This is a genomic window from Nocardia sp. NPDC087230 (assembly GCF_044744725.1).
Lineage (GTDB): Bacteria > Actinomycetota > Actinomycetes > Mycobacteriales > Mycobacteriaceae > Nocardia > Nocardia canadensis.
Map to the genome: position 1 here is coordinate 1 of NZ_JBIUYV010000004.1, position 446,956 is coordinate 446,956.

Genomic DNA, 446,956 nt, shown 5'->3' on the forward strand with positions numbered 1-446,956 from the left:
GGTCGCAGAGACCAGAGAGAAGCGACTGTTTACTAAAAACACAGGTCCGTGCGAAGTCGTAAGACGATGTATACGGACTGACGCCTGCCCGGTGCCGGAAGGTTAAGAGGACCGGTTAGCGCTTCGGCGCGAAGCTGAGAATTTAAGCCCCGGTAAACGGCGGTGGTAACTATAACCATCCTAAGGTAGCGAAATTCCTTGTCGGGTAAGTTCCGACCTGCACGAATGGCGTAACGACTTCTCTGCTGTCTCAACCACAGACTCGGCGAAATTGCATTACGAGTAAAGATGCTCGTTACGCGCGGCAGGACGAAAAGACCCCGGGACCTTCACTATAGCTTGGTATTGGTGTTCGGTACGGTTTGTGTAGGATAGGTGGGAGACTGTGAAGCTTGGACGCCAGTTCAGGTGGAGTCGTCGTTGAAATACCACTCTGATCGTATTGGACTTCTAACCTCGGACCATGATCTGGTTCAGGGACAGTGCCTGGTGGGTAGTTTAACTGGGGCGGTTGCCTCCCAAAATGTAACGGAGGCGCCCAAAGGTTCCCTCAGCCTGGTTGGCAATCAGGTGTCGAGTGCAAGTGCACAAGGGAGCTTGACTGTGAGAGTGACAGCTCGAGCAGGGACGAAAGTCGGGACTAGTGATCCGGCACCGGCAAGTGGAAGCGGTGTCGCTCAACGGATAAAAGGTACCCCGGGGATAACAGGCTGATCTTCCCCAAGAGTCCATATCGACGGGATGGTTTGGCACCTCGATGTCGGCTCGTCGCATCCTGGGGCTGGAGTAGGTCCCAAGGGTTGGGCTGTTCGCCCATTAAAGCGGCACGCGAGCTGGGTTTAGAACGTCGTGAGACAGTTCGGTCTCTATCCGCCGCGCGCGTTAGAAACTTGAGGAAGGCTGTCCCTAGTACGAGAGGACCGGGACGGACGAACCTCTGGTGTGCCAGTTGTTCCGCCAGGAGCACTGCTGGTTGGCTACGTTCGGAAGGGATAACCGCTGAAAGCATCTAAGCGGGAAGCCTGTTCCAAGATGAGGTTTCTCTCCCACTTGATGGGTTAAGGCCCCCTACAGACCATGGGGTTGATAGGCCGGAACTGGAAGCCAGGTAACTGGTGTAGGTGACTGGTACTAATAGGCCGAGGGCTTACTATCGAAGGTGTTACGCGTCCACTGTGCGGTATCTGAAACAACACACAGATCACCGAGAAGACTCTCCGAGTCTGATCCTTTACTGGGTCAGGGTTCGGGGTGGCTCTCTGTGTGACAGTTTCATAGAGTTACGGCGGTTATAGCGGTGGGGAAACGCCCGGTCCCATTCCGAACCCGGAAGCTAAGGCCACCTGCGCCGATGGTACTGCACTCGACAGGGTGTGGGAGAGTAGGACACCGCCGGAACATCATTGCGAAAGGCCCTCCAGCATTGCTGGAGGGCCTTTTTGCGTTCCCGGACAAGACCTCTCGGTAGCAGGCCGGCCCGGAGCGTGCCCCCGGAATCGGGGGATTGCATTCCGAGGCAACGATGTTTCACAAAACGGTCCCGCAGCGGGCCCCGGTCAGCCACCATGGTGCGACGTTGCTTCGGGAGGTCACCATGGATTGGTTGTTCACTCACAAGTCTCTGCGACGCGGCGCGGCCGCGCTCGTGTTGCCCGCCGCCCTGATCGGCGCGATAGCCACCGCCGCACCCGCGATCGCCGCACCCGCCCCCGACCCGCTCGCCGGCGTCGCCGACGGCATCGCGGGCGCGGCGAATTCGATTGCGGGCGTTGCCGGTATCGACTTGCCCGACACTTACGGCCCGGAGACCGCGATCGTGGTGCTCGGCTACGGTCTGCAGCCGGACGGCACCATGCGCGCCGAACTGGGCAACCGGCTGCACGCCGCCCTGGTCCAGGCGTTCATGTCGCCCTCCTCCCCGGTGATCGTCACCGGCGGCAACCCGCGCAACGGGGTCACCGAGGCGCAGGTGATGGCGGACTGGCTCAATATCCGCGGGGTCGCCCGACACCGGATCTACACCGAGACCCAGGCGGGGTCGACGGTGCAGAACGCGGAGTTCTCCGCGAAGTTGATGGAAGCGCTCGGCGTGCACAAGGCCGTGCTCATCACCTCCGCCGACCATATGCGCCGCGCGCTGGACAACTTCATGGCGGCGGGCATTCCGGTGGTCGCGACGATGACACCGGAGGTCGCGCCGCTGTGGGCGCAGCCGTTCGGTGCCGGGGGTGAGCGATAGGCGCGCCGAAGTCGGTGGCGCGCACTACGATGCGTCTGGCGCTGTCGCGGGGTGTGATGACGCCTCGAGCGGACAGGGGTATGTGATGGACAGGCCTGCGTGGGCACCGGACGGCGTCGATATGCAGCAGCCGAGCCCGGCTCGGATGTATGACGCGCTGCTCGGCGGCTCGCACAACTTCGCCGTCGACCGGATGGCGGCGGAAATGGCGATCGAGCTGGTGCCCGATCTGCCCCGCCTCGCGCTGAGCAATCGGGCCTTCCTGCGCCGGGCGGTGCGGTTCATGCTCGACGCCGGGATTCGGCAGTTCCTCGACATCGGTTCGGGCATCCCCACCGCGGGCAATGTCCACGAGATCGTGCACGACATCGCTCCCGAGGCGCGGGTGCTCTATGTCGATATCGATCCGGTCGCCGTCGTCCACTCGCGGACGATTCTGGCGGGCCGGGAGCGGGCCGACGCGATCGAGGCCGATCTGCGCAAGTCCGACGATCTGATCGCCGAGGTGCGGGAGACCGGACTGATCGACTTCGATGAGCCCGTCGGGCTGCTGCTGATCGCGGTGCTGCATCTGGTGCAGGACGCCGACGATCCGGTCGGCAAGGTCGCCGCGCTGCGGGAGGCGGTCGCGCCCGGCAGTTTCATAGCCATTTCACATCTCACCTCGGAGATGCGGCCGGAGGATGCCGGTAAGCTGGGAGCGCACTCGGCGAACGAGACCAGGGTCGGGATCCAGTTCCGGTCCAGGGACGCGATCGTGGAGATGTTCGAGGGTTGGGGCATGGTTTCCCCCGGGGTTGTCGAGCTGCCGTCGTGGCGGCCGGAGTCCGAGCGGGATCAGCACGAGAAGCCTGGGCGTTCGCTCGGGTTGGCCGGAGTCGCGCGGAAGGAATGAGCCGTCGATCCGGCGGTGCTGCGAGATGACAGGGTGGACGCGTAGTGGGGTCGTGGGAGCTGGCGCAACGGTGGGCCGATGCCCTCGACGGCGTTGTCGCTCCCACACTCAACCGCTCCCAGATCGAGGAGATGCTGGCGGCGCTGTGCATCGGTCTGATCGAGGCGGCGCGCGGTGGCGAGGATCCCGATGTGGCCCGCCGTACGGCGCGGATGCTGGTCGCCGCCAACTACCGTGATCCGGCGGCGGTGAGCCGTTCGGTCCGGGTGATCTGTGTGGACCTGGTCGAGATCGCGGCCGACGGGCCGGACGATCCGCTGCTGCCGGAGATCAGGGAGCGCGCGATCGGCCTCGCCGCCGATTTCGCGGCGGGCTTCACCGCGGCCTTGCGCGCCGCGGCCCTGGCTGAGCAGGAGGCGACGCTGGCCGCCGTGCTCGCGGCGGCCAGCGAGGCCGAGAGCCGTCGCGCGCTGTCGGAGGCACGCTTCGAGGCCGTGTTCGACGGCGCCCTGGTCGGTATCGGCACCGTCGACATGACCGGGCGGGTGGTGAACTGCAACGCCACCATGGCCGAGATGCTCGGCCACACCCCGGAGACGATGCCGGGCCGGACGGTCGCCGATATCCTCGGCCCGCAGAATCTCAACGAGGCCTTCGTCGAGCTGCAGCGGATGGTCAGCGGTGAATCCGAGAGCTTCCGCACCGAGACCGAGCATCTGCACGACGACGGCGAGATCACCGTCATCGATCTGTCGATGTCGGCGGTGCGCGACGCCGACCGCAATATCCAGTTCCTGATCGGGGTGGCCGTCGACGTCACCGAGCGCAAACAGCTCGCCGACCGGCTGTGGCACGACGCCAATCACGACGCGCTGACCGGCCTGCCCAACCGGCCGCACCTGTTCAACCGGCTCGCCGACGCCGAACCGCCGATCGGGGTCTGCTATCTGGACCTGGACGGCTTCAAGGAGATCAACGATCTGTGGGGGCACACGGTCGGGGACCGGGTGCTGCGGGTGGTCGCCGACCGGATGCGCGACACCGTCCGTCCGCTGGAGGCGATGGCCGCCCGGATCGGCGGTGACGAGTTCCTGGTGCTGGTGGAGCAGTGCTCGGGCTCCGAGCAATTGTCGGTGCTGGCCGACGATCTGATGTCGGTGCTGACCGCGCCGCTCGAGGTGGACGGGCACATGCTCGCGGTGGGCGTGAGCGTCGGCGCGGCCTACTTCGACGAACTCCCCGGCGCGGTCGACGAATTGGTGCACGCGGCCGACGCCGCGATGTACCGGCACAAGCACGACACCCGCCGCTATCCGGCCCGGTAGCGGCCGGGCCGGACAGCCGGGCCCCGCTCAGGTGAGCTGGCGTTCCCGGTTCGCCGCGCGGGCCAGTGAGCGGTCGCGCTGTTCCTCGAAGCGCACGACGTCCTCGCGCAGCCGGTCCAGGAAGGCCGCGAGGTCCTCGCGGGCCCGCTCGCCGCGCGCGCCGAAATCGGTGCGTTCGAAGATGTTCCACTTGCGCAGCACCGGAAGCAGGACCTCCTCGAGGTGCTGGCGCAGATCGTAGATGCCGTGCTTGGCCATCAGGACGCCGTTGCGGCGCCAGCCCGGCATGCCCGCGCCGGGCATCTGGAAGCCCTGCACGATGGTGTTGATCGCCTCGATGGCCTGATCGGGTGCCAGGTCGAGCGCGGCCTCGCAGAGGTTGCGATAGAAGATCATGTGCAGGTTCTCGTCGGTCGCGATGCGGGCGAGCATGCGGTCGGCGATCGGGTCGTCGCAGACGCGACCGGTGTTGCGGTGGCTGACCCGGGTGGCCAGTTCCTGGAAGGTCACGTAGGCGACCGAGTACAGCAGGCCCGCCACGGACGCGGAGCGCAGATCGACATCGCCCGCCTTGGCCTCGACGACGGCCATCGCCGAGTATCCGTTGGTCATATGGATCATCCTGGCCTGCTCCAGAGCGACCGGGTCGACGCCACGGGTGACGACCAGATAGTCGCGGAGCACGATGCCGTGCCGGTTCTCCTCGGCGGTCCACCGGCCCACCCAGGTGCCCCAGGCGCCGTCCTTGGAGAAGTTCTCGGCGATCTCCCGGTGGTAGGACGGGAGATTGTCCTCGGTGAGCAGATTGGTGATCATCGCCGCCTTGGCGAGTTCACTGAGCTGGGATTGTTCGGGGTCCCAATCGATTCCGCCCATCGCGGCGAAGTTGCGGCCCTGCTCCCACGGGACATAGTCGTGGGGATGCCAGTCCTTCGCCATCGACAGGTGGCGGTCGACGTTGCTCGCGGCGACCGGTTCGAGTTCGATGAGCAGTTCCAGTTGGGTGAGGTTCCTGGCCACGCTCGTGCCCTTTCCATGAAGTGAAAAGCAAGAGTTGCGCTGGTCCGGTAGTGTTGCCCGTCGTCGCCGGGTGCTCTGGGTCGAATGCGACCCACCGACAATAGACCCGGCGCATCGCGCCTCCGAACGACACGGTGCGGCAGCGCCTGTTTCTGAATTTGGGCGCGTCGCGGCGCCTGCATATACGCTCCACCAGTTCAGCTCCATCAGCGGTTCCCGATCAGTCGTGGCATAGCTAGAGAGAGTGAGCGAAAAATATGACGGACATCGTGGTCACGAGCCTGGCGGCGACCACGTCGATCGCGGGCGACGTCGACTCGACCTGGAAGGGTCTGCTCAACGGCGAAAGCGGTATCGACGTCCTGGAGGACTCCTTCATCGACGATTTCGAGTTGCCGGTGCGGATCGGTGGCCACCTGAAGGTCTCCCCGGCTGCCTCGCTCACCCGCGAGGAGGCGCGCAGGCTGTCCTATGTCGAGCAGATGGCCGTGGTCCTCGGTCGCGAGGTGTGGCGCAACGCCGGCAGCCCCGAAGTGGACCGCGACCGGCTCGGTGTCTCGGTCGGCACCGGGCTCGGCGGCGCGGAATCCCTGATCTACGCCCGCGACAAGCTCGGCAACGGCGGCTACCGCAAGGTCTCGCCGCTGACCGTGCAGGCCATCATGCCCAACGGTCCCGCGGCCTGCGTCGGCATCGAATTGGGCGCGCGCGCCGGTGTTTCCACGCCGGTATCGGCCTGTTCGTCGGGCTCGGAGGCGATCGCCAACGCGTGGCGGATGATCGTGATGGGCGATGCCGACATGGTGGTGACCGGCGGGGTCGAGGGCTCGATCCAGGCGGTGCCGATCGCGGCCTTCACCCAGATGCGCGCGATGAGCACGCGCAACAGCGATCCCAAGGCGGCCTCGCGGCCGTTCGACAAGGACCGCGACGGGTTCGTCTTCGGCGAGGCCGGCGCGATGATGGTGATCGAGACCGAGGAGCACGCCAAGGCGCGCGGCGCGACCATCCACGCGCGGCTGCTCGGTGCCGGGGTCACCTCCGACGGATTCCACCTCGTCGCACCGGATCCCGAGGGCACCGGGGCGGCGCGCGCGATGACGCGGGCCATGCAGACCGGCGGGATCAGCCGCACCGACGTCACCCACATCAACGCGCACGCGACCGCGACGCCCATCGGCGACACCGCCGAGGCCAACGCGATCGGCAAGGCGATCGGCTCGCACGCGTCGGTGTACGCGCCCAAGTCGGCGCTCGGGCACTCGATCGGCGCGGTCGGCGCGCTCGAGGCGGTGCTGACCGTGCTCAGCGTGCGCGACGGCATCGTGCCGCCCACCCTGAACCTGGACAACCAGGACCCCGAGATCGATCTGGACGTGGTCTCCGGCGAGGCCAGGCGTGGCCGGATCGACTACGCGGTGAACAACTCCTTCGGATTCGGCGGGCACAACGTCGCCGTCGCCTTCGGGCGGTATTGACGATTGCCACGCGCGCGCCCGGTACTGTGCCGGGCGCTTGCGAGTTCTTCTTTGTTCGGCGTCATTGCACGAGTGCAGCCTCTCGGCGAGGCATTGTGCGTTGAAAAGGATAGGGAATGATCGGCGAGACTTTCGACGACTATGTGGACGAACTGGGCAATATCCGGATTCCCGGTGACCAGACCCTGATCGACTTCGTCGACAAACACAGCGAGGCCAACGGCGACGATCTGGCCTACCGCTTCATCGACTATTCGCGGGAGCGGGAGGGCGAATACCAGGAGCTGACCTGGCGGGAATTCGGCGTCCGGCTGCGGGCGGTGGCCGCGCGGTTGCAGCAGGTGACCGAGCCCGGTGACCGGGTCGCGGTGCTGGCGCCACAGGGCCTGGACTACGTCGTCGCGCTGTTCGCGGCGGTGTACGCGGGGAATGTGGCTGTGCCGCTGTTCGATCCGGAGGAGCAGGGGCACAGCGACCGCCTGCACGCGGTGCTCGGCGACTGCGAGCCGGCGGCGGTACTCACCGTCGGCAGCGCGGCCGCCGGGGTCCGCAACTTCTTCCGCGAGCAGCCTGCCGCGCAACGGCCCAGGATCATCGCGGTCGAGGCGATCCCGGACACGGTCGGCACGCGGTGGCGCAGGCCCGACATCAATATCGACAGCGTCGCCTATCTGCAGTACACCTCGGGTTCGACCCGGGTGCCCGCCGGCGTGGAGATCACCCACCGCGCCGTCGGCACCAATCTGCTGCAGATGATCGACGCCATCGGCATCACCGAGAACGCGCGCGGGGTCACCTGGCTGCCGCTGTTCCACGACATGGGGCTGCTGACGGTGATCCTGCCGACGATCGGCGGCAAGTTCATCACCATCATGTCGCCGAGCGCGTTCGTGCGCAGGCCGTCGCGCTGGATCAAGGAGCTGGCCGCCCAGGCCGATGGCGCCGAGATCTACTCGGCGGCACCGAACTTCGCGTTCGAGCACGCGGCGGTGCGCGGGCTGCCCAAGGGCGACGAATCGCTGGACCTGTCGAATGTGATCGGTCTGATCAACGGCAGCGAGCCGGTGTCGGTGGCCTCGATGCGCAAGTTCAACGAGGCGTTCGCGCCGTACGGGCTGTCCAAGACCGCGATCAAGCCGTGCTACGGCATGGCCGAGGCGACGCTGTTCGTCTCGGCGACCCGGCGCGACGACCAGGCGCGGGTGGTCTACGTCGATCGCGGACAGCTCAACGCGGGCCGGATGGTGGAGGTCGACGAGCACGCCGCCGACGCGGTCGCGCAGGTGTCGTGCGGGTATGTCGCGCGGTCGCAGTGGGCGGTGATCGTCGACCCGGAGACCGGTATCGAACGCCGCGAGGGTGAGGTCGGTGAGATCTGGCTGCACGGCGACAACATGGGCATCGGGTACTGGGGCAGGCCGGGGGAGACCGCCGAGACCTTCCACAACCGGGTGATCGCCCGTACGCCCGTCGGCAGCCGGGCCGAGGGCGCGCCCGACGACGCGCGGTGGATGCGCACCGGCGACTTCGGCGCGTACCACGACGGCGAGCTGTTCATCACCGGCCGGGTCAAGGACCTGGTGATCGTCGACGGCCGCAATCACTATCCGCAGGATCTCGAGTACTCGGCCCAGGAGGCGAGCACCGCGTTGCGGCCCGGGTTCATCGCGGCGTTCTCGGTGCAGGCGGGGCAGTTGCCCGCGGCCGTGCTCGCGGCGGGCGGGATCACCGACGAGATGGCCGAGGCGCTGGTCGTCGTCGCCGAACGTGGCACGGGCGCGGCCAAACTCGACCCGGGGCCGATCGTGGACACGGTGCGGGCGGCGATCGCGCGCAGGCACGGTGTGACGGTGCGCGACCTGCTGCTGGTGCCCGCGGGCTCGATCCCGCGCACATCGAGCGGCAAGATCGCCCGGCGGGCCTGCAAGGCGGCCTATCTGGACGGCACGCTGCGCGGTGGGCACCGGCAGGACGCCTACCCGGACGCGCCGGAGGAGTGAGCCGGTTCGGCCACCGGGGTGCCGGTGGCCGAACCGCGGTGCCACCGTGGTCAGTTGACGCAGGGGATGGTGCTGCCGATGGTGGTGGTGACCGGCTTTCCCGCGTCGGGCAGCGGTGTGGTCGAGCCGCCGGGAACGGTGGTCGTCGGGGTCGCGGACGTTGTCGTGGTGGTCGGTGTCAGTTCGGTGGGCAGGGTGAAGTCGGCGCCGACGACCACGCGGACGTGGCCGGCCGCGAGCGTGGTGGACGCGGAAACCGGTAGCCCGCCCAGGGTTTCGGCGAGCGTTTCGGCATCGGCGGCCGCACCGGGGCCATAGGTGACAGACGAGGTGGGGCTGTCGTCGGCGGTCCCGTTGCCGATCTCGCCGGCCCGGTAGCCGCGGGCGGTCAGTGCGGCCGACAGGGTCGCGGCTTGGCCAGCGACGCCACCGACATTGTGCACATCGACGACGCTGGCCGGGATCGGCGCCGCAGTGGTGGTTTTCGGTGCTTCCTGCCCGAAGGCAGCCTGGACCTCCCGTTTGATCGCGGCCGGGTCGACGATATTGACATCCTGACCGTCGATCACGTCGTAGCGCACCACCGGCAGCGTGCGGAACTCCACCGGCAGCGACTCCGCGGCGCCCAGCTCACGGGCGAAGTCGAACAGATTCCAGCCGTCGGAGAGCACCACGTCCTTGTGCGCGACATCCATCAGTGCCGAGAGCCTGCTCAGATTGCCGAGCGTGCCGGAGTCCTTGAGCGACTTGGCCACCGAGGTCAGGAAGGCCTGCTGGCGGTGCGTGCGATCGAGGTCGCCGTTGCGCAGCCCGTGGCGCTGCCGGACGAACGCGAGCGCGTCGGAGCCGTCCAGATGCTGACGGCCCGCCGGGAACACCGCGCCGGAGAACGCACTGTCGTCGACCGCGTTGTTCAGACACACGTCCACGCCGCCGACCGCGGTCGCCAGGTCGTAGAACCCGGCCAGCGAGATCTCGGCGAACCGATCGATCGGCACGCCGACCAGATTGCGCACGGTCGACACGATCGAGGCGCGGCCCGCCTCCCGGCCGCGCCGCTCCAGCACCACCGGGTCCTTCTCGCCCTGTTCGATCAACTTCGCCTGGACCGCGGCCTTCTTCAGGCCGTAGGCCTCCTTGATCTTGACCTGTGAATAGCCCGGGATGCCCGAGACCGGGACGTAGTCGTCGCGCGGGATGGAGAACGCGACGATCTTGCGCAGATCGGCCGGGATGTGCAGCAGGATCAGCGAGTTCGCGTTGTAGCCGCCGTCGGTGCCGTCGCCGGCGTGCAGCTGGTCGAGGATCTCCTTGGGCAGGTCGTTGCCGTCGAGGTCCTTGCGGGTGTCCAGGCCGATCAGCAGGATGTTGACGTCACCACCGCGCGAGCGCGGCGCGTCCTCGCCGAGAGCGGTGGAATGGGTGAAGCCGGAGTCGAAGTCCTGCTTGGCCGACCAGGCCAGGCCGGTGCCGGTGAGCACGGCCAGCGCGGTCGTCGCCCCGAGCATCCTGGCCATGATCAGCGCGGCGCGACGGAAGCCGCCGCGACGGGCGCTGGGGTCGGCGTGGCGGGTCTGCCTGCCGATTCGCTGTGGTCCATATCCGGGGGTGTCCCGGCGCGGTGGACGTGCCGGGGTGTCGTGTCTTCGGTTCACCGCAGTGCGCTACCTGCCTGCCACTGTTCCCACGGAACGCTCCAGTCGCCGTTCTGCCACACCTCGAGCGGGGCGCCGCCGGTGTTGCGGATCTCCACCACGTCGCCGGGCTGGGCGAAGTCGTAGAACCATTTCGCGTTCTCGCCGCTGAGGTTGAGGCAGCCGTGCGAGACGTTGGTGTTGCCCTGCGCCCAGACGGTGTCGTCGAGTTGATGCAGGTAGATGCCGTCGGTGCTGATCCTGGTCGCCCAGCCGATGCTCTCCTTGTAGCCCAGCCGGGAGTTGACCGGAAGGCCGTAGGTGGAGGAATCCATGATCACCGGATTGGCCTTGTCCATCACGGTGTAGGTGCCCGGCTGGGTCCAGAAGGTGATGGTCTTGCCCGCGACCACCTCACTGCCGCCCATTCCCATCGAGGTGGGCATGGTGCGGATCAGCGTGCCGTTCTCGTAGACCCGCACCTGCTTGTCGTTGTCGTCGACGATCGAGACGTGCGAGGGGCCGATGGTGAAGCTGGTCTCGGTGTCCTCCTGGCCGTACAAGCCGCCGCCGAGGTCCTTGCCGTAGATGTCGGCGGCGAGGGTGACCTTGGTGCCGGGGGCGTAGTAGTTCTGTGGCCGCCAGTGCGCGTTGCGGTCGTCGAGCCAGTACCAGGAGCCGGTGACCGGCGGGTCGGTGGTGACGCTGAGATGCTGCTGCGCGGTGGCCCGGTCGGGGACGTCCTCGTCGAAGTGCGCGACGACGACGGTGCCGACGCCGTAGCTGCCCGAGGGGGCGAGCGCGGCGCCGCCGGTGGTCCGGAAATACACCTTCGTCTGGTTGTTGGGCGCGAGGGTCGAGAACGACGAGGTGATCGGTCCCACCGTGCCCGTGACGGTGAGCGCTTCGGCGCCGACGGTATAGGTGTGGCCGTAGCCGAGTGGCTCGGCGGGCTTCCACGCGGTCTGATCAGGGGTGAAGATGCCCTCGACGGCGCGGCCCTGCTCGTTGGTCATGGTGACCGAGGTCAGCTTGCCGTCGCTGGTGCTGACCCGCACCGGCGCGAGCGGGTCGACCTCGGTCGCGCCCGCCGCGGGCGCGACGGTGATGACCGGGTCGGGCGGGGCGGTGGACTCGGTTCCCGAGTCAGTGGCCGTGCCGCTACACGCCGCGACGAGCAGCGCGAGCCCGGCAGCGAGCCCGGCCCGGAAACGACGTCCTGACATTCGCCCTCCCTGTGCCCGGTGCCCGATCAGCCCTGCAAGCCGACCTCGACGTCGAGTGAGATCGTGATCTTGTCGCCGATCACGGCGCCGCCGTTGGCCATCGGCATCTCGGTGGTGATGCCGAAGTCGCGGCGGTTGATGGTGGTGGTCGCGGTGAAGCCGGCGACCGGAGCCTCGGTCATGCCGGGGCCGGCGCCGAGGAACTCCACGGACAGGGTGACCGGGCGGGTGGTGCCGCGGATGGTGAAGTCGCCGGTGACGTCGAATTCGGTGCCGCTGGGCCGGAAGCCGGTGGCCTTGAAGGTGGCGAGCGGGTAGTGCGATACGTCGAAGAAGTCGGCGGTGGCCAAGTGGGCGTCACGCTGCGGGTTGTCGGTGGTGACCGAGTCGACCTGGATCTCGACGTCGGCGTCGGCGGCACCGTCGGGGTGGATGACGAGCGTGCCGGCGAAGATCGTGAATCGGCCGCGCACCTTGCTCACCATCAGATGCCGTACGGAGAATTCCAGGGCTGAGTGGCTGGGGTCGATGACCCAGGTCCCCGCGGACAGTCCCTTGGTAGGTGCCGACATGATCTCTCCTCACTGAGCGGACCGGCCCGACGGCCGACGTGACGTGAAGCGATGACGGCACCCAGCCTAACCCCGCGTCAGTCCTCGCTGCTGGTGCGATCGCCGAGGAACCGCAGCAGCGCCGGGTCGGTGGAGGTGAATCGGTCGACTTCCTGACCGCCCGTGCACTCGTACAGGCCGATGGTCACCGAGTCGGCGCGACGGGCCAGCACCCGCCAGATCGCGCCGGAATCCGTCCAGCGCCGCAGAGTCTCGATCGGGTTCACGCCCGTGGCTCGCGGTAGTTCGCGGCGACCAGCGCCAGGCAGGCCGCGGCGATCAGCGCGACCACCAGATACATGGCCGGATAGCCGAAGCCGAAGCCGCCGTGCAGGGCCGACAGGACGGCGGGCACGCCGAAGCCGAGATAGCTCACCGAGTAGAACACCGCGTTCAGACCGGCCAGGTCGCCGGGGCCCGCGATCCGCTCGATCTGCTGGAGCCCGGCGACCAGGCCGATGCCGTAGCCGCTGCCGAGCACGACGGCGGTCAGCAGCGTCACCGGGATGCTCAGGGTGGCCGCGGTCCACGACGCCAGCACCATGCCCGCGGTGAGCAGCACCAGGGCGACGACCGCGGCCCGCGCGGTGCCCGGCCGGTCGATCCGGCGTGCGACCGACTGGATGGTGAAACCGCAGCCCAGCGTCACCATGGTGACCAGCGCGGAGAAGGCGATCGGGGCGTCCTGCACGCGGGGCAGCATGAGCGTCGGCAGCACGGCGTAGGCGGTCGCGTTGGCGGTGAACAGCCACAGCGCGATCGGCACCGCGACCCGCAGGAACCGGCGATGGCCCGCGGCGGGAATCCTCAGATCGTCGCGCAGCCTGCCCGGATTCGGCTGTCGGGTGACCGTTTCCGGTGACCTGGCCAGCCAGAGCGAGGTCGCGACGCACAGCACCGCGTTGACGAGATAGGCGGTGGAATCGGGCAGCGGGCCCCACTGCGCCAGCACCCCGGCCACGCCGGCCCCGAGCGCGAAACCCGCGGTCAGGCTCATCGCCGAGCGGCGCGCGCCGACGCCGGCGGCGGCCGCGGCGTAGGGCGGCTGGGACAGTTCCTTGAGCCAGCTGCCGCCGACCGCCATGGCCAGGCCGAGCGCGACGCCGCACAGCATCCGGCCCGCCGCCAGCATCGGAACCGAGGCGGCGCCCGCCGCGAGCAGCAGCGATCCGGCGGCCGCGATCAGCGGGGCGGGCAGCATCAGCGGGCGACGGCCGAACCGGTCCGAGAGCGGGCCGCCGATGAGCAGCGCGGGCACGATGCCGAGGACGTAGTAGAACAGCAGCAGATCGACCGCCGTCAGCGGCAGGCCGTGGTTCTTGTACATCACCAGCAGCGGCGTGAACTCGTTGCCGCCCCATGCGATCGCGACCATCGCCGCGGAAACGCCGAGCCAGGCGCGCGTGCGCGTGCCGGTGACAGCACCGGGCCGTTCGCTGGTGAGAATCGCCATCACAGGCCCTTTCCGTCGTGCGCGCACCGGGGCACGCTCACGGGGCGAATGGTGGCAACCGGTCTCATTTTAGGCGGGGCCGATCGCTGTACTACGGTCGGCCTGTGCGGGAGCTGCGGGTCGGGTGTGCGATGTGGCAGCACCCACAGTGGCAGCAGCGCCAGGTAGCGCCGGGGGAGCGGCTGCGGACCTACGCGGGGTACTGCGGCGCCGTCGAGGGCAACACCACCTTCTACGCGACTCCGTCGGCCGCGACGGTCGAGTCCTGGGTTCGCCAGACCGCGCCGGACTTCCGGTTCGTGCTCAAGCCACCGCGCGCCGTTACCCACGAGCGCAGACTCGTCGACGCGCGGGGCGAGCTGTGGGCCTTCCTCGACGTGATGGCGCCGCTGGCGTCGCGGGTGCACGCGCTGTGGATCCAGTTGCCCGCGTCGTTCGGACCCACCGATCTGGGCGCGCTGGCGCGGTTCCAGCGGGAGCTGCCCGACGGGCTGCGCTGCGCGGTGGAGGTGCGGCATCCAGCGTTCTTCACCGACGAGCGGGCGGCGGTGCAGCTGGAACGGGTGCTGGGCCGGATCGGCGCGGAGTGGGTGCCCTTCGACACCACCGTGCTGTTCGACGGACCGGCGGGCGACCCCTCGGAGTACGAGGCGCGCGCCAAGAAACCGCGGGTGCCGCGGCGGATGCGGGCGCTGACGGAGTATCCGATCGTGCGCTATCACGGCCGCGCCGACGAAGCGCGCACCGTCGCGGGCTGGCAGCCGTGGGTCGAGACCGTGGCGCAGTGGCTGCGGGAGGGTCGCTCGCCGACGGTCTTCGTGCACACCCCCGACAACGCCGCCGCCCGCGCGCTGGCCCGGCGCTTCCACGACGCGGTCGCCGCCGTGGTGCCCGGCCTGCCGCCGCAGCCGACGCCCGCGCCCGACGGGCCGATGACCCTGTTCTGAATTCCGCGCACACCTGTCGGACCCTCGTGGCATGCTGTGCGCCAGCACTGGGGAGTGGGTGGGCGGACTCGAAGGGGACGAGTGATGTCTACGGATCGACTGTCGTTGTCGCGGGCGCCGCACTGCGAGCCGGGTCTCGCCGATCAGCGGGCGGACGCTGGTGTGCCGCATCGGGTTTCCGTTCCGCGCCGCCGCGATGCCGGCGGCGCGCCGTACGGGGTGCGCCGGGCGGTGCGCGCGTCCTGTGTGCAGGGCGCCCGGAGCCGCGCCGAATCCGACACCGGGGCAGCGCGTTTCGCCGAGCAGGTGGTGCGACTGGTGCTCGAGGTCGTCGACCGGCGCAGGCCGGTCGACCACTTGCGCTCCATGACCGACCCGCTGGTGCTGTCCGCGGTGCGCACGATGCTCACCCAGAACCTCGCGCCCGGCCGCGCGCTCGGTGCCGCCTCCCTGACGCGCGTGCGCGTGACCGCCACCGATCCCGGTGGCGCCGAGATCTTCGCCTCCTACCAGCGCGGCGACCGCACCTTCGCCGTCGCGGGCCGCATCGAATCGACCAGGGACCGTTGGCGATTGGTGGCCCTGCGATTGTTCTGAGTCCCCGGCGCGCGCTGGGCTCCGGGGCCACCCGGATTGCCCAGCGCGCGTCGGCTGCTCGGGCGCGGCGGCCGAGAACCTTGCGTGTGTGTCAGCTGCGAGTGGCTGGAACTTGGAGTGCGTCATCGCCTGGCGGGTGGGACTCGCACCGTTGCGTCAACGGGCGGGTGCTCCAGCTGCGCGGTGGCTGGGGCTCGTGCGGGCACGTCAACGCGCGGTGGCTGGGTCTCGCGTGGGTGTGTTGACGCGCGGGTGCGTCAGCGCGCGGCGGCAGGGTTTCGCACAGGTGCGTCAACCCGCGCTTGCGTCGCCGCGCGGTGGCTGGGTCTTGCGTGGGTGCGTGAGCTGCGCGGCAGGGTTTCGCACGGGTGTGTCAGCTGCGCGGTGGCTGGGCCTTGTGTGGGTGTGTGAGCTGTGCGGCGGCAGGGTCTTGCACGGATGCGTCGACGCGCGGGTGCGTCAGCTGTGCGGTGGCGATCCGCTCGCCTGCCTGCGGTGGCGTGGCGCTGCGGCCCTCGCGAGGGCGGGTCGTCGGCTGGCGCGATGGTTCGCAGCGGACCGGGGGCCGCGGTGCGCCCGATGCCGGTGGGCGCTCGGAGAGGACGGAAGCTGCGTTGACGAGCGGTGCGGTTGGCAGACGGGTATCTCGGGCCGAGCTCCGTTCGCCGCCTGCCGAGACGGTTCGGGTGTCGGCTGGGCGAAGGTGGATGGGGGTGTGGCCGACGTGGTCGTGGCGATATCGGCGTAGTGAACGGGCCCCGCCGCCCGAAGAACGGGGTCCGCCTGCCGCGCCGGACCTGGGGGAGGGTGGGTGTGAACCCGGGCGCGGCCGTGGAGCGGTGGTGCGCCGGTTCCGTGGCCGGTTCGGGCAGCGCACCGACTGTTATTCGGTGCGCGGGCGGTTCCGGCTTGGTTGCGCGCCACCGCTTTCCGGGCTGTCGCCTTCGGGGCCGTCGGGCAGTCGGCGCGCGCCGTTGGCCACCTCGACGATGAGATCGTCGTAGCCGCAAGCCAGTTCGTGCAGGCGCAGCTGGGCCGCGCGCAGTTCGGATTCGGCGCCGCAGGCCAGCGCGCGATAGGTGAGCGCGGCGAAGTGGGCCATTCGATCGACGACGGCGCCGATGCTCTCGGTGTGCATCGGCGCCGTCGTCGCGGGCCGGGGGGAGCGGATGACCACCCACCGGTCGATCTCGCAGACCAGACGTGCCCGCTCCCAGTCGATCTCGCTGGTATCGCCCGGTACGAGCTGTTCGCGGCGTTCGTGCAGACCGGCCAGTTCGTGCGCGGCGCGCAGGACGGGATCACCGTCGCCGGCGAACCCGCAGACCGCCTGCATCATGTGTTCACGGTCCGGCAGTACCGGTTCCTGTCCGGGTGCACCCGATGAACCGCCGTCCGTGTCCACTGTTGCCGCACCGTCCTCGTCGCCCGCGTTTGCACCGCTTCCGAAGGACATTCGTCTCCACCGCAGGTCCGGATAGGTCACGAAATGGCAGCTCAACCACGAAAACCGGCCGCGAGCAGCAGCGTCGCTGCGGCTCGCGGCCGGTCGAGACCCCCTGTGCGCAGGAGTGTTACAGGCTCCTGGCGATGATCTCCTTCATGATCTCGTTGGTGCCCGCGTAGATCAGCTGGACGCGGTTGTCGACCCACATCCGTGCGATCGGGTACTCGTTCATGTAGCCGTAGCCGCCGAACAGCTGCAGGCAGGTGTCGGCCACCTGCATGGCGCGGTCGGTGGTCCACCACTTCGCCATGGCGACGGTGGGGATGTCGAGCTCGCCACGGATGTGCTTCTCGACGCAGTCGTCGATGAACACGCGCGCGATGCGGGCCTCGGTGGCGACCTCGGCCAGCTTGAACTTGGTGTTCTGGAATCCGAAGACCGGGCGGCCGAACGCCTCGCGCTCCTTGGTGTAGCGCAGGGTGTGCTCGAGGGCGATCTCCATGCCCGCGACCGCGCCCATGGCCACGATCAGGCGCTCCTGCGGCAGCTGCTGCATCAGCTGGATGAAGCCCTGGCCCTCCTGGGTGCCGAGCAGGTTGGTCACCGGGACGCGCACGTCCTCGAAGAACAGCTCGGAGGTGTCCTGGCCCTTCTGGCCGATCTTGTCGAGCACGCGGCCGCGGCGGAAGCCGGGGCGGTCGGCCTCGACCAGCACCAGCGACACGCCCGAGGCGCCCTGGGTGGGGTCGGTCTTGGCGACCAGGATGATCAGGTCGGCCTGCGCGCCGTTGGTGATGAAGGTCTTCGACCCGTTGATGACGTACTCGTCGCCGTCGCGGATGGCCTTGGCCTTGACGCTCTGCAGGTCGGAGCCGGTGCCGGGCTCGGTCATGGCGATCGCGCCGACGACCTCACCGCTGGCCATCTTCGGCAGCCACTGCTTCTTCTGCTCCTCGGTGCCGTAGGCGAGCAGGTAGTGGGCGACGATGCCGTTGTGCAGGCTGACGCCCCACGAGGTGTCGACGGCGCGGGCCTGCTCCTCCATGAGGACGGCCTCGTGCGCGAAGGTGCCGCCACCGCCGCCGTACTCCTCCGGGATCGACAGACACAGCAGACCCACTTCACCCGCTTTGTTCCACAGGTCGCGGTCCACGTGGTGCTGCTCGCGGTACTTGTCGATATTGGGGACGAGTTCCTTGGCCATGAAGGCACGGGCGAGGTCGCGCAGGGCGTCCAGGTCCTCGTTCATCCAGCTGGACCGGTTCACGGCCATCGAGTCTCCTTACGGCTCGGCACAGCACTGGTCCAGGGGTGACCAGTGGTTACAGATACAGTGTGGACCACTATTGGCGAAGTGGCAATAATGAATTCTCGCCGGCGTGGGCCGGTGTGCGGACGCTACCTTGACGGCGTAAAACGCGTGCCCGATTCGCGTTGTCCGCGAACATTGTTCGACAACGGATCCGCACCGAAGGTGCGAAAACAGTGGTCCGCGCGGAGGTCGGCGATTATCTTTCGGGGTCGCGCTACCGACCGGTATCGCCTGCGCGTGTCGCTCGCGGCGCGCCGAGAATGGGCAGCGGTGTCGGAGCATCGGTTTCGCACCGGAGGGTGTATGGACTATTAATGGCGTGTGCCGTTCACACGTGTGGTCACCCGTCTGCCTTCGCGATGCCGGGGCGGTGGTCAGGCATGACCATCGAGTCTCCCGTCGAGGACGATGTCAGCCAGCTCGCCCAGCGCGTCGAACGGGCGCGTGGGCGCCTCGCCTATCAATTCGATCCCGCGCTGACCGACGCGCTGTCCGAGGACGAGCTGCGCGCGGAGCGGGAACTCGCCGAACGCATCCGTGAACAGGATCGCGAACAGCGCTGGAAGCACACCCAAGCGATGGCGCAGGCCTCCGACCGGGCCAGGAGCACCACCGAAGCGATCGAGAAGGCCGACATGCGAGATCTGCTGCTCGCCAGGAAGGCGATGGCCGCCCAGCGGCGCGAATCGAGCCCGCACGCGAAGCTGGCTTCGCTGTACCGGCATCGGTCGTGGTCGCTCAAGGCGCTGGCGGGCGTCGTCGGCGCCGGCATGTTGTGGTCGGCCGTGAACGTGCAGCACAACATCGCTCCCGGCGGCCCGAGCGATCCGCTGTACTGGTTCAGCTACCTGCTCGAGGCGATGATCAGCGTCTGTCTGATCATCATCATGGTCGGCACGAACAAAGTCGCCGAGTGGGGCGTCATCGACAACCGGCGCCAGGTCGCCATGGCCGAGATCGCGCTGCTCGGCCTCACCGTCACCCTCAACACCTACCCGTATGTGCGCGATGGCCGGTGGTACGACGCCGCGGTGCACGCCGTCGCGCCGGTGATGATCGGTGTCGCGCTGCTCATCCACGACGCCGCCAGCGCGAGGTACGGCCTGGCCATCACCCGGGCGACCAGCCAGGTCAGGGACATGCCCGACCCGGCCGAGAGCATGCTCAACCGGCACGCCACCGAGGGTGTGCGCCTCACCTACACGCCGCCGATGACCGGTCAGGCCCGTGCCGAGGCGTTCGCCGCCGACCAGGCCGCCGCCACCGCGCCGATCAGCCGTGAACCCGCCTGGGCGCCCACCGAGCCGATCGCCACCGGCAACGGTAAGCCCGCCGAGAAGCGCAAGCGGTTCGGCATCGGCAAGCCGGGGTCGGACAAGACCGCGGCCAAGAAGACCGTCGCGCCGCCGTCGGTCGCGCCCGAGCCCGCCGAAGCGGCCAAGCCCGCCGAGACCGTGAAGTCCACCGACTCGGTCCCCGCGGCCCGCAAGAGCACCATCTCCGACATCGAGGCGCGCGTCGAAAAGGCCTTCGCCGAAGCCAACTTCGGCTATGAGGCGATCGAGCCGGTCAACGTCTACGACACCGGCCAATTCCGCATCGCCGAGAGCCTGGAGCAGGAACTCAACGCGATGCGGGAGGCCCGCCGTCAGGCCCGCAAGGAGCGCGCGGGCTCCTGATCACCGCTTGACCGCGCCGCTGATTCGTGCTCGCTGAGCACGGTCGGCGGCTATCGTGCTGCGAATGAACGGGCGTGCGTTCGTCATCGGGGCGGTCGGTCTGCTGTGTGGCTACCTCAGCGGGTACGTCATCGGCCACACGCGAACCAACTTCGCCGTCGTCGCGCGCGACGGGCGGGCGAGCTGGTTCGGGTCGGGGCCGGGGTCGGCCGCGGTGATCGCGGCCGTCGTCGCGGTGGCCGTGGTCGTGCTGCTCGGCCGGTTCCGGGCGCGATATCTGGTCGCGGTGGCGGCGGGGATGGCCGGGCTGGCGATGGTGGTCGCGATCGCGGCGTTGCAGTCCGCCGGGACCTGGTCCGAGCAATGGGTTCTCGGCAGTATCGGTGCCGGGCTGCTGATCGCGGCCGCGGTGCTGCGGCCCGGCGGACAGACCTGGTTCGTCGTCGGATCGATGATCGCGGTGCTGTACGGCGCGCGCATCGACGACAGTGTCGAACTGTCACGGCGTTACGCCGACTATCTGACCACGCGCACCGTGCCCGACCTGCCCGACAGCTGGCCGTTGCTCGTCGCGGCCGTGATCGCGTTGCTGGCGGCGGGTTTCGTGGTCGGGCGGGAGCGGATCGCGCCGGTGTCGTCAGGGCGCGCGGTGGCCGTCGGTGCCGGGGTTCCGCTGGCAGCCGGTGCGCTGATCTGGGCGCTGGGCGTGCTGCCGGGCAATCCGTCGGTGACGGTCGCGGTGGTGGCGGTCGCCGGTGTGGTCGCGGTGAGCCTGTGGTTGCCGCCCGTCGAGGCCGTCTATGTGCTGACCATCCTGGCGATCTCGGCCGCGATCGCGGTCGATCCGGTGGTCGGCGTCGGGCCGGATCGGATCGGCCTGTCGATCCAGATCGGCGCGCTGGCGCTGGGCGCGCTGGTCGGCACGGTGTGGTGGCGGGTTCCGGTGGCCGGGATCGGGCTGTGCGCGCTGGTGACGCTGAGCGGCCTGGTGTCGGTGCTGAGCGGCGGCGCGGTGATCGCCGAACTGGCCTTTCGATTCGTCCTGCCCGCCGCCATCGGCCTCGCGGTCGGCGCCTGCCTGCCGGTCTCGCCGATGACGGTGATCGGCGTGTCGGTGCTGCCCGTGCTGGCCCGGCTGTTCGAGAACAGCCGGGCCGGCCGGGGGTCCGAGCTCGAGCTGGGCTGGACGGCGTACACGCCCGACACCTATACCGTCGCCACGCGCACTGCGCTACCGCTGGCGGCGGCCACCGTGGTGATCCTGGGCTGCGCGGGGCTGGTGCGGTGGCGGCAGCGTGACAGCGCCGACCAGGGACAGCCCGTGATCTAGCCGAAGATGCCGCCGGAATGACCCGCCTGCTGGCCGCCGCCGGTGCCGCCGATGAAGCCGCCGGGCGGCATCTCCGAGGGCTGCACGATGACGAAGCCGCGCCCGGTGAACGACAGCGTGCTCGCCTCACCGGTGCTGCGGCCCATCAGCCTGCCCAGGCCGAACGAGTCGTTGCGCTTGATCCCGGTCTGCAGGCTCGACGACCACGCGACCGCGGCGTTGGGGTCGGCGAAGGTGGGCTGGTCGACGGTGAGGACCACCGGGGTGCCGTGGGTGGTGATGGCGATGCGGCCGCGGCCGGTGAACACACAGTTGAACAGGCCCGCGTTGGAGGCGTAGCCCGCGGCGCCCTGGACCCGGCCGATGTCGTAGCGCAGGGTCGAGTCGAAGGCCAGCACGTTGGCGCCGTTGATGGTGAGGCCGTCGGTCCCGTCGAGGTCGATGATGTGCACGTCGGCGGCACTGTTGGCGACGAACAGGTCGCCGCGGCCGGTCACCTTCATCAGCGGCACGCCCTCCCCGGTCAGGTGCTGCCGGATGGCGCGGCCGATGCCGCCGGAGCCGAGCGCCTGGAACTGGAGGTCGCCCTGGTAGGCCACCATCGAACCGGCCCTGGCCATCACCTCGCCGTTGAGGCCGACCTTGATCATCTTGCCGCCCTGCTTCTGGATCCCGAGGCCGTTGACCTCGGCGTGCGAGGGGTCGAACAGGTCGCTGTGCACGGGCTGGGCTCCTTGCTGGGAAGGGAACGGAGACTGCGGGGCGGGAGCTCCCGGATACGGCGGAGGTGGGACGGGCGCGGCCTGGCCGGGCGGGAAGGCCACGGTCGGCGCGCTCGGTGGGTAGGCGGGGGGCGGGCCCGGTGGAGTGGCGGGCGGGGTGCTCGGCGGGTAAGCGGGCGGCGGGGTGGGCGCGGGCGGTTCCGGCTCGTCGTCGAGGTTCACGCCGAACGCCGAGGCGATCCCGGCCAGGCCGTCGTCGTAGCCCTGCCCGATCGCCCTGACCTTCCACGCGTCACCACGCCGGTAGATCTCGACACACACGACACCGCTCTCGGTGGTGAGCCGGGGGATCGGGAAAGTCAGTGTCCCCGAGGTCGATCCGATGGTGGTGGTCAGCTCGCCGACGGCGGCGAAGGTGGTGGGACCGCGCCCGTCCAGGCTCGCGGTCACCACCACCTTGTCCACGTCGGCGGGCAGCGCGGAGGTCCGCACCTGCACCACGTCCGGTCCGCCGTTGCCGTGCCGGTAGACGACGCCGGGCCCGGTCGGCTGATTGAAGAAGACGAAGTCGGCGTCGGAACGCACGACTCCGGCTGTGTTCAGCAACAGGGCCGAGACGTCGACCGAGGCCGAACTCGCCACGGTGACGGTCAGCTCGTCACCGGGGGCGGGGCGGTTCTCGCCGGGAGCCAGCGCGGTCACGACACCACGTCCCATGACTGGGTGGTTTGTCCGATTCGAAATCGTTCCACGGCCTCGATAGTGCCGTGTGTGCCGCCGCCGCGCCAGCTGCCCCTGTCAGCGCGGCTGTTCCCGGTCCAGCGGGATTTCCAGATGCACGGTCTGGAATCCGTCGTGGGGGCCGCGCGCGTCGTGCACGACCCGGCCGAAGGTGAGCCAGAATTCCAGGGCGCCGGGTGTCCGCGCGTCGGTGTGCAGGTACAGCTTCTCGAACGACGACGTGGCGCGCACGTGCTCGATCGCCGCCGCGACCAGCCGGGTGGCCAGGCCGCGCCGGTGGTGTTCGGGCCGGACGTAGACCCGGAACAGCTGCGCGGTGGTCGCGTCCGGATAGGCCAGGGCGAGCTCGGCCGGATGCGGTGGGTGCGCGGGCCCCTGCGCCCGGACCGCGGTGGTCGCGACGATCGCGCCGTCGTGTTCGGCGACCCAGAGCCGATGGCGGGGCTCGCGCAGGTACGCGTTCTCCGGATCGATCACGTCCTGGTGGTATTCGGGCAGGTAGCCGATGCCGAACACGCGATAGAAGGTGTCGAGCATGACGCTGCGCGCGCCCGGCAGATCCGCGAGTCCGGCGGGCCGGACGAGATAGTCGGTGGTGGCGGTGGTCATCGCACCCGCTCCAGTTCCCGGTCGAGCACTTCCAGTCCCTCGACCGCGACCGGTCCCGGCCCGGTGTAACCGAAGGGCGCCACGATGATCCGGTCGTCGCGGATCGCGCGCAGCCCGGCGAGTTCGGGTCGCTGACGCAGTGCGGTGCGGACCGCCTCGGGCGTCTGATCGCCCTGGGTGAGCAGGATGATCACCGCCGGATCGCGGGCGATGAGGGTCTCGGTATTGGCTTCGAAGTTGCGCTTGTCGATGCCGCCGTAGATGTTGTCCAGGCCCAGGATCTTCATCTGGGCGTCGACGGTGCTCTTGGCCCCGTAGGCCTTCAGCTGGGCGCCGTCGCGGGAGATGATCAGCGCCGCGGCCGGAATGCGGGCGGCGCCGGCCGGATGCCGCTGGGTGACGGCGTCGACGCGGCGCTGTAATGCGGTGACCTCGGCGTCGGCGGCACTCGCGGTGCCGAAGAGCTTGCCGTAGAGGGAGATGTCGGCGAACACGTCCTCGAAGGTGCCCGCCGCGTCGCGGCAGTAGCCGCGGGTCACGATCAGCGGGATGTTCACCTGGGCGAGGTCGTCGGGGGTCACCGAGAGTCCTTCGACGCTCACCACCAGGTCGGGGGCGCGGCTGATGATCTCCTCGCGCGCGAGTTCCGCGGTCGGCGCGGTGATTTCGATGCCTTTCAGCCGATCGCCGTATTCGCCGGGGAAGGCGGCGGCTTCGAAGGTGCGGGTGACGATGCGATCGGCCGCGCCCGCCGCGGCGATCAGCGGAGCGGCGATGGACCCGACGGTGACGACGCGCTGCGGCGGCGCGGTGAAGGTGACCTCGCGACCGCAGCTCGAGATCGTCATCGGGAAGCCGTCGGCAGCCGGGGTGGTGGCCGGGGCGGGCGTGCCGCACCCGGCGACGACGGCACTGGTGAGCAGGGCGAGAACGGGCAACGTCGCACGGCGCGACGCGGAGACACCTGAGAACACGGTGATCGGGTTTCCTTTCGTGGAGCGAAGAATTCAGGAGGCCGGGGCCTGGAAGCGCCGGATCAGGATCAGCAGCAGGGGCGCGCCGACGGCTGCGGTGACGATGCCGATGGGCAGCTCGCGCGGCGCGAACACCGTCCGCGCGGCCACATCGGCGACCACCAGGAACAGCGCCCCGAGCAGCCCGCTGACCACCAGCAGCTGTCGGTGCGCCGCACCGGCGCAGAGCCGGGCGACGTGCGGCACGATCAGCCCGACGAAGCCGATGGCACCGGCCACGGCCACCACCGCGCCGACGGCCAGCGCGACGAGCAGCAACGCCCACAACCGGATCCGGTTCGGGGCGACGCCGAGCGTGCGCGCGGTGTCGTCGCCCGCGGCCAGCGCGTCCAGGCGCGGAGCCAGCAGCAGCACCGCGACCGTGGTCACCGCGACGACGGCCACCGTGGTCGCCACCGAGGACCACGCGGCGGGTGCCAGCGAACCGAGCAGCCAGAACAGCACCGTCCGGGCGCCTTCGGGCCGGTCGGAGGCGAAGATCAGGAAGCTGGTCGCCGCGGCGAAGATGTAGCCGATCGTGACCCCGCCCAGCAGTAGCCGCAGCGAGGTGAGCTGTCCGTTGATCCGCGCGATGACGAACAGCAGCGCGGTGGCGGCCAGCGCGCCGACGAACGCGCTCGCCGCCAGGGCCGTCGCCGTCGTCGCCGCGGTGATCCCGAACAGCAGATACACCGCGGCGCCGGTCGAGGCGCCGGAGGTGACGCCGAGGATGTGCGGGTCGGCGAGCACATTCCGCACCACGGTCTGCAGCACCGCACCGGTGATCGCCAGTGCCGCCCCGACGAGCGCGCCGAGCAGCACCCGGGGCACCCGCACCAGCCAGACGATGGAGTCCTGCGCGGAGGTCCAGTCGGCCGTCACCGGGTGCCCGAGGGTGTGGTGGCCGATGATCCGCGCGACCGTGCCCGGCGGCACCGCCACCGGCCCCAGCCCCGCGGCCACCAGCAGGGTCACCACGAGCGCGACACCCAGTACACCGGCCGGCAGGAGCGCGCGCCGCCGGTGCCGGGCGTGGTCGAGATCGTCGACCGTGGGTGGGATCGTGAGCGTCGCGGTCATTGCGCAACCGCCTCTCGGTTCGCGGGCGACGGTGTGTCGTCGCTCGGTGTGTCGGGATCGCCGGGGTCCGCGGTGGATGCTCGCGCCTGCACCGACCGGTCGGCCGGGGCGGCCGCCGGTTGGTTGGCCCGGGCGGCTGTCGGTTCGTCGGTGGGGCCGAAGAGGAGTTGGATCGCGCCGAAGGCGGTGGTCCGGCGGACCGGGATGCCGTAGACGGGCTCGAGGACTTCCGGGGTCAGGACGTCGGACACGGTGCCCGCGGCGGCGACCCGGCCGCCGTCGAGCAGGACGAGCCGGTCGCAGTAGCGCGCGGCCAGGTTCAGCTCGTGCAGCACCACGATGGTGGTGGTCGCGGTGAGGCCGCGGACCAGGCCGAGCAGTTCGTGTTGGTAGCGGATGTCGAGGTGGTTGGTCGGTTCGTCGAGCAGCAGATGGTCGGCCTGCTGGGCCAGCGCCCTGGCGATCAGGACGCGCTGCCGTTCGCCGCCGGACAGGGTCGCGAACCGGCGTTCGGCCAGCGCTCGCGCCCCGACGTGGTCGAGCGCGGCCGCGGCGGCGATCCGGTCGGCGCGTGCATACCCTTGGAACGCACCGACCCACGGCGACCGGCCGAGCAGCACCGTCTCGGCGACGGTGACCGGGGTGTCCGGCGGGGATTCCTGGGCGACCACGGCCAGCCGGCTCGCGAGCGCCCGGCCGCGCAGCTGGTCGACCGGCGTCGTATCGATCACGACGGTGCCGCCCGCCGGGCGCAGCGCGCGATACATCAACCGCAGCAGGGTGGACTTGCCGGACCCGTTCGGCCCGATCAGCCCGATCGTGCTGCCCTGCTCGACCTGGAAGGTGATGTCGTCGAGGGTCGTTCGGCCGTCGTAGGTGAAGCGGATCTGGTTGACGGTGATCATCGCGGTGTGCTCTCTGCTCGGGGGTGGGACGACAGGTGGGCGCGCTCGCGCGGCGGCGTGTCGACGGCGGGCCGCCACGAGTGGTGCACCGTGACCGAGCAGGCGAAGCCGTCGCAGATGCGCCGCGCGGCGAGAACCTGCTCGCGCAGCCGGGAATCGCTGTCGGCCAGCAGGATCCCCGTCGTGGTGCCGCTGTGCGCGACGACGACGCCGAGCGCGCCGATCGCGCGCGCCGCGCGGATCGTCGCGTCCAGATGCGGCCGGTCCCGCAGCGTCGCGCTGAGCACCGCGCTGCGGGTGGCGACCGCCCCGACCCCGGCGAGGTCGCCGCGTGCGACCGCGACCGTCAGTTCGCTCAGCAGCCGGTCGTATTCGCGCTTGTCGGCCGGGCCGAAACACGGCCCGGCGCGGTTGAATTCGACGGTGTCGACCGCACCGCCCTCGTCGCCGGTGACGATGGTCAGCGGCGGCAGCGTGCCGAGCCGGGCGAGCAGCCTGACCTCGCGATGGAAGTAGGCGACGGTGCCCGGATACATGACGCCGTCGGAGGGTTCGATGGCGCGCAGGTCGGCCTCGAGTTCGTCGACGGGCACGGTGCGGCCCTCGGCGTCGGCGACCGCGCGAGCGGTGGCGACGAGGTCGGCGGTGGAACTGGCCAGGCCCTTGCCCTCGGGCAGTTCGCTGTGCAGGGTCAGCCGTCCGCCCCGCAGCACCCGGGACCGGGCGACCATCGCGCTCGCCAGCCTGCGCGCCTTCGACTTCTGTTCCGGCACCACGGTGATGCCGTCGCCGCCGGGCTCGAAGACGGCCACGGAGCCGCGCCGGATGGGCAGGGTGACCAGGAAGTGCCGATCACGCGCGGTGACGCCTTGCAGCAGTTCCCCGCAGCTGCCGTAGGCGCGCCCGACGCCGATCCCGGACGCGGTGAGGTCGGTGGTCATCGGTGTCACCGCCGTTCGCCGGGAGAGTCGCCGCTGGGTACCGTGGCCGCCGACGCCCCGCGAGAGGCACCGCTACGGGTGGCGCCGGGCGCGCGGGCCGCGAGATCGGGAGTTCCGCCGATGCCGGTGGAGCTGGGAATGCGGCCCGGGGGAGCAGGAGGGGCATCGCTACCGGTGGCGCCGGGCTTGCGCGTGGGGGAAGTCGCAGGGGCGACGGCATCGGTGGCGCCGGGCATGTGCGCTGGGGGAGCCGGCGGGGCGTCGGTGTCGATGGTCTCGGGGCTGGGGCCGGGGCCGGGCAGCACGTCGTGGTGGTGCAGGCGTAGCAGGGCGAACGCCGACAGCAGTCCCGCCGCGGCGCAGAGCAGGGCGGGCGGCCAGGTGAGTGGTCCGCCCGCGCGATCGAGCACCGCGCCGATCACCGAGGTGGCCACGACCGTGAACACCCCCGATGCCAGATAGAACGCGCCGAAATACGTTCCGGTCAGCCGATTCCCGGCGAAGCGGCCGATCGCCTCGTTCACGAACGGTTGCACCGCCGTCACACCGAGAGCCAGCAGCACCGCGGCCGCCACCACAGGCGCGACGCGGATCACGGTGCCCACCAGACCATCACCCGCCGCCGCGACCAGCCCCGCCAGGGCGGGTGGCAGCAGGAACGACAGACCCATGATCGCCATCCCGAGCGCCATCGCGGGCCCCCGCCGCGATCGGCGCGCCAGCACCGTGGTGACCCGCACCTGCAACGCCACCACCGCGATCGTCTCCACCACGAACAGCGCGGCCACCGCGGCGGGACCGTGCCCCGGCCCCGCGCCGTCCTGTGCCTGCAGGGTGAACACGAAGTAGATCTGGCTCTGCAGCGCGAACATCGGCATCAGGGCGAGGGTGAAGGCCCAGAACCGGCGATCGGTGAACACCGTCGCGAAGTCGGCCCCGACGCCGCCGTCGTGCCGGGGCACCGGACGGGCGGGCAGCAGCAGCCACTGCACCACCGCGAGCACCGCGAAGATCGCGGCCGCGACCAGCGCGGATATCCGGAAGCCCGCCGCGATCAGGACGGTGCCGAGCACCGGACCGATCGCCGAGCCCGCGTTGCCGAACACGTTGAACAGCGCGAACGCCTGCGCGGAACGGGCACCGCTGTCGCGGGCGATGAAGGCCCGGACCGCCGGATTGAACAGTGCCCCCGCGAAACCGGTGAGCACCGAGGCCGCCAGCACCACCGGCAGCGACCCGCCCACGGCGAACAGCGCGAAGCCGAGCGCCCGGACGGCGAGTCCGGTCATGATCACGCCGCGGGCGCCGAGCCGGTCCGCCGCCGAGCCGCCGACCAGGAACAGTCCCTGCTGGCTGAGATTGCGGACCCCGAGCACCACACCGACCACCGCCGCCGACAGGGCGAGGTCGTCGAGGAGGTACTCCGCCAGGAAGGGCACCAGCAGGTAGAAGCCGATATGTCCGACAAGGTGATTCACCAGCAGCAGCCGCACCGCACCCGGCATCGCGCGGAACGTGGCCGGCCCGCTCATCCGGCGGCCCCGCCGCGCGACCGCGAACCCGGCGCGGCTGCCGGCGAGCCGGATCACGCCGTCACCTCCGCGGCGGGATCGCGCACGATCGCGCAGCGGCCCCAGCCGGTCACCTCTGACCCCGTGGGCGATTGGAGCTCTGCCGGTGCGTGAGCGTGCGGGCCGAGCAGGTTGTTGGCGTGGCACCAGTCGTCGTCGTAGATGGTGCGCAGGTAACGGTGCGGCCCGTCGGGAAACACGGTGAGCACCCGGGCTTCCGGTGCGCGGTCGGCGGCCCAGCCCGCGACCAGGGCGGCGGCGCCCGTGCTCCAGCCGCCGGCGATCCCGGTCGAGGCCGCGAGCCGACGGCACGACGCGACCGCCTCACTGGCACCCACCCAGTGCACCTCGTCGAAATCGGCGTAGGCCACATTGCGGGGCAGGATGCTGCTGCCCAGACCGCGCATGAGTCTGCGCCGGTCGGGCTGGCCGAAGATGCGGGAGCCGACCGCGTCCACCCCGATCACGCGTAGGTGGGGCCACCGGGTGCGCAGTACCCGGGTGAGCCCGGCGCAATGTCCGCCCGAGCCGATCGAGGCGACGAGCACATCGACGGTGTCGACCTGGTCGAGGATCTCCGCACCCATCGCCCGGTAGCCGCCCGCGTTGTCGGGGTTGTCGTACTGGTCGGGCCAATAGGCGCCCGGTGTCGCGGCGAGCAGCTCGGCGAGCCGGTCCAGCCGGGCGCGCTGCCACCCGCCCGTCGGGTGCGGGGTGGCGACGACCTCGAGGGTGATCCCGAAGGCCGAGAACAGCGAGCGCAGTTCGGGTTCCAGCTCGTCGTCGACCACGAGCAGGACCGGATGCCCGAGTGCCTTGCCCGCCAGCGCCAACCCCAGACCGAGGGTGCCGCTGGTGGATTCGATGATGGTCGCGCCCGGCGCCAGTTCGCCGCGGGCCGTAGCGCCCCGCAGCATCGACAGGGCCGCGCGAGCCTTCATGCCCGCGATGCTCGCGGCTTCGAGTTTCGCCGTGTACCAGCTGCTTTCGGTGGCGATCGGCACGACGGGCGTACCGCCGACGAGCTGGAGCAGGGCGGGCTGCGGTGTGGTCATGAGCGCTCTCGATAGGTGACGACGGTGCTGGGTCCGCCGTCGAGGGAGAAGAACGGGTACGGCTCGGCCGAGATCGCGTGCACGCCGGCGCCGAGGAACCACGGCAGCACCGCGCTCCCGGTCTGGGCGAACAGCACCAGCGGGAGACCACGATCGACGGCGATAGCGCGCAGCGTGTCGAAACTGCCGTTACCCAGCGTCATTCCGGTGACCAGCAGCGCGTCGAAGTCCGGCGGGGCCGCCGCGACGGACTCGTACACGGGCTCACCCCATTCGGTGACGCCGCCCGCGAGGTCACACGGCAGATACTCGATCGCCCGCGCCCGTAGTTCGGCCAGCAGCGAGCCGACCACCCCGACGACCAGCACCTTGCCGACCCCGGCGGGCAGCAGGTCGACCACCGCCGTGGCCCGGCGACGGGACTTCGTCAGGGAGGTCGGCCCGTCGATCACCACCGGTTCGCCCCTCGCCCCGGCCGCGTGCGGATGCGGGTGCGTCTGCATCAGGTAGGCGTCCAACGCGGCGATCCTGACCTCGGGGCGCGGATGCGCGAGCAACTCCGCGATCGAGGCCGCGACGCAGTCGTCGACGAGTTCGGTCGTGGCCGTGCCGGGTTCGAGCCCGCACGAGCCGACGGCCGCGCCGAGCCGGATGCTCAGCACCTCGTTGCGGTAGCCGCGGGTCCGGCCTGGGTGGCGGGTGCCGTAGGTGGTGCGGAACGCGGTCGAGGCGTGCAGGGAGGTGGCGTCGGGCCCGAGCAGGCCCGCGCGCGCCCACTCGGTGAGTTCGGCGACCGAGGGGGGACAGGCGGCGACGGTCATGCCGGACCACCCGGCGCGGCGAGCTCGAAGCGCAGGTCTGCGATCAGTTTTCGGGCCGGCTCACCCGCGCCACCGGGCGCGGTGTCGGTCACCATGACATGACCGAGGTAGCTGTTGTTGTCGGTCGCCGGCCGCACCCGCGTGCCGAGCGTCGCGAGGGTGTACTCCACGATCCGGGGGTCCTCGGCCCAGTGGGCGGCGCCGTCGATGCCCGTGAGTTCGCCGGTCCCGGTGGGCACGGCGAACGCGACCGCCGCGCTCGCCACCGCGGTCGGGCGAGGTGTCAGATCCGGGACGCCACCCGCGGCGACCTCGGCATAGGTCGCGGCCAAGTCGATTCCGGTCACCCGCCGGATGAGTTCGGTGATGCGGTTGCCCGCGGGCCGCGGGTTCACCTCGATCAGGCGCGGGCCCCGCGCGCCCAGCTTGATCTCGGTGTGCGCGACGGTCGCGTCCAGGCCCAGCGCGGCGACGGCCGCCACCGCGAGTTCGACGACGGCCGCCGTCTCGGTGTCCGACAGCGCGGCGGGAAACATGTGACCCGCTTCGATGAACGCGGGTTCCCCGGCGAGCTGCTTGTCGGTCACGCCGATCACCGTCGTGCGGCCACCCACGGTCACCGTCTCGACGCTGAATTCCGGTCCGTCGACACACTCTTCGAGCAGCACCCGTGGTGAGCGGCGCTGGCCACGCGCGTTCACCGGAAACCCGGCGATCCGGTCCACCGCGGCACGCAGCTCGGTCTCGTTCTCGACGCGGCGCACGAACATCCCGCCGCACAGATCGACCGGCTTCACCACCAGTGGATAGCCGAGAATCGCGGCGGCGCCGACGATCTCGTCCCAGTCCTGCGCGATCTCGAAGGCGGGGCCCGCGACACCGGCGGCGTGGCAGAGCTGTCTGGTCCGGTACTTGTCACACGCGTCGGCCACGGCGGTGCGCCCGGCGCCCGGCAGGCCGAGGTCGGCGGCGATCGCGGCGACCGTCGGCAGGTAGTAGTCGCAGGAGGTGAGCACGCCGTCGAAACCGAAGACCTCGTGCAGTTTTCGCACGTAGGGCAGCAGCGTGGCCTCGTCGTTGGTCTCGGCGGTGAACACGTTGTCCGCGGCGAGCAGGGGGTGCGGGGTCGGTGTCCCCGGTCGGAGGTAGTGCGCGAGATCCCTGGTCAGGAAGCTGAACCTGTGCCCGGTGTCCTTGATTCCCGCCGGGAGCAGGGTGCTCATCGAGCCGACCCAACTCTCCACCATCAGCAGATGTCCCACGTAGCCTCCCAGCCTCGAGCAAGGTGCTAATGATAACCATTATCGTTAAGATGCGACAGTCGAGCGCTCGCTCGAACGGAAATGATGAGGAAGACGCATGTTGATGAGGAAATTCGTAGTGCCCGCCGTGCTTTCGCTGGCGGCGTTGACGGCCGCCACCGGGGCGGCGCACGCGCAGGCGCCGGAGCGACCGGTGTCCTTCACCGCCCACGCCACCGAGACCGCGTCGATCATCGAGATCGAGCAGGGCTCGCTGGTGGTGGACAACGGGGCGCTGCAGGTGCGCGACACGGCGGGCACCGTCGTCGCCGCGACGCCGCTGACCTTCGCCGTCGACGATTTCGAGTTCCCGATCGCCGCCGAGATCACCGGCCGCACCGCCACCCTCACCCCCCAGCTGAGCATGGACAAGGCCGTCTACAAACCGGTCGCACTGCCCTTCGAGGACAAAGCGCCCTGGAAGTCGGAATACGACCGCGAACAGGCCGCCTGGTCACGCATGACCAGCACCATCTCCCTCGGCGCCGCTGTCGGCACCCTGGTCGGCGGACTCGGCGGCGCCGCCGTCGGCTGCGTGCTCGGCGGGATCGTCGGCGCGACGGTCGCCTCGGCCACCATCGTCGGCCTGTTCGGCCCGTTCCTGCCCGCGGCGGCGGTCGGCTGCCTCGGCGGCATCCTCGCCATCGGCGCCCTCGGCGCCGTGGCGGGACAGATCCTGGTGACCGCGCCGGTCGCCCTCGGCGCGGCCATCCAGTACTTCACCACGATCAACCAGCCGTTCACCCCGCCCGCCAAGTAGGCGGGAGTCCCGTGGCCCGCGGGGGTCGCGGGACTCTAAGGGTTTCTCGAGGAAATTCGTTACCGCCGCAAATGGCCGTCTGATCGCATTACGCTGCGGCTATGAGCACTACCGTCCATGGATTCACCGATGATGCCCTCGGCACGCTGGATGCCGTCGGAGTGGCCGCGGCGTTGCGCGCGGGAGAGGTCAGCCGGGCGGAGGTGCTCGAGGCCGCCATCGCGCGGACCCGGCGGGTGGACCCGAGTCTGGACGCGGTGCAGGTGGCGTGCTTCGAGCGGGCGGCCTCGGCACCGGAGACGGCCGGCGTGTTCGCCGGGGTGCCCGCGTTCGTCAAGGACAACACCGATATCGCCGGACTGCCCAGCTGCCACGGGTCGGCCGCCTTCACTCCGCGCCCGGCCACCGTGACCAGCGGTCCCGGCGCGCAGTTCCTGCATTCGGGCGTGGTCGTGCTCGGCAAGTCGACGCTGCCGGAGTTCGGGCTCACCGCCAGTACCGAGTTCACCGGCCGGGCGCCGACCCGCAATCCGTGGAACATCGAGTATTCGGCCGGGGCGTCCTCGGGTGGTTCGGCCGCGCTGGTCGCGGCCGGGGTGGTGCCGATCGCGCACGCCAACGACGGCGGCGGCTCGATCCGGATCCCCGCCGCGGCCAACGGTCTGGTCGGCCTGAAGCCCACTCGCAACCGGCTGCTCGATCAGCCCGGCGCCCGGCAACTGCCCGTGCATCTGGTCGCCGAGGGTGTGGTGACCAGGTCGGTCCGCGACACCGCGCACTATCTGGCCGCGGTCGAGCGGTTCGGCGCGAACCCGAAGCTGGCGCCGATCGGCCTGGTCGAGGGGCCCAGTGCGCGGCGCCTGCGGATCGGACTGATCAGCGAGGACGTGCTCGGTCGCCCGGTGCACCCCGACAATGCCGCCGTGCTCGCCTCGGCGGCGCGGATTCTGGCCGGTCTCGGTCACGAGGTCGTCGAGACGCGGCTCGACGTGGAACCGCGGTTCGTCGAGGACTTCAAGCGATACTGGGCGATGATGGCCGCCGCGATGACGCTGTCGTTCCGGTTCGGTCACCGCGACCACTTCGACGCGGGCAAACTCGATCCGTTCACCAGCGGCCTGATCGGGCTGGCCAAGCGCAATCCGCTCGCGGTGGCCGCGTCCACCTGGCGGTTGCGCTCCGGAACCGCCACCTACGACCGGCATTTCCGTGATGTCGACGTGCTGCTCACCCCGGTGCTGTCGCATCCGGCGCCGCGGATCGGCGAGCTGGCGCCGGGGCAGCCCTTCGACGCGCTGTTCACGAAACTGGTCGACTATGTGGGCTTCACGCCGCTCAACAATGTCGGCGGCGGGCCCGCGGTGTCGCTGCCGCACGGTCTGCTCCCGCACGGCCTGCCCGGCTCGATCCAGCTCGCCGCCCGCCGGGGCGACGAGCGGTCGCTGCTCGACCTGGCCTACCAGCTGGAGGCGGCCAGTCCGTTCCCGCGCATCGTCGACCGGACGGCGGCCGAGGGCGCGGCTTGATCAGCTCTGCCGCACCGCGACATTGATCGGGCGCAGCCGGCCGGGGCTGGCGGTGCCCGCCTCGAATGCCCAGTGCTCGCCGTGCCAGCCGGGGAATTCGGTGTGCCAGCGGCCGACCAGGCGCGGGTCCTCGAGCGAGTCGATGACACCCGCCGAGCCGGTGTACTGCAACCGCTCGTACTTGTGGCGGGTGATGGTGTCGACCGTGGCGACGGTGGCGAGGGAAGACATGACGATCCTGTCGGGAGGGTGAGAACGGTGACTGACGTGACGAGGCGCGTCCGGTGCGATGGTCCGGATGCCGCGGTGGCGCGTCACCGCTCGCTGCCGAGTATGCCGCGCGACGCGACACTACGCGGGTTCTTTTGAAAATCCTGTTCTTCGGATTAACCGTTACCCGTCATCGCCCGGTGATGATCACCACGACGGGCGCACCCGGCCCGGTGTGACCATCCGGGCGATCGCATTCCTGGTCTGCGCGAGTGTCGTCGGACCGAGGGTGTTCGCCCAGCGTGCGGCGAAGGCGGCGGCGGCCGCGTCGGCGGCGCGGGTGCAGGCCCAGCCGCGGTCGGTGAGGGTGATCAGGCGGGCGCGCGCGTCGCGCGGATGCGGGTTGCGGTCGGCGTAGCCCTTGGTGACCAGCTCGTCGACCAGCTGGCTGGCCGCCTGCTTGGTGACGCCCAGGTGCTCGGCGATCTCGCCCACGGTCGCGCCGTCGGGCGCCATCCGGACGAAGGCGAATCCGTGCGCCGGGCGGATGTCGGTGAAGCCCGCGGCGGTGACGCCCGCCTGGATCGCCGCGCTCACCTCGGTCGCCGCGGCCAGCAGCAACAGGGGCAGATCGGATGCCGGTGGCGGGTTCTCGGGCACAGCGGTCATTCTGGCACTTGACACAATGGTCAATCTACTTGACTATATGGACAAGTTAATTGACTATTTGAAAGAGGCGCTCATGCCGGTCATCCGTTCCGCCGACGCTCAGGTCCACGAGATCCACAACGCCCGATTCACCTCGTTCATCCGTCCCGGCACCGGCAGTGCCGAACTCTGTGTCTGGCAGACCGAGGTCGCACCCGGCTCGGTGGGCGTCCCCCATCGCATCCTGCGGGAGGAGGTCTTCGTCCTGCTCTCGGGCGAGGTCGAGATCACCATCGACGGCGAGGTGGCGTCGATGAAGCAGCGGGATGCCGCCGTCGCGCCCGCCGGGTCGATGATCGGTCTCACCAATACGACCGATGAGCCCGCGGTCCTGTTCGTGACGGTTCCCGTCGGCTTCTCCGCGGAACTGCCCGATGGTTCGACTTTCGTCCCGCCCTGGGCATCCTGAACCGTCACAGCGTCTGTTCCAGGCGTTGAACTTGAAAGTTCGGTAACCCGAACAATATAATTCTGGAATGAAGGTTGGGTTTCACCGCACGCCGGGTTCGTCACGGCGCCGGCTGCTCGCGGCGTCTGTGCTCAGTGTCATGGCGTTCTCGCTGACCGCGTGCGGTGGAGTCGCCGCCGACGACGACGGCAAGAAGGTGGTGCTCACCACCTTCACCGTGCTCGCCGACATGGCGCGCAATGTCGCGGGCGAGCATCTGCGGGTCGAGTCGATCACCAAGGTCGGCGCCGAGATCCACGGTTACGAGCCGACACCCGGCGACATCAAGAAGGCGGCCAAGGCCGACCTGATCCTGGACAACGGGCTCAATCTGGAAGCCTGGTTCGCCCAGTTCGTCGCCGATCTGAAGGTGCCGCACGCGGTGGTCAGCGAGGGCGTGACCCCGATGGACATCGGCGAGGACGCCTACCGCGGCAAGCCGAATCCGCACGCGTGGATGTCGCCGGTGAACGCGCAGATCTACGTCGACAACATGGTCCGCGCCTTCGCCGATCTCGACCCCGAGCACGCCGAGGCCTACCGGGTCAACGGCGCCGCCTACAAAGCTCAGCTCGGCGCCGTCCGCGACGATCTGGTCGCCGCCGTGAACACCCTGCCCGCCGACCAGCGGGCCCTGGTGACCTGCGAGGGCGCGTTCTCCTACCTGGCCCGCGACACCGGGCTCACCGAGAAGTACATCTGGCCGGTCAACGCCGAACAGCAGGCGACCCCGCAGCAGATCGGCTCGGCCATCGACTTCGTGCGCCAGCGCGGCGTGCCCGCCGTGTTCTGCGAGTCCACCGTCTCCGACGCGCCGATGCAACGCGTGGTGGAGGCCACCGGCGTGCGCTTCGGTGGCACGCTCTACGTCGACTCGCTCTCGGAGGCCGACGGCCCGGTGCCGACCTACCTCCAGCTGATCCGCCACGACGCGAACACCATCGCCACCGCACTCGCCGGAGCCCCGAAATGACCACCGCGCCTGTCGTCGAGATCCAGGACGTCACCGTCCACTACGGTGACGTGCTCGCCCTCGACAATGTCGAACTGACCCTGAAATCCGGCCGGGTCTGCGGCCTGATCGGGATGAACGGTTCGGGTAAGTCGACGCTGTTCAAGACGATCATGGGCCTGGTCACCCCCGACCGCGGCCGCGTGCTGATCAACGGCAGCGCGCCCGTCGCGGCCCGCAAGGCGGGCAGCCTCGGCTACGTGCCGCAATCCGAGGACGTGGACTGGAGCTTTCCGCTGTCGGTGCGCGATGTCGTGATGACCGGCCGCTACGGGAAGATGGGCTTCACCCGCCGGGCGAGCAGGGCCGATCGCGCCGCCGTCGCCGAGGCGCTGGCCCGCGTGGACCTCACCGAGCTCGCCGATCGCCAGATCGGCCAGCTCTCCGGTGGTCAGAAGAAGCGAGCGTTCGTGGCCCGCGGCATCGCGCAGGAGGCGACGATCCTGCTGCTCGACGAGCCGTTCGCCGGCGTCGACAAGCGCTCGGAGGCCACCATCACCGCGCTGCTGCGCGAACTCGCCGCCGACGGCGCGACGATCCTGGTCTCCACCCACGACCTGCACGCCCTGCCACAACTGGCCGACGAGGCGGTGCTGCTCAACCGCCGGGTGCTCGAGCACGGCGACCCCGATGTGGTGTTGCGACCGGAGAACCTGGCCAAGGCCTTCGGGCTCGACGTGGACGCGTGAGGAAGACCTGATGAGCCTGGAAGAATTCTTCATCGATCCGCTGCGCTACGAGTTCATGGTGCGCGCGCTCGCGACGACCGTCACCGCGGCGGTGGTATGCGCGGTGCTGTCGTGCTGGCTGGTGCTGATCGGCTGGTCGCTGATGGGCGACGCCGTCTCGCACGCGGTGCTGCCCGGGGTGGTGCTGGCCTACATCGTCGGCTGGCCGTTCGCGGTCGGGGCGGTGATCTTCGGTTTCCTCGCGGTCGCGCTGATCGGCGTCGTCCGCGACACCAGCCGGGTGAAGGAGGACGCCGCGATCGGCATCGTGTTCACCACGCTGTTCGCGTTCGGTCTGGTGCTGGTGTCGGTGACGCCGAGCCAGACCGACCTCAACCACATCGTGTTCGGCAATCTGCTCGGGGTCAGCCGGGGCGAGATGATCCAGATCATGATCCTGGCCGCGATCGTGCTGACGGCGCTGGTGCTCAAGCGCCGCGACTTCACCCTCTACGCCTTCGACGCCACCCACGCGCACGCCATCGGGCTCAACCCTCGCGTGCTCGGCACCGCATTGCTGGCGCTGCTGGCGCTGACCTCGGTGGTGGCGCTGCAGGCCGTCGGCGTGGTGCTGGTGGTGGCCATGCTGATCATCCCGGGCGCGACGGCGTATCTGCTGACCGACCGGTTCTCCCGGATGCTGCTCATCGCGCCGACGGTGTCGGTGGTGTGCGCGGTGACGGGTCTGTACCTGAGCTATCACCTCGACACCGCCGCGGGCGGCATGGTGGTGGTCACCCAGGGGGTGGCCTTCTCGTTCGTCTACCTGTTCGCGCCCCGGCACGGCGTCATCGGCCGCAGGCTGACCGCCGCGCGGGCGCGCGCGAAGGTGGGCGTCGCGAGCTGATTTCGGCGAATCCGCCGCGCGGAACCCGGTCGCGTCGCACCATGTGACCTGGAACGTGTTCCAGTTGCCCAGGGCTACCCGCCGCTGCGGCACGCGGGAAAGGTCGCTCGATGTTCGGACTCGGGATTCTCGATTCCGTCGCCCTCTCGCTGGACGCGCCCGACGGGCGTCCGCGTGAGGTCCGGCGGGCCCAGCAACTGGCGGTGTGGCAGGCCGTCTACTGCACCGGTCTCGCGCTCGTGACCATCCCGGCCACGCAACTGCTGCCCGCCGATTCCCTGCTGCTGCGCTACGAGGGCTTCGCCTACCCCGCCGCGATCGCCACGGTGCTGCTGGCGGTGCTCACGAGCGGGTTCGCCAATCGCAGTCGATACGTGCACGCGCTGGGCTGGTACGGGGCGGCGGTGATCATCGGCGTCGCGTTGTTCGGACTGCTCACCCTGCCCGCCGTGGTGGTGTCGGCCGCGGTGATCACGCTGCTGGACCGGCCCGCCTCCACCGCCTGGTTCGGGGTCTCCGGTACCGCGGAACCGGTCGCGTTCTGCCGTCGGGCGACGCTGCCTGCCTGGGCGGTGCCGGTCGCGCGTCCGGTGGGGCAGCGGTGGAAGGCGCTGCTCGCCGAACGGTGAGCCGGCGAGCTGTCGGGGCCTGCTGGCAGGATGACGGCCATGCAAGCCACTGGGGAGGATGTCCGGGCGATCGTCGCCGCACTGCCGGAGACGGTGGAGCAGTTCGCTTGGGGCATGCCGATTTTCAAGGTCGCGGGCAAGTTGTTCCTGACCCTGCCCGAGGACGAGACCTCGATGGCGGTGCGCTGTCCGATCGTGGACCGCGACGAACTGGTCGTCGCGGAGCCGGACAAGTTCTGGATCGCCGCGCACGAGGCGGGCAACCCGTGGGTCCGGGTTCGGCTGGCCGCCCTCGACGATCGCGCGGAACTGACGGCGATCGTCACCGACTCCTGGCGGCTGGCCGCACCGCGGGCCCTGCTCGAGGCCGCGGATCAGTAGCCGACCGGGGTGATGTCGGCCTCGATGGTCGCGATGGCGTCGTCGGGGATGACGAAGGTCTCGACGATCTCGACCGTGGTCAGGCGCACGCCCGCGAGACCGGTGTCGAGCAGATAGCGGGTGGTCACCGTGTCGCCCGCTTCGGACATGCTGAGCTCGCGCACCCCCTGGATCACCCGGTACTGCGGCCCGTTCTCCAGGTCCGCGCTCAGCTGCGGGCCCGAATAGCCGGTCTGGAAGCCGACCTCGACCCGGGTGGCGTCGGGGGTGAACGGCACCGCGCTCGCGTCGTGGGAGACCAGCGCGTCGATGTAGGCGCGAGCGATGGCCTGGCGCGGGGTGTCGGCCGGATTCGGTTCCGCCACAGCGGTTGCCGTGCCGAGCGCCAGGAACGTGGCGGCTATTGCTGAAACATGGGTGATTCGCATGCAGCGATGCTGGTCGTCGGGGCGGGAGAGCGCAAGCGGTAGTCTCAGAACTCCTATGGCACTCAGCGCAACCCTGCATCATTTCGCCGTCCAGCTCGCCGACGTCGACCGCGGCGTCTACGAGGACCTCGAGCTGCGGGTCGCCCGTCATCCCTCGGAAACCCTCGAGTACATGCTCACCCGCATCCTCGCCTACTGCCTGCAGTACGAGGAGGGCATCGTCTTCAGTGAGGGCGGCATCTCGGCCACCGACGAACCAGCCGTGCAGGTCCGCGATCTCACCGGCCGGGTCACCGCCTGGATCGAGGTCGGCGCGCCCGACGCCGACCGGGTGCATCGCGGCAGCAAGCTGGCCGGTCGCGCGGCGGTCTACACCCATCGCGATCCGGCGAAGGTGCTGGCGCAGTACGCGGGCAAGAAGATCCACCGTGCCGAGGACATCCCGCTCTACGGCATCGACCGCGCGTTCATCGACGCCGCCGTGCCGCTCATCGATCGCCGCAACACCGTCGGCCTCTCGGTCACCGAGGGTGTGCTCTACCTGGATCTCAACGGGACCAGCCTGCGCGGCGACATCAGCGAGCACCGGCTCGGCCAGGTCTGACCCGCGATCGGACCCGGTGACCTATCCTCGGTTCGGACAATTGACCAGGAGGTTGCCGGTGCCCAGTGTCATGAGCAGGATCGTGGTCCCCGCCTTCCTGCGGATCACCCGGCGCAATCGCCACTACATCGACGCCGCGGCCGCGCGCGAGCACGTCCGCAAGCGGAGCGCGGCGCCGCTGGACTACGCCCCACCCAAGCGCCTGCGCGGGGTCGAGGTGTCGATGGTCGAGGATCGCGGCTGGCCGGTCTACACGCTCACCCCGGCCGAAGGGCGCTCGCGCGGCGGCCTGGTCTACGCGCACGGTGGAGGTTGGGTCGGCGAGATCGCGCCGCAGCACTGGCAGCTCGCGGCCCGGCTGGCCGCACAGCTGCGGCTGAGCGTCACGGTGCCGATCTACCCGCTGATTCCGTCCGGCACCGCGGCGCAGGTGATTCCGCGCTTCGCCGAGATCGTCGCCGCGAGCGTGCGGCAGCACGGCACCACCTTCCTGGCCGGGGACTCCGCGGGCGGTCAGATCGCCCTGTCGACGGCCCTGCACCTGCGCGACACCCGCTCGATCACGCTGCCACGGACCGTCCTGATCTCCCCCGCGCTGGACCTCACGCTGGAGAATCCGCAGATCACCGAGGTGCTGCCGCGCGATCCGTGGCTGGGCCGCGACGGCGGCCTGGTCTTCGGTGAACTGTGGAGCGGCGAGCTGCCGATGAAGGATCCGATGGTCAGCCCGCTGTTCGGCGACCACACCGGTCTCGGCCCGCTCACCGTGTTCAGCGGCACCTGCGACATCCTCAACCCCGACACCCGGCTGCTGGTGGACAAGGCCCGCGCGGTCGGCGTCGAGGTCGATTACCACGAGGTCGACGGCCTGGTTCACGTCTATCCGCTGACCCCCACCCCCGAGGGCGCCGCCGCGCGTCGCACCATCGTCGAGACGCTGCGCGCCCACCTCTAACGCTGGGACAGGTGCAGGTTGAGCAGGATGGTGAGCTGGGTGACCGCCTGATCGAACGGGTGCGGGGACTTGAGCGCGCGGCTGTGCACGATCGTGCCCTCGATGGTGGTGAGCAGGAAGCCGGCCAGCGACACGGCGGTGGCGCGCTCGATGCCGGTCGCGACGATGCCGTCGGCCAGGCGCGCGGTCCATTCGGCGAAGGCCTGGCCCGCGATCGACTGGACCGCCGGGTCGAGTTCGTCCAGCGCGGCGGCCATCATGAACGAGCCCGCGCTGTAGTCGGACTTCTCCAGCGGAAGGCGCCAGAAGGCGAGCAGATCGGTCAGCCACTGCTGGACCGAAGGGGCCGTCTGCAGCGCGTCGGCCATGGTGCTCACGTGCGAGTAGACCAGGCGCGAGACGATCCGGCCCGCGGTCTGCACCAATTCGCCCTTGCCGGAAGGGAAGTGCTGATACAGCGAGTTGCGTGAAGTGTTGCTGCGTTTGAGCAGTTCACTCAGCGCGGCGGCGTGCACGCCGTGCTGCTGGACGGTGCTGATGGTGTGTTCGATCAGTCGGGCGCGTGGTCCGGCTGCCATCCGATCTCCTCTCAACCCTTGATTGAACCGATCGGTCCATGTTAGACCTATTCCAGCGTGAACCGATCGGTTCATATGGAGAGGATGCCATGCCCACCCCCATCGCCACCGCAGTTCCGGTCACCCATACGGGAATTCTCGGCCTCGGCGTGTATCGCCCGCGCCGGGTCGTGCCCAACGCCGAGATCGTCGAGGCCATCGATTCCTCCGACGAGTGGATCAAGACCCGCTCCGGGATCGCCGCCCGGCACTGGGCCGAGCCCGACGAGACCATCGTCGGGATGAGCGTCGCGGCCGCCCGCGACGCGCTGACGGCGGCCGGAGTGGCGGCCGAGGAGATCGACGTCGTCGTGCTCGCGACGTCGTCGCAGATGGTGCTCGGCCCGTCGGCGGGCGCCGTCGTCGCCACCGAACTCGGCATGGACGACACCGCTGCCTACGACATCTCCGCCGGCTGCGCGGGCTTCTGCTATGCCCTCGGCGACGCCGCGAACCTGGTGCGCTCCGGTCAGGCCCGCAAGGTCCTGGTCATCGGCGTGGAGCGCCTGTCCGATCTGCTCGACACCTCCGACCGCAGCTGCGCGTTCATCTTCGCCGACGGCGCGGGCGCGGTGGTCGTCGGCGCGGCCGAGCAGGAGGGGATCGGCCCGGTCGCGTGGGGCTCGGACGGCAGCCGGACCTCGGCGATCAAGCAGGACAAGGACTTCCTCGAGTACTTCGCCGAGGTCGCCGAAGCGGAGGCGAACGGCGGTACCTCGGTGCGCCCGTACATCCGGATGAACGGGACCGAGGTGTTCCGCTGGGCCGTGACGTTCCTGGAGAAGGCGTGTCGGGCCGCGCTCGACAACGCCGGCGTGGCGGCGGCCGACCTCGACGCGTTCGTCCCGCACCAGGCCAACATCCGGATCACCGACGCGCTCGTGCGCACTCTCGGACTGCCCGAATCGGTGGCCGTCGCGCGCGACATCGTCGAGACCGGCAACACCAGCGCCGCCTCCATCCCGATGGCGATGGAACAGCTGCTGCGTTCCGGTGGCGCGAAGCCGGGCGATACCGCGCTGCTGCTGGGCTTCGGCGCGGGACTGGCCTACGCGGGTCAGGTCGTGCACCTGCCGCCCCTCGCCTGAGCGGTGCTCAATCCACCAGCGCGCGCAGGTATCGGCGACGGTAAAAGCGCTGGGCCAGTAGCAGTATCGGGAACACCGCGCGCCAGTAGCCCGCCTGCGCGGGTCTGGTCAGCGACCGCAGCGTGAGGACCACGGTGCCGTCGGGACGCCGGTGCACCACGAAGGCCTCCTCGCCGGTCACCGGGTGGCCGGGCAGGGTGCCGTAGGCGAATCCGCACCGGTCGCCGGTGTCGACGACCGCCACCACCCGCACCGGCTCGTGCACGCGGAGCGGGCCGATGCCCGCGGTGATCCGGTAGTCGGCGCCCGTCGCCACGGGAGTGTCGGGCGCCACGCGAAAGCCGCTGCGGCGCTTGACGCCCCAGCGCAGGATGGTCTCGGTCGCGGCGGTCCAGACACGATCGCCGTGCCCGATCACCACCGATGTCTCGAACCGGCGGAACCCGGGGAGTTCCGCCGTCCAGGAGTGCTCGGCGGGGCAGGTCGCCCCGCCGGGTGATAGGTGAGTGCCTCGGGCATAGGGTCGACGATAAGCCTCGGCGCCCGCCGCCGTGGGGTGGTCAGGCGGTCGGCTGCGGGGTGCGTCCGGCTCGCTTCTCGGTGACGGGGATCGCGTAGGCGGCGCCGTCGCGAATGCCGAATTCGAACCGGCACGGGAACAGTGAGGGTAGGCCGGTGGAGCGTAGGTCGTAGTTCGCCGCCAGGGTCTGCATCGCCCAGTTCTGCAGCGAATCCGGCAGCCGCAGGGTGGTGCCGTCGACGCAGGAAACATAGGCGTGTGTCCGCTCGCCGTCGACGGGAAGCGGGTTGCGCAGACCGACCGCGCCGATTTCCAGAATTCGTCCGGCGTTATGGGCAGAAGCGACGCTCGGCAAATCCAACTCGATGTCGTCCATGCCGGAAACGGTAACTCGGCAACTATTCAGGGAACACGGAAATCGAGTGCCCTTGACCGAACTTCGCAAAGTCACTCCGATCCGCCGGACGGGCAGTCCGCCCGGCGGATCGCGGGCGCGCTAGCGCAGGGCGACGGCCGGGAAGTCGACCGGCACGCGCAGCGCCACGTTCACGTAGTTGGTGAACAGATTCAGTGCCACGTGCGCGATGAGTTCGACGATGTCGGCATCGGTCCAGCCCAGTGCGCGCGCTCGGTCGAGCTGCTCGTCGTCGACGGCTCCGCGCTGCTCGACCAGCGCCAGTGCGAGGCCGAGTAGTGCCGCGGTCTTGGGGTCGTCGGCCTCGCCGACCTGTGCCGAGGCCAGCGCCGCGGTGGACAGCCCGGCCTTGCGGCCGAGGCCGGTGTGCGCGGCCAGGCAGTATTCGCAACTATTGCGATTGGCCACGGCTACCGCGATCTGTTCGGTCAGTGCCGGGCCGAAGGTGCCGTCGCCGAGTGCCTGGAACGATCCCCACATACTGCGCAGCGCCGCGGGCGAATTCGCCACCGCCCGGAACATGGCCGGGGTGGTCCCGAAGGCGCCGTCGATCTGATCGAGCAGCTCGCGCGTGCCGCCCGTGGTGTCGGTCCGGGCGATGAGCGAGACATGCGACATGGTGATTCCTCCGTGGTGCAGGGGTGCCGCCGGGCCGATCGGCTCCGGCGGATGCCGTGGCATGACTCCAGCTTCGTCGGCGATACGGGCTGAATAGATACGAAAAGTCCGCGATGATTACCGGATCGTCTAACTTTGAGGGATGTCTTCGGTCGATCGCCTGTCACCTCTGCTCGAACAGTTCCGGGTGCGGGCGCACGTGCTGCACACCGGACCGCTGTGCGGCGTCACGCGATTCGGTGCCGAGCAGGGGCGCGGGTTCCTGCACCTGATCCGCGCCGGCGCGCTGACGGTCGAGCATCGTGATCCGCTCGGTGCGCCGCAGCGGCTGGCGGTGGCCGAGCCGAGCGTGCTGTTCTACCCCCGGCCGCTGGCGCACATCTTCCATACCGATGCCCACGGCGATAACGATTTCGCCTGTGCCACAGTCGATTTCGATGGCGGGTCGAACCATCCCCTGGCCCGGGCGCTGCCCGCGGTGGTGGTCGTTCCGCTCGCGCGGGTCGACGGGCTCGATCAGGCGCTGGAGTTGCTGTTCGGCGAGATCGACCGGCATCGGTGCGGACATCGGGTGCTCGCGGATCGCCTCTTCGAAGTGGTGCTCCTGCAACTGCTGCGCTGGCTGCTCGACCACCCGGACGACATCGCGATGCCGCCCGGCCTGCTCACCGGGATCGCCGATCCCCAGCTCGCCCCCACCTTGCTCGCGATGCACGAAGCGCCGGGCGACAACTGGACGCTGGCGAGCATGGCCCGGCACGCCGCCATGTCGCGCAGTGCCTTCGCCGCCCGCTTCCGGGCCGTCCTCGGGCAGACGCCGCTGGACTATCTGACCGCGTGGCGGCTCACGCTCGCCCAGCTGCGTCTGCAGACCGGGCACTCGGTGAAAGCCGTCGCCGCCGAGCTCGGCTACGCCAACAGCTCGGCCCTGTCGCGGGTGTTCACCCAGCGGGTCGGCAGGTCGCCGACGGCTTGGCTGGCCGAGCTGGGTGACTGACTACTGGATCGCGAAGCGCAGCAGGGCCTGGCGGTCGCCCTGCTTGATCTTGCCCTTGCGGTCGAGTACTTCCAGCTGCCAGACCGGGCCGTTGCGGAACGCCCTGGCGATCGCGTTGGCGTTCTCCTGGCCGAGCAGGGAGGGCCAGATGTCGGCGACCGGCTGGCTGTCGGCGCCGGTGGCGTCGTAGATCTTGAACGAGACGTTGTTGGCCTTCTCGAACGAGGACCCCTTCTTGAAGGCGGCGGCGACGAACACGATCGCGTCGATGCCGGGCGGGACATCGGCGAAGGTCACGTGCACGGTCTCGTCGTCGCCCGCGGCCGCACCGGTCTGTTCGTCACCGGTGTGCACCACCGCGCCGTTGCCCAGTGGGTTCAGGGAATCCAATCCGGCGAACCGGACCGGCTCCCCACCCTGCAACAGGACCGCGATCAGATCCAGGTCGACACCGCGCTTGCGCCGCGCGATCCCGAGCAGCCCGCCGCTGGATCCGGCCGACGGGTCCCAGCTCACCCCCACGCTCATCTTGGTGATGCCGGCGAGGTCGGCCGCGCCGTCTTCCTTCTTCAGCGTAATCACGATTCCAGGCTACGGACTGGTGGAGCGGGCTGCAGGGCAACAGAATTCACACCGACCGGTGCGCGGCTGTTTCGGGCTCCGGCTGCCGGTCCACCGCGCGTCCCGCCGCCCGTAGCGCCACGTTGGTGACGACGACGGCGACCGTGCCCGCCGCCGCGGTGGCGTACATGCCCGCGCCGGCGAGCGCGCCCACCGCCGCCGCGCACCACAGCGTGGCCGCGGTGTTCAAGCCGCGGATATTGACGCCGTCGCGCAGGATCACCCCGGCCCCGAGAAACCCGATGCCGGAGACGATCTGCGCCGCCACCCGCGTCGGATCGGCATCGGCGCCGTGAAAACCGTTGGCGGACAGGAGAACGAACAACGCGGACCCGGCGGCGACGAGCGCATTGGTCCGCAGCCCGGCCATCCGGGCACGATACTGACGCTCGATCCCGATCAGCGCACCGAGACCGATCCCCGCGCCGAGGCGGAGCAGCATTTCCAGAGTCGACATGACGACCACACCTTCCGGCGTGCGGCGGTGTCGCTCAGCGCGCGGACGCGGCGGCGATCACCGTGTGAACGAGGGACAGCACAGCTCTATGACTTCCGTCGGGCACGACAACCACCTCCTCACGCGACCTCCCGGCCGCTGCCACTTCCTCGTAAGACCTTCGGCACTCCACGGCGTGAACCCGCGCACCGCTCGGTGCCGGGAGCCAATCGGGGCAACCCCTTAAGCCGGGGAAACCTGTCCTGACCCGGGGCGTCTCTCGACGTTCGGGGTCGCTGGCCTGTATCCGTGAAGGAGCCTCAGCGAACGACGGCACCTTGCGCCCACCAGTAAACCCCCGGCTACCGATTCCCGCAACCCAGTTTGTGTATTTCCCGAGTTACGTTGATTACCAATATGTTTCGCAATCTACAATCGATGCGGGCAGCCTTCGCTTTCCTCGCCGGGTTCAGACGATTTTCGAGGGGTGAGATGGGCACACGCGAGTGGATTGCCGAGAAGGTGGAGGAGTCCAGGGAAGCCACCTACAAGGTGCACCTGCGGGGCGAGCAGGTGCTGGTCGTCGAGCGGACACACGGTCTCTCGCCCGCCACCGTGTTGTGCCTGGAGCGCTCGCCCGCCGACTTCACCGCCGCGGATCTGGATGCGATCTGTACGCAGGTCCCGGAAGTCGACTTCGTGGTGGGAACGCGGTCGAGTCCGATCGCGCATCAGACCTACCACCGTGCCGACATGCTCGGCATCGGGATCGGATCTCTCGGCGACCTGTTGTTCGCGCTGCGTCACGAGGATGTGGCGAGCGCGCGGACGAAGGAACGTGTCTTCGTCGAGAACGGGTTCGCCGGCCATACGGGCGTGGAGAGTTTCGGCCGGATCGCGAAGCGGGCGTACGAGATCGTGCTCCGAGCCGCGGACGCCCGGACCAGGCGGGTCGTGATCACGAAGGAACCCGAACTGTCCGCCGAGGAGGTGAGCGGACTCGTGGCCGAACACCGCACGCTCGCCCTCGACTCCATCGCGTCGAGCAACCCCGCGACCCGGGGGTTCGGCCCCGACGCCCGCGACACGGCCTGCTCGGCGGGTGTCGCGTTGTTCACCTGGAAATCCTTCCTCGCCGACCTCGCCAGGGAGGCCGGCGTGCCGGGCGGGACACCACGCCCGCAGACCGAGTCACGGTGAGGAAGGGACGCGGTCAGCGCAGGGACTCCGGGCGGGTGATGAGGAGGGGTAGGGTGGTGCCGTGGAGGACGGCCTGGGCGACCGAGCCGAGGGTGGTGCGGGCGGCACCACCGCGGCCGTGGCTGCCGACGACGATCAGCTGGGCGCCCGCGGCGGCGGTGAGGATGGCTCTGGCCGGGCGGTCCTCGACGACGATGCGCTCGACGCGCACGTCGGGGTACTTCTCGCGATAGCCCGCCAGGCTCGCCGAGAGCTCGGCCTCGGCCTCGGCGCGCATCGTCGCCCGCGAGTCGTAGCGGAAGAACTCCGACCAGGCGTGCACCGCGATCACCCGGACATCGCGTCGGCTCGCCTCGTCGAAGCCCTGCGCGATCGCGTCCGCGTCGGCGCCGGAACCGGCCACGCCCACCACCACCGCACCGCCGGCGACCGGCGCTTCCGGCACCACGGCCACCGGGCAGGACGCGTGCCGGGCGATGGCGGTGCTGACCGAGCCGAGCAGGGTGCGCCGCAGGGCGCCGAGTCCCCGGCTGCCGACCACCACCAGCCGGGCCCGCTCGCTGCGGTCCCGCAGCACCGCGCGCGCGTCACCGACCTCGACGAAGGTGTTCACGACGAGCTGATCGGCGGCGACGAGCGCCGCCGCCTCCGCGACCACGGATTCGCCGTGAGCGTAGAGCGCCGCACCGTCGAAGAGCGGACCGCTGAGGCCGGGCCCGTACTCGATCGGGACCTCGACGGCGTAGCCGATCACCAGCGGCGCTCGATGGTGGGCGGCGTACGCCGCGGCCCAGCGCACCGCGAACAGCGACTGTGCCGAACCATCGACACCGACGACGACCGGGCGGCAAGAGTGTTCGGAAAGGGACATGACGGCCTCTCTGTCCCGTTCACCCTGCGTTCCGGGCTTCGCGCCGGAACAGGGCCGCAGGACCTGAGCGCCAGGGACTTCGGTCCCTTCAGCCCAGCGGCGCCGACCAGCGTAGGAGGGTGCCGCCCTCGGGCCGTGTGATCGCGGCGAAGGCACCGCCCGCGGCCGCGGCCCTGGCAGCCGGATCGGCCGGCCCGCTGCGCCGGATCACCTCGGGGGGCGACGCCGATGCCGTCGTCGGTCACCTCGTCGCACACCACGAGTTCCGCCGCGACCGTGCGCGCCTTCGCGTGCCGCACGACGTTGCTCACCGCGGTACCCCAGCCCGCGCGCGATCCGGTCGCGGTCGACAGCACGGTGGTCAGGACGCCGGTGACCGGTCCGTTCGCGCGCAGCGGCAGGGTGAGCACGGGCCCGAGGTCCGCGATCGAGACGGAGTCCGGCTCGTGGTCGGGGGGATCGGAGACTCGCGTCCCGATCCGGTGACGTCTCCGCCGCCCACGCGCGCGACGGCGCACAATGTCGGCACTGTGTTGGAGCACGTACTGCCCGGATTGCGGCAGTTCCGGAACTATCAGCGCGCCTGGCTGCGGTCGGACGTGGTCGCGGGTGTGACCGTTGCCGCGTACCTGATCCCGCAGGTGATGGCCTACGCGACCGTCGCCGGGCTGCCGCCCGTGGTCGGGCTGTGGGCCACGATCGCACCGCTGGCGGTGTACGTGCTGCTGGCGACCTCGCGGCAGCTCTCCGTCGGCCCCGAGTCGACGACGGCGCTGCTGACCGCGGTCGCGCTGGCGCCGCTGGCCGCGGGCGACCCGTCGCGCTATGCCGCGCTGGCCGCGCTACTCGCCCTGCTGGTCGGGGCGTTGTGCCTGGTGGGCGCGGTGGCCCGGCTCGGGGTGCTGGCCGATCTGCTGTCGCGGCCGGTGCTGGTCGGCTACCTGGCGGGCACCGCCGGGCTGATGATCGCCGGGCAGCTGGGGCGGGTTACCGGCGTGCCGGTGGCCGGCACCTCGGTGATCGAGCAGGTGCGTTCGTTCGCGGCCGGTATCGCCGCGTGGCATCCGGCGACCGCTCTGCTGGCCGGCACCGTCCTGGTCGCCCTGCTGATCCTGGCGAAGTGGGCGCCGCGGGCGCCGGGGCCGCTGCTGGCGGTGCTGGCGGCGACGGTGGTGGTGTCGGTGTTCTCGTTGCAGGACTTCGGTATCGAGGTGGTGGGGGAGGTGCCCGCAGGCCTGCCGACGCCGGGTCTGCCCGCCCTCGCGTTCGCCGATATGGCGGCCCTGGTGCTACCCGCCGCGGGCATCGCGGTCGTCGGTTTCTCCGACAACGCGCTGACCGCGCGGGCCTTCGCCGCCCGGCACGGCGAGCGGATCCAGGCCAATACCGAGCTCGCCGCCCTGGGCGCGACGAATGTGGCGGCCGCGTTCACCCACGGATTCCCGGTGAGCTGCAGCGGTAGCCGCACCACCATCGCCGACCTGATGGGCGCCCGCAGCCAGCTCTACGCCCTGGTGACCCTCGCCGCAGTGCTGATCGTGCTGTTCGGCGCGACCGGGGTGCTGGCCGAGTTCCCGATGGCGGCGCTGGGCGCGCTGGTCGTCTACGCGGCGCTGCGGCTGATCGATGTGCGGGAGTTCCGCCGGATCGCCCGGTTCCGGCGCAGCGAACTCCTTCTCGCGCTCGGCACCGTCGTCGCGGTGCTGGTGTTCGGTGTCCTCTACGGCGTGCTCGTCGCGATCGCGCTGTCGGTGTTCGACCTGCTGCGCCGGATCGCGCGCGGGCACGACGCCATCCTCGGTTTCGTCCCCGGCCTCGAGGGCATGCACGACGTGGACGACTATCCCGAGGCGAAACCCCTTGCCGGACTGGTGGTGTACCGCTACGACGCGCCCCTGTGCTTCGCCAACGCCGAGGACTTCCGCAAGCGCGCGCTGGCCGCCGTCGACTGGTGGGCCGAGCGCAGCGGTGAACCCGTGCGCTGGTTCGTGCTCAACGCCGAAGCCAACGTCGAGGTCGACCTCACCGCCCTCGACGCCGTGGAGCAGGTTCGCGACGAACTGGCCGCGCGCGGTGTGGTTTTCGCGATGGCCCGGGTCAAACAGGATCTGCGCGACGACTTGGACGCGGCCGGTCTCACCGAGCGCGTCGGCACCGATCGCCTGTTTCCCACCCTGCCGACCGCGATCGAGGCCTTCCGGAAGGCCACGTAGCGGTGTCACTTCTCGGTGAGTACCTCGGCCAGCGGTCGACGCGGCGTGGGCGGACGGCGCACGTCGACGGGGGCGATGCCGATCCGGACGACGACCTGCGGGACACCGGGCCGCCCGGCCAGACCGGCCAGCAGGCGCCGGTTCGCGGCGAGTTCGGTGATATGGGTCAGCGCGCAGGTCGACAGGCCCGACGCGGTGCACTCGAGCAGCACCGCCGAGAGCGCCTCACCCGCGCGCAGCCAGTCCAGCGGGGACTCCGCGCCGGTGGTCAGCACGGCCAGGCGGGCGTGATCGTCGTCGAGATCTCCGCGACGCGCCGAGCGCCCCGGTGCCGGGAACGCGCGCGCGACGCCCACCCGGGCCAGCTCGGATTCCGAGGGCAGCGCCGTGGGCGGCACGCCGTCGGGTTGGTCGGAATGTCCAGCCCACCAGCGGAGTTCGGCCTGGTATTGCCTGTCGTACTGGCGTAGTGCGCTCGCCTGCTCGGACGCGGTGGTCATCCGGGGGCGCGAGTCCTCCGGCAGCAGATCCACATCCAGATCGTGCGGCGCGACGAGTGCCCCGATGGTGGACATGACCGAGGACAAGCCGATCGGTGCCGCCATCGGCAGCCGGTCGGTGTAGCGGCGGTCGATCGCCTCCGCGCGGCGCAGCTCGCCGATCGGTGGATCGGGCCACGGCTGGAACCGGACGCGGGCCAACAGATCCGGGCGATCCGGCTCGGGCAGCCGGGTGACGTCGGTGTGCCAGTGGGCCGCGGCGAACGCGGTCCGCACATGGTGCAGCACCGCCCCGCAGCTGATCACCGCCTGGCGTCCGGTCGGGTCCGCGGCCGTCAGCCCGCGGGTGGTGTCGCGGCACAGCTCCAGGGTGGTGCCGTCGAAGATCCAGCGCCACGGCTGGGTGTTGTGCACCGACGGTGCCCGGCATCCGAGCCGGATCGCCGCGCGCACCGTGGGATGGTCGGGGATCGGGAGCACCGGCTGCTCGGTCATGTCATCGAGCCTGATTCGCGATGCCCGCGGCCGATACGGTCGTTGCGCCCTTTCGGCGGGGACCGAAGTCACTCATCGGCTCAGGCCGGTGGGGCGGACAGGCTGCGGGTGGCGCGGCGCTCGACCAGCAGCGGAACGAAGTCGCGGACGTGCACGTCGGCGAATCGGTCGTAGGCCGTGTGGACGGTGTCGGCGATGTATTCGGGGGCGATGCCGGGATATCGCTGCGTGAGTCGGATGACGACTTCGTCGATCTGCTGGGCTTCGTCGGTGGCCATGAGTCCATGGTCAGTGTGGGTCGATCGGGGGGTCAATGGATCGCGCGGATCGTTTGCCAGATGTTGCCGGAGCGGTACCTGGTCCCGCGGGCGACCGTGGAGGTGGTCCGGTGCGCGGGGCCCGCCGGGGCACGACGATACTGGGCGGCGGGCGATCGCCGATGTCGCCACGTCGCCCGGATCCGCGCCGCACGTCAACTGAATCCGAGATTGCCGGGAGAGGTAGACCGATCATGAGCAGAATCCGACCGACTACAGCCGTCGCACTGGCCGCCGGGCTGAGCGCCTGCGTGCTCACCGCCGCGCCCGCCCTGGCCGCCGAGAACCCGACCGTGGTGCTGGTGCACGGCGCGTTCGCCGACACCACCAGCTGGGACGGTGTCGCCGCCGCCCTGCGCGCCGACGGCTATCGCGTGGTCGTGCCGGACAATCCGCTGCGCGGACCGGCCAACGACGCCGCGGCCGTCGAGCGCGCCATCGCCGGGATCGACGGGCCGATCGTGCTGGTCGGCCACTCCTACGGGGGTGCGGTGATCACCAATGTCGACGATCCCGATGTCACCGCCCTGGTCTACATCGCGGCCTTCGCCCCGGTGCCGGGCGAACCGACCCAACTCCTGCTCGACCCGATCCGCTTCCCCGGCAGCAGGCTGCTGCCCCCGGTCCTGCAACTCGAGCTGGTCGACGACAGCCAGGGCGTCGCGGGCAAGAACCTCGACGGCTACGTCGATCCGGCCTCGTTCCATGAGGTGTTCGCCCAGGACGTCGACGACGCGACCGCCGCCGAGATGATCGCCCACCAGCGCTCGATCGCCGTCGCCGCCAACCTGGAGCTGTCGGGTCCCGCCGCCTGGCAGCACCTGCCGAGCTGGTATCTGGTCTCCGGCGAGGACCGGGTCATCCCGCCCGCGTCCCAGCGCTTCATGGCGGGCCGGATCGGCGCCACCACGAGCGAGATCCCCGCCTCGCACGCCTCTCTCGTCGCGCAGCCGCAGGCTGTGGCCGAGGTCATCGAGCGGGCCGCCGGGAGCTGACCCGCCGACTGCCCGCGCGGCGTGGCCGGGCGGGCAGTCGGGGGAGTGGCGTCAGGCGGCCATGGCCCGCCGCCGGGGTTCGATCGCCGCGGCGAGCAGGTAGCTGCCGCCGCCCGCGACGGCCAGCACCCAGTACGGGCTCGCGCCGTCGAGGAGGAGGGCGGCCGTGGAGGTGAGGGCCAGCCAGGCGCCGAGCGCGTATTGCAGGACGTCGCGGTAGGCGGAGCCGCCGGCGAGATAGAGCAGACCGACGATCAGGCCCGAACCGGCGGGCCACAGCAGCATCTTCAGATCGTCTCGGGCCAGTGCCGAACTCAGCGCGGTGATGACGAAGAACAGCGCGCCGAACCCGACCAGCCACGACGCCGCGAGCAGCTGGCCGACGACCGCGTCGGCCCCCGTGACGCCGCGCTGGGCCCGCATGGTGACGACGCTGGTGATCACCATCGCGATCAGCAGCCCCGCGATCAGCAGCGCGCTCGGCGCCGCCGCGGGCAGCCGCACCAGCGGATCGGCGCCGTGGGACAGGGCGTAGGCGCCGTGCCCGAGCAACCAGGCCAGCCCGAAACTCAGGTAGGACGGCCGGTTGTCGAGCAGGACGCGCAGGGTGGACGGTCGGGGGTCGGTAGGCGAGATGAGCTGGGACATCACGGATCTCCTGGGTGTGGGCGGAACGGATCAGGCGACGACGACGACTTTGCCGACGACCGTGCGGGACTCGGCGAGCGTCATGGCACGGGCGGCCTCGGTGAGCGGGATGCGCGCGGCGACCTGGGCGCGCAGGTCGCCACGGGCGGCGAGTGCGAAGACCTGGCCCAGGTCCTCGGTGACACGGGCGCGGAAGGCGGCCTGGCGGCGCTTGCCCGCCCACAGATCGAAGAAGTGCGCATTGCGCTTGTTGGGCAACACGTTCCACAGCATCAGTCGCGCGAACAGCTTCAGCACGGGCAGCCGGGAATCGCCCTCGTCGTTCTTGGTGGCCGCGGTACCGTAGGAGACCAGCGTGCCGTGCGGCGCGAGCAGCGCGAACGAATCGGCGATCCCAGGGCCGCCGATATGGTCGAAGACCGCGTCCACCCCGCCGGGGGCGAGCGCCCGAACCTGCCGCGCCACGTCGCCGCGGTAGTCCACCCAGGTCGCGCCGAGCGCGCGCACGGCCTCGGCGTGGCGGGCCGAGGCCGTCCCGATGACCTGAATTCCGTTGGCGCGGGCCAACTGCACCAGCGTCGAACCGACCCCGCCGTTGGCGCCGTGCACCAGGATCGTCTGTCCCGCGCGGACGCGGGCGGTCCGGAAGAGCATCTGCCAGGCGGTGATTCCGTTGACGACGAAGGTCTCCGCCTCGGCGGCATCGAGCGCGGCGGGCACCGGCACCAGGTCGGCCGCGTCGAGCACGGTGTGACTGGCCCAGCCGCCGATCTTGGTGAGCGCGGCGACCCGCGTGCCGATCAGCGCCGGGTCGACGTCGGTCCCGACCGCGATGACTGTCCCGACCAGGTCGTAGCCCGGCACGAACGGGAAAGGCGGCTGGTCGTAGTACTTGCCGCGCCGCATCTGCTGTTCGGCGAAGGACACTCCGCTGGCCTCGACCCGGACGAGGGCCTGCCCGGCGGACGGCGCGGGCAGTTCGCGCTGGGTGATCAGCAGGCCCTCGGGTTCGACGCGGCCAGGTAGGACGATCTCGGTGGCGGTGATGGACATGCGATACTCCTAGTGTGTGACTGGTCAATCACTCGTTGGGTCGAAAAAATGCCCCGCGAGGGGCATCGGGGTTCAGTGGGGTTTGGGGTGGCGGATGCCCGCGGTGACGATCTGTGCCCAGGCGCTGTTGTCGCCGTCGAGCCCGAGGGTGGTGATCAGATGGCAGAGCTGGCCGAAGGCGATGAAGCGCTGGACGTATTCGTCGGCCGCGCCCGAGCGCTGCTTGGCGAGCTCGGTCACCCGGGCCAATCCGTCGCGCAGTGCCGCGCCGATCTCCGGCACGTCCGCCACGGATTGGGCGTGGACCTGCAGCATCAGCAGGCTCTTGTCGCCGATGAGCTCGGCGTAGGCGCCGCCCATGTCGTAGAGGATCTGTTCGGGACTCTCGCCGGTGGACCTCGCCGCGCCGCCGGACATGGCCGCCACGATCCGGTCGAAGCACCGCTCGAGCGCCGCGACGAACAGGGCGACCTTGCCGGGGAACAGCTTGAAGACATACGCGGGCGAGATCTGAGCCGTCGCGGCCACCGTGCTGATCGGCGTGCCGTGATACCCGGTCCTGGCGAACTCGACGATCGCGGCATCGACCACGGCATCGCGCCGCACGTCCGACTTGGAGAGGGTGGCTCCGCTCTTGCTCATGTGAGTGACTGTACACTCACTCTTTTCGGGGCGTCAATCCCTACGTGGTGACGACGTCCGTCGCCTGCTTCGGTCGTCGACCGCAGGGCGCATGATGGGAGTACGGGGTAACGGGTGCCCGCCCAGGCGGGCCCGACCGGATATCTCTGGAGGATCGATGACCGAACGGCGAGCGGGGAATCGTGGCGAAGTGCTGCGCGTCGACGGTCCACCGGGCGCCTCGGTGGCTTCCACACATCTGGTGGTCGGCTACGACCGGCACCGGGCCGGCGAGGTCGCGCTGGGCGTCGCGATCGGCCTGGCCGCCCGGCTCGACGCCCATCTGCACGTCGTCCACGTCATCGACGCCGACGATCTGCCCGACGACCCCGACGCGGCGGAGTGGGAGGACACGGTCGCCGCCATGGTCGACCGCGAACGCGCCGCCGCCTGCGCCCGGCTCGCCGAATGGCCCGGCAACTGGACCTATTACGCGCGCCGCGGCAATCCCGCGCGCGTGCTGGACGCCCTCGCCGAGACCTACGACGCGTCGATGATCGTGATCGGCGCACCCCGGCCCGGCCTGCGATCCCTCCTCGAACGCCTGCTCGGGGAGTCGGTCTCGGCCCACCTCGTCCACCACGCGCACCGCCCGGTGCTGCTGGTCCCGGCGGGACCCGGCGACTGAAGTCGGACTCCGGCCGGGTGGCTCAGCCGTCGCGGGTGCCTCGGCGTCGCTCGGCGCGGTCGGCGAGGGTTTCGACGATGCGCCGCCAGGCCGGGGAGGCGCCGGCGATGTGGGTGGTGATGAGGTGGTTCGCCGGGCGGGCGGTGTCACCGGCGTGGGCGATCTCCCAGGCGTCCAGGTCGTCGATGAGCTGGTCCAGGCGCGGATCGCGGGGGTCCCAGTCGACGGATCGGTCGCAGGCCAGCAACATCCGCGTCGTCTCCGGGTCGTCGAGGTCGGTGTTCTTCTCGCGCACGCGCTGGGGGAGGACGCGGGGGTCGATGGCCTGCAACAGGATCCAGGAGTCGCGTTCGAGCCGCACGCGCCGTTCGCTGATGCCGAGTGCGCGCATCCGGTTCAGCAGGGCCACCACCTCGGCGGGCAGGACCAGGCTCTCGCCGCTGTCGAGCGCGGCGATCCGGCGGCGGTAATCGATGAGCTGGTCGATCTTGCGCTGGAGCTCGGCGTCGATGGCGGTGACGGCGGCGGCGAACTCGGTCGGCTGGGCGTGCAGCAGCGCGTCGATGCGGGCCAGCGGCACCCCGGCATCGGCCAGGGTCCTGATCCGGATGAGATCCACCGCCGCCTGTGCGCTGTAGCGGCGATACCCGGAGGCATCGCGGTCGGGCTCGGGCAGCAGGCCGACGTGGTGGTAGTGGCGCACGGCGCGCACGGTCACCCCGGCCGTCGTCGCGAGCTGGCCGATCGTGAGCACCGTTCCCCTCGGGTCGTCGAACATCGTCGGCGCCGAGTCTAGGGGCGCGCCGCCCGGTCGACGACGTCCCGGATCGCCTGGACCACGGCGTCCGGGCGATCGAAGCAGAGCCGATGGTGGAACGTGTCGGTGAGCAGGCGTTGCTCGCCGTGCGCGACCGCGCCGACCAGCGCCGCGTCCATCCGCGTCTTGGCGTCCTCGAGTTCCCGCTCGGCCGGGTCGCCGGGAACCACGGTCAGGGCGATCACCGGCACGTCCGGAAGGCCGGGCCCGTCCCGCAATTCGGCGGCGAGCGGAACCAGGGTGCGGCGTTCGGTCATGCCGGTGCGCAGCCACGCGTCGCTGCCCTTGGCGTCGAGCAGCGCGTCCCGGATCTCGGCCGGATAGTCCGTGAGCAGTTCGGCGCGCATGGCGCGCATGGCCGGGCGCAGCTCGGCGAGCTGGGCGAGATCGGGACCGAGTCGCTCGGTCGCGGCCAGGCGCGCGCCGCTGGGCACGTACTGGTCCCAGTCGCGGTGGAGGGCATCGAGCCAGACCAGCCCCGCCACCTCGCCCGGGTGCAACTGTGCGAACCGATGCGCGTAGAACCCGCCGAGGGAGTGGGCGGCGAGCACATACGGGCCGGGAATGCCCTGGGCGCGCAACAGCTCCCGCAGTTCCGTGGCGACCGCGCCCGCCGTGCGCGGGAGCGGCAGCGCGTCGCTGTAGCCGGTGCCGCCGCGGTCGTACACGACGGCGGTGGTGAACCTCGAAACCTGTTGCTGGACACCGAAGTAGTCCAGGCCGACGGCACTCGCTCCCGGCAGGAACACGACCGCGGGCCCGCCGCTGCCCGAGCGGAGCACGAAGAGGCGGCGGCCGTCGATCTCCTGGAACGCGCCGACCGGCGGGACGCGGTGCTGCGGGGAGGTGCGGAAGTTCGTCATGCGCCCACTCTCCAACCCTGACGCAGGGTCAAGGTCAACCCCGCTCCGGGATCGGGGTGCCCGCCGCGCGCAGCCGGTCCGCCAGTGTGTGACAGCGCGCCGCCAGATCCGGGGGTTCCAGCACCTCGAAGTCGTGGCCGAGCAGCAGGATCCGCATCAGCAAGATGTCGAGATCGGCAGCACCACCGAGGATTTCGCACGAGTCCCGGTCGCGCTCGCGGACCACGGCGGTGGAGCCGGGGAGCTGGGCCCGGACGGTGTCGGCGGTGGCGTGGACGAGAAAGCGCGCCTGCTCGGCGTAGACCCGGCTCGCCACGCCCTCCTGCACGTAGGTCGCCGCGTCCGGCGCCGCGCGGGGGCGGAACCGCCAGGTGCGCGCGGCGACCTCGGCCATCCGGTCGACGCGAAAGCTGCGCCAGTCGGCCCGGTCGAGGTCGTAGGCGAACAGATACCAGCGCCGATCCGAGGCGACCAGGCGATAGGGTTCGACCCGCCTGCGCCGCGTCGCCCCGGCGGACGGATAGTCGAACGCCGCCTCGACCTCGTCGCGACAGGCCCTGGCCAGGGTGATCAGCACGTCGGGATCCACCGGCGTGTGCCCGGTGCCGAACGACTCCACCGACCCGGTCAGCGCGCGCACCTCGTGCCGCAGCCGGGTCGGCAGCACCCGGTCGAGCTTGGTCAGCGCGCGCAACGCACCGTCGCCGGTGACCGCCCCGCCCGCGCCGACCAGCAGGGAGACGGCGGTGGCGATCGCCTCCTGGTCGTCGAGCAGCAGCGGCGGCAGGTCCTGGCCGGGACCGAGCTGGTACCCGCCGCCGACCCCGTGTCCGGCCCGCACCGGATAACCGAGAGCGCGCAGCCGCTCGATGTCGCGCCGCACCGTGCGCGGGGTGATTCCGAGCCGTTCGGCCAGCTCGGGGCCGGTCCATACCTGCCGTTGCTGAAGCAGTCCGAGCAGGGTGAGTACCCGTTCGGTCTGCCCTCGTTCGTGGTCCGCGGTCGTCATCTCGTCAGCCTGTCAGCAATAGCGGACCTGATCTGTCCGCTATTGCTGTCAGAGTAGGCGAAGCGAATCAGCCGAACGAAAGGGAGCAACCCGATGAGCCGCCATCTCCAGATCACCTTCGACGCCGCCGACCCGAAGGCGCTGTCGACCTTCTGGCGCGAGGTCCTCGGCTATGTGCACCCCGGCCCGCCCGGTGTCGAGTTGCCCGAGGGCGCGGATCCGCTGGCGGCCTGGGACGACTTCCTCGCCCGGATCGGCGTGCCGGAGGATCAGCGCAACACCCGCTCGGCGATCGAGGACCCGGACGGACACGGCCCGCGAGTGTTCTTCCAGCGGGTGCCCGAGGGCAAGGTCGCCAAGAACCGCGTCCACCTCGACGTGCGCGCGGCGCCGGGGCTGCAGGGCGACGAGCGGATGGCTGCCCTGGAAGCCGAGTGCGAACGGCTCGTCGCGCTGGGCGCGACCCGCCTGCGCCGCTTCGAGCCCGAGCCGCCGATGAGCGCGGGATTCATCGTGATGGCCGACCCCGAAGGCAATGAATTCTGCCTCGACTGACGGGAGCCGTCTGCCGGGCCGACGCGGCCCGGCGGCGGGTCAGCGACTGATGATCGGTACCAGATAGGTCCGCGCGAACGCGTCGAGTTCGTCGTCGGTGCGCAGCGGGAGCAGGCCGGTCGGCGCCAGGATCATCGAGTGCACCACGCGGCACAGCACCTCGGCGCGGGCCAGCAGGTCCGGCGTCTCGGCCAGCAGCCCGGCGGCGATCGCGTCCCGGAGCATCGATTCGGTGGTCAGGATCGACATCGTGAAGGTCGACGCGCTGTCGGTGGTGAGGTGCGGCATCACCCGGTCCGGTTCCAGGACCAGCAGCCGCTGCACGAGCGGGTGCTCGCGCCACCGGCCGATGACGGTCACGAGGATGTCGGCGACGAGGTCGTCGAGGTTGTCGTGCCTGCTCGGCAGGCTCCGCAGATCGGCCAGCACGCGCGCGACCTCCCGCGCGAACACCGCGGTGACCACGTCGTCGCGGGAGCCGACCCGGCGATAGACGGTCGCCCGGTCGACCCCGGCCTGGCGGGCGATGTCCTCGATCGTCGTCTTCTTGACGCCCACCTGTTCGAACTGGACCAGCGCCGCGTCGAGGATGCGCGCCGCGGCGGAATCGTCGGTTTCCGGGGTGTTCGTCGAGGTGGGGGACGCCGCGGTCATGTCGACCACGGTAGCAACTCGGCGCCCGATGCAACATATCCACACAATTTGTTGCTGCAACATTGCAATCATTTGTGTTGCATCGTACGGTTGAGGCATGGCTCACTCCGCTGACGCAACGAGGCGTCATCACCGCGAGGAAGCGCACGCGATCCACGCACGCGACGTGCACTTCGACTTCGGTGATGTGCCGATGCACTACATCCCGGGCGAGGTCTTCGCGACCCACGTCATCAATGTCATGCACCTGGTGCTGCCGGAAGGCGAACGGGCGATGGCTCGAGCGCTGGCCGAGGCGCTGCCCTACATCGACGACCAGCGGCTGCGCGAGGAGGTGCAGGGCTTCGTCGGTCAGGAGACGATGCACGCCAGCAGCCACGCCGGCGCGCGCGATCACCTTCAGTCCCTTGGCCTCGACGTCGACTCGATGGTGCGGACCTTCGCCTGGTTCGTCGATCGCATCCTCGGCGACCACGGCCTCACCGGCCGGGCGAAGGAGGAATGGCTCAAGGAACGGCTCGCGCTGTTCGCCGGGATGGAGCACTACACCGCCGTCATCGGTGAATGGCTGCTGGAGAACGACACCTTCGAAGACCTCGGCATGGATCCGACCATGCTCGATCTGATCCGCTGGCACGGCGCCGAGGAAGTAGAACACCGCAGCGTGGTCTACGACGCGTACATGTATGTCGACGGCGGCTACGTGCGCAAGGCGCGCACGGCGGTGGCGGCGAGTGTGTCGCTGCTGGCCACCTTCCTGGTCTCCTCGGCCTACCTCTACGCCAAGGACCCCGCGCCGCACAAGGGTCCGTTCTGGCCGGTGCAGCTGGCCCGGGCGACCGCGCGCGGCATCGTGCCGAATTTCGGCCTGTTCCTCAGCGAGATCCCGCGCTACCTGCGGCCGGGCTTCCATCCCTCCCAGCTGGGGCCGATGGATCGCGCGCTGCGCTACCTCGCGCATTCGCCCGCCGCCCGCGCGGCCGCGCGGTGACGGCCACGGTGACTCCGATGGCGGAGCGGTACACCCCGCCGGTCGCCCTGCGGGCGATCGGCGCCGTCGCCGACGGCTACCGGCAGCTGTTCGTCGCGGGCCGCGCGGCCTCGCTGATCTCGCGACCTAATCCGGTGCGGCACGACGACTTCGAGATCGCGGTGACCGTCGCCGGGATCGAGTCGGTAGCGGTCGATGTCCGCAGCCTGACGCTGACCTCGCCGACCGGCGCACCGCTGCCGCCGTGGCGGCCCGGCTCGCACCTCGACATCGTGCTGCCCTCGGGAGCCCAGCGTCAGTACTCCCTGTGCGGTGACCCCGACGATCGCCGCCACTACCGGATCGCGGTGCGCCGCATCGCCGACGGCGAGGGCGGCTCGATCGAGGTGCACGACCGCTTGGCGGTGGGCGACACGCTGCGAATTCGTGGTCCGCGCAACGCGTTCGACTTCATCGCCGCGCCGTCGTATCTGTTCGTCGCGGCGGGCATCGGCATCACCCCGATCCTGCCCATGGTCCGGGCGGCGGCTCGCGCGCGGGCGCGCTGGCAGCTGGTCTATCTGGGCCGCTCGCGGGCGACCATGCCGTTCCTCGACGAACTGGCCGTCCTCGGCGGCCGGGTCGACATCCGTCCCGACGACGAGTTCGGCACCCCGGATGTGGGCGCGTTGATCGGCCGGGCCGCCCCCGGCGCGGCGATCTATGTCTGCGGTCCGCCGCCCGTCCTCGACGCCGCGCACCGGCACGCCTTCACCGTCAACCCGACGGGATCGCTGCACACCGAGCGTTTCTCCGCGCCGCCGGTGATCGACGGCAGGGAATTCGAGGTGACGCTGGCCCGGTCGGGCAGCACGGTCCGGGTCGGCGCCGACGAGACCGCGCTGGCGGCCATCACCCGGGTGCGGCCGGACGCGCTGTATTCGTGCAGGCAGGGGTTCTGCGGCACCTGCAAGGTCGCGGTCCTGGCCGGCGAGGTCGACCACCGCGACCGCAAACTCCTCGACGCCGAGCGCGGCGATCACATGCTGACCTGCGTTTCCCGCGCGGCAGGCGAATCCCTGGTCCTCGATCTCTGAGCAGGGCACGAACGAGAAAGGTCGTCCATGGGGCGAACAACACTCCCGTCGGCAACACCCACGCCCGCCGAACCCGCGCGCGATGATGCGACCTTCGACGTCATCTCACCCGCGACCGGCGCCGTCGTCGGCAGCTATCCGATCCGCACCCCGGCCGAGGTCGCGGCCACGGTCGCCGACGCCCGCCGGGCCGCGGACTGGTGGTCGCGGATCGGCTTCGCCGAGCGAGCCCGCCGACTGGATGCCTGGCGGGGCGAGATCACCCGGGGGCGAGCCGAACTCGCCCAGCTCATCCACCAGGAGATGGGCAAACCGCTCGCGGACGCCCGGCTCGAGATCGCGATGGCGCTCGAGCACCTGGCGTGGGCGGCGGGCAACGCGCGGCGGGTGCTCGGCCCGCGTGCGGTGCGGCCCGGCCTGCTCGCCGTGAATCAGGAATGCACGCTCGAGTACCGCCCGTTCGGGGTGGTCGGGGTGATCGGCCCGTGGAACTACCCGGTGTTCACCCCGCTGGGTTCGGTGTCGTTCGCGCTCGCGGCGGGCAACGCGGTGGTGTTCAAGCCCAGTGAGTACACCCCGGGCGTCGGGCACTGGCTCGCCGGCCGGTTCGCGGCCGTCGTGCCGGAACAGCCGGTGTTCCAGGTGATCACGGGCCTGGGGGACACCGGTGCGGCCCTGTGCCGGTCCGGGGTCGGCAAGATCGGCTTCACCGGATCCACCGCCACCGGCAAGCGGGTGATGGCCGCCTGCGCGGAGACCCTGACGCCGGTGCTGATGGAACTCGGTGGCAAGGACGCGCTGATCGTCGATGCCGACGCCGACCTGGACGCGGCCGCAGACGCCGCGGTGTGGGGCGGCATGTCCAACGCGGGCCAGACCTGCCTCGGCGTGGAGCGCGTGTACGTCCACACCGACGTCTACGACGAGTTCGTCCCGAAGCTCCTCGCCCACGCGCGGAAGCTGCGCGCGGGCACCGGTGCGGCGAAGATCGGGCCGATCACGATGGGCAAGCAGATCGCGATCATCCGTCACCACATCGAGGACGCGCTGGCTCGCGGGGCACGCGCCCTGCTGGGTGGTGCCGACGCGATCGACGGGCAGTTCGTGCAGCCCACCATCCTGGTCGATGTCCCCGAGGACGCGGTCGCCGTCACCGAGGAGACCTTCGGCCCGACGCTGACGGTCGCGCGGGTGCGGGATATGGACGAGGCGATCGAGCGCGTGAACGCCGGCCCCTACGGCCTCGGCAGCACGGTCTTCTCGCGCCGCAACGGCAGGCGCATCGCCGACCGGATCCGCGCGGGCGGCACCTCCATCAACGCCTATGTCGCCCATGCCACCATCGCGCGCCTGCCGCTGGGCGGCGTCGGCGACTCCGGCTTCGGTCGCGTGCACGGCGAGGACGGACTCAAGGAGTTCACCTACGCCAAGGCCACCACCCGGCAGCGTTTCGCCCTGCCGTTGGCCCTGACCACATTCACCCGCGGCGAGACCACCGACGCGATCGTCGATCGCCTGGTCACTGCGCTGCACGGAAGGAATCGGTAAACCATGGCACCAACCGAACACCGTCACATCGTCGTGATCGGTGCCGGATTCGGCGGCATCGGCCTCGCGATCAAGCTGCGCGAGGCCGGCTTCGACGACCTCGTCGTCCTCGAACGCGCCGCGGATCTGGGCGGAACCTGGCAGGCCAACACCTATCCGGGGTGCGCGTGTGATGTGCCCTCGCAGCTCTACAGCTATTCGTTCGCGCCCAATCCCGATTGGTCGCGGACCTACGGCAAGCAGTCGGAGATCCTGGCCTACATCCGGTCGGTGGCGACGAGATTCGATGTCGTCCGAGATATCCGGTTGAACACCGAGCTGCTCGAGGCCCGCTGGGACGAGGCCCGCTCACTGTGGCGTCTGGAGACCTCGCAGGGCGCACTGACCACCGACTACCTGATCTCGGCCACCGGGGTCTTCGCCGAAGCCAAGTACCCGACGCTGCCGGGGGTGGAAACCTTCGCGGGCGCGACGTTCCATTCCCTGCACTGGGATCACGACCACGATCTCACCGGTGAGCGAGTCGCGGTGATCGGCACCGGCGCCTCGGCGGTGCAGTTCGTGCCCGAGATCCAGCCGAAGGTGGCCGCGCTCACCGTCTTCCAGCGTTCCGCGCCCTGGATCGTGCCCCGGATGGACCGGCCGACGCTGGCGGTGGAGCGCTTCGCCCTGCGCCGGATTCCACTGGCGGGCAAGGTCATTCGCGGCGCCTGGTACACCGCGATCGAGGGCTTCGGGCTGGTCGGCTTCGTCGACAAGCGCTTCCGGCACCCCTATGAGCTGCTCGGCCGCTGGCAGCTGCGTCGCCAGGTGCGGGATCCGGAACTGCGCGAGAAGCTGACGCCGGACTACATGATCGGCTGCAAACGCGCGATCTTCGCCGACGCCTACCTGCCCGCCCTCGACAAGGACAATGTCGAGGTGGTGACCGACGGCATCGCCGAGGTGCGCCCGCACTCCATCCTCACCCGCGCCGGAGTCGAGATCCCGGTCGACACGATCATCTACGGCACCGGATTCGAGCCCGCGCCTTCGTCCTACGACCGGATCGTCGGCGGCGACGGCGTATCCGTGGGCGAGGTCATGCGTAAGCACCGGCGGACCTATCTGGGCACCGCCGTCGCCGGGTTCCCCAACCTGTTCCTCACCCTGGGGCCGTTCGGCGCGGCGGGCAACCAGTCGGCGATCTTCATGATCGAGTCCCAGATCGCCTACATCGTCGACGCGGTGAAGACCCTGCGCGACAAGGGAGCACACCGGGTCGAGGTCCGGCAGCAGGTCCAGGACGCGTTCGTCGAGGAGATGCATCGGCGCAGCGCCGATACGGTGTGGCTCACCGGCGGCTGCGACAGCTACTACACCACCCCGGACGGGCAGAACGCCGGGCTCTATCCGAACTGGAGCTTCGAATACCGCAAGCGGACCAGCGCTTTCGATGCCGAGTCCTACGAAGTGAGTGCCTGATGGACATCACCGCGCTCCATCCGCTGAGCCTGCTCACGCGCCGGTCCTACGACGTGCGCGACAAGACGGTGCTGATCACGGGCGCCGGGCAGGGAATCGGCCTCGAACTGGCCAGGATCCTCTCTGCCCGCGGTGCCTTCGTGGTCGTGGTCGACATCGATGAGATCGGCGCCGAGGTGACCGCGGGCGAGCTGGGGCCTCGGGCCCTGGCGATCACGGCCGATGTCAGTGACCGCGCGGCGATGGTGGCCGCGACCCGGCTCGCGGTGGACACCTTCGGCCATCTCGACGTCGTCGTCGCCAACGCCGGGGTGACGCCTGCGCCCGCCACCGTGCGCACGATGGACCCGGCCGATTTCGACCGGGTGATGGCGATCAACCTCGACGGCTGTTTCAACACGGTCCATCCCGCCCTCGACCACATCGTCGCGGCGCGGGGGCACGTGGTCGTCGTCTCGTCGTGCGCGTCGTTCGCGCCGGGCATGGCCGGGTCGCCGTACATGATGAGCAAGGCCGCGGTCGAGCAGTTCGGGCGCGCGCTGCGGGTGGAACTCGCCGCGGCGGGCGCCAGCGCGGGCATCGCCTACTTCGGTGTCGTCGAGACCGAGATGACCCACGCCATGCTCGACCGCGACGACCTCGGCCGGGAACTGGACGAGATGCTGCCGTGGCCGCTGAACGTCCGCATCACCGCGACACACGCGGCCACCGTGATCGCCGACGGCATCGCCCGCCGCGCGGCCCGGACCATCGCCCCCAGCGGGTGGGAGCCGTACGCGCTGCTGCGCGGCGCGGTCAATGTGGTGCTCGACGCGCAGCTCGCGGGCAGCGGCAAGGTCAAGGACCTGCTCGACCGGGTCGAGCGGCGGAGCGGCCGATGACCGCGTCGGGGCGGGGATCGTTGCGCACCAGGGCCGCTCGGCTGCTGGCCGAACGCACGGTCAAGCCGTTGGCCGCCGCGCTGCCGGTCAACACCGCCACCCTGCCGGTGGCCCGGCTGGCGATCGATGCCGCGATGCGGGTGGTCGGGCCGAGCCTGGCGGGCACCTCGGTGGAGCGCGTCGACGACGGCCCGGTCCGCGGGGAGCTGGTCACCGGGCCCAAGGCCGACCGCACCGACGCGGTGATCCTGTACGTGCACGGCGGCGGTTTCGTCGCGGGCTCGGTGGCGGCGTATCGCGGTGTGGCGTCGCGCCTGTCGACCACGAGTCGCGCCCGGGTCTTCGTCGTCGACTATCGCCTGGCGCCGGAGCATCCGAGCCCGTGCGCCCAGCTCGATGTGGCGCGGGCGTATCGGTGGCTGCTGCGGCGCGGGTTCGCCCCGGACCGGATCGTGCTCGCCGGCGACTCGGCCGGGGGATTCCTGGCCGCCGATCTCGCCCTCGCCAACGCCCGCCTGCGACGTCGCGGACCGGCCGGGCTGGTGCTGTTCTCGCCGATGGCCGACCTCGGCCTGCGGATCGCCCGCACCGGTGTGCGCAGCCGGGACGGGGTGATCTCGTACACGCTGTCGGCGAAAGCGCTCGCCCACTTCACCAGCGAGCATCTCGAACTGCGGCCGGAGCGGGGCATGACGCTGCCGCCCACCCTGATCCAGACCGGTGGGGCGGAGTACTTCGCCGCCGACGCCATCGAACTGGCCGAGCGCCTGCGGCAGGTCGGCGGGGTGTGCGAACTCCAGGTCTGGCCCGATCAGATGCACGTCTTCCAGGTCATGCCCGCACTGGCGCCCGAGGCCCGTTTCGCCTTCGGCGCCGCGGGCCGCTTCATCACCTCCCTGCTCGCTCCCGACACCGCCACCGCGGTCTGAACCACGGAAGACCTCCATGTCGACACCACGTTTCGAAACCCTCTGTGCCGCCTTCCAATACAACGCCACCATCGATCCCGACGCCGTCGCGTTGCGCACTCCGGGGAATACCCACACGCTGACCTGGCGCGAATACGCCGACGGCGTGCGCGCGGCCGCGGCGGGCCTGGCGGCGCTCGGCGTCGGCCGCGGCGACACCGTCGCGCTGATGATGAGCAATCGCGTCGAGTTCTATCCGCTCGAAGTCGGCGCCCAGCACGTGGGCGCGACCTCGTTCTCGGTCTACAACACCCTCTCCGCCGAGCAGCTCGCGCACGTCCTCGGCAACGCGGGCGCGCGCGTGGTGATCTGCGAGCCGCAGTACGTCTCGCGGCTGCGCGCGAGCGGCGTGCCGCTCGACCACCTCGTCTGTCTCGACGAGCCGGTCGAGGGCACGGTGCCGGTGGCCGAGATGATCGCCGGTGGCGCTGTGGATTTCGACTTCGACGCGTCCTGGCGGGCGGTCGAGCCCGCCGATGTGGCGACGCTGATCTACACCTCCGGCACCACCGGCAACCCGAAGGGCGTCGAGACGACGCACGCGAACCTGATGTTCCAGGCCTATGGTCTCGGCGATGTGCTCGGGTTCGAGTTCGGCGATTCGATCACCTCGTTCATGCCGAGCGCCCACATCGCCGACCGGCTCACCGCGCTCTACCTCCAGGAGGTGTTCGGCACCCAGGTCACCACGGTGTCGGACCCGAAGCTGATCGCGGCCGCGCTGGCGGATCTGCGGCCGACCATCTGGGGTGCGGTGCCCCGGGTGTGGGAAAAGCTGGCGGCCGCCATCGAATTCGTCGTCGCGAACGAGCCGGACGAGACACGCAGGCAGGGTATGCGGTGGGCGCTGGCGGTGGGGGCCGAGCGCAGCGAATACCAGCTGGCCGGGCAGCCGGTTCCCGACGACGTCGCCGCCGAATGGGCCAAGGCCGACGCACTGGTGCTCTCGAAGCTGCGGGCGAAGCTGGGTTTCGATCGCCTGCGCTTCGCGCTGTCCGGCGCCGCCCCGATCCCACCGCGCACGCTCGGCTTCTTCGCCGGGCTCGGGGTGCCGATCTCCGAGATCTGGGGCATGTCGGAACTGTCGTGCATCTGCAGCGTCAGCCCGCCGAGCGAGACCCGGCTGGGCACGGTCGGGCGACTGCTGGCCGGCATGGAATCGCGCATCGCCGAGGACGGGGAACTGCTCGTCAAGGGGCCGTTGGTGATGAAGGGCTACCGCGGCGAACCGGAGAAGACGGCCGAAGCCGTCGACGCCGACGGCTGGCTGAGCACCGGTGACGTGGTGACCGTCGACGACGACGGCTACCTGCGGGTGGTCGACCGCAAGAAAGAACTGATCATCAACGCCTCCGGCAAGAACATGTCGCCGACGACGATCGAGCACGCCATCAAGGCCGCGACGCCGTTGATCGGTGCCATGGCCACGATCGGCGACGGCAGGCCCTACAACACCGCGCTGATCGTCCTCGACGCCGAGAGCGCCGAACCCTATGCGGCACAGCACGGTCTGCCCGACGCGTCGGCCGCGGCACTGGCCGCGAATCCCGCCGTGCGCGCGCAGATCGCCGCGGGCGTGGCGGCGGGCAACGCCGCGCTGTCGCGGGTCGAACAGGTCAAGCGCTTCCGGATCCTGCCGGTGTTCTGGGAAGCCGGTGGCGACGAGGTGACACTCACCATGAAGCTCAAGCGGAAGGTGATCGCCGAGAAATACACGGCCGAGATCGCCGAGCTCTACGCCGACAACCCGCCCGTCGAGGTGCTGGAACCGGCCTGACCTGTCGTCGGCGGGCCCGCGTCGGGCCCGCCGCACGGTCAGGGCAGCACGTTGGGGATGATCTGAGGCGCCTGCTGGGCGACCAACGTGCCCAGGTAGGCGCCGGCGTAATAGCCGGCGTAGGTGCCGACCACCCCACCGACGATGCCGCCTGCGACCGCGCCGACCGGGACGCCGAGTCCCGCGGTGGGGACCGCCAGCGGGGTGGCCAGCGCCGCTCCGCCCGCCGCGCCGAGGCCGGCGCCGGCGATGCCGCCGATCACCTGACCGGCCGTCGAGCCGAGGAAGGTGGCGTTCTCGATCGGGCTGGCGATCGGCGCCGCCGTGGCGATCGGCCGGGTATCGGCGACCGGGTGCGCGGTGGCGAACTCGGCGGTGTCGCGCTGGTTCGCGCCGAGCGCGAGTTCGTCGCCGACTGGGGAAACCGACTGCGCGACAGCGTGTTCTTCGAGGGGCGCGACGGCGGCCACGGCTTGGACCGGCTCGGGCCGCGGTGCCGCGAATTCCGGCAGATCAGGGGTGTGCGAGACAGCCTGCACCTGCGCGGCCTGCGCCGCGCCGGGCCCGATGCCGAAGGCGATCGCCGCGGGCAGCGCCATCGCCACGGGAAGTCCGCGCAGGGCCGTGCTCCGCTTGCTCACTGCTCGATGCCGTCCAGCCACCTCGATGTCCTTCCCGAGTCCACAGTCGTCACAGGGCAGATCGCGGTCGGCGGAGCGCGCGCTACCGGGATGTGAGTCGCTTCTCTCACCCCGGGCGGCGGCTATGGCCAGACCGGGCTGCGGCGACGGGCGGCTGTTTCGGTGCCGGAGATCCGGGCATGGCCTGGTCAGAAACCACCGGAAAGCAGCGGCGGGCCGCCGAGCGAGCGGATGCCGCGCCGCTGACGCGCTGCTCGCCAGGAGACGGTCCTCGTCAACAGGAAGGCTTCGATGATGGGAAACGCCGGACCACAGCAGGGGGCTTCCGGGCCCGCTATTCCTCCCGAGTACACCCGGCCGGCGACTCCTCCGGACGAGGACCCGGACCACCCCTGCACCGAGCCGGGACCGGCGGCCGACCAGGAGGGGCCCGCGCTGCGCGGACCGACCGGCGTGCCGATCCCCGGCCCTGCCGACCTGCGCGCCCAGCACGGCGGCGCCCTGACCACCGCTCAGGGCCTGCGCGTCGCCGATACCGACCACGCCCTCAAAGCGGGCCCGCGCGGACCGGTGTTGCTGCAGGACATCCACCTGCGGGAGAAGATCACCCACTTCGATCACGAACGCATCCCCGAACGGGTCGTGCACGCCCGTGGTGTCGGCGCGCACGGGGTGTTCGTGGCCAACGGCGCCGCCGCGTCGCTCACCCGCGCCCGGTTCCTCGCCGCCGACGTGCGCACCCCGGTATTCGTCCGGTTCTCCACGGTGCTCGGTTCGCGCGGGTCGGCCGATACCGTGCGCGACACCCGCGGTTTCGCGGTGAAGTTCTACACCGACGAAGGGGTCTACGACCTGGTCGGCAACAACATTCCGGTGTTCTTCATCCAGGAGGCGATCAAGTTTCCCGATGTCATCCACGCCGGAAAACCCCAGCCGGACCGGGAGATTCCGCAGGCGCAATCCGCGCACGACACCTTCTGGGATTTCGTCACCCTGCACACCGAGGCGACCGCGCACACCTTCTGGAACATGTCCGATCGGGCGCTGCCGCGCTCACTGCGGATGATGGAGGGCTTCGGAATCCACACCTTCCGGCTGGTCGCCGCCGACGGCACGACCAGCCTGGTGAAGTTCCACTGGAAGCCACGCCTGGGCGTGCACTCCATGCTGTGGGAGGAAACCCAGCTGACGGCCGGATTCGATCCCGACTTCCATCGCCGGGACCTGGCCGACGCCATCGCGGCGGGAGCGGCCCCCGAATGGGATTTCGGGGTGCAGGTCTTCCCCGACACCCCCGATCACCTCTTCGACGGCATCGATCTGCTGGACCCGACCAAGATCGTGCCGGAGGAGCTCGCGCCGGTGCAGGTGATCGGGACGCTGCGGCTCACCGCGAATCCGGTGAACTTCTTCGCCGAGACCGAACAGGTCGCGTTCTGCCCCAGTCATCTGGTGCCCGGCATCGAGGTCACCGACGACCCGCTGCTGCAAGGCCGGTTGTTCTCCTACCTCGACACCCAGATCAGCAGGCTCGGCGGGCCGAATTTCGCCCAGCTGCCGATCAACACCCCGCATACCGCGGTCGACGACATGTTCCGCGACGGCATGCACCAGACCGCCGTGCACCCCGGCATCGCGCCGTACAAACCGAATTCGCTCGGCGGTGGCTGTCCGTACGCGGCGAGTCTCGCCGACCGGGCCTACACCGAGACGCCGACGCCGATCCCGCCGCCGGCCGCCGAGCTGCGGACCTCGGCGACGAGCGCCGGGGCGGTCTCCTTCGCCGACCACTACTCGCAGCCGCGGATGTTCTATCGCAGTCTCACCCCGGGCGAACAACAGCACCTGGCCGACGCCTTCGCCTTCGAGCTCGGAAAATGCACGTCGACGGCCATCCAGCGGCGCGGCCTGCAGATGCTGGTCGACGTCGACGACGAGCTGGGCGGCTACGTCGCCGCGCAGCTCGGGCTCGACACTCCGGCGCCGGATGTCGACGACCGGGTCGAGCTCGACCCGAGTCCGGCACTGTCGCAGCGACGCGGCGCGTTCCCGGTCGACGGCCGCACCGTCGCGGTGCTGGTGGACGACACGGCCTCCGCGGCGGCGCTCGAAGAGGTCCGCGCCACGCTCACCCAGGCCGGGATCCGGCCGTTCGTGGTCGCCGCGCACGGCGGCGAGATCGACGGTGTGCCGGTGGCACGCACGTTCGCGACGATGCGATCGGTCGAGTTCGACGGTGTCGTCGCGCTGGCGGGCCCCGACGACGACCGGGTCGACCTGCTCATCGAGGAGATGTGGCGGCACGGCAAGGCGATCGCCGCCGTCGGGACCGCCGCATCGATCCTGGAGCGCACCGGCGTCGACCCGGACGCCCCGGGTGTGACCGTGGCCGAGGCGGTCCCGGCCATCGAGGCACTGCTGACCGACCTGGGCGAACACCGAGCGTGGACGCGGATCGATCCGCCGGCATTCCCACGCTGACCACCGCGCAGGAGGTGCGCACGATGGACCACACCACCGCCCCGCTGCTGGCCGCCGTCGCCGAGTACCACGGGCTGGGCCGCTACGGATTCACCCCGCCGGGGCATCGGCAAGGACGCGGAGTGGACGACCGGGTGCTGGCCGCGCTCGGCGTCGACGCCTTCCACAGCGACATCCTCGCCGCCCCGGGGCTCGACGATCGGCTGGCCAGGCACCACGTGCTGGCCGAGGCCGAGGAGCTCATGGCCGACGCGGTCGGCGCCGACGCCGCCTTCTTCTCCACCTGTGGGAGTTCGCTGTCGGTGAAGGCGGCCATGATGGCCGTGGCGGGCGGCCACGACGGCGGCCTGCTGGTGGCCCGAGACAGCCACAAATCCGTGGTCGCCGGGCTGATCTTCTCCGGGGTGCAACCGCACTGGATCACCCCGCGCTGGGATGCCGAGCGACACCTGTCGCATCCGCCCTCGCCCGAGCAGGTCGAGCAGGCCTGGCGGGCGCATCCGGACGCGGCGGGCGCGGTGATCGTCAGTCCCAGCCCCTACGGCACCTGTGCCGACATCCGGGGGATCGCCCGGGTGTGCCACGCGCGCGGAAAGCCGCTGATCGTCGACGAGGCCTGGGGCGCGCACCTGCCGTTCCATCCGGACCTCCCCACGTGGGCGATGGACGTCGGCGCCGATGTGTGCGTGGTGAGTGTGCACAAGATGGGCATGGGATTCGAGCAGGGATCGGTGTTCCATCTGCAAGGCGACCTGATCGACCCGGTGCGGCTGCGCGGCTGCGCCGACCTGCTGATGACCACCAGCCCCAATGTGCTGATCTACGCCGCGCTGGACGGATGGCGAAGGCAGATGGTCGAATTCGGCCACGACCTGCTCGACCGGGCCCTGAGCTCGGCCCGCCGGGTGCGCGCCGAGCTCGCCGAGATCAGCGGGCTCACCGTCATGCACGACGAGCTGCTCGGCGTCGAGGCCTCGCACGACCTGGACCTGTTGCAGGTCCTCGTCGACGTCGCGGGCACCGGCGCGAGCGGCTACGCGGCCGCGGACTGGTTGCGCGAGCATCGCCGGATCGACCTGGGCCTCAGCGATCACCGGCGGGTCCTGGCGACGCTGTCCTCGGCGGACGACGCCGCGACGGTCGACGCCCTCGTCGACGCGCTCGCCCTGTGGCGGGCCGGGCTGACCCACCCCGAACCGCCGCGGATCCGGCTGCCCTCACCCGAGGAGTTGCAGCTGGAGACGGTGATGCTGCCGCGCGACGCCTTCTTCGCACCGGCCGAATCCGTGCCCGCCGAGCGGGCCGTAGGCCGGATCGCGGCCGAGCAGCTCACCCCGTATCCGCCGGGCATTCCCGCCGTCGTCCCGGGGGAACGGCTCGGCGAGGCCGTCATCGACTATTTGCGCACCGGCATCGAGGCGGGCTTGAACCTGCCCGATGCCGCCGACCCGCGGCTGCGCACGATCCGGGTGGTCCGGGCCGGCTGAGAGCTACCGTGCGGCCGGTGGCAGGTCACGTCACGGCGGTCAGCTCCGCGATGAGCGCGTCGATGCGCTCGCGGACGGCGTCGCGGATCGGGCACACCGCCTCGCCGCCCTTGCCCGCGGAATCGTCGAGCTGCCAGGCGCGGTAGTCGACGCCGCGGACGGGCAGTGGCGTCTGGGATCTGCCGCGACCGGGTGCTCGCGTCGGCTATCGGCAGGCTGCGGGCTCGCAGGCGTCGGCGGCGTCCACGGCGGCGCGGCGCTCGAGCAGGACGGTATCGCGCCACACCCCGTCGAGGGTCGCGATGCGTTCGCGCACCCCGACCGTGCGGAATCCGGCCGAATGATGCAGCGCGATCGCGGCCCGATTCTCCGGGAAGGCCGACGTCTGCAGCATCCACAGGCCCTCGTTGTCGGCCGCGATCACCTGCCGGTGCAGCAGTGATTTCCCGACGCCACGGCCGCGCGCGGCCACGGCGACGTAGACGGAGGTCTCGGCGACTCCGGCGAAGCCGCCGTGGCTCGATACCGGCGCGAGCGCGGCCCAGCCGACCACCTCGCCGTCGAGCTCGGCGACCCAGCGGTGCGCGGGAAGCCAGGTGGCGTCGAGGTATTCGCGAGTCGGAACCTCGGTGGCGAAGGTGGCGTCGCGGGTGGCGATGCCCTCGCCGTAGATGCGGAGCACGACGTCCCAGTCGGCGTCGGTCATCGCGCGCACGGTGACGTCGGTGGGTAGATCGGTCGGGCAGCACGGACGCGGGGTGAGCACGCCCATGACGGCGTCGGCGGCGTGCGGGAGGCCGGTGCAGCAGGCGGGATTGACGGTGACGACGGTGGATGTGCCGTGCTTGTGCACCCGGACGAACCCGACGTCGGCCAGCTTGCGGACGTGGTGGGAGACGGTCGGCTGGGAGATCCCGAGCGCTTCGGTCAGCTCGCCGACGGTGATCCCCTCGGGCCGGGTGGCGACCAGGTGCAGCAGCCGGACGCGGGTGGGTTCGGCCAGGCAGGAGAACCAGGCGGCGTAGGTGGTCGCGTCGTCGATCGACAGGGCGTCGACGCGCGGCGCGGCGGAGTCGCGGACGGAGGGCATGTCCAGGGACGTCATGCCTCCGATTATATCGACGTAGATCGATGGTTGCATCCATCGACATTCGTCGATACAGTTTGGTCATTAGATCGATGGGTGTCGATGAATGGAGTCTGTGATGACCGAACTGCCTGTTGTCGTCGTCGGAGCCGGCCCGGTGGGGCTGGCGGCAGCCGCGGAACTGCGCGAACGCGGCCTCGAACCGATCGTGTTCGAACGTGGTCCCCGCGCCGGTGCCGCGGTCGCGCAGTGGAATCACGTGCGCTTGTTCTCCCGCTGGGCAGAGCTGATCGCCCCCGCGGGTCGCCGTCTCCTCGATGGCACCGGCTGGGTGGCTCCGGCCGACGCGGACTACCCGACCGGCCAGGACTGGGCGCACGCCTACCTCGAGCCGCTGGCCGAGGCCCTGGGCGAGGCGGTGCGCTACGACACCGAGGTCGTCGGCGTCGCCCGCCGCGGCCGCGACCGGGTCGTGGACTCCGGTCGCGACACCGAACCGCTGTCGGTGCACCTGCGCCGCGCCGACGGCACCGAGGACCGGATCCTCGCCCGCGCGGTCATCGACGCCTCCGGCACCTGGACCGCGCCGAATCCGCTCGGCGGAGAAGGACTTCCCGCCCTGGGCGAGCGCGACAGCGACGCCCTCACCTACCGGGTGCCCGACGTGGAGGCCGAGCGGGCGCGCTATCGCGGCAAGCACACCGTGATCGCCGGAAGCGGGCACTCCGCCCTGACCGCGATCGTGGCCTTGGCGCCACTGGCGAACGAGCCCGGCACCCGGCTGACCTGGGTACTGCGCCGGGGTCGGACCGAGGCCACCTTCGGCGGCGGCGAGGCCGACGAGCTGCCCGCCCGGGGCGCGCTCGGCCTGCGCGCCAAGCGGGCCGTCGAGGACGGACTGCTCACCGTGGTGACCGGATTCCGCACCGCCGCGGTGGAAACGGGGCCCGACGGGCGCACCGCGCTCGTCGCCGACGACGGCCGCCGGATCGACGGCGTCGACACCGTGATCGCGCTGACCGGCTTCCGTCCCGACCTGTCCTGGCTCTCGGAGGTCCGCCTCGACCTGGACCCCGTGCTGCAGGCCCCGGTCCGGCTGGCGCCGCTGATCGACCCGAACGTGCACTCCTGCGGCACCGTCTACCCGCACGGCGTCGCCGAGCTGACCCATCCCGAATCCGGGGTGTACCTGGTGGGCATGAAGAGCTACGGCCGCGCGCCGACGTTCCTGGCGATGACCGGCTACGAGCAGGTCCGGTCCATCGCCGCCGAACTCGCCGGTGACCACGAATCCGCCGCCCGTGTCGAGCTGACCCTGCCCGACACCGGTGTGTGCGGCGGGGCCGGTGTCTTCGACGACCCCGACGGCGCGAGTTCCGGCGGTTGCTGCGCGCCCGCGCCCGAAGTGTTCACGCTCACGGTCGGGTCGCTCTCGCGCTGACCGCCCGTGTCGTCCACCGTGACGGCCACGCGGACCGGACCGGCTGCGGCCGGTGCCGGTCTGCGGCGGCGCGTGCTGATCACGTTGTGCCTCACCGAGATCACCAGCTGGGGCATCCTCTACTACGCGTTCCCGGTGCTGTCGGTGTCGATCTCGGCCGACACCGGATGGTCGCTGCCGATGCTCACCGCGGCGTTCTCGCTGAGCCAGCTCGCCGCGGCCCTGACCGGCATCCCGGTCGGGCGCGTCCTGGACCGCGTCGGGCCACGGTCGGTCATGACCGCGGGATCGGTCCTGGCCGTGCCCGCGCTGGTCGTGGTGGCCCTGGCCTCGAATCCGCCGGTGTTCTTCCTCGGCTGGCTCGCGGCCGGGGTCGCGATGGGCGCGGTGCTGTACCCGCCCGCGTTCGCGGCGCTGACCCGCTGGTTCGGGACCGAGCACGTCAAGGCCCTGATGATCCTGACGCTGGCGGGCGGTCTGGCCAGCACGGTGTTCGCGCCACTGACCGCCGTCCTGGTCGAGCGCACCGACTGGCGTGCCACCTATCTCGTCCTCGCGGTGGTGCTGACGGTCGTCACCGTGCCCGGTCATCTGTTCGGGCTCACCGGCGCCTGGCCACCGGCGCCCGCACCAGCGACCCGGCACGACGACGACCACCGCGCGATCGCCCGCAGCCCCGCGTTCCTGGCCTTGGTCACCGCCCTGAGCCTGGGCGCGTTCGCGGCGTTCGCCGCCGTGTTCAACCTGGTCCCGCTGCTCATCGAGCGCGGATTCTCCCCGGCGGCGGCCGCGCTGACGCTCGGCCTCGGCGGTATCGGACAGGTCCTGGGCCGGCTCGGCTACCTCCCGCTGATGACCCGCACCACCCCGGCCGTCCGGATCGTCGGCGCGTTCGCCGTCACCGCGCTCGCCACCGCGCTGTTGGGTTGGGTGACAACGGTCTTCGCGCTGGTCGCGGTCTCGGTCGGCGCGGGCCTGATCCGCGGGATCATGACCCTGGTGCAGGCCACCGCGATCACCGACCGCTGGGGCGCCACCCACTACGGCCGCCTCAACGGCCTGCTGTCGGCCCCCGTGGTGATCGTGATGGCCACCGCGCCGTTCGCCGGCACCGCCCTGATGAGCTGGACCGGCACCTGGTCGGGCACCTACCTCGTCCTCGCCGCGATCGCGGCACTCGCCGCGCTGATCGCCGTCGGCAGTGTCCCCCGGACCCGCCGATTCCTGAGCGGGGTCGGCTGATCCCCGCTGGAACCGCTGTCCGGTCGCGGACCGTTGTCGACTTCGGCCGACAGATGGATCACCCCCGTCGCGATGGTGCCGACCATCGGGCCGGGGCGGACCACCGGCGGTCGGTGTTCCCAGGTCCCGTCGGATCGGCACTGCTCGGGCTGCTGCTCCACGGTGGGCGGCGAGGACACCACGGGGCACGCCACGCTGATCCGCCGCGGTGTCCCGCGGCGCGACGTAGGTGGTGACTATGACCGTTTGCCGGGGCACCGCCGCGTCGCACACCACGTTTCGACCGCACCCGGTAGGTGTCGTCGGTGTCGTTGCAGCAGGTGGACCCGTCGCAGGAGACCCCGGGCGCGAGGTCGGCCGCGCCGCGTGCGGCGCGGCCGGTACGAGATGCGCGATGCCTGCGGCGACGGCCAGCAGGCCGACGCGCTGCGCGGTGAGTTTCTTGTCGGGAGGCAAGAGGGGTATCGCCGTCGTCACGGTGACGCATCATTGCGGCGGCGGCTTTTCGCGTCATCCGCCGCCGCCGGGGGAGTGCCCTAGGCTGTGGACGCCGAGATCGCGTCCCAGTCAGAGGAGGCTCGAAGCTATGCCCAAGTACATGTGGCGGGTCAGCTATCTGCAAGACGGGGCCAATGGCCTACTCGCACAGGGTGGTAGCGCTCGCCGGGCGGCCATCACCGAGATGGTCCAGAGCGTGGGCGGGCACGTGGAGGCCTGCTATTTCGCGTTCGGCGACGACGATCTGTTCGTGATCGGTGACGTCCCGGACGAGGTCGCCGCCGCGGCGCTCGCGATGCGCACGGCGGCCGCGGGCGCGGCCGTGTCGCACACCGTCGGCCTGCTCACTCCCGAGCAGATCGATGCCGCCGCGGCGCTGGATGTCACCTACCGGCCGCCGGAGTAATCAGCCGAGCGCGGGTTTCCAGCCCAGTTCGGGCGCGATCAGCGTCACCGTGTCGTGCAGGATCTGCTCGTAGTCCGCGCGGTGGAACTCGTACGGCAGCTCCAGCCGCAGCTCGCTGGTCCGCGCGAGGACCGGATCGGCCCGCAACCGCTCGAGGATCTGCTCGGCGGTCCCGACGACATCGGGGGCATAGAGCACCCGCCGCTCACCCTGCGGTCCGAGGGTGCGTTCGTGGCGGCTCGCGGCATAGGTCCGGTAGCGCTCGCGGGTCGCGCGATCGGCGCTGTCGAACGGGACGAGCACCCGCCCCACGGCGACTCGCGCCGGTCGCGCCGGATCGATCCGCTCGCGGTAATCGCTGATCAGGCCCAGCTGGGCGGTCGCGAAGTCGTCGCTGCGGTCACCGAAGACGATATTGCCGCTGAGCAGATTCAGCCCGCTCTGCGCCGCCCAGCGCACCGACCGGGTGCTGCCACCGCCGTACCAGACGCGGTCGGCGAGGCCGGGACTGTGCGGCTGGAGCCGCGGCCGCTGGGTGGTGCCCGGCGAGTGGATGACGGTGTCGGCGTCGCCGAGGTAGTGGCCGCGCAGGTTCTCGACCAGCCGGGCCACCCGGCCGTAGGACAGGTCGAAGGTGCGCCAGTCGCCGTCGAAGACCAGATCGCCGATCAGCTCGGCGTGCGGTGGGGTCCCCGCGCTGAACCCCGGCTGTAGGCGGCCCTTGGACAGCACATCGGCCAGCGACAGATCCTCGGCCAGCCGGAACGGGCTCTCGTACCCGATCGGGATGACCGCGGTGCCCAGCTCCACCCGGCTGGTGCGCTGCGCGGCGGCGGACAGGAAGACCGCCGCCGATCCCACTCCGTGCTCGAGATGCCGCTGCCGGACCCACGCGCCGTCGAACCCGAGGCGCTCGCCGTACTCGAACAGTCGCAGCGTGTCCTCGAGACCGGTGTACGGATCGTCGTCGAGGTAGTTGCCCGGGGACAGGAAGGCCAGCGAGCTGATCCGCGGCGAGCTCATCCCCGGCGCTCGAAGGGGATCTGCTCGCCCGCCTCGACGGCGATCGGCAGCCGGTTCGCCGCCGGCGGCAGCGGGCAGGTCGCCAGATCGGTGTAGGCGCACGGCAGATTCACCGCGCGGTTGAAGTCGAGCACCACGGTCCCGTCGGCCGCCGGCATCGGCACCTGCACCACCGGATTCGCCGCGTAGGTGGTCACCCCGGAGGTCGCGTCGGTGAACAGCACCGACAGATCCTCGGGGTTCTTGCCGGGAAACGCGGTCAGCCGCAACGCCGGACCGACGATCTCGAACTCGACCTGTCCCGGTGCGTCGTAGACGTGCTCGAGCCCCTCCACCGACGCGCCGACCGTCGTCGGGCGCGGTTCGTCGAAGCGCACGTACTTCCCGGTCACCACCCACTCGCGGTCCGGGGCGAACGCGGACCGGCCACGCACCACCTCGCCGTCGACGCTCAGCTCTTCGCCCTCGTCGAGCACGACCACCACCCCGTCGTTCCCGGTCGACCAACTGCCGGGCGCGTCATCGAACCGCTCCGGCGTCTCGGTCTCCGCCGCTGCCTGTGTAGCCATGTCATCGATGGAATCCGACGCGTCGTCCGATCGACAGGATTCCACTCAGCCCGAACGCAATGGGGTTCTCCAGGGGGAGGCGCGATCCGATCGGACCACACCTGGCGACTGTCTGAGATAATCAGTCGAAAATGGGGTCCAAATACTCGATGGCCGGAGAGGACTCCGAGGGGGCGCTCACATAGGCGGAAGTATGCTGGCTCTTATCAGGCTATTCGGGCGGCACTATCCCGGCCACCGACTGTCTGAGTCAATTGTCGACAAGTCGGGCTCGAACCGTTGACTCGGGGTCGATCACGGGTCTATCGTTCCTACTCATGCGTAGTAATACTTCTACGCTCGAGTAGGAAATGGATTGGAACCCGCGATGGCAACAATTGCTTCCTTGCGTGAGTGGCTGGCGATACCCCCACTCACGCCCGCGGAGGACTACGGCTTCTTCGGTCCGGACTCGGTCGCGTGGCGCGTCTGGAGTTACCCGACCAGCCTGACGGTCGGCTTCCAGCGGGCAGTGGTGATCGAGGAGCTGGACCCGGCGCTGGTGGCCTCGGTCGACGCCACCCACGCGATCTACGACCGGCCGCGGACCCGCTACGACCGCACGCTGCGGTACTTCGCCATGGTGATGTTCGCCGACAGCCGCTCGACCGCGCACGCGGCCGACATCCTGGTGAAGATCCACTCCAAGGGGATCGGCGTCGACCCCGTCACCAAGCGGTCCTACGACGCGAACGACCCGCAGTCGCAGCTGTGGATTCACCTGACGGCCTGGCATTCCATCCTCGTCGCGTACGAGAAGTACGGTCCCGGCCGGCTCAGCGAGGCCGACGAGCTGCAGTACTGGGCGGAGTGCGCGCGGGCGGCCGAACTCCAGACCTGCGACCCGGCGGACGTGCCCCGTACCAGGGCCGGGATCAGCGAGTACTTCGAGCGGATGCGTCCACAGCTGATCGGGTCCGACATCGCTCGCAAGGCGATGCGGCACCTGCTACAGGCGGAGGTGATGATGCCGGAGATCCCGCTGCTGCTCCGGCCGATGTTCAAGATCGTGTACGCGTTCCTGCGCCGGGGCACCCTGGCCACCATGCCGCGATGGATGCGCGAGATGGCCGGATTGCCGAAGGGCAGGCTGCTCGACGCGCTCGTCACGACGCCGATGAGCGTCGCCTTCACGCTGGTGAGTCTCAACGCGCGCTTGCAGATTCAGCTGCTGCGCCTGATCTCGCCGATGTCGGTCCCGGTGGCCGGTCCGGTGCTGCTGAAGATTCCGCCCGTGAGCGCGACCACGATGACGCCGCGGCAAGCGCAGCAGCGCTACGGCTACGACATTCCCGCCCACGCCCATCAGGCGCTGCGGGACAAGCAGCGCGCCCGGGTCTTCGGTCGCGGGGAAGCCCCGGACGATCAGGGGCTGATCGAGTCCCAGGCCGTGCTCGGCGAGATTTCCTGAGAGGTGGGGTGATGATCAAAGAACTGCTGGGCTATCGAATCAGCCTGCGCCAGCTCATCTTCCTCGGCATCGCCTTCGGTGTGCCGTACTTGCTGATCGGGCTGTTCTGGCTGGGCGCCCACCACGAGCACCTCGACGATCTGCACGGCGTCGACAAGCTGTTCTCGGCGATCGGCGAGATCATCGCCTGGCCGCCGCTGCTGATCTCCGATATCGAGCTACGGTGACGCGGCCTGGTCGGGCGGGGTCGGCGCGTTCCCGGCCTGCCACGCGGAGACCACCGATCCGCCGGCCGGGATGATCCGGGTTCCCTTGTCGTCCTTGGGCAAGGTCCGGGTCAGCGCCCGCACCGTGGGCCGAAGTGTTTCGGGCGTAGCGAGATCCGGATTCGACAACACCAGTCGGCCCAGGGATTCGATGAATCCGAGCATGATTCGGCCGGCCAGTTCGACGTCGACGTCCCTGGGGCCACCTCGCCGCGCGATCCCCGTCTCGAGCAGTTGGGCGCAGCGCGCGACGACCTTCTCCCTGGCGCCGGCGAGCAGGCCGCGATAGGAGGCGGGGGCGCCGTCGGCGGGCATGAGGATCAACCGCCAGCGCACCGGATCGTCCTGGACCGCGGTGAGGAAGGCGATGACGGCCTGCTCGTACTCCACGTCCGGGTCGGAATCGTCGAAATCGGCGGGCAGTGCCTCGAGGACCTGCGCGATGCCCCGGGTGTGTTCGCGTCGAAGCAGCGCGTCGAGCAGTTGGGGCGCGGTGGGATAGATCGCGTACAGCACGGGTTTGGCGACACCGGCTTGCTTGGCCACCGATTGCATCGTGAGCTCGGACAACCCGTCCCGGCCCGCGACCGCGAGGGCCGCGTCGAGCAGTTGCTCACGGCGTTGCTCCGGCGGTAGTCGGGGGCCGTTGCGGCGCCGCGGCCGGGCCGGTCGCGGTGGGGCGATCCGCCAGACGCCGTCGGTGTCCTCTTCGATGCTCATCAAGAAATGATCCCCCAAAGCTCTGGTGCCGCGTCATCGGCGCTGTTAGTGTCCACATATCTACTCTAGCGTAGTAATTAATATCTACGGATACGTAGAAAAGAGTGAACCCATCGTGCAGCAGTCGTCGACCAGGATTTCTGGTGAATTCCATGCCGGGGCAACAGCTCCACCCGGGGGCGGTGATGCCCGCGATCAGGTCATCGCCTTCGGGCTGACCTACTGGCGCGAACACCCGCAGCGAGCTGTCGAGACGGCCGGGCGTCAGGTCCTGATGACCGGCCGGGCCCTCGCCGAACTGGTCCGCGCCCTGGTCACCCGGCGGTTCCCGACCACGGAATTCGTCAAGCAGTGCGCGTTCATGGCCAGTGTGTCGGCGTCACCGACCCTGCTGGTCGCCATCCCCATCGCGGTGGTGGTGTCGATCCAGGTGGGCTCGCTGGTCAGTCAGGTCGGGGCGACCACCTTCATCGGCGCGGTCAACGGGCTGGGGATCATCCGCCAGGGCGCACCGCTGGTGACCTCGCTGATGATCGCCGGCGCGGTGGGGTCGGCGATCTGCGCGGATCTGGGTTCGCGCACCATCCGGGAGGAGATCGACGCCATGACCGTGATGGGGGTCGATCCGGTCCGGCGCCTGGTCGCCCCGCGCCTGGCCGCGGCGGTCGTGGTCAGCACCCTGCTGTGCGGGCTGGTCGTGTTCGTCGGCTTCGCGACCGGCTACGTGTTCAACGTCTACATCCAGGACGGCACGCCGGGCTCCTACATCGGCACCTTCGCCTCGTTCGCGGTGGCCGCCGATCTGGTCGTCGCCATGGTCAAGGCCACGGTCTTCGGCGCGCTGGCGGCGATCATCGCCTGTGACACCGGACTGCACACCCGGGGCGGACCGGCGGGCGTGGCCGACGCGGTGAACTCCGCGGTCGTCAACTCCGCGATCGTGCTGTTCGCGGCCAACATCATCCTCACCCAGCTCTACAACGCCGTGTTCCCGTCGAAGGTGCTCTGAGATGGCCTCCGAATACGTGCCACCGGTGTTGCGTCCGGTGCGCCGGCTGCGCGCGGCCGCCACCGTGCCCGCCAGGGTTCCGGTGCGGCTGGGTCATCAGGGACTGGTGTTCCTGCAGGCGGTCGCGGCGATTCCCTTCGTGCTCAAGCACTATCGCAAGGAATTGCTGCGGCTGATCACCGACGTGAGCTTCGGCAACGGCTCCTTGATCGTCGGCGGCGGAGTGATCGGCGTCGTGGTCATCCTCTGCGGTTTCGGCGGGATCACCGTCGGCATGGAATCGCACACCGCGCTGAACCTGCTCACCATGAGTCCGCTCACCGGCGCGATCTCCGGATTCGCCACCACGCGGGAACTGGCGCCGCTGCTGGCGACCTTGGCGTTCGGCGCCCAGGCCGGCTGCCGATTCACCGCGCAACTGGGCTCGATGCGGATCTCCGAGGAGATCGACGCCCTGGAGTCGATCGCCATCAGGCCGCTGCCCTACCTGATCACCACGCGCATGCTGGCGGCCGTGGTCGCGATCGTGCCGCTCTACACCGCGGGCCTGGCCATCGCCTACATCGCGACACGATTCACCGTGGCCTTCCTCGGCGGGACGACGCTGGGGACCTACGACCACTACTTCCACCAGTTCCTCGACCCGGTGGACGTGGCCTACTCGATCCTCAAGATCGTGGTCTTCGCCGCCGTGGCGACCTTCATCCAGTGCTACTACGGCTACACCGCGGCGGGCGGACCCGAAGGGGTCGGCGTCGCGTCCGGCCGCGCCATCCGCATGACCATCGTCACGGTCGTGTTCGTCAATCTGCTTTTCTCCCTGTCGATCTGGGGGATCGACCCGGGCATCAGGATCACGGGATAGGCCTCGACCATGATCATCGACCCCAGCGGCCGTGGCCCGAGCGCCCGGCGACTCGGCCTGCTCGGCGGGCTCATCGCCGTGCTCATCGCCACCGTCGTCTATCTGCTCGGACTGCGCTACAACGGCGCGTTCCTCGACACCGTCGAAGTGACGGCTCGCATGACCAGCACCGGCGACGGCGTGCCCGAGCGCGCCGACGTCACCTTCCGCGGCGTGCTGGTCGGCCAGGTCGCCCGCACCGACATCGCGGCCAGAGGCGAGCGCCAGGACGTGCTGCTGCGCATCGAACCGGCCATGGCCCAGCGCATTCCCGCCACGGTCACCGCCAGGGTGGTGCCGAACAACATCTTCGGCGTCACGGCGGTCGAACTCATCGGCAACGGCGCTTCGCCGGATCGATTGCGCGACGGCGCCACCATCGCGCAGGACACCAGCGAGGTGGGCGCCCAACTCCAGACGACCTTGACCACCCTGCGCACCGTCCTCGACGCCATCGATCCGATTCGGCTGGCGACCGTCCTCGGCACGCTGGCCGACGCCCTCGACCCGACCTACCGCATGCCCGGCTCCACCATCGAACGGCTCGACACCTGGACCACGCAGGTCCGGGCGACCCCGGGGATCGGCGATCTGCTCGGTGACCTCGGCGCCGCGGCGTCGGCGGTCAACGAGTCGGCGCCGCAGCTGGTGGACACGCTCGTCTCCTCGGTGACCGCGGCGCGCACACTCACCGAGAAGCGCGCGAACCTCATCTCGCTGCTGACCGCCGCGCGTGGCGTAGTCGGCGTCACCAACACCCTGTTCGAGCGCAATCCGGGCGCGGGCCCGGAACTCGTCGGCGGGTTGCACGAGACATTCGGCGCGCTGGCCGCCGACTCCGGCGCGATCGGGGCCGCGGCCGCCAACCTCAATGTCGCGCTGCGCAATCTGGCGACGGTCTTCAACTGGGGACCCGACAAACAGATGCGCTGGGTCGTCGACGTGAGCTTCACCCCCTTCACCCAGTACACCGCCGCGGACTGTCCCCGCTACGGCGATCTCGCCGGGCCCCGCTGTGGCGGCTCGACGGTGCCGTATACCGCTCCGGAGCAGCACATTCCGACGCAGCTGCTGCCGCGCCGGCTGGAAGCGGCGGGCCCGCCGCCCGTCGTCCCCGGTCTCCCTGCGATTCCCGGCCTGCCCGCGCTCCCGGGTCTGCCCGCGATTCCCGGCCCGACACCGATCGAGGCCGGCCCCGGACCGGCCGCCGCCCCGGCGTCGACTCCGGCGTCCCTGCACGGCACCGAGGCCATCGAGGCGCTCGTCGGGCGAACGCCGAACGCCGCGCAACTGGTGCTGCTCGCGCCGGTCCTGGCCGACGGGGCCGTGCACGTCACCTACGCCAACGCCCAGCCCCGGGGGAATTGACATGATGAAAACCCGCACCGCTGTGCTGATCCTGGCCTTGTTCATCGGCGTGGCGCTGGTGGCCAGTTACACCATCTTCTCGACCTTGCAGCGCGGCGTCAGCGGCGACACCGTCCGCTACACCGCGACGTTCGGCAATGTCCTGGGCTTGCGCGTGGGCGACGACGTCCGCATGGCCGGAATTCGCGTGGGCCGGGTGGATGCCATCGAACTCGACGCCGATCGGCGCGCCTCGGTGGTGCTGCGCGTGCAGTCGCGCCAGCAACTCACCACGACCACCAAGGCGCTGATCCGCTATCAGAACCTCATCGGGCAGCGATATGTCGCGCTGGCCGCCGGCGATCGTGGCGGTGACCGGTTGCCCGCGGAGGGCACCATTCCCTACGAGCGCACCGAGTCGTCCTTCGATGTGTCCACGGTGCTGGCGGGCTTCGAGCCACTGTTCGCCACCCTCGAGCCCGACGACATCAACTCGTTGTCGCACACGCTGGTCCAAGCCCTCCAGGGCGACGGCGTCTCGCTGAGCGCGCTGGTGACCCAGGCCGCGCAACTGGCCGCCACCTTCCGCGACCGGGACGAGATCCTCGGCCAGGTGATCACCAATCTCGGTGGTGTGGTGGAGGGTCTGGCCCACCGCAGCGGCGAGCTGGAAACGCTGATCACCCAGACCCGCACGCTGACCGTCGACCTCTACGAGCAGGGCACGACCCTGGCGGGCGCGGTCGAACAGGCCTCGGGCTCGACCAGACAGCTCGCCGATCTCATCGCCCGGATCAGACCCGGACTCGCGCAGGCCCAGCAGTCCGCGAACGAGGGTGTGCGGCTGCTGATCGGCAACGGCGCTCGGCTGGACCTCACCGCGGCCGAATTGCCGTTCGTGCTGGCCGGTCTCGCCCGGATCAGCGGCAACGGCGCCTACATCAATTCCTATGTCTGCAGTCTGGATGTCTCGCTGTGGGGTGTGCTGCTGCCGCCCGGGATGTTCAACCAGATCGGTGGCAATTCCCATTCGGAGGTATGCCGGTAATGACGTCCACCCGACCGAGTCAGCGCCGCGGAACGCTGCTGCCCATCGCGCGGCGACTGTGGCAGGCGATACCGAGCTATTCGAGCAATCGTCACTGGTGGCTCGGCCTGAGTGCCGGGGCGGCGGTGGTGTTACTGCTGTTCGGTTCGAGCGCGCTCACCGAGTTCGATCTCGGCAACCGGACCGTGCACGCCGAATTCGCCCAGACCGCCGGGCTGCGTACCGGCGACAGCGTCGATATCGCCGGCATCGAAGTCGGCACCGTGAAGTCGACGCGCCTGGCGGGCGACCGGATCGAGGCCGCGCTCTCGATCGACAACGGTATCCGGGTCGGCGACGACGCCAGGGCCGCGATCAAGATGTCGACGATCCTGGGCCGGATGCACGTCGAACTCGATCCCGGCGCGCCCTCCTCGCCCGAGAGCAAGCGCATCCCGTTGAACCGGACCGAAGTTCCCTACAACCTGGCCAAGGTCGTCAACGACGACAAATACACCCACGCGTTCGAGCACCTCGAACGCGTCGACCCCGTGGCACTGCGGGCGTCGCTGGACGCGCTCGCTCGGCAGATGGGCGACTCACCGCAATTGACCGCGGCGGCATTGGATTCGGTGGGCTCGCTGGCCCAGGTGATCAGCGATCGGCGCGACGAGGTCGAGCAGTTGCTGCGCAATATCGACAAGGTCTCGAGCGTCGTGTCCGACAATCAGAACGCCGTCCTGCTGCTGCTGACGCGTGGTCAGGCCATCGGCGACGCGGTCGCCCGACGGCAAGCCCTGGTCACCCAGCTGCTCGACAGCATCGCCGCGGTCTCCGCGGACCTGCAGGCGATGGGCATCGAGAACGGGGGACAGCTCGCGCCGCTGATCGCCGATCTCAACACCATGTCGGCGGGGCTGCAGAACAACAAAGCCAATCTGGACAACCTGTTCCAGATCATGCCGGTCACCCTTCGCCAGTTCAACAACACCCTCGGCAACGGCCCGTACGGGGAGATCTATCTGCCCTGGATGTTCCCCGACAACTGGCTGTGTGCCGTCCACGCTGTGGAAGGGTGCCGCTGATGCGCACGACATTCGTCCGCCTGGCCGTGCTGGCCGCTGTCGCCGCGTTGTTGTCGGGGTGCTCGGCACTGCCGCAGAGCCTGACCTCGCTGCCGGACCGGTTGCTGGGCAAGGAGAAGACCATCACGGCGGATTTCGAGAACGTCGCCGGCCTGTATGTCGGCAACGAAGTCTCCGTTCTCGGGATGCCCGTGGGCCGGGTGACGGAGCTGGTCCCGCGAGGGCAGTACGTGCAGGTGCACATGGTCGTCGATCCCGAGGTCGACCTGCCCGCCGACGTGATCGCGGCGCTGGTCTCGCCACAGATGATCACCAACCGCCACATCGAACTCACCCCCGCCTACACCGGCGGCCCCACTCTGGCCGACGGCAGCCACATCCCCTTCGCCCGGACCCGGACGCCCGTCGAGCTGGACCGCATTCTGCGCAACTTCGACGACATCGGAAAGGCGCTGGCGGGCAACAACTCCGACGGCCCGATGGCCAGCCGGGTGCTGTTTCCGCTACTCGACGGCAACGGTGACCGCATCCAGGCGACCCTGGACGCCCTCTCCGGCGCCTTCGAAGTGACCCTGGCCAACAAGGACCAGATCGCCAACGCGATCGTGCGGCTCAACGATGTCACCCAGATCCTCGCCGACAACGACGCGACGGTCCGGGACTTCAGCGCCCGGCTCACCCAGCTGGTCACCCTGATGCGCGAGCAATCCCCGGGATTGCAGGCCGTGCTCACCCAGATCAACGACTTCGTCGCCAACACCAGCGCCGTCGTCGGCGAGAACAAGCAACCGCTGACCGACGCGCTGCTGCGACTGATCACGATCACCGCGCAGATGCGCGATCACGCCCGCGGGCTCACCGAGATCGTCGATATCGCCCCGCTGTTCCTCGACAACCTCGGCAACGCGGTGAGTCCGGAGAATCGGGCCGTCCGCCTTCATCTGCTGACCGACAAGAGCCTGCTCGACAACGAATTGCTCGCGCTGTTCTGCCAGCGAGTCGAGCTCCGGGCCGACGGCTGCCGGACCGGCAAACTGCAGGACTTCGGGCCCGACTTCGGACTGTTCGCCGCCCTGTTGGGACTGACCCGATGAGGCGACACCTTTCCCGCGCGGTAGTCCTGGGGCTGGCGGCGTGCGTGGTCGCCGGGTGCGCGGTCACCGTCGACTCCATGCCGTTGCCCGAGCCCGGCCTCGACGGCCCCACCTACACCGTGCGCGCGCTGTTCGACAACGCGCTGAACCTGCCCGATCGCGCGCACGTGAAAACCGGCGGCACCGACATCGGCGTCGTCACCGGCCTGGACACCACCGACTTCGTCGCCACCGTCGAGCTCGAGATCCGCGGGGACGTCCGGCTGCCGCGCGGGTCACGCGCCGAGCTGCGGCAACCGACACCGCTCGGCGACATCTACGTCGCCATCGTGCTGCCCGAACTTCGTTCCGGCACACCGATGCTGGTCGACGGCGACGTCATCGACAGGGACCACACTGCGGCGGGCGCCTCGGTCGAGGAACTGATGATGTCGCTGTCGATGCTGCTCAACGGTGGTGCGCTCAGCCAGGTGGCCCGGATCACCAGCGAATCGAACTCGATCTTCGCCGGCCGCGGGCCCCAGCTCGCGCATCTGCTCACCGAACTGACCGCGACGCTCACCGCGCTCAACGCCCGCACCGGTCAGATCGACGCCGTGCTGCACGGTCTGGACTCGCTCAGCGCCACCCTCAACCAGCGCCGGGCCGAGCTGGGCCAGGCCGCGGACACCTTCCCGCCGCTGATCTCGGTGCTCACCGAGAACAACCGCGCCATCACCGATCTCACCACCGAGGTCTCGACCACCCTCGGCGCACTGGGCGAGTTCACCGCCACCAGCAGCGCGGACTTCGTCGGCCTCTTCGACAGCGTGCAGGCTCTGATGACCGGCTTCACCCAGATGGGCGACAACCTGGCGGGCGCGCTGGACCAGCTGCACGCGTTGCACCCCGCACTGCTGGCCACCACCGAGGGCACGAGCCTCGCGGTCGCGGCGACGATCTCCTACCTCAGTGTCGGCGCCCTGACCGACCCGAACGGGAGCAGGCTGCCCGACGGATCGGACCCCGGCGCCTTCGTCGGCAGTCTCGCCGAGGTCCTCGCGCGGGTACTCGGCCGGTTGCAGGGCGGTGGGCGATGACCGAATATCCCCGGGGCAGTGTCCGATACACGCTCGCGCTGGTGGTCACCTTCGGCATCTGGGCGCTCGGCGTGGCACTCGAGGTCGCCGCCGAATTCCTGCTCCGGGCCGCGAGCTGGGGCAAGCGGCACGTCAACGGCGTCGCGGCCGTGGGACTGGTGGCGACCCTGCTGGTCAGCGGCGGCTACCTGCTGCTCGACGTCATCCGGATCGATCCGTTGCGTGACACCTTCACCGTCCGGGTGGAACTGGCGGGCTCCGGTGGCCTGCTCGCGCATTCCGATGTCACCTTCCGGGGGGTGCGCGTCGGGACGGTGCGGTCCCTGGAGCTGTCGGAGACCGGGGTCGTCGCCGTCGCCGAGATCGATGCCGCCTACCGCGTCCCCGCGGGCGGCGCGGTGGTCGTCGCTCGATTGTCGGCCGCGGGGGAGCAGTACCTCGATATCCGGCCAGATACCGACGACGCCCCGTATCTGGCCGACGGCGCCGTCGTCGAGCTCGCCCGGACCGCCACGCCGGTCACCATCAACGAGTTCCTCACCAACACCGGCGATTTCATCGGCGGGCTGAATCCACAGCGATTGAACGTCATCGTCGCCGAGCTCGACAAGGCGCTCGCCGGCGGGCCGGGCCAGTTGCGCACCGTGATCAGCGGGATCAGCCAGGCCATGGTGGGGATGACGGAACTGCTTCCGCAGACCCGCAACCTCGTCGAGAAGCTGTCGGTCATCGCGGAGACGACCTCGCACGCCCAGCCGGACCTGCGCATTCTCGTCGAGGGTTCGGGCGTGCTGTTCGGGCAGTTCGCCGCCGCCGACCAGGAACTGCGGCGGATACTCGACCTCGGCCCCGGACAGCTGGCGACGCTGGGCGGCGTGATCGCCGAGACCACCGACCCGATCACGAATCTGGTGACCAACCTCCGCGCGATCACCCAGGCGGCCCGGCTGCGCACACCGGCGCTGTCGGCACTGTTCCCCGCCTTGCGCTCGGGCACCGCGCTGCTCGGAGTACCGGCGCACGACAACGCTTTCCACACGATGGTGGACATCTGGCCGCGCCCGTTCTGCGAGTACGACACCATCCCGGTCTCACCCGCCACCGTCTCCGACGGCAGCGTGCGGCTCTACAACTACTGCGTCATCAACGATCCCGCGCAGCAGATCCGCGGGTCGGCCAACGCGCCACGGCCCACGACCCCCGACAACACCGCCGGACCGCCGCCGGGCGTCACCGGCGACGAACGTTCCGTGCCGCTGCCCGGCCGCTGACCCCCTGCTACCGAGAGGAACCCCATGACCGACACCGAGGATTCCGCAGTCACCGCGCCGGAGACGCCGGAGGAGGCCGGCCCCGCGGCAGTGTCGTCGGCCCGTCGGCCGCGCACCACCGCGATCGTGGTCGCCCTGGCGATCGCCCTGGGCATCGGGGGCTGCGCCGCCGGTGGCTACTTCGGCTGGCAGAACCACCGTGCCGGGGAACTCGAGCGATCCCGCACCGACGCACGGGCCGCCGCCTGCGCGTACGGCTCGGTGCTGTCGACCTACAACGCCACCGACCTCGACGCCTACTTCACCGCCGTGCTCGATCGGGCGACCGGTGCATGGAAGCAGGAATTCGAGTCCACCAGCGCCGACCTGCGCGAGGTGCTGATCCAGGGCCAGGTGCAGTCGACGGCGGGCACCGTGGATTGCGCGATCGCCACCAGTGACGCCGACACCGCCGAAGCGATCGTGGTCGTCGACCAGTCCATCGCCAGCGTCGGAACACAGCAGCAGCCCCGGCGCGGTCAGCTGTCGATCACCTTGTCGCTGACGAAATCCGGGGACCGATGGCTGACGAGCAAGGTGTCCTCGCCGTTGCTGCGCACCAACCCCTGAGACTTCTTCTTCCGCGACAAGGACTGCGCTGCACATGGTTTGGCTCGTTCTGCTCGGTTCCGCGCTCGGCGCTCTCGTGGTCGCCGCGGGAGCCGGACTCGCCGCTGTCGTCGTCGCGCAGCGCCGCGCCGCCCGCCTGCTCGGCACCGAGATCCCGCCGGTCGACGACCAGGCGATCCTGCTGATCGAGACCCGGCGTCCGACCTTCCGGATGACGGTCGAGCAGCACTTCCCCGCCCTGCCCTGGGAGGTGTGGTCCGCGCTCGAGGACGGCGCCTTCACCTGGATCCCGATGATCGAGGGGGTCACCTACCGCGACCAGCGGCGTGGTCCGGGCACCGTCCGCACGCTCGACGGCATCGTCTTCGCCGCCGCCGAGCAGGTCACCCGCCGCGATCCGCACACCCGGCTGAGCGTGGCCGGGATCAAGACCTCGATCCCGCTGCTGATCGAGTCCTACACCATGGATTTCGATCTCACCGAAACATCCGACGGCACAACGGTGCTGCGGTGGACGATCGCCGGCCGACCGGCGATCTTCGCCTTCCTGCGGCTGAGCTGGACCGCGTTGTTCCTCCGCCCGTTCGTCCGGGTCGTGCTCGGGAGATGGGCGAACTACTACCGCTGAAGGACACATCGTGGAGCCGGTTCCGAACTATGCCGCCGGGGTCAGCCAGGAAATTCTCAACTACTTCGGCACCTGCGGCGCCTGTGGCTACCCGGCACAGGCCCACCTGGTCAGCGCTCTCGTCGACGGCCACATCGCGACCAGGGTCGTCGCCACCTGCGGCTTGCCCTGTGGGTGGCGCAGTGTGTGCGCCCGCACCACGATGACCTGACCGCCGGCCACGAGCGCGCTCAGCAGGTGCTTACCGCCGGCCTGCCGGCGAATCGGTCGGCCAGATACGTCAGGGCCGTCGGTAGTCCCACCATGGCCTCGGTGCCGTGCTCGCCGAACGAATGCTCGACCAGCTCCACCGCGATCCCGTCGGCGCAGTACTTCCCGGCCATCGCGCGCGCCGCGGCGACAGGTGCGAATTCGTCGGCGACCGCGTGGTAGATCAGCACCGGCGCGGTGGGTGCGCCCGGACGGAACAGGGGACTGGCCCGTCGCACCACCTCGCTCAACGCGGGGTTGTCCGTGATCGATCCCGGCCACGCTTCCAGCGTCGCCGCGTCGAGGAAGGGATACGCGACAGCGGCGTCGAGCAGGCAATCGGCCCGGCTCGCGGCCATCATCGCGCGACCGGCTTCATTGAGGTATCCGGCCACATCGGCGTCGGGATAGGACCGGTTCAGCCCCACCAGTCCGACCACCGCGCCCCCGCCCGCGATGCCACCGCTGAACCCGGCCATGGTGGCCTCCAGGTCGGCGACGATCCCGCCCAGCGCCACCCCGGTCACCGGCAGCTCCGGGGCGTAGCCGCGCTGCTGCTGCGCGGCGATGGCGGTGGCCTGCGCCCCGCCGGAGTAGCCCCACATGCCGATCGGCGCCGCGGGGTCGACCGCCGCGGGCGCGAACGCTCTGGCCGCTCGGATACCGTCCAGCACGCCGTGGACATACCCTTCGGCGCCGAACAGATCGGAATCGGGCCCCTGATAGTCGGGCACGACCAGGGTCCACCCTTGTTGCAGGGCGAACCGGATCATGCCGGTCTCGGTATAGGCGTTGCTCGGGACGCCGTCGATCCCACCGCGCAGTGCGTACGAGGGCGCGCAGCGCGCACCCACACCGTCCTCGGCGACCTGATAGGACAGCAGCGGCCGTGGTCCGGCGCCGGTCCATTCCCCGTGCGGCACAAGCACTGTCGCGACAAAAGCGCGGGGTGCCCCGTGGTTGTCGATCGTCTTGTACTGCACCTGCCACGCGTGCGCGGGTAGCGGCAGCAAGAACGACTTCGGCTCGACCACACGGGACGCGAGCACCGTTCCGTTGGGGAGGTCCGCGAGATCGGCGGGCTCGGCGTAGAACGAATCCTGGTGCGGCGGTGGCACTGCCGCGGCCCACCCCGCGCACGCCGTCGAAAGCGCGACCGCCATGCCGGCCACCGCTGCCCGTATCGCCGTGATTTCCCTTGCCCGCATCGAATGCTCCCACCCCTGGAACCTGTTCTAGTTCGCGTCCGCGAGCGTAGTGCATTCGATGGAATTCGACGCCCGATCCCGTGGGAAAGCTCACGGCGGCACGAGTCGATCGACCGGATCGAGCGCTGCCGTGCGGCGGCGACGGATGGCGTCGAGGCTGAACTGTGCCCAGCGGATGTTCTCCTGCTCGAAGGCGATGCCGCGCAGCAGGGTCAGGTAGGGGCCGATGTGGACGGATTCGCTGAGGTAGGCCCGTTCGCTGCGGCCGGCGAGCATCCGGGTCCGCGACCGCTCGTAGCGGGCGAGTTTCGCCTCCGCCCAGCCGATTCGCTCGACCAGGACGGCCTCGACGGCCGGGGCGTCGCCGGAGTCCATGCCCTGGATCTTGACCAGCATCTCGTCGCGGATGACGGTGGGTTTGGTCGAATCGGCGATGAAAGCCCGCAGCGCCGCCCGCCCGGACTCGGTGATCGAATGCAGCCGCTTGTTCGGGCGTTTCTCCTGCTCGACGACCCGCGCCGCGATGAGGCCGTCGGCCGTCATTCGCTCGAGCTCCTTGTACAACTGCTGCGGGGTCGCCATCCAGAAGTTCGCGACCGACGCGTCGAATTGCTTGGCCAGGTCGTAGCCGGACGCCTCGCCGTCCAGGAGGGCGGCCAAGACCGCGTGTCGTAACGCCATCGAGCAAGCCTACCGGACCTGAATGGTGAATTCGGTCAATGGTGACACCATCCTGGACAGCGGTGCACGCTGGGGATAGCCTCGTTCGACCTAATCAATTATTTGCCTAGGAGGCGCAGGTGCATCAACGGTTTCGGGCCGCGGTGGAGTCGAAGAATCTGGATAACGTCGAAGAACTGCTGGCCGACGATGTGGTGTTCACCAGCCCGGTCGCTTTCGCGCCGTACCCCGGCAAGGCGGTGACGGCGGCGATTCTGCGCGGGGTTTTGCGGGTCTTCGAGGACTTCCGCTATGTGCGCGAGATCGGTGCGGCGCAAGGGCCCGACCACGCGCTGGTGTTCGAAGCCACCGTGGACGGCTTGCAGTTGACGGGCTGCGACTTCCTGCACTTCGACGACGACGGCCGCATCGACGAGTTCACGGTGATGGTGCGACCGCTCTCGGCGGCCCAGGCGCTGGCCGCCCGCATGGCCGAGCAGTTCCCGCGCATCCAGCGGGAAGCCCGGGAGGCGCTCGAGCGCAAGGCCGCACAGTGAGTGTCCGGCACATCTTCTCCGGACGGGTCGGGTCGCCGAGCGGCCGTTGCGGCTCCGTTCGCGGGCATGCTCCGAATGCGCCCGTGTTGTACGAAATGGATTGGCCCGACTGTGTCAATGTGAAATAGATCACAAAAGTTGCTTTTAATATTGCTTGGCTATTACTAATAGCCCGGTCGACATTCGGTTGGTCCAGTCGGGGGCACAAGGTCGAGAGGGTACTTAAATGTTCAAGCGCTCAACTCGCAATATTCTTCTCGGTGCACTGCCGGTCATCGTGGCGGTCACCTTCGCTGGAAGCGGCGTCGCGTCGGCGGATGCCTCCGCCGATCAGCGGGCTCAGCCTGCTGTCGCGACGACGCTCCAGGATGACGGCTACGACACTGCCATCGCCGCGTTCTCGTTCGGGTCCGCCACCCCGGTGGCCGCCGAGATTGCGCAGGACGCCGAGCCTTCCGGCGAAAGTCCCGTTGTGGAGGCGGCCGTTCCCGTCGCCGCGGATGTGGTCGCTCCCGTGGTTTCGGATGTGGTCGAGACCGGCCTGCACGACGTCGCGACCGACCCGAAGGCCGAGAACTCCGATCCGGTGGTCAACGGTGCCCTCGCCGGTGCCGGTGTCGGTGCCCTCGCCACCCTGGTCAATTGCCTGCCGTCGGTGATCCTGCTCGGCGTGGGCTACCCGATCTGCCTCGTCCTCGGCGTACTGCCCCACGCGGCCATCGGTGCCATCATCGGTGGCGTCGTGGGTCACGTGAACCCCGAGGCCATTCCGCAGGTCCTGCCCTGAGAAGGTGAGCCGGCGGGTAACTGCCTCCGGCCGAGGGACTCCCGGTGCTGCTGCGGTGACACGCGGTCGCGCCGGGAGTCTCGCCTTTTGTGAGGGATCAGGTCCGGGTGTGTCCGCACTCGGCGTCGACTGTGACTCGGTAACCGATCCGAACCGCGGGCGCATCCTCGCCCATGGCCCAGTTCTGCGATGTGGCCGTAGCGTGCCTCTCGCGGGAGCGTTCGGCCCGGTGAGAGGCCGTTAACCCGTTCCTGGAGCGAGGGCGGCGGCGGAATGATCGGCTCGATTACGTGGACCTGCCCGGCCGCTGGAGCCGTCGGGCACGGCTGACCGGGCTCGCGGGGTCGGCGGATCTGCCGGGAAAAGCGGCATCAATGCAGGTCGGGGGATTGATACGACGAGGGCCTCGTGGGCGAGCGCACTCGACCGCCGGTCCGGGCACGATCAGCGCAACCGCTGGAAACTGTGCGCGAGAGGGGACTTGAACCCCTACGTCCGTGGACACCAGAACCTAAATCTGGCGCGTCTGCCAATTTCGCCACTCGCGCTGGATGTGTACGACCGTCCAAACTCTACCGGGCAAATCCGGCTTCGCGAAGCGTTCCGGCGGCGTGGCGTACTCGTCGGTAACACGACCTGGGATTATAACGATTCGATATACCTCAACATGAGGGCCACTCATGTTTGCGAAGTGAAGTAACAGGCTGGACCTGCGGTTTGAACATGAGGCGGAGTCATGTTTCAGAAAAAACTGGTACGAGCGTGCAGAAATACTCGGCGGTAGCTGCCGTCGGGGCGAGAAACGTGAGGCTTTCCTCATGATTTTGTGCGATCGTGGCTCCCAACAGGCCCGAGGGGCTGCCGGATACGTGTGCGTGCCGTCGGTGGGCGGAGCGCCAGGAGAAGGAAGTCGAGCGTCTTGACGATCAACGAGAGCACCGAGATGGGCACGGGGTCGACCGCGAAAGCTGGTGGTCGTGGCCAGGCATCGGGTGTCCGCGCAGCGCTGCTGGAGCAGCTGCGCGACGGGGCCGGGTACGCGTTGGCGTTCGGTGGGCAGGGTGCGCAGTGGCTGCGCGAGCTCGAGGAGATCGGTCGCGACAGTGCGCTCGAGTCCGAGCTGACCGCGCTGGTGCACGCGGCCGAAGCACTGGTCGAGCCGGTTGCGGCGCAGTTGCTGGTGGTCCGTCCCGGCGGCTTCGACCCGATGGGCTGGATGCTGGAGAGCGAGCTGGACGAGCCGGACGAGCCGTCCTCGGCGCCCGCCGACGCGGTGCTGCGCTCGGCCGCGGTGTCGATGCCCGGTGTGCTGCTGGCCCAGCTCGCGGCCATCAGGGCGCTGCGGTTGCAGGGCCTGGACCCGACCGAGCACGCGCCGGTCGCGATCGTCGGGCACTCGCAGGGGCTGCTGGCCGCCGCCGCGGTCGAGGCCCGTGGTGAGCGCGACGCCGAACTGCTGGCCATCGCCCAGTTCATCGGTGCCGCGGCCGGGCTGGTCGCGCGCAGGCGCGGGCTGATGCCGGTCGGCGAGCGTTCGCCGATGGTCGCGGTGTCCAATGTCGACCCGGAACAGCTGCGGGCGATCGTCGCCGAGGTCGCCGAGGGCGTCGACCCCGCGATCGCCGCGGTGGTGTCGATCCGCAACGGGCGCAGGCGCGTCGTGCTGTCGGGCGCCCCGGCGCAGATCGATCGGGTGCGCGTGCGCTGCGCCCAGCTGCACGACGAGCAGACCCGCGAGCGGGAGAGCAAGTCGCGCGGTGGCGCGGTCTTCGCGCCCGTGTTCGAGGACATCTCCGTCGACGTCGCCTTCCACCACCCGGCGCTGGCCGAGACCGTCGACCTGGTCACCGGCTGGGCCCGCCAGTGCGAGCTCGACGCCGACCTCGCCGCCTCCCTGACCCAGCAGGTGCTGGTCGATCCGATCGACTGGGTCGCCACCGTCGACGAAGTCGTCGAGGCGGGCGCGGAATGGATCCTGGACCTGGGCCCCGGCGACCTGCTCTCGCGCATCACCGGCGGTTCGCTCAAGGGCACCGGCGTCGGCGTGATCGCCGCCGCCACCCGTCCGGGTCAGCGCAGCCTGCTCACCCCGGGCGCCGCGCCCGAGCCCGCCACCCCGTGGTCGGCGTTCGCGCCGAAGCCGGTGCGGCTGCCCAACGGCCGCATCGTCGTCGAGACCGCGTTCACCAAGCTGACCGGCCGCTCGCCGATCCTGCTGGCCGGCATGACCCCGACCACCGTCGATGCCAAGATCGTCGCCGCCGCGGCCAACGCGGGCCACTGGGCCGAGCTGGCCGGCGGCGGTCAGGTCACCGAGCAGATCTTCGCCGACCGGATGACCGAGCTGCGCCAGCTGCTGCAGCCGGGCCGCGCGGTGCAGTTCAACTCGCTGTTCCTCGACCCGTACCTGTGGAAGCTGCAGCTGGGCGGCAAGCGCCTGGTGCAGAAGGCGCGTGCGGCGGGTGCGCCGCTGGACGGCGTCATCGTCACCGCGGGCATCCCCGAGCTCGAGGAAGCCGTCGCGCTGATCGAGGAGCTGACCGAAGCGGGCATCAGCCACGTCGCCTTCAAGCCGGGCACCGTCGCCCAGATCCGCGCGGTGCTGCGCATCGCCGACGCCGTGCCGGACTACCCGGTGATCATGCACATCGAGGGCGGCAAGGCCGGCGGGCACCACTCCTGGGAAGACCTCGACGACCTGCTGCTGGCCACCTACGCCGAGTTGCGCAGCCGCGCCAACGTGGTGGTCTGCGTCGGCGGTGGCATCGGCACGCCCGAGCGGGCCACCGACTACCTCACCGGCACCTGGGCCACCGGCCACGGCTACCCGGTGATGCCGCTGGACGGCGTCCTGGTCGGCACCGCCGCCATGGCCACCCTGGAGGCGACCACCGCCCCCGAGGTCAAGCAGCTGCTCGTCGACACCCCCGGCACCCCCGACTGGGTTGGTGCGGGCACCGCCAGCGGTGGCATGGCCTCGGGCCGCAGCCAGCTCGGCGCCGACATCCACGAGATCGACAACGCCGCCTCGCGCACCGGCCGCCTGCTCGACGAGGTCGCCGGTGACGCCGAGGCCGTCGCCGCGCGTCGCGCCGAGATCATCGCGGCGCTCGACGCCACCGCCAAGCCCTACTTCGGTGACGTCGCCACCATGACCTACCAGCAGTGGCTGGAACGCTATGTCTCGCTGGCGGTCTCGAGCGAGGTCCCGATCTCGTTCGACTGCGGCAGCGACATCGGCGACGCGATCATCGACGCCACCCGCTCGGACTGGCTCGACATCAGCTGGCGCGACCGGTTCGCGGAGATGATGCGGCGCACCGAAGCCCGGCTGCACCCCGCCGACAGCGGCGAGATCGAGACGCTGTTCGCCGACGACGAGGCCTTCGAACACCCGGTGCAGGCGCTGTGCGCGCTCAAGAAGCAGTACCCCGCGGTCGCCGAGACCGTGCTGCACCCCGCCGACGTGCCGTTCTTCGTCGCGCTGTGCAAGACCCCGGGCAAGCCGGTGAACTTCGTGCCCGTCGTCGACGCCGACGTGCGACGCTGGTGGCGCTCGGATTCGCTGTGGCAGGCCCATGATCCGCGCTACTCGGCCGACCAGGTGTGCATCATCCCCGGCACCGTCGCCGTCGCCGGCATCACCCGGGTCGACGAGCCGGTCGGCGAGCTGCTCGACCGGTTCGAGCAGGACACCGCCTACAGCCTGGTCCGCGCCGGCGTCGTGCCCGCGCCGGTCGACGCGCGTCGCGTCGCCGGGGTGGTGTCCGGCTCGCTCGACACCGTGCTCGCGGCTCCCGACGTGCAGTGGGCCGGACGCACCACCGTCAACCCGGTGCACCGGCTCGGCGCCCCGAACGAATGGGTCGTGGAGCAGGGCGTCGCGGTGCACCAGAGCACCGGCGCGACGCTGACCGAGGTCTCCGGTCCCGAAGCCGAATTCGGCTACGTCGAGCTGGCCGTGCCGCTGCTCGGCCGCGACGCGGTGAAGATCCGCATCACCGTGCCGACGAGCGTCTACTCCGGCGGCGCGCCGGTGATCACCGAGGCCGACGCCGAGACCGCCATGTCGGCGCTGCTCGGCGTGGCCGCCGGCCAGTCATTGCCCGAGGTGAAAGCCGGTGTGGCGCACCTCAACCTGGCCTGGATGCCGGACCTGGTCGCCGACCACGCCGGTGTCACCGGTTCCGGCCTGCCCGCCACCCTGAGCACCCTCGGCCGCACCGCGCCCGACGTGCTCGTCGGCGCCTGCTGGCCCGCGGTCTTCGCGGTGCTCGGCGCGGCCCGCACCGGCAACGGCGGCTCGGTGATCGAGGGCATGCTCGACCTGGTGCACCTGGATCACCAGATCCAGCTGCTGAGCGAATTGCCCGCCGAGACCGGCATTCTCGTGGTGCGCGCCGAGAGCGGCGCGGTCGTCGACACCGACATGGGCCGGGTCGTCGAGGTGACCGTGCACGTCGGCCTGATCCTGGATCAGGGCCTCGAGCCTGCCCCGCTGGCCCGTCTGGTCGAGCGGTTCGCGATCCGCGGCCGCAACGGCGCGGGCGAGCTCACCGATCCGCCGCGCGCGGCCGGAACGGTCTCGGCCGAGGCCACCGACACCCCGCGCCGCCGTCGCCGCGACGTGTCCATGACCGCCCCGCGCGCCATGCACGCGTTCGCCACGGTCTCCGGCGACCACAACCCGATCCACACCTCCGACGCCGCGGCCAAGCTGGCCGGGCTGGGCAGCCCGATCGTGCACGGCATGTGGCTCTCGGCCGCCGCCCAGCACGCCGTGGTCGCCGTGGATCCCGAAAGCTCCGTTCCCGCACGCACTCTCACGGCCTGGACCACCCGGTTCCTCGGCATGGTGCGCCCCGGAGCGACCGTCGACGTGCGGGTGGAGCGGATCGCGGTGGACGCGGGCAGCGAGATCATCGAGGTCTCCTGCCGCGTCGACGGTGACCTGGTCATGACCGCGACCGGGCGCACCGCCGCCCCGAAGACCGTCTACGCCTTCCCGGGCCAGGGCATCCAGCGCAAGGGGATGGGCCTGGACGCGCTGACCCGCTCGAAGGCGGCCAAGCAGGTGTGGGAGCGCGCCGACGCGCACACCCGCGAAGCCCTCGGTTTCTCGATCCTGGCGGTGGTGCGCGACAACCCGACCTACCTCAAGGCGCGCGGTGTCGAGCACCGGCACCCGGACGGCGTGCTGCACCTGACCCAGTTCACCCAGGTCGCCATGGCGACCCTCGGCGTCGCCCAGGTCGCCGAGCTGCGCGAGGCCGGCGCCTTCGTCGAGGGCGCGATGCTGGCGGGCCACTCGGTCGGTGAGTACAACGCCCTGGCCGCCGTCGCCGGGGTGCTGCCGCTGGAGGCCGTGCTCGAGGTGGTGTTCCAGCGTGGCTCGGCCATGCACGAACTGGTGCCGCGCGACGCCCAGGGCCGCAGCGACTACCGGATGGCCGCCATCCGCCCGTCGCAGATCGGGCTGCCGGACGCCGAGGTCATCGACTTCGTCAACGGCATCGGCGAGGCCACCGGGGAGTTCCTCGAGGTCGTCAACCTGAACCTGCGCGGCTCGCAGTACGCCATCGCGGGCACGGTCGCCGGACTCGAGGCGCTCGAGACCGAGATCGACCGCCGCCGCGAGGAATTCGGTGGCAAGCGGGCGTTCATCCTGGTGCCCGGCATCGACGTGCCGTTCCACTCCTCGGTGCTGCGCGACGGCGTCCCGGAGTTCCGGCACAAGCTCGAGCAGCTGCTGCCCGCCGAGGTGCACCCGGAGGTGCTCGTCGGCCGCTACATCCCGAACCTGGTGCCGCGTCCGTTCTCGCTGGACCGCGCGTTCCTCACCGAGATCGCCGAGCTCGTGCCGTCCGAGCCGCTGGCCGCCGTGCTGGCCGACTTCGACAGCTGGGCCGAGCGGGACGCCGAACTGTGCCGCGTGGTGCTGATCGAGCTGCTGGCCTGGCAGTTCGCCAGCCCGGTGCGCTGGATCGAGACCCAGGACCTGCTGTTCACCGACGCCGCCCACGGTGGCCTCGGCGTGGAGCGCTTCGTCGAGATCGGCCTCGGCGCCACCCCGACGGTGGCCAACCTGGCCTCGCAGACGCTGAAGCTGCCCGCGTTCGGCGGGGCGACGGTCGAGGTGGTCAACGTCGAGCGCGACGCCGCGGTCGTCTACGCCACCGACACCGATCCCGCGCCGGTCGACGACATCGAGGAGACCCCGGCCGAGGCGCCCGCGGCCGCTCCCGCCGCACCGGTCGCCGCGGCGCCGGTCGCCACCGGTGGCCCGCGTCCCGACGACATCTCCTTCACCGCCGCCGACGCCACCCGCGTGCTCATCGCGCTGTGGACCAAGCTGCGGCTGGACCAGATCGGCCCGGTCGACACCATCGAGGGCCTCTGCGACGGTGTGTCCTCGCGGCGCAACCAGCTGCTGGTCGACCTCGGCTCCGAGCTCTCGCTCGGCGCCATCGACGGCGCGGCCGACGCCGACATGGGCGCCCTGTCCGCCACCGTCGAGCGCCTGGCCCGCACCTACAAGCCGTTCGGCACGGTGCTCACCGACGCCATCGGCGATCACCTGCGCAAGGTCTTCGGCCCCTCCGGCAAGCGGCCCGCCGCCATCGCCGACCGGGTCAAGAAGACCTGGGAGCTCGGCGACGGCTGGGCCAGCCACGTCACCGCCGAGGTCTCCCTCGGCACCCGCGAAGGCGCCAGCGTGCGCGGTGGCGACCTCGGCGGGCTCGTCGGCGGCGCGCTGTCCGACGCCGCCTCGGTCGACGCGGCCATCGACGCCGCCGTGCAGGCGGTGGCGGCGCGACGTGGTGTCGCGGTCTCGCTGCCCTCGGCGGGTGGCGCGGCAGGCGGCACCGTCGACGCGGCGGCGCTGGGCGAGTTCACCGAGCAGATCACCGGCCGCGACGGCGTGCTCGCCACCGCGGCCCGGGTGATCCTCGAGCAGCTCGGTCTCAGCGAGCAGGTCAGCGCCCCCGAGGTCACCGAGGACACCCTCGTCGACCTGGTCTCGGCCGAACTCGGCACCGACTGGCCGCGACTGGTGGCCCCGGCGTTCGACGCCCGCAAGGCCGTCCTGATCGACGACCGCTGGGCCACCGCCCGCGAGGACCTCGCGACCATGTGGCTCGGCGACGACGCCGCCACCGCGGAACTGCCGCTCGGCGGCTACGTGGGCGCCGGCGAAGCCGTTGCCGCGCAGGCCAACTGGTGGCGTCAGCGGGCGATGCACGAGGCCCGCTCGGTGCTGGCCGGGGTGTACGCGCAGATCGCCGAAGCCGCGCTCGACAGCACCGACCCCGGTCTGTGGTCCGACGACGTCGCCGTGATCACCGGCGCCAGCAAGGGTTCCATCGCGGCCGCGGTCACCGGCAGGCTGCTCTCGGGCGGTGCGACCGTGGTGGTCACCACCTCGCGCCTGGACGACGCGCGGCTGCGGTTCTACCGCGCGCTGTACCGCGACAACGCCCGCCACGGCGCGGCGCTGTGGGTCGTGCCCGCGAACATGGCCTCCTACCAGGACCTCGACGCGCTGATCGACTGGGTCGGCACCGAACAGGTCGACAACGCGGGTGGCGCCAAGATCAAGGTCAAGGACGCGATGACCCCGACGCTGCTGCTGCCGTTCGCGGCACCGCGCGTCGCCGGTGATCTCGCCGACGCGGGCGCCCGCGCCGAGATGGAGATGCGGGTCCTGCTCTGGTCGGTCGAGCGGCTGATCGGCGGCCTGTCCGCCCTCGGCGCCGACCACGACGTCGACGCGAAACTGCATGTGGTGCTGCCGGGTTCGCCCAACCGTGGCCTGTTCGGCGGCGACGGCGCCTACGGCGAGTCCAAGGCCGCGCTCGACGCGGTGGTCACCCGCTGGCGCGCCGAGAAGTCGTGGTCCGCGCGCGTCACCATGGTGCACGCGCTGATCGGCTGGGTGCGCGGCACCGGGCTGATGGGCCACAACGACCCGATGGTCGAGGCCGTCGAGAAGGCAGGCGTGCACACCTGGTCGACCACCGAGATGGCCGACGAGCTGCTCAAGTGGTGCACCTCGCGGGCACGTCAGGTGACCGAGACCGGCCCGCAGCAGATCGACCTCACCGGTGGTCTGGCGCGCGCCAAGCTCGACCTGCCCGCGCTGGCCAAGCAGGCCCAGGAGGCCGCGGCCGCGAGCGAGGAGGAGGCGAGCACCGCCGCCACCATCGCCGCGCTGCCCGCGCCGCCGACCCTGAGTTCGGCACTGCCGGTGCCGGAGTGGGGCCAGGTGACCGCCGACCTGAGCGACATGGTCGTCATCGTCGGCGCGGCCGAGCTCGGCCCGTACGGCTCCTCGCGCACCCGCTTCGAGATGGAGGTCGAGGACAAGCTCTCCGCCGCGGGCGTGCTCGAGCTGGCCTGGACCACCGGTCTGATCCGCTGGGAGAACGACCCGAAGCCGGGCTGGTACGACACCGAATCCGGGGACTTCGTGCCGGAATCGGAGCTGGCCGAGCGCTACCACGACACCGTCGTCGAGCGCTGCGGCGTGCGCCGCTACGAGGACGACGGCGCGATGCTCGACAACGCGGCACCGCTGCTCACCTCGGTCTTCCTCGACCAGGACCTGAGCTTCACCGTCGCCAACGAGGCCGAGGCGCGCGCTTTCCACACCGCCGATCCCGAGCACACGGTGATCAGCCCGGTCGCCGACTCCGGCGACTGGACCGTCACCCGGCAGGCGGGCACCGAGATCCGGGTGCCGCGCAAGGCGAAGCTCTCGCGCGTCGTCGGTGGCCAGATCCCGACCGGCTGGGACCCCACGATCTGGGGTGTCTCCGCCGACATGGCCGCCTCGATCGACCGGGTCGCGCTGTGGAACATCGTCTGCACCGTCGACGCGTTCGTCGGCGCGGGCTTCAGCCCCGACGAACTGATGCGCTGGGTGCACCCGAGCCTGGTGGCCAACACCCAGGGCACCGGCATGGGCGGCATGTCCTCGATGCGCTCGCTCTACGTCGACAACCTGCTCGGCGAGCCGCGCCCGAACGACATCCTGCAGGAGGCGCTGCCCAACGTCGCGCTGGCGCACGTGGTGCAGTCCTATGTGGGTAGCTACGGCGCGATGGTGCACCCGGTCGCGGCGTGCGCCACCGCGGCGGTGTCGGTGGAGGAAGCCGTCGACAAGATCCGGCTCGGCAAGGCCGAGGTCGTGGTCGCCGGTGGTTACGACGATCTCGGTATCGAGGGCATCGTCGGCTTCGGTGACATGTCGGCCACCGCGGACTCGGCGGCCATGCGCGCCAAGGGCATCAGCGACCGGTACTTCTCCCGCGCCAACGACCGCCGTCGCGGCGGGTTCGTGGAATCGCAGGGTGGCGGCACCGTGCTGCTGGCCCGCGGTGACGTGGCCGTGGAGATGGGCCTGCCGGTGCTCGGCGTGCTCGCCTTCGCGCAGTCCTTCGCCGACGGCGTGCACACCTCCATCCCCGCACCGGGTCTCGGCGCGCTGGGTGCCGGTCGTGGCGGCAGCGGCTCGCGACTGGCCGCCGAACTGCGCAAGCTCGGCGTCACCCCGGACGACATCGCGGTGATCTCCAAGCACGACACCTCCACCGCCGCCAACGATCCCAACGAGTCGGAGCTGCACGAGCGGCTCGCCGGCGCGCTGGGTCGCACCGACGGCGCCCCGCTGTTCGTGGTCTCGCAGAAGAGCCTCACCGGCCACGCCAAGGGCGGCGCGGCGGCCTTCCAGCTCATCGGCCTGTGCCAGGTGCTGGAAAACGGTGTGGTGCCGCCGAACCGGAGCCTGGACTGTGTCGACGAGAAGATGGCGGCCTACCCGCACCTGGTGTGGGCGCGCGAGCCGCTGCGCTTCGGCGACAAGTTCGCGCTCAAGGCCGGTCTGGTGACCTCGCTCGGCTTCGGTCACGTGTCGGGTCTGCTCGCGGTGGTTCATCCGCAGGCGTTCCTGTCCGCGATCGAGCCGTCGGCGCGGGCGGACTACCAGGAGCGGGCGCAGGCGCGTCAGCTCGCCGGCCGGCAGCGCTTCGCCGAGGCGATGTGCGGTGGCACCGCGCTGTACGAGAAGCCGGCGGATCGCCGCCTGGGCGCCGACGGCACCCCGGCCAAGCAGATCCGTCAGCTCGAGGCCGACATGCTGCTCTCGCCGGAGGCCAGGCTCGACGGCGAGGGTGTGTACCAGGCGAACGGATGGGGTTGCGGCACCGGGCGAATCGGTTCCGCCCCGCAGTCGACCGAAGCGTCGTAGGCTGCCGCTTCGTGACGATTCTCGGAATCGGTTTGGACTTGGTGACCATCTCCGAGTTCGCCGAGCAGCTGCAACGGTCGGGGACGACGATGCTCAGGGAGAGCTTCACCGCTGGTGAACGCCGCTACTGCCAGAGCAAGCAGACCGACCCGGCCCGCAGCTTCGCCGCACGCTGGGCCGCGAAGGAGGCGGTGCTCAAGGCTTGGGCATCGTCTCGCTTCGCGCGCAGCCCGCAGATCGGGGACAACCCGTATCCGCTGATCGAGGTCGTGAACGACGCCTGGGGCAGGCCGAGCATCAAGTTGCACGGCCTGGCCGCGGAGTTCCTGCCGCGCGTCCGTGTGCACCTGTCGCTGACCCACGACGGCGACACGGCGGCGGCCATGGTCGTGCTGGAAGACCCGGGCGAACTCGCCGACCTCATCGAGGGTCGGCACTGACCGCGGGCTCACCGCTACCGCTGATCTCGCACGTACACAGGCAACTCGCCGGGAATCCCAGGACCCGGCGAGTTGCCTCGTCACCGGCCCGGTCGCCGACGCCCGCCGCGATCAGCTCTCGGCCGAATCCTCGGGGCGGCGGTCGTGGCGTGATTCCTTTTCCGCCACAAGCAGGTACGCGACCATCAGGCGCTTGAGTTCGGCGACGGCGTCGGCGTTGGACTGCTCGTCCTGCACGGAGAAGTTCAGCATCGAGTAGACGACGTGCACGAGCACCTCGGCCATCATCGTGCGCCGGGCGCGCGGGGTGCGCGGCGTCAGTGGCCGCAGCATCTGCGAGACCACCTCGGCGAATTCCTTCTCGTGCAGCGCGCCCGTCGCCCGGGTGGACGGGGTCGACTGCATGGCCAGCCACACCTCGCGCCGCGAGGGATCGGTGGTCCACAGACCGGCCAGGTGGTCGACGAACTGATTCATGTGCCGCAGCCAGTCCAGTGACGGCACCTCGCCGTGGAAGTCGGCGAGCTCGCGGGAAACCGCAACCAGGTCTTGGCGATTGAGCTCGCAGACGATCACGTACTTGTTGGCGAAGAACTGGTACAGGGTGCCGATCGGCACCTCGGCGCGCTGCGCGACCTCTTCACAGGTGAACGATTCGAAGCCGACCTCGACGAGCAGCTCGCGCGAGGACTGCAGCAGTGCGTCGAACTTGCGCTTGCTGCGCTCCTGGGTCGGCCGCTTGCGCGGCATGAGCTCTTGCGGGTCGTCCTGCAATTCGAGCGCAGGGTCCGGACGGCTCTGCTTGGACCGGGCCTGCGCGTGTACTTCCACCCATCCAGGCTAGCGGTATACACACATCCCCGACACGCGTCTACCGACAGCGTGTCAACAACTGGGCGAAATTCCTCCCATCCATGCCACAGCTGGTGACGAATCATCAGATGAGCGTGCGTGCATCCGCACGCTTATTCGCGGCGATCTCTCGTCGCAACCGACCTACCGCGAAGTGATGGGCCCCGTGCGGTCCCGTCCCGCATCGTTTCGCACAGGGAAGGCAAGACTTGTGGCTGCAGGATCTGTGATCACCCTCGGCGTCAGCACCGAGCGAGGCGCCGTGCACGCGGTGGCCTTCGCCGAATCGGGCGCGACCCTCACCGACCGGATGCTGCTGCGGCGCACGGTCCGGGCGGGCGGGGACAGCAAGGCCGAGGTCGCCGTCGCGGTGCAGACCGCGCTGGACACGATGGCCGCCGAACTCGACGACGAGTACGAGATCGCCGGAGTGGCAGTGAGTTACCGCGATGCCGTCGAGCGGCGCGCGATCGTCACCCGGCTCGCCTCGACGCCGTGGCGCACGGCCTCGCTGGTCTCGGCCAAGTCGGCGCATCTGTTCGTCGCGGGCGCGATGACCTGGCTCGACGAATTCGACAATCTGCTGGTCTACGAGGCCGTGCCGGGTCACCAGGCGATGACCCTGCTCGATCCGGGCAGGCACCGCGTGCTCGCCGCCTCCGCGCAGACCGGCGCGCCCACGCCCGACGCCCTGCGCGCCGGGGTGACGGCGGCCTGGGATCAGTTCGAGGCGGCCGGGGTGCGGCCGGGCGCGGTGGTGCTGGTCGGCTCCACCGCCGACGCGCCCGCCGTGCGCGAGGCGGTCGCCGGGTTCGGCGTGCCGGTGCTGCCGTGCCGGCTCGCGCCGTTCGCCCCGGCCGCCGGTGCCGCGCTGGTCGCGCTCGGCGATTCCGTCGACGTCCCGGTGGCGGCGGCGCCGCATTCCAAGCGGGGCACCGCGATGGTCGCGGCGGCCGCCAGTCTGCTGGCCGGTGGGCTGGTCGCGGGCGGCTCGTACGCGGTGATGAACGGGGGACCGCAGGCGGTGGACAACACCGCGGTGTCCTCGGAGCCCGGTGCGGATCCGGTCGCGCCGGTCGTTTCCCCGGTGCCCGAGGCCGGTGCCGTCGCCGACACCGGCTCGGGCCAGAGCGGCACCTCGGGCGGGGTGAATTCCGGCAGTGGGCTGCAGGTGAGCCCGGCCGGGGAACCGACCGGCGGCTCGCCCTACGACACGGTGTCGCCGAATCCCCAGCTGATCGACCCGGCGCAGTTCCCGCTGGGATACCCGACCCAGCTCTACGGCGATGCGCCGCAGGACGAACCGCTGCCGCTGGAACCCGCCGCGCCGGTCGTCCCGCAGACGCCGGCCGCCGCGCCGAGCCTGCCCGGCACGGGCATCCCGATGGGTATGCAGCCCGCGCAGGCTCCGGTGCCGGCGGGCCCACACTCGGCCTCGGCCGACTAGGTCGCCGGGCGGACAGCGAAGAAGAGGGGCCGCGCGATACCTCGCGCGGCCCCTCGCTCGTCGGTCAGTCGCTGGTCCGGCGGCGGAACAGCACACCGGCGGCGAGATACCCGGCGATCGCGATGCCTGCGCACCACAGGACGGCCGCCAGGGCGCTGTCGCCGATCGGTGTGCCCATCAGCAGGCCGCGCATCGTCTCGATGACCGGGGTCACCGGCTGGTGCTCGGCGAAGGTGTGCAGCCAGGTCGGCATCGTCTCGGTCGGGACGAACGCGCTGCTCACGTACGGCAGGAACATGAAGAAGAAGGTGAAGCCGTTGGCCGCCTCCGGGTTCCGGGCGAGCAGACCCAGCGCCGCGGCGAGCCAGGACAGCGCGAAGACGAACATCGCCAGCACGCCGAGGACGCCGAGCCAGCGCAGCGGATCGGTGGTCGGCCGGAAACCGAGCGCCACCGCCACCCCGATCACGACGGCGGAGGTGAGCAGATTGCGGAGCACGCTCTCGGCCACGTGCCCGGTGAGCACCGCCGACCGGGCGATGGCCATGGTGCGGAACCGGTCGATGATGCCCTCGGCCAGATCGGTCGACAGGGCGACCGCCGTGGTCGATGCCCCGAAGCCCGCGCACAGCAGGATGATTCCGGGCACCACGTAGTCGATGTAGGGGCCGGGGCCCGCGTCCATCGCGCCGCCGAAGACGTAGACGAACATCAGCAGGATCATCACCGGCAGCGCGATGGTCATGATCATGGTGTCGGGGGAGCGCACGGTGTGCCGGATATTGCGGTCCAGCATGGTGATCGAGTCCTGGGCGGTGTGCACGGCCCGCAGGGTGGGGGAGACGGTGGTCATGGTGGGTCTCGTTTCGTGGGGGTTCAGGCGGCCGACGCGGCCGGGTGGGCGCGACCGGTCAGGGCGAAGAAGACGTCGTCGAGGTCGGGGGTGTGCACGCTGAGCTGGTCGATCGCGATGCCGAGCTCGGCGAAACGGTCGAGCAGCCGCTTGATCTCGACCGCGCTGCCGTCCGAAGGCACCTGGAGGGTCAGCTGCTCGGGGTCGAGGTGGCCCGCCTGGTCGCCGACGGCGTGCGCGGCGGCCGCGAGCAGGCGCTGGTCGGCGAAGCGGAACCGGATGTGCCCGCCGGGGACGAGCCGTTTGAGTGCGTCCGGTGTGCCGTCGGCGACGATGTGCCCGCCGTCGAGCACGGCGATCCGGTCGGCCAGCTGATCGGCTTCCTCCAGGTACTGCGTGGTGAGGAAGACGGTGGTGCCCTCGGCCGCGAGGTCGCGGATCGCGGCCCAGAGGTCGCGGCGGCTGCGCGGGTCCAGGCCGGTGGTCGGTTCGTCCAGGAAGACCAGGCGCGGTCTGCCCATCAGGCTCATGGCGAGGTCGAGCCTGCGGCGCATGCCGCCGGAGTAGGCCGAGACCGGCCGGTCGGCGGCGTCGGCGAGGTCGAAGCGGTCGAGCAGCTCGGCGCCGCGGCGCCGGGTCTCGGTGGCGCCCAGGTGCAGCAGCCTGCCGGTGAGCCGCAGGTTCTCGGCGCCGGTGAGCACGCCGTCGACGGCCGCGTACTGCCCGGTGACGCCGATCAGGCCGCGCACGGTGGCGGCCTCGCGCACGGCGTCGTGCCCGAAGACGCGCACGTCGCCGTGTTCGGGCCGGATCAGGGTGGCCAGGATGCGGACCAGGGTCGTCTTGCCCGCCCCGTTGGGTCCGAGCAGCGCGAAAACGGTACCGGGTGCCACCTCGAGATCGAGGTCGTCGAGCACGGCCTGGGCACCGAAGGTCTTGCGCAGCCCGTGTACCGCGACGGCGGGCGATGGGTCGAGCGTCATGAGTTCTCTCCGATCGAGAAACTGTTTATGTGATAAACATAGTTTATAGAGTAAGCAGTTATTGAGCACAAGAGCGGCACCGCTAGAGTCGACGCGAGCGGAGGAGGAAGAGCGGATGACGGACGCGGCGCTACCGAAGGCGGTCGAGCTGATGTGGGGGCTGGAGCAGCCCGGTACGCGCGGCCCCCGGCGCACGCTGACCCTCGACCAGATCCTGGACGCCGCCGTCGCGGTGGCCGACGCGGAGGGGTACGCGGCGCTGTCGATGGGCCGGGTCGCCAAGCAGCTCGGCTTCACGGCCATGTCGCTGTATCGCTATGTCGACAGCAAGAACACGCTGGAGGACCTGCTGCTGGACCGGGTGGTCGGCGCGCCGCCGGTCATCGCGGCAGGCACGCCGTGGCGGGCCGGGCTCGAGCAATGGGCGAGCGCGGAGTTCGAGCGGATCGGCACGCATCCGTGGTGGGTGGACATCCCGCTGAACCGGCCACCGCTGGGGCCCAACAACATGGCCTGGCTCGACGCCGGTCTGCGGCTGCTGAGCGAGACGGCGGTGCCCGAGCCGGTCAAGCTCCAGCTGGTGATGAACCTGTCGATGTTCGTGGTGGGCAAGCGGCGGGCCGTGCGCGACCTGCAGACGGAGGAGGACGGCGACTTCGCCTCGGTACTGGCGCGGGTGCTCGACCCCCAGCGCTTTCCCTCGGTGACCGCCGCGCTGTCCGCCTCCGCCTTCGACGACGACGATATCGACTGGAGCAAAGCCGATTTCGAGTTCGGGCTGGCCCGCCTGCTCGACGGCTACGAGGTGTTCATCGGCACCTTCGGTGACTAGCTACACCGACAGGTCGCGGCGCAGCTTGGCGACGTGGCCGGTGGCGCGGACGTTGTACTGGGCGAGTTCGATCTTGCCCTTTTCGTCGACCAGGAAGGTCGAGCGGATGACGCCGGTGACGGTCTTGCCGTACATCATCTTCTCGCCGAACGCGCCCCACTCCTTCAGCACGTCGCGCTCGGGGTCCGACAGCAGTGGGAAGGTCAGGCCCTCGGCGTCGCGGAACTTGGCCAGCTTGGCGGGCTTGTCCGGCGAGATGCCGATGACGTCGATGCCCGCGCCGCCGAGCTCGGCCAGGTTGTCGCGGAAATCGCAGGCCTGCTTGGTGCAGCCGGGAGTGCTGGCGGCCGGGTAGAAGTAGACGATCACCTTGCGGCCGCGGTAGTCCGACAGCGACACGTCCGTGCCGTCGGCGTCGGGCAGCGTGAAATCGGGGGCGGTGTCTCCGGGGGAGAGGCGATGGTTGTCGGTCACCACCGCACGGTAACCGACCGGGTGCGACGAACGCATGGATAGACTCGTCGGCGAGCAGCAGACAATATTGGAGGTGACGGTGGCCAAGGACGACACCGACCGGATCGAGCGCGAGATCGAGATCGCGCGCGCCCGGTTGGCGACGACGCTCGACGAACTGGCGGTGCGCGCCGATCCGCAGCGGATCGCGGACGACACCAAGGCGATCGTGGTCGCCAAGTTGAACGAGCCGAAGGTCAAATACACGCTGATCGGCGCAGGTGCCCTGGTGGCAGGCTTGCTGCTGGTCAAGATCTTTCGCCGCTGAGTAAGCGTTGAACACAGAAACCCCCGATGCGGCACCGGCCACATCGGGGGTTTCTTCTGTGAGGCAACAGCCCCACCACGCGGCGCAAGCCGCCGAGACTACTGCGTGGGGCAGGCCAGCCCGTCACCGTCGGGGTCGAGGTGGGGGGAGTAGCCCGCTTCGCCGCGGAACAGCGGGGCGCGACCGGCGGCGATCGCGTCGTCGCAGCTACGGAAGGCGCCACCGGCCGAGCCGGACTGGACCAGGTTGGCCGAGCCGGTCGCGCCGAGGAGCGAGTCGAAGCTGGAGGAGCCGGTGCCCGCGGAACCCGACACCACGTCGGCGTGGGCGGCGGGGACGGCGAGCAGGGTCAGACCTGCGGCGGCGAGGCTCACGGTGAGCCGGCGAACGTTCATGAATTCCTCGATGTCTGCTGCGGTTCGGTTGTGGGCCCGGACACTTCGCACCCCGGGCGGCCCCGTCAACCTTCGTGACGGGGCGTCCGGTTGTCAACCGCGTGGCGTCTGCGGATCGTCTGCCGCCGGGACCGCCTACTCGCCCAGACGTCGTCCGGTCAGGTGCTCGGCGGGCACGGTGCCCATCCGGCCTGCCTGGAAATCCTCCATGGCCTCGATGATCTCCTCCCTGGTGTTCATGACGAACGGCCCGTACTGGATCACCGGTTCGCGCAACGGCCTTCCGCCGAGCAGCAGGACCTCGAGATCGCCGGTGCTGCTGTGCTGGGTGCGATCGGCGGTGAGGGTGATGGCGTCGCCCTTGCCGAAGACCACGAGCTGACCGGCGCCGATCGGCCTGTGCTCGACGCCGACGGTGCCGCTGCCGGACAGCACGTAGGCCAGCGCGGTGTAGTCCTTGGGCCACGGCGTCTCGAGCTGGGCGCCGGGTACCAGCGAGGCGTGCGCGTAGGCGATGGGGGTGTAGGTGGAGCCGGGACCGGTGAAGCCGGCGAGGTCACCGGCGATGACGCGCACGAGCGCGCCGCCGTCGTGCGAGCTGACCAGGGTCAGCTCACTCGCGCGCAGGTCCTGGTAGCGCGGGGTGGCGAACTTGTTCGCCCGCGGCAGGTTCACCCACAGCTGGATGCCGTGGAAGGTGCCGCCGGAGATGACGAGCTTCTCCTCGGGCAGTTCGTCGTGCAGCATGCCCGAGCCCGCGGTCATCCACTGCGTGTCGCCTTCGCTGATGACGCCGCCGCCGCCCTGCGAATCGTGGTGGACCATGGTGCCGTCGAGCATGTAGGTGACGGTCTCGAAGCCGCGATGCGGATGCCAGGGCGCGCCCTTGGCCTCGTAGGGCTCGTAGGCGACGGGGCCCATCTGGTCGAGCAGGATGAACGGGTCGGCCGAGCGCAGGTCGACGCTGGGGAAGGGGCGGGTCACCTCGAAGCCCGCGCCTTCGCGCTGACGCGCGGCGGTGACGATCTGGCGGACGGGTCGCTGGGTCTCGGTGACATCGGGTCGGGGCAGCCGGGGCAGCACCATGATGTCGTCGACGGTGATTGCGGGCATGGGATGCGCCTCCTGGTCCATACGTGCTTTGTTTCCATGTCAACCAAATGGGTTCTAGGATAATTCCCGTGACTCGATGGTTGACCGAGGAAGAGCAGCAGACCTGGCAGGCCTACATCCGCATGCGTCAGCGCTTGGACGCGGCGATCGCGGCCGGCCTGGCCGAGCACGGGCTGTCGATGGCCGACTACGAGCTGATGGTGCCGCTGTCGGCCACGCCGAACGGCTGCATGCGGGCCAAGGAACTCGCGGGCGAGGTGTGCTGGGACAAGTCCCGGCTGTCCAAGCAGCTGGCGCGGATGGCGGCGCGCGGGCTCGTCGACCGCAGGCCCGCCGAGGACGACGCGCGCGGGATCGTCGTCTCGCTGACCGAGGAGGGGCGCGCGGTGCTCGGCCGGGCCGCGCCCGAGCACGTCGAGCTGGTGCGCGAGGTGTTCGTCGACCGGCTCAGCGAGGGCGAGAGCGACGCGCTCCGCTCGCTCTCGGCGAAGGTGGTCGGGGCGAGCGACGCCCGAACAGCCTTGCCCGGTTAACGAATTCGCGCGCCCGGTCGATGGACAACTCGAAGGTCGGGTTCGTCGAACTCAGGGGTGGCTATGACTGTTCGAGCAGGGGTTGCCGGTGCGCTGGGCGCGGCGCTGACCATCGTCCTCGCCGGGTGTTCGTCGTCGGAGATCGCCACCCCGACTCCGACCCAGGTCACCGGGCAACCGGCCACGTCCGGTGTGACGCCGGGCCAGACCACCGAGCCGGTGACGCCGGGCGCGACGACCGGCCCCGGACCGCCGACTACCGCGAGCCCGGCCACATCCACTCCGACCAGCGCGGCGACCGGTGTCGTCTCGGTCGTCGCGGTCACCGCCGCCGGTCAGCCCGCTGACGGCTTCACCGTCGTCAGCCCCGATCCGTACGGCACGCTGGACTGCCGATACGCCGAACCGAGCCGCTCGGGGAACACCCCGGGTATCTACTCCGGCTGCGGCGCCGCCGCCGACTCGGCCGATGTCTGCTGGGCTCCGCCCGGCAACACCACCCTGCTCTGCGCGAGCGACCCCTGGCAGCGCACGCTGCGCCGCTACACGGTGACGCCGCAGCTCGGCGCGGTCGGCCGCATCGAATCGCCCGAACCGTGGGCGCTGGAACTGGCCGACGGCAGGCACTGCCGCATCCGCGTCGGCGGCGCCTGGGGCGGTCGCTCCGACGGCCTGGTCGGCGCGTACTCCTGCGACGGTGGCCACGACGTGGTGCTCCAGCCCGCGAACGCGCGCACCGCGGTCGACACGTCGTCGAGCACCTGGACGGTGCGGGTCGGCCCGCTCGGTTCGGGCAACCCCGACTTCCCGCCCCCGCCGCAGGTCGCCGTGCGGACCGCGTACTTCGCCGCCACCGCGGGCTGACCACGTCGGCGGCCCGCGGTTCAGCTCAGCGCGGTCCCGGTGGTGGCGGTGATGTGGTCGGGGATCTCGCCTGTGTGGTCGCCGGTGCTCAGGGTCCCCGCGGGCTCGAACAGGAGCAGGGTCGCGCCCGCCACGGACGAGGGCCGGTGGTCGACCCCGCGCGGCACGACGTAGGTGTCGTTGCGGTGCAGGGTGACTCGCCGGTCCGGCCCGCGCAGGTCGATGTCGAGGGTGCCGTCGAGGACGAGGAAGAACTCGTCGGTGTCGTGGTGGGCGTGCCAGAGGTGCTCGCCGCGCACCTTGGCCAGGCGCACATCCCAGTCGTTGACCCGGGCCAGGATGCGGGGGCTCCACAGGGCGTCGAAGGTGGCGAGCGCGGCGTCGATATTCATCGGTCGATCGGTCATGCCTCATGGTCGCGGTTGCGGTACCGCGCCGAACAGTGCGATGAATGACGCATGTCGCAAGATTTCTCGCACCCGGGTCTGCACCGGATCGCGGCGCTCGTCGACGAGGGGTCCAACCCGTTCGAACTCGCCTGTATGACCGAGGTCTTCGGCATCGACCGCCCCGAGATCGGTGGTCTGCTCTACGACTTCCGGCTCTGCGCGCACGGGCGCGAGGTGCCGATGCGGCAGAACTTCTTCACCATGACCGGTCTGGCCGAGCTGTCCCTGCTCGACGCCGCCGACACCGTGATCGTCCCGAACCGCCCGGACACCGGCACACCACGGGACCCGGCCGTACTCGCGGCGATCGCTCGCGCGCATGCCAGGGGCGCCCGGCTGGTCGGCATGTGCAGCGGGGCGTTCACCCTCGCCGAGGCCGGAGTACTGGCCGGGCGCACCGTCACCCTGCATTGGCAGTGGGCCGCCGAGTTCCGGCGCCGTTTCCCCGACACCGAGGTCGACGACGCCGTGCTGTTCATCGACGACGGCGACGTCCTCACCTCGGCCGGCAGCGCGGCGGCCTTGGACCTGGCGCTGTATCTGGTCGGTCGTGATCACGGGACCGCGATCGCGACCGCGGTCGCGCGCCGCCTGGTCTTCGCCGCGCACCGCCGCGGCGGCCAGCGTCAGTTCATCGACCGTCCGGTGCCGCGCGACCCCGGCCCGTCCCTGGCTTCGACGGTGGAGTGGGCCGAACATCATGCGACCGAACCGATCACGGTCACCGATCTCGCGGCCCACGCGTGCGTGAGCGTGGCCACCCTGCACCGGCGCTTCCGCGCCGAACTCGGCTGTACCCCGTTGTCCTGGCTCACCGCCCGCCGCCTCGACCACGCGCGGCGCCTCCTCGAAGCGAGCGACCTCACCGTCGAACAGGTCGCCACCGCGAGCGGCCTCGGCACCGCGGTGAACCTGCGCACCCACCTCGCCGCCGCCACCGGCCTCACCCCGACCGCGTACCGCGCACAGTTCCGCACCCGTTCCGCGTGATTCGCGGGTCGCCCGGCGGCACAGCCGGTTCAGCGCCGGTCGGCGCGGTGGACGCTCACGGGGTTCGGTGGGTGGGCAGGAAGCGGCGGGCGTAGGTGATGGCGGTCCCGGTGTCGGGGAAGACGGCGTCGTCGCCGCCGGCCGGGAGGGCGTCCATGGCCGCCAGGCGGGTGCGGTGGTCTTCGCGCAGACCGGACATCAGGACGGTGATGTGGCGGTGCTGGAGTTTGGTGACGGCGTCGGCCAAGACCAGGGCGCCGGTGGTGTCGAGGGCGGTGACGCGCGACATCCGCAGGATCACCACCCGCACGTCGGCGACTTCGGACAGCTCCAGCAGGAAGCGGTGGGCGGCGGCGAAGAACAGCGGGCCCTCGATGCGGTAGGCGACGATGTGGTCGCGCAGCAGGTCGTGTTCCTCGCCGAGGTGATCGCTGTCGTCCAGTGGGACCTGGTGCAGGCTCGCCTCGCGGGCCACCGCGCGCACCGCGAGCACGAGCGCGAAACCGATACCGATCACCACTGCCGTGACCAGGTCGAACGCCACGGTGACGAGGAAGGTCACCAGCATCACGATCGCGTCGCCCCGCGAGGCGCGCGCGATCGCGGCCAGCGACGCGGTCTCCACCATCCGCACGGTCGTCGCCAGCAGCACCCCGGCCAGCGCCGCGATCGGGATGTCGGCGACGAGCCCGGCCGCCAGGTAGACGATGCCCGCCAGGATCGCCGCGTGCGTCAGCGCCGCCAGCCGGGTGCGCGCCCCCGAGCGCACGTTGACCGCGGTGCGGGCGATCGCACCGGTCGCGGGCACGCCGCCGAACAGCGGCGCGGCGATATTCGCCAGTCCCTGGCCGAACAGTTCCCGGTCCGGGTCGTGGCGGGTCCCGACGGCCATGGCATCGGCCGCGGTGGCCGACAGCAGGGATTCGAGCGCGGCCAGCGTGGCGACGGCGAGCGCGGGCAACAGCAGCGTGGTCAGTTCGTCGGCGTGCACAAAACTCAGCGAGGGTGCGGGCAGCCCGGCCGGGATCGCTCCGATCCGGGCCAGATCCAGGTCGAACACGGTACCGACGACCGTCGCCACCGCGACGGCGACCAGCGCGAACGGCAGCTTGGGCAGAAACCGCCCGCCGATCAGGATCACGACCGCCACCACCAGCGCGGTCACCGGCGCGGTCGCGTTCGGGTGCTCGACGAACCGTCGCACGGCGTCGATGGCCGACTGCCAGACCTTCTCGCCCTCGGCTCCGGACACCCCCAGCGCGCCCGGAAACTGTTGCAGCGCGATCACCACCGCGATGCCCGCGGTGAAACCCTCGATCACCGGAGCCGGCATGAACCGCACCGCGCGGCCGACACCGGCGAAGGCCAGTGCCACCAGCAGCACACCCGCCATCAGCCCGACGGTCAGCACCCCGGACGCGCCGTGCTCGTGCACGATCGGCACCAGCACCACGGTCATCGCACCGGTCGGCCCCGACACCTGGAAGCGCGAGCCGCCGAAGACGGCAGCCAGCGCGCCGGCCACGATCGCCGTCGCCAGACCGGCGGCGGCGCCGAGCCCGGAACTGATGCCGAATCCCAGCGCCAGCGGCAGAGCCACCAGCGCCACGATCAGCCCCGCCATCAGATCCGTGCCCGGCGCCAGGAAGGCGGGCTTCCACTCCGACCAGGTCGGCAGCAGTGCCCGCATGGTCAGCGGTTGCCGAGCAGGCGCAACTTCAGTGCCGCCAGCTGCTCGCGCAGTTCGTCGGGTAACCGGTTGCCGCCGATGCGGGCGAACCATTCGTCGATGGACCGGGTCTCGGTGACCCACTCCGCGGCGTCGACGACCAGCGCCTTCTCGACCAGCGCGCGGTCGGCCTCGTCAAGCCCGGACAGGTCCAGCGCGTCGGCGGTCGGCACGTAGCCGATCGGCGTCCACTGCGCGTCGGCGGTGCCGTCGAGGCGTTCCAGCGCCCACTTCAGCACGCGCACGTTGTCGCCGAAGCCGGGCCACAGGAAGGTCCCGTCGGCATCACGCCGGAACCAGTTGACCTGGAAGATCTTCGGCAGCTTGGCGGCGTCGGCCGCGGCGCCGAGCCGCAGCCAGTGCGCGAAGTAGTCGCCCACGTGATAGCCGAGGAATGGCAGCATCGCCATCGGATCGCGGCGGACGAGGCCGACCGCCCCGGTGGCCGCCGCGGTGGTCTCCGAGGACAGCACCGACGCGGTGAACACGCCGTGCGCCCAGTCGAAGGTCTCGGCGATCAGCGGCACGGTGCTCGCGCGGCGCCCGCCGAAGAAGATCGCCGAGATCGGCACGCCGGTCGGGTCGTTCCACTCCGGCGCCACCGACGGGCACTGCTCGATCGGGGTGCAGTAGCGCGAATTCGGGTGCGCGGCAGGGGTTCCGGATTCGGGCGTCCAGTCGTTGCCGCGCCAGTCGGTGAGGTGGGCGGGCGGCTGCTTCGTCAGTCCTTCCCACCACACGTCGCCCTGATCGGTGAGCGCGGTGTTGGTGAAGAGGGAGTTGCCGCGGTCGATGGTGGCGATCGCGTTGGGATTGGTGCGCGCGCCGGTGCCGGGCGCGACGCCGAAGAACCCGGCCTCCGGGTTGACCGCGTACAGCCTGCCGTCGGCGCCGAAGCGCATCCAGGCGATGTCGTCACCGATGGTCTCGGCCTGCCAGCCGGGTAGCGCGGGTTCCAGCATCGCCAGATTGGTCTTGCCGCAGGAGGACGGGAACGCCGCGGCCACATAGTGCGTGCGGCCCTGCGGTGAGGTGAGTTTGAGGATGAGCATGTGCTCGGCCAGCCAGCCCTCGTCGCGCCCGATGACCGAGGCGATCCGCAGCGCGAAGCACTTCTTGCCCAGCAGCGCGTTGCCGCCGTAGCCGGAGCCGTAGCTCCAGATGGTGCGCGATTCGGGGAAGTGCGCGATGTATTTGGTGCTGTCGCACGGCCACGGCACGTCGGCCTGGCCCGCACCGAGCGGCGCTCCGACCGAATGCAGGCACTGGACGAAGTCGGTGTCGCCGGTGAGTTTTTCCCAGACCGGCGTGCCCGAGCGGGTCATGATCTGCATCGACACCGCCACATACGGTGAGTCGGTGATCTGCACACCGAACTTCGGTTCGGCGGCGTCGAGCGGGCCCATGCAGAAGCCGATGACATACATCGTGCGACCTGTCATCGCGCCGCGGTAGTGCTCGGTCATGACGGTGCGCATGTCGACGGGATCGACCCAGTTGTTGGTCGGGCCGGCGTCGGCGGGGTCGGCGGAGCAGATGAAGGTGCGGTCCTCGACACGGGCGACGTCGTCCGGGTCGGAGACGCACCAGAAGGAGTTGGGCTTGCCGGTGAGCCGGACGAAGGTGCCCTTCTCGACGAGTTCGTCGGTCAGCCGATCCCATTCGTCGCGGGACCCGTCGCACCAGACCACGCGGTCGGGCGTGGCCAGGTCGGCGATCTCGTCGACCCAGCGCAGGATGGCCGGGTGGTCGGTGGGAACCGTCATCGGCGCGGAGCTCGCGGTCACGGGTGTTCTCCTTGTCAACTTGCTAGGTGTCTAATTTAGAAAATGTGCAATCAGTGGGTGAAGGTGGCCCGGTGGGGAGCGGGTGGGTCAGGCCACGGTGGACTCGGGGTTCTCGAGGAGTTCCGCCTGCCCGGCGACTACGCCGGTCAGGATCGCGCGAGCCACGATCAGCAGCTCCTTCACGCGCGGCGAGGTGAGTTCGTAGGTCACCGACAGTCCCTCGCGTCGCGCGGTTACCAGGCCGGCCCGGCGCAGGATGGCCAGCTGCTGAGACAGGTTCGCCGCCTCGACGCCGACCTCGGGCAGCATCTCCGAGACCGCGTGTTCGCGCTCGCTGAGCAACTCCAGCACCCGGATACGGACCGGATGGCCGAGGGTTTTGAAGAAGTCGGCCTTCATCTGGTACAGCGGCCTGCTCAATCCTGGCACCGTGGTGAACCCCGTCCTGCCGTGGCGGTATGGTGTTTTCTAACTTTAGCAAACAGGCTAACAGGAGAAATATGCCCCTCGCCTCGCTCAACGGCATCCAGCTCAACTACGACGTCACCGGGTCCGGGCCGCTGGTCCTGCTCGTGATGGGCAGCGGCAGCCCCGGCCGGGTCTGGCGAACGTATCAGGTGCCCGCCCTGGTCGGGGCAGGCTTTCGGGTCGTCACGGTCGACAATCGGGGGATCGCGCCGTCCTCGGAGTCGGCGGCGGGGATCACCATGGCCGATCTGGTCGGCGATACCGCCGCCCTGATCGAGCACCTGGGCGCACCCGCGCACGTGGTCGGGACGTCGATGGGGTCGCGGGTGGTGGCCGAGCTCGCGCTGGCCCGTCCCGAACTGCTGGGCAAGGCCGTCATGTTCGCGGCCACCGCGCGGCCGCACCCGGTGTCGAGCACCCTCAACCGCGGCGAACAGGCGTTGTTCGACAAGGGGATCGCGCTGCCCCCGGAGTACGCGGCCGCGGTCAAGGCGATGCTGAACCTGTCCCCGCACACCCTGGCCGACCCGGCCAAGGCGCAGGAGTGGCTCGACATCTTCGAATTCACCTCGGGCAAGGGCACTCCCGGCACCCGCGCCCAGCTGGGGATGGACCGCTCCCAGGACCGCCGCGAGGCCTACCGGGGGATCACCGTGCCCAGCCTGGTCGTCGGATTCGCCGACGACCAGATGGTGCCCGCGCGGTTCTGCCGCGAGGTCGCCGAGGCTATCCCCGGCGCCCGCTATGCCGAGATCGAACGGTGCGGGCACTACGGCTACCTCGAACAGCCCGACGAGATCAACCGGGTCCTCGTCGAATTCCTCTCCGCCGCTTGATCTCCCCGAAGGAATACCGATGAGCGATTCGCTGCCGCCCTGTCCCGCCTGTTCCTGCGAATACACCTACGAGCTCGGCGCCCTGCTGGTGTGCCCGGAGTGTGCCAACGAGTGGTCGCCCGCCGGTGCCGACGACGCCGGTGCCGACGTGATCCGCGACGCCGTCGGCAATGTGCTCGCCGACGGCGACACCGTGACGGTGGTCAAGACCCTCAAGGTCAAAGGCAGTCCGACCGGCATCAAGGCGGGCACCAAGGTGCGCAACATCCGCCTGGTGCAGGGCGTCGGTGATCACGACATCGACTGCAAGGTAGACGGCATCGGACCGATGCAATTGAAGTCCAGTGTGGTGAAGAAGGTCTGACGAGGGCCACGTGACGGTTCGAGATCACCGCACCGGCTGGATCAGCTTGTCCGCGGCGGCCGCCACGATGGCCGCCGCGGTCTTGCCCAGCGCGGGGGAGTCGAGCTTCCACTGCTGCCAGTAGAGCGGGACGTCGATGTGGGCACGGCCGTCGATATTGACGAGTGTGCCCTCGGCCCTCTCCTTTTCGGTCTGCAGGTCGGGCAGCATGCCCCAGCCCATGCCCAGGCGCACCGCGTCGCCGAAGGCGTTCGACGACGGCACGAAATGCATCGGCGGGTCGATCGGCAGGGTCGACCGGCGGCCGACGTGGCGGAACTGGAGATCGTCCTTGCGGTCGAACTGGATCATCGGCACGTGCGCGTACGAGCCGGGGCGCGCGCCGTCGGGGAACCAGTCCGCGACGAAATCCGGCGTCGCCAGCGACTGGTAGCGCATGGCGCCGAGCGCGACGACCTTGCAGCCCTGGACGGGCGTCGCGGTCGAGGTGATCGCCGCCATCACGGTGCCGTCGCGCAGCAGTCGCGTGGTGTGTTCCTCGTCCTCGCGATGCAGTTCGAAGCAGATCTGGTCGCCCACCCTCGCCAGGGCGGGCATCACCCAGGTCTCCAGCGAATCGGCGTTGACGGCGATCGGGATCCGCGCCGGCCGCCCGGCGGGCCGGTCGACGTCGCCGAGCTCGCGGGCGGTGTCGGCGGCGAGCAGTTCCACCTGCCGGGCCAAGCGCAGCACCGCGAGCCCGGATTCGGTGGCGCGCACCGGTTTCGAGCGCTGCACCAGGATGCGGCCCGCGGCTTCCTCGAGCGCCTTGATCCGCTGGCTGATCGCCGACGGGGTGACGGTCAACCGCCGCGCCGCCGCCTCGAAGGTGCCCTCGGTGAGCACCGCGTCGAGCGCGCGCAACTGGTCCAGCTGCAGATCCATGTAAGAAATTCTAATGGTAGTGAAGAATCATTAGCTGGCCTGAAAATTGATGCCCTCTTAACGTCGAACGACGTGACGGCATCCTCCGCGGCACTGGCCGCCCTCTCCGGATTGGGCTTCGGGCTCTCCCTCATCGTGGCGATCGGCGCGCAGAACGCGTTCGTGCTGCGCCAGGGCGTGCGCGGGCAGCATGTGCTGCCGGTGATCGCGGTCTGCGCCGTGTCCGACATCGTGCTGATCGCGGCCGGGGTCGCGGGCTTCGGGACCGTCGTCGAGGCGGTGCCGGCGGTGCTCACGGTGGCCAGGTACGCGGGGGCGGCGTTCCTGTTCGGCTACGCGGTGCTGGCGGCGCGGCGGGCGCTGAGTTCGTCGGCGCTGATCGCCGACGCGGCGGGCGCCTCGGTGGCCGTGGGTGCCTCGGTCCTCACCTGTCTGGCTCTGACCTGGCTCAACCCGCACGTGTACCTGGACACCGTGGTGCTGCTCGGCTCCTTCGCGAGCACCTACGCGAGCCCGGACCGCTGGTTCCTGGCCGGGGGAGCGATGCTCGCCAGCATCGGCTGGTTCCTGGCGCTGGGATACGGCGCGCGCCGCCTCGGGCCGCTGTTCGCGCGGCCGATCGCGTGGCGGGTGCTCGATTCGGTGATCGCGGTGATCATGGTCGCGCTCGCGATCGGTCTCGTCGTGTCCTGACGGCGCGGCTCAGGACCCCGTCGTCCACGGGGTGACGGGCGGCTTCACCCACAGCAGCTTCTCGTCGGCGTTGGCGCGGACCGCGGCGGCGTGCCCGGGATTGCGGGCCGCCCACGCGTCCTTCTGCTCGAGCAGGTCGGCGACCACCTGCCAGGTCTCGCCGGTGCTCGGCGGATTGGTGTCGGCGGCCCTGGCCAGCTTGCGCAGGGTGGCCGCGGGCAGGGCGAGCAGCTCGGCACCGCGGATATCGCGGTCCCAGAGGTAGGCGGCCAGCCTGCGGGCCTTGGCGACGCGGCTCGCGGTGGCCGCGTCGGAATGCGCGTGATCGGGTGCCTGATCGGCGCTGTCTGGCACGGGGGCGATTCTACGACGAACGCCCGCGCTCCGGTCGGGCGATGACCGGGGCACGGGCGTTGATCCGTCAGGTGGCTCAGTAGGCGCTGTTGACGTTGTCCATCGAGCCGTAGCGGTGCGCCGCGTAGTTGCAGGCCGCCACGATGTTGGACACCGGGTTCCAGACGTCGAAGGGGGTGCCCTCGACGTGGTACGCGGCGAAGGTCGGGTCGATCACCTGGAGCAGGCCCTTGGAAGGGATGCCCATCGCGGCGTTGGAGTCCCACAGGTTGATCGCCTGGGGGTTACCGGTCGACTCGCGCATGATGTTGCGGTGGATGCCCTCGTAGGTGCCGGGGATGCCCTTGGCGGCCATGATGTCGAGGGCCTGGCGGATCCAGCCGTCCAGGTTGTCCGGGTACACGGGGGGAGCCGGCTCGGGCATCGGGGCCGGGGCGGCCTCGGGAGCGGGCGCGGGGGCCGGAGCGGCCTCCGGCGCGGGGGCCGGGGCGGGGATCGCCTGGATGGCGGGGGCGGCGCCGACGGCGGGGATGCTCTCCGCCTGCTCGACGACCATGGCAGCACGCTCGGGAACGCTGTCGTCGGCGAAGGAGACGGCGGAGGACGCGGCTACGGCGACCAGACCGACCGCGGCGACCGCCACGGTGAACGCCTCACGGCGCGAACGACGGCCGATAACGGTGCTGAGCTTGTCTTTGTTGAGCATTGCTGTTCTGTTCCTTCATCTCTGTCTGGCGACCGCAGGCCCCGGTGGGGAGGCGCGGTGGATCGCGCAGCGCACGCAGCGGCGCACGCCGGTCAGGCGATGTGTTGTTTCTGTCTGTATGGGAATGTGCGACGCTGTCAGGAGGTCGGACGCTCGATGGCGGTCCGCGCGTCGCACGGTGCTCCACAGCTGGCTGCGGGGAGACCACGCGCTGTTCGGTTCTCGTGCTCTTCGAAGTTGGATACTCCGGGGCTAACCAAACCGCAGGTCTGTTTGTGACCTGATTGCAGAATGGTCACGGTGGGTTAACAGAAGGTGAACGAGACCTGAACGGCAAACGCTGCCGATCTTGGTCGGTTCCCTGCGCAGTTGCGGAATCGTTATCTACGCAGGGAGTTTGCCGCCTCGAAAGATGTGCCGCGCGTCACAGAAAAAGTTTGCGGAAATCGGGTTTGGCGAGCGTTTGCGCAGCTCCAGCCTGTCCGGATCGTGACTGCTGTGATGTGATGGGCCGCTGTCCATGGCGGTTCGATAACGACCTCGTGACCGTTATCGGACAGACGACCGGACGTAGAAAGACCGCATCCCGGCAGTTTCGGTAACTGCCGGGATGCGGTCTGTTGTGCGCCATCAGGGACTCGAACCCCGAACCCGCTGATTAAGAGTCAGCTGCTCTGCCAATTGAGCTAATGGCGCTTGGTTTGCTCGGACCGCGACTCTGGGAGAGAACCTCTCGGTGTCTCCCTCGGCCCCGCTCTCCGGTGCGGAACAAACATTAACAGGCTTCGGGCCGGAAAGTGAAATCGGGCTCTGACCAGCAACAATGCGGCACTCTTCGGGTTGTTAACGGCGGAGGCCCCGCGGCGTATCTAACGATTGTGACTTGGTCGTGTCGCGGGGGCTTTCCCGTTGGTGGCGACCGGGCGGGCTGGCAGAATGGCGGGACGACGATCTCGACCGCCCCCGTCGACGCGGATGGCACGAGCGATAGGCGTCGATGGGATCTGCGGCGCACACAGTTATTGCGTCGGTACGGAAACGGGGTTGACATGGGTAAGACTCGGGGGCGACATCGGTCGCTGCGGACGATCGTTCCGGTGGCGTTGCTGGCGGTCTTCGCGCTCGGCGCGTCCGCTTGCTCGGCGGCTGAGGGCGCGGGGGTCGAGGTGGCGATCGACCGCAACCCGATCACCGAACTCATCAAGCCGAAGCTGGTGTCCACGATCAAGGACGGGCAGGTCGGCGTCTCGCCCGGTATGCCGATGGCCTTCCAGGTCGAGGACGGCAAGTTCACCGAGGTCACGCTCACGAACAAGGAGGGGCGCCCGGTCGCGGGCCAGCTGGCCGCCGACGGCCGTTCCTGGGCGACCAGTGAGGTGCTCGGCTACGGCAAGACCTACAAGCTGACGGCCTCCGCGATGGGTCTGGGCGGCGTGAACTCGACGACGCTCAGCTTCACCACGAGCTCGCCGAACAGCCAGACCAAGCCGTACCTGCTCCCCGGCGAGGGCGAGGTGGTCGGCATCGGTCAGCCGGTGGCCATCCAGTTCGACGAGAACATCCCCGATCGCCGGGCCGCGCAGGACGCCATCAAGATCACCACCGAGCCCGCGGTCGAGGGCGCCTTCTACTGGGTGAACAACCGCGAAGTGCGCTGGCGCCCAGAGCATTTCTGGGCACCGGGCACCAAGGTGACGATCGATGTGAACGTCTACGGCAAGGACCTCGGCAAGGGGCTGTACGGCCAGGACAACATCCACTCGTTCTTCACCGTGGGCGACGCGCAGATCTTCACCGCCGACGACAACACCCACCAGGTGACGGTGGAACGCAACGGTCAGGTGATCATGACCATGCCGACCTCGATGGGTAAGGACTCCACGCCCACCGACAACGGCATCTACATCGTCAGCGACCGGCACGAGAAGATCATCATGGACTCCTCGACCTACGGCGTCTCGGTGAACTCGCCGGACGGCTACCGCACCCCGGTCGACTACGCGACGCGAATCTCCTACAGCGGCATCTTCTTCCACTCCGCGCCGTGGTCGGTGGGGCAGCAGGGCTACTCCAACGCCAGCCACGGCTGCCTGAACCTCAGCCCGGCCAACGCCCGCTGGGTGTACGAGAACGCCAAGCGTGGTGACATCACCATCGTGAAGAACACCGTCGGCGGCACCCTGTCCGGTGTCGACGGTCTCGGGGACTGGAACATCCCGTGGCCGGAATGGAAGGCGGGCAACGCCGACGTCGCCTGATCCGCGCGAAAAGCGAAGGGCCACCGGAGGTTTCCGGTGGCCCTTCGTGCGTGAACGGGGTGGTTCAGGCGGGTGTCGGCAGGTCGGCGCAGTCCATCATCGCCTCGCCGGCGACGGCCAGCGCGCTGCCGAGCGCTCCGCAGAGGATGCGGCCGCCGAACAGCAGCCGGTCGAGGTTGGGCAGGCCGGCCGAGCCGGTGCCGGAAGAGCCGGTGGTCTCGACGCCGGTGGTGGAGCCGCTCTGCGCCGACCCCGACTCGGGCTTGTCGCTGGGCAGGCCGAAATCGCCGGTGGCCGTCGGCGCGGCGGCGACATACGGGGACAGGGGCAGGCCGGGCGACTCGGCCGCCGCGGTCCCCGCGATCGGGCCGAGCGCGGTGGCGGCCGCGAAGGCCGCGACGACGGTGGAACGCTTCATCAAGTGGTCTTTCCGGTCGAACGCTGACGAGAGATGCCCCACATCTGGGCAGTGGTCCAGAGTGTAGCGGGCAAACGTGATGTTCGTCATGGCGCTGCCCGGAGTCGCTAGGCGGTCGCTGCGAGCCCGTCGTCGTTGCCGCGCAGTTCGCCGGAGATGCTGACGCCGGGATCGCCGACGACGACCCGGCGCGCGCCGCAGCGGCACCGCTGATAGGCGACGAGACCCTCGCTGGTGCGGTGGCAGGACTCGATCCGCCAGGTGTGGGTGGGATGGCTGGTCATGCTTCGAGTCTGATGTAATGGCATTGTGCATTACAACCATTACGGACGAGAGCCGGTGCAGCTCGGGGTCGACCTGCTCAACCGGCCGTGTGACAGCGCGGCCGAACTGGGGCGACGCTGCGCGGCGGCCGGACTGGTGCTGTCCACGCCGCCCACCGACGCCGATCTGACGTCCGTGACGGCGTTTCTGACGCGCTGGCGCCGCGTGGTCGAGTGCGTCGATCCCGCCGACCGCGCCGCGCTGCTGAACACCTTGCTGGGCGAGTACGCCGCCGCGCCCCGGCTGACCGACCATGCCGGCGACGGCTGGCACCTGCATTTCCGCGACCCCGGCGTCGCCACCGACCGGCAGATCGCGGCGCTCATCACCGTCGGCACCGCGCTGCATCTGACCGGGCTCGGCATGGACCGCCTCGGCGGCTGCGCCGCGCAGGACTGCGCGCGCGTGTACGCCGACACCTCACGCAACGGACGGCAGCGCTTCTGCAGCCCGGCATGCGCGAACCGCTCGGCGGTCCGCAGGCACCGGGCGAGCCGCGCCGCCGCCCGCTAGCGTCACGCCAGGACCGGGAAATTGGCCCGCAGCACCTGATGCGGGTCACGGTCGCGCTTGATCCGGCGCAGCCGGGCCAGCGTCGCCTCGTCGAACGCCGCGCTCGCCGACTCGCCGGGCGCGAGGAAGGTGTAGGGCTTGGCGCCGGTGCGGTGCGGGCCGAGCTGGTCGAGGATCGCGGCGAACCCGGCGGTGACGTCGTCGACCAGGTGCGGCAGGCCCAGCCCGAGGAGATAGAGCGCGTACGGCTCGGTGACCGGTCCGCGCGCGCCGTCGTGCGGAGCGGCCTCGGCGAGTGCTCCGCCGAGGCCGCGGATCTGGATATTGAGCAGGGGCGCCACCGGTGCGTCGACGAGGGTCTTCACCACCGCGTCGCCGAGATCGGTGAGCAGTTCGCCCCGCGAGAGCGAGGGGCTCGGATCGGTCGGCTCGGCGGTGATGGTGCCGAGCTGGTCGGCCGTCATCGCCGCCCTGGTGTCGGCGAGCGCGCCCGGCAGCGCGTCGAGGCCGCGAGTCAGCGCGCGGCCGTCGGCAGGCTCGCCGAGGTAGGCGAAGTCGATGGCGACCGTGGGCGCCGCGCCCGGCAGTTGATAGCGCTGCAGCCACACCGACAGTTCCGGGGGCGCGTCGGTGGTGAGCGCGGTGAACAGCGCGAACGCCTCGTGGGTGCGCTCGGCCGACCAGCTCACCCGGCCGCCGTAGAGCCGGGGCAGCTCGACGAGATCGAACTCGAGCGCGGTGACGATCGCGAAGTCGCCACCGCCGCCGCGCAGCGCCCAGAACAGGTCGGGGTCGGATTCGGCGTCGACCAGGCCGCGCACGCCCTCGGCGTCGACGATGTCGAACGCGCGGACCGCGTTCGACGCCCAGCCGTGCGCACGGGCCAGCCAGCCGAACCCGCCGCCCAGGGTGTACCCCGTCACGCCGACGACGGGATTGCTGCCCGCCAGGCCCGACAGTCCGTGCGCCGCCGCGGCGGCCTGCACGCGGCCCCACTGGGCGCCGCACCCGACCCGGGCCCGTCGCCGCACCGGGTCGATCGCGATGTCGTCGAGCGCGCCGGTGCGCAGGAGGACGGCGTCGTCGATGTCGCCGGTGGCACCGTGGCCGGTCGGCTGGGTCACCACCGTGCGGCCCGCGCGCCGGGCCCAGCCGACCGTGGCGGCGATGTCCTCGGCGTCGGTGGCCGTGACGACGGCGCCGACCGATTGGGTCACCGCCACGTTCCACGGCCGGGCGGCCTGCTCGAAGCCCGCGTCACCCGGCAGCAGCACGGCGCCCCGGACGGTGCCGCGCAGTTCGTCGATTCCCATGGTCGAATTCCTCAGTTCTCTCGGTGGTCCACCGAGACGACGACGGTGCGGCGGGGACTGTGACAGGGGATACCGGAAAACGCGGAAAGCCCGGTCCTCGCGGACCGGGCTTTCCTTCTCGGGGTGAGTGACGGGACTCGAACCCGCGACAGCCAGGATCACAACCTGGTGCTCTACCAACTGAACTACACTCACCATCACCGGTGAATCACCGGCGCCGTAGATACTAGCGTGTTTCGGGCGTCAGGCCCTAATCCGCTGGTCGGGGGCTTGATCCGGTGACATCGATGGCCTCGGTGACCGCTTCGGCGACGGCCGCGATCTCGGTGGTGGACGGGCCGGGCAGCGGCACGAACGCGGTGCGGCGGTAGTACTCGAGCTCGCGGATGGATTCCTTGATGTCGGCCAGGGCGCGGTGTGCCAGACCCTTCTCCGGCTGCCCGAAGTAGATGCGCGGGTACCAGCGGCGGCACAGTTCCTTGATCGAGCTCACGTCGACCATCCGGTAGTGCAGGTGCTCGTCGAGTTCGGGCATGTCGCGCGCGATGAAGCCACGGTCGGTGGCGATCGAGTTGCCGCACAGCGGCACCGTGCGCGCGGTGGGCGCGTACTGGCGGATGTAGTCGAGTACCTCGGCCTGGGCCTGCTCGAGGGTCACGGTCGAGCGCCGAACCTCTTCGGTGAGACCGGATTTCGCGTGCATCTCGGCGACGACCGGTGGCATGCAGGCCAGCGCGGCGTCGTCGGCGTGGATGACGATGTCGACACCGTCACCGAGAATGTTCAGGTCGCTGTCGGTCACGAGCGCGGCGATCTCGATCAGCTTGTCGCTGTCGAGACGGAGCCCCGTCATCTCGCAATCCATCCAGACCAAGAGTTTGTCTGACACCTGAGCCACCCTAACGGGCGATACAGTTTGCTTGGAATTCCCCGCAGACGTTTCGAGCATTTCTTGCGTACGGCAGTTGTGACCAAACGGAGGACGCGCGAATGACCACCCCCCAGGAAAAGGCGGCAGCGGCACGCAAGGCGGCCGAGGAGGCGGCGCGGGTCGCCGCGGAGGCGGCCGCGGCCGCGGAGGCGGCCGAGCGGGAAGCCGCCGCGTCCAGTGCCGAACCGGCGCAGGCGGCGTCCGGTGCGGCGGCGGAGATCGCGGCGGGTTACGCCTTCGACGGACCCGCGCTCGAGCTCGGCACGGTGATGGTCGACGGTGTGACCGATCCCGCTGCGCGCGTGCGCATTCCGCTGCGGATGATGAACCGCCACGGCCTGGTCGCCGGCGCCACCGGCACCGGTAAGACCAAGACGCTGCAGGGCATCGCCGAACAGCTGTCCCGGGCGGGCGTTCCCGTGGTGATGGCCGACGTCAAGGGCGACCTGTCGGGGCTGAGCGAACCGGGCCAGGACAACGACAAGATCAAGGCGCGGGCCGCCGAAACCGGTGCCGCCGACTGGGCGCCGAGCGGGTTTCCCACCGAGTTCGTCTCGCTCGGCACCGGGGGCATCGGCGTGCCGATCCGGGCGACCATCTCCTCGTTCGGCCCGATCCTGCTCAGCAAGGTGCTCGGTCTCAACGACACCCAGGAATCCACGCTCGGCCTGATCTTCCACTGGGCCGACCAGCGCGGCCTGGCGCTGCTGGATCTGAAGGACCTGCGCGCGGTGATCACCCATCTGACCAGTCCCGAGGGCAAGGACGACCTCAAGGGCATCGGCGGTGTCTCGGCGCAGACGGCGGGGGTGATCCTGCGGTCGCTGGTGAATCTGGAAGCCGAGGGCGGCGACACGTTCTTCGGCGAGCCCGAACTCGATCCCGCCGATCTGCTGCGCACCGCGGGCGGGCAGGGCGTGATCACGCTGTTCGAACTCGGTCAGCAGGCGGCGCGACCGGTGCTGTTCTCCACCTTTCTGATGTGGGTGCTCGCCGATCTGTTCCAGACGCTGCCCGAGGTGGGTGACGTCGACAAGCCCAAGCTGGTCTTCATCTTCGACGAGGCGCACCTGCTGTTCGCCGAGGCGTCCAAGGCGTTCCTGCAGCAGGTGGAGCAGACGGTGAAGCTGATCCGGTCCAAGGGCGTCGGGGTGTTCTTCTGCACCCAGCTGCCCACCGACATCCCGAATCCGGTGCTGTCCCAGCTCGGCGCGCGCATCCAGCACGCGTTGCGCGCGTTCACCCCCGACGATCAGAAGGCGCTGTCGAAGACGGTGCGCACCTACCCCAAGTCGACGGTGTACGACCTGGAGGAGGCGCTGACCTCGCTGGGCACCGGTGAGGCCGTGGTCACGGTGCTCTCGGAGAAGGGCGCGCCGACCCCGGTGGCCTGGACCAAGATCGTGCCGCCGCGCTCGCTGATGGACACCATCGGTGACGAGACGATCAAGTCCAAGGCGCTGTCGAGTCCCCTGCAGGGCAAGTACGGACAGAGCATCGACCGTGAATCGGCCTACGAGATGCTGCTGGCCAGCGTGGCCGCCGCCGATCCGGCCCCGCCCGCGCCGCAGGCGCCGGGCCGGGCGCGGCCGGAGGAGGATTCGGCGGCCGAGCGGATCATGAAGAATCCGGCGGTGAAGAGTTTCCTGCGGTCAGCGGCCAGCGCGGCTGGTCGGGAGATCAGCCGCAGTATCTTCGGTACCCGGCGCCGGTAGCGGGGCGCCGGCCGTCGCACGGTCGGCGGTCGGTTCCGGCCGTGCGATGTGGGAGCGATGCGGCTCAGCTGCTGCCGAACCATCCCCAGGGGAACCCATTGTTGTGGCCGCCACCGCGACCGCGGTCGCAGTAGTCCCAATTGCGGTCGTTCCAGTGGTTGCGGCCGTACCAGTCGTTGTCACAGCGGTGGCCGCGGTCGCGGTCGCAGTAGTCCCCGTGGCGGTTGTTCCAGTCGTCGCAGCGCGGATACTCGGTCAGCGCCACGCCTGCGGTGGTGGCGGGTGCGGCGATGACGGGTGCCGCCACCGCCGGCGCAAAGGTGAGGGTCGCACCTGCTACCGCGAGACCAAGGAACAGTCGGCGAATGCCTGGCTGATGTTTCGTGTCGGTCTTCATGGCTGCCTCTTCCGGTGCACTGGTCACCGGACGAGCACACCGTGGGTCGGTTTTGTTCGATTTCCCCGACATGTCTGATCCTAGGCGTGGGGCGGGCGTCGCCACCAGCCCGGACGGCGCCCGGCGCGAGGCGTCAGCCGAGTTCGCGCATCAGCAGGTCGGCGGTGGTCTCGCGGCGCAGCAGCTGCGTGGTCCGCCCTGCGGCGACTGCGATGATCGGCGGCCTGCCGACGGTGCTGTAGGTCGAGGCCAGCCCGTGGTGATAAGCCCCGGTGCACGGCAGTGCGAGCACTTCGCCCGGCCGCAGGTCGGCGGGCAGCCGCACCTCGGTGGCGAGGAGTTCACCGGTCTCGCTGTGCCTGCCCGCGACCGATGCGGTCATCTGCGCGCCGGTGGGGTGTCGGTTGACCACCAGCGCCCCACCGTGGCCACGGCCCTGCCCGCCACAGCCGCCGCCGTCGACGATCACCCGATGCCCGCCCTCGGCGGTCTCGGTGACCGACAGCACCCGATACAGCGTGACGCCGGCCCGCGCGACGATCGCGCGGCCGGGCTCCATGGTGATCGCGGGCCGCGGAAACCGGTGGCGCGCGCAGGCGGCGTCCAGCGCGTCGTCGAGGATGTCGGCGAGCTCGCGCAGGTTCAGCTCGGCGTCGCCGCTGCGGTAGGCCACCGCATGCCCGCCGCCGATGTCGAGGTGGGTCAGCACCATGCCGTACTCGGCGTCGATCCAGGCCAGCTCGCCGATCATGCGGCGGATCGCCTCGCCGTAGTGGTCCGGATTGTGGATCTGCGCGCCGAGGTGGCAGTGCAGGCCGATGAGCCGCAGATGCGGTTGGGCCGCGACCCTGGCGACCGCGGTCTCGAGCGAAGTGCTACCGAGCGGGAACCCGAATTCCGGACTGCCGGGCACATCGATACCGGTGGCGACGCGCAGCAGAACCTGCTGGGGGGCGGTGGCCAGCGCGGCCAGCAGCGTGATCTCGGTGAGCGAGCCGACGACGATGCGACCGACGCCGCAGCCGACGGCGGTCTTCAGTTCGTCGAAGGTCTTGCCGTTGCCGTGCAGCACGATCCGGCGCGGCTCGATCCCGGCGGCCAGCGCGACCGACAACTCACCGGCGGACCCGACCTGCACCGACAGGCCCTCCTCGACGACCCAGCGCGCCACCGCGCCGACCATGAGCGCGGTGCCCGCGTAGACGATCTCGGCGTCGGGGAAGTGTTTGCGGTAGGCGCGGCAGCGTTCGCGCACCTCGGCTTCGTCGACCACGTGCGCGGGGGTGCCGAACTCGTCGGCGATATCGGCGAGGGCGACCGCGCCGAGGGTGATCCGGCCGTCCTGGTCGTAGTGCGTGTCGGCCGGCCAGACCGCGGGGTCGAGCCGCGGCACGGTGGTCGCGCGCAACGAGGGGAAGATCTCGAGCAACGTCACGGTGGTCTCCTGGGGACGCCCCCGCGTTCCGATGGCGGGGCCGATTCCAGGACTACGCCGTTGGTGGGCCGCTGAACTCGATGTTGACGGGTCCTTGACCACCCGGCGCCGCTTCCTGACGGGTTGCTGACGCACAACCCGTCAGGGGACGATCAGCTGCCCAGCTTCTTGTAGAAGGCGCCCGCGATCGGGGCGGTCACGGCGCGGGGACCGTAGTTGCCCGCGACGCTCATGCCCTTGCTGATCAGGCCGGGCACGATGCGCATCTTGTTGCGGGCCAGCGCGTCGATGGACACCTTGGCGGTGTACTCGGAGGAGACCCAGAGGAAGTCGGGGACCATCTTGTCCACGATCGAGGCGTCCTCGGGGGCCGGGGTCTCGGTGCGCACCGGGCCGGGCGCCAGCAGGGTGACGTTCACGCCGGTGCCCTTGAGCTCGCCGCGCAGCGACTCGGAGAAGGTGTTGGCGAACGCCTTGGACGCGGCGTAGGTGGCGTTGTTCGGGATCGGCATATTGCCCGCGGCCGAGCCGCTGATCAGGATGCCGCCGGCCTTGCGCTCGATCATGCCCGGCAGCACGGCCAGGGTCAGATCGTGCACGGCGGTCGCGTTGAGTTCCATCTGCGCCCGCTCGTAGGCGAAGTCCAGCTCGGCGACCGGTCCGAAGGTGGCGATGCCGGCGTTGTTGCACAGGATCGCGATGTCGCGCACGGCCAGTTCGTCGACCAGGCTCGCCCGCTGCGTCCGATCGGCGAGGTCGACCGCGCGCACCTCGGCGGTGATCCCGTGCGCCAGCGTCAGCCGCTGGGCCAGCTCGGTGAGGATCTCACCGCGCCGCGCGACCAGGATCAACGAGTAGCCGCGCCCGGCCAGCTCGGCGGCCAACGCGGTGCCGATTCCGGAGGACGCGCCGGTGACGACGGCACGATTGTCTGCAGTGGGGGAGGGCAAGCTCACACGGGGAGCTTAGGGGATCGGGCTCGGCCGGGCGGCGGCCACGTCGACCGCGCGGGCGCGCGCTGGCCCTAGGCTGATCTCCGCGATGACGACCGAATCACCGAACCGCCGGGCCGATCGGGAAGCGCCCCCGCGAGTCACCGAGCCGCCGCGCGCCCGCTCCGCCGACCAAGCCCGACCGACCCGGGCGTGCCTGTCGTGACCGGACCGCGGGTGTTCGGGATGGGCGACGAGCCGACCGCCGCGCCGACCTGGCCGCCGCTGACCGAGGACGAGGTCAGCCGGGCGGTCGCCGCGACCTGGGGCGGACCCGAGCCCGCCGGGATCGAGTGGCACAGTGCGCGTCCGCTGTCGTCGACGGTGGGCGTGCGGTTGCGCGACGGTGCGCGGGTCGTCGTGAAGCGCCTGCCGCTGAACCTTCGTGACCTGGCCGCGCTGGCCGAGGAACACCGGTTCATGGCGCACTTGCGCGCCGCGGGCATTCCGGTGCCCGACGTGCGGGCAACCCTGGGCATCCGGTCCGTCGGTGTGCGAGCGGCCGAATCTGCGCCCGATCCCCACCCGGACGACATCGCGCCCGGAGCCGGTGGACGACCACGGAAAAGGCAGGCCCGGCCCGCTGCCGAATCGCGCGTGGCCGCCTCGGTGCGCCGCGGGCCCGGCTTCGTCTACGAAGTCCACCGGGCCGGAGTGGGGGAGGACCGGTATCGCACCGACTTCTCCTGGACCCCGTACCGCGCGCCCGGCGATGCGACGGCCGCCGGCGCGATGCTGGCCCGAATGCACCTGGCCGCAGCGGGTTTCGACGCCCCCGCCCGACCGGCGCGCCCGCTCGTGGCGAGTCTCCACGGCGAAGACGTCGTGCGCGCCGTCGAATGGCATATCGCCCGCCGCCCCGCGGTCGCGCGGTTCCTCGCCGACCGTGACTGGCGCACCGAAATACCTTATCTACGAGTCGATCTCGCCGGGGTGCGCCCGCTGTGGACGCACGGCGACTGGCACGCCACCAACCTGCTCTGGGACGGCGGCGAGGTGACCTCGGTGTTCGACTTCGGCCTAGCCGATCGCACCACCGCCGTCTTCGACCTCGCCACCGCGATCGAACGCGCTGCGGTGGAATGGGTTTCGCTGCGCGACGGTGGAGCGGCCCACGTTCGTGCGGACCAGGTGCGCGCGCTGATCGACGGCTATCGCTCCGAGCGTCCGCTCGCGCCCGCCGAACAAGCCGTGCTCGCCGAGCTCCTCCCGGTGGTCCACCTCGGCTACGAGCTCTCCGAGATCGACTACTTCCTCACGGTCGCCGATGAACCGCGCAATGCCGAGATCGCCTACCAGGATTGGTTGCTCGGCCATCTGTCCTGGTTCCGGACAGCCGCCGGACGGGATCTCTGTGCTCTGGTTCGTGACCTGGCGGCCGGGTAGCCGATCGTCCCCGCCGGGCGAGGGCGCCACGGCGTCGTCCGGGCCCGCGCAGAGCACCGCCCCGCCCACCGGATGCGAGTTCGGTGGACGGGGCGGTGCGACGATCGTCCCTCGCGTCGGACGACCGGGTCGGGGGATTACAGGCGCGCCGCCAGGCGGGTGCCCTGGGCGATGGCCCGCTTGGCGTCGAGCTCGGCGGCCAGTTCGGCGCCGCCGATCAGGTGCAGGTCGACACCGGCCGCGCGCAGCGGCTCTTCCAGCTCGCGCACCGATTCCTGACCGGCGCAGACGATCACGTTGTCGACTTCGAGCACCCGCGGCTTCTCGTGCTTCTCACCGAAGCTGATGTGCAGGCCCTGATCGTCGATACGCTCGTAGTTCACGCCGCCGAGCTGCTCGACGCCCTTGGCCTTGAGCGCCGCACGGTGCACCCAGCCGGAGGTCTTGCCGAGGTCCTTGCCGAACGGGGTCGACTTGCGCTGCAACAGCACCACGTCGCGGGCGGCGGGGGAGGGCTTGGGCTGCTTGAGCTGACCGCGGACCTGCTCGTCCTCGGAGTCCACACCCCACTCCTCCTTCCACTCGTCGAGCTTGAGCGTGGGATGCCCTTCGACGGTGAGGAATTCGCTCACGTCGTAGCCGATGCCGCCCGCGCCGATCACCGCGACCTTCTTGCCGACCGGCTTCGCCTCCTTCACCAGCTCGGCGTAGGACAGCACCATCGGGTGATCGATGCCGGGGATGTCGGGGATGCGCGGGCGCACGCCCGTGGCCAGCACCACCGAGTCGTACTCGCCCGCGATCAGCTCGTCGGCGGTGACCCGCTTCTGCAGGTGCAGGGTGACGCCGGTGAGCTCGATCTTGCGGCGGAAGTAGCGGATCGACTCGTCGAACTCCTCCTTGCCGGGGATGCGGCGGGCGATGTCGAACTGGCCGCCGATCTTGTCGTCGGCCTCGAACAGGTCGACGTGATGGCCGCGCTCGGCCAGGCTCACCGCGGCCGAGAGCCCGGCCGGACCGGCGCCGACCACCGCGAACCGCTTGGCGCGCCGGGTCGGCAGCAGCTGCAGCGTGGTCTCGTTGCCGGCACGCGGGTTGACCAGGCACGACACCTTCTTGTTGCCGAAGGCGTGGTCGAGGCAGGCCTGGTTGCAGGCGATGCAGGTGTTGATCTCGTCGGCGCGGTCGCCCTGGGCCTTGTTGGCCCATTCGGCATCGGCCAGCAGCGGCCGGGCCAGCGAGATCAGCGCCGCGTCGCCGCGGGTGAGGATCTCCTCGGCGATCTCGGGCATGTTGATCCGGTTCGACGCGCAGACCGGGATGTTCACCCGGCGGGCGACCTTGGCGGTGAACTCCACGAACGCCGCGCGCGGCACCGAGGTGACGATGGTGGGCACCCGCGCCTCGTGCCAGCCGATGTCGGTGTTGAGGATATCGACGCCCGCGGCCTCCAATTCCTGTGCCAGGGCGATGATCTCGTCGAAGGTCTGGCCCTTCTCCACCAGCTCGGCCATCGACAGCCGGAACACGATGATGAAGTCGCGGCCGACGGCGGCGCGGATGCGCTTGGCGATCTCCACCGGCAGCCTGCGCCGGTTCTCGGCGGTGCCGCCCCACTTGTCGGTGCGCTTGTTCACCCGCGGTGCGAGGAACTGGTTGATGAAATAGCCCTCACCGCCCATGATCTCGCAGCCGTCGTAGCCGGCGAACTTGGCCAGTTCGGCGCAGCGGGCGTAGTCGTCGATGGTGTTCTCGATGCCCTTGGCCGAGAGCGCGCGCGGCTTGAACGGGTTGATCGCCGACTTCACCGCCGAGGCCGACACGCTGGTCGGCATGTAGGAATAGCGACCCGCGTGCAGGATCTGGATGGCGATCTTGCCGCCCTCGGCATGCACCGCCTTGGTGATCCGGCGGTGGCGGTAGGCCTCGGACTTGGTGGTCAGCTTGCCGCCGAACGGCGCGAGCCAGCCGGTGCGGTTGGGGGCGTAGCCGCCGGTGATGATCAGGCCGACACCGCCGCGGGCGCGCTCGGCGAAGTAGGCGGCCAGCTTGTTGGTGTCCCAGGCCCGGTCCTCCAGGCCGGTGTGCATGGAGCCCATGACCACCCGATTGCGCAGGGTGGTGTGGCCGAGGTCGAGTGGCTCGAACAGGTGGGGATAGGCGGTCATGGAAGGTCGTCACCTTTTCGGGGTCGCAGGGCCTGCAGTACTTCGTCGCACCATTCGACGTAGCCGGACTCCGCGCGGATGCCCGCGCGCAGCACCAGATACTGGTGCAGAGCGGTGCCGGAGAGCTGGTCCGGCGCCGGGAAGAATTTCTTTTCGCTGAGGCGGTACTCGTCGAGTCGCTGCGCGTGCTGGGCGCGGTGGCGGGCCACCTCGCCCAGCACGGCGTCGATGTCGCCGTGCGCGGCGCCGCGGATCTTCACACCGAGTTCGTCGTGGGACGGGCTGTACTCGGTGGGTTCGGCGATCCAGCGGGCGAGTTCGGTGTGGCCCGCAGGGGCGACCGAATACACCTTCTTGTCGGGTTTTCCCTGCTGAGCGACCGATTCCACGGTCACCCAGCCGGAATCCTCCATACGCTTGAGCACCCGGTAGATCTGCTGGTGGGTAGCGCTCCAGAAGTAGCCGATCGACTTGTCGAATCGGCGGGCGAGCTCGTAGCCCGAGCCGGCCCGTTCGCTGAGCGAGACCAGCAGCGCGTGCTCCAGTGCCATGCGACGAGGGTATCCGGAACGCTCGGTACTATGCAACCAGGTTCATATGAAATGACGGCGTGCCGAAACGCCGATGTGCCCTGCCGGGAGTCGCGATCCCCATTACGCTTCGGCCATGACCGAGGTGAACGCGGCCGAGACCGTCGGCGAGGCGGCCGGACGCGGGCAGGTAGTGGCGTGGGGATTGTGGGACTGGGGGTCCTCGGCGTTCCAGGCCGTCACGCTGACCTTCGTGTTCTCGGTGTATCTCACCGACAAGGTCGGCGACGACCTGCCCGGCGACACCCCGGCCAGTGCCTGGCTGGGCTGGGCGCTCGCGGCGGCGGGGCTGGTCGTCGCGCTGACGGCGCCGGTCTGCGGGCAGTACTTCGACGCGGTCGGCTCACGCAAGCGGGCCCTGGCGACCCTCACGGCGCTCACCGTCGGCGCGATGTCGCTGATGTTCTTCGTTCACGACGACTACCACGATCTGTGGCTCGGACTGGCGCTGCTGGCCTTCGCCTCGGCCGTGTTCGAGCTGGCCGGCGTGCCCTACAACGCCATGATGCGGCAGGTCTCGACCCCGGCCACGGTCGGGCGGGTGTCCGGATTCGGTTGGGCGATGGGCTATTTCGGCGGCATCGTGCTGCTGCTGATCTGCTACGTGGGCTTCCTGGCCGGCGACGGCGACACCCGCGGCGTGCTCGGGATGCCCACTGATCAGGGCCTCAACGTGCGCCTGGCCATCGTGCTGGCGGCGGTCTGGTTCACCGTCTTCGCGCTGCCGGTGCTGTTCGCGGTGCCCGAACTGCCGCGCACCACCGCCGACCCCGGCGCGGCGCGGGCCGGGGTCCTCGGTTCCTACCGGGTGCTGTGGCGTGATGTGCGCGAACTGTGGGCCCAGGACCGGCACACGGTGTGGTTCCTGCTCGCCAGCGCCGTCTTCCGGGACGGGCTGGCCGGGGTGTTCACCTTCGGCGCGGTGCTCGCGGTGCAGGTGTACGGCTTCGCCGACGCCGACGTGCTGCTGTTCGGCATCGCCGCCAATGTCGTTGCGGGTGCCGCGGCGATCGCGGCGGGCCGGTTCGACGACTCGCTCGGGCCCAAGCGGGTCATCGTGGCCTCGCTGATCGGCATGCTCGCGTGCGGGCTGGTGCTGCTGGTGGTCTCGGGCTCGCTGATGTTCTGGATCTTCGGGCTCGCGCTCACCGTGTTCGTCGGGCCCGCGCAGGCCTCGGCGCGTTCGTTCCTGGCGCGCCTGGCGCCGCCGGGGCGCGAGGGTCAGATGTTCGGGCTGTACACCACGACCGGGCGGGCGGTCTCGTTCCTCGCGCCGGCGCTGTTCGGGGTGTTCGTCTCGGTGTTCCACAGCGACCGAGCCGGGATCGCCGGCCTGCTCGTCGTCCTGGCGGCCGGACTGCTCGTGTTGCTGCCGGTGCGCGCGCCCGCGTCCGCGGTGGCCGCAACCTAGTGGTTGTTCACCAGATCGGGGCGGCCCCCATTGTGTGTACGCCCGTACTCTGAAATTCCGGCTGTGCGGCATGTGGGGTGTGTTACACCATGGACCGCATGCGGCCACAGCACCGGAAACATCCCTCAGTCAGCGGGTTTGGGAACCCAGCCGCCGATGCCCAGCGCGATCAGGCGCATCTGCATGACGGTGCGCTCGACCACCGCCGACTCCTCGCGCGGTGTCGCCGCGACATAGGCGGCGATGCCGTCGGTGACCGTGGTGACCAATAGGTCCGCCGCGATCTCGAGCTCGGTGGTGCTCCAGTTGTCCAGCGCGCGCAGCCGGGACAGATCGGCCACGATCTCGCGCACGATCAGCTGCATCTCCATCGCGATGGCCTGGCGCAGCGGGGCAGGCCCGCCGTGGCGTTCGCGGATGAGGAAGCCGAACAGGGCGCGCTTGGCCCCCACCTGCTCGAACACGAACCGCACGGTGTCGGCCAGGTGTGCGTCCGGCTTGCGTCTGACCTCGCGCAATGCCAGGCGCAGCGCCGTCACGCCCTCGTCGACCAGCGTGGCGCCGAGATCGTCGAGCGAGGCGAAATGGCGATAGAACGCGGTCGGCACGATGCCGGCCGAGCGGGCGATCTCCCGCAGGCTCAATGCCGCGAATCCGCGGTCGGCGGCCAGCGTCAGGGTGCCTTCGAGGAGGGCCGCACGGGTGTGCGCCTTGCGCTCGTTGCGGGTTCCTGCCTGCTCAGTCACATCGGTGAGCATACATCCGTTCACCATAGTCGCTTCCCTGGATATGTTGCCCGCCTCACATCTTTGCCGGTTGACAGCGGGCTGGGTCCATCCGGCACACTAGTGAGTGTACAGGCGTGCACTGAAATGTGAATCGCATGCCGAAGGACTTCCGCAGAGGGGTAAGACGCATGGTGGGACTGATCGACCTGGTGCAGACGTTGACGACGCCGCATCCGCTGGACCGGTACCTGGAGCTCGTCTCTCCCGCGCTCACCGCACGGGAACTGCGCGCCGAGATCACCCACGTCTCGCGTGCGGTGCCGGGCTCGGTGACGCTCACCCTGCGCGCCTCCCGGCAGTGGCGTGGCCACAGCGCCGGTCAGTACGTGCAGATCGGCGTCTCGATCAACGGCGTGCGGCACACCCGCTGCTACTCGCCGATCGATCCGGAGAGCCGCGGCGACCGCTTCCTCCAGCTGACGGTGAAGGCGCACCCGGGCGGGCTGGTCTCGAACTACCTGCACGACCACGCCGAGCCCGGCATGGTCGTCGACCTGGCGCCCGCCGCCGGCGTCTTCGCCCTGCCCGAACAGCGCCCGGACCGGGTGCTGCTGGTCAGCGGCGGCAGCGGCATCACCCCGGTGCTGTCGATGTTGCGTACGCTCGATGCGGAGGGCTTCACCGGTGAAGTCACCTTCCTGCACTACGCGCGTCAGCCCGAGATGGTGCCGCACCGGGCCGAGCTGACCGCGATCGCCAACCGCCGTCCCAACTTCCGGGTCGAGTACCGCTACCCGGTCGAGCCCGGCACTGTCATCGATGGGGAAACCTCCACCGGCAGTGGGTTCTTCGACTACGACGAGCTCGAGCGCGTCGCGCCCTGGTTCGCCGACGCGCAGACCTTCGTCTGTGGTCCGCCGCCGCTGATGCGGGCCGTGCAGACGATCTTCGAGGCCGAGGGTCTCGCCGATCGGGTGCACAGCGAGGAGTTCACCCTCACCACCGTCCCGGCCGACCCGGCCGAGGCCACCGGCACCATCACCTTCTCCAGCAGCGACGTCGCTGCCGACAACACCGGAGCATCGCTGCTCGAGCAGGCCGAATCGGCCGGACTGACCCCGGAATACGGCTGCCGCATGGGGATCTGCTTCTCCTGCACCGCCACCAAGGTCTCCGGTTGCACCCGCAACCTGCGCACCGGCGAGCTCGACGCCGATCCCGACAAGCAGATCCAGATCTGCGTGAACACGGCCGTCGGCGACGTCGACATCGCTCTCTAGATCACCGAGAAATCAACCAAGGGGAGATACAGCCATGACGATCCTCACCGAAGGCAAAGACGGCCCGGTCATCCTGACCCCGGAGCAGGTCGAGGAACTCGGCCAGGCGCTCGACGACCTGCGCGCCCGCGTCGAAGCCGATCTCGGCGAACGCGACCGCGACTACATCTACAAGATCATCAAGACCCAGCGCGGCTTCGAGATCGCCGGCCGCGGGCTGATGTACCTGGGCTTCCTGCCGCCGTTCTGGCTGGCGGGCGTGGCGGCGCTCGGTGTGTCGAAGATCCTCGACAACATGGAGATCGGCCACAACGTCATGCACGGTCAGTACGACTGGATGCGTGAGCGCGGCATCAACTCCCGCGAATTCGACTGGGACACGGTCTGCCCGGCCGACCAGTGGAAGCACTCGCACAACTACATGCACCACACCTACACCAACGTCCACGACATGGACCGCGACATCGGGTACGGCATCCTGCGCATCGACGAGGGCCAGAAGTGGAACCCCTACTACCTGGGCAACCCGATCTACGCCTTCCTGCTGATGGTGCTGTTCGAGTGGGGCGTGATGGTGCACGACCTCGAGGCCGACAACATCATCAAGGGCAAGCGCAAGTGGTCCGACCTGAAGCCGCTGCTCAAGGGGCAGGGCAAGAAGGCGAGCAAGCAGGTCCTCAAGGACTATGTGGTCTTCCCCGCGCTGACCGGCCCGCTGTTCCTGCACACCCTGGCCGGCAACGCCGCGGCCAACCTGGTGCGCAACCTGTGGACCTTCTCGATCATCTTCTGCGGTCACTTCCCGGCGGGCGTGCAGACGTTCACCAAGGAGGAGACCGAGGTCGAGACCCGCGGTGAATGGTACGTCCGGCAGATGCTCGGCTCGGCCAATATCAAGGGCTCCAAGCTGTTCCACATCATGTCGGGCAACCTGTCGCACCAGATCGAGCACCACCTGTTCCCGGACATCCCGGCCAACCGGTACCCGGAAATGGCGCCCGAGGTGAAGGCGCTGGCCGAGAAGTACGGCCTGCCCTACAACACCGGCCGCTTCTCCAAGCAGATCGGCTCGGTCTGGGCCAAGATCTTCCTGCTGGCGTTGCCGGATCGCTTGGTCAAGAGGACGCCGACGCCCGGTGTTATCGTTGTGCGTAATCGGAAGGCAACCGAAGTGGGCGTGTAAATGGTCGGCAAATTCGAAAGCAACAAAGATCTTGTCCAGGAATTGACGTCCTCCGGTGCCCGGCATGTCGGCAATATCGCCACGCTGATCACCGGGGCGGTCGCCGAGGTCGCGCGCGAGATCGGTGAGTTCATCACCGACGCGATCGAGATGAACGAGGCCGCCGCGGCGGCCCGCCGCGACGCCGAGCAGCGACTCGACGCCGAGCGGGCCTATCCGGAGTTCGTCGAGGCCGACGTGACCACCGACGGCGGCGTCACCGAACCCGTCGAGGTCGAGGTCGAGGTCACCGAGCCGGTTCCCGGCGACAAAGCCTGATCGTCACCACACCGGCAACCGCCTGCGGTGTTCGGTGACATCGGTGATCAGATCCCGGTAGCCGTCGGTCAATTCGGCCAGCCGGCACCAGTGCAGATGGGTGCGCGCCTCCCACTGCCGCTGGGTCGTCTTCTCGATCGGATCGCCGCCCAGCGCCCGCTGGGCGGCGATCCATTTCGCTGCCATCCGGTCGATCACCGCGCCGAGGGTCTCGGTGTGCAGCGAGGCGCCCGCCCGGTGCGCCACATTGGCCGCGACCCAGTCGTCGATGCGGGCGATGAGGGTGGCGCGGTCGCCGTCGATCTGATCGATCAATTTGCCGCAGGCCGCGATCCGGCCGCTGGTGGCCTCCGGCGCGCGAGCCGCCTCGATCGCCTGGTGTCTGCGGTCGTGGCAGCGAGCCAGCCGAGTGGCCGCGTCGAGGACGCGGTGCCGCATCGGGTCGGAGCCGGGGGGTTCCAGGAAGGCCCGCAACAGCGCCGAGGGTGGCGGGAATTGCGTGGCATCCACACGATGACCGGGATCGAACGGCATGGTGCACGCCCCTGAATACGCTGAATTCATGCTTGGATACGCCAGAGCCGGGGAGGATTCGGGGGAGGTGCACTCCCCGGCACCGGCGTAGCCCCGCCCGGGCGTCGACGAATATCCGCGACGCTGCGGCGAGGAAGACGACCCGGGGAAAATCGGGACAACACCAGGAAAGCGCGATTCGGCGCGACCGCGCAATAGTATGGTGTACAAATCGCCTGGTCTGCGGAAATTGTTATGCACCGTTACGGCGGGGTCACCACGCGACTTCTCCTGTGTTACTCATCCGCACATTTCCGGCAATCGGATCGGCGGTACCCGCCGCGGACGGCACCGCATGCACTAACCTCGATAAATGTGCCGGCCTATGTGTCCTCACCCGAACTGACCTTCGGGTTCCTGTTCGCGCTGGAAGACCCGCAGCGAATCGCCGACGTCGTGCGCGACCTCATGGAGCGCCGCGCCGTCTCGGTGTTCCGGCTCGCGCGCCTGTCCGACGACGACGGCCCACCCGAGCGCTACGTGGTGAACTGGGCTGCGATACCGCAGATCTCGATCACCACCAGCGCGCCCGAGCCCGACGATCTCCTGGCGCAGCGGATCATGCTGGTCAACGCCTTCCTCGGGGAGAACGGCGAGGTCAGCCTGTACTCCGGCACGCCGAACGCGCCGAGCTGACTCAGCGCGCCGACTCGTAGATCCGGCGCACCACGTCCTCGATGCCCGGCTCCTCGATCGATAAGTCGCGCACCTGCGCCCGGTCCGACACCGCGGCCAGTAAAGCCGCCGCCGTGGTGTGCTCGGCGTCGAAGGCCAGCCGCTGGCGCATGCCGCCCGCCTCGCTGGACAGCAGTTGGGCGCCGCACGGCAGATCGTCGAGATCCGGCGTGGGCGCGGCCAAGTCGACCACCAGCACCCGGCGCGCGCCGACGGTGGCGCCGAGCCCGGCCAGTGAACCGTCGTACACCAGCCTGCCGTGATCGACCACCAGGACGCGGTCGCAGAGCCGCTCGATATCGCCCATGTCGTGCGTGGTGAGCAGCAGCGTGGTGCCGCGTTCGATCCGCTCGGCCCGCAGGAACTCGCGTAGTCGCTGCTTGGACAGCACGTCCAGGCCGATCGTCGGCTCGTCCAGGATCACCAGTTCCGGCGAATGCAGCAGCGCGGCGGCCACTTCCGCGCGCATGCGCTGGCCGAGCGAGAGCTGGCGCACCGGCGTGTCGAGGGTGTCGGCCATCTCGAGCTGCTCGACCAGTTCGTGGGTGCGCTTGTCGGCGATGTCGGGATCGAGGCGATGGATGGCCGCCAGGATCGAGAACGACTCGTGCAGCGGCAGATCCCACCACAGCTGCGAGCGCTGCCCGAACACGACGCCGATCCGCGCGGCCAGTTCCCTGCGCTGGCGCACCGGTTCCAGGCCGCAGGTGCGCACGCTGCCGGTGGTCGGTACCAGGATGCCGGTGAGCATCTTGATCGTCGTCGACTTGCCCGCGCCGTTGGCGCCGATGTAGCCGACCGCGGAACCGCGTTCGATCCGGAAGCTCATCCGGTCGACCGCGGTGATGGTGTCCCGGTGTCTGCGCCAGCGGCTGCCGTTCTTGCGGTAGACCGTGAACTGCCGGGTGAGGTCGTCGATGTCGATGATCGGCTCCGCCGAGCTGTGCTCGTCCATCGTTATCCCCCTCCTCCCTGATAGTGCCTCGTTCCGATCCGCCACGCTGCGAAGGCCAGTAACCACACCCATGCCGCCGCCACCGGTGTCAACCAGGCCGACCACGCGGGCAACAGCGGCGGTCCGGGGAGACCCAGCAGCGCTATCGTCGGCACGTAGGCGGTGAACGCGACGGGAATCGCGAACCCGAACAACAGCTTCAGCGGCGCGGGGAACACCGAAGCGGGCTGCATCGCGGCGAAGGATCCGCCGTAGGTGAAGCTGTTGGTGAGCTCGGCGCCGTCTATCAGGAAGAACTGTAGTCCCGCTGCGCATACGAAAAGGCCACAGAACAGGGCAATTCCACTGATCAGGGTGATCACGATCAAGGTAACCGGGGCGATGCCCCAGTCGATTTCGTTGCGCCACAACCCCACCCCGAGCACGATCACCGCGACAGCGGCGCGCGCGAGCCTGCGCAGTGAGATGTCGCTGGTGATCAATTGCAGCAGCAGCGGTTGCGGGCGCAGGTGATAGGCGTCCAGAGTGCCCATCCTGATCATCGCGGGCAGCGAGTCCAGATGCCCGACCAGCACCTGGGCCAGCGCGAACGAGGTGTTGGACAGCCCGAACAGCAGCAGCGCCGCGTTGGTGTCCAGGCCGCCGAGCGTGCCGACGTTGTGGAAGATGACCCACACCTCGGCGAACTCGACCAGGCCGATCAGGAAGGCGCTGAACACCTCGGTGGCGAACGAGAGCCGGTACACCTGCTGTGCTTTCACACGCGAACGCAATACTGCGAGATAGGGGGTGAACCAGGTCCCGGCCACGATGCGCGCGGAATCCGGTTCAGCCACCCTGTACCTCCAACCTGCGTTGTCCCGCACGCAGCAACACCCTGCCGAGCAGTCCGATCACCAGCACCCAGAAGCCTTGCGCCGCAACGGTGAGCAAGGCGTCCATCCCGGCGACCCGCCCGGACAGCGTATCGATCGGTGACTGGAGGATGGAGGGAAACGGGGTAGCCAGCGCGATCGTCCGCAACCAGTCGGGAAACATGTGGACCGGGACGAAGAGCCCGGCCAGGAAAGTACCGACGATCTGATACAGCACCCGGATGCCGCGGATCTCCACCACCCAGAAACCGATCAGCGCGACCGCGAACAGACACAGGAACGACAGTGCCACCGCCAGTAGCACGCTGATCAGGCCGAGCAGGTAGGCCACCGGCGTCGTCGGCATCGACAGCCCGAAGGTCGCGGCGCCGATGACGATGCTCGGCACCCCGCGCGGCAGGAACGTGCAGGCGGCCCGGCCCATGTCGGTGGCCAGATAGCTCAGCTGGACGTCGACCGGGCGCAGGAAATCGATCGCGACGTCACCGGACTTGATCCGGTCCACCAGGTCGATCGGTGGTCCCATGAACTGCGTCGCGCCGAGCAGGGCCTGCGACAGCCACACGTAGGCGCCGATGGTGCCCTCGTCGTAGCCGCCGAAATCGCCCGCCGCGCGGACGGCGGCCACCATCACCGCCGCCCGGACGAAACCGAACACGCAGTTGGTGAACAGCCCGGCGAACATCGCCAGTTTGTATTGGGCCTGGCGCTTGAACCCGGCCCGCGCCAGCTTCCAATACACCCCGAACGTGCTCGGCGTGCGGCGACGGAACACGCAACGGCGCATCGCGAGGGCAACTCGGCCGTCCCCCTCCGCATCGCCCCGCACAATCAGTCAACTCTAGGCGGCCCCACCGTGATCCGGACGAAAACGCCCGCGATCGTCACTGCTCAGCGCAGTGGCACCCCGACGTCGCTGCCGCCCTCGGGGGTGAGCCGCGTGTTCACCTTCACCAGCGCGGGCGCCGGGACGAAACCGCCCGCGAACAGGGCCTCGCCCTGGCGGAACCACGGGGAGCGGTCGAGCAGGGCCGACGGCGCGTAGCCGAAGTAGGTGCCGAGCTCGGCGAGGTCGACCGGGGAAGTCATCTTCATCAGCGCGAGATTGTCGCACTGGGAGATGATGCCGGGGTGGACCTTCGACGGACGCTGCGTCGACAACAGCAGCCACAGCCCGAATTTACGTCCCTCGGCGGCGATCTGGATCAGTCGCTCGCGCACCGCGATCGCGATCGGTGAATCCTGGCGGGGCGAGGCCAGATTGTGCGCCTCGTCGATGACGAGCAGGATCGGGCGCCGCTCTTCGCGGCGCGCCCACAGGTCGTCGAGCAGGGCCAGCGCGACCACGAGTTGCTGTGCGGCGGTGGAGAATCCGCCCAGGTCGAGGACGGTCGCGTCGGGCCGTTCGTCGACGACCTCGGTGACCGCGCGGTCGGCGCGGGCCCACACCTCCCACTCGTGCAGCCCCAGGTTCTCGATGCGCATCGCCAGCCGCCGCTGAGCCGTCGATGCCGACTTGCGCAGGGTGGGCAGGGTGACATCGAGTTCGGCGGCGGCGAGCTCGTCGGCGAGGTGGATCAGCTCGTTGAATTCCTCGCGGTCGGCGATCGGATCGATCCGCAGGATCGCGGCCTTGGAACTCAGCGGCAGCGCGGTGAACCGAGCCCGCAGCGGCTGCGCGGAATGCGGGCGCAGCACCCGGATGTCGCGTTCGCGCAACGCGTCCGCGGTGGGGCCGGTGGCGCCGGGGGAGACCTCGCCGAGCCGGACGAAATCGGAATTGGGGTCGAAGATCACCACCGGCAACGCGGTGTGCGCGATGACCTGCTCGAGCACGACCCCGAGCGCGTAGGTCTTGCCGGATCCGCTCTGCCCGCACCAGAAGGTGTGCCGGTTGAATCGCTTGGGCAGCAGCCGGGCCGGACCGCCCGGCGGGGTGAGGTTCACCCCGACATCGAGCAGCGCGCCGGTCGTGTCGTGCAGTGTCTGGACGGTCTCGGCGTCGACCAGTTCGACCGTGCCGTCGGTGAACGCGTAGCCCGCGCGCACGTCGATGCCGTCGTCGTTGAGCTCGCCGATCAGCCGGCCACGCAGCCGAACCGGGGTCGTCTCCGACCGCTCCTCGACGAGGACGAGCTGTCGGCGCTCGGCCGCGACGATCACGGCCAGCGAACCGGCGACCAGCGCGCTGTCGGTGGCGTCGGCGACTACGAACGAGCGGCCGTCGTCGGACCGCGCACTGGGCTGGCTACTGTTCGGCACCCAGCCATCTTCTCACCACATTCCACGAACGAGGCCGGATAGCTAAGGGACGGCTATCCCGTCGAGTCAGTGCTCCGGGAAGCCGGTGGCGAACAGGATCGCAATGATCACGGAGCTGACCACGGAAATGGCGAGAATGATCCACATGAGGGGGAAGGGTACCCGTACCCGGGCGTGTCGCTGTCATCGCACCGGCGTGGGCGAGGTACCGAGGCCGTCTCGATGCCGGTCCGCCGGCGCGCCCGCTGAATCGCTGCATGGTTGCTGATGTCCGACTCGGCAACTGTTCGGTGTCGATTTCGTTGTGCGTCCGAGCAGCGGTATACCGTGCAGTGTCCGGTTCATATGCAGGTGTGGGCAGAGGAGCGGAAGGGGCTGGCTGTGGCGTTGGTCGGGAGATCATGGGGTTCGCTGGGAGGAAGCCACCGGGCCGTACGGGTGCGGACGCGGCGGCCGCTGCGGGTGGTCGAGCTGGTCACCGGCGCGTTGCTGCTCAGCGCCGCCGCGGGGGGAATGGCCGGGCCGGTGGCGGCGGCGGTGCTGATCTATCGCAGCGGTGCGGGGCGCGAGGGCACGGCCGTGACGGTGTCGCTCGGGCTGGCGATCGGCGCGGTGGTGGTGACCCTCGCCGCCGCGATGGCGCTGTTCGCGCGGGCATGGCGGCGCGTCCATCTGCGCAGGCCCGCGTCGGCCTCGGCCGCTGCCGACCGGTGGTTCCCCGTCCCCACGGTCGAGCGGATGCGGTTGCCCGCGCCCGGCGTCGCCGTCGGCGGTGCGCGCTGATCGTGCCCGTCGGCCCCGGTGACCGGGCGGTCGGCTGTTCGCCCTGTTGAGGGCATTGGCACCGCCGCGTCGTCGGCGGACACTGGAGGAATGGTTGACAGGGAGCAGCGCACGCCGTTCTACGGGGTGGTGATGATTCTCGCGGCGCTCGGTGCGTCGATGGCGGTCAGTTACTACGGTCCGACGTGGATACGCGTCACGGTCTACGTCCTCACGGCGATCATCGTCGTGGTCGGCGGCGTCATGACGTTCCGGGACTACTCGCACTGAGACCGCGTGCGGACTGGTCGCCCCGGTGGCTCAGGGGCGGCCCGCCGGCACGTGGACAGCTCAGTGCTCGCAGTCGTTGTGGGCGGGCGGGCTGTAGGTGACGGCGCCGCACGCCAGGCAGGTGTGGACCCGGTGATGGCCGCCGATCCGTCGGCACGGCATCGCGACGACCAGCGCGCGCCCGGCCCCGAGCCGGTGCCCGTTCGGGCAGAAGCGCGGCGACGGTTCGGTCCATACGCCGGCACGCAGATAGGGCCGGATGGATTCGCACATACGTTCGATTATCCACATCGAGAGCGTCGGCGCGACCGTGGCGGGTGCCCGCGTTCACGCGTTCGGCGACGCGTCGATCTGCTCACGCAGAATATCGCCGTGACCCGCGTGCCGGGCGAACTCCTGGATCATCGCCAATAGCGTCCACCGCATGCTCACCTCGCCCTCGCGAGGATTCACCTTCGTGTCGTCGAGGTCGAAGCCGGATGCGATCTCCCGTGACCGCCCGCTCGCCCGCTCGAACTCGGCGATGACCTCGGCCAGCGACTCGTCCTCGCCCACCGTGAAGGTGCCCTCGTCACGGCGCGAGTACCCGTCGCAGTCGGCTTCGTCCAGTCCCGCCCAGAACCGCTGGAACCAGATCCGCTCGGCCGCGGCCGCGTGCTTGATCAACGAGATAGGCGTCGTCAGCGAGGTCACGAGTCGCCGGCGGGCATCGGCCTCGGACAGACCGCGCGCGGTCGCGATGAGCGCGGCGCGATTGCGGTCGAGCAGGTCCTCGATGATCGCGCGCTCGGTACCGGCGGTAATTCCGTTGGTGCTCATGAGATTTCGCTCCCTTCGGGGTGGGTATTCGGGATCCGCGTCGGTCGTGAAGAGCGCGCGGTGGCACGACGAACGGTGTGGGGGATCGGCTGAACAGCCGGAATGGGGAAGAAAGAAGGATGGTGATCCGCTGGACGCGGGAATCCCTGCCCGGCGCGGATGGCGCCCTGGGCCATGTGCGGCCCTGACCTGGAATACATGCAGGTCAGGGCCGATCTGCGCCCCCGGCAGGAATCGAACCTGCGACCTAGGGATTAGAAGGCCCTTGCTCTATCCAACTGAGCTACGGAGGCAGTGGCATCCACCTTGGCCGAACTCGGCGCCGGTGTCCAGCGCGAAAAGTATAGCGACCGACCAGCAGGAGTGCTGGGGTCGTCGGCAGCGATGCCCCATCGGGTCGGCCCGGGGCAGGTCGAACTACCCTCGTTGTCATGTCGTTATCGCAGCACCCCTCCGCTGGACCCGCCGTGGACGGCGCGCCACCGGTGGAAGCGGGTCGGGCTGCGCCGACAGGCAACAGCGCGACGTTCGGGGTGCTGAGCGTCGTCGCCGGGGCGATGGCCGCGGTCGTCGCGGCGATCGTGGTCGGGTTGTCGGCGGCGCAGGCCCTCAGTCTGCTGGGTATACCCGATCCGGGGCCGTTGACAACATATGGCTTGCCCGCGCTGCGGGCGGTGGCCGATCTGGCCGCCGCGATGACCGTCGGCTCGCTGTTGTTCGCCGCGTTCCTGCTGCCGCCCCGCGACAGCGGACTACTCGAGGCCGGCGGCTACCGCGCGGTGCGCCGGGCCGCCGACGCCGCGCTGGTCTGGGCGGGCTGCGCGGCGCTGCTGGTGCCACTGACCGTCTCGGATACGACCGGGCAGCCGGTCGGTGACATCTGGCGGCCCGAGGTGCTGTGGCCGGTGATCGCCCAGGTCGAGGTCGCCGGTGCCTGGCGCACCACGACGCTGTTCGCGCTGATCGTCGCCATCGGGTGTCGCCTGGCGCTGCGCTGGGGCTGGACGCCGCTGCTGCTGGCCGGCTCGCTGATCACCATGATGCCGCTCGCGCTGACCGGGCACTCGTCCTCCGGCGGTGCCCACGATGTGGCCACCAACTCGCTGATCCTGCACATGGTGGCGGCCGCGGTCTGGGTCGGCGGTCTGATCGCGGTGCTCGCGCACGCGCTGCGCGGAGGCGCGGGGACCGATGTCGCTGCCCGGCGGTTCTCGGTCGCCGCGACCATCGCGTTCGTGGTGATCGGCCTCAGCGGCGTGGTCAACGCCTGGGTCCGGCTGCCCGCGTCGGAGCTGTTCGGCACGACCTACGGCAAGCTGGTGCTGGCCAAGGCGGCGGCGCTGCTCGTCCTCGGTGTGCTCGGCTACCTGCAGCGCCGGGCCGCGCTGCCCGCGCTCGCCGCCGATCCGCGCGACCGCCGGGCGCTGATCCGCTTCGCCGGGGTGGAGATGCTGATCTTCGCGGCCACCATCGGCCTGGCTGTCGGCCTCGGGCGCACCCCGCCCCCGCCGCCCACCTCGATCCCGACGCCGGTGGAGGTCGAGCTCGGCTACACCCTGGCCGGGCCGCCGACCGTGGGCAGACTGCTGTTCGACTGGCGCTTCGACCTGATCTTCGGGACCCTCGCGATCGTGCTCGCCGCGCTCTACCTGCTCGGCGTGTATCGCCTGCGCAAGCGCGGCGACGCCTGGCCGGTCGGGCGGACCATCGCCTGGTGCAGCGGCTGTCTGGTGCTGCTGCTGGCCACGTCCTCGGGTGTCGGCCGGTACGCGCCGGCGATGTTCAGCGTGCACATGGGCGCGCACATGGCGTTGTCGATGCTGGCGCCGATCCTGCTCGCCCTCGGTGGCGCGGTGACGCTGGCGTTGCGCGCGCTGCCGCCCGCCGGGCGCGAGGGCGTGCCGGGTCCGCGCGAGTGGATCCTGGCCGCCGTGCACAACCCGGTCTCGCGGTTCCTGACCCAGCCGGTCGTGGCGTCGATCATCTTCGTCGCCGGGTTCTACGCGCTGTACCTGGGCGGGATCTTCGACACCTACGTCGACTCGCACGCCGCGCACCTGATGATGAACGCGCACTTCCTGCTCAGCGGCTACCTGTTCTACTGGGTGGTGATCGGCATCGATCCCAAGCCGCGCGAGGTGGCGCCGCTGACCAAGCTCGCGATGGTGTTCGGCACGCTGCCGTTCCACGCGTTCTTCGGCATCGCGCTGATGAGCATGAACACCGTGCTCGGCGGCTGGTTCTACCGCACCCTCGGCCTCGGCTGGAACATCGACCTGCTCGCCGATCAGCGCAACGGCGGCAGTTTCGCCTGGGCCAGTGGTGAGGTGCCGCTGGTCGTGGTGATGCTGGCGCTGCTGATCCAGTGGTCGCGCAGCGATCAGCGGCTGGCCAAGCGCACCGACCGCGCCGCCGACCGCGACAACGACGCCGAGCTCACCGCCTACAACGCGATGTACGCCGAGCTGGCGCGTCGCGACGGCGAGGTGCGTCAGTGAGTGGATGCGGTGCGCCCATGAGTGGGTCGATACATCGCACCGAACCGCATCGTGTGCTGCGCACGGAGGTGCGGGCGGCGCGACGCAGGCTGTCGGGCCGGGTGCGCAAGACCCCGGTGTTCCATACCACCGTCGACGGCCCCGACGGCCCCGTGCCGGTCTCGCTGAAACTGGAATTCCTCCAGCACGGTGGCACCTTCAAGGTGCGTGGCGCGCTCAACGCGCTGCTGGCCGCGGGCAAGGATGTCGATCATGTCGTCGTCGCCTCCGGCGGCAATGCCGGGATCGCGGTCGCGCTGGCCGCCGCGCAGCTGGGCAAGGCCTGCACGGTGGTGGTGCCGGAGTCGGCGCCGCACACCAAGGTCGCCGCGATGTGGGCGCACGGCGCCGAGGTGCTCTGGCACGGCACGAGCTACGCCGAAGCGCAGCTGCGGGCCGTGACATTGGCCGCCGAACGCGGTGCGCAACACCTGCACGCCTACGACATGCCCGCCGTCGTGGCGGGAGCCGGGGTGATCGGCCTCGAACTGGAAGAACAGGTGCGCGGGCGGCCGCCGGTGCTGGCCGCGATCGGTGGCGGCGGGCTGATCGCCGGCCTCGGTGCCGCGCTGGGCAGACGCAGGCAGATCGTCGGCGTCGAGTCCGAGCACACGCCTGCGCTGTCGGCCGCGCTGGCCGCGGGCAGGCCGGTCGACATCGACGCGCAGTCCAGGGCCACCGAGTTGCTGTGCGCGACCAGGGTGGGCGAGATCGCCTTCGACATCGCGCGCAGGCACCGCATGCCCGCCCTGTCGGTCGCCGACGACGCGATCACCGCGGCCAGGGAGTACCTGTGGCGCGAATTCCGCGTCGTCGTCGAACTGGAGGGCGCCGCCGCGCTGGCCGCGGTGCAGAGCGGCGTCTATCGTCCGGACCCGGGCGTGCGCCCGATCGTCGTCCTGTGCGGGGCGAACACCGAACTCCCCGTGCTCTGACACAGGATATCTCCACAACCGTCGAGGTTGTCCCCAGTTGCGTCCGCGTCCGACCGTTCGGCCGACGGTGAGTCCATCCTGGGGAAGTCAGCACAACAGCGACCGAGCGGGGGCGGATTCGATGTACGAGGCACAGGCGACGGTGATCGGCACAGTGGTGACCCATCCGGTCCGGCGTGATCTCGCCAACGGCGAACAGGTGGTGACCTTCCGAATGGCGAGTAATGCGCGCCGGTTCGACGCCGCGGCCGGGGGATGGGTGGACAACGGCACGTATCGCGGCAAGGACGGCACCGAGCGTCGGGATCTGGAGATGCGCGCGGTCGCGGTCGGCCCTGATCTGGGACGGTGCAGCGCATCGGTGGTGCGGCGATCCGATGCGGCACGCTCCGCGTCGCACACCGTGCGGAATATTTCGGACCGGCGCGGCGCTGTACCACCGATCCCCGCGCAGGACGCGGCCGAGTATGCGCCGACGGTACCGACTGCCGTAGCCTCTACGACCGCGGCGGATTCCCTCCCGGCGCGATCGCCGGTTGCGGTGCCGATCTCCGGTACGCCCGAGCGGGTCGACGCCTGAGGGTCGCATCCGCGGCACCGGCCCGCTCCGCATCTCACCCCCGTTACCCGCACCGATAGGCTTCCATATATGGCTGAGTTCATTTACCAGATGATCAAGGTTCGCAAGGCGCACGGCGACAAGGTCATTCTCGACGACGTGACGCTGAACTTCCTGCCCGGCGCCAAGATCGGTGTGGTCGGCCCGAACGGCGCGGGTAAGTCGTCCGTGCTGAAGATCATGGCGGGGCTGGACCGGCCGAACAACGGCGAGGCGTTCCTCGCGCCCGGCGCCACCGTGGGCATCCTCATGCAGGAGCCGCCGCTCAACGAGGAGAAGACCGTCCGCGGCAACGTGGAGGAGGGCCTCGGTGAGGTCAAGGTGAAGCTGGATCGCTTCAACGAGATCGCCGAACTGATGGCCACCGACTACTCCGACGAGCTCATGGACGAGATGGGCAAGCTGCAGGAGTTCCTCGACCACGCCGACGCGTGGGATGTGGATTCCCAGCTCGAGCAGGCCATGGACGCGCTGCGCTGCCCGCCGCCGGACGAGCCGGTCACCAACCTCTCCGGTGGTGAGCGCCGCCGCGTCGCGCTGTGCAAGCTGCTGCTGAGCAAGCCCGACCTGCTGCTGCTCGACGAGCCGACCAACCACCTCGACGCCGAGAGCGTGCTGTGGCTCGAGCAGCACCTGGCCGCCTACCCGGGCGCCGTGCTGGCCGTCACCCACGACCGGTACTTCCTCGACAACGTCGCCGAGTGGATCCTCGAGCTCGACCGCGGCCGCGCCTACCCGTACGAGGGCAACTACTCCACCTACCTGGAGAAGAAGGCCCAGCGGCTCGAGGTACAGGGCAAAAAGGACCAGAAGCTGCAGAAGCGCCTCAAGGAGGAGCTGGCCTGGGTGCGCTCCGGCGCCAAGGCTCGGCAGGCCAAGAACAAGGCCCGCCTCGGTCGCTACGAGGAGATGGCCGCGGAAGCCGAGAAGCACCGCAAGTTGGACTTCGAGGAGATCCAGATCCCCGCGGGTCCGCGCCTGGGCGACATCGTGGTCAACGTCTCGCACCTGGACAAGGGCTTCGGCGATCGTCAGCTGATCAAGGACCTGTCCTTCACGCTGCCGCGCAACGGCATCGTCGGCGTGATCGGCCCCAACGGTGTCGGTAAGACCACGCTGTTCAAGACCATCGTCGGACTGGAGGCGCCGGACAGCGGCGAGGTGAAGGTCGGCGAGACCGTCAAGCTCAGCTACGTCGACCAGAACCGCGCGGGCATCGACCCGAACAAGAACGTCTGGCAGGTCGTCTCCGACGGGCTCGACTTCATCGAGGTCGGCAACCAGGAGATGCCTTCGCGCGCCTACGTCAGCGCGTTCGGCTTCAAGGGCCCGGACCAGCAGAAGCCGGCCGGGGTGCTCTCCGGTGGTGAGCGCAACCGCCTGAACCTCGCACTGACCCTCAAGCAGGGCGGCAACCTGATCCTGCTCGACGAGCCGACCAACGACCTCGACGTCGAAACCCTCAGCTCGCTGGAGAACGCGCTCGAGCAGTTCCCCGGCTGCGCCGTCGTGATCTCCCACGACCGCTGGTTCCTGGACCGCACCTGCACCCACATCCTCGCGTGGGAGGGCGACAGCGACAACGACGCCAAGTGGTTCTGGTTCGAGGGCAACTTCGAGGCCTACGAGGCGAACAAGGTCGAGCGCCTCGGTGCCGAAGCGGCGCGCCCGCACCGCGTGACCCACCGCAAGCTCACCCGGGACTGATCCCGAGGGTTTGCTGCGACGGCCCGGCGGAACGATCCACGATGATCGGCTCGCCGGGCCGTCGGCGTCAACGCGCGAAAACGACTGGCAGCGGCGCCTTCCGCGGCGTTCACCGAACGTTGGCCAAGTTACCGGCGCGGCAAGCGCAAATTCCCTCCGCGTGTCCATGGAGCCCCGACTAGTCTCGAATTTGCGTCACCTGAGTTGCGGAATCGAAGCGAACCGAATCCATGGGAGTGGGCGAAACGATGACGGTCTCGTCGGAAATGTCGAGCGCGGCGTGGGCCGCGGGAATACCGCAGAGCTTGCGCGGTGATCTCGCGACACTCGAAGGGGCGTACTTCCGACACGTGGACGCCGGCGACGCGGACTTCCCGGTCACCGGCATCAACCAGATCTTCCGTCGCCACATGGAATTGGCCGCCGAACGTCCCGCGGACACGGCGCTGGTGCGGGTCTATCATCCCGACGACGGGTCGGGCATGGGCGCGGCGGCGCAGCTGGTCACCGACGACATGCCCCTGCTGGTCGAGTCGATCACCGCGGCGCTGAGCCGGATGCAGGTGAGCGTCACCGAGGTCATCCACCCGATCTTCGAGGTCACCCGCGACGCGCACGGCGTCCTGATCAGTGCGGCACCGCACGAGGTGGACGGCAACGGCGCGACCGGCAAGCCGGAGTCGTGGATGCATCTGCAGCTGCATCCCTCGACCGGGCGGGCCCAGCTCGATCACATCGAGCGCACCCTGCCCACCGTGATCGCCGACGTCCGTCAGGTGATCGACGACACCGAGGCGATGACCAGGGTGCAGAGCTCCCTGGCCGACCAGCTCGATCGGACCGCGGCCGCGGGCACGGGGCCGTTCCCCGCCACCGATCTGGCCGAGTGCGCGGAGCTGCTGCGCTGGCTGTCGCGCGGCAACTTCACCCTGCTCGGTTACGCGCGCTATCACCGCGACACCGAACTCGGCCACACCGTGTCCACCCCGGTGGCCGGCGCGAGCCTCGGCGTGCTGCGCGCCGACATCGGCACCGACTTCCAGGTGCCGATCAACGGCGGCGACCGCCCGCTGCTGATGCTCACCCAGGGCCTGGTCCGCGCGACCGTGCACCGCTCGGTGTACCCGTACTTCGTCGGCGTCGCCGATGTGGACGACGCGGGCGCCGTCGTCGGCGTCCACCTGTTCATCGGCGTGTTCACCGTCAGCGCGGTGCACGAGAACGTCCTCGACATCCCGGTCATCAACACCAGGGTGCGCACCGCCATCGAGGCGGCCGGATTCGACAAGGACTCGTTCTCCGGGCAGGCGATGCTCGAGGTGATCGAGTCGTTCCCGCGCACCGAGCTGTTCTCGGCCGACACCGAGGCGATGCGCCGCACCGCGGTGGCGGTGCTCGGGGTGGGCCTGCGCAGGCAGGTGCGGCTGTTCCTGCGCAGCGACCGGTACGGCCGGTTCGTGGCCTGCATGGTGTACCTGCCGCGCGATCGCTACACCACCGCGGTGCGCCTGCAGATGCAGGAGATCCTGGTCCGCGAGCTCGGCGGCGCCGACATCGACTACTCGGCGCGGGTGAGCGAAAGCGAGCTCGCCAGTGTCTATTTCACCGTGATGCTGCCCGCCGAGGCCACCGCGGCGCCGGACACCTCCGAGGACAATCGGCTGCGCCTGCAGACCCTGCTGAACGCGGCCAGCCACACCTGGGACGATCGGATCGACGACGAGGTCGCCACCTCCACCGTCCTGGACCCCGGTGTGGTGAAGCGATATTCGGAGGCCTTCCCGGAAAGCTACAAGGAGGATTTCGGCCCGGTCCGCGCGCTGGCCGACATCGGCAGGCTGGAACGGCTCACCGAGGGCGGCATCGGCCAGCACCTGTACCGCAAGCCGGAGGCCGCGCCGGGGTCGTGGCGCTTCAGCCTCTACATCGCCGGGGCGGCTGTCTCGCTGAGCCAGGTCCTGCCGGTGTTGCAGAGTCTCGGCGTCGAGGTGGTGGACGAGCGGCCCTACCAGCTGCAGCTGGAGTGCGGTGCCGAGCGCTGGATCTACGACTTCGGGCTGCAGGCGCGTCCCGAGCTGCTGCGCAACGCGCTCGGCGGCGATCTCGACGCCGAACTGCTCGAGCAGGCCACCCACGAGGACGAGCTGCACTCTCGGTTCACCGACGCCTTCGAGGCGGTCTGGGACGGCCGAGCCGAGGCGGACGGCCTCAACGAGCTGGTGCTGCGGGCCGGTCTGCCGTGGCGGTCGGTGGCGATCCTGCGCGCGTACGCGAAGTACCTGCAGCAGGCCGGTTTCCCGTACAGCCAGGTCAACATCGCGCGCGTGCTGCTGGCCCATCCCGAGGTCGCGCGGGCGTTCGTCGACCTGTTCGCCGCCCGCTTCGATCCCGACACCGTGTCGGCCGAGACCGCCGCCGAGCTGGAGACGAAGGTCAGGGCGGGCATCGACGAAGTGGTCAGCATGGACGCCGACCGCATTCTGCGCGCCATCCTCGGCCTGATCAAGGCGACCCTGCGCACCAACTACTACGTCGTCGACGCCGAAGGTCACCCCCGCGACTACTTCTCGTTCAAGGTGGAACCGCGCGAGATCGCCGAATTGCCCAAGCCGCGACCGCAATTCGAGATCTTCGTCTACTCGCCGCGCGTCGAGGGCGTGCATCTGCGGTTCGGCTCGGTGGCGCGCGGCGGTCTGCGCTGGTCGGACCGGCTCGAGGACTTCCGCACCGAGATCCTGGGTCTGGTGAAGGCGCAGGCGGTGAAGAACGCGGTGATCGTGCCGGTCGGCGCGAAGGGCGGCTTCGTGGTGAAGAATCCGCCCGCGCCCACCGGTGACCCCGCCGCCGATCGTCAGGCGAGCATCGCCGAGGGGGTCGCCTGCTACCGCACCTTCATCTCCGGCCTGCTCGACGTGACCGACAATGTCGATCTGGCCACCGGCGCGGTGCTGCCGCCCGCCCGGGTGGTCCGCCGCGACGCCGACGACACCTATCTGGTCGTCGCCGCCGACAAGGGCACCGCCAGCTTCTCCGATATCGCCAACGACGTGGCGACCCGCTACGGCTTCTGGCTCGGTGACGCCTTCGCCTCCGGCGGCTCGGCCGGCTACGACCACAAGGCCATGGGCATCACCGCCAAGGGCGCGTGGGAAGCGGTCAAGCGGCACTTCCGCGAGATGGGCATCGACACCCAGAGCCAGGACTTCACGGTCGTCGGCGTGGGCGACATGAGCGGTGACGTGTTCGGCAACGGCATGCTGCTCTCGCGCCACATCCGGCTGGTCGCCGCGTTCGACCACCGCCACATCTTCCTGGACCCGAACCCCGACGCGGCCACCTCGTACGTCGAGCGCGAGCGGCTGTTCGCGCTGCCGCGGTCCTCGTGGGCCGACTACGACCGCTCGCTGATCAGCGCGGGTGGCGGCGTGTTCGAGCGGACCGTGAAGTCGGTGCCGATCTCGCCGCAGGCCCGGCTCGCGCTGGGGCTGCCCGACTCGGTGCAGGCGCTCACGCCGCCGGAACTGGTGCGGGCGATCCTGCTCGCGCCGGTGCAGCTGTTGTGGAACGGCGGCATCGGCACCTATGTCAAGGCCAGCACCGAAGCCAACGCCGAGGTGGGCGACAAGTCCAACGACGCGGTCCGGGTCGACGGTAATCAGTTGCGGGTCAAGGTGATCGGTGAGGGCGGCAACCTCGGCGCCACCGCGCTGGGCCGGATCGAGTTCTGCCGGGGCGGCGGCAAGATGAACACCGACGCCCTGGACAACTCCGCGGGCGTGGACTGCTCCGACCACGAGGTCAACATCAAGGTCCTGCTCGACGGCGTGGTGAGCTCGGGCGACCTGGCGCAGGCCGACCGCAACCCGCTGCTGGCCTCGATGACCGACGAGGTCGCGCGGATGGTGTTGCAGGACAACGTCGATCAGAACGTGCTGATCGGCATCGCGCGCACCGACGCGCCGCAGATGGTCAGCGTGCACGGCCGTGTCATCGACGATCTCGAGCAGCGTCGCGGCCTGGACCGTGAGCTCGAGGCGTTGCCGAGCGAGGCCGAACTGAAGCGGCGTGACGAGGAGGGCCGCGGGCTCACCTCGCCCGAACTGGCCAATCTGCTCGCGCACGTCAAGCTCGGGCTCAAGGCCGATCTGCTCGACACCGATCTGCCCGACAGCGTCTACTTCGCGCGCAGGCTGCCGCAGTACTTCCCGACGCCGCTGCGTGAGCGGTTCGGCGCCGCGATCAAGAAGCACCGGCTGCGGCGCGAGATCGTCACCACGATGATCGTCAACGAAGTCGTCGACTACGCGGGCATCACCTACGCGCACCGGCTCAACGAGGAAGTCGGGGCCAGCACTTCCGACACCGTTCGCGCGTTCGCCGCGGCCACCGAGATCTTCGAACTGCACGACGTGTGGGCGCGTATCCGCGGCGCCGACGCGCCCGCGGGTGTGTGCGATCTGCTGGAGCTGGAGTCCAAGCGGACGCTGGACCGGGCCTCGCGCTGGCTGCTCAGCAACCGGCCGCAGCCGATCGCGGTGGGTGCCGAGATCAACCGATACCACCGGCGGGTGCAGGAGCTGGCGCCGCAGGTGCCGGGCTGGCTGCGCGGGCACCATGTCACCTCGCTCACCCAGGGCGCGGCCGAGCTGATCGCCCGTGGCGCGCCGACCGAGCTGGCGACCGAGGTGTTCGGGCTGCTGAGCCTGTACCCACTGCTCGACATCGTCGACATCGCCGACATCGCCGACCGGGACGGCACCGAGGTCGGTGCGCTGTACTACGCGCTCAACGAGCATCTCAAGATCGATTGGCTGCTCGAGGCGGTGAGTCACCTCGAACGCGGCGATCGCTGGCACGCGCTGGCCCGGCTCGCGTTGCGCGACGACATGTACGGTTCGCTGCGCTCGCTCACCCTCGATGTGCTCTCCGCGGGTGACCCGGAGGAGACGGCCGACGAGAAAATTGCATACTGGGAGTCGAAGAACCAGTCCCGGCTGGGTCGTGCGCGCGCGGCACTGTCGGAATTGTTCGAGTCCGGGACCCACGACCTCGCCACACTGTCGGTCGCCGCGCGACAGGTGCGGAGCATGGTGAGCGGGGTGGGCGCCCAATCGGAGGTACCACGGTGACGAGCTCGCCGAACACAGCCACGGCCGCGCCGGAGACGAACCTGGTGTTGCCCCGGCGCTTTCACGCCAAGGTCGAGATCCGCTGGTCGGACATGGACGTGTTCCAGCACGTCAACCACGCGCGGATGGTGACGCTGCTGGAAGAGGCCAGGATTCCGTGGCTGTTCGACGACGACAAGCCGACGGCGTCGATGGGGCGGCAGGGTTGTGTGCTGGTCGACCTGCACGTGAAGTACCGGGGCCAGTTGCGGCACGAGGACACCCCGCTCGACATCGCCATGTGGGTCAAGCAGTTGCGGGCGGTCGATTTCACGATCGGCTACGAGGTGCGTGCCAACGGCGCCGCCCCCGATTCGCCGCCGGCGGTCACCGCCACCACCCAGCTCGCCGCGTTCGACATCGAGACCCAGCGGTTGCGCAGGCTCAGCGACACCGAACGCGACTACCTGGCCCTGTGGCGGGCCTGACCTCCGTGAGCTCCGAACAGCGGGTGCTGCACGCTCCCGACCCGGCCGAACGCGAGAACCTGGCCACCTTCCTCAGCCGCGCGATCCGGCTCGACCCGGCCGCGGTGGTCCGGTTGCGGCGGCGGGGTTCCAGTCTCGTCTCCGCGTGGGTCGCAACAGGTTTCGAGACCCTCGCGGTGCGCACGGTCACCGCCGAACTCGGTGTCGACGATGTCACCGTCGGCGCCGATACGGTGCTGGCCGGTCTGCGCACCGGTCACCCGATCGACCTCGGCTACTCGATGGACTCGGCCTGGCGCGGTGCGCTGCCACCCGCCGACGGTTTCACCCACGTCGACGACGTCCCGGCTCGGGCACTGGTCGAGCTGGCCGAGCGCGGTGCCGATCTGGCCCGCGAGCACGGCGGGGCCCACGGTCCGCCCGCTTCGTTGCTGGACCAGTCGGTGCTCACCGTCACCGGCGCCGACGACCTCGCGGTCGAGGTCCCGATGCGGGTCGTCTTCGCCCTCACCGCCATGGACTTCATCCCGCACGCGGGGGAGAAGACCGAATCGCGCCGCATCCAGCCCACCGAACTGGTCCGCGTCCGCGCCACCCGCACCTGGCTGCGCCTCGACGCCCGTTACGGCTCCGTCGCGCGTCGCCTGGGTGGGGGGATCCCGCTGTCGCCCAGCTGAGGTCGTGCGCCGGGCTCAGACGCCCGTGGCTCCGTCGATGCGCTCGCGCAGCAGATCGGCGTGGCCGCAGTGGCGGGCGTACTCGGCGATCATGTGGGTGTAGATCCAGCGCAGGCTCACCCGGCTGTCCAGGAACGGGCTGGTGTCGTCCAGCTCGCGAGCGGCGCAATTGCGGCGGGCATGGGCGATCTCGTCTTGCCAGACCGCGACGGCCTTGTCGTAGGACGAGTCGTCGGTGAGCTCGAAACCACCGTCGTGTCCCGCGGTATCGGCGTGCGGGTCGTAGATCGGCGGCGCGGGCTCCTCGGCGAGGACTCGGCGGAACCAGTTACGTTCGACCTCGGCCATGTGCTGGAGCAGGCCGAGCAGGGTCAGCGCGGATGGCGCGGCGGCGGTGCGCAACTGGGCGTCGTCGAGGCCCTGGCACTTGAGCGCCAGCGTCGCGCGGTAGAAGTCGAGCCACGCCTCCGTGGTCGCGCGCTCGTCGGCGTTCAGGGGCGGCATCGGTCGTTCGCTCGTGGTCACGGGCGACATGGTGCCAGTGGGGTCGGACATCTCCCGGCGACAACGAGGTCGCGCGCGCGGCGCCGGAACAGGATGGTCGACGTGCGCGTGTCCGTAATCTCGGGGACGGTGGCCAGCAGCGGCGCGAGCCGGCCCGTGCCGACCATGACTCGACGGCAGTGTGACGATCAGGTCGGTGGACGCTCGCGAGTCGCCGCATCACGGTCGTCGAGCACAGGGTGACGGCGCCGCGTCAGTGCACGCCGGCCAGTCGGAGGAGGGCGGTTGTCGCCGCCGCGGCGAGCACGGTGACGAGCAGCGGCGCACGGCGCCACGCGAGGAGGCCCCCGACCGTCACTCCGGCGGGCAGGGCGATGCCGAGTTCGCCGGACCCGGTCGGGAGGGTGGCGGTCGCGACCAGCGCCGCGAGCAGAATCAGCGCGCCGGTATCGAGAAGATGGATCATCCTGGGCGACAGGCGAAGTCGATGCCGAAGAGCCGGGCCGGTCCACCGCAGCGCGTAGGTGCCCGCGGCGAGCGTGAGCATCGCGGGCAGCAGGTAGGGGGTGTTCACGACGGGCACCGCCGCTGGGAGACGGGCCGAGTCCGGCCGGTCGCACAGGTCGGCACGACCCTCGGCGATCCGAGCGCGCGGCCGGGACGCGCGGGGATCGACCGGGCGGGTATCGACCGCGCATCGGCGTGCCCGGGCCGAACGGCCGAGGTCAGCATGGCTGCGCCGCCGGGCTCTCGGTCTGCTCCGGTGGCCGCAGCGCGAACACCAAGCCGAGCAGAGCGATCAGCACCGGCAGGCCCGCCGGGACGAACGGGGCGGCCGCGACCGCGAGTGCGGCGCCGACCAGGACCGGGCGCAGGGTGGCGCGGTCGCGCAGGGCGGGCAGGATGAGCGCGAGCAGGATCACCGGGAACACCGCGTCGAGACCGAGAGCCGAGGTGTCGGGGACGAGCGAACCCAGGGCGGCGCCGAGGGTCGCGCCCAGCGGCCAGCTCAGGGCGACGCCGATGCCGCAGGCCCAGTAGGCGGCGCGCTTGCGCTCCTGGTCGCCGGGCGCGGTCGCGAACGCCACCGACTCGTCGTTGAGCACGTGGATGCCGAGCACCCGCTTCCAGCCGTGGCCGAAGACCTCCGGCGCCGACAGGCCGTAGGGCAGGTGCCGGGCATTGAGCAGCAGTCCGGCGACGACGGCGGCGAGCGGGCTACCGCCCGCCGCGACGATGCCGAAGAACAGCAGCTCGGACCCGCCGGCCAGCACCGTCACCGCCATCACGATCGGCATCCAGACCGGGAACCCGGCCGCGATCGTCGATGCGCCGTAGGACACGCCGAAGAGGCCGACGGCCAGGCAGGCCGCGGCCACGGCGGTGACGGTTCGCCGATCGAGTGTTCGCCATATCGAACGCATGTTTCTCATATTGAACGCGACAGGTGGGTAAAGTCAACGCGAAATCGCCAGCTCCCAGGAGGCGTTGATGGACCGGCAGGACCCGGTGACCGGACCACCCCAAGCGGTAATCGCGGCATCGCTGCGCCGCGAACGCGCGCGCGCTGGTTTGTCGCTGACCGAGGTCGCGAGCCGGGCCGGCGTCGCGAAATCGACACTGTCGCAACTGGAATCGGGCACCGGCAATCCCAGTCTGGAAACCCTGTGGGCGCTGTGCGTCGCGCTGGAGATGCCGTTCTCGCGGCTGCTCGACCCGCCCCGGCCCAATGTCCAGGTGATCCGCGCCGACGAGGGCGCGCCGGTGCCATCGGCCGACGCGGACTATCGAGTGACCTTGCTCGCAGCGGGACAGTCACACACGCGCTGCGATGTCTACCGGATCGCGGCCGAACCCGGCCATACCCGCCGCTCCGATCCGCACAACCCGGGCGTGGTCGAGCACGTGGTGCTGGCCGCCGGGCGCGCGCTGGTCGGCCCGGCGGACGAGCCCATCGAGATCGGCCCCGGCGATTACGTCCGCTACCTGGGCGATCTTCCGCACATCTTCGAGGCGCTGGAACCGGGGACCTGGGCCTCGATGGTCATCGAGAGCCCCTGACTCAGGCGGCTCCTTCGCCGAGATACTGCAACCAGATCGGATCCAGGTCGGCGGTGGTGGACAGCAGCCGCCAGTGCGGTCCCTTGGGGGAGACCAGGGGGTGGCGCAGCGTCCAGCCGAGCTCGGTGAGCATCTTGTCGGCCTTGCGGTGATTGCAGGGGGCGCAGCTGGCGACGCAGTTCTCCCACGAGTGCTCGCCGCCGCGGCTGCGCGGGATCACGTGGTCGATGGTCTCGGCCTTGCCGCCGCAGTAGCCGCAGCGATAGCGGTCGCGGTGCATGAGCGCGGCGCGGGTCATCGGCACCCGGGCGCGGTAGGGCACGCGCACGTAGGTGCGCAGCCGGATGACGGAGGGAATCGCCACTTCGGCGCCTGCCGAGTGCAGGACCGGGGCTTCGGGGTTGTCGTGGACCGCGTCGGCTTTGGCGCAGATCAGCAGGACGACGGCACGGCGCGCGGACAGCGCGGTGAGCGGTTCGTAGGTGGCGTTGAGGAGGAGGACCCGGCGTTTGCGCCACGCGGCGGCGTCGTGGTCTCCGGCAAGATGCAATGGCGCGGGGTGATGCGGCAGGTCGTGATGACCGTGTGCGCCCGGATGGTGATCGGACAAGATATGCAGCGGGATAGCCCCCGAGCCACGATTGTGGACGTCGGCGGGCTGGAGTTGTCGGTGCGCGCGCGCCTCGTGTGACCGGGCGCCTGGTCGCTGCTTCATCTTGACCTCAATTTCATGATTGGCAGGATCATGTGGTATCTGGGGCCGATACTGCCCCCCAGTTGACCATGGTTCCGCCGGTATTGCACGGCTATTTTTCAAACTTTCGGGTGAACTGTGGTTGAAGGGCCACGCGTTCGTGATGCGCGGCTGCCGCCGCGTCGCGTGCCCGGTCATCGGGGCACAATGGACGCCGTGACTTCAGGTGAGCAGACAACGACCTCGTTCTACGAAGCGGTGGGTGGCGCCGAGACGTTCCGCCGCATCGTGTCCGTGTTCTATCGCGAGGTCGCTGCCGATGAGATCCTGCGCCCACTGTATCCGGAGGAGGATCTGGGCCCCGCCGAGCGTCGGCTGCGGATGTTCCTCGAGCAGTACTGGGGCGGGCCGCGGACCTACTCCGACGAGCGTGGGCACCCGCGGCTGCGGATGCGGCACAACCCGTTCGTCGTCGGCCCGCTCGAGCGTGACGCGTGGCTGCGGTGCATGACGATCGCGGTCGGGGAGATCGAGCCATCGATCCTGGACGACGCGCACCGCAAGCAGCTGATGGACTACTTCCAGATGGCGGCCGCCTCGCTGCAGAACGCGCCCGGGTGAGGGGAAGGGTGCCCCGCGTTCGCTGATGACCGGCAGGTGGCGCCGCGGTTTCGGGTCGATGCCGAGGTTTACCCCGATGTTTCGCTCCGGCGTGGCGAACGCTGGCGATTTGCCAGATTCGAAGAAAGTCTCGCGCCGTAGGAATATCCCGGGCAATCTTTGGCAATATTGCGGTTGTGACACAGACACCTGCCTCGCCGGTGCCGGGGGAAAACAGCACCGCTCCGTGGTGGACAACCGCCGTGTTCTATCAGGTCTACCCACGTTCGTTCGCCGACTCCGACGGTGACGGTGTCGGCGATCTGGGCGGCGTTCGCGAGAAGATGGGCTACCTGGAGTTACTGGGCGTCGACGCGCTGTGGATCTGTCCGGTGATGCGTTCGCCGCAGGCCGACGGCGGATACGACGTGGCCGACCCGCGCGACATCGACCCGCTCTTCGGCGGGCTGGCCGCGTTCGACGAGCTGATCGCCGAGGCACACGACCGCGAGATCAAGGTGACGATGGACCTGGTGCCCAATCACACCAGCGTCGAGCACCCGTGGTTCACCGCGGCCCTGGAGGCCGCGCCGGGCAGCCCCGAGCGGGCCCGCTATCTGTTCCGGGACGGCCGCGGCCCCGACGGGGCCGAGCCGCCGAACAACTGGCCGAGCATCTTCGGCGGCCCGGCCTGGACCAGGGTCACCGAGCCCGACGGCACCCCGGGCCAGTGGTACCTGCACATCTTCGCGCCGGAACAGCCGGACCTGAACTGGGAGAATCCCGAGGTCGCCGCCGATTTCGAGAAGACGCTGCGGTTCTGGCTCGACCGCGGGGTCGACGGCTTCCGGATCGATGTCGCGCACGGGATGGCCAAGCCCGACGGCCTGCCCGACATGGCGAAGGTCGAGACCAAGATGCTGGTCCACGACGACGACGATCCCCGCTTCAACAACCCGGGCGTGCACGCCATCCACCGCCGCATCCGCGCGGTCCTCGACGACTACCCGCACGCGGTGTCGATCGGCGAGGTATGGGTCGACGACAACACCCGCTTCGGCGAGTACGTGCGCCCGGACGAACTGCACCTGGCGTTCAACTTCCGCCTGGCCGAGACCCCCTACACCGCCGAGGGTGTGCGCGAGGCGATCACGCACTCCCTCGACGCGGTGAGCGGCGTCGGCGCCCCGCCGACCTGGACGCTGTCCAACCATGACATCGAACGCGAGGTCACCCGCTACGGCGGCGGCCGGATCGGGGTCGCGCGGGCGCGGGCGATGACGATGGTCGAGCTGGCGCTGCCCGGGGCGGTGTTCGTCTACAACGGCGCCGAACTCGGCCTGCCCAACGTCGACGATCTGCCCGAGGACGCGTTGCGGGACCCGGTGTGGGAGCGCTCGGGCCACACCGAACGCGGGCGCGACGGCTGCCGGGTGCCGATCCCGTGGGAGGGCTCGACCACCCCGTTCGGCTTCACCACGGGCACGCCGTGGCTGCCGATCCCGGCCGACTGGGCCGACCGCACGGTGGAAGCCCAACTGGAGACCCTGCATTCGACGCTGTCGCTGTACCGGCTGGCGATCGATCTGCGTGGCACACGGCCGGAATTCGCGGGTGACCGGATCGAGTGGTACGGCAGCCCGGACGGATGCCTGGCCTTCCGCAGGCCGGGTGGACTGATCTGTGTCCTCAACGCCTCCGACGGGCCGATCCAGCTGCCGCCGGGGGAGGTGCTGCTGGCCAGCGCCCCCGTCGCCGACGACCGGCTGCCCGCGAACGCGGCGGCCTGGCTGGTCTGAGGAGGGTGGACACGCGGTTTCGGGAGTGCCGGAGGATGAACTACTACAGAGCATCGTCTACCGTTGGACCGTGAGCATTCTCGAGACAGTGCTGATCTTCGTCGGCATCCCGGCCGCGATCTACTTCGCGATCGCGGGTTTGTCCTATCTCGGTAAGCCATTCCCCGGTGAGAAGCCGGCCCACTTCGCGCTCGGGCAGAAGTGGACCCACTCGCCGGTGCTGTGGAGTGCTACCGACGAGGTGACCGCCGCGGCGGGTCACCACACCGCCGAGTCGCATGGCAGCCATGCGGCTCTCGAAGCCGCGAACGCGGAGCTGATCGGAGGCCGGGCAAGTGGCAAGTTCTAAGTGGCCCGCGGTGGTCGAGGCCGACCTGCCGCACGGATTCGCACTGACCAGCAGCGGTCGCGTCTCGGGCGTGCACGAGCCGGGCACCGTCTTCGACGAGGTGCCTTTCACCGACCGTGAGCGCGTCATGCTCGACAACGCCCTCACCGAGGCGACCCGCGCGACCAAGGTCCGCTTCAACATCTACCTCGGCGATCTCGGCAACGACCCGGCGGCCGGCGCCGACGCGGTCCTGCCGAACACCCCCGAGGCGGCCGACTCGGTGCTCATCGCGGTCTCGCCGAACCAGGGCGCCATCGAGGTGCGCTCCGGTGCGCACGTCGCCGAGCGCGCCAACGATCGCATCTGCCAGCTGGGTGTCACCGCCGCGCTGGCGTCGTTCCGTCAGGGCAACCTGATCGACGGCCTGATCTCCGCCGTCCGCGTGATGGCCGCGGCCATCGGCCGCTAGTTCGTTTCCCGCCGAACGGCGCGTTCACCCGAGGGTGAACGCGCCGTTCGTGTTTGCGGGGCCGGCCGCCCGGCGGAAGGCATCGGGGCTGTGGCCGGTCCAGCGGTGGAAGGAACGGCGCAGGGCGCGAGCATCGGTGTAGCCCAGGCGGGCGGCGATGGATTGGACGGGGAGGTCGGACTCGCGCAGCAGACGTTCGGCGCGGTCGCGGCGGGCGGCGTCGACTTCGTCGCGCCAGGTGGTGCCCGCCGCGGCGAGGCGGCGCTGGAAGGTGCGCGGACTGGCGGCGAAACGAGCGGCGACGGCGGGAAGGGTGAGCTCGCCCGTGGCGAGTTCGTCGAGGATCGCGGCGCGCAGCGCCTCCTGATCGGTGGGGACGGGGCAGGAGCCGGCGAGGGCGAGCTCGGCGTGGTGCCGGACCAGGGCGCCCAGCTGCGGATCGGTGCCGGTGGGCAGGTCGGCGACGTCGAGGAAGGTCAGCTGGGCGTGCGGGGCGCCGAAATCGATGCGTTGGGTGCCGAAGAGATCGACGAGGTGCTGCCGGGTGGCGGGTGCGCGCCTGCGGAGCGCGACGTGGACCGGCGTGATCGCCGTCCGGGTGGCCTCGCGCATTCGCCGCAGCACGGTGGAGAGGATGAAGTCCTCGACCGGGGCCAGTAGCGGGTCGGGCTCGATCGCGTCGAACCGCAGGACCAGCAGGCGGCCGTCCTCGCGCACGGACCAGCCGACACCCGGATCGGTCACCAGGGCGCGCAGGTCGAACGCGATGCGGACGCTCTCGGCCAGGGTGGGTGCGCTGGTGAACAGGTAGTCCCACTCGAGCAACTGCCCACGATCGGCCGCGGCTCCCGCCCGGAGTCCGGCACCGGGACCGCCGATCGCCTCGGTGAGTTCCCAGATGCGCCAGGTCGACTCGGTGGGAATGCGGGCCAGGCCATCGGCGATGTCCGCGGGGTCGGGGCCGGGCAGATGACGCAGCTCGGCCTCGGTGACCCCGACACCCCGGGCGGTCGCCCGGATCAGCCGGGCGGTGCGTACCGGGATGGTGCTGTCGATCACCAGCGGATGTTAGTCGACGACAACCGTTCGCGGGCAACCGAAGTGCGAACCCTTCCAGCTGGACGATCTGGCGTGGAATGTCCGCCGCGCGGCGCCGGTGGTCCGCCGTCGATACCGCGCCCGCGCCATAGGTTCTGAGTACGCCACGAAGGCGCTCCGTCGTTGAATCCGAGATTTTTTCCCGAACCGGGAATCAACGAGGCCCGAACTAACCTTTAAAGTATCGATGACTGGTTAGAACAACGGATCCCATCCGCACGACCCAGAAGAGCGAGCCCATGACCAACCACACCGTCCTCGCGCTGTCGGGCAGCCTGCGCGCCGACTCGCACAACACCGCCCTGCTGCGCGCCGCCCAGAAATTCGGCGCCGGCCTCGACATCGAGATCTACGACGGGCTCCGGGCGATCCCGCCCTACGACCAGGATCTGGATACGCCCGACCAGCGACCCGCCGCGGTGGCCGACCTGCGCCGCCGCATCGCCGCCGCCGACGGCGTGCTGATCGCGACGCCGGAGTTCAACTACTCGATCCCCGGTGTGCTCAAGAACGCCATCGACTGGGTCAGCACCGACTGGACCAGGACCGAAGGGCTGCCGCTGCTGCGCAAGCCGGTCGCGATCATGGGCGCCGCGCCCACCCAATTCGGTTCGGTCCGAGCGCAACTGGCGTTGCGGCAGGTCTTCGTCTGGACCGAGAGCGATGTGGTGGTCAAGCCGGAGGTGATCGCCTTCCGGTCGCACGAGCGGTTCGACGACGCGGGCAACCTGGTCGACGAGACCACCATCGACCTGCTCCAGAGCCTGCTCGCCGCGCTCGCCGGGAAGATCGAGCGGGCGAAGGGGTAGTCGTGACCGGGCACTACGCGCAGGTCGCGTTCACTCCGCTGGTGCGCGAGCACCAGCGCGCGCACGGCAGTCTGCGCAGCTACGAGCGGATGGCGCAGGTGCCCGAGGTCGCCGACCGGATCGGGCCCGACGAGGCCTGGTTCATCGGCGAGCGGGACAGCTTCTACCTGGCCACGGTCGGTGAGACCGGCTGGCCGTACATCCAGCATCGCGGTGGCGCACCGGGATTGCTGAAGGTGCTCGGTGATCGCACGTTGGGTTTCGCCGACTTCCGTGGCAACAAGCAATACATCAGCCGCGGCAATCTCGACCACGACGACCGGGTCTCGCTGTTCCTCATGGACTACGCCGCGCAGGCGCGGATGAAGATCTTCGGCCGGGCGCGAGTGGTCGAAGCCGCCGACGATCCGGACCTGGTCGCCTCGCTGGCGGTCGAGGGGTATCGCGCGCAGCTCGAGCGCGCGGTGTTGATCGACATCGAGGCGTTCGACTGGAACTGCCGTCAGCACATTCCGCCGCTGTATCCACGCGCGGCGGTCGCCGAGGCGATGCAGGTCCTGCGCGATCGGATCGCCGAACTCGAGGGCGAGATCGCCCGGCTACACACGGAAAGGAGGTGACCGACATGCGACGTGAACATCTCGCCTGGGCCGGACTCGCGGCGATGACCGTGTCGTTCGGGCTGAACTTCACGATGGGCGTGTTCTTCGCCCCGACGGCCGCGGCCTACGGCGTCTCGGCGACGGCACTGGCCGTCGCCGCCGCGCTGGGCACCACGGTCACCGGGCTGGCGCAGCAGGGCATCGGCAGGCTGCTGGATCTGTTCGGGCCCAAGCTCGTGCTGATCGGCGGGCTCACCCTGATCTCGAGCAGCTATCTGGTGCTGGCCACCGTCACCGAGACCTGGCAGTTCGTCGCGGCGTACATGGTGCTGGGCGGACTCGGCTTCGCGTCGTCGTCGACGCTGACCGTGACGACGCTGCTCGGCCGCGCGCACGGCCCGCAGGCCGGACCCGCCATGGCGCGGGCCGCGATCGGCATCAACCTGGGACAGCTGATCACGCCATGGGCGGCCACGGCGCTGTTCGAGCCGATCGGGGTGCGCGCCACCTTCGCGCTGCTGGGCGCGATCGGGCTGGCCGCCACCGCCGCGCTGTGGGTGCTGCTGCCCACGGATCAGCGGGCGGCGACCAGCGCCGGTGCGGGGGAGTCGCTGGCCGATCGATGGAAAGTGCTGGTGTCGTTCGGTTTACACGCGGCGACCCTGTACGTGGTGGTGCTGATGCTGCCCAAACACGCCGTGGAGCAGGGCTGGTCGGTGGCGGGTGCGGGCAGGCTGGTGGCGCTGGCCGCCCTGGCGGCCGGGCTCACCTCGGCGGCGATGGTGCGACTGTTGCGCCGCTACCCGCCGGAATCGCTGCTCCGGGTGCTGTATTCGGTACGCCTGGCCGCCCTGCTGCCCGCTCTGTTCGTGCCCGGGCCCCAGGTGCTGGTCGTGGTGGCCGTGCTGTTCGGCATCGCCTCGTTCCCGGTCATCCCACTGACCATGGCCATCCTGTCGCGCGGCCTCGACCCGGCGCGGATGGGCCGCACGCTCGCCCCCGCCTGGGTGATCCACCAGCTGGCCGCCGCCGCCGGCCTCGGCGTGGCCACCGTCGTGCACGCCCTCACCGACAGTTACCGCGGCTATTTCGCGCTCGGCCTGGTGTTCACCGTCGCCGCCGCCGCACTGATCACTCCGGTCCGCCACCGCGAACCGGTCACCGTCTGAAAGGAACACCCGATGACCGAGCTTCCGGCGATCCCGGATTCGGCGCTGGTGGCCGAGGCCACCGAGCTGGTCCGCGCCGCGGCGAGTCCGCTGATCTACCACCAACCCCCGCCGCGTCTACTACTTCGGCGCGCTGCGCGGGGCGGCGTCCGGCCCGAGCTACGACCCCGAGATCCGCTACGTCTGCGCCATGTTCCACGACCTGGGCCAGACCCGGCGCTACCGCTCCGGCAACCAGCGTTTCGAGATCGACGGCGCCGACAGATCCTCGCCGCCTTCACCGAGGCATCCGCGACCGCCCCGACACCACCTTCGGCAACGTGAAAGCCGACGTGCCGGCACATTGCGTCCCCGGCTTCCGGCGCGGCGACTTCGTCGAGGCCGTCCAGAACTCCACCTGGTCCGAGTAATCACACCCATCGAAAAAGAGAGATCCAGCATGAGCCAGATCAGCCACAACACCGTCCAGATCCAGGGGCAGACCGTCTTCTATCGCGCGGCGGGCAACCCGGAAAACCCCACCCTGCTACTGCTGCACGGCTTCCCGAGCAGCTCGGCCATGTTCCGCAACCTGATCCCGGCTCTCGCCGACGACTACTACGTGATCGCGCCCGACCATCTCGGGTTCGGCCAGTCGGGCGCCCCGAGCGTCGAGGACTTCGACTACACCTTCGACTCGCTGACCGACATCACCCTGGAATTGCTCGACACCCTCGGTATCGAGCGCTTCGCGATCTACATCCAGGACTACGGCGCCCCCATCGGCCTGCGCATCGCCTCGCGCCACCCGGAGCGGATCACCGCCATCATCACCCAGAGCGGCAACGCCTACATGGAGGGCTTCACGCCGTTCTGGGAGGTGCTGTTCGCGCACGCGAACGACCGCGTCACCCACGAACCCGAGGTGCGCAAGCTGCTCGAGCTCGACGCCACCAAATGGCAGTACACACACGGTGTTCCGGCCGATCGGCTGGCGTTGGTCAGCCCGGACACGTGGACCCTCGACCAGGCCTACCTGGATCGCCCCGGCAACAAGGAGATCCAGCTGCAACTGTTCTTCGACTACAAGAACAACCTCGACGGCTACCCCGCGTTCCAGAAGTACTTCGCCGAGCATCAGCCGCCGACGCTGATCGCCTGGGGTGAGCACGACGAGATCTTCGGCGCCGACGGTGCCCGTGCCTACCTGCGCGATCTGCCCGACGCGGAACTGCACCTGCTCGACGCCGGTCATTTCGCGCTGGAGTCGCACGGACCGGAGATCGCGGCGCTGATCCGCGACTTCCTCGGCCGGGTGCTGCGCTGAGTCCGGGGGACGGCCGGGCCTCCCGGCCGTCCCCGCGGCATCGAGTACCCTGATCGGCGGTTTACCGGCCGCGCGTGGCGGCCGTTCGGTGGCACGTGGGGGGAACATGCGGACAGGAATCGCTCGGGTGATCACGGCCGCCGCGGTGGCCTGTCTGGCCGTGACGGCGGCGGCCTGTGGGCAGGACACGGCGAGCGTGACCGAGGTCGCGGGCACTCCCCGGTCCGACTTCTATTCGCCCCCGGCGGAATCGATTCCGGGACCGCACGGCTCGGTGATCCGGACCCAGCCCGTCACCGGTTCGCAGGCGGTGCCGGGAGCCAGGAACTTCCTGGTGCTGTATCGATCGGTCGACGCGCAGGGCAAGCCCGTGGCGGTCTCGGGCACGCTCGCCGTGCCGGAGGGGACACCGCCCGCGAGCGGCTGGCCGTTGCTGTCCTGGGCGCCGGGCACCAACGGGGTCGCCGATGTGTGCGCGCCCTCGCGCGCCGAGGGGTCCTCGCCGGGCAAGGACGAACAGGCGCGCTGGGTCGCCAAGGGCTACGCCGTGGCCAGGACCGATTATCAGGGCCTGGGCACGCCGGGCGACCACGGCTATCTGATCGGCGAGACCGAACAGCGGGCGATGAGCGATATCGCCACGGCCGCACGAGAAGTCGACAAGACCGTGGGCGCGCGCTGGGTGGCGATGGGGCATTCGCAGGGCGGGCACGCCGCCTTGTTCGCCGCGAGCGCGGCTGGGGCGTGGGCGCCGGGCGCGCCACTGCTCGGCGCGGTCGCGCTGGCCCCCGCCTCCCATCTCGGCGAACAGGTCAGGATGGCGAAGTGGGCGGTGTCGAATCCGCTGGGCAAGCTCGGCACCGGTGACATCTCGCTGTATGTGCCCCTGCTGGTGCGTGGCGCGCAGACCGTCACCGATGTCGATCCCGGCCGGTTCCTCACCGGCCGCGCGGTCTCGTTGCTGCCGCTCGCGGACTCCGAATGCACCGCGGGACTGCGGGATCGGAGCAGGTGGGGTGGGCTCTCGGCGAAGGACGTGTTCACCGAGGACGGCGATCCGTCCGGCCTGCTGCGAGTCCTCGACGACAACGATCCCAGCGGATTGCGGTTCGCGGCACCGGTGCTGGTCCTGCAGGGACGCTCCGACCTGACGGTGCCGCTGAAGTCGACCGACGCGATGGTGGCCGAACAGCAGCTCAACGGCCAGTCCGTCGACTACCGCAAGTACGACGACGTCGACCACAGCGGCATCGTCGCCGCCGGGTTCGCCGACGCGCTCGGCTGGGTGGACACCCGCTTCGGCATCACCCGCTGAGTTACGCCCACAGCAGAAGAACCGGGTGTGTCGGGACCGGCGTCCCTACGCTCGACGTATGGGCGAACACAACGGGTTGCGGGTGATTCCGGGCGGACGCGGCGAAAGGCGGCCGCGCCCCGAACCGTTGTGGCGCGAAGCCCTCGGTGAGCGGTTGCGGAGCCTGCGGCTCGAGCAGCGCTCGACGCTGGTCGACACCGCGGGGCGCGCGGGCATCTCGCCGCAGTACCTGTCGGAGGTCGAGCGCGGCCGCAAGGAACCCTCCAGTGAGATGATCGCGGCGCTGGCCGGCGCGCTCGGCACCTCGCTGAGCGAGCTGGTCGGCCAGGTGGCCGAAGCCATGCGCGGCCGGGTCCCGGCCCGGGCCGTGGTGGTCGGCGGCGACCGCAGCATCGCCACGCCCGTTCGGCCCGCGTCCGCGCAGAACTCGTTCGCCCCCAACGCCGTCCTGCTGGCGGCCTGAGCCGGACGGTTACGCCGTCAGGACGGATGCGAGCAGGCCGCGCAGCAGGTCGACCAGCGCGCTGACCGGCATCTCGGGATCGATCGCGCGCTGCACGCCGAGACCGATACCCAGCGAGAGCAGCTGCACGGCGGCATCGTCGGCCGAAATGGGCAGCTCGAAGCCCATCTCGTCGGCCTGGACCTGGATCAGTGAGCCGAGCACCGCGGTCATCGACCGCCTGCGCTCGGCCAGTTCGGTGCGCACCTCGGGCATGTGCCGGGTGCTGGTGGCGAATTCGACTTCGAGCGCGGTCCAGCCGACATCACCGATGTTCTCGTCGGCCCAGCGCGCGAAGCGTTCGATCCGCTCCGCCATGGAATCGCCGGTCAGCACCGCCGCGGCGAGGGATTCCGCGCGCTCGACGTGCACGACGTCGATCACGGCCAGGCCGAGTTCGTGCTTGGTGGCGAAGTTCGAGTAGACGGCGCCCTTGGAGAAGCCGGCCTCGGCGGCCACCTTCTCGAGGGAGGTCACGTTGTAGCCGTCGGCGAGGAACAGCCGCTTGGCGGTCTCGACCAGTCGTTCGCGGGTCTGTGCGTGCGATTCCTTACGCGTCATCCGGGCGGCCACGGACCCAGTCTAGCAAATCTGGGGTACCGCTGGAATTCGAATACCGTTAGTATCCGAGTTATGACTACACGACGTGGCCTCGCCATCGGATGCGGCGGCATCCTCGGTTTCGCCTGGACCGCGGTCGCCCTCGACGCCGTCGAACAGGCGCTCGGCTGGGATGTCCGCACCGCCGACGTACTGATCGGCACCTCCGCGGGCGCGGAGATCGTCGCCGCGCTCGGCTCCGGCCGGACCCCCGGCGATCTGCTCGCCGCTCTCGACGGCGCGCCCGGCGCGGATCCGGTCCTCGCCGACCACGTGGCCGTGGATCCCGGCATGACGCCGCCGGTACCCGCCCTCGGACTGCCCGGCCTCGGGCTGGTCGGCGCCGGTATGCGCAGCGGCTCGGTGTACACCGCGCTGGCCGGACTGCTGCCGAAGGGGCGTGGCGACGCCGACTGGCTGCGCGCGTTCGGCCGGGCGCTGACCCCGCGCGGCGGCTGGGTCGACCACCCGGCGACCTGGCTGGTCGCCGCCGACCCCCGCACGGGCGAGCGGGTCGCCTTCGGATCCCCGAGCGCGCCGACCGTCGACCTCGGCACGGCCATCGCCGCCTCCTGGGCCATCCCCGGCTGGTTCCCGCCGGTGCCGGTGCGCGGGCGCGCCTTCGTCGACGGCGGCGCGGTGTCCTCGGTGTCGGCCGATCTGCTGGCCCCCCTCGACCTCGACGAGGTGGTGGTCGTCGCGCCGATGACCACCGAGGGCGGTGCGTCCGCGACCGGCCTGAGCCGCCTCGAGCGCCTCCTGCGCGCTCAGATGACCCGCGGCCTCGACCGCGAGGTGGCACTGTTGCGCGCTGCGGGCACCCGGGTGATCCGGGTCGAACCCGGTCCCGCCGAACTCGCGGCCATGGGCCCGAACTTCATGGACTCCGCCCGGCGCCCGGCCACCCTGGCCGCCGCCCGCCGAGCCGTCCCCGCCCGGGTCGCCGAGGCGATCCGGACCGCTGTCGTCGAAGGAGAAATCGTATGAGTCACCACGAAGTGGTCGTGATCGGTGCGGGCATCTCGGGCATCTGCGCCGCCGTCAAGCTCGCCGAGGCGGGCGTGGAGGATGTCGTCATCCTCGAGAAGGCCGAGACCTTCGGCGGCACCTGGCGCGCCAACACCTATCCGGGCTGCGCCTGCGACGTGCCCTCGGGCCTGTACTCGTTCTCCTTCGCGCCCAACAGCGAATGGTCGCGGCTGTTCGCGACCCAGCCCGAGATCCTCGCCTACGTCGACGGGGTGGCCCGCGACAACGGCTTGCCCGCCCGTACCCGCTTCGGGGTGGAAGTGCTCGGCGCCAGCTGGGATGACACCGACCGCCGGTGGCGCCTGGACACCAGCACCGGCGAGCTGACCGCCCGCTTCGTCGTCTCGGCCGCCGGGCCGTGGAACGAGCCGCGCGTTCCCGAGATCCCCGGCCTGGCCGAGTTCCCCGGCGAGGTGTTCCACTCCGCGCGCTGGAACCACGACTACGACCTGCGCGGCAAGCGCGTCGCGGTGGTGGGGACCGGCGCCTCGGCGGTGCAGTTCGTGCCCGCCATCCAGCCCGACGTCGCCGAGCTGCACCTGTTCCAGCGCACCGCGCAGTGGGTGCTGCCCAAGCTGGACCACCCGGTGCCCGCCATCGAGAAGCGGGTGATGCGGCGCTTGCCGTTCGCGCACAAGGCCTTGCGTTCGGTCGAGTACGGGCTGATGGAAGCCCTCGGCGTGGCGTTCCGCAACCCGCGGCCGCTGATGCAGACCGTGCAGAAGGTCGGCTCGGCGTATCTGCGCGCGGTGGTGCGTGACCCGCGGCTGCGCGCCAAGCTCACCCCCGACTACCTGCTCGGCTGTAAGCGAATCCTGTTCTCCAACAGCTACCTCCAGTCGCTGACCAAGGACAACGTCGACGTGCACGCCACCGCCGTCGCCGAGTTCCGCGGCAGCACCGTGCACGGCGCCGACGGCAGCACCGCCGAGGTCGACGCCGTCATCCTCGGCACCGGCTTCCACATCCTCGACACCCCGCTGGCCGACATCGTGCGCGGCGCCGACGGCCGCACCATGGCCGAGCACTGGCAGGGCTCGCCCGAGGCCTACCTCGGCACGGTCACCACCGGCTTCCCCAACGCGTTCACCGTGCTCGGCCCGAGTCTGGGCACCGGCCATTCCTCGGCCTTCGCGATCCTGGAGGCCCAGGTCGACTTCCTGGTCTCGGCGATCGCGAGCGCCCGGCGCCGCGGCTGGGCGGTCCTGGACGTGCGTCCCGAGGTGCAGGCCCGCTACGTCGAGCAGGTGCAGGCGGCGCTGACCGGCACCGTCTACAACGCGGGTGGCTGCCAGAGCTACTACCTGGATGCCAACGGCCGCAACAGTTTCAGCTGGCCCTGGTCCACCGGCGAACTGACCCGCCGGGTCAGCGCCTTCGACCCCGACGACTTCAGCATCACCCACGACGACGAGATGGCGGTACCGGCATGAGCTACCCACGGATCGATCTGAACGGCGCGCTGGTCGCCATCACCGGCGCCGCGCGCGGCATCGGTCTGGCCACCGCCGCGGCCTTCGCTGCCAAGGGCGCCTATGTCGCGCTCGGTGACCTCGACGAGGCGCTGGCGGTGCAGGCTGCCGAGGGCCTCGGCGATCGAGCGCTGGGCCATGTCCTCGACGTCACCGACAAGGCCTCGTACGCGGCCTTCCTCGCCGCCGCCGAGAAGTGGCGCGGCGGACCGCTCGACGTACTGGTGAACAATGCCGGCGTGATGCCCAACGGCGCCTTTCTGGACCAGTCCGACCGGATCGACCAGCTCACCATGGAGGTCAACGTCTACGGCGTCATCCACGGGATGCGGCTGGCGCTGCCCGGAATGGTGGCGCGCGGCTACGGCCACGTCGTGAACGTCGCTTCGCTGGCGGGCAAGTTCCCGATCAAGGGCCTGGCCGTGTACAACGCCAGCAAGTACGCCGTGGTGGGGCTGACCGCGGCGACCCGGCTGGAGATGGATTCCACCGGCGTGAGCGTGAGCGCTGTGCTGCCCTCGGCGGTGCGCACCGAACTCAGCTCCGGCATCGACTACGGCATCCTGCCCGCCGTCGACCCCGAGGACATCGCCGCCGCCGTGGTCCGCAGCGTGCGGACCAGGGCCGCCGAGACCGCGGTGCCGTCGTATGTGGGGCTGGCGGCCGATGTCGCCGGGCTGGTGCCCGAGCCGGTGATGCGGGTCCTGCGCAAGGCCGCCAACGACGACGCCGCGATCACCCGGGTCGACGACCGGGTGCGCCGGGCCTACCTGGATCGCATCGAAAAGCAGTGAGCCGTTGCTGAATCGCCGGCTGTGCTCGCACCGCATCCCGCGGGGGTCGGCTGGGCCGATCCCCGCGGGCGCACAGCCCGGCGATCACTCCCGCTCGTGCAGTACGCGGTCGACCAGGCCGTACTCGAGCGCGGTCGCGGCGGTGAACACGCGGTCGCGGTCGGTGTCGCGCCGCAGGGTCTCCGGGGACTGCCCGGTGTGCTTGGACAGGATCGCCTCGATCGCCGCGCGCATCCGGACGATCTCGTCGGCCTGCAGGATCAGATCCGGAATGGTGCCCTGACCGCGAGTCGCGGGCTGGTGCAACACGATCCGGGTGTGCGGCAGCATCGCGCGATGCCCCGCCGCGCCCCCCGCCAGCAATACCGCGCCGACCGCGATGGCCTGGCCGACACAGGTGGTGTGCACGGGCGCCTTGATGAAACTCATCGTGTCGTAGACGGCGAGCATGGCGGACAGATCGCCGCCCTCGCAGTTGATGTACAGGCTGATCGGCTGGCCGGGGCTGTCGGATTCCAGGTGCAGCAGCTGGGCGATGAGCGCGTTGGCGACCCCGGAATCGATGGGTGTCCCGAGATAGACGATCCGTTCGCTGAGCAGGTGCGAGTAGATATCGGTGATCCGCTCACCGCCGCGATGCTGGGACACGACATTGGGAATCGTATAGCTGGTCATGGGTTCTCCTCTGCGAGAGCGTGTCTCACGCGGTGATGCCGATGCGGTGACGGTTGGGGATGACCTGGTCGAAGGATTCGACGATGTGGTCGATGAAGCCGTATTCCTTCGCCTGGGTGGCGGTGAACCAGCGGTCGTGCAGGGAGTCCTCGTAGACGCGATCGAAGGGCTGGCCGGTGTCGGCGGCGATCAGGCCGAGCACGGTGTCGACGGTGTAGCGCAGATCGTCGGCCTGCACCTCGACTTCGACGGCGCTGCCGCCGATTCCGGCCGAGCCCTGGTGCATGAGGATGCGGGCGTGCGGTAGCGCGAACCGGCGGCCGGGCGCGCCGGAGGACAGCAGGAACTGCCCGGCGCTGCACGCCAAGCCGAGGGCGAGGGTGGAGACCTCGCACGGGACCAGCCGCATCACGTCGCGGATGGCGAGCATCGAGGGCACCGAGCCGCCGGGGGAGTGGATCCACAGCGAGATCGGCGCCTCGGGGCCCTGCGCGGCCAGGGTGAGGAGCTGGGTGATCAGCAGGGTGCCGTTGTCGTCGTCGAGCGCGCCGTCCAGTACCAGGATTCGGCGCCCGAACAGCTGTTCGCGCGCCCGCCAGCTGAACATCGGGGTCTTGTCGTCGTGTGCCATGTCCCCACGGTGCCTCGCCCGCACCGTGTTTCGCGCCTTTTGCTGCCCCCAGCGGATCTGCTCACAGCAGCGAGCGAATCCACGGGATCGGCGCACGCCGCCTCGGTCCGTCCCGGTGAGTCAGCCCGCGGGTGTCGCGGCGAGTTCCTCGGCACAGGTGTCGAGGATCTGCCCGAAGACCCGGCCGATGAGCGGCTTGGCGAGGAGGCGGGTCACCGGTCCGCCCAGCAGCGGGACGCTGACCTCCGAGGTCGTGGTCCAGACGACCCGCGTGCCGCCGGGTGTGGCGGTGAAGGTCAGGGTACCGCCCTCGTGTCGCGCGGGCGGGAAGCTCCGATCGACCACGTAGTCGAACGAGCGCGGTGCGTCGTAACGGGTGATCCGCTCGTGGAAGTGGCCGATCAGCCAGGTGTGCCGGCGGATCGCTCCGACACCGTAGGGCGCGCCCTGCCCCGGAGTGATGAGCTTGTCGCGGAGCACCCAGCGCGAGCGCTCATAGTTGGTGGTGTCGGCGCACCAGTCGAAGACCTGCTCGATCGGTGCCGCGATCACGCGTTCGACGACGACAGTTTCCATCCCGCTTCTCCCTCGAGGTCGACAGGGAGGAATTCCCCCGAATTGAATACTACTTCACGTAGTAGAGCGGGGTGGCCGAAAATCGCTGCGCCGCACAAGCGCAACGGGACGTGAGGCGGCGGGCAGAACGGCCGATGGCCCCGATCCGCCGCGGGGGATCGGGGCCATCGGGTGGTCCGGCTTACTTGGCGTCGAACTCCCTGGCGCGCAGCGAACGTTCGATGCCGGCCCGGCCCTCGGACACCAGGCGGTACAGGGCGGGCGGGTGATCGCCCGCCAGGAACTCGTCGGCCTTGGCGACCGCGTCCTCGCTGATCGCCCAGTGCGGGTACAGGCCGACGACGACGGTCTGGGCGACCTCGCTCGACCGGCGCTCCCACACCGCCGGGATCTCGGCGAAGTACTTGTCCACATACGGCGCGAGCAATGCGCCCTGACCGGCGGGCGCGAAGCCGCCGACGATGGCGCGGGCGGTGATGTTGGGCACCGAATCGTCACCCATCACGGTGTTCCAGGCCTGCGCCTTCACCTCGGCGATCGGGCGCGCGGTGGCCGCCGCCGCGGCCTGGCGCTTGCCCGCCGCGGTCGGATCGCCCGCCAGCTCGGCGTCGATGGTCGGCGCGTCGATCCCGTCGGCGTCGATCCGGCCCGCCGCCGCCAGGGCGGTGACGATGCGCCAGCGCAGATCCGTGTCGACGGTCAGCCCTGCCAGACCGGCCGCGGCCGGATCACCGTCGAGCAACTGGGCCAGCACCTCGGTGTGGCGCGGTGCGAGCTCGGCCGCGGTGAGCGCGTTGACGAAGGCCAGCTGGTGATCCGAGCCCGCCTCGGCGGCACCGGCCAGCTCGAGCAGCCGGTCGGCGAAGCCGGGCCAACCCTCCTGGTCGGCCCATCCCGGTTCGGCGTAGCTGGAGAGGGCGGTGGCGGCCTGCATGAGCAGGCGCTGCACCACGCCGATCTCGGACTCCGCGCCGATCCCGCGCTGCACCAGCGCGACGAAGTCGCGGGCCTTCATCTCGGCCTGACGGGTCATCTCCCAGGCCGCCGACCAGGCCAGCGTGCGCGGCAGCGAGTCGGCGATGTCCCCGATGCGCTGCACGACCACGTCGAGCGAATCGGGATCCAGACGCAGCGAGCAGTAGGTGAGGTCGTCGTCGTTGACCAGCACCAGTTTTCCGCGTGCCACGCCCGCCAGCTCGGGTACCTCGGTGCGTCCGGTCGCGTCGAGGTCGAGCTCGGCGCGGTGGGTGCGCACCAGCTTGCCGTCGACATCGTCGTAGACGCCGACCGCGATCCGGTGCACGCGGTGCTCGCCGGCGCCGGGCTCGGCGCCCTCCTGCACCACGGCGAAGCTCGAGAACGTGCCGTCCGGCGCGACGAGGAAGTCGGGACGCAGGATGTTGAGGCCGGTGGTCTTGAGCCACTGCGCGCCCCAGCTCGACAGGTCACGGCCCGACGCCTTCTCCAGCGCGGCCAGCAGATCGTCGAAAGTGGCGTTGCCGTAGGCATGTTCGGCGAAGTAGTCACGCAGACCGGCCAGGAACGGCTGCAGGCCGACATAGGCGACGAGCTGCTTGAGCACCGAAGCGCCCTTGGCGTAGGTGATGCCGTCGAAGTTGACCTCCACCGCATGCAGGTCGGGGATGTCGGCGGCGATCGGGTGGGTCGAGGGCAGCTGGTCCTGGCGATAGGCCCAGGACTTCTCCACATTCGCGAACGTGGTCCAGGCGCTGGTGTATTCGGTGGCCTCGGCCTGGCACAACACCGAGGCGAAGGTGGCGAAAGACTCGTTGAGCCACAGGTCGTCCCACCACTTCATGGTGACCAGGTCACCGAACCACATGTGCGCCATCTCGTGCAGCACCGTCTCGGCGCGGCGCTCGTAGGACGCGCGCGTGACCTTGGACCGGAAGACGTAGTCCTCGAGGAAGGTGACCGCGCCCGCGTTCTCCATCGCGCCCGCGTTGAACTCCGGCACGAACAGCTGGTCGTACTTGCCGAAGGCGTACGGCACGCCGAAGTTGTCGTGGTAGAAGGCGAAACCCTGCTTGGTCTCGGTGAACAGGCGCTCGGCGTCCATGTGCTCGGCCAGCGAGGCGCGGCAGAACAGGCCGAGCGGGATCTCGCCGTGGCTGTCGGTGTAGGTGTCGGTCCACCGCGCGTACGGGCCGGCGATCATGGCGACCAGGTAGGTGCTCATCTTCGGGGTGGTCACGAAGGTGTGCCGCACGACCGCGCCGACCTTGTGCTCCTCGGCGGTGGCGCCGTTGGAGACGACCTTCCAGTCACCGGGCGCGGTGGCGACGATGTCGAAGGTGGCCTTGAGGTCGGGCTGGTCGAAGCAGGCGAACATCCGCTTGGCGTCGGCGGTCTCGAACTGCGAGTACAGGTAGACGTTGTCGTCGGCCGGATCGACGAAGCGGTGCAGGCCCTCGCCGGTGTGCGAGTACTCGCAGTCGGCCTCGACGACGAGTTCGTTGGTCGCGGCCAGCTCGGGCAGCGCGATGCCGGTCGACTCGTCGTAGTCGCTCACATCGAGCGGGGTGCCGTTGAGGACGGCCGAGCGCACCCGCGCGGCCACCAGGTCGATGAAGGTGCTCGCGCCGGGGGTGGCGGTGAAGGTGACGGTGGTCTTCGAACCGAAGGTGTCCGACACTTCCGAACCCGCGCTGCGCGGCTGGTCGGTGAGGTCGAGTTCGATCCGATAGTTCTGCACGGCCACCGTCGCGGCGCGTTCGACCGCCTGGTCGCGGGTGAGATTCGGGGCGGACATAGATCTCCTTCGTCGTCGACGAACACGGCACTTCTCGCGCGTTCCGGTTCGCACCGGTGCGCACATCAGCGTCCACAATGCCACTTGCCGTGCGGCGTCGCTCACGAGTTTCCCGCCGATGCAGCGCCGCCCGCGCGCACCGGCGGCGCCGCCACGCACCGGTGGCGGCGCGGGCCCGGTCAGCGCATCGTGACGACGAGTTTCCCGAGCGTCCGATCCGTCTCGCCGATCGCGTGCGCCTTCGCCGCCTCGGCCCGCGGGAACACCCCGGCGATGGTCGGGCGGATGGTGCCGGCGGCGAGCAGGTCGGCGACCGCGTTCATGCCCGCGTGATCGGCCTCCACGAGCAGCGCGGCGAACCGGACGCCCCGCTCGGCGGCCGCGGCCCGCAGGTCGTCCTGGGCGCCGGCCCGGATGGTGACGAGCAGGCCGCCGGGTCGCAGCGTGGGCAGCGACCGGTGGGAGTTCTCCTCGCCGAGCGTGTCGAGCACCACATCGACGTCGCGCACGACCTGCGCGAAATCGACCTCCCGGTAGTCGATCAGTTCGTCGGCGCCCAGCGCGCGCAGGTGCTCGTGCTTGGGCGCGCTCGCCGTCCCGATGACATACGCGCCCCGCGACTTCGCAATCTGCACCGCGAGGTGGCCGACCCCGCCCGCGGCCGCGTGGATCAGCACCCGCTGGCCCGCCTCGAGATTCGCGGTGTCGACCAGCGCCTGCCAGGCGGTGAGCGCGGCCAGTGGGGTCGCCCCGGCCACGATGTGGTCGATCCCCGCGGGCTTGCGGGCGAAGGCGCGCGCGGGCCCGACGACGTACTCGGCCAGCGAACCGTGCCCGTGCGGATAGGGCAGCATCCCGAACACCTCGTCGCCGGGCGCGAACAGGGTGACGCCGAAGCCGACCGCCTCGACGACACCGGAGACGTCCCAGCCGAGGACGAACGGCGGTGCGGGCAGGAACAATCCGGGGATCGCGCGATGTTTCCAGTCGGTCGGGTTGAGGCCGGCCGCGTGCACCCGGACGAGCAGCTGGCTCGGACCGGGGAGGGGGCGGGGGAGTTCGACCTCGTGCAGGACCTCGGGTCCGCCGAGGGAGTCCTGGCTGATGGCGCGCATGGTGTCGGTCATGGGGTCAACGGTGCCGGGTGCGACCCGGCGAGAAAATGGCAAGATTGTCATCCTCCGATAGAATCGTGCCATGCATCGCGTGGTGGTCCTGGCGCTCGACGGCGTCTACCCGTTCGAACTCGGTACGCCCCAGCGGATCTTCGGCACCCTCGACGACCGCTACGAGGTACTCACCTGCTCGGCCGACGGGCGGCCGGTGCGGACCTGCGCCGACTTCCGGATCGCCGTCGAGCACGGTCCCGAGCTGCTGGCGACCGCCGACACGGTGGTGATTCCGGCCTCCGACATCACCGAGGCGTTGCACGGGCTCGGCGAGGTGACCCTGGGCGCGCTGGCGCGGATCCGGCCCGGCACCCGGATCGTGTCGATCTGCACCGGAGCGTTCGTCCTGGCGGCGGCGGGTTTGCTGGACGGGCGGCCCGCGACCACGCACTGGCGCATGGCCGACTCGTTCCGCAGGCACTTCCCCCGGGTCCGGCTCGACCCGGACGTGCTGTTCGTCGACGACGGCGACGTCCTGACCTCGGCGGGCGCGGCCTCCGGCGTCGACCTGTGCCTGCACATCGTGCGCGCCGACCACGGCAGCGCGGTGGCCAACCACGTGGCGCGCCGCTGCGTGGTGCCGCCGTGGCGCGAGGGCGGTCAGGCGCAGTACATCGACCAGCCCGTCCCCGATCCCGCGATGGCCAGCACCGCCGCGACCAGGCACTGGGCGCTCGAACACCTCGAGCTTCCGCTGACCATGGCGGAACTGGCCGGGCACGCGCGAATGAGTCAGCGCACCTTCGCGCGCCGCTTCGTCGATGAAGTGGGGACGAGTCCGGGTCGCTGGCTCACCCAGCAACGCGTCGCCAGGGCCAGGCTCCTGCTCGAGGCCAGCGATCTGTCGGTCGAGCAGATCGCGAGCCGCGTCGGCTTCGCGACGGGCACCTCGCTCCGCCAGCACTTCCAGGTCGCCGTCGGCGTCGCCCCGCTGGCCTACCGCCGCACGTTCCGCGTCGCCGATGGCGAGCGCGCGACCGCCTGAGCGGCAACCCCGCCGACCGCGGCTGGTCCGGCTGCGCACCGGCGACCGTCATCGCGGCGCGGCTACGGCCAGGCTGGGCACACGTCGGCGACCGCCGTCGCGGCCTGGGTGAGAGCGCGCCGCATCGGAATGTGACCGCCCTCGCGTCGTGGTGACCAGGTCGGATTCGGTGCCGGGGGTGGCCGGTACAGTCCTTGCATACCGAGGATGTACGCCCACCCAGGATTCGGAGGCTCGACGTTGAAGCATGTGCACGCCGGGAAAGTTCGTGACCTCTACGAGGACGGCGACACCCTGCTGCTCGTCGCGTCGGACCGCGTCTCGGTCTACGACGTCGTGCTGCCGACGCCGATTCCGGAGAAGGGCGCGCTGCTGACGCAGCTGTCGAACTGGTGGTTCGAGTACTTCACCGGCATTCCCAACCACGTGGTCTCGGCCACCGACGTGCCCGCCGAGTTCGCCGGGCGCGGTATCCGGGTCAAGCCGCTGAAGATGGTCCAGGTCGAGTGCATCGCGCGCGGGTACCTGACCGGGTCGGGGCTCAAGGAGTACCAGCAGTCGGGCACCGTGTCCGGTATCGCGCTGCCGCCGGGGCTGCGGGACGGCGACAAGCTGCCCGAGCCGATCTTCACCCCCTCCACCAAGGCTGCCGAGGGGCACGACGAGGCGATCAGCTTCGCCGACGTGGTGAACCAGGAGGGTCGCGAGGTGGCCGAGCGGCTGCGCGATCTCACCCTCGAGATCTACTCGCGCGGTGCCGAGCACGCGGCGAAGGCGGGTGTGATCGTCGCCGACACCAAGGTCGAATTCGGCTGGGACGGTGACGTTCTCACCCTCGGCGACGAGGTGCTCACCTCCGACTCCTCGCGTTTCTGGCCCGCCGACGAGTGGGAGCCGGGCCGCGCCCAGCGCTCCTTCGACAAGCAGTTCGTGCGCGACTGGTCGACCTCCACGGGCTGGAACAAGGAGTACCCGGGCCCGGAGATCCCCGCCGACGTGGTCGAGGCGACCCGGCGCAAGTACGAAGAGGCCTACGAGCGCATCACCGGCAAGACCTGGAGTGGCATCCAGTCCTGAGGTTTCCGCGACGCCCGTCGGTGAACGGGCGTCGCGCCCCCTCTCTTCGCGATCGTGGGGCGTCAGTGCACCGGCGCGAGAACGCCTTTGACCTCGCAGATGTGGTCCATATGCTCGGTGCCCCACGCGCCGAGCGTCACCAGCGCCGCATTGAGTGAGACCCCGAGCTCGGTGAGGGAGTACTCCACCTTCGGTGGCACCTGCGCGTAGACCTCGCGGTGGACGATGCCGTCGTGCTCGAGTTCGCGCAGCTGCTGGATCAGCATCTTCTCGGTCACCCCGGGGACCAGTCGCTTCAGGTCGCCGAAACGCTGGGTGCCGGTGGACAACGCCCACAGGATCAGCGCCTTCCACTTGCCGCCGACGACATCGAGCGCGGCATCGATACCGCAGGAATACGGACGCTCTCGCTGCTTCATGCTCGCCTTACTTACTTTTTGGTGAGTATTGGACTTGATAGTCGGTACTTGTGCAGTGTAGCGCTACCGGCGAATCTAGGAGTGCGTTGCCGACCGGCAACCAGAACTCCGAACCAAGGGGAAACATGACCAACTCGGCGACGGCACAGCGGGTTTCGGTGCTCGGTCTCGGCGCGATGGGCACGGCGCTGGCGCGGGCGCTGCTCGCCGGCGGCCACCAGGTGACGGTGTGGAACCGCACCGCGGCGCGGGCCGAGGCGCTGGTGGCCGAGGGCGCGGTGCTCGCGGCGACCTCCGCCGAGGCGATGGCGGCGGCCGATCTGGTGATCCTGTGCGTGCTCGACGACCCGGCGGTGCGTGAACACGTCGAGCCCGCCGCGGCGCGACTGCGCGGTCGCACCGTGGTGAACCTGACCACCACCACGCCGGAGCAGGCACGGTCGCTGGGCGCGTGGGCGCTGGCCAACGAAGTCGACCTGATCGACGGCGGCGTCATGGCCGTGCCGTCGATGATCGGCGGACCGGCGGCGTTCGTGCTCTACAGCGGCGCGACCGCGGCCTTCGAGCGGTTCCGCGCCGTGCTGGAGCTGTTCGGCCGCGCCGAGTTCGTCGGCGCGGATTTCGGCGCCGCGGCGATGTACGACCTGGCGATCCTGGGCGGCATGTACTCGATGTTCGCCGGCTTCCAGCAGGGCGGCAAGATGGTACGCACCACCGGTGGCACCGCGGCGCACCTGGCCACGCTGATGGCGCCGTTCCTGCAGGCGATGACGACCATGCTCGCGCAGTACGCCCCCGGCATCGACGACCCGGAGAACTACGTCCCGGAGCAGAGCGCCGAATTCACCGCGGGCGCACTCGGCACCATCGACAAGGCGGCCGCCGAATCCGGCACGCCCACCGAACTCTTCGGTGTCCTGCTGCGCGCACTTCCCGGCATCTAGCCGCCGTGGGAGACCGCCGTCGGGCGCGATCGCGCGGTGACCGGGCCGGTCACCGCGCGATCGCCGGTCCTCAGGCGTTCACCAGCTGCGCGGCCAGGAAATCGTCGACGAAGCCCTCGGCGGTCGCCTCGAACGCGGCGTAGTGCGCGATGCGGGCATCGCCGCTGATCGCCTCGCCGATGATCAGGTTGCCTTCGGCGTCCAGGCTCTGCGGCTGATCCTCGGCGTCGGGAAGCAGACCGACGCGAGAGTCGGCGAAACCGCTGTAGTAGGCCAGACCCGCGCTGAGCTGGGCTTCCAGCAACTGCTGCATGCCGGGCAGGATCTCGTCGCCCGCGGTCGCACCCGCCAGGCCCAGCCACAGGATGCGCTTGCCCGCCAGGCGCGGCTTGCTGCGGCCGTAGGCGAATCCGTAGTTCCAGACGCTGTCGATCCAGCCCTTGAGCGTCGCGGGCACGCTCTGCCAGTAGACCGGGAACACCACGACCACCACCTCGGCGGTCAGTAGCCGCCGCATGTGCGCCTCGGTCCCGGGGGAGTACCGCTTGTCGCGGTCGCCCCAGTCGGGCTGGTCTGCCACGGTCATTCGCGGGTCGAAGTTCTCGGCGTGCAGATCCAGGAAGTCGATCGTGTACCCGGCGGCGGTGAGCCGGTCGGCCGCGCGGCGCGCGATATGGGCCGACAGCGAGTCGGCGCGGTGGTGGGCGAGCACGACAAGCGCTGTGCGAGTGTCCGATTCGGACTGCTGCGACCCGGTGGTGGTCGGGCCGGTCGGCACGGTGGTGATGGGCGACTGCGACACGGTGGGCTCCCTGTTCGATCGTGGTGTGGGGCGGTGCGCCCCGTGTCTTCGAGTCAACCGCGATTCGCGTGGACGATCTATGGGTGATCATCTCGGGTTGATAGGAGTTCGTCTACGCTGGTGGCATGGATCCGTTGAGTTCACTGCTGAGTGGCATCCGTGCCGACGGCTCGGTCCTGGCCCACGCCGTCCTGCGCGCGCCGTGGACGATCCACTTCGCCGACCGGGCGCCGCTGATCATGGTGTGCGTCCTGCGCGGTGGCGGCACCCTGGTGCTCGCCGACGGTTCGCGCACCCGCCTCGTCGCGGGCGACACGGCGGTGGTGCAGGCCGCAGAACCGTTCCGGCTCATCGACATCGACACCGCCGACGATCGCCCACCGGTGGAATACGAACTGTCCTGCTTCGTGCCGAACGGCTTCGGACCGGCCGATCTGAGCTGTGCCACACAGGAATTGATCGAGGAGGTCGGCGAAACCGGTGCCCCGGAGGAGACCTCGATGATCGTGGGAGCCTATCGCGCCTCGGGCAGGCGACACGAGCGGCTGTTGCGCGCCCTGCCGCCGGTGATGGTGGTCGCCGCCGACAGCGATGTGTGCGCCTGGCTCGAGGATTCCGCCGCCGAGGCCGTCCGGCACAGCGCGGGCTCGCAGGCCATGATGGACCGCCTGCTGGACTGGGCGCTGGTCTGCAACCTGCGCACCTGGCTCGCCGAACAGCAGCACTGCGCGCCCGCCTGGTATCGCGGGATGGCCGACCCGGTGGTCGGTCCGGCACTGGAAGCCATCCACGCCAAACCGTTCCAGCGCTGGACGGTCGCGAGCCTGGCCGCCGAGGCCGCGGTGTCACGGGCGTTGTTCGCCAAGCGGTTCACCGAGGTGATCGGCGAACCGCCGCTGACGTATCTGACCGAATGGCGGATGGCCGAGGCCGAGGAACTGCTCGCCGATCCCGCGCGCAGCGTCGCTCAGGTGGCGACCAGTGTCGGCTACTCCGACGCCTTCGGGTTCAGCGCCGCGTTCAAGCGCTCGCGCGGCAGCAGCCCGACGGAGTTCCGGGCCGCCCTGGTCTGATCAGGTGCGCGGGGTCAGGAGGACCAGCGGGATCTCCCGGTCGGTCTTGGTCTGGTAGTCGCCGTAGCCCCGGTAGCCCGCGACGACCCGGGGCCACAGTGTCGCCCGTTCTTCGGGGGTGGCGATGTGGGCCGTCATCGGGCGGGTCGGGCCGGTCTGCAGCGACACCTCGACGTCGGGGTTGTCGCGCAGGTTGAGATACCAGGCCGGGTGGGTCGGATCGCCGCCGCGGGAGGCGACCACGACGATGGTGTCACCGTCGACGACCGGCGCGGTCAGCATCACCTTGCGCGGCGTGCCGGATTTGCGGCCGATCGTGGTCAGCTCGAGGGACGGCATCCCGAAGATGCGGTTGCCGACCCGGCCGCCGGTGAGCGTGAGCAGGGCGCGGTGACCGGCGTTCATGATCTTCAGCTGCAGGTCGCTGGGCATGACCGCAATCTACTCCGCGTCCGTGAACGCCCGGGGCACGCGAGGTCAGCCGATCAGCTCGGTCAGCCGGGTGAGGAAGGGGCGCTGACCTTTTCCGAGTTTGTCCAGCGCGGTGGCCGGATCGAACCAGGCCGCCCGGTCGATCTCGGGGAACTCGGCGCGGCGGCCCGAGCGCGGCGGCCACTCCATCTCGAACGTTCCCGGGACCACGTCGGCCGGATCCAGATCGCCCTCGACGGCCCACGCGGTGACGGTCTTGCGCCGGCTCCCGCTGCCGTATCGCACCTCGCCGAGCGCGGTCCATTCGCCTTCGGGCACCGGCAGGCCGAGCTCCTCGGTGAACTCCCTGGCCGCGGCCACGCGCGCCGATTCCTCCTCGGGGACGTACTCGCCCTTGGGGATCGACCACGCCGAGGCGTCCTTCTTCGCCCACAGCGGGCCGCCCAGGTGTCCGAGCAGCACCTCGATCCCGTCCGCGCCGTGCCGATAGACCAGGACGCCCGCGCTGAATACCTCCGTCACGAACCAGAGTCTGCCATCCGCGCGGTCAGTCGAGGCCGTCGACGAACCGGCCGAGCAGGCGGGCGAACTCGGCGCGGTCGGCATCCGGCCAGCCGGTCATCGCGCGGTCGAAGGCGCCGCGGCGGCGCTCGTGCGCGCGGTCGAGCAGGTCCCGGCCCTGCTCGGTGAGCACCAGCAGTGAGCGTCTGCCGTCGGACTGGTCGGCGGCGCGGCGCAGGTAGCCCGCGGTCACGGCGGCCGCGACGAGCTTGCTGGCGCGGGGCTGGTCGACGGCCAGGGCTGCGGCCACCGTGGACACCGTCGGGGCGGTCGCGTCCTCGACGACATCGAGCACGTCGAAGGCTTGGCCGCTCGGCGCGTCCGCCGCCAGGGTGCGCCGGGTCTGCCGCCGCCGGATGGTGATCATCGCCCGTTCGATCCGCTCGACCTCGTCCACGGGCTCATGCTACCTTTTGAACATATACATGCAATAGGACATGTAATTGTTGATAGACATGAAAGGTGGACGATGACCGAGCGCAGATTGATCGGCTATCAGGTCAAACGCCTGGACCGACTCATCGAAGCGACCTTCGATCGGGCGGTGGACAGTGTCGGGATGTCGCGTCGGGAATGGCAGACGCTCACCACGATCGTCCGGGACCCCGGCGCCGATCCGGTCGACGCGTTGCGTCCGTTCTGGGACTCCGCCGACGAGTCGATCACCGATGTCACCACCGCACTGGCCACGCGGGGCTGGATCGCCCGCGCGGACAGCGGTCGGTGGGCGGCCACCGACGTCGGTCGGGCGGCGCACGAGTCCGCCGCCCGGTCGGTGGGCGCCATCCGTGGACAACTGGCCGAGGGGATTACCGCGGCCGAATTCGCCGCGTTCACCGACACTCTCGCGCACATGATCGCCAACCTCGAGCAGTCGGGCTAGCCGACCACGGCCAAGCGAGGCCGGATCTCGGCGCGAGCCCGCCGGGCTTCCCCGCCCGGGCCGACGCTCAGTGGGCGGGCGTGGTTTCCGCAGGCCGCTGCGGCGCGCCCGCCGCGCCCGACCGCACGCGGGCGGCGCGCAACAGCAGGTAGTCGCGCTCCGGCACGCTCGCCGTCTGCTTCGCGGCCAGCTGATACTGCGCGACGGCGGCGGCGTCCTCGCCCGCCATCTCGTGCAGGTGCCCGCGTACCGCGGCGAGCCGGTGGGAGCGGGCCAGCGGCTCGGCCACCGTGTCGGCGACCGCGAGCCCGGCGGCCGGGCCGTGCACCATGGCGGTCGCCACCGCCCGGTTCAGGGTGACCATCGGATTCGGGTTCGCCCGTTCGATCATGGTGTAGAGCACCAGGATCCGGGCCCAATCGGTGTCCTGGACGCGCGCGGCCTGGGCGTGCAGGCCCGCGACCGCGGCCTGGAGTTGGTAGTTCCCGGTGAGCCCGGTGGACATCGTCGCGGTGAGCAGGCGCAGGCCCTCGGTGATCTGGGCGCGATCCCAGCGGGTGCGATCCTGCTCGTGCAGCGGGACCAGTTCGCCGTGCGGACCCGAGCGCGTGGCCCGGCGGGCATCGGTGAGCAGCATCAAGGCGAGCAGGCCGGTGACCTCGGTGTTCTCGGGCAGCAGGGCCCGCAGCGCGCGGGTCAGCCGGATCGCCTCGGCGGAGAGGTCGCCGCGGCGCAGCCCCGCGCCCGCGCTGCTGGTGTGACCCTCGGTGAAGATCACGTACAGCACCTGCAGCACCGCGCTCAGCCGCGCGCTGTCCTGCGCGCCGTCGGCGAACGGACGCTCCGATTCGGCCAGGCGCTTCTTCGCGCGGGAGATGCGTTGCGCCATGGTCGCTTCCGGGACCAGGAAGGCGGCGGCGATCTCGGCGGTGCTCAGGCCGCCGACGGCGCGCAAGGTCAGCGCGATCGCGCCGGCGGGCGGCAGATCGGGGTGGCAGCACAGGAAGTACATGTCGAGGGTGTCGTCGCGGCCGCTCGCCTCGACCGGCACCTCGCGCACGAACACCGTGGTCTCCCTGCGCCGCCGCGCGACCTCGGCGCGTACCGCGTCGGCCATCCGGCGCTGGGCGACCTGGATCAGCCAGCCGCGCGGATGCTCCGGTAGTCCCTCGGTCCGCCATTGGGTCGCCGCGGCCAGCAGCGCGTCCTGCACGGCATCCTCGGCCAGGTCGAAATCGCCGAACCGGCGGACGAGAACACCGAGTACCTGCGGGGCGAGTTCGCGCAGCAGGTCCTCGATGCGGGGCGTCGTGCTCACTCCGCGGGCGCGCTCATGACCTGGCGCACCTCGATGTACTCGCCGATCGGCTTGCCGCCGGGCCCGGGCGCGGCCGAGGCCTGCGCGGCGATCTCGATCGCGCGCTCGCGCGAGTCGACGTCGACGACCCAGTAGCCGGCCAGGAACTCCTTGGTCTCGGGGAACGGGCCGTCGGTGACCACCGGCGCCGAGCGGCCGTCGGAGACCACGATCAGCGCCTGATCCGGTCCGGCCAAGCCCTGGGCCTCGACGAGTTCGCCCGCGGCGGCGAGCTGTTCGCCCAGCGCCCGCTGGAAATCGATGTGGGCGGCGATGTCCTCGGGCGCCCACTCGGGCAGCGGGGTGCTGCAGTAGGCGGCGTCGGCGTAGGTCTTGACCAGCATGTACTTCATCGCATAGCTCCTGGGGTCGCGGGCGCCCGGCGGGCGCGCTCGAGACATGGTCGGAGCCGGCGCGCGCTGTTCGACACGTCGGCTCCGGCCTGTGATGTGAACTGGATCACAGTGGAATGTCGGGGTCGGCCAGCCGCTCCGGATCGACCGGCTCGCCCGCCAGGATCAGCTGCTTGATTCGCTCGGTCACGTCCCAGACGTTGACATTCATGCCCGCCACGACCCGGTTCTGCGGGTCCAGCCAGAACGTCACGAACTCGCGTTCGGCCTGGTCCCCGCGCACCACCACGCGCACGTCGTCATCGCGGCCGACATAGCCGGTGTACTCCATGCCGACGTCGTACTGATCGCTGAAGAAGTACGGGAGCCGGTCATAGGAGGCGGGCTTGCCCAGCATGGTCAGCGCCGCCACGGCGGGCTGATTGAGCGCGGTGGCCCAGTGCTCCACCCGGACGGGCCGGTTCAGCACCGGATGCTGCTGCTCGGCGATGTCGCCGACGGCGACCACGTCCGGGTCGCTGGTGCGCAGCGCCGCGTCGACCACCACACCGCCGTTCGTCGCGAGCCCCGCCGCCAGGGCGCCCTCGATATTGGGTGCCGCGCCCACCGCGACCAGCACCGCCTCGGCGGGCACCACGGTGCCGTCACCGAGCTGCACGCCGGTCGCCACGCCGTCCTCGGTCAGGATCATCTCGACGGTGGTACCGGTCCGCAGGTCGACCCCGTGCGAGCGATGCAGCTCGGCGTAGAACGCGCCCATCTCCGGACCGAGCACGCCGACCAGCGGCAACTCGGCCGACTCGAGCACGGTGACGTCGACCTGCCTGGCGCGCGCCTGGGCGGCGACCTCGAGCCCGATCCACCCCGCGCCGATGATCACCAGTTTGCGGTGCGAGCGCAGCAGCTCGGCGATCACCTCCGAATCCCCGATCGTGCGCAGCGTGTACACATTCGGCGCGGCGGCACCGGGGATGGGCAGCATGCGTGGACGTGAGCCGGTGGCCAGCGCCAGCTTGTCGTAGGTCAACGTGGAGCCGTCGGGCAGCGTCACAGTGTGGGCGGCCGGATCGAAGGCCGTCGCGGTGGTGCCCAGCCGCAGGTCGATGTGGTGATCGCGGTACCAGGATCCCTGGTCGACGGTGAAATCGGGCAGCTGCTGGGTGCCGGCCAGATGCTGTTTGGACAGTGGGGGCCGCTCGTAGGGCAGCTCCTCCTCGGCGGCGAGCACGGTGACCCGGCCGTCGAAGTCGTTGGCGCGCAGAGCCTCGGCCAGCTTGGCTGCACCGAGTCCGCCGCCGATGACGACGAAATGCTGATTCGAGCTCATGAACGGACTCCTTCTCGCGGACGACCGGACTCCCTCGCCTCGAGCCTAGTGCGCGCGATGGCGCACGGGAACGATTCCGGTCGTCGCGGGGTTGCACCAACCGGTGGGCGCGTCGCCCCGCCGAGCTGACCCGAGAGGAAAATCGTGAGCGATCAGGCCACGAAGGACGTCGTCGATTTCTGGTTCGATCCGTTGTGCCCCTGGTGCTGGATCACGTCCCGCTGGATCCTCGAAGTGGAGAAGGTGCGCGACATCGAGGCACGCTTCCACGTGATGAGTCTGTCGGTGCTCAACGAGGGCAAGGACGACCTGCCCGAGCGCTACGTCGACCTGATGGCCGCGGGCTGGGGACCGGTCCGGGTCGCCGTCGCCGCCGCCGAGAAGTCCGGCGACGAGATCCTGTTGCCGCTCTACACCGCGCTGGGCACCCGCATCCACGAGCGCAAGGACGAGTACCAGCGCGACTCCGTCGCCGAGAGCCTGGCCGCGGTCGTCGCCGACGCGCTGGCCGAGCTGGATCTCCCCGCCGAGCTCGCCGAGGCCGCGACCAGCACCGACTTCGACGAGGCGCTGCGCGCGAGTCACCACGCGGGCATGGACAAGGTCGGCCCCGATGTGGGTACCCCGACCATCCACGTCAACGGCGTGGCGTTCTTCGGTCCCGTGCTCTCGCGCATTCCGCGCGGCGAGGACGCGGGCCGGGTGTGGGACGGCGTGGTCGCGCTGGCCTCGTACCCGCACTTCTTCGAGCTCAAGCGCACGCGGACCGAGGACCCGGTCTTCGACTGAGCGACGAACGGGGTGCCGGACTCCTCGGTCCGGCACCCCGCCGTGCTCACACCGGCTTCGGCGGGAGCGCGCGCGGCGCGGTGATCGGTGGATAGCCGCCCGGCGGTGGGATCGCGCCGGGATGGGGCGCGCTCGGGCGCAGGAACATCGGACCGTGTCTGCTGCGGTCGCGCAGTGCCCACATCCGCCAGGTGAGGACCGGATGGCTGGACATGGCGTTGATCAGCCAGACGAACCCGCCCTTCTCGATCGCGGCCCGATCGGCCATCTCGTCGAAACCGACCTGCGCGTTGAGGTACTTGCCCGCGGCCAGCGTCCCCATCGCGCCGGGCGCGCCCTGATACCGATTACAGAATCCGTGGTTGTCCGCGGTGTACTCCTGGGCCCGGATCAGCGAGGACCCCAGGATCGGCAGCCACGGCGCGACGAACATGCCGAGCTGGCGCCAATACGACACGTGCCCCGCGGCGATATGGCCCACCTCGTGGCCGATGATGAAGGCCAGCGCGTCGGGATCGCGGGCGGTGCCGCCGATTTCGAACAGGTCGCTGTAGACCACGACGAACCGGCGGAACCCGTGTCCGGAGGCGAACGCGTTGATCTGGCCGTTGCCGAGCACGACATAGGCGTCGGGCACCTTGCTCATGCCGAACCGCGCGGCCGCCTCCTGCACCATCCGGTAGCCCTCGGGGAACTGCGTCGGCGACATCTTCACGCCGTTGATCCGCTGGGTCGCGTAGTTGAGACCACGACCCATCCACAGCAGCACCGGCGCGAACACCAGCAGCAGCACATACGGACTGGTCAGGATCGAACCGCTGTCGACCGGCTGTCCCTTGTCGTCGAGCACCGGCTCGGCGAAGAACTCGACCAGCAGGATCAGCGCCACGAGCAGATACGCCACCGTCGTGAACATGATGACGACCACCAGCAGCGGGATCTCCCACGAATGCCGGGCCGGCATCCCGTATGGAGACAGCCCGCGCGGCTGATGCCGCGGCGGGATCGGCGGACCGCCGGGCGGGTGGTAACCGGCCTGCGGCACCGGGGGATACGGGCCGGGGTACTGGGGCGCGGGCGCGTACGGTTGGGCCGGGAAACCGCTGGTCGGCGGGACTGGCTGGGCCCACGGAGACGACGCGGAGCCGGGGTGCGGGGGTGGAACGGGGGTGTCGCCGGTGGTCTTGTCGAGCGACGGTGCCGACTCGGCGGGTGGGCCGGAATGCCCCGGTGGGGGACCTGCCGAAGGCGGCTGAAGCGGTTCGTGCGGGTGCATGAAACGACTCTAAGCGGGCCTGACACAATCGCAGCCATGCGCGTTTACCTGGGTGCCGACCATGCCGGTTTCGAACTGAAGAATCACGTCAAGGCCCATCTGCAGGAGGCCGGACACGACGTCGTCGACTGTGGTGCTCTCGAGTACGACGCCCTCGACGACTACCCCGCCTTCTGCATCGAGGCGGCCCGCCGCACTGTCGCCGATCCGGGCTCGCTCGGCCTGGTCTTCGGTGGCAGCGGCAACGGCGAGCAGATCGCCGCCAACAAGGTCCCCGGCGCCCGCTGCGCCCTGGCCTGGAGCGTCGAGACCGCCAAGCTGGCCCGCGAACACAACAACGCCCAGCTGATCGGCATCGGCGGCCGCATGCACACCACCGCCGAGGCGCTGGCCATCGTCGACGCGTTCCTCGCCCAGGCGTGGTCGGAAGAGCCGCGCCACCAGCGCCGCATCGACATCCTCGCCGACTACGAGAAGTCCGGCGAAGCCCCCGCGGTCCCCGCGTACTGAGGGCCACCCGCCCGACCGTGAGTTGATCGAGATCGAGGAAGGTGTGTTTCTTGCCTGAGGGGCACACCCTTCATCGCATCGCCCGCCTGCATCAGGAACGGTTCGCCGGTGGCGCCGTGCGGGTTTCGAGCCCGCAGGGGCGTTTCGCCGAGGGCGCGGCGATGGTGGACGGGCAGGTGCTCGAGTCGGCCGAGGCGGTCGGCAAGCACCTGCTGCACCACTACGCGTCCGGGCTGACGGTGCACGTGCACCTCGGGTTGTACGGCACCTTCAGCGAGGCCGAGCTGCCGATGGCGGCACCGGTCGGTCAGGTGCGGATGCGGATGCTCGGCGCCGCCACCGATTTCGGCACCGACCTGCGCGGGCCGACCGCCTGCGAGGTGCTGTTGCCGCCCGAGGTCGACGCACTGACCGCCCGCCTCGGCGCCGATCCGCTGCGGCCCGACGCCGACCACGAACGCGCGGGCGCGCGGATCCGCCGCTCCCGCCGGGCGATCGGCGCGCTGCTGATGGATCAGGCGCTGATCGCCGGCGTCGGCAACGTCTACCGCGCGGAAGTGCTCTTCCGGCACGGCATCTCGCCGTTCCGCCCCGGCACCTCGGTGAGCGCCGCCGAATGGGACGCGCTGTGGGCCGACCTCGTCGCGCTGATGCCGGTCGGTGTGGCCACCGGCCGCATGCACGTCGTGCGGCCCGAACACGACACGGGCGCACCGTCCTACGCCCAGGACCGGCCGCGCACCTACGTCTACCGCCGCCAGGGCGAGCCCTGCCGGGTGTGCGCGACCCCGATCGCGCACGGCGTCATGGACGGGCGAAACCTCTTCTGGTGCCCGACCTGCCAACCGCGCTGAGCCCGCCGGGGGTACTCGCTCTGACGTGGATGCGCTCGCCGTGCGCGCCGAACAGACTCAGGATCTCGACACTGCCGCGGCCGGCCGCGCCGAACCAGTGCGGGATCCGGCAGTCGAACTCGGCCGCCTCACCCGCGCCCATGACGAAATCGTGGTCACCGAGCCGGACCCGCAGCCGTCCACGCAGTACGTACAGCCACTCGTGGCCGTCGTGGGCGCGCGGGAACGGTTCGGCGTCGCGGGCGGGGATGACCATCTTGTAGGCCCGTGGCTTTCCGGGATGACGGGACAGCGGGATCAGCGTCCGGCCGCCGTTGTCGGTGGACTCCGGCGCCACCCGGGGATCGACGACGCGTGGCGCCGCGACGATCTCGTCGAGGCCGATGCCCAGCGCCGTCGTAATCGGCAGCAGCAGTTCGAGACTCGGCTTGCGCTGCCCCGATTCCAGCCGTGACAGCGTGCTCGTCGAGACGCCGGTGGCGCGGGCGAGCGCGGCCAGGCTGACATCGCGCTTGTCCCTGGCCCGGCGCAATCGCGGCCCGATCTGCTCGATCACCGCGCCGACGGTCGGCTGATCCTCCATCCACCCAGTGGAATCCATCCGTCCCGAAAACGGCAAGGTTCTTTGCTGAGAGAGCAAAAACGTCGCGATGCTCGTCGCGGAGGTGATCCGAGATGGATTCGACAAAGGAAACGGGCACGACGGCCCCGGCTTCGCAGTCGAGCGACCGGCTGCCGACGGGGGTATATCTGCTGGGGTTCAGCCTGTTCGCGATGGGCAGCGCCGAGTTCCTGCTCGCGGGGGTGCTTCCCGACGTCGCCCTCGATCTGGGGGTGCCGCTCGCGTCCGCGGGCCTGCTCATCACCGCGTTCGCGCTCGGCGTGGTCTTCGGTGGACCGCCGTGCGCGGTGCTCGGCCTGCGTCTGCCGCGACGGTCGGCACTATTGGTGACCCAAGCGGTGTTCGCCGCGAGTATCGCGATCGGGCTGGTCGGTGACTATCGGGTGCTGCTGATCTCGCGGGTGGTCGCCGGCGTCGCCTACGCGGGATTCTTCGCGGTCGCGTCGGTGACGGCGGTCCGGCTGGTGACCCCGGACCGCGTCGGGCGCGCGTCCGGGGTCGTGGTGAGCGGGCTCAGTGTGGCCATGGTGGTCGGCGGTCCGCTGGGGACGCTGCTGAGCCAGGTCCTCGGCTGGCGCGGCGGATTCGTCGCCGTCGTGCTGTTGACCCTCGCGGGACTGCTCGGCTGCCTGCTCGGAATACCCACGGGCGCAACGGAGTCCGGGGCCGGGCCGCAGGTGCGCCGTGAGCTCGCGGTGATGCGAACGCCCGCGCTGTGGGGGATCTACGCGATCACCATCCTGAGCACCGCGGCCTACATGATCACGTTCAACTATCTGGCGGCGCTGCTGGGGGAGGTCACCGGCATCGCGGCCGTGTGGATCCCGGCCGTCCTCGCGCTGTTCGGCATCGGCGCGTTCGTCGGCCTGTCCATCGGCGGCCGGATCGCCGACCGGCGACCGCATACCGCGCTGCTGGCCGGGACGATCGCCATCGGACTGCTGTCGGTGGTGCTCGCGGCGGCGATGGACCGGGCGTGGGTGGTGGTGCCGGCGGTCTTCGCGCTCGGCGTCGCGGCGTTCGTCCTCAATCCCGCGCTCTACCGCCGGGTGTTCACCATCGCGGCCACGGCCCCCACGCTCGCCGGGGCCACCACGGTGTCGGCGTTCCAGCTGGGGATCAGCGGCACTCCGGTGCTGGCCGCCGCCGCTCTCACGCACGGCGGCGGTCTCACCTCGGTCAGCCTGATCGGCGCGGTGCTCGCGGTCGCGGCGCTGCCGCTGATCCGGCTCGACGCGACACATCGAGCCGGATCCGAGCGCACTGCCTGACTACTGTCATCGAAAGGGGTTGAGCCGGAACGCGAAGTGCAGGCTTCGCGATCCGACTCAGCCCGCGACCGCGGTTCCCAGTTCCGGGTCGCCCGATTCGGCGAGCGCGAAACGCCGCCCGCCCGCGGATTTCGCCGAATACATCGCGCGGTCGGCGCGACGCAGCAGATCGGTGAAATCGCACGTCTTTCCCGGCGCGCAGAACGCCGTGCCCACGCTCGCCGAGACCGGTACCGGCCCCGCGCTCGACCACACCGGGTCGCGCAGCGCCGCCACCACGCGGTGCGCCAGTTCGCCGAGGGTGTCGCGCCGCGGGTTGGCGGCGACGACGAACTCGTCACCGCCGTACCGGCAGATCACCGTGTCGGGCGGGCACACCTCGCGCAACCGGTTGGCCAGTTCGACCAAGACCTCGTCGCCGATCGCGTGTCCGTAGCCGTCGTTGATCTGCTTGAACCGGTCCAGGTCGACCACCAGCACACCGACGCCGCGGGTCGGGTCGGCCGCGAAGGCCCGTACCCGTTCCTGCAGCAACGTGCGGTTGGCCAGATCGGTCAGCGCGTCGTGGGTTGCTTCGTGGCGCAAGCGGTGCTGCAGCGCGGCGATCTCCTGTACGCGCAGCGACACTTTCGCCGAGATGTTCTGTTCCTGTTGCGCGAGCGCCCGTTCCTGCAACGCCTGCGCGTAACTGTCGATGGCCTGACTGGCGACCAGCGGCCAGCGGGTGGCCACCAGCGAGCCGGGCACGCCGGAAGGGAAGCCGAGCAGCCAGCGGGTGGCGTGCGCCAGCATCCTGGTTCGTTCGAAGGGCGCCTCGGCCAGCCGGGCGCCGAGCATCCGCGCCTGTGGCACCGGGAACGGTTCGGTCCGCGCAAGATGCAGCAGCCGCTCGACGATCTCGACGAGCACCGGCTCCAACTGGTGCGGCGCCGTGGACGATCCCGGTTCGGCGCATACCGCGCGGGCCCAGGCGCGGGCCATCGCGGCGACCGGTGGCTCGATGTGGACAGTCATCGACATCACCGGCGGTAGGTGGCGACGAGCTCGCCACCTCGATCGTTCGCACTGCTACGCGGTTGAGTCCACCGAGTTCGGCACACGCTCACCGCCCCCTTTCCAGATACCCCCGTCCGGCAAAAAGGATCCTAGCAAGCCACCCGAGACCGAAAGGTCGCGTCGTAGAACGCGTTGCAGGTCTCTCGCGAATGGCGATCGGCTATGACATCGCTGCAGGCGCTCCGGCGTTACACACTTCCCGAAAAAACTTTGGGAAGACCGAAACCTGCAGCGTAGAGCCCATCTCGAGGTGGCGGTCGTTGCCATGTCATGAGGTTCCTCCTGGCCCAAGGGCGAGTCGTGACGAGGTGGCCGAGTGACCACGACTCCCCCCGACAAGGAGCCCGTCACGCGCCATTTCATGGTGGCCTACTCGCCGCCCACGTGCCAGGTTTTTAAGGAAAATTCTCCTATTTATTCCCCCGGTGGAGCAGGCGCCGGTCCCCATGGGCGCGCATCCACCATCGTGGCCGGGAGGGGGTTCGCGTGGATAGGGTCATTAGGCCCTAATCGGGCATCGGCGCCGGCGGAGTCGTCACCGCGGGGCGGGGCGCGTCGCCGTGCTCGCCGGGGGGCGGATTGGCATTTCTCGCGCGGGATTCGGTACAGTCGTGGCGCACACGACATCGTGGCGATCCCATCGATGTCGTATGCCTGCGGGTGTAGTTCAATGGTAGAACCTCAGCCTTCCAAGCTGATGGTGCGGGTTCGATTCCCGTCACCCGCTCAAACATGAATTCCCTCGACGGCGTCGCAGCCCCGAGGTCTCGGGGTGTAGCGCAGCTTGGTAGCGCATCCGCTTTGGGAGCGGAGGGTCGCAGGTTCAAATCCTGTCACCCCGACCATCACCATTCGCCCAGCTCACGGTTGTGCTAGCGCGGTAGGAGTGCACATGTCCACGGAACGCAGGGTCGCGATCGTCACCGGTGCCGCGCGGGGCATCGGCGCCGCCGTCGCCGGCAAACTCGCCGCCGACGGATTCGCCGTCGCCGTGCTCGATCTCGACGCCGCCGCCTGCGCGGACACCGTCGCCGCCATCGAGGCGGCCGGGGGCAGCGCGCTCGCCGTCGGCGCCGACGTGGCCGACGAAGCGGCCGTCGCCGCCGCGGTCGAGCGGATCGCCACCGAGCTCGGCGCGCCGACCGTGCTGATCAACAATGCCGGCGTGCTGCGTGACAACCTGCTGTTCAAGATGTCGGTGGACGACTGGGACACGGTCATGAACGTGCACCTGCGCGGTGCCTTCCTGATGACCAGGGCCGTGCAGAAGTACATGGTGGACGCGAAGTTCGGCCGCATCGTGAACCTGTCGAGCACCTCCGCGCTCGGCAATCGCGGCCAGGCCAACTACTCCGCCGCCAAGGCGGGCATGCAGGGGTTCACCAAGACCCTCGCCTTCGAGCTGGGCAAGTTCGGCGTCACCGCCAACGCGATCGCGCCCGGCTTCATCGAAACCGAGATGACCGCCGCGACCGCGGCTCGGGTCGGCGTCGACTTCGAGGCGTTCAAGCAGGCCGCCGCGGCGCAGATCCCGGTCAACCGGGTCGGCACGCCCGCCGACATCGCCAACACGGCGTCGTTCTTCGTGAGCGAGGGCGCGGGCTTCGTGTCCGGCCAGGTCATCTACGTCGCGGGTGGACCGAAGGACTGACGCGAAGGCCGGTGGGCGCGAGAAAGTTTCGCGATTTCCCGCCGCCGGTCCATCGGCGCTTTTACTGTTACCCCCGATAACGGTCGGGTGGTGACTGCTGGAGGCTGTGCGGCGTGGGGAAGTGGGCGGTTTTCGGGGCCGCGATGGTACTGGCCGGATCGATGTCGACTGGGATCGCCGGTGCGGCCGACCGAGCACTTCAACGGCAACGCCACCAGTTATTACAGCCTCCCGTTCGCCGGTGACCGCACCGCCGACCCGGCCGGCGCGCAGCTGCCGCTGAGTACCACCGCCGTGCCGTTCGTGTCGGGACTCGACGTGCGGGCGCCGGGGGAGGTGTCGGCCATCGTGGCCTTCGGCGACTCGATCACCGACGGCTATGTGTCGGCCACGGTCCTCGGCACGCCGCAGGACGGCGGCGTGATCGATCAGAACGTGCGCTATCCGGATTTCCTGCAGCGCCGACTCGACGCCGCGGGCAAGCCGTTCAGCGTGCTCAACGCGGGGATCTCGGGGAACCGGGTCACCCGCGACGGATTCATCCCGCAGTTCGGACCGAACGCGGGCGCCAGGCTACAGGCCGACGTCATCGACAAGGCCGGGGTCGGTGATGTCATCGTGCTCGAGGGCATCAACGATCTGGGTATCCCGATCGGCGCCGGCTACGACGAGGTCGTTGCCGGATACACCGGCCTGATCCAGCGACTGCACGCCGCCGGACTGCGCGTGCACCTGGGCACCATCCTGCCGACGAGCAACGCGCTGCTCGACGGGATGGTCACCCTGCCGTACGCGAATCCGGTGCGGCAGCGGATCAACGCGTGGATCCGCACCCAGCGACTGTCCGACAGCGTGGTGGATTTCGATGCGGCGCTGCGTGATCCGGCGAACCCGGACGTCCTCGATCCCCGCTACGCCGGCCCGGACAACCTGCACCCCAACGCCGCGGGCTATCGGGCGATGGCCGAGGCGATCGACCTCGACCGGTTCACCCCGAGCTGCGGCTGACGCCTCAGGCGCAGCGGAACCGGAATTCGGTGCTCACCTGCGTGCCCGCGGCGACCTGCAGCCGCACCGGCGCGGTGTCGGCGAGCGCGCACCCACCGGGCACGGTGATCACCTTCGCCTCGTAGCAGCCGTCGGGCAGCGCCGCGGTGGCGCGGCCGTCGGCGCCGCTGGTCAGGGTCGTGACGACCGGACTCTCGCCGCAGCGGGTCACCGTGATCTCGGCGCGGTTGACGGGGATCGGGTCGCGGCCGGTGAAGGCCAGCACGGTGAGCGTCCCGGCGGTGCCCGGCGGCGCCGGATCGGCGGCGACCGGCCCCGCCCCGACCAGCGGACAGAGTACGGACAGGGCGAGCAACGTTCGGCGCATGAACCTCTCCTCATCGATGAGTCGGGTCGTCCGCTGCGATGTTAAGCCGGTTTCGCCGGGTGGCGGCCCGCTCGCCCGGGATGTCGAGTTGACGATTCGGCGACGATCCTCCCGGGCGCGCTGCCCGGACACCGGCCCGCCGATGTGCCACCATCGATCGGTGAGTTACGTCGCCGATCCGCGCGTCGACGCCTACATCGACGCGCTCCCGACCTGGCAGCAGGCGATCTGCCACCAGGTGCGCGATCTCGTCCACGCCGTGGACCCCGAGGTCGTCGAGACCGTGAAGCGCCGTGTGCAGCCCTACTTCGTGCTCGACGGCAACATCTGCGCCCTGCTGGCCGCCAAGACGCACGTCAACATCTTCCTCTACGACGGGGCCATCGTCCCCGACCCGGACAACATCATCACCGGCGGGCACGACAACAAGACCGCCCGCACCGTCGCCGTCTACGAGGGCCAGACCCTCAACGAACGCGCCCTGGGCAAGATGCTGAAACAGATCATCGCCGACAACCGCGCCGGCGGCTGGCGCAAGATCAAACAGGACCGCGGCGAGGCCTAGCTGCCGGGGGTGATGCCGGCCCGCTCGCTCCAGATCTTCTCGGCGGGAACGGAGATCGTGGTCAGTTCGGGGTAGCGCAGGGCGGACAGGGTGCCGCCGAAGACGGCGCCGGTGTCCAGGCAGAGGGTGTTGTTGACCCAGGTCAGGGTGGTAACGGGGGTGTGGCCGTAGAGGACGGTCGCGGCGCCGCGGTAGTCCTGGGCCCAGTCGTAGCGGATGGGCAGGCCGTGCTCGTCGAAGTCGCCGGTGGGCGAGCCGTAGAGCGCGAAGGAGCGGGCGCGCCCGGAGGTGCTGCCGTGCAGGCTCTCCGGGAGGCCGGCATGGGCGACGACCAGCCTGCCGCGGTCGAGCAGATAGTGGCTGGGCAGCTCGCGCAGGAACGTGTGTGCGGCGGTGCGGAATTCGGCGTCCTCGTCGGCCAGCTGGGCCAGGGACAGTTCGAGTCCGTGGGCGACGCGGACATTGCGGCCGTCGAGCGCGCGCATCAGTTTGTACTCGTGGTTGCCGGTGACGCACAGCGCGGTGCGCGCGGCGACCATGCCCATCGCCAGGCGCAAGACGCCGGGAGTGTCGGGACCGCGATCGACGAGATCGCCGACGAAGACCACCGTGCGCGCCCGCGGATGCGCGGCGCCGACGGCCCGGCCGCGCTCGTCGCGCTCGATCGTGTAGCCGAGTTCGCCCAGCAGCGTTTCCAGCTCGCCGCGGCAACCGTGGACATCGCCGATCACGTCGAAGGGTCCGGTGAGGTCGCGACGATCGCGAGGGAGGGTGTCGGGGCGGCGGGGCTCGGTCATCGACTCCATCGTCGTGCAGCCCAGCCCCGCGCCGCAACCGCGTTACGTCACAGTGGGGACCGCGGCCTCGGGCCAGACCCAGTTCGCGACGACCGGGATGTCCTCGCCGTGCTCCCTGGTCCAGCGGCGCGCGATCAGCCGGGCGTCGACCATCTCCTGGCGCAGCCCGGCGGCCCGCCCGCGCAGGCCCGGCACCCGATCGATCACGTCGAGCACGAGGTGGAAGCGGTCGAGGTCGTTGAGCATCACCATGTCGAAAGGCGTGGTGGTGGTGCCCTTCTCCTTGTATCCGCGCACGTGCAGTTCGGCGTGGTTGGTGCGGCGGTAGGTGAGGCGGTGAACCAGCCAGGGGTAACCGTGGAAGGCGAAGATCACCGGCCGGTCGGTGGTGAACAGCGCGTCGAACTCGGCGTCGGGCAGGCCGTGCGGATGCTCGTCGGCGGGCAGCAGCCGCATCAGGTCGACGACGTTGACCACCCGGATCCGCAGGTCGGGGAGGCGATCGCGAAGAATCGCCGCGGCGGCGAGGGTCTCCAGAGTGGGGATGTCGCCGGCGCAGCCGAGCACCACGTCGGGGGTGGTGCCGGGTTCGTCGTTGTGGCAGGCCCACTCCCAGATGCCGACCCCACGGGCACAGTGCAGCGCGGCCTCCGACACCGAAAGCCAGTCCGGCCCCGGCTGTTTGCCCGCGACGACGACATTGGCGTAGTGCCGCGAGCGCAGGCAGTGGTCATAGGTGGACAGCAGCGTGTTCGCGTCCGGCGGCAGATACACCCGCACGATCTCGGGACTCTTGTTCGCCACGACATCGAGGAAACCCGGGTCCTGGTGGGTGAATCCGTTGTGATCCTGGCGCCACACGTGCGAGGTGAGCAAGTAGTTCAGGCTGGGGATCTTGCGCCGCCACGGCACCGCCAGACTGGCGTCGAGCCACTTGGCGTGCTGGTTGAACATGGCGTCGACGATGTGGATGAACGCCTCGTAGCAGGTGAACACCCCGTGGCGGCCGGTCAGCAGGTAACCCTCCAGCAGGCCCTGGCACATGTGCTCGGAGAGCACCTCCACGGCACGGCCGGTCGGGGACAGGTCGACGTCCCAGCGGCCCACCTCGGCCTGCCAGTCCCGCCCGGTCACCTCGAGAATGTCCTGCAGCCGATTGCTGACCAGTTCGTCGGGGGCGAGGGTGAGGAAATTGTGCGGATTGCGCACGGTGACATCGCGCAGCCAGCCGCCCAGCACCCGGGTCGCCTCGTGCGGGCCCGAGCCCGGCTGCTCGACGGCGACGCCGTAGTCGCGCCAGTCCGGCAGGTCCAGGTCGCGCACGAGCAGTCCGCCGTTGGCGACCGGGTTCAGGCTCATCGGCCGTTCGGGGATCTGGGCGAGTACGGCGGGGACCGGGGCGCCGTGCTCGTCGAACAGTTCCTCGGGCCGGTACGAGCGCAGCCACTGCTCCAGCACGTGCCGGTGCCGCGGGTCGGTGCGGGCGGCGGGCAAGGGCACCTGGTGCGCGCGGAAGGTGCCCTCGACCTGCTTACCGTCGACGACCGGCGGGCAGGTCCAGCCCTTCGGGGTGTGCAGCACGATCATCGGCCAGCGCGGCCGGGTGGTGTCGCCGTCCTCGCGGGCCGCGCGCTGGAATCCGGCGATGCGATCCAGGCAGGTGTCCATCGCGGCGGCCAGTGCCTGGTGCACCGGGGCGGGATCGTCGCCCGAGACGATCAGCGGTTCGTAGCCGTAGCCGCGCAGCAGCGAGATCAGCTCGTCGGTGGGGATGCGGGCGAAGATGGTCGGATTGGCGATCTTGTACTCGTTGAGCGCCAGGATCGGCACCACCGCGCCGTCGCGGCCCGCGTTGAGGAATTTGTTCGCGTGCCAGCTGCCCGCCAGCGGGCCGGTCTCGGCCTCGCCGTCGCCGATCACGCAGAACACGGTCAGCTCGGGATGGTCGAGCGCGGCGCCGTACGCGTGCAGCAGGCTGTAGCCGAGTTCGCCGCCCTCGTGGAACGAGCCGGGGGTCTCCGGCGCGCAGTGGCTGGGCACGCCGCCGGGGAAGGAGAACTGGTGGAACAGCCTGCGCATGCCGTGGCCGTCGCGGGCGATGTCGGGGTAGAGCTCGGCGTAGGCGCCTTCCAGCCAGGCACAGGCGTTCGGGCCGGGGCCGCCGTGGCCGGGACCGGCCACATACACCGCGTTCAGTCCGCGCGCGCGGATCACCCGGTTCGCGTGCGCCCACACCAGATTCAGGCCGGGCACGGTGCCGAAGTGGCCGAGCAGGCGCGGTTTGATGTCGTCCGCGCGCAGAGGTTCGCGCAGCAGCGGATTGTTCATCAGATAGATCTGGCCGACCGCGAGATAGTTCGACGCCCGCCACCAGGTGTCGACGGCGACGAGTTCGTCGCGCGAGAGCGGGCCGGGGGCATCGGTGAGGACATAGGGCTGCGGGGCGATGGTCTCGCCGTCCCCGCCGCCCACGTCGTCGGCGGCGGTATCGGCATCGAGATCGCTGGTCCGGGTCATCGCGGACTCTCCTCGTAGTCGGTGAGCTGCGGCGTAGTCGGTGAGCTGCGGCGCCGTCCGCGCCGACGGGACCTGCCCGGGGCACCGATCGGGTACTCGGCGACACCGGTGGAGAACGCACCGCCGAGCCTACCGCCGTGCCGGTACCCGGCGCCGTACACGCGGTCTATTACTGTGCGGGCCATGCATTCTCTCGGCAGGATCATCGGCATCGGACTCGTCGCGGCCGCCGCGATCGCGACAGCGGCCTGCGGCTCGGACTCGGATTCGGCGAGCTCGCCGAGCAGCAGCACCGCCGCCGGCCAGTCCACGGCGAGCAAGGGCCGCGAATGCACCGCCGACGACATCGAGGTCAGCGGTGGCTACGGCGACGCGCCGGAGATCACCATCCCCGACTCCTGTGACCCGCCCACGACGCTGATCGTCAAGGACCTGGTCGCGGGCAACGGTCCCGGCGCGGTCGCGGGTCAGCCGCTGACCATGAACTACGCGCTGGTCACCTGGTCGGACAAGCAGACCCTGGACAGCTCGTTCAAGCGCGGCAAGCCGTTCCAGCTGACCCTCGGCGCCGGCCAGGTCATCGAGGGCTGGGACCAGGGCCTGCTCGGTGTGCAGCAGGGCGCGCGCCGGCTGCTGATCGTGCCGCCGAACCTCGGCTACGGCGCGGGCGGCAACGGCGTCGCGCCGAACGAGACCCTGGTCTTCGTCACCGACGCGGTGCAGGTCGGCCGCTAGCCGCCGCCCAAACAACCGCCGATTGCACGACCGCGAAGGCGGTCAACTACCCTGGTCGGGATGCGTGCGCCGCACCCGGTCAGGGTGCGACGTCCCATGCGGGGACACCACTGAACTACGAACCAAGGAGCATGTCCGTGAAGAGCACCGTCGAGCAGCTGAGCCCGACCCGGGTCCGGATCAACGTCGAGGTGCCCTTCGAGGAGCTGAAGCCCGACTTCGACAAGGCGTACAAGGCGCTGGCCCAGCAGGTCCGCATCCCCGGCTTCCGTCCGGGCAAGGCTCCGGCCAAGCTGATCGAGACCCGCGTCGGCCGTGGCGCCGTGCTGGAGCAGGTCGTCAACGACGCGCTGCCGGGTCGCTACGCCGAGGCCGTGCAGTCCGCCGAGGTCAAGGTCATCGGCCAGCCCGAGATCGAGATCACCAAGATCGAGGACGGCGAAGAGCTGGCGTTCACCGCCGAGGTCGACGTGCGCCCCGAGATCGCGCTGCCGGACTACTCGGGCCTCGAGGTCACCGTCGACGCGTTCACCATCGAGGACGCCGACATCGAGCAGCAGCTCACCTCGCTGCGTCAGCGCTTCGGCACCCTGACCGGTGTCGAGCGCGCCGTGCAGGACGGCGACTTCGTCTCGATCGACCTGTCGGCCACCGTCGACGGCGAGGACGTCCCGGAGGCGGCCACCACCGGTCTGTCGCACGAGGTCGGTTCGGGTCAGCTGATCGAGGGCCTCGACGAGGCGATCACCGGTCTGTCGGCCGGCGAGTCGAAGGAGTTCACCTCCACCCTGGTCGCCGGCGAGCACGCCGGTAAGGAAGCCGTCATCACCGTCACCGTGCAGTCGGTGAAGGAGCGCGAGCTGCCCGAGGCCGACGACGAGTTCGCCCAGCTGGCCAGCGAGTTCGACACCATCGACGAGCTCAAGGAAGACCTGAAGGGCCGCGTCGAGCGCGTCAAGAAGGTCGAGCAGGCCGGTCAGATCCGCGACAAGGTGCTCGACACCCTGCTCGAGACCGTCGAGGTTCCGCTGCCCGAGGCCGTCGTCAAGGCCGAGGTCGACGCGGTGCTGCACGACGCCGTCCACGGCTTCGACCACGACGAGGCCAAGCTGGCCGAGGCGCTCGAGGCGCAGGGCTCCTCTCGCGAGGAGTTCGACAAGGACACCCAGGAAGCCGCCGAGAAGTCGGTCAAGACCCAGCTGCTGCTCGACGCCATCGCCGAGGCCGAGAACACCCAGGTCGGCCAGCAGGAGCTGACCGAGCGAATCCTGTTCCAGGCCCAGCGTTACGGCATGTCGCCGGAGCAGTTCATCCAGCAGGTGCAGCAGGCCGGTCAGCTCGGCGCGGTGTTCGCCGACGTCCGTCGCGGCAAGGCGCTGGCCGGTGTCGTCGGCCAGGTGAAGGTCACCGACTCCGAGGGCAACGTGGTCGACACCACCGAAATGTTCGGTGACCCTGCGGATTCCGCCGAGACCGAGCAGGTCGAGGCCGCCGCCGAATAAGTTTTGTGATGCCGGTGTGACCGGTACCCCACCGAGGGTGCTTGGATTGCGCTGTGAGCGAAGAAGGGCGGTACCGGGAGTTCGGTGCCGCCCTGCTTCGTTACTGTTTGTGACGACGAACCGTATGGCCGTAGCAATCGGTGAGAAGAGAAGGCAGGTATCCGTGACAATCAACCAGGCAGGGGTCATGACAGCCGCTACTGCTGGTCTCAACCTCAGTGATTCGGTGTACGAGCGGCTGCTGCGCGAGCGCATCATCTTCCTCGGCACCCAGGTCGACGATGACATCGCGAACAAGCTGTGCGCGCAGATCCTGCTGCTCTCGGCCGAGGACCCGACCAAGGACATCTCGCTCTACATCAACTCCCCGGGTGGCTCGGTCACCGCGGGTATGGCCATCTACGACACGATGCAGTTCGCCGAGTGCGACATCAAGACCGTCGCGATGGGTCTGGCCGCGTCGATGGGGCAGTTCCTGCTGACCGCGGGCACCAAGGGCAAGCGTTTCGCGCTGCCGCACACCCGGATCATGATGCACCAGCCGTCGGCAGGCATCGGTGGTTCGGCGGCCGACATCGCGATCATGGCCGAGCAGTTCGCCCACACCAAGCGCGAGCTCAACGAGCTGCAGTCGCTGCACACCGGCAAGTCGGTGGAGCAGGTGACCGAGGACGCGGACCGCGACCGCTGGTTCACGGCGAAGGAAGCCCTCGAATACGGCTTCATCGACCACGTGGTCACCCACGCGAACCAGGCGAAGTAACGCCGCCGTCCCCCCTCACTCGAGACAAGCTTGGAGATAAAGATGGCCAACCTCTTCGACCCGCGCGCCGGACATGGCGGCTCCGCTGCGGGCCTCCCGCAGGCGCGCTACATCCTGCCGCAGTTCACCGAGCAGACCTCGTTCGGTGTCAAGACGTCGGACCCGTACAACAAGCTCTTCGAAGAGCGCATCATCTTCCTGGGCAACCAGGTCGACGACGTGTCGGCGAACGACATCATGGCGCAGCTGCTGGTGCTGGAGTCCCAGGACCCCGACCGCGACATCACCATGTACATCAACTCGCCCGGTGGCTCGTTCACCGCGCTGATGGCGATCTACGACACCATGCAGTACGTCCGCCCCGACGTGGTGACGGTCTGCCTGGGTCAGGCCGCCTCGGCCGCTGCGGTGCTGCTGGCCGCCGGTGCCCCCGGCAAGCGCGCCGCGCTGCCCAACGCGCGCATCCTGATCCACCAGCCGTCCTCGGGCGGCGTGCAGGGCCAGGTGTCCGACCTCGAGATCGCCGCGGCCGAGATCGAGCGCATGCGGCGCCTGATGGAAGTCACCATCTCGCGCCACACCGGCAAGTCCGAGGAGCAGGTCCGCAAGGACACCGACCGCGACAAGATCCTGACCGCCGAGGAAGCCAAGGAATACGGCATCGTCGACCAGGTCTTCGACTACCGGAAGCTCAGCGGGCAGAAGTGACACGCCCGGGCCCGTCGCCCGATCTGGGCGGCGGGCCCACCATTTTTCGACCGTGGGCCTCACAATGGTGAGAACCCGCACAACGCTTCACAGAAACATGCGCGAGTTGTCGACCTCTCTCGCGCACACCAGGTACGGTCGACTCAGGGACCATTGCTCTGATTGACGGCACCGAAACGTATTTCCGGCCCAATCGGGGGACGACGGTCGCACTCGGACAAGGAAGTAGGGACCTACGAGATGGCGCGCATCGGAGACGGCGGCGATCTGCTCAAGTGCTCGTTCTGCGGAAAGAGCCAGAAGCAGGTCAAGAAGCTCATTGCGGGCCCCGGGGTCTATATCTGCGACGAGTGCATCGACCTCTGCAACGAGATCATCGAAGAAGAGCTGGCCGAGTCGAGCGAGGTCAAGCTCGACGAGCTGCCCAAGCCCTCGGAGATCCGGGATTTCCTGGAGAACTACGTCATCGGCCAGGACACGGCCAAGCGCACGCTCGCGGTGGCGGTCTACAACCACTACAAGCGCATTCAGGCCGGCGACAAGGGCCGCGACAGCCGCGGCGAGACCGTCGAGCTGGCCAAGTCGAACATTCTGATGCTCGGCCCCACCGGCTGCGGTAAGACCTACCTCGCGCAGACGCTGGCGAAGATGCTGAACGTGCCGTTCGCCATCGCCGACGCCACCGCGCTCACCGAGGCGGGCTACGTGGGCGAGGATGTCGAGAACATCCTGCTGAAGCTGATCCAGGCCGCCGACTACGACGTCAAGCGCGCCGAGACCGGCATCATCTACATCGACGAGGTCGACAAGATCGCCCGCAAGAGCGAGAACCCGTCGATCACCCGCGATGTGTCCGGCGAGGGTGTGCAGCAGGCGCTGCTGAAGATCCTGGAGGGCACCCAGGCGAGTGTGCCGCCGCAGGGCGGTCGCAAGCACCCGCACCAGGAGTTCATCCAGATCGACACCACCAACGTGCTGTTCATCGTGGCGGGCGCGTTCGCGGGCCTGGAGAAGATCATCTCCGACCGCACCGGCCACCGTGGCATCGGCTTCGGCGCCGAGGTCCGCTCCAAGGCCGAGGTCGACACCGACGACCATTTCGCCGACGTGATGCCCGAGGACCTGATCAAGTTCGGTCTGATCCCCGAGTTCATCGGCCGCCTGCCGGTCGTCGCCTCGGTGACCAACCTGGACAAGGAATCGCTGGTCAAGATCCTCTCGGAGCCGAAGAACGCGCTGGTCAAGCAGTACGTGCGCCTCTTCGAGATGGATGGCGTCGACCTGGAGTTCACCACCGACGCCCTCGAAGCGGTCGCCGACCAGGCGATTCTGCGTGGCACCGGCGCTCGTGGCCTGCGCGCCATCATGGAGGAAGTCCTGCTCCCGGTGATGTACGACATCCCGGGCCGCGACGACGTCGCCAAGGTGGTCGTCAACGCCGACACCGTCACCGAGAACGTCCTTCCGACGATCGTCCCCCGCAAGACCCAGCGCACCGAGCGCCGCGAGAAGTCGGCGTAGCGCCCACACAGGCACACGAGAGCGGGCCCGTACTCCGGTGAGGAGTACGGGCCCGCTCTCGTGTGGTGACTAGCTCTCGCGGAAGGCGGGGGCCGCGGAGAGGAGGTCCTCGGCGTCGTCGGTGGGGATTTCGGCGGAGGCGCGAGCGATGGCGGTGCTGTAGCGAGCGCTGGCGGCGTTGTGGATCATCAGGGCCACGCCGATCATGACGGGGGCCACGGCATGCACGGCGGCGTCGTACCAGTGCTTGGCGCTCAGGTGGGGGTAGGTGTTGAGGGCGATGGTGAGCGAGAGCAGGAACAGCTCGGCGACCAAGACCTGGGTCCGGTTGCCCATCACGCCCCACTCGGCGACACGGGTCGTGCCGATCATGATGATGACCAGGCAGACGCTGATCATGGCCTCCAGGCCGAAGCTGGCCCAGTAGAGCGGGTCGCTCGGCCCGCCGGGGGCGATGTTGTGCTGGACGTTCACCGCCGACCACAGCATGCCGGCGATGACCACGCCGGCCAACGCGCGCAACGACCAGGTGCGGTGCTGGTAGAGCGAGGCCAGCCGGGCACGCGGGTTGGATTCGCGGCGCTGGGCGGCGATGGCCTTGCGGGCCAGCATCACGTCCGCCATCTCGGCCCGCTCCATCTCGGCGGTGGTCTCGCGCAGCCGGTCGGCGTGGGTGGAGGCGGCCTTGATCTGCTTCCAGCGCTGGTCGCGCTCGTAGGTGCGGATCTTCTCGGCCAGCTCGCGCTCGGCGCGGAGCTCGTCCTCGGACAGGGCGTCGGTCAGGGCCGGATCGGACTGGTAGGCGATGCGCCGCCTGGCCCGTTCGACCCGGACAGGCAACGCAACGACCTCGTCATCGAGCGGGTGTTCCTCGCGCATCGCAACTCCAGTAAGCAAAGGGTTCGCCGGGTCGCGTCATTCTTGCGCATAGAGCGGGGGAGAGCACAACCGCGGGCCGCATTTCTCGCCGACCCGCCGATGCCGGAAACGTCTGGCGCACAACTGTGTAGCTGTTACCGCACTCGCACGGGGAGACGGTGACGACCGGTGACCGGTCGCGCCCGGGTCGAGGAGCTTCGTTGATCCTCCGTGGTTCGCCGTTGAACCTTGGTCCCGTTTTGTGCTTCTGCTGATGTTTCGTCGCAGCTGGGCGCGGTGTTACGTGGATCACCCGGCGGAGAAGTCGCCGTACTTCGGGGCCCCGTCGGCGCGGTAGCTCGCGATGAGCACGCCGGTGGACGTGGTGCGCGAGTCGGTGAGGGCGAACCCGGTGGGGCGCACCGTCTCGGTGAACAGTCTCTTGCCGCTGCCGAGCATCACCGGGAAGGTCAGCAGGTTCATCGTGTCGACGAGACCGGCCGCGAGCAGGGTCTGGGCGAGTACGCCGCTGCCGTGCATCTGCAATTCCCGGCCGGGGCGATCCTTGAGCGCCGTCACCGCGGCCACGATGTCGCCGTGCAGCAACTCGGTGCCCGCCCAGTCCGCCTCGGTGCGGGTGGTCGTGGCGACGTATTTCGGCAGGGCGTTGAGCTTGGTGGCCACCGGGTTGTCCGGGTCGTCGATCTTCGGCCAGTAGGCCGCGAAGATGTCGTAGGTGCGCCTGCCCAGCAGGAACGCGTCGACCCGGTCGAACACCGAGTCCATGAAGACGCCGAAGTCGTCGTCGGCGAACGGGGCCGACCAGCCGCCGTGGGTGAAGCCGTCGACGGTATCCTCCTCCGGCCCGCCCGGCGCTTGGTAGACACCGTCGATGGTGAGGAACTGGGTCAGGGAGAGCTCCATGGCGACCGTCCTTTCGTCCGTTTCGTCCGTCTTGCAGGTCGTTCACCCATTACGACGGGCCCAGCACGCAAAACTCATCGGCGTATCCTCGCGGTGTGTCGGACTGGTGCTGCCGTTCGGTTGCTGTTTACTCGGTCCGTCAATCAGATGTTCGAGTGACGAGTGGAAGCGGAGGAGACATGGCACTGCCTACGATGACCGCCGAACAGCGCACCGAGGCGTTGGCCAAAGCGGCTGCCGTGCGCAAGGCGCGCTCGGAACTGATCGGCAAGGTGAAGGAGGGCAAGGTCACCGTCGCCGATCTGCTCAAGAAGGCCGACAGCGACGACCTGGTCAAGAAGACCAAGGTCGCTGCGGTGATCAAGGCGCTGCCGGGTGTCGGCCCGGTGAAGGCGGCCAAGCTGATGGATCAGGCCGAGATTCCCGAGGATCGCCGCATCGGCGGCCTCGGCGCTCGCCAGCGCGCGGCGCTGCTCGACGCCCTCGAGGCCTGAGCCGAATCGCGAACCGGCGCCCGTGGACGCACAGCGTGCACGCCACGGGCGTCGGGACAGTTCGGCCGCATGAGCTTTCTCAGACGCAGTAGGTCAGCAGGAAATCGTTGATCCGCAGGCGCCAGCCCGGTTGCAGCTCGATGGGCAGGGTGCCGACGCGCGACCAGCGTTCGGAGTCGGGGGCGGCGAAGAACGTACCGGAGGTGGCGGGGGCTTCCCGGACGAACACCTTGCCACGGTCGGGGGCGACGAAGGCATGGACCCGGGACACGAGCCGGTCGCGTTCGATCAGAATGGGAGTGGCGGCGGCGGCCCGCACCGATTCGTCGCCCGAGGGATTACGGCCCAGGACATAAGGCCGATCCAGGGGGTAACTCAGTCCGTCCTCGGTGACGAGGGCGCCGCGCGAGCTGGTGGGGTGCGGCCCGGACTTGCTCAGCGCGACGGGCTCGGCCCGCTTCGCCGCGTCCAAGGCCTGCGACCACGCCAGCGGGGCGTTGGCGGCGGGGGAATTGCGCGGACCGGTGCTGACGGTCTCGCCGTCGGCGGTCACCGGACGCGAGCCGGTGCTCACGGTTTCGCCGTCGGGACCGCTCGTCTCGGTGGCGGCCACGAAACCGGTTGCCGGGCCCGGGAACCCGGACTCGGCGCTGGGGGTGGCGAAACCCGCGGTCGCCGGCCTGGCCTCGCCGTTCTCGGTGCGATCCGAGTGCGCGCGCAGGGCGCGGAATCCGGTGGCCTCGGTCGGTGGCGGCTCGTCGACGGACTCGATCCGGCGCGGTGCCGGATTGCGGCGTCGGCCGAGAGTGAGCACGAATCCGTTGCCGGTGACGATGCCCGCCCGCAGGTCGGTGCGGGGATTGGCGCTGGTCGGGTCGGCCATCTCGGCGCCGACCGCGATCCGGCGGACGGGTTCGCGGATGATCTCGTCGACCCAGGTGAAGGCGCGGTCGCCGGCCAGGCGGCGGTTGCCCTCGGCGCCGGAGATCTCGGCGATCACCGCGCCGCGCAACAGGATCAGCATCCCGTCGGCGGTCGGGGCGAGGACGCCGAACGGCGGCGGGGCGGACGCGCCGCCGAAGACGACACCGGCCAGTCGCTGGGCCAGTGCGGCGCCGGGCGCCGAGGCCGCGGTGCTCATGGCGACGGTTTCGACCGCGCCGAGTAGTCGGTCGGTGGACGGGGTTTCGCCCGCGAGATACATGACGACGTCGCCGAATCGGGCGACGATCCCGGTACCGGGCACGATGGCCACGGTAGACGAATGCGCGCGCATCAATGCCTCCTTGTCGGACTGGCCTTTGCCAGCATAGATCGACTCGCCGGATGCGGTTGAGGGTTGTGTGCCCGAACAGCGCGCGAGCAGGCCCTCACCTGGTGTTCCGGCAGGTGGTGGACGGGCGTTTCGGGCACCGCTGCACCACTGGCGCAGCGGATTTCGGTCGTGTCGTGATCACCGGGCGAGGCTGTCGAAGCCGTCTGGGCGGGCAACGGTGCGCGATTACGAACAATGTTCGTGTCAAACGTCGTTCGTGGCCCGCGTATGATCGGCGCATGAATGCCGCACCCGTCAGCCGCCGGGCCCGACCGGCGAAAGCTCCGTTGAGCCGTGAGGTCGTCATCGAGACCGGTTTGCGCATCCTCGACACCGACGGCCTGGCCGCGCTCACCATGCGCCGGGTCGCCCAGGAGCTCGACACCGGCGCCGCCTCGCTCTACGTCTACGTCGCCAATCGCGACGACCTGATGACCGGCATGCTCGACCACGTCCTGTCCACCGTGACCACGCCCACCGAGGGCGACTGGCGGCAGCGCCTGACCGCCGTCGTCGCGTCCGCCGTCGAGGTGCTCGGCAGGCACGAGGGGCTGGCGCTGGTCGCGTTCGGCCGGATCCCCACCACCGAGCACGCGCTCGGTCTGATCGAACAGCTGCTCGCCCTGCTGCGCGAAGGCGGCCTCGATCCGGCGACCGCCACCTGGGCCGTGGACCTGATCCACCTGCACATCACCGCCGAGGCCGCCGAGCAGGCGGCCTACAACACCCAGGGCGGCACCGAATCGGAGTACCTCGCCGAGATCGGCAGGCGCTTCGCCGAGCTGCCCGCCGAGCGCTACCCGACCATCGTCGCGCTGCGCGAGCAGATGCTCGCCGGTGACGGCGACGCCCGTGGCCGGTGGGCCTTGCGCGCCATGCTCAACGGCATCCTCGCCACCCCGGTGGACGCGCGATGACCGGCGTCGACCAGCCCGGGATCGCCGCGCGAGCGCAGGCGGGCGGCGGACCCATCCGGCCCGCGAACGAGGCCGAGATCCCGGTGCTGCAGGAGATCGAGCGGCGCGCGGGCGCCCCGTTCGCCGCGGTGGGCATGACCGCGGTCGCCGACGACGACCCGCCGCACGCCGACACCCTGCGCGAATACATCACCGCCGGACGCGCCTGGGTCTGGCCCGACGAGACCGGCCGCGCCATCGGCTACCTGGTGCTCGGCATGGTCGACGGCGAGCCGCACGTGGACCAGGTCTCGGTGGACCCGGCCCACGCCGGGCTGCGCATCGGCAAACGCCTGATCGACCACGCCGTCCGCTGGGCGAAAGACCGTGGGCTGCACGAGATCACCCTCACCACGTTCACCCACGTCCCGTGGAACGGCCCGTACTACGAGCGGCTCGGCTTCTCCTACATCCCGCCCGCCGACGAGACCCCGGAGCTACGAGCCATCCGCGCCGCCGAGATCGCCCACGGCCTCGACGAATGGCCCCGCGCCTGCATGCGCGCCGACCTGGCCACCTGGATCTACGGCTGACGCTCGGCCGGACCGCCGCGCGAAGCCGCGCAGGGTGTCGCGGTCAGCTGCCGACGACGGCCCTGGCGAAAGCGGCTTCCGCTGCCGGGGTCGCGGCGGCACGGTCGTCGGGGACCAGGCCGATGCGGGTGCGGCGGTCGAGCAGGTCGTCGACGGTGAGCGCGCCCTCGTGGCTGATGGCGAAGTCGAATTCGGCGGCGGTGACGTCGATTCCGGGCGCGACCGGTGCGCGCAGCGACGGGTCGGACAGCCAGGCCGAGACGATGCGGCTCGCCTCGCTGCCGTAGCGCTCGATGAGGACCGGGGGCGCGTCGATGCGGTCGCGGGCCGCGCCCGCGACCGCGCCGACCAGCGGGAGCCCGGTGGTGCGGCACGGTGACGCGGCCAGCCCGGCACGGGCGACGGCGGCGTCGACGGCGTCCTGCGCCATCTGCCGGTAGGTGGTGAGTTTGCCGCCGACGACGGTGATCAGGCCGTCGGGAGAGGTGAGGACCGCGTGCTCGCGGGAGATGTCGGCGGTGCTGTCGTCGGCGGTCTCGAGCAGCGGGCGCAGCCCGGCGAAGCGGCCACGGATGTCGGCGCGGGTCAACGGTTCCCGCAGCGCGGTGTTGATGGTGTCGAGCAGGAAGTCGATCTCGGACTCGGTGGGCTGCGGCTCGTCGGGGATCGGGCCGGGCGCCTCCTCGTCGGTGAGGCCCAGGTAGACGCGCCCGTGCGCGGCGGGCAGCGCGAAGACGAAACGGCTGATGCTGCCCGGGACCGGCACCGTCAGCGCGGCGCTCAGGCCGCCGAACGCGGCGGCGTCGAACACCAGGTGGGTGCCGCGGCTGGGCCGCAGTTTGATGCTGTGGTCGACCTCGCCCGCCCACACCCCGGTCGCGTTGATCACCGCGCGGGCCCGCACGGTGAGCGTCTCGCCGGTGATCGTGTCGCGCAGCCGGACCGAATCCCCGGTCGCGGTCACGGCTTCCAGCCGGGTGAGCACGGTCGCGCCGTGGGCGGCCGCGGTGCGGGCCAGGGCGACGACCAATCGCGCGTCGTCGACGAGCTGGCCGTCCCACGCCTGCAGCCCGCCACGTAGTCCCTCGCGGCGCACGGTCGGGGCCAGTCGCAGTGCCTCGGCGGCGGCGACGCGGCGGGAGCGGGGCAGGGTGGCGGCGGAGGTGTGGGCGGCGACGCGCAGCGCGTCACCGGCGGCGAAACCCGCGCGGATGAGCGCACTCTGGGAGAACGTGATGCCGGGCAGCAGCGGCACCAGCTGGGGGAGCGGGCGCACCAGGTGCGGGGCGGTGGTACGCAGCATGACACCGCGCTCGACCGCGCTCTCGTGCGCGATGCCGACCCGCCCGCTCGCCAGGTAGCGCAGGCCGCCGTGCACCAGCTTCGAACTCCAGCGGCTGGTGCCGAACGCGAAGTCGGTGCGCTCGACCAGCAGCGTGCGCAGTCCGCGGGAGGCGGCGTCGAGGGCGACGCCGGCGCCGGTGACGCCGCCGCCGATCACCAGCACGTCGACCTCGGGTCGATCGCCGAGCGCGGTCAGGTCGGCGGTGCGGCGGGTCGCGTGCAGAGCGGCCGTCGAATCAGGAGTCATCACAGTCCTTGTCGCGAGGAGGGAGCAGGTAACCCTCGATCGCCCTCGACAGCTCCGCGTCGAACTGCGCACCGGCCAGCAGCGGTTCCACCGTGCCCGCGGACTGCACCGCGGACTGGGTGATGAGCAGCAGCATGGTCGCCATCTGCTCGGCGTCGCCGGCCCGGATCGAGCCGTCGTCGTGGCCGAGCCGGATCGCGGTCGCGAACAGCTCGATCAGCGTGCGCTGGTTGCGCCCCAGCCTGCCGAACACGTAGGTGAGCATGAGGTCGGTGTCGGTCCGGAAGATCTTGGCGAACACCGCGTTCGCCCGGATCGCGGCCGCACCGGCGACGATGCCGCGCACCAGCCGATCCCGGCCGAGGCCGATCTCGGGCATGGTCTCGCCGACGATCGTGCGTAACTCACGGACCAGGAGCTCGGCGATCAGCGACCCGGTGTCGGGCCAGCGCCGGTACACCGTCGGCCTGCTCACCCCGGCGCGGCGCGCCACCTCGGTGAGCGTGGTGCGACGGACACCGAAATCGACGACGCAGGCGCGCGTGGCATCGAGGATCGCCACGTCGGTGGGCGAGAGTTGCTCGTCCGCGTTGGTCGCGATGTCGATCATCGTGCTTCACCCCGGTGTGTTCGGCGGCGCCGGAAGCGGCGCCGTGGTCGAGCTGGAACGCCCAAGGGTATCGAGCGGACCAGCGGGGTCGGTGTCGTGAAGGCGGGGCAGTGACATCCGACAGCGATCGGATGTCGACTCGAGGACATATCGTACTGGTTACTGCTTGACACTATATGTCAGAATGTAACGCATGGTCGAGACGCAACCCGAAAATCCCGGTGCCGCCACCCTGCCGCCGCGTATGGTGTGGGACGCCTGGGGTGTCCCCGCTGGACACCAGCCCCTGTCGGCGCAGATCCGTGGCCTGCTCGCGCAGGTTTTCGGCATCTCGGGCGAGCCGGTGGCGCGTCGTGACGAGGGCGACGTGCCGCTGCGCCCCACCACCCTCACCGACACCGACCGGGCCGGGATCGCCGCCATCGTCGGTGACGAAAATCTCAGCACCGAGAATGTCGTCCGGCTGCGTCACGCCGGCGGCAAGAGCACCCCCGACCTGCTCCGTCGCCGGGCCACCGAACCCCAGGACGCGCCGGACGCGATCGTCTTCCCCGCCGATCACGCGCAGGTCCTCGCGCTGCTGGCCTACTGCTCCGAGCGCGGCGTCGCGGTCGTTCCCTTCGGTGGCGGCACCAGCGTGGTCGGCGGCGTCGACCCGGTCCGCGGGCAGTTCGCCACCGTCATCGCGCTGGATCTGCGCAGGCTCGACACCCTCACCGGCGTCGACCCGGTCAGCGGGCTCGCGACCCTCGGCGCCGGCGTCACCGGCCCGCAGGCCGAGAAGCTGCTGAGCGCGCACGGACTGTCGCTGGGGCATTTCCCGCAGAGCTTCGAATTCGCCACCATCGGCGGGTTCGCCGCGACCAGGTCGTCCGGTCAGGCGTCGGCGGGCTACGGCCGCTTCGACGACATGGTCGAGCGCCTTGTCGTCGCCACCCCGCAGGGCACCGTCGAGCTCGGGCGCGCGCCCGCGTCGGCGGCCGGGCCGGATCTGCGGGAGCTGTTCGTCGGCTCCGAGGGCACTCTCGGCATCATCACCTCGGTCACGCTGCGCGTGCACCCGGTGCCCGAGACCACGGCCTATCAGGCCTGGTCGTTCCCCGACTTCGCCACCGGCGCGGCCGCGCTGCGCGCCCTGGTGCAGACCGGCGCCGCGCCGACCGTGCTGCGGCTGTCCGACGAGGCCGAGACCGGGCTGAACCTGGCCCGCTCCGGTGACGTCGGCGGCGCGTCCGTCGCGGGCTGCCTGGCAATCACCACCTACGAGGGCACCGAAGCGCATGTCGCGGCTCGTGCGCTGGAGGCGAGCGGACTGCTCGCCGCCGCCGGGGGCACCGCGCTCGGCGAGGCGCCCGCCCAGCAGTGGGAGCACGGCCGCTTCGCCGCGCCGTACCTGCGCGACGCGCTGCTCGACGTCGGCGTGCTGTGCGAGACCCTGGAGACCGCGACCACCTGGGCCAACCTGTCGAACCTGAAGACCAAGGTGACCGGCGCGCTGATGGACTCGCTCGGCGCGCAGGGCACCCCCGCCCTGGTGATGTGCCACATCTCGCACACCTACCCGACCGGCGCCTCGCTGTACTTCACCATCGTCGCCAAGCAGCTCGAGGACCCGATCGCGCAGTGGCGGATCGCCAAGTCGGCCGTCGGTGACGCGATCATCGCCGCGGGCGGCACCATCACCCACCACCACGCCGTCGGCGCCGATCACCGTCCGTGGATGCAGTCCGAGGTCGGTGAGCTCGGCGTTCGCGTGCTGCGCGCGGTGAAACGCGAACTCGACCCCGCCGGGGTGCTCAATCCTGGGAAGCTGGTGCCGTGAGGGAGCTTTGGCGAGTGAACCGTAGGCGCAGCGCGCGTTCGCGAGAGGTGGCGTCGTGAGCGAACTCACGGTGCGGCGGGTCCTCGTCGTCACGAACCCGTACTCGGGGGCGGGGCGGGGCGACGGCGTCGCCGAGGCGGTGCTGGAGCGGCTGCTGACCCAGGGCGTCGAGGTGGCCGAGGTGCGGGCGCCCAGCGCGGCCGAATCGGTCGAGCAGGTCAGAGCGGCTGTCACCAGCGAGCTGCGCAGGCCCGACGCGGTGATCTGCGTCGGCGGCGACGGGCTGATGAACGTGCTGCTGGCCGCGGTCGCGCACAGTACGGTGCCACTGGGTCTGGTGCCGGCGGGCACCGGCAACGACCTGGCCAGGGAACTCGGTATCCCCACCGGTGATCCGGCGGCGGCCATCGACATCGTGCTGCGCGGCCGGGTCCGACACCTCGACCTCGGCCGGATCGAGTCGACGTACGCGACGCCCACCTGGTTCGCCACCGTCGTCGGCACCGGATTCGACGCACGGGTCACCCTGCGCGCCAACAAGATGCGCTACCCGCGCGGCCCGCTGCGCTACACCGTGGCCGCGGTGGCCGAGCTGATGCGCGGCTACACGCTGCCGTTCACGATCGAGCTGTCGGGGCTGGCGCCCGGCGCGCTCGACAATCCCGAGGGCGAGCACACGGTCGTGCACACCGATGCGGTGATGGCCCCGATCGGCAACACCCGCACCTACGGCGGCGGCATGCTGGTGTGCCCGGACGCACTCGCCGACGACGGCTACCTCGACATCACGGTGGTCGGCGCCGTCTCCCGGCTCGAGATGGCGCGGCTGCTACCCGCGCTGTCGGCGGGCAAGCGCATCGATCATCCGTCGACCAAGCGCTACCGCGCGCGCCGGATCACCGTCAGCGCCGACGGCGGCTACGCCACGGCCGACGGCGAGCCGGCCGGGATGCTGCCGGTCACCGTGCAGGCGATGCCGGGCGCGCTGACGATCCTGGTTCCCTAGGCAGGCGCGGCCCGCCCTGCTGCCCCGGACGCGTGCTGACAGCGTGGTCTGCCGCGTACCCGCGGTCGGGCTGCGCCGTCGCGCGTGCCGGGCCGCGGGTGATCGGGTTGTTCGCACCGGTGCTCGACGCGCGCCAGGGCGACGGCCGGCAACTCGGCACAGGCGGCGGATGGCGGCTCAGGCGGCGTCGAAGGTGACGCGGGTGACCGCGCTGAGGGCCGGGCGGTCGACGATCACCACCGACGCCGACTCCAGCGGTTCCGAGACCGGGCGGAGCGGGCCGTCGCCGCGCGCGCCGAGGGCGCTCATCAGCTGCTCCCACCGGCGGCAGTGCGCGGTGAACGCCACCCCGTTGACCCGTCTGCCCCGGGTGATCTGCCCGTGTCTGGCCTGCGTCGCGGGCACATCGATCAGCACCATGTGCAGTTCCCGGTGCTCCTCGCGGGCCCAGCGCGCGATCAGCCTGCGGCTCCAGCCGAAGGTGGCGCAGTCGTGGATGGCCACCGGTCCGTCGGCGGTGCGCAGCGCGCGGCGGATGGCGCGGTAGTGCGCGAGATGCACCAGCGGCCGCCACAGCGGGTAGGGCAGCAGGCCGAGCCGGTGCCGGAGCCGGTTGCGGGTGTGCTGGGAATCGAGCACCAGCGCGCCCGAGGCCGCGCGCACCGGCTGCTCGGCCTCTGGTCCGGCGGCGAAGAACCGGTGTAGCGCAGTGGATTTGCCCGCGCCGGGCACACCGGCGAAGACCAAGACGCTGGCAGCGGGGTACTGGAGCTCGTCGACCTCGCCCGCGCGGAGGTCGAGCAGCGCGGTCGGACGGACGGTCCGGATGCGCGCGGCGCGGGGCGGGGGAGATGCGGCGGAATCGAGCGGGGGCGTCACCCTCTCCAGACTCCGGTAAAACGGACAATTCGGCAATCGGGGATTTCCCCGATCTTCGCCAAAGCAGCTTGGCTCACAACGACTTCCGCGTGTCGTTGGGTCCTGGGAACAAGAGTTACTCGCGCGGCAACCAGAAACTGAGAATTGCCTATGGATTCCCCTGGCCACGCCGAATCGCCGGTAGTATCACAGGGGTAGACGGAGTCTTCGGTGTCCCTCATCCACCGAAGATTCCGTCTCTGTTTTTTCGGCGGTGCCACGCTGTGGCGGGGGGCGTCAATAGCTTTGCCGGGGCCCCTTAGGATTGGTGGGTGACCAGCGCAGCCCCAGACAACTCGCGTAATCGTGCCGATGCCCTGCCCAAGAGCTGGAACCCCGGCGAGGTAGAGGCCGACCTGTACGAGGGCTGGGTAGCCGCCGGATACTTCGGCGCCGACGCGACCAGCGGCAAGCCCGCCTACTCGATCGTGCTGCCACCGCCGAACGTCACCGGCACCCTGCACATGGGCCACGCCCTCGACCACACCCTCATGGACACCCTCACCCGCCGCAAGCGGATGCAGGGCTACGAGGTGCTGTGGCTGCCCGGCATGGACCACGCGGGCATCGCGACCCAGACCGTGGTGGAGAAGCAGCTCGCCGCCGACGGCAAGACCAAAGAGGACTTCGGCCGCGAGCTGTTCATCGACAAGGTGTGGGACTGGAAGCGCGAGTCCGGCGGCGCGATCCAGTGGCAGATGCGCGCGCTCGGCGACGGCGTCGACTGGAGCCGCGACCGGTTCACCATGGACGAGGGCCTCTCGCGCGCCGTCCGCACCATCTTCAAGCGCATGTACGACGCGGGGCTGATCTACCGGGCCGAGCGCCTGGTGAACTGGTCGCCGGTGCTGAAGACCGGCATCTCCGATCTCGAGGTGGACTACAAGGACGTCGAGGGCGAGCTCGTCTCGCTGCGCTACGGCTCGCTCGACGACAACGAACCGCACGTCGTGGTGGCCACCACCCGGGTCGAGACGATGCTCGGTGACACCGCCGTGGCCGTGCACCCCGACGATCCGCGCTACGCCGCGATGATCGGCACCACCGTCTACCACCCGATCACCGGCAGCCAGATCCCGATCATCGCCGACGACTACGTCGACCCGGAGTTCGGCACCGGCGCGGTGAAGATCACCCCCGCGCACGACCCCAACGACTTCGAGATGGGCCTGCGGCACAACCTGCCGATGCCGACGATCATGGACGAGGGCGGCCGGATCACCGGCACCGGAACCGAATTCGACGGCATGGACCGCTTCGAGGCCCGCGTGAAGGTGCGCGAGCGCCTGGCCGCCGAGGGGCGCGTGGTCGCCGAGAAGCGGCCCTACGTGCACAGCGTCGGCCACTCCGAGCGTTCCGGCGAGCCGATCGAGCCGCGCCTGTCCATGCAGTGGTGGGTCAAGGTCGAGTCGCTGGCCAAGGCCGCGGGCGACGCCGTCCGCGACGGCGACGTGAAGATCCACCCCGCCAGCCAGGAACCGCGCTGGTTCGATTGGGTCGACAACATGCACGACTGGTGCATCTCGCGGCAGCTGTGGTGGGGCCATCGCATTCCGATCTGGTACGGCCCCGAAGGCGAGATCGTCTGCCTCGGACCCGATGAGGAAGCGCCCGAGGGCTGGGTGCAGGACCCCGACGTGCTCGACACCTGGTTCTCCTCGGGCCTGTGGCCGTTCTCCACGATGGGCTGGCCCGAGGCCACCCCGGAGCTGGCGAAGTTCTATCCGACCAGCGTGCTCGTCACCGGCTACGACATCCTGTTCTTCTGGGTGGCCCGGATGATGATGTTCGGCATGTTCGTCAGCGACGACCCGGCGCTCACCGTCGGCAAGGGCGGGCAGAAGCAGGTGCCGTTCGAGGACGTCTTCCTGCACGGCCTGATCCGCGACCAGCACGGCAAGAAGATGTCGAAGTCGCGCGGCAACGGCATCGACCCGCTGGACTGGATCAACTCCTACGGCGCCGACGCGTTGCGCTTCACCCTGGCCCGTGGCGCCCAGCCGGGCGGTGACCTCTCGGTCGGCGAACCGCACGCGCTGGCCTCGCGCAGCTTCGTCACCAAGCTGTTCAACGCCACCAAATTCGCGCTGATGAACGGCGCTCGCTCGGGTGAGCTGCCGCCGCGCGAGACGCTGACCGACACCGACCGCTGGATCGTCGACCGGCTCGACGAGGTGCGCGCCGAAGTGGACGCCGCCTTCGACGCCTACGAGTTCGGCAAGGCCTGCGAGGCGCTGTACCACTTCGCCTGGGACGAGCTGTGCGACTGGTACCTGGAACTGTCCAAGGTCCAGTTCGCCGAGTCCGACGCCCGCGCCGAGAGCACCGCGGTGGTGCTCGGCACGGTGCTCGACGCGGTGCTGCGTCTGCTGCACCCGGTGATCCCGTTCGTCACCGAGACCCTGTGGAAGGCGCTGACCGGCGGCGAATCGGTGGTCGTCGCCCCGTGGCCGACTGCCGGCGGCGTGGCCACCGACACCGTGGCCGCGCAGCGGGTCGCCGACGCGCAGCGCCTGATCACCGAGATCCGCCGCTTCCGCAGCGACCAGGGCCTGGCCGACAAGCAGAAGGTGAAGGCCACGCTGGTGGGCCTCGACGAGGCCGGGCTCGGCGAGTTCACCGGCTCGGTGGCCAACCTGGCCCGGCTGACCGAGCCCGGTGACGATTTCGCCACCACCGCCGAGGTGCAGGTCCGCCTGTCCGGTGCGACGGTCACCGTGCAGCTCGACACCTCCGGCGCGATCGACCTCGACGCCGAACGCCGCAGGCTGGAGAAGGACCTCGCGGTCGCGCAGAAGGACCTCGACACCACCACGGCCAAGCTCGGCAACGAGGCGTTCCTGGCCAAGGCGCCGCAGCAGGTCGTCGACAAGATCACCGGGCGTCGGGATGTGGCCGCGGCCGAAGTCGCGCGCATCGGTGCCCGGCTGGCGGAGCTGAGCGGCAAGTGAACGACGAGCCGGAGCCGCAGTACGAGGCCGACGACCACCGCCGGGCTCCGCTCGGCGCCGGACCGTCGCCCGTCGACCTGGCCGAGATGGCGCTGGTCGAGGCCGAGCTGGACAAGCGCTGGCCCGAGACCAAGATCGAGCCGTCGCTGACCAGGATCAGCACGCTGATGGATCTGCTGGGCAACCCGCAGCGCAACTATCCGGCGATCCACGTCGCGGGCACCAACGGCAAGACCTCGGTGACCCGGATGATCGATGCCCTGCTCACCGCGCTGCACCGGCGCACCGGCCGGATCACCAGCCCGCACCTGCAACTGGCGACCGAGCGGATCAGCGTCGACAACGCGCCGATCAGCCCCGCCCGGTACGTGGAGACCTTCCGCGAGCTCGAGCCCTACATCGCGATGATCGACCAGCAGTCCGAGGCGGCCGGCGGCCCGGCGATGAGCAAGTTCGAGGTGCTCACCGGCATGGCCTTCGCCGCCTTCGCCGAGGCGCCGGTCGACGTGGCCGTCGTGGAGACCGGCATGGGTGGTACCTGGGACGCCACCAATGTGATCGACGGGCAGGTCGCGGTGATCACCCCGATCGGCCTGGACCACACCGAGTACCTCGGCCCCGACCTCGCCTCGATCGCGGGGGAGAAGGCCGGGATCATCAAGCGCGCCCCCGAGGCGCTGATCCCGGTCGACACCGTCGCGGTGATCGCCGAGCAGGAGCCCGAGGTGATGGACGTGCTGCTGCGTCGCGCCGTCGAGGCCGACGCCGCGGTCGCCCGCGAGGGCGCGGAGTTCCGGGTGCTGGAGCGGGCCGTCGCGGTCGGCGGCCAGCTGCTGACGCTGCAGGGGCTCGGTGGCGTCTACGACGAGATCTTCCTGCCGCTGCACGGCGAGCACCAGGCCCGCAACGCCTCGCTCGCGCTGGCCGCGGTGGAGGCGTTCTTCGGCGCGGGCGCGGATCGCCAGCTCGACATCGAGGCCGTGCGCGCGGGCTTCGCGAGCGCGGCCAGCCCGGGCCGGATGGAGCGGATGCGCAACGCGCCGACCATCTTCGTCGACGCGGCGCACAATCCGGCGGGGGCGACGGCGCTGGCGAACACCCTCACCACCGAGTTCGACTTCCGCAAGCTGGTCGGCGTCGTCGCCGTGCTCGCGGACAAGGACGCGGCGGGCATCCTCGACGCGCTGGAACCGGTCTTCGACGAGATCGTGGTCACCAGCAACGGTTCGCCACGGGCGATGGACGTCGACGCGCTCGCCGACCTGGCCGTGCAGCGCTTCGGCGACGAGCGGGTGATCACCGCCGAGACCCTGCCCGACGCGCTGGAGTCGGCGATCGCCCTGGCCGAGCAGGCCGGCGACGACGGTGACGTGATCTCGGGCGCAGGCGTTGTCGTCACGGGCTCGGTGGTGACCGCGGGCGCCGCGCGCGCCCTGTTCGGAAAGGCTCCGGCATGAGCAGCACGAGTGAGGTTCCACCCCCGGCCACCGACCCGTGGAAGGGTCTGCGCGGGGTGATGGCGGGCACCCTGGTCCTCGAGGCCATCGTGGTGCTGCTGGCGCTGCCGGTGGTCGCCGACGTCGGCGGCGGGGTCACCTGGTTCTCCGGCACCTACCTGGTGGCGCTCGCGCTGCTGATGATCCTCGGCGCGGGCGTGCAGCGGAAGCCGTGGGCGATCCCGTTCAACCTCGGCCTGCAGGTGCTGCTGCTGGCGGGCACGTTCATCCACCTGTCGATCGGGATCATCGGGCTGGTGTTCGTCGCGGTGTGGGCGTTCATCCTCGTGCTGCGCTCGGACGTGCAGCGCCGGATGGACGCGGGGCTACTGCCCAGTCAACGAATGGGTGGCCGAACTGACACGAGTTCGGCTCCGGGCGGCGACGCCGGTTAGAGTGACGCCGTGACTGAGCAGACTTTGGTACTCATCAAGCCGGACGGCGTCTCCCGTGGCCTCGTCGGCGAGGTGCTGGCCCGTATCGAGCGCAAGGGCCTGACCCTCGAGGCGCTGGAGCTGAAGAACGTGTCGACCGAGCTCGCCGAGGAGCACTACGCCGAGCACGCCGAGCGCCCCTTCTTCGGCTCGCTGATCGAGTTCATCACCTCGGGCCCCGTCGTCGCGGCCGTCTTGTCCGGTCCGCGCGCGATCGCGGCCTTCCGTCAGCTCGCCGGCGGCACCGATCCGGTCGAGAAGGCCACCCCGGGCACCATCCGTGGCGACTTCGGCCTGGAGACCCAGTTCAACCTCGTTCACGGTTCCGACTCGCCCGAGTCCGCCAAGCGCGAGATCGCGCTCTGGTTCCCCGAATTCCCTGCCTGAACGGTCAGCGCCCGGAGGCGGTAGCGCAGCGTAACCACGCAGGGCGCCCGGTCAGGCAGTTTCGGATGCTGCCTGAACGCGCTGTACTCGCTCGTCGCGTCCGGTGTGGACGCGACGAGCTCGAGCGGCCGAGGTTCGCGGGAGTTGCGCCGATGGCGATCCCCGCGCGAACCGTATGGGATACTGACTATGGATGTGTTCGTCACCGATGCTCGAACAGGGCGGTTGGTGACAGCCTGTCGCGCAGGTACGCGACGGCGGTGACGGACATGACCGGATGACACCGCGGTTGGATGCCGATCATCGCTGCCACGGACGACCCTGTTGCTGGGGTTGCCCGCGCAGGCACGCTGGATGAGCGCTCGGAACGCGGAGTCACGCCGCACAGCCAGGCGCCGCGTGACCGGTTGGCCCGCCAGAAGATCGATCGAGGTGCGACCGGACACGCGGGGCGAGACCAGATGACCCTCGTACCATCGGGTACGAGGTGCACGGACGATGCCCCCGCGTCGGCCGCGTCACTCCCGTACCGGGGAAGGACGCGCCCGGGGGCCCGAGGAGACTTCGTGGCCGATACAGAGCCGCTGGACACAACACAACAGGATGCCGATCAATTGCCGGAGCGAATTCGAGTTCATGCACTGGCCAAGCGGTTGGGAGTGACCAGCAAACGCATCCTGGCCAAACTGGCCGAACTGGGGGCCGAGGCGCGCAGCGTCCAATCGAATGTGGATCGCGCGGTCGCCGAGACCGTGCGCGACGCGATCGCCGCCGCTGACGCCGATACCGGCGAATCCCCGGCATCCACCCCCGCGACGGCGACCCCGCCGTCGACCGCCCCCGTCGCCGAGCAGCCGGCCGACACGACCACCGCGCCCGCGCCGATGTTCTCGGCACCCGAGGTCGCGCGGACCGACGAAGTCTTCGCCGCCATGGCCGACGACGCGCACACCGGTCTGTTCACCCACCGCCCGGTCGAGGAACCGGCGGTGGTCGAGCCGGTCAGCTTCGAGGCGCCCGCCTTCACCGCGCCGCTGTTCCTGCCGCCGGACGCCACCGCCGCCGAGGAGGCGCGCAAGCGCCGCCGCGCCGAGCGGACCGTCAAGCGGACCGAGGAGCCGGTCGAGGAGATCGAGGCCGAGGCCGAGCCGGTCGAGGACGAGTCCGACGCCGCCGGGGACACCGGCGACCACGACGCCGACGGGCAGCCGCGCCGCCGTCGCCGGGGCCGTCGTGGCCGCGGCCGGGGCCGGGGCGAGCAGTCCGCCGACGGCGACGACACCGACACCGAGGGCGCCGAGCACGACACCGACGACGAGCCCGCCGCGTCGTCCGAGGCCGCCACCGACGAAGCCGAGCAGCAGGCCGAGGACACCGACGCCGACTCCGACGACGAGGACGACACCCAGCCCGAGGGCGCGAGCCGGCGCCGCCGCCGTCGTCGCCGCCGCAAGGTCGGCGGGGAGGGCGGCGATGCCGACGCGTCGTCGGAGGACGATCCGCCGAACACCGTCGTGCACGAGCGCGAGCCGCGCAACAAGAGCCGTGGCCGGGCCGCGTCCGACGAGGTGCAGGGCATCTCCGGATCCACCCGGCTCGAGGCCAAGCGTCAGCGCCGCCGCGACGGCCGCGAGGCCGGTCGCCGTCGTCCGCCGATCCTGACCGAGTCGGAGTTCCTGGCCCGCCGCGAGGCGGTCGACCGGGTGATGGTCGTGCGGGAGAAGTCGTTCGACGCCGCCGAGCACGCGCCGGGTCACCAGATCACCACCCAGGTGGCGGTGCTCGAGGACAACATCCTGGTCGAGCACTTCGTGACCAGTTCCGGCCAGGCGTCGATGGTGGGCAATGTCTACCTCGGCAAGGTGCAGAACGTGCTGCCGAGCATGGAGGCCGCGTTCATCGACATCGGCCGCGGCCGCAACGGCGTGCTCTACGCCGGTGAGGTGAACTGGGACGCCGCCGGTCTGGGCGGCAAGGAGCGCAAGATCGAGCAGGCGCTCAAGCCCGGCGATCAGGTGCTGGTGCAGGTGTCCAAGGACCCGGTGGGTCACAAGGGCGCCCGTCTGACCACTCAGATCTCGCTCGCGGGCCGCTTCCTGGTGTACGTGCCGGGCGGCACCTCCACCGGGATCAGCCGCAAGCTGCCCGACACCGAGCGCAAGCGCCTCAAGGAGATCCTGCGCGAGATCGTGCCCGCCGACGCCGGTGTGATCATCCGCACCGCGTCCGAGGGTGTCAGCGAGCCCGAGCTGGCTCGCGACGTCGAGCGGCTGCAGGCCACCTGGCGCACCATCGAAGAGGCCGCCGCCAAGGAGTCCAACGCGCCCAAGGCTCTCTACGAAGAGCCCGACATGCTGGTCAAGGTCATCCGCGATCTGTTCAACGAGGACTTCGCCAAGCTGGTCATCGAGGGCGAGCGGGCCTGGAGCACGGTCGAGACCTACGTGCGCACCGTCGCGCCGGACCTGCTGCCGCGGGTGAACCGGCACGAGAACAACGGTGTCGACGTGTTCGACGCCTTCCGCATCGACGAGCAGCTGGCCAAGGCGCTCGATCGCAAGGTGTGGCTGCCCTCGGGCGGCACGCTGGTGATCGACCGCACCGAGGCGATGACCGTCGTCGACGTGAACACCGGCAAGTTCACCGGGTCGGGTTCGTCGAACCTGGAGGAGACGGTCACCAAGAACAACTTGGAGGCGGCCGAGGAGATCGTGCGCCAGATGCGGCTGCGCGACATCGGCGGCATGATCGTCGTCGACTTCATCGACATGGTGCTCGAATCCAACCGTGACCTGGTGCTGCGCCGGCTCACCGAGGCGCTGGGCCGCGATCGCACCCGGCACCAGGTGTCGGAGGTGACCTCGCTCGGCCTGGTCCAGATGACCCGCAAGAAGCTCGGCACCGGACTGGTAGAGGCGTTCTCGACGACCTGCGAGCACTGCCACGGGCGCGGCATCCTCGTGCACTCCTATCCGGTCGACGCCGGGTCCGGTGCCGACGACTCGGGCAACCGGGCCAAGGAAGGCTCGTCGCGTCGTCGTCGCGGCAAGGACAAGACCCAGGACAAGCCCGCCGCCGCGGCCGCTCCGGCGACCAACGGGACGGCGCCCGCCGCCGAGCACGGTGAGGAGGACATCGCGGTCAAGCGGGCCCACCCGGTCGCGCTCGCGATGGCCGCCCACCACGGTGAGGACGGCGAGCCCGTCGAGGAGGTCGTGGCCGAGACCGCGGCCCCCGCGGAGGCGCCCGCCGAGCCGACCCGGTCGCGGTCGCGGTCCCGGTCGCGCCGGTCGAGCCGGGGCGCTGCCGCTCAGGCCGAGTCGGCGGTCGACAGTCCCGCGCTCACCGGGGTCATCCCGGCCGAGCCCGTCGCGGCGGACGAGGAGGCGGCCCCGGTCGCCGAGCCTGTTGCCGAGCCGGAGCCCGTCGTGGCGGAGACCGCCGTCGAGCCGGAGCCCGAACAGGCCGAGCCCGAACCCGAGCCGGTCGTGGAGGAGCCCGCTGCTCGCGCACCGCGCAGGCGCCGCGTGGCCCGCTCGACGGCGGCACCCGCCCCCGACAGCGCGGGCGCGGTGTTCGTCCTGTCGACGAGCGAGCAGCCCCCCGCCGCGGCCGTCGTGGACTTCGCCGCCGAGCCGGTCGTCGTCCCGGCCCGCAAGCCGCGCCGTCGCGCGGTGGGCAGGCCGGCGGGCGCACCCGCGCCCGAATCGAACTAGGAGGCCGCCTGCGCGCGGGGAGCACTCCTCGCGCGCAGGCCCTCGATTCGGCCCTGACCGGCCGAATTGGGGGAGTGGATACCGGTCTGGTAACCTAGGTCGGTCGCTGCCCCGCGATTGGGCACCTAGCCGAACGGCAGGGTGATTCCGCAGGCAAGTGACCGTTGCTCTCCCCGTTCGCGGGAATGAGCCCCAGTCAAGAACACGCGTCGCGCAGCTGTGACGTGAAACGAGCACGACCAACGTGAGTGGAGGAAGCCGACCGATGGCAGCGTACGCAATCGTCAAGACCGGCGGAAAGCAGTACAAGGTCGCGGTCGGTGACCTGGTGAAGGTCGAGAAGATCGAGGGTGAGCCCGGCACCGCCGTGGCCCTGACCCCGGTTCTCGTCGTCGACGGCGCCGATCTGACCACCGACGCCGACAAGCTGGCCAAGATCTCCGTGGCCGCCGAGGTCGTCGATCAGACCAAGGGCCCGAAGATCCGGATCCACAAGTTCAAGAACAAGACCGGCTACCACAAGCGCCAGGGTCACCGTCAGCCGCTGACGGTCATCAAGGTCACCGGCATCAAGTAAGACATCCCGAGGAGACGAAGCAATGGCACATAAGAAGGGTGCATCCAGCTCCCGGAACGGTCGTGATTCGAACGCCCAGCGCCTCGGCGTGAAGCGCTTCGGTGGCCAGAAGGTCAGCGCGGGCGAGATCCTCGTCCGTCAGCGCGGAACCCACTTCCACCCCGGCGTGAACGTCGGTCGTGGCGGCGACGACACCCTGTTCGCCCTCGCGGCGGGCGCGGTCGAGTTCGGCACCAAGCGTGGCCGCAAGACCGTCAACATCGTCGTCCCGGAGCCGGCCCAGGCCTGACCGCCTGGAGCGTCAGCTCCCCACGGACACCGGAGCGGGTCAGGGTTGTTTCCCTGACCCGCTCCGTCGTGTTCGCTCACCCTTACCGCAATCGACCAGTCAGAAGGAGGAGGATCAACCCATGTCCAAATTCATCGACCGCGTCGTGCTGCATGTTCGTGCCGGTAGAGGTGGACACGGTTGCGCCTCGGTGCATCGTGAGAAGTTCAAGCCGCTCGGTGGTCCCGACGGTGGCAACGGCGGCAACGGCGGGGATGTGATCCTCGAGGTCGACCCGAACGTCCACACCCTGCTCGACTTCCATTTCCATCCGCACGCCAAGGCCGGCAACGGCAAGCCCGGCGAGGGCGGCAACCGCGACGGCAAGATGGGCACCGACCTGGTGCTCAAGGTGCCCGACGGCACCGTGGTCGTCGATGCCGACGGCGAGGTCGTCGTCGACCTGGTCGGCGTCGGCAACAAGTTCGTGGTCGCCAAGGGCGGCCGCGGCGGTCTCGGCAACGCCTCGCTGGCGTCCAAGGCGCGCAAGGCGCCCGGTTTCGCACTGCTCGGGGAAGAGGGCGAAGAGCTCGACCTGGTCCTGGAGCTGAAGTCGGTCGCCGACGTCGGCCTGGTCGGGTTCCCGTCGGCGGGCAAGTCCTCGCTGGTCTCGGTGCTCTCGGCCGCCAAGCCCAAGATCGCCGACTACCCGTTCACCACGCTGGTCCCGAACCTGGGCGTGGTCGCCAGCGGCGACACCACCTTCACCGTCGCCGACGTGCCGGGTCTGATTCCCGGCGCCAGCGACGGTCGTGGCCTCGGCCTGGACTTCCTGCGCCATCTGGAGCGCTGCGCGGTACTGGCCCACGTCGTCGACTGCGCGACCCTGGAACCGGGCCGCGACCCGGTCTCCGACGTCGACGCGCTCGAGGCCGAACTGGCCGCGTACAAACCGGCCCTGGCCGGTGACGCGAGCCTCGGCGACCTGGCCGACCGGCCCCGCGTGGTCATCCTGAACAAGACCGACGTTCCCGACGCCGCCGAACTGGCCGAGATGGTGACGCCGGAGTTCACCGAACGCGGCTGGCCGGTGTTCGAGATCTCCGCGGTGAGCCGCGCCGGCCTGCGTCCGCTGACCTTCGCGCTGGCCGATATGGTCCGCCAGTATCGCGAAGATCACCCGAAGGCCGCGCCGAAGCGCACGGTGATCCGTCCGATCGCGACCGACGAGTCCGGGTTCAGCGTGATCGCGGATCCGCAGGAGCCGGGTGGCTTCATCGTGCGCGGTACCCGGCCGGAGCGCTGGGTGCGCCAGACCCAGTTCGACAACGACGAAGCCGTCGGCTATCTGGCCGACCGGCTGGCCCGCCTCGGCGTCGAGGCCGAGCTGGTCAAGCAGGGTGCCGAGCCGGGGTGTTCGGTGACGATCGGCGATGTGTCGTTCGAGTGGGAGCCGCAGGTATCCGCCGGTGTCGACATCGTGCCGACCGGCCGCGGTACCGACATCCGGCTGGAGAACAACGACCGCATCGGCGCGGCCGAGCGCAAGCTCGCCTCGCGTGCGCGTCGTGGCTTGCTCGACGAAGACGGGAAGTAGGGGTCCGGCCGTGTCGGCGCCGGTCGAAAACCGGTGTCGGTCACGGTCGTTCGATCGGCATACTGCGGTGGGTCACCGGCATGAGCTGGGACCGTCGACGACGGTGATCGCGGTGCAGGGAGTAAGGCTATGCAGGTGAGTTCGGAGCTGAGTGCGGCGCGCCAGGCCATCGTGTCGGCGCGCGCGGTGGTGGTGAAGATCGGTTCGTCGGCGCTGACCAGCCTCGAGGGCGGTCTGGACACCGACCGGCTCGATCGGCTGGCCGACGCCGTGGAGGCGCGGATGCGGGCCGGTTCGGACGTGGTCGTGGTGTCCTCCGGTGCGATCGGCGCGGGCATCGCGCCGCTTGGCCTGTCGCGCAGGCCCAAGGACCTGGCCACCAAGCAGGCCGCGGCGAGTGTGGGCCAGCTGGCCCTCGCGCACGCCTGGGGCACCTCGTTCGCCCGCTACGACCGCACCGTCGGCCAGGTGCTGCTCTCCGCCGACGACTTCGCCCGCCGCGAGCACCACCGCAATGCCCAGCGCACCCTGGACCGACTACGCTCGCTCGGCGCGATCGCCGTGGTCAACGAGAACGACACCGTCGCCACGGAGGAGATCCGCTTCGGCGACAACGACCGCCTCGCCGCCCTGGTGGCGCACCTGGTCGGCGCCGACGCGCTGATCCTGCTCTCGGATGTGTCCGGCCTCTACGACGGTGACCCGCGCAAGGGCGCCGCGAACTTCATCCCCGAGGTGCGCAGCAGCGCCGACCTCGACGGCGTGATCGCCGGCAGCGGGGGCGCGCTCGGCACCGGCGGCATGGCCTCCAAGCTGTCCGCCGCCCGCCTCGCCGCCGACGCGGGCATCCCCGTCCTGCTCGCCTCGGCCGCCGACGCCGCGACCGCGCTGGCCGACGGCACCGTCGGCACCGCCTTCGCCGCCCGCCCGGTCCGCCTGTCCGGCCGCAAGTTCTGGGTCCGGCACGCCGCCGATACCCGTGGCTCGGTCCTCATCGACGCGGGCGCCGTGGAAGCCGTCGCCGAGCGCCGCTCCCTGCTCGCGGCGGGCATCACCGGCGTCCGCGGCCGCTTCTTCGGCGGCGATGTCGTCGACCTGGTCAGCCCCGACAACCGGGTGGTCGCCCGCGGCGTCGTCGAATACGACAGCACCGAACTGACCACCATGCTCGGCCGCTCCACCACCGAACTCCCCGACACCATGCAGCGCCCGGTCATCCACGCCGACGACCTGGTCAAGGTCTGATCCCGGACGCCGGCACCGGAAACACCGCCACGGGTAGACCTTTCGCGACCCGAGGTCGAGGTGCTCCGGGTTCGCACCCGCTACCAGCCGCCGCGCTCCACGACGACGCGGCGGTTCGTCCGTAGCGGGCGGGTTTGCCCGACCCCCTTCGGGCCGAACTCGTCCTCCCGCACTGCCAGGCGTGGGCGAGCAGCCCGACCCGACCCAGGGGCGGGGAACAGCCGGGAAGGCTCACTCGCGGGCCACGGAGGCGGGTGGCACCGAGCGGCCCCGGTCCCGCCCCGTCGCGATCGTGGCTGTGCGGTGGCATCGGCGGCCACGCCGCCGCGACTACCGTCGCGGCGGAATGACGCCCGGCTGATCCAGATCCAGCGGTGGTGCGGGCGGCGGCGTCACGGGCTGCGGCTGTGGGCCGGCTGTCTCCGGGATCGGCCCGGTCACCCCCGGCTGCCCACCCGGATCGACCGGCCCACCGGGTACCGGCGGCACCCCGATACCCGCGTGCGGCTCCGGCGCCCGCGGAACCTGCTGCGGTACCGGCACTTCCGGCGCGGGGCTCGGCGGCGCGGGTGACTCCGGTTGCGGCCGTTCCGAAGTCGGCGCGGGTGGCTGCGGCGCTGGTGCGGGGGCCGCGGTCTCCGGTTGGGGTGCGGGGTGTTCCGAGGTGGGCGCCGGCGCTTGCGGCGCTGGCTCGGGTGCGGGGGCCGCGGGTTCCGGTTGGGGCGCGGGCTGTTCGGTCGTGGGCGCCGGAGGCTGCGGTGCGGGGTGTTCGGATGTCGGCGCTGGTTCGGGCGTCGGCGGCGCGGGCTCCGGTTCGGGGGTGGGCTGTTCCGCCGTGGGTGCGGTGGTCTGCGGTGCAGGGGTGGAGGGTTCTGGTTGCGGCGCAGGCTGTTCCGAAGTCGGTGCGGAAGGCGCCGGTTGATCGGTCGTCGGCGGTGCCGGTCGCTCGGATTCTTCCGTCGGGGCGGGGCTGCCCGAAGTCGGGGGAGCGGGTGTCTCGCTCGACGGCACGGGAGTGGTTTCCGGCTGTGGAGATTCGGTAGCCGGGGCCGGGTCCTGGCTCGGCGCCGAGCCTGCCCCGTTACCGGAGCCCGGGTCGGTCGTGCCGGTCTCTGGCGTCGAACCGTTTTGGGGCGAATCACCTTGTGGTGCGGCGGGTTGCGGGAGCTCCGGGGACGACCCGTCGCGTCCGTGCCCGCTGGACGACTCCGATCCCGGCGGCGCGGGCAAGGCGGGCACACCGGTCCCGGCCAGCGAATACGCGGGCTTGTAGATCATGTTCATCGCCAGCACGGCCTCCTGGCGCAACGCTTCCGCCGCCATCTGCGCGTCGATGACATGGGCGGCTTCGAGCAACCGCGCGATGGTGCCGATCGGCCCGGAACCGCCGGGCGCGACGACCGCGAGCTTCACCGCCTCCGCGGCCGCCGCGACCCCACCGAGGCGGGCGCCGACCTCGCCGAAGACCGCCGCGAGCTCGCCGATCGAGTCGGCGAAGGCGCGGGTGCTGGCGAAAGCGGCGTCGGCGGCGGCACCCTCCCACCCGGTCTCGTCGAGGACGCGGTCGACGTTGGACCTGGTCAGCGGCATGGTCGTGGTCAGCGCGGCGGCACTCTCCAGCCAGGCGAGCGAGCTGTCGAGGATCTCGCCCGCATCGATCTGCTGGGTTCGGGTGTAGATCTGCTCGTGCGGCATGGACTCGAAATGCTCCATCGCACTGATGTAGGTGGGGTCCGTGCCGCCCATCAGCGCCGCCTCGGGTCGACCGCGCGCAGCGCGGTGGCCGCGGCCGCGTCGGCCTCGTCGAGCAGACCGGCGCTGAGCAGGAAGGCCTCCTTCATCCGGTAGGCGGCCTCGATGTAGTGGTCGAGCAGTTCGGCGGCGTCGCGGGCCTTGTGGGCGAACCCGGCCTGCAACTGCTGCGCGGAGACGAAACCACCGAATCCGCCCGCCGCACCGGCGTATTCGAGGCGCTGACGGAGCTGGGCGAGCCGGTCGGCCTGCTGTTCGTAGAGGTCGGCGCAGCGGCGCGCGGCATCGGGATCGAACTTCACGGTGCCCGCCGCGGCGGCGCTGCGGAACCGGGAGATCTCGGCTCTGCTGCTCTCGATCGTCATCGCGTCTCCCCTCCAGATCGTGCGTCGGCGTCCAGGCTAGCCGGACCTTCGGGTGGTGGAACTGTGCGCAGGAACCAGCCTGCGCTGGAGCTGGGCGGCCAGCTGACCGGTCGCGGCGGGCACGACGTGCACCGTTTCTCCCGCGCGCAGCAGGTAGCGCCCGTCCCCGGCCACATCGATCCAGCTGTAGTGCACCGGCGGGGTCGGCGCGGCGCGGTCGAGCCCGGTTTCGATGCGGATGTGTCCCTCGGCGGTGTGCGGACGCCGCAGCAGGCGCTGGATCCGGGGGACGGCGGGATGCGCGGCGACCACGGTCTCCTCGTCGCGAACGGCGTCGGCGGCGGCCTCGCGCGCGGGTTCGCGGCCGGGCGGGGTATCGGGCAGGCAGGCGGCGACGCGAGCGCCGATCCCGGCGGTGTGCCCGATCGAAACCCGCACGCGACCACCGAAATCGGGTCGGGAACCCGGTTCCTGGACGACGAGCACGGCATGGTCGTAGACCGCGCAGGCGAGCAGCCGGATCTCGCTGCCGGGGGTGTGCGCGCCGCCGACGAGCACGATCCTGGCGTGTGGTGCGGCGATGATCCGCAGGCAGGCGGCGAGGTCGGGGTCGCCGCCGCCGGGTAGTCGATGGTCGAGGTCGGCGCGTAATCGGGCGGCCTCGTCCTCGGTGCGCGGTGATTCGAGCACCCGGATCGGGAAGGGCATTCGGTCCTGACCGGATTCCCGCCACACGTGCGCGAATTCGTCAGCGCTGAAGGTCCATCCCATTGCCGATCCCATCCTTACCGAACCAGGACGAGGACAGCCTAACCGTCGTGTCCGATTCCGGCGCATCGTTCATCCGTCCGAATGGAAACTTCGGTGCTCTGAGTAGCCAGATGAGTATTTCGGCGGACGCTTCTCGCCACTGGGGCTCCTACCTTCGGGACAGATCCGTCGAATGGAGGAGCCATGACCTACGTCCACATCACCGAGAGCCCCGGGGTGGGGCTCGCGCAGTACCGGACGGTGCACGAGGCGCTCGGACCGGAACCGGTCGCGGGCAATCTGTGGCACTTCGTCGGCGAATGCGACGGCGCGCTGACCGTCGTCGACATCTGGGAGTCGGCCGACGCCGCCGACCGGTTCGCCGCCGAGCGGCTCTTCCCCGCCCTCGACAGGGTCGGCATCCGTCCCGGTCCCGATGCCCGGGTGCGCGCCTTCGAGGCCGCCGTCGAGACCGTGGCCCAGGGGTGAGTGAGATGCGCACGCGAAGCCTCACCGCCGCGCTGGCGGCCCTGCTCGTCCTGGCCACCGCCGCGGCCTGCGGCGACGATGCCGACAAGACCTACTACGGCGACGAACGCGCGCTGGGCAACGGCCAGATCCGCACCTTCGTGACCACCGACGGTTCCGGCACCCCGACCGAGGTCGGCCTGCGGATCCAGGAGGCGGCGCTGGAGGGCCTGCCGATGCCCGCCGCCATGCCGGAAGGTCCGCCACCGGCCAGCCCGCCGCTGGCCCTGCCCGAGGAAGCGTCGGGCACGGTGATCAACCACCTCACGTTCGACTGGGTGCCGCACGGCCACCCGCCGATCGGCATGTTCGACAAGCCGCACTTCGACGCCCACTTCTATTTCGTCGACGCCGCCGCGGTGGCCGCGATCGACCCGCAGGATCCGGAGTTCCTGACGAAGGCGGCGCACAGCCCGGACTCGAAGTACATGCCGGCCGACAGCAGCACACTGCCCGAACCGATCGAGGTGCAGGCGGTGCCGGCGATGGGCGTGCACTGGGTCGACATGAGCAAGCCGGTCGCGCCGGGCGAGTTCACCCAGACCCTGATCAACGGCGCGTGGGACGGCCAGTACATCTTCACCGAGCCCATGTTCACCAGAGAGTGGCTGCTCACCAAGCCGTCGTTCACCGGGGACATTCCGCAGCCGCAGGCCTACCAGCGCTCCACCCGGTACCCGACTACCTATTCGATCAGCTACGACGACAAGGCCAAGGAGTACGTCGTCACGGTCGGTGGGCTCACCGAGCGCACCGCCTCCTGACCCTTCTGTAGGGCCCTCACCTGCGAGTATGCTCTGATACTCGGAGGTGCGGCGTGATCACCGAGCTCATCGGACGCGAGGCGGAACTGGCCGATCTGCTGGCCCGGCTCGACGACGCGGTCCACGGCGCGCCCCACCTGGTGATCTGCTCGGGGGAGGCGGGTGTCGGCAAGACCCGGCTGGTCGCCGAACTGGCCGGACGCGCCCGCGATCGCGGGGTGCGCACCCTGTGGGCGCGCGCCCTCGAACTCCCCGACACTCCGCCCTTCTGGTTGTGGCGCCAGGCCCTCGGCACCGGGACGCCCGTGCCCGGCGCCGACCGGATCGCGCTGTTCGAGGGCTTCGCCGCCGGTCTCGACGGCACCGACACCGGCGTGCTGCTGGTGATCGACGACATCCACTGGGCCGACGAACCGTCGCTGCAGGCGCTGCTCTACGTGGTGCGGGCGCTACGCGAGCGCCGGATCATGGTGTGCGCCACCGAACGCACCGGCGCGACCGACGGCGGCTGGCCCGCGATCAAACCGGAGCTGTTGCGTGAACCGGTGACCGCGTCGCTGCTGTTGCGCGGGCTCTCGCCGGCCGATTCGGCGCGCTGCCTGCGGCTGGAGGCCGGCCGCGAGCTCCCCGACGAGCTGGCAGGCGAAGCCTTCGACATGACCGGCGGCAACCCCTTCTACCTGCGCGAGCTGGGTCGTTCGATGCGCGGTTCCACCGACGGCGCGCTGCGCCTGCCGACGAGTCTGCGTGAGGTGGTGCGCGGCCGGATGGCGCCGCGGTCGAACCGGGCGCAGGAGCTGCTGCGGGCGGCGTCGATCCTGGGCGAGCAGTTCTCGATCGCGGTCGCCGCCCGGCTGGTCGCCCGTCCGGCGGTGGACTGTCTCGCCGCCGTCGACGAGGCGATCGAGGCGGGCCTGCTGGCCACCGCCGCGGAACCGGGCACGGTGCGGTTCGCGCACGCGCTGGTGCGCGCGACCCTGCTCGACGGGCTGTCCCTACAGCAGCGGGTGGTGTTGCATCAACGTGCGGCGCTGGCGATCGAGGCGCTGTATCCCGATGCGGTCGAGGCGAATTCGGCCGCACTGGCCTGGCACTGGGCCAACGCGGCGGTGGCCGGGGCGCACGAGCCCGCCGTCCGCTGGGCGCGGCGCGCGGCGGAGGTGGCCCTGCGTGAGCTGGCCTTCGAGGAGGCGGTGCGGCTGTACGGGCTGGCCCTGACCCATGCCGCCGCGCTCGATCCGGTCGACCGGGGCAGGCTGGTGCTCCAGCGCGCCCTCGCCGCGGTCCGGGCCGGTGACCTGATCGCCGCCCGCGCCGATTGCGCGGCCGCGGAGGCGCTGGCCCGCAAGGCCGGGGAACCGGCGTTGCAGGCCGAAGCCGCGCTGGTGCTCGAACCGATCGGGGATCGCGGCTGGGATCGCGACATCGCCGACGCCTGCGCCGAGGCACTCGCCGCCGACGACCTGCCCGAGCCCCTGCGCGCGCGCCTGCTGGCCCGTGCCACCGAGACCGCGATCTACCTCGGCAGGCTCGACGGCGTGGACGAATCCAGCAGGGCCGCCCTGGTCTCGGCCGATCGCGGTGACGATCCCGCCGTTCTCGCGGCGGCGCTGCGGGCGCGTCAGCTCGCCTGCAGCGGTCCCGACCATCGGGACGAACACGGCGTCCTGGCTGCCCGCATGATCGCGGCGGGGGAACTCGCGCGCGATCCGGCCGTGGAGATGTGGGGCAGGTTGTGGCGCCTCGACGCGCTGTGGGAGCGGGGCGATCTGGGCGAGATCACCGGGGAGCTGTCCTGTCTGACCTGGTGCGCCGAGCACACCGGCGGTCCCATGTCGCGGTGGCATCTGCTGGTCGCCGAAGCGGCGCTGGCGCAGGCCCGCGGTGAATTCGCGCACGCGCTCGATCGAGCGGCCCGGGCCCACACTCTGGCGAGCACGCTGGGCCATCCCGCCGGGGAGGGCGCGTTCCGGGCGCTGCGCGCCGTCGTCGGCCATCACACCGGTCACGACCCGCACGCCTTGGTCCTGCCACACGCCCCGATGCGCGGCGAGGTCCGCAACCTGCTGTTCGCCGCCCTCGGTACCGCCTTCCCGCTGGTCGACAGCGGCCTGATCGCCGAAGCCGAACCGCTCTATCGCGGCCTCGGCCGACCCGAGAAGTGGCCGGTGCCACCGTATTTCCTGCTCAATGTGCTCGCCGTCGGCGGCGCGGTGGCCGCCGCGCTCGGCCTGCGCGACGATGTCGCCTACTTTCGTGCGCGGCTGACGCGCTATCGCGACGGGCACATCACCGGCGGTGGCGGGAACGCCCACTATCTCGGCCCGACCACCCTGTGGCTGGGGAAATTCGCTGCCGCCCTGGATGACCCGGACACGGCGTGCGCCGACCTGCGCTCGGCGGGGCACACCGCGCGGACGATGGGCGCGCCCGGATTCGCCGTCGAAGCCGACTGCGAACGCGCCGAACTACTGTTCGCCCGCGGCGCCACCGCCGACGCGGTCGCGCTCGCGGTGGCCGCCCTGCCGGTAGCCGTATCGCTCGGCATGGAGCCCTGGATCGAGCGGCTGCGTGTGCTCACCGCCCACGAGAACGCGTGCGCCACCCTGACTCCGCGGGAACGCGAGGTCGCCGACCTGGTGGCCCGCGGCCTCACCAATCGCGAGATCGCCGCCGCGCTGGTGCTGTCGGAACGCACCGCGCAGAACCACGTCCAGCACATTCTCACCAAACTCGGCTTCGCCAAGCGCAGCCAGATCGCGGCCTGGGTGTCACGCGGCCGGATCGCTCAATAGCCGCGTCGCGGTTCGACGATCGCCAGCAGCGGCGCGCCCGCGACGAACCGGGCGACATTCGCGGCGACATGATCGGCGAACGCCGCCAGGCGCAGCTGCGGCGGATTCGAATCGTGCGGGGTGATGATCGCGTTCGGCAACGTCCACAGCGGATGCCCGTCCGGCAGCGGCTCGGGCTCGGTGACATCCAGGCCCGCGCCCCCGATCACCCCGCGGGTCAGCGCGTCGACCAGCGCGTCGGTGTCGACCAGGCTGCCGCGCGCCACATTGATCACCCACGACGAGGGCTTGAGCCTGGCCAGTTCGTCGGCGCCGACCAGGTGCCGGGTCTGCGCGGTCGCCGGCGCCGCGATCACCACGTGGTCGGTATGCGACCACACCCGGCCCAGCTGATCGGCGGGCAGCGTCTCCATCCCGTCGGGAATGCCCGTGCCCGTCACCGGCGTGCCGGAGCGGTTCACCGCGATCACGTGCGCACCCAGCGGCACCAGCATCGGGATCAGCGCCCGCCCGATCCCGCCCGCGCCCACGATGGTCACGGTCTTCCCGCGCAACGAGCCGACGTGCGGGAAGAACTCGCGCTGCTGCCACGAGGTCGCCCGCAGGTGCTCGGGCAGGTAGCGGACCCCGGCCAGCAGCAGCATCAGCGCGTGCTCGGCGACACTGTGCGAGAACGCGCCCGCCGCCGAGGTGAACAGCACGTCGGGGTGCGTGGCGAAGACATCGGCGTCGAAGTAGTCCTCGATCCCCGCCGCGGGCAGCTGGACCCAGCGCACCGCGGGCGGCAGCGTCGCCGGGAAGTCAGTGGGCTTGCCGGTCCAGATCAGTGCCTCCGCGTCGGCGAGCTCGCCGACCTGGGCGCCCGCCCCCACGACCGCTTTCTCGAGCAGTCGGGATGCCTGCGGGTCCGGGCCGAGCGCGATCGTGGTCGCGGATTCCTGCACGGAGACCTCCTGGAGTGGTCGACCGCACGGTGCGGCCGGGCTGTGTCGGAATCCGATTCTTCCCTCTCCGGCGCGACGGTGCCGCCCCGCCCCGGGTTCGCCGGATCACCGGGGCACGGTCACGGTTCGTCGAGGTCGACGGGCTCGTCGACGCCGTGCCGGTCGGCCAGGTCGAGCAGCGGGGTGATGTCGAAGACCGCGTCGTCCATCTCGGCCTGGATGTCACCGAGCTCGGCATAGCGGGCCGGAACGGTCGCGATGGTGAAATCGCGCGGGTGGATGTCGCCGATCTCGCTCCAGCGCACCGGGGTCGACACCGTCGCCGCGGGCACACCGCGCACCGAGTACGCGGCGGCGATGGTGTGATCGCGCGCGTTCTGGTTGTAGTCGACGAACAGCTGGGCCGGATCACGGTCCTTGCGCCACCAGGCGGTCGTCACGTCGGCGGGCGCGCGCCGCTGCACCTCCTGGGCGAAGGCCAGGGCGGCCCGGCGCACCTGCTTGAATCCGTGCTCGGGCGCGATCCGAACGTAGACGTGCAGCCCCGAGCCGCCGGAGGTCTTGGGCCAGCCGACCGCCCCCAGCTCGTCGAGCACCTCGTGCACCACCCCGGCGACCCGCTGCACCCGCGACCACGGGCAGTCCGGCATGGGATCGAGGTCGATGCGCCACTCGTCGGGGGACTCGGTGTCGCTCGCCCGCGAGTTCCAGGGATGGAACTCCACCGTGGACATCTGCACCGCCCAGATCACGTCGGCGAGCGCGTGGACGCAGAGTTCGTCGGCGTGCCTGCCGTAGCGCGGGAAGTACACCCGCACCGTCGAGATCCAGTCCGGCGCGCCGCCGGGCAGCCGCTTCTGATGCACCTTCCCGCCGGGCAGACCCTTGGGGAACCGGTGCAGCATGCACGGCCGGTCCCGCAGCGCGTTGACGATGCCGTCACCCACGCTCAGGTAGTACCGCGCCAGGTCGAGCTTGGTGGCGCCGAGCTCGGGGAAGTACACCCGGTCCGGATTGCTGACCCGCACCGTGTGCTCACCCACCGGTAGCTCGACCGCCGGTGTCGCAGACTTGGCCACACGCGCAACGATAGACGAGCAGGCCCGCTCCCGAGGGGGAGCGGACCTGCGGCGCCTGGCGTGTCAGGGGCGCTGACGCGCCGGTGGCGTGTAGTAGCTCTCGGCGTAGGAGTACTCGGCCCAGCGGGGTGAGCGCTCCTCGTCGCTGTCGCCGCCGTGGCCCGGCCACCAGGCCCGGCGGCCCAGCAGCGCGGTGACCGCCGGGGTGAAGAACAGCGCCATGACGAAGGCCGCGATCGCGATGCCCACCGAGATGGCGAAGCCCATCTGCGACAGGGAGCTGTTGCCCGCCAGCATCATCGAGGCGAAGGTGCCCGCCAGGATGAGGCCCGCCGCGGCCACCGTCGGCCCGGTGTGGCGCACCGCCAGCGCCGCCGCCTCGCGGGGCGTGTGGCCCTCGCGGGATTCCTCCCGCAGCCGGGCGATCATCAGGATGTTGTAGTCGGTGCCCAGGGCTACCACGAACAGGTACATGATCACCGGCAGCGTGAAGATCAGCCCGTGCTCGCCCTGGATCCGCTGGAACACCAGCACCGTCGCGCCCAGCGTCGCGGCGAAGCCGAGGAACACCGAGGCCATCAGGTACCAGGGGGCGACGAGGCTGCGCAGCAGCAACGCCAGCACCAGCATGATCAGGACGGCGGCCACCGGGAACACGATCCGGTAGTCGTGGTTCATCGCGTCCTCGAAGTCGACGAACACCGCCGTCATGCCGCCGACCGCCGCCGTGGCGCCCGCCGGTGCCGCCTGGTGGGCGACCTCGCGCAGCGGCCCGGCCACCGTGTCGAGCGCGGCATCGGATTCCGGCGCGTTCGCCAGCGTCACCTGGAAGTTCGCGATCGTGCCGTCCGCCGACAGCTGCGGTGCGCCGACTTGACCGACGCCGTCGACCCCGGTCAGCGCCGTGCGGTAGCTCGCGAGCTGGTCCTCGGCCAGCGGCGCGGCCGACTGCAGCAGCACCTCCGAGGGCTGGGTGGCTCCGGCCGGCATGCCCTCGAGCAGCTCGGTGGTGAACGTCACCGACTCCGAGGCATCGGTGGTCGAGCCCGAGCTCAGATCGAAGGTCGGATTGAAACCGAAGGCGAACACGCCCAGCACCACCAGCACACCGCCGGAGGCGACGGCGAATACGCCGGGCCGCCTGCCCATCGCCGCGCCGATCGCGCCGAACCGGGCGCCCTTGGGCTCCACTTGCCAGGCCTTCGACGGCCAGAACACCTTGGTGCCCAACAGCGAGACGATCGCGGGCACCAGCGTGAGCCCGGCCAGCAGCGCTACCGCGACCGCGATCGCCAGTGCCGGTCCCAGCGCCCGGAACATCCCGAGGCTCGACAGGGTCAGCGCCATGAACGCGATGATCACCGCGGCCGCCGCCGACGTGATGGCCTCGCCGACCCGCGCGACGGCATTGACCATGGCGGTCTTCGGATCGTCGCCCGCCCGCAGCCGTTCCCGGTACCGGAACATCAGGAACAGGATGTAGTCGGTGCCCACACCGAACAGCACCACCAGCAGGATCGAGTTCACCGAGGTATCGATCTCGAGGTCGAAGGCCTCGGCCGCCATGGCGATCAGGCCACCGACGGTGCTCGAGATGGCGCCGATGGTGACCACCGGCAGCAGCGCGATGACCGGACTGCGGAAGATGATCAGCAGCAACACCAGGATCAGCACGATCGTGGCGATGCCGATGATCGCCATGCCCTTCTCACCCTGCTCGGTCTGGTCCAGAGTCTGCGCCGCCGTGCCGGTGATGCCCGCCTTGAGACCGGTGCCCTCGACCTGCTCCTTCAGGTGCTCGCGCAGACTCTTCACCGCCTCGCCCTGGGTCTTGTCCGCCGCGTCGGTCAGCTTGGTCATCCGCACCGCGATGACCTGGACCAGGCGATTCTCCGACGGCGGTGTCACCTGGAGGCCGGTGACGCCCTTGATGTCGCGGGCTGTGAGCGCGCCGGCCGCGGCGGCGATCGTGGCCGAGTCGGTCTCGGTCAGCGGGCCGCCGTCCGCGCGGACCGCCACGATCAGCGCGGCCGGTGCGGCATTCTGCGGGAAGGCCTGTTCCTGCAGCTTCATCGCCTGGATCGACTCGTAATGCGAGGGCAGGAAGGCGGATTGGTCGGTCGTCGCGGTGAGCGCGGGTGCCGTGGACAGCACGGCGACGATCGCGATCACCCACAACCCGATCACTTTCCACGGATGGTGGACGACGACGCGCCCCAGTCTGGCGAACATGATGGAGGTCCTTTCCGGGCCAGGTGGGTCAGACGTCGAGGTCTTGGGTCCGCGGATGCCGCGCGCGGTCGGCGATCGTCTCGTGGACCTTCGGCGGCACCAGCGCGCGCAGCGCGTCGAGCGAGTCGACGACCTCGACGGTGAAATCGCCCCAGTTCTGCTCGCCGATCATCGAGCGCCAGTCCCTCCAGTCCTTGGTCCAGTGCTCGGCGAGCGCATAGTCCGCCCACTCGGAGGTCTGGGTGTGCACCACGTAGTTGCCCTTGCGGGTGAGGTACACGCGAATGGTGTCGACGCTCTTCTTGCTCACCTGCCGCGACTCGCCGACCTTGCGCCCGGTGAAGCGCTGGAAGCGGCCGCCCCCGGGGCCGACCTTGACGGTGATCGGGCCGAATCCGTCGGCGTCGGGCTTGGTGGTGTCGGGCTTGGTGGTGTCGACGGTGGCGGGCGTCGGGTGCGTCTCGGTGGTCATCGGTCGCTCCATTTCAATATGTGCATGCGCATATGGGCATGGGTATTCGAGCGGCGAGCCCCTGTTCCGGCTCGTCGTCGCTGGTCTGTGTGCAGTTGTGCGGCGGCTGTGTGTCCCGCCCGACTCACTATAAGTAGATGTATACGTATATCGCAAGGGTCAAAAAAAGTCCGCACGGATCGACCCCGTGCGGACCGCGGATCGGCGGCTCGGAACTACAGCTCGTACACGCCGAACGCCCGGTTCTGGATGCACATCGGCATCACGTGGACCCGGTCGGTCCATTCGAATTTGGCTGCGGCCTCGACGGTTCCGCGCTCGTCGACGCACACGCTCGCGGTGCCCGGCATGGTCAGCGGGTTCAGCACGGCCAGCGGAATGCCCGCGTGGATGCCGCTGTAGAGGCCACCGCTGAAGCACAGCGGGGTGATCGCGATGCCGCGCTGCGCGCTCTCCCGGTCGGCCGCGGCCTGCGCGCCCGGCACGCCGGAGCAGTCGAGGGGGTTCTCGTTCGACGCCTGGGCGGGAACGGTCAAGAGGGTGAATCCGGCCGCACAGCCCGCGGCGACGGCCATCAGGGATCGAGCAAATGAGGTCCTGGTCATAGCCGCATTGAAGCACTCGTGGCGGGTCGCACACACAATCGGCGGCGGCGTGTCGACCCGCCAGTCACCGGGGACGGGCCTCCAGCACGCAGTCCGGCGCCGCCGTCAGGACTGTTCGCTCCAGGGTGAAGCCGCTGCGCGCCAGCAGCGCGCGGAACTCGGCCTCGGTGCGTTCGTGGCCGCCCTCGGTGTTCACCAGCATCTCCAGGTCGATGAATTTCCCCGGGTGCGGCCGCCGATGCTCGGGCAACACCAGCTCGAGCAGCAGCAATGTCGAGGTCGGACGCATGGCGGCGCGCACGGTGCGCAGGATCTGCTCGGCCTGGGCGTCGGACCAGTCGTGCACGATGTGTTTGAGCAGGTAGACGTCGCCGCCCTGCGGGACCTCCGCGAAGAACGAGCCGCTCTCGACCGCGCAGCGCTGCCCCAGCCCCGCGGCCGCGAGGTCGGCGGCAAGGTCCTCGACCACATTCGGCAGATCGAACACGATGCCCCGAGCCGCCGGATACCGGCCGAGGAGCTCGATGAGCAGACTGCCGCGCCCGCCGCCCACATCGACGAGGGTGCCGAACCGGCTGAAGTCGTAGGCGGCGAGCAGGGGCTCGATCGCCAACGTGCTCACGCTGGTCATGGCGTTGTCGAACAACTCGCCGACCTCGCGGTTCACCGCCGCGTACTCGAAGAAGCTCGCTCCGTCCAAGGCCCGACCGACGGCTTCGCCGCTGCGCACCGCGTCGGTGAGATGAGACCAGTGGTTGCGGTGGTACGGCGAGCCGAAGAACCGCGACAGATCACGCAGCGTCACCTCGGCGTCGCTGCGCAGCGCGTCGCCGATCCGGGTCAGCGCGTAGGTGCCGTCGCGCCGCTGGGCGAAGAGGTCGTAACTCACCAGCAGCCGCATCAGCCTGCGCAGCCCGTCTTCGTCGGCCTCGACCGCGCGCGCCAGCTCGGCCGCCGTGCGCGGGCCCCGGGCCAGTTCGTCGGCGATCCCGAGTTCGGCGGCGGCGCTGATGGCCTGGGACAGAAAGCCGGCGACCTGGAACTCCAGCAGGGCGATGTGGCCGGGAACCAGTTTCCGTTGCAACGCGCCGAGCGCGTCCCGCAACCGATCGATCGCGCGGATCACGGGCAGCGGAGGGAGCTTCTTCGGTGCTGTGGACGCCATCATGACCCCATCGTCGGCCGGTTGACCTGCACGTACGGACAGAGCTTACGGGAGCAGGGGTGACCAGGGACAGGGATTGCGCGCCCGGCCGATCGGGTGCCGAGGTGGCTCAGGTCGGCGTGGCTAGGGCGAACGGCAGGACCGCGTCCGCGCCGCTGGTGCGCAGGGCGTGGGCGGCGACGGTCATGGTCCAACCGGTGTCGGTGAGAGTGTCCACCAGCAGGATCGGGCCGTCGACGCCGGACAGATCGGGGACCTCCCACGAGTCGAACAGCCCCGCTACCCGGTGCGCGGAATTCGCCGCCGACACCGGCGGCCGATCCGGCCTCGTGGGCAAGGTGCCGAGGTTGTCGAGCCTGCCGACCTGCGCGAGCCGCGCGGCCAGACTCGTGGTGAGCTGCGGATAGCGCGGCGATTCCAGCGCCAGCACCGAGGTCGGCCGGGTGGCCCAGTTCCAGTCGCGCAGGACGGCGATGCACGCGTCGAAGACGGCGTCGGGCACCGGGGCATCGGGTCCGTCGAGCAGCGCGCGCAGCCGCTGACCCCAGCCGAGGTCGGTGAGCCTGCCCAGCACCCGGCCGGTGTCGGCGGCACCGGTGATCTTGCCCGACAACGGGATTCCCAGTTTCGCCATGCCGGTCGGCCACTGCTTGCGCGGTGCCAGATCGAGCCCGGGCCGGTCCAGCCTGGCCCTGGTGGCGGCGACAGCGGCCGCGTCGACGGTGGTGTCGGGGCGGGCGCCGGTGCAGTTGTCACAGCGTCCGCAATCGGGGGTCGCGGCGTCGAGGGCGGCCAAGCCGGGATCGTCGAGCTGACGGCGCAGGAAGGTCATCCGGCAGGCGGTGGTCGCCTGGTAGTCGATCATCGCCTGCTGCTCGGTGTCGCGGGCGGCGGCCAGGCGTTCGTAGCGCTCGGTGTCATAGGTCCACGGCTCGCCGGTGGACAGCCAGCCGCCGCGTACCCGCCGGACCGCGCCGTCCACGTCGAGCACCTTCAGCACCATCTCCAGGCGCGACCGGTTCAGCTCGACCAGCGGTTCCAGCGCCACCGTCGACATCGGCCGATCGGTGTCCAGGGCGGCCAGTACCGCGCGCACGATGTGCTCGCGCGGGAACGCCACCGAGGCGAAGTAGCTCCAGATCCGCGCGTCCTCCGCGCCCGGCAGCAACACCACCTCGGCGCGATCGGTGCCACGCCCCGCACGCCCGACCTGCTGGTAATAGGCGATCGGGGAGGACGGCGCGCCCACGTGCACCACGAAGCCGAGATCGGGCTTGTCGAAGCCCATGCCCAACGCCGAAGTCGCGATCAGTGCCTTCACCTCGTTGTTCAGCAGCGCGCCCTCGAGCACCTCGCGTTCGGCCGGGTCGGTCTGGCCGGTATAGGCGGCGACGGTGTGACCGTGCGAATTCAGCACGTCGGCCAGATCGTGCGCGGCGGCGACCGTGAGGCAGTAGATGATGCCCGAGCCGGGCAGCCGGTCCAGTTGGGCGCCCAGCCAGGCCGTGCGCTGCACCGCGTCGTCGAAGCGCACCACCGACAGGTGCAGCGACTCGCGGTCCAGCGTGCCCCGCAGCACCAGGGTGTCGGTGCCGATCTGGCCCGCCACGTCGGTGACCACGCGATCGTTGGCCGTCGCGGTGGTCGCCAGGACCGGCACATCCGAGCCGAGATCGGCGATCAGCGTCCGGATGCGGCGGTAGTCGGGCCGGAAGTCGTGGCCCCAGTCCGAGACACAGTGCGCCTCATCGATCACGACCAGCCCCGCGTCGGCGGCCAGCCGGGGCAGCACCTGATCGCGAAAGTCCGGATTGTTCAACCGCTCCGGGCTCACCAGCAGCACGTCGACCGCGCCGTCGGCCACCCGCTGATGGATCTCGTCCCACTCGGTGACATTGCCCGAGTTGATCGTGTCGGCCACCACCCCGGCCCGCTCCGCGGCGGCCACCTGATTGCGCATCAACGCCAGCAGCGGCGACACGATCACCGTCGGCCCCCGCCCCGCCCGCCGCAACAGCTTCGCCGCGATGAAATACACCGCCGACTTGCCCCAGCCGGTCCGTTGCACCACCAGCGCCCGGCGCCGCTGCACCACCAGCGCCTCGATCGCGACCCACTGGTCCTCCCGTAACCGCGCCTGCGGCCCGGCGAGCTCCCGCAACAACTCCTCCGCGCGTTCGCGCAGGTCGGGAGCCGTCAGGTCGAGCACGTCGTTGCCGGTCGCTGAGGTCATGGGCACCATGCTGCCCGACCCCACCGACAGACACGATCGGCAGTACGAGCTTTCCGCCGCTCCGCGTTTCCGGCCGGAGCCAGGTGCGTCGGACGGTGTCCGGGCGGCCATCGGAGGGGCGGTGGCTCGGCGCGCCCGTCCCCGGGGAGTCACCCATGCCCGTGCGCGATCAGTCGGCGCGACCACGGGACTGGTGAGGGGTATCGCGTTCCTTCGCGAAATGCCCGCTGAGGGAGGAGAATAGGGCGCGACACCGGACTCTGCCGGAGGGCTGCATGGCGAACAGATTCGATCCGCCTACGGGCTGGACGCCGCCCGGGTCGCAGTTCCGGACGAATTCGGGGGCGTCGCGCACCGTGGCGGGCGCGTTCCTCGCGCTGATCGTCACCCCGCTCGGGATGACCTTGGCGGCGCACGGTGCGCTGGACACCAGCCGGTGGGTGATCCTGGGCGATGCCGCCGACCGGTTCGGCTCGACCCTGCAGATCATCGGGGGCGCACTGCTGTTGTTGCTGGTCAGCGCGCTGGCCGGGTTCACGCCGATCGCGACGATCCTGGCCGGGCTGGTGTGGGGCGTGCTGCCGGGCCTGGTCTACTTCGTCTCGCCGGAGAGCACCTGGCGGATGGTGGGGGATCTGCCGCTGATGACCGACGAACTGCACATCGCGCTCAACGCGTGGATCACCAGCGGCTTCACCTTCGTCCTCGGGCTGCTGCTCGTCGGCGCGGGGGTGGCGGGCACCCTGCGCCGACGATGACTCAGCCCTTCACGCAGAGGACCTGACGCAGCGTCGCCACCACGTCGACCAGGTCGGCCTGCGCCGCGATCACCTCGTCGATGTCCTTGTACGCGGCCGGGATCTCGTCGACCACGCCCGCGTCCTTGCGCGATTCCACGCCCTCGGTCTGAGCGACCAGATCGGCGACCGTGAACTGCTTCTTGGCCGCGGTCCGGCTCAACCGCCGTCCCGCGCCGTGCGAGGCCGACTGGAACGAGGCCGGATTCCCCTTGCCCCGCACCACATACGACCGCGTCCCCATCGATCCGGGGATCAACGCCAGGTCACCCGCGCCCGCCCGCACCGCGCCCTTACGGGTCACCAGCATCGGCACACCGTCGATGACCTCCTCGGCCACATAGTTGTGGTGGCAGGAGATCGGCTCGTCGAACCGCACCTCGCGATCGGCGAATTCGTCGCGCACCGCCCGGCACACCAGCGACAGCATCACCGCGCGGTTGCGCGCGGCGTACTCCTGCGCCCAGGTCAGGTCGCGCCGGTACGCGGCCATCTCCGGCGTCCCGGCCAGGAACACCGCCAGATCCCGATCCGGCAGCGACTGATTGTGCGGCAGCGCCCGCGCCACCGCCATGTGCCGTTCGGCCAGCTCCTTGCCGATATTGCGCGACCCGGAGTGCAGCAGAATCCACACGGCGTCGTCCTGATCGAGGCAGACCTCGATGAAGTGATTGCCGCCGCCGAGCGAGCCGATCTGCTTGTGCGCCTTGGACTCCAGCGACGACACCCCTGGGTGCAGATCACCGAACTCGCGCCAGAACCGGTCCCAGCCCTTCGTCCGTGCCGACTGTCCGTGCGAACCGGCATGCAGCGCAGCGACGTTCACCGCCTCCTTGTGCGCGTTGAACCCCACCGGCACCGCCCGCTCGATCCGCGATCGCAGGGAACGCAGATCATCGGGCAGATCCGCGGCGGTCAGCCCGGTCTTGACGCTCTCCATCCCGCACCCGATATCGACACCCACCGCGGCGGGCGCGACCGCGTCCCGCATGGCGATGACCGATCCCACCGTCGCGCCTTTGCCCAGGTGCACATCCGGCATCACGCGCAGTCCGTACACCCACTCCAGCTCGGCGATATTGCGGAGCTGGCGCAGCGCCGACTGCTCGATCTCGTGCTCGTTGGCCCACATGAGCGTCTGCGCCCTGGTACCGCGCAGCTCGACGGGAAACATGGTTCGGTCCTCTCCTCGGTGTACTACCAACGGTAGGACCGCGGCGGCGGCATCGCACCTGAATATCGGGCGCTCAGGCGGTGCCGGGGAGCGAGCGGGTCAGTCCGTCGCGAGCGCGTGTTCGATCCGGGCGCGGTCCGGAATCGACGAGCTGGCGCCGAGCCTGGTGGTCGCCACTGCGCCGGCGGCATTGGCCCAGGTCACTGCCGCTCGCGGGCCCTTCGGCCAGGTGGCGACGAGGGCGCCGGTGAAGGCGTCGCCGGCGCCGGTGGTGTCGACGACGTCGACGGTGCGTCCGGCGACCGCGAACTGGTTGCCCTCGGCTGACCGATACAGCGCACCGTCGCCGCCGAGCGTGCGGACCACGTGCGGAATCCGGTCGAGGTCGGTCGAATACCGTTCGGACTCGAGCGAATTCACGATCGCCAGGTCGACGTCGGCCCATAGCGCGGCGGGCAGCGGCTGTACCGGCGAGGGATTGAGCGCGACGACCGTGTCCGCGGCGTGCGCGTGCCGGGCGGCCGCGGCCACGGTGGCGAGGGGAATCTCCAGCTGGCACAGCAGAATGTCGGCGTCCGCGATCGCCGCGAGCTCGTCCGCGGTCAAGTCGGTCACCCGCCCGTTCGCGCCCGCGACCACGATGATGCTGTTCTCGCCGGACTCGTCGACCACGATCGTGGCCACCCCGCTCGACCCGTCGACAGTGCGCAGCAGGGTGGTGTCGACACCGGCGTCGGACAGCGTCGATCGCAGCGTGGCCCCGAACGCGTCGTCTCCTGTCGCGCCGAGGAACCGCACCCGCGCGCCTGATCTGGCCGCCGCGATGGCTTGATTGGCGCCCTTGCCGCCGGGCACGGTCGCGAAGCCGGACCCGAGGACGGTCTCGCCTGGTGCGGGGCGCTGCGGCGTGGTCGTGACCAGATCCATGTTGACGCTGCCCAGCACGACGACGGTGGGTGCGGCGCAGCGGTGCATCCGACGAATCTAGCGGTGCGGGCACCGTCGGCGCGGGTTTCGGGCGGCTCGCGCGCCGATCGACCGGTGACCTGTGGACAAGTCCCCGGCGGCGCGAAACCTGTGGACAACCCGGTCCCGCCGCCGGTCGGAGGCGTATTCCGGGGTCCGGGTGGCGTCGAGGCGGACCGGCGGCCTGCGTACGCTGATACCCATGACGGTAGAAGTGACCCCCGAGCTCGACATCCGCGCAGCGGTGCACGACGCCGCCCGCAGGGCTCGCGTCGCGTCCCGTGTGCTGGCTCAGCTGACCACGGCGCAGAAGAACGAGGCCCTGCACGCGGCGGCCGACGCCCTGCTCGCCGCCGCCGACCGCGTGCTGGCGGCCAACGCCGCCGACATCGCGACCGCGCAGGCCGCGGGCACCGAGGAGAACCTGCTCGACCGCCTGCGGCTGACCAAGGCCCGCATCGACGGCATCGCCTCCGGCCTGCGCCAGGTGGCCGGGCTGCCCGATCCGGTGGGCGTCGTCGTGCGCGGTTCCACGCTGCCCAACGGCCTCGAGATCCGCCAGACCCGGGTGCCGCTCGGCGTGGTCGGCATGGTCTACGAGGCGCGCCCCAACGTCACCGTCGACGCGTTCGGCCTGGCACTCAAGTCGGGCAACGCCGCACTGCTGCGCGGCTCCTCCTCGGCCGCGAACTCCAATGCCGCGCTCGTCGAGGTGCTGCGCGAAGCCCTTGTCGCCCAGGGCGTCCCGGCCGATGCGGTCCAGCTGCTGCCCAGCCACGACCGTTCCAGCGTCACCCACCTGATCCAAGCGCGCGGCCTGGTCGACGTGGTCATCCCGCGCGGTGGCGCCGGCCTGATCAACGCGGTGGTGCGCGACGCGCAGGTGCCGACCATCGAGACCGGCACCGGCAACTGCCACGTCTACGTGCACTCCGCCGCCGACCTGGACATGGCCGAGGCCATCCTGCTCAACGCCAAGACCCGCCGTCCCAGCGTCTGCAACGCCGCCGAGACCGTCCTCATCGACGCGGCGGTCGCCGAGACGGCGCTGCCCCGGCTGAGCAAGGCGCTCGAGGATGCCGGTGTGACCATCCACGGCGATCTGCCCGGCCAGGTGCCCGCCACGGATGCCGACTGGGGTGAGGAGTACCTCACGCTGGATATCGCGCTGAAGGTCGTCGACGATCTCGATGCCGCCGTCGACCACATCAACACCTGGGGCACCGGCCACACCGAGGCCATCGTCACCGCCGATCTGGCCGCCGCGCGGGAGTTCACCACCCGCGTCGACGCCGCCGCGGTGATGGTGAACGCGTCCACCGCGTTCACCGACGGCGAGCAGTTCGGTTTCGGCGCCGAGATCGGCATCTCCACCCAGAAGCTGCACGCCCGCGGCCCGATGGCACTGCCCGAACTCACCTCCACGAAGTGGATCGTGTGGGGCGACGGCCAGACTCGGCCGGTGTGATCGTGACGCTTGTACAGGAACCGATCTTCACCTCGGTCGACGACGTCATCACCCGCCTGGCCGAGACCGGCTACCTGGCCGACAAGGCCACCGCCACCTCGGTCTTCCTGGCCGACCGGCTGGGTAAGCCGCTGCTCATCGAGGGCCCGGCCGGTGTCGGCAAGACTGAGCTGTCGCGCGCGGTGGCCCAGGTCGCCGGCGCCGAACTGGTCCGGCTGCAGTGCTACGAGGGTGTCGACGAGGCCCGCGCGCTCTACGAGTGGAACCACGCCAAGCAGATCCTGCGGATCCAGGCGTCGAGCGAGAACGACTGGGCCGAAACCAAAGCCGACGTCTTCACCGAGGAATTCCTGCTCTCGCGCCCGCTGCTCACCGCCATCCGGCGCAGCGAGCCGACGGTGCTGCTGATCGACGAGACCGACAAGGCCGACGTCGAGATCGAGGGCCTGCTGCTCGAGGTGCTCAGCGATTTCGCGGTGACCGTGCCGGAACTGGGCACCATCACCGCCACCCGCAAGCCGTTCGTGGTGCTCACCTCGAACGCCACCCGCGAGCTGTCGGAGGCGCTCAAGCGCCGCTGTCTGTATCTGCACCTGGACTTCCCCGACGAAGACCTGGAGCGTCGGATCCTGGCCAGCCGGGTGCCCGAGCTGGCGGAGTCGGTCGCCGAGCAGCTGGTCCGGATCGTGCACGTGCTGCGCGGGATGCAGCTCAAGAAGCTGCCGTCGGTGGCCGAATCGATCGACTGGGGTCAGACCCTGCTGGCCCTGGGCGCGGCAGACCTCGACGACGCCACCGTGCGCGCCACCCTCGGCGTGGTGCTCAAGCACCGCAGCGACCACCAGCGCGCGCTGGCCGAGCTGAAGCTGGCCTGAGATGACTGCGCCTGCCCCGCACGGACTCGGCGGGCACGTGGCCGGGTTCGTCGCGGCATTGCGGGCCCGCGGTGTGCCGGTCGGGCCGTCGGAGACCGTCGACGCGGGCCGGGTGCTCACCGTGCTCGATCTGCTCGATCGCGAGTCCGTGCGGGAGGGGCTGGCGTGCGCGTTGTTGCGCCGCCCCACCCATCGCGCCACCTTCGACGGGCTGTTCGACCTGTGGTTCCCGGTCGCGGTGGGGGAGCGCACCGCCGAGACACGGGACCTGCCCCGCACACCCGACGGCCAGATCGACCTGCCTGCCCTGCGCGAGCAGCTCGCCGAGCTGCTCGCCGCGGAGGACGGGGGTCGGCAGCTGGAGTTGCTGGCCGGACAGGTCGTCGAACAGCTCGGCCAGTACCAGTCCGCGCGCGGACCGTCGTTCTCGGCCTATCAGGCGATGAAAGACCTTGCGCCGCAGACCTTGCTGTCGCGGGTGCTGGCGGGGCTCGCGCTGCCGCCGGACGCGAGCGAGCGCGACACCGAGGTGGCCCAGCGGATCGTCCGGGAACGGATCGCCGGCTTCCGGGCGAGCGTGGAAGCCGAGACCAACCGTCGCGTCGCCGAACAGATCGGGCGCGACCGTGTCGCTACCTACGGTGTGGCCCGCCAAGCCGAGGACGCCGACTTCCTGCGTGCCTCCGAACGCGAACTCGTCGAACTCCGTCGCGGCAGCCAGCGGCTGGCCCGAATCCTGGCGTCGCGCTTGGCCGTGCGGCGCAAGAAGGCCCGCCGTGGCGAGATCGACCTGCGCAAAACCCTACGGGCGTCGATGTCGACCGGTGGTGTGCCGATCGATCTGGTGAATCGCAAGCCACGGCCCGGTCGCCCGGAACTGGTGCTGCTGTGCGACATCTCGGGCTCGGTGGCCGGCTTCAGCAACTTCACCATGCTGCTGGTGAGCGCGCTGCGCGAACAGTTCTCCCGGGTCAGGATCTTCGCCTTCGTCGACCGCACCGACGAGGTCACCGGCTTCTTCGACCCGTACGCCGGCCTCGACAACGTGCTCACCAGGATCTTCACCGAGTCGCGGATCATCGACGCCGACGGACACTCCGACTACGGCCAGGCGCTGACCACCTTCGCCGACAACTTCGGTGACGCCGTCACCAGCCGCAGCTCGCTGCTGGTGCTCGGCGACGGCCGCACCAACTACCGCAATCCGAAGCTCGACGTCCTGCGTCAGCTCGTCGACACCGCCCGGCACGCGCACTGGCTGAACCCGGAGCCGCGGAACCTGTGGGGCACCGGTGATTCGGCGGCCCGCGACTACGGCGAGGTGATCGAGATGCACGAATGCCGGTCGGCCCGGCAGCTGACCGATGTGGTCTCCCGGTTGTTGCCCGTGTGAAGGAACTGGTGATGAGCGAGGATCTGCTGGCCTACTGCCTGGCCAAACCCGGTGCCTGGCAGGACGAACCGTGGGAGGGTGACGTCGTCGCCAAGGTCGGCGACAAGATCTTCGCCTTCCTCGGCGGCGGCGACTCGATCGGCCTCAAGTGCGGCCGTGACCGCGCCGAAGCCGACGAACTGGTGCACGTCTATCCCGACGATGTCACCGCCTCGGCCTACATCGGCCGCTACGGCTGGAACAGCGTCACCGTGGGCGGTGCCGTCCCGTCCGACGAACTGCGTGAGCTGATCGACGCCTCCTACGACGCGATCGTGGCCAAACTGCCGAAGTCCAAGCGCCCCACGGTCTGATCGTTTCAGCGGACGTTAAGCCGCTTACAGGCGCCATCCACCAAGATCACCGCCATGCTGGCAGGGGCGTCGCGCGACGACGAGCGGTTCGGTCGACGGGCGTCGCCCGACACGGTGGTACGAGTGGTGGCACGGCGGGCGCGGTCGACCCGGTGACCGATCCGCTCGCGAACCCCGGTGCCGGAGCCGTTCCGTCGCCGTGCGCGGCACCCGACAGCACGGTCCCGTCCGGCGAGATCGTGCGCCCCGAGCACCTGCGTCCGGGTGCGGGGGCACGGGCGGCGCGGCGGCTTGCCGATCTCGCGGCGACCCGGCTGGCCGACGCGCCCGCCGCCGCGGAGGATCAGTTGCGCCGCGCCCTGGTCGTGGGCTGTGGCGAACTGGACGGGCGCGAGCTGGCCGAGCTGCGTACCCGCCTGGTCACCGCCATCGCGGCTCAGCCACGCCGGGATCGCGACCTGGCCAGGGCGGCGGCGGCCGCCGCCGCGTGCTGGCACCCGATCTCGCCGGCCGACGCGGCGCACCTGTGGGTAGTCGCGGGCCGGGCCTGGGCCAGGGCGGGCAGGCACGCCGAGGCGGTCACGGCCTTCGACCGGCCCCTGCTCACCGGTGCCATCGCCTATCCGCCCGGTGAGCTGGCCCTGGTCCGCGCCGAGTTCGCCGAGTCGCTGCTGCGGCTCGGCCGCTACCGGCAGGCCGCCTGGCAGTTCACCGAGGCCGCCCGGCTGCTCGCGAACGCGCCCACCCACCGCCGCAGGCACGCCGACCTGGTCTGGTCGGCGGCCGTCGCCCGCGAGTGCTGCGGGCAGGAATCGGCGGCGCTGGGCGGCTACCTGCGTGCCGCGGGCCTGTGGGGTGAGCTGGACAAGATCGTGCCGCGAGCGCGCTGTCTGCGCGCGGCGGCCTGGCTGCAACTGCGGGGTCCCGCGGGCCGGATGCGCGGTCCGTGGTGGGTCACCATCGACGTGCTGATGGCCGAACTGAATCAGCGGCTCGCCGCCGAACCTGCCGCGCACATCGCCGACGAGCTCGATCGCACCCGCGCCCAATTCGCCCAGATGTGCGCGCAGGCGTCGGGCCCGAACGACCGCCCGGCCGCTCGGGGGCGGTCCGGTCCGGTCGAGTGGTGGCAGTCCCGTTAAGCTCGGACCTCATGCACGAGACAGCTCGGCCGCGCCGCAAGCTCGGCGTCATGGGCGGCACGTTCGATCCGATTCACCACGGTCACCTGGTCGCGGCCAGCGAGGTCGCGAACCGGTTCGAGCTCGACGAGGTCATCTTCGTCCCCACCGGCCAGCCGTGGCAGAAGGTGAACAAGCAGGTCAGTCCCGCCGAGGACCGCTACCTGATGACCGTCATCGCCACCGCGTCCAACCCGAGGTTCTCGGTCAGCCGGGCCGACATCGAACGCAACAAGGTCACCTACACGGTGGACACCCTGCGCGAGATGCAGAACGCCCATCCCGACGCCGAGCTGTACTTCATCACCGGTGCGGACGCGCTGGCCAACATCCTGACATGGCAGGATTGGACCGAACTGTTCGAACTGGCGAAGTTCGTCGGGGTGAGCCGTCCGGGGTACGAGCTGAACACCGACCATCTCGAGGAGCATCTGCGGGACCTGCCCGCCGATGCCGTCACGATGATCGAGATCCCCGCGCTGGCCATCTCGTCGAGTGAGTGCCGCCGCCGCGCCGCGGAGGGTCGGCCGGTCTGGTACCTCGTCCCCGATGGCGTGGTGCAGTACATATCGAAGCGGCACCTGTATGTGCCCGCAGGAACGGAAGGTAGCTGACGTTGAGCCACACGAGCGAGGTGCAGTCGTGACTGCCACTGCCGAAGCGGTCGAAATGGCCAAGGTCGCCGCACTCGCGGCCGACGACAAGCTCGCCACCGACGTCGTCGTCCTCGACGTCTCCGAGCAGCTGGTGATCACCGACTGCTTCGTGATCGCCTCGGCGCCCAACGAGCGCCAGGTCAACGCGATCGTCGACAACGTCGAGGAGAAGCTGCGCGAGGCCGGCCACAAGCCGGTCCGCCGCGAGGGCACCCGCGAGGGCCGCTGGGCGCTGCTCGACTACGTCGACATCGTCGTGCACATCCAGCACAACGACGAGCGCAATTTCTATGCGCTGGAGCGGTTGTGGCGTGACTGCCCGACCGTGGCCGTCGAGGGCATCGCCACCCCGGCGACACCCGCCGCCGACGACGCACAGGTAGAGGGCGACACCGAGTGAGCAAGTACGCCCATGTGCGCACGCTGATCCTGCTGCGGCACGGGCAGACCGAGTGGAACGCCGCCGACCGGATGCAGGGCCAGATCGATACCGATCTCACCGACCTCGGCAGGCAGCAGGCCAAAGAGGCGGCGCGGGAACTGGTGTCCCGCAACGCGATCGCGGTCCATGCCTCCGATCTGCGCCGCGCCAAGGAAACCGCGCAGGCGCTCGGCGACATCAGCAATCTGCCGGTCGTCACCGATCAGCGGCTGCGTGAGACCCACCTGGGTGACTGGGAGGGGCTGACCCACCTCGAGGTCGACGCCGACTACCCCGGCGCGCGCGTGCAGTGGCGTCTCGACGCCACCTACACACCGCCCGGTGGCGAGAGCAAACTCGAAGTGGGCGCGCGTGCGCTGCCCGTGGTGCGCGAACTGTACAACGAGCGACAGGATTGGCCCGGCCGGACTATCATCCTGGTGGCGCACGGCGGGCTGATCGCTGCCCTCACGGCCGCGTTGCTGGAACTGCCTCCGGAGAACTGGCCTGCCCTCGGTGGGCTGGCCAATACGAGCTGGGTGCAGCTGTCCAGCCACGGGCCCGACATCGACCGACCCGGCTGGCGCCTCGATGTTTGGAACGCAGCGGCGAAGGTAGCTCCCGATGTCCTCTGAAGAGCCCGTCCGATCGGTACCGGACGAACTGTTCCAGCAGGTGACGGCCAAGCCCGGACGGCAATTGCCGGACGCGCTGTTCGGCCCGCCACCCGCTGAGCCCGCACGCCCCGAGCGTGAGGAGCCCATCCGTTCGGTACCGGACGAACTCTTCAAGCAGGTCACCGCGCGCAGCGAGCGCTCGCTACCCGATGCGCTGTTCGGCCCGCCGCCCGCGGCGGTCGTCGCCGAGTCCGAGCAGGCCGACGCCGCGACAGCTGACGCGTCGACCGGCTCGTCCGACGAGGCGGACGCCGACGCCGACGGCGACGGCGAGCCTGCCACAGCGGGCACCGCTGTCACCGAGGCCGCGGTCGAGGATTCCGTCGCCCGGACCGAGGCCGAACCGGCTGTCGCGCAGCCGGATACCGCCGAGTCGGCGGTCGTCACCGAGGTGGGCGCGGACGCCGAGGATGCCGTGGCGATGACCGCCTCGGTGGCCGAACCCGCCGTGGCGCAGGACCTCCAGTCGGCAAGTGCGGCTGATGGTTCCGACGCTACGTCGGCCGACACGTCGCCGGGCGACGAGCCGGGGGCGGATGCGGTCGCGACGGACGAGTCCGTCGCGGTGGCCGCCGAGTCCGTCGCGGTTACCGAGGTCTCCGCGCCGGTCGTGGAGACCGCTGTCGCGCAGAGCGAATCGCTCGTCGAGGCGGCCGCGGAGGTCGTGCTCGTCGAGGAAGCCACCGCGCCCCGGCCGGTGGAGACCGCCTCGCCGCGCCCCGTCCTGCTGGTGATCGCCGACTCGCTCGCCTACTACGGTCCCAAGAGCGGCCTGCCTGCCGATGATCCCCGGATCTGGCCGAATATGGTGGCCGCCGAACTGGATTGGGATGTCGAGCTGATCGCGCGGATCGGCTGGACCTGCCGCGATGCCTACTGGGCGCTGATCGGCGACCCACGGGTGTGGGCCGCCGTGCCCCGGGCGGGTGCTGTCGTGTTCGCCGTCGGTGGCATGGACACATTGCCCTCGCCGCTGCCGACCGCGCTGCGCGAGCTGATCCGCTATATCCGTCCGCCCAAGCTGCGTCGTGGCGTGCGCGCCTCGTACAACTGGCTGCAGCCCAAGCTGTCGAAACTCGGTCGGCCCGTGGCGCTTCCGCCGAAGGTGAGTGTCGACTACCTCGAGCAGTCGCGGGAGGCGCTGCATCATCTGCGTCCCGAGCTGCCCGTGGTCGCGGTGCTGCCGTCGGTGCACAAGTGCGATGCCTACGGGCGGGTGCACCGGGGCCGGGCGCGCGCGGTCAAGGCACTGCAGGCGTGGTCGGGCCGCACCTCGGTGCCGCTGGTCGACCTCGGCGAGGCCGTGCGCGACGACATCGAGTCGGGTGCGGCGAACCCGGACGGCATCCACTGGGGCTGGGCCGGGCACGCGGCGGTGGCGACGGCGATGACCAAGACTCTGCAGGAGGTCCGGTAGTCCGTGACCGTTGTCGTGGTCACCGATTCGGCGGCCGGGCTGTCGGCCGACGTCGTCGGCGAGCTCGGTATCGAAGTGGTCCCGTTGCACGTGCTCGTCGGCGACCGGGAGATCCGGGAGGGCGTCGACCCCGTCGAGATCGATTACTCGACGGACTCGGTCACCACCTCGGCTGCCTCGCCGGGCGAGCTGCGCGAAGTCTACGAGCGGGCATTGAGCCGCAGTGACGGCGACGGTGTCGTCGCCGTGCACCTGTCGCGCACCTTGTCGGCGACGTGGGAGTCCGGCCGGCAGGCCGTTCGCGACATGGGTGCCGAAGACCGGGTGCGCCTGGTGGATTCGCTGGGGGCGGGCTTGGCGACCGGCCTGCCCGTGCTCGCGGCCGCCCGTCGCGCGCGGGCGGGCGAAGCGCTGGACGCGGTCTACGAACGCGCCGTGACGGCCGCCGCCCGCGCCCGCACGTTCATCCTGGTCAATCGGACCGAGCAGCTGCGCAAGGGCGGCAGGCTCAGCAGCGCCGCCGCGTTCTTCGGCAGCGAACTGGTGACGAAGCCGTTGCTGCAGCTGGTCGAGGGCAAGCTGGAACTGCGCGAGAAGGTGCGCACGCGCTCGCGCGCCTACGCCAAGCTGGTCGCGGCCGCCGTGGAGGCGGCCGGGCGCGATGGCGCGGCCCTGGCGGTCCAGCACCTGGGCGCCGCCGATGCCGCCGAGACGATCGCGGCCCAGCTGCGCGAACAGGTCCCGGAGGTCGAGGAGCTGTACGTCGGCGAGTTCGGCCCCACCCTCGGAGTCCATCTCGGCGTCGGCGCGCTCGGTGTGCTCGTCGTGCCCGGCGGGTGTTCCTGACCGGCGCCGATTTCCGGTGCGGCAGGGCACGCCGGGAGGCTGCGCCGACGCTCCGGCACGGTGGGCCTCTACGATGCCCCGGTGACCGGATACGACGACTTCGACTTCCCCGACACCGCGCACCTGCCGCCCCGCAGGCAACACATCCTCGCCGTGATCCGGGATTCGGTGCTCGCGCACGGCTACGCGCCGAGCGCGAGGGAGATCGCCGACGCCGTCGGCCTGCGCTCCACCTCTACGGTCTCCCAGCATCTGAAGGCGCTGGAGGAAGACGGTTTCCTGCGCCGCGGCACCGGGATGGCGCGCCAGACCGATGTGCGACTGTTCCTGCGTGACACCCCGGCCGCCGGCTCCAGCGCCTCGGTGAGCGTGCCGGTGGTCGGCGACATCGCCGCGGGCACGCCGATCCTGGCCGAACAGCACGCCGACGACGTGCTGACGCTGCCGCGTGAACTCGTCGGTCGTGGTGAGGTTTTCGGACTCCGGGTGCGCGGTGACTCCATGATCGACGCCGCGATCTGCGACGGTGATCTGGTTGTTGTGCGCAGCCAGCGGGAGGCGAACAACGGCGACATCGTCGCCGCCATGATCGGCGAGGAAGCCACCGTCAAGGTGTACCGCCGGCGCAACGGCCATGTCCTGCTCGAACCCCGCAATCCCGCCTACTCGGTCATCGACGGCGACGAGGCCGTGATCCTGGGCCGGGTGGTGTCGGTGATGCGCCGCGTCTGAGGCCGCCCCTGCTACGCCGGGCCGAACCAGTCCAGTGACTGACCGTGCGGCCCGGCGTAGGCTACCGGCTCGCCGTCGACCGCCAGCACCATCCGCGCTGTGTTCGAATCCCGTTCGGGCAGTAGGTCGGTGAACTCGGCGACCACCCCGGTGCCCTCCTGGGACACCCAATGGCAGGGCAGCGCACGCACCGACGCGACGAACTCCGCGCGCGTCAGCGCCGACAGGTAGGTGAGCACAGCGCTGTGGAACACGACCACCGTGCTGTCGCTGGGTGCCGTGTGGACCAGCTCGGCGACCTGTTCGTTCAGATCTCCCGGCACCAGCAGCGGTGGATTCGCGGCGGCGATCGCGCAGGCATTGCGCAGCCTGGTGAGCCGCTGGTCCTGCCCCGGCCAGACGAGGGCTTCCAGCCACTGCCGATCCTGCCGGTCCGCCGCGTTCAAGGGGTTCAGGTCGACCCCGGTGCGATGGACCACCTCGGGCAACCGATCCGGAATCGGCGCGGGCCCGGTTACGTTGCACCGCAAGACCACTGACGACGGACCGTCCGCCGGATCCAGGGCGCGCCCGCCGTAGCGATAGCTGAAACGGTCCGGGTAGAGACACAGTCCCGCCGATGCGCCCACTTCGATGAGCGACAACGGTCCCGGCAGCCGAGCGAGGACCGGCAGCAAGGTTGCCGCACGACCCGCTTCGTTGGTCTGGGTACGGCGAGCGAGTGCGGTCGCCGCGATCGATGGCCAGCGTGCGATCAGCTGCGCACGGAAATCGCGGTACGGCACCGCGATCGCGCCGTTGACCCGCGCCGCCGCCAGCACCAGGTTGGGCTGCTGTTTGTCCGTCGGCAGTTCGGCGATCAGCGCGAGCACCGGTGGATCGTCGGCGATGTCGATCGCACGCCGGTGGTACAGCGGAGAATTGCCGCTCACCTCGCGCTGCGCGAAGTCGCGGAAACGTTGTGCCAGGTCCATGGATCCATCCGTACGTGGTCTCGGCCATGTCCGCACCGTATTCGCTCGGGCAGCGTGCATCCCGGTCTCGACGACCGAGAAACCGCGAGTTGTCCACAGGCTCGAGGTTGTCCACAGCTTCGCTCGAGACCCAGGTCGGCGCCGGTTTCGCGGGCTCGCCGGCTCGTAGCGTCGCTGCCATGTCACGACACGACGAACACGAGCGGGTACGGCAACGGCTGGGCGGGCTGGCGTTGCGCGACAAACCCGGGACCCGAGGGGCGCTGCGCGACGAGCCCGACACGGCACGCCCGCGCGGCGGCACCGGCACCGAAGGGCGGTGGGCCGAGGAGGATCTCCCTTCGACGGGGGAGGTGCGTTCGCCGGGCTGGCTCGACGACGGCGCCGACTCCGGTGGCCTGCGCCGGTTCGTCCCGGACCGGTTCCGGCAGACGCGGGTCGATCCCGGCCGCCGGGGTGCTGTGGTCTTGGGCCTGGTGGGTCTGGCAGCGGTGGTCTGCACCGGCGTGCTGGTCCTGCGCGATCAGCCGACGCCACAGGCGTTGCCACCGGTACCGGTCGTCCGCGCGGAGAGCGCGGGCGCCCCCGCGGAACCGAGCGCCGGCATGGCCGCGGTCGCCGGCACCATGCCGAGCCCGCCAGCGGAAGTCGTTGTCAGCGTGGTGGGTCTGGTCGAACGACCGGGCCTGCACCACCTGCCCGGTGGCGCCCGTGTCGCCGACGCCATCGAACGGGCAGGCGGTGCGACCGACGGTGCCGACCTCGCCGGGCTGAACCTGGCCCAGCGCCTCACCGACGGCGACCAGGTCGTCGTCGGCACGACTGGCCCACAATCGGGACCCCCACTCCTTGGCAGCGCGATGATCGGTGCCGCCGACCGCGCACCCACGACAGGACAGAACACCTCCGGCCCGCCGACCCCGAATACCAACGCCCAGAACACCAGAGCGCGTATCAACCTGAACACCGCGACGGAAGCCGAACTGGACGGGCTCCCCGGCGTCGGCCCGGTCACCGCCCAAGCCATCCTCGCCTGGCGCACCACCAATGGCCGATTCACCGATATCGCCCAACTCGGCGAAGTCGACGGCATCGGCCCCGCCCGCCTGGCCCGCCTCCGTGATTTGGTGACGACATGACCGAATCGGTCCAGCCGTCCGGTGCGACCGGTGATGGTCCCTGCCAGGCGAAAGTCGCGGCCCGAATCGGTGCGGCACCGGCGGTCTCGGGCGAAGATACGGCCGGGGCGAGCGATGGTGCGGAGTACGGCGCCAACGAATCGCCCCTGCCCGCGAATCCCGCGGTGAGCGGCGGGTTCTCGACCTGCTGCGCGGACCGCGTCGAACACGCCCACAGCAGTATGGAATTCGGGTGTTTCGGGATGTCGTCGGTGCTCGGGCGGGGTGGGGTCTGTCCGGATTCGCCGGTGCGGTGCCCGGGACCGGAATGAGCACGGCGGCTCAGCAGGAGGCGGGAACGGAGGAGCCGGAACGGCAGGTGCTGGACATGCGCCTGGTACCGGCGGCGCTGGGATGTTGGGGCGCGACGATCGTGGCGGTGTCGCTGGGGTGGTTCGTCGGCCTGGTGCTGGCGGTCGGTGCGGTGGTCGTCGCAATCGGATTGTGGGTGGTGTTGCTGTGGGCGATCGCGCACGAGCGTGAACGATGGCGAGTCGTCGCGATCGCCGGGTTGGCGGTGATGCTGGTGACCGCCGGTTTCGGGGCCGCAGGCGCGTGGCGTGCGCACCATGTGCAGACACACCCGCTCCGGGAATCGTTCGGGCGGACGGTGACGGTGCTGGCAGTGGTCACCGACGATCCGAAACCGATGCGGGCGGGCGGGTTCGGTGGACAACGGCGGTGGATCGTCCGTGCGGAGCTGCATGAGTACGGAGGCGGTACGCCACCCCAGAGTGACGGGAAGCTCGGCTCGACGAGCGCGGGGGTCGGCGGGGTGCCGGGGTCTGCGAGCGCTGGGGCCGACGGAGTGTCCGGTTCTACGAGTACTCGGGCCGACGGAGACTTCGGTTCTACGACCAATCGAGCCGGCGGGGAACGCGGGTCGACCGCCACTCGGGTCGGCGGGGCGCTCGTCATCCTTGCGCCAGGGGAGGGCTGGGCGGACCTGTCTCCCGGCCAGGTGATCCGGTTTCGGGCGAAGGTCGCCGAACCGAACCGATCGGATCTGACAGTGGCTGCGCTGCACCCCGTCGCCGAGGCGGAACGTGTCGGGACACCCCCGTGGTGGCAGCGAATGGCCGGGGGCGTGCGGGCAGATCTGGCGATGGCCTCGGCCAGAGCGTTGTCACCCGCTGCGGCCGGATTGCTGCCCGCGCTCGTCGTCGGCGATACCGCCGCGCTATCCGACGAGGTCAGGGACAACTTCGAAATCGCAGGCCTGCAACACCTTTGCGTGGTGAGCGGAGCGAACTTCACTATCCTGCTCGCCGCGCTGCTCGGGTTGGCGAGATTGCTGACCGCGGGTCCGCGAACGAGTGCCGCTGCCGCCGCGGTGACGGTGGTGGTGTTCGTCGTTCTCGCGCGGCCCGACCCCAGTGTGCTGCGGGCTGCGGGCATGGGGTCGGTGACGGTACTCGCGTTGCTCACCGGCCGCCGCAAACAAGCGCTGCCCGCGCTGGGTGCCGCGGTGATCGGACTGCTCGTTGTGGCACCGCAGTTGGCGGTGAGCGCGGGGTTCGCGTTGTCGGTGCTCGCGACCGCCGGCCTGATCCTGCTCGCGCCGAGCTGGGCGGATTGGTTGCGGGCGCACGGGTGGTGGCGGGTACCCGCCGAGATCCTCGCGGTGTCGGCCGGGGCGTTCGTCGTCACCCTCCCGCTGATGGTCGCACTGTCGGGACGGGTGAGCGTGGTCGCGATTGTGGCGAACGCGCTTGTCGCGCCGGTGGTCGGGGTGATCACCGTGATCGGTGCGGTGGGTGCGGCCGTCGCCTGCCTCTGGGGTGACGCGGCGGTGTGGGTGCTGTGGTGCGCGCGCCCACCGCTGTGGTGGCTGCTGGCGGTAGCCGACCGGACCGCCGCCGTGCCCGGTGCCACGATCTCGGTGCCGTCCGGCGTGACGGGGGGACTGGTCACAGCGGCGATCGTCGTCGTCCTCGTGGCAGCTCTGCGATGGTCGAAGGCCCGCCGATTGCTCGCCGTCGCCGCCTTGGGCGTCGCGATAGTGCTTGTCCCAGTGCGCCTATGGCAGCCGGGATGGCCGCCGACCGGCTGGGCACTGGCGATGTGCGATGTAGGCCAGGGCGATGGCCTCGCCCTCTCCGTCGCCCCCAACGCCGCGATCGTGATCGATACCGGCCCGGACCCCCGCCCGATCCGCCGCTGCCTCGACCGCCTGCGCATCACCCACATCCCCCTCCTGATCCTCACCCACCCACACGCCGACCACATCGACGGCCTGGCCGGCGCACTCCGCGGCCGCACCACCGCCGCCATAGCCACCGCACCCGGTGAACTTCTCTCCACCGGCGGCCCGCACTCCACCAGCGGACACACCACTAGCGGCGCGCCCTCCACGAGCGGTGGGCATCCCGCTGGCGCCGAGCAGTCTGCTGGGGCCGAGCACTCCCTCGGTGCCGAGAGTTCCACCAACCAGCGCCATCCGAACGGCGGACACTCGGCCGGGCTACCGTCCGTCTCTCGCCAGGATGTTGTGGCGCAGCAGAATTCGTCCAATCCGACCGACGGGATCGAGCGAGTCGTCGAGCTCGCCGAGGCCGCCGGGATCCCGCTGATGGAATTGCATGCGGGGCAGGTACTGGCTTGCGGGGCAGTCGAATTGACAGTGCTCGCACCGGGGCAGGAAGCGTCGTCGCTGGACCTGGACGAAGCCAACGATCGGTCGCTGGTGTTGCGGGCGCGCACCGCCGTGGGCACGATTCTGTTCACCGGCGATATCGAAGCGACCGCGCAATCTCGGGTGTCGCGTGACAGCGACATCCGCGCCGACATTCTCAAGGTCCCACATCATGGGTCCCGCACCACCACACCGGAGTTCCTGCGCGCGGTCCACCCGCGCCTGGCCTTGATCAGCGCCGGGACGGACAACTCGTTCGGCCACCCGCACCCCACGATCATCACCGCGTTGAACACCCTCGGCGTCACGATCGCCCGGACCGATCACGACGGCGACGTGATCGTGTCGGGCACCGCCGTCGAACCGCGCACAACGACATCCCGTCGGCGGACTCCAGCCCCTCCGCGAACCGTCGGCAGCGGACGGCCGCGAGACCCCGCGCGGCGCCCGACCACATCGAATGACCGCGACCGGCTCGCTGTCGGTGCCCGAACGTAGGATCGCCTGGTGAGCGAACGCCCTGCCGCGGTACATCTGGTTCTCGGTGACGAGGAGCTGCTGGTCGAACGCGCCGTGGCGCAGGTGACCGGCCAGGTGCGGGCCGAGGCGCCCGATCCGGACTCGGTGCCGGTGGATCGGCTGCGCGCCGGTGACGCGAGTACCGCCGAACTGGCCGAGCTGTTGAGTCCGTCGCTGTTCGCCGAGGACCGGGTGATCGTGCTCGAGTCGGCCGCGGAGGCGGGCAAGGACGCGGTGGCGGTGATCACCGACGCGGCGGCCGACCCGCCGGCGGGCGTGGTGCTGATGGTGCTGCATTCGGGCGGCGGCCGCGCCAAAGCACTGGTGCCCGCGCTGCAGAAGCAGGGCGCGGTGGTGCACGAGTGCGCCAAGCTCACCAAGGCCGGCGAGCGGGCGGAGTTCGTGCGCGCGGAGTTCCGCGCTCTCGGGGTGCGGGTGGCGCCGGACGTGGTCCAGGTGCTGATCGAGTCCGTCGGCTCGGAGCTGCGTGAGCTGGCCGCGGCCTGCTCACAGCTGGTCGCCGACACCGGCGGCAAGGTCGATGTGAACGCGGTCCGCCGCTACTACTCCGGCCGCGCCGAGGTGACCGGGTTCGATGTCGCGGAGCTCGCCGTCGCGGGCGACCGCCCGGCGGCGATGGAGGCCCTGCGCTGGGCCACCGACCGCGGTGTCCCGCACGTGCTGCTGGCCGACGCCCTCGCCGATTCCGTGCACACCATCGCCCGCGTCGGCTCCGCGGGCCGGGGCGACCCGTTCAAACTCGCCCAGCAGCTCGGCATGCCCCCGTGGAAGGTCAAGAAGGCGCAGGCCCAGGCCCGTGGCTGGACCCCGGCCACCATCGGCACCGCCCTCCAGGTGGTCGCCACCCTCAACGCCGACGTCAAGGGCGGCGCCGCCGACGCCACCTACGCCGTGGAACATGCCCTTTCCCGCATCCTCGACCTGCGCGCCGCGGGCTGAGTCGACGGGCGACGACGTGGTGCGCCTGATCCCCGAGCTCATCTGTGCCGACCTCCGGGCCAGCCTCGAGTTCTACGGTCTACTCGGGTTCCGGATCCGCTACGAGCGCCCCGCGGAACGGTTCGCCTATCTCGAACGCGACGGTATCGACCTCATACTCGAACAGCCGACGGACCACGAGCGGCTCTACCCGCACGCGCCGCTCGAATATCCGTACGGTCGCGGCATCAACTTCACCATCGACGTGGATGATGTCGTCGAGCTCCATGCGGTGATCACCGCGACCGGGCGGGAACTGTTCCTCCCGCTGGAGGACCGCTGGTACGCGCGGGCAACCGACGTCGTGGGCGTGCGCCAGTTCGCCGTGCAGGACCCGGACGGGTACCTTCTGTGGATTTCCCAGAACCTCGGTACGCGCAGTCGCTGAGCCGACACGCCTGGTCGCGGTGGAATCGGGACCGAATCGCGATGTCGGTCCGGCCTCACGGCTGGCACAGTTGATCATGACATGGACGAGCCGACTGTCAGCCGGACCGGGGAGCGCGGGAGCAGTCGACGCGCTCGTGGTTCGGCGGGCCGGTGGGCCAGGGCATTCGGGAAGGGGTTCGCCGCCGGGATGTCGGCGCTGGTGGTGGCTGTCACCGCGTACGGGTGGTCGACGGCGGGCAGTTTCGACGCCGGGTTCCTGCGCTCGCAGGCCATCGAGGACGACGCGCCGCACTCGCTCGGCGGGGATCTGAACATCCTGCTGATCGGGCTCGACACCCGGCGCGATCAGAACGGGAACGAGCTGCCGACGGAAATCCTGGATCAGCTGCACGCCGGCGACGGGGACGAGGGCGGCTACAACGCCAATACGCTGATCCTGGTGCATATTCCGGCCGCGCTGGACAAGATCGTCGCGGTGTCGATTCCGCGTGACGACTACGTGCCGGTCAGTGGCATCCCGGGCTACACCCACGCCAAGATCAAGGAGGCGTACGGGTTGAAGAAGGCCGCGGTGCAGGATCAGCTGATCGCACGCGGGGTCACCGATCAGCGCCGGCTCGAACAGGCGGGCAGGGAGGCGGGGCGGGCCTCGATCGTGCGGGCGGTGCGTGATCTGACCGGAGTGCCGATCGACCGGTTCGCCGAGATCACCCTCGCCGGTTTCTACGATCTCGCCGCCACGCTGGGCGGGGTGGAGGTGTGCCTGAACCATCCGGTGCAGGACCTCGAGTTCTCCGGCGCGAACTTCCCGGCCGGCCGCCAGCATCTCGATCCGGCCCAGGCGCTGGCCTTCGTGCGGCAGCGGCACGGGCTGGACAACGGCGATCTGGACCGCACCCACCGCCAGCAAGCGTTTCTGACCTCGGTCGCCGGGCAGCTGCGTAGTGCGGGCACCCTGACCGACCCCGGCAAACTGTCGGCGTTGATGGAGGTGGCGCACCGCAATATCGTCCTGTCGGACGGCTGGAACATGACCGAGTTCGTGCGCACCCTCGGCAGCGCGAAAGACCCGCAGGTCGAATTCCGCACCCTGCCGATCCTGCGCTACGACGTGATCAACGGGCAGGACGTGAACATCGTGGACCGAGCGGCGATCCGCCGCGAGATCGCGGCCGCGTTCGGGATGCCGGCACCCGCGTCGACGACGACCCGGCGAACAACGGCGCGGACCGAACCGCCCGCCGCCTGGCCGGGCGAGACGTCCACCGGTGCCTGGCAGACCAGCGCGACCACGCCGGTGACGGACACCCCCGACGCGGGCAAGCCGGTCCGCAGCGACATCACCTCGGGGCGGATCCCCTGTGTGAACTGATCAGTCGCCGACGACGGCGAGCTCCTCGTCGTCCTCGAGATCCTCGTAGCGACCTTCCCACTCCTCGTAGAGCGGGACCTCGTCCTCGCGGGTGACGATCCAGGCGGCCGCGAAGCCGCCGTCCTCGTCCGGGACCATCACATTCTCGATCTTGAGTCCGATGCCCAGGATCTCCGCGGCGCGGATCACCTCGGCCAGGTCGTCGCCTCGTACCACCGTCTGATTCGCGTACACCGTCAGCATGCGCGGAATGGTAGCCGACGACAAAAGCCGCCGTGGTCATCGAGGCCACGGCGGCTGCGTCTTGCGAAGTATTGCTGAGCGGGTGGACCCGCTCCGATCAGATCTTGTTCAGAGCCAGCGCGAGCGCGGACTTCTTGTTGGCCGCCTGGTTGGCGTGGATGACGCCCTTGGAAGCGGCCTTGTCGAGCTTGCGGCTCGCGAACTGCAGCTGCTCGGCAGCCTTTTCCTTGTCACCGCTGGCGGCAGCTTCACGGAAGTTGCGGATCGCGGTGCGCAGCGCGGACTTGACCGACTGGTTGCGCTTGCGCGCCGCCTCGTTGGTACGGATCCGCTTCATCTGGGACTTGATGTTGGCCACGCCTGTATCCTCTGGTTTCCTGTCGCTGGGTGGTATGTCTCGAAAGCTCGTCGGGCGCGCGCCCACGATGCAGCAGATGGTGCTGAACTACGGGTAACACCGCGCCGAAGATCGAGGTTACCAGCTCGGCACCGCCCGGCGAAATCGGGCTCCGATCGACCGGCCCCCGGCTCCGCTGATTTCATCCATTTCAGGTGATGCAAGAAATTTACCTGTGTCTCACACGACCCTGCTGCCGGGTGATGCACAGTTTTTCTCATGACCTCCACCACAGCGCCGAGTACGGCTCGATCTGCATCACCGGCGTTGGTGAGAACGAACGGGCATCCGGTGAACGCGCACGCCGGTTTGTTCGAGGGGTACGGCCCGGGCCGCTTCGCCGACGCGTTCGACGAGATGTTCGACGCGGCGGGACGAGTGCGGGCGCCGTATAAAGGCATTCACGCCGCGATGGCCGCCAACGACGTAGACGACCTGGCCAAACGCTCCGACGCGCTGGACCGGGCATTCATCGATCAGGGCATCACGTTCTCCCTGTCGGGGCAGGAACGGCCGTTCCCGCTGGATCTGGTGCCGCGGGTGATCGCCGCCGCCGAGTGGGCCAAGCTCGAGCGGGGCATCAAACAGCGGGTCACCGCGCTGGAGCTGTTCCTGGCCGACGTCTACGGCGAGCAGAACATCCTGCGCGATCAGGTGATCCCCAAGCGGCTGGTCACCTCGTGTGAGCACTTCCACCGCGAGGCCGCGGGCCTGGTCCCGCCGAACGGGGTGCGCATCCATGTCTCGGGCATCGACCTGGTGCGCGACGAACGCGGCGACTTCCGGGTGCTCGAGGACAACCTGCGCTCGCCGTCGGGGGTGTCCTATGTGATGGAGAACCGGCGCACGATGGCCCGGGTCTTCCCCGACCTGTTCTCCTCGCACCGGGTGCGCGCGGTCGGCGACTATCCCACGCACCTACTCCGGGCGCTGCGGGCCTCCGCGGCGCCCAACGAGGCCGACCCGACCGTCGTCGTGCTCACCCCGGGTGTACACAACTCCGCCTACTTCGAGCATTCGCTGCTGGCCAGGCAGATGGGCGTCGAGCTGGTCGAGGGGCGTGACCTGTTCTGCCGCGACAATGTCGTCTACATGCGCACGACCGCGGGCGAGCGTCAGGTCGATGTGATCTACCGCCGCATCGACGACACCTTCCTCGACCCCATGCACTTCCGCCCCGACTCGGTGCTCGGCGTGGCCGGCGTGCTCAACGCCGCCCGCGCGGGCAACGTGGTGATCTCCAGCGCGGTCGGCAACGGCGTCGGTGACGACAAACTCATCTACACCTATGTGCCCACGATCATCGAGTACTACCTCGGCGAGAAGCCGATCCTGCCCAACGTCGACACCTTCCGCTGTTGGCTCGACGACGAACGCGAGGAGGTGCTCGACCGGGTCGGCGAGCTCGTGGTGAAGCCGGTCGAGGGGTCCGGCGGCTACGGCATCGTCATCGGGCCCGACGCGTCCCCGCGCGAGCTGGAGGCGGTCAAGCGCAAGGTCAAGGCCGATCCGCGCGGCTGGATCGCCCAGCCGGTGGTGCAGCTGTCGACCGTGCCGACCAAGATCGGCAACGATCTCGCGCCCCGGCACGTCGACCTGCGCCCGTTCGCGGTGAACGACGGCGAGGACATCTGGGTGCTGCCCGGTGGGCTGACCAGGGTCGCGTTGCCGGAGGGCTCGCTGGTGGTCAACTCGAGCCAGGGCGGCGGCAGCAAGGACACCTGGGTGCTGGCCGGTCGCTCCGGCCTCGTCGACCGGGAACTGGCCGGTCCGGAACTGGTGAGCGATCCGCCGCAGGCCGACTCCTTCGAAATCGGTCGCGAACTCAGCGCGCCGCAGGCCAATCAGCAACAGCAGCAACAACAACAGACGCAGCGGCTGATCGGGGACTGACACACATGCTTGCTCGCAACGCCGAATCCCTCTACTGGATCGGCCGATATGTCGAGCGCGCCGACGACACCGCGCGCATCCTCGACGTCGCCGTGCATCAACTGCTCGAAGACGCCACCGTCGACGCCGACCGCACCTCCCGAGTGCTGCTCAAGGTGCTCGGCATCGAGCCACCGGAGGGTCTGCGCCTGGACGTGTGGTCGGTGACCGACCTGGTCGCGTTCAGCCACGACCACGGCGTCTCGATCAGCGACTCCATCGGCAAGGCCCGCGAGAACGCCCGCGGCGCACGCGAAGTCACCTCCAGCGAGATGTGGGAGTGCCTCAATGCCACCTACAACGGGCTGGCGACGGCGGAGAAGGCGGCGCGCGGCCTCGGCCCGCACGAGTTCTTCTCCTACATCAAGGACCGCGCGGCGATGTTCACCGGACTGACCGACTCGACGCTCTCGCGCGACGACGGCTACCGTTTCCTGCTGCTCGGCCGCTCCATCGAACGCGTGGACATGATGGTGCGGCTGCTGCTCTCGCGCGCGGGGGACCGCACCTCCTCGCCGGCCTGGGTGACGGTGCTGCGCTCGGCGGGCGCCCACGACACCTATCTGCGCACCCACCGCGGCGCGCTCGACGCGGCCAGGGTCGCCGAGTTCATCCTCATCGACCGGCTCTTCCCGCGCTCGGTGTTCCACACGCTGCGCGTCGCCGAGGCCTGCCTGACCGAACTCGACCAGCGGCCCGGCAGTCGCGTCGGCGCGCGTCACGAGGCCCAGCGGGTGCTCGGCCGGGCGCGCAGCGAACTCGAATTCCTGCCGCCGGGGGTGCTGCTGGAGGACTTGCAGAGCAGACTGCTCGCGCTGCAGAAATCGTGCCGCGAGGTCAGCGAGGCCGTGTCACGCCAGTACTTCCACGCCGCCCCCTGGGTGGCGTGGACCGATGTGCGCAGCAGTTCCGACGGCCGCGTGCAGGTGGAGGGAGAACTGTGAGCTGGCGGATCAGGGTGGTGCACACCACCGGATATGTCTACGACGCGCCCGTGACGCGCTCGTTCAACGAGGCCAGGCTGACGCCGCGCGCCGACAGCAGGCAGAACGTGATCCTCAATCGCGTCGAAACCGTGCCGGCCACCAGGTCGTATCGCTACACCGACTACTGGGGCACCGCGGTCACCGCGTTCGACCTGCACGCACCGCACACCGAACTCGAGGTGACCGGGTCCTCGGTGGTGGAGACCGAGCCGTTCGCGGAACCGACCGAGGAACTGAGCTGGGACGACCTGCGCAGCGGTCCGATCGTCGACCGCTTCGACGAAATGCTCAGTCCCACCTCCTATGTGCCGCGCGATCGCAAGCTCGCGACGGTGGCCAGGCAGCTGTCCCGGGGCGAGGAACCGGCCAAGGCGGTGGTGCGCGCGGCCGAATGGGTGCACAAGGAGATGGACTACATCGCGGGCACCACCTCGGTGCACACCTCGGCGTTGCAGGCCTTCGCCGAGCGGCGCGGTGTCTGCCAGGACTACGCCCACCTGACCCTGGTGTTGCTGCGCAGCATGGGAATTCCCAGCCGGTACGTCTCCGGCTACCTGCATCCGAAGCCGGGCGCCGAGATCGGCGAGACCGTGGCAGGCCAGTCGCACGCCTGGGTGGAGGCTTGGACCGGGCAGTGGTGGGGCTACGACCCGACGAACAACCTCGCCGTCAACGAGCAGCACGTCTCGGTCGGGGTCGGGCGCGATTACGCCGATGTGCCTCCGCTGAAAGGTGTCTTCTCCGGCGGCGGCTCGACGGACCTCGAGGTCGTTGTAGAGGTGACCCGCCTCGCGTAATGTCCAGTTCGCTCGTGCGGAACCCCGCCTTGCCGCGGGGACAAGTCCTCTCGGAGAGGTGGTGGCAGATGTCTCCCACTGCACAGGAACTGGTCGAACCCGAAGTCGTCCCCGAAGTCAAGAAGTGGGTGGCCGAGGGTCTGGGCACCTTCATACTCGTGATCGGTGGTGTGGGCACCGCGGTCCTGGCCGGTGAACGAGTAGGCGCGCTCGGTATCGCGCTCGCCTTCGGTCTGTCGCTGATGTTCCTCGTCTACGCGATCGGACCGATCTCGGGTTGTCACGTCAATCCCGCGGTCACCCTCGGTCAACTCCTGCTCGGCAGGCTGACGGCCGCGTCGGCCGCGGGCTATTGGATCGCCCAGCTGATCGGTGGATTCCTGGCCGGTCTCGTGCTGTTCGCGCTGGCCAAGAACCTGCCGTCCTACGATCGGGCGGTCGACGGGCTCGGCGCCAACGGCTGGGGCGCACACAGTCCGTCCGCGGTGACCGGGCCGCTGGGCGAGGTCGTGGTGCAGAACGGGTACGGGATGGCGGCGATGATCATCATCGAGGTGATGCTCACCGCGCTGCTGGTGTTCGTGGTCCTCGCCTCGACCGATCAGATCTCCGATGTGCCGCTGGCCGGTCTGTCCATCGGTGTCACCCTCGCGGTGATCCACCTGATCTCGATCCCGGTCGACGGCACCTCGGTCAACCCGGCGCGCAGTCTCGGCGTGGCGCCCTACCAGGACGGCGCGATGGGCCAGGTGTGGGCTTTCATCGTCTTCCCGCTGCTCGGCGGGGTTCTGGGCGCGCTGGTCTACGGCTTGATCTTCGGGCGATCCAGGGACGTCCTGAGCTAGCGCAGGACGCGCCGACGACGAAGCCCCGATCCGGAGTACCGGATCGGGGCTTCGCAGTCTCGCTCAGCTCCAGCGGTATTCGGCGACGAGCCGATGCGCGACCAGGTCGAAGGTCTTGCGTTCCACGATCGCGCCCTCGCGGCGGATGCCGTCTTCCGGCACGTCCAGCACCCGATCCAGCCGGACCCAGCTGGGTCTGCCGTCGTGGTCCCACGGGCCCGAACCGATCCCGACCCAGTTGTGATCGTGCGCGCGGTCGGGCTTGGACGACAGCATCAGCCCGAGCAGGGTCTTGCGGTCACGCCCGACGACCAGCACCGGGCGGTCCTTGCCGTTGGTGGGGTCCTCCTCGTAGGGCACCCAGGTCCACACGATCTCGCCCGGGTCGGCGCGTCCGTCGAGCTGCGGGCAGTAGACGATCTGCCGGGCGCGGTGGGCGGTGGGCACCGGCGTCGACGCGGTCGGGCGCACCGCGACGGTGGGTTCCGGCTTGGCCGCCAGCGCCCCCACCAGCTTCTCGAGCAGCCGTGGACCCTGCTTGCGCACGATCTTCGGTCCCTGCTCCTTGGCGATGACGCCGAGTTGCTTACCGAGAGTGTTCCAACTGCTGGCCATCCCTGAAATATAACGGTGACGCACGCTTCGGTGCACCGGTGACAAGGCGGCGATTCGACGCATGGGACGATAGACGCAGTTCGCCGATACCCCTCGAGGAGTGGAGTGGCTTCCAGTTTTGCCGATACGACGTTCACCGATCCGTCCCGGATCCGGAACTTCTGCATCATCGCGCACATCGATCACGGCAAGTCGACCCTGGCCGATCGGATGCTGCAGCTGACCGGTGTGGTCGAGGAACGGGCCATGCGCGCCCAGTACCTGGATCGGATGGACATCGAGCGCGAGCGCGGCATCACGATCAAGGCGCAGAACGTGCGCCTGCCGTGGACTGTCGACGGCCAGGACTACGTCCTGCACATGATCGACACCCCGGGCCACGTCGACTTCACCTACGAGGTCTCGCGCGCGCTCGAGGCCTGTGAGGGCGCGATCCTGCTGGTCGACGCCGCCCAGGGCATCGAGGCGCAGACGCTGGCGAATCTGTACCTGGCGATGGAACGCGATCTGGTGATCATCCCGGTGCTGAACAAGATCGACCTGCCCGCCGCCGACCCGGACCGCTACGCCGCCGAGATCGCCCACATCGTCGGTTGCGAGGCCGACGACGTGCTGCGGGTGTCGGGCAAGACCGGCGTGGGTGTGGGTGAGCTGCTGGACAAGGTGATCGCCGAGGTGCCGCCGCCGGTCGGTGACGCCGATGCCCCGGCTCGCGCGCTGATCTTCGACTCGGTCTACGACACCTACCGTGGCGTGGTCACCTATGTCCGGGTGGTCGACGGCAAGCTGACCCCGCGCCAGAAGATCAAGATGATGTCGACCGGCGCGCAGCACGAGCTGCTCGAGATCGGCATCGTCTCGCCCGAACCGAAGCCCACCCAGGGACTCGGCGTCGGCGAGGTGGGATACCTGATCACCGGTGTGAAGGATGTGCGTCAGTCCAAGGTCGGTGACACCGTCACCTCCGCGCGCGACGGCGCCACCTCGGCGCTGGCCGGCTACCAGGAACCGCGCCCGATGGTCTACTCGGGCCTGTACCCGGTCGACGGCTCCGACTACCCGGATCTGCGTGACGCGCTGGACAAGCTGCAGCTCAACGACGCGGCGCTGACCTACGTGCCGGAGACCTCGGTGGCGCTGGGCTTCGGTTTCCGCTGCGGCTTCCTCGGCCTGCTGCACATGGAGATCACCCGCGAGCGGTTGCAACGCGAGTTCGGCCTCGACCTCATCTCGACCGCGCCCAACGTGATCTACCGGGTCGTCATGGAAGACGGCACCGAGCACATCGTCACCAACCCGTCGTACTGGCCCGAGGGCAAGGTGCGCCAGACCTTCGAGCCGGTCACCAAGTGCACCGTGATCGCGCCGAGCGAGTTCGTCGGCACCATCATGGAGCTGTGCCAGAGCCGTCGCGGTGAGCTGCTCGGCATGGACTACCTGTCGGAGACGCGCGTGGAGATGCGCTACACGCTGCCGATGGCCGAGATCATCTTCGACTTCTTCGACTCGCTGAAGTCGCGCACGCGCGGTTACGCCTCGCTCGATTACGAGGAGGCGGGCGAGCAGTCGTCGGCGCTGGTGAAGGTCGACATCCTGCTCCAGGGCGAGGCTGTCGACGCGTTCAGTGCCATCGTGCACAAGGACGCCGCCCAGGCCTACGGCAACAAGATGACCTCCAAGCTGCGCGAACTCATCCCGCGTCAGCAGTTCGAGGTGCCGATCCAGGCCGCGATCGGCTCGAAGATCATCGCGCGCGAGAACATCAGGGCGATCCGCAAGGACGTGCTCGCCAAGTGCTACGGCGGTGACATCAGCCGCAAGCGCAAGCTGCTCGAGAAGCAGAAGGAAGGCAAGAAGCGGATGAAGACCATCGGCCGGGTCGACGTGCCGCAGGAAGCCTTCGTGGCCGCGCTGTCCTCGGACGCGGCCTCGGACAAGCCCAAGGGCAAATAGTTCCCACCCCGTTCACCCCGGCTCGGCGGTGATGCGCACCAGCAGGCGCGTCCCGCCGAGTGGGCTTTCGGTGAGTTCGGCCGTGCCGCCGTGCAATTCGGCCTGCTGCCGGACCAGCGCCAGGCCCAGACCCGAGCCGGGGGAGCCGGGCCGTTTGGCGAAGCGGTCGAAAGCGGTGGGGGACAGGTGTTCCGGTACCCCGGTGCCGTTGTCGTCGACGGTGATCTCGATCCCGTCCGCGTCCGCGTGTGCCGCGACCGCGATCTCGGTGGCATGTCCGTGCAGGACCGCGTTGGCGACGGCGTTGGTGACGATCAGCAGGATCCCGCCGGGCAGGCCGGTGATCGGAACCGGGTCGCACGCGGTCAGCGCGATGTCGACGCCGGGTTGCGCGCGCCGGGCGTTCTGGACGGCGCGATCGAGGGTCTCGCAGAGTTCGAACGGCTCGAACGCGCCCGCGTCGGTGAGCTCGCCGACGGCCAGGCGCTCCAGATCGGTGAGGGTGCGTTCGATCTGGCGTTCGGCGGCCAGCACATCGGACAGGACGGCGTCGCGCTGCTCGGCCGGGAGATCGGCACCGGCCAGGACCTGCAAGTCGGTGCGCATCGCGGTGAGCGGGGTGCGCAGTTCGTGCGCGCAGACCGCGGCGAAATCGCGCGCGCCCGCCAGCGCCTGCCTGGTCTCACCGTGCGCGGTCTCGAGGCGCGCCAGCATCCGGGTGATGGCGTCGGAGAGTTCCTCGGCCTCCCTGGCACCACGGCCCGACAGCGGTGGCAACTCGTCGAGGGTGTCGATCTCGTGGGTGGCGGTGGCCAGCCTGCGCAGCGGGCGCGCCGCGAAACCGGCCAGCACCCAACCCAATCCGGCCGCGATCAGCACCCCGCCGACGCCGATGCCCAAGCCGATGAGCTGGCTGCGGGTGATCGCGGCGTCGACCAGCTCACGATCGGGATCGAGCCGGACCAGCAGGCCCGGCGCGCCCTGGACCTTGGCCAGCGCGGTGTCGGACGGACTGCCCGGCGCTGCCACCACCGGTGGTTCGGGGGTGCCGGGGACGGTCCGCTCGTCCGCCGGGAGCGGGATCGGCGGCGCGGGGACGCCGTCGACGCGCTGCACCACCCGGACATTCATCGTCGATACCGTCTGATCGAGTTGCCGGGTGCCCGCGACCTTCAGCAGCGCCGCATAGGTGAGTCCCAGGGTGATCGCCACCAGCGCGGCGACCAACGCCGACACCACGGCCACCCGCGTTCGCAACGACCACGACCCGGTCCTCACGGGCGCTCGCGCAGGACGAATCCGACGCCGCGCACCGTGTGCACGACCCGACCGACGCCGTCGGCCTCGAGCTTGCGCCGTAGATACGAGACGAACACGTCGACCACATTGGTGTCGGTGGCGAAGTCGTAACCCCAGACGGCGGACAGGATCTGCTCGCGCCCGAGGACGATGCCGACGTTGTCGGCGAGCATCGCCAGCAGCTCGAACTCGCGTTTGGTGAGTTCGACCAGTCGTCCGGCCGCGTGCACCCGGTGCCCGGCCGGATCGATCTCGACCCGGCCCACCCGCACCGTCTTGCCCTGCGGCGCAGCGGTTGCCGCGCTGCGGCGCAGCAGCGCGCGCAGCCGGGCGATCAGCTCGCCGAGGTCGAACGGTTTGGTGAGGTAGTCGTCGGCGCCGCGTTCGAGTGCCGCGATCCGGTCGCTCACCGCGCTGCGGGCGCTGAGCACGCAGATGGGGATGTCGTTGCCCATCGCCCGCAGGGCCGTCACCACGCCGACGCCGTCGAGTTCGGGCATGTTCACGTCGAGCACCATGGCGTCCGGGGTGGTGGAACGCACCAGGGCGAGCGCCGCGGCGCCGTCACCGGCCGTGACGACGTCGAAGCCCGAGAGTTCCAGGCCGCGCCGCAGCGAGGCCAGTACCCTGACCTCGTCGTCGACGACCAAGATCTGCTGTCCGGTCATCCGCTCACCCTAGTTCGATCCCTCGTTTCTCCTGGTCAGCGCACGTGCGGCGGGCGGATCACGAGAACGCCACCCGGTGCCTCGCCCGGGTCGACGTCGCGGCAGTCGCCCGGCGCCTCGACGGCCGGGTCGCCCGGGTGTCCGGGCAGGGCGGGCAGCGGTGCCGCGGGGGCGCCCTCGTAGCGCTCGATGTGGATGCGCGCGCCCTCCGGCGGCAGGGGCCGGGCGGGAGTACCGGGCGCCGAGCAGATGATCAGCGTCCGTTCCGGCCCGATTTCCCTGGTCACGGCGGGATCGGCGGTCGCGGCGCCGGCCACTGCGGCGATCGTCGCGGTCAGCAGTGCGGTGCCGCCGACCAGGGCGGCGGCACGGGAACGGCGGCGGGCGGTGAATACGGTCATGGGCGGGACTCCTCCGAGGGGGTTTCGCCGATCGGTGCGACCGGCGAAACCGACGCTAAGCAGCCGATCTTCAGGGACCGTTGAGCAATCGTTAGAGTTCTCTTGGGATCGTGAACCCCCCGATTCCACCGGGTCGCCGAAAACTGTTGCTCGCCATAAGGTGGTACCAACCGTTCTGGACGAAACAACGGTTCGGCCTCCGGGTAATAGTGTTGGATGATCTTCACTTCGCCTCGTTCGTGGTGGGGGGTCGACAGTGATGCGAGTGTTGGAGCATTGATGACGCGTGATCTGCCTTTCGATGACGATGCTGCGCGCGCGGAGGGGACCGACACGGCCTACCGGGTCGCCAACGGTGTCGCGCGGGTAGCCCGCGCGGGCGCCTACGTCACCGGTGGAGCCCTGGTCGCCGCGAACGGCACCGGTCCCGACACGACCCCGGGCACCAGCAACGCCGACAGCCGGGTCGCCGGTTGGTCCTCGCAGTACCCCTCCGACCCCAGCCCGGACGCGCCGAGCCCGGTCGTGACGTTCCCCGACCTCGCCGACGTGCCCGCGCCACATCCGGTGCCGCATACGCCGTTCGCTCCGCACGCGCCCGCCCCGGCCGACGTCACCATGGTCGCGCGAGCCACCGAATCCGACTGGCGCCCACAGGTTCCCGGCTCCGACGATGAGCGGGAGCTGCGGATTCCCGGCTCCGACAGCCATCACTCCAGCGGCTTCGGCATCCCCGGCTATGCGCAGGCACCGACCACGCCAGGCCGCGGTCTCGGCGACACCGACACCGACAACCCGTTCGGCCTGCCGGAGACGCCCGCCTTCGGGTTGCCCGGTCACGGGATCGGCATTCCCGGTTTCGACGGGCTGCCCGGCCACGGCATCGGCATCCCCGGCTATGACGGCATCGGCCTGCCCGGTTCGCCCGGTGGCCTGCCCGGCGCGAGCGTGCCCGGCGCGGGTCAGCCCGGCGACGGACTGTTCGACGGCATCGGTGACATGTTCGACGGCTTCGGCGCGATGGTGAACACCGAATGGCAGATCGACGCGCACGCCGGCCTGGACGGCGTGTGGTTCACCTCGCAGATGAAGGTCACCGCGCAGGTCGGCCAGGTCGGCGATCAGCTCGACGACTACGGCAAGTGGCTCGGCGACGGCATCAAGGTGCCCGGCGACACGACCGCGGGCGGTACCGGCGGGGGGTTGTCCTCGCCGACCGGGCCGAGCCTGCCCGGCTCGTCGTCCTCGGGCGTCGGCCTTCCCGGCGGCGCCACCGGACCGTCGTCCGCCGCGCCCGCCCCGGCCGCCCCGCTGGCACAGGCCCCGGCGCCCGCCCCGGCCGCCCCGCTGGCGCAGACCCCGGCTCCCGCCGCGCCGGCGCCCATCGCGCCCGCTCCGGCGCCGGTCGCGCCCGCCGCGCCCGCGCCGGTGGCCGTCAACCCGGTGGTCAGCACGCCGCTGCAGACGACCATCCAGCCCGACGCCGCGTCGACCCCGATCGCCAACGTCTTCGGTGGGGCGGGCGCCGCCACCTCGCCGCTGACCGCGCCCGCGGCCGCCGTGCCCGCGCTGTTCGCGCCGACCACGCCGACCAAGCCGGTGGTCGTGCCGGACATCACCGGTGGCCATACCCCGACCACCGTCCCGGTGACCGTGCCGTCCCAGCAGCCGACCGTCGACATCGACACCCCGACCACGGTGAAGCTGCCCGAGCTGCCCAAGCCGACGGCCCAGCTGCCGGACCCGACCAAGGCGGTGGTCACCGTGCCGCCGACCGCCGCGACCGGCCCGGCCAAGCCGACGGTCCCGGACGACGTCGTCACCAAGCCGGGGACCACCGGCGGCGTCACGGCGCCCTCGACCGGGGCGAGCACCCCGACCGTCGACGTGCCCGACCCGACCGGATCGCACCCGACCGCGACGGTGCCCACCCAGCAGCCGACCGCGCCCACCCACCAGCCGACGATGCCGACCAAGCAGCCGACCGTCGACATCGATCCGCCGACCGTGGTCACCCCGCCGCCGGTGGTCACCGTGCAGCCGACCCAGGTCCCGGTGAAACCGCCGGTCATCGACACCAAGCCGATCGCCGCCGACATCAGCTACACCGACGACGGCTACCATGGCGTCTCGGCTGGACTGTTCGACACCGGGGTGGGTGGCGCCGATCATCTGGCTGCCGGGTTTCCCGTCGAGCACCATGGGTATGACTTCGTCGTCTGACACGACGACGTCTGGTCCCAGCGTCTCGGCCGGACTCATGCAACGAGAGTGAGGAACAGGTTGTCAGCCGCTGCCGGACTGCAGGCCGCGACGGTGAAGCATCCGGATGTGATGGCTCCGGTCGTTTCCCTGGTCGACGAACTGCGGGAACTGGTCCGCACGGGCGGTCGTGACGACCTCGACGCCAGGCTCGGCATGGTGCGAGCCAGGCTGAGCGATCCGCGGGTGCGTCTGGTCGTGGTCGGTGAACCACAAGCCGGGATGAGCACGCTGGTCAACAGCATGGTCGGCACCCCGGTCAGCGCCACCGACGGCAAGCCGAGCGTGCCCGTGATCGTCGAGTACGGGCCCAAACCGGCCGCGACGCTGGTGAAGTCGGCGCAGCGCGGCCGCGTCGAGCGGGTGCCGGTCGACCCGCTGAATCCCGGACCCGCGCTGACCGCCCTCGGGGTGCTGCGCGCCGAATTCGCCGAGCCGAGCCCGCTGCTCGCCGACGGACTGGTGGTGATGGACGCCCCCGGCGCGTCCGCCCACGAAAGCGCGGCCTGGTCGATGATCGCCGCCGCCGACGTGGTCCTCTACGCCGCCGACGCCGCCGCCGAGCTGACCGAGGCGCAGCTGGACTATCTGCGCCGGGTCGAGCAGGTGTGCCCGTCGGTGGTGTGCGTGCTCACCAAGATCGACCGCAACCCGCACTGGTCGCTGACCCAGCGCCGCAACCGCGCGCTGCTCGATGGCGCGGGCCTCAATTTCGCCGTCGCGCCCGTCTCGGCGGTGATGCACCGACAGGCGCAGGACAGCGGCGATCAGCAGCGCGACATCGAGTCCGGCGTACCGCAACTCATCGATCATCTGCACGACTATGTTGTCGCCCGGGCCGATTCGGTGGCCGTGGCGGCGGCGGTGCGCGACATCGCCCTGGTCACCGATCAGCTCACGCTCACCCTGCGCGCGGAGGCCGACGCCCTGCGCGACCCGCGCAGCCGGGCCGAGATCACCCAGCGGCTGGCGGCGGCCAGGACCGCGGCCGATCAGCTGCGCCAGCGCACCGCGACCTGGCAGGTCACCCTCGTCGACGGCAGCTCCGAGCTGAGCGCCGACATCGAACACGATCTGCGGCATCGGCTGCGCACGCTCGTGCGCGAGGCCGAGGCGGAGATCTCGCGCACCGACCCGGCCCGCAAGTGGAACGAATTCGCGACCGAACTCGACGCGCGGATCTGCGAGGCCGTCGAGGAGAACTTCGTGATGGCGCACTACCGCGCCGTCGAGCTCGCCGAACAGGTCGCCGCGAAGTTCCCGCCGGACAACCGCACCCCGCCGCTGCCCGAACTGCGCCTGACCAACCCCGGCGACGTGCTCGAGCCGGTGCAGTCGCTGGAGACGCTGGAGAGCGCGAAATCCAGTGTCGGACAGCAGGCGCTGTCGGCCCTGCGCGGTTCCTACGGCGGCATCCTGATGGTCGGTCTGGCCACCAGCCTGCTCGGGATGTCGCTGGTCAACTGGTACTCGGCGGGCGCGGGCGTGCTGCTGGGCGTGAACGCGCTGTGGGACGACCGCCGTAATCGCAAGCAGCGTAGGCAGGCCGAGGCCAAAGTCGCCGTCGCCCGGCTCGCCGACGACGTGATCTTCCAGGTGGGCAAGGAATCCCGGAACCGGCTGCGCACGTTGCAGCGGGTCCTGCGCGACCACTACACCGAGATCGCCGCCGAGGTAGGCCGTACCGCCGACGAGGCGCTGCGCGCCGCCGAGGAGACCGGCCTGCGCTACGGCGACCACCGCGAACTGCGGATCACCGAGATCGACGCGGGCCTGCGGACCATCGCCGGTCTGCGGGAACGCGCCGAACGGCTCGCGTACTGACCGGCTAGGGCCGGTGCGTCGGCGTGTGCGCCGGCTGGAACTGGCCGGCGTTGCGTGAGTCCTCGGCCCGGATGACGTGGGTGACCGCGTTGATCAACGCCAGATGGGTGAACGCCTGCGGGAAGTTGCCCAGGTGCCGTCCGGTGCGGGAGTCGATCTCCTCGGCGTAGAGGCGCAGCGGACTGGCCAGTCCGAGCAGGCGCTCGCACAGGTGGGTGGCCCGCTCCAGCTCACCGATCTCCACCAGCGCCGAGACCAGCCAGAACGAGCAGATGGTGAAGGTGCCCTCCTCGCCGTCGAGGCCGTCGTCGGTGGTGTCGGTGCGATAGCGCAGCACCAGGCCGTTGACGGTGAGCCGGGTCGCGATCGACAGCACCGTCGCGCGCACGCGATGGTCGTCGGGCGGCAGGAAGCGGGTCAGCACCACCAACAGCAGCGAGGCGTCGAGGGTGTCGCCGCCGTAGGTCTGGGTGAACACGCCCTCGTCGTTCACCCCGTGTTCGAGCACGTCGGCCTTGATCTGCTCGGCGATATCGAACCACTCCGCCGCGCGCGTGTGCTGCCCGTGCAGCTGGGCCAGCCGGGCGCCGCGGTCCAGGGCGACCCAGCACATCACCTTCGAGGAGGTGAAGTGCTGTGGTTCGCCGCGCACCTCCCAGATCCCGCGATCGGGCTTACGCCAGTTCGCGATCGCCGCGTGCACGGTGCGTTCCAGCAGCGGCCACAGCGATTCCGGCACCTGCCCCCGCGATTTCACGTGCAGGTAGACGGCGTCGAGCATGGTGCCCCAGATGTCGTGCTGGTCCTGGTCGTAGGCGGCGTTGCCGACGCGGACCGGGGTGGCGCCGTCGTAGCCGGACAGGTTGGGCAGCTCGTACTCGGTGATGCGGCGCTCGCCGCCGATGCCGTAGAGCACCTGGAGCGGGAGGGCGTCGCCGTTGTCGCCGGTGGTGACATCGTTGAGGAAGGCGAAGAAGTCGTTGGCCTCCCGGTCCAGGCCGAGGGTGTACAGGCCCCACAGGGCGAAGCTCGCATCGCGAACCCAGGTGTAGCGGTAGTCCCAGTTGCGATGTCCACCTGGGGTTTCCGGCAGGGACGTGGTGGCCGCGGCGAGCAGGGCGCCGGTCGGCGCGTAGGTGAGGCCCTTGAGGGTGAGGGCGCTGCGCTGCAGGTAGCCCCGCCAGGGATGGTCGGGGAAATCGCCGAGAGTGATCCAGCGCCGCCAGCATTCGGCGGTCGCCCACATCTTCTGCGCGGCCTCGGCGAAGGTGGCGGGCGCGGGCAGCTCCGACCAGGTGAGCGCGACGAACACCTCGTCGCCTTCGGACATTCGGGTGCGGGCCCGAGCCTCCCGGCCCTCGAGGCCGAGGCGCAGATCGGTGGTGAGGACGAGCGCGGGCCCGGCGTCGGGGTCGAGCGAGGCCCTGGCCGTGGCCTGTTCGTAGACCTTGCCGGTGTACTCCCACGTCGCGCCGCCCTGGTGATAGTCGAACGAGGGCTGGCAGCTCATCTCCAGCTCGACCGTCCCGCTCACGCATTTGACCGTGCGCAGCAGGGTGTGTTCGGCATCCCAGTCCATCGGGGTGCGGCGATGGGTCTTGGACCGCTGGTTGTTGTTGTGCCAGGGCCCGAGCACGAGCGCGTCGCGCACGATCAGCCAGCCGGTCTCGGTCTGCCAGGTGGTCTCCAGGATCATTCCGCCCGGCAGGTAGCGCCGCTCGGCGGGCACGTTCTTGCCGTACGGGCCGATCCGGAAGTGCCCGGCGCTGCGGTCGAGCATGGCGCCGAAGACGCTGGGGGAGTCGGGGCGTGGCACGCACAACCACTCGACCGAACCGCTGTTGGCGATCAGGCAGCTGGTCTCGCAATCGGACAGGAATGCGTAGTCGTCGATCGGCGGGAACGCGCCACGACTGCCACTGGACGAGACCGGACTCAGAATCGGCAGGCTGTCGGCACTGGGAGACTCCATACCCCATCATCGGGGCGCGGCACCGTAGTCGTCCACCGTGCGGCGCTGACGCGCCGCTCACAGCGACGGAATTCGCCCGTTCACGCCGACCGACTAGTCTGGTCGGCGTGCAACGCATCGCAGGTTGGTGGGACGGCTTCGAACTCTGGGTAGCCGGGCTGCCCTTCATCCCCCAGTTCCTGGTCGTGCTGGTCGGTATGGTCCCGATCAGCTTCGCCATCGCCTTCGTGCTCGACCGCGCCCTGCGCGCGGTCTTCCGCCTGCTCGGCCGCGGCGATCGCCACGAGCCGTCGGCGCCGGTCGCCGCGACGACGGTGCCGGTCACCGCCGCCGCGCCGGTGCGCCCGACGGTCGGCAGCGGTGCCCGCTGATGCCTCGTTCTCGCGTTCAGCTCGCGCTGGTTGCCCTGCTCGTCCTCGTCGTCATCGCGTGGTTCTTCACCCGCTGACGCGCTAGTTCCGGCGCCAGTCGTCGAAGCGCTTGCCCAGGTCCGAGACGGTCCGGCCGACTTCCTGGCCGACGGTGCTCACTGCCGCGCCGACATCGCGGCCCAGGTCACGCACGGTGCGCACGAGCAGGTCGTCGGACTGATCGAAGGACTCCCGGTAGCTGCGGGCGGCCTGTTTCACCTCGTCGGTGATCGTGGCGTTGCGGTCGTGCTCGCGCCGCGGATAGGTGCCCCCGAGCACGCGGTCGTAGTCGCCGGACTGGATCCAGCGGCGCAGCTCGGCCGCGCGCAGCACCGAGAACGGGTGCGATTGCAGCTCCAGGTTCAGCAGCTTGAGCACGCCGTCGCGCAGGTCACCCGAGCGCAGGTAGTCGTCGGCCTGGTCGAGGAACGCGCCGTGGTTCATCTCCGACAGCCAGGTGCCGCCCGCGGTCTTCATGTGCACCCGCACCGAGGCCTCCACGTCCTGGCAGCACAGCAGTCCGGCCCGGTCGCCGGACAGTTCCGACTTGCGGCTCCACTCCATCAGCGCGGCCACGATCGCGCGCAGCGCCCACCCGCCGCCGGGCATCCAGCCGATCGAGGCCGACAGCCGCAGCAGATGCAGGAGCATCGTGCGGTACACCGCGTGCCCGGACAGCGCGTGCCCGAGCTCGTGGCCGATGACGAAGCGCAGTTCCTCGGTGTCCATCAGATCGAGCAGGCCCGTGGTCAGCACGATGAACGGCCGGTCCATGCCGATGGTGAAAGCGTTCACGGTCGGGTCCTGCAGGACGTACATCTCCGGCGTCGACCGCGCGTCGAGCACACCCACGCAATCCGCCCGCAACTGGTGCAGGGTGCGGAACTGACGGTCGTCGACCCGGACGGCCGTCGCCAGGTACAGCAACCGGTGCTGGCGCTCGCGCAGCAGGCTCGACAGCGCCTTCAGCACCGTGTCGAATCCGGTCAGGGCTCGCAGCGCGACCAGCGCCGTGCGATCGGCCGGATGTTCCCACGTACGGGTGCTGATCTCGGGAAACCGCACGCGAACGCGGTCTGGTGCCATGGTCATGGTGTGAAATTCCCCCTGGGTGTGGAACTCTCGTCGAGTCGAATCATCATGTCGCAATCTGCTACAGTCTGCCTGTGTCGTCGAGTGTCGCCCCGCAGATCCGCCATGAGCTGGCGTTGATCGCTGTCGGCAACCTCGCGGTCGCGGACATCCTCTGTCGATGATCGGCCACCGGACTCGTCTGCGCGTACTTGCCCAGTAGACTGGCGCGCGCTTTTCCTTCGCAGTCGTCGTCCGAACTCCGGGGGCCAGTGGGCCCGAGTCGCGCCAACTGTCGTGTTCATTCCCTGCACGACAGGTCTACCGATCGACAAGAGCGTTCCCTGCCGCAGCGAAAGACGTTGCGCCGCAGGTCCTTTCCCGAAAGGTTCACCCCGATGTCTCGCAACACCTGGATCGGCTCGCGCCGTCGCGCTGTCGCTGTCGCCGTCACTACTGTCGCCGCGGTCGCGTTGACCGCCTGCGGTGGTGGCGCCAGCGACTCGACCGACGGCGAAGCGGGCGCTGACGGCAGCGGGGGCAGTCTCTATCTGTACGCCTACGCCGTTCCCAAGCCGGGTTTCGACAAAGTCGTGCCGGAGTTCAACAAGACCGACGCGGGCAAGGGCGTGCAGATCCAGGCCTCCTACGGCGCCTCGGGCGACCAGTCGCGCAAGGTCAAGGACGGCGCCGAGGCCGATGTCGTCAACTTCTCGGTCGAGCCCGACATCACCCGCCTCGTCGATGCGGGCCTGGTGGAGTCGAACTGGAACGCCGACGCGAGCAAGGGCATCCCCTTCGGCTCGGTCGTGACCCTGGTCGTGCGCAAGGGCAACCCCAAGGGCATCAAGGACTGGGACGACCTGCTCGCGCCCGGCGTGGAGGTCGTCACCCCGAACCCGTTCAGCTCGGGTTCGGCCAAGTGGAACCTGCTCGCCCCCTACGCGGCCAAGAGCGACGGCGGCAAGAACCAGCAGGCCGGCCTGGACTACCTGTCCCAGCTGATCTCGCCCGAGCACGTCAAGGTGCAGCCGAAGTCGGGCCGCGAGGCGACCGAGACCTTCCTGCAGGGCACCGGTGACGTGCTGCTGAGCTACGAGAACGAGGCCATCTTCTCCGAGCGCAACGGCGACCCGATCGAGCACATCAACCCGCCGACCACCTTCAAGATCGAGAACCCGGTCGCGGTCCTGAAGAACTCCCAGAACCTGCCCAAGGCCACCGCCTTCCGTGACTTCCTGTTCACCCCGGAAGGCCAGAAGGCGTGGGCGCAGGCCGGTTTCCGTCCGGTCGATCCGAAGGTCGCCGCCGAGTTCGCCGCGGACTTCCCGACCCCGGCCAAGCTGTGGACGATCGATGACCTCGGTGGCTGGAAGGCCGTCGACAAGGACCTGTTCGCGCAGGGCACCGGCAAGGTCGCGGTCATCTACGACAAGGCGACCAAGTAACTCGTGACCCAAGACACACGCGATACTGGACAACTGTGACTGACAGCAGTGGGCACGCCGGGACCGGAGCAACCTCCGATCCCGGCGTCGCCGTGAAACTGGAGAAATCCGTGCCCGCCCCGCGCGGGCCCCGCCGGTCGTGGCTGCGCGTGACCGGTTCGGTGGGCCCGGTCGGCATCGGCGTCGCCGTGCTCTGGCTCAGCGTCATCGTGCTGCTGCCGCTGGCGGCACTGACCGTCAGCTCGTTCGAGGACGGGTGGTCGGGCTTCTGGGACGCGGTCACCGCGCCCGCGGCCCTGGACTCGCTGCGCATCACCGTCGGGGTCTCGGTGGTCGTCGCCGTGCTCAACGTCGTGATGGGCACCCTCATCGCCTGGGTACTGGTGCGCGACGAATTCCCCGGCAAGGGCATCGTCAACGCGCTGATCGATCTGCCGTTCGCGCTGCCCACGATCGTCGCCTCGATCGTGCTGCTCTCGCTCTACGGCCCCAACAGCCCGATCGACATCCACCTCAACGCCACCCAGCCCGGCCTGGTGGTGGCGCTGGCGTTCGTCACGCTGCCGTTCGTCGTACGGTCGGTGCAGCCGGTGCTGATCGAGGTCGACAAGGAAGTGGAACAGGCCGCGCTCTCGCTGGGCGCGAGCAACTGGGTCACCTTCCGCCGCATCGTGCTGCCGACGCTGGCGCCCGCGATCATCTCCGGCGGCGGCCTCGCCTTCGCCAGGGCGATCGGCGAGTACGGCTCGGTCGTGCTGATCGGCGGCAACATCCCGCGCGAGACGCAGATGACCTCGCAGTACATCCAGCAGCAGATCGAGGTGGATCGTCCGGTCAACGCCGCCGCGGTCTCGGTCGCGCTGCTGGCGATCTCCTTCGCCAGCCTGCTCGTGCTGCGGTTGCTCGCCGAGCGCACCGCCCGCAAGGAAGAGGCGGCCCGATGAAGCTGTCCCTGTTCACCCGGCTCTCGCTGCGCACGGTCGCCCTCGGCTATCTGTTCGTACTGCTGGTGCTGCCGCTGGCGATCATCCTGTGGCGCACCTTCGAGCGGGGGATCGGCGCCTTCCTGGACTCGATCACCACGCCAGCGGCCATCTCGGCGTTCCAGCTGTCGATGATCATCGTGGCCATCGTCGTGCCGCTCAACGTCGTATTCGGGGTGATCACGGCGCTGGCGCTGGTGCGGAGCAAGTTCCCGGGGCGCAGCCTCGTGCAGGGCATCGTCGACCTGCCGTTCGCGGTCTCGCCGGTCGTCGTCGGTGTGTCGCTGATCCTGCTGTGGGGTGCGGGCGGCTGGTTCGGTGGCCTGGAATCCCTGGGCTTCAAGGTGATCTTCAGCCTGCCCGGCATGGTGATCGCGACCATCTTCGTGACGCTGCCGTTCGTGGTGCGCGAGGTGGAGCCGGTGCTGCACGAGATCGGCGACGATCAGGAGCAGGCCGCGGCCACTCTCGGCGCGTCGCGCTGGCAGACCTTCTGGCGGATCACCCTGCCCGCGATCCGCTGGGGCCTGACCTACGGCGTCGTGCTCACCGTGGCCCGCGCGCTGGGCGAGTTCGGCGCGGTGATCATGGTCTCGACCGCGCTGCCCGGCAAGTCGCAGACGCTGACCCTGCTGGTGCACGGTCGCTACATCAACGACCACAACACCTTCGGCGCCTACAGCGCGGCCACGCTGCTGATGGGTATGGCGCTGGTTGTTCTTCTCCTGATGACTCTCCTCGAACGCAAGCGGGGCACCGAATGATCACCGTGACCAACGCGCGCAAGAACTACGGTTCCTTCGCCGCTCTCGACGATGTCAGCATCGACATCACTTCCGGCGAGCTGACCGCGCTGCTCGGCCCGTCCGGGTCGGGCAAGTCGACGCTGCTGCGCTCGATCGCCGGTCTGGAGTCGCTGGACTCGGGCATCGTCTCGATCGCGGGCAACGACGTCACCCACGTGGCGCCGCAGAAGCGCGACATCGGCTTCGTGTTCCAGCACTACGCCGCGTTCAAGCACATGACGGTGCGCGACAACGTCGCTTTCGGCCTGACCATCCGCAAGCGGCCGAAGAAGGAGATCGACAAGCGCGTCGACGAACTGCTCGGCATCGTCGGCCTCGACGGTTTCCAGCACCGCTACCCGGCCCAGCTCTCCGGTGGTCAGCGTCAGCGCATGGCGCTGGCCCGCGCGCTGGCCGTCGATCCGCAGGTGCTGCTGCTCGACGAGCCGTTCGGCGCGCTCGACGCCAAGGTGCGCACCGATCTGCGTCAGTGGCTGCGCAGGCTCCACGACGAGGTGCACGTGACCACGGTGCTGGTCACCCACGATCAGGAAGAAGCGCTCGACGTCGCCGACCGGATCGCGGTGATGAACAAGGGGCGGATCGAGCAGATCGGCTCCCCGGAGGACGTCTACGACCGGCCCGCGAACGAATTCGTCATGTCGTTCCTCGGCGCGGTGGCCCGGCTCAACGGTCACCTCGTCCGGCCGCACGATATCCGGATCGGGCGCGATCCGAGCATGGCGATGGCCGAGCACGAAGGCACCGCGGAGTCCGCCGGCATCACCAGGGCCACGGTGGAGCGGATCGTGCGGCTCGGGTTCGAGGTCCGCCTCGAGCTACGCAATGCCGCGACTGGTGATCAGTTCGCCGCGCAAGTCACCCGCGGTGACGCGGCCGCCCTGCATCTGAGCGAGGGCGAGACCGTCTACGCCCGTGCCACCCGGATTCCGGATCTGCCGCAGAGCTGAGACCGGGGACCCCTGTTGCCCGCGCGCACCCGGTGAGACGATGGGATCCGGTGCGGCCGCACCGAACCGGGCGGGACCCGCGCCAGGGGTGTGCGCGGGTCGCGTCGACCGTGGTCGGGGACCTGGGGGTCGGCACTGCTGGGCGAGAACGCCCGGACCGGAGGAAGACGTCATGTCGACCGGGGTGTTCAGCGTAGATCTGTTACGGCGCTCGATCAGGGCGCAGGTCATCGGGCCCGCGGACGCGGGGTACGACGAGGCGCGGGCGGTGTGGAACGGCTCCATCGATCGTCGTCCGCTCGCGGTGGTGCGACCCGCCGACACCGCCGAAGTGGCCGAGGCGGTCGCCGCGATCCGGGCCGGTGGCGCCGATCTCACGGTGCGCGGCGGCGGCCACAACTACGCCGGGCACGCGGTCGCCGACGGCGCGGTGATGCTCGATCTGAGCAAGCTCGACAGCGTGCTCGTCGACCCGGTGCGCCTGCGTGCCCGGTGCGGTGGCGGCGCGACCTGGGCCGAGCTCGACGGCATGGCCAACCGGCAGGGCCTCGCGGTGACCGGGGGCTTCATCAGCGACACCGGCATCGGCGGGCTCACCCTGGGTGGCGGTCTCGGCTGGCTGACCCCGCTGTTCGGGATGTCGTGCGACAACCTCGTGGCCGCGGAGGTGGTGACCGCCGACGGACACGTCGTCGCGGCGTCGATGCAGGAGAACCAGGACCTGTACTGGGCGCTGCGCGGGGGCGGCGGCAATTTCGGGATCGTCACCGGTTTCGAGTTCACACTGCACGAGTTCGGCCCGATGGTGCAGGTCGCGCTGCTGTGGTGGCCGCCGTCGGAGGCGGTCGGTCCGCTGGTCGAGGGGCAGGCCGTGCTGATGGATCTGCCCGCCCGGCACTGCGGCACGATCAACGCGATCAGCTGCCCGCCCGCCCCGTTCGTGCCCGAACACTGGCAGGGCGTGCCCGGCTTCGTGGTCGGTATCGCCGGCGACAGGTCGGCCAACGACCTGGCCGACGCGGTCGCCCCGCTGCGCGCGCTGACCCCGACTCCGGCCTGGGAGTTGGTCGCGGAGATGCCCTACGCCGCGTTGCAGCAGCTCTTCGACGGCATCGCGCCGTGGGGCACCTTCGCCTACGAGAAGTCGCTCTACCTGGACCGCATCGATGCCGCGGTGGCCGAGGTGATGGTCGAGCAGTATCCGCGCAAGCACTCGCCGCTGTCGGTGATGCCGTCGATGCCCCTGTGCGGCCGGTTCTGTGACGTGCCCGAGGGCAACACCGCGTTCGGCGGTTCCCGCGACCCCGGCGTGCTGGTGAACATCTCCGCGTCCTGCCCCGACCCCGCCGTCTTCGCCGCGGAGCGGGAGTGGGTGCGCGAGTTCTGGGACGAGCTGCGGCCGTTCGCCCGCGGCGACGGCAGCTATGTGAACTTCCTGGCCGACCCGGGTCGGGAGCAGGTCGCCGTCAGCTACGGCGCCAAGTACCGCAGGCTGCGCACGGTCAAGGCCACCTGGGATCCGGACAACGTGTTCCGGCACAACGCGAACATCACCCCCGCCGCGCCCTGAGCGGGGCGCTGGGACGGGCCGTTCGCTGGCCGTGCGCGGCGCGGTCATCCGGGCAGCGGCCGCGCACGATATCCGGTACCGCCGGTCCGTCCGGCGAATCGCCGGATCCGGCCGCACGAATTTTCTCGACGCCGCCGCGGCCATCGGCGAACTGTGCATGACGCAGTGTCACAGGTAGAACCATTTTTACTGGTGAGTAGCTTTTCCTGGTGGTGGTTCGGCGCGCCGAACACGGGAAATCGGGCGAGGTGGGGAGTTGACGTGACTCCTCGTAGGTGTAACTATTGGAAACAGTAAACGTCCCTTGAGGAGAGGCAGTGACGACGATGTCTGCGCCCACCACCCCTGACGTCGATCCCGTAGTCGCGGAGGCTCAGGCGTACGCCGAAAAGTTGCTGATGCTGTCCGAGGCGTCGGTCGACCGGCACTTCGACCCGTTCGAGGACATCGACTGGGACAACCCCGAGTTCGACCCGAACTACAAGCCCGAGCGCTGGGTTCTGGTCACCTCGGCCGACCCGATCGGCCGCCACCCCTGGTACCAGGCGTTGCCGCTGGACAAGAAGATCGAGATCGGCAAGGTCCGCCAGGCCAATGTCGCCAAGGTCGGCCTGCAGTTCGAGGCCATCCTGATCATCGGCATGATGCAGCACATCTTCAACCTGAAGAACAACGACCCGGAGTTCCGGTACTGCTCGCACGAGATGATCGAAGAGCACAACCACACTCTGATGTTCCAGGAGATGGTGAACCGCGTCGCCGACGTGCCGGGCATGAACCCGCTCGTGCGTCAGCTGCGCCACCTGGCCGCCCCGGCCGGTGCGCTGTTCCCGAACTTCTTCTTCATGGCCGTGCTCGCCGGCGAAGAGCCGATCGACCACATCCAGAAGGACATTCTGCGCTCGGGTGACGACATCCACCCGATCATGCGCGGCGTGATGGCGATCCACGTGGCCGAGGAAGCTCGCCACATCTCCTTCGCCCACGAGTTCCTGAAGAAGAACGTCCCGGCGCAGCCCGCGGTCAACAAGTTCGTGCTCTCGGTCGCCATGCCGATCGTCATGTTCGTGCTCGGCCGCGCCATCGCGACCCCGCCGAAGACCTTCTTCAAGCAGTTCGAGATGCCCGCCGATGTCCGCAAGGAGCTGTTCTACGGTTCCAAGGAGGCCAAGCAGGTCTTCGCGGACTACTTCATCGACGTGCGTGCGCTCGCCGAGGAGATCGGTCTGATGAACCCGATCGCCAAGCGAGTGTGGAAGCTGCTCGGTATCGACGGCCCGTCCAGCCGTTACCGCTCGGAGCCCAAGCGCTCCGCCAAGCACGCGGCCTGAGACGATAGCAATATGCCATACGTCGTTACCCAGTCATGCTGTAGTGACGCCTCGTGCGTCTACGCATGCCCGGTGAACTGCATTCATCCGACCCCGGATGAGCCGGACTTCCTCAGCGCGGAGATGCTCTACGTCGATCCGGCGGCATGCGTGGACTGTGGCGCCTGCGCCACCGCGTGCCCCGTCGACGCGATCACCTCCTCGAAGAAGCTGACCGAAGAGCAGAAGCCCTTCATCGAGATCAACGCCGACTTCTACCGCGTGCAGCGGGACCGGCCGACGTTGGCTCGCCCGGTGATGCCGCCCGCGATCGACACGCAGCGTTCGCCGCTGCGCGTCGCCATCGTGGGGTCGGGCCCGTCGGCGATGTACGCCGCCGACGAGCTGCTGACCCAGCCCGGTGTCTCGGTCACGATGTTCGACCGGCTGCCGCAGGCCTACGGGCTGGCCCGGCTCGGCGTCGCGCCCGATCACAAGCGCACCCGTCAGGTCGCCGATCTGTTCGACGTGATGTCGAAGCAGGAGGACTTCGGTACCTACCTCGACGTCGAGATCGGCACCCACGTCAGCCATGCCGAGCTGCTGGAGTACTTCCACGGCGTCATCTACGCCGTGGGCGCGTCGGCGGATCGCAAGCTGGGCATCCCGGGTGAGGGCCTGCCGGGCAACGTGTCGGCCACCGACTTCGTCGCCTGGTACAACGGTCACCCCGACCACGCCGAGGACCGGTTCGACCTGAACCAGAAGCGCGTCGTGATCGTCGGCAACGGCAACGTCGCCCTCGACGTGGCCCGCATCCTGACCGTCGACCCGGCCACCCTGGCCGACACCGACATCGCGCCCTACGCGTTGAAGGCGTTGCGCGAGAGCAAGATCGAAGAGGTTGTGATCCTGGGTCGTCGTGGCCCGGCGGAATCGGCCTTCACGGTGCCCGAGTTCGTCGGCCTGCTGGCCGCCGACATCGACATCGCGATCGACGGTGAGCTGCCCGAGGTGACCCCCGAGCTGCCGTACAAGGTCGAGCAGAAGCTGCGTCTGCTGCACAGCGTCGCGCGGCGTCCGTTCGGTGAGCGTAAGCGCATCGTGTTCCGCTACCTGTCCTCGCCGGTGGAGATCCTCGGTACCGACACGGTGACCGGAGTGCGGGTCGAGCGCAACGAACTGGTCACCGACGCCGAAGGCCGCACCAGCGCGGTGGCGACCGGGGACACGGATCTGCTGGAAGCGGGTGTCGTGCTCACCTCGGTCGGCTACCGAGGGGTGCCGACCAAGGATCTGCCGTTCGACGACGCTCGCGGCGTCATCCCGAACGAGCAGGGCCGGGTGCTGACCGCGCCCGGGGGCGAGGTCGTCGCCGGCACGTACGTGACCGGCTGGATCAAGCGTGGTCCGACCGGCTTCATCGGCACCAACAAGTCCTGCGCGCAGGAGACGGTGCAGCAGCTGGCCGCGGACTTCAACGCCGGCAAGCTGCGCGCGCCGGCGCGCGACGCGCAGGAGTTCGACCGGCTGGTGCGTGCCCGCCGACCCCAGGCGCGCGCCGGTGGCGCCGCGGTGCCCCACGGGGGACCGATCAAGCGCCTGCTGGCTCGCGGCTGACGCGACCGGCGACAGCGCCGAGGCCCGCCCCGTCGTCTGGGAACGACGCGGCGGGCCTTCGGCGTCCTACTGGGCGGTGAAGCCGCCGTCCACCGTGACCGCCGCCCCGGTGACGAAGGACGCCTCGCCGCTGAGCAGGAAGGCGCACAGCGCCGCGATCTCGTCGGGCCGGGCGATCCGCCCGATCGGGTGCAGCGCCGCGATCGCGGCCTCGCCCTCGGGCGTGGCGCCCATCGAGGCACGGAAGGCGGGGGTGTCGACCGCGCCGGAGACCAGCGCGTTCACCCGTACGCCCGCCGCCGCGGTCTCCAGCGCCACCGACCTGGTCAGACCGACGACGCCGTGCTTGGCCGCCACATACGGCGCCACCGAGGCCATCCCGACCACGCCGAGGTTGGAGGCGTTGTTCAGGATCGCGCCGCCGCCCGAAGCGGTGATCGCCGGCACCTGGTGCCGGAGCCCGTGGAACACCCCGGTGAGGTTCAGGTCGAGTTCGGCGCGCCAGGACGCGTCGTCGATCTCGGCCACCCCACCGAACGCGGTGACCGCGCCCGCGTTGTTGAACGCCGCGTCGAGCCTGCCGTACTCGGTGAGCGCCGCCTGGGTGAGCCGCTCGACATCGGCGTCGACGGTGACATCGGTGGGCACGAACACCGCCCGGCCGCCGGCCGCTCGAATCTGTTCGGCGACCCGCTCGCCCTGATCCTTGCCCCGCGAGCCGAGCACGACCGCGGCGCCTTCGGTGGCGACCCGCAGCGCGACCGCCCTGCCGATGCCGGAACCGGCGCCGGTGACGAGGACGACCTGGTCGGCGAAACGAGTGGACATCGCTATTCCCTTCTCTCCCTGGCATTTCGGAGCACGACTCGGTGTCACTCCGTGCTTCGAGTCAACCGCGGCCGCCGGGCGGGCGCTGGCGGGTATCGGCCGTGACGTTGACGCGTCATAGCATTTGGCGTGTACTTCGGTATGTGGCACCCGAATTCGGCGAATGGCTTAATGCTGATGGCGGGAAAAGAATTGATTACCAGTCGGTAAGTGCGTTAATCACGGCCTGAAACAGACCGTAGGAATGTATTCAGCAGGCGCCCAAGTTGATTACTCGCAAGTAGCTGTATCTCGGAGTCTGTCAGTAGCTTTGGCAACGTTCAGGGGACTGGACGTCTGTCCGTATACCGGCTTACCTGGGAAGATCCCCTAACAAGGGCCAAAGGTCACGTGTTTCGTATCAATCAGGCAGCAATTCGGCTTTGGGCCGGTTAATCTGTGCGAGCTGTTTGGAAGACGACCGCGGCCACATGGTGCGCTCGCGTGCTGGACGTGGTCACGGTGCGTTGACGGGATAGCAAATACATGACCAGAGGTCTGGGCTTAAGCATCGGTACGGTCAATGCGATTTCGGCGGTGGTGGCCGATGATCCGACCAAGCCGACGGTGCGCACACGGCGTACCGCACTCACCTTCGACGACGCGGGTCGGCCCCGCATCGGAGCCATCAATGAATTCGCTTCGGCGATCACCGATTTCGCGGACCTGAGCCGCGAGCCGGAGCCGATGGTGATCGGTGGTCGCTTCTTCTCGGCGACCAACTTGATCGCCGCAGTGGTCACCGGCCTGATCGAACTGGCCGAACCGGCCGCCGGTGCCGTATTGACTTATCCGGCAGTGTATTCCGACAAGCAGGTCGCGCTGCTCGGACAGGCGCTGCACCTGGCGGGCGCCGGTCAGGTGCTCCTGGCGCCGGAGCCGGTCGCCGCGGCCGAATGGCTGGAGGCCGACCAGGGTCCGCTGGCGCCGGGCTTCGTGCTCGTCTACGACCTGGGCGCGAACAGCCTGGACCTGACCGTGCTGCGCGTCGGGCCGGACTGGCCGCACCATCCGATGGTGGGAACCCCGGTGCGCTCCACCGACTTCGGCGGCAAGCCGCTCGGTGAGATGGTCGCCCGCTACGCCGGGTCGGGCAAGGTGGGCCGTGCGGCGCCGACGCTCACCTCGATGGTGAACACCGACGCGCTGCGCGCCGAACACATCCGCGATACCTTCCCGCTGGTCAGCAAGACCGTGGCGGCGGCAGGTCTGCGCCTGGCCGATCTCTCGCGCATCCTGGTGGTCGGCGGTGCCTCGCGGCCGCCGGAGGTCGCGCGCACGCTGGCCGAACTCGGCGTCCCGTTGGTCACCGTCGCCGATCCGGGTCAGGTGGTCGCCGCAGGCGCCGCCGCGCTCGCGGCTCGGACCTTCGCGCCGGTGCAGCAGGGTGGTCCCTCGGCGCCGCACGTCGCCGTGTTCTCCAGCGCGGCGGTCGTTTCCGCGCTCGCCATGTCGGCGATGACGGTGTTCGGCAGTCCCTTCGACCCGGGTCTGACCCCGGTGCTCGACCGGTTCCCGGCCCTGGGCGCGCCCGCCGAAGCCCTGCTCTACGACATGAGCGCCGACCTCGTCGCCGCGCAGAACAGCAGCCTGCTCGGCGCTGTCGACCCGATCACCGGCCGGGTCCGCGTGGCCGGCGCCGCCATCGCGCAGAGCGCGTACGAGAGGATCGTCGCCCCCGCCAACGCGGCCCGTGGCAAGACCGCTGACGGCGGCGAACGCGGCGGATCGGACCGTCAGACCACGAGCGAGGAGTGTCGTTCACCGCTTCTCGCGCGGTCGACCTACGGTGATCCGGCGCGCTTCATCAACCCGCTGCCTTTCCGGCTCGGTACCCCCGCGCAACCGTCGAATGTGCCGACCGCGCCGAGCGATATCCCCGGAGGTGGCCCCATCACCGGTTCCGGACCCAGTGCTCCCTCGGTGCCTGCCCCGGGCACACCGGCCGCGCCCGGCGCCACCACTCCCGGTACCGACCCGTCGACGCCGGGCGGTACGACCGCGCCGTCCACCGACACCGGCGCCTCGGCACCCACCGGCGGAACCGGCACGGGCACAGCGCCTTCCGGTGGCGCGACGACCGGCGGCACGACCGGCGGCACCGAGACCGGTGGCAGTACGGGTGGCACGACCGGCGGGACGACGGAAGGCGGTTCGACCGTCGGCGGCACCACCGGCGGCAGCACTTCCGGCGGTGGAACCACCGGCGGCTCCGACACCTCCGGTACCGGTGGCACCTCCAGCGGTGGCACCGGCGGTGCGTCCGGCGGTGGCTCCGACAGCGGCGCCTCCGGTGGTGGCGCTTCCGGCGGAAGTGCTTCCGGTGGAAGTGATTCCGGTGGTGGTGCGTCCGGTGGCGGTGCCGCGGGCGGCGGTGACTCCGGTGGCGGTGCTTCGGGCGGGGGTGCCTCGGGTGGGGGCGCGTCGAGTGGGGGTGCTTCGGGCGGTGGTGCTTCCGGTGGAAATGACTCGGGCGGTGCTGCTTCCGGTGGTGGCGCCTCGAGCGGCGGGTCCGGCGCCTCGTCCGGCGGCGGGGCCTCGTCCGGAGGCGCGGCCTCCAGCGGAGCCTCGTCCGGGGGTGCTTCGTCCGGCGGTGCCTCGGGCGGTGGTGCTTCCAGCGGCGGCGCGTCCTCCGGCGGGTCCAAGGGCGGTGGCATGAGTGGCGGCGCCGGCGGTGGTGGCGGCGGTGGCGGCGGTGGTTCGCGCCGCTGACCCCGGGCTGACCCGCCCACCCCTGTCCCTTGATCGTGGCTGGTAGGGCTGGTGAATTCTCGGGTGGGTGTCGGTGGGGGCGGGCACAATGGGCTGATGGCATTACTCGGGGGAGCGCCGAAACTGATCGCGCTCGATGTAGACGGAACCCTGTTGGCGACGGGGTTCGAAGTGAGCGCGCGGGTCTCGGCGGCAGTGGCGGCCGCGGTGGCGGCGGGGGCGCACGTGGTGGTGACCACCGGGCGCACCCTGCTGACCACGCGGCCGGTGCTGAAGGAACTGGGGCTCACCGAAGGACACGCGTTGTGCTCCAACGGCGCCGTGCATATCGATGTGGCGCGGGGCGAGCCGGTCGCGGTGCAGTCGTTCGACCCGGCACCCGCCATCCACGCCTTGCGTGCGCTGTTCCCGGACATGGTCTTCGCGGCCGAGCGAGTGGGGGAGGGCACCTGGGCGACGGGACACGGACCGGGAGAGTTCTCCATCGGTGAGTTCCTGCTCGTCGACCATCAGATGCTGGGCAGCGCACCGACTCCGCGACTCAACGGCTGGTGGCCCGGCGGCACCATCGAGGAGATGCTGCACCTGCTCGCCTCGCTGGAGGTGCCCGACGCCTCGTGGGTGCACGGCGAATTCGGGCCGTGGGTCACGGTATCGCGCCGGGGTGTCTCCAAAGGCTGGGCGCTGGAACGACTCCGGCTCGCGCTCGGCATCCCGCCGGACGCCACTCTCGCCATCGGCGACGGCTTCAACGACCGCGAAATGCTGCGCTGGGCCGCGCATTCCGTCGCGATGGCGGGCTCGCCGGACTCGGTGCTCGCCCTGGCCGACGAGGTGACCGGCGACGTGACCGAGGACGGTGTCGCCACCGTCCTCGAGCGCTGGTTCGCCGCCTGATGGGCTAGGCTGAGGCCGCCGCCCTCGACGCGGCCGTCATCGCGACGAAGTGCGGATTGCTCATGATCCCGAGGACATTGCCGAACGGATCGAGCACCGCCGCGGTCGCGAACCCCGCGCCTTCGCCGCGTTCGGTGATCGGCTCGTACTCGGTGGCCCCGAGCGCGAGCAGCCGGGCGAAGGTGGCGGCGAGATCGTCGACATGCCAGAACACGACACCGCCGCCACCGGGTGCGTTGCGAGCGCCCGCCGGCGCGTAGGCGCGATTGATGAGGCCGAGCTCGGCCTGCATCGGCCCGACCCGGAACTCGTAGTAGCCGCCCGGCACCTCGTAATACGGGGCCAGGCCGAGGAACTCGGTGTACCAGTCCTTGGCGGCGGTGAGGTCGTCGGCGTAGTAGGTGGTGGTCGCCATTCCCTGCAGCATGTCTGCTCCCGATGTCGTCGTTGTGGTGAGAACGACTTTGCCAGGCAAAGTGCTCACCGAATGAGCACTTTGTTGGGCAGAATCACGAGTATGCGAGCGGACAGATTGGTGGCCACCCTGCTGTTGATGCAGGCGCGTGGCCGGGTGACGGCCGCCGAGGTCGCCACCGAGTTGGAGGTCTCGGTGGCGACTGCCCGCCGCGACCTGGAGGCACTGTCGGCTGCGGGTATCCCGGTGTATCCGCAGGCGGGCCGTGGCGGTGGCTGGTCGCTGGTCGGCGGTGCCCGCACCGATCTGTCCGGCCTGACCGCGGGCGAGACCAGGGCGCTGTTCCTGCTGGCCGGTCCGGCCGCGCAGGCCGCGCCGGAGGTGAAGTCCGCGCTGCGCAAGCTGGTGCGGGCTCTGCCGCAGACCTTCCGGGCGGACGCGGCCGCGGCGGCCGACGCGGTCGTCGTCGATCCCGCCCGCTGGGGCCGACCGGATCCCGAACCCCCCGCGGTTCTGCCCCTGCTGCAACGGGCAGTGGTCGATCGTCGGCAGGTCCGGATGGAGTACTCGCGGGCCGGGGAGCGCACCGTCCGCGTGGTGCATCCGTGGGGCTTGGTGGAGAAGGAAACGGTCTGGTACCTGATCGCGGGCACCGAGCGTGGTCGCCGGACCTTCCGGCTCGACCGGGTCGGCGCGGTCGCCGTCCTCGACGAGACCGCCGATCGCCCCGCGGATTTCGACCTCTCGGCCGAATGGGCGCGGATCGTCACCCGGATGGAGCAGCGGCGGGCCGCCGTCGCCGCGACGGTACTGGTGTCGGCGACACTGGCGCCGATCCTGGCCGATCAGCAGGGCCGCAACTGCACCCTGCTCGGGCCGGTGGACGACGGCCGGGTCCAGGCCAGCGTCACCGCCGACACCGCGAAGATGGTCGCCCGGCAACTGGCGGGCTGGGGCGCCGACGTCGAAGTCGTCGGGCCACCGGAAGTCCGGGCCGAGCTCGTCGCCCTCGGCACCGAGCTGGTGCGCGGCAACAGCTGAGCGGCCGTGGTGCCGGCGGGACGCGCCGCCGACACCACGGACGGTCTAGCGCTCGAGCCGCGCGGCCAGTGCCCGCACCACCTCGGTCGCCACGACCGCGTGACCGCTCGTCGTGAAATGGATGAGATCGGCGCTCATCAGACTCCGCCGCGTCCGCACCGGGTGCTCCCAGAACTCGGTCAGCACGGCGTCGAAGTCGGCGGCCACCGCCCGCACCACCTCGTTCATCTCGGCCATGCGCGGACGCATCGGACGCATCGGCGCCATCCGCTCGATCGCCCACACATCGGCCACCGTGAACACCGACAGCTGCGCTCCCGTCGCGGCCAGCGCGGCGAACATCGCCGAGAGGTTGTTCCGCAGCCGCTCCGGGTCGCCGCCCGCCTCGAACAGGTCGTTGCCCCCGCAGCTGATGTGCACGAGATCCGGTGCGAATTCCAGGATCTCGGGCAACTGATGCTGCCGGACCTGGGTGCTGGTCGCGCCGATCCGTCCCGTATTGCGGTACACCAGTGCGGGATTCACCGTCGCCAGGGTGGCGGCGACCCGGTCGGCCCAGCCTCGGGCCGCGTAGCCGGGGCTGGGATCGCCGGTACCCGCGGCGATCGAGTCGCCCAGCACGGCGAAGCGCTGCCAGGGGGCCGCACGCAGCAACTCGACCGCGTCGTCCGGGCGCAACAACAGCGGATCGTCGGCCTCGGTGTACTGCTCGGACAACGGTGTGGTGAAAGACATCTCGCGACTCCTAACGGGTAGTACGGGCCTGCGACGGGACGAGGAGCAGCAGTGCGACCGCGAGCCCGATCACCGCGCCGACGGCGAATACCGTGTGGAAGGCGCGCACCGCGTCGTCGGGCACCGCGGTGAAGACGGCGGCCAGCACCGCCACGCCGAGCGCGCCGCCCACCTGCCGGGCGGTCACGTTCATGCCGATCCCGGCCGCGAACTGTTGCGGGGGCACCGAACTCGCGGCCGCGGTGCCGAGCACCGTGACCACGATGCCGATGCCGCCGCCGCCGAGCAGTCCGGCGGGTACCCATGCCGACCACAGCGCGGGATCGGGGCCGAACGCGTCGGTGCTCATCCAGGCCAGCGAGGCGGCGTACATCAGCGCGCCGACCACGCCGGCCCAGCGCTGGCCCCGCGGTGCGGTGATCCGGCCGACGATCACCGAGGTCACCATCGACGCCGCCGCGCCGACGGTCAGCGCCGCGGCCGATTCGAGCACCGAGTAGCCCCAGAGCGCGTCCAGGAACATCGGTCCGGCCAGCAGCCAGGCGAACATGGTCGCGCCGAAGAGCAGCGAGCCGGCATTGGCGAGCGCGAATTGCCGATTCCGCCACAGTGTTACGGCCACGGCCGGATCGGGGTGCCGCATCGAGCGAGCCAGCGCGAACGTCACCAGTACGGCGCCACCGATGAGCGCCGCGAGCGTGACCGGGGCCGTCCAGCCCCAGCTCTGGCCCTCGGTGACCGCGGCGACGAGCGCGCCGAGGCCGAGCGCGACGGCCAGGGTGCCGAGCGGATCGGGCAGGGCGGTATCGCGGCGGGCATCGTCGGTGCTGGGCAGGCGCAGGCCGGGCACGATCAGCGCGAGCGCGATCGGCACGTTGACGAGGAAGATCGCACGCCAGCCCAGGCTCTCGACGAGCGCGCCGCCGATGGCCGGACCGACCACCGCGGCGAATCCGCCCGCGGCCGTCCAGACGGCGATGGCGGAGCCGATCTTCGCGCGCGGCGTGGCCGCCAGCACCAGCGCGAGCGCGGCGGGCACCATGAACGCCGCCGTCATGCCCTGCAGGACGCGTCCGGCGATGAGCCAGCCCGCGCTCGGCGCGAGCCCGCACAGCAGCGAGGTGACGGCGAATCCCGCCAGTGCCAGGGCGAACATCCGGCGCCGTCCGAGGACGTCGGCCAGCCGGCCCGCCGGGGTCAGGAGCGCGGCGAAGGCGATCGCGTAGCCGCTGACGATCCAGGTCAGCGTGCTGGTCGCGGTGCCGGGGTAGGAGGTGGCGATGGTCGGGAACGCGATATTGACCACGGACAGGTCGATGAAGGCGATGAAGGCGGCGCCCGACGCCACGGCCAGGGTGCGGCCCGCGGCGCCGGTGTCGGGTGTCGTGCTGGTCGGCGAATCTTCGGGCCGAGCAGAAACGTCGGTCATGGGGAAGGTCCTTCACGGAGGAGAAATAAGAACGTACGATCGTTCGTAAATAAAAGTACGACCGATCGTTCGCCCATGCAAGAGGTGGTGGAACAATGGAGTTCATGACGCAGCTGTCCGAGTCCGGCGACCAACGACTGGCCAAGGGCGCGCGTGCCAGGGCGACCATCGCGCGCCGCGCCGCCGAACTCGCCTCCATCGAGGGGCTGGACGGCATCAGCATCGGCATGCTCGCCACCGACCTCGGGATCAGCAAGAGCGGCATCGCCACGCTGTTCGGCACCAAGGAGGCGCTACAGCTGGCCGCCGTGGCGACCGCCCGTGACGTGTTCATCGAACGGGTGATCGCGCCGAGCCTGCGCGAACCACGCGGCGTCGGCCGGATCCGCACTCTGATCGACCGCTGGTTCGCCCACATCGAGGATCCGCCATTCCCCGGCGGCTGTTTTCGCGTCGCCACGCTGACGGAGTACAGCAGCAAGGAGGGGCCGGTCCGCGATGCCGTGGTGGCCGACCACGACGAGTGGCTGGCGTTGCTCGCGGTCGAGATCCGCAAAGCGCAGGAAGTCGGCGACTTCGCCGGCGCCGATCCGGAACAGCTGGTGTTCGAGCTCGACGCGGTGGTGAGCGCGGCCAATATCGCGCGCCAGATCGGGGATTCGGCGCGGGTCGAGGCCGCGCGCGCCATCGCCGCGCGCCTGCTCGCGTCCTAGCCTGCCCCGGTAAACGCCGATGGCGTCGTCTCCCGGCTCGGGTGACGACGCCATCGGTCGGCGGCTCAGTGGTGGTGTGCGTGTCCGGCGTGCGGGTCGTGCCGCGGCGTCGCGATGCCCGCGGTGAGCGTGAACGCCGCGGTGCGGACCACCTCCCCGTGCCGGAAATCGAGGAACAGGCGGTAGGTGCCCGGGCCGGGAACCGCGGTGTGGAAGGTGATCTCGGGTCCGGCCGGGGTGACGCCGTCGCCCGGTTCACCGTTCGGGTGCACGTGTACGTAGGCGAGGTCGCCCGCGCGCAGGATCACCAGATGGCCGAAGGCGGCCAGGTAGGGCTGCAGATCCGTGACCGGCACACCATCTTTGCGCACGGTCAGGGTGAGCAGGTCGCCCTCGGCGCGCAGGTCGCCGTCGACGGTGACCTCGTACCCGTCGACCGTCGCGGTGCGCCTCGCCGCCGGAACCGGCTGTGGCGCATAGTGACCCGCGATCGCGAGATCGGCGCCGAGGGTGATCGTGCGGCCGAGCGCGCGCGGCGCGATATCGGTGAAGACGCGGTAGGCGCCCGCCTCGGGGAGATCGAGGCGGATCACCCAGGTGCCGTCGTCCTCGCGCACCGGATGGACGTGCCAGAACCCGGTCAGTTCCCGGCGCGCGACGATCAGATGGAGCTCGCGGTCGTGGATCGGGTCGAACTCGGTGACCGGCGCTCCGTCCGGCCCGAGGATCCGGAACCGGAAATCGATCCCGCCGGGCGCGGCGATCGTGGTGTCGAGGTCCAGGGTGTATCCGTCCTGGGTGACCAGCAGTCCGCCCGGCGCGCCCGCGCCGTGACCGGCGTGAGCGTCGCCGTGACCGGCGTGAGCGTCGCCGTGACCGGCGTGAGCCGGCTCGGCGGCGGCGTGCTTGCCGTGTCCCTGGTGTGCCGCGTGCGCGGTGGTATCGATGCCGTTGTCCGCGTGGTTGTTCCGGTGCGCGGCGGGCGCGGCGTCAGCGTGTCCGGCGTGGGTGTGGTGTCCGGCGTGGGCGTTGGTGGTCATCGTGGTCGCCTCTCTCTGTTCGCTGTGCGTTGCTACGAACATATACCCCTAGGGGGTATGTAGTGAAGAGTGATGACCTGTGGACTGGGTCACACCGGTCCGGGCGTCCGGGTCAGTGCTGGGCGTTCCAGAAGCCGATGGCGATGGCGCCCCACCAGCAGATCTGGGAGATCGCACCGGACGCGGCGCCCCAGGCCAGCAGTCGCGGCGGCAACGGCCCGGTGGTCCGCTCGGCCAGGCGCTTGCTCAGCACCGTCGCTTGTAACCCGTTGACGGTAAGGATCGCGGTCAGCGCCATTTTGATCTGCGTCGGAGGCGAACCGAGATCGGGCTCGAGGACGCCACCGCTGACGACCAGCGTCGCCAGGCCCAACCAGATCGGCACGTGCATTCGGGACACGCCCGCCATCGCCTCGGCCAAGGTGCTGCGCCCGGTCAGCCACAGTGCGGTCAGGTAGTCGGCGATCAGCACCCCGCCGAACCCGAGCGTCAAGCCGGCCAGGTGGACGAACAACCCGGCGGTATGCAGCGCGGGGTCCGGGTGTACGTGGGTGGCCACCCACAGGACGCCGCCGAGCAGCGCCGTCGACCCGAGTGCCGCGGCGCCGATCAGCCACCAGGAATCGAGCAGGCCGATCGGCCGCTCGGGTTCCGGCGCCGGCCAGCGGCCGCCCCGCGGCATCGGGGCCGGGGTGTGAAGCGTGCCCCAGACCGTCGGCGCTGCCGCCGCATCAGGTCGAATGACCAGCAAGTTTTCCGGCATTGATGCCTCCGCCCGGTGTGTCCACAAGAGATTAGGGGAGGCTAAACTATTTCTTCGGGTCGGGTAAAGACGTTCCCGGCCGCTGTCGGCCGAGAGAGATTGGTGAGCGATGGTGGTCGGATGGGGAGTGTCCCTCGGTGCGCGCAATACCGTCTGCGTGGCGGTCGGCGGCGGCGATCCGGTGGTCCGGCGAGACCGGACCACCTCCCATGACGGCCGGATTCTCGGTTTCGCCGATCTGACCGTCGCCGGTGGGCTGCCGCAGGAGCCCCCGGCCGAAGAACTGGTCGTCCGGGTCCTCGGCGCGACGATGGCCGCCCACGGTGCGGTGGCCGAGCACACCGTGTTGGCACACCCGGCGGTTTACCGCGAGCGACACCTCACCGCGCTGCGGCGCGAACTCGGGCGGGCGCGACTGGGCGAGGTCGCGCTGGTGGCCGAGCCGATCGCGGCAGCGGCGGCGCTCGATCGGCCGGACGAGAACGTCGATGCCGCAACGGATGTCGCGGCGCTGCTGGTGTACGACCTGGGTGCGACCTCGCTCGATCTCACGGTGGTCGTGCGTGACCGGCGGGGCCACCGGATCGCCGGCCGCCCCGCCCGGTCCTACGCCTTCGGTGGTCGCTCGACCGCCGCGGCGCTCGCGATCGCCGAGCACGACCTGGCGGGCGCGATGGAACCGGGCGCTGGGGAACTGGGTGCGATGGAACCGGACGCTACGGAACTGGCTGCGGCGGAACTGGGCGCGGCGGAACCGGGCGCGATGGAACTGGGCGCGGCGGAACCGGGTGCGATGGAACTGGGTGCGATGGAACTGGGTGCGATGGACCTGGGTGCGGGTTCGGATCCACGGCGCGCGATCGCGGTTCGTGCCCAGCTCGTCCGGGATTCACTGCCGCTCGTGCACGAATGTCTGCGCACCGCAGGGATTTCCGTCGCACGTCTCGACGCGGTGCTGCTCGTCGGGGGCGCGGCAACCCCGGACGACGTCGCGCACACCCTGGCCGGTGCGCTGCGCTGTCCGGTTGTGCGCGAACGGGAGCCGGGCACCTCCATCGCCCGGGGTGCCGCGCTGCTCGGTGCCCGGCGCTCGGCGACGGGCACCGTGCTGGTTCCGGTGCGCCGGCCGGTGTCGCGCGGTGCGTTCGTCGCGGCCGCCGTCGCCGTGCCTCTGCTGTTCTCGGTCGCGCTGGGGTTGTTGCGCGCCGACGACGGGCGGGGTGGCGCGATGGTCGCCGTGCCCGGCCGGGCGCTACCGGGCGAGCGGGTCGACGCGATACCGGGTTCCGTGCTGGTCGACGCACTGCCGGCGACCCTGTGGGCCGGGGCCGCTATGCGGCCGATCGGATCGATCAGGGCGCAGCCGGACCGGACCGTGGCCGATCCCTCCGTGGCCTCACCGATGCCGGGACCCTCGTCGGGGTACGCCGCCACGACCGAATCCAGTGGTTTCGTCGAGAGTTCGGCGAGTGCCCCCGTGACCTACTCGCCGACCGCTCCGGATTCGGCCGCACCAGGACCCGGCCTCCCGGCTGCCCCGGCCCCGTTGACTCTGACGCTCGAGATCCCTGCCCCACCGGAGACGCCAGACAGCCCGGTCGATCCCGGCCACGGTGTTCCGATCGACTACACCCCGACGTCGGTTCCCGGAGAAATTCCGGGTCAAGCCTCGGTAGCCCTGCCGGATTCGCTCGCCGAAGTCCCGCCCGTCCCTGTCGCGACGGCACCCGAACCGGGAGCATCACACCCCTGAGATCGGTTGTTCAGGCGGTCAGTTCCCACTCGGCGCCGACGGTCACGTCGTAGCGATCCCACACAACGGCGGCGAGCGACGGGTGGGTACCGAGTGTCGGGGCGTGGGTGGATTCCGGTGCGGCGGTACGCAACCGGTCGGTGAGCAGGCCAGGCGCCAGGAACCACGGCGCGACGACGACGTGCTCGGCGCCACGGTCACGCAGCCGATCGGTCGCCCCGCGGACGGTGGGTTCGCTGGTCGCGAAGCAGATCTCGGTGAGCAGACCGGTGCGCCGGGCGATCCGCGCGGCCACGTCGGCAGTGCGTTCGTTGGCGCCGGGCCGCGTGGAACCGACCGCGGCGACGGCGATCCCGATCCGGCCCGCCGTGTCTTCGGGGATCGCCGCCATGATCCGGTCGCGCAGTGCGTCGAGCAGGCGGGGGTCGGGGCCGAGGACATCGGCCTGATCCAGCCGGAGCAGGGGATGCCTGCGCCGGGCCGTGTAGAGCAGGCCGGGCAGGTCGACGCGGGCGTGGAACGCGCTGCCCAGCAGCATCGGTACCACGATCGCGCGGGTGAACCCCAGCGCGGCCACCCCGTCGACGACCTGGTCGACAGACGGCGCGTTGAGATCGAGAAAGGCGAGCCGGACGGTCAGGTCCGGTCGCTGCGCGGCGACCAGATCGCGCACGGCCGCCGCGTTCGCCGCCGAACGCGGGTCACGGCTGCCGTGGGCGACCAGGATCAGCGCGGGCTCGCTCCCGCCGCGCGGGGCCACAACGGCACCACGCAGCGGGGCGAGCACGGGCGACATCAGACCGCGGTACCGACCTCGACCGAGGTCAGCACATCGCCGACCAGGCCGGCGGCGAGGGTGTTGCCACCGGCGGGATCGATCAGCAGGAACGACCCGGTGTGCCGGTTGGTGCGGTAGTCATCGGCCGGGATCGGCTCGGCCAGGCGCAGCGACACGCGGCCGATATCGTTGAGCTCCAGCGTCTCCGGGCTCGGCTCGGCCGTCAGGGTCTGCTCGTCGAAGCGCTCCACGAGCGCGCCGACGATCGCCTGCGTGGTCTTGGCGCCGTGCTTGAGCAGCAGCCGGGCGCCGGGGCGCAGCGACTTGTCGCCGAGCCAGCACACGGTCGCGTCGAAGGTGTCGATCGCCTCCGGGGCGTCGGCCACCGAGGCGATGATGTCGCCGCGGGAGATGTCGACCTCGTCGGCCAGGATCAGCGTCACGCTGCGGCCCACCTGCGCGACGGCGAGTTCACCGTCGGGGGTGTCGATGCGCTCGACGGTGGTGCGCTTGCCCGAGGGCAGCACCACGATCTCGTCACCGGGGGAGACCGAACCGGCCGCGATCTGACCCGCGTAGCCACGGTAGTCGGGGTACTCGGCGGTGCGCGGACGGATCACGTACTGCACCGGGAAGCGCAGGCCCAGGGCGTGCGTTCCGGTCGAATCCGCGTCCACCGGCACCGATTCCAGGTGCTCTATCAGCGACGGGCCGTCGTAGTACGGGGTGTTGTCCGAGCGGCTGGCGATATTGTCGCCGTGCAGCGCCGACACCGGGATCTCGAGGACATCCTCGTCGGCCCAGCCCAGCTTCGAGGTCAGCGCGTTGAACTCCGCGGAGATCGCGGCGAACACCTCGGCCGGATTGTCGACCAGGTCGATCTTGTTCACGGCCAGCACCAGCTTCGGCACACCCAGCAGCGCCAGCACGGCGGCGTGGCGACGGGTCTGCTCGATGACGCCCTTGCGCGCGTCGACCAGCAGGATCACCAGCTGCGCGGTGGACGCGCCGGACACCGTGTTGCGGGTATACTGCACGTGACCGGGGGTGTCGGCCAGCACGAAAGACCGCTTGGGCGTGGCGAAGTAGCGGTACGCCACGTCGATGGTGATCCCCTGCTCACGCTCGGCGCGCAGGCCGTCGACGAGCAGCGACAGGTCCGGGGTGGACAGACCCTTGTCGACCGAGGCGCGGGTGACGGCGTCGATCTGATCGGCCAGCACGGACTTGGTGTCGTAGAGCAGCCGTCCGACCAGGGTGGACTTGCCGTCGTCGACAGAACCGGCGGTGGCCAGGCGAAGTAGGTCGCTCACTGTCGCGCCTCCGTCCGACCAGCGTGGCTGTGCCCATGGTCGTCGACAGAACCGGCGGTGGCCAGCCTCAATAGGTCGGACATCAGAAATAACCCTCTCGCTTGCGGTCTTCCATGGCGGCCTCGGACACGCGGTCGTCGCCACGGGTCGCACCACGTTCGGTCAGTCGGGACGCGGCGACCTCGGCCAGGATGGCCTCGTTGTCGGCGGCGTCGGAGATGATGGCGCCGGTGGTGGAACCGTCACCGACGGTGCGGTAGCGCACCGAGCGGGTCTCGAGGACCTCGTTCTCGGTCGGGCCGCCCCAGACGCCGGGGGTCATCCACATGCCGTCGCGCTGGTACACCGGGCGCTCGTGGGCGTAGTAGATGCTGGCCAGATCGATGTCCTCGCGGGCGATGTAGCGCCAGATGTCGAGCTCGGTCCAGTTGCTCAGGGGGAACACCCGCACGTGCTCGCCCGGGGCGTGCTTGCCGTTGTAGAGGTTCCACAGCTCGGGACGCTGGCGCTTCGGGTCCCACTGGCCGAAGGCGTTGCGCAGCGAGAAGATCCGCTCCTTGGCGCGCGAGCGCTCCTCGTCGCGGCGGCCGCCGCCGAAGACCGCGTCGAAGCGGTGCTCGGTGATGGCGTCGAGCAGCGGGACGGTCTGCAGCGGGTTGCGGATGCCGTCGGGGCGCTCGGTGAGGCGGCCGTCGGCCAGGTACTCCTCGACCGAGGCCACGTGCAGGCGCAGACCGTACTTCTCCACCACCTTGTCGCGGAACTCGAGCACCTCGTCCAGGTTGTGCCCGGTGTCGACGTGCAGCAGCGCGAACGGCAGCGGCGCGGGCCAGAAGGCCTTGAGCGCCAGATGCAGCAGCACGGTCGAGTCCTTGCCGCCGGAGAACAGGATCACCGGCCGCTCGAATTCGCCCGCGACCTCACGGAAGATGTGGATCGCCTCGGATTCCAGCGCCGCGAGGGTGTCGAACTCGGTCAGGCCGAGGTCGCGTTCGGTGGTGTTGGTACTCACAGGCTCACTCCCGGTGGTGGTGATGGTCATGCTGTGTCCTATCTGCATGCCCACGGCGCCCTTCGCGGTGACGCAGGCTTCCGCCTCCGGGCGCTGACGTGGTCATGACTGGTGCAATCCGCATTCGGTCTTGGCGAGGCCGGCCCAGCGTCCGCTGCGCGGATCGGACCCCGGCTCGGGCTTACGCGTGCACGGCGCGCAGCCGATGGACGGATAACCCTCCTCCACCAGGGGATTGACGAGGATGCCGTTGGCCTCGATGTAGGCCTGCATCTCGTCGTCGGACCACGGCGCGATCGGGTTGATCTTCACCAGTCCGAAGGCGTCGTCGAACGAGATCAGCGGTGCGTTGGCGCGGGTCGGCGCCTCGACGCGGCGGATACCGGTGACCCACGCGTTGTAGCCGGCGAGGGACTTCTTCAGCGGAACGACCTTACGCAACCGGCAGCATTCGGCGGCGTCGCGGGCGAACAGATCCTTGCCGAGCAGCTGATCCTGTTCGGTGACACTGTGTTCGGGGCGCACGTTGATCACGTTCACGCCGTACACGGCCTCGACCGCGTCGCGGGTGCCGAGGGTCTCGGCGAAGTGGTAGCCGGTGTCGAGGAACAGCACGTCGACACCGGGCCGGGTCTGCGCGGCCAGGTGCACCAGCACGCCGTCCTGCATGTTGGAGGCGACGATGTAGCCGTTTCCGAATGTGCGGTCGGTCCAGGCGATCAGGTCGGCGGCCGAGGCCTCGGTACCGAGCTCGGCCGCGCCTTGCTCGGCGATGGACCGCAGCTCGTCCTCGGACAGCTTCGCGGCGAGATTCGTTGTCACAGTTGAGATCCCCTCATCCACTAGCGGAGGTCGGCCTCGTCGGCGCGCACGGCCCACACCGCGAACCGCTCACCGGCTTCCCGGTTCTTGACGAAGTTGCGGACGACGCGGTCGATGTAGTCACCGAGCTCGACGCTGGTCACCTTGTGCTGACGCAGCTTGCGGCCGAATCCGGAGTCCAGGCCGAGGCTGCCACCCAGGTGAACCTGGAAACCCTCGACCTGATTCCCGTTGCCGTCGTCGACGAGCTGACCCTTGAAGCCGATGTCGGCGATCTGGGACCGGCCGCAGGAATTCGGGCAGCCGTTGATGTTGATGGTGATCGGCACGTCGAGTTCGGCGTTGATGTCGGCCAGGCGCTGCTCGAGTTCCGGCGCGAGCACCTGCGAGCGCTTGCGGGTCTCGACGAAGGACAGCTTGCAGAACTCGATGCCCGAGCAGGCGAGCAGGTTGCGCCGCCAGATCGACGGGCGGGCCTGCAGACCCAGCGGCTCGAGCTCGTCGATCAGCGCGTCGACCTGGTCGTCGGCGATGTCGAGGATGATCAGCTTCTGGTACGGGGTGAAGCGGATGCGGTCCGAACCGTACCGCTCGGCGGCGTCGGCGACCTTGCTCAGGATGGTGCCCGAGACCCGACCGGCGATGGGGGAGAAGCCGACGGCGTTGAGTCCGTTGCGCAGCTTCTGCACGCCGACGTGGTCGATCGGCTTGGCGGGCTGCTCCGGGGCCGGACCGTCGATCAGCTTGCGCCCGAGGTACTCGTCCTCGAGCACCTGACGGAACTTCTCGATGCCCCAGTCCTTGATGAGGAACTTCAGACGGGCCTTGGTGCGCAGGCGGCGGTAGCCGTAGTCGCGGAACAGCGAGACCACGGCCTCCCACACGTCGGGCACCTCGTCGAGCGGCACCCACGCGCCGACCCGCTTGGCCAGCATCGGGTTGGTCGACAGGCCGCCGCCGACCCACAGGTCGAGGCCGGGGCCGTGCTCGGGGTGGTTCACGCCGACGAAGGCGACGTCGTTGATCTCGTGGACCACGTCCTGCTGGCCCGAGATCGCCGTCTTGAACTTGCGGGGAAGGTTGGAGTACTCCTTCTTCCCGATATAGCGCTCGACGATCTCGTCGATGGCCCAGGTCGGGTCGATGATCTCGTCGAGCGACTCACCGGCCAGCGGGGAACCGAGGACGACGCGGGGGCAGTCACCGCAGGCCTCGGTGGTGTGCAGGCCGACCGACTCGAGCCGTCGCCAGATCTCGGGGACGTTCTCGACCTCGATCCAGTGGTACTGGACGTTCTCGCGGTCCGACAGGTCGGCGGTGTCGCGGCCGAACTCGGTGGAGATGCCGCCGATGGTGCGCAGCTGGGCGACATTGAGCGCGCCGGCATCGCAGCGCACCCGCATCATGAAGTACTTGGCTTCGAGGATGTCGATGTTGTCGTCGTCGGTCCAGGTGCCGTCGTAGCCCTCTTCGCGCTGGGTGTAGAGACCCCACCAGCGGAAGCGGCCACGCAGATCGGCCTTGTCGATCGAGTCGAAGCCGCCCTTGGCGTAGATGTTCTCGATGCGCGCGCGCACGTTGAGCGGGTTGTCGTCCTTCTTGGACTGCTCGTTCGGGTTCAGCGGCTCGCGGTAGCCGAGGGCCCACTGGCCTTCGGAGCGGCGGCGCACGGGCTTGCCGGTGCGCTCGCGCGGCGCGACGGGGGCTTCGCTGCGCGGCCGATCGGGCCGGACGCGGCGTTCGGCCGCCGGGCGCTCGGGGCGGGCCGGCGACGACTGTTCGGTCGAAGCGGCGTCGGTGCTCGACGTCATGTGGGGTCGCTCCTGCGGGGTGGGTGGTACATCCGTGCTGAAGGCGCGAGGGGCTGGCTCGCGTCAGGTGGTCAGCGGGCCGATGAAAGTCGATGGCACCGGGGGATACCCGGGCGTGGACGCCGCTGCGCTACCGGGGGAAACCGGGCCGACAACAGGCGCTGCAGACGCGCTGGAAGTCGACGTGGCGCCGGGCCACGAGTCGTACTCCAGTTGCGTGCATGGGCCTATTGTGCCATGTCAGCCGGGTCGTTCCGACCGCAAGGAGATATTTCCCGCACTTTTGAGGGAAATTCCCTGGACGGTCGTCCCGTTCTGTGACGGGGGTCATAGTTCACCCGCCGGAAGCGACCCGTGATTCGTCGTGCACCCTGGATGTGCGGTGCGGCACAGCGCGTTGACCTGGAGTCTCGTTGAGGTTGCAGAGTGGTCGCATGAGCAACGATGCCACCGTGACGGGGCAAACCCCCGTCGATCTGGAGGCCGAACTCGCGGCCGTCACCGCCGTCGTCGAGTCCATCGCCCACGCGCAGGCCAACGAACTGATCGACGAGTTCACCGCCGTCTTCCGGGCGGACGCGATCTGGACCACCGGCCACGGCAAGCGGCTGTACGGCAGGCCCGCCATCGCCGAGTTCACCGCCCAGGTGCTGCCCGGCGCCACCACCCACGGCAAGGCCACCTACGAGATCGAGCATGTGCTGTTCCTGCGGCCCGACGTCGCCGCCGTCAAGATCCGGCAGCGCTACTTCACCCTCGACGGGGAGTTGTCGGGGCAGGGCACGCCGCTGTACGTCATGACCAAGGAGGACGGTGCCTGGGTGCTCACCGCCAACCAGAACACCCCCGTGGTGGCCGACTGATCGTCGACCGGTGCCGGGGGCGGGCCCTGCGTGCCGGGTCCGAGGGGAGCCCGGCAGACTGGAGGGGTGACTATCAGCGCTGCTTCCGGGGCTCCCGGCGTGACACCGGCCGACGCCGATCGGCCGGTGCTGCGCGATTTCGGGGGCGGCGCGTTCGGGGTCTACGTGCACGTGCCGTTCTGTGCGACGCGCTGCGGTTACTGCGACTTCAACACCTACACCGCGGGGGAGCTGGGCACCTCCGCGTCGCCGCAGTCGTGGCTCGAGGCGCTGCGCGGTGAGCTCGCGACCGCGGCGACCGAGTTCGCCGCGCTGCCGAGCGCGACGCCGCCGGTGTCGACGATCTTCGTCGGTGGTGGCACCCCCTCGCTGCTCGGCGGCGACGGACTGGCCGCGGTCCTGGACGCGGTGCGCGCGAACTTCACCCTGGCCGCTGACGCCGAGGTGACCACCGAATCCAACCCGGAGTCCACCTCGCCGGAGTTCTTCGAGCGCATCCGGGCCGCCGGCTACACCCGGGTGTCGCTGGGAATGCAGTCCGCCGCCCAGCACGTGCTGAAGATCCTGGACCGCACCCACACCCCCGGCCGCGCGGTCGCGGCGGCGAAGGAAGCCAGGGCTGCCGGGTTCGACCACGTCAACCTCGACCTCATCTACGGCACGCCCGGCGAGACCGACGCTGATCTGGACGCGAGCCTCGACGCCGTGCTGGCCGCCGGGGTCGACCACGTCTCCGCCTACTCCCTGATCGTCGAGGACGGCACCGCCTTGGCGCGCAAGGTCCGTCGCGGCGAACTGCCCGCCCCCGACGAGGACGTGCTGGCCACCCGGTACGAACGCATCGACGCCCGCCTCGCCGACGCGGGCCTGTCCTGGTACGAGGTCTCCAACTGGGCCGCCGACGACGACGCCCGCTGCCAGCACAACCTCGGCTACTGGGACGGCGGCGACTGGCTCGGCGCCGGCCCCGGCGCGCACAGCCATGTGGGCGGCGTCCGCTGGTGGAACATCAAGCACCCTGCCCGCTACGCCGACCGCGTCGCGCTCGGCGGCCTGCCCGCCGCGGGCTGGGAAGCGCTCACCGAGGACGAGCGCTACACCGAACACCTCATGCTCACCGTCCGCCTCCGGACCGGCCTGTCGCTGGCCACTCTCGCGCCCACGGCCCGGACCGCGCTGGACCGTATCCTCGCCGACGGCCTCGCCGAGATCACCGGCGAGCACCTCGTCCTCACCGACCGCGGCCGTCTGCTCGCCGACGGCGTGGTCCGCGACCTGCTCGACTGAGCCGCCAAAATTCGGTGTCGGTCCCGCCGTCGCCGTGACACGATGCGCGGCGTGTCTTCCTCGCGGAATGAGCTGGTGCGCTGGCAGTTCGACCTGACCTGGTCGCTGCTCGAGTTCCATCTCGACCGGCTGTCGGCGGCGGACTTCCGCTGGGAGCCGGCCGAACTGTGCTGGACGCTGCGGCCGGACGACACCGGCGGATGGGTCGCGGACTGGGCCGACACCGAACCCGACCCGATCCCGGTCCCGACGATCGCGTGGCTGAGCTGGCACATCGGTTGGTGGTGGAGCGTGGCCACCGACCATCTGGCCGGCCGACCACCGCGGCAGCGGACCGACATCGGGTGGCCCGGACCGGGAGCGCCGACGATCGCCTGGCTGCGTCGGCTGCGCACGGACTGGATCGCGATCCTCGACGCGCTCGACGACACCGACCTGGACGCGCCCTCGGCCTACCCGTGGCCGGCCGATGCCGGGCTGACGAACGCTCATCTGGTCTCCTGGGTCGATGCGGAACTGATGAAGAACGTGGCCGAGATCGGTCAGCTGCGACTGCTGCGGGCGGCCCGGACACAGGTCGCTTGACACCGATTCGTGACCGGAATTCCGGGGCTTTCGGGTGGCGCGGACGCCATCGAGGATCGCCCGGTCAGCGTGATGAGCGGACGTGATGCACACCTCACCGGAGGGTCCGCGCACCGGGGTCCGCAAGCGCGAGGTTCGGTGGGTTCGGGGCCGAAGATAACGATTGGGGGCGTAGGCTTCGACTCGATCCTAGGGAGCTATATGTCCACCGAACGGCACATCACCCTCGTCCACGAGCAGAGCGAATTCGCTGAGGCGCGCTCTGCGGAGAAGGCGGAGAACGCGCGGCAGTGCGCGGTCGCCGCCCGCACGGTCGCGTCGCATTCCAACGACGCGGAAGATTGCGTATCGCTGCTGGCGATGCTCGGCCTGGATGCCCTCGCGGGCAAGCAGGTGGGCGCGGCTTCCACCGCCGCCGCCCGGAGCTGAATCGGATCGGACCGCCCCCCCGGGCGGTCCGAGCCGGCGGCCGACCGGATCGGCCGCACAGACTCGATGCCTTCGGCTCACTGACATGGTCAGACCCGAGCCGAGGCCGCGTGCTGCGCGTCGGGCCCGCCGCCGTCCGCGCCACCGATCACGCCCCCGACCACCGTCGGCCGCCTGTCGCCGAGGAGTGCGTCGGTATTCGCCTGCGTGATCAGGTATTCCGGCACCGCGCGCTCCGTCTCACCGGTCGGTGGCAGCCCGGGCCCCAATGGTCCGGCGTAGTACCACCGATCGAGTCCACGGGTCGGCGCCGGGACAGTCGGCGGATTCGCGCCGATGACCGGACCCACCGCCCCGGGCACGCTCCGTCCGGCTTCCGGACGACCGAAGGCGCCGTTGTCCACAGGACCGATGCCTGCCCCCGCCCCACTGCGCCCTCCCGGATGGAGGAAGGCGCCGTCGTGTGCCGGCCGGTAGTGAGTGCCGGCCGCCGGACGATCTCCCACCGCGGTCGCCGGCATCGACGATCCAGCCCTGCTGTCGCTGAGGTCGAGGGCGGCGCGGCCGAGCGAAGTCGCCGATCCCTCGATACCCGGGAGCGCGGGCACTGAAGAAGCCACTCCCGGACCACCCGGTTGCGAAAACCCCGGACCGCCGGGCGCCCCCGAGAACGCGGTACTCACGCCCGCACTCGACGACGACACCACGGTGGACCCCGCCACCGACTCCACGTCCGGACCCAGGTCGTCGCCCGATCCGAACGCACCCCGATCCTCGACCTCCGAGCCCGGATCACCCCACCCTGCCAGCTCCGAGCCAGGGCCACTCCACCCCGGCGTCTCCGTGTCAGAGCCACGCCAGTCCGCCGCCGAGTCGGTGACCGTCGACCTTCCGATCGTCGAGCCGCTGTCATCCGCCGTGCCATCGCTCGTCGCCCTATCGTCCGCCGCGCCGATGCCCGGTGACGAGACCTGAACCGGCCGGGCCGCTGTGGTCGCTGAGGAACTCGTCCCACCACTCGCCGACACGGAATCCTCGCCTTCCACCGAGCCCTGGTGGTCGCTACCCGTCGCTGCTGGGTGGTTGCCTGCTGTCGGCTGTGCGCGGGCGGTTCCCGTCGCCGGCGGGTCGCTGCGCGTCGGAAGCGCGTGGTCGCCACTCATCGTCGGCGGGTGGTTGCCTCCCGTCGGCAGCGCGTTCTCGCGGTTCGAACTCCCGACGATCACCCACTGTCGGCCGGAATATATGTCGGAAACGCACCGTCGAATCGGCATGGGCAGCACCGGAATCCTGCCGTCGATAGCACCGAACGGCACCACATATCGCTCCCGCATCGCGATCCTCGCGTTCTCCTCCGCGGACGCTGCCGCACGATGTGCGGTTGCCGCGTCCATCGGTGACATCGGATGCGCGGCGGCCCCGCTCATCGGCGACATGGCTGCCTCACCCATCGGTGGCAGCATCGGAGACTCGCCCCCGACGCTCATCGAGGAGATCGAGGTTCCCGCGCCGTCCACGACCAGCTCGGGGATCGCGTACTTCGTGGCGACGATCGCCTCGGCCGCGGCCCGGACCAGGCCCGGAAGCTCCAGCAGTGCCGGCGTCAACTCCCGCGCCTGCGTCACATACGCGCGCACGGCCGCCTCGGCCGCCTCGGCCGCCACTCCCGCCCATGCCGTCGCGAACGAGCCGTGCACGGCTCGTTCGAAGGCGTCCACCCCCTCGGCCCACCGTGCCGCGATCCGTTCGAACCGATCCGCCTGCGTGACCGCGTCGGTCACCTCGCGCGAGGTGAACGCCGCCACGATCTGCGCGTGACGCCAATTCCAGGCGTTCTCACCGCCGTCGGGAATCGTGCGCGGCTCGTGCCCGGTCATGGCAGTCGCTGCCGGAAAGTTGGTTGTCCCGCATCGGTTTCGGCCGCGCCGACCTGTCCGGCCCAGTCGTCGTCGGTGCGTATCAGCTCGTCCCGCGCGGACCGGCACGCGGACCGGAGGTCGGCGACGATGTCGGCATGAGCCGCCAGCACCGCGGCGATGCTGTTCGCGTCGCCGTCGGCCTTGGCGCGCAGCCGGGCCACGACGGTGGCCGCGGAGATCAACCTCGCGTCGTCCTCACCCAGACCCCATCGCGTCCGCGCGCCGATCTCCCCGGCCAGCGCGATGAGCTGGCCGATCACGCGCAAGAACTCCGCACACCCACGATCGAATCCGGCGAACTCCGCCGGATTCAGCGCCACCCCCGTGGCGCCGTCGCTGCCGTTCCGCTGCATCACAAAGCCCCTCCCCGCCCGCCGTGGACACCCGAAAAACGCTGGTAAACAGCTGAATCAGTGCCGAACGTACGCCGCTGTCGACGGCGGTACCAGACCCAACGTGCCACCTGTGGACAAACCGCGGCCTGTGCACAACTCCGCTCCGGCACGACCATGTGAGCGGGCGATCCGGGACTGGACAATTAGACTGGACAACGAGACGCTGCGAGCGTCCGCGTGCGAGTCTGTGCGTCGAACACAGCGGTACACGCGGGCCGATGACGTACCCGGCACGAGCGAGGAGGTGGGGTCGATGGCGTCGAGCACCGAGGATCGGCGATTCGAGGTCCTGCGAGCGATCGTCGCGGACTACGTCGCCACCAAGGAACCGATCGGCTCCAAGTCGCTCGTGGAACGGCACCACCTGGGTGTTTCCAGTGCCACGATCCGCAACGACATGGCCGTGCTGGAGGCCGAGGGGTACATCACCCAGCCGCACACCAGCTCGGGCCGCATTCCCACCGACAAGGGGTATCGCGAGTTCGTCGACCGGATCGCCGAGGTGAAGCCCCTCTCGGGCGCCGAGCGGCGTGCGATCATGGAGTTCCTCGAATCCGGCGTCGATCTCGACGACGTCCTGCGTCGCGGCGTGCGCCTGCTGGCCCAGCTCACCCGTCAAGTGGCGGTCGTGCAGTACCCCACGGTGTCGGCGTCGATCGTTCGGCACATCGAGGTCGTCGCGCTCAATCCGGCGCGCCTGCTGCTGGTGGTGATCACCGACACCGGCCGGGTCGATCAGCGCATCGTCGACCTCGGCGCGGTCATCTCCGACGACGATCTCGCCGCCGTGCGCGGCCTGCTCGGTGGCGCCATGGACGGCAAGCTGCTGTCGGTGGCCAGCGCCTCGGTGGCCGGCCTGCCGGAGCGAGCGCCCGCCAAGATCAAAGACGTGCTCGTCCGGGTCTCCACGGTGCTGGTGGAGACCCTGGTGGAGCATCCCGAGGAACGGCTGGTCCTCGGTGGCACGGCCAACCTCACCCGCAATGTCGCCGATTTCGGTTTCCCCGGCTCGCTGCGGACCGTGCTGGAAGCACTCGAGGAACAGGTCATCGTGCTGAAGCTGCTGGCCGCGGCGCAGCAGCCGGGCCAGGTCATGGTGCAGATCGGCGAGGAGACCCAGGTCGAGCAGATGCGCGGCACCTCGGTGGTGTCCACCGGCTACGGCGCGGCGGGCGCGGTGCTCGGCGGCATGGGTGTGCTCGGCCCGACCCGCATGGATTATCCGGGGACGATGGCCTCGGTGGCGACCGTCGCCCGCTACATCGGCGAGGTACTGGCCGAAAGGTGACGAGGGCCGGAATCGGCCCGAACCGCAACTGTTAAGGTCGGTACTTCGGCCGGTAAAGTTGAGTGGATTCGACTAAGGATGCGCCCGGCGCTCGGCTGGACCACAGCGACCAAGGACTAGAGAACTCACAGTGGCACGGGATTACTACGGACTGCTCGGCGTCGGCAAGAACGCCACCGACCAGGAGCTCAAGCGCGCCTACCGCAAACTGGCCCGCGAACTGCACCCCGACGTGAACCCGGACGAGGCCGCCCAGGCCAAGTTCAAGGAAGTTTCGACCGCCTACGAGGTACTGACCGACCCGGAGAAGCGCCGGATCGTCGACCTCGGTGGTGACCCGCTCGAAAGTGGCGGCGGTGGAGCCGGTTTCAACGGCGCGGGCTTCGGCGGTCTGGGTGACGTCTTCGAAGCGTTCTTCGGCGGCATGAGTGGCCAGGGTGGTGGCGCGCGCAAGCCGCGCGGCCGCGTCCAGCCCGGCGCCGACTCACTGATCCGCACCCGGCTGAGCCTGGCCGAATGCGCGGTCGGCGTCACCAAGCATCTGACCGTCGACACCGCCATCCTCTGCGACATCTGTCAGGGCGCGGGCACCAACGGCAACTCCAAGCCGGTGCGCTGTGAGACCTGTGACGGTGCCGGTGAGGTGCAGTCGGTGCAGCGGTCCTTCCTGGGCCAGGTGCTCACCTCGCGTCCCTGCCCGACCTGCCGCGGCGCGGGCGAGACCATCCCCGATCCCTGCCACAAGTGTGGTGGTGACGGCCGTGTCCGCGCGCGTCGCGAGATCGCCGCGCCGATCCCGGCCGGTGTCGCCAACGGCATGCGCGTGCGCCTTGCCGCGCAGGGCGAGGTCGGCCCCGGTGGCGGCCACGCCGGCGACCTCTACGTCGAGGTCGTCGAGCAGCCGCACGACACCTTCGTCCGTGACGGCGACGACCTGCACTGCACCGTCCGGGTCCCGATGGTGGACGCGATCCTGGGCACCACGGTCGTCGTGGACACCATCCTCGACGGCCCGACCGAGCTCACCATCGCGGCGGGCACCCAGCCCGGCGAGATCATCCAGCTGCGCGCCCACGGCATGCCCCGGCTGCGTTCGGGCGCCCGTGGCGACCTGCTCGCGCACCTCGACATCGTCGTGCCGACCAAGCTGGACGGCAAGCAGACCGATCTGCTGCGCAAGTTCAAGGGCCTGCGTGACAAGGATCGCGCCGAGGTGATGTCGTCGCAGTCCGAGCACAACAGCGGCCTGTTCGCCCGGCTGCGCGCCTCCTTCAGCGGACGCTGAGGCCGTGGCCGCGACGGTCTTCTACCTCGACGAGGTGCCCGAGCCGGGTGTCGTCGCCGTCCTGGACGGTCCGGAGGGCAGGCACGCGGCGACCGTGCGCCGGATCAAGGTCGGCGAGCCGATCACCCTGTCCGACGGACGCGGTGTGCTGGCCGAATCGGAAGTCGTCGCGGCCCAGAAGGACCGGCTCGAACTCGCGGTGCACCACCGGCGGATCGCCCCGCCGGTGACCCCGCGGGTGACCGTGGTGCAGGCGCTGCCCAAGTCGGATCGGTCGGAGCTGGCCGTCGAGTTGATGACCGAGGCCGGCGCCGACGTCATCGTGCCGTGGCAGGCGGCGAGGTGCGTCTCGAACTGGGAAGCCAAGGCCGCCAAGGGCGTCGAGAAGTGGCGCGCCGCGGCCAAGTCCGCCGCCCGGCAGTCCCGGCGGGCCTACATTCCCGAGGTCGCCGACCTGCACCGCACTCGCGACCTGGTGGAACTGGTGCGCAGGGCCAAGGCCGAGGGCGCGATCGTCGCCGCCCTGCACGAATCCGGCGCTGGCAAGTTCACCGAGCTGCCGCTGGCCGCGGCGCGCGAGGTCGTCCTGATCGTGGGTCCCGAGGGCGGCCTCGACGACGCCGAACTGGCCGCCCTGGCCGAGGCGGGCGCCGACCCCGTGTTGCTCGGCCCGACCGTGCTGCGCACTTCCACGGCCGCCGCGGTGGCGCTGGGAGCCCTCGGCGCGCTTACCCCGCGCTGGTAGATCACGGCCCCCCGTCCGCCGCCTTCCGCTCGTGACCTGCGATCACCGGTCGATCGCGGTTCGGCCGATCCCGCCGTTATATCGCTGGGCGGTGTCGGTGCCGCGCGTTAAACTGAGCTCATCGAACACACAGTCGAGACCGGAAGCAGGCCATAGCCACTTTTGAAGAACTCAGGCGAGATCGGCGACCCCACCAACCCCGTATCAGGCATCGGCGCAGGCGGAAACAACGCGGGTCCCGCAGCGCGAACAGTGCGTTCCAGCATCGAACTCGCGCCGGAGTCTGTTTTCCCGTTCCTCGGCTCGGCCGACCAGAATCTCCGTCAGCTGGAGAAGCTTCTCCCGGCCGACATCCACGTCCGCGGCAACACTGTCACCATCACCGGTAAGGCGGGCGATGTGGCGCTGGCCGAGCGCGTCATCGAGCAGCTCGTGGCGCTGACCGGCCGCAATCGGGTGATCACCCCCGAAGCGGTCCGGCACACCGTCTCGATGCTCACCGAAGGCGTGTCCGAATCGCCCGCCGAGGTGCTGAGCCTGGACATCCTGTCGCGCCGCGGCAAGACCATCCGGCCCAAGACGCTGAACCAGAAGCGCTACGTCGACGCGATCGACGCCAACACGATCGTGTTCGGCATCGGTCCCGCCGGTACCGGCAAGACCTACCTGGCGATGGCCAAGGCGGTGCAGGCCCTGCAGTCCAAGCAGGTCACCCGCATCATCCTGACCAGGCCCGCGGTCGAAGCCGGCGAGCGGCTGGGCTTCCTGCCCGGCACCCTCAACGACAAGATCGACCCGTATCTGCGGCCGCTCTACGACGCGCTGCACGACATGATGGACCCGGAAGCGATCCCCAAGCTGCTCGCCTCCGGCGTCATCGAGGTCGCGCCGCTGGCCTATATGCGTGGCCGCAGCCTCAACGACTCGTTCATCATCCTCGACGAGGCGCAGAACACCACGGCCGAGCAGATGAAGATGTTCCTGACCCGTCTCGGCTTCGGTTCGAAGATGGTCGTCACCGGTGACATCTCGCAGGTCGACCTGCCCAACGGGCAGCGCTCGGGCCTGCGCGCGGCGGCGGAGATCCTCGTCGACATCGACGACATCCATTTCTCGGAGCTCACCAGCGCCGATGTGGTGCGGCACCGGCTGGTCTCCGACATCGTCGACGCCTACGACCGGTTCGAGTCCGACACCCGCGCGGTGCCCGGCCCGCACTACCCGGGCAACCGGGCGCAGCGGCGCGCCGCCGGGCGTGCGAACCGGGGGTAACTCACGCCACGCTGGCCCGATGCCGCTCCCGGCGGCGTCGGGTCGGCACCGTACCCTGAACAGGTGAGCATCGAGATCGCCAACGAATCGGGCATGGACGTCCCCGAAGAAGACCTGGTCAGCGTCGCACGTTTCGTCATCGGCCGGATGGACGTGCATCCCGCCGCCGAGCTTTCGATGGTGCTCGTCGATCTCGACACCATGGCCGACCTGCACGTGCGCTGGATGGACCTGCCCGGCCCGACCGACGTGATGTCGTTCCCGATGGACGAGCTGGAGCCGGGCGGTCGTCCCGACAGCCCCGAGCCCGGCCCGTCGATGCTCGGTGACATCGTGCTCTGTCCCGAGTTCGCGATGGGGCAGGCGCAGAAGGCCGGCCATTCCCTCGATCACGAGCTGGCACTGCTCACCGTGCACGGCGTGCTCCACCTGCTCGGCTACGACCACGCCGAGCCGGAGGAGGAGAAGGAGATGTTCGCGCTGCAGGCCCAGCTGCTCGAGGAGTGGTACGTGAGCCTGCGCGAGGAACAGCGACGCGCCGAACTGGCCGAGCGGGATGCCCAACTCCTCGGCAAGGCAGGTTTCACCGCACCGGGTGACGCACTGGGACCCGCGTGACCTCACTGACCCAGATCCTGCTGGCGATCCTGCTGATCGGGCTCGGCGGGGTATTCGCCGGGGTGGACTCGGCGTTGAACACGGTCTCGCGCGCCCGGCTCGACGACATGGTCCGCGAGGAACGGCCCGGCGCCGCGCGGCTGCGCAAGATCGTCGACGACCGCCCTCGGTACGTCAATCTCATGGTGCTGCTGCGCATTCTGTGCGAGATCACCGCCACCGTCCTGCTCGCCGCCGCGACCCTCGAGCTGTGGAGCGCGGGCACGGCACTGCTGGTGGCCGCCGCGGTCATGGTCGTCGTCTCCTACGTGGTGATCGGCGTCGGTCCGCGAACGCTGGGCCGCCAGCACGCCTATTCGATCGCGCTCGGCGCCGCGGTGCCGCTACAGATCATCGGCGCGCTGCTCGGCCCGGTGAGCAGAGTGCTGATTCTGCTCGGCAACGCGATCACCCCGGGTAAGGGATTTCGCAACGGCCCCTTCGCTTCCGAGATCGAGCTGCGCGAAGTCGTCGACATGGCCCGCGAGCGCGGCGTGGTCGCCGACGACGAACGCCGGATGATCCAGTCGGTGTTCGAGCTCGGTGACACCGCCGCCCGCGCGGTGATGGTGCCGCGCACCGAGATGGTGTGGATCGAGGCCGACAAGACCGCGGCCCAGGCGATGTCGCTGGCGGTGCGGTCCGGGCACTCCCGGATCCCGGTGGTCGGCGAGAACGTCGACGACGTGCTCGGCGTGGTGTACCTGAAAGACCTTGTCCCGTACGCCGATCGCAGCCGCAAGGTGACCGTGCGCGAGGTCATGCGCCCCGCGGTGTTCATTCCCGACTCCAAGCCGCTCGACGATCTGCTCGACGAGATGCAGCGTCGCCGCAACCACATGGCGCTGCTGATCGACGAGTACGGCGGCATCGCGGGCCTGGTGACCATCGAGGACGTGCTCGAGGAGATCGTCGGCGAGATCGCCGACGAGTACGACACCGACGAGACCCCGCCGGTGGAGGACCTGGGCGACGGCCGCTATCGGGTGTCGGCGCGGTTGTCGGTGGAGGACCTGGGCGAGCTGTACGGCCTCGACATCGAGGACGAGGACGTCGACACCGTGGGTGGGCTGCTGGCCCACGAGCTGGGGCGCGTCCCGCTGCCCGGGTCGAAGGTGACCGTCTACGGGCTGGTCCTGCGCGGTGAGGGCGGCGCCGACGCGCGCGGGCGGATGCGGGTGAACACCGTGCTGGTGCGCCGCGAGGCCGACAAGGACAAGAAGACCGACAAGTCCCGCAAGGGCAAGACCAACGGCACCGAGCAGACCACCAACGGCACCGCGCCGACGGAGGTCACCGTGCCCGACGACAACGGAGAGACCGATGAGTGAACTGGACGCCGAAGACAACAAGCTGCTGGTGCTGGCCCGGGGCGCGCTGGGCCGCACCGGCGGCGCGAGCGGTGCCGCCATCCGCGACACCGATGGTCGTACCTACGCCGCGGGCGCGGTGGCGCTGACCGCGCTGCGCCTGACCGCGTTGCAGGCCGCGGTGGCCGCCGCGATCTCCAGCGGTGCGGAGGGTTTCGAGGCGGCGGTCGTCGTCGGCGGTGACGCCGAGGACGCGGGCATCGCCGCGGTGCGCGAGGTCTCCCCGTCGGCCGCGGTGATCCGCACCGATCGCGCCGGCGCCGTGCTGAGCGAGGTGCACGGTGGCTGAGAAGGAATTCCGTTCCGGCTTCGTCTGTTTCGTCGGCCGTCCGAACACCGGCAAGTCGACGCTGACCAACGCCCTGGTCGGCACCAAGATCGCGATCACCTCCTCGCGCCCGCAGACCACCCGGCACACCATCCGCGGCATCGTGCACCGCGACCACGCCCAGCTGATCCTGGTCGACACCCCCGGCCTGCACCGTCCGCGGACCCTGCTCGGCCAACGCCTCAACGATCTCGTGCGCGACACCTACTCCGAGGTCGACGTCATCGCCCTGTGCATCCCGGCCGATGAGAAGATCGGCCCCGGTGACCGCTGGATCGTCGAGCAGATCAAGATGATGGCGCCCAAGACCACCGTGCTCGGTGTGGTCACCAAGATCGACAAGGTGGGTCGCGATCAGGTCGCCCATCAGCTGATGGCCGTCTCGAAACTGCTCGGTCCCGAGGCCGAGGTGGTTCCGGTGTCGGCGGTCAAGGGCGAACAGGTCGAGGTGCTCGTCGATGTCATCGCCTCGAAGATGCCCGAGGGCCCGGCGTTCTACCCCGACGGCGAGATCACCGACGAGCCCGAGGAAACCCTCATGGCCGAGCTGATCCGCGAGGCCGCGCTCGAGGGCGTGCGCGACGAGTTGCCGCACTCGCTGGCCGTGGTGATCGAGGAGATCCAGCCCTACGAGGCCAACGAGGACATGCTCGAGGTGCATGCCCTGCTGTATGTCGAACGGCCGAGCCAGAAGGCGATCATCATCGGCAAGAACGGTTCCCGCCTCAAGGAGGTCGGCACCAACGCCCGCAAGCAGATCGAGCACATCCTGGGTACCCGGATCTACCTGAACCTGCACGTGAAGGTGGCCAAGGACTGGCAGCGCGATCCGAAACAGCTGGGGAAGCTGGGCTTTTGACCGTTTGAGCGTCGGCGGTACGGGGTATCGTTCGGCGAATACGCCGACAGTGCCCGGCGTGCTCGCTGATCGCCCGGGGAGGCCGTCGAAGTGCCCGATGCCAATGATGTCGGCAAGCTGCTGGAGTTGCTGCGGGCGCTGGAAATCCCCGACACCAAGCCGCGAGTGCTGCGCACGCTGCTGCGCGGACGCCGCACGCTGCCCCGGCCGATCGTCGAACTGGTCGGGGTACAGGGGCATTCCGCGCTGGTCGCCGACCTCTACAGCTGGCTGGGCGAATCGGGGGGCAGGCGGGCGACGCCGCGCGCCAAGATCGATCTGCACGCGCCGGACCTGCCGCGCACCGCGCTCACGCCCGATCTCAGCGCGGTCAGCTCGCACGACGATCAGGAGATCGCCGGGCATTGTCTGCCGATCATCCAGCAGCTCGTCGCGGGCTTCGCCGCCGACGACACCGCGATGGGCGCGATCAAGTTCCCGCGCTACCGCACCGCCGATTGGCTGACGCGCCAACGGGTCACCAGCGACGAGTCCGAGGCGCCCGACGAATTGCGGCGCCGCCTGCCGAAACTGCTGCGCAGCGGATCGCCGACGAGCCGCTCCGACACCGCCGAAGGCGTCGCGGGCGACACGATCTCGCGGGTGGTGTTCGGGGTGCTCGCGCTGTGGCCGGTCCTGCGGCTGTGGCTGTGGGTGTCCGGGCGCATTCCCGGGATGTCGAAGGTGACCAGGTGGTTCCTGCACCAGCGCTACCTCGCACCCGAATTGTCCGGCAGCTTCCTGGGTTTCGCGTCCCGCCTGACCGCCTCGCACCGGGTCGACGAGAACGAGGAGCAGGTCGCCAAACTGCTCATCCACGCGTTCCTCGAGGATCTGCGCGACGCGTATCGGCGCCGGATCTGGCGGCCGTCGAGCTGGCGGCGCACCGCCTACCCGGTCGCGCTGCTCGGCGGGCTCGCCGAGGGTAGCGACGGCGCGCGCATCCTCACCTGGATCAACGAGATCAGGAACGAGACCGGCCATTTCGATCCGCTGGTGCTCGTCGCCTTCCGCGACGAGGGCCCGAATCGGGAGGTCGGTGAACTCGGCGACATCGGCGAGCTGCGCACCCTGCGCACCCTGGAGAGTCTGGCCGATCAGCCGTCGTCGCAACCGCCGGACCCGTTGCAGAGCTGGGTGCGCGAGATCGACAACCGGCGCACCCACCGGCAGGCCGACGCCTGGTTCCTGCCGCTGCGCGCGCTGCTGCCCGCCGACACCCCGCCGCGGATCAGCGACCCGCGCTTCCGCGGTCTCGCGCTGCCGCCCGCACCGCCGATGGCGGCGCGCAGCTGGTTCGTCGGCCTGTGCGTGCTCATCCCGATCGCGCTGGCCATCGCCGCCGCGCTGGTCTACTTCCCGCCGCTGCGTGGCGCGCCGTGCTCGCAGTGGCCGTGGACCGGCGGGGTCTCGGTGAGCCTGCGCGACGGTGAGTGTGTGGGCTACAGCGACAACACCGCGCAGCTCTTCGCCGACGATCCCGAGCTGACGGCGATGCAGCGCGAGGTGTTCCGGCTCAACGAAGCGGCCGTGCAGGCCCGCGAGAGCAACCCCAACCGGCCGCTGGTCTCGCTGGTGTACTTCGCCGGTCTCAGCTATGCCGACACCAACGTGCGCTACCCGCACGCCCAGGTCGAGGAGCTGGCCGGGCTCGCGGTGCAGCAGCGCCGCGCCCTGCTGGCCTCCGACGAGTCCGAACCGTTGTTGCGTGTCGTCGTCGCCAACGGCGGCTCCGACATGCGCCAGGCGACCTGGGTGGTCGAGCACGCGCTGCGCGGTCTGGTGGCCGACGATCCCAGCGTGCTCGGCGTGGTCGGCATCGATCGCAGTACCGACGAGACCCGCGCGGCGATCGCCCGGCTCGGTGAACTGGGCGTGCCCGCGGTCGCGACGACGCTGTCCGCCGACGGGCTCGACCAGGCCTCGCCCCTGTATTTCCAAGCGGCGCCGAGCAATACCGTGCAGGCCCGGCTGGTCGCCGACTACGTCCAGGGCGCGCGCGAGGCGAACGGCACCGCCCGCTACGACAAGGTGACGATCTACCACCCGGAAGCCGCCGACGACCTGTACGTGACCACACTGGTCGCCGATCTGCAGGCCGAGCTCAGCACCCGCGGTGTCGCCCAGCAGAGTCTGAGCTGGCGCGAACAGCAACAGCTCTACCGCTTCCCCGCACCGTGTGAGACCGAGGGTGCCGACCGGCGCACCCTGCTGTTCTTCGCGGGCCGCAACGACGATTTCCCCACCTTCGCCAAAGCGGTCAGTCGCGGCTGTCTGAGCGGCGCGGGTCCGGCGATCCTCGGCAACGACGCGGTCACCCGGCTGATCACCGACCCCAAGGCCACCGCCGCGCTGCCCGCCAACCTGACGGTGCGCTATGTGGCCAAGGCCGCGCCGGTGATGCTCGGCGGCGCCGACTGTGTCAGCGGCGTGGGCAAACTCGGCAATCAGCCGGTGCCCTTCGAACACGAGCAGCTGTGCGTCGAACTGGCCGGACTCATCGAGGACCTGCGCGGCTACCCGGAACTGGCCGACTACCGCCCGACCTGGGCGGGTGACCGCACCGGTCTCGCGTTCGACGTGAGCGGCCTGTTCCTGCAGGCCGTGCGCGCCAGCCGGGGTGTGCTCGCCGACCTGCCGCCGAACCGCACCGCCATCGCGGTGCAGTTGCGCGAGAGCGACTATCGCGGCGTCACCGGCACCCTGGGCTTCTCGACGCGGCGCGTCGCGGACGGCTCGTCGATCGCGGTACTGGTCACCACGGCGGTCGGCGGGCCCGGTCCGCAACGCTGCCTGATGATGTTCCCGCGCCAGAGCGGTCAGGACGGCTGCCCGGCGGGGACCAAGAGCGATCTCGAGAGCTGGGCTGAACCGGGGCGCTAGTGCGGTAATGCCGGAATTCCCGGACCGCACCGCCGGATTCGTGCTGTTATAGTCGCTCGAACATGACCTCCGGGTGGGGACCGGCTTCAGCGGCGACCGATTCGGAAACGCTGCCGGAAGGGTCCCGGTAGTGCTGTGACCGTGGGAGACCGGGGCGGGTGAGTATCGCAGAGGGCGCGGAGTTCGCCGGGTATCTGATCGAACGGCGATTGGGCGCCGGTGGCATGGGCACCGTCTACCTGGCCCGCCATCCGCGGCTGCCCCGACACGACGCGCTCAAGATCCTCGCCGACGACCACGCCGCCGACCCCGAGTTCCGCGCCAGGTTCCTGCGCGAGGCCGAACTCGCCGCCACGCTGACCCATCCGAACCTCGTCGCCGTGCGCGATCGCGGGGAGACCGACGGCAAACTCTGGATCGCCACCCAGTACGTCGCCGGTTCCGACGCCGCCGAACTCGTCCGCACCGCCCCGACGGGTCTCGATCCGGCGCGAGCGGTGCGCATCATCGGCGAGGCGGCGCGCGGACTCGACGCGGTGCACCGGGCCGGACTCGTGCATCGCGACGTGAAACCGGCCAACATCCTGGTGGCCGAGGAGCCGGGGCACGCCGACCGGGTGCTGGTCACCGACTTCGGGATCGCGCGCCGCGCCGAGGACACCGCGACGCTGTCCGCGGGCGGCGGACTCACCGCGACCCTGTCCTATGTCGCGCCCGAGCAACTGAGCGGTGACCGGGTCGACCTGCGCGCCGACGTCTACGCCCTCGGCTGCTCCCTGTTCCAATTGCTGGTCGGTACAGTGCCGTTCGTCCGGCAGACGCCCGCGGCCATGATGTACGCGCATCTGCACGAGCCACCGCCGCGACCGTCGTCGATCCGGCCGGAGCTGCCTGCCGAGTGCGACGCCGTGATCGCGAAGGCGATGGCGAAGGACCCGGCGCAGCGGTTCGCCTCCTGCGGCGAGCTGGCCGCGGCCGCTCGCGCCGCGATGGACGGGCGCGCGCTGCCGCCGGCCGCGGGGCACCCGGCGTCGTCGACGGCCATCTCCGCTCCCGACCAACCGATTCCCGTCGCCACCGCTGGTGCCCCGGTGCGGGCGCAGCCGTCGGTGCAGGACGCCCCGGCCCAGGAGCGGTCCGGTCCGTCCTTGCCCGCCGGTTCGGGCTTCGGCGGTTCCTGGCCGCCCGCCCCGATGCCCGCGGCCGACCCGTTCACCGCGGCGCTGCTGCGCCGCCGGACGCCGCTGGGCAGGCTGATCCGCCGTCGCTCCGTCCAGGTGGCGGCCGCGGTGGTCGTCGTCCTCGGCCTCGCGACGGCGGTATTGCTCACCTCCGGCCCCGACGGTTCGGCATCGCGGACGGCCGTGACCACCTCACCGCCCCCGCTGCCACCGGCGACCGCGTGGGGCGCCTACAGCTTCGTGGCCGATACTTTCCCCGACCTGCTGCCCGCCTTCCCCTTCGGCGCCGGCTACCAGGAGCTGACCGGCTGCTACATGTTCGACGAGAAGTTCGACTTCGTGCCGACCGACAAGGCGGGACCGATCGCGCGGATGAGTTGCAGCGGAAATCGTGATCCCGCCGTCGCGATCACGGTCGTCTGCAATACCGACCGCTCCCGGATGCTGGTGCAGCCCAGCACCGATCAGGTCGAGGGCAACGAGGAGTGGCGTCGCCCCTCAGGCAGCGGAAACCTGCACTGGGGCAGCAATATCGGACTGGACAAGACCGTGACCGGATTCCTGCACGTCTACTTCGACGAACCGGCGCGCTCGTTCTGCCGGATCGATGTCAACGGCGGCGACAACGGCGCCGAACTGCGCGAGAAGTGGTGGACCGATGCGCCGCTGTGATCCCCGCGCGGCACTGCGGGCGGCCGCCCTGCTCGCCGCCCTCGCACTGACCGGCTGCACGGTGACGGGTACGCCCAAACCGGACCGGGTCGACCTGTCGACGCTGGATTACGGCACCTACCAGCATGTTCCGCTGGAGGCGCCGAACGGCGACGACTACTCGGGCCGGGTGATCGAGTCGGTGCGGATCGGCGAGGTGATGATCAATCCGGCCAGGGCCGACGCCGCCCTGTCCCTGCCCGCCGAATCCAAGCCCACGGTGCCGCTGCCGACCCCGGCCAAGGTGTCCGGTGTGCTGTCGGAGCAGGCCCGCGCCGTGCTCGACAAGTACGGCATGATCGCCGGATTCCATGTCGCCGGTACCGATTCGACCCGCGCCAGGGGATTGTCGCTGCTGGCGCTGCGCATGACGGATTCCACCGCCGCCACCAAGGCCGCCGCCGATCTGGATGCCGCCGACGCGGCGGTCAGCCCCGACAATGTCGCCGTCACCATCCCGAACTACGCTGCCGCGCGCGCTCATTGGCGACCGACCGTGGCGAGCATGGCCGCCACCGTCGCGCGCGGCTCCTTCGTGGTGAGCGTGTTGGTCACGCACCCGACGCCGGATGCCGCGGCGTTGATCGGGCTCATCGGCAAGGCCTTCGACGCGCAACTGCCCGAACTCGATCGATTCGTCGCCACGCCGGTCGACCAGCTCGCGAGCTTGCCGCTCGACGGCGAGAAGATGCTGACCCGGTTGGTCCCCGAGAAGCTGGGGCGCTGGTCGCGGCCCGCGGTGCTGCTCATCGATCGGGAACAGATCGCCGGAGGTAAGACGCTGCTGCATGCCAGCGGTGTCGTATACGGCCCGAACGTGAGCTACCTGAACGGCACCAGGCAGCAGCGGTCCTCGGCCGACGCGTTCGCGATGATCGGCTTCGACGGGCTGATGCGGTATCCCGACGCGGTGGAGGCTCGCCGCGCCTTCGATCGCGGGACCCGATCATTGGCCGCCGACGGATTGCGGACCGTCACCGGTCCGGCCGGCCTGGCCGACATCCAGTGCCTCGACGACGACACCGGCCAGCCGGCCGTCCGCTACGCCTGCCGCGTGCTGCACGGCCGCTACGTCGCCACCGTGTTCGCGCCGCAGGAGCGGCAGGTCAAGCAGAAGGCAGCGGCTCAGTACAGCCTGCTGGTGCGCGCCGGATGACCGCACGGCTGCGGCCCGGCTCGGTCTTCGCCGGCTACGTGATCGAGCGGGTCCTCGGCAGCGGCGGGATGGGCACCGTCTACGCCGCGCGCCATCCGCGGCTGCCGCGGCTGGACGCGATCAAGGTGCTGAGCGAAGCACACAGCGGCGCACCGGAATTCCGGGCGAGGTTCATTCGGGAGGCCGAGCTCGCGGCCCGCATCGATCATCCGAATGTGGTCGCCGTGCACGATCGCGGCCTCGTCGACGGCGCGCTCTGGATCGCGATGCAGTACGTCGCGGGGACCGACGCCGCGGCGGTGCTGCGCGCCGGTGTGCCCCGCCCGGAGCACGCGCTGCACATCGTCACCGAGGCGGCCGCCGGGCTGGACGCGGCGCACCGGGCCGGGCTGCTGCACCGTGATGTGAAACCGGCCAATCTGATGCTGGAAAGGCGGCCCGGGGAACCGGACCGGGTCCTCGTCGCGGACTTCGGCATCGCCAAATCCGGCACTGACAGCACCGCGCTCACCGAGACGGGCGCCTTCCTGGCCACCCTGGCGTACGCGGCGCCGGAACTGATCCGACTCGACGCCGTGGATCATCGTGCCGATCTGTATTCGCTGGGCTGCACGCTGTTCGAACTGCTCACCGGCCGCACGCCGTTTCCGCGCGATACCGTCGCCGCGGTGATCAACGCGCACCTGACCGAGCCACCGCCCCGGCCGACCCAGGTGAACCCGGGGCTGCCGCCGGCGATCGATGCGGTGATCGCCCGGGCCATGGCGAAGAATCCCGACGACCGGTACTCCAGCTGCGGCGCGCTGGCCGCCGCCGCGGCCGCCGCGTTCGGCGCGCCGGTGGCGCCGACGGCGCGCGTCGCCGGTCCGGGAACTCCGCGCGGACCGATCGGTCATCCGGGCCCCGCCGCCGGGACCCCGCCCACCGGTGTCCCGGTCGGCCACTCCTGGGCACCGACTCCGTCGCCCCGCGCCGTGACAGCGCCGGTGTCCCGTCGTCGGCTCCTGGCCGCCGGGGCGGTGGCCGGACTCACCCTCGCGCTGGTAGCGGCCGGTGCCGTCGCGCTGAATCGCGACGAGTCGCCCGCCGCCGCGCCCACGATCTCGGCGGCGCCGACCACGGCTGCCGAATCGGCATGGGGCGCGCACGAATACATCGTTCGTGCCCTGCCCGAGCTGCTCCCGCGTACGCCGTTCGCGAGCGGCTACCAGGGCGCACGGTGCGCGGCCGTCGACAAGGAGCACCGGCCGATCGCGCTCGACCAGCACGACGGCGTCGGCCGGCTCAGCTGCAACGGTGACCGCGATCCCGTGGAACGTATGACGGTGTACTGCAACGGCGACCGCACGCCGAGCAACGCCCGGCCGTTCGTGGAAGCGACCGAGATCCGGGAGGAGAACTGGGAGCGGTCCTCGGGGCGGGGCAGGCTCATCGTCCAGAACATGCCGGGTCTGCGCGCGGGCACCACGTCGGGGGCGCTCGTCGTCCAATTCGACGACCCGGCACGGAACTTCTGCCTGGTCAGCATTATCGGCGCCACCAACGGCGCCGAGCTCTACGACCGGTGGTGGCCGACCGCCCCGTTCTGACTCACCACCACGGCGTGGGTCGCGCCCGCTCCCACCGAAGTTCCGCTTCCAGCTGAGCCGCCAGCGAGATCAGCATCGGCTCGGAGTTCGCGGTACCCATCAGCTGCGCGCCGATCGGCAGTCCGGCGTCGGTGAAACCGGCGGGCACGTTCACGCTCGGCCAGCCCAGGACATTCCACGGCCAGGTGTAGGGACAGGCGGCAGTGATCAGAGCGTTGGTCGCCCCGACGCCGATCCCGTCGATCTCCTCGGCACGCGGGGGCGGGGTGGCGGTGGTCGGGGCCAGGACCAGGTCGTAGTCGTCGAAGAACGCGCCGATCCGTGTGCGCAGCAACGGCTCGGCGCGGCGTGCGGCCGCGAGCACGGGACCGCCGAGCAGTCCGCCCAACCGGGCGTTGGCCGTGGTGCGCGGGTCGACGATCGCCTCCGGCATCGCGTCGCGCACGCGCGCGATCCCCGCCATCGAGCGCGGCAGGAACGACGCGCCGATCATCAGTCCGTAGTGCAGGTCGGCCACGGTGACCGTGTGCCCGAGGCCGCGCAGCGTCGTCGCCAGTGCGTGGACGGCCGCCGCGATCTGCGGGTCCAGCGCCGTCTTGGTCGCCGTGAACGGAATCCGCAGGGAGAGCGCGATTCTGAGCTTGCCGGGGTCTCGCCCCACGGCGGCGCTCGCGTCGATCGGCGCCGGGGTGTGCAGGTCGCCGCGGTGTGGTCCGGCGGTGACGTCGAGCAGCAGAGCGGCATCGCCGACGGTGCGCGCCAACGGCCCGTTGACGGTGAGCCCGTAGAACGCCTCGGCGTGCGGCCAGGTGGAGATGCGCCCGCGCTGCGGCTTGATCCCGACCAGGTTGTTCCACGACGCGGGGATGCGCACCGAGCCCGCGCCGTCGGAACCCAATGCGGCGGGCACCAATCCGGCCGCGACCGCCGCGGCGGAACCGCCCGAGGAGCCACCGGGGGTGCGCGTGCGATCCCAGGGGTTGCGAGTGTGGCCGAAGGCCTCTCCGCTGGTGAACGGGAGTTGGCCCAGCTCACAGGTATTGGCCTTGCCCACGATCACCGCACCGGCGGCCCGCAACCTGCGCACCGATTCGGCGTCCTCCGTCTTCGGCGCGAACTCGCCGCCGCAGCCGAAAGCGGTGATCTCCCCGGCGATATCGGTGTCGTCCTTGACCGCGATCGGCACGCCGAGCAGCGGCAGCCGTTCGCCGGCGGCCAGACGCGCGTCGGCGTCGGCGGCTTCCCGGAGCGCGGCCTCGCGGCGGACGGTCCGGAAGGCGTTGAGCGTCGGCTGCGCGGCCTCGATCCGGTCGAGCGCCTCGGTCACGGCCGCGACGGAGGAGACGCTGCCGTCGGCGAGCGCGGCGGACATTTCGGAAAGGCCGAGGTCGGCCGAGGGCTTCGGCGCGAGGCGGTCGGGCGCGGACATGTGAGCTCCGTCTCTGCAGGTAGTGGGGTTGACCGTAGCCCCGAGCTGGTCGCTCGTCCACATACCCTGGGTGGATTTCTCGGGTATAGACATACATTCCGTATGTATGTAACAGTGAAGAGGCCCAGCATTCGACCAGGGGAGGACCCCATGGGAATCAGCTCAGCACTCGGCCCGGCGCGCGAGATCGCCCTGTCGTCCGGCCGTATCCGCTATCACGACACCGGCGCCGGCTCGCCGGTCGTGTTCGTGCACGGCCTTCTCGTCAACGCCGACCTCTGGCGCGGGGTGGTCCCCGGCCTGGTCGCCGCCGGACACCGCTGCCTCACCCCCGACTGGCCGCTCGGATCGCACTCGATCCCGCTGCCCGACGCCGATCTCACCCCCACCGGCATCGCGGATCTCATCGCCGAGTTCCTCGACGCGCTCGACCTGACCGACGTCACCGTCGTCGCCAACGACACCGGCGGCGCGCTCACCCAGATCCTGATGACCCGCAGGCCGGAACGGATCGGCCGGGTCGTGCTGGCCGCCGTCGACTGCTTCGAGGTCTTCCCGCCGCAGCCGTTCGCGGCGCTGCTGAAGGTGGCGAAACTGCCCGGTGCGGTCGCCCCGTTGCTCGCGCCGATCCGGTGGAAGCCGATGCAGCGGCTGCCGCTCGCCTTCGGCTTGGTGACCAAGCATCACCTGCCGGCCGACATCGCACGGTCCTACCTGGGGCCCGCCCAGCGCAGTGCCGCGATCCGTGCCGACCTGCGTCGCTTCGCCGCGGGCGTGGACAACCGGGTCACCCTCGCGGCCGCCGAACGCTTCGCCGAGGTCGACTTCCCGGTGCTGGTGGTGTGGTCCACCGAGGACCGGCTGTTCCCGATGACACTGGCGCAGCGGCTCGTCACCGCCCTGCCGAAGGCGAGTCTGCGTACCGTCGACGACTCCTACACCTTCGTGCCCGAGGACCGGCCGGAGTTGCTCGCCGAACTGATCGTGGAGTTCACTCGGCTGCATGCAGCGCCGTAGTCAGGAGGATCGCTCCCGCACCACCCGAGCCGCGCTCGAGCAGGCAGGCCGCAGCCTGTTCGCCGAGCGCGGCTTCGCCGCGACCTCGGCCGAACAGCTGGTGGCCGCCGCCGGTGTCACCCGCGGCGCCCTGCAGCACCACTACGGCGACAAGCGCGGGCTGTTCCTGGCCGTACTCGAGCAGATCGAGACCGAAGCCACGGCGGAGATCGCGAGCGCGGTCGCCGCCGTCGCCCCCGACGATGTCGTCGCGGGCATGACCGCGGGTCTGGCCTGTTTCCTCGACATCTGCGCTCGCCCGGAAATACTGCGTGTGGTCTTGATGGACGCCCCGACCGTCCTCGGCTGGCCCGCCTTCCGCGAATTCGAATCCCGGCACGGCCTCGGCCTGATCACCGGCCAACTGCAACGCGCCGTCGACTCCGGTCTCGTCCCGGCCGTCCCGGTCCCGGTCCTCGCGCAGCTGCTGCTCAGCGCCATCACCGAAGCCTCGCTCATCGTCGCGCACGCCGAGGACGCGGAGCGCGCCCGCGCCGAGACCCAGCAGTCCCTGCTGCTGCTCATCGCCGGTCTGCTCCGGCGGGACTGACCGGCCCGCCGTGTCCGTGGTGGCGGTGTCGGGTCGACGTGGAAGACTGAGGCCGTGCGGTTGTATCGGGATGAGGCGGTGGTGGTCCGTCAGCACAAGCTGGGCGAGGCCGATCGCATCGTCACGCTGCTGACCAGGCAACACGGTCTGGTGCGCGCGGTCGCCAAGGGAGTGCGGCGCACCAAGTCGAAGTTCGGGGCGCGGCTCGAGCCGTTCGCCTACATCGACGTGCAGCTGCATCCGGGCCGCACGCTCGACATCGTCACCCAGGTGACCACGGTCGAGGCGTTCGCCGCCGACATCATCGACGACTACGGCCGCTACACCACCGCCTGCGCGATCCTCGAGACGGCCGAACGCCTGGCGGGCGAGGAACGCGCACCGGCGCCGAAACTGCACGCGCTCACCGCGAGCGCCCTGCGCGCCATCGCCGCCAAGCAGCGCCCGCACGAACTGATCCTCGACGCGTATCTGTTGCGCGCCATGGGTTTCGCCGGTTGGGCGCCCGCCCTGGACGACTGCGCCCGCTGCGCGACGCCGGGCCCGCATCGCGCGTTCCATGTCGCGGCGGGCGGCGCGGTCTGCGTGCACTGCAGGCCGCCGGGCGCGAGCACCCCGGCCGCGGGGGTCCTCGACCTGCTCGTCGCCCTGCTGAAGGGGGAGTGGGACTACATCGCCGGCGTCCCCGACAACATCCGCCGACAGGCCAGCGGCCTGGTCGCCGCTCACCTGCAGTGGCATCTGGAACGGCAGCTGCGCACGCTGCCGCTGATCGAGCGAAGCCGTGCCGATACGGGCGAGTACCGCTCGGTCGCGGGCGGCGTCGGCTGAGCGGCCCGACCGCGGCGAGCGGGCCGGTCCGGCCGGAACGGTCGCGCACCTGCCGCCGCAACCCTCGATCCGGGCCATCCGCGGAGCCCGTGCGGGCCGTGCTCGACGATCAGGCAGGATGGATGCCGTGATCCTGCGTCGTGACTCCTCCACCGCGAGCAAGCCCGCCCGCACCGTGCGCCCGCCGTCTGCGCATCCCTCCGGTGCGCGTCCGCCCGCGATCCCGCCGGAGCTGGTCCCCAACCACGTCGCGCTGGTGATGGACGGCAACGGCCGCTGGGCGCAGGAACGTGGCCTGCCGCGCACCGCCGGACACGAACGCGGCGAGGCCGTGCTCATGGACTCCGTCGAGGGCTGTATCGAGATCGGCGTCAAGTGGCTGTCCGCCTACGCCTTCTCCACCGAGAACTGGCGGCGCAGCCCCGACGAGGTGCGCTTCCTGATGGGCTTCAACCGCGATGTGATCCGCCGCCGCCGCGACGAGATGCACGAGATGGGTGTGCGCGTGCGCTGGGCCGGTCGCCGACCGCGCCTGTGGCGCAGCGTGATCAAGGAGCTCGAGATCGCCGAGGAGCTCACCAAGGACAACGACGTGATGACGCTGACAATGTGCGTCAACTACGGCGGCCGCGCCGAAATCGCCGACGCCGCACGCGAGATCGCGCGCCGGGTGGCGGCGGGGGAGATCGATCCGGAGAAGATCGACGAGGCCACCGTCGCCCGGTACCTCGACGAACCCGATATGCCCGACGTCGACCTGTTCCTGCGTCCCTCCGGGGAGTTCCGCAGCTCGAACTTCCTCATCTGGCAGGCCGCGTACGCCGAATTCGTCTACCAGGACACGCTTTTCCCCGACTTCGACCGGCGTAACCTGTGGGACGCGTGCCTGGAATACGCCAAGCGCGATCGTCGCTTCGGCGGCACCAAATGAGCGACGGAGCCGAGATGGACGCGGTGGTCACACCCGAACTGGACCTGCAGGCGCGCACCGGCGCCTGTCTGCAGATGCAGGACATCGATGTCCGCGTCGACGCCGACGGCTCGCTCGGCTTCGAATACGACGGCGCGCTGTGCTCGATCCGCGCGGTCACCCTGGCGCCGGGCCTCACCGTGCTGTCGCTGACCAGCGTGCTGGCCTGGGATCGCCCGCTCAAGCCGCAGCTGCACAAGCGCGTCGCCGAGCGCAACAACGAGATCCAGTTCGGCTCGGTCACCCTGATCGGGCGCGGCAAACTGGGCGATGTCATCCTGCGCTACACGTTCCCCGCCGAGGGCCTCGACGATCAGGCGCTGACCACCATGCTGCTGCTCACGCTGTCCGGCGCGAGCAGGGCCAGGCAGGGGCTGCTCGCGCCGTAGGCGTCAGTTCGAGGGCTTCCAGGTGATCTTGCCGCCCTGGAAATCCTGGGCCTTGCCGCCTTGGTAGTCGTATTCGTCGCTGGTCGGGTAGCCGTAGCGGCCGCCTTCGGAGCCCGCCCGGATCCAGTCGGCCTGGATGCTGCCCCACACCGCGTGCGCGCCGGTCGACGAGGACCAGTAGATGGCGCCGGTCGGGAACATCGAGAACTGGCCGTCGCCCTTGCCTGCCTTGGAGACGTCGCTGAGCGGGAAGCCCAGCGGGCTCGACTCCCAGCCGAGCGCGGCCCACTTGTCCCGGATCGGGCCGCTGATCTGGTGCGCGCCGGTGCCGACCGACCAGTAGATCGACCCCTTCTGGAAGTGGTTGTAGCGGCCGGTGCCACCCGGGGTCGACTCCTCGCGAGTGACCGGATAGCCGAGCTTGCCGCCCTCGTTGCCCAGCTCGGCGAACTTGTCGCGGATCTGCCCGGCGACGGTGTTGGCGTTGGTGTCGGGGTGCCAGTAGATCGCCGCGTTGTTGGCGAAGGTCTGGTACTTGCCGCCCGCCGCGGCGTCGGATTCGGGGGAGGTGGGGTCACCGAGCGCGGGGCCGCCGGCCTGGTCGTACTCGATCTCGATCGCGCCGCCCACCTCGAATCCGCCGATCATGCGTGCCTGCGCGGTGCCTGCCACGGCGACGGGCAGGACGGCCGCCACGGTCGCGGTGGCGAGGGCGGCGATGCCGCGTGATCGAAGGGTTCGTCGGTGCAATGCCACAGGAAACTCCCTGGTCGGATCGATTGTCGGCGGTTCGGTGGCCCCACAACCCCACCTGTGCCGCACCCGAACCTACCCGTTCCCTGGCGTCGGTAACAGTGAGCTTTCTAACGATCCCGGGCCGGGTCGATCGGCAGCAGCACCTCGACGCCTCTGGCCATCTCTTCCGGATCGACGTCGCCGAGCAGCAGATGTTGCAGGATGAAGCCGGGCATGATCCCGATGATGGTCTTGGCCAGTGCGTCGACATCGGCGTCGGCCGGAATCCAGCCGAGCTCGCGCATCCGCACCACGTATTCGCGCCACAGATCCCGCATGGTGGCGATGCCCTCGCGCACCGGTAGACCGGCTTCCGGCTGCACCAGTGCCAGTGCCCAGGCCTGCGGCGCCAAGCGCAACGGCCCGTCCGCGCCGCTGTGCTTGATCACCTCGGTGGTGAGCAGCCGGACGACTTCGGCGGGCACCGGCGGCGTCTCGGCGCGGATGATCTCGGCCAACCGCGACCTCAGCGGCACCATCGTCTGGAGAACCAGGGCCGCGATGATCTCGTTCTTGCTGGTGAAGTACCGGTAGACGGCCCCCGCCGACAACCCGGCCTCGGCGAACACATCCTGCATCGAGGTCTCGTGGAAACCCCTCTTGGCGAAGCAGAGCTGCGCGGCGTCGAGGATCTGCTGCCTGCGACGTTCGAGGTGTTCTTCGCTGACTCGGGGCATGCCTCAAAGTAAAACGAATATCCGTTCTTGACAAGCGCGGGCTCTCGATGCCACCGTGGAACCACCAAAAAGAACGAACATTCGCTTTAAGGGGAGAACCGCCATGACGATCACTCGACGAGCGGTCGCGCTCGGTCTCGCGGCCACCGCGCTGCAGGCTCTGCTCCTGATCGCCTTCGCCTGGCCCGCCGTCAACCTCGCTCCGCGCGACCTGCCCATCGCCGTCACCGGTCCGCAGGCCGCGCAGGTCACCCAGCAGCTGCAGCAGCGCAGCCCCGACGCCTTCGAGATCACCACCCTCGCCGACGCGGACGCCGCCCGCACCGCGCTCACCGACAACGAGGTCTACGGCGCCATCGTCACCGGCCAGGGCGCACCGCAGGTCCTGGTCGCCTCGGCCGCCTCACCCGCGGTCGCCCAGCAACTCACCGCCCTGGCCCAGCAGTTCGGCGGCGCGCCCGCCACGCCGGTCCAGGACGTCGTCGCCACCGACCCCGACGACCCGCGCGGCGCCGGCTTCGGCTCGATGGTGCTGCCCCTGGTGATGTCCGGCATCGCCGCGGGTGTGCTGCTCACCCTGCTGATCCCCGGTTTCGCCGCCCGGCTTGTCGGCCTGGTCACCTTCGCTGTCGCCGGCGGTCTGCTCAGCACCCTGGTCTTCCACACCTGGCTCTCGATCGTTCCCGGCTCCTACCTGGAACTCGCCGCGATCGCCGGCCTGGCCGCGTTCGCCGTCGCCGCCACCCTCGTCGGCCTGGCCGCCGCGATCGGCCGCCCCGGTATCGGCCTGGGTGCCCTGACCATGCTCCTCATCGGCAACCCGTTCTCCGCCGCCACCTCCGCCCCCGAACTCCTCCCGCAGCCCTGGGGCACCATCGGCCAGCTGTGCCCGCCCGGCGCGGCCGCGTCCCTGCTCCGTTCGGTCGCCTACTTCGACGGCGCGGGCGCCCTGGCCCCCCTCGCGGTCCTGCTCACCTGGTCGGCTGCCGGTCTCGCCCTGCTCGGCCTGGGCGCCCTGCGCTCCCGCCCCACGCCCGCCCCGGACGCCACCTCCACCCCGGTCGCCGTCGCCGCCTGACATCCCCGCCGATGTTCCGCACGAATCTTCGTGCGGAACATCGGCGCGTTCCGGATCGCTCCGGTTTCCGTCGAAGGAGTGCGAGCGATCGAACCCGTTCGGCTGAACCTCAGCCCTTCAGGATCAGGTCGGCGCATTTCTCGCCGATCATGATGGTGGGCGCGTTGGTGTTGCCGCCGGTCACGCTCGGCATGATCGAGGCGTCGGCGACTCGGAGGCCGTCGATTCCGCGCACTCGCAGTTGCGGATCCACGACCGCGCGCTCGTCGACACCCATGCGGACCGAACCGGCCGGGTGATAGACGGTGTGGATGCGGTTCGGTAGTTCTTCGCGCATCGCCGCTTCGTCGGTGAAGGGCGCGCCGGGAACGATTTCGCCCTCGTTGTCGCCGGTTCCCGCCATGATCGCGCGGACCATGTCGATGCCCTCGAGCAGCACCTCGGTGTCCTCGGGTGCGGTCAGATACGCCGGATCGATGAGCGGTGCGGCGGCCGGATCCGCCGAGGCCAACCGCACGGTGCCACGGCTCTCCGGGTAGATGAGGGCGGGGAAGACGCTGTGACCCGGCTTCTTGGTGGCCGGAACGACTCGCTTGTCGGAGTCCTGATTCGGCGACGGATACACCCAGTAGAGGCTGAGTAGTTGCAGGTCGGGAATGTCGTGGGCATGCGAGGTGCGCACGAAGGCGACGGATTCGAAGGAGGAACCGGCCGCCCACGACGATCCCGGACGAACCCGTTCGGCCGCCAGACCGCGCAGGAAATACGGAGCCGTCGGCCTGCGCAACGCCGAATTCATCGCGAAGGACAGGGGGACGAAGAGGTGGTCGTGCAGATTGTCGCCCACCGGCAGATCCGCGACGACGGCGATGCCGTGCTCTGTCAGGTGCGCGGCCGGGCCGATCCCGGACAATTGCAGAATCTTCGGTGACCCGAACGCGCCGGCCGAGACGACGACCTCGCGCGAGGCCCCGATCACCTGCGTGCCGCCGTCGACCACGATCTGCACGCCCGTCGCGCGGGAGCCTTCGATCACGATCTTCGTCACTCGCGCTTGCGTGCGCACGGTGAGATTGGGCAGCGGATCTTCGTGCAGGTAGCCCTTGGCCGCGGAGTACCGCACACCGTTCGCGGCGCTCTGCTGAAAAACCGCGACCCCTTCCTGGCTCTCGCCGTTGTAGTCGTCGATTCTCGGCACACCCAGGCGCGTTTCGGTGGCGTCCATGAACGCGCGCGCCGCGTCGGTGATGGTGTGCTGGCGGGTGACCTTGATCGGACCACCGGACCCACGCCATTCGCTCGCGCCGTCCTCCCAGTCCTCCATCCGCTGGAAATAGGGCAGGACGTCCTCGTAGGCCCACCCGTGACAGCCCTCGGCGGCCCAGTCGTCGAAGTTCTTCCGGTGACCCCGGACGAAGAGCATCCCGTTGACCGAACTCGATCCGCCGAGGATCCGGCCGTGCGTCATGGGGATCCGGCGGCCGAGCGCGTGGCGCTGCGGGATCGACTTGTCGCCCCAATCGAACAGCTTCTTCAGCTGCGGCGTCGAGTGCATGACGTTGATCGCGCCGGGAATCCGGAACAGCATTCGGGCCCAGCCCTTGTCGTCCGGGCCACCCGCTTCCAGCAGCACCACGGACGCGCCGCTCTCGGCGAGCCTGCGCGCGACCGCACAGCCTGCGCTTCCCGCTCCCACAACGACGTAGTCGGCCTCGGTCACAGCGCTCTCCGGTCGGGAGTCGACCCGACGACCTCCGAATTCTAGCGCGGCACGTGTCACATCAGAAAGCGCTCGTTAGCATCGGTGTGAGCGACTGCTGGTGTCGCGGTGGCCGTTTCTGAGTGGAGGAATCGTCGTGGGCGGTCTGGCGGTGGTATCGCGGGTGAGGCGAATGTCCGGGCGGGGGATAGGGCTGCTCGCGATTGCGGCGGTGCTGCTCGGCGTCTCGTTCGTGGTCGTTCCGGGGATGGCGGCGGGGTGGGGTTCCGCGGGCGGGATCGGAAACGAGGGGGAGCTGCGAGACGCGTTGCGGGTGGCGTTCGTCGGGTACTGGAGTTCCGGGGCAGGGGAATTCTCGCCCGCGCTGAATGAGGTGGTGGCGTACTGGTTTCGGTATCACGTGGCCAAAGCCGTGATCGCGGCGGTGCTGCTGGGGGTTCTGACGGTGCTGGCCGTCGCGTTGTGGAACGCCGTCGGCCGGGAAGAGGACGCGCGGTGGGGGCGCCGCGTCGCCCTCGGGGCGGCCGGTGCGGGCGTCACGACGTGCGCGCTCGTCGCGGTGCTGGCCGTGATGGCGAATGTGCAAGGCGCGGTGGCGCCCTACGCTTCCCTGCTACCGATGCTGTTCGACGACCCGGTGGGTCCGGAACTCGCGGGGACCGTGACAGACGTCGGTCGGCAGCTGGCCGCAGCGGGTTCGTCGCCCGCGCTCGAGATGATGATCGGTGACTTCACGCGCTATCACGTCGCGATGGTGGTGATCGCGTCCATGGTCGCCGTGGGGTGTGCCGTCGCGACGGTGGTGTTGTGGCGGCGGCGGGCCGGAAAGTCCTCGGCGGAGCGGGGCGTTCTCGCCGGGCTCGGGTTGCTCACGATGGGACTGACCGTGGTGTTCGTCGTTGTCGCGGTGGCGAATACCTCGACGGTCGCCGAACCCGTGCCCGCGTTGCAGGCACTGTTCGACGGCGGGTGGTGAGCGAGCTCAGGCGAGGCGTTCGTCGGGTTCCCCGAACTCCTGGTGGTAGCGCTGGGCGCGGGCGAGCATGCGGCGGATGCCGGCGACCATGCGGTCGGTGGGCAGGGGTTCGGCGATGATGGGATCGCCGGTCTTGACGTAGTAGCGACCGTCGTCGTAGTCCATCCACCAGAAGGTGCGGCCGGGGCTGGGGCGGGCGTCGACGGCGGGGCCGGAGAAGGCCGAGATCTCGCCGAAGGCGTGGCGTCTGCGGCGGAAGATGCGATTGAGCTGGTCGGCGGAGCTGAGCTGACCCGCGCGGTACTCGAAGTGTTCCTCTTCGGCGGCGAGTTGTTCGCGGCGGACCTCCACCGGGGGCTTGGTGCCCGGCTTGGCGCGGGGCAGCGCCGCGACCGCGAGGGCGGCGACCTGATCGGCCGTGCAGTAGGTCATGACGACGTCACCGCCGACGTCCTCGGCGGGGCCGCGGGCCTGCGTCAGGGTCGCGCCTGCGCGACCGCGGATCGCGCCGTGGAAGCGGACCACATTCGAATCATCCTGTCCGATATAGCCTTTGGATTCGACCCTGGCGTCGGGTTCGAGCAGGACGGCCAGCGCGTGCTCGACCGCCGGATCGTATTTGCCGAGCAGATTCTCGACCGCAGCCTCCCGATGCCGCTTCAGCTCCTCGAAGTCGGCGATATCGGTGCGGTACTGCAACGGGTAGGGAAGACGGTCACGGCCGTACCCCGACCACAGGATCTCGAACTCGATGCCGGTGAACTCAGCCCGCTGCACTGTCGCTGTCTCCGCCGATCACCGGGGGCACGGTCCGCAGCCCGTCCGTGCCGATCAATAGTTCGCCGTTCTCCTGGGTGATCAGGTAGTCGGGCACGCCCTTGGTCCGTTCGTCGTCGGACCCGCCGCGCGCGCCCGGTGCGCCCATGCCACCCATCCCCGCCGCACCGCGGGCTCCGCTCGCCGCACCCGCTCGACCTGCCGCGGCGGCCGCCGCGGCAGGGGATTGACCGCCCGGCGCGCTGCGGCCCGGCGCCGGGGTCGACGGGGACCCGCCGCCCGGTGCGCCGCCCGAGCCTCGCCCGGTGCCGGTGGGGCGACCCGCTCCCGGCGCGGTCGTGCCCAGGGTCGTCCCCGGGGTGGTCGTGGTGCCGGGCGTGGTCGAACCCGGTGTGGTCGAACCCGGTGTGGTCGAGCTCGGTGCGGTGGACTGCGGCGTGGTGCTCTGTGCCGTGGTCGACCCGGTATCGGTGGACGACGGCGTGGTCGAGGACGAGGTGTCGGAGTCCTCGGCGGAGGTGCCCTCGCCCGGCGTTTCCGGCGTGGTGCCGTCGGTGTTCGTGCCGCCGGTTGTCCGGTCCTGTGTCCCACCGGTATTCGTGCCGCCGTTGCCGCCTGTCACGCCGTTGTCGCCGGTACCGCTCGTGATAGTCGGCGCCGACGGCAGGAAGGGGACGCCGTTGTCGGTCTGGGCAGCCACCTGGCCGTAGACGGTGCGCAGGATGCGGCGGCCCTCGTCCTCGGCTTCCTTCTGGTTGTGCTCGTCGACCTTCATCACCCCGTCACCGGGCAAGGTCTTGCCGGTGACGGACTCGCGCGAGGTCAAACCCGGCATGAGCGCCTGGGTCTCCTCGATCCCGGTCCGCATCTCCGACAGCTTCAAGCTGATCGCCGTCGCCGCCTGGGACAGCGGAATCGACTGCTCCGCATAGTTGTTCACCGCGGCCACCGCTGCGGAAGCGGCGGCGCCCGTCCACCCGCTGTGACCGTTCGCGCCGGTGACCGTGCGGGCGAACTCCTGATTGAACTTGGAGAACGTGCCCATCAGGTTCATCCCGATATTGGCCCACGCCGTCACCGCGTCATCGACGAGCTTCGGCTTCATCGCCGCCACGGCCGCCTGCATCTGCGCCAGCGACATGCTGTCGTAGCTGTCGGGCGTGGTGATGTGTGGTGGCTGGATGTCGCCGCCGAAGATCGTGGCGTAGTTGCCCTGCTGCTGCCGGTTGTAGATGCCGGTGCGCTCCTGGTTCCACTGCTCCTGCGCGGCGATGACTCTGCTCTTGTATTCGTCGTAGGTCACGCCGGCTCTCCGGTCGCGGAGAGGTCGGTGGCGAGGGCGCCGTCCTGGGCGACGAAGTTGGCAATCGCTTTGGCGACAACCTCTTTCGCCGTTTGGACGGCATGGATGTGCTGCTGGATCACCGCATCCAACGCTCGGTCGCCTCCCGAAGCAGTGAGGGAGAACTTGCGTTCGAGTGCTTGACCGGAATTGAGCGAGCCGAAACCGGAGATGTTGCGAACCTGGTCGACCTGGGCGTAGATCTCTTCCAGTCGGTCCAGATGATCGTCGCAGGTCCGGTCCAGATCTCTACCGATCTCGGGATCGAGTGAGAGCTCGCCAGTATTTGCCTTGTCCAGCAGTTGATTCCACTGGGTTGGATCGATACCGAGAATCATTGGCCACCACTCAATTCGAGGGGAGAGTTTGTGCCAGGCTGTCGGTGAGCCGCCGGACCTCTGGGCATGGCGCCGGCGGTGAGGAAGCGCTGACTCGATTCAGCAGCCTGAAAAGGACCGATCCGTTGGCGACCTCGACCGCGATGGTGCACCCGAGGTCGTGGGTCGATCCGGTCGTGCGAAGTTGCAGCGCGTTGTGCGCGCCGACGGTGGTCTCGGTGAAATCGGTGAAGTCGGTTCGCGCACGTGATTCGGCGAGTGCGTGCTCCGACGACAGGATCGAGAAGGTGTACTGCTTGGCCGAGTCCTGCCAGCTGCACGTCTTCCACCCCGTGAAGTCGACGCCCGCGACGTCCTTCTTCTTGCTGCCGACGTTCAACCCCACTCCGCTGATCGCCGAATCCGGCAGCGAACACGGATCCCACACCTTCGCCTCGGCATCCACCGAGGTCGGGCTCGCGGCCACGCTCACCCCGCTGGTCGTCGGCGCGGCCGTCCCGCTCTCGCCGCCCCCGCAACCAGCGACGACCAGCCCGAGGGCGGCGATGCCGACGGCCTTCCACCCATGGCCTCCCACTGTCATCTCGACCATCCCCTCCTGGTGTAGACAGCTGCGCGCTCGATTCCGAGCGATGACGGCTGTGCAGAGTCTAGTCGGAACCCGGATCTCGCGGCCGAGTCGTCCGACGGCCCGCGGTGCTGGGTCCAGCCGACCGTGCCGGTCGATCCGTCACTCCGCGGCGCAGGGGGACGTGGAGGCCATGATGAACCGGACCTCCTCGTCGTTCCTGCCCGCACGCGTCCGGGACGACGCGACCGAGAAGCCGCGGGAGTCCCGGTAATACCTGCTGACGGGGTCTTCGGCCGGATTCTGGCTGGGCACGAGGGTGAAGCCGCGGGCGGTCATCGCCTCGAGATTCGCCATCGCCTGATCGATGAACTCCTGCGAAGGGTTGAGCTCCTGCCGCTCGTACCGAGGGTGCCAGGGCGGTCCCGCCGACCGCAGCGAGTTCGGGTCGGTCCGACAGCCCGACCCCACATCGACCATGTCCGGTTCGACGGTGATCGGCTTCGGCCAGATGAGCTCGAAATTGTCGGCAACGATGGGGCGCGCGCCGGCCACGGTCAACCCGGTGGCGTCCTTGACTTGCTGATTGGTCGGACCCTCGGAGATCCAGCCGGAACACCCGGCGAGCGTGACCGCCACCATGGCTACGGTGGCAACCGTCATCGACTTCATTCGACATCGATCCTCGGGCCGAGGCCGGGGTTGTCCGTGATCTGTGGGTGTGCGTAGGGGTCGATCCGAATGCCCAGCGACGACGCAGCGCGAGCCGCGGCGGCCGCTTTCGCGGCGTCGAAGGCTTCCCTGCCGCCGTTGCCGTTGTCGCCCAATCCGATGTCGACCCAGTCCGTTTCGATCCCACGCTCGACGTAGCCGATGGCGTCGGTGCCCTTGATGACGCCGACGATGTTCTCGAAGGCCGTCGATCCCGCGTCGTCCCAGTAGTCGCCGTGCCCCTCGACGCCGAACACGACCTCGTTCGCGTGCTCCCCGGAACTGCCGCTGTAGAAGCCGGTATCCAGGCGGGTGACGCCGGGCACCTCGTCCGGATCCCCGCCCAGCACCTCGGATGCGTGCGGGTTGCCCGGCAGGTGCATACCGCCCGGAACAGTCAGTCCCCCTTCGGGATACGACTGCACCACCCCGATGAGGTCGCCGGGGGCCGTCATCGAATACCGCTGCACGTTCGGGTTCGGGTTGTTCCAGCCGGTGTCGAACACGCCGGTCCCCGCGGACGAGGCGTGCAGCACGCGATCCGCGCGCAGGCCGAGTTGCTCGGCGGAGCCCACGATCGAGCCGCCGTAGGAATGGCCGACATAGGTCACCGGCGTGCCCGGGGAATTCGCGCCCACCTCCCGGTCGATCTCGTGCCCGAACTCGACCAGCTTCGGCGCCATGTCGGCCGCGAACCGGGGACTCGGCGCACCGTCGTCGAGACTGGTCAGGCTCTGCGGGAAATCGCCTTCCATATACAGGAAGACGGGGCTGTCGGTCCGGTCGGCGAGATTCCAGGCGGCGACGTGATTGGAGCCGGAACCGTTGAGGTTGGTGGAGGTGCCGGGTACGTACACGCCGACACCGGGCGAGCCCGCCTTCATCGAGCCCAGCATCTCGATCATCCGCCCGTTGCCCTCGGTGCTGAACATCACGAACTTGCGGTCGACCATGTCGAGCCGGGGCGTCGCGTTGTCGCCGGTCGCGGCGGCGGCCGTGGTGAGCGTGCCGGTGCCCTCGGGGTTCGGGATCGGCGCGAGCATCGCCTCGAGCTGCCTGACCCGTGATTCGTCGGGGTCCGGCTTCGCCTTCTCCGTCGTCAGCGCGTTGCGGATGTTGATCTCGTTGGCCTCGATCCGCATGCCGAACGGGACGCCGTTGAGATTGCCGAGCTTCTCCGGCGCGGCGATCACCAGCTGACGCTGTGCCTCCGGGCTCAGACCGGCCAGGTAGGTGGCCCGCTCGTCGGCCGACATCGCGGCCAGCTGGATCGCCACGGCATCGGGGTCGCGGACGGTGCCGTCGGCGAGGGTGATGTCGGGCTGGCCGTCGCGGATCGCGGTCAGGTCGGCGAGTGATTCCTTCAGGCGGGTACCGAGCCGGCTGTCCAGGCGCTCGATCTCGTCGAGGCCGCCGAACAGGTTGAGCTGGAAGACGCCCGCCGCGCCCTCCTGCTCGGGATCGGTGTGGGAGACCCGGCCGTCGGGTTCGACCTGGAAGCCCTGGTCGACGGCGAGCGTCCGCTGATCGAGGACGTAGGCGCGGGCATGCTGCAGGCTCCGATACGCGTCGTCGGCGTCGTCGGCGATCCGCAGCAGCACGGTGCGCACCTCGTAGCCGTGGTCGACCTCCTCGTCGATCCGCCGGCCCGCCGCGTCCCTGGTCCGGCCGTGCCAGCCGCCCGCCGTCGAGACGGCGCGTGAGCAGTCGTCGACCGCGGTGGACACCACATCGGCATTGGCGCGGGCGGTGTCGGCGGCGCGGTGCAGGCCGTCGAGATTCCAGCCGTCGAGCTGGGGGAGGGTCGGGCGCATCAGCGCGATCCCAGCTTCCCGATCTCGCCCGCGATCTCGGCATCCTTGGCCTGGATGTCGGCGGAGAACTTGTCGATCAGGCCGGCCAGGGTGGTGTATCTGGTCGCGATCGACGACATCGCCTGCTGGGCGGGATCGGCCAGGCCGCGGACGGTGGCCAGGACGTCACTGCCGTCGCCGGTGGCCTCGCTCATGGCGGTCCAGGCGAGCTCGCCGACCTCGTCGGCCTCCTGCCGCCACGTCGTCGCCAGCGCTGTCAGTTGATCGGGTTCGACACCGAGTGTGCTCACGATTGCCCCCTCCTTCGGCGCCGAGGCGGCCACGGGCCGTCGGTACCACCGTGCGGATCGGTCTCTTCGTGAAGGTTGGACGGAGCTGTCGAACCGAGGGTTCCATCATGTGATGTGAGTCACAAAAACTAGACCGTCGCGGTCTCGTCCTTCTGTGCGCGGGCGCGCGCATCGACGCAGTCACGGCAGGTGCCGAAGATCTCCAGGGTGTGGCTGACCTCGGTGAAGCCGTGTTCGCCCGCGATCGTCGCAGCCCACGCCTCGACCGTCGGGCCCTCGACCTCGACGGTGCGGCCGCAGTGGCGGCAGACCAGATGGTGGTGGTGCCCGCTCGAGCACTGGCGGTAGACGGACTCGCCGGAGTCGGTGCGCAGCACGTCGACCATGCCCGCGTCGGCCAGCGACTGCAGGGTCCGGTAGACGGTGGTCAGGCCGATGCCCTCACCGCGCTTGCGGAGCTCGTCGTGCAGTTCCTGGGCGGACCGGAACTCGTCGATATCGCTGAGCAGCGCCGAGATCGCGCTGCGCTGCCGGGTGCTGCGGACTCCGACCTGCTTGCCGGAGGGATTGTCTGCCAATGGATTACCCTTCCTCGGCGTGGGCGACGGCGTCGACGACGATGTGCGCGAGGTGGTCGTCGACGAGTTCGTAGAGCACCTCGCGACCCGAGCGTTCGCCGTGTACGACGCCCGCCGACTTGAGGATGCGCAGGTGCTGGCTGACCAGCGGCTGGGTGACCCCGAGGGCGTCGACCAGCTCGTGCACACAGCGCGGCGACTCGCGCAGCTGCAGCACGATCGCGATCCGCACCGGGGCGGCCAGCGCGCGCAGCAGCTCACCCGCGTCCTCGAGTACCTGGCGCGCGGGCACCGTGGCGGGGGCGGGGGAGTGGTACGGGGTGTGCGCGTGTGCGGCCGTGGCATCGGTGGTCATCAACCAACTCCTTAATGGAAACCGATGCCATTTTGACATGCAGACGTGCGCATGTCGAACGTGACGCGCTGAGCTGGGGCGATCGGCAGTCGCCGGACGACCGTTTCGACGGTGAACCCGCCGTCGAGCGGCCGTCGGGGCGCTACTTCGCCCGTGCGGTGCACGACCGGTCGGCCGGTGCCGATACGCTTGTCGGCATACTTGTCCGACTCCCAAGGGATGGAGAAATCTCGCGTGGCACCCAAGTCGAAGGTGGACACCGTTGCCAACCTCGCCAAGCGCCGGGGCCTGGTTTACCCGTGCGGTGAGATCTACGGAGGCACCAAGTCGGCGTGGGACTACGGTCCGCTGGGCGTCGAACTGAAGGAGAACATCAAGCGGCAGTGGTGGCGCACCATGGTGACCAGCCGCGACGACGTCGTCGGTCTGGACTCCTCGGTGATCCTGCCGCGCCAGGTCTGGGAGGCCTCCGGCCACGTCGAGACCTTCTCCGATCCGCTGGTCGAGTCGCTGCACACGCACAAGCGCTACCGCGCCGACCACCTGCTCGAGGCGTACGAGGAGAAGCACGGCCACCCGCCGGCCAACGGCCTGGCCGACATCAACGACCCCGAGACCGGTCAGCCCGGCAAGTGGACCGAGCCGAAGAACTTCTCCGGCCTGCTCAAGACCTTCCTCGGCCCGGTCGACGACGAAGAGGGCCTGCACTACCTGCGCCCCGAGACCGCGCAGGGCATCTTCGTCAATTACAAGAACGTCGAGACCACCGCGCGCAAGAAGCCGCCGTTCGGCATCGCCCAGATCGGCAAGAGCTTCCGCAACGAGATCACCCCCGGCAACTTCATCTTCCGGACCCGCGAGTTCGAACAGATGGAGATGGAGTTCTTCGTCAAGCCCGGCGAAGACGCCGAGTGGCACAAGTACTGGATCGAGACCCGCCTGGCCTGGTACACCGACCTCGGCATCGATCCCGACAACCTGCGCCTCTACGACCATCCCAAGGAAAAGCTGTCGCACTACTCGGCCGGCACCACCGATATCGAGTACCGCTTCCGCTTCCAGGGCAGCGAGTGGGGCGAGCTCGAGGGCATCGCCAACCGCACCGACTACGACCTGCGCACGCACTCGGAGCACTCGGGCACCGACCTGAGCTACTTCGATCAGGCCTCTGGTGAGCGCTACATCCCGTACGTCATCGAGCCCGCGGCCGGTCTGACCCGCTCGCTGATGGCGTTCCTGGTCGACGCCTACACCGTCGACCAGGTGCCCACCGCCAAGGGCACCACCGAGGAGCGGATCAGCCTGCGGCTTGACCCGCGCCTGTCGCCGGTCAAGGCCGCGGTGCTGCCGCTGTCGCGCAACGCGGACCTGACGCCCAAGGCCAAGGACCTCGCCGCGCAGCTGCGCAAGCACTGGAACGTCGACTTCGACGATGCCGGTGCCATCGGCCGCCGCTACCGTCGCCAGGACGAGATCGGCACCCCGTTCTGCATCACCGTCGACTTCGACACCCTCGACGATCAGGCCGTCACGATCCGCGAGCGCGACTCGATGGCGCAGGAGCGCATCGCCCTGGACAAGGTGGAGTCCTACCTCGCCACCCGCCTCCTCGGCGCCTGACACCAGACCGACGCAGAGCCCGTATCGCCACGCGCGATGCGGGCTCCTCGCGTTGCGGGGCGTGGAGGTGATCACAGTGCGTACCCGGCGGTTTGCGTCGCCCGGCCGCGTGCCTCACTCTTTCCGTTGTGCTGTGGGAACCGGAAGACGTGCTGCGGGGGCTCGACCCGTCGGAACAACGATTCGTTCGGCACGCCACCTTCACCGGGCGCTCGGTGACCCTGCGCGGTGAACTCGACGCGGCCGCCCTCGGCGCGGCGTTCGCGGCGCTGCAGCGCGCCTTCCCGATCCTGGTGTGCCGGATCGTCGAGGACGCCGAGGAGAACGGAATCCTGTTGCGTCCCGGGCACATCGAGCCCGTCGGCGCGTGGGTGAGTTTCGGCGAGCCCGACGAGGTCCGGATTCCCACCGAGTCGATGGATCCCGCCGCACAGCTGGGCTATCTGGATGTGGTGCTGGCCGAGGAGGATCGGGCCAGGGTCACCCTGTTCGTGCACCACAGCGTCGCCGACGCGGGGCACTGCGTGGAGCTGTTCGCGCGGCTGTGGGGGTACTACACCGATCACGTGGAGACCGGGTCGATCGCGGCCGGGCCACGGGAGTACCCGGTGTCGGTGGAGTCGCTGCTGGCGCAGCGGGGGACCGAACGCGGACCGCGCTCGGGACTGGAGACCGTCACCCGGCCGCTGGTCGTCGCCGACGCGGTGGGGCTCGTCGAGCCGTCGCCGCCCGCCACCCCCGCGCTGGCCAGGCCCGCGCGCATCCAGCTCGACCCGACCGAGACCGCCCGTGTGCTCGAGCAGGCCCGCACGCACGCGGTGAGTGTGAACGGGCTGGTCACCGCGGCAGTGCTGCGCGCGTTCGCGTCGGTCTACGACGTGACCCAGGTCGGCTGCGTCTACCCGGTCGACCTGCGCAGGCGACTCGAACCGCCGCTCGCGGCGGCCGCGGGCACGAACATCTCCGGCCTCGCCGCCTTCACCACGGATGTCGTCGACACCGACGACCTCGTCGCCCTGGCCCGCCGGATCGGCACGCACCTGCACGACGACCTGGCCACCGGCGTGATCGAACAGTCGGTGCTGCATTTTCCCGACTTCTTCGGCCCCACCCGCGTCCACTCGACGGCCGGGCACATCGCGCTCACCAATACCGGCACGGTGCCCGCCTTCCGCGCTCCGGCGGGGCTGATCCTCGACGACTACGAGATCGTCTACCTGTCCGCGCATCCGCGGCCCTCGACCGGCGCCTCGGCGGCGGTCACGTTCCTGGTCTACACCTTCCTGGGCAGGCTGACCATCGGCAGACTCGGCGGCGGCGTGCGGGCCGCCGAACTGCTGTCGGCGGTCGCCGCCGAGCTGACCTGGCGGGCCGATCACGAGGCCGCGACCGCCTGAGGCCGACCGTCAGCGGGGCGCGAGCGGCTCCTGCAACTCGGTGACCCAGCCCGCGGGATCGGGCGTCCACGCCAGGGTGACCTCGCGGACCGGCGCCGCGGTGCGGTAGCCGTTGTCCTCCACCCAGCGGCCCAGCGCCTGCCACGCCGTGCCGATCCCGGCGACATCGCCGTGGTAGACGGTCGTGGCCGCCGTCGGCAGCGCGGGCAGGTCGACGATCGAGAATCCCGGCGCCGCTTCGGGTTCCACCGCGACCGGGATGCAGGCGTGCACCCCGACGGTGCCGTCTTCGCGCGCGTCGTAATAGGCGATCGCCGGTCCCGCGATCGCGATGCCGGCCTGCGCCAGCCGGTCGGCGAGATCGCCGAACAGCGGCTGGATCACCGGACTGATCGCCTGTGGCTCGAAACCCGCCGCCGATCCGGTCGATTCGGCCACCCGCACCGCGGCGACCGGCTTGAGCACCACCTCTTGTTCGGGCATGACGCCCTCCTTCTCGATGATTCGGAGTCTCGCCTCGACATCGGTCAACCGGGCGTGGTCGGCCGCGATCCGCTGCTCCAGCTCCGCCCGGCGCAGGGTGAGCATGCCGCGCAGTTCCTCCGGGGCAGGTCCCGGATCGAGCATCCGGCCCACCTGCTCGAGCGTGAAGCCGAGCTCCTTGAGCGCGACGATCCGGTTGAGCCGGGCCAGCTGCGCGGCCGTGTAGAACCGGTAGCCGGTGGCCGGGTCGACCCGGGCCGGCCGCAACAACCCCACGGCGTCGTAGTGGCGCAGCATGCGCACCGACACCTGACCGTGTCTGGCGAAATCTCCGATACTGAACATGACGCCTTCCGGTGTAGAACCTCACACGGTGTGAGGGTCAAGCACTCAGAATCGGCCACCCCGGCTGACCCGGCGCGACCCGGACGACCCGCCGTAGGAACCGGGCCGGTACCCGCCGCCGCCCCCGAAACCGCCGCCGCCCCGCCGGGTCGCGCCGCCGATCGAGCCGCGCAGGAAACCGTCGAGCAGGATGCCGCCGAGCACCGCCCCGGCCTGCGAACCGCCCGCCATCGGCTGTCGCGATTCCCACGCGCGCACGCTCGCCTGCGCCTGTTCCAGTGCCCGTCCACCCAGGTCGGCGGCGGTCTGCGCGCTGACCAGCGCGCGATCCGGCGCGGTGGCGGCGAGGCGGCGGGCCTCGTCGAGATGGCGCTGGGCCTCCGAGAGCCGGGTCCGCGCCTCGGCGTCGACGCCGCCGCGCCGGGTGGTGATGAACGAGGACGCGGCGTCGACGCGCCCGGCCGCGTCGGTGAGCGTCCGATCGAGCCTGCGTCGCAGATCCTCCACGGCGAGCTTGCGATCCGAGGCCGCCGCGATGGCCCGGTCCAGCTCGGCGTCGGCGGTCACGGCGTCGTGGAAGGCGCCGAGCGGATCGGCGTCGACCCGGGCGGCCGCGGTGCTCACCGTGGTGGTGGCCGCGCCGACGGCAGCGGCCAGTTCGGGACCGCCGTACTCGGTCAGGGCGGCCGCCGCGGCCAGGTCGGCGCGGAGTTCGTCGAGCGCGGCGGGCAGCCCGTCGCGAGCCTGCTGGATGTTCGTCGCTGCCTGGTCCACCGCGTCGAGCAGCGTGCGGGCTTGGCCGATCGCGCCCTCGGCTGCGCGGATCGCCGCGACCGCGCCGCCCTGCTGGCCGACCGGCCTGGTCAGCGCGGTGCGGGCGGTATCGATGTTCTGCTCGGCGAAGGTCATCCGTTCCGCCGCCATCCGCACGTTGTCGTGGATCGGCGCCAGCACCGAGGCCGGGTAGGCCGAATTCAGCCGGGCCAGTTCGGCTTCGGACGCGGGCTGGCGCGCGGTCAGGTCGACGATGTCGCGGGTCAGTCCGTCCAGCCGGGCCGGCGCGTCGATGAGCAGATCGCGCATGGCGTCGAAGTCGGTCACCTGGGTGTCGAGTTCACGGTCGGCCCTGCCCGCGGTGGAGATCAGATCGATCAGCATGCTGCGCTGCTGGTCCGGGGTCTCCGGGACGGCGTCGTCGAGCTGCTGGCGGATCGTGAACGCCTTCGCGGTGGCGGCGCGGGCGGCGTCGAGCGCGGTGCGGAACGGCGTCACAGCGGTCTCGCCGAATTCGCTGGTGGCCAGGGCCAATTCCTCGGCGCTGGTGCGCACGGCGTCGTCGATCTCGACGAGCCGTTCGCGCGAGAGCGCTTGCAGCGTCGGCAGCGATAGCTTGGCCAGCGCACCCGAATCCGCCGGATCGACCTCGCGGGCGGTGCTCAGTTCGGCCCGATCCTGATCGCGACGACGCTTGCGGGAGAACAGGATCAGCCCACCCGCGCCGACGACGACCACCAGCCCGATGCCGACCAGCCAGCCCCACGGCACGCTCGCGCCGCGCATCGCCGACCCGATGCCGTCGGCGGTGTCGATCCCGGCCTGCGCCCATTCGCGGTCCCGCAGATCCGGTTCCACCGTGCCGGCCAGCAGCGCGTCCAGCTCCCCGTCGCTGACGGCGTCGGGCAGGACGCCGTGGAGCCAGTAGCCGCGATCGTCCACGGCCACCGCCAACAGCAGATCGCGATCGGAGAACCCGGACAGCTCGGCGGTCCGCGCGGCCCAGTCGCGCGGCGCCATCGCGGCGAAGTTCCGCACGTAGATCACCCAGAGCTTGACCTGGTGGTCGCGGTAGAGCCGATCGACCGCCTCGAGCACCCCGGCCTCGTCGGCGCCGCTGAGCACCTCGGCGGCATCGACCACCTGCGGTCCCATCCGCGACGGCGGCTCGGCGGTCGCGCCCGGCGCGCACAGCAGGCTCAGCGCGGCGAACATCGCGCACAGCAGACCGGCCATGGCGCGTACCGGAACCGGACGTGGGGCCGAACTCTTCCTCGACTGCCGCATGTGTCGAATCTAACGGGCGCACGGCGACCACGCGGGTACGACGGCGCGCAGCGTGGCTTCTACGATCGGCGCATGGCCACAGTCGATCGCCTCTACACCGGACATGTCACCGCGAGCGGGGCCGCCCAGCAGCGGGATGTGCCCGGCGCCCGCATCGTGAAGATGTCCGTCGGCCCGATGGACAACAACACCTACCTCGTGCAGAGCACCGCCACCGGTGCCGCGATCCTGATCGACGCGGCCAACGACGCCGCCCGCATCCTCGAGCTGACCGGCCAGGAGACCCCGGGCCAGATCGAGTTGATCGTCACCACCCATCAGCACCCCGACCACTGGCAGGCGCTGTCCGAGGTCGCCGGCGCCCTCGGCGTCGCGACCGCGGCCCACCCCCTCGACGCCGCTCCGCTGCCGGTGCAACCCGACCGCCTGCTCGCCGACGGCGACACGGTCCAGGTCGGCGATATCGTCCTCGAAGCGATCCACCTGCGCGGCCACACCCCCGGCTCCATCGCGCTGGCCCTCGTCGACGGCGCGGGCCGGGCCCACCTCTTCACCGGCGACTCCCTGTTCCCCGGTGGCGTCGGCAAGACCCACCACCCGGCCGACTTCGACACCCTGCTCACCGATGTCACCACCAAGCTGTTCGACCGCTTCGCCGACGACACCGTCGTCTACCCGGGCCACGGTGACGACACCACCCTCGGCGACGAGCGTCCGCACCTCGCCGAGTGGCGCGAACGGGGCTGGTGAGTCCGACGGACAGAAAAACGGCACCTGGCCCGGGCCATGATGCCGTTCCTCCGACGGTTCTGACGCCGCCGACTCCTGACGGTGGATTACACCGCCGACCCGATGCCGGCCATGGGCATAGCGAGCAGGATGGACAGTAGATCAGGCTGTCGGCCTGCCGACAACGCTCCGGCCAGCAGATTCTTGGCGGGTCATGCGACTCCGGATCGCGATGGTGGGGGGTCGCGCGGAGATCTCTGAGGGCAACCTCCTTCGAGGAGCCGTTGGTACGAAAACGAGGGTTCGCGCAACAGAGGGATGCTTGTGGAACCTGCGTGCTCCCGGTCCAGGGGGACCGGGAGATGCCGCCCGCCTGGCGGACGACCAGTGGGAGGGCTACCCGGTTGACCAGACCGCCCAACTCGGTGTCCTGGTGTCGTCGCAGGGCACCAATCCCAGTACACGCCCCTGACCAGGCGATTGTCGAGTGGTTGGACTACTCGAATCGGTGTCGCGTCCGCTGTCCGCGGTGGGGTCAGTGCGCCGCGAAGGCGGGTCCGGTCAGGGTGAAACCCAGATCCGAGGCGTAGGCGGGCACCGTCCATTGGTCCGCTCGACGGTCGACATCGCCGCGCGCCTGGACTGGACCGGCGGTCGCGCCATCGGTAGTTCACCGGACCGGAATCCGGTGGTGACCGCTGGCATGATCGGCCGTCGGTCCGACCTGGCAGACTGATCAGGATGAAATCGGGTTTCCCGCGAACGGCCGCACCTGCCCCGGATGCTCGGCGCTCGCACGGGCTCGCGTCGTCGGTCTCGCGGTGGATCGGCCGGATCATCGCCGGGGCGGTGCTGATGGGGGTGGTGCTCGTCGCCGGAACGGCCTTCCGGGTGTGGCAGGTCGCCCGGATCGACGACTACACCAACGCCGACGCGATCGTGGTGCTCGGCGCCGCGCAGTATTCGGGCACCCCTTCGTCGGTGTTCGAGGCGCGGCTGTACCAGGCGTGGCGGCTCTACGAAGCCGGTGTCGCGCCCCGGGTGATCACCGTCGGCGGCAAACAGGAGGGCGACCTCTACACCGAGGCAGCCTCGGGCAAGCGCTACCTCGAGGACAAGGGCGTCCCCAGCGCGGACATCCTCGCGGTGGAGACCGGATCGGACACCCTGCGCAGCGTCGAAGCGGTCTCGACCGCCATGCAGGCGCGCGGGATGTCATCGGCCGTACTCGTGAGCGATCCGTGGCATTCACTGCGGACCAGGACGATGGCTCGCGACGCCGGACTGGACGCGTGGACCGCGCCGACCCGCACCGGACCGGCGGTCTACACCAGGGAATCGCAGTTCCACGGCATCGCCCGCGAGACCGGCGCGCTGCTCTGGTACCAGCTCACCCATTTCTCGGCAGACTTCTCTTACACGGCGGGACAGTGAGATTCGATGACCGACAGCTACACCCCGCACGACCGGGAACGGATGGTTCACGAGCCGGGTAAGACCGCCTGGCCGGGCGCCGCGGACAAGGGCCACCGCAGTGAGTTCTCCCGCGACCGAGCCCGCGTGCTGCACTCCGCGGCGCTGCGCCGTCTGGCCGACAAGACCCAGGTCATGGGCCCGCGCGAGGGCGACACCCCGCGCACCCGGCTCACCCACTCGCTCGAGGTCGCCCAGATCGGCCGCAGCATCGCCGACGGCGTCGGCGCCGACCCCGACCTCGTCGACCTGGCCGGCCTCGCCCACGACATCGGCCACCCGCCCTACGGTCACAACGGCGAACGCGCCCTCGACGAATTCGCCGACGCATACGGCGGTTTCGAAGGCAACGCGCAGAACCTGCGCATCCTGACCCGCCTCGAACCGAAGGTTCTCGACCCCGCCGGAGACAGCGCCGGCCTCAACCTGACCCGCGCCGCGCTCGACGCGACCCTCAAATACCCGTGGGGCAGAAGCGGTTCCGGCACCAAGTTCGGCGCCTACGAGGACGACCTCGAGCGCCTGGCCTGGGTCCGCAAGGACGCGCCGGACCGCAAGCAGAGCCTGGAATGCCAGATCATGGACTGGTCCGACGACGTCGCCTACTCGGTGCACGACGTGGAGGACGGCGTGATCGTCGGCCGGATCGACCTGCGCGCCCTGGCCGACCCCAGCGAACAGGCCGCCCTCGCCGAACAGGGCCACGGCCAGCACCCCGACCAGTCGATCGACGCGCTCGCCGCCGCCGCGCAGCGGCTGTCCGAACTCGACGTCGTCGCCGACGCGGTGGACTACGACGGCACCTTCGCCGCCTCGGTCGCGCTGAAGCGGCTCACCAGCGAGCTGGTCGGCCGGTTCGCGACCGCCGCGATCGCCGCCACCCACGAGCGCTACGGGCCGGGCCCGCTCCTGCGCTACGAGGCCGATCTGATCGTGCCGCCGATCGTGGCCGCCGAGGTCGCGGTCCTCAAGACCGTCGCGCTGCGCTATGTGCGCTCCGACCGCGGCCACCTGGCCCGTCAGCAGACCCAGCGCGAGCGGGTACAGGCCGTCGCCGACCGCCTGCTCACCACCGCGCCCGCCCACCTGGACGACCAGATGCTGCCGTGGTGGAACGCCGCCACCGACGACACCGCCCGGGTGCGCGTGGTGATCGACCAGATCGCCTCCTACACCGAGAGCCGCTTCGAGCGCGTCGCCGCCTCGCTGGACTGCCGCTGAGCGGACCCGACTAGACTCACTCATCGTGGCCGGACGAATCCCAGATCGCGATATCGCGGCGATCCGTGACCGGGTCCGGATCGAAGATGTCGTCGGTGAGTACGTGGCGCTCAAGCGCGCGGGCGCCGACTCGATCAAGGGCCTGTGCCCCTTCCACGACGAGAAGTCGCCGTCGTTCCACGTGCGGCCCAACCACGGCCTGTTCCACTGCTTCGGCTGTGGCGAGGGCGGTGACGTCTACAAGTTCCTGCAGCAGATCGAGCACATCGGTTTCGTCGAGGCCGTCGAGCAGATGGCCGACCGCATCGGCTACCAGATCAACTACGAGGGCGGCGGCACCTCGGTCCAGCGCGACCGCGGCACCCGCTCCCGGCTGGTCGCCGCCAACGCCGCCGCGCACGAGTTCTACGTGGCGCAGCTGCGCGAACCCGAGGCCGAGACCGCGCGCAAGTACCTGACCGACCGCAACTTCGACGCCGCCGCCGCCCAGCAGTTCGGCTGCGGGTACGCCCCGGGCGGCTGGGACGTACTCACCAAGCATCTGCTGCGCAAGGGCTTCGAGTTCAAGGAACTGGAAGCGGCCGGGCTGTCCAAGCAGGGCAAGCGCGGCCCGATCGACCGGTTCCACCGTCGGCTGCTCTGGCCGATCCGCAACCTCGGCGGCGAGGTGATCGGCTTCGGCGCGCGCAAGCTCTTCGACGACGACACCATGCCCGGCAAGTACGTGAACACGCCGGAGACGTTGCTGTACAAGAAGTCCCAGGTGCTCTTCGGCCTCGACCACGCCAAGCGTGAGATCTCCAAGGGGCACCAGGCCGTCGTCGTCGAGGGCTACACCGACGTGATGGCCATGCACCTGGCCGGGGTGAAGACCGCCGTCGCCTCCTGCGGCACCGCCTTCGGCGAGGAGCACCTGCAGGTGCTGCGCAGGCTGCTGATGGACGACAACTTCTGGCGCGGCGAGATCATCTACACCTTCGACGGTGACGCCGCGGGCCAGGCCGCCGCATTGAAAGCCTTCAGCGGCGACCAGCGGCTGGCGGGCCAGACCTACATCGCCGTCGCCCCCGACGGCCAGGACCCGTGCGAGCTGCGTCAGCACTCCGGTGACGCCGCCGTCCGCGACCTGGTCGCGCGCCGAACCCCGCTCTACGAGTTCGTGATTCGCGGTCTGCTCGCCGAACACAACCTCGACGATGTCGAGGGCAGGGTCGAGGCGCTGCGCCGCACCGTACCCGTGGTGGCCCAGATCAAGGACAACGCGACCCGCAAGGGTTACGCGACCAAACTGGCGGGCTGGGTCGGCTGGGACGACATCCAGCTCGTCGTTCGTCGCGTCGGCGAGGAAGCCAAGAAGAACCGGATGGGCGGCACCGCCGGTCCGGGCGCCAAGCAGGCGGGCAAGTCCGGCGGCGAGCAGTTCGCCGCGCCGCGGGTCGAGGAGAGCTCGGTGCGCCCGGCGCCCAACGATCCGGTGCTGCTAGCCCAGCGTCAAACCCTCAGCGCCGCACTGCAATACCCCGGCATCGCGGGTGTGGTCTTCGACTCCATCGACACCGCCGCGTTCACCCACCCGGCCTACGTGGCGCTGCGCATCATGATCGCGCAGGCCGGTGGCACCGCGGCCGGTCTCGGCGGCGCGGAATGGGTCGCGGCTGTGGCCGACCACACCGACGACCTGATGACACGCGCCCTGGTCTCCGAGCTCGCCAACGAGCAGCTGCCGGTGCGGTCCCAGAACGACATCCCGCGCTTCATCACCGGTGTCATGGCGCGCACCCAGGAGGCCTGGGTGGGCCGCCAGATCGCCGAACTGAAGTCCAAGCTGCAGCGACTGTCGGCCAGCGAAGAGCCCGACACCTACATGACCCTGTTCGGCGACCTGGTCGCGCTCGAGCAGTACCGCAAGAGCCTCGCCGCCCAGGCGATGGGCAGCGAGGGCTACGCGGCCGGCGCCTGAGTCAGCGGCGCAGCTGGTTGTGCGGGATCAGCACCGTGGTGCGCTCGTCGATCGGCTCCATCGGCTCCAGCTTCGGCTGCGTGCTCAACTTGTCCGACAGCTTCTGCCGGCTCACCGACACCAGCTTCCTCGTCACCGGGCTCCCCGCGACGGCCCGCGTCGCCGCACTGATCTGCTCGTAGCGCGCGCGCCCGGCCTTGGTGCCCAGCACATAACCGGCCGCTACGCCGATGATCAACCGCAGCATCTCCTGGAGCTCCTCCCACGTCTGTGTGCGGGCTCCATCCTGCCCCAGCGGCCCCACCCCTGTCGATCCGGCCACCGTTCGTCGGCACATCGTTATACGCCGCATGTCCGCAGGTAGCGGCCCGATTTGGGAACCTGCGATGCCATGCGCTAAAGTTTCATCTCGGTCAGCCCGCCAAGGCAGACCGCCTGAGTCTAACGGTTCAGGAGAGTATTCCCCTATAGCTCAATTGGCAGAGCAGCCGACTGTTAATCGGCAGGTTTCTGGTTCGAGTCCAGATGGGGGAGCATTACCAAAAAGGTCAGGCACGGTTATTGTGCCTGACCTTTTTGCGTTTGCGGAGAGCAACCATAGAGCGCCAAGATTCTCTGCTCGCACTCGGTGGCGTCAACCCGTCTGGCAATGCGGGTCGCTCGTTTCGCGAGATCTGGCCGCCCGGAGTCTTCCGACCCGGCGGCGGATTCCTCGCTGAATCTCACTGCCCGCAGCGCGTTGGACGTGCCAGGTGGCGACGATCAGGTTGCTGCGGGAGGTGGGCTCAGCGGGGTCGAGGCGGGTCATGACACGAATGAACTTGTGTACTAAGAGGTTTCACGGGCTTCAACTCCTCGTCGTTGCGGGATGTCGGCCGAACCGATCGTCAACTAACGGTTGACGATAGTCCATGCGTCAACTACTAGTTGACGCATGGCGAGAGTTCGTGAGTAGTGCTCGCCGACAGCACATCGAACCGAGGAGTGGCAATGGAAGCCATCGACAGCGTCGCGCAGCGGCAAGCCGAGTCATCAGGCAGACGGGCGACGGTCATCGGGGCAGGGATCGCCGGGCTGGCTGCCGCGGTGCGATTGCGGCAGGAGGGCTGGGATGTCGTCGTGGTCGAACGTGCGCCCAGTCGGCGCAGTAGCGGTTACCTGGTGAACCTGCACGGGCCCGGGTACGCCGCTGCCGAGCGGCTCGGGTTGCTGCCGGCGTTGACCCCGCGCGATATCGGCTTCTTCACCTCGGTCCTCGTCCACGCTGATGGGCGGGAGAAACTCAGGGTTCCCGCCGCCGTCACCGAGGCCGCCGTCGGGGGCCGGGCCTTGAGTGTGTTCCGCGGTGATGTGGAATCGGCACTGTATGACGCCGTCGCCGAGTTCGCCGATATCCGTTTCGGCGTCACGGTGCGGGCCATTACCCAGACCGCCGGGGAGGTCGACGTCACCCTCAGTGACGACACCCGCCTGCGCAGCGAACTCCTCGTCGGCGCGGACGGCGTGCACTCCCGGGTTCGAGAGCTCGTATTCGGTGCCGAGTCGGAGTATTTCGTGGACCTGGGCCATATGGTCGGCGCATTTCCGCTGGAAACCTCGCCTGTCCACCTGCCCGACGGTGTCGGCACCACGTTCATCGGTCCCGGCCGCACGGGCGCGGTGATGAACCTGGGGCCGGGAAGGTCGTCGGCGTTCTTCGCCTATCGCTGCCCCGACCCTGCCGCCGAACTCGCTCTCGGCGCCGCCCCCGCCCTCACCCGAGCGTTCGGGGATCTCGGCGGCGGTGTCGCCGAGGCGCTTCGTCAGCTCGAGCCCGACACCGCCTACTTCGATTCCGTCGGCCAGATCGTGATGGACCGCTGGAGCCAGGGCCGCGTCGTCCTGGTCGGTGACGCGGCCTGGTGCGTAACGGTCTTCGCCGGGTACGGCGCCGCCCTCGCCCTCGACGGCGCCGACCGGCTCGGCACCGCGCTCGCGGCACACGGCGACGATATCCCCGCCGCCCTCGGTGCCTGGGAAACGGCGTTGCGGCCCGAGGTGGACAAGCGACAGGCGTTGGCGCGGAAGGGAATCAGCCGATTCGCCCCGGCATCTCGCGCACAGGTGTGGGCGGGCGAAATGATGCTGCGCGCAATCCAGCTCCCCGGCATCCGCGGCTTGGTCCGACGCTCCATCCAACGCGCCAACAACTAGCCGCCGGTTCCGGCCGGACGGCGGACGATCGGCGCGCTAGAGCCCCTTCAAGGCATCCTGCAGCGCCAGGTCGATGTCTTCGGGCGCGACCCCGAGCTCCTCCGCGACTTCCTTCTCGGCCCTGGTCACCGCCTTCTCGATGGCTTCTTTGACCTTGAGTTCACCGATGACGACGAGGCCGGCTTGGCCGGGGTCGATGAAGTCACCGAGTTCCTTGACCTTCGAGCGGGACATGCCCCGGGCGAGGTGGCCGCTGACGCTTCCGATCACGCCGCCGACGGCGGCCGAGGCGAGGACCCCGGGCGGGAAGATCACTCCGAGTACCGCGCCTGCGGCGATACCGCCCCAGGCGCCGTGGCGGGTGGCGGTCTCGTCCTTGTTCTCGTGCACCTTGCCCTTGGCGTCCTTGGTCACCACCGCCGCGTCGTACGATCCGACCAAGCCCTCGGCGTGCAGGTCCTTGACGACCTGGTAGTCCTGTCGAGCCGTGGCTTCGTCCGGATAGGTCGCGAGATAGAGGAATGTTTCGTCGTCGGTCTTGGACATCGTGTTCTCCGTTCCGATAGGCGGTCGGTCGACCACGAAGCCAGGGTTCTCCGTCGACTTCGGCCGGTCATCACCCGTACCGGATGAGATAGCGAAACCTCTTGTCGGATCGACGTCGATACGAGCCGTCGTCGCTGCGTCGCCAGCTGGGCATGTGCAGGACGCAGGTAGTACGCCCGGGAATTGGGGTAGCTGTGTACTCGCGTCGGCCGGTTCACCTCTTCGTACGTTGAGAGCGGCACACAATCCGCGGCTGACGTGGCGATGGGCATCGGAAGCCGCTCGGGAAACGAGGAGTCCGCATGTCTACCGCCATGACCACATTGACGTCGCCCAAGGGGAAACCGCTGACGCTCGTCGGTGATGCGAGGGTGTCGCCGAACTCGGTGTATCCGCGCGTCGAACCGCCGTACGGGGACGAACTCGGCTCCGTTCTCGAGATGTCGGACTACGAGCTCGCCGAAGCGCTGCGGCCGGTGATCTTCAACGACGGCAAGGAATACACGACCGACGCGCCGAACACCTCGTTCGTCGAGCTGCTGCGGGCCGACCGCGATCGGCGCACGTCGTCCTACACCGCGCTGCCGCGCTCGGAGTCCGAACACATCGACGCCAAGTCGCTGCACGCGCTGTCGGGCATCATCGGCACCGACAACCGTGTTGTGCGCCGTGACAACACGGTGTATCCGATGAGCACGGTCACCTACCTCGCGCTGCCGGGCGGCGGATACGCCGGGTCAGGGACGATGGTCGGGCCGTCGACCGCGGTGACCGCGGCGCACGTGGTGCACAACGGGACGAACTGGCTGCCGTTCGCGTCCTTCGCGCCCGGTACCGATCGTCAGGACCCCACCCCGATGCCTTTCGGCAGCCACGGCGGCTACAACGTGACGGTGCCCGGGGGCTGGGTCAACAACGCGGGCGGTGACGCGCGATTCGATTACGCCGTCATCGAGTTCTCCGGTTACGGGGACTTTCCCGGCCGGGCCTCGGGGTGGAAGGGCCTGTGGGTCGCGCCCGACAACGTGGTGACCGGCAACCGGATGTATCTGTACGGACATCCCAGTGACAAGGCGCAGCCGCAGATCTGGGGCAACGAAGGCAACGGGCTGCTCAACGGCCAGTACATCAACTTCTTCATGGACGCGTGGTATGGCGACAGCGGTTCCGGCCTCTACGTGTACGACACCGACGGCTGGCCCTACGTGGTCGGCGTGCTCCGCGGGGCCGCGGGCGCGATCGGTGACAACTCGAAGCCCAATTTCGGCCGTCGGATGACGCGCGACGTCTTCGACTTCATCGTCGAGTACTCGGCGTTGTAGGAGGAATCATCATGTCCGACATCATCTCCGCCGAGCCGGAAGCCGGCGTCGCGTTCGACACGGTCGTCCCCGTCGAGAAGCCGTTGCAGTCCGACCTGTCGGTGCTGCCCGAACTGCTCGAGGTCGATCTGCTGGTGCGCGCGGCCGAGGCGCGGGCCAAGTTCAACGTCGACGGAACCGGCATGACCGTCGCCGTGCTCGATACCGGGCTGCGCACCACCCACGTCGATTTCGCCGGTCGGGTCCGGGCGAGCCGGAACTTCACCACCGACAACAACGGTTCGCCCACCGACGCGACCGACGGCCAGGGGCACGGCACCAATGTCGCGGGCATCATCTGCGCCGGCGGCGTGCACACCGGGATGGCGCCGCGCGCGAACGTCGTGCCCGTCAAGGTGCTCGACAACTCCGGTGGCGGTAGCTTTCTCGCGATCCGTGACGCACTGCGGTGGGTACTGGCCAATCGGGCGGCGCTCGGCATCTCCGTGGTCTGTGTGTCGCTCGGCGCTTCGGACAACAACACCTCGGACGCGGGTTTCGCCGGTGACGGCATCGGCGCGGAGTTGCGCAAGCTCACCGACGCCGGGGTCGCCTGCTGTGTCGCGGCGGGTAACGACTACTTCGGGCACAGCAGCGCCCAGGGGATGAGCTACCCGGCGATCTTCCGTCAGACGATCAGTGTCGGCGCGGTCTACGACGCCGACGAGGGATCGTTCAGTTACGGATCCGGGGCGACCGCCCTGTCCACGGCGCCGGACCGGATCACGCCGTTCTCGCAGCGCCTGCACGCGACAGCGGGGGGCGACTGCGCGACCGACATCTTCGCGCCCGGCGCCCCGACGACCTCGTCGGGGATCCGCAACGACACCGGTGAGTCGATCCAGCACGGCACCAGTCAGGCCACCCCCGTGGTCGCCGGCGTCATCCTGCTGGTGCAGCAACTGCATCTGCGGGCGACCGGGACGCTGCCCTCGGTCGCCGATGTCCGCAAGTGGCTGCTGGCGGGCGCGGTGCCGATCGTCGACGGTGACGACGAGCACGACAATGTCGTCCACACCGGGCAGACGTTCAGCCGGATCAGCGCGCTCGGTGCGCTCACCGCGTGCGCGAAGGACGTCGCGCGGACCGCGCTGATCGAAGCGGGCATCGACCGTTCGCGGGTCTGAGGACCAGGAACGCCGATCGTTCGGCCGGGCGCGGGTTCGACCCGCGCCCGGGCGCCATGGGCGGGCTGTTCTTCGAGCCCGCGAGCCGGGCCGGCGGCGAAGCGGCGCGGTCCGAGGTCGGTTGGTCTCCTGAGACAAACTTGTTAAGCGAAATTCTCCGGAGGAGAGGAATGTGAGCAGGCGGGTATCGAGGTGGTGACGTGGTCTCGAAATGCCTGTTGATCTCCGGTAACGTAAACACTCCGACTGGTTGCGGACAGTGCTCCGGAATCCGTCTGTCAATGGTGACATGTGAGGTTTTCTAATGCGTGGAGCATCGTCCGGGCCGCAGGCCACCGCGATTCGCGGGAGCGCCGCACCCCAGTTCCGGGAGGCTATCGACCGGTTCGGGCGGCTGTTCGACGGCGGGCGCGGCGGTGGTGCGCTGGCGGTGTACCAGCACGGACGGCGGGTTGTCGACGTGTGGGCCGGGTGCGCGGATGCCGCGGGCACGGTGCCGTGGCAGGAGAACACCGCGGCGTTGTCGTATTCGACGTCGAAGGGCGTCACCTCGACGGTGCTGCATCTTCTGGCCGAACGCGGGCTGGTGGACTACCGGGCGCCGGTCGCGGAGTACTGGCCGGAGTTCGGCGTGAACGGCAAAGCGAAGATCACCGTCGCGGAGGCGATGAGTCATCGGGCCGGGCTGTCGCGGATCGGCGTGTTCGCCCATACCGCCGATGAACTCGCCGATCATCGGTTGATCGAGGAACGCCTCGCCGCCGCCGCACCGGACCGATTCCGCGGAATTCCCGCTTACCACGCGATTTCGTACGGAACCATCATCGCGGGCATCGCCAGGTCGGTGACCGGCAAGAGCATGGGCGAGCTGTATCGCACGGAGCTGGCCGAGCCGCTGGGTGTCGACGGTCTGCACCTGGGTACCCCCGGCCCCGACGCGCGCACCACCGTGGCCGTGACGCACGGATCGACAACGCCGCTCGGAATTCCGCAGGCCGAGATGATGATTCGGCTCGCCTCGCGTACGCCGGTGCCCGGCGCGGGCTTCCTGCGGTCGATCTACACCCAGGGCATCGACCGCCTGGCCCACGGCGCCGACCCGGCCATCCTCCGCGGTGAACTGCCCGGCGCGAACGGAGTGTTCACCGCGCGCTCGCTGGCCGCCGTCTACAACGCGATCGCCACCGAGTCGCCGCTGTTCTCCCGCAAGCGGGTGCGCACCATGGCGCGGCTGCAATCGGTACTGCCCGACCGAAATCTCCTGCTGCCGATGGGCTGGCGGCTGGGCTACCACTCCATGCCGGTGCCGGGTGCGCGAAACGCGTTCGGGCACATCGGTTTCGTCGGATCCGGCGGCTGGGCTGATCCCGCGTCGGGGCTGGCCGTCGGGTTCGTGCACAACTGGGCGCCGGAGGCGCTGTTGCTGCCACGCGACCAGTTCGTCCTGCTCGGGCTGCTGGCCGCGGTGGTGCGCGGCGCGGGCGCCGAAGCGGGCGAACCGGTCGAGCTGCCGCTGGCGGTCTGACCCGTTTCGCTACTTCGCGGTGCGCGAGTCGCCAGGTGGTCGATCGTGGTGCGCCGACGCCGGGGGCTCATCGCCGCGGCGCGACGTCGATCGCGGCAGGGGCTGTGTGTCACCCGATAGAGGGTCGATGGCGGTTCCCGTGCCCGCGACGATCGCGCGCGAGGCAGCGACGTCGCCGCTTCGGTCGGGATATTGCGAAACCAGGGCGGTGAGCACGCGATCCCAGGTGACGGCCGGGAGTTCGTGGCCTATGCCGTCCAGAGCGAGCAGTTCGGCGCCGGGGATCTCGTCGGCCAGGGCTCGACCGTTGCCGGAGGGGAAGAACGGGTCGTCGGTGCCGTGGACGACGAGGGTCGGCGCGGTGATGTCGCCCAGGCGCTCGCGCCAGCGCGGGCCCGAGTCGACATAGGCCAGGTTGAGCGCGCTCGCGGCCGCATCGGTGGTGCGGTCGACCATCGCGGTCGCCTGCTGTCGCGCCTGCTGTTCATCGAAGCCGTGGGCGCCCGCGAGTACCCGGGCCTGTTCGACGCGGTAGTCGATCACCGCTGCCCGGTCGGACCAGTCCGGGAGCGGGTTGCGGGTGAACGACGCCATGACCCGGTCCGCGTGTTCGGGCAGGTCCGGGTCGGCGGGGCCGGGCGCGGTCGGGCGGGTGTTGATCAGGGTCAGCGCCGAGACCCGGTCGGGGTGGTCGAGTGCGGCGAGCTGGCAGATCCACCCGGCCACGGAGAAGCCGACCAGCTGGGCCCGCGCGAGCTCGAAGACATCCAGGAGGCCGAGGAGGTCGGCGACCAGGTCGCGGAGGGTGTAGCCGGGGGAGCCGCACGCATAGGCGGTCGAGCGGCCGGTGTCGCGGATGTCGTAGCGCAGGACGAACCGATCCGCCTCGGCCAGCTTGCGGCAGAACTCGTCTTCCCAGAACAGCACCGAGGTGCACGGCAGCAGCACCGGGGGCTGTCGCCGATCGCCGAAGGTGGTCGCGCACAGGTCGACATCGCCGACGGCGACCAGCTGCTCGGGTGATTGTCGAACGGGCACGGCGACTCCTCCGCTGGGTGCGTCTTGTCAGAAGAGACGACGGCCCGGCCCGGAACTCATCGGTCCGCGCAGGCCGTCACGGCACGAAGGGGGTGGTGGTGCGGGCGGTGTGCAGGGCCGTGGCCCACCAGGTGAGCTGGTCGAGGGTGGTTTCGACGGTGTCGTCGAGCTCGGGGTCGCGGCGGGGCCAGGAGCCGTCGACGGCGAAGCGTTGCCAGGCCTTGGTGATGGTGACGGTGCGGCGGATCGGGACGGCGTTGAGTTCGCCGAAGACCTGACGCAGCTGGGCGGCGCCGTGGCCGCCTTCGGCATCGCGGCAGTAGGTGACCACACAGACCGGCTTGGCGGCCCATTCGATGTCGAACCAGTCGATCGCGTTCTTCACCGGCGCCGGGAAACTCCGGTTGTACTCGGGGGTGACGAGCACGAAGGCGTCGGCGGTCGCGAGCCGGGAACCCAACGCGCGCACCGGGTCCGGGCGGTCGTCGTCGAGGTCGGGGAGCTGGTGGGGCAGCTCGGCGGTGGCCAGGTCGATCCGGTCCAGGCTCAGTTCGGGGCGGCGGGCGAGGCGACCGGCGAACCAGTCGGCCACCAGCGGGCCGAAACGGCCTGTGCGGGTGGACCCGACGATCAGGGCCACCCGCATCGGCTCGCGCATCAGGCGTCCTTGACGGGCGCGTCGAGGAAGGCGGGGATCATCGGCAGCAGCAGCTCCGGGCGATGGGGCGCGGTGATGTGCGAGGTGCCGGGCAGGATCGCGAGCTGGGCATTCGGCAGGCCCGCGGGGGTGTCACCCATGATGCCGCCGCCGAAGAGCCGGAACATCTCGACGGCGTGCTCGGGCCGGACGATGTCGGAGTCGCCGATCACGGTCAGCGTCGGGGCCTTGATGGTGCGGGCGGCCTCCGGGGACACCGACGGCATGCCGTGCACGTCGTGGTCGACGACCCGGGCCACCAGCTGGGGGAAGTCCTCCGGTCGCGGAGCATTGGCCAGGTAGTCGGTGTGGAACGTCGAGCCGTGCAGGTGCTCGGGCTTCAGCTCGTCCATCCCGTCCATCAGCCCGGGGTGCATGGCCTCGACGCCGAGTCCGCCCGAGAGCAGGACCTGCTTGCGCACCAGTTCCGGGTGGCGCAGCGTGATGTCGAGCGCGACGCCGGCGCCCATGCTGTAGCCGAGCAGGTCGATCCGCCGGATGCCGAGCTGACCGAGCAGCGCGACGGTGTCCTCGGCCATCTGTGGCGTGCGCAGCGGGCGGTCGATATCGGCGGTGCGGCCGTGCGCCTGCTGCTCGATCGCGATCACCTCACGGGTCTTGGACAACTCGGGGATCAGCTCGGCGAAGTCGGTGCCGATGCCCGACAGCGCGCCGTGCAGCAGCACCAGTGGCGGCTGGTCGGTCGCGACGCCATGGCGCTCGTAGTACATGTGCAGGCCGTTGACCTCGGCGTAAGCGCCGGGCGAGCTGGGCGCGGCGGTCTTGTCGGTGCCGCAGGCGGACAGCAGCGCGGTGGCGGCGATGCCGGCGATCAGGGCGAGGGCGGTGAGTTTCATGTCGTGCTCCTGTGGTGTGTCGATCTCGTTGGGACCACAGTGCGCCCGGGGGCTTCCGGTTTGTTTACGGTCGGATTCCGGTGCGCGCGGAACCCGCTAGGGTGCGGATATGCGTTTCGGTGTGCTCGGTCCGCTGACGGTGTGGACCGACGGTGGTGACGTCGTGCCGGTCCCCGGGACCAAGGTCCGCGCCCTGCTGGCCGACCTGCTGCTCGCCGCCGGTCAGCCGGTGTCCGCCGACCGGTTGATCGATGACATCTGGGGCGAGGACCCGCCCGGCAATCCCGCGGGCACCCTCGCCGCCAAGGCCTCGCAGCTGCGCCGAGCGCTCGAGGACGCCGAACCCGGCGGTCGCGATCTGGTCGTGTCGCCGCCGCCCGGATACCGCCTGGCCACCACCGCGGTCGACGCTTTGCGGTTCCGCGCTCTGCTGGCCCGGGCCCGCGCCCACACCGACACCGGACAGCGGATCGCGACATTGACCGAGGCGCTGGCACTGTGGCGCGGACCGGCCTTCGCCGACTTCCGCGACGCGGAATTCCCCCGCTCGGCCATCGCCCAGCTGGAAGAGCTGCGCCTGGTCGCGGTCGAGGAACTGGCCGAGGCCCGGCTCGCCGAGGGCGAATACGGCGCGGTCGTCGGTGAGCTCACTCGTTTCGTCGCGGAACATCCCCTGCGGGAACGGCTGCGCGCGGCCCAGCTGCGGGCCCTCTACGGCGCGGGCAGGCAGGCCGACGCGCTCGACGGCTACGAGGACCTGCGCAGGCAACTGGCCGACGAACTGGGGCTGGACCCGAGCCCGGAACTGGTCGACCTGCACCGGTCGATCCTCGGCCACGACCCCGACCTGGTGGTCGCTCGTCCGCGCGCCGTCGTCCGCAGGCGCATGACGAACATCCCAGCGCCGCGCACCGCATTGATCGGCCGCACAGCCGATCTCGACGCGTTGAGCCGCGCTCTGGACGACTCGCGCCTGGTGACGTTGATCGGCCCGGGCGGCGTCGGCAAGACCCGCCTCGCCACGGCGACCGCGGCGGCCCGCGGCGATCGCGCCGCGCACGGCACCTGGCTCGTCGAGCTCGCGCCGCTGGCCTCGGCCACCACCGATGCCGACCGCATCGCCGACACGGTGGCACAGGCCGTGGGCGTCCGGCTCGCGGACGGCGCGGGTTCGGCGGCGGCGCTGGGGGAGGCGCTGGCCGAGCAGGATCTGCTGCTGGTGCTGGACAACTGCGAACACATCGTCGAACACGTGGCCGACCTCACCGAGGCCCTGCTCGGCGCGGCTCCGCGGCTGCGCATCCTCGCGACCAGCCGCGAACAGCTGCGTCTGGCCGGTGAAGACGTCGTCACGGTCGAACCGCTCACCGTGCCGCCCGCCGGCAGTGACGTGTCCACGATCGCCGAGTCGAACGCGGTGCGGCTCTTCGTGACTCGCGCGCAGGCGGGCGCGCGGGAGTTCGCGCTCGACGCGGACAACGCCGACGCGGTCGCCACGCTGTGCCGCAGGCTCGACGGCATCCCGCTGGCGCTGGAGCTGGCCGCGACCAGGGTCCGCGCGCTCGGTGTGCACGAGATGGTGGCCCGGCTCGACGACCGGTTCCGGCTGCTGGCGACCGGGCATCGTGGTGCCCCGCCGCGCCAGCAGACCCTCGCGGCCATGATCGATTGGAGCTGGGGGCTGCTCGACGAGGACGAGCGAGTCGTGCTGCGCCGCTTGGCCGTCCACGCCGGCGGCTGCACCTTGGCGGCGGCCGAATCGGTGTGCGCCGCCGAGATCGACGGCGCGGCGGCGCCGGTCGCGCCCGCCGTGGTCGCCGATGTGATCGCCCGGCTGGTCGACCGATCGCTGGTCCAGCAGAGCGGGCGCCGGTATCGGCTGCTCGAATCGGTGGCGGCGTTCAGTCTGGACCGGCTGGCCGAGGCGGGGGAAGACGTCGCGGTGCGGCGGGCGCATCACCGGTACTACCGTGCGCTGGCCGAGCGCGCCGCGCCCGAACTCCACGGCGCCGACCAGCAACGATGGCTGTGTCAGCTCGACAGCGAGGACGCGAATCTGCGCCTGGCGCTCGATGATTCGCTGCGGGAGGGCGACGCCGACGCGGCGCTCGGACTCACCGACGCCCTGTCGTGGTACTGGCTGTTGCGTGGCCGCCTCGGCCTGGCCCGACGCTGGTTCGACGCGGCCCTCGCGCTGGGTGGCAGCGCGCACCGACGGGCGCCGGTGGCGGCCTGGCAGCTCACCGCGGCCTTCCAGCAGGGCGACTTCACCGAGGCGAGCACGCGCCGCGCGCAGGTGTCGGCGGGGCTCGCCGCCCTCGACGACCCCGCCGTGCGGGTGCGCGCCGAAGTCGTCCTGCTGACCGCGGCGCTGGACGCCGGCGCCAACCAGGACCTGGAAACCTCGGTGCGAGAGTTGCTTTCGGAGTGCCGGGACCTCGGCGACCGCTGGAGCGTGGCGACCATCCAGGTGGCGCTGGCGAAGTCCGCGCACAGCCGAGCCGATGTGGCGGCGCTGACTCGCTACGCGAACGAAGCGGCGCGGTTGTTCGCCGAGCTCGGCGATCGGTGGGGCAGGCTGCAAGCCGCCGAATGGCTCGGTGGTCTGGCCGAGCTGACCGGCGATCTGGCCGGTGCCGCCGAGATCCATCGCGAAGCCCTGGTGCTGGCCAGAGAGCTGGAGTTGTGGGGGCAGGCCGCGTCGCACCTGTGCTGGCTCGGTTGGATCGCCATGCAGCACACCGAGTTCGACGCAGCGCGTGATTTCGCCGAGCAGGCGATGGTGCTCGCGGCCGAACAGGGCGACGGCGCGGGCCGGTTGTTCGCCTCGATCGTGCTCGCTTTCACCGCGCGCCGGGACGGCCGTCCCGAGGAAGCGGAGCGACTGCTGCGCGCCCTGCTCGCCGATGCCCCCACCGACCCCGCCGGCGACGACGAGATCCCGCTGTTCGTCCCGATGCTCCAGGTCGAACTGGGCTATCTGCTGGAACTGGGCGGCGAACCCGCCGCGGGTCTGGCCCAACATCTGCGCGCTTTCGACGGTTCCCAGCGGATGGACGCGCCCCGCGACGCCGCGTTCGCCCTCGGTGGCGCGGCCGCCGCCACCGCTGCGCTCGGCGAATTCGCTACCGCCGCACGCCTGCTCGGCGCTGCCGAGGCGCTGCGAGCCGGCACCGGCATGCCGCTGCTGCCTGCCGAAGAACCCGATATCGACCGCGCCACCGCCATGGTCCGCACCGGCTTGGGCGCGGACGCCTTCACCGAAGCCCACACCGCCGGACTCGCCTTGACACCGGGCGCGGCGCGCGCACTCCTCGACACGGTCGCCGTGGTCTGATCCCGCAGGCTCAGGGGTGGTCGAGGCGGCCGCCGACGAGCCGGAGAACGCTGTCGCGCAATACGATCTGAGCCTCCGGCTGGGTCATCCGCCCGGCTCTGACCTCGTCGCCCGCCGCATGGCTGACCGCCACGATCGCCGTGACGAGCCACTGCGGTGTGACCGTGTCGGTGAATTCGCCCGCCTGCTGCCCACGGGTGACGAGGCGGAGCAGGCGGTGGTTGACCGGCAGCTGGCGGTCCTCGTCGCGCTGCCGGGCGAACGCGCCGACGTGGTGAGCCAGGGGCGAGACGCGGAAGAACTGCCAGCCCACGTCGAGCATGCGCAGCAGCGCCGCGGTAGCCGGCCCGCTGTCGAGGTCGGCGGCCTGCATGGCTTCGGCGGCGCGGCCGGTCGTGCGGTCGACGACCGCGTTGATCAGGTCCTCGCGCGAAGCGAAGTGCGCGTAGACGGTCTGCCGGGTCACCCCCGCCTCGGCGGCGATGGCGGCCATGCCCGCGTCCGGTCGGGTGGCGAGCAGGCGGGTGGCGGCGTCGAGGACGGCCGCCCGGCTGCGGGTGGCGTCGGCCCGTCGCTTCGGTGCCCGTGATGCGGTCAAAGTCTTACACCCTTGTCAAAGTTACCTGGTCGAGTCTAATCTTTACAGCACTGTAAGAATTCTACGGCTGGAGTGTCATGGACCCCGCATCACCCCGCTCGCCCGAGCGGTTCATCGCCGATTTCTTCACCGATTTCACCGCCGCGGCCCTCGACAGCGACGCCGATCCGGCCGAGGTGGTCGACCGGTTCCACGCGCCCGAGGTGATCCAGGTCGCCGACGGGATCCGGCTCGACCGTGACCGGCTGATCGCGCACCTGCGGCCGGTGCGCAAGAACCTGCGCGACTACCGATTCGAGGTGCACGAGGTGATCGCGGACGGTACCCGGATGGCCGCCCGGCTGACTGTGCACGCCACGCTGCGCACCACCGGGTCCGTGGCCACGGAGGTCTTCCTGTTCGGTGAGTTCACGCCCGACGGCAAGCTCCGTCGCGCCGACCAGCTCACCCGCCGCGTCGCCGCCGCGTGACCGGCCGAGGAGAACCCGTGCTCGTCCGCTCGCTCGCCCTGGCCACCACCGGCCTGCTCGCCGGTGCCTTCGGCTACGGCGCCGCCAATCTGGTGCCGACGTTCCATCGTGTGCCGTTGCGGATGCGCCTGGAATTCCATACCGAACTCATGCGCAACAACAGCATCAGCATGCAGGCCACGATGGCCGCGGCGGCGCTGAGCTGCCTGGCCTTCGCGGTGCTGACGTCCGGCCGGCGCCGGGTCGCCGCCGCGGCCGCCACGGCGTTGGTGGTCGCCTCGTTCCTGATCACCCGCTGGGGCAATGTGCCGATCAATCACCGGATCAACCGGTGGGTGACCGACGGTGCGCCGACCGACTATGCCGCGATCCTGGCCCGTTGGGATCTGTTCCACTTCCTGCGCACCGGCACGTCGTTCGTGGCATTCGCCCTGGTCATCGCCCTCGTCGTGGGGATGCGGCGGGTGGGGGAACGTGACATCGAGCGGCCGAGTTGATTCACTGTTTTCTGAATACAGAATCAGCTGTACTATCGGAGATGTGAGCACCACGATGCACGGCGACGCGCTGTCCCGATTCGGCTACGCGCTCTCGGACCCGACCCGGACGCGGATTCTGCTGAGCCTGCGCGCCGGGCCGGGCTATCCGTCGGAGCTGGCGGACCAGATCGGGGTATCGCGGCAGATCCTGTCGAATCACCTGGCCTGCCTGCGCGGTTGTGGACTGGTCGTCGCCGTGCCCGAGGGCAGGCGCAGCCGATACGAACTGGCCGATCCCCGGATCGGGCGCGCGCTCGACGACCTGGTCGGGCTGGTGCTCGCGGTCGATCCGGCCTGCTGCCCGGCCGCCGCGACCCAGGACTGCTGCTGATGGCGGAACTCGGGGTACCGCTGCTGGTTTCGGATCGACAACGGGTGCTGGCGACCAGGATCCGGTGGCTCGTGGCGGCGACGATCACCTACAACGTGGTCGAGGCGGGCATCGCGCTGACCGAAGGCGCGCGGGTGTCCTCGACGGCGCTGATCGGGTTCGGGCTCGATTCGGTGATCGAGGTGTCGTCCGCGGCGGCGGTGGCCTGGCAGTTCGCCGGCCGGGACCCACACGCGCGGGAGAAGGTCGCGCTGCGGATCATCGCGGTGTCGTTCTTCGCGCTGGCCGCCTACGTCACCGTCGACGCGATCCGGGCGCTGACCGGCGCGGACGACGCGCGACACTCGCCGATCGGCATCGCCTTGGCCGCCCTGAGTCTGGTGATCATGCCGGTGCTGTCGACCGCGCAGCGCCGGGCGGGCCGTGAACTCGGATCCGCGTCGGCGGTGGCCGATTCCCAGCAGACCATGCTGTGCACCTATCTGTCCGCGGTGCTGCTGGTCGGGCTCGTGCTCAACGCCTCGCTGGGCTGGTCGTGGGCCGACCCGATCGCCGCGCTGGTGATCGCGGTCATCGCCGTCAAGGAAGGGCGCGACGCCTGGCGCGGCGACACCTGCTGTGTGACACCGCCGATCGGCGCTCGCGACTGCTGTGCTGGATGAGAGGAATCGGCCATGGCGGTGACGGCACTGGTCCTGTGTGTGATCTTCGGTGCGCTCGGATTCGGGTGGCGCAGCCTGCGGCAGTATCGAACGACCGGCTCCACCGGATTCCGTGGCGTCAGCGGCCGTCCCGGCTCGCTCGAATGGCTGGCCGGGGTGGGCTTCGTCGCGGCGATCCTCGTCGGCCTCGCCGGGGTGGCGCTCCAGCTGACCGGCATCGTGGCTCCGCTCGAGTTCCTCACCGCCACGATGATTCAGCTGATCGGCGTCGTGCTGGCGGTGGCCGGTATCGGCGCGACCCTGGTCGCTCAGAACCAGATGGGCGCCTCGTGGCGCATCGGCGTCGACGCCAGTGAGACAACGGCGCTGGTGCACACCGGCGTGTTCGCCCTCGTGCGCAACCCGATCTTCACCGCCATGCTCGTCTTCGCGGCGGGGATCGCGCTGATCGTCCCGAACATCGTGGCCCTGGCGGCGTTCGCGCTGCTGCTCGGGACGATCGAGGGACAGGTTCGGGTGGTGGAGGAGCCGTATCTGGCGCGCGTCCACGGCGTCGGCTATCGCGAATATTGCGCCAGGACACCACGATTCGTGCCCGGAATCGGGCGGTAGCGGCAGCTCGTCCCGATCAGGACGGCCGCGTGCGCGGCGTGACCAACCCGGATTCGTAAGCGATGACGACGAGCTGGGCGCGATCGCGGACGTGGAGCTTGGTCATCGCGCGGTTGAGGTGGGTTTTGGCGGTGTGCGGGCTGATCACCATGTGGGCGGCGATCTCGTCGTTGGACAGGCCGTGAGCGGCCAGGGCGACGGCTTCGCGTTCGCGGGCGGTGAGTTCGCGCAGTGCCGAATCCGTGGCGGGGGTGTGCGGGGGCTGGGTGACGTAGCGGGCGATGAGGCGGCGCGTGATCGAGGGGGCGAGCAGGGCGTCGCCGCGGGCGGCCACCCGGATGGCGTGCAGGAAGTCCTCGGGTTCGATGTCCTTGACGAGGAACCCCGCCGCGCCCGCGCGCAGCGCGTCGAAGACGTATTCGTCGAGGCCGTAGTTGGTCAGGATGACGACGTGCACCGCGGCCAGAGCCGGGTCGGCCGCGATGCGGCGGGTCGCTTCGATGCCGTCGACGCTCGGCATCTGGATATCGATGAGGGCGATGTCGGGCAGGTGCCGCCGGGCCAGGTCGACGCCTTCGCGTCCGTCGGCCGCCTCGGCCACGACCTCGATATCGTCCTCGATGTCGAGCAGCGCCCGGAAGCCGCTGCGGATGAGCGGCTGGTCGTCGACCAGCAGCACCCGGATCACGCTCGCACCACCGGTAATTCGGCGTGCACGGCGAATCCGCCGCCGACGCGCGGCGCGGCATGCAGGTGCCCACCGAGCGCGGTCACCCGCTCGCGCATCCCGAGCAGGCCGACACCGGGCAGCGGCGCGGTGGCGGGGGTGGCCCGGCCGTCGTCGGCGACGTCGACCACGAGAGTGTCCGCGCCGTAATCGATGCGCACCGAAGCCGTGTCCGCGTGCGCGTGGCGGGTGACATTGGTGAGCGATTCCTGCACGATCCGGTAGGCGGTCCGGTCGACGGCGGCGGGGACATCGGTGCGGGTGCCCGCGATGGTCAGCGTCGCGTCGACGCCCGACAGGCGCACGCGCTCGACCAGTTCGCCGACGTGGGCGAGCCCCGGCCGCGGTGCGCCGTCGTCGCGCAGCGCTTCCAGCGTCGCCCGTAGCTCGCGGGCCGCCTCGCGCCCGGCCTCCCGGATGGCCAGCAGCGCCTCGGGCACCTCCTCGCCGCGTTTGCGCGCGACGTGGACGGCCGCCTCGGACTGCACCTTGATCACCGAGATCTGATGGGTGAGCGAATCGTGCAGTTCCCTGGCGATGTGCAGGCGTTCCTCGTCGGCGCGGCGGCGCGCGGTCTCCTCCCGGGTGCGTTCGGCCTCGTCGGCGCGGCGCTCGGCCTGCCGCAGCGCCTCACCGGCGGCGGCCGCCGCGATCAGCCAGGCGATCTCGAGCGCGTCGCGGGACCGGGCGAGCGCGGCGGCGGTGTCGTGCAGGGAGAGCATGGCGGCGAGCGGAAGGGTCGCCAGGAGCAGGATCGAGGCGGCGAGCGTCACCCAGCGGTGGCCCGCGCGCATGGCGAAGTACACCGCGAACAGGAACGCGACGGCGGGCACGTCGAATCCGAGTGCCTGGGACCCCAGCGCGCAGGCTCCGGTCGCCACCAGCACCGCCACCGGCGCCCGGCGCCGGGCCGCCAGCGCCAGTCCACCGGCGACCAGCAACGCGTATCCGAGGGGCCGCGTCTCGGTCGGGGACGGTTGCCGGGTCAGCGCGGTGATCAGCAGGACCGCAGCCACGCCGACCGCGATCGCCCAGTCGCCGATCCATGCCCTGCTCATGCCAGCACCCTAGTCCGATCGGCGGCGCGGCGAGTCCGGCGACGGGATGATCCGCGACTACCGCGCTCGCGGTATCCGAGCCGGTGCTACCGCCTCGGTGGTAGCCGATACCGCGGGCGTGGCAGCGTGGATTGTCCACGGTCGCACGACGACCGGACCCGGGGCGCGGGGCGACGATCGAGCGGTACGCAGCAGATCGAAGGAGCACCCCATGTCGTCTTTCCGTCACCTCCCCGGCGCCGTCGCCGCCGTTCTGGGCGCCGGGCTCGTCTCGGCCGCGCCGGCGTCCGCGTCGACCGTTCTCGTCGCGGACGCCTACGGCCTGACCGCCGACCGCGCGATCGCGACCTCGGCCGCGTTTCTCGCCCTGTTCGGGGCCGTCCTCGGCGGGATCGCGCTGGCGCGGCCGTCGAGTGTCCGGGCCGCGTTCGCGGTGGGCGCGGCGGTGATCGCCGCCGTTGTCGGAGTGTTCGTCGTGGTCACCGCCGACGGTGGTCTCGGCACCGGCAACGGGATCGCGGGCGGGTACATCGCCGGCGTGGTCGGGGTGCTGGGCGCGGCGCTCGGCGGGCTGGCGTTGGTTCGCGCCCGACGGATCGGCTGACCGGCTCCTGGGGCGCGATGGATTCGAGCGTCCGGGAGTGCCCGCCGACGGATGCGGCGGACACTTCCGGCGGGCTCAGTGACCGCGGGCGATCCAGTCCGCGAGCGCGGGACGTTCGTCGCCGATCGCGGTGTCGGGGCCGTGGCCGGTGTGCACCGTCGTATCGTCCGGGAGGGCGAACAGCCGGTCGCGGATGGAATCGATGATGGTGCCGAAATCGGAGAAGGAACGGCCGGTGGCGCCGGGTCCGCCCGCGAACAGGGTGTCGCCGGTGAACAGCGCCGACAACTCCGGCAGGTGCAGCGAGACCGAGCCGGGGGAGTGGCCCGGAGTGTGCAGCAGGTCGATATCGGTGCCCGCCACCGTGATCCGGTCGATATCGGCCAGCGAGCGGTAGGCGGCGTCGGGGTGGGTCATCCGCCACAGCGGCTCGTCGCCCGGATGCAGCAGGACCGGCGCGTCGAGTCGCTGGGACAGCTCCGGCGCGACGGTCACGTGGTCGTTGTGGCCGTGCGTGCACAGGATCGCGGTGACGTGCCGGGCACCGACCGCGGCGGCGATGGCGTCGGCATCGTGAGCGGCGTCGACCACCAGCACCTCGGTGTCGTCACCGATCAGCCACACATTGTTGTCGACGTCCCAGGTGCCGCCGTCGAGCGCGAAAGTGCCCGAGGTGACGACCTTCTCGATGCGGGCACTCACCAGACCACCACCGAGCGCAGCACCTTGCCCTCGCCCATGGCGGCGAACGCCTGCTCGACCTCGTCGACGCCGATGCGCTCGGTGACGAAGCGATCCAGCGGCAGCCTGCCCTGGCGGTGCAGGTCGATGAGCATCGGGAAGTCGCGTTCGGGCAGGCAATCGCCGTACCAGGACGACTTCAGCGCGCCGCCGTGCGAGAACAGATCGATCAGCGGCATGTCCAGGGTCATGTCCGGGGTCGGGACGCCGACGAGCACCACGGTGCCTGCCAGGTCGCGGCCGTAGAACGCCTGCTTCCAGGTCTCCGGGCGCCCGACCGCGTCGATCACCACGTCGGCACCGAATCCGTCGGTGAGCTCCTTGATCTGCTCGACCACATCGGCGGTGCTCGCGTCGATGGTGTGGGTGGCACCGAAGTCCCTGGCCCACTCCAGCTTTCGCGGGTCGCGATCGATCGCGATGATGGTGCCCGCGCCGGCGAGGAAGGCGCCGGCGATGGCCGCGTCACCGACGCCGCCGCAGCCGATCACCGCGACACTGTCGCCGCGCGAGACCGCGCCGGTGTTCACCGCCGCGCCGATGCCGGCCATCACACCGCAGCCGAGCAGTCCGGCCACGGCCGGATCGGTCTCGGGATCGACCTTGGTGCACTGCTTTTCGTGCACCAGGGTCTTGTCGGCGAACGCGCCGACGCCGAGCGCCGGAGTGAGCGGGGTGCCGTCGGTGAGCGTCATCGGCACGCTGGCGTTGTGGGTGTCGAAGCAGTACCAGGGGCGACCGCGCCGACAGGCCCGGCACTCGCCGCAGACCGCGCGCCAGTTCAGCACGACGAAATCGCCCTCGGCGACATGGGTGACCGCCGCGCCGACCGACTCGACGACACCCGCCGCCTCGTGGCCGAGCAGGAACGGGAACTCGTCGTTGATCCCGCCCTCGCGGTAGTGCAGATCGGTGTGGCAGACCCCGCACGCCTGGACGCGGACGACCACATCGTGCGGCCCGGGATCGGGAATCACGATATCGACGGTTTCGACCGGCGCGTTCTTCGCGCGGGCGATGACTCCGCGAACGGTGTCGGGCATACGGACCTCCTAGGTTGACGTCGTCGTCAACGCTAGCGGGGTCCGGCGCCGGATCACATCGGGATGGGTGGGATCCGGCCGGTCCGGGTGCCGAGCGCGTCCTGCACGTGATGCTCGACGAGCAGCGGGACGAAGTCGCGGACGTGGGCCCGGGCGAACTGGTCGTGGGTCCGGCGGACGATGTCGGCGATCTCGGCGGGGGCGACGGTCGGATACCGGATGGTCAACCGTTCGATGACCTCGTCGAGTTGCTGGTCCTCGTGAGTAGTCATGTCCCAGGGGTACCCCGGGAACGAGGTATCTCACCCGGCTACTTCTCGTCGAAGACCAGATCCGTCGGCGGGTGGGTCAGGCGCACGGTCGGGCCGTCGACCACGGTGATCGCGTCGAGCGCGAGGTAGTCGACCAGGCGGCGGAACAGCTTCGGTAGCAGCACCACCTCGTCGGACAGGGCGGTCGGCGAGGTGATCGCGGCGCCGGTGGTCGTCGCGTCGGCCGCCCAGACACCGAGCGGGGTCGCCGCGGTCGCGGCGGCCGTGGCGACCGCGGCGAACTCGGTCCGCAGGGCGGGGAACAGGCTGCGATAGAACGTCGGGTAGGCCAGGCCGGTGGCCAGCTGGTGGTGATTGAGGGTGAGTCGCAGCAGGGCCACGTCGACGAACATCTCGGCGCCCGCACTGTCGGGCGAGGCGCCGCGCCCGGCGAAGGCGACACACCGGCCGTGCAGATCGGCGCCCCGGGTCAGGATGAAACCGGGCACCTCGGCCTGATCCGCGGCGGTGACGGTCTCGTTCGCATCGCGCACCACGCCGGTGAAGCCCAGCCAGGCGAGCAGCTCCTCGGCGGCGGCGTGGGCGAGCGGCAACGGTTGGTGGGTGCGGGTGCCGTGGCGGGGCGTGTAGTGCGTCTCCAGCGAACCGATGCCGTCCAGGCGCAACTGCGCGGCGCCGGAGGCGTTGCGTTTCACCCGATGTGGGCCGCCCACCCGGTCCCACAGGGTGGGGTCGTCGGGACGGAAGCGCACCGAGTCGCCGTCGGGCTGGGCGCCCTTGGCGACGAAGACTCCGGAGATCAGCAGAAACGGCATCGCGCGTCCTTCGGCTCGTGGTGATCGCCGCCCGTCGTGATGCGCGGGGCAGGGAGACCGTGCGGGCCGCGGAGGTGTCGACCGCGCTGTCGGACGGCTCTCAGTGTGGACATCGGCTGGCGCGCAGGGCAATACGGCGAGCGCGATGGTTCTGCGCTGTTCACCGCGTGGTTACCGCGACACGCCATAGACGGTGTCGATGGCGATGATCGGTACTGCGTCCTGGACGCGATGGCACTCGCTGGGCACGGTGGAGGGGACCTGACCAGAGGAGAACCCATGCACCCGGCTCGTTCGACCATCCGTGGCGCCCGCGCGAGCGTGCTCGCGCTCGCCGTGCTGGCGGTGGGTATCGGCGCCTGTTCCGCCGATCCGGACGTACGGTCCGCCGCTCCGGCCACCACGGTGACCACCGAGGCCCCCATCCAGGCGCCGCCGACCACCCGGCAGCTCGACCACAGCCTCGACGACGACCTGTTCGCCGCCGCCGCGAGCAACGACGCGGCGCGCGTACGTGACCTGATCGCTCGGGGTGCCGATCTGGAAACGCGCGGCGACCAGGGCCGGACGCCGCTGATCGCCGCCACCAAGAACCGGGCGAGTGCGGCGGCGGTGGCTCTCATCGACGCGGGCGCCGACGTCGACGCCAAGGACGACCTGCAGGACTCCGCCTACCTCTACGCCGGTGCCGAGGGCTTCGACGAGATCCTCGAGCCGGTCCTGCGCCACGGCGCCGACCTGCGAAGCGTCAATCGCTACGGCGGGACCGCGCTCATTCCCGCCAGTGAGCACGGGCACGTGAGCACCGTGCGCCTGCTGATCGCGGCGGGCGTCGACGTGAACCACGTCAACACGCCGAAATGGACGGCGCTGCAGGAGGCGATCGTCTACGGCGACGGCTCGCAGCGCTACCAGGAGACCGTGACCGCGCTGCTCGACGCGGGCGCCGACCCGCGGATCCGCGACGCGGACGGCCGCACCGCGCTGGACAACGCCGAGCGGAGGAATCAGGACGCGATCGTCGCCCTGCTGCGCGGGCGCTGACCACGTGCCGACCGCGGCTGCGGGATACGCTCAGGTCAGCGGTCTACGCTCGGCGATATGGCCGCGGACGGGTTGTTCCTTGCTCCCACGATCGGCCGACCCGCGGACAAGGTCGGATACTTCCCCGACCGGGCGAGCTTCGAGCACTTCGCCGCCGCCTACCGCGCGGGCATGGCCCAACTTCCGCCGCCCGATGCCATCGCCGCGGTGCCGACCTCGTTCGGTCCCGTGCGCGCCTACCGCTTCGGTCCCGGCGGCGACACCCCCGTGGTCTTGCTGTCCGGCCGCCAGGCCTCGACGCCGATGTGGGCCACCAACCTGCCGGGCCTGATGGCGCGGCGCACGGTCTGGTCGGTGGACAGCGTGGGTGAGCCGGGCGCGAGCGGGCAGACCACGGCGCTGACCGATGGGTCGGATCAGGCGACCTGGATCGCCGAAACCCTGGTGGGACTGGGGGTCCGGCGGGCCCATCTGCTCGGTGTCAGCATCGGCGCGAACCTGGCCGTGCAGACCGCGCTGCATCGTCCGGAGCGCGTCGCCTCGATCACCCTGCTCGATCCGGCCGATACCTTCGCCCGGCTGAGCTGGAAGATGATCGTCGTCTCGCTGGGCAGTGCGGTCCCCGCCCTGCCGACCGGGCTGCGAAACCGCTTGCTGGGCTGGATCTCCGGCGGTGTCCCGGTCGACGACTCGATTCCCGAGGGCAGGCTGATCGCCGCCGGGATGACGGACTACCGTGGCGCCCAGCCGCTGCTCCCGCGCCCCACCGAGGACCAGCTGCGCGCTCTGACGGTGCCGGTCCTGGCCCTGTTCGCGGGCCGCTCCATCGTGCACGACGCCGACCGGGCCGCCGCCACCGCGCGCCTGATCCCCGGCGCGCAGGTCGAGGTCTGGCCCGACGCGTCCCACGCCATCAACGGCGAGTACCCCGACCGCATCGCCGAGCGATTCACCGCCTTCACCGCCGGGATCGGCTGACCGGCACCGGTTCCGGCTCGGTGTCGGGGGCGGGACGCGACAATGTCGCCCGGTAGTGGGCGGGGGCGACCCCGAATCGGCGGACGAAGGCCTGCCGCAGTGATTCGGCGGTCCCGAAGCCGCAGCGGGTCGCGACCACCGCGACCGGGGTCGTGGTGTGGACGAGCAGTTGCGCGGCGGCCTCGACCCGCGCGCGGCGGATGTGGCGGCCGGGGGTGACGCCGAGATGTTTGCCGAACAGCCTGGTCAGGTGACGTGCGCTCACGCCTTCCCTGGCGGCCAGCGTCGCGGTGGACAGGTCCTCGGACAGATGCGCGGCGATATGCGCGGTGACCCGCCGGACCAGCGCGTGCTCGGCGTGCGGCTGCGCGGTGAACATGCTCATCTGCGCCTGTGAACCGGGCCGCTGCAAATAGGTCACCAGGCCGCGGGCGACCTGGCGGGCCAGCTCGGCGCCGTGGTCCTCCTCGACGAAGGCGAGCATGAGGTCGATCGCGCTGGTCATCCCCGCCGCCGTGGCGACGCGGCCGTCACGGATGTAGATCGGATCGGGATCGACGGTGACGCGCGGATATTCGGCGGCCAGCATGTCGGCGGCGATCCAGTGCGTGGTCGCCCGCCTGCCGTCGAGCAGTCCGGCCGCGGCCAGCACGCTCGCCCCGGTGCAGACCGAGGCGACGCGGCGGCTCACCGCGGCGAGCCTGCGGACATGCGCGACCAGTGCGGTGTCGCGCGCCGCGTCCAGATGGCCGAGACCGCCGGAGACGATCAAGGTGTCGAGGGGGCCGGTGAGGCGCTCCCACCGGGCCTGCCCGTGCAACCGCAGCCCGGAATCGCAGGTGATGGTCCGCCCGCCGCGCGTGGCCAGTTCGACCCGATACGGCGGATCGGCGCCGAGCCGGTTGGCGCCGTCGAGGGTGGTGGTGACGCAGGCCAGGTCGAGCAGCTCGGCGCCGTCGTAGCCGATGACGGCAACAGTCCGTGCGCCCATACGGCCCAGTGTAGGTGGGCCGGGCGTCGTCCTCGCGGGTCTGTTCTGCCAGGAATCACAAGAAAACGGACAGGGTCGGCCGCGGCTGTCGAATGTCGCGTTCGCGCGCACCAGGCTGAGGGAACGGCGATCGACGGAGGCGGGTCATGACGGTATCGGACCAACGAATGTCCTTGGGATACAGCAGAATCGGTGCGGCGATGCCGCGGCGCTGGCCGAGTGTCGTCGCGCTCGGGCTGGTGCTGCTGATCTGGCCGACGGGCGCGGAGAGCACGGTGCGGGCGCTGGCGGAGCTGTTGGTCGTGTTGCCGCTGATCTATCTGGTCACCGCGGCCCTCGGCAGGCCGGATCGCACATGGGCTGTCTTCGGCGCGCTCGGCGTCCTGTTCGGCCTGCTGTCGGTGCAGGACCTGGTGCCGACCACGGTCGTGCTGGCGGTGGTGGCGGCGCTCGCGGTGGCCCTGGCGCTGCGCCACGACCGGGTCGATCGGCCGTTTCTGGCGCAGCTCGCGGGTTTCGCGCTGTTCACGGTGCTCGCGGTGGCGGCGCAGCACGTGGATATCGGGTGGGCGCGGGTCCTGGTCGCGGCGGGCTGGATCGGGCACGGTCTGTGGGACTACGAACATCGGCACGCGCGGCGCACGGTCGCGCGTACCTTCGCGGAGTTCTGCGGTCTGGTCGACGTACTCGTGGGAGTGGCCGTCCTCGCGATCCCCTGACCGGGGTTCGGCGATCTCAGCCGAGGACCGAGATCGCCAGGCCGAGCAGGGCGCCGCCGAAATCCACGGTGTTGCGGACCTTCTGGAGGGTCCAGGTCCACGCCGGGAAGCCGGCGGGCACGGGCTGCAACGCCGCCCCGGACGGGACGTTCCGGTTGGGTCTCGCCGCTCTGCTCGACGGCATCGGCGCCCGGAGAACGCTCCAGGGCAACCCTATTCGGCGTCCGCGCTGATCCGGTCCAGCACCGCGCCGACCACCAGGCAACCGCTGTCGACGACATCGGCCAGCGGCTGACGGTAGTCGTCGAGCACCCATTTCTGGGCGATGATCAGGATCGCGCCGACCAGCCCGAGCACGACCATCCGCGCGCTCGGCGCGGGATGGGAGTCCAGATCCACATACGGCGTCAACAGCGCCAGGCAGATGTCGACCAGCGCGTCGAGCACATCGTGGTAGGCGCGGTCGACGGTCGGGCTCACGCCGAGGATCTCGAAGAAGGCGATCCGCGGCACGCGGGGATCGTCGAGGATGAGCTGGAAGTACGCCGTGAGCGTGCCGCGCACCCTGGTGTCGATATCGGCGTCGAGGTCGCCGATGCCGACGTGGATCGCCTCCAGCATCCGCGCGGTGACCTCGCGATACACCTCGAGCAGCAGGTCCTCGCTGTCGGTGAAGGATTCGTAGAAGTACCGCTTCCCGACGCCGGCCGCGGCACAGATGGTGGTGACGGTGGTGTTGCGGTAGCCGTCGGTGCCGAAGGCTTCGGTGGCCGCCTCGATGAGCCGGGCACGCCGTTCCTGCTGACGCTGTCCGGGTGCGGCGCCGCGGTACCTGCGTCCGTCGGCATCGATATCGGGCGCGTTCACGCCATCGATTCTGTCAGGTGGCTCGTGCGGGTCGGCGCGGCGGCCGGTGGTTGCGGGGGAGGGGCCGAGAACATGTTCTTGCGATCGAACGTGACGCAGGCTACGTTACTTCCCGGTACGGGAACGTCGTGGTTCCCGATGGTGGAGGGCTGAGACCGAAGCATGATCAAAAATCGAGGGCGACTGGCCGCGCTGGTCGCATCCGTCGTCGTGTTCGCGGGCGCTGTCGCATCGGCCCCGGTCGGCCAGGCGTTGCCGGCCGACGGGGGGCTGGACGCGCAGTTCGTCGCCACCCACAACGGCCCGCAGCAATACCCGAACGTCTTCATCGAGTGGGACGTGCCGATCACGATGAGTGACGGAACGGTATTGAAAGCCAACGTCTATCACCCGGCGGGTGCCGACGGCCAGCCGATCACCGAGCCGACGCCCACCATCGTCAACATGACGCCGTACACGAAGCTGGTGTCCAACGTCGCCGACTCGGCGCTCGCCGTGCCCGGCCTGTCCGACGTGCTGCTGCCGGTGCTGCAGAACCTGGACTTCTCGGCGTTCGGCTTCAGCAGCCTCAGCGACATGATGAAGGCGCTGCCCGGCGGCGCCGCCCGCACCTTCGGTGTCGACCGGAACCTGATCCGCGGCGGCTACACCCAGGTCGTCGTCGATGTGCGCGGCACCGGATTCTCCCAGGGCACCTGGCAGGTGTTCGGCGAACGCGAACAGCTCGACGGCGTCGAGGTCGTCGACTGGGCGGCCGCGCAGGGCTGGTCCAACGGCAAGATCGGGATGAGCGGCATCTCCTACTCGGGGATCAATCAGCTCCAGACCGCGCAGCGCCATCCCGCCGCGCTCAAGGCGATCTTCCCGATCGTGCCCGGTAGCGACCTGATCCGCGATGTGGCCGCGCCCGGCGGCGCGCTGGGCGTCGGCTTCATCCCGCCGTGGCTGCTCGCCGTCGACGGGGCGAAGCTGCTGCCGGACCTGGTGTCGATTTTTTCCGGCAAGTTCGACTGGACGTGGCTCGGCGACCGGGTGCGTGACCCGTTCACCTTCTTCAATGTGCTCATCGCGGCCCTGACCACGCCGAGCGTGGACCAGATCCCGCCGGAGATGGCCAGCATCCTCGACGACGAGAGCCCGCTGCGCACCGCCTGGGTCGGGCAGCCCGACCAGGTGCGGGTGCCGACCTTCCTCTACGGCGGCTGGCACGACATCTTCACCTACTCGACCCCGCGCATCTACAACGCCGTCGATGTGCCCGCCGAGCAGAAGAAGCTCGTCATGGGCAACGTCTACCACGTGACCGTGAGTTCGGGTCTGGGCCAGGCCGGTGCGCCCGCGCCGCTGGAGTCGTTGCAGCGGGCGTGGTTCGACAAGTGGCTCAAGGGCATCGACAACGGAGTCGACCGCTACGAGCCGGTCACCCTGTGGCAGCAGGGCAGTGAGCAGTGGACGACCGACGTCGCCTTCCCGCGGCCCGGCATGCAGTACCGGCGGATGTACCTCGACCCCGCGTCGTCCGGCTCGGCGCCGGGCGCCCGCTTCGACGGCAGTCTCGTCGGCGCACCCGGTGCCGCGCAGCGGGTATCGGTGGATCCGAGCCTGACGACCATCTGCTCGCGGGACGCCGCGCAGGGCACGGCGGGGCTGATCCCGCTGCCGGACGTGTGCGCCAAGGACGCGCGGATCAGTGAGGGCGCGGCGCTGACCTTCACCACCGCTCCGGTCACCCAGGCGACCCGGATCTCCGGCGCGATCGCCGCGCACCTGAACACGGTGCTCGACGCGACCGACGGCTACTGGACCGTCACGGTGAACGACGTCGCGCCCGACGGCCGGTCGACGGTCTGGTCGCAGGGTCAGCTGGTGGCCTCGCTGCGCGCGGTCGACGACGGCAAGTCGACCCGCTCGCCCAACGGTGACTACACCGACCCGTACCCGATCCTCACCCTGGACACCCGTCAGCCGGTCGTCCCGGGCGAGCCGACCACGATCGACATCGGCATCCGCGCCACCGACGGCGTCCTGCTGCCGGGGCACCGGCTGCGCATCGACGTCTTCGCGAGCAACTTCCCCAGCGGAATCCCGTTGCGGCCGTTGCTGAACGAGAGCGGCCTGCGCACCCAGCACCTCGAACTCGACCCCGCTCGCCCGAGCTGGATAAACGTTCCGCTGGATACCGATCCCGGCTGGTGATCGCCGCCCGCGCGGCGCAGCGCTGATCGTGGCTCGCCTTCCGGCCGAAGGCCCCGCCCCGCGGCGGGGCCTTCATGGCTTCGGCGACGCCGTGACCGGCGCTTCGACCGGAACACCGGAGTCCGGCAGTCCCGCGTAGTCGGGCAGCTCGATGCCGTTGATCGCGCGGTCGATCAGGTCGAAGTCCCACTCGGTCGCGGCCTCGCCCGGTGCGGCGGTCAAGCTCTGCGCGTGCAGCCTGCCGATTTCCTGGTTGGCCTCGACGAACGAGCGCATCCGCCGCTCGTAGCCGGTGAATCCGGCCTCCGGGTCCCAGCCGGCAGCGGCCAGCTCGCCGGCCAGCAGATAGGCGCCGACCAGAGCCAGCCCGGTGCCCTGTCCGGACATCGGCGACGAGCTGAAGGCCGCGTCCCCGAGCAGCCCCACCCGGCCGTTCGACCAGCGCTCCATCACCACCTGGGCGACCTGGTCGAGGTAGAAGTCCGGGGTGTCGTCCAGGTGGGCGAGGATGCGCGAGGTCGACCAGCCCATACCGGCCATCCGCTCGCGCAGGAGGCGCTGCTGGGCCGCGATGTCGCGGTGGTCGATGTCGAAGTCCCCCGAGGGGAAGGAGAAGATCGCCATCGCCCGGGTGGTGTCCCGCAGCGGCCGCAGAATCGCGGAGCGACCGGACTGCTGGTACTCGATCAGCCAGCGGTCCAGCCCGAACTCGTTGGGCACGCTGTAGAAGGCCAGCACGAGCCCGAGGTGGCGGAGGAATCGCTCGTGCGGCCCGAAGACCATCGCCCGCAGTGCCGAGTGCAGCCCGTCCGCCCCGATCACCAGGTCGAAGCGCCGCCGGTCGCCGCTCTCGAAGGTCACGTCGACCCCGTCCGGGTCCTGGGTGAGCGTCGCGATCCGGTCGCCGAACAGGTACTCGACGTCGTCGCGGGTGTCGTCGTAGAGCACCTGGGACAGGTCACCGCGCAGGATCTCGATCTCCGCGATGTAGCCGTCGCCGCCGTCGTCGTCCGCACGGACGGTCTCCAGCACGGTCCCGGTCGCGTCCACGGTGTGCGCGCCCGCGGTCTCGGTGCGGGCCGCGCGCACCCGCGCGTCGAGCCCCATGCGCCGGATGACCTCCCTGCTCACCCCGCGTGCGTCCACCGCCTGTCCCCCGGGACGCAGCGCGGGGGCCCGTTCCACCACCGTCACCTCGGCCCCGCGCCGGTGCAGCCAGTGCGCGAGCGCGGGCCCCGCGATGCTCGCCCCCGCTACCAGCACCCTGGGGCTGTGCGGCCCGCCCGCCCGCTCGCCCGTCTCGTCCGGGTGTTCGTGCGCGGGGTTGTCGACGCTCATCGTTGCCTCCGTGTGCTTCTGCCCGCGCTGGAACGGTCCCGGCACAGGCCCACCGCTGTCGGTGTATCCACCGGTATCGACGACGGATCCACCCAGAATTCATCGGTGCGGTCGCGGTCGGGTGTCCACACCTACCCGGGCACTCGGCTGACCCGCACGCCCGCCGCGTCGGCGAGGTGGGCGAAGGTGACGGCGTCCTCGACGGCGGCACCGCCGTGGTCGTTGTTGAAGTAGACGTAGCCGTCGGCATCGCCCGGCCCGGCGTCGAGCAGCCGGTCCACCCAGCTCGCCAGCGCCCGGCGACCGTAATGCGGTGGGGGAGTGGCGCGTCCGGCGTGCAGGCGCAGGTAGGCCCAGTCGGTGGTCCGCCACAGCGGGGTGACCGGGCGCGAGTCGCGATCGGCCCAGGCCAGCGCCGCGTTCCGCGATTCCAGGACCGCACGGATCTCGCCGGTCCACCACGACGCGTGCCGCGGCTCGACGGCGACCCGCACCGTGGCGGGGAAGCAGCGCAGGCAGTCGTCGAGCAGCGCGGGATCGGCGCGCAGGGTCGGCGGCAGTTGCAGCAGGATCGGGCCCAGCCGGTCGCCGAGGCCGTCGGCCCGGTCGAGCAGGCGCTGCACCGGTTCGGCGGGATCCCGTAATCGCTTGATGTGGGTGAGATAGCGGCTGGCCTTCACCGCGATCACGAAGTCGGCCGGGGTGCGCTCCCGCCAGGCGGCGAAGGTCTCCCGGCTCGGCAGCCGGTAGAAGGCATTGTTCGACTCGACGGTGGCGAACGCGTCGGCGTAGTGCTCGAGCCAGCGTCGCGTCGGCAGGCCCTCCGGATACAGCACACCGCGCCAATCGCGGTACTGCCAGCCGGAGGTGCCGACCCGGATCACGCCACTCACCTGCCCCTCGCGCACGCTCACTCGGTGCCCCCGCATCCGGCGACTACCCGGGCAGCCCGACCGGAAACGGTCCTCGCGCCGCGCACCGCGGTCCCGGGCAGATCCGGCACACTGAGATGGTGAGCGCATCTGGCAGCGGGCGGGCTCGAGCAGGCGCGGTGGCGGTGGGGCGGTGGGTCCGCAGCGCGCCGGGGACCTACCTGTGGCTGGCCGCGCTCGCGGTGACCACGATCATCATCCGGCGGCTGCCCGACGACGAGGCGCGCCAATGGCTGGGCCACCGGTCGACCAATCTGCATCATCTGGCCGAGGACCCCATCCGGGTGCTGATCGGCAGCGCGTTCTGGACCGACGGGGGCAGCTGGTTCGCCTACGCGGTGCTGTTCACTCTTTTCCACGCCAATGCCGAACGCTGGCTCGGCACGCTGCGCTGGCTCGCGGTGGCGGTGCTCGCCCATGTCGGCGCCACCTACCTCAGCGAAGGCGTGCTGCTGTGGGCGATCCGCCACGACGACGCACCCGAACGCGCGATGTACACCCTCGACGTGGGCGTCAGCTACGCGCTGGCCGGCGTCGCGGCGGTGCTGGCCTACCGGCTGGTGACGCCGTGGCGGTGGCTCTACGTCCTGGGCGTGCTCGCGGTCGTGCTGCCGCCGGTCTTCGTCGATCGCACGTTCACCGACGTGGGACACGCGAGCGCCGCCGCCCTCGGCTTCGCCTGCTACCCGCTCACCCGGGGGCGCGGCGGTGCCTGGGATCCGGCGGCGCTGGTGCGCCGGTTCCGGCACCGCGCCTCGGCCGGATGACCCCTACCTGCGACATCGAGGTTGCCTGCCGGTAGCCGGATAGGGTGGCCTGGTGATCTTGCTGGTGGTCGGTGTGGTTCTGCTCGGGATCTTCGCGCTGCGCTTCCGTCAGGAGCGTCGCCGGTTCGGTAACGGGGTGCTGTTGCTGCTCGGGCTGCTCTGCGCGGGTGGGGCGCTGGTGTCCGCCGGCGCGGAGGGAGCGGGGCCGGAGTTGTTGCTCGCGCTGGCGCTGGTGCTGTCGCCGCTGCTCGTGCTGGTGCTGGCGGGTTTGCTGATGGTCAACGGGGTGGTGATGTTGCGCCGGGAAGGCGTGCGGGCGGCCAATCTGCTCTCGCTCGGCCTGGGCCTGGCTTTGCTCGTCCCGTACGGGCTGCTGGTGGTCGCGGTGGTCGCGCGGTGGCAGGTGCTCGGCGTGCTGCTGCTCGCCGTCGTCCTCGTCGCCGCCTACCTGGGCTTCGTGCTGTCGGCGTTTCTGCTCTATTCGGTGGTCTACGGCATGGCCACCCGCACCGACAACGCCGCCGCGATCGTCGTGCACGGCGCGGGACTGCTGGGCGACCGGGTGCCGCCGCTGCTGGCGAGCAGGCTGGACCGGGCCCTGGGCATCTGGCACGCGGCTCAGGCACGGGGCCGTACTCCGCTGCTGGTGCCCAGTGGCGGCAAGGGCTCCGACGAGAAGGTCTCCGAGGCCGACGCGATGAGCGCCTACCTGGCCGAACACGGCGTGCCCGCCCAGGACGTGCTGCCCGAGGACCGGTCGACGAGCACCAGGGAGAACCTGCTGTTCAGCAGGGAGTTGCTGGCCAGGCAGGGGGTCGACCGCGACATTGTGCTGGTCACCAGCAATTTCCATGTGCTGCGCACCGCGCTGCTCGCCCGATCCGTCGGCCTCGACGCCCAGGCGGTCGGTGCGCCGACCGCCCGCTACTACCTGCCCAGCGCCATCCTGCGGGAGTTCGCCGCCGTGCTCGTCGAGTACAAACGGCTCAATATCGCCGTCTGCGCGATGTTGGTCGCGCTCCCGTTCGTGGCACTGCTCGCTTCCTGACTTCGGCGAAAAACGCGGCAAAATAGGTGTTACCTCGAATACTACGTACATGTATCATTTCCTTACCGCACGACCGGCGCACCGTGGCGCCGGCGCTCGACCGAGCAACGCGCGGTAGGACGAGGAGTACCGATGAAGCTACTTCGCCGGGCCGTACGGCGACCGGAGGTAGATCCCGGCAAGGTCGCCCTGCATGCCCGCAACGTGACCTTCGACTGGTCGGATGTCGATCTGCAGTGGATGCCGGCCGAACCGTACGCATCCCACCTGATCAGCGCGCTGAACATGCTGCTGCCCGAGGGCGAGCGGATGTTCATCGTGACCTACCGCGAGGCGCTGGCCTACGTGAAGGACGAGAAGCTGCGCGAGGACATGCTCGGTTTCATCGGGCAGGAATCGATGCACGCCGAGACCCACGAGAAGGTCCTGCACGACGTGCTCACCGCCAACGGCATCGACGCGGCGCCCTACGTGCGGCAGATGGAATACCTGTTCCGCAAGACGCTGGGCCCCCGTGGCGGTGACGACCGCGCCGGACGGCAGATGCTGATCGAACGGCTCGCGTTCATCGCCTGCCTCGAGCACTTCTTCGCCTGGCTCGGCGACTGGGTGATCAACGCCGATTTGGAGAAGTTCGGCGCCGACCCGCGCATGGCCGATCTGTTCCGCTGGCACGGTGCCGAGGAGGTCGAGCACCGTAACGTCGCTCACGACGTCGCCGAGTACTTCGGCGTCGGCTACGTGCGCCGCTGCGCCTCGATGATGCTGGTGTTCCCGATCTTCATCGCGCTGCTGGTGCGTGGCGCGAAGTTCCTGGTGCAGCAGGATCCGCAGCTGCCCGACCACGGGTACCCGCGGGTGATCTCCTCGGTCCTGGGCGCGATGTGGCGCGGCGCGTTGCCGGGCATCCCGTCGCTGCTGATCAGTGCGCTGTCGACCTTCCAGCCCGGCTACAGCCCGGAGAACGTCGGTTCGACCGCGCAGGCTGTCGCCTATCTCGCGCAGTCGCCCGCGGCCAGGGCGGCGGCCTCGTGACGGTGCGCGAGGTGCCGCAGGCGCTGCCCGGCGACCTCTACGGCAAGCATCGCCACGATCCCGGCACCCGCGTGCTCGACGCGATCGCGACCGCCCGGCTGCGCTGGAGTGCCCTGGTCAACCGTCGTGACGTGCGCCCGCGCGTCGACGATCGCCGGTTCCCGGTGGTGGTCACCGAGCGCCGGATCGTCGCGCACGACCAGGACGTGGTGAGTCTGCGCCTGGAGGCGCCGGACGGCCGGGTGCTGCCCGCGTGGCGTCCCGGCGCGCACCTGGATCTCGAGCTGCCCTCCGGCCTGCTGCGGCAGTACTCGCTGTGCGGCGACCCCGCCGACGAGCGCGCCTACCGGATCGCGGTGCGCCGCATCCCCGACGGCGGCGGTGGCTCGCGCGAGGTGCACGACGAACTGCCGGTGGGCAGCCGATTCGTGGTGCGCGGTCCGCGTAACGCCTTCCCGTTCGCGGTTCCCGGTCATGGTTCGCCCGCGCAGCGCCTGCACTTCGTCGCCGGCGGCATCGGCATCACACCGATCCTGCCGATGGCGCGGCTCGCGCACCGGCTCGGCGTGCCGTGGACGATGGTCTACACGGGGCGCTCGCGCGACACCATCCCGTTCCTGGCCGAGCTGGAGAGCTTCGGCGAGCATGTCGTCGTGCGCACCGACGACGAGCACGGTCTGCCCGACGCGGCGGCGCTGCTGCCCGGGGTCGGCGCGGGCACGGCGGTCTATGCCTGTGGCCCGACCCCGATGACCTCGGCGATCGTCGCCGCGGTGCGCGCCATGCCCCAGGTGGAACTGCACTTCGAGCGGTTCTCGCCGCCGCCGATCGTGGACGGCACCGCCTTCGAGATCGAATTCGCCTCCACCGGTGCGGTGATCGAGGTCCCCGCCGACCGCAGCGCGCTCGACGCCATCCTCGCGACCCGCCCCGACCAGCCCTACTCGTGCCGGCAGGGCTTCTGCCGCACCTGCGTCGTGCGGGTGCTCGCGGGCGAGCCCGATCATCGGGAGAACACCCTCTCCGATGCCGACCATGCCGCGGGCGAGCTGCTCGCCTGCGTATCCCGTTCGCACGGTGAGCGATTGGTGCTCGACCTGTGAGTTCGATTCCAGGACAAGGAGTCCGAAGAGAGATGTCTGTCGACACCACGCAGGCCGCCAACCGGCGCACCGTCCGCAACGGCGAGTTCGAGCTCGCCGTGTTCGAATACGGCGACCCCGCGGCCGACACCGTCGTGCTCGTGCACGGCTGGCCCGACACCCACCACCTGTGGGACAAGGTGATTCCACGACTCGCGCAGCGCTTCCACGTCGTCGCCTACGACACCCGCGGCCACGGCGAGTCCACCCGCACCCAGCGCACCGCCGACTTCCGGCTCGACGAACTCGCCCGCGACTTCTACGCCGTCATCGACACGGTCAGTCCCGACCGTCCGGTGCATGTGCTCGCCCACGACTGGGGTTCGGTGCAGGTGTGGGAGGCGGTGTGCGAGCCGCAGGCGACCGAGCGGATCGCCTCGTTCACCTCGGTGTCGGGCCCGAACCTCGACCACCTGGCCGCCTGGGTGCGCGACCGGCTCTCCCGACCGACCCCGCGCAACATCTGGCAGCCGGTGACTCAGGCGCTGTCCTCGGCCTACACCGCGTTCTTCATGACCCCGGTGCTGCCGCGCGCCACCTTCGGCGCCATCGGCACCGAGAAGGTGTGGCAGCGCGCCGTCGCGCTGATGAACGACACCGCGCCCGGCAATGTCGTGCTCGGCCCCACGTTCCGCCGCGACATGGTCGACGGCCTGCTCATCTATCGCGCGAACATCGTGCAGCGCATGCTGTCGCCGCGCGAGCGGCGCACCGAGGTGCCGGTGCAGCTGATCGTGGCCGGTCGCGACGTGGCCGTGCGCCCCGCGGGCTACGACGACTCCCGCAAGTGGACTGCTCGCCTGTGGCGTCGGGATGTGCCCGCCGGGCACTGGATGCCGTTCTCGCACCCCGACCTGCTGGCCACCGCCACCACGGAACTGATCGACGCGCTCGCCGGCGGTGAGGTCCCGCGCGGGCTCGCCCGTGCCGAAGTGGGCCGCACCCGTAAGGAATTCGAGAACAAGCTGGTGGTGATCACCGGTGCGGGCAGCGGCATCGGTCGCGAGACCGCGCTGGCCTTCGCCCGGCTCGGCGGCGAGGTGGTGGTCTCGGACGTGAACGAGAACGCCGCCAAGGAGACGGCGGAGCTGATCGTCGCCGAAGGTGGTGTCGCGCACGCCTACGCGCTGGACGTGTCCGACGAGGCCGCGGTCCGTGCGCATGCCGACGACGTCATCGCCGCGCACGGCGTGCCCGACGTCCTGATCAACAACGCCGGTGTCGGGCAGGCGGGCGGCTTCCTCGACACCCCGTCCGCGGAATTCGACCGGGTCCTGCGGATCAACCTGGGCGGTGTGGTCAACGGCTGCCGGGCTTTCGGCGCGGCGATGGCCGAGCGCGGCCTGGGCGGGCACATCGTGAACCTGTCCAGCATGGCGGCCTACAGCCCGCAGCGCGACATGGCCGCCTATGCCACCAGCAAGTCGGCGGTGTTCATGTTCTCCGACTGCCTGCGCGCCGAACTGGCCGAGCGCGGCATCTCGGTCTCGACCGTGTGCCCGGGCATCGTGCACACCAATATCGTGGCCACCACCCGCATCTCGGGTGTCTCCGCCGAGGACGAGGCGGCCACCCAGCGCAAGTTCGACAAGCTCTACGAGCGGCGCGGTTACACCCCCGACAAGGTCGCGGCGCAGATCGTGAAGGCGGTGCGCGGCGGCCGTGACATCGTGCCGGTGACGCCGGAATCGTGGGTGCAGTACCGGATCAACCGGCTCGCGCCCGGCGCGGTGCGGTTCGCGGCCCGCCGGATGAAGCTGGTCTGACGCGCGGTCACGCCCGGCGCAGTCGCTCCCGCACGGCGGCGACGTGCCGGGCGTCCACGCCCCACGGCTGCTCGACGCCGACCTTGCGGTCGAGGTCCCACAGCACGCACTGTTCGTCCGGTCCGGCCACCAGCGACCAGGCCACCACGGTCCGGCCGAGCTGGTCGAGCATGGACCCGTGATCGGGTGCGCTGTCGCCGGCGCCGTCGGGGAAGTGGTGCAGGAACCGGCCGTAGGCGTCGGTACAGAATCGCGCGTACTGCTGGGTGCACAGGATGAACCCGTGCCAGGCTTCGTCGACCGCGTGCGAGGGCATCCCGATCACCTGGTCGTCGCGCATCGCCGCGCCGCAGCAGCGCAACCATTGGCGCAGACCGGTTTCCACCAGTTCGCGCGGCTGCCAGGGGCAGGTCTTGAAGATCGCGTCGGGGAAACGCAGGTCGGCGACGGTGCGATCGACCGCGCCGAGGTCGATCGGTCGCGGACCGCGTCGAAGGAACGAGAGCGCCACGATGTCACTGTAAGCCCCCTGGGTGGTCGCTCGTCTGCGCTGCCGCGGACGGGTGGGGCGGCTAGCCTGCAGGCATGGTGGTGATGCTGGTGATCGTGCTCGCGTTCTTGGTGGTCGGTCTCGCGGTGCTGGTCACGGCGGTAGTGGTGCTGGTTCGCAAGCTGAGTCCGCCGCGTGGCCCGCAGGGGTTCACCGATCAGAGCTGGCTGGCCGGGTCGGCGGGGACCTACGGGTTCTTCGACGGGCCGACCGGGCCGCACGGCTCCGGATCGAGCTGCGGCGGTGGCGCGACCAGCAGTTGTGGCGGGGGCAGTAGCAGCGGTTGCTCCGGCAGCGGCAGTGGTTGCGGCGGCGGATCGAGCAGCAGTTGTGGCGGTGGTTCGAGCAGCAGTTGTGGCGGCGGATCGAGCAGCAGCTGTGGCGGTGGTTCCAGCAGCAGTTGCGGTGGCGGCTCGTGATCGGGTGATCCACGCCGCACCCCTCTTGACCTGAACTCGACTTCAGGTTCCATGCTGAGCGCGTCGGTGTAGATACCACGAGGGAGTCGCGATGCGTGCTGTGCAGGTCAAGGAATTCGGTGGACCGGAAGTGCTCGAGGTGCGGGAACTGCCCGCGCCGCAACCCGGTCCGGCCGAAGTGGTGGTCGATGTCGAGGTCGCCGATGTGATGTTCCTCGACACCCGGCTGCGCAGCGGCTGGGGCCGGGACTTCTTCCCGCTGAGCCTGCCGTACGTGCCCGGCGGCGCGATCGGCGGCGTCGTCTCGGCGGTCGGCGCCGAGGTCGACTCCGGCTGGCTCGGCAAGCGCGTCGTCACCCAGACCGCCGCCAGCGGTGTCGGCGGCGGCGTGCCCACCGGCGGCTACGCCGAACACGCCTTGGCCAAGGCCGAGACCCTGGTGCGGATCGCCGACGGGCTGAGCACCCAGCAGGCCGTCGCGCTCGCCCACGACGGCCGCACCGCGTTCGCCGTGTTCGACCGCGCGGCCGTCGGCCCGGATTCGTGGGTGCTGATCACCGCGGCCGCGGGTGGTCTCGGCACGCTGCTCACCCAGCTGTCGGTGGCGGCGGGCGCGCAGGTGGTGGCCGCCGCGCGCGGCGCCGACAAGCTCGCCCTCGCGCAGCGGCTCGGCGCGAGCGAGGTCGTCGACTACACCGTCGACGGCTGGGACGAGCGGGTGCGTGAGATCACCGGCGGGGGTGCCGATGTCGTCTTCGACGGCGCGGGCGGCGCGCTCGGCGGCCTGGCCCTGACCGCCGCGGCCGACGGCGGCATCTTCCTCGGATACGGGTCCGCCGCAGGTGATTTCGCTCACGCCAACGCCGAGGCGGCCGCCGCCCGCGGCGTCACCGTGCTCGGTCTGTTCGATGTCGTCGCCGGCGAAATCGACTGGACGGCCATCGCTCGACGCGCTCAAACCGAGGTCGCCGCAGGCAGACTGGAGGTGGTGATCGGTCAGACGTTCCCGATCGAGCAAGTCGAGCGCGCGCACGCGGTCATCGAGAGCCGATCGGCACTCGGCCGGACCCTGTTGACGATCGGCGCGTCATTGTAACTTAGTCTGCGCCGCAACGGAATACGCGATAAGTTCATACTGTGCAGGGAATAATTGTCATAGCAGTGATAGTCGCGGTTCTTCTGTTGGTTATCGGCGTGATCAAGCTAGCCAGCAACCCCGGGGGCACGATCGAGCGTCGCGACCGTGAGCGGCGGGCACAGGTGCCGCGGCAGAAAGCCGAAAAGGCTTAGCTGGGTTCACTTCTGGGGTGCAGTACCACCACGGCGATCGGTCGCCGCGTCTTCGTCTGATAGCCGCGGTACCGGTCGCCGTTGACTGCGTTCACCAGTTCCCAGCGCCGGGCGTAGTCCGGATCGTCCGGGTAGGTCGCCCGCGCGGTCACCGCGATCTTGCGCGTCCCCACCTGGATCTCGCAGTCCGGCCGCGCGGTCACGTTCGCCAGCCATCCCGGCGGCCGCGGCGACCCGCCGTTCGACGCGGTCACCAGAAAGTCCGCCCCGTCGCGGGCATAGGTCAAGGCCGATGTGCGCGCCTGCCCGGTCTTGCGCCCCACCGTCCGCAGTAACAGGGTCGGATTCCCGAACAGCAACCGGTGCCCCACCAGCCCGCCGCTGTGCTCGTAGATCCACTGATGCCCCGCCAGAACTCGCACGAAAAGATCGGCCATACCCCCATCCTCGCCCGCCTCGCCGACCCCCGCCACCCGGCTCGCCGAGTGGTCAACGTCGCACCCCACCGGGTACCATGCGACTCGCCCGGGGACACCCCTGGCCAGGGGCGGTAGCTCAGTCGGTTAGAGCCGCGGACTCATAATCCGCTGGTCGTGGGTTCGAGCCCCACCCGCCCCACTGTCCTGTCAGGGTGGGGGAATCGGTCGGTTTCGGGTGGTTCGCGGTGGCTTGGCGTGTCGGGGAGATCGGGGCGGGGTCGGGCAGGGGGATGAGCGCGGGGTGTGGGCGCCGAGAGCGTCGATCAAGGTGGTGTGCAACGGGAGCCACTCGGTCAGCCCGGCGACGGCGACGACGCGCGCGACCACCGAGGGGCCCGGATCGACCACGCTGACGAGCACGCCGTGCGCGGCGGCTTGCTGAGCGCGGGCCGCCAGGTCCAGCACCGAGCGGCACGCCATGAATTCGGTGTCGCTGATGTCGACGACGAGGTGACCGCACTCGATGGCGCGGTCGACGGCGGTATCGACCATGCGATGCCAGCGTTGGAGGGTGAAGGCGTCGATCTCGCCGTGCACGTACAGGATGACCACGGTGCTGCGGGACTCGAGCTCGGCGTGCAGACGCTGACAGATATCGGCGGGTTCGCCGGCGGCCGCGGGGAACAGGTCCTCGTCGTGGCGGTACGGGGTGCTCATCGGCCTGCCTCCTCGGCGAAACCGGCGGGCGTGGCGCCCGACCGGTTCCGGGTCGACAAAGAACGGCTGGTAGTTCCCTATTCCAGCACCACGGTGCCGGAACTGTCGCCGATCGTGACGCAGCTGTTGTCGAGGGGGAACTCGTTCGTTTTCCGGGTCGCCCGTCGCGCCGGTTCCGCCGGCAGCGCGTGAACGGCATTGCCCAGCAGTGCGGTTCGGTCGGGGAGTTCGCCCGGCCGTGGCCGGATTCTGGGGTCAGGCGGGCCCGTCGTCGGAGGTCCAGAGGGCGCGCAGGGGTCGCAGGCCGTCTTCGACGTAGTCCGCGATCGGGCGGTCGCCGCCGTCGAGGTACCACTGTTCGAGGGCGGCGAAGTAGCCGAAGGTCAGGGCATTGGTGGCGACGCGGGCCTGGGTTTCGGTGAATTTCCCGGTCGAGGCGATCAGCGGGAGGAGTCGCCGGCTGGTGCGATCGGCGGAGGCGCAGGCGGCCATGCGGACCGAGGGCTCGGTGAAGTGGTAGCGGACCCGGCGCCACGGGCCCTTGTCGGCCGGGGCGGGTTCCTCGCCGGTGGATTCGTCGGCGCGTACCGAGCGGAGCAGGCTCTCGACGGGGTCGTGGGGGTCGACCATCTCGGCGATCTCGGCCTCGCTCATGGTGTCGAACTCGTCGGCGACGATGATCCCTTCCTTCGTGCCGAACAGCCGGTAGACCGTCGACGGTGAGACTTCGGCGGCAGCCGCGATCTCGTCGATCGTGACGGCGCCGAAGCCCTTCTCGTCGAACAGATCCAGGGCGCGTTCCTGGATGGTGTGCATGGCCTTGAGCCGCCACCGCTCACGAAGTCCGGTCATGCGAGCAGGTTAGCAAGAGCTACTCGTTTCAGAAAGTGACTCGCTACAGACATTGACTGTCTGTAATTGCTTACCTACAGTCACTTGCTAGAGATAGTGACTTTCTCAAACGACGCGAGTGTCGACATCAGGTCGCTGACCTGTGCTGATGCCGCTGTTGTGCGAGGAGAAGGGACAGCGATGACCACCACCGACCTTGTCGAGGTAAGGGAGATGTCCGCCCCGCCGCCGGATATCGGGTCCGCGGGTCCGCGCCTCACCGCGCTGCTGCGCCCGCATCTCGGGGGATTCGCGGCCGTGCTCATCCTGCAAGTCGTCGGCGCCGTCGCGGGCTTGGCGCCGCTGCTGGCCGTGGTCGAGCTCGGGCGCACCTTGCTGTCGGCCGGCCCGGTCGACCACGGTCACGTGTGGCTGGTGGTGGTGCTGGGGGCGGCGGGACTGTTCGTCCGCTTGGTCTGCACCGCCGCGTCCTCCGGGCTCGGGCACGTCCTCGACAGCACGGTGCAGCTGTCGTTGCGCCGGCAGCTGGCGGACCATCTGGGCCGGGTGCCGATCGGCTGGTTCTCCCGGCGCGGCACCGGGGAGCTGGCCAAGGTGGTCGGTGAGGATGTGAGCGCGGTGCATCCGTTCATCGCCCACGCGCCCGGCGAGCTGGTATCGGCGTTCGTGGTGCCGCTGGTGTCGTTGATCTACCTGGTGACCGTCGACTGGCGACTGACGCTGATCACGCTGATCCCGGTGCTGTCGGCGATCGCGCTGGTCCCGCTGATGATGACGGGGGCCCGGCAGCGCGAGCAAACCGAGTTCGACGCGGCGATGGGCCGCATCGCCGACGCGGTGGTGGAGTTCGTGCAGGGCATCGCCGAGGTCAAGGCGTTCGGCGGCGGCGACCGGGCGCACCGTCGATTCCGTTCGGCGGTGGACGATTTCGCCGATACGTTCCTGCGCTGGGCGCGCGGGCTCTCGCCGATCGCCGCCGCGATGCAGCTGGCGTTGTCGCCCCCGTTCGTGCTGCTCGTGGTCCTGGTCGGCGGCACGTTCCTGATCACGACGGACGCGATGGCGCCCGCCGATCTACTGCCGTTCCTGCTGCTCGGCCTCGGGTTGACCGCCCCGGTCGCGGCGCTGGGCCACGGCTTCGACGACCTGCAGGCCGCGGGCCGCGCGGTCGGGCGGATCCGGGACGTCCTCGACGTCGAACCGCTGTCCGAGCCGGCCGCGCCCGTCGAGCCGCGCGGGCATCGCGTGGAACTGCGCGGCGTCCGGTTCGGCTACGACGCCGACCGTGAGGTGCTGCGCGGGATCGACCTGGTGCTGGAGCCGGGGACGGTCACCGCCCTCGTGGGGCCGTCGGGCAGCGGCAAATCCACGCTCGTGCGGCTACTTCCGCGATTCTTCGATCCGACGGGCGGCACGATCACCCTCGGCGGCGTCGACCTGCGCGAGATCGGCAGTCACCGGCTGTATCGCGAGGTGTCGTTCGTCTTCCAGGATGTGCGCTTGCTGCGGGCGTCGGTGGCCGACAATATCGCGCTGGCGGTCCCGCACGCCGACCACGAGCGGGTGGTCCACGCGGCCCGGCTGGCGGGCATCCACGACCGGATCACCGAACTCCCGCGCGGATACGACACAGTGCTCGGCGTGGAGGCCGGCCTGTCCGGTGGTGAGGCGCAACGACTCGCCCTGGCCCGCGCTCTGCTGGCCGACACCCCGATCCTGGTGCTCGACGAGGCCACGTCCTTCGCCGATCCACAGACCGAACAAGCGGTGCGCCAAGCACTGTCGAGCCTGCGCGCGGACCGGACGATCCTGGTCATCGCGCACCGGCTGGAGACGATCGCCGATGCCGACACCGTCGTCATGGTGGACGACGGCGTGATCGTGGAGCGCGGCGCGCCCGCGCGCCTGCTGGCAGGCCACGGCATGTTCGCCGGGTTGCGGCGATCCCACGAAGGAGACGAGTGATGATCCGGACCCTGTTGCGGGTGCTCGGCCATCGGTATGCCGGTCCGGTGCGCCGCACCGTCGCGCTGATGACGGCCACCGCAATCCTCGAAGGCCTGTCCTATGCCCTGCTGGTGCCGGTGCTCCGGGAACTGTTCGGGGACGATCCGGCCGGCGCCCGGCCGTGGCTGCTCGGGTTCGGGATCGCGGTCGCCTGCTACGGCACACTGCGCTATCTCAGCGACCTGGCTGGTTTCCGCGCGGGCACCACGCTGCTGCGCGGCACCTATCACCGGCTCGGCGACCATCTGGCCCGGCTGCCGCTGGGCTGGTACGGCCCCGACCGGGTCGGCGAGGTGTCGGTGCTCGCCAGTCGCGGAGTGCTGGAGGCGATGAGCGTGATCGCGCATCTGCTCGCGCCGTTCGTCGGCGCGGTGGTGACGCCGTTGACGATCGTCGTCGTGATGCTCGCGTTCCACTGGCAGCTGGGATTGGCGGCTCTGATCGCGGTGCCGCTGGTGGCGGCGATCCAGGGGTGGACGGGGCGAGCGATGGCCGCCGCCGACGCCGAACGACACGACCGCGATCAGCAGGCCGCGGGGCGGGTGATCGAATACCTGCAGGCCCAGCCGGTGCTGCGGGCCGGTGGCCGCACCACCGAACGCTTCGGCCTGCTCGACGACGCGCTGCGCGGACTCCAGCGCGCCGCGCGCCGATCCGCGCTGTCGGCCCTGCCCGGGATCGTCGGGCTGACGCTGGCCGTGCAGGTCGTGTTCACCGCGCTGCTCGCGCTCGGCGCCGCCCTCGCTCTGGGCGGTCAGATCGGCGCGGCCGAACTGCTGGCGATCCTCGTCCTGGCGGCTCGCTGCGCCGAGCCGCTGCTGTCGCTGGCCGAGATCGGCGGCCGATTGCGCAGCGCGCGAGCGCAACTGACCCGGCTGGACGAGCTGCTCGGGCTGGAGCCGCTGCCCGAACCCGAACAGCCGATCGTCCCGGATCGGCACGACCTGGAGTTCGCCGGAGTCGGTTTCCGGCACGGCGATCGCACCGTCGTCGACGACCTGTCGCTGACGGTGCCCGCGGGACAGCGGTTCGCGATCGTCGGGCCGTCCGGCGCGGGCAAGAGCACGCTGCTCCAACTGCTCGCGCGGTTCCATGATGTGCACGCCGGCGCGATCCGGATCGGTGGTGTCGATGTTCGCGAGATGGACACCACCACGCTGATGTCGCGCATCGCCATCGTCTTCCAGCACGTCTACCTCTTCGACGGCACCATCGAGGACAACATCCGCCTCGGCCGTCCCGACGCCACCGACGCCGAGGTCCGCGCGGCGGCGACGGCCGCGCGTCTGGACGAGGTGATCGAACGACTGCCCGGCGGCTGGTCCGCCGCCGTCGGCGAGGGCGGCGCGTTGCTCTCCGGCGGTGAGCGGCAACGGGTTTCGATCGCCCGCGCGCTGCTCAAGGACGCGCCCATCGTCCTGCTGGACGAGGTCACCTCCGCCCTGGACCCGGTGAACGAGGCGGCCGTGCACCAGGGCATCGAACGTCTGATGGCGGGCCGCACCGTCGTGCTGGTGGCGCACCGGCTGCGGACCGTCCGCAGCGCCGACCGCGTCATTTTCGTCGACAGCGGGCGCATCGTGGAGGAAGGCACCCACGCGGAGCTGCTGGATCGCGGCGGCCGCTACGCCGATTTCTGGAGCCTCACCACTTCGCCGCTGACGATCTGACCGGCGCTGTCCCCTCGTCGGCCGTGCGCGCCACTCTGCTGATCCGCACGCCCGGACCGACGGCCCCGATGACCTACCGCGGTCCTCGGGGCCGCCACGGCCGCGCGGTCACCGCTGCCCGGCGTGCGCGGCGGTGCGCGTCGCGTCGGTGTCGGCCCGGTCCCGCAACAGCTGCGCGCGCTGGTCGCCCTTGGCCCAGCTGTGCGTGCCCGGCTTCCGCGCTTCGGTGGCCAATTGCTTGATGGTGTGGGCGCACACGAACTCCTTGAGCTTCGCGCCAGGGCGCCCGCCGAGGTGGTACCACTGGGCGGCATCGTCCTTGTCGGCGAACTGGAAGATGCCCGCGTGACGGCCGAGGCTGATGCACTGACCCGCGAAGCCCAGGTCGATCGGGTCGGGGCGCTCGTCGGCGATCCGGCGCAGCAGGGTGTCGGCGGCGTGCGCGCCCAAAGGGCCCGCGGCCTGGCAGCTCATCCGGAACGGCAGGTTCGACGGCGCCGCCGAATCGCCCGCGGCGACGATCCGTTCGTCGTCGACGCTGGTCAAGGTCTCGTCGGTGAGCAAGCGGCCGACGGCATCGGTGCGCAGGCCGCTGCGGGTCGCCAGGTCGGGCACACCGAAGCCCCCGGTCCAGATCGTGACGGCGCTGCGCAGGGTATGACCGCCGCTGAGCCGCACGGCCTCCGCGGTCACCTCGACGACCTTCGCGTCGGGACCGTCGAGGATGGTCACGCCGAGCGCGCTCAGTCGCTTGGTGACCGCGCGCCGCCCGCGGGCGTGCAGGTACGGGCCGAGCACATCGCCGCAGATGAGCGTCACGGCGCGGCCCCGCTCCGCCAGCTCGGCAGCGGTCTCGATCCCGGTCGGTCCCGCGCCGACCACCGTCACCGCGGCGGTCGCCGCCGTGGCGTCGAGCACCGGCGCCAGCCGCTGCGCCTCCTCCAGACTCGCGATCGGATAGGCGAAGTCGGCCGCGCCCGGCACCCGCGGCGCGGCACTGCCGCTGCCCACCGCGTAGATCAGATAGTCGTAGCCGATCGTGTCGCCGCCGGCCAGCGCCACGGTGCGCGCGGCCGCGTCGATCCCGGTCGCCGCGTCGACCACCAGGCGCACCCCCGGCGCCAGTACATCGCTGTACTCGGCCACCGCGTCATCGGTCCCGCCCACCAGCTGATGCAACCGAATCCGCTCGACGAACCGCCCCCGCGGATTGATCACCGTGACCGCCACGTCGGCCCGCTGCGTGAGCCGATTGGCCGCCATCACACCCGCGTACCCGCCACCGACCACGACCACATCGATCTTCTCGCTCATCGGTCTCTCCTTCACTCGAGGGCTTCGGGCATAAGACGTCACCGGCCCACCGGATGTGACAAGGAGTGACGCAGGTCACTAAGATTCGATCACCCGAACGTTCCGCTCGGCGGGGAGAGGCCGGCCAGGATCGCGGCGATCTCGGCCGCGCGGAGGCAGACGCCCAGATGGCTGGCCTCGACGGTGTGCACGGTGAACGGGTTGTGTGGGGTCAGGGCATCGGCTTCGGCGATCATCCGGTCCTGCATGTCCAGGGGGATCGCGCGGTCCAGGGACAGGCGGATGTAGGTGCGGGGGATTCGTCCCCAGGTGGCGACGCGCACGCGACTGTCGGCGGCGAGGACCTGCGCCGAGTCGGCCGGTTCGAGCATATTGAGGCACGCGCGGAACTGATCGTCGGTGGCGTCAGCCATCAGGCCCTGCTTCAGCGCGGCGAGGTGCCCGGGATCGGCCGAGCGCCAATTGACCATGGTCTCGGCGACGCCGTGATGTCCGAGCGCGGCCAGATAGGCGGCGACGCTGGGCAATTCGACACAGCACCAGGCCGAGACATAGACGATTCCGGCCAGCAGCTCCGGTGCCCTGTTTCCGACGCCGGAGATCGTCGCGCCGCCACCGCTGGTGCCGACCAGAACCACCGGCCCGTACTCGTGGACTCGGCGCACTGTGTCCAGGACGTGGGTGACGTTGTCGTCCAAGGTGATCGACGCCAACGGCGAGGGCTGCGCCGCGAGGGTGTCGAGGTCCTGGGGCGACTGGTAGGCGAGCGGAAAGTGGGCGTCGAGGCCGTGTCCGGGCAGGTCGACGGCCAGGCCGCGATGGCCGAGCAGCGCCAGTTCCCGCAACAGGGCCGACCACGAGGCGGAACTGCCGTGTGCGCCGTGGACGAGGACGAACGTCGGTCGAGCCGCCGGGGCGGATCGTGCTGCGACTCGGCTACGGGCGGATCGGACAGCTCCGGGATCGGTCACGTGATCGACGGTAGCCCGCCGAAAGGCGGGCACCGAAGGCTGGTTCGAAACCCGTCGCCGCGCGCGGGAGCTCGCGAGCAGCTCGCTCCGGTGCCGAAATGATTCGTGCGGCGATGACGAATTCCTACCTCTGCAATCCCCGGACGAGTAGCCCGACCACGCGACGCGGCTGATAGCGGGGATCGTTTCCCGCGCCGATGCACAGATTGCCGACCGCGCGCAGGAACTCGTAGGGATCGGTGCCGGGGCCGATCTCGCCCGCCGCCGTGGCGGCATCGAGCAGCTGGGCGCAGACGGGCAGCAGGTGGTCCAGGAAGTAGGCGTGCAGGGTGTCGAAGGCGGCGTCGTCGGATTGCAGGGCTTCGGCGAGACCGTGTTTGGTGACGAGGAAGTCGACGAACAGTTCGATCCACGCGGTCAGGGCGGCATGCGGTGAGTCCTCGGCGGCGAGCAGGGCGGGTCCCGCCTCGGCGCAGGCTTGGACCTGGTGCCGGTAGACGGCGACGATCAGGTCCGCACGGGTGGGGAAGTGGCGGTAGATGGTGCCGACCCCGACGCCGGCCGCGGCGGCGATATCGCGGACCGGGACGTCGACGCCAGCGGCGACGAAGGCCGCCGCGGCCGCCTCGAGCAGGCTCTGCTGGTTGCGTCGGGCGTCGGCGCGCTTGCGCGGCGGCGAGCTGTCGTTGTCGGCCACAGTGCCGTCACCTCCAGGGTTGGCAAACGGAACCACGTTCCGTATGTTGATTATCGGAACGTCGTTCCGTTTGTTCAGGATGTCAGATCCGGCGACCTGAACCAACTCGCACAGCTCACGAAGGAGCAACGCATGCAGTACCGCAGCCTCGGCCGGACCGGTGTCCGGGTCAGCAGCCTCACGCTCGGCGCGATGAACTTCGGCGCGCTCGGGAATTCCACGCAGGCCGAGGTCACCGCCATGATCGACGTCGCGATCGAGGGCGGCATCAATGTCATCGACACCGCCGACTTCTACGGCAGCGGCGAGTCGGAGGAACTCGTCGGCAAGGCCGTCGCGGGCCGTCGCGACGATCTCGTGCTGGCCACCAAGGCGAGCCTGCCGATGGGGGAGGAGCGCAACCGCCGCGGCGCTTCGCGCCGCTGGCTGGTCACCGCGCTCGACGACAGTCTGCGCCGTCTCGGCGTCGATCACGTGGACCTCTATCAGATCCACCGGTGGGATCCGAGCGTGCGCGACGAGGAGACGCTGTCGGCGCTGACCGACCTGCGGCAGGCGGGCAAGATCCGCTACTTCGGCTCGTCGACCTTCCCCGCCTACCGCATCGTCGAGGCGCAGTGGGCGGCGCGGGAACATCGCCTGGGTCGCTATGTCACCGAGCAGCCCAGCTATTCGATCCTGCAGCGCGGCATCGAAACCCACATGCTGCCGGTCGCCCAGGAGTACGGCCTGGGTGTGCTGGCGTGGAGTCCGCTCGCCTCCGGCTGGCTCTCGGGCGCGATCCGCGCCGACCGCGAGATCGCCACCAGCCGTTCGGCGTTCATGCCCGAACGCTTCGACACCACCCTCCCGGTCAACCAGGCCAGGCTGGCGGCCGTCGAACAGCTGGCCGAGGTGGCCGATCAGGCCGGGCTGACCCTGATCCAGCTCGCCCTCGGTTTCGTCACCGCTCACCCCGGCGTCACCAGCGCCATCATCGGCCCACGCACGATGGCGCACTTGCACTCTCAGCTCGCGGCAGCCGACACGACCCTGTCCGCCGACGTCCTCGACGCGATCGATGCCATCGTCACCCCCGGCACCGACCTCGCCCCCGACGAGAAGCACGACACCCCACCGTCTCTGCTCGACCCGGCGCTGCGCCGCCGCTGACCCCGGATATCCACGGGCCGTGGTCGATCCGGTCCGCCCGGCCGCATGACTTTTGTCATCGTCCGCCCGTGCAGGACTCATCGCTGAACGGTGATCGCGCGTACTACCGGACGGCACCCGCGTCGACGACCGTGGAGAGTGTGAGAAAGGGGCACACGATGAACGACATCGTCATCTCCGCGCGGGGGCTGCGCCGCACCTACGGTCGCGGTGCGCAGGCGTTCGAGGCGGTCGCCGGGGTAGACCTCGACATCGTCGGGGGAGAGGTCTTCGCGCTGCTGGGGACCAACGGCGCGGGCAAGACCTCGACGTTGGATCTGCTGGAGGGGCTCGCCGCGCCGTCGGCGGGCCGGGTCGAGGTGTTCGGCCTCGACCCGCTCCGGCACCGCGATCAGGTGCGGCCGCAGGTCGGGATCATGCTGCAATCCGGCGGACTCCCCGCCGAGTTGACCGTCGCGGAGACGCTGGAGATGTGGCGCGGGACGTGCAGCGATCCGACCACCGTGGAGACGGTGCTCGCCCAGGTCGGCCTGGTCGAGCGCGCCGCGGTGCGAGTCGGGTCGCTCTCGGGCGGCGAGCAGCGCCGCGTCGACCTGGCCTGCGCGCTGCTCGGGCAGCCGCGCCTGCTGTTCCTGGACGAGCCGACCACCGGCCTGGACCCCGAAAGCCGCCGCGCGACGTGGCGATTGCTCGCCGATCTGAAAGCGGCCGGGGTGACGATGGTGCTCACCACGCACTACCTCGACGAGGCCGAGTCGCTGGCCGACCGCATCGTGATCATGGACAAGGGCACGGTCGCGCGACGCGGAACGCTGCGCGAGATCGTCGACGGCCATCCGTCGCGGATCGTCTTCGACCATCCCGGCCTGCCGGTGCCGCCACTGCACGGCGCGCGGATCGAGGCGAACGAGCGCGTCACCGTCAGTACCGACGACCTCCAAGGGCATCTGTTCGCACTCCTGGACTGGGCCCGCGAGGCCGGGGTCCGGCTGACCGGGCTCGAAGCCCGCGCCGCCTCCCTCGAATCGGTCTTCCTCGACATCGCGGGCGACCACGACACCACCCCCGCGCCCGCCACCGCTCTGATCGGAGCCCGCCGATGACCACCGCCACCGCGCCTCGTCGCCGCCCGCTCGCCGCCCTCGCCGCGGCGGAATGGTTGCAGTTCCGGCGCAACAAGACCCTGGTCTACCTGGCGACGCTGTTCCCGGTCGGGATTCCGCTGGTCACCTACTTCATCGCCCGCAAGGACACCGAACCCACGGCCGCGATGGCCGCGGTGGCCATCGAGATGCTCGCGCTCATGGCGCTGGTGTTCGTGCAGTACTACTCGGTGCTGTCGATGGTGACGACCCGCCGCAGCGAGGGCGTGCTGAGACGTTTGCGCACCGGCGAGGCCGCCGACTGGCAGATCCAGACCGCCCCAGCGGTTCCCGGCGTGCTGGTGACTCTCGCGTGCGCGGTGGCCGTTCTCGCTGTCGTCTACGGCAGCGGGGCGCCCGCACCGGTGAATCCGGCGCTGATGATCGCCGCACTCCTCGGTGGGATCGCGGTGTTCGCGCTGCTCGCGCTGGCGACCAGCGCGGTCACCAAGAACGCCGAGGCCGCCCAGATCACCTCCCTGCCGGTGATGCTGCTGGCCATGCTCGGGCTCGCGTCGATCCGCGCGGTGCTGCCCGACCGGCTGGCCGCGCTCGCCGACTGGACACCGTTCGCCGCCGTCTCCGACCTGGTGTTCCTCGGCGCGTCCGGCAAGACCGCGACGGCCGCGGCGGCCGATCCGGTGCTGACCCCGGCCGGGACCCTCACCGCGTCCGGCCCGGCGTTTGCGACACTGGCGATATGGACCGTCCTGGCGCTCGCGCTGACCCGCAAGAGCTTCCGCTGGGACGACCGGGGGTGAGGCGCTGGACCGCCTGGTGGCACGAGCTGTCGAGCGCGGCCAAGTTCCGGTTGTACTCGCGGCTCACCTTCCAGGCGGCCATCGCCGGGCTGGTCATCGCGTCGACGACCAGCCTGAGTTCGGCGGCCGCGATCCCCGCGATCCTCGTCGGTGGCGCCGCGGCCGTCGTCGCGGTGGAGGCGCAACCAGATTTCGCCACGGTGGCCGGCATGGTCACGCGGCCGTGGATGCTGCCGGTCGCCACCGCGACGCTGGCCGCGCTGTGGGTCGGTGGCGCGGTCGTTTCGCAGCTGGCCACCGCCGAATCGATCGTCGCCGTCGCTCGCCTGAGCGGAGTGTTCGCGGCGCTGCTCGCGCTGTTCGCGGTCGTTCCGTTCACCCGGCACAAGTGGTGGATCATGGTCGGCCTGAGCCTCGTCACCGGGCTGGTCTTCGCGCCGTCGCCGGAAGGCGGGGTGCGGACCGCGGCGGTACTGCTGATCAGCGGGATCTTCGCCGTCGGCATGACGCTGCTGACGGTGTGGGCCCTGGGCATCATCGACGAGCTCGACCGCGCCAAACTCGTCGAGGCCGAGCTCCAGGTCGCCGAGGAACGCCTGCGCTTCGCGCGCGACCTGCACGATGTGGTCGGTCGTGGGTTCTCCGCGATCGCGGTGAAAAGCGAACTGGCCGTGGCGCTCTCGCGTGCCGGCGACCAGGAGCGGGCCGTCGCGGAGATGGAGGCGGTGCGCGGGCTCGCGGTGGAGTCGATGGGCCAGATGCGCACGCTGGTGCGCGGCTACCGCAATATCGACCTGCGCGGCGAGGTGGCCGGGGCGCGGTCGCTGTTGTCGGCGGTGGGTTGCGAACTCGTCGTCAAGGGTGACGCCGCCAAGGTGCCCCGACGATTCCATGATGTCGCGGCTTGGGTGGTCCGCGAGGGGACGACCAACATCGTCGAACACTCGGCGGCGACGCTGGCGACCCTGGCGCTCGGCAGCGGGGGCATGTCGCTGCGCAACGACCGACCGCACGGCACCATCGGCGAGCGATCCGGGCTGCGCGGCCTGACCGAACGGCTCGCGGCGGTCGGCGCGCGGCTCGACGTCACCGCCACCGACACCGAGTTCACCCTCGAAATCCATTGGGAGAAGCTGTGATTCCGGTCTACCTCGCCGACGACGAGACCCTCATCCGCGCCGCGCTGGCGACGATGCTCGACCTGGAAGCCGACCTGGAGGTCGTCGCGCACGTGGGTTCCGGCGCCGAACTGGTCGACCTGTGGCGGCGTCGCGCCGAGGCGGCCGCACCGATGGCGGTGGCCGTCATCGACCTGCAGATGCCGGGGATCGACGGCGTCGACACCGCCGTCGAGTTGCAGCGGATCACCCCGGGCGCGGGCACGCTGATCGTCACCAGCCACGGCAGGCCCGGCTATCTCAAACGCGCACTCGCCGCCGGTGTTCGCGGCTTCCTGCCCAAGACGACCTCGGCGGCGACCCTGGCCGAGGTGATTCGCACCGTCCACCGCGGCGGCCGCTACGTCGACCCGGAGCTGGCGGCCGAGGCCATCAGCGCCGGCGACACCGTCCTCACCGCCCGCGAGGCCGACGTCCTGGAATTCGCCGCCGACGGCGCCTCCGTCGACGACATCGCCCGCCGCGCGCACCTGTCGCCGGGCACCACCCGCAACTACCTGTCCTCGGCGATGAGCAAACTCGGCGTCGCCAACCGCTACGAGGCCGCCCTCAAAGCGAGGGAGAAGGGCTGGATCTAGGACGCGCCCCTACAGTCGATGCCGTCGCCGCTCGACCCGAAACTCGTACCTATGGCCGGCAGGACGAATGACATGCGCTTCACTGTGCCGACCATGGCGTCGATGATGGCGGCTGTTCTACGGCGACAACTCGTACTACATCTCCAAGCTCGAGGTGCGACTCGACGACGAGGCCACTCCGCCCGAGGCGGCATCGGTCGTCCGGGTCACGGGCGCGGTGCAACTCCCGCCGCGGTATCACGGCGATACGACCCTGATCGACCTCGGCCGAGGATCGGACTCCTACTTCGGGGATCGGCGGTTCGAGCAGAGCTATTCGAAGCTGGAGTCCGGCCTGCTCCGAGACCGCCGCCCCGCTTTCCGTCCGAGAGCGAACTCGCGCTGTGGGAGCGGCTCCTGACCGATCCACCCACCCCGGCCATCGTCGAGGTGTCGGTGATCGACGTGCCCGACACGGCGGGTCGCACGATGAAAGTCACGGTGTTCCCGCCTGATACCGAGGAATTCGGCGCCGCCCGGATATGGCAGCTCGCCGAACGACATCTTCCGTTGCTGGCCCGGCCGGACGTGGTGGTCGATTACCGGGTCGTTCGGCGCACAACCTCCGATATCCGCGTGCTGGTCGGCGGCTGTCTCGAACTCGACCGCGATACCTCGCCGGAGTCGGCGCATTTCGCGCGAAGGTACCAACGCTGCTGACAGTGGGGCCTCGTCCCGGGATCCGCTGCCCACCGGGGTCACTGCCCTTAGGGTGAGGGCAGAACGGCCGACGGAGAAGGAGTGGCGGTGGCTGCTGGGCTGGTGAAGGGGCAGAACGCGGGGTTGGCGCAGCCGAAGGTGATGCTGACCGTGCGGGGCGGTGTGCCCGCGGATCTGTCCGCGCTGCTGGTGACCGCGGCCGGGAAGGTGCGCTCGGACGCCGATTTCGTGTTCTTCAATCAGCCCGAGGCGCCGGGGGTTCGGCTCGACGGGTCGGAACTGGTGGTGACGTTCGCGACCGTGCCCGCCGACATCGAACAGATTCGCGCGGTGATCACCGTCGCGGCCGAAGGGGATACGCTCGGCGCGGCCGTCGCGCCGGTGGCGTCGGTGGCCGATGCGGCCGGGAACCCGTTGTACGAGTATGTGATCGAGGGTCTCGACCGGGAGTCGGTGGTGATCGCGCTGGAGCTGTACCGGCGCGGTGAGCAGTGGAAGGTGCGCGCTGTCGGGCAGGGGTACGCCGGCGGGTTCGCCGACCTGGTCACCGATCACGGGGTCAGCGTGGACGACGAGCCCGAGGTGGCGGCACCGGCCTCGGACCGGTGGGAGGTGCGGACCGTGCCCGGCGAGGCGGCCCTGTCGTTCGAGCAGCGCGAGAAGCTGGACCTGCGCAAGCGCGAGGTCGCGAAGGTACTCGTCGACAAGAGCGCGTTCGGCACGCGGGCGCGGGTCGTGCTGGTCATCGACAAGACCGGCAGCATGCAGAAGCTGTACCGCGGCGGCACCGTCCACCGTGTGGTGGAGCGAATGATCCCGGTGGCCACCCAGCTCGACGACGACGGCTCCCTCGAGGCCTACCTCTACGCGCTGACCTTCGCCAAACTGCCCGACATCACGGTCGCCGGTGGTGAGCACTGGGCGCAGACCTACCTGCACCTGACCGGCACCCACGACGGCATCGACTACGACAGCATCGGCGGCCGCAACGACGAGCTCCCGGTGATGCGCGCCGTCATCGACACCCTCACCGCCGGCGCCGCCCCCACCCTGGTCCTGTTCTTCACCGACGGCGGTTTCGCCAAGAAGCGCGAAATCGCCGCCCTCATGCGCGAAGCCGCGGCCCTGCCCGCCTTCTGGCAATTCATCGGCCTCGGCAAAGCCAACTTCGGCGTCCTGCGCACCCTCGACGAACTCGACGGCCGCATCGTCGACAACGCCGGCTTCTTCGCCCTCGACGACATCGACCAGGTCGACGACGCCGAACTCTACCGCCGTCTGCTCGGCGAATTCCCGGACTGGCTCCGCGCCGCCCGCACCGCGGGCATCATCGGCTAGCAACAGCTGGATCGCTCACCGACCTCGACGACGCTCAGTCGTCGAGGTCGAGTTCACCCATCCGCGCCCAATCGGATTCGGGCAACTGGGCGTGCAGAATCCGTGGTGTCTCCCGCAGCGCCGGACGCATCGCTTCCAGCCCCTTGCGGAAGTGCTCGGAGCCGACGTGGTCGGCTCCGGCCTTGTCGTCCCGGAACGCCTCGACGAGGACGAATTCGGCGGGATCGTCCACACTGCGGTGCCATTCGAACCACAGGTTCCCCGGCTCTGCGCGAGTGGCCTCGGTGAACGGCGCGGTGCGGCTCAACCAGTCGTCGAGGTAGTCGTCGGCGACCTTGAACTTGACCACGATGAAGATCATGGGAACTTCCTTTCGGCATGGAGGTCCGGACACGGCGAGGGTAGGCGACATCGACCGGCCAAGCCTTGATGCGCATGTCGTGTCCGGCCCGTACCACTGCCTTCGGGGTGAATACGTTGCCCGGGGAGGTCAGGTCGAGCAGGCTAGGCGCTCGGGCCGGTGAGCGCGGGAGCATGTCGGCGCCGCACCCGCTGGATAGCCGCAGTCCACAGCAGTTGGACGGCGGGCAGTACCTGGCGCAGCTGGAGGGATTCCTTGGTCAGCTGGGCCGTCGCGCGCGCCTTGGTGGCCGCCGACGCCTTGCTGACGTGGCCGGAGTCGAACGGCGGGTGGGGGTCGTACTCGATGAGCAGCTGGACGGCCCTGGCCGCCGGTTCGCCGGCGATCTGGGCGAAAAGCCAGATCGCCAAGTCGATTCCGGCCGAGACTCCCGCCGCGGTCACGATCTTGCCCTCGCGCACGATCCGCTCGTCGCCGACGGGCTCGACGCCGAATGTCCGCAGGACGGGCAGCACGAGCCAGTGCGAGGTGGCGCGGCGGCCGCGCAGCAGGCCGGCGGCCGCCAGGATCACCGAGCCCGAGCACACCGATGTCGTCCAGGTCGAGGTGGCGTCGGCGCGGCGGAGCCAGTCGAGCAGCTTGTCGTCGCGGGCGTGCTCCATCGAGGTCATGCCCCCGGGCACCAGGACGAGGTCAGGCGAGGGGGTCTCGTCGAAGGAGTGGGTCGCGCCGATCAGCAGCACTCCCGAGTCCGCGGGGATCGGGCCCGGCTCGTGCCAGACGAAGCGGACCTCGGCGTCGGGCAGACGGCCGAGCACCTCGTAGGGGCCGATGAAGTCCAGTGCGGTGTATCCCGGATACACCACGATGGCGATCTGCATGTCGTCTCCTCTGTCAGGCGAAGGTCTTGCGGTACTGATCGGGCGAAATGCCCAGTCGGCGAACGAAGATGCGGCGCAACGACTCGGCACTGCCGAAGCCGCAACCGGCGGCGATGGCGGTGACGGTGTCGTCGGTCTCCTCGAGCCGGCGGCGGGCGGCCTCGGTGCGGATTCGCTCGACGTAGGCGCCGGGCGCCTCGCCGACCTCCCGGGTGAACACCCGGGTGAAGTGCCGCGGACTCATCGCGGCGCGACGGGCCAAGGCGGGAATGCTGTGTGCCCCCGCGGGTTCGGACTCGATCGCCTCCTGCACCGCGCGGATGGGCGCACGGTTGGCGCGGGGCGTCCATAGGGGCCCGGCGAACTGGGTCTGCCCGCCCGGCCTGCGCAGATAGAGGACGAGGTAGCGCGCCACCATCTGCGCGGCCTCGTGGCCGTAGTCGTCTTCGACGAGCGCCAGGGCCAGATCGATGCCCGCGGTGACACCCGCCGCCGTCCAGACGCGCTCGGCGCTGCGAATGAAGATCGGTTCGGGATCGACAGTGACCGAAGGGAATTCGCGAGCCAGGTGTCCGGCGAAAGCCCAGTGTGTGGTGGCCACGCAGCCGTCGATCAGGCCGGCCTGGGCGGCGAGGAAGGCGCCGGTGCAGACGCTGACGACGCGGCGGGCCCGCCCGGCCGCAGCCTGGATCCAGGCGATGAGCTCCGGGTCTCGCCGGGCAGCGTCGACGCCGAACCCGCCGGGCAGCACCAAGGTGTCGAGGGGATCGCGCGGATCGGGGAGCGGCTCGCCGAGCAGGGCGAGGCCGGTGTGGGCGGCGGCCGGTTCGCCCGCGCGGGTGACGACGCGGACCGAATAGCCGTCCTCGCCCCGCCCCTGGCCGGTCAGGTACAGGGACGCGGCCGTGAACACCTCGAACGGGCCGACCAGGTCGAGGGCTTGGACGCCCGGAAAGCCGAGAATGAGGACGGTCTGCACGAATTCAGTGTTGGTGACGTGCAGCCGTGGCGTCCAGGCCGTCGACCCCACATATCAGGACATCCGACGATATGAAGAGAGAATTAGAGCTACATTGTCTCAATGGTGGGCACAAGCGATTCGCGCCGGTTCGTCGTCATCGGGGGTGGGCTGGCCGGTTTGGCCGCCGCGGTGTGGCTGGCGGAGGCCGGAAAACAGGTGACGTTGCTGGAGCGGCGCGCGCGGCTGGGTGGGCGCACGCAGGCGATGCGGGTCGCCGAGGTGAACGACCTCGCCGACAACGGCCAGCACGTGGTCGCGAGCGGGTATCACAGCCTGTGGCGGTATCTGGACAGCGTCGGCACCCGGCAGTACGTGGAGTTTCCGGGCGCCGGGAGTCTGCGCTGGCCGGGCGGTCGCGCGATCATGTTGTACACCAAGGGTTTCGGCGCGTTGTGCACCTTGCTGGGCGCGCACCCCGATGCCGGGCCGCTGGATCGGCTGCGGGCGCTGCGGTCCTCGCTGCGACTGGTCCGCGAGGCGCTGTGGCAGCCGCGGGACCTCGCCGACATCACCACCGCGCAGTGGTTCCAGCGCGTCGGCATGCCGGCGAAAGCGCGGGAAGCCCTGTGGGATTGGCTCGCGCTCGGCATCGCGGCCGAGCCGGTGGACCGGGAGTCGGCGAAGGTGTTCGCCGATGTGCTGGCCACCGGCGTGCGGATCGGAGTGCGCGACCGGGCGGGCGTCACGATCGGCTACCCCACCGTGGACCTGGACACCCTCTACATCGCCGGTGCCCACAAGGTCTTCGAACGCCACGGCGTCGAGGTGCGCTACCGGGCGGTGGCCCGCAAGATCGTCATCACCGACGGCGAGGCGACCGGCGTGCAGCTGGCGGATGGCTCGGTGATCGAGGCCGACGCGGTGATCTGCGCGGTTCCGAACTCCACGATCGGCGGGCTCCTCGACGACCTGCCCGAGCATGCCGAGATCTATGCCGCCGCCGACAAGCTGGGTGCCACCCCGATCGTGAGCACCAACCTGTATCTGGACCGGCCCCTGCGGACCAAGTCGGCCATGGAGGCGCTGATCGGCGGCACCGGCGTGATCGACCAGGTCTTCGACCGCCAGCGCATGCACGGTCGCACACCCGACGGCACCTGGCTGTACTGCCTGACCACCAGCGGCGCCTACGAGCAGATCCACAAGAGCAATGCCGAGATCGTCGCCGAGCAGATCGACCTCCTGCGCCGCTATTATCCGGAAGCCGCCGAGGCGAAAGTCGTGACCGGCCATGTGGTGAAGATGCCCAGAGCGACGTTCTCCCAGGTCCTCGGCACCGACAACCTGCGCCCCGGCCAGCGCACCTCGGTCCCGAACCTGATGCTGGCCGGCGACTGGACCCGCACCGACTGGTCGGCGACGATGGAGAGCGCCGTCCAGAGCGCCGAACGCGCCGTCGCGGCACTGCTCGAGCAGTAGCGGCAGGCAGACACCGGACGCACGTATCCAGAATCCCAGCGCGCGGGTGACGACCGGCAGCACCACCCAGGTCAGCAGGCTGACCGACAGGATGTTGCCGACCAGCAGGCTCAGCCACAGCTGAGCGCCCGGCCAGAGTTCGTCGATCGCCAGGGTGAGGATCACCACCGTCGGATACAGCCCCACCAGGACCGACAGTGCCGTCTTCCAGGACGCGGGACCCTCGTCGGTCGCGGACCCGGTCGGTGGAAACCACGAGCCGTAGGGGTTGGCGATGCGGTGGACCTCGAAGTCGCGGAAGTCGGGGGCCGCCGCGAGCAGTGCCTTGCGCTGAGGAGAGTCGAGCCAGCCGTTGAGATGCTCGACCGAGGCGTAGGAACAGACAAGCGTCCACTCGTCCTGCACGCCGGGAATCGGCCGGTGCAGCTCGGACCAGCGGAAGCCGGTGAACGTCCGCTCGGCCTCGGTCATGCGGGCCTGCCAGGCGACGAACTCCGCCTCACGGCCGGCCGCCACGGGGTGGGACACGACGACGGTCGCGACCTCGTCGCCGGGCTCGTCGAGCAGGACGTGCTGGGTCGACGGCCGCTCGAAGAACCCGGTTCCGCGCGCGAGCAGCTCACGCCGCGTCGCGCTGTCCAGCCAGCGTCTCAGGTGGCCGACATCGTCGAACCGGTAGCGGACCGACCACTCGGCCCCGGCGTCGACCGGTGGCGTGACGTCGGCGCCGAGGAATCCCGGGAAGGTGGCCGCGGCATCGTCGACCTCCGCCTGCCACCGCCGGAACTCCGCCTCACGTCCCGCGCGCAGCTGCTGGGTGATGACCACCGTCGCCGCGGCGGGCGGTACAGCCTTCGCGGCAGGCATGTCAGTACGGGTGCTTGTCGGGCTTCTCGGCCCACGCCCGGTACGCGACCGCGCCCAGATCGCGGCCGAACTGTTCGATGCGCACCCGCCGCTCGGACAGCGGTTTGGTGAAGTCCTCGTACTGGAATGCGTCGTCGAATCCGATGGCGCTGGTGTCGGCCAGATCGCTCGCGAAATGCACGGCGTCGAGCCGCGCCCAATAGATCGCGCTCATACACATGGGGCAGGGAGCGCCGCTGATATAGATCTCCATGCCCATCAGCATTTTCGCGCGTTTCGGAAGTCTGTCGGCGGATCCTTCGGGCCGGGGGACCAATTCGAGGGTGGATTCGTTCTGGTGTGCCGGGGAAATCGACGGTGCCTCGCCGTTGAGTACCTGGGCCGCCTTGCGGATGGTCTCGATCTCGGCGTGCGCGGTGATGTCGCCGGTGAGCAGAACCCGGTTCTGACCTCGGGCGACGATCTCCCCGTCCTTCGCGATGACGGCGCCGAACGGTCCACCCCAATCGTTGTCGACCGACTCCTCGGCCAGTCTGCATGCCTTTCCATGAGTGCGTCCGGTGTCATCGAAATCGTCCCTCGCGGTGTCGGGTCACGGCTGCTGTTCGATGCGCATTTGACATCCGGAATGCTGGTCCGGCGTCCTGCCGACGGCTCGCGATACCTTTCGAATCCACCGCTGGGCCGGTCCGCGCGAAATAGCGCGACCGGGCGGCCGAGGCCGGCGGCCGAAAATCGGTTGTCGCCCGCTGAGCACATCGTTAGCGTGTCTATCGTTTGTGACCACCGCACCGAAAGGACACCCCATGGAGCCCGTCACCGAACGCGACATCAGGTCGTCGTTCGTCAACTGTTCGAAGGGCGACGCCAAACGCCTGTCCGTGCCGCGCGACCTCGACGCTCGTCCCTGGGACGACCTCGACTTCCTCGGCTGGACCGATCCCTCGTACCCGGGTCGTTGCTATCTGTCGGTCCCGCGCGACGGCGAGCTGGTCAGCGTCGCCCTGCGGCACGAGACCGGCGGATCGGGCAAGACGCAGATGTGCGCGTTCTGCCTGACCACCCACACCGGCGGCGGCGTCTCGCTGATGACCGCGAACAAGGCCGGGGAATCGGGACGGCGCGGCAACACGATCGGCAGCTATATCTGCACCGATCTGGCCTGCTCGCTGTACGCCCGCAACAAGAAGCGGCCCGCGCTGGGCAGCCGGTATCGCGAGGATCTGACGCCGGAGGAGAAGGCGCAGCGGGTCCGCGAGAACCTGTTCGCCTTCCTGGACCGCCTCGCCGCCTAGCCGCGCGGCCCCAGCGCACGAAAGGAGGTAGCTGCCATGTGCCGACACTCGAGACCCCGCACGCCAGACGACCCGAGTTCTCTTGCCGAACAAGAGAACTCGGGTCGCGATGCCTTGCCGGTCGAGGTGGCCCGGAGTTGTCCGGACCGCGCCGAGCGGACAGGGGTCAGAGCATGGCGTTCATGATCGTGCCCGCGCTGGTGGCGACCGCGCCGCCGATCATCGCGCCCGCGATCATCTTCGGCGACTCGAGTCCGCCACCGGTCCACTTCTCCCAGGCGAACTTGCCGCCGGCGTAGGTGATGGCGATGACGCCCGACAGCAGGATGAACCAGGTGAAGTAGCGCACCAGCTGCAAGATCTTGTCCGACATCGGGGGTGCTTCGGGAGTCGGATTGCCGATCTGCGCCAGGGTATCGGTGACGGCGGCCAGAATCATGTTTGCTCTCACTCGGTACTCGGGGGGAACGGCGATGAACTGCTGACGCTGATGTTATCCGGTCGAATCGGGTGCCGCAGCCGCCCACCCGCAGCGGACCGATCGGTTTTGTTGGCGTGCTGGGGGTTCGCGCCCCTATCCTGGACTCGTCCGAATACGGCAGTGCTGGAACGCAGTTCGCATCACGCGAAAAGGGGAGCAGGCTATGAGCATCATTCTGACGTCGATGGCCGAGACTGTCACGACGTTCGCGCAGGTCGGCAACCCCACGCCCGAGGCGCCGCCGCTGTCGGACAAGATCATGCAGATGGTCCAGTACCTGACCTGGTTCATGATCTTGTCGGGCGTGCTGGCGATCACTGTGGCGGGTGGCAAGTTCGCCTGGGAGAAGTGGAACGGCAGCGCGATGGAGTCGCCGAAGATGATCGCCGGCGCGATGATCGGCGGCGTGGTGGCCACCAGCGGCGGCACGATCATGAACGCGATTCTCGGCTAGATCCGAGCGCCCTTGGCGCGGTTGCAGGCCCGGCACAGGATCTGCAGGTTCGCCGCGCTCGTCGCACCACCGCGGCTGAGCGGGATGATGTGATCGAACTCCAGGTAGTGGCCGTCGCCGCATTCGACGCAGCGACCACCGTCGCGCTGCCACACCTGGGCTTTCACGTCCTGCGGGATGCTGCGGCTGTCCCGTTGACCCGGCGTCAGGACCAGGCGTTTCGCCACGCGCAGCGCGCCTTCCAGGGCGGCCGCCACATAGTCGGGATCGGTGACGCCGAAGGTGGCGCCGCCGCGTGCCGAAGTCGCGGCCAGCACCACGGTGCCGTGTTCGGGATGCACGGAGACGACCCGGTTCCACGGCAGTTCGATGCCGGTACCGTCGCCGACGAACCGCAGCTTCTTGGAGCTGCCGATCAACCGGCCCTCGGTGTTGCGCGGGCCGCGCGCCAGCATCCTGATGTGCACGGCGGGCAGGTCCAGGTGCACCCGTTCCTCGGGATCCAGGTGCAGGCCCGGCGTATCGATGGTGGGCAGTTCGCCCGCGCGCAGCCGCGACAGGGTGCGGCCCCGGTGCATCCGGCGCCGCAGGTCCTCGACCAGCGGGCCCGACAGCGCCAGCTCGCTCACCACGTGCTCGAACGCGTCGAGCTCGTCGGCGAACACCTCGCCGTCGGCGAAGGCGAACGCGACCATCCGTTCCACCTGGGTCAGTCCGGCATCGCGCAGTACCGCGCGTCCGCGCTCCTCGTCGATGCGCTGGTAGCGCAGGGCCGCCCAGACCTCGATCCAGTCCTCGGACAGGGTGCCGGGGCCGGTGAGCACCCGGCGGGCGCGGGTGCGCCAGTGGGTGAGGAACTCCTCGATCTCGCCCGCGCACGACCGGCACTGGCCGTGCCCACCGAAGAGTTTGCGGCGCAACGGGGTGTCGCAGCGGGGGCAGCGGGCGCGGTTGTCCTGCACGTGCCTGCGGGTGCTGGTGGTCCATTCGTGGCCGTCCCACCAGCGCAACTGGTCGGGGACCTGTGGGTCGGGATGCCAGTCGGCGAGCTCCGGGTCCTGCGGTGGCGGTGGCGGGACATCGATGACACGGCGGGTGAGCGCGGGCGGGCGCGACTGTGCGCGTCCGGCACGCCCGGGTTCGGCCGGATCGATGCGCGCGTCGTCGGGATACGCCGGGGCGTCGCCCTCCGCGCCGTGGGCGAACTCCGCCCGATCGGCGACGCGGGCGGACATCGCCGGCGCGGGCCGCGCCGCCGCGCGATCCGCGCCCGGTTCGTCCACGGTGACGCCGAATTCGGTGGCCAGCCCGGCCAGTCCACCCGACCAGCCCTGCCCGATCGCCCGGAACCGCCACTGCCCGTCGCGCCGGTAGAACTCGCCGAACATCATCGCCTGCACGTCCTCGATGCCGTCCAGCGCGAACCGGGCCACCGGCCCGTCGGCGGCGTGCACGGTGAGCGTCAGCTCGGTCAGCTGATCGAAGGTGCCCTCGTCGAGCGAGGCGCTGACGACGATGCGCGCCACCTCCGCCTCGGTCCGTGGCAGCGACACACTCAGCCGCGCGGTGCCCGGCGCGGGCTCCTGATCCAGCGTCACCGCCTGCGAGGCGTGCCGAGGGGCGTTGAAGAACACGAAATCCCGGTCGCCGCGCACCAGCCCCGACTCGGTGACCAGCAGCGCGTGCGCGTCGACGGCATGCGCCGACCGCCATGAAAGGACCACGGCGAGAAGCGATGTCGGGACCGGCGCGTGCGCGCCCTTGCGGAGTTCCATGGTGCTCGCATGATGTCATGCCCCACCGACAGGGTTGTTGGAGCGCCGGCGCGCTCGAGGTCGCGGCCCGTTGGTCCCGCCGATCGGGCGCCGTGGCTTGCTCCTTCGTCGCTTGCGCCACGGCGCCTGATCGGCGGGACGGCCGCGACGGCCGACTGCGGGCGAGTTGGGGCGACGGTTATGGGCGGTGGCCCGCAGACACGGGTGGGGCGCATCCCTGCGTGGGCGTGCTCGGTGCGGCACAGTGGTGGCATGACGAACCCGAAGAAGCGGGGACGCGCTGCGGAGCCCACGCCGGAGCCGCAGGGGCGCAAGGTGCCGGGGGCCGACCTGCTCTCGGCGGCGCAGGCCGCGGTGGGGGCGGCGCAGACGGCGGCGGGACAGGCTATCGATGCGGCGCAGCAGACGGCGGGATACGCCTTCGACGCGGCGGTGCGGTTGCCTCCGGCCTCGGCCCAGCTGGCCGCCCAGCTGCCGGATCTGGTGGAGAACCTGTCGATCGCGGTCGACCGGCTCAACAGCACCATCGACCGGCTCGACCGCACCCTGGCGCTGGCCGACCCGGTCTTCGCCACCTACGACCGGCTGCTGCCCAGGCTCGAGGCGATGATCTCACTGGGCGAGGATCTCTTCGGCGCGCTGGCGAAACTGCCGGGCGTCGGGCTGCTCGGCCGGATCACCGGCCGGGCCGGCGAGGAACCGCCGCCGGACCTCGGCAAGGGCAAGCGTCCGCGTCGCTAGGCCAGCGCACGGAAGGTCGCGGCGGCCTTGAGCACCATCTCCGCGTACTCGTCCTCGGCGTCGGAATCGAGGACGATCGCGCCGCCCGCGCCGATGCGCCACTCGTCGTCGAAGCGCACGGCCGTGCGGATGACGATGTTCAGGTCGGCCGTGCCGCCCAGGCCGAGGAAGCCGATTGTGCCCGAATAGATCCCGCGCGCCTGCGTTTCCAGCTCGTCGAGGATCTCCATGGTGCGCAGCTTGGGCGCGCCGGTCATCGAGCCGCCGGGGAAGCAGGCCCGCAGACAGTCGATCACTCCGGCGTCGGGGCGCAGTGTCCCCCGCACCGTCGACACCAATTGGTGCAGGGTGGAATAGGTTTCGGTGGCCATCAGCTCCGGCACGTGCACCGAGCCGACCTCGCAGACCCGCCCCAGATCGTTGCGCAGCAGGTCCACGATCATCAGGTTCTCGGCTCTGGTCTTCGGATCGTCGGCCAGCGACAGCCGTAGATGTTCGTCCTCGGCGACGGTCCGCCCGCGCGGCGCGGTGCCCTTGATCGGCTTGCTCTCCACCACCCGGTCGCGGTCGATCTTGAGGAACCGCTCCGGCGACGAACAGGCGACATCGAGCCCGTCGAACCGCAGATACGCGGCATACGGCGCCGGATTGCAGCGGCGTAGCCGTCGGTAGAAGGCGAGCCCGTCGTCGGGGGCCGCGGCGACGGCCACCGTGTCGGTCAGGCAGATCTCGTAGGACTCGCCCGCGTGCAGCCGCTCCTGGCAGACCGCGATATCGGCCAGGTAGCGCTCGCGCCCACGCACCAGATGCGCCGGTACGGCGTCCGGATCGGCGGGCACGGGCAGGTCGGCCGGATTGACCCAGGTCGGCAGATCGGCCAGGGCCGCGGCGGTCTCGGCCAGCCAGCGATCCGCCGAGGCGGGGTCGTGCTCGGTGAGGGCGAGCAGATGCGTGTGGCCGGCTTCGTGGTCGACGACGATCAGCCGGTCGGCGAAGATCCACTGGGCATCCGGGGTGGGGGAGCGGTGGACCGCGCTCGCGCCGCAGTCGGCCTTGATCTCGTAGCCGAGATAGCCGACGTATCCGCCGGCGAAGTCGAACGGCAGGCCGGGAGTATCACAGTGCCGGTGCCGCAGCTCGCGGTCGAGATAGTCCAGCACGGTCCCGGGGACGGTGCGGACGCCCGCGGCGTCCGTCACCGTGACGGCGCCCTCGCCCACCCGGTACTCGACGATCTCCGCGTGCGGACCCGTCGCGTCGCCCAGGAAGGAGAACCGGTCCAGGCCCGGCTCGACGTGTTCGCTGTCGAGCCAGAACGCGGTCGGTGACTCGGCGTAGCGGCGCAGGAAGATCGCCTCGGTATCGATGGCCCGCTCGATCACGCTGTGCCGCAACCGGAATCGACGTCCGAGAGCGGGGCGCCGCGGCTGCTCGCGCGGTCCGCGCACGACGACCGGCGCGCCGCTGTGCGTGCGCGCCTTGGTCAGATCGGCGAAGTTGCGCAGCAGCGCCGCACCGAACTCACTCGACACCGACTCGGGATGGAACTGCACACCCCACTGCGGCCGCTCGCGATGGCGCACCCCCATGATCACGCCGTCGCTGGTCGAGGCGGTCACCTCGAGCACCGGCGGCAGCGGCTCCTGCGCGGCCAGCGAGTGATACCGCACGACGGTGAAGTCCTGCGGCAGACCGGCGAACAGGTCGCGATCGTCGTGCACGACCCGATCGAGGAACCCGTGCCGGGCTTGCGGCGCCCGGCCGACCGTGCCGCCCGCGCCGACCACGATGCCCTGGTGACCGAGGCAGACGCCGAGCAGCGGCAGGGTCGACTCCGCGATCACCGCCGTCGACATCCCCATGTCGCGGTCGCGATCGGGGCGGCCGGGACCGGGCGAGATCACCACATTGTCGAAACCGTCCAGCGCCGGCCCGGCGGCCTCGTCGTTGCGCACGACGATCGGCTCGTTCCCGTTGACCTCGCTGATCAGCTGATAGAGGTTGTAGGTGAACGAGTCGTAGTTGTCGATCAACAGCGTGCGCATCGTGGCAGAAACCCTACGCCGGGCCCACGGACGACTCGCCTCGGGCACAATGATCGCCATGTCTGTTTCGCAACCGGTCGACGTGGACCCGGCGATCGCGGATTTCGCGGCGATCGGCCGATGGATGGACGAGCGTGGCCTGCCCGCCGGCGAGGTCGGCGCGGTCAGCTCGATCGGCGGTGGCACGCAGAACATCATGTTGCGCTTCACCCGTGGCGGTCGCGAGTACGTGCTGCGCCGCGGACCCAAGCATCTGCGCGCCAAGAGCAACGACGTGATCCGGCGCGAATCGCGGCTGCTCGGCGCGATCGACGACACCGAGGTGCGCTCGCCCCGGGTGATCGCCGCCTGTGACGACGAGACGGTGATCGGCGCGGTGTTCTACCTGATGGAACCGATCCACGGCTTCAACCCGCAGACCGAACTTCCCGACCTGCACGCGCACGACCCGGAGATCCGCAGGCAGATGGGTCTGTCCGCGGTCGAGGCCATCGCCCGCCTCGGCGAGCTCGACTATCAGGCGCTCGGCCTGGCCGACTACGGCAAGCCCGAGGGTTTCCTGGAGCGTCAGGTGCCGCGCTGGCTGCGCGAACTCGACTCCTACACCGCCAACGAGGGCTACCCCGGGCCGCGGATTCCGGGCGTCGAGCAGGTCGGCGACTGGCTCGAACGCCACCGCCCGACCACCTGGACCCCGGGCATCATGCACGGCGACTGTCACCTGGCCAACATGATGTTCGACTACGACAGCCCGCAGGTGGCGGCGATGGTGGACTGGGAGATGTCGACCATCGGCGACCCGCTGCTCGACCTGGGCTGGCAGCTGGCGACCCGGCCGGTGCCGGGCACCGTCGGCGCCGGGCTGATGGGCACCCTGGGCACGGTCGGCGGTCTGCCCACCCCCGAGGAGATGATCGAGCACTACGGTCGGTTCTCCGCGCGCGATCTGAGCGCGGTGACCTGGTACGAGGTGCTGGCCTGCTTCAAGCTCGGCATCGTGCTCGAGGGCACCCACGCCCGCGCCTTCGCCGGCAAGGCGCCCAAGCCGGTCGGTGACTTCCTGCACGCGGTGACCCTGGAACTGTTCGAGAAGGCCCGGCAGCTGACCGTGTGATGCCCGGATCTCGCCGATGGTTGGCGGAATATTGATGGATCGCAAGATGCGGACATTCTAGGCTGTGGACATGATCGTTCCCGACGCCAAGAACTGGACCTGGGTCCTCGAACGTGCCTGTCCCGACTGTGGTTTCGACGCCGAGTCGATCGCCTACGCGGCGGTGCCCGACCGGACCGTCGACAGCGCGGCGCGCATCGGTGCCGCTCTCGAACGCGACGACGCGCGGGTGCGCCCCGACGACGCGACCTGGTCGGTGCTCGAATACGGCGCCCACGTGCGCGACGTGTGCCGGATCTTCGACACCCGGCTGGCGCTGATGCTCACCGACGACGGCGCCGAGCCGCCGCGGTTCGAGAACTGGGACCAGGACGCGACCGCCGTCGCCGACCGCTACGACCGGCAGGACCCGGCAGTGGTGGCGACCGAACTCGCAGCGGCCGCCGAGCGGATTGCCGCCGCCTTCGCCGCGGTGCCCGCCGATCGGCTCGGCGCGCGGGGCGCGCGCAGCGACGGATCGCTGTTCACGGTCACGTCGCTGGCTCGATACTTCCTGCACGACCTCGTCCATCACGTCCATGACGTGCGCGGATAGATATTTCTCGGATAATTTTTAGAACGTGTTTCAGAATTGGCCGATTCTTCGTTAGGGTGAGTGCAGTCACAACGAGGCACAAGCTTGGCGAGAGGTCGACCGGACATGAAGACGAAGGGCGCGATCCTGTGGGGCATCGATCAGGAATGGTCGGTGGAGGAGATCGAGGTCGGCGATCCCGTCGCCGGTGAAGTGCAGATCCGGATGGAAACGGCGGGCATGTGCCACTCCGACCATCACATCGTCACCGGCGCCACGCCGATGCCGGGCTACCCCGTGATGGGTGGCCACGAGGGCGCGGGTGTCATCACCAAGCTCGGTCCGAACTGCCCCAGCGACCTGGCCGTGGGCGACCACGTCATCCTGTCGTTCATCCCGGCCTGTGGCCGCTGTCCCGCGTGTGTCGCGGGCAACATGGCGCTGTGCGACCTGGGCGCCGGTCTGCTGATGGGCCAGGCGATCTCGGACGGCACCTACCGCATCCAGGCGCGTGGCGAGAACGTCATCCCGATGTGCCTGCTGGGCACCTTCGCTCCGTACATGACGGTGCACCACACCTCGGTCGTGAAGATCGACCCGACCATCCCGTTCGAGGTCGCGTGCCTCGTGGGCTGCGGCGTGCCGACCGGCTTCGGCTCCTCGACCCACGTCGCCGAGGTGAAGCCGGGCGAGACCGTAGTGATCGCGGGCATCGGCGGCGTCGGCATGAGCGCGCTGCAGGGCGCGGTGCTCTCCGGCGCGTCGAAGGTCATCGCCATCGACCCGAACCCGTGGAAGCGCGAGCAGGCGCAGAAGTTCGGCGCCACCCACACCTACGAGAGCATGGCCGCCGCGATCATGCCGATGATCGAGGCCACCGAGGGCCGGATGGCCGAGAAGGTCATCCTCACCATGGGTGAGATGCACGGCGACTACATCGAAGAGGGCCTGATCCTGACCGGCAAGGCCGGCACCCTGGTCGTCACCTCGATGGGTCGCATGGACGCCGGCGACGTGAAGATGAACAGCTTCCTGCTGTCCATGCTGCAGAAGACGGTGAAGGGCTGCATCTTCGGCGGCGGCAACGCCCGCCAGGACGCCCCGCGCCTGCTGTCGCTCTACAAGTCGGGTCAGCTCAACCTCGACGACATGGTCACCCGCAGCTACTCGCTCGAGGAGATCAACCAGGGCTACCAGGACATGCTGGACGGCAAGAACATTCGCGGCATCATCCGCTTCACCGAAGCCGACTGGTAAGTCAGCGCCGCCGTTCCCGCTCGGCGAGCCGAACCGCGACCTGCGCGATCAGGTCGTACGGAATCGGTTCCCCGAGCGGGAATTTCAGGGTGCCACGGCCCGCGGTGTAGGGCTCGATGGCACGGTCGAACGCCTCGTCCCCGTCCGGGATGGGGTACACGCTCACATGTTCCTTCCATCCGGCGAAGGACATGAACGCCCGGCCGTCGAGGGTGACGGCCGGGATGGCGTAACTGATCTTCTCGCCCGTCTCCGGCAGCACGCGATGAATCGTCTCGCGGATCCGCTGGAGCGCGGCGCGCTGGGCCGTCGGCTGATCGGCCAGGTAGGCGTCCACGGAGATCGGTGTCGCGGCCATGATTCCTCCTGCTGCGCGGGCGAGCGGGTGGAGCGGATGCCTGGCGATTCTACGACCGGGCGTCCACCTCGCGAGGGCGACCCGCGGCGATCCGCCCCTCGGCGAGCACCAGCAGATGATCGGCCCTAGCCGCCTCCGACGGATCGTGGGTGGCCTGGACGACGGTGACCCCGGCCGCGCTGACCTCGGTGATGACCAGGGCGATGGTGGCTTGCGAGGCCGCGTCGAGGCCGGTCGCCGGTTCGTCGAGCAGCAGTAGATCGGACTCCTGGGCCAGTGCCTGGGCGAGCAGGGCGCGCTGGCGTTGTCCGCCCGAGAGGGTGTCGAGCCGCCGCGCTGCCAACGCGGTGAGATCCATCCGCTCCAAGCAGGAGTCCGTGATCGCCCGGTCCGCGCGGGTGAGGCGTCGCCACGGTCCGCGATGCGCCCACCGGCCCATGGCCACCGTGTCCCAGACGGTCAGCGGCAGTGTCGGCGGAATCGCGGTGTGCTGCACCACGATTGCCGGTCGTCGCGTGGTGTCGCGCGTCACCCGGCCCGCCTGGATCGGCACGGTGCCCGCCAGGACGCCCAGCAGTGTCGATTTCCCCGAACCGTTGGGTCCGACGATCGCTGTCACCCGGCCGCGCGGAATGCTCGCCGACACTTCGCACAGCACCGGTGTGGCGCCGTAGCCCGCCGTCAGATGCTCGATCTCGATCGCGCTGTCCTCTGTGTGCTGCATCTCACCTCAATTGAAACGATAATCATTTTCAGTATATCGTTCCGCGCTATGGATTGGCTGTTCGCCCCGTTCGAGGTGGCCTTCGTGCAACGCGCGCTGTGGGGTGGGCTGCTCGTGTCGTGCGTGTGCGCCCTCGCCGGAACCTGGGTGGTGGTGCGCGGCATGGCTTTTCTCGGTGACGCGATGTCGCACGGCATGCTGCCCGGCGTCGCGGTCGCGGCCCTGCTCGGTGGCAACCTGCTGCTCGGGGCCGCGATCAGTTGCGCCGCCATGGCTTTCGGGGTGTCGGCGCTGGGACGCAGCAAACGATTCGCACCCGATACCGCCATCGGGCTGCTGTTCGTCGGCATGCTCGCCACGGGAGTGATCATCGTGTCGCGCTCGCAATCGTTCGCCGTGGACCTGACCGGGTTCCTGTTCGGTGACGTGCTGGCGGTGCGGGCCGTAGACCTGGTGTACCTCGGTGCGGCGTTGGTGATCGCGCTCATCGTGGCGGTACTCGGGCACCGCGCGTTCGTCGCCTCGACCTTCGATCCGCGCAAAGCCCATACGCTCGGGTTGCGGCCGAAACTCGCGCAGGTGGCCCTGATCGGGCTGGTGACGCTGGCGATCGTGGCGTCGTTCCACGTCGTCGGCACGCTGCTGGTTTTCGGCCTGCTCATCGCGCCACCGGCCGCGGCGCTGTACTGGTCGGACCGGATTCCGGTGGTCATGATGGGCGCGGCGCTGATCGGTGCGGCTTCGACCGCCGTCGGATTGCTCGTCTCGTGGCACGCGGAGACCGCGGCGGGCGCGACGATCGCCGCCGTCGCGGTCGGCTCGTTCTTCCTCTCGGCGATCGTCGCCGCGCTGCGGGACCGCTTCGGCGCGCGTCGGCTCGGTGCCGCCGCGGTGGCCGCGCTCGCCGCGGTGCCACTAGTCGGCTGTGGGTCGGGGGAGCCTGCGGTGGTGGAGGAGACGCCGCACGGGTTCGTCGCGGGAGCCGAGGAGATGGCCGAGCCGCAGACGCGGGTGATCGTGGCCGACGCGGGGACGGGGGAGGTGCGGGTCGTCGATCTGCTCACCGAACAGGTGACCGCCCTCGACGCGAAGGAAACCCTGTCCCCGCGAACGCATTCGACGGATTCCGACGCGAACGGCGTGCGACTCGCCGGAGACGGCCGATTCGGTTTCGTCGCTGCCGGTGGTCGGCTGTCGATCGTCGACAGCGGGGCGTGGACGGTCGATCACGGCGATCATCGGCACTACTACAGCGCGCCGATCCGTGTGGTCGGGTCGACCGACTTCCCGGCGGCGACCGGTGCCGGCGAGCCGAGCGGCGCGGCCGGACCGAAGACACCGGCCGAGCCCGGCGGTGCGCCCCGGTCGAGCGGTGCGGTGCTCTCGGCGCACAGCGATCCTGTTGTCACAGCGGTCGTTTCGGACGGCGGCGACACGATCGTGTTCGATCGTGTCGCGCTGGGCGAGGGGACGGTGGGCGAGCCGCGGCCGATCCCGGGTGTCGCGGTGCCGTACGGGGAGCGGTTGATCGTCGTCGACCGCGCGGGACGCGTGGAGGTGCGCGGGCGCGACGGCGCGGCCGGGGAGGCGCAGCCCGCGACGTGCGCGCAGCCGCGCGGACAGGCGGTGACCAGGCGCGGGGTCGTGTTCGGTTGTGCTGACGGCGCGCTCGTGGTGGCCCGACGCGACGGTGCGTTCGTCAGCGAGAAGATCCCGTACCCGGCGTCGTCCGCCGAGCGTGCCACGGCCTTCACCCATCGGCCGGGGAGCACCACGCTGACCGCGCTGGCCGGTCGTACCGGTGTCTGGACGCTCGACATCAGGGCGAAGTCGTGGACGCTGACGCCGATCGCCGACGCGGTGGCGGTGAACACCGCGGGCGAAGGCGCGTCGCTGCTGGTGCTCACCCGTGACGGCGTCTTGCACGGCATCGATCCGGTGACCGGCACGCAGACAGCGCAGCTCGAGCTGGCCGACGGCGCGGTCGAGACGGCCACGATCCACGTGGATCCGGATCGCGCCTACGTCAACGACGTTCGCGCGCGCACGGTGTCCGAGATCGCCTACAACGACAACCTCCGCCTGGCGCGCACCCTCCCCGTGGAGATCGCGCCGACGCTGATCGTGGAGACCGGACTGTGAACGCGAATCGGGCCCGGCCGACAGGCGAACTCCGCACCCGCGACGGTGACCGGGCTTCGCGGCGGCAGTTGCTGATCGGCGTCCGGCGCCGTCGCCCGGAGGGTCGGAGGTCATGGCCGACCGCGCTGGTGGCGGCCCTCGTCGTGGCCGTGCTGACCGCGCTGGTCAGCGCCTGCTCGACCGACAGCGACCGATCCGGCATCGTCGTGACGACCAATATCCTCGGCGACCTGACCAGGGCGGTCGTCGGCGACGCCGTGCCGGTCACCGTGCTCATGCAGGCCGGCGCCGATCCGCATTCGTTCGCGATCTCGGCCCGGCAGGCGGCCGACATCGAGCGGTCGGCGCTGGTCGTGCACAACGGGCTCGGCCTCGAGGAAGGGGTGGCCCGGCACGTGCGGGCGTCGGCCGCGGCGGGGGTCCCCACGGTGGCGGTGGCCGAGCGGGTCGACCCGATCGCCTACACCTCCGACGAGTCGGCGGGAAAGCCCGACCCGCACTTCTGGACCGACCCGCAGCGGGTCCGCAAAGCCGTCGAGGCGATCAGCGCGGAAGTCCTCGCGCGGGTCGACGACATCGACGCCGCCGCGGTGCGCGCGAACACCGACCGCTACCTCGCCGAACTCGATCAGCTCGACCGGTGGATGATCGACCGGTTCGCCGCGATCCCCGCCGAACGCAGGCAGTTGGTCACCGACCACCACGTCTTCGGCTATCTCGCACAGCGATTCGGGTTCCGGGTGATCGGCGCGGTGATCCCCAGCGGCACCACGCTGGCCTCCCCCAGCGCCGCCGATCTCGACGAGCTCGCCGCCGCGATCCGGGCCGCGGGCGTCGGCGCGATCTTCGCCGATTCCGCCCAGCCCGATCGGCTCTCGCGCGTCCTCGCCGAGCACACCGGCCTGCAGGTGCAGGTGATCGCACTGCACACCGAATCGCTCACCGCGCCCGGTGGTGGCGCGGCCACCTATCTGGAGATGGCCCGCGCCAACACCGAGGCCATCGCCCGTGGTCTGGCCGGGCCCACAACGTAGTTCACGCAGGAGAAATGGAGCAGCACATGCACAGTCGGTCACGGACCACCACGCTGGTGGCCCTGTCCGGGGTCTTCGCCTCGGTGGTCGCGCTCAGCGGGTGCGGCACGGACGACGCCGCCCACGACCACGAGCACACGCCGGGCGCGGAACCGATCGCGCTCACCTACAACGGCGGCATCTACGTCCTCGACGGCGCCACCCTGACTCAGCAGGGCGAGGTGAAGCTCGACGGATACAACCGGCTCAACCCGGCGGGCGACGAGGACCACCTCATGGTGTCGACCAAGGCGGGATTCCGCGTCTTCGATGCCTACGACCGGGAATTCACCGGCACCGAGTTCCCCGCGAGCAAGCCCGGTCATGTGGTGCGGCATGCGGGCAAGACCGTGCTGTTCGCCGACGGGTCGGGCGAGGTCACCGTCTTCGACTCCGACCAACTCGCGCAGGGCACACCGAAGACCGAGGTCTACCAGGCGGCCGCGCCCCACCACGGTGTCGCGATCCAGCTGGCCAACGGCGAGTTGGTGGTGACTCTCGGGACCGAGGACAAGCGGGTCGGCGCCGTCGCGCTCGACCGCAACCGCAAGGAACTCACCAGGAACGAGGACTGCCCGGGCGTGCACGGTGAGGCGACCGCCCAGCACGAGGCGGTGGTGATCGGCTGCCAGACCGGTGCGGTCGTCTACCGCGACGGGACGTTCACCAAGGTCGCCAGCCCGGATCCGTACGGCCGGATCGGCAACATGTCCGGCAGCGCGGTCTCGCCGATCGTGCTCGGCGACTACAAGGTCGACAAGGATGCCGAACTGGAACGGCCGCAGCGCATCTCGCTGGTGAACACCGCCGACGGCACCCTGCGCCTGGTCGACATCGGCACCAGCTACACCTTCCGCTCGCTGGGTCGCGGCCCGCAGGGCGAGGCGCTGGTGCTCGGCACCGACGGCAAGATCCACGTCATCGACCCGGTCGCGGGCACCGTCACCCGGACCATTCCGGTGCTCGGCAGCTGGCAGGAACCGCTGGACTGGCAGGACGCCCGGCCCGCGCTGTTCGCGCGTGGTTCGATCGCCTACGTCTCGGACCCGGCGACCAAGCAGGTGCATCGGGTGGACCTGGCAGCCGGAAAGGTCACCGCGACCGTCACGTTGGCGTCGGCGCCGAACGAGATCAGCGGCGTCGCCGGACACTGATCGACTGTCGGCGCGCACCGGTGGGACCTGCCCCGGTGCGCGCCGAGGTCAGCCCGCGCAGCGCACGACGGCCTCGCGCAGGTTGCGGCTGCGCACGTCGTCGAGGATCGCCATGCCGAGCCGGTTCATGCTGTAGCCGAAGCCCAGACCCGTCGTCGGGTCGGCGAAGCCGAACGAGCCGCCCAATCCCGTGGTGCCGTAGGCGCGTTTGTCCGAGCCGAAGCGGAAACTGCCGCGCGACTTGCGGAAGCCGAGGTGGTAGCGGCTCTTGGTGTGCAGCACCAGGTCGTCGGCGGGGACGTCGTCGGCGGTGTCGGCCGCGCCCAGCAGGTCCAGGACCGGGTCGCTGATCGGCAGGGCACCGGTGCGCCCGGCCGCCGCGCCGTAGACGCGAGCCAGCGCGCGGGCGTTGCCCACGCCGTTCATGCCGGGCCACTCGATCTCCAGGAATTCCCTGCGGGCGGCGCGGGCCGGCGCGCCGGGGCGCGGATTGGTCAGCGCCGCATAGGAAAGCCCCCGCTTGGCGTAGACCTCGGCGCCGATCCGCACGGGAATGTCGGCGAGCTCGTAGCGCAGGATGTCGAGGCCCTTCGTCGCCGACAGCTCCGCGACGCGCTCCATCGGCTCGGACTCGGGGAGCCCGATGAACAGGTCGGCCTCGACCGGAGCCGCGATCTCCTCGGCGAAGAACCGGCCCAGGCTGCGGCCCGCCGGATCGACACGGCGCAGCAGCTCGCTCTGGTAGAGCCCGAGGGTCAGGGCGTGGTAGCCGTGCCGGGTGCCGGGCTGCCACGCCGGCTTCTGCTCGGCCAGCAGCGCGCCGAGCGCGTCGCGGTCGGTGAGCTCACGCAATTTCACGATTCGGTCCAGCCCGGACAGCCCGGCCTGATGGTCGATCAGCTGCCGGACGGTGATCTCGTCCTTGCCGTTGGCGGCGAACTCCGGCCAGTACTTCGCCACCGGCTGCTCGTAGTCGAGCAGGCCGCGTGAGACGGCCGTGGCGATCGTGAACGCCGACATCCCCTTCGACGAGGAGAACACCGGCACGATGGTGTCGCGCTCCCAGGCCACCTCGCGCCTGCGGTCGCGATGGCCGGCCCACAGGTCGACCAGGGGCTCGCCACCTGCGTAGACGGCCACGGCGGCACCGATTTCCCCGTGCTGGGTGAAGTTGCGGCGGAAGGCGTCGGCGACGGGGCCGAAACCGGCCGCCACGTCGCCGTGGATCGATGGTGCGGGACTCATGGTGACTCGATCGTAGCGGCGTCTCGTACGCTGCCGATATGCGTTCGTTCGAGCAGATCCAGCACTGGCCGGTCGCCAACGCCGCCGCCGCGGTCCTCACCGCGAGCGGCGTGTCGACCACCGGCGACACCGCGCGGGTGTTCCGGCTCGCCTCGGTCACCAAGCCCCTGGTCGCCTACGCCACGCTCGTCGCGCTCGAGGAAGGCGCGATCGAACTCGATCAGCCCGCCGGGCCGCCCGGATCGACCGTGCGTCACTTGCTCGCCCACACCTCCGGTGTCGCCTTCGCCACCCCCGAGGTCATCGCCGCGCCCGGCGCCCGGCGCATCTACTCCAGCGCGGGCTTCGAACTGCTCGCCGACTTCCTCACCGAGAGCACCGGCATCGCTTTCCCGCAGTATCTGCACGAGGCCGTCTTCGAACCGCTCGGAATGCGCACCGCCGTTCTCCACGGTTCCGCCGGGCACGCGGCGCGGGCCTCCGTGGACGACCTGGTTCGATTCGCCGCCGAGTTGCTGACACCTCAATTGATATCGGAGCACACTCTCGCCGACGCGACCTCGGTGCAATTCCCGGGCCGGGACGGAGTGCTGCCCGGATTCGGCTCCCAGCGACCCAACGACTGGGGATTGGGATTCGAAATCCGCGACGGGAAATCCCCGCACTGGACCGGATCCGCCAATTCCGGGCGGACCTACGGACACTTCGGGCAGTCCGGCACCTTCCTGTGGGTGGACCCGGAAATAGGGGTGGCGACGATCGCCCTGAGCGACGAGAATTTCGGCGACTGGGCTCGAGCGGCGTGGCCGAAATTCAGCGATTCCGTGATCGCAGAGACACACAACACGCTGTGAAGTAACACCCGTAACACCGAACACTTCAGTACACTCGGGCCACGCCAGTCCGACGGGTCGTTGGGGAAGACGCTCCTTGTCGAGGCTGGAGGTGTTGTGCAGTGCGCGCATCGAGTCAGTTCGCTGATGCGACGGCGGGTGTGGTCTACATCCACTCATCGCCCGCCGCGTTGTGCCCGCACGTCGAATGGGCACTGTCCACCGCGCTCTCCTCGCCCGCGAAATTGCGCTGGACCGCGCAACCGGCCGACGGACAACTGCGCGCCAGCAGCGATTGGATCGGTCCCGTCGGCACGGCATCGCGGATTGCCCAATCATTGCGCGCCTGGCCGGTTCTGCGCTTCGAGGTGACCGAGGACCCCAGCGAAGGCGTCGATGGTGAACGCTACAGCTTCGTCCCCGCGCTGGGTCTGTGGCACGGCTCCACCGGCGCCAACGGCGATGTGATGCTCGGCGAGATGCGATTACGCGCCTTACTCCAGGCCGCGCGAGAACTCGGCGGCCACGGCACCTACGACCTGTCCGCCGAGATCGACCGCGCCCTGGGCACCGCGTGGGACGAGGACCTCGAGGCGTTCCGGCAGGGCACCGATTGCGTCGGCGCCGAAGTCACCTGGCTGCGCCGCGACGTGGGCTGAGCACTCGATCCTCGCGCGGACCTCGACGCTGCTACCTTCGTCGGTATGACACGTGGGGGCGGGACATTCGGGTGGGCGATCGTGGTTGTCGGTGCCGTGCTGGCGCTGACGGGATGTTCGGGGAATACGGCGGGGACGGCGACACCGGCATCGTCGAGCGCGGCGGCGTCGACCGCGGCACCCTCGACCAAGGCGAGCACGTCCGGCGCGCCGGTGCCCGCCGGAGATCTGACGACGATGACCTGCGCGCAGTTCCTGGCGCTCGACGATCCGACCCAGAAATCGACGCTGCCCGCGCTGGCGGACCAGCTCGGGTACAAGACGCTCGTGAATCCGAGCAACTACAAGATCGTGCAGGCCATGTGCAAGACGGACGGTGCCAAGCTGGTGAAGGAGTGGCTCGGGCGCGCCTGATCCGCCTGTGCCACACCGCGGGCGCTACGTGTGGCGCGGTCCATGACCCAGTGCATCCCGCGACCTGATTCGCCGGGCGTGCACACGGCGCGTGGGCCGGTGCTCTCGAGTCGATAGCCGAGGCGGCGGGCCACGGCGGCGCTGCGGAGATTGGCCGCGTCGCAATGGATTTCGACGCGGTCGATGCCGGGGAGGCTCAACGCGACGGTGGTCAGCGCGCCTGCCGTGCGGGTGATCACTCCGCGGCCGACGTGCTCGGAGTGGCACCAGTAGCCGATCTCCAGCGTGGCGGGCCCGACCCGATCGTGCAGACCCACCACCCCGAGCACCGTGCCCGCGCGGTCGAAGACGCCGTAGTTGAACCCGCCGTCGGGTGTCGGCCAGGCCGACGACCGCGCGTGCGTCGCGGCCATCTCCTCGAAGTCCGGCGGCTGCGCCGCCCACGCCATCCAGTGATGCAACTGCTCGAACGACGCGCTGATCGCCGCGAACTCGGCGGCCATATCCCCGACCTGCCACCGCCGCATCACCAGATCCCCGACCTCGACCCGATCGGGCGGCACGATCCCGGTCCGCAGCGCCGGGGGATGTTCGGTGTCCACGCTCCGATGGTCGTCCACGGATCGGGACTCACGCAACGCAATTCGACACCCATGACGATGCGGCCGGCGAGATGGGTCGCCGGGTTGTCCCGGTATGGCGGTCGGCGGCTCGGCGAGCGACGCGCGCGGACCGGATGACCTGGGTCAGGGAGTGCGGAAGCGGGGGGCGTTGGTGGTGGCCCACTGGGCGAAGGTGGTGGCGGGCCTGCCGGTGATGTCGGGGACGCTGGTGAGGGGAAGGGTGGTGGGGTCGGGGGTGTAGCCGGTGAGGACGTTGTCGACGTACCAGATGGTGTTGTCGCCCATGGTGGGGGTGAGGGCGGTGATGGTTTCCTCGCGGGTGGACTGCCGGAAGGTGAGGTCGCGGTCCAGGGCGGCGGCGAGGTGGGCGACGAGGGCGGTGCGGGTGAGGACCTCGGGGCCCGCCAGGGGGTAGGCGCGGCCCCGGTGGGAATCGGAGAGCAGGGCGGTGGCGGCGACAGCGGCGATGTCGTCCATGGCGATCGGGGCCGTCGCGGCGTCGGGGTACGGCTCGCGGATGGTGGCGGTGTCGCGGATCTGCTGCGACCATGTGAGCGTGTTCTCCATGAAGTCGGCCGGCCACAGGTGGGTCCAGGCCAGGCCGCTGTCCTCGACGGCCGTGCACACCGAGCCCCACCAGCTCTCCGGTTCGCCCGACAGATCGACGACGTGCTCGACGCCCGCCGCCCGGGCCAGCGCCAGGACTTCGGCGGCATTGTCCGGAGTGGGCGCCAGGTACATCCGCTGCACTCCCTCGAACGCCGCGGGCAGCGTTTCGGGGCGACGGAGATAGCCCTCGACCACCTGCACGCCGGCGGGCAGCGCGGCCTTGCGTGGGTTGGTGGTCAGCGCTCGGACATCGGTGTGTCCCGCGGCGAGCAGGTGGTCGACGACCTTGCGGCCGATGTTCGCGGTGGCCCCGGTTACCAGGATGGTCATGTATTTCCCTCCGGTACT

The 446,956-nt window shown here is 70.1% G+C and carries 432 protein-coding genes, 8 tRNA genes, 2 rRNA genes, 3 pseudogenes and 1 riboswitch; of the genes and pseudogenes, 246 read left to right on the plus strand and 199 right to left on the minus strand.

Features of this window, described 5'->3' with window-relative positions; all coding sequences use genetic code 11:
• From ACIO52_RS15530 to ACIO52_RS15550, 5 genes are all read left to right on the plus strand, one after another.
• Window positions 1–1,155, plus strand: a 23S ribosomal RNA gene (locus ACIO52_RS15530); the annotation flags it as partial.
• Window positions 1,156–1,281: 126 nt separating this feature from the next.
• Window positions 1,282–1,398, plus strand: a 5S ribosomal RNA gene (gene rrf, locus ACIO52_RS15535).
• Between the two features lie 205 nt (window positions 1,399–1,603).
• Window positions 1,604–2,239, plus strand: a complete 636-nt coding sequence (locus ACIO52_RS15540) for a YdcF family protein (protein WP_342801454.1) — start codon at window positions 1,604–1,606, stop codon at window positions 2,237–2,239.
• Window positions 2,240–2,324: 85 nt separating this feature from the next.
• On the plus strand, window positions 2,325–3,134 hold the full coding sequence (locus tag ACIO52_RS15545) for an SAM-dependent methyltransferase (RefSeq protein ID WP_218716584.1): 810 nt from the start codon (window positions 2,325–2,327) through the stop codon (window positions 3,132–3,134).
• 44 nt (window positions 3,135–3,178) lie between these two features.
• Entirely contained in the window at window positions 3,179–4,459 is a 1,281-nt protein-coding gene (locus ACIO52_RS15550) for a sensor domain-containing diguanylate cyclase (protein ID WP_316573753.1), read from the plus strand.
• Window positions 4,460–4,486: 27 nt separating this feature from the next.
• On the opposite strand, the gene ACIO52_RS15555 is transcribed toward ACIO52_RS15550, so the two are convergent.
• A complete protein-coding gene (locus tag ACIO52_RS15555) occupies window positions 4,487–5,479 on the minus strand; it encodes an acyl-ACP desaturase (protein ID WP_316573754.1) in 993 nt (330 codons plus the stop codon).
• 257 nt (window positions 5,480–5,736) lie between these two features.
• Between ACIO52_RS15555 and ACIO52_RS15560 the strand changes: the two genes are divergently transcribed.
• Both ACIO52_RS15560 and fadD32 read left to right on the plus strand, forming a co-directional pair.
• Complete coding sequence (locus tag ACIO52_RS15560) at window positions 5,737–6,957, plus strand: KasA/KasB family beta-ketoacyl-ACP synthase (RefSeq protein WP_218716581.1); 1,221 nt, start codon at window positions 5,737–5,739, stop codon at window positions 6,955–6,957.
• A gap of 116 nt (window positions 6,958–7,073) precedes the next feature.
• Window positions 7,074–8,957 (plus strand): long-chain-fatty-acid--AMP ligase FadD32, encoded by a 1,884-nt coding sequence (gene fadD32 / locus ACIO52_RS15565; RefSeq protein ID WP_218716580.1) that lies wholly within the window; start codon window positions 7,074–7,076, stop codon window positions 8,955–8,957.
• Window positions 8,958–9,007: 50 nt separating this feature from the next.
• Here the strand turns inward: fadD32 and ACIO52_RS15570 are convergent, their stop codons facing one another.
• The 5 genes from ACIO52_RS15570 to ACIO52_RS15590 form a co-directional block, all read right to left on the minus strand.
• Window positions 9,008–10,612 (minus strand): LCP family protein, encoded by a 1,605-nt coding sequence (locus tag ACIO52_RS15570; RefSeq protein WP_402644472.1) that lies wholly within the window; start codon window positions 10,610–10,612, stop codon window positions 9,008–9,010.
• Window positions 10,609–11,817, minus strand: a complete 1,209-nt coding sequence (locus ACIO52_RS15575; protein ID WP_316573755.1) for an Ig-like domain-containing protein — start codon at window positions 11,815–11,817, stop codon at window positions 10,609–10,611. The genes ACIO52_RS15570 and ACIO52_RS15575 overlap by 4 nt, the downstream gene beginning before the upstream one ends.
• A 26-nt stretch (window positions 11,818–11,843) precedes the next feature.
• Window positions 11,844–12,389: a YceI family protein gene (locus tag ACIO52_RS15580; RefSeq protein WP_218716577.1), complete on the minus strand. Its 546-nt coding sequence runs from the start codon at window positions 12,387–12,389 to the stop codon at window positions 11,844–11,846.
• Between the two features lie 77 nt (window positions 12,390–12,466).
• The gene (locus ACIO52_RS15585; protein WP_342801456.1) at window positions 12,467–12,655 is read right to left on the minus strand and encodes a hypothetical protein; all 189 of its coding nucleotides are present in this window, start codon (window positions 12,653–12,655) and stop codon (window positions 12,467–12,469) included.
• Window positions 12,652–13,881: an MFS transporter gene (locus tag ACIO52_RS15590; RefSeq protein WP_218716575.1), complete on the minus strand. Its 1,230-nt coding sequence runs from the start codon at window positions 13,879–13,881 to the stop codon at window positions 12,652–12,654. The genes ACIO52_RS15585 and ACIO52_RS15590 overlap by 4 nt, the downstream gene beginning before the upstream one ends.
• 131 nt (window positions 13,882–14,012) lie before the next feature.
• On the opposite strand from ACIO52_RS15590, the gene ACIO52_RS15595 reads away from it, so the two are divergent.
• Both ACIO52_RS15595 and ACIO52_RS15600 read left to right on the plus strand, forming a co-directional pair.
• Window positions 14,013–14,828: a DUF72 domain-containing protein gene (locus ACIO52_RS15595; RefSeq protein WP_402644476.1), complete on the plus strand. Its 816-nt coding sequence runs from the start codon at window positions 14,013–14,015 to the stop codon at window positions 14,826–14,828.
• Window positions 14,829–14,912: 84 nt separating this feature from the next.
• Window positions 14,913–15,425 carry an Rv3235 family protein gene (locus ACIO52_RS15600; protein ID WP_218716573.1) on the plus strand — a complete coding sequence of 171 codons (513 nt, stop codon included), beginning with the start codon at window positions 14,913–14,915 and terminating at the stop codon, window positions 15,423–15,425.
• A gap of 883 nt (window positions 15,426–16,308) precedes the next feature.
• On the opposite strand, the gene ACIO52_RS15605 is transcribed toward ACIO52_RS15600, so the two are convergent.
• Together ACIO52_RS15605 and ACIO52_RS15610 are read right to left on the minus strand one after the other, a co-directional pair.
• The gene (locus ACIO52_RS15605) at window positions 16,309–16,764 is read right to left on the minus strand and encodes a DUF4254 domain-containing protein (protein WP_218716572.1); all 456 of its coding nucleotides are present in this window, start codon (window positions 16,762–16,764) and stop codon (window positions 16,309–16,311) included.
• A gap of 235 nt (window positions 16,765–16,999) precedes the next feature.
• Window positions 17,000–18,145, minus strand: coding sequence for an acyl-CoA dehydrogenase family protein (locus ACIO52_RS15610; protein ID WP_218716571.1), 1,146 nt, complete (start codon window positions 18,143–18,145; stop codon window positions 17,000–17,002).
• Window positions 18,146–18,564: 419 nt separating this feature from the next.
• On the opposite strand from ACIO52_RS15610, the gene ACIO52_RS15615 reads away from it, so the two are divergent.
• Together ACIO52_RS15615 and ACIO52_RS15620 are read left to right on the plus strand one after the other, a co-directional pair.
• Window positions 18,565–19,863, plus strand: a complete 1,299-nt coding sequence (locus ACIO52_RS15615; RefSeq protein WP_218716570.1) for a hypothetical protein — start codon at window positions 18,565–18,567, stop codon at window positions 19,861–19,863.
• A gap of 64 nt (window positions 19,864–19,927) precedes the next feature.
• Window positions 19,928–21,193, plus strand: coding sequence for a hypothetical protein (locus ACIO52_RS15620; protein WP_402644482.1), 1,266 nt, complete (start codon window positions 19,928–19,930; stop codon window positions 21,191–21,193).
• On the opposite strand, the gene ACIO52_RS15625 is transcribed toward ACIO52_RS15620, so the two are convergent.
• The 10 genes from ACIO52_RS15625 to ACIO52_RS15670 form a co-directional block, all read right to left on the minus strand.
• A complete protein-coding gene (locus ACIO52_RS15625) occupies window positions 21,190–22,632 on the minus strand; it encodes an AIM24 family protein (RefSeq protein ID WP_218716568.1) in 1,443 nt (480 codons plus the stop codon). The two genes, ACIO52_RS15620 and ACIO52_RS15625, sit on opposite strands and share 4 nt — an antisense overlap.
• An 81-nt stretch (window positions 22,633–22,713) precedes the next feature.
• Complete coding sequence (locus ACIO52_RS15630) at window positions 22,714–23,265, minus strand: GNAT family N-acetyltransferase (protein WP_218716567.1); 552 nt, start codon at window positions 23,263–23,265, stop codon at window positions 22,714–22,716.
• On the minus strand, window positions 23,262–24,239 hold the full coding sequence (locus ACIO52_RS15635) for an ABC transporter substrate-binding protein (protein ID WP_218716566.1): 978 nt from the start codon (window positions 24,237–24,239) through the stop codon (window positions 23,262–23,264). The genes ACIO52_RS15630 and ACIO52_RS15635 overlap by 4 nt, the downstream gene beginning before the upstream one ends.
• A gap of 33 nt (window positions 24,240–24,272) precedes the next feature.
• Window positions 24,273–25,358 carry an iron ABC transporter permease gene (locus tag ACIO52_RS15640; protein ID WP_316573762.1) on the minus strand — a complete coding sequence of 362 codons (1,086 nt, stop codon included), beginning with the start codon at window positions 25,356–25,358 and terminating at the stop codon, window positions 24,273–24,275.
• Window positions 25,355–26,263, minus strand: coding sequence for an ABC transporter ATP-binding protein (locus ACIO52_RS15645; protein WP_402644487.1), 909 nt, complete (start codon window positions 26,261–26,263; stop codon window positions 25,355–25,357). Before ACIO52_RS15645 ends, ACIO52_RS15640 begins: the two co-directional genes overlap by 4 nt.
• Window positions 26,260–27,204 carry a hypothetical protein gene (locus ACIO52_RS15650; RefSeq protein ID WP_218716564.1) on the minus strand — a complete coding sequence of 315 codons (945 nt, stop codon included), beginning with the start codon at window positions 27,202–27,204 and terminating at the stop codon, window positions 26,260–26,262. Before ACIO52_RS15650 ends, ACIO52_RS15645 begins: the two co-directional genes overlap by 4 nt.
• A 5-nt stretch (window positions 27,205–27,209) precedes the next feature.
• On the minus strand, window positions 27,210–28,793 hold the full coding sequence (locus ACIO52_RS15655) for an MFS transporter (RefSeq protein ID WP_402644491.1): 1,584 nt from the start codon (window positions 28,791–28,793) through the stop codon (window positions 27,210–27,212).
• Window positions 28,790–29,830 carry a pyridoxal-phosphate dependent enzyme gene (locus ACIO52_RS15660; RefSeq protein WP_316573766.1) on the minus strand — a complete coding sequence of 347 codons (1,041 nt, stop codon included), beginning with the start codon at window positions 29,828–29,830 and terminating at the stop codon, window positions 28,790–28,792. The genes ACIO52_RS15655 and ACIO52_RS15660 overlap by 4 nt, the downstream gene beginning before the upstream one ends.
• Entirely contained in the window at window positions 29,827–30,651 is an 825-nt protein-coding gene (locus tag ACIO52_RS15665; RefSeq protein ID WP_316573767.1) for a hypothetical protein, read from the minus strand. Before ACIO52_RS15665 ends, ACIO52_RS15660 begins: the two co-directional genes overlap by 4 nt.
• On the minus strand, window positions 30,648–31,913 hold the full coding sequence (locus tag ACIO52_RS15670) for an ATP-grasp domain-containing protein (RefSeq protein WP_402644496.1): 1,266 nt from the start codon (window positions 31,911–31,913) through the stop codon (window positions 30,648–30,650). Before ACIO52_RS15670 ends, ACIO52_RS15665 begins: the two co-directional genes overlap by 4 nt.
• Window positions 31,914–32,016: 103 nt before the next feature.
• Between ACIO52_RS15670 and ACIO52_RS15675 the strand changes: the two genes are divergently transcribed.
• Window positions 32,017–32,712: a hypothetical protein gene (locus ACIO52_RS15675; protein ID WP_402644498.1), complete on the plus strand. Its 696-nt coding sequence runs from the start codon at window positions 32,017–32,019 to the stop codon at window positions 32,710–32,712.
• 101 nt (window positions 32,713–32,813) lie between these two features.
• On the plus strand, window positions 32,814–34,238 hold the full coding sequence (locus tag ACIO52_RS15680) for an amidase (RefSeq protein WP_218717981.1): 1,425 nt from the start codon (window positions 32,814–32,816) through the stop codon (window positions 34,236–34,238).
• On the opposite strand, the gene ACIO52_RS15685 is transcribed toward ACIO52_RS15680, so the two are convergent.
• Together ACIO52_RS15685 and ACIO52_RS15690 are read right to left on the minus strand one after the other, a co-directional pair.
• On the minus strand, window positions 34,239–34,469 hold the full coding sequence (locus ACIO52_RS15685; protein ID WP_218717980.1) for a hypothetical protein: 231 nt from the start codon (window positions 34,467–34,469) through the stop codon (window positions 34,239–34,241).
• Between the two features lie 186 nt (window positions 34,470–34,655).
• Window positions 34,656–35,117, minus strand: a complete 462-nt coding sequence (locus ACIO52_RS15690; protein ID WP_402644502.1) for a MarR family winged helix-turn-helix transcriptional regulator — start codon at window positions 35,115–35,117, stop codon at window positions 34,656–34,658.
• 37 nt (window positions 35,118–35,154) lie between these two features.
• Between ACIO52_RS15690 and ACIO52_RS15695 the strand changes: the two genes are divergently transcribed.
• The 6 genes from ACIO52_RS15695 (at window position 35,155) to ACIO52_RS15720 (ending at window position 39,201) form a co-directional block, all read left to right on the plus strand.
• Complete coding sequence (locus ACIO52_RS15695; RefSeq protein ID WP_402644505.1) at window positions 35,155–35,565, plus strand: cupin domain-containing protein; 411 nt, start codon at window positions 35,155–35,157, stop codon at window positions 35,563–35,565.
• 67 nt (window positions 35,566–35,632) lie between these two features.
• Entirely contained in the window at window positions 35,633–36,577 is a 945-nt protein-coding gene (locus tag ACIO52_RS15700; protein ID WP_402644507.1) for a metal ABC transporter substrate-binding protein, read from the plus strand.
• Window positions 36,574–37,305 carry a metal ABC transporter ATP-binding protein gene (locus ACIO52_RS15705; RefSeq protein WP_218717977.1) on the plus strand — a complete coding sequence of 244 codons (732 nt, stop codon included), beginning with the start codon at window positions 36,574–36,576 and terminating at the stop codon, window positions 37,303–37,305. Before ACIO52_RS15700 ends, ACIO52_RS15705 begins: the two co-directional genes overlap by 4 nt.
• A gap of 10 nt (window positions 37,306–37,315) precedes the next feature.
• Window positions 37,316–38,191, plus strand: a complete 876-nt coding sequence (locus tag ACIO52_RS15710) for a metal ABC transporter permease (protein WP_218717976.1) — start codon at window positions 37,316–37,318, stop codon at window positions 38,189–38,191.
• Between the two features lie 110 nt (window positions 38,192–38,301).
• The gene (locus tag ACIO52_RS15715) at window positions 38,302–38,820 is read left to right on the plus strand and encodes a hypothetical protein (RefSeq protein ID WP_218717975.1); all 519 of its coding nucleotides are present in this window, start codon (window positions 38,302–38,304) and stop codon (window positions 38,818–38,820) included.
• A gap of 39 nt (window positions 38,821–38,859) precedes the next feature.
• A complete protein-coding gene (locus tag ACIO52_RS15720; RefSeq protein ID WP_218717974.1) occupies window positions 38,860–39,201 on the plus strand; it encodes an MmcQ/YjbR family DNA-binding protein in 342 nt (113 codons plus the stop codon).
• Here ACIO52_RS15720 and ACIO52_RS15725 read toward each other — a convergent pair.
• Window positions 39,195–39,629 (minus strand): hypothetical protein, encoded by a 435-nt coding sequence (locus tag ACIO52_RS15725; protein WP_402644512.1) that lies wholly within the window; start codon window positions 39,627–39,629, stop codon window positions 39,195–39,197. The genes ACIO52_RS15720 and ACIO52_RS15725 overlap by 7 nt on opposite strands.
• 55 nt (window positions 39,630–39,684) lie before the next feature.
• Between ACIO52_RS15725 and ACIO52_RS15730 the strand changes: the two genes are divergently transcribed.
• Window positions 39,685–40,233 (plus strand): YaeQ family protein, encoded by a 549-nt coding sequence (locus tag ACIO52_RS15730; RefSeq protein WP_218717972.1) that lies wholly within the window; start codon window positions 39,685–39,687, stop codon window positions 40,231–40,233.
• A gap of 58 nt (window positions 40,234–40,291) precedes the next feature.
• Window positions 40,292–41,188, plus strand: coding sequence for an alpha/beta hydrolase (locus ACIO52_RS15735; RefSeq protein ID WP_316573774.1), 897 nt, complete (start codon window positions 40,292–40,294; stop codon window positions 41,186–41,188).
• On the opposite strand, the gene ACIO52_RS15740 is transcribed toward ACIO52_RS15735, so the two are convergent.
• A complete protein-coding gene (locus tag ACIO52_RS15740; RefSeq protein WP_402644517.1) occupies window positions 41,185–41,766 on the minus strand; it encodes a TetR/AcrR family transcriptional regulator in 582 nt (193 codons plus the stop codon). The two genes, ACIO52_RS15735 and ACIO52_RS15740, sit on opposite strands and share 4 nt — an antisense overlap.
• An 89-nt stretch (window positions 41,767–41,855) precedes the next feature.
• Here ACIO52_RS15740 and ACIO52_RS15745 point away from each other — a divergent pair, with 89 nt between their 5' ends.
• Window positions 41,856–42,893, plus strand: a complete 1,038-nt coding sequence (locus ACIO52_RS15745) for a beta-ketoacyl-ACP synthase 3 (RefSeq protein ID WP_218717969.1) — start codon at window positions 41,856–41,858, stop codon at window positions 42,891–42,893.
• A 7-nt stretch (window positions 42,894–42,900) separates the two neighbouring features.
• On the opposite strand, the gene ACIO52_RS15750 is transcribed toward ACIO52_RS15745, so the two are convergent.
• From ACIO52_RS15750 to ACIO52_RS15760, 3 genes are all read right to left on the minus strand, one after another.
• Window positions 42,901–43,314: a DUF1990 family protein gene (locus ACIO52_RS15750; protein ID WP_402644520.1), complete on the minus strand. Its 414-nt coding sequence runs from the start codon at window positions 43,312–43,314 to the stop codon at window positions 42,901–42,903.
• Between the two features lie 139 nt (window positions 43,315–43,453).
• On the minus strand, window positions 43,454–43,789 hold the full coding sequence (locus tag ACIO52_RS15755; RefSeq protein ID WP_316573775.1) for a hypothetical protein: 336 nt from the start codon (window positions 43,787–43,789) through the stop codon (window positions 43,454–43,456).
• Window positions 43,790–43,909: 120 nt separating this feature from the next.
• The gene (locus ACIO52_RS15760; protein ID WP_402644523.1) at window positions 43,910–44,446 is read right to left on the minus strand and encodes a carboxymuconolactone decarboxylase family protein; all 537 of its coding nucleotides are present in this window, start codon (window positions 44,444–44,446) and stop codon (window positions 43,910–43,912) included.
• Between the two features lie 142 nt (window positions 44,447–44,588).
• Here ACIO52_RS15760 and ACIO52_RS15765 point away from each other — a divergent pair, with 142 nt between their 5' ends.
• Window positions 44,589–45,443: an AraC family transcriptional regulator gene (locus ACIO52_RS15765; RefSeq protein ID WP_218717966.1), complete on the plus strand. Its 855-nt coding sequence runs from the start codon at window positions 44,589–44,591 to the stop codon at window positions 45,441–45,443.
• Here the strand turns inward: ACIO52_RS15765 and ACIO52_RS15770 are convergent, their stop codons facing one another.
• Entirely contained in the window at window positions 45,444–46,025 is a 582-nt protein-coding gene (locus tag ACIO52_RS15770) for a TerD family protein (protein ID WP_218717965.1), read from the minus strand. It abuts the gene before it with no gap.
• 76 nt (window positions 46,026–46,101) lie between these two features.
• Window positions 46,102–46,521, minus strand: a pseudogene (locus ACIO52_RS15775) (MgtC/SapB family protein); the annotation flags it as partial.
• A gap of 136 nt (window positions 46,522–46,657) precedes the next feature.
• Window positions 46,658–46,839: riboswitch (M-box (ykoK) riboswitch) on the minus strand.
• 153 nt (window positions 46,840–46,992) lie between these two features.
• Here ACIO52_RS15775 and ACIO52_RS15780 point away from each other — a divergent pair.
• On the plus strand, window positions 46,993–47,700 hold the full coding sequence (locus ACIO52_RS15780; RefSeq protein ID WP_316573777.1) for a hypothetical protein: 708 nt from the start codon (window positions 46,993–46,995) through the stop codon (window positions 47,698–47,700).
• A gap of 13 nt (window positions 47,701–47,713) precedes the next feature.
• Here ACIO52_RS15780 and ACIO52_RS15785 read toward each other — a convergent pair whose 3' ends face one another.
• Window positions 47,714–48,571 carry a universal stress protein gene (locus ACIO52_RS15785; protein WP_402644528.1) on the minus strand — a complete coding sequence of 286 codons (858 nt, stop codon included), beginning with the start codon at window positions 48,569–48,571 and terminating at the stop codon, window positions 47,714–47,716.
• A 228-nt stretch (window positions 48,572–48,799) separates the two neighbouring features.
• Here ACIO52_RS15785 and ACIO52_RS15790 point away from each other — a divergent pair, with 228 nt between their 5' ends.
• Window positions 48,800–49,057: a hypothetical protein gene (locus tag ACIO52_RS15790; protein ID WP_402644531.1), complete on the plus strand. Its 258-nt coding sequence runs from the start codon at window positions 48,800–48,802 to the stop codon at window positions 49,055–49,057.
• A 44-nt stretch (window positions 49,058–49,101) separates the two neighbouring features.
• Window positions 49,102–50,784: a SulP family inorganic anion transporter gene (locus ACIO52_RS15795; protein ID WP_402644533.1), complete on the plus strand. Its 1,683-nt coding sequence runs from the start codon at window positions 49,102–49,104 to the stop codon at window positions 50,782–50,784.
• Between the two features lie 5 nt (window positions 50,785–50,789).
• On the opposite strand, the gene ACIO52_RS15800 is transcribed toward ACIO52_RS15795, so the two are convergent.
• Together ACIO52_RS15800 and ACIO52_RS15805 are read right to left on the minus strand one after the other, a co-directional pair.
• Entirely contained in the window at window positions 50,790–51,779 is a 990-nt protein-coding gene (locus ACIO52_RS15800) for an Acg family FMN-binding oxidoreductase (RefSeq protein ID WP_218717960.1), read from the minus strand.
• An 80-nt stretch (window positions 51,780–51,859) separates the two neighbouring features.
• Complete coding sequence (locus tag ACIO52_RS15805; RefSeq protein ID WP_316573782.1) at window positions 51,860–52,057, minus strand: three-helix bundle dimerization domain-containing protein; 198 nt, start codon at window positions 52,055–52,057, stop codon at window positions 51,860–51,862.
• 233 nt (window positions 52,058–52,290) lie between these two features.
• Between ACIO52_RS15805 and ACIO52_RS15810 the strand changes: the two genes are divergently transcribed.
• Window positions 52,291–53,091, plus strand: a complete 801-nt coding sequence (locus ACIO52_RS15810) for an alpha/beta fold hydrolase (protein WP_218717958.1) — start codon at window positions 52,291–52,293, stop codon at window positions 53,089–53,091.
• A 51-nt stretch (window positions 53,092–53,142) separates the two neighbouring features.
• On the opposite strand, the gene ACIO52_RS15815 is transcribed toward ACIO52_RS15810, so the two are convergent.
• The 3 genes from ACIO52_RS15815 to ACIO52_RS15825 all read right to left on the minus strand — a co-directional run bounded on the left by ACIO52_RS15815 (window position 53,143) and on the right by ACIO52_RS15825 (window position 55,434).
• Window positions 53,143–53,739, minus strand: a complete 597-nt coding sequence (locus ACIO52_RS15815) for an ABC transporter permease (RefSeq protein WP_402644538.1) — start codon at window positions 53,737–53,739, stop codon at window positions 53,143–53,145.
• 30 nt (window positions 53,740–53,769) lie between these two features.
• Complete coding sequence (locus ACIO52_RS15820) at window positions 53,770–54,792, minus strand: medium chain dehydrogenase/reductase family protein (protein ID WP_402644540.1); 1,023 nt, start codon at window positions 54,790–54,792, stop codon at window positions 53,770–53,772.
• Between the two features lie 72 nt (window positions 54,793–54,864).
• Entirely contained in the window at window positions 54,865–55,434 is a 570-nt protein-coding gene (locus tag ACIO52_RS15825; RefSeq protein WP_218717955.1) for a TetR/AcrR family transcriptional regulator, read from the minus strand.
• 157 nt (window positions 55,435–55,591) lie between these two features.
• On the opposite strand from ACIO52_RS15825, the gene ACIO52_RS15830 reads away from it, so the two are divergent.
• Window positions 55,592–56,101, plus strand: coding sequence for a universal stress protein (locus ACIO52_RS15830; RefSeq protein ID WP_316573787.1), 510 nt, complete (start codon window positions 55,592–55,594; stop codon window positions 56,099–56,101).
• A gap of 22 nt (window positions 56,102–56,123) precedes the next feature.
• On the opposite strand, the gene ACIO52_RS15835 is transcribed toward ACIO52_RS15830, so the two are convergent.
• The 3 genes from ACIO52_RS15835 to ACIO52_RS15845 are packed head-to-tail and all read right to left on the minus strand — an operon-like array spanning window position 56,124 to window position 58,790.
• Window positions 56,124–56,879: a MerR family transcriptional regulator gene (locus ACIO52_RS15835; RefSeq protein WP_402644545.1), complete on the minus strand. Its 756-nt coding sequence runs from the start codon at window positions 56,877–56,879 to the stop codon at window positions 56,124–56,126.
• Window positions 56,880–56,893: 14 nt separating this feature from the next.
• Complete coding sequence (locus ACIO52_RS15840; RefSeq protein ID WP_218717953.1) at window positions 56,894–57,781, minus strand: alpha/beta fold hydrolase; 888 nt, start codon at window positions 57,779–57,781, stop codon at window positions 56,894–56,896.
• A 34-nt stretch (window positions 57,782–57,815) separates the two neighbouring features.
• Window positions 57,816–58,790, minus strand: coding sequence for a helix-turn-helix transcriptional regulator (locus ACIO52_RS15845; protein WP_402644548.1), 975 nt, complete (start codon window positions 58,788–58,790; stop codon window positions 57,816–57,818).
• A 93-nt stretch (window positions 58,791–58,883) separates the two neighbouring features.
• Here ACIO52_RS15845 and ACIO52_RS15850 point away from each other — a divergent pair, with 93 nt between their 5' ends.
• A complete protein-coding gene (locus ACIO52_RS15850; RefSeq protein ID WP_218717951.1) occupies window positions 58,884–59,345 on the plus strand; it encodes a VOC family protein in 462 nt (153 codons plus the stop codon).
• Window positions 59,346–59,384: 39 nt separating this feature from the next.
• On the opposite strand, the gene ACIO52_RS15855 is transcribed toward ACIO52_RS15850, so the two are convergent.
• Window positions 59,385–59,999 (minus strand): TetR/AcrR family transcriptional regulator, encoded by a 615-nt coding sequence (locus ACIO52_RS15855; protein WP_218717950.1) that lies wholly within the window; start codon window positions 59,997–59,999, stop codon window positions 59,385–59,387.
• A 97-nt stretch (window positions 60,000–60,096) separates the two neighbouring features.
• Here ACIO52_RS15855 and ACIO52_RS15860 point away from each other — a divergent pair, with 97 nt between their 5' ends.
• Genes ACIO52_RS15860 through fadD11 form a run of 7 tightly spaced genes read left to right on the plus strand, consistent with a single transcriptional unit; the run spans window position 60,097 to window position 68,704 of the window.
• Window positions 60,097–60,990: a metal-dependent hydrolase gene (locus ACIO52_RS15860; protein WP_402644552.1), complete on the plus strand. Its 894-nt coding sequence runs from the start codon at window positions 60,097–60,099 to the stop codon at window positions 60,988–60,990.
• Between the two features lie 17 nt (window positions 60,991–61,007).
• A complete protein-coding gene (locus ACIO52_RS15865; RefSeq protein WP_316573792.1) occupies window positions 61,008–62,066 on the plus strand; it encodes a PDR/VanB family oxidoreductase in 1,059 nt (352 codons plus the stop codon).
• A 27-nt stretch (window positions 62,067–62,093) separates the two neighbouring features.
• On the plus strand, window positions 62,094–63,614 hold the full coding sequence (locus tag ACIO52_RS15870; RefSeq protein ID WP_402644554.1) for an aldehyde dehydrogenase family protein: 1,521 nt from the start codon (window positions 62,094–62,096) through the stop codon (window positions 63,612–63,614).
• A 3-nt stretch (window positions 63,615–63,617) separates the two neighbouring features.
• Window positions 63,618–65,078 carry a flavin-containing monooxygenase gene (locus ACIO52_RS15875; RefSeq protein ID WP_402644557.1) on the plus strand — a complete coding sequence of 487 codons (1,461 nt, stop codon included), beginning with the start codon at window positions 63,618–63,620 and terminating at the stop codon, window positions 65,076–65,078.
• Window positions 65,078–65,959: a short-chain dehydrogenase/reductase gene (locus ACIO52_RS15880; protein WP_218717945.1), complete on the plus strand. Its 882-nt coding sequence runs from the start codon at window positions 65,078–65,080 to the stop codon at window positions 65,957–65,959. Before ACIO52_RS15875 ends, ACIO52_RS15880 begins: the two co-directional genes overlap by 1 nt.
• A complete protein-coding gene (locus ACIO52_RS15885) occupies window positions 65,956–66,888 on the plus strand; it encodes an alpha/beta hydrolase (protein ID WP_218717944.1) in 933 nt (310 codons plus the stop codon). The genes ACIO52_RS15880 and ACIO52_RS15885 overlap by 4 nt, the downstream gene beginning before the upstream one ends.
• Before the next feature lie 16 nt (window positions 66,889–66,904).
• A complete protein-coding gene (fadD11, locus tag ACIO52_RS15890) occupies window positions 66,905–68,704 on the plus strand; it encodes a fatty acid--CoA ligase FadD11 (protein WP_342800524.1) in 1,800 nt (599 codons plus the stop codon).
• A 38-nt stretch (window positions 68,705–68,742) separates the two neighbouring features.
• On the opposite strand, the gene ACIO52_RS15895 is transcribed toward fadD11, so the two are convergent.
• Entirely contained in the window at window positions 68,743–69,345 is a 603-nt protein-coding gene (locus tag ACIO52_RS15895) for a hypothetical protein (protein WP_402644562.1), read from the minus strand.
• A 294-nt stretch (window positions 69,346–69,639) separates the two neighbouring features.
• On the opposite strand from ACIO52_RS15895, the gene ACIO52_RS15900 reads away from it, so the two are divergent.
• Window positions 69,640–71,826: a catalase gene (locus ACIO52_RS15900; protein ID WP_402645135.1), complete on the plus strand. Its 2,187-nt coding sequence runs from the start codon at window positions 69,640–69,642 to the stop codon at window positions 71,824–71,826.
• Window positions 71,827–71,849: 23 nt separating this feature from the next.
• A complete protein-coding gene (locus ACIO52_RS15905; protein WP_402644565.1) occupies window positions 71,850–73,313 on the plus strand; it encodes an aminotransferase class I/II-fold pyridoxal phosphate-dependent enzyme in 1,464 nt (487 codons plus the stop codon).
• 205 nt (window positions 73,314–73,518) lie between these two features.
• Here ACIO52_RS15905 and ACIO52_RS15910 read toward each other — a convergent pair whose 3' ends face one another.
• Complete coding sequence (locus tag ACIO52_RS15910; protein ID WP_218717940.1) at window positions 73,519–74,418, minus strand: metalloregulator ArsR/SmtB family transcription factor; 900 nt, start codon at window positions 74,416–74,418, stop codon at window positions 73,519–73,521.
• Window positions 74,419–74,518: 100 nt separating this feature from the next.
• Between ACIO52_RS15910 and ACIO52_RS15915 the strand changes: the two genes are divergently transcribed.
• The 3 genes from ACIO52_RS15915 to ACIO52_RS15925 all read left to right on the plus strand — a co-directional run bounded on the left by ACIO52_RS15915 (window position 74,519) and on the right by ACIO52_RS15925 (window position 77,987).
• Window positions 74,519–75,841 (plus strand): FAD-dependent oxidoreductase, encoded by a 1,323-nt coding sequence (locus ACIO52_RS15915; RefSeq protein ID WP_402644568.1) that lies wholly within the window; start codon window positions 74,519–74,521, stop codon window positions 75,839–75,841.
• A gap of 18 nt (window positions 75,842–75,859) precedes the next feature.
• The gene (locus tag ACIO52_RS15920; RefSeq protein WP_402644571.1) at window positions 75,860–77,083 is read left to right on the plus strand and encodes an MFS transporter; all 1,224 of its coding nucleotides are present in this window, start codon (window positions 75,860–75,862) and stop codon (window positions 77,081–77,083) included.
• Window positions 77,084–77,669: 586 nt separating this feature from the next.
• Window positions 77,670–77,987, plus strand: coding sequence for a GYD domain-containing protein (locus ACIO52_RS15925; RefSeq protein WP_218717937.1), 318 nt, complete (start codon window positions 77,670–77,672; stop codon window positions 77,985–77,987).
• Here the strand turns inward: ACIO52_RS15925 and ACIO52_RS15930 are convergent, their stop codons facing one another.
• Both ACIO52_RS15930 and ACIO52_RS15935 read right to left on the minus strand, forming a co-directional pair.
• Window positions 77,988–79,010 carry an LLM class flavin-dependent oxidoreductase gene (locus ACIO52_RS15930; protein ID WP_402644574.1) on the minus strand — a complete coding sequence of 341 codons (1,023 nt, stop codon included), beginning with the start codon at window positions 79,008–79,010 and terminating at the stop codon, window positions 77,988–77,990.
• Complete coding sequence (locus tag ACIO52_RS15935; RefSeq protein ID WP_402644577.1) at window positions 79,007–79,579, minus strand: DUF1684 domain-containing protein; 573 nt, start codon at window positions 79,577–79,579, stop codon at window positions 79,007–79,009. The genes ACIO52_RS15930 and ACIO52_RS15935 overlap by 4 nt, the downstream gene beginning before the upstream one ends.
• A gap of 367 nt (window positions 79,580–79,946) precedes the next feature.
• Here ACIO52_RS15935 and ACIO52_RS15940 point away from each other — a divergent pair, with 367 nt between their 5' ends.
• Together ACIO52_RS15940 and ACIO52_RS15945 are read left to right on the plus strand one after the other, a co-directional pair.
• The gene (locus tag ACIO52_RS15940; RefSeq protein ID WP_316573805.1) at window positions 79,947–81,029 is read left to right on the plus strand and encodes an oxygenase MpaB family protein; all 1,083 of its coding nucleotides are present in this window, start codon (window positions 79,947–79,949) and stop codon (window positions 81,027–81,029) included.
• 11 nt (window positions 81,030–81,040) lie between these two features.
• Window positions 81,041–81,256: a hypothetical protein gene (locus tag ACIO52_RS15945; protein WP_218717933.1), complete on the plus strand. Its 216-nt coding sequence runs from the start codon at window positions 81,041–81,043 to the stop codon at window positions 81,254–81,256.
• Here the strand turns inward: ACIO52_RS15945 and ACIO52_RS15950 are convergent.
• The gene (locus ACIO52_RS15950) at window positions 81,248–82,015 is read right to left on the minus strand and encodes a TetR/AcrR family transcriptional regulator (RefSeq protein WP_218717932.1); all 768 of its coding nucleotides are present in this window, start codon (window positions 82,013–82,015) and stop codon (window positions 81,248–81,250) included. The two genes, ACIO52_RS15945 and ACIO52_RS15950, sit on opposite strands and share 9 nt — an antisense overlap.
• Window positions 82,016–82,217: 202 nt before the next feature.
• Here ACIO52_RS15950 and ACIO52_RS15955 point away from each other — a divergent pair, with 202 nt between their 5' ends.
• The 11 genes from ACIO52_RS15955 to ACIO52_RS16005 are packed head-to-tail and all read left to right on the plus strand — an operon-like array spanning window position 82,218 to window position 92,279.
• On the plus strand, window positions 82,218–83,024 hold the full coding sequence (locus ACIO52_RS15955; protein WP_308248448.1) for an ABC transporter permease: 807 nt from the start codon (window positions 82,218–82,220) through the stop codon (window positions 83,022–83,024).
• A gap of 1 nt (window position 83,025) precedes the next feature.
• Window positions 83,026–83,889 carry an ABC transporter permease gene (locus ACIO52_RS15960; protein ID WP_218717931.1) on the plus strand — a complete coding sequence of 288 codons (864 nt, stop codon included), beginning with the start codon at window positions 83,026–83,028 and terminating at the stop codon, window positions 83,887–83,889.
• A gap of 9 nt (window positions 83,890–83,898) precedes the next feature.
• Window positions 83,899–85,296 carry an MlaD family protein gene (locus ACIO52_RS15965; RefSeq protein ID WP_402644582.1) on the plus strand — a complete coding sequence of 466 codons (1,398 nt, stop codon included), beginning with the start codon at window positions 83,899–83,901 and terminating at the stop codon, window positions 85,294–85,296.
• 1 nt (window position 85,297) lies between these two features.
• Window positions 85,298–86,323 (plus strand): MCE family protein, encoded by a 1,026-nt coding sequence (locus ACIO52_RS15970; protein ID WP_218717929.1) that lies wholly within the window; start codon window positions 85,298–85,300, stop codon window positions 86,321–86,323.
• On the plus strand, window positions 86,323–87,387 hold the full coding sequence (locus ACIO52_RS15975) for an MCE family protein (RefSeq protein ID WP_316573808.1): 1,065 nt from the start codon (window positions 86,323–86,325) through the stop codon (window positions 87,385–87,387). Before ACIO52_RS15970 ends, ACIO52_RS15975 begins: the two co-directional genes overlap by 1 nt.
• A complete protein-coding gene (locus ACIO52_RS15980) occupies window positions 87,387–88,481 on the plus strand; it encodes an MCE family protein (protein WP_402644586.1) in 1,095 nt (364 codons plus the stop codon). The genes ACIO52_RS15975 and ACIO52_RS15980 overlap by 1 nt, the downstream gene beginning before the upstream one ends.
• Window positions 88,478–89,560, plus strand: coding sequence for an MCE family protein (locus ACIO52_RS15985; protein ID WP_218717927.1), 1,083 nt, complete (start codon window positions 88,478–88,480; stop codon window positions 89,558–89,560). The genes ACIO52_RS15980 and ACIO52_RS15985 overlap by 4 nt, the downstream gene beginning before the upstream one ends.
• Entirely contained in the window at window positions 89,557–90,831 is a 1,275-nt protein-coding gene (locus ACIO52_RS15990; protein WP_316573810.1) for an MlaD family protein, read from the plus strand. The genes ACIO52_RS15985 and ACIO52_RS15990 overlap by 4 nt, the downstream gene beginning before the upstream one ends.
• 24 nt (window positions 90,832–90,855) lie before the next feature.
• Window positions 90,856–91,440: a hypothetical protein gene (locus ACIO52_RS15995; RefSeq protein WP_218717925.1), complete on the plus strand. Its 585-nt coding sequence runs from the start codon at window positions 90,856–90,858 to the stop codon at window positions 91,438–91,440.
• Window positions 91,441–91,474: 34 nt separating this feature from the next.
• Window positions 91,475–92,068, plus strand: a complete 594-nt coding sequence (locus tag ACIO52_RS16000) for an SRPBCC family protein (RefSeq protein WP_402644591.1) — start codon at window positions 91,475–91,477, stop codon at window positions 92,066–92,068.
• 10 nt (window positions 92,069–92,078) lie between these two features.
• Window positions 92,079–92,279: a hypothetical protein gene (locus ACIO52_RS16005; RefSeq protein WP_218717923.1), complete on the plus strand. Its 201-nt coding sequence runs from the start codon at window positions 92,079–92,081 to the stop codon at window positions 92,277–92,279.
• A gap of 19 nt (window positions 92,280–92,298) precedes the next feature.
• On the opposite strand, the gene ACIO52_RS16010 is transcribed toward ACIO52_RS16005, so the two are convergent.
• Both ACIO52_RS16010 and ACIO52_RS16015 read right to left on the minus strand, forming a co-directional pair.
• On the minus strand, window positions 92,299–93,480 hold the full coding sequence (locus tag ACIO52_RS16010; RefSeq protein WP_316573812.1) for a lipase family protein: 1,182 nt from the start codon (window positions 93,478–93,480) through the stop codon (window positions 92,299–92,301).
• A 135-nt stretch (window positions 93,481–93,615) separates the two neighbouring features.
• Window positions 93,616–94,206 (minus strand): PadR family transcriptional regulator, encoded by a 591-nt coding sequence (locus ACIO52_RS16015; RefSeq protein WP_402644595.1) that lies wholly within the window; start codon window positions 94,204–94,206, stop codon window positions 93,616–93,618.
• 119 nt (window positions 94,207–94,325) lie between these two features.
• On the opposite strand from ACIO52_RS16015, the gene ACIO52_RS16020 reads away from it, so the two are divergent.
• Both ACIO52_RS16020 and ACIO52_RS16025 read left to right on the plus strand, forming a co-directional pair.
• On the plus strand, window positions 94,326–94,742 hold the full coding sequence (locus ACIO52_RS16020; protein ID WP_218717920.1) for a nuclear transport factor 2 family protein: 417 nt from the start codon (window positions 94,326–94,328) through the stop codon (window positions 94,740–94,742).
• 226 nt (window positions 94,743–94,968) lie between these two features.
• Window positions 94,969–95,529, plus strand: a complete 561-nt coding sequence (locus ACIO52_RS16025; RefSeq protein ID WP_402644599.1) for a hypothetical protein — start codon at window positions 94,969–94,971, stop codon at window positions 95,527–95,529.
• A gap of 466 nt (window positions 95,530–95,995) precedes the next feature.
• On the opposite strand, the gene ACIO52_RS16030 is transcribed toward ACIO52_RS16025, so the two are convergent.
• Window positions 95,996–96,077: transfer RNA gene (locus tag ACIO52_RS16030), tRNA-Leu, on the minus strand.
• Between the two features lie 371 nt (window positions 96,078–96,448).
• Between ACIO52_RS16030 and ACIO52_RS16035 the strand changes: the two genes are divergently transcribed.
• Both ACIO52_RS16035 and ACIO52_RS16040 read left to right on the plus strand, forming a co-directional pair.
• Window positions 96,449–105,778: a fatty acid synthase subunit beta domain-containing protein gene (locus ACIO52_RS16035; protein WP_402644602.1), complete on the plus strand. Its 9,330-nt coding sequence runs from the start codon at window positions 96,449–96,451 to the stop codon at window positions 105,776–105,778.
• A gap of 11 nt (window positions 105,779–105,789) precedes the next feature.
• Entirely contained in the window at window positions 105,790–106,218 is a 429-nt protein-coding gene (locus ACIO52_RS16040; protein ID WP_218720884.1) for a holo-ACP synthase, read from the plus strand.
• A gap of 111 nt (window positions 106,219–106,329) precedes the next feature.
• Here the strand turns inward: ACIO52_RS16040 and ACIO52_RS16045 are convergent, their stop codons facing one another.
• Window positions 106,330–106,968 (minus strand): TetR/AcrR family transcriptional regulator, encoded by a 639-nt coding sequence (locus tag ACIO52_RS16045; RefSeq protein ID WP_255588466.1) that lies wholly within the window; start codon window positions 106,966–106,968, stop codon window positions 106,330–106,332.
• 313 nt (window positions 106,969–107,281) lie between these two features.
• Here ACIO52_RS16045 and ACIO52_RS16050 point away from each other — a divergent pair, with 313 nt between their 5' ends.
• Window positions 107,282–108,517, plus strand: a complete 1,236-nt coding sequence (locus ACIO52_RS16050) for a hypothetical protein (protein ID WP_218720882.1) — start codon at window positions 107,282–107,284, stop codon at window positions 108,515–108,517.
• A 64-nt stretch (window positions 108,518–108,581) separates the two neighbouring features.
• On the opposite strand, the gene ACIO52_RS16055 is transcribed toward ACIO52_RS16050, so the two are convergent.
• Window positions 108,582–109,370, minus strand: a complete 789-nt coding sequence (locus ACIO52_RS16055; RefSeq protein WP_402644607.1) for an ABC transporter permease — start codon at window positions 109,368–109,370, stop codon at window positions 108,582–108,584.
• A 23-nt stretch (window positions 109,371–109,393) separates the two neighbouring features.
• Window positions 109,394–110,353, minus strand: coding sequence for an ATP-binding cassette domain-containing protein (locus ACIO52_RS16060; protein ID WP_402644610.1), 960 nt, complete (start codon window positions 110,351–110,353; stop codon window positions 109,394–109,396).
• Window positions 110,354–110,468: 115 nt separating this feature from the next.
• Here ACIO52_RS16060 and ACIO52_RS16065 point away from each other — a divergent pair, with 115 nt between their 5' ends.
• A complete protein-coding gene (locus ACIO52_RS16065) occupies window positions 110,469–111,185 on the plus strand; it encodes a TetR/AcrR family transcriptional regulator (RefSeq protein WP_255588449.1) in 717 nt (238 codons plus the stop codon).
• Here ACIO52_RS16065 and bcp read toward each other — a convergent pair whose 3' ends face one another.
• Complete coding sequence (gene bcp / locus ACIO52_RS16070) at window positions 111,186–111,659, minus strand: thioredoxin-dependent thiol peroxidase (protein WP_218720879.1); 474 nt, start codon at window positions 111,657–111,659, stop codon at window positions 111,186–111,188.
• Between the two features lie 34 nt (window positions 111,660–111,693).
• Between bcp and ACIO52_RS16075 the strand changes: the two genes are divergently transcribed.
• Entirely contained in the window at window positions 111,694–111,966 is a 273-nt protein-coding gene (locus ACIO52_RS16075; protein WP_218720878.1) for a DUF3618 domain-containing protein, read from the plus strand.
• 98 nt (window positions 111,967–112,064) lie between these two features.
• On the opposite strand, the gene ACIO52_RS16080 is transcribed toward ACIO52_RS16075, so the two are convergent.
• On the minus strand, window positions 112,065–112,361 hold the full coding sequence (locus ACIO52_RS16080) for an excalibur calcium-binding domain-containing protein (protein WP_218720877.1): 297 nt from the start codon (window positions 112,359–112,361) through the stop codon (window positions 112,065–112,067).
• A gap of 135 nt (window positions 112,362–112,496) precedes the next feature.
• The gene (locus ACIO52_RS16085) at window positions 112,497–113,474 is read right to left on the minus strand and encodes a pirin family protein (RefSeq protein ID WP_218720876.1); all 978 of its coding nucleotides are present in this window, start codon (window positions 113,472–113,474) and stop codon (window positions 112,497–112,499) included.
• A 68-nt stretch (window positions 113,475–113,542) separates the two neighbouring features.
• Here ACIO52_RS16085 and ACIO52_RS16090 point away from each other — a divergent pair, with 68 nt between their 5' ends.
• Window positions 113,543–114,007, plus strand: a complete 465-nt coding sequence (locus tag ACIO52_RS16090; protein ID WP_308248623.1) for a MarR family transcriptional regulator — start codon at window positions 113,543–113,545, stop codon at window positions 114,005–114,007.
• A 63-nt stretch (window positions 114,008–114,070) separates the two neighbouring features.
• A complete protein-coding gene (locus ACIO52_RS16095) occupies window positions 114,071–114,871 on the plus strand; it encodes a hypothetical protein (protein WP_402644616.1) in 801 nt (266 codons plus the stop codon).
• Between the two features lie 20 nt (window positions 114,872–114,891).
• On the opposite strand, the gene ACIO52_RS16100 is transcribed toward ACIO52_RS16095, so the two are convergent.
• The gene (locus tag ACIO52_RS16100) at window positions 114,892–115,278 is read right to left on the minus strand and encodes a cupin domain-containing protein (protein ID WP_218720873.1); all 387 of its coding nucleotides are present in this window, start codon (window positions 115,276–115,278) and stop codon (window positions 114,892–114,894) included.
• A 51-nt stretch (window positions 115,279–115,329) separates the two neighbouring features.
• On the opposite strand from ACIO52_RS16100, the gene ACIO52_RS16105 reads away from it, so the two are divergent.
• On the plus strand, window positions 115,330–116,310 hold the full coding sequence (locus ACIO52_RS16105) for a helix-turn-helix domain-containing protein (RefSeq protein WP_316573820.1): 981 nt from the start codon (window positions 115,330–115,332) through the stop codon (window positions 116,308–116,310).
• Between the two features lie 55 nt (window positions 116,311–116,365).
• Here ACIO52_RS16105 and ACIO52_RS16110 read toward each other — a convergent pair whose 3' ends face one another.
• The 3 genes from ACIO52_RS16110 to ACIO52_RS16120 all read right to left on the minus strand — a co-directional run bounded on the left by ACIO52_RS16110 (window position 116,366) and on the right by ACIO52_RS16120 (window position 120,225).
• Window positions 116,366–118,000 (minus strand): SulP family inorganic anion transporter, encoded by a 1,635-nt coding sequence (locus ACIO52_RS16110; protein ID WP_218720871.1) that lies wholly within the window; start codon window positions 117,998–118,000, stop codon window positions 116,366–116,368.
• 2 nt (window positions 118,001–118,002) lie between these two features.
• Entirely contained in the window at window positions 118,003–119,805 is a 1,803-nt protein-coding gene (locus ACIO52_RS16115) for a phosphoenolpyruvate carboxykinase (GTP) (protein ID WP_342801834.1), read from the minus strand.
• A 108-nt stretch (window positions 119,806–119,913) separates the two neighbouring features.
• Window positions 119,914–120,225, minus strand: a complete 312-nt coding sequence (locus ACIO52_RS16120; protein ID WP_218720894.1) for a helix-turn-helix transcriptional regulator — start codon at window positions 120,223–120,225, stop codon at window positions 119,914–119,916.
• Between the two features lie 101 nt (window positions 120,226–120,326).
• Here ACIO52_RS16120 and ACIO52_RS16125 point away from each other — a divergent pair, with 101 nt between their 5' ends.
• Both ACIO52_RS16125 and ACIO52_RS16130 read left to right on the plus strand, forming a co-directional pair.
• Window positions 120,327–121,130, plus strand: a complete 804-nt coding sequence (locus ACIO52_RS16125; RefSeq protein ID WP_218720870.1) for an alpha/beta fold hydrolase — start codon at window positions 120,327–120,329, stop codon at window positions 121,128–121,130.
• A 19-nt stretch (window positions 121,131–121,149) separates the two neighbouring features.
• Entirely contained in the window at window positions 121,150–121,494 is a 345-nt protein-coding gene (locus tag ACIO52_RS16130; RefSeq protein WP_218720869.1) for a zinc ribbon domain-containing protein YjdM, read from the plus strand.
• A 24-nt stretch (window positions 121,495–121,518) separates the two neighbouring features.
• Here ACIO52_RS16130 and ACIO52_RS16135 read toward each other — a convergent pair whose 3' ends face one another.
• Window positions 121,519–122,418: a LysR family transcriptional regulator ArgP gene (locus ACIO52_RS16135; protein WP_218720868.1), complete on the minus strand. Its 900-nt coding sequence runs from the start codon at window positions 122,416–122,418 to the stop codon at window positions 121,519–121,521.
• A gap of 72 nt (window positions 122,419–122,490) precedes the next feature.
• Between ACIO52_RS16135 and ACIO52_RS16140 the strand changes: the two genes are divergently transcribed.
• Window positions 122,491–123,111 (plus strand): LysE/ArgO family amino acid transporter, encoded by a 621-nt coding sequence (locus tag ACIO52_RS16140; protein WP_316573823.1) that lies wholly within the window; start codon window positions 122,491–122,493, stop codon window positions 123,109–123,111.
• Window positions 123,112–123,120: 9 nt separating this feature from the next.
• On the opposite strand, the gene ACIO52_RS16145 is transcribed toward ACIO52_RS16140, so the two are convergent.
• The 3 genes from ACIO52_RS16145 to ACIO52_RS16155 form a co-directional block, all read right to left on the minus strand.
• Window positions 123,121–123,465, minus strand: coding sequence for a hypothetical protein (locus tag ACIO52_RS16145; protein WP_218720867.1), 345 nt, complete (start codon window positions 123,463–123,465; stop codon window positions 123,121–123,123).
• Window positions 123,466–123,541: 76 nt separating this feature from the next.
• A complete protein-coding gene (locus ACIO52_RS16150) occupies window positions 123,542–124,171 on the minus strand; it encodes a transglycosylase SLT domain-containing protein (protein WP_218720866.1) in 630 nt (209 codons plus the stop codon).
• Between the two features lie 623 nt (window positions 124,172–124,794).
• Window positions 124,795–124,867: transfer RNA gene (locus ACIO52_RS16155), tRNA-Lys, on the minus strand.
• Between the two features lie 353 nt (window positions 124,868–125,220).
• On the opposite strand from ACIO52_RS16155, the gene ACIO52_RS16160 reads away from it, so the two are divergent.
• Complete coding sequence (locus ACIO52_RS16160; RefSeq protein WP_218720865.1) at window positions 125,221–126,429, plus strand: Ig-like domain-containing protein; 1,209 nt, start codon at window positions 125,221–125,223, stop codon at window positions 126,427–126,429.
• A gap of 64 nt (window positions 126,430–126,493) precedes the next feature.
• Here the strand turns inward: ACIO52_RS16160 and ACIO52_RS16165 are convergent, their stop codons facing one another.
• Window positions 126,494–126,847: a hypothetical protein gene (locus ACIO52_RS16165; protein WP_218720864.1), complete on the minus strand. Its 354-nt coding sequence runs from the start codon at window positions 126,845–126,847 to the stop codon at window positions 126,494–126,496.
• A gap of 107 nt (window positions 126,848–126,954) precedes the next feature.
• On the minus strand, window positions 126,955–127,131 hold the full coding sequence (locus ACIO52_RS16170; RefSeq protein WP_218720863.1) for a hypothetical protein: 177 nt from the start codon (window positions 127,129–127,131) through the stop codon (window positions 126,955–126,957).
• A 25-nt stretch (window positions 127,132–127,156) separates the two neighbouring features.
• Here ACIO52_RS16170 and ACIO52_RS16175 point away from each other — a divergent pair, with 25 nt between their 5' ends.
• Window positions 127,157–127,684 (plus strand): CGNR zinc finger domain-containing protein, encoded by a 528-nt coding sequence (locus tag ACIO52_RS16175; RefSeq protein ID WP_218720862.1) that lies wholly within the window; start codon window positions 127,157–127,159, stop codon window positions 127,682–127,684.
• Window positions 127,685–127,686: 2 nt separating this feature from the next.
• On the opposite strand, the gene ACIO52_RS16180 is transcribed toward ACIO52_RS16175, so the two are convergent.
• The 3 genes from ACIO52_RS16180 to orn form a co-directional block, all read right to left on the minus strand.
• On the minus strand, window positions 127,687–128,997 hold the full coding sequence (locus tag ACIO52_RS16180) for an FAD-binding oxidoreductase (protein WP_218720861.1): 1,311 nt from the start codon (window positions 128,995–128,997) through the stop codon (window positions 127,687–127,689).
• Window positions 128,998–129,119: 122 nt separating this feature from the next.
• Window positions 129,120–129,192: transfer RNA gene (locus ACIO52_RS16185), tRNA-His, on the minus strand.
• A gap of 55 nt (window positions 129,193–129,247) precedes the next feature.
• On the minus strand, window positions 129,248–129,886 hold the full coding sequence (orn, locus tag ACIO52_RS16190) for an oligoribonuclease (protein ID WP_218720860.1): 639 nt from the start codon (window positions 129,884–129,886) through the stop codon (window positions 129,248–129,250).
• A 101-nt stretch (window positions 129,887–129,987) separates the two neighbouring features.
• On the opposite strand from orn, the gene ACIO52_RS16195 reads away from it, so the two are divergent.
• A complete protein-coding gene (locus ACIO52_RS16195; protein WP_402644627.1) occupies window positions 129,988–131,643 on the plus strand; it encodes a helicase HerA-like domain-containing protein in 1,656 nt (551 codons plus the stop codon).
• 64 nt (window positions 131,644–131,707) lie between these two features.
• On the opposite strand, the gene ACIO52_RS16200 is transcribed toward ACIO52_RS16195, so the two are convergent.
• From ACIO52_RS16200 to cmrA, 3 genes are all read right to left on the minus strand, one after another.
• Window positions 131,708–132,040 carry a hypothetical protein gene (locus ACIO52_RS16200; RefSeq protein ID WP_316573826.1) on the minus strand — a complete coding sequence of 111 codons (333 nt, stop codon included), beginning with the start codon at window positions 132,038–132,040 and terminating at the stop codon, window positions 131,708–131,710.
• Between the two features lie 133 nt (window positions 132,041–132,173).
• Window positions 132,174–133,475 carry an alanine racemase gene (locus ACIO52_RS16205; RefSeq protein ID WP_316573827.1) on the minus strand — a complete coding sequence of 434 codons (1,302 nt, stop codon included), beginning with the start codon at window positions 133,473–133,475 and terminating at the stop codon, window positions 132,174–132,176.
• Window positions 133,476–133,627: 152 nt separating this feature from the next.
• Entirely contained in the window at window positions 133,628–134,431 is an 804-nt protein-coding gene (gene cmrA / locus ACIO52_RS16210) for a mycolate reductase (RefSeq protein ID WP_218720856.1), read from the minus strand.
• 198 nt (window positions 134,432–134,629) lie between these two features.
• Between cmrA and ACIO52_RS16215 the strand changes: the two genes are divergently transcribed.
• Window positions 134,630–135,853, plus strand: coding sequence for a phosphotransferase enzyme family protein (locus ACIO52_RS16215; RefSeq protein WP_402644631.1), 1,224 nt, complete (start codon window positions 134,630–134,632; stop codon window positions 135,851–135,853).
• A gap of 137 nt (window positions 135,854–135,990) precedes the next feature.
• On the opposite strand, the gene ACIO52_RS16220 is transcribed toward ACIO52_RS16215, so the two are convergent.
• Window positions 135,991–138,021, minus strand: a complete 2,031-nt coding sequence (locus tag ACIO52_RS16220; protein WP_316573829.1) for an NADPH-dependent 2,4-dienoyl-CoA reductase — start codon at window positions 138,019–138,021, stop codon at window positions 135,991–135,993.
• Window positions 138,018–138,572 (minus strand): PadR family transcriptional regulator, encoded by a 555-nt coding sequence (locus tag ACIO52_RS16225; RefSeq protein WP_218720853.1) that lies wholly within the window; start codon window positions 138,570–138,572, stop codon window positions 138,018–138,020. The genes ACIO52_RS16220 and ACIO52_RS16225 overlap by 4 nt, the downstream gene beginning before the upstream one ends.
• A gap of 115 nt (window positions 138,573–138,687) precedes the next feature.
• On the opposite strand from ACIO52_RS16225, the gene ACIO52_RS16230 reads away from it, so the two are divergent.
• On the plus strand, window positions 138,688–140,022 hold the full coding sequence (locus ACIO52_RS16230; protein WP_316573830.1) for an MFS transporter: 1,335 nt from the start codon (window positions 138,688–138,690) through the stop codon (window positions 140,020–140,022).
• Window positions 140,023–140,147: 125 nt separating this feature from the next.
• Here the strand turns inward: ACIO52_RS16230 and ACIO52_RS16235 are convergent, their stop codons facing one another.
• A complete protein-coding gene (locus ACIO52_RS16235; RefSeq protein WP_218720851.1) occupies window positions 140,148–140,795 on the minus strand; it encodes a TetR family transcriptional regulator in 648 nt (215 codons plus the stop codon).
• A gap of 143 nt (window positions 140,796–140,938) precedes the next feature.
• Here ACIO52_RS16235 and ACIO52_RS16240 point away from each other — a divergent pair, with 143 nt between their 5' ends.
• The 3 genes from ACIO52_RS16240 to ACIO52_RS16250 are packed head-to-tail and all read left to right on the plus strand — an operon-like array spanning window position 140,939 to window position 143,531.
• Window positions 140,939–142,030 (plus strand): ferredoxin reductase, encoded by a 1,092-nt coding sequence (locus tag ACIO52_RS16240; protein WP_316573831.1) that lies wholly within the window; start codon window positions 140,939–140,941, stop codon window positions 142,028–142,030.
• Window positions 142,031–142,064: 34 nt separating this feature from the next.
• Window positions 142,065–143,213, plus strand: a complete 1,149-nt coding sequence (locus ACIO52_RS16245; RefSeq protein WP_218720849.1) for an acyl-CoA desaturase — start codon at window positions 142,065–142,067, stop codon at window positions 143,211–143,213.
• A 42-nt stretch (window positions 143,214–143,255) separates the two neighbouring features.
• Window positions 143,256–143,531 (plus strand): hypothetical protein, encoded by a 276-nt coding sequence (locus ACIO52_RS16250; RefSeq protein WP_394358671.1) that lies wholly within the window; start codon window positions 143,256–143,258, stop codon window positions 143,529–143,531.
• Window positions 143,532–143,534: 3 nt separating this feature from the next.
• Here ACIO52_RS16250 and ACIO52_RS16255 read toward each other — a convergent pair whose 3' ends face one another.
• A complete protein-coding gene (locus tag ACIO52_RS16255; RefSeq protein WP_308248620.1) occupies window positions 143,535–144,041 on the minus strand; it encodes a DUF4254 domain-containing protein in 507 nt (168 codons plus the stop codon).
• 390 nt (window positions 144,042–144,431) lie between these two features.
• On the opposite strand from ACIO52_RS16255, the gene ACIO52_RS16260 reads away from it, so the two are divergent.
• The gene (locus ACIO52_RS16260) at window positions 144,432–144,740 is read left to right on the plus strand and encodes a hypothetical protein (protein WP_308248619.1); all 309 of its coding nucleotides are present in this window, start codon (window positions 144,432–144,434) and stop codon (window positions 144,738–144,740) included.
• Window position 144,741: 1 nt separating this feature from the next.
• Here the strand turns inward: ACIO52_RS16260 and ACIO52_RS16265 are convergent, their stop codons facing one another.
• The 4 genes from ACIO52_RS16265 to ACIO52_RS16280 form a co-directional block, all read right to left on the minus strand.
• Window positions 144,742–145,734 (minus strand): ATP-binding cassette domain-containing protein, encoded by a 993-nt coding sequence (locus ACIO52_RS16265; protein ID WP_218720846.1) that lies wholly within the window; start codon window positions 145,732–145,734, stop codon window positions 144,742–144,744.
• Between the two features lie 2 nt (window positions 145,735–145,736).
• Window positions 145,737–146,570: an ABC transporter permease gene (locus tag ACIO52_RS16270; protein WP_218720845.1), complete on the minus strand. Its 834-nt coding sequence runs from the start codon at window positions 146,568–146,570 to the stop codon at window positions 145,737–145,739.
• Window positions 146,563–147,351 (minus strand): ABC transporter permease, encoded by a 789-nt coding sequence (locus ACIO52_RS16275; RefSeq protein WP_402644639.1) that lies wholly within the window; start codon window positions 147,349–147,351, stop codon window positions 146,563–146,565. Before ACIO52_RS16275 ends, ACIO52_RS16270 begins: the two co-directional genes overlap by 8 nt.
• A 149-nt stretch (window positions 147,352–147,500) precedes the next feature.
• Complete coding sequence (locus tag ACIO52_RS16280) at window positions 147,501–148,871, minus strand: ATP-binding protein (RefSeq protein ID WP_218720843.1); 1,371 nt, start codon at window positions 148,869–148,871, stop codon at window positions 147,501–147,503.
• A gap of 438 nt (window positions 148,872–149,309) precedes the next feature.
• Between ACIO52_RS16280 and ACIO52_RS16285 the strand changes: the two genes are divergently transcribed.
• Together ACIO52_RS16285 and ACIO52_RS16290 are read left to right on the plus strand one after the other, a co-directional pair.
• Window positions 149,310–149,654 (plus strand): hypothetical protein, encoded by a 345-nt coding sequence (locus ACIO52_RS16285; protein ID WP_218720842.1) that lies wholly within the window; start codon window positions 149,310–149,312, stop codon window positions 149,652–149,654.
• 90 nt (window positions 149,655–149,744) lie between these two features.
• Entirely contained in the window at window positions 149,745–149,924 is a 180-nt protein-coding gene (locus ACIO52_RS16290) for a hypothetical protein (protein WP_218720841.1), read from the plus strand.
• A 60-nt stretch (window positions 149,925–149,984) separates the two neighbouring features.
• On the opposite strand, the gene ACIO52_RS16295 is transcribed toward ACIO52_RS16290, so the two are convergent.
• From ACIO52_RS16295 to ACIO52_RS16305, 3 genes are all read right to left on the minus strand, one after another.
• A complete protein-coding gene (locus ACIO52_RS16295) occupies window positions 149,985–150,197 on the minus strand; it encodes a hypothetical protein (RefSeq protein WP_218720840.1) in 213 nt (70 codons plus the stop codon).
• Window positions 150,198–150,251: 54 nt separating this feature from the next.
• Complete coding sequence (locus tag ACIO52_RS16300) at window positions 150,252–150,743, minus strand: DinB family protein (protein ID WP_316573834.1); 492 nt, start codon at window positions 150,741–150,743, stop codon at window positions 150,252–150,254.
• A gap of 219 nt (window positions 150,744–150,962) precedes the next feature.
• Window positions 150,963–151,036 (minus strand) — tRNA-Arg (locus ACIO52_RS16305).
• A 138-nt stretch (window positions 151,037–151,174) separates the two neighbouring features.
• Here ACIO52_RS16305 and ACIO52_RS16310 point away from each other — a divergent pair.
• The 7 genes from ACIO52_RS16310 (at window position 151,175) to ACIO52_RS16340 (ending at window position 162,814) form a co-directional block, all read left to right on the plus strand.
• A complete protein-coding gene (locus ACIO52_RS16310) occupies window positions 151,175–153,241 on the plus strand; it encodes a cytochrome c oxidase assembly protein (protein ID WP_218721528.1) in 2,067 nt (688 codons plus the stop codon).
• Window positions 153,242–153,258: 17 nt separating this feature from the next.
• Window positions 153,259–154,215 carry a serine/threonine dehydratase gene (locus tag ACIO52_RS16315; RefSeq protein ID WP_218721527.1) on the plus strand — a complete coding sequence of 319 codons (957 nt, stop codon included), beginning with the start codon at window positions 153,259–153,261 and terminating at the stop codon, window positions 154,213–154,215.
• Window positions 154,216–154,336: 121 nt separating this feature from the next.
• Window positions 154,337–154,795, plus strand: coding sequence for a single-stranded DNA-binding protein (locus ACIO52_RS16320; protein WP_255588611.1), 459 nt, complete (start codon window positions 154,337–154,339; stop codon window positions 154,793–154,795).
• Window positions 154,796–154,864: 69 nt separating this feature from the next.
• A complete protein-coding gene (ettA, locus tag ACIO52_RS16325; RefSeq protein WP_218721526.1) occupies window positions 154,865–156,541 on the plus strand; it encodes an energy-dependent translational throttle protein EttA in 1,677 nt (558 codons plus the stop codon).
• A gap of 248 nt (window positions 156,542–156,789) precedes the next feature.
• The gene (locus ACIO52_RS16330; protein ID WP_218721525.1) at window positions 156,790–161,670 is read left to right on the plus strand and encodes an NAD-glutamate dehydrogenase; all 4,881 of its coding nucleotides are present in this window, start codon (window positions 156,790–156,792) and stop codon (window positions 161,668–161,670) included.
• 41 nt (window positions 161,671–161,711) lie between these two features.
• The gene (locus tag ACIO52_RS16335; RefSeq protein ID WP_342800792.1) at window positions 161,712–162,137 is read left to right on the plus strand and encodes a thioesterase family protein; all 426 of its coding nucleotides are present in this window, start codon (window positions 161,712–161,714) and stop codon (window positions 162,135–162,137) included.
• A gap of 5 nt (window positions 162,138–162,142) precedes the next feature.
• Window positions 162,143–162,814, plus strand: coding sequence for a hypothetical protein (locus ACIO52_RS16340; protein WP_218721523.1), 672 nt, complete (start codon window positions 162,143–162,145; stop codon window positions 162,812–162,814).
• Between the two features lie 15 nt (window positions 162,815–162,829).
• On the opposite strand, the gene ACIO52_RS16345 is transcribed toward ACIO52_RS16340, so the two are convergent.
• The 3 genes from ACIO52_RS16345 to ACIO52_RS16355 form a co-directional block, all read right to left on the minus strand.
• Window positions 162,830–163,339, minus strand: a complete 510-nt coding sequence (locus tag ACIO52_RS16345; protein WP_308248672.1) for a DinB family protein — start codon at window positions 163,337–163,339, stop codon at window positions 162,830–162,832.
• 232 nt (window positions 163,340–163,571) lie between these two features.
• Complete coding sequence (locus ACIO52_RS16350) at window positions 163,572–163,892, minus strand: AzlD domain-containing protein (RefSeq protein ID WP_308248671.1); 321 nt, start codon at window positions 163,890–163,892, stop codon at window positions 163,572–163,574.
• Window positions 163,893–164,043: 151 nt separating this feature from the next.
• Window positions 164,044–164,742 (minus strand): AzlC family ABC transporter permease, encoded by a 699-nt coding sequence (locus ACIO52_RS16355; RefSeq protein WP_218721522.1) that lies wholly within the window; start codon window positions 164,740–164,742, stop codon window positions 164,044–164,046.
• Window positions 164,743–164,809: 67 nt separating this feature from the next.
• Between ACIO52_RS16355 and ACIO52_RS16360 the strand changes: the two genes are divergently transcribed.
• Window positions 164,810–165,379 (plus strand): helix-turn-helix domain-containing protein, encoded by a 570-nt coding sequence (locus ACIO52_RS16360; RefSeq protein WP_218721521.1) that lies wholly within the window; start codon window positions 164,810–164,812, stop codon window positions 165,377–165,379.
• A gap of 1 nt (window position 165,380) precedes the next feature.
• Here ACIO52_RS16360 and ACIO52_RS16365 read toward each other — a convergent pair whose 3' ends face one another.
• Window positions 165,381–166,094: an HNH endonuclease gene (locus tag ACIO52_RS16365; protein WP_255588610.1), complete on the minus strand. Its 714-nt coding sequence runs from the start codon at window positions 166,092–166,094 to the stop codon at window positions 165,381–165,383.
• A 186-nt stretch (window positions 166,095–166,280) separates the two neighbouring features.
• Here ACIO52_RS16365 and ACIO52_RS16370 point away from each other — a divergent pair, with 186 nt between their 5' ends.
• From ACIO52_RS16370 to ACIO52_RS16385, 4 genes are all read left to right on the plus strand, one after another.
• Complete coding sequence (locus ACIO52_RS16370; RefSeq protein WP_316573838.1) at window positions 166,281–166,694, plus strand: globin; 414 nt, start codon at window positions 166,281–166,283, stop codon at window positions 166,692–166,694.
• A 176-nt stretch (window positions 166,695–166,870) separates the two neighbouring features.
• On the plus strand, window positions 166,871–168,472 hold the full coding sequence (locus tag ACIO52_RS16375) for a glycoside hydrolase family 13 protein (protein ID WP_308248670.1): 1,602 nt from the start codon (window positions 166,871–166,873) through the stop codon (window positions 168,470–168,472).
• A gap of 70 nt (window positions 168,473–168,542) precedes the next feature.
• Window positions 168,543–168,821, plus strand: coding sequence for a hypothetical protein (locus ACIO52_RS16380; protein WP_218721519.1), 279 nt, complete (start codon window positions 168,543–168,545; stop codon window positions 168,819–168,821).
• Window positions 168,808–169,272 carry a DUF5130 domain-containing protein gene (locus tag ACIO52_RS16385; RefSeq protein ID WP_316573839.1) on the plus strand — a complete coding sequence of 155 codons (465 nt, stop codon included), beginning with the start codon at window positions 168,808–168,810 and terminating at the stop codon, window positions 169,270–169,272. Before ACIO52_RS16380 ends, ACIO52_RS16385 begins: the two co-directional genes overlap by 14 nt.
• Before the next feature lie 24 nt (window positions 169,273–169,296).
• Here ACIO52_RS16385 and ACIO52_RS16390 read toward each other — a convergent pair whose 3' ends face one another.
• Window positions 169,297–170,331 (minus strand): helix-turn-helix domain-containing protein, encoded by a 1,035-nt coding sequence (locus tag ACIO52_RS16390; RefSeq protein WP_316573840.1) that lies wholly within the window; start codon window positions 170,329–170,331, stop codon window positions 169,297–169,299.
• Between the two features lie 278 nt (window positions 170,332–170,609).
• On the opposite strand from ACIO52_RS16390, the gene ACIO52_RS16395 reads away from it, so the two are divergent.
• The 6 genes from ACIO52_RS16395 to ACIO52_RS16420 all read left to right on the plus strand — a co-directional run bounded on the left by ACIO52_RS16395 (window position 170,610) and on the right by ACIO52_RS16420 (window position 176,034).
• Window positions 170,610–171,179, plus strand: a complete 570-nt coding sequence (locus tag ACIO52_RS16395) for an NADPH-dependent FMN reductase (RefSeq protein WP_218721517.1) — start codon at window positions 170,610–170,612, stop codon at window positions 171,177–171,179.
• A 2-nt stretch (window positions 171,180–171,181) separates the two neighbouring features.
• Window positions 171,182–171,799 carry a pyridoxamine 5'-phosphate oxidase family protein gene (locus tag ACIO52_RS16400; protein WP_316573841.1) on the plus strand — a complete coding sequence of 206 codons (618 nt, stop codon included), beginning with the start codon at window positions 171,182–171,184 and terminating at the stop codon, window positions 171,797–171,799.
• Between the two features lie 5 nt (window positions 171,800–171,804).
• Window positions 171,805–172,950, plus strand: coding sequence for an MFS transporter (locus tag ACIO52_RS16405; protein WP_402644653.1), 1,146 nt, complete (start codon window positions 171,805–171,807; stop codon window positions 172,948–172,950).
• A 439-nt stretch (window positions 172,951–173,389) separates the two neighbouring features.
• Window positions 173,390–174,256 carry an alpha/beta hydrolase gene (locus tag ACIO52_RS16410; protein ID WP_342800784.1) on the plus strand — a complete coding sequence of 289 codons (867 nt, stop codon included), beginning with the start codon at window positions 173,390–173,392 and terminating at the stop codon, window positions 174,254–174,256.
• Window positions 174,257–174,362: 106 nt separating this feature from the next.
• Window positions 174,363–175,571 carry an alpha/beta hydrolase family protein gene (locus tag ACIO52_RS16415; RefSeq protein WP_402644656.1) on the plus strand — a complete coding sequence of 403 codons (1,209 nt, stop codon included), beginning with the start codon at window positions 174,363–174,365 and terminating at the stop codon, window positions 175,569–175,571.
• A 58-nt stretch (window positions 175,572–175,629) separates the two neighbouring features.
• Window positions 175,630–176,034 carry a helix-turn-helix domain-containing protein gene (locus ACIO52_RS16420; protein ID WP_402644658.1) on the plus strand — a complete coding sequence of 135 codons (405 nt, stop codon included), beginning with the start codon at window positions 175,630–175,632 and terminating at the stop codon, window positions 176,032–176,034.
• A 9-nt stretch (window positions 176,035–176,043) separates the two neighbouring features.
• On the opposite strand, the gene ACIO52_RS16425 is transcribed toward ACIO52_RS16420, so the two are convergent.
• The gene (locus tag ACIO52_RS16425) at window positions 176,044–176,646 is read right to left on the minus strand and encodes a TetR/AcrR family transcriptional regulator (protein WP_308248668.1); all 603 of its coding nucleotides are present in this window, start codon (window positions 176,644–176,646) and stop codon (window positions 176,044–176,046) included.
• Window positions 176,647–176,706: 60 nt separating this feature from the next.
• Between ACIO52_RS16425 and ACIO52_RS16430 the strand changes: the two genes are divergently transcribed.
• Genes ACIO52_RS16430 through ACIO52_RS16440 form a run of 3 tightly spaced genes read left to right on the plus strand, consistent with a single transcriptional unit; the run spans window position 176,707 to window position 179,968 of the window.
• Window positions 176,707–177,660: a patatin-like phospholipase family protein gene (locus tag ACIO52_RS16430; protein ID WP_402644661.1), complete on the plus strand. Its 954-nt coding sequence runs from the start codon at window positions 176,707–176,709 to the stop codon at window positions 177,658–177,660.
• Window positions 177,657–179,135: an NAD(P)/FAD-dependent oxidoreductase gene (locus tag ACIO52_RS16435; RefSeq protein WP_316573846.1), complete on the plus strand. Its 1,479-nt coding sequence runs from the start codon at window positions 177,657–177,659 to the stop codon at window positions 179,133–179,135. Before ACIO52_RS16430 ends, ACIO52_RS16435 begins: the two co-directional genes overlap by 4 nt.
• Entirely contained in the window at window positions 179,132–179,968 is an 837-nt protein-coding gene (locus ACIO52_RS16440; protein WP_218721509.1) for an SDR family oxidoreductase, read from the plus strand. The genes ACIO52_RS16435 and ACIO52_RS16440 overlap by 4 nt, the downstream gene beginning before the upstream one ends.
• Window positions 179,969–180,052: 84 nt before the next feature.
• Here the strand turns inward: ACIO52_RS16440 and ACIO52_RS16445 are convergent, their stop codons facing one another.
• The 5 genes from ACIO52_RS16445 to ACIO52_RS16465 all read right to left on the minus strand — a co-directional run bounded on the left by ACIO52_RS16445 (window position 180,053) and on the right by ACIO52_RS16465 (window position 185,750).
• A complete protein-coding gene (locus ACIO52_RS16445) occupies window positions 180,053–180,643 on the minus strand; it encodes a ClpP family protease (RefSeq protein ID WP_402644664.1) in 591 nt (196 codons plus the stop codon).
• A gap of 25 nt (window positions 180,644–180,668) precedes the next feature.
• Window positions 180,669–181,274: a ClpP family protease gene (locus tag ACIO52_RS16450; protein WP_218721507.1), complete on the minus strand. Its 606-nt coding sequence runs from the start codon at window positions 181,272–181,274 to the stop codon at window positions 180,669–180,671.
• A 120-nt stretch (window positions 181,275–181,394) separates the two neighbouring features.
• Window positions 181,395–181,850: an SRPBCC family protein gene (locus ACIO52_RS16455; protein ID WP_316573848.1), complete on the minus strand. Its 456-nt coding sequence runs from the start codon at window positions 181,848–181,850 to the stop codon at window positions 181,395–181,397.
• Between the two features lie 181 nt (window positions 181,851–182,031).
• Window positions 182,032–184,623, minus strand: coding sequence for an aminopeptidase N (gene pepN, locus ACIO52_RS16460; RefSeq protein ID WP_402644668.1), 2,592 nt, complete (start codon window positions 184,621–184,623; stop codon window positions 182,032–182,034).
• Window positions 184,624–184,802: 179 nt separating this feature from the next.
• Window positions 184,803–185,750: an NADP-dependent oxidoreductase gene (locus ACIO52_RS16465; RefSeq protein ID WP_402644671.1), complete on the minus strand. Its 948-nt coding sequence runs from the start codon at window positions 185,748–185,750 to the stop codon at window positions 184,803–184,805.
• A gap of 70 nt (window positions 185,751–185,820) precedes the next feature.
• Between ACIO52_RS16465 and ACIO52_RS16470 the strand changes: the two genes are divergently transcribed.
• Together ACIO52_RS16470 and ACIO52_RS16475 are read left to right on the plus strand one after the other, a co-directional pair.
• Window positions 185,821–186,777, plus strand: coding sequence for a helix-turn-helix domain-containing protein (locus ACIO52_RS16470; RefSeq protein ID WP_316573851.1), 957 nt, complete (start codon window positions 185,821–185,823; stop codon window positions 186,775–186,777).
• A 207-nt stretch (window positions 186,778–186,984) separates the two neighbouring features.
• Window positions 186,985–187,854, plus strand: a complete 870-nt coding sequence (locus ACIO52_RS16475; protein ID WP_402644675.1) for a phosphoribosylaminoimidazolesuccinocarboxamide synthase — start codon at window positions 186,985–186,987, stop codon at window positions 187,852–187,854.
• 62 nt (window positions 187,855–187,916) lie between these two features.
• Here the strand turns inward: ACIO52_RS16475 and ACIO52_RS16480 are convergent, their stop codons facing one another.
• The gene (locus ACIO52_RS16480; protein ID WP_218721501.1) at window positions 187,917–188,273 is read right to left on the minus strand and encodes a helix-turn-helix domain-containing protein; all 357 of its coding nucleotides are present in this window, start codon (window positions 188,271–188,273) and stop codon (window positions 187,917–187,919) included.
• Window positions 188,274–188,323: 50 nt separating this feature from the next.
• Here ACIO52_RS16480 and ACIO52_RS16485 point away from each other — a divergent pair, with 50 nt between their 5' ends.
• On the plus strand, window positions 188,324–189,217 hold the full coding sequence (locus tag ACIO52_RS16485) for an NAD(P)-dependent oxidoreductase (protein WP_402644678.1): 894 nt from the start codon (window positions 188,324–188,326) through the stop codon (window positions 189,215–189,217).
• A 70-nt stretch (window positions 189,218–189,287) separates the two neighbouring features.
• Here ACIO52_RS16485 and ACIO52_RS16490 read toward each other — a convergent pair whose 3' ends face one another.
• Window positions 189,288–190,019 (minus strand): NAD(P)H-dependent oxidoreductase, encoded by a 732-nt coding sequence (locus tag ACIO52_RS16490; protein WP_316573853.1) that lies wholly within the window; start codon window positions 190,017–190,019, stop codon window positions 189,288–189,290.
• 125 nt (window positions 190,020–190,144) lie between these two features.
• Here ACIO52_RS16490 and ACIO52_RS16495 point away from each other — a divergent pair, with 125 nt between their 5' ends.
• Complete coding sequence (locus tag ACIO52_RS16495; RefSeq protein ID WP_402644681.1) at window positions 190,145–191,092, plus strand: AraC family transcriptional regulator; 948 nt, start codon at window positions 190,145–190,147, stop codon at window positions 191,090–191,092.
• Here the strand turns inward: ACIO52_RS16495 and ACIO52_RS16500 are convergent, their stop codons facing one another.
• From ACIO52_RS16500 to ACIO52_RS16510, 3 genes are read right to left on the minus strand one after another with little or no spacing between them, the layout of a single operon-like run.
• Entirely contained in the window at window positions 191,093–191,524 is a 432-nt protein-coding gene (locus ACIO52_RS16500) for a nitroreductase family deazaflavin-dependent oxidoreductase (protein WP_218721498.1), read from the minus strand.
• Window positions 191,525–191,569: 45 nt separating this feature from the next.
• Window positions 191,570–192,046: an NUDIX domain-containing protein gene (locus tag ACIO52_RS16505; protein WP_402644684.1), complete on the minus strand. Its 477-nt coding sequence runs from the start codon at window positions 192,044–192,046 to the stop codon at window positions 191,570–191,572.
• Window positions 192,047–192,071: 25 nt separating this feature from the next.
• Entirely contained in the window at window positions 192,072–192,482 is a 411-nt protein-coding gene (locus ACIO52_RS16510) for a MarR family winged helix-turn-helix transcriptional regulator (protein WP_218721496.1), read from the minus strand.
• Window positions 192,483–192,554: 72 nt separating this feature from the next.
• On the opposite strand from ACIO52_RS16510, the gene ACIO52_RS16515 reads away from it, so the two are divergent.
• Window positions 192,555–192,968, plus strand: a complete 414-nt coding sequence (locus tag ACIO52_RS16515) for a MarR family winged helix-turn-helix transcriptional regulator (RefSeq protein WP_218721495.1) — start codon at window positions 192,555–192,557, stop codon at window positions 192,966–192,968.
• Between the two features lie 67 nt (window positions 192,969–193,035).
• Here ACIO52_RS16515 and ACIO52_RS16520 read toward each other — a convergent pair whose 3' ends face one another.
• The 3 genes from ACIO52_RS16520 to ACIO52_RS16530 all read right to left on the minus strand — a co-directional run bounded on the left by ACIO52_RS16520 (window position 193,036) and on the right by ACIO52_RS16530 (window position 196,005).
• Window positions 193,036–194,286: an RNA polymerase sigma factor gene (locus tag ACIO52_RS16520; protein WP_402644688.1), complete on the minus strand. Its 1,251-nt coding sequence runs from the start codon at window positions 194,284–194,286 to the stop codon at window positions 193,036–193,038.
• Window positions 194,283–194,678 carry a YciI family protein gene (locus ACIO52_RS16525; protein WP_218721493.1) on the minus strand — a complete coding sequence of 132 codons (396 nt, stop codon included), beginning with the start codon at window positions 194,676–194,678 and terminating at the stop codon, window positions 194,283–194,285. The genes ACIO52_RS16520 and ACIO52_RS16525 overlap by 4 nt, the downstream gene beginning before the upstream one ends.
• Window positions 194,679–194,784: 106 nt before the next feature.
• The gene (locus ACIO52_RS16530) at window positions 194,785–196,005 is read right to left on the minus strand and encodes an FAD-dependent oxidoreductase (RefSeq protein WP_316573857.1); all 1,221 of its coding nucleotides are present in this window, start codon (window positions 196,003–196,005) and stop codon (window positions 194,785–194,787) included.
• Window positions 196,006–196,149: 144 nt separating this feature from the next.
• On the opposite strand from ACIO52_RS16530, the gene ACIO52_RS16535 reads away from it, so the two are divergent.
• Complete coding sequence (locus tag ACIO52_RS16535) at window positions 196,150–196,794, plus strand: disulfide bond formation protein DsbA (RefSeq protein ID WP_316573858.1); 645 nt, start codon at window positions 196,150–196,152, stop codon at window positions 196,792–196,794.
• A gap of 46 nt (window positions 196,795–196,840) precedes the next feature.
• On the opposite strand, the gene ACIO52_RS16540 is transcribed toward ACIO52_RS16535, so the two are convergent.
• Window positions 196,841–198,070: a M48 family metallopeptidase gene (locus ACIO52_RS16540; protein ID WP_255588607.1), complete on the minus strand. Its 1,230-nt coding sequence runs from the start codon at window positions 198,068–198,070 to the stop codon at window positions 196,841–196,843.
• 36 nt (window positions 198,071–198,106) lie between these two features.
• Between ACIO52_RS16540 and ACIO52_RS16545 the strand changes: the two genes are divergently transcribed.
• Window positions 198,107–198,580 (plus strand): ribose-5-phosphate isomerase, encoded by a 474-nt coding sequence (locus ACIO52_RS16545; RefSeq protein ID WP_019045753.1) that lies wholly within the window; start codon window positions 198,107–198,109, stop codon window positions 198,578–198,580.
• A gap of 50 nt (window positions 198,581–198,630) precedes the next feature.
• The gene (locus ACIO52_RS16550; RefSeq protein WP_218721490.1) at window positions 198,631–199,434 is read left to right on the plus strand and encodes an Fpg/Nei family DNA glycosylase; all 804 of its coding nucleotides are present in this window, start codon (window positions 198,631–198,633) and stop codon (window positions 199,432–199,434) included.
• Here ACIO52_RS16550 and ACIO52_RS16555 read toward each other — a convergent pair.
• Complete coding sequence (locus tag ACIO52_RS16555; protein WP_316573860.1) at window positions 199,385–200,017, minus strand: XRE family transcriptional regulator; 633 nt, start codon at window positions 200,015–200,017, stop codon at window positions 199,385–199,387. The genes ACIO52_RS16550 and ACIO52_RS16555 overlap by 50 nt on opposite strands.
• A gap of 92 nt (window positions 200,018–200,109) precedes the next feature.
• On the opposite strand from ACIO52_RS16555, the gene ACIO52_RS16560 reads away from it, so the two are divergent.
• Window positions 200,110–201,327, plus strand: coding sequence for an MFS transporter (locus ACIO52_RS16560; RefSeq protein ID WP_402644695.1), 1,218 nt, complete (start codon window positions 200,110–200,112; stop codon window positions 201,325–201,327).
• 57 nt (window positions 201,328–201,384) lie between these two features.
• On the opposite strand, the gene ACIO52_RS16565 is transcribed toward ACIO52_RS16560, so the two are convergent.
• Window positions 201,385–202,341 (minus strand): GGDEF domain-containing protein, encoded by a 957-nt coding sequence (locus ACIO52_RS16565; protein ID WP_110039617.1) that lies wholly within the window; start codon window positions 202,339–202,341, stop codon window positions 201,385–201,387.
• Between the two features lie 698 nt (window positions 202,342–203,039).
• Here ACIO52_RS16565 and ACIO52_RS16570 point away from each other — a divergent pair.
• From ACIO52_RS16570 to ACIO52_RS16585, 4 genes are all read left to right on the plus strand, one after another.
• A tRNA-Gly gene (locus tag ACIO52_RS16570) sits at window positions 203,040–203,110 on the plus strand.
• Window positions 203,111–203,151: 41 nt separating this feature from the next.
• Window positions 203,152–203,228, plus strand: a tRNA-Pro gene (locus ACIO52_RS16575).
• Window positions 203,229–203,275: 47 nt separating this feature from the next.
• Window positions 203,276–204,034 (plus strand): 3-oxoacyl-ACP reductase FabG, encoded by a 759-nt coding sequence (gene fabG / locus ACIO52_RS16580; protein ID WP_218721487.1) that lies wholly within the window; start codon window positions 203,276–203,278, stop codon window positions 204,032–204,034.
• Between the two features lie 180 nt (window positions 204,035–204,214).
• Window positions 204,215–205,042 (plus strand): GDSL-type esterase/lipase family protein, encoded by an 828-nt coding sequence (locus ACIO52_RS16585; RefSeq protein WP_402644699.1) that lies wholly within the window; start codon window positions 204,215–204,217, stop codon window positions 205,040–205,042.
• Window positions 205,043–205,046: 4 nt separating this feature from the next.
• Here ACIO52_RS16585 and ACIO52_RS16590 read toward each other — a convergent pair whose 3' ends face one another.
• A complete protein-coding gene (locus tag ACIO52_RS16590) occupies window positions 205,047–205,409 on the minus strand; it encodes a hypothetical protein (protein WP_218721485.1) in 363 nt (120 codons plus the stop codon).
• Between the two features lie 160 nt (window positions 205,410–205,569).
• Between ACIO52_RS16590 and ACIO52_RS16595 the strand changes: the two genes are divergently transcribed.
• On the plus strand, window positions 205,570–205,974 hold the full coding sequence (locus tag ACIO52_RS16595) for a DUF1801 domain-containing protein (protein ID WP_402644702.1): 405 nt from the start codon (window positions 205,570–205,572) through the stop codon (window positions 205,972–205,974).
• Here the strand turns inward: ACIO52_RS16595 and ACIO52_RS16600 are convergent.
• Together ACIO52_RS16600 and ACIO52_RS16605 are read right to left on the minus strand one after the other, a co-directional pair.
• A complete protein-coding gene (locus ACIO52_RS16600) occupies window positions 205,971–206,771 on the minus strand; it encodes a metallophosphoesterase (RefSeq protein ID WP_308248664.1) in 801 nt (266 codons plus the stop codon). The genes ACIO52_RS16595 and ACIO52_RS16600 overlap by 4 nt on opposite strands.
• Window positions 206,772–206,813: 42 nt before the next feature.
• On the minus strand, window positions 206,814–209,288 hold the full coding sequence (locus ACIO52_RS16605; RefSeq protein WP_218721482.1) for a phosphoketolase: 2,475 nt from the start codon (window positions 209,286–209,288) through the stop codon (window positions 206,814–206,816).
• A gap of 183 nt (window positions 209,289–209,471) precedes the next feature.
• On the opposite strand from ACIO52_RS16605, the gene ACIO52_RS16610 reads away from it, so the two are divergent.
• The 5 genes from ACIO52_RS16610 (at window position 209,472) to clpX (ending at window position 214,517) form a co-directional block, all read left to right on the plus strand.
• Window positions 209,472–210,023, plus strand: a complete 552-nt coding sequence (locus ACIO52_RS16610) for an FKBP-type peptidyl-prolyl cis-trans isomerase (protein ID WP_218721481.1) — start codon at window positions 209,472–209,474, stop codon at window positions 210,021–210,023.
• Window positions 210,024–210,160: 137 nt separating this feature from the next.
• Complete coding sequence (tig, locus tag ACIO52_RS16615; RefSeq protein WP_218721480.1) at window positions 210,161–211,525, plus strand: trigger factor; 1,365 nt, start codon at window positions 210,161–210,163, stop codon at window positions 211,523–211,525.
• A gap of 187 nt (window positions 211,526–211,712) precedes the next feature.
• A complete protein-coding gene (locus ACIO52_RS16620; RefSeq protein WP_030202569.1) occupies window positions 211,713–212,288 on the plus strand; it encodes an ATP-dependent Clp protease proteolytic subunit in 576 nt (191 codons plus the stop codon).
• Window positions 212,289–212,330: 42 nt separating this feature from the next.
• Entirely contained in the window at window positions 212,331–212,996 is a 666-nt protein-coding gene (locus ACIO52_RS16625; RefSeq protein ID WP_218721479.1) for an ATP-dependent Clp protease proteolytic subunit, read from the plus strand.
• Window positions 212,997–213,236: 240 nt separating this feature from the next.
• Entirely contained in the window at window positions 213,237–214,517 is a 1,281-nt protein-coding gene (gene clpX / locus ACIO52_RS16630) for an ATP-dependent Clp protease ATP-binding subunit ClpX (protein WP_218721478.1), read from the plus strand.
• Window positions 214,518–214,586: 69 nt separating this feature from the next.
• Here clpX and ACIO52_RS16635 read toward each other — a convergent pair whose 3' ends face one another.
• Window positions 214,587–215,396 (minus strand): hypothetical protein, encoded by an 810-nt coding sequence (locus tag ACIO52_RS16635; RefSeq protein ID WP_218721477.1) that lies wholly within the window; start codon window positions 215,394–215,396, stop codon window positions 214,587–214,589.
• Window positions 215,397–215,684: 288 nt separating this feature from the next.
• The gene (locus ACIO52_RS16640) at window positions 215,685–216,299 is read right to left on the minus strand and encodes a dihydrofolate reductase family protein (protein WP_402644710.1); all 615 of its coding nucleotides are present in this window, start codon (window positions 216,297–216,299) and stop codon (window positions 215,685–215,687) included.
• 179 nt (window positions 216,300–216,478) lie between these two features.
• On the opposite strand from ACIO52_RS16640, the gene mihF reads away from it, so the two are divergent.
• Window positions 216,479–216,793, plus strand: a complete 315-nt coding sequence (mihF, locus tag ACIO52_RS16645) for an integration host factor, actinobacterial type (protein ID WP_019045768.1) — start codon at window positions 216,479–216,481, stop codon at window positions 216,791–216,793.
• A 79-nt stretch (window positions 216,794–216,872) separates the two neighbouring features.
• On the opposite strand, the gene ACIO52_RS16650 is transcribed toward mihF, so the two are convergent.
• Window positions 216,873–218,069 carry an FHA domain-containing protein gene (locus ACIO52_RS16650; RefSeq protein ID WP_402644713.1) on the minus strand — a complete coding sequence of 399 codons (1,197 nt, stop codon included), beginning with the start codon at window positions 218,067–218,069 and terminating at the stop codon, window positions 216,873–216,875.
• 278 nt (window positions 218,070–218,347) lie between these two features.
• On the opposite strand from ACIO52_RS16650, the gene ACIO52_RS16655 reads away from it, so the two are divergent.
• Together ACIO52_RS16655 and ACIO52_RS16660 are read left to right on the plus strand one after the other, a co-directional pair.
• On the plus strand, window positions 218,348–219,025 hold the full coding sequence (locus ACIO52_RS16655) for a TetR/AcrR family transcriptional regulator (protein WP_218721474.1): 678 nt from the start codon (window positions 218,348–218,350) through the stop codon (window positions 219,023–219,025).
• A complete protein-coding gene (locus ACIO52_RS16660; protein WP_402644715.1) occupies window positions 219,022–219,597 on the plus strand; it encodes a GNAT family N-acetyltransferase in 576 nt (191 codons plus the stop codon). Before ACIO52_RS16655 ends, ACIO52_RS16660 begins: the two co-directional genes overlap by 4 nt.
• Before the next feature lie 43 nt (window positions 219,598–219,640).
• On the opposite strand, the gene ACIO52_RS16665 is transcribed toward ACIO52_RS16660, so the two are convergent.
• Complete coding sequence (locus ACIO52_RS16665) at window positions 219,641–221,188, minus strand: FAD-dependent oxidoreductase (RefSeq protein WP_402644718.1); 1,548 nt, start codon at window positions 221,186–221,188, stop codon at window positions 219,641–219,643.
• Window positions 221,178–221,798: a helix-turn-helix domain-containing protein gene (locus ACIO52_RS16670; RefSeq protein WP_316573868.1), complete on the minus strand. Its 621-nt coding sequence runs from the start codon at window positions 221,796–221,798 to the stop codon at window positions 221,178–221,180. The genes ACIO52_RS16665 and ACIO52_RS16670 overlap by 11 nt, the downstream gene beginning before the upstream one ends.
• Window positions 221,799–221,991: 193 nt before the next feature.
• On the opposite strand from ACIO52_RS16670, the gene ACIO52_RS16675 reads away from it, so the two are divergent.
• Both ACIO52_RS16675 and ACIO52_RS16680 read left to right on the plus strand, forming a co-directional pair.
• A complete protein-coding gene (locus ACIO52_RS16675) occupies window positions 221,992–223,620 on the plus strand; it encodes an FAD-binding oxidoreductase (protein ID WP_402644721.1) in 1,629 nt (542 codons plus the stop codon).
• Window positions 223,621–223,675: 55 nt separating this feature from the next.
• Window positions 223,676–224,626, plus strand: coding sequence for a YegS/Rv2252/BmrU family lipid kinase (locus tag ACIO52_RS16680; protein ID WP_402644724.1), 951 nt, complete (start codon window positions 223,676–223,678; stop codon window positions 224,624–224,626).
• A 177-nt stretch (window positions 224,627–224,803) separates the two neighbouring features.
• Here ACIO52_RS16680 and ACIO52_RS16685 read toward each other — a convergent pair whose 3' ends face one another.
• Window positions 224,804–225,505: an AAA family ATPase gene (locus ACIO52_RS16685; protein ID WP_308248662.1), complete on the minus strand. Its 702-nt coding sequence runs from the start codon at window positions 225,503–225,505 to the stop codon at window positions 224,804–224,806.
• Between the two features lie 311 nt (window positions 225,506–225,816).
• Here ACIO52_RS16685 and ACIO52_RS16690 point away from each other — a divergent pair, with 311 nt between their 5' ends.
• The 9 genes from ACIO52_RS16690 (at window position 225,817) to proB (ending at window position 238,215) form a co-directional block, all read left to right on the plus strand.
• Window positions 225,817–228,495, plus strand: a complete 2,679-nt coding sequence (locus tag ACIO52_RS16690; protein WP_402644727.1) for a valine--tRNA ligase — start codon at window positions 225,817–225,819, stop codon at window positions 228,493–228,495.
• An 86-nt stretch (window positions 228,496–228,581) separates the two neighbouring features.
• Window positions 228,582–229,952 carry a folylpolyglutamate synthase/dihydrofolate synthase family protein gene (locus ACIO52_RS16695; protein WP_218721558.1) on the plus strand — a complete coding sequence of 457 codons (1,371 nt, stop codon included), beginning with the start codon at window positions 228,582–228,584 and terminating at the stop codon, window positions 229,950–229,952.
• Window positions 229,949–230,386: a DUF4233 domain-containing protein gene (locus ACIO52_RS16700; RefSeq protein WP_218721468.1), complete on the plus strand. Its 438-nt coding sequence runs from the start codon at window positions 229,949–229,951 to the stop codon at window positions 230,384–230,386. The genes ACIO52_RS16695 and ACIO52_RS16700 overlap by 4 nt, the downstream gene beginning before the upstream one ends.
• Window positions 230,387–230,395: 9 nt before the next feature.
• The gene (gene ndk, locus ACIO52_RS16705; RefSeq protein ID WP_218721467.1) at window positions 230,396–230,812 is read left to right on the plus strand and encodes a nucleoside-diphosphate kinase; all 417 of its coding nucleotides are present in this window, start codon (window positions 230,396–230,398) and stop codon (window positions 230,810–230,812) included.
• Window positions 230,813–231,378: 566 nt separating this feature from the next.
• The gene (locus ACIO52_RS16710; protein WP_402644731.1) at window positions 231,379–234,528 is read left to right on the plus strand and encodes a translation initiation factor IF-2 N-terminal domain-containing protein; all 3,150 of its coding nucleotides are present in this window, start codon (window positions 231,379–231,381) and stop codon (window positions 234,526–234,528) included.
• Window positions 234,529–234,793: 265 nt separating this feature from the next.
• Complete coding sequence (gene rplU, locus ACIO52_RS16715; RefSeq protein WP_110039506.1) at window positions 234,794–235,105, plus strand: 50S ribosomal protein L21; 312 nt, start codon at window positions 234,794–234,796, stop codon at window positions 235,103–235,105.
• 22 nt (window positions 235,106–235,127) lie between these two features.
• Window positions 235,128–235,394 (plus strand): 50S ribosomal protein L27, encoded by a 267-nt coding sequence (gene rpmA / locus ACIO52_RS16720; RefSeq protein WP_022567181.1) that lies wholly within the window; start codon window positions 235,128–235,130, stop codon window positions 235,392–235,394.
• A 121-nt stretch (window positions 235,395–235,515) separates the two neighbouring features.
• The gene (gene obgE / locus ACIO52_RS16725; RefSeq protein ID WP_218721465.1) at window positions 235,516–236,970 is read left to right on the plus strand and encodes a GTPase ObgE; all 1,455 of its coding nucleotides are present in this window, start codon (window positions 235,516–235,518) and stop codon (window positions 236,968–236,970) included.
• A gap of 129 nt (window positions 236,971–237,099) precedes the next feature.
• A complete protein-coding gene (gene proB / locus ACIO52_RS16730) occupies window positions 237,100–238,215 on the plus strand; it encodes a glutamate 5-kinase (protein ID WP_374104918.1) in 1,116 nt (371 codons plus the stop codon).
• Between the two features lie 330 nt (window positions 238,216–238,545).
• On the opposite strand, the gene ACIO52_RS16735 is transcribed toward proB, so the two are convergent.
• Genes ACIO52_RS16735 through ACIO52_RS16745 form a run of 3 tightly spaced genes read right to left on the minus strand, consistent with a single transcriptional unit; the run spans window position 238,546 to window position 241,103 of the window.
• Window positions 238,546–239,961: a hypothetical protein gene (locus tag ACIO52_RS16735; protein ID WP_402644737.1), complete on the minus strand. Its 1,416-nt coding sequence runs from the start codon at window positions 239,959–239,961 to the stop codon at window positions 238,546–238,548.
• Window positions 239,961–240,332: a hypothetical protein gene (locus ACIO52_RS16740; RefSeq protein WP_218721463.1), complete on the minus strand. Its 372-nt coding sequence runs from the start codon at window positions 240,330–240,332 to the stop codon at window positions 239,961–239,963. The genes ACIO52_RS16735 and ACIO52_RS16740 overlap by 1 nt, the downstream gene beginning before the upstream one ends.
• A gap of 36 nt (window positions 240,333–240,368) precedes the next feature.
• Window positions 240,369–241,103, minus strand: a complete 735-nt coding sequence (locus ACIO52_RS16745; RefSeq protein ID WP_402644740.1) for an ESX secretion-associated protein EspG — start codon at window positions 241,101–241,103, stop codon at window positions 240,369–240,371.
• 183 nt (window positions 241,104–241,286) lie between these two features.
• Here ACIO52_RS16745 and ACIO52_RS16750 point away from each other — a divergent pair, with 183 nt between their 5' ends.
• From ACIO52_RS16750 to ACIO52_RS16760, 3 genes are read left to right on the plus strand one after another with little or no spacing between them, the layout of a single operon-like run.
• The gene (locus ACIO52_RS16750; RefSeq protein ID WP_218721461.1) at window positions 241,287–241,571 is read left to right on the plus strand and encodes a hypothetical protein; all 285 of its coding nucleotides are present in this window, start codon (window positions 241,287–241,289) and stop codon (window positions 241,569–241,571) included.
• Between the two features lie 5 nt (window positions 241,572–241,576).
• Window positions 241,577–242,374, plus strand: coding sequence for a DUF5602 domain-containing protein (locus ACIO52_RS16755; protein WP_316573874.1), 798 nt, complete (start codon window positions 241,577–241,579; stop codon window positions 242,372–242,374).
• 53 nt (window positions 242,375–242,427) lie between these two features.
• A complete protein-coding gene (locus ACIO52_RS16760; RefSeq protein ID WP_402644745.1) occupies window positions 242,428–245,169 on the plus strand; it encodes an ATP-binding protein in 2,742 nt (913 codons plus the stop codon).
• On the opposite strand, the gene ACIO52_RS16765 is transcribed toward ACIO52_RS16760, so the two are convergent.
• From ACIO52_RS16765 to ACIO52_RS16795, 7 genes are all read right to left on the minus strand, one after another.
• On the minus strand, window positions 245,163–246,113 hold the full coding sequence (locus tag ACIO52_RS16765; protein ID WP_218721458.1) for a D-isomer specific 2-hydroxyacid dehydrogenase family protein: 951 nt from the start codon (window positions 246,111–246,113) through the stop codon (window positions 245,163–245,165). The two genes, ACIO52_RS16760 and ACIO52_RS16765, sit on opposite strands and share 7 nt — an antisense overlap.
• A 119-nt stretch (window positions 246,114–246,232) precedes the next feature.
• Window positions 246,233–247,192 carry a non-homologous end-joining DNA ligase gene (ligD, locus tag ACIO52_RS16770; RefSeq protein ID WP_218721457.1) on the minus strand — a complete coding sequence of 320 codons (960 nt, stop codon included), beginning with the start codon at window positions 247,190–247,192 and terminating at the stop codon, window positions 246,233–246,235.
• A 63-nt stretch (window positions 247,193–247,255) separates the two neighbouring features.
• Window positions 247,256–249,424, minus strand: a complete 2,169-nt coding sequence (locus ACIO52_RS16775) for an MMPL family transporter (protein WP_402644749.1) — start codon at window positions 249,422–249,424, stop codon at window positions 247,256–247,258.
• Window positions 249,425–249,452: 28 nt separating this feature from the next.
• A complete protein-coding gene (locus ACIO52_RS16780; protein WP_402644752.1) occupies window positions 249,453–249,896 on the minus strand; it encodes an EXLDI protein in 444 nt (147 codons plus the stop codon).
• Between the two features lie 215 nt (window positions 249,897–250,111).
• Window positions 250,112–250,501, minus strand: coding sequence for a hypothetical protein (locus ACIO52_RS16785; RefSeq protein ID WP_255588603.1), 390 nt, complete (start codon window positions 250,499–250,501; stop codon window positions 250,112–250,114).
• A 64-nt stretch (window positions 250,502–250,565) separates the two neighbouring features.
• Complete coding sequence (locus ACIO52_RS16790; RefSeq protein ID WP_402644755.1) at window positions 250,566–251,669, minus strand: methyltransferase; 1,104 nt, start codon at window positions 251,667–251,669, stop codon at window positions 250,566–250,568.
• 106 nt (window positions 251,670–251,775) lie between these two features.
• Window positions 251,776–253,899 carry an ATP-dependent DNA helicase RecQ gene (locus ACIO52_RS16795; RefSeq protein ID WP_255588601.1) on the minus strand — a complete coding sequence of 708 codons (2,124 nt, stop codon included), beginning with the start codon at window positions 253,897–253,899 and terminating at the stop codon, window positions 251,776–251,778.
• Window positions 253,900–254,174: 275 nt separating this feature from the next.
• Between ACIO52_RS16795 and ACIO52_RS16800 the strand changes: the two genes are divergently transcribed.
• A complete protein-coding gene (locus ACIO52_RS16800) occupies window positions 254,175–254,657 on the plus strand; it encodes a hypothetical protein (protein WP_218721454.1) in 483 nt (160 codons plus the stop codon).
• Between the two features lies 1 nt (window position 254,658).
• On the opposite strand, the gene ACIO52_RS16805 is transcribed toward ACIO52_RS16800, so the two are convergent.
• Window positions 254,659–255,870 (minus strand): RtcB family protein, encoded by a 1,212-nt coding sequence (locus ACIO52_RS16805; RefSeq protein ID WP_218721453.1) that lies wholly within the window; start codon window positions 255,868–255,870, stop codon window positions 254,659–254,661.
• Between the two features lie 99 nt (window positions 255,871–255,969).
• Window positions 255,970–256,845, minus strand: coding sequence for a ribokinase (locus ACIO52_RS16810; RefSeq protein ID WP_402644760.1), 876 nt, complete (start codon window positions 256,843–256,845; stop codon window positions 255,970–255,972).
• Window positions 256,846–257,038: 193 nt separating this feature from the next.
• On the opposite strand from ACIO52_RS16810, the gene ACIO52_RS16815 reads away from it, so the two are divergent.
• The 11 genes from ACIO52_RS16815 to lexA all read left to right on the plus strand — a co-directional run bounded on the left by ACIO52_RS16815 (window position 257,039) and on the right by lexA (window position 266,855).
• Entirely contained in the window at window positions 257,039–258,304 is a 1,266-nt protein-coding gene (locus tag ACIO52_RS16815) for a glutamate-5-semialdehyde dehydrogenase (protein ID WP_218721451.1), read from the plus strand.
• Window positions 258,301–259,179 carry a MoxR family ATPase gene (locus ACIO52_RS16820; RefSeq protein WP_218721450.1) on the plus strand — a complete coding sequence of 293 codons (879 nt, stop codon included), beginning with the start codon at window positions 258,301–258,303 and terminating at the stop codon, window positions 259,177–259,179. Before ACIO52_RS16815 ends, ACIO52_RS16820 begins: the two co-directional genes overlap by 4 nt.
• A 1-nt stretch (window position 259,180) precedes the next feature.
• A complete protein-coding gene (locus ACIO52_RS16825) occupies window positions 259,181–260,572 on the plus strand; it encodes a VWA domain-containing protein (protein ID WP_316573881.1) in 1,392 nt (463 codons plus the stop codon).
• A gap of 11 nt (window positions 260,573–260,583) precedes the next feature.
• On the plus strand, window positions 260,584–260,925 hold the full coding sequence (locus ACIO52_RS16830; protein WP_402644764.1) for an MmcQ/YjbR family DNA-binding protein: 342 nt from the start codon (window positions 260,584–260,586) through the stop codon (window positions 260,923–260,925).
• Between the two features lie 152 nt (window positions 260,926–261,077).
• Window positions 261,078–262,067, plus strand: a complete 990-nt coding sequence (locus tag ACIO52_RS16835; RefSeq protein ID WP_218721447.1) for a hypothetical protein — start codon at window positions 261,078–261,080, stop codon at window positions 262,065–262,067.
• Window positions 262,068–262,078: 11 nt separating this feature from the next.
• Window positions 262,079–262,720 carry a nicotinate-nucleotide adenylyltransferase gene (gene nadD, locus ACIO52_RS16840; protein ID WP_218721446.1) on the plus strand — a complete coding sequence of 214 codons (642 nt, stop codon included), beginning with the start codon at window positions 262,079–262,081 and terminating at the stop codon, window positions 262,718–262,720.
• Window positions 262,721–262,748: 28 nt separating this feature from the next.
• On the plus strand, window positions 262,749–263,162 hold the full coding sequence (rsfS, locus tag ACIO52_RS16845) for a ribosome silencing factor (protein ID WP_316573883.1): 414 nt from the start codon (window positions 262,749–262,751) through the stop codon (window positions 263,160–263,162).
• Window positions 263,159–263,818: a histidine phosphatase family protein gene (locus ACIO52_RS16850; RefSeq protein WP_218721444.1), complete on the plus strand. Its 660-nt coding sequence runs from the start codon at window positions 263,159–263,161 to the stop codon at window positions 263,816–263,818. Before rsfS ends, ACIO52_RS16850 begins: the two co-directional genes overlap by 4 nt.
• Window positions 263,808–265,277, plus strand: coding sequence for a diglucosylglycerate octanoyltransferase (gene octT / locus ACIO52_RS16855; RefSeq protein ID WP_402644769.1), 1,470 nt, complete (start codon window positions 263,808–263,810; stop codon window positions 265,275–265,277). Before ACIO52_RS16850 ends, octT begins: the two co-directional genes overlap by 11 nt.
• Before the next feature lie 3 nt (window positions 265,278–265,280).
• The gene (locus ACIO52_RS16860) at window positions 265,281–266,123 is read left to right on the plus strand and encodes a DegV family protein (RefSeq protein ID WP_316573885.1); all 843 of its coding nucleotides are present in this window, start codon (window positions 265,281–265,283) and stop codon (window positions 266,121–266,123) included.
• Between the two features lie 81 nt (window positions 266,124–266,204).
• Window positions 266,205–266,855, plus strand: a complete 651-nt coding sequence (lexA, locus tag ACIO52_RS16865; protein ID WP_218721442.1) for a transcriptional repressor LexA — start codon at window positions 266,205–266,207, stop codon at window positions 266,853–266,855.
• A gap of 11 nt (window positions 266,856–266,866) precedes the next feature.
• Here the strand turns inward: lexA and ACIO52_RS16870 are convergent, their stop codons facing one another.
• Window positions 266,867–267,829: a DUF2332 domain-containing protein gene (locus tag ACIO52_RS16870; protein ID WP_402644773.1), complete on the minus strand. Its 963-nt coding sequence runs from the start codon at window positions 267,827–267,829 to the stop codon at window positions 266,867–266,869.
• A 179-nt stretch (window positions 267,830–268,008) separates the two neighbouring features.
• Between ACIO52_RS16870 and ACIO52_RS16875 the strand changes: the two genes are divergently transcribed.
• The 5 genes from ACIO52_RS16875 to ACIO52_RS16895 all read left to right on the plus strand — a co-directional run bounded on the left by ACIO52_RS16875 (window position 268,009) and on the right by ACIO52_RS16895 (window position 274,922).
• Complete coding sequence (locus ACIO52_RS16875; protein ID WP_402644776.1) at window positions 268,009–268,968, plus strand: helix-hairpin-helix domain-containing protein; 960 nt, start codon at window positions 268,009–268,011, stop codon at window positions 268,966–268,968.
• Window positions 268,969–269,275: 307 nt separating this feature from the next.
• Window positions 269,276–272,140 carry a ComEC/Rec2 family competence protein gene (locus tag ACIO52_RS16880; RefSeq protein ID WP_402644778.1) on the plus strand — a complete coding sequence of 955 codons (2,865 nt, stop codon included), beginning with the start codon at window positions 269,276–269,278 and terminating at the stop codon, window positions 272,138–272,140.
• A gap of 9 nt (window positions 272,141–272,149) precedes the next feature.
• On the plus strand, window positions 272,150–273,121 hold the full coding sequence (gene holA / locus ACIO52_RS16885; RefSeq protein WP_218721364.1) for a DNA polymerase III subunit delta: 972 nt from the start codon (window positions 272,150–272,152) through the stop codon (window positions 273,119–273,121).
• Window positions 273,081–273,548 carry a bleomycin resistance protein gene (locus ACIO52_RS16890; protein WP_402644782.1) on the plus strand — a complete coding sequence of 156 codons (468 nt, stop codon included), beginning with the start codon at window positions 273,081–273,083 and terminating at the stop codon, window positions 273,546–273,548. The genes holA and ACIO52_RS16890 overlap by 41 nt, the downstream gene beginning before the upstream one ends.
• Before the next feature lie 81 nt (window positions 273,549–273,629).
• Entirely contained in the window at window positions 273,630–274,922 is a 1,293-nt protein-coding gene (locus ACIO52_RS16895; RefSeq protein ID WP_402644785.1) for an LCP family protein, read from the plus strand.
• Here the strand turns inward: ACIO52_RS16895 and ACIO52_RS16900 are convergent, their stop codons facing one another.
• Together ACIO52_RS16900 and rpsT are read right to left on the minus strand one after the other, a co-directional pair.
• Window positions 274,923–275,165, minus strand: a complete 243-nt coding sequence (locus ACIO52_RS16900) for a hypothetical protein (RefSeq protein ID WP_218721361.1) — start codon at window positions 275,163–275,165, stop codon at window positions 274,923–274,925. It lies immediately after the preceding gene.
• A 97-nt stretch (window positions 275,166–275,262) separates the two neighbouring features.
• Window positions 275,263–275,523 carry a 30S ribosomal protein S20 gene (gene rpsT, locus ACIO52_RS16905; RefSeq protein ID WP_019045815.1) on the minus strand — a complete coding sequence of 87 codons (261 nt, stop codon included), beginning with the start codon at window positions 275,521–275,523 and terminating at the stop codon, window positions 275,263–275,265.
• A 396-nt stretch (window positions 275,524–275,919) separates the two neighbouring features.
• On the opposite strand from rpsT, the gene ACIO52_RS16910 reads away from it, so the two are divergent.
• The 4 genes from ACIO52_RS16910 to ACIO52_RS16925 all read left to right on the plus strand — a co-directional run bounded on the left by ACIO52_RS16910 (window position 275,920) and on the right by ACIO52_RS16925 (window position 280,122).
• Window positions 275,920–277,455 carry a circularly permuted type 2 ATP-grasp protein gene (locus tag ACIO52_RS16910; protein WP_255588616.1) on the plus strand — a complete coding sequence of 512 codons (1,536 nt, stop codon included), beginning with the start codon at window positions 275,920–275,922 and terminating at the stop codon, window positions 277,453–277,455.
• Window positions 277,456–277,460: 5 nt separating this feature from the next.
• Window positions 277,461–278,438 carry an alpha-E domain-containing protein gene (locus ACIO52_RS16915; protein WP_218721360.1) on the plus strand — a complete coding sequence of 326 codons (978 nt, stop codon included), beginning with the start codon at window positions 277,461–277,463 and terminating at the stop codon, window positions 278,436–278,438.
• Window positions 278,435–279,277, plus strand: coding sequence for a transglutaminase family protein (locus ACIO52_RS16920; RefSeq protein ID WP_218721359.1), 843 nt, complete (start codon window positions 278,435–278,437; stop codon window positions 279,275–279,277). Before ACIO52_RS16915 ends, ACIO52_RS16920 begins: the two co-directional genes overlap by 4 nt.
• A 68-nt stretch (window positions 279,278–279,345) precedes the next feature.
• Entirely contained in the window at window positions 279,346–280,122 is a 777-nt protein-coding gene (locus ACIO52_RS16925) for an aquaporin (RefSeq protein ID WP_218721358.1), read from the plus strand.
• 63 nt (window positions 280,123–280,185) lie between these two features.
• Here ACIO52_RS16925 and ACIO52_RS16930 read toward each other — a convergent pair whose 3' ends face one another.
• Entirely contained in the window at window positions 280,186–280,737 is a 552-nt protein-coding gene (locus ACIO52_RS16930; protein ID WP_218721357.1) for a type II toxin-antitoxin system PemK/MazF family toxin, read from the minus strand.
• A 105-nt stretch (window positions 280,738–280,842) separates the two neighbouring features.
• On the opposite strand from ACIO52_RS16930, the gene lepA reads away from it, so the two are divergent.
• Window positions 280,843–282,690, plus strand: coding sequence for a translation elongation factor 4 (gene lepA / locus ACIO52_RS16935; protein WP_218721356.1), 1,848 nt, complete (start codon window positions 280,843–280,845; stop codon window positions 282,688–282,690).
• Window positions 282,691–282,702: 12 nt separating this feature from the next.
• On the opposite strand, the gene ACIO52_RS16940 is transcribed toward lepA, so the two are convergent.
• From ACIO52_RS16940 to ACIO52_RS16950, 3 genes are read right to left on the minus strand one after another with little or no spacing between them, the layout of a single operon-like run.
• A complete protein-coding gene (locus ACIO52_RS16940) occupies window positions 282,703–283,968 on the minus strand; it encodes an ATP-binding protein (protein WP_402644793.1) in 1,266 nt (421 codons plus the stop codon).
• Window positions 283,965–284,657, minus strand: a complete 693-nt coding sequence (locus ACIO52_RS16945) for a response regulator transcription factor (protein WP_218721354.1) — start codon at window positions 284,655–284,657, stop codon at window positions 283,965–283,967. Before ACIO52_RS16945 ends, ACIO52_RS16940 begins: the two co-directional genes overlap by 4 nt.
• 35 nt (window positions 284,658–284,692) lie before the next feature.
• Window positions 284,693–285,058, minus strand: a complete 366-nt coding sequence (locus tag ACIO52_RS16950; protein ID WP_218721353.1) for a hypothetical protein — start codon at window positions 285,056–285,058, stop codon at window positions 284,693–284,695.
• A 279-nt stretch (window positions 285,059–285,337) separates the two neighbouring features.
• On the opposite strand from ACIO52_RS16950, the gene ACIO52_RS16955 reads away from it, so the two are divergent.
• Both ACIO52_RS16955 and ACIO52_RS16960 read left to right on the plus strand, forming a co-directional pair.
• Window positions 285,338–287,281 (plus strand): hypothetical protein, encoded by a 1,944-nt coding sequence (locus ACIO52_RS16955; protein ID WP_316573892.1) that lies wholly within the window; start codon window positions 285,338–285,340, stop codon window positions 287,279–287,281.
• Window positions 287,282–287,341: 60 nt separating this feature from the next.
• Entirely contained in the window at window positions 287,342–289,144 is a 1,803-nt protein-coding gene (locus ACIO52_RS16960) for a GTPase (RefSeq protein ID WP_218717392.1), read from the plus strand.
• Between the two features lie 4 nt (window positions 289,145–289,148).
• Here ACIO52_RS16960 and ACIO52_RS16965 read toward each other — a convergent pair whose 3' ends face one another.
• The gene (locus ACIO52_RS16965) at window positions 289,149–291,116 is read right to left on the minus strand and encodes a glycoside hydrolase family 15 protein (protein WP_218717391.1); all 1,968 of its coding nucleotides are present in this window, start codon (window positions 291,114–291,116) and stop codon (window positions 289,149–289,151) included.
• Window positions 291,117–291,223: 107 nt separating this feature from the next.
• On the opposite strand from ACIO52_RS16965, the gene ACIO52_RS16970 reads away from it, so the two are divergent.
• On the plus strand, window positions 291,224–291,487 hold the full coding sequence (locus ACIO52_RS16970) for a hypothetical protein (RefSeq protein ID WP_218717390.1): 264 nt from the start codon (window positions 291,224–291,226) through the stop codon (window positions 291,485–291,487).
• A gap of 81 nt (window positions 291,488–291,568) precedes the next feature.
• Here ACIO52_RS16970 and ACIO52_RS16975 read toward each other — a convergent pair whose 3' ends face one another.
• Complete coding sequence (locus ACIO52_RS16975; RefSeq protein WP_316573893.1) at window positions 291,569–292,618, minus strand: M48 family metallopeptidase; 1,050 nt, start codon at window positions 292,616–292,618, stop codon at window positions 291,569–291,571.
• Between the two features lie 74 nt (window positions 292,619–292,692).
• Here ACIO52_RS16975 and ACIO52_RS16980 point away from each other — a divergent pair, with 74 nt between their 5' ends.
• The 8 genes from ACIO52_RS16980 (at window position 292,693) to ACIO52_RS17015 (ending at window position 301,284) form a co-directional block, all read left to right on the plus strand.
• Window positions 292,693–292,782, plus strand: coding sequence for an Ms4533A family Cys-rich leader peptide (locus tag ACIO52_RS16980; protein ID WP_019045829.1), 90 nt, complete (start codon window positions 292,693–292,695; stop codon window positions 292,780–292,782).
• A 213-nt stretch (window positions 292,783–292,995) separates the two neighbouring features.
• Complete coding sequence (locus tag ACIO52_RS16985) at window positions 292,996–294,045, plus strand: sulfate ABC transporter substrate-binding protein (RefSeq protein WP_342801031.1); 1,050 nt, start codon at window positions 292,996–292,998, stop codon at window positions 294,043–294,045.
• Between the two features lie 92 nt (window positions 294,046–294,137).
• Complete coding sequence (cysT, locus tag ACIO52_RS16990; protein WP_218717398.1) at window positions 294,138–294,989, plus strand: sulfate ABC transporter permease subunit CysT; 852 nt, start codon at window positions 294,138–294,140, stop codon at window positions 294,987–294,989.
• Entirely contained in the window at window positions 294,986–295,792 is an 807-nt protein-coding gene (gene cysW / locus ACIO52_RS16995) for a sulfate ABC transporter permease subunit CysW (protein ID WP_218717387.1), read from the plus strand. The genes cysT and cysW overlap by 4 nt, the downstream gene beginning before the upstream one ends.
• Window positions 295,789–296,784: a sulfate/molybdate ABC transporter ATP-binding protein gene (locus ACIO52_RS17000; RefSeq protein WP_218717386.1), complete on the plus strand. Its 996-nt coding sequence runs from the start codon at window positions 295,789–295,791 to the stop codon at window positions 296,782–296,784. Before cysW ends, ACIO52_RS17000 begins: the two co-directional genes overlap by 4 nt.
• A gap of 172 nt (window positions 296,785–296,956) precedes the next feature.
• Entirely contained in the window at window positions 296,957–298,354 is a 1,398-nt protein-coding gene (locus ACIO52_RS17005; RefSeq protein WP_218717385.1) for an FAD-binding oxidoreductase, read from the plus strand.
• Between the two features lie 317 nt (window positions 298,355–298,671).
• Window positions 298,672–299,685 carry a diiron oxygenase gene (locus ACIO52_RS17010; RefSeq protein ID WP_374104839.1) on the plus strand — a complete coding sequence of 338 codons (1,014 nt, stop codon included), beginning with the start codon at window positions 298,672–298,674 and terminating at the stop codon, window positions 299,683–299,685.
• A gap of 12 nt (window positions 299,686–299,697) precedes the next feature.
• Window positions 299,698–301,284, plus strand: coding sequence for an FAD-dependent oxidoreductase (locus ACIO52_RS17015; protein ID WP_316573896.1), 1,587 nt, complete (start codon window positions 299,698–299,700; stop codon window positions 301,282–301,284).
• 66 nt (window positions 301,285–301,350) lie between these two features.
• Here the strand turns inward: ACIO52_RS17015 and ACIO52_RS17020 are convergent, their stop codons facing one another.
• Complete coding sequence (locus ACIO52_RS17020) at window positions 301,351–302,112, minus strand: SDR family oxidoreductase (protein ID WP_342801033.1); 762 nt, start codon at window positions 302,110–302,112, stop codon at window positions 301,351–301,353.
• 525 nt (window positions 302,113–302,637) lie between these two features.
• On the opposite strand from ACIO52_RS17020, the gene ACIO52_RS17025 reads away from it, so the two are divergent.
• A complete protein-coding gene (locus ACIO52_RS17025) occupies window positions 302,638–304,863 on the plus strand; it encodes an Hsp70 family protein (RefSeq protein WP_402644804.1) in 2,226 nt (741 codons plus the stop codon).
• Between the two features lie 96 nt (window positions 304,864–304,959).
• Window positions 304,960–305,760 (plus strand): HAD hydrolase family protein, encoded by an 801-nt coding sequence (locus ACIO52_RS17030; RefSeq protein WP_316573898.1) that lies wholly within the window; start codon window positions 304,960–304,962, stop codon window positions 305,758–305,760.
• 4 nt (window positions 305,761–305,764) lie between these two features.
• On the opposite strand, the gene ACIO52_RS17035 is transcribed toward ACIO52_RS17030, so the two are convergent.
• Entirely contained in the window at window positions 305,765–306,187 is a 423-nt protein-coding gene (locus ACIO52_RS17035; protein ID WP_218717380.1) for a VOC family protein, read from the minus strand.
• Window positions 306,188–306,277: 90 nt separating this feature from the next.
• Here ACIO52_RS17035 and ACIO52_RS17040 point away from each other — a divergent pair, with 90 nt between their 5' ends.
• Window positions 306,278–307,216, plus strand: a complete 939-nt coding sequence (locus ACIO52_RS17040) for a helix-turn-helix transcriptional regulator (protein WP_402644807.1) — start codon at window positions 306,278–306,280, stop codon at window positions 307,214–307,216.
• Window positions 307,217–307,261: 45 nt separating this feature from the next.
• Here the strand turns inward: ACIO52_RS17040 and ACIO52_RS17045 are convergent, their stop codons facing one another.
• Both ACIO52_RS17045 and ACIO52_RS17050 read right to left on the minus strand, forming a co-directional pair.
• Window positions 307,262–307,951 carry an SGNH/GDSL hydrolase family protein gene (locus ACIO52_RS17045; protein WP_402644810.1) on the minus strand — a complete coding sequence of 230 codons (690 nt, stop codon included), beginning with the start codon at window positions 307,949–307,951 and terminating at the stop codon, window positions 307,262–307,264.
• Window positions 307,952–307,961: 10 nt separating this feature from the next.
• Entirely contained in the window at window positions 307,962–309,380 is a 1,419-nt protein-coding gene (locus ACIO52_RS17050; protein WP_218717377.1) for an MFS transporter, read from the minus strand.
• 104 nt (window positions 309,381–309,484) lie between these two features.
• Between ACIO52_RS17050 and ACIO52_RS17055 the strand changes: the two genes are divergently transcribed.
• The gene (locus ACIO52_RS17055) at window positions 309,485–310,093 is read left to right on the plus strand and encodes a TetR/AcrR family transcriptional regulator (protein ID WP_316573900.1); all 609 of its coding nucleotides are present in this window, start codon (window positions 309,485–309,487) and stop codon (window positions 310,091–310,093) included.
• A gap of 65 nt (window positions 310,094–310,158) precedes the next feature.
• Here ACIO52_RS17055 and ACIO52_RS17060 read toward each other — a convergent pair whose 3' ends face one another.
• The 8 genes from ACIO52_RS17060 to ACIO52_RS17095 all read right to left on the minus strand — a co-directional run bounded on the left by ACIO52_RS17060 (window position 310,159) and on the right by ACIO52_RS17095 (window position 319,385).
• The gene (locus ACIO52_RS17060) at window positions 310,159–311,133 is read right to left on the minus strand and encodes a hypothetical protein (RefSeq protein WP_402644814.1); all 975 of its coding nucleotides are present in this window, start codon (window positions 311,131–311,133) and stop codon (window positions 310,159–310,161) included.
• 112 nt (window positions 311,134–311,245) lie between these two features.
• Entirely contained in the window at window positions 311,246–311,815 is a 570-nt protein-coding gene (locus tag ACIO52_RS17065; protein WP_255587403.1) for a hypothetical protein, read from the minus strand.
• Window positions 311,816–311,942: 127 nt separating this feature from the next.
• Window positions 311,943–312,785: a pentapeptide repeat-containing protein gene (locus tag ACIO52_RS17070; RefSeq protein WP_402645142.1), complete on the minus strand. Its 843-nt coding sequence runs from the start codon at window positions 312,783–312,785 to the stop codon at window positions 311,943–311,945.
• 874 nt (window positions 312,786–313,659) lie between these two features.
• Window positions 313,660–314,445, minus strand: coding sequence for a sirohydrochlorin chelatase (locus ACIO52_RS17075; RefSeq protein ID WP_402644816.1), 786 nt, complete (start codon window positions 314,443–314,445; stop codon window positions 313,660–313,662).
• Window positions 314,445–315,740, minus strand: a complete 1,296-nt coding sequence (locus ACIO52_RS17080) for a sulfate adenylyltransferase subunit 1 (protein WP_218717371.1) — start codon at window positions 315,738–315,740, stop codon at window positions 314,445–314,447. The genes ACIO52_RS17075 and ACIO52_RS17080 overlap by 1 nt, the downstream gene beginning before the upstream one ends.
• 82 nt (window positions 315,741–315,822) lie before the next feature.
• On the minus strand, window positions 315,823–316,782 hold the full coding sequence (cysD, locus tag ACIO52_RS17085; RefSeq protein ID WP_255587402.1) for a sulfate adenylyltransferase subunit CysD: 960 nt from the start codon (window positions 316,780–316,782) through the stop codon (window positions 315,823–315,825).
• 72 nt (window positions 316,783–316,854) lie between these two features.
• On the minus strand, window positions 316,855–317,574 hold the full coding sequence (locus ACIO52_RS17090) for a phosphoadenylyl-sulfate reductase (protein ID WP_402644819.1): 720 nt from the start codon (window positions 317,572–317,574) through the stop codon (window positions 316,855–316,857).
• A gap of 20 nt (window positions 317,575–317,594) precedes the next feature.
• Window positions 317,595–319,385 carry a nitrite/sulfite reductase gene (locus tag ACIO52_RS17095; RefSeq protein ID WP_316573904.1) on the minus strand — a complete coding sequence of 597 codons (1,791 nt, stop codon included), beginning with the start codon at window positions 319,383–319,385 and terminating at the stop codon, window positions 317,595–317,597.
• Window positions 319,386–319,819: 434 nt separating this feature from the next.
• Here ACIO52_RS17095 and ACIO52_RS17100 point away from each other — a divergent pair, with 434 nt between their 5' ends.
• From ACIO52_RS17100 to ACIO52_RS17115, 4 genes are all read left to right on the plus strand, one after another.
• Window positions 319,820–320,248: an SgcJ/EcaC family oxidoreductase gene (locus ACIO52_RS17100; protein WP_218717369.1), complete on the plus strand. Its 429-nt coding sequence runs from the start codon at window positions 319,820–319,822 to the stop codon at window positions 320,246–320,248.
• Between the two features lie 99 nt (window positions 320,249–320,347).
• Window positions 320,348–321,535: a radical SAM family heme chaperone HemW gene (gene hemW / locus ACIO52_RS17105; RefSeq protein WP_402645144.1), complete on the plus strand. Its 1,188-nt coding sequence runs from the start codon at window positions 320,348–320,350 to the stop codon at window positions 321,533–321,535.
• Between the two features lie 42 nt (window positions 321,536–321,577).
• A complete protein-coding gene (locus ACIO52_RS17110; protein ID WP_342801040.1) occupies window positions 321,578–322,120 on the plus strand; it encodes a DinB family protein in 543 nt (180 codons plus the stop codon).
• 201 nt (window positions 322,121–322,321) lie between these two features.
• Window positions 322,322–322,549 carry a hypothetical protein gene (locus ACIO52_RS17115; RefSeq protein WP_218717366.1) on the plus strand — a complete coding sequence of 76 codons (228 nt, stop codon included), beginning with the start codon at window positions 322,322–322,324 and terminating at the stop codon, window positions 322,547–322,549.
• Window positions 322,550–322,638: 89 nt separating this feature from the next.
• Here ACIO52_RS17115 and ACIO52_RS17120 read toward each other — a convergent pair whose 3' ends face one another.
• Window positions 322,639–324,426: a hypothetical protein gene (locus ACIO52_RS17120; protein ID WP_402644824.1), complete on the minus strand. Its 1,788-nt coding sequence runs from the start codon at window positions 324,424–324,426 to the stop codon at window positions 322,639–322,641.
• Window positions 324,423–324,821, minus strand: coding sequence for a hypothetical protein (locus ACIO52_RS17125; protein WP_316573908.1), 399 nt, complete (start codon window positions 324,819–324,821; stop codon window positions 324,423–324,425). Before ACIO52_RS17125 ends, ACIO52_RS17120 begins: the two co-directional genes overlap by 4 nt.
• A 295-nt stretch (window positions 324,822–325,116) precedes the next feature.
• Here ACIO52_RS17125 and hrcA point away from each other — a divergent pair, with 295 nt between their 5' ends.
• The 12 genes from hrcA (at window position 325,117) to ACIO52_RS17185 (ending at window position 340,226) form a co-directional block, all read left to right on the plus strand.
• Window positions 325,117–326,151, plus strand: a complete 1,035-nt coding sequence (gene hrcA, locus ACIO52_RS17130; RefSeq protein ID WP_218717363.1) for a heat-inducible transcriptional repressor HrcA — start codon at window positions 325,117–325,119, stop codon at window positions 326,149–326,151.
• Window positions 326,152–326,281: 130 nt separating this feature from the next.
• Complete coding sequence (dnaJ, locus tag ACIO52_RS17135; protein WP_218717362.1) at window positions 326,282–327,436, plus strand: molecular chaperone DnaJ; 1,155 nt, start codon at window positions 326,282–326,284, stop codon at window positions 327,434–327,436.
• Between the two features lie 4 nt (window positions 327,437–327,440).
• Window positions 327,441–328,181 (plus strand): 16S rRNA (uracil(1498)-N(3))-methyltransferase, encoded by a 741-nt coding sequence (locus ACIO52_RS17140; RefSeq protein ID WP_218717361.1) that lies wholly within the window; start codon window positions 327,441–327,443, stop codon window positions 328,179–328,181.
• A gap of 210 nt (window positions 328,182–328,391) precedes the next feature.
• Window positions 328,392–329,453: a PhoH family protein gene (locus ACIO52_RS17145; RefSeq protein ID WP_218717394.1), complete on the plus strand. Its 1,062-nt coding sequence runs from the start codon at window positions 328,392–328,394 to the stop codon at window positions 329,451–329,453.
• A 63-nt stretch (window positions 329,454–329,516) separates the two neighbouring features.
• Window positions 329,517–330,071, plus strand: coding sequence for an rRNA maturation RNase YbeY (gene ybeY / locus ACIO52_RS17150; protein WP_189033070.1), 555 nt, complete (start codon window positions 329,517–329,519; stop codon window positions 330,069–330,071).
• Window positions 330,068–331,441 carry a hemolysin family protein gene (locus ACIO52_RS17155; protein WP_218717360.1) on the plus strand — a complete coding sequence of 458 codons (1,374 nt, stop codon included), beginning with the start codon at window positions 330,068–330,070 and terminating at the stop codon, window positions 331,439–331,441. Before ybeY ends, ACIO52_RS17155 begins: the two co-directional genes overlap by 4 nt.
• A complete protein-coding gene (locus ACIO52_RS17160) occupies window positions 331,434–331,769 on the plus strand; it encodes a cytidine deaminase (protein WP_218717359.1) in 336 nt (111 codons plus the stop codon). The genes ACIO52_RS17155 and ACIO52_RS17160 overlap by 8 nt, the downstream gene beginning before the upstream one ends.
• Window positions 331,762–332,667, plus strand: a complete 906-nt coding sequence (gene era, locus ACIO52_RS17165) for a GTPase Era (protein WP_316573910.1) — start codon at window positions 331,762–331,764, stop codon at window positions 332,665–332,667. Before ACIO52_RS17160 ends, era begins: the two co-directional genes overlap by 8 nt.
• Before the next feature lie 90 nt (window positions 332,668–332,757).
• Window positions 332,758–335,589, plus strand: a complete 2,832-nt coding sequence (locus tag ACIO52_RS17170) for an ABC transporter substrate-binding protein (protein WP_402644831.1) — start codon at window positions 332,758–332,760, stop codon at window positions 335,587–335,589.
• 158 nt (window positions 335,590–335,747) lie between these two features.
• On the plus strand, window positions 335,748–337,442 hold the full coding sequence (locus tag ACIO52_RS17175) for a serine/threonine-protein kinase (protein ID WP_402644833.1): 1,695 nt from the start codon (window positions 335,748–335,750) through the stop codon (window positions 337,440–337,442).
• Entirely contained in the window at window positions 337,429–338,637 is a 1,209-nt protein-coding gene (locus ACIO52_RS17180; RefSeq protein WP_402644836.1) for a hypothetical protein, read from the plus strand. The genes ACIO52_RS17175 and ACIO52_RS17180 overlap by 14 nt, the downstream gene beginning before the upstream one ends.
• Window positions 338,634–340,226, plus strand: a complete 1,593-nt coding sequence (locus ACIO52_RS17185) for a protein kinase (RefSeq protein ID WP_402644839.1) — start codon at window positions 338,634–338,636, stop codon at window positions 340,224–340,226. The genes ACIO52_RS17180 and ACIO52_RS17185 overlap by 4 nt, the downstream gene beginning before the upstream one ends.
• A gap of 1 nt (window position 340,227) precedes the next feature.
• Here the strand turns inward: ACIO52_RS17185 and ACIO52_RS17190 are convergent, their stop codons facing one another.
• Window positions 340,228–341,655, minus strand: a complete 1,428-nt coding sequence (locus tag ACIO52_RS17190) for an amidase (RefSeq protein ID WP_218715968.1) — start codon at window positions 341,653–341,655, stop codon at window positions 340,228–340,230.
• Window positions 341,656–341,805: 150 nt separating this feature from the next.
• On the opposite strand from ACIO52_RS17190, the gene ACIO52_RS17195 reads away from it, so the two are divergent.
• The 5 genes from ACIO52_RS17195 to ACIO52_RS17215 all read left to right on the plus strand — a co-directional run bounded on the left by ACIO52_RS17195 (window position 341,806) and on the right by ACIO52_RS17215 (window position 345,451).
• On the plus strand, window positions 341,806–342,672 hold the full coding sequence (locus ACIO52_RS17195; RefSeq protein WP_218715967.1) for an alpha/beta fold hydrolase: 867 nt from the start codon (window positions 341,806–341,808) through the stop codon (window positions 342,670–342,672).
• Window positions 342,659–343,261 carry a TetR/AcrR family transcriptional regulator gene (locus ACIO52_RS17200; protein ID WP_402644843.1) on the plus strand — a complete coding sequence of 201 codons (603 nt, stop codon included), beginning with the start codon at window positions 342,659–342,661 and terminating at the stop codon, window positions 343,259–343,261. The genes ACIO52_RS17195 and ACIO52_RS17200 overlap by 14 nt, the downstream gene beginning before the upstream one ends.
• A gap of 54 nt (window positions 343,262–343,315) precedes the next feature.
• Complete coding sequence (gene recO / locus ACIO52_RS17205) at window positions 343,316–344,092, plus strand: DNA repair protein RecO (RefSeq protein ID WP_218715965.1); 777 nt, start codon at window positions 343,316–343,318, stop codon at window positions 344,090–344,092.
• Window positions 344,093–344,210: 118 nt separating this feature from the next.
• A complete protein-coding gene (locus tag ACIO52_RS17210; protein ID WP_218715964.1) occupies window positions 344,211–345,023 on the plus strand; it encodes an isoprenyl transferase in 813 nt (270 codons plus the stop codon).
• A 74-nt stretch (window positions 345,024–345,097) separates the two neighbouring features.
• Window positions 345,098–345,451 carry a YbjN domain-containing protein gene (locus ACIO52_RS17215; protein ID WP_255586597.1) on the plus strand — a complete coding sequence of 118 codons (354 nt, stop codon included), beginning with the start codon at window positions 345,098–345,100 and terminating at the stop codon, window positions 345,449–345,451.
• Window positions 345,452–345,454: 3 nt separating this feature from the next.
• Here the strand turns inward: ACIO52_RS17215 and ACIO52_RS17220 are convergent, their stop codons facing one another.
• Together ACIO52_RS17220 and ACIO52_RS17225 are read right to left on the minus strand one after the other, a co-directional pair.
• Entirely contained in the window at window positions 345,455–346,207 is a 753-nt protein-coding gene (locus ACIO52_RS17220; RefSeq protein WP_308248320.1) for a hypothetical protein, read from the minus strand.
• 107 nt (window positions 346,208–346,314) lie between these two features.
• On the minus strand, window positions 346,315–346,923 hold the full coding sequence (locus ACIO52_RS17225; protein ID WP_218715962.1) for a TetR/AcrR family transcriptional regulator: 609 nt from the start codon (window positions 346,921–346,923) through the stop codon (window positions 346,315–346,317).
• A gap of 103 nt (window positions 346,924–347,026) precedes the next feature.
• Between ACIO52_RS17225 and ACIO52_RS17230 the strand changes: the two genes are divergently transcribed.
• Window positions 347,027–348,001 (plus strand): hypothetical protein, encoded by a 975-nt coding sequence (locus tag ACIO52_RS17230; protein WP_402644848.1) that lies wholly within the window; start codon window positions 347,027–347,029, stop codon window positions 347,999–348,001.
• Between the two features lie 109 nt (window positions 348,002–348,110).
• Here the strand turns inward: ACIO52_RS17230 and ACIO52_RS17235 are convergent, their stop codons facing one another.
• Window positions 348,111–349,721 (minus strand): GMC family oxidoreductase, encoded by a 1,611-nt coding sequence (locus ACIO52_RS17235; protein WP_402644851.1) that lies wholly within the window; start codon window positions 349,719–349,721, stop codon window positions 348,111–348,113.
• Between the two features lie 172 nt (window positions 349,722–349,893).
• On the opposite strand from ACIO52_RS17235, the gene ACIO52_RS17240 reads away from it, so the two are divergent.
• Window positions 349,894–350,697: a hypothetical protein gene (locus tag ACIO52_RS17240; RefSeq protein ID WP_316573918.1), complete on the plus strand. Its 804-nt coding sequence runs from the start codon at window positions 349,894–349,896 to the stop codon at window positions 350,695–350,697.
• A 6-nt stretch (window positions 350,698–350,703) separates the two neighbouring features.
• On the opposite strand, the gene ACIO52_RS17245 is transcribed toward ACIO52_RS17240, so the two are convergent.
• The 10 genes from ACIO52_RS17245 to ACIO52_RS17290 form a co-directional block, all read right to left on the minus strand.
• Entirely contained in the window at window positions 350,704–351,474 is a 771-nt protein-coding gene (locus tag ACIO52_RS17245) for an ESX secretion-associated protein EspG (RefSeq protein ID WP_218715958.1), read from the minus strand.
• Complete coding sequence (locus ACIO52_RS17250) at window positions 351,461–352,777, minus strand: hypothetical protein (RefSeq protein WP_402644855.1); 1,317 nt, start codon at window positions 352,775–352,777, stop codon at window positions 351,461–351,463. Before ACIO52_RS17250 ends, ACIO52_RS17245 begins: the two co-directional genes overlap by 14 nt.
• Window positions 352,774–353,154: a hypothetical protein gene (locus tag ACIO52_RS17255; RefSeq protein WP_402644858.1), complete on the minus strand. Its 381-nt coding sequence runs from the start codon at window positions 353,152–353,154 to the stop codon at window positions 352,774–352,776. The genes ACIO52_RS17250 and ACIO52_RS17255 overlap by 4 nt, the downstream gene beginning before the upstream one ends.
• Before the next feature lie 10 nt (window positions 353,155–353,164).
• On the minus strand, window positions 353,165–353,737 hold the full coding sequence (locus ACIO52_RS17260) for a DUF3558 domain-containing protein (RefSeq protein ID WP_402644860.1): 573 nt from the start codon (window positions 353,735–353,737) through the stop codon (window positions 353,165–353,167).
• A gap of 147 nt (window positions 353,738–353,884) precedes the next feature.
• A complete protein-coding gene (locus ACIO52_RS17265; protein WP_402644863.1) occupies window positions 353,885–354,394 on the minus strand; it encodes a hypothetical protein in 510 nt (169 codons plus the stop codon).
• Entirely contained in the window at window positions 354,391–356,247 is a 1,857-nt protein-coding gene (locus ACIO52_RS17270; protein ID WP_402644866.1) for an alpha/beta hydrolase, read from the minus strand. The genes ACIO52_RS17265 and ACIO52_RS17270 overlap by 4 nt, the downstream gene beginning before the upstream one ends.
• Window positions 356,247–356,537, minus strand: a complete 291-nt coding sequence (locus tag ACIO52_RS17275; RefSeq protein WP_218721587.1) for a hypothetical protein — start codon at window positions 356,535–356,537, stop codon at window positions 356,247–356,249. The genes ACIO52_RS17270 and ACIO52_RS17275 overlap by 1 nt, the downstream gene beginning before the upstream one ends.
• A 128-nt stretch (window positions 356,538–356,665) precedes the next feature.
• Window positions 356,666–357,115, minus strand: coding sequence for a Fur family transcriptional regulator (locus ACIO52_RS17280; RefSeq protein WP_218721588.1), 450 nt, complete (start codon window positions 357,113–357,115; stop codon window positions 356,666–356,668).
• A 4-nt stretch (window positions 357,116–357,119) separates the two neighbouring features.
• Window positions 357,120–357,470 carry a helix-turn-helix transcriptional regulator gene (locus tag ACIO52_RS17285; RefSeq protein WP_218721590.1) on the minus strand — a complete coding sequence of 117 codons (351 nt, stop codon included), beginning with the start codon at window positions 357,468–357,470 and terminating at the stop codon, window positions 357,120–357,122.
• A gap of 11 nt (window positions 357,471–357,481) precedes the next feature.
• Window positions 357,482–357,730, minus strand: a complete 249-nt coding sequence (locus tag ACIO52_RS17290; RefSeq protein ID WP_316573923.1) for a hypothetical protein — start codon at window positions 357,728–357,730, stop codon at window positions 357,482–357,484.
• On the opposite strand from ACIO52_RS17290, the gene ACIO52_RS17295 reads away from it, so the two are divergent.
• Complete coding sequence (locus ACIO52_RS17295) at window positions 357,690–359,090, plus strand: glycine--tRNA ligase (RefSeq protein ID WP_378827429.1); 1,401 nt, start codon at window positions 357,690–357,692, stop codon at window positions 359,088–359,090. The two genes, ACIO52_RS17290 and ACIO52_RS17295, sit on opposite strands and share 41 nt — an antisense overlap.
• A 128-nt stretch (window positions 359,091–359,218) precedes the next feature.
• The gene (locus ACIO52_RS17300; RefSeq protein ID WP_402644870.1) at window positions 359,219–360,487 is read left to right on the plus strand and encodes an acyltransferase; all 1,269 of its coding nucleotides are present in this window, start codon (window positions 359,219–359,221) and stop codon (window positions 360,485–360,487) included.
• Between the two features lie 9 nt (window positions 360,488–360,496).
• Here the strand turns inward: ACIO52_RS17300 and ACIO52_RS17305 are convergent, their stop codons facing one another.
• Both ACIO52_RS17305 and ACIO52_RS17310 read right to left on the minus strand, forming a co-directional pair.
• The gene (locus tag ACIO52_RS17305) at window positions 360,497–361,315 is read right to left on the minus strand and encodes a MerR family transcriptional regulator (RefSeq protein ID WP_218721596.1); all 819 of its coding nucleotides are present in this window, start codon (window positions 361,313–361,315) and stop codon (window positions 360,497–360,499) included.
• A 45-nt stretch (window positions 361,316–361,360) separates the two neighbouring features.
• Window positions 361,361–363,376 carry a TPM domain-containing protein gene (locus ACIO52_RS17310; protein ID WP_402644872.1) on the minus strand — a complete coding sequence of 672 codons (2,016 nt, stop codon included), beginning with the start codon at window positions 363,374–363,376 and terminating at the stop codon, window positions 361,361–361,363.
• A gap of 72 nt (window positions 363,377–363,448) precedes the next feature.
• On the opposite strand from ACIO52_RS17310, the gene ACIO52_RS17315 reads away from it, so the two are divergent.
• The 4 genes from ACIO52_RS17315 to dnaG all read left to right on the plus strand — a co-directional run bounded on the left by ACIO52_RS17315 (window position 363,449) and on the right by dnaG (window position 368,759).
• Complete coding sequence (locus ACIO52_RS17315) at window positions 363,449–364,126, plus strand: MBL fold metallo-hydrolase (RefSeq protein ID WP_218721598.1); 678 nt, start codon at window positions 363,449–363,451, stop codon at window positions 364,124–364,126.
• Window positions 364,127–364,846: 720 nt separating this feature from the next.
• A complete protein-coding gene (locus ACIO52_RS17320; RefSeq protein ID WP_402644875.1) occupies window positions 364,847–365,539 on the plus strand; it encodes a YdcF family protein in 693 nt (230 codons plus the stop codon).
• A gap of 6 nt (window positions 365,540–365,545) precedes the next feature.
• Window positions 365,546–366,799 (plus strand): deoxyguanosinetriphosphate triphosphohydrolase, encoded by a 1,254-nt coding sequence (locus ACIO52_RS17325; protein ID WP_218721602.1) that lies wholly within the window; start codon window positions 365,546–365,548, stop codon window positions 366,797–366,799.
• A 25-nt stretch (window positions 366,800–366,824) separates the two neighbouring features.
• Window positions 366,825–368,759 (plus strand): DNA primase, encoded by a 1,935-nt coding sequence (dnaG, locus tag ACIO52_RS17330; RefSeq protein ID WP_402644879.1) that lies wholly within the window; start codon window positions 366,825–366,827, stop codon window positions 368,757–368,759.
• Window position 368,760: 1 nt separating this feature from the next.
• Here dnaG and ACIO52_RS17335 read toward each other — a convergent pair whose 3' ends face one another.
• Window positions 368,761–369,006, minus strand: a complete 246-nt coding sequence (locus ACIO52_RS17335; protein WP_218721605.1) for a hypothetical protein — start codon at window positions 369,004–369,006, stop codon at window positions 368,761–368,763.
• A gap of 214 nt (window positions 369,007–369,220) precedes the next feature.
• Here ACIO52_RS17335 and ACIO52_RS17340 point away from each other — a divergent pair.
• Both ACIO52_RS17340 and ACIO52_RS17345 read left to right on the plus strand, forming a co-directional pair.
• Window positions 369,221–369,293 (plus strand) — tRNA-Asn (locus ACIO52_RS17340).
• A gap of 456 nt (window positions 369,294–369,749) precedes the next feature.
• Window positions 369,750–370,952 carry an FAD-dependent oxidoreductase gene (locus ACIO52_RS17345; protein ID WP_402644882.1) on the plus strand — a complete coding sequence of 401 codons (1,203 nt, stop codon included), beginning with the start codon at window positions 369,750–369,752 and terminating at the stop codon, window positions 370,950–370,952.
• 36 nt (window positions 370,953–370,988) lie between these two features.
• Here ACIO52_RS17345 and ACIO52_RS17350 read toward each other — a convergent pair whose 3' ends face one another.
• Window positions 370,989–371,498 carry a DUF1269 domain-containing protein gene (locus ACIO52_RS17350; RefSeq protein ID WP_402644886.1) on the minus strand — a complete coding sequence of 170 codons (510 nt, stop codon included), beginning with the start codon at window positions 371,496–371,498 and terminating at the stop codon, window positions 370,989–370,991.
• A 302-nt stretch (window positions 371,499–371,800) separates the two neighbouring features.
• Here ACIO52_RS17350 and ACIO52_RS17355 point away from each other — a divergent pair, with 302 nt between their 5' ends.
• The 3 genes from ACIO52_RS17355 (at window position 371,801) to ACIO52_RS17365 (ending at window position 375,511) form a co-directional block, all read left to right on the plus strand.
• Window positions 371,801–372,820: a serine protease gene (locus ACIO52_RS17355; RefSeq protein WP_218718962.1), complete on the plus strand. Its 1,020-nt coding sequence runs from the start codon at window positions 371,801–371,803 to the stop codon at window positions 372,818–372,820.
• Between the two features lie 11 nt (window positions 372,821–372,831).
• Complete coding sequence (locus tag ACIO52_RS17360; RefSeq protein ID WP_402644888.1) at window positions 372,832–373,986, plus strand: S8 family serine peptidase; 1,155 nt, start codon at window positions 372,832–372,834, stop codon at window positions 373,984–373,986.
• Window positions 373,987–374,290: 304 nt separating this feature from the next.
• Window positions 374,291–375,511, plus strand: a complete 1,221-nt coding sequence (locus ACIO52_RS17365; protein ID WP_402644890.1) for a serine hydrolase domain-containing protein — start codon at window positions 374,291–374,293, stop codon at window positions 375,509–375,511.
• A gap of 9 nt (window positions 375,512–375,520) precedes the next feature.
• Here the strand turns inward: ACIO52_RS17365 and ACIO52_RS17370 are convergent, their stop codons facing one another.
• From ACIO52_RS17370 to ACIO52_RS17380, 3 genes are all read right to left on the minus strand, one after another.
• Window positions 375,521–376,549: an alpha/beta fold hydrolase gene (locus ACIO52_RS17370; RefSeq protein WP_402644893.1), complete on the minus strand. Its 1,029-nt coding sequence runs from the start codon at window positions 376,547–376,549 to the stop codon at window positions 375,521–375,523.
• A gap of 76 nt (window positions 376,550–376,625) precedes the next feature.
• On the minus strand, window positions 376,626–377,207 hold the full coding sequence (locus ACIO52_RS17375; RefSeq protein ID WP_218718959.1) for an NADPH-dependent FMN reductase: 582 nt from the start codon (window positions 377,205–377,207) through the stop codon (window positions 376,626–376,628).
• Entirely contained in the window at window positions 377,207–378,103 is an 897-nt protein-coding gene (locus ACIO52_RS17380; protein WP_402644897.1) for an alpha/beta fold hydrolase, read from the minus strand. Before ACIO52_RS17380 ends, ACIO52_RS17375 begins: the two co-directional genes overlap by 1 nt.
• 109 nt (window positions 378,104–378,212) lie before the next feature.
• Here ACIO52_RS17380 and ACIO52_RS17385 point away from each other — a divergent pair, with 109 nt between their 5' ends.
• Window positions 378,213–381,440, plus strand: a complete 3,228-nt coding sequence (locus ACIO52_RS17385) for a BTAD domain-containing putative transcriptional regulator (protein WP_402644900.1) — start codon at window positions 378,213–378,215, stop codon at window positions 381,438–381,440.
• A gap of 10 nt (window positions 381,441–381,450) precedes the next feature.
• Here the strand turns inward: ACIO52_RS17385 and ACIO52_RS17390 are convergent, their stop codons facing one another.
• On the minus strand, window positions 381,451–382,038 hold the full coding sequence (locus ACIO52_RS17390) for a TetR/AcrR family transcriptional regulator (protein ID WP_316573935.1): 588 nt from the start codon (window positions 382,036–382,038) through the stop codon (window positions 381,451–381,453).
• Between the two features lie 77 nt (window positions 382,039–382,115).
• On the opposite strand from ACIO52_RS17390, the gene ACIO52_RS17395 reads away from it, so the two are divergent.
• The 5 genes from ACIO52_RS17395 to ACIO52_RS17415 are packed head-to-tail and all read left to right on the plus strand — an operon-like array spanning window position 382,116 to window position 384,652.
• The gene (locus tag ACIO52_RS17395) at window positions 382,116–382,508 is read left to right on the plus strand and encodes a nuclear transport factor 2 family protein (protein ID WP_218718955.1); all 393 of its coding nucleotides are present in this window, start codon (window positions 382,116–382,118) and stop codon (window positions 382,506–382,508) included.
• A gap of 17 nt (window positions 382,509–382,525) precedes the next feature.
• Window positions 382,526–383,005: a DUF1772 domain-containing protein gene (locus ACIO52_RS17400; RefSeq protein ID WP_218718954.1), complete on the plus strand. Its 480-nt coding sequence runs from the start codon at window positions 382,526–382,528 to the stop codon at window positions 383,003–383,005.
• A 55-nt stretch (window positions 383,006–383,060) separates the two neighbouring features.
• Complete coding sequence (locus tag ACIO52_RS17405) at window positions 383,061–383,378, plus strand: metalloregulator ArsR/SmtB family transcription factor (protein ID WP_218718975.1); 318 nt, start codon at window positions 383,061–383,063, stop codon at window positions 383,376–383,378.
• A complete protein-coding gene (locus ACIO52_RS17410; RefSeq protein ID WP_402644904.1) occupies window positions 383,378–384,040 on the plus strand; it encodes a cation transporter in 663 nt (220 codons plus the stop codon). The genes ACIO52_RS17405 and ACIO52_RS17410 overlap by 1 nt, the downstream gene beginning before the upstream one ends.
• A gap of 12 nt (window positions 384,041–384,052) precedes the next feature.
• Window positions 384,053–384,652, plus strand: a complete 600-nt coding sequence (locus ACIO52_RS17415) for a methyltransferase family protein (protein WP_402644907.1) — start codon at window positions 384,053–384,055, stop codon at window positions 384,650–384,652.
• Between the two features lie 16 nt (window positions 384,653–384,668).
• Here ACIO52_RS17415 and ACIO52_RS17420 read toward each other — a convergent pair whose 3' ends face one another.
• Window positions 384,669–385,340 (minus strand): response regulator transcription factor, encoded by a 672-nt coding sequence (locus ACIO52_RS17420; protein WP_218718951.1) that lies wholly within the window; start codon window positions 385,338–385,340, stop codon window positions 384,669–384,671.
• Window positions 385,337–386,437: a histidine kinase gene (locus ACIO52_RS17425; protein WP_316573938.1), complete on the minus strand. Its 1,101-nt coding sequence runs from the start codon at window positions 386,435–386,437 to the stop codon at window positions 385,337–385,339. Before ACIO52_RS17425 ends, ACIO52_RS17420 begins: the two co-directional genes overlap by 4 nt.
• 211 nt (window positions 386,438–386,648) lie before the next feature.
• On the opposite strand from ACIO52_RS17425, the gene ACIO52_RS17430 reads away from it, so the two are divergent.
• Window positions 386,649–387,041 (plus strand): DUF6223 family protein, encoded by a 393-nt coding sequence (locus ACIO52_RS17430; RefSeq protein ID WP_342800045.1) that lies wholly within the window; start codon window positions 386,649–386,651, stop codon window positions 387,039–387,041.
• Between the two features lie 75 nt (window positions 387,042–387,116).
• Here ACIO52_RS17430 and ACIO52_RS17435 read toward each other — a convergent pair whose 3' ends face one another.
• The 4 genes from ACIO52_RS17435 to ACIO52_RS17450 are packed head-to-tail and all read right to left on the minus strand — an operon-like array spanning window position 387,117 to window position 389,912.
• Window positions 387,117–387,743, minus strand: coding sequence for an MBL fold metallo-hydrolase (locus tag ACIO52_RS17435; protein ID WP_402644912.1), 627 nt, complete (start codon window positions 387,741–387,743; stop codon window positions 387,117–387,119).
• A complete protein-coding gene (locus ACIO52_RS17440; protein WP_218718947.1) occupies window positions 387,740–388,825 on the minus strand; it encodes an S-(hydroxymethyl)mycothiol dehydrogenase in 1,086 nt (361 codons plus the stop codon). The genes ACIO52_RS17435 and ACIO52_RS17440 overlap by 4 nt, the downstream gene beginning before the upstream one ends.
• Window positions 388,826–388,878: 53 nt before the next feature.
• Window positions 388,879–389,097: a three-helix bundle dimerization domain-containing protein gene (locus ACIO52_RS17445; protein ID WP_218718946.1), complete on the minus strand. Its 219-nt coding sequence runs from the start codon at window positions 389,095–389,097 to the stop codon at window positions 388,879–388,881.
• A gap of 38 nt (window positions 389,098–389,135) precedes the next feature.
• Entirely contained in the window at window positions 389,136–389,912 is a 777-nt protein-coding gene (locus tag ACIO52_RS17450; RefSeq protein ID WP_402644916.1) for a hypothetical protein, read from the minus strand.
• Window positions 389,913–390,191: 279 nt separating this feature from the next.
• Here ACIO52_RS17450 and ACIO52_RS17455 point away from each other — a divergent pair, with 279 nt between their 5' ends.
• Complete coding sequence (locus tag ACIO52_RS17455) at window positions 390,192–390,956, plus strand: ankyrin repeat domain-containing protein (protein WP_402644919.1); 765 nt, start codon at window positions 390,192–390,194, stop codon at window positions 390,954–390,956.
• A gap of 57 nt (window positions 390,957–391,013) precedes the next feature.
• Entirely contained in the window at window positions 391,014–391,934 is a 921-nt protein-coding gene (locus ACIO52_RS17460; protein ID WP_316573942.1) for an alpha/beta fold hydrolase, read from the plus strand.
• Here the strand turns inward: ACIO52_RS17460 and ACIO52_RS17465 are convergent.
• Window positions 391,915–392,925, minus strand: a complete 1,011-nt coding sequence (locus ACIO52_RS17465; RefSeq protein ID WP_402644922.1) for a GlxA family transcriptional regulator — start codon at window positions 392,923–392,925, stop codon at window positions 391,915–391,917. The genes ACIO52_RS17460 and ACIO52_RS17465 overlap by 20 nt on opposite strands.
• Before the next feature lie 173 nt (window positions 392,926–393,098).
• Between ACIO52_RS17465 and ACIO52_RS17470 the strand changes: the two genes are divergently transcribed.
• Window positions 393,099–393,644 (plus strand): hypothetical protein, encoded by a 546-nt coding sequence (locus tag ACIO52_RS17470; RefSeq protein ID WP_218718942.1) that lies wholly within the window; start codon window positions 393,099–393,101, stop codon window positions 393,642–393,644.
• 16 nt (window positions 393,645–393,660) lie between these two features.
• Here the strand turns inward: ACIO52_RS17470 and ACIO52_RS17475 are convergent, their stop codons facing one another.
• Window positions 393,661–393,828, minus strand: a complete 168-nt coding sequence (locus ACIO52_RS17475) for a hypothetical protein (protein WP_218718941.1) — start codon at window positions 393,826–393,828, stop codon at window positions 393,661–393,663.
• 29 nt (window positions 393,829–393,857) lie between these two features.
• Window positions 393,858–394,511 (minus strand): TetR/AcrR family transcriptional regulator, encoded by a 654-nt coding sequence (locus ACIO52_RS17480; RefSeq protein WP_218718940.1) that lies wholly within the window; start codon window positions 394,509–394,511, stop codon window positions 393,858–393,860.
• Window positions 394,512–394,673: 162 nt separating this feature from the next.
• Here ACIO52_RS17480 and ACIO52_RS17485 point away from each other — a divergent pair, with 162 nt between their 5' ends.
• Entirely contained in the window at window positions 394,674–396,707 is a 2,034-nt protein-coding gene (locus tag ACIO52_RS17485; RefSeq protein WP_342800039.1) for a CocE/NonD family hydrolase, read from the plus strand.
• A gap of 72 nt (window positions 396,708–396,779) precedes the next feature.
• On the opposite strand, the gene ACIO52_RS17490 is transcribed toward ACIO52_RS17485, so the two are convergent.
• Window positions 396,780–398,045 (minus strand): FAD-dependent monooxygenase, encoded by a 1,266-nt coding sequence (locus ACIO52_RS17490; RefSeq protein ID WP_402644927.1) that lies wholly within the window; start codon window positions 398,043–398,045, stop codon window positions 396,780–396,782.
• A 131-nt stretch (window positions 398,046–398,176) separates the two neighbouring features.
• Window positions 398,177–398,959 carry a DUF72 domain-containing protein gene (locus ACIO52_RS17495; protein WP_402644930.1) on the minus strand — a complete coding sequence of 261 codons (783 nt, stop codon included), beginning with the start codon at window positions 398,957–398,959 and terminating at the stop codon, window positions 398,177–398,179.
• A 95-nt stretch (window positions 398,960–399,054) separates the two neighbouring features.
• Here ACIO52_RS17495 and ACIO52_RS17500 point away from each other — a divergent pair, with 95 nt between their 5' ends.
• The 5 genes from ACIO52_RS17500 (at window position 399,055) to ACIO52_RS17520 (ending at window position 404,735) form a co-directional block, all read left to right on the plus strand.
• On the plus strand, window positions 399,055–399,744 hold the full coding sequence (locus ACIO52_RS17500; protein WP_402644932.1) for a rhomboid-like protein: 690 nt from the start codon (window positions 399,055–399,057) through the stop codon (window positions 399,742–399,744).
• A gap of 52 nt (window positions 399,745–399,796) precedes the next feature.
• Entirely contained in the window at window positions 399,797–400,792 is a 996-nt protein-coding gene (locus tag ACIO52_RS17505; protein WP_316573947.1) for a YdcF family protein, read from the plus strand.
• 132 nt (window positions 400,793–400,924) lie between these two features.
• A complete protein-coding gene (locus tag ACIO52_RS17510) occupies window positions 400,925–401,827 on the plus strand; it encodes a metal-dependent hydrolase (RefSeq protein WP_218718935.1) in 903 nt (300 codons plus the stop codon).
• Window positions 401,824–402,930: a PDR/VanB family oxidoreductase gene (locus ACIO52_RS17515; RefSeq protein WP_316573948.1), complete on the plus strand. Its 1,107-nt coding sequence runs from the start codon at window positions 401,824–401,826 to the stop codon at window positions 402,928–402,930. The genes ACIO52_RS17510 and ACIO52_RS17515 overlap by 4 nt, the downstream gene beginning before the upstream one ends.
• 32 nt (window positions 402,931–402,962) lie before the next feature.
• Window positions 402,963–404,735, plus strand: coding sequence for an SDR family oxidoreductase (locus ACIO52_RS17520; RefSeq protein ID WP_316573949.1), 1,773 nt, complete (start codon window positions 402,963–402,965; stop codon window positions 404,733–404,735).
• Window positions 404,736–404,742: 7 nt separating this feature from the next.
• Here ACIO52_RS17520 and ACIO52_RS17525 read toward each other — a convergent pair whose 3' ends face one another.
• Both ACIO52_RS17525 and ACIO52_RS17530 read right to left on the minus strand, forming a co-directional pair.
• Entirely contained in the window at window positions 404,743–405,246 is a 504-nt protein-coding gene (locus ACIO52_RS17525) for a hypothetical protein (RefSeq protein ID WP_218718932.1), read from the minus strand.
• A gap of 226 nt (window positions 405,247–405,472) precedes the next feature.
• A complete protein-coding gene (locus tag ACIO52_RS17530) occupies window positions 405,473–405,724 on the minus strand; it encodes a hypothetical protein (RefSeq protein ID WP_316573950.1) in 252 nt (83 codons plus the stop codon).
• Window positions 405,725–405,795: 71 nt separating this feature from the next.
• On the opposite strand from ACIO52_RS17530, the gene ACIO52_RS17535 reads away from it, so the two are divergent.
• Entirely contained in the window at window positions 405,796–406,800 is a 1,005-nt protein-coding gene (locus ACIO52_RS17535; RefSeq protein ID WP_402644938.1) for a zinc-binding dehydrogenase, read from the plus strand.
• 190 nt (window positions 406,801–406,990) lie between these two features.
• Here the strand turns inward: ACIO52_RS17535 and ACIO52_RS17540 are convergent, their stop codons facing one another.
• Complete coding sequence (locus ACIO52_RS17540; RefSeq protein WP_316573952.1) at window positions 406,991–407,431, minus strand: nitroreductase family deazaflavin-dependent oxidoreductase; 441 nt, start codon at window positions 407,429–407,431, stop codon at window positions 406,991–406,993.
• 107 nt (window positions 407,432–407,538) lie between these two features.
• On the opposite strand from ACIO52_RS17540, the gene ACIO52_RS17545 reads away from it, so the two are divergent.
• Window positions 407,539–407,612 (plus strand) — tRNA-Ile (locus tag ACIO52_RS17545).
• An 8-nt stretch (window positions 407,613–407,620) separates the two neighbouring features.
• Here the strand turns inward: ACIO52_RS17545 and ACIO52_RS17550 are convergent.
• Window positions 407,621–408,130, minus strand: coding sequence for an anti-sigma factor antagonist (locus ACIO52_RS17550; RefSeq protein ID WP_402644941.1), 510 nt, complete (start codon window positions 408,128–408,130; stop codon window positions 407,621–407,623).
• 255 nt (window positions 408,131–408,385) lie between these two features.
• The gene (locus tag ACIO52_RS17555; RefSeq protein WP_218718927.1) at window positions 408,386–408,982 is read right to left on the minus strand and encodes a TetR/AcrR family transcriptional regulator; all 597 of its coding nucleotides are present in this window, start codon (window positions 408,980–408,982) and stop codon (window positions 408,386–408,388) included.
• A gap of 180 nt (window positions 408,983–409,162) precedes the next feature.
• Here ACIO52_RS17555 and ACIO52_RS17560 point away from each other — a divergent pair, with 180 nt between their 5' ends.
• Window positions 409,163–410,947: an ABC transporter ATP-binding protein gene (locus tag ACIO52_RS17560; protein ID WP_402644945.1), complete on the plus strand. Its 1,785-nt coding sequence runs from the start codon at window positions 409,163–409,165 to the stop codon at window positions 410,945–410,947.
• Window positions 410,947–412,659, plus strand: a complete 1,713-nt coding sequence (locus ACIO52_RS17565) for an ABC transporter ATP-binding protein (RefSeq protein WP_402644948.1) — start codon at window positions 410,947–410,949, stop codon at window positions 412,657–412,659. The genes ACIO52_RS17560 and ACIO52_RS17565 overlap by 1 nt, the downstream gene beginning before the upstream one ends.
• A gap of 108 nt (window positions 412,660–412,767) precedes the next feature.
• On the opposite strand, the gene ACIO52_RS17570 is transcribed toward ACIO52_RS17565, so the two are convergent.
• The 3 genes from ACIO52_RS17570 to ACIO52_RS17580 all read right to left on the minus strand — a co-directional run bounded on the left by ACIO52_RS17570 (window position 412,768) and on the right by ACIO52_RS17580 (window position 415,641).
• Entirely contained in the window at window positions 412,768–413,973 is a 1,206-nt protein-coding gene (locus ACIO52_RS17570; protein WP_402644951.1) for an NAD(P)/FAD-dependent oxidoreductase, read from the minus strand.
• Window positions 413,974–414,062: 89 nt separating this feature from the next.
• On the minus strand, window positions 414,063–414,944 hold the full coding sequence (locus ACIO52_RS17575; protein ID WP_402644954.1) for an alpha/beta hydrolase: 882 nt from the start codon (window positions 414,942–414,944) through the stop codon (window positions 414,063–414,065).
• 124 nt (window positions 414,945–415,068) lie between these two features.
• Window positions 415,069–415,641 (minus strand): TetR/AcrR family transcriptional regulator, encoded by a 573-nt coding sequence (locus tag ACIO52_RS17580; protein WP_316573957.1) that lies wholly within the window; start codon window positions 415,639–415,641, stop codon window positions 415,069–415,071.
• A 132-nt stretch (window positions 415,642–415,773) separates the two neighbouring features.
• Between ACIO52_RS17580 and ACIO52_RS17585 the strand changes: the two genes are divergently transcribed.
• The 7 genes from ACIO52_RS17585 to ACIO52_RS17615 all read left to right on the plus strand — a co-directional run bounded on the left by ACIO52_RS17585 (window position 415,774) and on the right by ACIO52_RS17615 (window position 422,489).
• The gene (locus ACIO52_RS17585; RefSeq protein WP_218718921.1) at window positions 415,774–416,793 is read left to right on the plus strand and encodes an aldo/keto reductase; all 1,020 of its coding nucleotides are present in this window, start codon (window positions 415,774–415,776) and stop codon (window positions 416,791–416,793) included.
• Between the two features lie 158 nt (window positions 416,794–416,951).
• Window positions 416,952–417,896: an ABC transporter ATP-binding protein gene (locus tag ACIO52_RS17590; protein WP_218718920.1), complete on the plus strand. Its 945-nt coding sequence runs from the start codon at window positions 416,952–416,954 to the stop codon at window positions 417,894–417,896.
• Entirely contained in the window at window positions 417,893–418,696 is an 804-nt protein-coding gene (locus ACIO52_RS17595) for an ABC transporter permease (RefSeq protein WP_218718919.1), read from the plus strand. The genes ACIO52_RS17590 and ACIO52_RS17595 overlap by 4 nt, the downstream gene beginning before the upstream one ends.
• Window positions 418,693–419,835: a sensor histidine kinase gene (locus ACIO52_RS17600; RefSeq protein WP_402644960.1), complete on the plus strand. Its 1,143-nt coding sequence runs from the start codon at window positions 418,693–418,695 to the stop codon at window positions 419,833–419,835. Before ACIO52_RS17595 ends, ACIO52_RS17600 begins: the two co-directional genes overlap by 4 nt.
• A complete protein-coding gene (locus ACIO52_RS17605) occupies window positions 419,832–420,452 on the plus strand; it encodes a response regulator transcription factor (RefSeq protein ID WP_218718917.1) in 621 nt (206 codons plus the stop codon). The genes ACIO52_RS17600 and ACIO52_RS17605 overlap by 4 nt, the downstream gene beginning before the upstream one ends.
• A gap of 435 nt (window positions 420,453–420,887) precedes the next feature.
• Window positions 420,888–421,151 (plus strand): hypothetical protein, encoded by a 264-nt coding sequence (locus ACIO52_RS17610; RefSeq protein WP_402644963.1) that lies wholly within the window; start codon window positions 420,888–420,890, stop codon window positions 421,149–421,151.
• Between the two features lie 87 nt (window positions 421,152–421,238).
• Window positions 421,239–422,489, plus strand: coding sequence for a VWA domain-containing protein (locus ACIO52_RS17615; protein WP_316573962.1), 1,251 nt, complete (start codon window positions 421,239–421,241; stop codon window positions 422,487–422,489).
• Window positions 422,490–422,523: 34 nt separating this feature from the next.
• On the opposite strand, the gene ACIO52_RS17620 is transcribed toward ACIO52_RS17615, so the two are convergent.
• The 3 genes from ACIO52_RS17620 to ACIO52_RS17630 all read right to left on the minus strand — a co-directional run bounded on the left by ACIO52_RS17620 (window position 422,524) and on the right by ACIO52_RS17630 (window position 424,710).
• Complete coding sequence (locus ACIO52_RS17620; RefSeq protein ID WP_316573963.1) at window positions 422,524–422,850, minus strand: putative quinol monooxygenase; 327 nt, start codon at window positions 422,848–422,850, stop codon at window positions 422,524–422,526.
• A gap of 143 nt (window positions 422,851–422,993) precedes the next feature.
• A complete protein-coding gene (locus ACIO52_RS17625; RefSeq protein WP_316573964.1) occupies window positions 422,994–423,731 on the minus strand; it encodes a DJ-1/PfpI family protein in 738 nt (245 codons plus the stop codon).
• Between the two features lie 13 nt (window positions 423,732–423,744).
• Window positions 423,745–424,710, minus strand: coding sequence for a GlxA family transcriptional regulator (locus ACIO52_RS17630; RefSeq protein ID WP_402644967.1), 966 nt, complete (start codon window positions 424,708–424,710; stop codon window positions 423,745–423,747).
• A gap of 102 nt (window positions 424,711–424,812) precedes the next feature.
• Here ACIO52_RS17630 and hpnE point away from each other — a divergent pair, with 102 nt between their 5' ends.
• Entirely contained in the window at window positions 424,813–426,171 is a 1,359-nt protein-coding gene (gene hpnE, locus ACIO52_RS17635) for a hydroxysqualene dehydroxylase HpnE (protein WP_316573966.1), read from the plus strand.
• Window positions 426,172–426,501: 330 nt separating this feature from the next.
• On the opposite strand, the pseudogene ACIO52_RS17640 reads toward hpnE, so the two are convergent.
• The 3 genes and pseudogenes from ACIO52_RS17640 to ACIO52_RS17650 all read right to left on the minus strand — a co-directional run.
• A pseudogene (locus tag ACIO52_RS17640) lies at window positions 426,502–427,038 on the minus strand (antibiotic biosynthesis monooxygenase); the annotation flags it as partial.
• A 1-nt stretch (window position 427,039) separates the two neighbouring features.
• A complete protein-coding gene (locus ACIO52_RS17645; RefSeq protein ID WP_402644970.1) occupies window positions 427,040–427,252 on the minus strand; it encodes a hypothetical protein in 213 nt (70 codons plus the stop codon).
• 15 nt (window positions 427,253–427,267) lie between these two features.
• A pseudogene (locus ACIO52_RS17650) lies at window positions 427,268–427,570 on the minus strand (deaminase); the annotation flags it as partial.
• A gap of 274 nt (window positions 427,571–427,844) precedes the next feature.
• Here ACIO52_RS17650 and ACIO52_RS17655 point away from each other — a divergent pair.
• On the plus strand, window positions 427,845–428,333 hold the full coding sequence (locus ACIO52_RS17655) for an FBP domain-containing protein (protein WP_218718914.1): 489 nt from the start codon (window positions 427,845–427,847) through the stop codon (window positions 428,331–428,333).
• A 166-nt stretch (window positions 428,334–428,499) separates the two neighbouring features.
• Here the strand turns inward: ACIO52_RS17655 and ACIO52_RS17660 are convergent, their stop codons facing one another.
• Window positions 428,500–428,772, minus strand: coding sequence for a hypothetical protein (locus tag ACIO52_RS17660; protein ID WP_110040220.1), 273 nt, complete (start codon window positions 428,770–428,772; stop codon window positions 428,500–428,502).
• 205 nt (window positions 428,773–428,977) lie between these two features.
• Here ACIO52_RS17660 and ACIO52_RS17665 point away from each other — a divergent pair, with 205 nt between their 5' ends.
• Window positions 428,978–429,268 (plus strand): hypothetical protein, encoded by a 291-nt coding sequence (locus ACIO52_RS17665; RefSeq protein WP_110040221.1) that lies wholly within the window; start codon window positions 428,978–428,980, stop codon window positions 429,266–429,268.
• Here ACIO52_RS17665 and ACIO52_RS17670 read toward each other — a convergent pair.
• Window positions 429,265–431,043 (minus strand): TerD family protein, encoded by a 1,779-nt coding sequence (locus ACIO52_RS17670; protein WP_218718913.1) that lies wholly within the window; start codon window positions 431,041–431,043, stop codon window positions 429,265–429,267. The genes ACIO52_RS17665 and ACIO52_RS17670 overlap by 4 nt on opposite strands.
• A gap of 252 nt (window positions 431,044–431,295) precedes the next feature.
• Between ACIO52_RS17670 and ACIO52_RS17675 the strand changes: the two genes are divergently transcribed.
• On the plus strand, window positions 431,296–431,784 hold the full coding sequence (locus ACIO52_RS17675; RefSeq protein WP_316573969.1) for a hypothetical protein: 489 nt from the start codon (window positions 431,296–431,298) through the stop codon (window positions 431,782–431,784).
• On the opposite strand, the gene pabB is transcribed toward ACIO52_RS17675, so the two are convergent.
• Window positions 431,781–433,829, minus strand: a complete 2,049-nt coding sequence (pabB, locus tag ACIO52_RS17680) for an aminodeoxychorismate synthase component I (protein ID WP_402644975.1) — start codon at window positions 433,827–433,829, stop codon at window positions 431,781–431,783. The genes ACIO52_RS17675 and pabB overlap by 4 nt on opposite strands.
• Before the next feature lie 49 nt (window positions 433,830–433,878).
• On the opposite strand from pabB, the gene ACIO52_RS17685 reads away from it, so the two are divergent.
• From ACIO52_RS17685 to ACIO52_RS17695, 3 genes are all read left to right on the plus strand, one after another.
• Window positions 433,879–434,943, plus strand: coding sequence for a phosphotransferase family protein (locus ACIO52_RS17685; protein ID WP_394358678.1), 1,065 nt, complete (start codon window positions 433,879–433,881; stop codon window positions 434,941–434,943).
• Window positions 434,944–435,013: 70 nt separating this feature from the next.
• Window positions 435,014–435,538, plus strand: a complete 525-nt coding sequence (locus tag ACIO52_RS17690; RefSeq protein WP_316573971.1) for a DinB family protein — start codon at window positions 435,014–435,016, stop codon at window positions 435,536–435,538.
• 105 nt (window positions 435,539–435,643) lie between these two features.
• The gene (locus ACIO52_RS17695) at window positions 435,644–436,774 is read left to right on the plus strand and encodes an NDMA-dependent alcohol dehydrogenase (protein WP_218718909.1); all 1,131 of its coding nucleotides are present in this window, start codon (window positions 435,644–435,646) and stop codon (window positions 436,772–436,774) included.
• A gap of 1 nt (window position 436,775) precedes the next feature.
• Here ACIO52_RS17695 and ACIO52_RS17700 read toward each other — a convergent pair whose 3' ends face one another.
• Complete coding sequence (locus tag ACIO52_RS17700) at window positions 436,776–437,132, minus strand: iron chaperone (protein ID WP_402644980.1); 357 nt, start codon at window positions 437,130–437,132, stop codon at window positions 436,776–436,778.
• A 49-nt stretch (window positions 437,133–437,181) separates the two neighbouring features.
• Window positions 437,182–437,856 carry a zinc ABC transporter ATP-binding protein AztA gene (gene aztA, locus ACIO52_RS17705; protein ID WP_402644982.1) on the minus strand — a complete coding sequence of 225 codons (675 nt, stop codon included), beginning with the start codon at window positions 437,854–437,856 and terminating at the stop codon, window positions 437,182–437,184.
• On the opposite strand from aztA, the gene aztB reads away from it, so the two are divergent.
• The 3 genes from aztB to aztD all read left to right on the plus strand — a co-directional run bounded on the left by aztB (window position 437,818) and on the right by aztD (window position 442,225).
• A complete protein-coding gene (aztB, locus tag ACIO52_RS17710) occupies window positions 437,818–439,998 on the plus strand; it encodes a zinc ABC transporter permease AztB (protein ID WP_402644985.1) in 2,181 nt (726 codons plus the stop codon). The two genes, aztA and aztB, sit on opposite strands and share 39 nt — an antisense overlap.
• 128 nt (window positions 439,999–440,126) lie before the next feature.
• Window positions 440,127–441,032, plus strand: a complete 906-nt coding sequence (aztC, locus tag ACIO52_RS17715) for a zinc ABC transporter substrate-binding protein AztC (RefSeq protein WP_402645150.1) — start codon at window positions 440,127–440,129, stop codon at window positions 441,030–441,032.
• A gap of 26 nt (window positions 441,033–441,058) precedes the next feature.
• Entirely contained in the window at window positions 441,059–442,225 is a 1,167-nt protein-coding gene (gene aztD, locus ACIO52_RS17720; protein ID WP_402644988.1) for a zinc metallochaperone AztD, read from the plus strand.
• Between the two features lie 48 nt (window positions 442,226–442,273).
• On the opposite strand, the gene ACIO52_RS17725 is transcribed toward aztD, so the two are convergent.
• Window positions 442,274–443,470 carry a serine hydrolase domain-containing protein gene (locus ACIO52_RS17725; protein WP_342800018.1) on the minus strand — a complete coding sequence of 399 codons (1,197 nt, stop codon included), beginning with the start codon at window positions 443,468–443,470 and terminating at the stop codon, window positions 442,274–442,276.
• Between the two features lie 38 nt (window positions 443,471–443,508).
• Between ACIO52_RS17725 and ACIO52_RS17730 the strand changes: the two genes are divergently transcribed.
• The 3 genes from ACIO52_RS17730 (at window position 443,509) to ACIO52_RS17740 (ending at window position 445,376) form a co-directional block, all read left to right on the plus strand.
• Window positions 443,509–444,324, plus strand: a complete 816-nt coding sequence (locus tag ACIO52_RS17730) for a serine hydrolase domain-containing protein (protein ID WP_402644991.1) — start codon at window positions 443,509–443,511, stop codon at window positions 444,322–444,324.
• Window positions 444,325–444,425: 101 nt separating this feature from the next.
• Complete coding sequence (locus tag ACIO52_RS17735) at window positions 444,426–444,962, plus strand: DUF3145 domain-containing protein (RefSeq protein ID WP_316573977.1); 537 nt, start codon at window positions 444,426–444,428, stop codon at window positions 444,960–444,962.
• Window positions 444,963–445,007: 45 nt separating this feature from the next.
• Window positions 445,008–445,376, plus strand: coding sequence for a hypothetical protein (locus ACIO52_RS17740; protein ID WP_218718902.1), 369 nt, complete (start codon window positions 445,008–445,010; stop codon window positions 445,374–445,376).
• On the opposite strand, the gene ACIO52_RS17745 is transcribed toward ACIO52_RS17740, so the two are convergent.
• Window positions 445,304–445,978 (minus strand): GNAT family N-acetyltransferase, encoded by a 675-nt coding sequence (locus ACIO52_RS17745; protein ID WP_402644994.1) that lies wholly within the window; start codon window positions 445,976–445,978, stop codon window positions 445,304–445,306. The two genes, ACIO52_RS17740 and ACIO52_RS17745, sit on opposite strands and share 73 nt — an antisense overlap.
• Before the next feature lie 144 nt (window positions 445,979–446,122).
• Entirely contained in the window at window positions 446,123–446,938 is an 816-nt protein-coding gene (locus ACIO52_RS17750) for an SDR family oxidoreductase (RefSeq protein WP_402644997.1), read from the minus strand.
• Window positions 446,939–446,956: the final 18 nt, after the last annotated feature.

What these genes read in the sequence shown, in the direction of transcription:
- ACIO52_RS15545 (WP_218716584.1), top strand. Translation starts at nt 2,325, where the DNA reads ATGGACAGGCCTGCGTGGGCACCGGACGGCGTCGATATGCAGCAGCCG.
- ACIO52_RS15560 (WP_218716581.1), top strand. Translation starts at nt 5,737, where the DNA reads ATGACGGACATCGTGGTCACGAGCCTGGCGGCGACCACGTCGATCGCG.
- fadD32 (WP_218716580.1), top strand. Translation starts at nt 7,074, where the DNA reads ATGATCGGCGAGACTTTCGACGACTATGTGGACGAACTGGGCAATATC.
- ACIO52_RS15575 (WP_316573755.1), bottom strand. Translation starts at nt 11,817, where the DNA reads ATGTCAGGACGTCGTTTCCGGGCCGGGCTCGCTGCCGGGCTCGCGCTG.
- ACIO52_RS15580 (WP_218716577.1), bottom strand. Translation starts at nt 12,389, where the DNA reads ATGTCGGCACCTACCAAGGGACTGTCCGCGGGGACCTGGGTCATCGAC.
- ACIO52_RS15590 (WP_218716575.1), bottom strand. Translation starts at nt 13,881, where the DNA reads ATGGCGATTCTCACCAGCGAACGGCCCGGTGCTGTCACCGGCACGCGC.
- ACIO52_RS15595 (WP_402644476.1), top strand. Translation starts at nt 14,013, where the DNA reads ATGTGGCAGCACCCACAGTGGCAGCAGCGCCAGGTAGCGCCGGGGGAG.
- ACIO52_RS15600 (WP_218716573.1), top strand. Translation starts at nt 14,913, where the DNA reads ATGTCTACGGATCGACTGTCGTTGTCGCGGGCGCCGCACTGCGAGCCG.
- ACIO52_RS15605 (WP_218716572.1), bottom strand. Translation starts at nt 16,764, where the DNA reads ATGATGCAGGCGGTCTGCGGGTTCGCCGGCGACGGTGATCCCGTCCTG.
- ACIO52_RS15610 (WP_218716571.1), bottom strand. Translation starts at nt 18,145, where the DNA reads ATGGCCGTGAACCGGTCCAGCTGGATGAACGAGGACCTGGACGCCCTG.
- ACIO52_RS15615 (WP_218716570.1), top strand. Translation starts at nt 18,565, where the DNA reads ATGACCATCGAGTCTCCCGTCGAGGACGATGTCAGCCAGCTCGCCCAG.
- ACIO52_RS15620 (WP_402644482.1), top strand. Translation starts at nt 19,928, where the DNA reads ATGAACGGGCGTGCGTTCGTCATCGGGGCGGTCGGTCTGCTGTGTGGC.
- ACIO52_RS15625 (WP_218716568.1), bottom strand. Translation starts at nt 22,632, where the DNA reads ATGGGACGTGGTGTCGTGACCGCGCTGGCTCCCGGCGAGAACCGCCCC.
- ACIO52_RS15630 (WP_218716567.1), bottom strand. Translation starts at nt 23,265, where the DNA reads ATGACCACCGCCACCACCGACTATCTCGTCCGGCCCGCCGGACTCGCG.
- ACIO52_RS15640 (WP_316573762.1), bottom strand. Translation starts at nt 25,358, where the DNA reads ATGACCGCGACGCTCACGATCCCACCCACGGTCGACGATCTCGACCAC.
- ACIO52_RS15645 (WP_402644487.1), bottom strand. Translation starts at nt 26,263, where the DNA reads ATGATCACCGTCAACCAGATCCGCTTCACCTACGACGGCCGAACGACC.
- ACIO52_RS15650 (WP_218716564.1), bottom strand. Translation starts at nt 27,204, where the DNA reads ATGACCACCGACCTCACCGCGTCCGGGATCGGCGTCGGGCGCGCCTAC.
- ACIO52_RS15660 (WP_316573766.1), bottom strand. Translation starts at nt 29,830, where the DNA reads ATGACCACACCGCAGCCCGCCCTGCTCCAGCTCGTCGGCGGTACGCCC.
- ACIO52_RS15665 (WP_316573767.1), bottom strand. Translation starts at nt 30,651, where the DNA reads ATGACCGTCGCCGCCTGTCCCCCCTCGGTCGCCGAACTCACCGAGTGG.
- ACIO52_RS15675 (WP_402644498.1), top strand. Translation starts at nt 32,017, where the DNA reads ATGAGGAAATTCGTAGTGCCCGCCGTGCTTTCGCTGGCGGCGTTGACG.
- ACIO52_RS15680 (WP_218717981.1), top strand. Translation starts at nt 32,814, where the DNA reads ATGAGCACTACCGTCCATGGATTCACCGATGATGCCCTCGGCACGCTG.
- ACIO52_RS15685 (WP_218717980.1), bottom strand. Translation starts at nt 34,469, where the DNA reads ATGTCTTCCCTCGCCACCGTCGCCACGGTCGACACCATCACCCGCCAC.
- ACIO52_RS15690 (WP_402644502.1), bottom strand. Translation starts at nt 35,117, where the DNA reads ATGACCGCTGTGCCCGAGAACCCGCCACCGGCATCCGATCTGCCCCTG.
- ACIO52_RS15695 (WP_402644505.1), top strand. Translation starts at nt 35,155, where the DNA reads ATGGACAAGTTAATTGACTATTTGAAAGAGGCGCTCATGCCGGTCATC.
- ACIO52_RS15700 (WP_402644507.1), top strand. Translation starts at nt 35,633, where the DNA reads ATGAAGGTTGGGTTTCACCGCACGCCGGGTTCGTCACGGCGCCGGCTG.
- ACIO52_RS15705 (WP_218717977.1), top strand. Translation starts at nt 36,574, where the DNA reads ATGACCACCGCGCCTGTCGTCGAGATCCAGGACGTCACCGTCCACTAC.
- ACIO52_RS15710 (WP_218717976.1), top strand. Translation starts at nt 37,316, where the DNA reads ATGAGCCTGGAAGAATTCTTCATCGATCCGCTGCGCTACGAGTTCATG.
- ACIO52_RS15715 (WP_218717975.1), top strand. Translation starts at nt 38,302, where the DNA reads ATGTTCGGACTCGGGATTCTCGATTCCGTCGCCCTCTCGCTGGACGCG.
- ACIO52_RS15720 (WP_218717974.1), top strand. Translation starts at nt 38,860, where the DNA reads ATGCAAGCCACTGGGGAGGATGTCCGGGCGATCGTCGCCGCACTGCCG.
- ACIO52_RS15725 (WP_402644512.1), bottom strand. Translation starts at nt 39,629, where the DNA reads ATGCGAATCACCCATGTTTCAGCAATAGCCGCCACGTTCCTGGCGCTC.
- ACIO52_RS15730 (WP_218717972.1), top strand. Translation starts at nt 39,685, where the DNA reads ATGGCACTCAGCGCAACCCTGCATCATTTCGCCGTCCAGCTCGCCGAC.
- ACIO52_RS15740 (WP_402644517.1), bottom strand. Translation starts at nt 41,766, where the DNA reads ATGGCAGCCGGACCACGCGCCCGACTGATCGAACACACCATCAGCACC.
- ACIO52_RS15745 (WP_218717969.1), top strand. Translation starts at nt 41,856, where the DNA reads ATGCCCACCCCCATCGCCACCGCAGTTCCGGTCACCCATACGGGAATT.
- ACIO52_RS15755 (WP_316573775.1), bottom strand. Translation starts at nt 43,789, where the DNA reads ATGGACGACATCGAGTTGGATTTGCCGAGCGTCGCTTCTGCCCATAAC.
- ACIO52_RS15760 (WP_402644523.1), bottom strand. Translation starts at nt 44,446, where the DNA reads ATGTCGCATGTCTCGCTCATCGCCCGGACCGACACCACGGGCGGCACG.
- ACIO52_RS15765 (WP_218717966.1), top strand. Translation starts at nt 44,589, where the DNA reads ATGTCTTCGGTCGATCGCCTGTCACCTCTGCTCGAACAGTTCCGGGTG.
- ACIO52_RS15780 (WP_316573777.1), top strand. Translation starts at nt 46,993, where the DNA reads ATGGGCACACGCGAGTGGATTGCCGAGAAGGTGGAGGAGTCCAGGGAA.
- ACIO52_RS15785 (WP_402644528.1), bottom strand. Translation starts at nt 48,571, where the DNA reads ATGTCCCTTTCCGAACACTCTTGCCGCCCGGTCGTCGTCGGTGTCGAT.
- ACIO52_RS15790 (WP_402644531.1), top strand. Translation starts at nt 48,800, where the DNA reads ATGCCGTCGTCGGTCACCTCGTCGCACACCACGAGTTCCGCCGCGACC.
- ACIO52_RS15800 (WP_218717960.1), bottom strand. Translation starts at nt 51,779, where the DNA reads ATGACCGAGCAGCCGGTGCTCCCGATCCCCGACCATCCCACGGTGCGC.
- ACIO52_RS15805 (WP_316573782.1), bottom strand. Translation starts at nt 52,057, where the DNA reads ATGGCCACCGACGAAGCCCAGCAGATCGACGAAGTCGTCATCCGACTC.
- ACIO52_RS15810 (WP_218717958.1), top strand. Translation starts at nt 52,291, where the DNA reads ATGAGCAGAATCCGACCGACTACAGCCGTCGCACTGGCCGCCGGGCTG.
- ACIO52_RS15815 (WP_402644538.1), bottom strand. Translation starts at nt 53,739, where the DNA reads ATGTCCCAGCTCATCTCGCCTACCGACCCCCGACCGTCCACCCTGCGC.
- ACIO52_RS15820 (WP_402644540.1), bottom strand. Translation starts at nt 54,792, where the DNA reads ATGTCCATCACCGCCACCGAGATCGTCCTACCTGGCCGCGTCGAACCC.
- ACIO52_RS15825 (WP_218717955.1), bottom strand. Translation starts at nt 55,434, where the DNA reads ATGAGCAAGAGCGGAGCCACCCTCTCCAAGTCGGACGTGCGGCGCGAT.
- ACIO52_RS15830 (WP_316573787.1), top strand. Translation starts at nt 55,592, where the DNA reads ATGACCGAACGGCGAGCGGGGAATCGTGGCGAAGTGCTGCGCGTCGAC.
- ACIO52_RS15835 (WP_402644545.1), bottom strand. Translation starts at nt 56,879, where the DNA reads ATGTTCGACGACCCGAGGGGAACGGTGCTCACGATCGGCCAGCTCGCG.
- ACIO52_RS15840 (WP_218717953.1), bottom strand. Translation starts at nt 57,781, where the DNA reads ATGACGAACTTCCGCACCTCCCCGCAGCACCGCGTCCCGCCGGTCGGC.
- ACIO52_RS15845 (WP_402644548.1), bottom strand. Translation starts at nt 58,790, where the DNA reads ATGACGACCGCGGACCACGAACGAGGGCAGACCGAACGGGTACTCACC.
- ACIO52_RS15850 (WP_218717951.1), top strand. Translation starts at nt 58,884, where the DNA reads ATGAGCCGCCATCTCCAGATCACCTTCGACGCCGCCGACCCGAAGGCG.
- ACIO52_RS15855 (WP_218717950.1), bottom strand. Translation starts at nt 59,999, where the DNA reads ATGACCGCGGCGTCCCCCACCTCGACGAACACCCCGGAAACCGACGAT.
- ACIO52_RS15860 (WP_402644552.1), top strand. Translation starts at nt 60,097, where the DNA reads ATGGCTCACTCCGCTGACGCAACGAGGCGTCATCACCGCGAGGAAGCG.
- ACIO52_RS15865 (WP_316573792.1), top strand. Translation starts at nt 61,008, where the DNA reads ATGGCGGAGCGGTACACCCCGCCGGTCGCCCTGCGGGCGATCGGCGCC.
- ACIO52_RS15870 (WP_402644554.1), top strand. Translation starts at nt 62,094, where the DNA reads ATGGGGCGAACAACACTCCCGTCGGCAACACCCACGCCCGCCGAACCC.
- ACIO52_RS15875 (WP_402644557.1), top strand. Translation starts at nt 63,618, where the DNA reads ATGGCACCAACCGAACACCGTCACATCGTCGTGATCGGTGCCGGATTC.
- ACIO52_RS15880 (WP_218717945.1), top strand. Translation starts at nt 65,078, where the DNA reads ATGGACATCACCGCGCTCCATCCGCTGAGCCTGCTCACGCGCCGGTCC.
- ACIO52_RS15885 (WP_218717944.1), top strand. Translation starts at nt 65,956, where the DNA reads ATGACCGCGTCGGGGCGGGGATCGTTGCGCACCAGGGCCGCTCGGCTG.
- fadD11 (WP_342800524.1), top strand. Translation starts at nt 66,905, where the DNA reads ATGTCGACACCACGTTTCGAAACCCTCTGTGCCGCCTTCCAATACAAC.
- ACIO52_RS15900 (WP_402645135.1), top strand. Translation starts at nt 69,640, where the DNA reads ATGGGAAACGCCGGACCACAGCAGGGGGCTTCCGGGCCCGCTATTCCT.
- ACIO52_RS15905 (WP_402644565.1), top strand. Translation starts at nt 71,850, where the DNA reads ATGGACCACACCACCGCCCCGCTGCTGGCCGCCGTCGCCGAGTACCAC.
- ACIO52_RS15910 (WP_218717940.1), bottom strand. Translation starts at nt 74,418, where the DNA reads ATGACGTCCCTGGACATGCCCTCCGTCCGCGACTCCGCCGCGCCGCGC.
- ACIO52_RS15915 (WP_402644568.1), top strand. Translation starts at nt 74,519, where the DNA reads ATGACCGAACTGCCTGTTGTCGTCGTCGGAGCCGGCCCGGTGGGGCTG.
- ACIO52_RS15925 (WP_218717937.1), top strand. Translation starts at nt 77,670, where the DNA reads ATGCCCAAGTACATGTGGCGGGTCAGCTATCTGCAAGACGGGGCCAAT.
- ACIO52_RS15930 (WP_402644574.1), bottom strand. Translation starts at nt 79,010, where the DNA reads ATGAGCTCGCCGCGGATCAGCTCGCTGGCCTTCCTGTCCCCGGGCAAC.
- ACIO52_RS15935 (WP_402644577.1), bottom strand. Translation starts at nt 79,579, where the DNA reads ATGGCTACACAGGCAGCGGCGGAGACCGAGACGCCGGAGCGGTTCGAT.
- ACIO52_RS15940 (WP_316573805.1), top strand. Translation starts at nt 79,947, where the DNA reads ATGGCAACAATTGCTTCCTTGCGTGAGTGGCTGGCGATACCCCCACTC.
- ACIO52_RS15945 (WP_218717933.1), top strand. Translation starts at nt 81,041, where the DNA reads ATGATCAAAGAACTGCTGGGCTATCGAATCAGCCTGCGCCAGCTCATC.
- ACIO52_RS15950 (WP_218717932.1), bottom strand. Translation starts at nt 82,015, where the DNA reads ATGAGCATCGAAGAGGACACCGACGGCGTCTGGCGGATCGCCCCACCG.
- ACIO52_RS15960 (WP_218717931.1), top strand. Translation starts at nt 83,026, where the DNA reads ATGGCCTCCGAATACGTGCCACCGGTGTTGCGTCCGGTGCGCCGGCTG.
- ACIO52_RS15965 (WP_402644582.1), top strand. Translation starts at nt 83,899, where the DNA reads ATGATCATCGACCCCAGCGGCCGTGGCCCGAGCGCCCGGCGACTCGGC.
- ACIO52_RS15970 (WP_218717929.1), top strand. Translation starts at nt 85,298, where the DNA reads ATGATGAAAACCCGCACCGCTGTGCTGATCCTGGCCTTGTTCATCGGC.
- ACIO52_RS15975 (WP_316573808.1), top strand. Translation starts at nt 86,323, where the DNA reads ATGACGTCCACCCGACCGAGTCAGCGCCGCGGAACGCTGCTGCCCATC.
- ACIO52_RS15980 (WP_402644586.1), top strand. Translation starts at nt 87,387, where the DNA reads ATGCGCACGACATTCGTCCGCCTGGCCGTGCTGGCCGCTGTCGCCGCG.
- ACIO52_RS15985 (WP_218717927.1), top strand. Translation starts at nt 88,478, where the DNA reads ATGAGGCGACACCTTTCCCGCGCGGTAGTCCTGGGGCTGGCGGCGTGC.
- ACIO52_RS15990 (WP_316573810.1), top strand. Translation starts at nt 89,557, where the DNA reads ATGACCGAATATCCCCGGGGCAGTGTCCGATACACGCTCGCGCTGGTG.
- ACIO52_RS15995 (WP_218717925.1), top strand. Translation starts at nt 90,856, where the DNA reads ATGACCGACACCGAGGATTCCGCAGTCACCGCGCCGGAGACGCCGGAG.
- ACIO52_RS16000 (WP_402644591.1), top strand. Translation starts at nt 91,475, where the DNA reads ATGGTTTGGCTCGTTCTGCTCGGTTCCGCGCTCGGCGCTCTCGTGGTC.
- ACIO52_RS16010 (WP_316573812.1), bottom strand. Translation starts at nt 93,480, where the DNA reads ATGGCGGTCGCGCTTTCGACGGCGTGCGCGGGGTGGGCCGCGGCAGTG.
- ACIO52_RS16015 (WP_402644595.1), bottom strand. Translation starts at nt 94,206, where the DNA reads ATGGCGTTACGACACGCGGTCTTGGCCGCCCTCCTGGACGGCGAGGCG.
- ACIO52_RS16025 (WP_402644599.1), top strand. Translation starts at nt 94,969, where the DNA reads ATGTTCAAGCGCTCAACTCGCAATATTCTTCTCGGTGCACTGCCGGTC.
- ACIO52_RS16045 (WP_255588466.1), bottom strand. Translation starts at nt 106,968, where the DNA reads ATGCCGCGCAAGCGGCCGACCCAGGAGCGCAGCAAGCGCAAGTTCGAC.
- ACIO52_RS16055 (WP_402644607.1), bottom strand. Translation starts at nt 109,370, where the DNA reads ATGACCACCGTCTCCCCCACCCTGCGGGCCGTGCACACCGCCCAGGAC.
- ACIO52_RS16060 (WP_402644610.1), bottom strand. Translation starts at nt 110,353, where the DNA reads ATGACGCTCGACCCATCGCCCGCCGTCGCGGTACACGGGCTGCGCAAG.
- ACIO52_RS16065 (WP_255588449.1), top strand. Translation starts at nt 110,469, where the DNA reads ATGACGGACGCGGCGCTACCGAAGGCGGTCGAGCTGATGTGGGGGCTG.
- ACIO52_RS16075 (WP_218720878.1), top strand. Translation starts at nt 111,694, where the DNA reads ATGGATAGACTCGTCGGCGAGCAGCAGACAATATTGGAGGTGACGGTG.
- ACIO52_RS16080 (WP_218720877.1), bottom strand. Translation starts at nt 112,361, where the DNA reads ATGAACGTTCGCCGGCTCACCGTGAGCCTCGCCGCCGCAGGTCTGACC.
- ACIO52_RS16085 (WP_218720876.1), bottom strand. Translation starts at nt 113,474, where the DNA reads ATGCCCGCAATCACCGTCGACGACATCATGGTGCTGCCCCGGCTGCCC.
- ACIO52_RS16095 (WP_402644616.1), top strand. Translation starts at nt 114,071, where the DNA reads ATGACTGTTCGAGCAGGGGTTGCCGGTGCGCTGGGCGCGGCGCTGACC.
- ACIO52_RS16100 (WP_218720873.1), bottom strand. Translation starts at nt 115,278, where the DNA reads ATGACCGATCGACCGATGAATATCGACGCCGCGCTCGCCACCTTCGAC.
- ACIO52_RS16105 (WP_316573820.1), top strand. Translation starts at nt 115,330, where the DNA reads ATGTCGCAAGATTTCTCGCACCCGGGTCTGCACCGGATCGCGGCGCTC.
- ACIO52_RS16110 (WP_218720871.1), bottom strand. Translation starts at nt 118,000, where the DNA reads ATGCGGGCACTGCTGCCGACCTGGTCGGAGTGGAAGCCCGCCTTCCTG.
- ACIO52_RS16115 (WP_342801834.1), bottom strand. Translation starts at nt 119,805, where the DNA reads ATGACGGTTCCCACCGACCACCCGGCCATCCTGCGCTGGGTCGACGAG.
- ACIO52_RS16120 (WP_218720894.1), bottom strand. Translation starts at nt 120,225, where the DNA reads ATGAAGGCCGACTTCTTCAAAACCCTCGGCCATCCGGTCCGTATCCGG.
- ACIO52_RS16125 (WP_218720870.1), top strand. Translation starts at nt 120,327, where the DNA reads ATGCCCCTCGCCTCGCTCAACGGCATCCAGCTCAACTACGACGTCACC.
- ACIO52_RS16130 (WP_218720869.1), top strand. Translation starts at nt 121,150, where the DNA reads ATGAGCGATTCGCTGCCGCCCTGTCCCGCCTGTTCCTGCGAATACACC.
- ACIO52_RS16135 (WP_218720868.1), bottom strand. Translation starts at nt 122,418, where the DNA reads ATGGATCTGCAGCTGGACCAGTTGCGCGCGCTCGACGCGGTGCTCACC.
- ACIO52_RS16150 (WP_218720866.1), bottom strand. Translation starts at nt 124,171, where the DNA reads ATGCTCAACAAAGACAAGCTCAGCACCGTTATCGGCCGTCGTTCGCGC.
- ACIO52_RS16160 (WP_218720865.1), top strand. Translation starts at nt 125,221, where the DNA reads ATGGGTAAGACTCGGGGGCGACATCGGTCGCTGCGGACGATCGTTCCG.
- ACIO52_RS16165 (WP_218720864.1), bottom strand. Translation starts at nt 126,847, where the DNA reads ATGAAGCGTTCCACCGTCGTCGCGGCCTTCGCGGCCGCCACCGCGCTC.
- ACIO52_RS16170 (WP_218720863.1), bottom strand. Translation starts at nt 127,131, where the DNA reads ATGACCAGCCATCCCACCCACACCTGGCGGATCGAGTCCTGCCACCGC.
- ACIO52_RS16180 (WP_218720861.1), bottom strand. Translation starts at nt 128,997, where the DNA reads ATGGGAATCGACGAACTGCGCGGCACCGTCCGGGGCGCCGTGCTGCTG.
- ACIO52_RS16195 (WP_402644627.1), top strand. Translation starts at nt 129,988, where the DNA reads ATGACCACCCCCCAGGAAAAGGCGGCAGCGGCACGCAAGGCGGCCGAG.
- ACIO52_RS16200 (WP_316573826.1), bottom strand. Translation starts at nt 132,040, where the DNA reads ATGAAGACCGACACGAAACATCAGCCAGGCATTCGCCGACTGTTCCTT.
- ACIO52_RS16220 (WP_316573829.1), bottom strand. Translation starts at nt 138,021, where the DNA reads ATGACCGCCTATCCCCACCTGTTCGAGCCACTCGACCTCGGCCACACC.
- ACIO52_RS16225 (WP_218720853.1), bottom strand. Translation starts at nt 138,572, where the DNA reads ATGGCACTGGAGCACGCGCTGCTGGTCTCGCTCAGCGAACGGGCCGGC.
- ACIO52_RS16230 (WP_316573830.1), top strand. Translation starts at nt 138,688, where the DNA reads ATGACCGAGGTGAACGCGGCCGAGACCGTCGGCGAGGCGGCCGGACGC.
- ACIO52_RS16235 (WP_218720851.1), bottom strand. Translation starts at nt 140,795, where the DNA reads ATGGTGAACGGATGTATGCTCACCGATGTGACTGAGCAGGCAGGAACC.
- ACIO52_RS16240 (WP_316573831.1), top strand. Translation starts at nt 140,939, where the DNA reads ATGGTGGGACTGATCGACCTGGTGCAGACGTTGACGACGCCGCATCCG.
- ACIO52_RS16245 (WP_218720849.1), top strand. Translation starts at nt 142,065, where the DNA reads ATGACGATCCTCACCGAAGGCAAAGACGGCCCGGTCATCCTGACCCCG.
- ACIO52_RS16265 (WP_218720846.1), bottom strand. Translation starts at nt 145,734, where the DNA reads ATGGACGAGCACAGCTCGGCGGAGCCGATCATCGACATCGACGACCTC.
- ACIO52_RS16290 (WP_218720841.1), top strand. Translation starts at nt 149,745, where the DNA reads ATGGTTGACAGGGAGCAGCGCACGCCGTTCTACGGGGTGGTGATGATT.
- ACIO52_RS16295 (WP_218720840.1), bottom strand. Translation starts at nt 150,197, where the DNA reads ATGTGCGAATCCATCCGGCCCTATCTGCGTGCCGGCGTATGGACCGAA.
- ACIO52_RS16300 (WP_316573834.1), bottom strand. Translation starts at nt 150,743, where the DNA reads ATGAGCACCAACGGAATTACCGCCGGTACCGAGCGCGCGATCATCGAG.
- ACIO52_RS16310 (WP_218721528.1), top strand. Translation starts at nt 151,175, where the DNA reads ATGTCGTTATCGCAGCACCCCTCCGCTGGACCCGCCGTGGACGGCGCG.
- ACIO52_RS16315 (WP_218721527.1), top strand. Translation starts at nt 153,259, where the DNA reads ATGAGTGGGTCGATACATCGCACCGAACCGCATCGTGTGCTGCGCACG.
- ACIO52_RS16320 (WP_255588611.1), top strand. Translation starts at nt 154,337, where the DNA reads ATGTACGAGGCACAGGCGACGGTGATCGGCACAGTGGTGACCCATCCG.
- ettA (WP_218721526.1), top strand. Translation starts at nt 154,865, where the DNA reads ATGGCTGAGTTCATTTACCAGATGATCAAGGTTCGCAAGGCGCACGGC.
- ACIO52_RS16330 (WP_218721525.1), top strand. Translation starts at nt 156,790, where the DNA reads ATGACGGTCTCGTCGGAAATGTCGAGCGCGGCGTGGGCCGCGGGAATA.
- ACIO52_RS16355 (WP_218721522.1), bottom strand. Translation starts at nt 164,742, where the DNA reads ATGCGTTCGATATGGCGAACACTCGATCGGCGAACCGTCACCGCCGTG.
- ACIO52_RS16360 (WP_218721521.1), top strand. Translation starts at nt 164,810, where the DNA reads ATGGACCGGCAGGACCCGGTGACCGGACCACCCCAAGCGGTAATCGCG.
- ACIO52_RS16365 (WP_255588610.1), bottom strand. Translation starts at nt 166,094, where the DNA reads ATGAAGCAGCGACCAGGCGCCCGGTCACACGAGGCGCGCGCGCACCGA.
- ACIO52_RS16370 (WP_316573838.1), top strand. Translation starts at nt 166,281, where the DNA reads ATGGACGCCGTGACTTCAGGTGAGCAGACAACGACCTCGTTCTACGAA.
- ACIO52_RS16395 (WP_218721517.1), top strand. Translation starts at nt 170,610, where the DNA reads ATGACCAACCACACCGTCCTCGCGCTGTCGGGCAGCCTGCGCGCCGAC.
- ACIO52_RS16405 (WP_402644653.1), top strand. Translation starts at nt 171,805, where the DNA reads ATGCGACGTGAACATCTCGCCTGGGCCGGACTCGCGGCGATGACCGTG.
- ACIO52_RS16410 (WP_342800784.1), top strand. Translation starts at nt 173,390, where the DNA reads ATGAGCCAGATCAGCCACAACACCGTCCAGATCCAGGGGCAGACCGTC.
- ACIO52_RS16415 (WP_402644656.1), top strand. Translation starts at nt 174,363, where the DNA reads ATGCGGACAGGAATCGCTCGGGTGATCACGGCCGCCGCGGTGGCCTGT.
- ACIO52_RS16420 (WP_402644658.1), top strand. Translation starts at nt 175,630, where the DNA reads ATGGGCGAACACAACGGGTTGCGGGTGATTCCGGGCGGACGCGGCGAA.
- ACIO52_RS16430 (WP_402644661.1), top strand. Translation starts at nt 176,707, where the DNA reads ATGACTACACGACGTGGCCTCGCCATCGGATGCGGCGGCATCCTCGGT.
- ACIO52_RS16435 (WP_316573846.1), top strand. Translation starts at nt 177,657, where the DNA reads ATGAGTCACCACGAAGTGGTCGTGATCGGTGCGGGCATCTCGGGCATC.
- ACIO52_RS16440 (WP_218721509.1), top strand. Translation starts at nt 179,132, where the DNA reads ATGAGCTACCCACGGATCGATCTGAACGGCGCGCTGGTCGCCATCACC.
- ACIO52_RS16445 (WP_402644664.1), bottom strand. Translation starts at nt 180,643, where the DNA reads ATGACCAGCTATACGATTCCCAATGTCGTGTCCCAGCATCGCGGCGGT.
- ACIO52_RS16450 (WP_218721507.1), bottom strand. Translation starts at nt 181,274, where the DNA reads ATGGCACACGACGACAAGACCCCGATGTTCAGCTGGCGGGCGCGCGAA.
- ACIO52_RS16455 (WP_316573848.1), bottom strand. Translation starts at nt 181,850, where the DNA reads ATGGAAACTGTCGTCGTCGAACGCGTGATCGCGGCACCGATCGAGCAG.
- pepN (WP_402644668.1), bottom strand. Translation starts at nt 184,623, where the DNA reads ATGTCCGCCCCGAATCTCACCCGCGACCAGGCGGTCGAACGCGCCGCG.
- ACIO52_RS16465 (WP_402644671.1), bottom strand. Translation starts at nt 185,750, where the DNA reads ATGACCGACACCATGCGCGCCATCAGCCAGGACTCCCTCGGCGGACCC.
- ACIO52_RS16470 (WP_316573851.1), top strand. Translation starts at nt 185,821, where the DNA reads ATGCATCGCGTGGTGGTCCTGGCGCTCGACGGCGTCTACCCGTTCGAA.
- ACIO52_RS16475 (WP_402644675.1), top strand. Translation starts at nt 186,985, where the DNA reads ATGTACGCCCACCCAGGATTCGGAGGCTCGACGTTGAAGCATGTGCAC.
- ACIO52_RS16480 (WP_218721501.1), bottom strand. Translation starts at nt 188,273, where the DNA reads ATGAAGCAGCGAGAGCGTCCGTATTCCTGCGGTATCGATGCCGCGCTC.
- ACIO52_RS16495 (WP_402644681.1), top strand. Translation starts at nt 190,145, where the DNA reads ATGGATCCGTTGAGTTCACTGCTGAGTGGCATCCGTGCCGACGGCTCG.
- ACIO52_RS16500 (WP_218721498.1), bottom strand. Translation starts at nt 191,524, where the DNA reads ATGCCCAGCGACCTGCAGCTGAAGATCATGAACGCCGGTCACCGCGCC.
- ACIO52_RS16515 (WP_218721495.1), top strand. Translation starts at nt 192,555, where the DNA reads ATGACCGAGCGCAGATTGATCGGCTATCAGGTCAAACGCCTGGACCGA.
- ACIO52_RS16525 (WP_218721493.1), bottom strand. Translation starts at nt 194,678, where the DNA reads ATGAAGTACATGCTGGTCAAGACCTACGCCGACGCCGCCTACTGCAGC.
- ACIO52_RS16530 (WP_316573857.1), bottom strand. Translation starts at nt 196,005, where the DNA reads ATGAGCTCGAATCAGCATTTCGTCGTCATCGGCGGCGGACTCGGTGCA.
- ACIO52_RS16540 (WP_255588607.1), bottom strand. Translation starts at nt 198,070, where the DNA reads ATGCACCCGCACGAACCGCTTCAGCCGCCTTCGGCAGGTCCCCCACCG.
- ACIO52_RS16545 (WP_019045753.1), top strand. Translation starts at nt 198,107, where the DNA reads ATGCGCGTTTACCTGGGTGCCGACCATGCCGGTTTCGAACTGAAGAAT.
- ACIO52_RS16555 (WP_316573860.1), bottom strand. Translation starts at nt 200,017, where the DNA reads ATGGAGGATCAGCCGACCGTCGGCGCGGTGATCGAGCAGATCGGGCCG.
- ACIO52_RS16560 (WP_402644695.1), top strand. Translation starts at nt 200,110, where the DNA reads ATGGATTCGACAAAGGAAACGGGCACGACGGCCCCGGCTTCGCAGTCG.
- ACIO52_RS16565 (WP_110039617.1), bottom strand. Translation starts at nt 202,341, where the DNA reads ATGACTGTCCACATCGAGCCACCGGTCGCCGCGATGGCCCGCGCCTGG.
- fabG (WP_218721487.1), top strand. Translation starts at nt 203,276, where the DNA reads ATGTCCACGGAACGCAGGGTCGCGATCGTCACCGGTGCCGCGCGGGGC.
- ACIO52_RS16590 (WP_218721485.1), bottom strand. Translation starts at nt 205,409, where the DNA reads ATGCGCCGAACGTTGCTCGCCCTGTCCGTACTCTGTCCGCTGGTCGGG.
- ACIO52_RS16600 (WP_308248664.1), bottom strand. Translation starts at nt 206,771, where the DNA reads ATGACCGAGCCCCGCCGCCCCGACACCCTCCCTCGCGATCGTCGCGAC.
- ACIO52_RS16605 (WP_218721482.1), bottom strand. Translation starts at nt 209,288, where the DNA reads ATGACCCGGACCAGCGATCTCGATGCCGATACCGCCGCCGACGACGTG.
- ACIO52_RS16610 (WP_218721481.1), top strand. Translation starts at nt 209,472, where the DNA reads ATGCATTCTCTCGGCAGGATCATCGGCATCGGACTCGTCGCGGCCGCC.
- ACIO52_RS16620 (WP_030202569.1), top strand. Translation starts at nt 211,713, where the DNA reads ATGACAGCCGCTACTGCTGGTCTCAACCTCAGTGATTCGGTGTACGAG.
- ACIO52_RS16625 (WP_218721479.1), top strand. Translation starts at nt 212,331, where the DNA reads ATGGCCAACCTCTTCGACCCGCGCGCCGGACATGGCGGCTCCGCTGCG.
- clpX (WP_218721478.1), top strand. Translation starts at nt 213,237, where the DNA reads ATGGCGCGCATCGGAGACGGCGGCGATCTGCTCAAGTGCTCGTTCTGC.
- ACIO52_RS16635 (WP_218721477.1), bottom strand. Translation starts at nt 215,396, where the DNA reads ATGCGCGAGGAACACCCGCTCGATGACGAGGTCGTTGCGTTGCCTGTC.
- ACIO52_RS16640 (WP_402644710.1), bottom strand. Translation starts at nt 216,299, where the DNA reads ATGGAGCTCTCCCTGACCCAGTTCCTCACCATCGACGGTGTCTACCAA.
- mihF (WP_019045768.1), top strand. Translation starts at nt 216,479, where the DNA reads ATGGCACTGCCTACGATGACCGCCGAACAGCGCACCGAGGCGTTGGCC.
- ACIO52_RS16650 (WP_402644713.1), bottom strand. Translation starts at nt 218,069, where the DNA reads ATGCGCGCGCATTCGTCTACCGTGGCCATCGTGCCCGGTACCGGGATC.
- ACIO52_RS16655 (WP_218721474.1), top strand. Translation starts at nt 218,348, where the DNA reads ATGAATGCCGCACCCGTCAGCCGCCGGGCCCGACCGGCGAAAGCTCCG.
- ACIO52_RS16660 (WP_402644715.1), top strand. Translation starts at nt 219,022, where the DNA reads ATGACCGGCGTCGACCAGCCCGGGATCGCCGCGCGAGCGCAGGCGGGC.
- ACIO52_RS16665 (WP_402644718.1), bottom strand. Translation starts at nt 221,188, where the DNA reads ATGACTCCTGATTCGACGGCCGCTCTGCACGCGACCCGCCGCACCGCC.
- ACIO52_RS16670 (WP_316573868.1), bottom strand. Translation starts at nt 221,798, where the DNA reads ATGATCGACATCGCGACCAACGCGGACGAGCAACTCTCGCCCACCGAC.
- ACIO52_RS16675 (WP_402644721.1), top strand. Translation starts at nt 221,992, where the DNA reads ATGGTCGAGACGCAACCCGAAAATCCCGGTGCCGCCACCCTGCCGCCG.
- ACIO52_RS16695 (WP_218721558.1), top strand. Translation starts at nt 228,582, where the DNA reads ATGGCGCTGGTCGAGGCCGAGCTGGACAAGCGCTGGCCCGAGACCAAG.
- ACIO52_RS16700 (WP_218721468.1), top strand. Translation starts at nt 229,949, where the DNA reads ATGAGCAGCACGAGTGAGGTTCCACCCCCGGCCACCGACCCGTGGAAG.
- rplU (WP_110039506.1), top strand. Translation starts at nt 234,794, where the DNA reads ATGGCAGCGTACGCAATCGTCAAGACCGGCGGAAAGCAGTACAAGGTC.
- rpmA (WP_022567181.1), top strand. Translation starts at nt 235,128, where the DNA reads ATGGCACATAAGAAGGGTGCATCCAGCTCCCGGAACGGTCGTGATTCG.
- obgE (WP_218721465.1), top strand. Translation starts at nt 235,516, where the DNA reads ATGTCCAAATTCATCGACCGCGTCGTGCTGCATGTTCGTGCCGGTAGA.
- proB (WP_374104918.1), top strand. Translation starts at nt 237,100, where the DNA reads ATGCAGGTGAGTTCGGAGCTGAGTGCGGCGCGCCAGGCCATCGTGTCG.
- ACIO52_RS16735 (WP_402644737.1), bottom strand. Translation starts at nt 239,961, where the DNA reads ATGGGCGGCACGGACCCCACCTACATCAGTGCGATGGAGCATTTCGAG.
- ACIO52_RS16740 (WP_218721463.1), bottom strand. Translation starts at nt 240,332, where the DNA reads ATGACGATCGAGAGCAGCAGAGCCGAGATCTCCCGGTTCCGCAGCGCC.
- ACIO52_RS16745 (WP_402644740.1), bottom strand. Translation starts at nt 241,103, where the DNA reads ATGGGATGGACCTTCAGCGCTGACGAATTCGCGCACGTGTGGCGGGAA.
- ACIO52_RS16750 (WP_218721461.1), top strand. Translation starts at nt 241,287, where the DNA reads ATGACCTACGTCCACATCACCGAGAGCCCCGGGGTGGGGCTCGCGCAG.
- ACIO52_RS16755 (WP_316573874.1), top strand. Translation starts at nt 241,577, where the DNA reads ATGCGCACGCGAAGCCTCACCGCCGCGCTGGCGGCCCTGCTCGTCCTG.
- ACIO52_RS16775 (WP_402644749.1), bottom strand. Translation starts at nt 249,424, where the DNA reads ATGTTCGCCAGACTGGGGCGCGTCGTCGTCCACCATCCGTGGAAAGTG.
- ACIO52_RS16780 (WP_402644752.1), bottom strand. Translation starts at nt 249,896, where the DNA reads ATGACCACCGAGACGCACCCGACGCCCGCCACCGTCGACACCACCAAG.
- ACIO52_RS16785 (WP_255588603.1), bottom strand. Translation starts at nt 250,501, where the DNA reads ATGACCAGGACCTCATTTGCTCGATCCCTGATGGCCGTCGCCGCGGGC.
- ACIO52_RS16790 (WP_402644755.1), bottom strand. Translation starts at nt 251,669, where the DNA reads ATGATGGCGTCCACAGCACCGAAGAAGCTCCCTCCGCTGCCCGTGATC.
- ACIO52_RS16795 (WP_255588601.1), bottom strand. Translation starts at nt 253,899, where the DNA reads ATGACCTCAGCGACCGGCAACGACGTGCTCGACCTGACGGCTCCCGAC.
- ACIO52_RS16800 (WP_218721454.1), top strand. Translation starts at nt 254,175, where the DNA reads ATGGCGAACAGATTCGATCCGCCTACGGGCTGGACGCCGCCCGGGTCG.
- ACIO52_RS16805 (WP_218721453.1), bottom strand. Translation starts at nt 255,870, where the DNA reads ATGTTTCCCGTCGAGCTGCGCGGTACCAGGGCGCAGACGCTCATGTGG.
- ACIO52_RS16810 (WP_402644760.1), bottom strand. Translation starts at nt 256,845, where the DNA reads ATGCACCGCTGCGCCGCACCCACCGTCGTCGTGCTGGGCAGCGTCAAC.
- ACIO52_RS16815 (WP_218721451.1), top strand. Translation starts at nt 257,039, where the DNA reads ATGACGGTAGAAGTGACCCCCGAGCTCGACATCCGCGCAGCGGTGCAC.
- ACIO52_RS16825 (WP_316573881.1), top strand. Translation starts at nt 259,181, where the DNA reads ATGACTGCGCCTGCCCCGCACGGACTCGGCGGGCACGTGGCCGGGTTC.
- ACIO52_RS16830 (WP_402644764.1), top strand. Translation starts at nt 260,584, where the DNA reads ATGAGCGAGGATCTGCTGGCCTACTGCCTGGCCAAACCCGGTGCCTGG.
- nadD (WP_218721446.1), top strand. Translation starts at nt 262,079, where the DNA reads ATGCACGAGACAGCTCGGCCGCGCCGCAAGCTCGGCGTCATGGGCGGC.
- octT (WP_402644769.1), top strand. Translation starts at nt 263,808, where the DNA reads ATGTCCTCTGAAGAGCCCGTCCGATCGGTACCGGACGAACTGTTCCAG.
- ACIO52_RS16870 (WP_402644773.1), bottom strand. Translation starts at nt 267,829, where the DNA reads ATGGACCTGGCACAACGTTTCCGCGACTTCGCGCAGCGCGAGGTGAGC.
- ACIO52_RS16875 (WP_402644776.1), top strand. Translation starts at nt 268,009, where the DNA reads ATGTCACGACACGACGAACACGAGCGGGTACGGCAACGGCTGGGCGGG.
- ACIO52_RS16880 (WP_402644778.1), top strand. Translation starts at nt 269,276, where the DNA reads ATGAGCACGGCGGCTCAGCAGGAGGCGGGAACGGAGGAGCCGGAACGG.
- ACIO52_RS16890 (WP_402644782.1), top strand. Translation starts at nt 273,081, where the DNA reads ATGCCCTTTCCCGCATCCTCGACCTGCGCGCCGCGGGCTGAGTCGACG.
- ACIO52_RS16895 (WP_402644785.1), top strand. Translation starts at nt 273,630, where the DNA reads ATGGACGAGCCGACTGTCAGCCGGACCGGGGAGCGCGGGAGCAGTCGA.
- ACIO52_RS16900 (WP_218721361.1), bottom strand. Translation starts at nt 275,165, where the DNA reads ATGCTGACGGTGTACGCGAATCAGACGGTGGTACGAGGCGACGACCTG.
- ACIO52_RS16910 (WP_255588616.1), top strand. Translation starts at nt 275,920, where the DNA reads ATGTTCGACGCGGCGGGACGAGTGCGGGCGCCGTATAAAGGCATTCAC.
- ACIO52_RS16915 (WP_218721360.1), top strand. Translation starts at nt 277,461, where the DNA reads ATGCTTGCTCGCAACGCCGAATCCCTCTACTGGATCGGCCGATATGTC.
- ACIO52_RS16925 (WP_218721358.1), top strand. Translation starts at nt 279,346, where the DNA reads ATGTCTCCCACTGCACAGGAACTGGTCGAACCCGAAGTCGTCCCCGAA.
- ACIO52_RS16930 (WP_218721357.1), bottom strand. Translation starts at nt 280,737, where the DNA reads ATGGCCAGCAGTTGGAACACTCTCGGTAAGCAACTCGGCGTCATCGCC.
- ACIO52_RS16945 (WP_218721354.1), bottom strand. Translation starts at nt 284,657, where the DNA reads ATGACCGGACAGCAGATCTTGGTCGTCGACGACGAGGTCAGGGTACTG.
- ACIO52_RS16950 (WP_218721353.1), bottom strand. Translation starts at nt 285,058, where the DNA reads ATGACCGTATTCACCGCCCGCCGCCGTTCCCGTGCCGCCGCCCTGGTC.
- ACIO52_RS16955 (WP_316573892.1), top strand. Translation starts at nt 285,338, where the DNA reads ATGACGCGTGATCTGCCTTTCGATGACGATGCTGCGCGCGCGGAGGGG.
- ACIO52_RS16965 (WP_218717391.1), bottom strand. Translation starts at nt 291,116, where the DNA reads ATGGAGTCTCCCAGTGCCGACAGCCTGCCGATTCTGAGTCCGGTCTCG.
- ACIO52_RS16975 (WP_316573893.1), bottom strand. Translation starts at nt 292,618, where the DNA reads ATGACCATGGCACCAGACCGCGTTCGCGTGCGGTTTCCCGAGATCAGC.
- ACIO52_RS16985 (WP_342801031.1), top strand. Translation starts at nt 292,996, where the DNA reads ATGTCTCGCAACACCTGGATCGGCTCGCGCCGTCGCGCTGTCGCTGTC.
- cysW (WP_218717387.1), top strand. Translation starts at nt 294,986, where the DNA reads ATGAAGCTGTCCCTGTTCACCCGGCTCTCGCTGCGCACGGTCGCCCTC.
- ACIO52_RS17000 (WP_218717386.1), top strand. Translation starts at nt 295,789, where the DNA reads ATGATCACCGTGACCAACGCGCGCAAGAACTACGGTTCCTTCGCCGCT.
- ACIO52_RS17005 (WP_218717385.1), top strand. Translation starts at nt 296,957, where the DNA reads ATGTCGACCGGGGTGTTCAGCGTAGATCTGTTACGGCGCTCGATCAGG.
- ACIO52_RS17015 (WP_316573896.1), top strand. Translation starts at nt 299,698, where the DNA reads ATGCCATACGTCGTTACCCAGTCATGCTGTAGTGACGCCTCGTGCGTC.
- ACIO52_RS17020 (WP_342801033.1), bottom strand. Translation starts at nt 302,112, where the DNA reads ATGTCCACTCGTTTCGCCGACCAGGTCGTCCTCGTCACCGGCGCCGGT.
- ACIO52_RS17025 (WP_402644804.1), top strand. Translation starts at nt 302,638, where the DNA reads ATGACCAGAGGTCTGGGCTTAAGCATCGGTACGGTCAATGCGATTTCG.
- ACIO52_RS17030 (WP_316573898.1), top strand. Translation starts at nt 304,960, where the DNA reads ATGGCATTACTCGGGGGAGCGCCGAAACTGATCGCGCTCGATGTAGAC.
- ACIO52_RS17035 (WP_218717380.1), bottom strand. Translation starts at nt 306,187, where the DNA reads ATGCTGCAGGGAATGGCGACCACCACCTACTACGCCGACGACCTCACC.
- ACIO52_RS17040 (WP_402644807.1), top strand. Translation starts at nt 306,278, where the DNA reads ATGCGAGCGGACAGATTGGTGGCCACCCTGCTGTTGATGCAGGCGCGT.
- ACIO52_RS17045 (WP_402644810.1), bottom strand. Translation starts at nt 307,951, where the DNA reads ATGTCTTTCACCACACCGTTGTCCGAGCAGTACACCGAGGCCGACGAT.
- ACIO52_RS17050 (WP_218717377.1), bottom strand. Translation starts at nt 309,380, where the DNA reads ATGACCGACGTTTCTGCTCGGCCCGAAGATTCGCCGACCAGCACGACA.
- ACIO52_RS17055 (WP_316573900.1), top strand. Translation starts at nt 309,485, where the DNA reads ATGACGCAGCTGTCCGAGTCCGGCGACCAACGACTGGCCAAGGGCGCG.
- ACIO52_RS17060 (WP_402644814.1), bottom strand. Translation starts at nt 311,133, where the DNA reads ATGACCACCAACGCCCACGCCGGACACCACACCCACGCCGGACACGCT.
- ACIO52_RS17065 (WP_255587403.1), bottom strand. Translation starts at nt 311,815, where the DNA reads ATGCCGCGGGGCGGCCGCTGGCCGGCGCCGGAACCCGAGCGGCCGATC.
- ACIO52_RS17075 (WP_402644816.1), bottom strand. Translation starts at nt 314,445, where the DNA reads ATGTCGCCCGTGCTCGCCCCGCTGCGTGGTGCCGTTGTGGCCCCGCGC.
- cysD (WP_255587402.1), bottom strand. Translation starts at nt 316,782, where the DNA reads ATGACCATCACCACCACCGGGAGTGAGCCTGTGAGTACCAACACCACC.
- ACIO52_RS17095 (WP_316573904.1), bottom strand. Translation starts at nt 319,385, where the DNA reads ATGACGTCGAGCACCGACGCCGCTTCGACCGAACAGTCGTCGCCGGCC.
- ACIO52_RS17100 (WP_218717369.1), top strand. Translation starts at nt 319,820, where the DNA reads ATGAGCAACGATGCCACCGTGACGGGGCAAACCCCCGTCGATCTGGAG.
- ACIO52_RS17110 (WP_342801040.1), top strand. Translation starts at nt 321,578, where the DNA reads ATGCGCGGCGTGTCTTCCTCGCGGAATGAGCTGGTGCGCTGGCAGTTC.
- ACIO52_RS17115 (WP_218717366.1), top strand. Translation starts at nt 322,322, where the DNA reads ATGTCCACCGAACGGCACATCACCCTCGTCCACGAGCAGAGCGAATTC.
- ACIO52_RS17120 (WP_402644824.1), bottom strand. Translation starts at nt 324,426, where the DNA reads ATGACCGGGCACGAGCCGCGCACGATTCCCGACGGCGGTGAGAACGCC.
- ACIO52_RS17125 (WP_316573908.1), bottom strand. Translation starts at nt 324,821, where the DNA reads ATGCAGCGGAACGGCAGCGACGGCGCCACGGGGGTGGCGCTGAATCCG.
- hrcA (WP_218717363.1), top strand. Translation starts at nt 325,117, where the DNA reads ATGGCGTCGAGCACCGAGGATCGGCGATTCGAGGTCCTGCGAGCGATC.
- ACIO52_RS17160 (WP_218717359.1), top strand. Translation starts at nt 331,434, where the DNA reads ATGAGTGAACTGGACGCCGAAGACAACAAGCTGCTGGTGCTGGCCCGG.
- ACIO52_RS17180 (WP_402644836.1), top strand. Translation starts at nt 337,429, where the DNA reads ATGCGCCGCTGTGATCCCCGCGCGGCACTGCGGGCGGCCGCCCTGCTC.
- ACIO52_RS17185 (WP_402644839.1), top strand. Translation starts at nt 338,634, where the DNA reads ATGACCGCACGGCTGCGGCCCGGCTCGGTCTTCGCCGGCTACGTGATC.
- ACIO52_RS17190 (WP_218715968.1), bottom strand. Translation starts at nt 341,655, where the DNA reads ATGTCCGCGCCCGACCGCCTCGCGCCGAAGCCCTCGGCCGACCTCGGC.
- ACIO52_RS17195 (WP_218715967.1), top strand. Translation starts at nt 341,806, where the DNA reads ATGGGAATCAGCTCAGCACTCGGCCCGGCGCGCGAGATCGCCCTGTCG.
- ACIO52_RS17200 (WP_402644843.1), top strand. Translation starts at nt 342,659, where the DNA reads ATGCAGCGCCGTAGTCAGGAGGATCGCTCCCGCACCACCCGAGCCGCG.
- ACIO52_RS17210 (WP_218715964.1), top strand. Translation starts at nt 344,211, where the DNA reads ATGGATGCCGTGATCCTGCGTCGTGACTCCTCCACCGCGAGCAAGCCC.
- ACIO52_RS17215 (WP_255586597.1), top strand. Translation starts at nt 345,098, where the DNA reads ATGCAGGACATCGATGTCCGCGTCGACGCCGACGGCTCGCTCGGCTTC.
- ACIO52_RS17225 (WP_218715962.1), bottom strand. Translation starts at nt 346,923, where the DNA reads ATGCCCCGAGTCAGCGAAGAACACCTCGAACGTCGCAGGCAGCAGATC.
- ACIO52_RS17230 (WP_402644848.1), top strand. Translation starts at nt 347,027, where the DNA reads ATGACGATCACTCGACGAGCGGTCGCGCTCGGTCTCGCGGCCACCGCG.
- ACIO52_RS17240 (WP_316573918.1), top strand. Translation starts at nt 349,894, where the DNA reads ATGTCCGGGCGGGGGATAGGGCTGCTCGCGATTGCGGCGGTGCTGCTC.
- ACIO52_RS17255 (WP_402644858.1), bottom strand. Translation starts at nt 353,154, where the DNA reads ATGATTCTCGGTATCGATCCAACCCAGTGGAATCAACTGCTGGACAAG.
- ACIO52_RS17260 (WP_402644860.1), bottom strand. Translation starts at nt 353,737, where the DNA reads ATGACAGTGGGAGGCCATGGGTGGAAGGCCGTCGGCATCGCCGCCCTC.
- ACIO52_RS17265 (WP_402644863.1), bottom strand. Translation starts at nt 354,394, where the DNA reads ATGAAGTCGATGACGGTTGCCACCGTAGCCATGGTGGCGGTCACGCTC.
- ACIO52_RS17270 (WP_402644866.1), bottom strand. Translation starts at nt 356,247, where the DNA reads ATGCGCCCGACCCTCCCCCAGCTCGACGGCTGGAATCTCGACGGCCTG.
- ACIO52_RS17285 (WP_218721590.1), bottom strand. Translation starts at nt 357,470, where the DNA reads ATGACCACCGATGCCACGGCCGCACACGCGCACACCCCGTACCACTCC.
- ACIO52_RS17295 (WP_378827429.1), top strand. Translation starts at nt 357,690, where the DNA reads ATGGAGAAATCTCGCGTGGCACCCAAGTCGAAGGTGGACACCGTTGCC.
- ACIO52_RS17305 (WP_218721596.1), bottom strand. Translation starts at nt 361,315, where the DNA reads ATGTTCAGTATCGGAGATTTCGCCAGACACGGTCAGGTGTCGGTGCGC.
- ACIO52_RS17310 (WP_402644872.1), bottom strand. Translation starts at nt 363,376, where the DNA reads ATGCGGCAGTCGAGGAAGAGTTCGGCCCCACGTCCGGTTCCGGTACGC.
- ACIO52_RS17315 (WP_218721598.1), top strand. Translation starts at nt 363,449, where the DNA reads ATGGCCACAGTCGATCGCCTCTACACCGGACATGTCACCGCGAGCGGG.
- ACIO52_RS17320 (WP_402644875.1), top strand. Translation starts at nt 364,847, where the DNA reads ATGAAATCGGGTTTCCCGCGAACGGCCGCACCTGCCCCGGATGCTCGG.
- ACIO52_RS17325 (WP_218721602.1), top strand. Translation starts at nt 365,546, where the DNA reads ATGACCGACAGCTACACCCCGCACGACCGGGAACGGATGGTTCACGAG.
- ACIO52_RS17335 (WP_218721605.1), bottom strand. Translation starts at nt 369,006, where the DNA reads ATGCTGCGGTTGATCATCGGCGTAGCGGCCGGTTATGTGCTGGGCACC.
- ACIO52_RS17345 (WP_402644882.1), top strand. Translation starts at nt 369,750, where the DNA reads ATGGAAGCCATCGACAGCGTCGCGCAGCGGCAAGCCGAGTCATCAGGC.
- ACIO52_RS17350 (WP_402644886.1), bottom strand. Translation starts at nt 371,498, where the DNA reads ATGTCCAAGACCGACGACGAAACATTCCTCTATCTCGCGACCTATCCG.
- ACIO52_RS17355 (WP_218718962.1), top strand. Translation starts at nt 371,801, where the DNA reads ATGTCTACCGCCATGACCACATTGACGTCGCCCAAGGGGAAACCGCTG.
- ACIO52_RS17360 (WP_402644888.1), top strand. Translation starts at nt 372,832, where the DNA reads ATGTCCGACATCATCTCCGCCGAGCCGGAAGCCGGCGTCGCGTTCGAC.
- ACIO52_RS17365 (WP_402644890.1), top strand. Translation starts at nt 374,291, where the DNA reads ATGCGTGGAGCATCGTCCGGGCCGCAGGCCACCGCGATTCGCGGGAGC.
- ACIO52_RS17375 (WP_218718959.1), bottom strand. Translation starts at nt 377,207, where the DNA reads ATGCGCGAGCCGATGCGGGTGGCCCTGATCGTCGGGTCCACCCGCACA.
- ACIO52_RS17380 (WP_402644897.1), bottom strand. Translation starts at nt 378,103, where the DNA reads ATGAAACTCACCGCCCTCGCCCTGATCGCCGGCATCGCCGCCACCGCG.
- ACIO52_RS17385 (WP_402644900.1), top strand. Translation starts at nt 378,213, where the DNA reads ATGCGTTTCGGTGTGCTCGGTCCGCTGACGGTGTGGACCGACGGTGGT.
- ACIO52_RS17395 (WP_218718955.1), top strand. Translation starts at nt 382,116, where the DNA reads ATGGACCCCGCATCACCCCGCTCGCCCGAGCGGTTCATCGCCGATTTC.
- ACIO52_RS17405 (WP_218718975.1), top strand. Translation starts at nt 383,061, where the DNA reads ATGCACGGCGACGCGCTGTCCCGATTCGGCTACGCGCTCTCGGACCCG.
- ACIO52_RS17410 (WP_402644904.1), top strand. Translation starts at nt 383,378, where the DNA reads ATGGCGGAACTCGGGGTACCGCTGCTGGTTTCGGATCGACAACGGGTG.
- ACIO52_RS17415 (WP_402644907.1), top strand. Translation starts at nt 384,053, where the DNA reads ATGGCGGTGACGGCACTGGTCCTGTGTGTGATCTTCGGTGCGCTCGGA.
- ACIO52_RS17425 (WP_316573938.1), bottom strand. Translation starts at nt 386,437, where the DNA reads ATGAGCAGGGCATGGATCGGCGACTGGGCGATCGCGGTCGGCGTGGCT.
- ACIO52_RS17430 (WP_342800045.1), top strand. Translation starts at nt 386,649, where the DNA reads ATGTCGTCTTTCCGTCACCTCCCCGGCGCCGTCGCCGCCGTTCTGGGC.
- ACIO52_RS17440 (WP_218718947.1), bottom strand. Translation starts at nt 388,825, where the DNA reads ATGCCCGACACCGTTCGCGGAGTCATCGCCCGCGCGAAGAACGCGCCG.
- ACIO52_RS17445 (WP_218718946.1), bottom strand. Translation starts at nt 389,097, where the DNA reads ATGACTACTCACGAGGACCAGCAACTCGACGAGGTCATCGAACGGTTG.
- ACIO52_RS17450 (WP_402644916.1), bottom strand. Translation starts at nt 389,912, where the DNA reads ATGCCGTTTCTGCTGATCTCCGGAGTCTTCGTCGCCAAGGGCGCCCAG.
- ACIO52_RS17455 (WP_402644919.1), top strand. Translation starts at nt 390,192, where the DNA reads ATGCACCCGGCTCGTTCGACCATCCGTGGCGCCCGCGCGAGCGTGCTC.
- ACIO52_RS17460 (WP_316573942.1), top strand. Translation starts at nt 391,014, where the DNA reads ATGGCCGCGGACGGGTTGTTCCTTGCTCCCACGATCGGCCGACCCGCG.
- ACIO52_RS17465 (WP_402644922.1), bottom strand. Translation starts at nt 392,925, where the DNA reads ATGGGCGCACGGACTGTTGCCGTCATCGGCTACGACGGCGCCGAGCTG.
- ACIO52_RS17475 (WP_218718941.1), bottom strand. Translation starts at nt 393,828, where the DNA reads ATGCCGTCGAGCAGAGCGGCGAGACCCAACCGGAACGTCCCGTCCGGG.
- ACIO52_RS17485 (WP_342800039.1), top strand. Translation starts at nt 394,674, where the DNA reads ATGATCAAAAATCGAGGGCGACTGGCCGCGCTGGTCGCATCCGTCGTC.
- ACIO52_RS17490 (WP_402644927.1), bottom strand. Translation starts at nt 398,045, where the DNA reads ATGAGCGTCGACAACCCCGCGCACGAACACCCGGACGAGACGGGCGAG.
- ACIO52_RS17500 (WP_402644932.1), top strand. Translation starts at nt 399,055, where the DNA reads ATGGTGAGCGCATCTGGCAGCGGGCGGGCTCGAGCAGGCGCGGTGGCG.
- ACIO52_RS17510 (WP_218718935.1), top strand. Translation starts at nt 400,925, where the DNA reads ATGAAGCTACTTCGCCGGGCCGTACGGCGACCGGAGGTAGATCCCGGC.
- ACIO52_RS17520 (WP_316573949.1), top strand. Translation starts at nt 402,963, where the DNA reads ATGTCTGTCGACACCACGCAGGCCGCCAACCGGCGCACCGTCCGCAAC.
- ACIO52_RS17535 (WP_402644938.1), top strand. Translation starts at nt 405,796, where the DNA reads ATGCGTGCTGTGCAGGTCAAGGAATTCGGTGGACCGGAAGTGCTCGAG.
- ACIO52_RS17540 (WP_316573952.1), bottom strand. Translation starts at nt 407,431, where the DNA reads ATGGCCGATCTTTTCGTGCGAGTTCTGGCGGGGCATCAGTGGATCTAC.
- ACIO52_RS17550 (WP_402644941.1), bottom strand. Translation starts at nt 408,130, where the DNA reads ATGAGCACCCCGTACCGCCACGACGAGGACCTGTTCCCCGCGGCCGCC.
- ACIO52_RS17555 (WP_218718927.1), bottom strand. Translation starts at nt 408,982, where the DNA reads ATGACCGGACTTCGTGAGCGGTGGCGGCTCAAGGCCATGCACACCATC.
- ACIO52_RS17560 (WP_402644945.1), top strand. Translation starts at nt 409,163, where the DNA reads ATGACCACCACCGACCTTGTCGAGGTAAGGGAGATGTCCGCCCCGCCG.
- ACIO52_RS17565 (WP_402644948.1), top strand. Translation starts at nt 410,947, where the DNA reads ATGATCCGGACCCTGTTGCGGGTGCTCGGCCATCGGTATGCCGGTCCG.
- ACIO52_RS17570 (WP_402644951.1), bottom strand. Translation starts at nt 413,973, where the DNA reads ATGAGCGAGAAGATCGATGTGGTCGTGGTCGGTGGCGGGTACGCGGGT.
- ACIO52_RS17585 (WP_218718921.1), top strand. Translation starts at nt 415,774, where the DNA reads ATGCAGTACCGCAGCCTCGGCCGGACCGGTGTCCGGGTCAGCAGCCTC.
- ACIO52_RS17590 (WP_218718920.1), top strand. Translation starts at nt 416,952, where the DNA reads ATGAACGACATCGTCATCTCCGCGCGGGGGCTGCGCCGCACCTACGGT.
- ACIO52_RS17595 (WP_218718919.1), top strand. Translation starts at nt 417,893, where the DNA reads ATGACCACCGCCACCGCGCCTCGTCGCCGCCCGCTCGCCGCCCTCGCC.
- ACIO52_RS17620 (WP_316573963.1), bottom strand. Translation starts at nt 422,850, where the DNA reads ATGATCTTCATCGTGGTCAAGTTCAAGGTCGCCGACGACTACCTCGAC.
- ACIO52_RS17625 (WP_316573964.1), bottom strand. Translation starts at nt 423,731, where the DNA reads ATGCAGATCGCCATCGTGGTGTATCCGGGATACACCGCACTGGACTTC.
- hpnE (WP_316573966.1), top strand. Translation starts at nt 424,813, where the DNA reads ATGGTGGGCACAAGCGATTCGCGCCGGTTCGTCGTCATCGGGGGTGGG.
- ACIO52_RS17645 (WP_402644970.1), bottom strand. Translation starts at nt 427,252, where the DNA reads ATGAGCGCGATCTATTGGGCGCGGCTCGACGCCGTGCATTTCGCGAGC.
- ACIO52_RS17655 (WP_218718914.1), top strand. Translation starts at nt 427,845, where the DNA reads ATGGAGCCCGTCACCGAACGCGACATCAGGTCGTCGTTCGTCAACTGT.
- ACIO52_RS17660 (WP_110040220.1), bottom strand. Translation starts at nt 428,772, where the DNA reads ATGATTCTGGCCGCCGTCACCGATACCCTGGCGCAGATCGGCAATCCG.
- ACIO52_RS17665 (WP_110040221.1), top strand. Translation starts at nt 428,978, where the DNA reads ATGAGCATCATTCTGACGTCGATGGCCGAGACTGTCACGACGTTCGCG.
- ACIO52_RS17670 (WP_218718913.1), bottom strand. Translation starts at nt 431,043, where the DNA reads ATGGAACTCCGCAAGGGCGCGCACGCGCCGGTCCCGACATCGCTTCTC.
- ACIO52_RS17675 (WP_316573969.1), top strand. Translation starts at nt 431,296, where the DNA reads ATGACGAACCCGAAGAAGCGGGGACGCGCTGCGGAGCCCACGCCGGAG.
- pabB (WP_402644975.1), bottom strand. Translation starts at nt 433,829, where the DNA reads ATGCGCACGCTGTTGATCGACAACTACGACTCGTTCACCTACAACCTC.
- ACIO52_RS17685 (WP_394358678.1), top strand. Translation starts at nt 433,879, where the DNA reads ATGATCGCCATGTCTGTTTCGCAACCGGTCGACGTGGACCCGGCGATC.
- ACIO52_RS17690 (WP_316573971.1), top strand. Translation starts at nt 435,014, where the DNA reads ATGATCGTTCCCGACGCCAAGAACTGGACCTGGGTCCTCGAACGTGCC.
- ACIO52_RS17695 (WP_218718909.1), top strand. Translation starts at nt 435,644, where the DNA reads ATGAAGACGAAGGGCGCGATCCTGTGGGGCATCGATCAGGAATGGTCG.
- ACIO52_RS17700 (WP_402644980.1), bottom strand. Translation starts at nt 437,132, where the DNA reads ATGGCCGCGACACCGATCTCCGTGGACGCCTACCTGGCCGATCAGCCG.
- aztB (WP_402644985.1), top strand. Translation starts at nt 437,818, where the DNA reads ATGCTCGATCTCGATCGCGCTGTCCTCTGTGTGCTGCATCTCACCTCA.
- aztA (WP_402644982.1), bottom strand. Translation starts at nt 437,856, where the DNA reads ATGCAGCACACAGAGGACAGCGCGATCGAGATCGAGCATCTGACGGCG.
- aztD (WP_402644988.1), top strand. Translation starts at nt 441,059, where the DNA reads ATGCACAGTCGGTCACGGACCACCACGCTGGTGGCCCTGTCCGGGGTC.
- ACIO52_RS17725 (WP_342800018.1), bottom strand. Translation starts at nt 443,470, where the DNA reads ATGAGTCCCGCACCATCGATCCACGGCGACGTGGCGGCCGGTTTCGGC.
- ACIO52_RS17730 (WP_402644991.1), top strand. Translation starts at nt 443,509, where the DNA reads ATGCGTTCGTTCGAGCAGATCCAGCACTGGCCGGTCGCCAACGCCGCC.
- ACIO52_RS17740 (WP_218718902.1), top strand. Translation starts at nt 445,008, where the DNA reads ATGACACGTGGGGGCGGGACATTCGGGTGGGCGATCGTGGTTGTCGGT.
- ACIO52_RS17750 (WP_402644997.1), bottom strand. Translation starts at nt 446,938, where the DNA reads ATGACCATCCTGGTAACCGGGGCCACCGCGAACATCGGCCGCAAGGTC.